This window comes from Flavobacterium sp. AC105, from assembly GCF_979258495.1.
Window position 1 is genome coordinate 230687 of record NZ_OZ409860.1, and the last position, 461373, is coordinate 692059.

General features: G+C 34.1%; 372 protein-coding genes, 2 tRNA genes and 5 pseudogenes (2 of these 379 only partly in view). 215 read left to right on the forward strand and 164 right to left on the reverse strand.

Features of this window, described 5'->3' with window-relative positions:
• Together ACZ0AH_RS00965 and ACZ0AH_RS00970 are read right to left on the reverse strand one after the other, a co-directional pair.
• A protein-coding gene (locus ACZ0AH_RS00965) for an Nramp family divalent metal transporter (RefSeq protein WP_463474029.1) crosses the window boundary here: on the reverse strand, positions 1–911 show its 5' end (the start). 958 nt of this gene lie to the left of the window's left edge; 911 of the gene's 1869 nt are visible here — the first part of the coding sequence; it begins with the start codon at positions 909–911; its stop codon lies beyond the left edge, outside the window.
• A 74-nt stretch (positions 912–985) separates the two neighbouring features.
• Positions 986–1378, reverse strand: coding sequence for a Fur family transcriptional regulator (locus ACZ0AH_RS00970; protein ID WP_463474030.1), 393 nt, complete (start codon positions 1376–1378; stop codon positions 986–988).
• 95 nt (positions 1379–1473) lie between these two features.
• On the opposite strand from ACZ0AH_RS00970, the gene ACZ0AH_RS00975 reads away from it, so the two are divergent.
• The 11 genes from ACZ0AH_RS00975 (at position 1474) to ACZ0AH_RS01025 (ending at position 12798) form a co-directional block, all read left to right on the forward strand.
• Positions 1474–1827, forward strand: coding sequence for a MerC family mercury resistance protein (locus ACZ0AH_RS00975; protein ID WP_463474031.1), 354 nt, complete (start codon positions 1474–1476; stop codon positions 1825–1827).
• Positions 1824–2735, forward strand: coding sequence for an NAD(P)/FAD-dependent oxidoreductase (locus ACZ0AH_RS00980; RefSeq protein WP_463474032.1), 912 nt, complete (start codon positions 1824–1826; stop codon positions 2733–2735). Before ACZ0AH_RS00975 ends, ACZ0AH_RS00980 begins: the two co-directional genes overlap by 4 nt.
• 262 nt (positions 2736–2997) lie before the next feature.
• Positions 2998–5259, forward strand: coding sequence for a TonB-dependent receptor (locus tag ACZ0AH_RS00985; RefSeq protein ID WP_463478079.1), 2262 nt, complete (start codon positions 2998–3000; stop codon positions 5257–5259).
• A gap of 251 nt (positions 5260–5510) precedes the next feature.
• Complete coding sequence (locus ACZ0AH_RS00990; protein ID WP_463474033.1) at positions 5511–5975, forward strand: thioredoxin family protein; 465 nt, start codon at positions 5511–5513, stop codon at positions 5973–5975.
• Positions 5976–5993: 18 nt separating this feature from the next.
• Complete coding sequence (locus ACZ0AH_RS00995) at positions 5994–7187, forward strand: lycopene cyclase family protein (protein ID WP_463478080.1); 1194 nt, start codon at positions 5994–5996, stop codon at positions 7185–7187.
• A gap of 318 nt (positions 7188–7505) precedes the next feature.
• Positions 7506–7934, forward strand: coding sequence for an ArsR/SmtB family transcription factor (locus tag ACZ0AH_RS01000; RefSeq protein ID WP_463474034.1), 429 nt, complete (start codon positions 7506–7508; stop codon positions 7932–7934).
• A 133-nt stretch (positions 7935–8067) separates the two neighbouring features.
• Positions 8068–8478, forward strand: a complete 411-nt coding sequence (locus ACZ0AH_RS01005; protein WP_029271207.1) for a BrxA/BrxB family bacilliredoxin — start codon at positions 8068–8070, stop codon at positions 8476–8478.
• Between the two features lie 277 nt (positions 8479–8755).
• Complete coding sequence (trhO, locus tag ACZ0AH_RS01010) at positions 8756–10111, forward strand: oxygen-dependent tRNA uridine(34) hydroxylase TrhO (protein WP_463474035.1); 1356 nt, start codon at positions 8756–8758, stop codon at positions 10109–10111.
• A gap of 35 nt (positions 10112–10146) precedes the next feature.
• Positions 10147–10581, forward strand: a complete 435-nt coding sequence (gene tnpA / locus ACZ0AH_RS01015; protein ID WP_463474036.1) for an IS200/IS605 family transposase — start codon at positions 10147–10149, stop codon at positions 10579–10581.
• A gap of 745 nt (positions 10582–11326) precedes the next feature.
• Positions 11327–12568, forward strand: coding sequence for a peptidase U32 family protein (locus tag ACZ0AH_RS01020; RefSeq protein WP_463474037.1), 1242 nt, complete (start codon positions 11327–11329; stop codon positions 12566–12568).
• Positions 12568–12798, forward strand: coding sequence for a ferredoxin (locus tag ACZ0AH_RS01025; protein WP_463474038.1), 231 nt, complete (start codon positions 12568–12570; stop codon positions 12796–12798). Before ACZ0AH_RS01020 ends, ACZ0AH_RS01025 begins: the two co-directional genes overlap by 1 nt.
• Before the next feature lie 10 nt (positions 12799–12808).
• Here the strand turns inward: ACZ0AH_RS01025 and ACZ0AH_RS01030 are convergent, their stop codons facing one another.
• On the reverse strand, positions 12809–13786 hold the full coding sequence (locus tag ACZ0AH_RS01030; RefSeq protein WP_463474039.1) for a PorP/SprF family type IX secretion system membrane protein: 978 nt from the start codon (positions 13784–13786) through the stop codon (positions 12809–12811).
• A 40-nt stretch (positions 13787–13826) separates the two neighbouring features.
• Positions 13827–20504, reverse strand: coding sequence for a T9SS type B sorting domain-containing protein (locus ACZ0AH_RS01035; protein WP_463474040.1), 6678 nt, complete (start codon positions 20502–20504; stop codon positions 13827–13829).
• Positions 20505–20850: 346 nt separating this feature from the next.
• On the opposite strand from ACZ0AH_RS01035, the gene ACZ0AH_RS01040 reads away from it, so the two are divergent.
• The 6 genes from ACZ0AH_RS01040 to ACZ0AH_RS01065 all read left to right on the forward strand — a co-directional run bounded on the left by ACZ0AH_RS01040 (position 20851) and on the right by ACZ0AH_RS01065 (position 30311).
• A complete protein-coding gene (locus tag ACZ0AH_RS01040) occupies positions 20851–22197 on the forward strand; it encodes a PSP1 domain-containing protein (protein WP_463474041.1) in 1347 nt (448 codons plus the stop codon).
• Positions 22181–22660: a gliding motility lipoprotein GldH gene (locus tag ACZ0AH_RS01045; protein WP_463474042.1), complete on the forward strand. Its 480-nt coding sequence runs from the start codon at positions 22181–22183 to the stop codon at positions 22658–22660. Before ACZ0AH_RS01040 ends, ACZ0AH_RS01045 begins: the two co-directional genes overlap by 17 nt.
• 10 nt (positions 22661–22670) lie before the next feature.
• Positions 22671–24977 (forward strand): penicillin-binding protein 1A, encoded by a 2307-nt coding sequence (locus ACZ0AH_RS01050; protein WP_463474043.1) that lies wholly within the window; start codon positions 22671–22673, stop codon positions 24975–24977.
• A 620-nt stretch (positions 24978–25597) separates the two neighbouring features.
• Positions 25598–26299 (forward strand): CoA transferase subunit A, encoded by a 702-nt coding sequence (locus ACZ0AH_RS01055; RefSeq protein WP_463474044.1) that lies wholly within the window; start codon positions 25598–25600, stop codon positions 26297–26299.
• 199 nt (positions 26300–26498) lie between these two features.
• Positions 26499–27155, forward strand: coding sequence for a CoA transferase subunit B (locus ACZ0AH_RS01060; RefSeq protein ID WP_463474045.1), 657 nt, complete (start codon positions 26499–26501; stop codon positions 27153–27155).
• A gap of 369 nt (positions 27156–27524) precedes the next feature.
• On the forward strand, positions 27525–30311 hold the full coding sequence (locus ACZ0AH_RS01065; protein WP_463474046.1) for a M4 family metallopeptidase: 2787 nt from the start codon (positions 27525–27527) through the stop codon (positions 30309–30311).
• Positions 30312–30631: 320 nt separating this feature from the next.
• Here the strand turns inward: ACZ0AH_RS01065 and ACZ0AH_RS01070 are convergent, their stop codons facing one another.
• Positions 30632–31159 (reverse strand): DUF6646 family protein, encoded by a 528-nt coding sequence (locus ACZ0AH_RS01070; RefSeq protein ID WP_463474047.1) that lies wholly within the window; start codon positions 31157–31159, stop codon positions 30632–30634.
• A gap of 51 nt (positions 31160–31210) precedes the next feature.
• Positions 31211–31939: a metallophosphoesterase family protein gene (locus tag ACZ0AH_RS01075; RefSeq protein ID WP_463474048.1), complete on the reverse strand. Its 729-nt coding sequence runs from the start codon at positions 31937–31939 to the stop codon at positions 31211–31213.
• 181 nt (positions 31940–32120) lie between these two features.
• Between ACZ0AH_RS01075 and dinB the strand changes: the two genes are divergently transcribed.
• Together dinB and ACZ0AH_RS01085 are read left to right on the forward strand one after the other, a co-directional pair.
• Entirely contained in the window at positions 32121–33203 is a 1083-nt protein-coding gene (gene dinB, locus ACZ0AH_RS01080; RefSeq protein WP_463474049.1) for a DNA polymerase IV, read from the forward strand.
• A 98-nt stretch (positions 33204–33301) separates the two neighbouring features.
• Complete coding sequence (locus tag ACZ0AH_RS01085; RefSeq protein WP_463474050.1) at positions 33302–33802, forward strand: PAS domain-containing protein; 501 nt, start codon at positions 33302–33304, stop codon at positions 33800–33802.
• A gap of 167 nt (positions 33803–33969) precedes the next feature.
• On the opposite strand, the gene ACZ0AH_RS01090 is transcribed toward ACZ0AH_RS01085, so the two are convergent.
• The 10 genes from ACZ0AH_RS01090 to ACZ0AH_RS01135 all read right to left on the reverse strand — a co-directional run bounded on the left by ACZ0AH_RS01090 (position 33970) and on the right by ACZ0AH_RS01135 (position 44111).
• Positions 33970–35574, reverse strand: coding sequence for a fumarate hydratase (locus tag ACZ0AH_RS01090; protein WP_463474051.1), 1605 nt, complete (start codon positions 35572–35574; stop codon positions 33970–33972).
• Positions 35575–35642: 68 nt separating this feature from the next.
• Positions 35643–36371 (reverse strand): hypothetical protein, encoded by a 729-nt coding sequence (locus ACZ0AH_RS01095; protein WP_463474052.1) that lies wholly within the window; start codon positions 36369–36371, stop codon positions 35643–35645.
• Between the two features lie 199 nt (positions 36372–36570).
• Positions 36571–37032 (reverse strand): IS200/IS605 family transposase, encoded by a 462-nt coding sequence (gene tnpA / locus ACZ0AH_RS01100; protein ID WP_463474053.1) that lies wholly within the window; start codon positions 37030–37032, stop codon positions 36571–36573.
• A gap of 335 nt (positions 37033–37367) precedes the next feature.
• Entirely contained in the window at positions 37368–38807 is a 1440-nt protein-coding gene (locus ACZ0AH_RS01105) for a nucleoside recognition domain-containing protein (RefSeq protein ID WP_463474054.1), read from the reverse strand.
• Between the two features lie 272 nt (positions 38808–39079).
• Positions 39080–40153 (reverse strand): winged helix DNA-binding domain-containing protein, encoded by a 1074-nt coding sequence (locus ACZ0AH_RS01110; protein WP_463474055.1) that lies wholly within the window; start codon positions 40151–40153, stop codon positions 39080–39082.
• Between the two features lie 87 nt (positions 40154–40240).
• Positions 40241–40954, reverse strand: a complete 714-nt coding sequence (locus ACZ0AH_RS01115; protein ID WP_463474056.1) for a 3'-5' exonuclease — start codon at positions 40952–40954, stop codon at positions 40241–40243.
• A 101-nt stretch (positions 40955–41055) separates the two neighbouring features.
• Complete coding sequence (locus ACZ0AH_RS01120; protein WP_463474057.1) at positions 41056–41532, reverse strand: methylated-DNA--[protein]-cysteine S-methyltransferase; 477 nt, start codon at positions 41530–41532, stop codon at positions 41056–41058.
• 219 nt (positions 41533–41751) lie between these two features.
• The gene (locus ACZ0AH_RS01125) at positions 41752–42597 is read right to left on the reverse strand and encodes an NAD-dependent epimerase/dehydratase family protein (protein WP_463474058.1); all 846 of its coding nucleotides are present in this window, start codon (positions 42595–42597) and stop codon (positions 41752–41754) included.
• A gap of 177 nt (positions 42598–42774) precedes the next feature.
• A complete protein-coding gene (locus tag ACZ0AH_RS01130) occupies positions 42775–43224 on the reverse strand; it encodes a GNAT family N-acetyltransferase (RefSeq protein WP_463474059.1) in 450 nt (149 codons plus the stop codon).
• Positions 43209–44111: a LysR family transcriptional regulator gene (locus tag ACZ0AH_RS01135; RefSeq protein ID WP_463474060.1), complete on the reverse strand. Its 903-nt coding sequence runs from the start codon at positions 44109–44111 to the stop codon at positions 43209–43211. Before ACZ0AH_RS01135 ends, ACZ0AH_RS01130 begins: the two co-directional genes overlap by 16 nt.
• 146 nt (positions 44112–44257) lie before the next feature.
• Here ACZ0AH_RS01135 and ACZ0AH_RS01140 point away from each other — a divergent pair, with 146 nt between their 5' ends.
• Entirely contained in the window at positions 44258–44653 is a 396-nt protein-coding gene (locus tag ACZ0AH_RS01140; protein WP_463474061.1) for a rhodanese-like domain-containing protein, read from the forward strand.
• A 57-nt stretch (positions 44654–44710) separates the two neighbouring features.
• Here the strand turns inward: ACZ0AH_RS01140 and ACZ0AH_RS01145 are convergent, their stop codons facing one another.
• Genes ACZ0AH_RS01145 through ACZ0AH_RS01160 form a run of 4 tightly spaced genes read right to left on the reverse strand, consistent with a single transcriptional unit; the run spans position 44711 to position 49897 of the window.
• Positions 44711–45577, reverse strand: a complete 867-nt coding sequence (locus ACZ0AH_RS01145; protein WP_463474062.1) for a tetratricopeptide repeat protein — start codon at positions 45575–45577, stop codon at positions 44711–44713.
• Between the two features lie 37 nt (positions 45578–45614).
• Positions 45615–48011 (reverse strand): M28 family peptidase, encoded by a 2397-nt coding sequence (locus ACZ0AH_RS01150; RefSeq protein ID WP_463474063.1) that lies wholly within the window; start codon positions 48009–48011, stop codon positions 45615–45617.
• A 12-nt stretch (positions 48012–48023) separates the two neighbouring features.
• Positions 48024–48371, reverse strand: a complete 348-nt coding sequence (locus tag ACZ0AH_RS01155; protein ID WP_463474064.1) for a hypothetical protein — start codon at positions 48369–48371, stop codon at positions 48024–48026.
• On the reverse strand, positions 48368–49897 hold the full coding sequence (locus tag ACZ0AH_RS01160) for a GNAT family N-acetyltransferase (protein ID WP_463474065.1): 1530 nt from the start codon (positions 49895–49897) through the stop codon (positions 48368–48370). The genes ACZ0AH_RS01155 and ACZ0AH_RS01160 overlap by 4 nt, the downstream gene beginning before the upstream one ends.
• Before the next feature lie 174 nt (positions 49898–50071).
• Here ACZ0AH_RS01160 and ACZ0AH_RS01165 point away from each other — a divergent pair, with 174 nt between their 5' ends.
• Positions 50072–50404 carry a single-stranded DNA-binding protein gene (locus ACZ0AH_RS01165; protein ID WP_463474066.1) on the forward strand — a complete coding sequence of 111 codons (333 nt, stop codon included), beginning with the start codon at positions 50072–50074 and terminating at the stop codon, positions 50402–50404.
• A 62-nt stretch (positions 50405–50466) separates the two neighbouring features.
• Here ACZ0AH_RS01165 and ACZ0AH_RS01170 read toward each other — a convergent pair whose 3' ends face one another.
• From ACZ0AH_RS01170 to metG, 11 genes are all read right to left on the reverse strand, one after another.
• Positions 50467–51159, reverse strand: a complete 693-nt coding sequence (locus ACZ0AH_RS01170; RefSeq protein ID WP_463474067.1) for a DUF2461 domain-containing protein — start codon at positions 51157–51159, stop codon at positions 50467–50469.
• 88 nt (positions 51160–51247) lie between these two features.
• Positions 51248–51433: a hypothetical protein gene (locus ACZ0AH_RS01175; RefSeq protein ID WP_463474068.1), complete on the reverse strand. Its 186-nt coding sequence runs from the start codon at positions 51431–51433 to the stop codon at positions 51248–51250.
• Positions 51434–51512: 79 nt separating this feature from the next.
• The gene (locus ACZ0AH_RS01180) at positions 51513–52031 is read right to left on the reverse strand and encodes a ferritin (protein WP_463474069.1); all 519 of its coding nucleotides are present in this window, start codon (positions 52029–52031) and stop codon (positions 51513–51515) included.
• Between the two features lie 92 nt (positions 52032–52123).
• A complete protein-coding gene (locus ACZ0AH_RS01185; RefSeq protein ID WP_463474070.1) occupies positions 52124–53563 on the reverse strand; it encodes a hypothetical protein in 1440 nt (479 codons plus the stop codon).
• A 224-nt stretch (positions 53564–53787) separates the two neighbouring features.
• Positions 53788–54951 (reverse strand): OmpA family protein, encoded by a 1164-nt coding sequence (locus ACZ0AH_RS01190; protein WP_463474071.1) that lies wholly within the window; start codon positions 54949–54951, stop codon positions 53788–53790.
• Positions 54952–55072: 121 nt separating this feature from the next.
• Complete coding sequence (locus ACZ0AH_RS01195) at positions 55073–55702, reverse strand: CatA-like O-acetyltransferase (RefSeq protein ID WP_463474072.1); 630 nt, start codon at positions 55700–55702, stop codon at positions 55073–55075.
• Positions 55702–56409 (reverse strand): HAD family hydrolase, encoded by a 708-nt coding sequence (locus ACZ0AH_RS01200; RefSeq protein WP_463474073.1) that lies wholly within the window; start codon positions 56407–56409, stop codon positions 55702–55704. The genes ACZ0AH_RS01195 and ACZ0AH_RS01200 overlap by 1 nt, the downstream gene beginning before the upstream one ends.
• Positions 56410–56801: 392 nt before the next feature.
• Positions 56802–57695: a DMT family transporter gene (locus ACZ0AH_RS01205; protein WP_463474074.1), complete on the reverse strand. Its 894-nt coding sequence runs from the start codon at positions 57693–57695 to the stop codon at positions 56802–56804.
• Positions 57696–57733: 38 nt separating this feature from the next.
• Positions 57734–59236, reverse strand: a complete 1503-nt coding sequence (locus tag ACZ0AH_RS01210; protein ID WP_463474075.1) for a hypothetical protein — start codon at positions 59234–59236, stop codon at positions 57734–57736.
• A 319-nt stretch (positions 59237–59555) separates the two neighbouring features.
• Entirely contained in the window at positions 59556–59852 is a 297-nt protein-coding gene (locus ACZ0AH_RS01215; RefSeq protein ID WP_463474076.1) for a hypothetical protein, read from the reverse strand.
• A 227-nt stretch (positions 59853–60079) separates the two neighbouring features.
• Positions 60080–62215 carry a methionine--tRNA ligase gene (gene metG / locus ACZ0AH_RS01220; protein ID WP_463474077.1) on the reverse strand — a complete coding sequence of 712 codons (2136 nt, stop codon included), beginning with the start codon at positions 62213–62215 and terminating at the stop codon, positions 60080–60082.
• Positions 62216–62676: 461 nt separating this feature from the next.
• Between metG and ACZ0AH_RS01225 the strand changes: the two genes are divergently transcribed.
• Positions 62677–62904: a CDGSH iron-sulfur domain-containing protein gene (locus tag ACZ0AH_RS01225; RefSeq protein ID WP_042563543.1), complete on the forward strand. Its 228-nt coding sequence runs from the start codon at positions 62677–62679 to the stop codon at positions 62902–62904.
• 51 nt (positions 62905–62955) lie between these two features.
• Here the strand turns inward: ACZ0AH_RS01225 and ACZ0AH_RS01230 are convergent, their stop codons facing one another.
• The 5 genes from ACZ0AH_RS01230 to ACZ0AH_RS01250 form a co-directional block, all read right to left on the reverse strand.
• The gene (locus tag ACZ0AH_RS01230; RefSeq protein WP_463474078.1) at positions 62956–63858 is read right to left on the reverse strand and encodes a PhzF family phenazine biosynthesis protein; all 903 of its coding nucleotides are present in this window, start codon (positions 63856–63858) and stop codon (positions 62956–62958) included.
• Positions 63859–63957: 99 nt separating this feature from the next.
• Positions 63958–64515 carry a YdeI/OmpD-associated family protein gene (locus ACZ0AH_RS01235; protein ID WP_463474079.1) on the reverse strand — a complete coding sequence of 186 codons (558 nt, stop codon included), beginning with the start codon at positions 64513–64515 and terminating at the stop codon, positions 63958–63960.
• A 21-nt stretch (positions 64516–64536) separates the two neighbouring features.
• The gene (locus ACZ0AH_RS01240; RefSeq protein WP_463474080.1) at positions 64537–64818 is read right to left on the reverse strand and encodes a hypothetical protein; all 282 of its coding nucleotides are present in this window, start codon (positions 64816–64818) and stop codon (positions 64537–64539) included.
• Positions 64819–64827: 9 nt separating this feature from the next.
• On the reverse strand, positions 64828–65154 hold the full coding sequence (locus tag ACZ0AH_RS01245) for a hypothetical protein (protein WP_463474081.1): 327 nt from the start codon (positions 65152–65154) through the stop codon (positions 64828–64830).
• Positions 65155–65236: 82 nt separating this feature from the next.
• Positions 65237–65683 carry a protease complex subunit PrcB family protein gene (locus ACZ0AH_RS01250; protein WP_463474082.1) on the reverse strand — a complete coding sequence of 149 codons (447 nt, stop codon included), beginning with the start codon at positions 65681–65683 and terminating at the stop codon, positions 65237–65239.
• A 258-nt stretch (positions 65684–65941) separates the two neighbouring features.
• On the opposite strand from ACZ0AH_RS01250, the gene ACZ0AH_RS01255 reads away from it, so the two are divergent.
• The 9 genes and pseudogenes from ACZ0AH_RS01255 (at position 65942) to proC (ending at position 75267) form a co-directional block, all read left to right on the forward strand.
• Positions 65942–66112, forward strand: coding sequence for a hypothetical protein (locus tag ACZ0AH_RS01255; protein WP_463474083.1), 171 nt, complete (start codon positions 65942–65944; stop codon positions 66110–66112).
• A gap of 68 nt (positions 66113–66180) precedes the next feature.
• Positions 66181–66723 carry a DMP19 family protein gene (locus tag ACZ0AH_RS01260; protein WP_463474084.1) on the forward strand — a complete coding sequence of 181 codons (543 nt, stop codon included), beginning with the start codon at positions 66181–66183 and terminating at the stop codon, positions 66721–66723.
• Positions 66724–66881: 158 nt separating this feature from the next.
• Positions 66882–68426: a patatin-like phospholipase family protein gene (locus ACZ0AH_RS01265; protein ID WP_463474085.1), complete on the forward strand. Its 1545-nt coding sequence runs from the start codon at positions 66882–66884 to the stop codon at positions 68424–68426.
• Between the two features lie 196 nt (positions 68427–68622).
• Positions 68623–69894 (forward strand): serine--tRNA ligase, encoded by a 1272-nt coding sequence (gene serS, locus ACZ0AH_RS01270; RefSeq protein WP_463474086.1) that lies wholly within the window; start codon positions 68623–68625, stop codon positions 69892–69894.
• Between the two features lie 97 nt (positions 69895–69991).
• A complete protein-coding gene (locus ACZ0AH_RS01275; RefSeq protein WP_463474087.1) occupies positions 69992–71773 on the forward strand; it encodes a tetratricopeptide repeat protein in 1782 nt (593 codons plus the stop codon).
• Between the two features lie 95 nt (positions 71774–71868).
• The gene (locus ACZ0AH_RS01280) at positions 71869–72180 is read left to right on the forward strand and encodes a DUF4286 family protein (protein ID WP_463474088.1); all 312 of its coding nucleotides are present in this window, start codon (positions 71869–71871) and stop codon (positions 72178–72180) included.
• A 95-nt stretch (positions 72181–72275) separates the two neighbouring features.
• Positions 72276–73061: a 16S rRNA (adenine(1518)-N(6)/adenine(1519)-N(6))-dimethyltransferase RsmA gene (gene rsmA / locus ACZ0AH_RS01285; protein ID WP_463474089.1), complete on the forward strand. Its 786-nt coding sequence runs from the start codon at positions 72276–72278 to the stop codon at positions 73059–73061.
• On the forward strand, positions 73045–74394 hold the full coding sequence (gene mgtE / locus ACZ0AH_RS01290) for a magnesium transporter (RefSeq protein WP_463474090.1): 1350 nt from the start codon (positions 73045–73047) through the stop codon (positions 74392–74394). Before rsmA ends, mgtE begins: the two co-directional genes overlap by 17 nt.
• A 96-nt stretch (positions 74395–74490) precedes the next feature.
• Positions 74491–75267: pseudogene (gene proC / locus ACZ0AH_RS01295) on the forward strand (pyrroline-5-carboxylate reductase).
• 206 nt (positions 75268–75473) lie between these two features.
• Here proC and ACZ0AH_RS01300 read toward each other — a convergent pair.
• Genes ACZ0AH_RS01300 through nhaA form a run of 3 tightly spaced genes read right to left on the reverse strand, consistent with a single transcriptional unit; the run spans position 75474 to position 77627 of the window.
• Positions 75474–75893 carry a c-type cytochrome gene (locus ACZ0AH_RS01300; protein ID WP_463474091.1) on the reverse strand — a complete coding sequence of 140 codons (420 nt, stop codon included), beginning with the start codon at positions 75891–75893 and terminating at the stop codon, positions 75474–75476.
• A 41-nt stretch (positions 75894–75934) separates the two neighbouring features.
• Positions 75935–76477: a hypothetical protein gene (locus tag ACZ0AH_RS01305; protein ID WP_463474092.1), complete on the reverse strand. Its 543-nt coding sequence runs from the start codon at positions 76475–76477 to the stop codon at positions 75935–75937.
• On the reverse strand, positions 76461–77627 hold the full coding sequence (nhaA, locus tag ACZ0AH_RS01310; protein WP_463474093.1) for a Na+/H+ antiporter NhaA: 1167 nt from the start codon (positions 77625–77627) through the stop codon (positions 76461–76463). Before nhaA ends, ACZ0AH_RS01305 begins: the two co-directional genes overlap by 17 nt.
• Positions 77628–77886: 259 nt before the next feature.
• On the opposite strand from nhaA, the gene ACZ0AH_RS01315 reads away from it, so the two are divergent.
• The 4 genes from ACZ0AH_RS01315 to ACZ0AH_RS01330 all read left to right on the forward strand — a co-directional run bounded on the left by ACZ0AH_RS01315 (position 77887) and on the right by ACZ0AH_RS01330 (position 80187).
• Entirely contained in the window at positions 77887–78837 is a 951-nt protein-coding gene (locus ACZ0AH_RS01315; RefSeq protein WP_463474094.1) for a 2-hydroxyacid dehydrogenase, read from the forward strand.
• 204 nt (positions 78838–79041) lie between these two features.
• Positions 79042–79425: a DUF4234 domain-containing protein gene (locus ACZ0AH_RS01320; RefSeq protein ID WP_463474095.1), complete on the forward strand. Its 384-nt coding sequence runs from the start codon at positions 79042–79044 to the stop codon at positions 79423–79425.
• The gene (locus ACZ0AH_RS01325) at positions 79400–79864 is read left to right on the forward strand and encodes a DUF2752 domain-containing protein (RefSeq protein ID WP_463474096.1); all 465 of its coding nucleotides are present in this window, start codon (positions 79400–79402) and stop codon (positions 79862–79864) included. Before ACZ0AH_RS01320 ends, ACZ0AH_RS01325 begins: the two co-directional genes overlap by 26 nt.
• A 47-nt stretch (positions 79865–79911) precedes the next feature.
• Entirely contained in the window at positions 79912–80187 is a 276-nt protein-coding gene (locus ACZ0AH_RS01330; RefSeq protein ID WP_463474097.1) for a TM2 domain-containing protein, read from the forward strand.
• Positions 80188–80244: 57 nt separating this feature from the next.
• On the opposite strand, the gene ACZ0AH_RS01335 is transcribed toward ACZ0AH_RS01330, so the two are convergent.
• Entirely contained in the window at positions 80245–82047 is a 1803-nt protein-coding gene (locus ACZ0AH_RS01335) for a GNAT family N-acyltransferase (protein WP_463474098.1), read from the reverse strand.
• A 120-nt stretch (positions 82048–82167) separates the two neighbouring features.
• Between ACZ0AH_RS01335 and ACZ0AH_RS01340 the strand changes: the two genes are divergently transcribed.
• The 3 genes from ACZ0AH_RS01340 to ACZ0AH_RS01350 all read left to right on the forward strand — a co-directional run bounded on the left by ACZ0AH_RS01340 (position 82168) and on the right by ACZ0AH_RS01350 (position 85873).
• Positions 82168–82929: an exodeoxyribonuclease III gene (locus ACZ0AH_RS01340; protein ID WP_463474099.1), complete on the forward strand. Its 762-nt coding sequence runs from the start codon at positions 82168–82170 to the stop codon at positions 82927–82929.
• A 209-nt stretch (positions 82930–83138) separates the two neighbouring features.
• Positions 83139–84083 carry an OmpA family protein gene (locus ACZ0AH_RS01345; RefSeq protein ID WP_463474100.1) on the forward strand — a complete coding sequence of 315 codons (945 nt, stop codon included), beginning with the start codon at positions 83139–83141 and terminating at the stop codon, positions 84081–84083.
• Positions 84084–84835: 752 nt separating this feature from the next.
• Positions 84836–85873, forward strand: a complete 1038-nt coding sequence (locus ACZ0AH_RS01350) for an aldo/keto reductase (protein WP_463474101.1) — start codon at positions 84836–84838, stop codon at positions 85871–85873.
• A gap of 114 nt (positions 85874–85987) precedes the next feature.
• Here ACZ0AH_RS01350 and ACZ0AH_RS01355 read toward each other — a convergent pair whose 3' ends face one another.
• The 5 genes from ACZ0AH_RS01355 to panC form a co-directional block, all read right to left on the reverse strand.
• The gene (locus ACZ0AH_RS01355) at positions 85988–87967 is read right to left on the reverse strand and encodes a biosynthetic peptidoglycan transglycosylase (protein ID WP_463474102.1); all 1980 of its coding nucleotides are present in this window, start codon (positions 87965–87967) and stop codon (positions 85988–85990) included.
• A gap of 20 nt (positions 87968–87987) precedes the next feature.
• A complete protein-coding gene (gene radA / locus ACZ0AH_RS01360) occupies positions 87988–89349 on the reverse strand; it encodes a DNA repair protein RadA (protein WP_463474103.1) in 1362 nt (453 codons plus the stop codon).
• The gene (locus tag ACZ0AH_RS01365; protein ID WP_463474104.1) at positions 89349–90503 is read right to left on the reverse strand and encodes an alpha/beta hydrolase; all 1155 of its coding nucleotides are present in this window, start codon (positions 90501–90503) and stop codon (positions 89349–89351) included. The genes radA and ACZ0AH_RS01365 overlap by 1 nt, the downstream gene beginning before the upstream one ends.
• A gap of 200 nt (positions 90504–90703) precedes the next feature.
• Complete coding sequence (panD, locus tag ACZ0AH_RS01370) at positions 90704–91054, reverse strand: aspartate 1-decarboxylase (RefSeq protein ID WP_115887625.1); 351 nt, start codon at positions 91052–91054, stop codon at positions 90704–90706.
• A 14-nt stretch (positions 91055–91068) separates the two neighbouring features.
• Positions 91069–91947 (reverse strand): pantoate--beta-alanine ligase, encoded by an 879-nt coding sequence (gene panC, locus ACZ0AH_RS01375; RefSeq protein WP_463474105.1) that lies wholly within the window; start codon positions 91945–91947, stop codon positions 91069–91071.
• A 78-nt stretch (positions 91948–92025) separates the two neighbouring features.
• On the opposite strand from panC, the gene ACZ0AH_RS01380 reads away from it, so the two are divergent.
• From ACZ0AH_RS01380 to ACZ0AH_RS01430, 11 genes are all read left to right on the forward strand, one after another.
• Positions 92026–92832: a glycogen/starch synthase gene (locus ACZ0AH_RS01380; RefSeq protein WP_463474106.1), complete on the forward strand. Its 807-nt coding sequence runs from the start codon at positions 92026–92028 to the stop codon at positions 92830–92832.
• A gap of 21 nt (positions 92833–92853) precedes the next feature.
• Positions 92854–94542 carry a DUF4270 domain-containing protein gene (locus ACZ0AH_RS01385; protein WP_463474107.1) on the forward strand — a complete coding sequence of 563 codons (1689 nt, stop codon included), beginning with the start codon at positions 92854–92856 and terminating at the stop codon, positions 94540–94542.
• 9 nt (positions 94543–94551) lie between these two features.
• Complete coding sequence (gene glmS / locus ACZ0AH_RS01390) at positions 94552–96399, forward strand: glutamine--fructose-6-phosphate transaminase (isomerizing) (RefSeq protein ID WP_463474108.1); 1848 nt, start codon at positions 94552–94554, stop codon at positions 96397–96399.
• 143 nt (positions 96400–96542) lie between these two features.
• Positions 96543–96998: a T9SS type A sorting domain-containing protein gene (locus tag ACZ0AH_RS01395; protein ID WP_463474109.1), complete on the forward strand. Its 456-nt coding sequence runs from the start codon at positions 96543–96545 to the stop codon at positions 96996–96998.
• 6 nt (positions 96999–97004) lie between these two features.
• Positions 97005–103532 (forward strand): RHS repeat-associated core domain-containing protein, encoded by a 6528-nt coding sequence (locus ACZ0AH_RS01400; protein WP_463474110.1) that lies wholly within the window; start codon positions 97005–97007, stop codon positions 103530–103532.
• The gene (locus ACZ0AH_RS01405; RefSeq protein ID WP_463474111.1) at positions 103516–103920 is read left to right on the forward strand and encodes a hypothetical protein; all 405 of its coding nucleotides are present in this window, start codon (positions 103516–103518) and stop codon (positions 103918–103920) included. Before ACZ0AH_RS01400 ends, ACZ0AH_RS01405 begins: the two co-directional genes overlap by 17 nt.
• A gap of 687 nt (positions 103921–104607) precedes the next feature.
• A complete protein-coding gene (locus tag ACZ0AH_RS01410) occupies positions 104608–107439 on the forward strand; it encodes a TonB-dependent receptor domain-containing protein (RefSeq protein WP_463474112.1) in 2832 nt (943 codons plus the stop codon).
• An 80-nt stretch (positions 107440–107519) separates the two neighbouring features.
• The gene (locus ACZ0AH_RS01415) at positions 107520–109088 is read left to right on the forward strand and encodes a G-D-S-L family lipolytic protein (RefSeq protein WP_463474113.1); all 1569 of its coding nucleotides are present in this window, start codon (positions 107520–107522) and stop codon (positions 109086–109088) included.
• A gap of 233 nt (positions 109089–109321) precedes the next feature.
• Positions 109322–110833, forward strand: a complete 1512-nt coding sequence (atpD, locus tag ACZ0AH_RS01420; RefSeq protein ID WP_127338959.1) for a F0F1 ATP synthase subunit beta — start codon at positions 109322–109324, stop codon at positions 110831–110833.
• 81 nt (positions 110834–110914) lie between these two features.
• Positions 110915–111196: a F0F1 ATP synthase subunit delta/epsilon gene (locus ACZ0AH_RS01425; protein WP_463474114.1), complete on the forward strand. Its 282-nt coding sequence runs from the start codon at positions 110915–110917 to the stop codon at positions 111194–111196.
• A gap of 196 nt (positions 111197–111392) precedes the next feature.
• Entirely contained in the window at positions 111393–112031 is a 639-nt protein-coding gene (locus ACZ0AH_RS01430) for an NAD(P)-dependent oxidoreductase (RefSeq protein ID WP_463474115.1), read from the forward strand.
• A 52-nt stretch (positions 112032–112083) separates the two neighbouring features.
• On the opposite strand, the gene ACZ0AH_RS01435 is transcribed toward ACZ0AH_RS01430, so the two are convergent.
• A complete protein-coding gene (locus ACZ0AH_RS01435) occupies positions 112084–112293 on the reverse strand; it encodes a helix-turn-helix domain-containing protein (RefSeq protein WP_463474116.1) in 210 nt (69 codons plus the stop codon).
• 2 nt (positions 112294–112295) lie between these two features.
• Positions 112296–113168 (reverse strand): hypothetical protein, encoded by an 873-nt coding sequence (locus tag ACZ0AH_RS01440; protein WP_463474117.1) that lies wholly within the window; start codon positions 113166–113168, stop codon positions 112296–112298.
• 181 nt (positions 113169–113349) lie between these two features.
• On the opposite strand from ACZ0AH_RS01440, the gene ACZ0AH_RS01445 reads away from it, so the two are divergent.
• From ACZ0AH_RS01445 to ACZ0AH_RS01475, 7 genes are all read left to right on the forward strand, one after another.
• On the forward strand, positions 113350–114486 hold the full coding sequence (locus tag ACZ0AH_RS01445; protein ID WP_463474118.1) for an aminotransferase class I/II-fold pyridoxal phosphate-dependent enzyme: 1137 nt from the start codon (positions 113350–113352) through the stop codon (positions 114484–114486).
• Between the two features lie 270 nt (positions 114487–114756).
• A complete protein-coding gene (locus ACZ0AH_RS01450) occupies positions 114757–115620 on the forward strand; it encodes a TraB/GumN family protein (RefSeq protein ID WP_463474119.1) in 864 nt (287 codons plus the stop codon).
• A gap of 7 nt (positions 115621–115627) precedes the next feature.
• Complete coding sequence (locus ACZ0AH_RS01455) at positions 115628–116131, forward strand: RNA polymerase sigma factor (protein WP_463474120.1); 504 nt, start codon at positions 115628–115630, stop codon at positions 116129–116131.
• Positions 116121–116735, forward strand: coding sequence for a hypothetical protein (locus ACZ0AH_RS01460; RefSeq protein WP_463474121.1), 615 nt, complete (start codon positions 116121–116123; stop codon positions 116733–116735). The genes ACZ0AH_RS01455 and ACZ0AH_RS01460 overlap by 11 nt, the downstream gene beginning before the upstream one ends.
• 174 nt (positions 116736–116909) lie before the next feature.
• Positions 116910–117527: a dethiobiotin synthase gene (gene bioD, locus ACZ0AH_RS01465; protein ID WP_463474122.1), complete on the forward strand. Its 618-nt coding sequence runs from the start codon at positions 116910–116912 to the stop codon at positions 117525–117527.
• 101 nt (positions 117528–117628) lie between these two features.
• Positions 117629–118900 (forward strand): adenosylmethionine--8-amino-7-oxononanoate transaminase, encoded by a 1272-nt coding sequence (gene bioA, locus ACZ0AH_RS01470; RefSeq protein WP_463474123.1) that lies wholly within the window; start codon positions 117629–117631, stop codon positions 118898–118900.
• 116 nt (positions 118901–119016) lie between these two features.
• The gene (locus tag ACZ0AH_RS01475) at positions 119017–120186 is read left to right on the forward strand and encodes a beta-ketoacyl synthase N-terminal-like domain-containing protein (RefSeq protein WP_463474124.1); all 1170 of its coding nucleotides are present in this window, start codon (positions 119017–119019) and stop codon (positions 120184–120186) included.
• A 74-nt stretch (positions 120187–120260) separates the two neighbouring features.
• On the opposite strand, the gene ACZ0AH_RS01480 is transcribed toward ACZ0AH_RS01475, so the two are convergent.
• From ACZ0AH_RS01480 to ACZ0AH_RS01490, 3 genes are all read right to left on the reverse strand, one after another.
• The gene (locus tag ACZ0AH_RS01480; RefSeq protein ID WP_463474125.1) at positions 120261–123326 is read right to left on the reverse strand and encodes a DUF7507 domain-containing protein; all 3066 of its coding nucleotides are present in this window, start codon (positions 123324–123326) and stop codon (positions 120261–120263) included.
• A 178-nt stretch (positions 123327–123504) separates the two neighbouring features.
• Complete coding sequence (locus ACZ0AH_RS01485) at positions 123505–127716, reverse strand: Ig-like domain-containing protein (protein ID WP_463474126.1); 4212 nt, start codon at positions 127714–127716, stop codon at positions 123505–123507.
• A gap of 400 nt (positions 127717–128116) precedes the next feature.
• Positions 128117–128587: a regulatory protein RecX gene (locus ACZ0AH_RS01490; RefSeq protein ID WP_463474127.1), complete on the reverse strand. Its 471-nt coding sequence runs from the start codon at positions 128585–128587 to the stop codon at positions 128117–128119.
• Between the two features lie 285 nt (positions 128588–128872).
• On the opposite strand from ACZ0AH_RS01490, the gene ACZ0AH_RS01495 reads away from it, so the two are divergent.
• From ACZ0AH_RS01495 to ACZ0AH_RS01510, 4 genes are all read left to right on the forward strand, one after another.
• A complete protein-coding gene (locus tag ACZ0AH_RS01495; protein ID WP_463474128.1) occupies positions 128873–137674 on the forward strand; it encodes a T9SS sorting signal type C domain-containing protein in 8802 nt (2933 codons plus the stop codon).
• Positions 137675–137835: 161 nt separating this feature from the next.
• Positions 137836–141699 (forward strand): T9SS sorting signal type C domain-containing protein, encoded by a 3864-nt coding sequence (locus ACZ0AH_RS01500; protein WP_463474129.1) that lies wholly within the window; start codon positions 137836–137838, stop codon positions 141697–141699.
• Positions 141700–142302: 603 nt separating this feature from the next.
• Positions 142303–149022 (forward strand): fibronectin type III domain-containing protein, encoded by a 6720-nt coding sequence (locus tag ACZ0AH_RS01505; protein WP_463474130.1) that lies wholly within the window; start codon positions 142303–142305, stop codon positions 149020–149022.
• A 461-nt stretch (positions 149023–149483) separates the two neighbouring features.
• Complete coding sequence (locus tag ACZ0AH_RS01510; protein ID WP_463474131.1) at positions 149484–150299, forward strand: T9SS sorting signal type C domain-containing protein; 816 nt, start codon at positions 149484–149486, stop codon at positions 150297–150299.
• Positions 150300–150364: 65 nt separating this feature from the next.
• On the opposite strand, the gene ACZ0AH_RS01515 is transcribed toward ACZ0AH_RS01510, so the two are convergent.
• From ACZ0AH_RS01515 to ACZ0AH_RS01530, 4 genes are all read right to left on the reverse strand, one after another.
• Positions 150365–151246: a cupin-like domain-containing protein gene (locus ACZ0AH_RS01515; protein ID WP_463474132.1), complete on the reverse strand. Its 882-nt coding sequence runs from the start codon at positions 151244–151246 to the stop codon at positions 150365–150367.
• A gap of 79 nt (positions 151247–151325) precedes the next feature.
• Positions 151326–152414 carry a biotin synthase BioB gene (bioB, locus tag ACZ0AH_RS01520; RefSeq protein ID WP_463478081.1) on the reverse strand — a complete coding sequence of 363 codons (1089 nt, stop codon included), beginning with the start codon at positions 152412–152414 and terminating at the stop codon, positions 151326–151328.
• Positions 152415–152585: 171 nt separating this feature from the next.
• Positions 152586–153023: a hypothetical protein gene (locus ACZ0AH_RS01525; protein ID WP_463474133.1), complete on the reverse strand. Its 438-nt coding sequence runs from the start codon at positions 153021–153023 to the stop codon at positions 152586–152588.
• A gap of 1125 nt (positions 153024–154148) precedes the next feature.
• Positions 154149–155078, reverse strand: coding sequence for a bifunctional riboflavin kinase/FAD synthetase (locus tag ACZ0AH_RS01530; RefSeq protein WP_463474134.1), 930 nt, complete (start codon positions 155076–155078; stop codon positions 154149–154151).
• 193 nt (positions 155079–155271) lie between these two features.
• Here ACZ0AH_RS01530 and ACZ0AH_RS01535 point away from each other — a divergent pair, with 193 nt between their 5' ends.
• Entirely contained in the window at positions 155272–157962 is a 2691-nt protein-coding gene (locus ACZ0AH_RS01535; RefSeq protein WP_463474135.1) for a zinc-dependent metalloprotease, read from the forward strand.
• A 251-nt stretch (positions 157963–158213) separates the two neighbouring features.
• On the opposite strand, the gene ACZ0AH_RS01540 is transcribed toward ACZ0AH_RS01535, so the two are convergent.
• On the reverse strand, positions 158214–158897 hold the full coding sequence (locus tag ACZ0AH_RS01540; RefSeq protein ID WP_463474136.1) for a ComF family protein: 684 nt from the start codon (positions 158895–158897) through the stop codon (positions 158214–158216).
• A 98-nt stretch (positions 158898–158995) separates the two neighbouring features.
• On the opposite strand from ACZ0AH_RS01540, the gene ACZ0AH_RS01545 reads away from it, so the two are divergent.
• The 5 genes from ACZ0AH_RS01545 to ACZ0AH_RS01565 all read left to right on the forward strand — a co-directional run bounded on the left by ACZ0AH_RS01545 (position 158996) and on the right by ACZ0AH_RS01565 (position 164892).
• Positions 158996–160534: a glycine--tRNA ligase gene (locus ACZ0AH_RS01545; protein WP_463474137.1), complete on the forward strand. Its 1539-nt coding sequence runs from the start codon at positions 158996–158998 to the stop codon at positions 160532–160534.
• Between the two features lie 266 nt (positions 160535–160800).
• A complete protein-coding gene (locus ACZ0AH_RS01550) occupies positions 160801–161613 on the forward strand; it encodes a LytR/AlgR family response regulator transcription factor (RefSeq protein ID WP_463474138.1) in 813 nt (270 codons plus the stop codon).
• A 172-nt stretch (positions 161614–161785) separates the two neighbouring features.
• Positions 161786–162049 (forward strand): hypothetical protein, encoded by a 264-nt coding sequence (locus ACZ0AH_RS01555; protein ID WP_463474139.1) that lies wholly within the window; start codon positions 161786–161788, stop codon positions 162047–162049.
• Positions 162050–162401: 352 nt separating this feature from the next.
• Positions 162402–164204, forward strand: coding sequence for a tetratricopeptide repeat protein (locus tag ACZ0AH_RS01560; protein ID WP_463474140.1), 1803 nt, complete (start codon positions 162402–162404; stop codon positions 164202–164204).
• Entirely contained in the window at positions 164194–164892 is a 699-nt protein-coding gene (locus ACZ0AH_RS01565) for a response regulator (protein WP_463474141.1), read from the forward strand. The genes ACZ0AH_RS01560 and ACZ0AH_RS01565 overlap by 11 nt, the downstream gene beginning before the upstream one ends.
• Positions 164893–164978: 86 nt before the next feature.
• On the opposite strand, the gene thiL is transcribed toward ACZ0AH_RS01565, so the two are convergent.
• A complete protein-coding gene (thiL, locus tag ACZ0AH_RS01570) occupies positions 164979–166025 on the reverse strand; it encodes a thiamine-phosphate kinase (RefSeq protein ID WP_463474142.1) in 1047 nt (348 codons plus the stop codon).
• A gap of 196 nt (positions 166026–166221) precedes the next feature.
• On the opposite strand from thiL, the gene ACZ0AH_RS01575 reads away from it, so the two are divergent.
• Both ACZ0AH_RS01575 and ACZ0AH_RS01580 read left to right on the forward strand, forming a co-directional pair.
• Positions 166222–167154, forward strand: a complete 933-nt coding sequence (locus ACZ0AH_RS01575) for a 1-phosphofructokinase family hexose kinase (RefSeq protein WP_463474143.1) — start codon at positions 166222–166224, stop codon at positions 167152–167154.
• Between the two features lie 215 nt (positions 167155–167369).
• Positions 167370–167849 (forward strand): DinB family protein, encoded by a 480-nt coding sequence (locus ACZ0AH_RS01580; protein WP_463474144.1) that lies wholly within the window; start codon positions 167370–167372, stop codon positions 167847–167849.
• 65 nt (positions 167850–167914) lie between these two features.
• Here ACZ0AH_RS01580 and ACZ0AH_RS01585 read toward each other — a convergent pair whose 3' ends face one another.
• On the reverse strand, positions 167915–168871 hold the full coding sequence (locus ACZ0AH_RS01585) for a helix-turn-helix transcriptional regulator (RefSeq protein WP_463474145.1): 957 nt from the start codon (positions 168869–168871) through the stop codon (positions 167915–167917).
• A 174-nt stretch (positions 168872–169045) separates the two neighbouring features.
• On the opposite strand from ACZ0AH_RS01585, the gene ACZ0AH_RS01590 reads away from it, so the two are divergent.
• Together ACZ0AH_RS01590 and ACZ0AH_RS01595 are read left to right on the forward strand one after the other, a co-directional pair.
• Positions 169046–169564 (forward strand): hypothetical protein, encoded by a 519-nt coding sequence (locus ACZ0AH_RS01590; protein WP_463474146.1) that lies wholly within the window; start codon positions 169046–169048, stop codon positions 169562–169564.
• 3 nt (positions 169565–169567) lie between these two features.
• Positions 169568–170062, forward strand: a complete 495-nt coding sequence (locus ACZ0AH_RS01595; protein ID WP_463474147.1) for a hypothetical protein — start codon at positions 169568–169570, stop codon at positions 170060–170062.
• A 46-nt stretch (positions 170063–170108) separates the two neighbouring features.
• Here the strand turns inward: ACZ0AH_RS01595 and ACZ0AH_RS01600 are convergent, their stop codons facing one another.
• The 4 genes from ACZ0AH_RS01600 to ACZ0AH_RS01615 form a co-directional block, all read right to left on the reverse strand.
• Positions 170109–170723 carry an outer membrane beta-barrel protein gene (locus tag ACZ0AH_RS01600; RefSeq protein WP_463474148.1) on the reverse strand — a complete coding sequence of 205 codons (615 nt, stop codon included), beginning with the start codon at positions 170721–170723 and terminating at the stop codon, positions 170109–170111.
• 412 nt (positions 170724–171135) lie between these two features.
• Positions 171136–172932 carry a translation elongation factor 4 gene (lepA, locus tag ACZ0AH_RS01605; RefSeq protein ID WP_463474149.1) on the reverse strand — a complete coding sequence of 599 codons (1797 nt, stop codon included), beginning with the start codon at positions 172930–172932 and terminating at the stop codon, positions 171136–171138.
• A 164-nt stretch (positions 172933–173096) separates the two neighbouring features.
• A complete protein-coding gene (locus ACZ0AH_RS01610) occupies positions 173097–173831 on the reverse strand; it encodes an NUDIX hydrolase (RefSeq protein WP_463474150.1) in 735 nt (244 codons plus the stop codon).
• The gene (locus tag ACZ0AH_RS01615) at positions 173831–174547 is read right to left on the reverse strand and encodes an NUDIX hydrolase (protein ID WP_463474151.1); all 717 of its coding nucleotides are present in this window, start codon (positions 174545–174547) and stop codon (positions 173831–173833) included. The genes ACZ0AH_RS01610 and ACZ0AH_RS01615 overlap by 1 nt, the downstream gene beginning before the upstream one ends.
• 389 nt (positions 174548–174936) lie before the next feature.
• Here ACZ0AH_RS01615 and ACZ0AH_RS01620 point away from each other — a divergent pair, with 389 nt between their 5' ends.
• The 13 genes from ACZ0AH_RS01620 to ACZ0AH_RS01680 all read left to right on the forward strand — a co-directional run bounded on the left by ACZ0AH_RS01620 (position 174937) and on the right by ACZ0AH_RS01680 (position 201246).
• A complete protein-coding gene (locus ACZ0AH_RS01620) occupies positions 174937–176430 on the forward strand; it encodes a xylulokinase (RefSeq protein ID WP_463474152.1) in 1494 nt (497 codons plus the stop codon).
• A gap of 2 nt (positions 176431–176432) precedes the next feature.
• Positions 176433–177752: a xylose isomerase gene (gene xylA / locus ACZ0AH_RS01625; RefSeq protein WP_463474153.1), complete on the forward strand. Its 1320-nt coding sequence runs from the start codon at positions 176433–176435 to the stop codon at positions 177750–177752.
• A 47-nt stretch (positions 177753–177799) separates the two neighbouring features.
• A complete protein-coding gene (locus ACZ0AH_RS01630; protein WP_463474154.1) occupies positions 177800–180886 on the forward strand; it encodes a SusC/RagA family TonB-linked outer membrane protein in 3087 nt (1028 codons plus the stop codon).
• Between the two features lie 12 nt (positions 180887–180898).
• Positions 180899–182476: a RagB/SusD family nutrient uptake outer membrane protein gene (locus ACZ0AH_RS01635; RefSeq protein WP_463474155.1), complete on the forward strand. Its 1578-nt coding sequence runs from the start codon at positions 180899–180901 to the stop codon at positions 182474–182476.
• Positions 182477–182498: 22 nt separating this feature from the next.
• Positions 182499–183353, forward strand: a complete 855-nt coding sequence (locus ACZ0AH_RS01640) for a hypothetical protein (RefSeq protein ID WP_463474156.1) — start codon at positions 182499–182501, stop codon at positions 183351–183353.
• A gap of 94 nt (positions 183354–183447) precedes the next feature.
• The gene (locus ACZ0AH_RS01645; protein WP_463474157.1) at positions 183448–185937 is read left to right on the forward strand and encodes a glycoside hydrolase family 2 TIM barrel-domain containing protein; all 2490 of its coding nucleotides are present in this window, start codon (positions 183448–183450) and stop codon (positions 185935–185937) included.
• Positions 185938–186062: 125 nt separating this feature from the next.
• Positions 186063–188462, forward strand: a complete 2400-nt coding sequence (locus ACZ0AH_RS01650; RefSeq protein ID WP_463474158.1) for a glycoside hydrolase family 31 protein — start codon at positions 186063–186065, stop codon at positions 188460–188462.
• A gap of 513 nt (positions 188463–188975) precedes the next feature.
• Positions 188976–190982, forward strand: coding sequence for a glycoside hydrolase family 97 protein (locus ACZ0AH_RS01655; RefSeq protein ID WP_463474159.1), 2007 nt, complete (start codon positions 188976–188978; stop codon positions 190980–190982).
• 97 nt (positions 190983–191079) lie between these two features.
• Complete coding sequence (locus ACZ0AH_RS01660; RefSeq protein ID WP_463474160.1) at positions 191080–192660, forward strand: GH39 family glycosyl hydrolase; 1581 nt, start codon at positions 191080–191082, stop codon at positions 192658–192660.
• Positions 192661–192705: 45 nt separating this feature from the next.
• Positions 192706–194955, forward strand: a complete 2250-nt coding sequence (locus tag ACZ0AH_RS01665) for a glycoside hydrolase family 3 C-terminal domain-containing protein (protein ID WP_463474161.1) — start codon at positions 192706–192708, stop codon at positions 194953–194955.
• A 106-nt stretch (positions 194956–195061) separates the two neighbouring features.
• Positions 195062–196288, forward strand: a complete 1227-nt coding sequence (locus tag ACZ0AH_RS01670; protein ID WP_463474162.1) for a glycoside hydrolase family 5 protein — start codon at positions 195062–195064, stop codon at positions 196286–196288.
• 102 nt (positions 196289–196390) lie between these two features.
• Positions 196391–198340 (forward strand): sialate O-acetylesterase, encoded by a 1950-nt coding sequence (locus tag ACZ0AH_RS01675; RefSeq protein WP_463474163.1) that lies wholly within the window; start codon positions 196391–196393, stop codon positions 198338–198340.
• A 506-nt stretch (positions 198341–198846) separates the two neighbouring features.
• Positions 198847–201246 (forward strand): glycoside hydrolase family 95 protein, encoded by a 2400-nt coding sequence (locus ACZ0AH_RS01680; RefSeq protein ID WP_463474164.1) that lies wholly within the window; start codon positions 198847–198849, stop codon positions 201244–201246.
• A 358-nt stretch (positions 201247–201604) separates the two neighbouring features.
• On the opposite strand, the gene ACZ0AH_RS01685 is transcribed toward ACZ0AH_RS01680, so the two are convergent.
• Positions 201605–202144 (reverse strand): CvpA family protein, encoded by a 540-nt coding sequence (locus ACZ0AH_RS01685; RefSeq protein ID WP_463474165.1) that lies wholly within the window; start codon positions 202142–202144, stop codon positions 201605–201607.
• A 350-nt stretch (positions 202145–202494) separates the two neighbouring features.
• Here ACZ0AH_RS01685 and ACZ0AH_RS01690 point away from each other — a divergent pair, with 350 nt between their 5' ends.
• The 3 genes from ACZ0AH_RS01690 (at position 202495) to ACZ0AH_RS01700 (ending at position 204490) form a co-directional block, all read left to right on the forward strand.
• Positions 202495–202851 (forward strand): hypothetical protein, encoded by a 357-nt coding sequence (locus ACZ0AH_RS01690; protein WP_310300651.1) that lies wholly within the window; start codon positions 202495–202497, stop codon positions 202849–202851.
• A 111-nt stretch (positions 202852–202962) separates the two neighbouring features.
• Positions 202963–203982: a phenylalanine--tRNA ligase subunit alpha gene (gene pheS / locus ACZ0AH_RS01695; protein ID WP_463474166.1), complete on the forward strand. Its 1020-nt coding sequence runs from the start codon at positions 202963–202965 to the stop codon at positions 203980–203982.
• A 100-nt stretch (positions 203983–204082) separates the two neighbouring features.
• Complete coding sequence (locus ACZ0AH_RS01700; protein WP_463474167.1) at positions 204083–204490, forward strand: hypothetical protein; 408 nt, start codon at positions 204083–204085, stop codon at positions 204488–204490.
• Between the two features lie 210 nt (positions 204491–204700).
• Here the strand turns inward: ACZ0AH_RS01700 and ACZ0AH_RS01705 are convergent, their stop codons facing one another.
• The 3 genes from ACZ0AH_RS01705 to ACZ0AH_RS01715 form a co-directional block, all read right to left on the reverse strand.
• Positions 204701–205696, reverse strand: a complete 996-nt coding sequence (locus ACZ0AH_RS01705) for an NAD(P)H-dependent glycerol-3-phosphate dehydrogenase (protein WP_463474168.1) — start codon at positions 205694–205696, stop codon at positions 204701–204703.
• Between the two features lie 351 nt (positions 205697–206047).
• A complete protein-coding gene (locus ACZ0AH_RS01710; protein WP_463474169.1) occupies positions 206048–207205 on the reverse strand; it encodes an iron-containing alcohol dehydrogenase in 1158 nt (385 codons plus the stop codon).
• 179 nt (positions 207206–207384) lie between these two features.
• Complete coding sequence (locus tag ACZ0AH_RS01715; protein ID WP_463474170.1) at positions 207385–208146, reverse strand: type 1 glutamine amidotransferase domain-containing protein; 762 nt, start codon at positions 208144–208146, stop codon at positions 207385–207387.
• An 84-nt stretch (positions 208147–208230) separates the two neighbouring features.
• On the opposite strand from ACZ0AH_RS01715, the gene ACZ0AH_RS01720 reads away from it, so the two are divergent.
• The 14 genes and pseudogenes from ACZ0AH_RS01720 to ACZ0AH_RS01785 all read left to right on the forward strand — a co-directional run bounded on the left by ACZ0AH_RS01720 (position 208231) and on the right by ACZ0AH_RS01785 (position 219314).
• Complete coding sequence (locus ACZ0AH_RS01720; RefSeq protein WP_463474171.1) at positions 208231–209136, forward strand: LysR family transcriptional regulator; 906 nt, start codon at positions 208231–208233, stop codon at positions 209134–209136.
• A gap of 101 nt (positions 209137–209237) precedes the next feature.
• The gene (locus ACZ0AH_RS01725; protein ID WP_463474172.1) at positions 209238–209930 is read left to right on the forward strand and encodes an NUDIX hydrolase; all 693 of its coding nucleotides are present in this window, start codon (positions 209238–209240) and stop codon (positions 209928–209930) included.
• A gap of 74 nt (positions 209931–210004) precedes the next feature.
• Positions 210005–210838, forward strand: a complete 834-nt coding sequence (prs, locus tag ACZ0AH_RS01730; RefSeq protein ID WP_463474173.1) for a ribose-phosphate diphosphokinase — start codon at positions 210005–210007, stop codon at positions 210836–210838.
• 88 nt (positions 210839–210926) lie between these two features.
• Positions 210927–211262 (forward strand): hypothetical protein, encoded by a 336-nt coding sequence (locus tag ACZ0AH_RS01735; RefSeq protein ID WP_031455095.1) that lies wholly within the window; start codon positions 210927–210929, stop codon positions 211260–211262.
• Between the two features lie 2 nt (positions 211263–211264).
• Entirely contained in the window at positions 211265–212125 is an 861-nt protein-coding gene (locus tag ACZ0AH_RS01740; RefSeq protein ID WP_463474174.1) for a hypothetical protein, read from the forward strand.
• Positions 212126–212178: 53 nt separating this feature from the next.
• Positions 212179–212970, forward strand: a complete 792-nt coding sequence (locus tag ACZ0AH_RS01745; protein ID WP_463474175.1) for a DUF2971 domain-containing protein — start codon at positions 212179–212181, stop codon at positions 212968–212970.
• A 117-nt stretch (positions 212971–213087) separates the two neighbouring features.
• On the forward strand, positions 213088–214170 hold the full coding sequence (locus ACZ0AH_RS01750) for an adenylosuccinate synthetase (protein ID WP_463474176.1): 1083 nt from the start codon (positions 213088–213090) through the stop codon (positions 214168–214170).
• An 8-nt stretch (positions 214171–214178) separates the two neighbouring features.
• Positions 214179–214712, forward strand: coding sequence for an NADAR family protein (locus ACZ0AH_RS01755; RefSeq protein ID WP_463474177.1), 534 nt, complete (start codon positions 214179–214181; stop codon positions 214710–214712).
• A 3-nt stretch (positions 214713–214715) separates the two neighbouring features.
• Positions 214716–215654 carry an ADP-ribosylglycohydrolase family protein gene (locus tag ACZ0AH_RS01760; protein WP_463474178.1) on the forward strand — a complete coding sequence of 313 codons (939 nt, stop codon included), beginning with the start codon at positions 214716–214718 and terminating at the stop codon, positions 215652–215654.
• 8 nt (positions 215655–215662) lie between these two features.
• A pseudogene (locus ACZ0AH_RS01765) lies at positions 215663–216132 on the forward strand (macro domain-containing protein).
• A gap of 59 nt (positions 216133–216191) precedes the next feature.
• Positions 216192–216839 (forward strand): DUF4291 domain-containing protein, encoded by a 648-nt coding sequence (locus ACZ0AH_RS01770; RefSeq protein WP_463474179.1) that lies wholly within the window; start codon positions 216192–216194, stop codon positions 216837–216839.
• Positions 216832–217383, forward strand: a complete 552-nt coding sequence (locus ACZ0AH_RS01775; RefSeq protein WP_463474180.1) for an RNA 2'-phosphotransferase — start codon at positions 216832–216834, stop codon at positions 217381–217383. The genes ACZ0AH_RS01770 and ACZ0AH_RS01775 overlap by 8 nt, the downstream gene beginning before the upstream one ends.
• 1 nt (position 217384) lies before the next feature.
• Entirely contained in the window at positions 217385–217837 is a 453-nt protein-coding gene (locus tag ACZ0AH_RS01780; protein ID WP_463474181.1) for a nucleoside 2-deoxyribosyltransferase domain-containing protein, read from the forward strand.
• Positions 217838–217844: 7 nt separating this feature from the next.
• On the forward strand, positions 217845–219314 hold the full coding sequence (locus tag ACZ0AH_RS01785) for a nicotinate phosphoribosyltransferase (RefSeq protein ID WP_463474183.1): 1470 nt from the start codon (positions 217845–217847) through the stop codon (positions 219312–219314).
• Positions 219315–219538: 224 nt separating this feature from the next.
• Here the strand turns inward: ACZ0AH_RS01785 and nadD are convergent, their stop codons facing one another.
• The 5 genes from nadD to ACZ0AH_RS01810 form a co-directional block, all read right to left on the reverse strand.
• Positions 219539–220120, reverse strand: coding sequence for a nicotinate (nicotinamide) nucleotide adenylyltransferase (gene nadD / locus ACZ0AH_RS01790; RefSeq protein ID WP_463474184.1), 582 nt, complete (start codon positions 220118–220120; stop codon positions 219539–219541).
• A 19-nt stretch (positions 220121–220139) separates the two neighbouring features.
• Complete coding sequence (locus tag ACZ0AH_RS01795) at positions 220140–220571, reverse strand: DoxX family protein (RefSeq protein ID WP_463474185.1); 432 nt, start codon at positions 220569–220571, stop codon at positions 220140–220142.
• A gap of 75 nt (positions 220572–220646) precedes the next feature.
• Positions 220647–221222: a guanylate kinase gene (gene gmk, locus ACZ0AH_RS01800; protein ID WP_463474187.1), complete on the reverse strand. Its 576-nt coding sequence runs from the start codon at positions 221220–221222 to the stop codon at positions 220647–220649.
• Between the two features lie 125 nt (positions 221223–221347).
• Entirely contained in the window at positions 221348–222208 is an 861-nt protein-coding gene (locus tag ACZ0AH_RS01805) for a YicC/YloC family endoribonuclease (protein ID WP_463474188.1), read from the reverse strand.
• A gap of 407 nt (positions 222209–222615) precedes the next feature.
• Positions 222616–222969: an arsenate reductase family protein gene (locus tag ACZ0AH_RS01810; RefSeq protein ID WP_463474189.1), complete on the reverse strand. Its 354-nt coding sequence runs from the start codon at positions 222967–222969 to the stop codon at positions 222616–222618.
• Positions 222970–223046: 77 nt separating this feature from the next.
• Here ACZ0AH_RS01810 and ACZ0AH_RS01815 point away from each other — a divergent pair, with 77 nt between their 5' ends.
• Positions 223047–223502, forward strand: a complete 456-nt coding sequence (locus tag ACZ0AH_RS01815) for a DinB family protein (protein WP_463474190.1) — start codon at positions 223047–223049, stop codon at positions 223500–223502.
• Between the two features lie 45 nt (positions 223503–223547).
• Here ACZ0AH_RS01815 and ACZ0AH_RS01820 read toward each other — a convergent pair whose 3' ends face one another.
• The 6 genes from ACZ0AH_RS01820 to ACZ0AH_RS01845 all read right to left on the reverse strand — a co-directional run bounded on the left by ACZ0AH_RS01820 (position 223548) and on the right by ACZ0AH_RS01845 (position 230628).
• Positions 223548–224036 carry a septal ring lytic transglycosylase RlpA family protein gene (locus tag ACZ0AH_RS01820; protein WP_463474191.1) on the reverse strand — a complete coding sequence of 163 codons (489 nt, stop codon included), beginning with the start codon at positions 224034–224036 and terminating at the stop codon, positions 223548–223550.
• Positions 224037–224127: 91 nt separating this feature from the next.
• Entirely contained in the window at positions 224128–224550 is a 423-nt protein-coding gene (locus ACZ0AH_RS01825) for a hypothetical protein (protein ID WP_463474192.1), read from the reverse strand.
• Positions 224551–224655: 105 nt separating this feature from the next.
• A complete protein-coding gene (locus ACZ0AH_RS01830) occupies positions 224656–227418 on the reverse strand; it encodes a TonB-dependent receptor (protein WP_463474193.1) in 2763 nt (920 codons plus the stop codon).
• Between the two features lie 361 nt (positions 227419–227779).
• Entirely contained in the window at positions 227780–229423 is a 1644-nt protein-coding gene (gene pgi, locus ACZ0AH_RS01835) for a glucose-6-phosphate isomerase (protein WP_463474194.1), read from the reverse strand.
• 127 nt (positions 229424–229550) lie between these two features.
• Entirely contained in the window at positions 229551–230057 is a 507-nt protein-coding gene (locus ACZ0AH_RS01840; protein WP_463474195.1) for a lipocalin-like domain-containing protein, read from the reverse strand.
• 10 nt (positions 230058–230067) lie between these two features.
• On the reverse strand, positions 230068–230628 hold the full coding sequence (locus ACZ0AH_RS01845; protein ID WP_463474196.1) for a short chain dehydrogenase: 561 nt from the start codon (positions 230626–230628) through the stop codon (positions 230068–230070).
• Positions 230629–230722: 94 nt separating this feature from the next.
• On the opposite strand from ACZ0AH_RS01845, the gene ACZ0AH_RS01850 reads away from it, so the two are divergent.
• Positions 230723–231568 carry an AraC family transcriptional regulator gene (locus tag ACZ0AH_RS01850; RefSeq protein WP_463474197.1) on the forward strand — a complete coding sequence of 282 codons (846 nt, stop codon included), beginning with the start codon at positions 230723–230725 and terminating at the stop codon, positions 231566–231568.
• A 78-nt stretch (positions 231569–231646) separates the two neighbouring features.
• Here the strand turns inward: ACZ0AH_RS01850 and ACZ0AH_RS01855 are convergent, their stop codons facing one another.
• The 11 genes from ACZ0AH_RS01855 to uvrC all read right to left on the reverse strand — a co-directional run bounded on the left by ACZ0AH_RS01855 (position 231647) and on the right by uvrC (position 243869).
• The gene (locus ACZ0AH_RS01855) at positions 231647–232303 is read right to left on the reverse strand and encodes a putative signal transducing protein (protein ID WP_463474198.1); all 657 of its coding nucleotides are present in this window, start codon (positions 232301–232303) and stop codon (positions 231647–231649) included.
• Positions 232304–232352: 49 nt separating this feature from the next.
• Positions 232353–232541 (reverse strand): type II toxin-antitoxin system ParD family antitoxin, encoded by a 189-nt coding sequence (locus ACZ0AH_RS01860; RefSeq protein WP_463474199.1) that lies wholly within the window; start codon positions 232539–232541, stop codon positions 232353–232355.
• A complete protein-coding gene (locus ACZ0AH_RS01865; RefSeq protein WP_463474200.1) occupies positions 232526–233146 on the reverse strand; it encodes a hypothetical protein in 621 nt (206 codons plus the stop codon). Before ACZ0AH_RS01865 ends, ACZ0AH_RS01860 begins: the two co-directional genes overlap by 16 nt.
• A gap of 29 nt (positions 233147–233175) precedes the next feature.
• The gene (locus ACZ0AH_RS01870) at positions 233176–234396 is read right to left on the reverse strand and encodes a peptidoglycan DD-metalloendopeptidase family protein (protein WP_463474201.1); all 1221 of its coding nucleotides are present in this window, start codon (positions 234394–234396) and stop codon (positions 233176–233178) included.
• Positions 234397–234417: 21 nt separating this feature from the next.
• Positions 234418–235359, reverse strand: coding sequence for a tryptophan 2,3-dioxygenase family protein (locus tag ACZ0AH_RS01875; protein WP_463474202.1), 942 nt, complete (start codon positions 235357–235359; stop codon positions 234418–234420).
• Positions 235359–236129, reverse strand: coding sequence for a DUF3108 domain-containing protein (locus ACZ0AH_RS01880; RefSeq protein WP_463474203.1), 771 nt, complete (start codon positions 236127–236129; stop codon positions 235359–235361). The genes ACZ0AH_RS01875 and ACZ0AH_RS01880 overlap by 1 nt, the downstream gene beginning before the upstream one ends.
• Before the next feature lie 299 nt (positions 236130–236428).
• On the reverse strand, positions 236429–237589 hold the full coding sequence (gene hppD, locus ACZ0AH_RS01885; RefSeq protein ID WP_463478082.1) for a 4-hydroxyphenylpyruvate dioxygenase: 1161 nt from the start codon (positions 237587–237589) through the stop codon (positions 236429–236431).
• A gap of 92 nt (positions 237590–237681) precedes the next feature.
• Positions 237682–238041: a four helix bundle protein gene (locus ACZ0AH_RS01890; RefSeq protein ID WP_463474204.1), complete on the reverse strand. Its 360-nt coding sequence runs from the start codon at positions 238039–238041 to the stop codon at positions 237682–237684.
• A 189-nt stretch (positions 238042–238230) separates the two neighbouring features.
• A complete protein-coding gene (locus tag ACZ0AH_RS01895) occupies positions 238231–239388 on the reverse strand; it encodes a homogentisate 1,2-dioxygenase (RefSeq protein WP_463474206.1) in 1158 nt (385 codons plus the stop codon).
• Between the two features lie 316 nt (positions 239389–239704).
• Positions 239705–242065, reverse strand: coding sequence for a patatin-like phospholipase family protein (locus ACZ0AH_RS01900; protein WP_463474207.1), 2361 nt, complete (start codon positions 242063–242065; stop codon positions 239705–239707).
• A gap of 10 nt (positions 242066–242075) precedes the next feature.
• Positions 242076–243869 (reverse strand): excinuclease ABC subunit UvrC, encoded by a 1794-nt coding sequence (gene uvrC, locus ACZ0AH_RS01905; protein WP_463474208.1) that lies wholly within the window; start codon positions 243867–243869, stop codon positions 242076–242078.
• A gap of 136 nt (positions 243870–244005) precedes the next feature.
• Between uvrC and ACZ0AH_RS01910 the strand changes: the two genes are divergently transcribed.
• Positions 244006–244989, forward strand: coding sequence for a succinylglutamate desuccinylase/aspartoacylase family protein (locus ACZ0AH_RS01910; protein ID WP_463474209.1), 984 nt, complete (start codon positions 244006–244008; stop codon positions 244987–244989).
• Positions 244976–245545, forward strand: coding sequence for a 5-formyltetrahydrofolate cyclo-ligase (locus ACZ0AH_RS01915; RefSeq protein WP_463474210.1), 570 nt, complete (start codon positions 244976–244978; stop codon positions 245543–245545). The genes ACZ0AH_RS01910 and ACZ0AH_RS01915 overlap by 14 nt, the downstream gene beginning before the upstream one ends.
• A gap of 236 nt (positions 245546–245781) precedes the next feature.
• Here the strand turns inward: ACZ0AH_RS01915 and ACZ0AH_RS01920 are convergent, their stop codons facing one another.
• The 8 genes from ACZ0AH_RS01920 to ACZ0AH_RS01955 form a co-directional block, all read right to left on the reverse strand.
• A complete protein-coding gene (locus tag ACZ0AH_RS01920; RefSeq protein WP_463474211.1) occupies positions 245782–246528 on the reverse strand; it encodes a tetratricopeptide repeat protein in 747 nt (248 codons plus the stop codon).
• A 55-nt stretch (positions 246529–246583) separates the two neighbouring features.
• A complete protein-coding gene (locus ACZ0AH_RS01925; protein WP_463474212.1) occupies positions 246584–248332 on the reverse strand; it encodes a BatD family protein in 1749 nt (582 codons plus the stop codon).
• Positions 248333–248421: 89 nt separating this feature from the next.
• Positions 248422–249189: a tetratricopeptide repeat protein gene (locus tag ACZ0AH_RS01930; protein WP_463474213.1), complete on the reverse strand. Its 768-nt coding sequence runs from the start codon at positions 249187–249189 to the stop codon at positions 248422–248424.
• Between the two features lie 130 nt (positions 249190–249319).
• Positions 249320–250354 (reverse strand): vWA domain-containing protein, encoded by a 1035-nt coding sequence (locus ACZ0AH_RS01935; RefSeq protein ID WP_463474214.1) that lies wholly within the window; start codon positions 250352–250354, stop codon positions 249320–249322.
• An 84-nt stretch (positions 250355–250438) separates the two neighbouring features.
• On the reverse strand, positions 250439–251440 hold the full coding sequence (locus ACZ0AH_RS01940) for a vWA domain-containing protein (protein WP_463474215.1): 1002 nt from the start codon (positions 251438–251440) through the stop codon (positions 250439–250441).
• A complete protein-coding gene (locus ACZ0AH_RS01945; protein ID WP_463474216.1) occupies positions 251440–253074 on the reverse strand; it encodes a hypothetical protein in 1635 nt (544 codons plus the stop codon). The genes ACZ0AH_RS01940 and ACZ0AH_RS01945 overlap by 1 nt, the downstream gene beginning before the upstream one ends.
• 141 nt (positions 253075–253215) lie before the next feature.
• Complete coding sequence (locus ACZ0AH_RS01950) at positions 253216–254079, reverse strand: DUF58 domain-containing protein (protein ID WP_463474217.1); 864 nt, start codon at positions 254077–254079, stop codon at positions 253216–253218.
• Between the two features lie 80 nt (positions 254080–254159).
• Complete coding sequence (locus ACZ0AH_RS01955; RefSeq protein ID WP_007807095.1) at positions 254160–255164, reverse strand: AAA family ATPase; 1005 nt, start codon at positions 255162–255164, stop codon at positions 254160–254162.
• A 223-nt stretch (positions 255165–255387) separates the two neighbouring features.
• Here ACZ0AH_RS01955 and ACZ0AH_RS01960 point away from each other — a divergent pair, with 223 nt between their 5' ends.
• From ACZ0AH_RS01960 to ACZ0AH_RS01970, 3 genes are all read left to right on the forward strand, one after another.
• On the forward strand, positions 255388–256263 hold the full coding sequence (locus ACZ0AH_RS01960; RefSeq protein ID WP_463474218.1) for an aldo/keto reductase: 876 nt from the start codon (positions 255388–255390) through the stop codon (positions 256261–256263).
• A 155-nt stretch (positions 256264–256418) separates the two neighbouring features.
• Positions 256419–257171, forward strand: a complete 753-nt coding sequence (locus ACZ0AH_RS01965; RefSeq protein WP_463474219.1) for an SDR family NAD(P)-dependent oxidoreductase — start codon at positions 256419–256421, stop codon at positions 257169–257171.
• Between the two features lie 132 nt (positions 257172–257303).
• Positions 257304–258455: a DUF5929 domain-containing protein gene (locus ACZ0AH_RS01970; RefSeq protein WP_463474220.1), complete on the forward strand. Its 1152-nt coding sequence runs from the start codon at positions 257304–257306 to the stop codon at positions 258453–258455.
• 116 nt (positions 258456–258571) lie between these two features.
• On the opposite strand, the gene ACZ0AH_RS01975 is transcribed toward ACZ0AH_RS01970, so the two are convergent.
• On the reverse strand, positions 258572–259315 hold the full coding sequence (locus ACZ0AH_RS01975; RefSeq protein ID WP_463474221.1) for a DUF3298 and DUF4163 domain-containing protein: 744 nt from the start codon (positions 259313–259315) through the stop codon (positions 258572–258574).
• Positions 259316–259420: 105 nt separating this feature from the next.
• Between ACZ0AH_RS01975 and ACZ0AH_RS01980 the strand changes: the two genes are divergently transcribed.
• Complete coding sequence (locus tag ACZ0AH_RS01980; RefSeq protein ID WP_463474222.1) at positions 259421–260563, forward strand: cystathionine gamma-synthase; 1143 nt, start codon at positions 259421–259423, stop codon at positions 260561–260563.
• A gap of 82 nt (positions 260564–260645) precedes the next feature.
• On the opposite strand, the gene ACZ0AH_RS01985 is transcribed toward ACZ0AH_RS01980, so the two are convergent.
• Complete coding sequence (locus ACZ0AH_RS01985) at positions 260646–261440, reverse strand: THC0290_0291 family protein (RefSeq protein WP_463474223.1); 795 nt, start codon at positions 261438–261440, stop codon at positions 260646–260648.
• Positions 261441–261722: 282 nt separating this feature from the next.
• Between ACZ0AH_RS01985 and gdhA the strand changes: the two genes are divergently transcribed.
• The 7 genes from gdhA (at position 261723) to ACZ0AH_RS02020 (ending at position 272969) form a co-directional block, all read left to right on the forward strand.
• Positions 261723–263066 (forward strand): NADP-specific glutamate dehydrogenase, encoded by a 1344-nt coding sequence (gene gdhA / locus ACZ0AH_RS01990; RefSeq protein WP_463474224.1) that lies wholly within the window; start codon positions 261723–261725, stop codon positions 263064–263066.
• Between the two features lie 218 nt (positions 263067–263284).
• Positions 263285–265567: a type IX secretion system anionic LPS delivery protein PorZ gene (porZ, locus tag ACZ0AH_RS01995; RefSeq protein ID WP_463474225.1), complete on the forward strand. Its 2283-nt coding sequence runs from the start codon at positions 263285–263287 to the stop codon at positions 265565–265567.
• A gap of 58 nt (positions 265568–265625) precedes the next feature.
• Positions 265626–267062, forward strand: a complete 1437-nt coding sequence (locus tag ACZ0AH_RS02000; RefSeq protein ID WP_463474226.1) for an MBOAT family O-acyltransferase — start codon at positions 265626–265628, stop codon at positions 267060–267062.
• Positions 267063–267065: 3 nt separating this feature from the next.
• Positions 267066–268097, forward strand: a complete 1032-nt coding sequence (locus tag ACZ0AH_RS02005) for an alginate O-acetyltransferase AlgX-related protein (protein ID WP_463474227.1) — start codon at positions 267066–267068, stop codon at positions 268095–268097.
• A gap of 112 nt (positions 268098–268209) precedes the next feature.
• Positions 268210–268923 (forward strand): DNA repair protein RecO, encoded by a 714-nt coding sequence (gene recO, locus ACZ0AH_RS02010; RefSeq protein WP_463474228.1) that lies wholly within the window; start codon positions 268210–268212, stop codon positions 268921–268923.
• A gap of 255 nt (positions 268924–269178) precedes the next feature.
• On the forward strand, positions 269179–272580 hold the full coding sequence (gene ileS / locus ACZ0AH_RS02015) for an isoleucine--tRNA ligase (protein WP_463474229.1): 3402 nt from the start codon (positions 269179–269181) through the stop codon (positions 272578–272580).
• 8 nt (positions 272581–272588) lie between these two features.
• Entirely contained in the window at positions 272589–272969 is a 381-nt protein-coding gene (locus ACZ0AH_RS02020) for a TraR/DksA family transcriptional regulator (RefSeq protein ID WP_463474230.1), read from the forward strand.
• Between the two features lie 250 nt (positions 272970–273219).
• Here ACZ0AH_RS02020 and ACZ0AH_RS02025 read toward each other — a convergent pair whose 3' ends face one another.
• A complete protein-coding gene (locus ACZ0AH_RS02025; RefSeq protein WP_463474231.1) occupies positions 273220–273600 on the reverse strand; it encodes a hypothetical protein in 381 nt (126 codons plus the stop codon).
• A 32-nt stretch (positions 273601–273632) separates the two neighbouring features.
• Positions 273633–273989, reverse strand: coding sequence for a roadblock/LC7 domain-containing protein (locus ACZ0AH_RS02030; RefSeq protein WP_463474232.1), 357 nt, complete (start codon positions 273987–273989; stop codon positions 273633–273635).
• Positions 273990–274168: 179 nt separating this feature from the next.
• Between ACZ0AH_RS02030 and ACZ0AH_RS02035 the strand changes: the two genes are divergently transcribed.
• The 7 genes from ACZ0AH_RS02035 (at position 274169) to ACZ0AH_RS02065 (ending at position 285074) form a co-directional block, all read left to right on the forward strand.
• Entirely contained in the window at positions 274169–274384 is a 216-nt protein-coding gene (locus ACZ0AH_RS02035) for a hypothetical protein (protein ID WP_463474233.1), read from the forward strand.
• A 121-nt stretch (positions 274385–274505) separates the two neighbouring features.
• The gene (locus ACZ0AH_RS02040) at positions 274506–275102 is read left to right on the forward strand and encodes a lipoprotein signal peptidase (RefSeq protein ID WP_463474234.1); all 597 of its coding nucleotides are present in this window, start codon (positions 274506–274508) and stop codon (positions 275100–275102) included.
• Between the two features lie 161 nt (positions 275103–275263).
• Positions 275264–278422, forward strand: coding sequence for a UvrD-helicase domain-containing protein (locus tag ACZ0AH_RS02045; RefSeq protein ID WP_463474235.1), 3159 nt, complete (start codon positions 275264–275266; stop codon positions 278420–278422).
• Positions 278423–278502: 80 nt separating this feature from the next.
• Positions 278503–279696, forward strand: coding sequence for a glycine C-acetyltransferase (gene kbl / locus ACZ0AH_RS02050; RefSeq protein WP_463474236.1), 1194 nt, complete (start codon positions 278503–278505; stop codon positions 279694–279696).
• Positions 279697–279809: 113 nt separating this feature from the next.
• Positions 279810–281273, forward strand: coding sequence for an OmpA family protein (locus ACZ0AH_RS02055; RefSeq protein WP_463474237.1), 1464 nt, complete (start codon positions 279810–279812; stop codon positions 281271–281273).
• Positions 281274–281336: 63 nt separating this feature from the next.
• A complete protein-coding gene (locus ACZ0AH_RS02060) occupies positions 281337–284102 on the forward strand; it encodes a PD-(D/E)XK nuclease family protein (RefSeq protein ID WP_463474238.1) in 2766 nt (921 codons plus the stop codon).
• A 291-nt stretch (positions 284103–284393) separates the two neighbouring features.
• Complete coding sequence (locus tag ACZ0AH_RS02065) at positions 284394–285074, forward strand: ATP-binding cassette domain-containing protein (protein ID WP_463474239.1); 681 nt, start codon at positions 284394–284396, stop codon at positions 285072–285074.
• A 3-nt stretch (positions 285075–285077) separates the two neighbouring features.
• On the opposite strand, the gene ACZ0AH_RS02070 is transcribed toward ACZ0AH_RS02065, so the two are convergent.
• Entirely contained in the window at positions 285078–285221 is a 144-nt protein-coding gene (locus ACZ0AH_RS02070) for a hypothetical protein (protein ID WP_463474240.1), read from the reverse strand.
• A 291-nt stretch (positions 285222–285512) separates the two neighbouring features.
• Between ACZ0AH_RS02070 and ACZ0AH_RS02075 the strand changes: the two genes are divergently transcribed.
• Complete coding sequence (locus ACZ0AH_RS02075) at positions 285513–285833, forward strand: roadblock/LC7 domain-containing protein (RefSeq protein ID WP_463474241.1); 321 nt, start codon at positions 285513–285515, stop codon at positions 285831–285833.
• Positions 285834–285851: 18 nt separating this feature from the next.
• Positions 285852–286226 (forward strand): hypothetical protein, encoded by a 375-nt coding sequence (locus ACZ0AH_RS02080; protein ID WP_463474242.1) that lies wholly within the window; start codon positions 285852–285854, stop codon positions 286224–286226.
• A gap of 78 nt (positions 286227–286304) precedes the next feature.
• On the opposite strand, the gene ACZ0AH_RS02085 is transcribed toward ACZ0AH_RS02080, so the two are convergent.
• Together ACZ0AH_RS02085 and ACZ0AH_RS02090 are read right to left on the reverse strand one after the other, a co-directional pair.
• On the reverse strand, positions 286305–287081 hold the full coding sequence (locus ACZ0AH_RS02085; protein WP_463474243.1) for an alpha/beta fold hydrolase: 777 nt from the start codon (positions 287079–287081) through the stop codon (positions 286305–286307).
• A 218-nt stretch (positions 287082–287299) separates the two neighbouring features.
• Positions 287300–288592: an aminopeptidase P family protein gene (locus ACZ0AH_RS02090; RefSeq protein WP_463474244.1), complete on the reverse strand. Its 1293-nt coding sequence runs from the start codon at positions 288590–288592 to the stop codon at positions 287300–287302.
• A gap of 439 nt (positions 288593–289031) precedes the next feature.
• Here ACZ0AH_RS02090 and ACZ0AH_RS02095 point away from each other — a divergent pair, with 439 nt between their 5' ends.
• Positions 289032–289544: a hypothetical protein gene (locus ACZ0AH_RS02095; RefSeq protein ID WP_463474245.1), complete on the forward strand. Its 513-nt coding sequence runs from the start codon at positions 289032–289034 to the stop codon at positions 289542–289544.
• 136 nt (positions 289545–289680) lie between these two features.
• Here ACZ0AH_RS02095 and ACZ0AH_RS02100 read toward each other — a convergent pair whose 3' ends face one another.
• Positions 289681–290100, reverse strand: coding sequence for a helix-turn-helix domain-containing protein (locus ACZ0AH_RS02100; protein ID WP_463474246.1), 420 nt, complete (start codon positions 290098–290100; stop codon positions 289681–289683).
• 240 nt (positions 290101–290340) lie between these two features.
• Here ACZ0AH_RS02100 and ACZ0AH_RS02105 point away from each other — a divergent pair, with 240 nt between their 5' ends.
• Together ACZ0AH_RS02105 and ACZ0AH_RS02110 are read left to right on the forward strand one after the other, a co-directional pair.
• Positions 290341–290916, forward strand: coding sequence for a hypothetical protein (locus ACZ0AH_RS02105; RefSeq protein WP_463474247.1), 576 nt, complete (start codon positions 290341–290343; stop codon positions 290914–290916).
• Between the two features lie 6 nt (positions 290917–290922).
• Positions 290923–291360: a GNAT family N-acetyltransferase gene (locus ACZ0AH_RS02110; RefSeq protein WP_463474248.1), complete on the forward strand. Its 438-nt coding sequence runs from the start codon at positions 290923–290925 to the stop codon at positions 291358–291360.
• A 237-nt stretch (positions 291361–291597) separates the two neighbouring features.
• Here ACZ0AH_RS02110 and ACZ0AH_RS02115 read toward each other — a convergent pair whose 3' ends face one another.
• Complete coding sequence (locus ACZ0AH_RS02115) at positions 291598–292959, reverse strand: hydroxymethylglutaryl-CoA synthase family protein (RefSeq protein WP_463474249.1); 1362 nt, start codon at positions 292957–292959, stop codon at positions 291598–291600.
• 321 nt (positions 292960–293280) lie between these two features.
• Here ACZ0AH_RS02115 and ACZ0AH_RS02120 point away from each other — a divergent pair, with 321 nt between their 5' ends.
• From ACZ0AH_RS02120 to ACZ0AH_RS02130, 3 genes are all read left to right on the forward strand, one after another.
• Positions 293281–293946 (forward strand): succinate dehydrogenase cytochrome b subunit, encoded by a 666-nt coding sequence (locus ACZ0AH_RS02120; protein ID WP_463474250.1) that lies wholly within the window; start codon positions 293281–293283, stop codon positions 293944–293946.
• A gap of 11 nt (positions 293947–293957) precedes the next feature.
• Positions 293958–295958: a fumarate reductase/succinate dehydrogenase flavoprotein subunit gene (locus tag ACZ0AH_RS02125; protein WP_463474251.1), complete on the forward strand. Its 2001-nt coding sequence runs from the start codon at positions 293958–293960 to the stop codon at positions 295956–295958.
• Positions 295959–296053: 95 nt separating this feature from the next.
• Positions 296054–296800: a succinate dehydrogenase/fumarate reductase iron-sulfur subunit gene (locus ACZ0AH_RS02130; RefSeq protein WP_035617551.1), complete on the forward strand. Its 747-nt coding sequence runs from the start codon at positions 296054–296056 to the stop codon at positions 296798–296800.
• Between the two features lie 306 nt (positions 296801–297106).
• Here the strand turns inward: ACZ0AH_RS02130 and ACZ0AH_RS02135 are convergent, their stop codons facing one another.
• The 3 genes from ACZ0AH_RS02135 to ACZ0AH_RS02145 all read right to left on the reverse strand — a co-directional run bounded on the left by ACZ0AH_RS02135 (position 297107) and on the right by ACZ0AH_RS02145 (position 300820).
• Positions 297107–297685 carry a DUF2335 domain-containing protein gene (locus tag ACZ0AH_RS02135; RefSeq protein WP_463474252.1) on the reverse strand — a complete coding sequence of 193 codons (579 nt, stop codon included), beginning with the start codon at positions 297683–297685 and terminating at the stop codon, positions 297107–297109.
• A 7-nt stretch (positions 297686–297692) separates the two neighbouring features.
• The gene (locus tag ACZ0AH_RS02140; RefSeq protein WP_463474253.1) at positions 297693–297932 is read right to left on the reverse strand and encodes a hypothetical protein; all 240 of its coding nucleotides are present in this window, start codon (positions 297930–297932) and stop codon (positions 297693–297695) included.
• A gap of 584 nt (positions 297933–298516) precedes the next feature.
• Positions 298517–300820 (reverse strand): family 20 glycosylhydrolase, encoded by a 2304-nt coding sequence (locus ACZ0AH_RS02145; protein WP_463474254.1) that lies wholly within the window; start codon positions 300818–300820, stop codon positions 298517–298519.
• A gap of 190 nt (positions 300821–301010) precedes the next feature.
• Here ACZ0AH_RS02145 and ACZ0AH_RS02150 point away from each other — a divergent pair, with 190 nt between their 5' ends.
• Positions 301011–301790 (forward strand): DeoR/GlpR family DNA-binding transcription regulator, encoded by a 780-nt coding sequence (locus ACZ0AH_RS02150; RefSeq protein WP_463474255.1) that lies wholly within the window; start codon positions 301011–301013, stop codon positions 301788–301790.
• 159 nt (positions 301791–301949) lie between these two features.
• Here ACZ0AH_RS02150 and ACZ0AH_RS02155 read toward each other — a convergent pair whose 3' ends face one another.
• From ACZ0AH_RS02155 to ACZ0AH_RS02190, 8 genes are all read right to left on the reverse strand, one after another.
• Positions 301950–303020 carry a dipeptidase gene (locus ACZ0AH_RS02155; protein WP_463474256.1) on the reverse strand — a complete coding sequence of 357 codons (1071 nt, stop codon included), beginning with the start codon at positions 303018–303020 and terminating at the stop codon, positions 301950–301952.
• Between the two features lie 120 nt (positions 303021–303140).
• On the reverse strand, positions 303141–304256 hold the full coding sequence (locus tag ACZ0AH_RS02160) for a D-TA family PLP-dependent enzyme (RefSeq protein WP_463474257.1): 1116 nt from the start codon (positions 304254–304256) through the stop codon (positions 303141–303143).
• Positions 304257–304260: 4 nt separating this feature from the next.
• Complete coding sequence (locus tag ACZ0AH_RS02165; RefSeq protein ID WP_463474258.1) at positions 304261–304908, reverse strand: bifunctional 4-hydroxy-2-oxoglutarate aldolase/2-dehydro-3-deoxy-phosphogluconate aldolase; 648 nt, start codon at positions 304906–304908, stop codon at positions 304261–304263.
• Positions 304909–304917: 9 nt separating this feature from the next.
• The gene (locus ACZ0AH_RS02170) at positions 304918–305946 is read right to left on the reverse strand and encodes a PfkB family carbohydrate kinase (protein ID WP_463474259.1); all 1029 of its coding nucleotides are present in this window, start codon (positions 305944–305946) and stop codon (positions 304918–304920) included.
• Positions 305947–306154: 208 nt separating this feature from the next.
• Complete coding sequence (locus ACZ0AH_RS02175; RefSeq protein WP_041518541.1) at positions 306155–306622, reverse strand: RidA family protein; 468 nt, start codon at positions 306620–306622, stop codon at positions 306155–306157.
• A gap of 4 nt (positions 306623–306626) precedes the next feature.
• A complete protein-coding gene (locus ACZ0AH_RS02180; RefSeq protein WP_463474260.1) occupies positions 306627–307946 on the reverse strand; it encodes a GntP family permease in 1320 nt (439 codons plus the stop codon).
• A 300-nt stretch (positions 307947–308246) separates the two neighbouring features.
• Complete coding sequence (locus ACZ0AH_RS02185; RefSeq protein WP_463474261.1) at positions 308247–309776, reverse strand: SusD/RagB family nutrient-binding outer membrane lipoprotein; 1530 nt, start codon at positions 309774–309776, stop codon at positions 308247–308249.
• Positions 309777–309787: 11 nt separating this feature from the next.
• On the reverse strand, positions 309788–312943 hold the full coding sequence (locus ACZ0AH_RS02190; RefSeq protein WP_463474262.1) for a SusC/RagA family TonB-linked outer membrane protein: 3156 nt from the start codon (positions 312941–312943) through the stop codon (positions 309788–309790).
• Between the two features lie 233 nt (positions 312944–313176).
• Between ACZ0AH_RS02190 and ACZ0AH_RS02195 the strand changes: the two genes are divergently transcribed.
• Complete coding sequence (locus ACZ0AH_RS02195; RefSeq protein WP_463474263.1) at positions 313177–313944, forward strand: amidohydrolase; 768 nt, start codon at positions 313177–313179, stop codon at positions 313942–313944.
• Here the strand turns inward: ACZ0AH_RS02195 and ACZ0AH_RS02200 are convergent.
• On the reverse strand, positions 313941–315629 hold the full coding sequence (locus tag ACZ0AH_RS02200) for an Ig-like domain-containing domain (RefSeq protein WP_463474264.1): 1689 nt from the start codon (positions 315627–315629) through the stop codon (positions 313941–313943). The two genes, ACZ0AH_RS02195 and ACZ0AH_RS02200, sit on opposite strands and share 4 nt — an antisense overlap.
• A 170-nt stretch (positions 315630–315799) precedes the next feature.
• Here ACZ0AH_RS02200 and ACZ0AH_RS02205 point away from each other — a divergent pair, with 170 nt between their 5' ends.
• The 5 genes from ACZ0AH_RS02205 (at position 315800) to ACZ0AH_RS02225 (ending at position 320178) form a co-directional block, all read left to right on the forward strand.
• Positions 315800–316804, forward strand: a complete 1005-nt coding sequence (locus ACZ0AH_RS02205) for a hypothetical protein (RefSeq protein WP_463474265.1) — start codon at positions 315800–315802, stop codon at positions 316802–316804.
• Complete coding sequence (locus ACZ0AH_RS02210; protein WP_463474266.1) at positions 316764–319118, forward strand: hypothetical protein; 2355 nt, start codon at positions 316764–316766, stop codon at positions 319116–319118. The genes ACZ0AH_RS02205 and ACZ0AH_RS02210 overlap by 41 nt, the downstream gene beginning before the upstream one ends.
• Before the next feature lie 11 nt (positions 319119–319129).
• On the forward strand, positions 319130–319534 hold the full coding sequence (gene mce, locus ACZ0AH_RS02215) for a methylmalonyl-CoA epimerase (RefSeq protein WP_463474267.1): 405 nt from the start codon (positions 319130–319132) through the stop codon (positions 319532–319534).
• Between the two features lie 147 nt (positions 319535–319681).
• Positions 319682–319755 (forward strand) — tRNA-Ile (locus tag ACZ0AH_RS02220).
• Between the two features lie 171 nt (positions 319756–319926).
• Complete coding sequence (locus ACZ0AH_RS02225; protein ID WP_463474268.1) at positions 319927–320178, forward strand: hypothetical protein; 252 nt, start codon at positions 319927–319929, stop codon at positions 320176–320178.
• Positions 320179–320227: 49 nt separating this feature from the next.
• Here ACZ0AH_RS02225 and ACZ0AH_RS02230 read toward each other — a convergent pair whose 3' ends face one another.
• Positions 320228–321505 carry a cytochrome P450 family protein gene (locus tag ACZ0AH_RS02230; protein WP_463474269.1) on the reverse strand — a complete coding sequence of 426 codons (1278 nt, stop codon included), beginning with the start codon at positions 321503–321505 and terminating at the stop codon, positions 320228–320230.
• A gap of 220 nt (positions 321506–321725) precedes the next feature.
• Positions 321726–322316: a riboflavin synthase gene (locus ACZ0AH_RS02235; protein ID WP_463474270.1), complete on the reverse strand. Its 591-nt coding sequence runs from the start codon at positions 322314–322316 to the stop codon at positions 321726–321728.
• A gap of 57 nt (positions 322317–322373) precedes the next feature.
• Between ACZ0AH_RS02235 and pdxA the strand changes: the two genes are divergently transcribed.
• From pdxA to ACZ0AH_RS02295, 12 genes are all read left to right on the forward strand, one after another.
• Positions 322374–323423, forward strand: coding sequence for a 4-hydroxythreonine-4-phosphate dehydrogenase PdxA (pdxA, locus tag ACZ0AH_RS02240; RefSeq protein WP_463474271.1), 1050 nt, complete (start codon positions 322374–322376; stop codon positions 323421–323423).
• Positions 323424–323529: 106 nt separating this feature from the next.
• Entirely contained in the window at positions 323530–324081 is a 552-nt protein-coding gene (locus ACZ0AH_RS02245; protein WP_463474272.1) for a YceD family protein, read from the forward strand.
• Between the two features lie 9 nt (positions 324082–324090).
• Positions 324091–324285: a 50S ribosomal protein L32 gene (rpmF, locus tag ACZ0AH_RS02250; RefSeq protein ID WP_007137315.1), complete on the forward strand. Its 195-nt coding sequence runs from the start codon at positions 324091–324093 to the stop codon at positions 324283–324285.
• A 173-nt stretch (positions 324286–324458) separates the two neighbouring features.
• Positions 324459–325457 carry a beta-ketoacyl-ACP synthase III gene (locus ACZ0AH_RS02255; protein WP_463474273.1) on the forward strand — a complete coding sequence of 333 codons (999 nt, stop codon included), beginning with the start codon at positions 324459–324461 and terminating at the stop codon, positions 325455–325457.
• 23 nt (positions 325458–325480) lie between these two features.
• Complete coding sequence (gene accB / locus ACZ0AH_RS02260; protein ID WP_463474274.1) at positions 325481–325969, forward strand: acetyl-CoA carboxylase biotin carboxyl carrier protein; 489 nt, start codon at positions 325481–325483, stop codon at positions 325967–325969.
• Between the two features lie 98 nt (positions 325970–326067).
• Positions 326068–327417, forward strand: a complete 1350-nt coding sequence (gene accC / locus ACZ0AH_RS02265; RefSeq protein WP_463474275.1) for an acetyl-CoA carboxylase biotin carboxylase subunit — start codon at positions 326068–326070, stop codon at positions 327415–327417.
• Positions 327418–327722: 305 nt separating this feature from the next.
• The gene (locus ACZ0AH_RS02270) at positions 327723–328019 is read left to right on the forward strand and encodes a hypothetical protein (RefSeq protein ID WP_463474276.1); all 297 of its coding nucleotides are present in this window, start codon (positions 327723–327725) and stop codon (positions 328017–328019) included.
• A gap of 70 nt (positions 328020–328089) precedes the next feature.
• The gene (locus tag ACZ0AH_RS02275) at positions 328090–328386 is read left to right on the forward strand and encodes a hypothetical protein (RefSeq protein WP_463474277.1); all 297 of its coding nucleotides are present in this window, start codon (positions 328090–328092) and stop codon (positions 328384–328386) included.
• Positions 328387–328411: 25 nt separating this feature from the next.
• Entirely contained in the window at positions 328412–328696 is a 285-nt protein-coding gene (locus ACZ0AH_RS02280) for a hypothetical protein (RefSeq protein ID WP_463474278.1), read from the forward strand.
• Positions 328697–328724: 28 nt separating this feature from the next.
• A complete protein-coding gene (locus ACZ0AH_RS02285) occupies positions 328725–329024 on the forward strand; it encodes a PepSY-like domain-containing protein (RefSeq protein ID WP_463474279.1) in 300 nt (99 codons plus the stop codon).
• A 19-nt stretch (positions 329025–329043) separates the two neighbouring features.
• Positions 329044–329340, forward strand: a complete 297-nt coding sequence (locus tag ACZ0AH_RS02290) for a PepSY-like domain-containing protein (RefSeq protein WP_463474280.1) — start codon at positions 329044–329046, stop codon at positions 329338–329340.
• Positions 329341–329470: 130 nt separating this feature from the next.
• On the forward strand, positions 329471–330814 hold the full coding sequence (locus ACZ0AH_RS02295) for a sigma-54-dependent transcriptional regulator (RefSeq protein WP_463474281.1): 1344 nt from the start codon (positions 329471–329473) through the stop codon (positions 330812–330814).
• Here ACZ0AH_RS02295 and ACZ0AH_RS02300 read toward each other — a convergent pair.
• Positions 330811–333249: an ATP-binding response regulator gene (locus tag ACZ0AH_RS02300; RefSeq protein WP_463474282.1), complete on the reverse strand. Its 2439-nt coding sequence runs from the start codon at positions 333247–333249 to the stop codon at positions 330811–330813. The genes ACZ0AH_RS02295 and ACZ0AH_RS02300 overlap by 4 nt on opposite strands.
• Before the next feature lie 166 nt (positions 333250–333415).
• On the reverse strand, positions 333416–335317 hold the full coding sequence (locus ACZ0AH_RS02305) for a S9 family peptidase (RefSeq protein ID WP_463474283.1): 1902 nt from the start codon (positions 335315–335317) through the stop codon (positions 333416–333418).
• Positions 335318–335600: 283 nt separating this feature from the next.
• Here ACZ0AH_RS02305 and ACZ0AH_RS02310 point away from each other — a divergent pair, with 283 nt between their 5' ends.
• The 5 genes from ACZ0AH_RS02310 (at position 335601) to ACZ0AH_RS02330 (ending at position 340387) form a co-directional block, all read left to right on the forward strand.
• A complete protein-coding gene (locus ACZ0AH_RS02310; protein WP_463474284.1) occupies positions 335601–336713 on the forward strand; it encodes an NAD(P)/FAD-dependent oxidoreductase in 1113 nt (370 codons plus the stop codon).
• Between the two features lies 1 nt (position 336714).
• A complete protein-coding gene (mtgA, locus tag ACZ0AH_RS02315) occupies positions 336715–337485 on the forward strand; it encodes a monofunctional biosynthetic peptidoglycan transglycosylase (RefSeq protein WP_463474285.1) in 771 nt (256 codons plus the stop codon).
• On the forward strand, positions 337475–338434 hold the full coding sequence (locus ACZ0AH_RS02320; RefSeq protein ID WP_463474286.1) for a lipid A deacylase LpxR family protein: 960 nt from the start codon (positions 337475–337477) through the stop codon (positions 338432–338434). Before mtgA ends, ACZ0AH_RS02320 begins: the two co-directional genes overlap by 11 nt.
• A gap of 504 nt (positions 338435–338938) precedes the next feature.
• Positions 338939–339955, forward strand: coding sequence for a type I restriction enzyme HsdR N-terminal domain-containing protein (locus ACZ0AH_RS02325; protein ID WP_463474287.1), 1017 nt, complete (start codon positions 338939–338941; stop codon positions 339953–339955).
• Between the two features lie 18 nt (positions 339956–339973).
• Positions 339974–340387 (forward strand): hypothetical protein, encoded by a 414-nt coding sequence (locus tag ACZ0AH_RS02330; protein ID WP_463474288.1) that lies wholly within the window; start codon positions 339974–339976, stop codon positions 340385–340387.
• A gap of 152 nt (positions 340388–340539) precedes the next feature.
• Here ACZ0AH_RS02330 and ACZ0AH_RS02335 read toward each other — a convergent pair.
• Positions 340540–340934: pseudogene (locus ACZ0AH_RS02335) on the reverse strand (helix-turn-helix domain-containing protein).
• A 360-nt stretch (positions 340935–341294) separates the two neighbouring features.
• Positions 341295–341648: a hypothetical protein gene (locus ACZ0AH_RS02340; RefSeq protein WP_463474289.1), complete on the reverse strand. Its 354-nt coding sequence runs from the start codon at positions 341646–341648 to the stop codon at positions 341295–341297.
• Between the two features lie 210 nt (positions 341649–341858).
• On the opposite strand from ACZ0AH_RS02340, the gene ACZ0AH_RS02345 reads away from it, so the two are divergent.
• On the forward strand, positions 341859–342341 hold the full coding sequence (locus ACZ0AH_RS02345; RefSeq protein WP_463474290.1) for a nuclear transport factor 2 family protein: 483 nt from the start codon (positions 341859–341861) through the stop codon (positions 342339–342341).
• A gap of 45 nt (positions 342342–342386) precedes the next feature.
• On the opposite strand, the gene ACZ0AH_RS02350 is transcribed toward ACZ0AH_RS02345, so the two are convergent.
• Positions 342387–342460 (reverse strand) — tRNA-Ala (locus ACZ0AH_RS02350).
• Between the two features lie 187 nt (positions 342461–342647).
• Here ACZ0AH_RS02350 and ACZ0AH_RS02355 point away from each other — a divergent pair.
• The 3 genes from ACZ0AH_RS02355 (at position 342648) to ACZ0AH_RS02365 (ending at position 344844) form a co-directional block, all read left to right on the forward strand.
• Positions 342648–343412: an enoyl-CoA hydratase/isomerase family protein gene (locus ACZ0AH_RS02355; RefSeq protein WP_463474291.1), complete on the forward strand. Its 765-nt coding sequence runs from the start codon at positions 342648–342650 to the stop codon at positions 343410–343412.
• 138 nt (positions 343413–343550) lie between these two features.
• On the forward strand, positions 343551–344000 hold the full coding sequence (locus tag ACZ0AH_RS02360) for a 6-pyruvoyl trahydropterin synthase family protein (protein WP_463474292.1): 450 nt from the start codon (positions 343551–343553) through the stop codon (positions 343998–344000).
• 100 nt (positions 344001–344100) lie between these two features.
• Positions 344101–344844: a UDP-2,3-diacylglucosamine diphosphatase gene (locus ACZ0AH_RS02365; protein ID WP_463474293.1), complete on the forward strand. Its 744-nt coding sequence runs from the start codon at positions 344101–344103 to the stop codon at positions 344842–344844.
• A gap of 4 nt (positions 344845–344848) precedes the next feature.
• Here the strand turns inward: ACZ0AH_RS02365 and ACZ0AH_RS02370 are convergent, their stop codons facing one another.
• The 7 genes from ACZ0AH_RS02370 to ACZ0AH_RS02400 form a co-directional block, all read right to left on the reverse strand.
• A complete protein-coding gene (locus ACZ0AH_RS02370; RefSeq protein ID WP_463474294.1) occupies positions 344849–346057 on the reverse strand; it encodes a cytochrome c3 family protein in 1209 nt (402 codons plus the stop codon).
• An 84-nt stretch (positions 346058–346141) separates the two neighbouring features.
• A complete protein-coding gene (locus tag ACZ0AH_RS02375) occupies positions 346142–346498 on the reverse strand; it encodes a hypothetical protein (RefSeq protein ID WP_463474295.1) in 357 nt (118 codons plus the stop codon).
• 445 nt (positions 346499–346943) lie between these two features.
• A complete protein-coding gene (locus ACZ0AH_RS02380) occupies positions 346944–348224 on the reverse strand; it encodes an MFS transporter (RefSeq protein WP_463474296.1) in 1281 nt (426 codons plus the stop codon).
• The gene (gene recJ / locus ACZ0AH_RS02385; RefSeq protein WP_463474297.1) at positions 348214–349914 is read right to left on the reverse strand and encodes a single-stranded-DNA-specific exonuclease RecJ; all 1701 of its coding nucleotides are present in this window, start codon (positions 349912–349914) and stop codon (positions 348214–348216) included. The genes ACZ0AH_RS02380 and recJ overlap by 11 nt, the downstream gene beginning before the upstream one ends.
• A 221-nt stretch (positions 349915–350135) precedes the next feature.
• Complete coding sequence (locus ACZ0AH_RS02390; protein WP_463474298.1) at positions 350136–350480, reverse strand: HopJ type III effector protein; 345 nt, start codon at positions 350478–350480, stop codon at positions 350136–350138.
• A gap of 169 nt (positions 350481–350649) precedes the next feature.
• The gene (rsmI, locus tag ACZ0AH_RS02395) at positions 350650–351369 is read right to left on the reverse strand and encodes a 16S rRNA (cytidine(1402)-2'-O)-methyltransferase (RefSeq protein ID WP_463474299.1); all 720 of its coding nucleotides are present in this window, start codon (positions 351367–351369) and stop codon (positions 350650–350652) included.
• 101 nt (positions 351370–351470) lie between these two features.
• A complete protein-coding gene (locus tag ACZ0AH_RS02400) occupies positions 351471–352502 on the reverse strand; it encodes a hypothetical protein (protein ID WP_463474300.1) in 1032 nt (343 codons plus the stop codon).
• 238 nt (positions 352503–352740) lie between these two features.
• Here ACZ0AH_RS02400 and ACZ0AH_RS02405 point away from each other — a divergent pair, with 238 nt between their 5' ends.
• The 4 genes from ACZ0AH_RS02405 to ACZ0AH_RS02420 all read left to right on the forward strand — a co-directional run bounded on the left by ACZ0AH_RS02405 (position 352741) and on the right by ACZ0AH_RS02420 (position 354569).
• Complete coding sequence (locus ACZ0AH_RS02405) at positions 352741–353331, forward strand: thymidine kinase (protein ID WP_463474301.1); 591 nt, start codon at positions 352741–352743, stop codon at positions 353329–353331.
• Positions 353332–353365: 34 nt separating this feature from the next.
• Positions 353366–353794: a hypothetical protein gene (locus tag ACZ0AH_RS02410; RefSeq protein WP_463474302.1), complete on the forward strand. Its 429-nt coding sequence runs from the start codon at positions 353366–353368 to the stop codon at positions 353792–353794.
• A 104-nt stretch (positions 353795–353898) separates the two neighbouring features.
• A complete protein-coding gene (locus tag ACZ0AH_RS02415) occupies positions 353899–354156 on the forward strand; it encodes a DUF6364 family protein (protein WP_463474303.1) in 258 nt (85 codons plus the stop codon).
• A gap of 5 nt (positions 354157–354161) precedes the next feature.
• Positions 354162–354569, forward strand: coding sequence for a type II toxin-antitoxin system VapC family toxin (locus ACZ0AH_RS02420; RefSeq protein WP_463474304.1), 408 nt, complete (start codon positions 354162–354164; stop codon positions 354567–354569).
• Between the two features lie 152 nt (positions 354570–354721).
• Here the strand turns inward: ACZ0AH_RS02420 and rpoN are convergent, their stop codons facing one another.
• The 4 genes from rpoN to ACZ0AH_RS02440 all read right to left on the reverse strand — a co-directional run bounded on the left by rpoN (position 354722) and on the right by ACZ0AH_RS02440 (position 361078).
• Positions 354722–356182, reverse strand: a complete 1461-nt coding sequence (rpoN, locus tag ACZ0AH_RS02425) for an RNA polymerase factor sigma-54 (protein WP_463474305.1) — start codon at positions 356180–356182, stop codon at positions 354722–354724.
• A 110-nt stretch (positions 356183–356292) separates the two neighbouring features.
• Positions 356293–356688, reverse strand: coding sequence for a GxxExxY protein (locus ACZ0AH_RS02430; RefSeq protein WP_463474306.1), 396 nt, complete (start codon positions 356686–356688; stop codon positions 356293–356295).
• A gap of 192 nt (positions 356689–356880) precedes the next feature.
• Positions 356881–358326 (reverse strand): asparagine--tRNA ligase, encoded by a 1446-nt coding sequence (asnS, locus tag ACZ0AH_RS02435; protein WP_463474307.1) that lies wholly within the window; start codon positions 358324–358326, stop codon positions 356881–356883.
• Positions 358327–358693: 367 nt separating this feature from the next.
• Positions 358694–361078 carry an efflux RND transporter permease subunit gene (locus ACZ0AH_RS02440; RefSeq protein WP_463474308.1) on the reverse strand — a complete coding sequence of 795 codons (2385 nt, stop codon included), beginning with the start codon at positions 361076–361078 and terminating at the stop codon, positions 358694–358696.
• A gap of 179 nt (positions 361079–361257) precedes the next feature.
• Here ACZ0AH_RS02440 and ACZ0AH_RS02445 point away from each other — a divergent pair, with 179 nt between their 5' ends.
• The 5 genes from ACZ0AH_RS02445 (at position 361258) to ACZ0AH_RS02465 (ending at position 366220) form a co-directional block, all read left to right on the forward strand.
• On the forward strand, positions 361258–361587 hold the full coding sequence (locus ACZ0AH_RS02445; protein ID WP_463474309.1) for a DMT family transporter: 330 nt from the start codon (positions 361258–361260) through the stop codon (positions 361585–361587).
• A 157-nt stretch (positions 361588–361744) separates the two neighbouring features.
• Positions 361745–362191: a hypothetical protein gene (locus ACZ0AH_RS02450; protein ID WP_463474310.1), complete on the forward strand. Its 447-nt coding sequence runs from the start codon at positions 361745–361747 to the stop codon at positions 362189–362191.
• Positions 362192–362194: 3 nt separating this feature from the next.
• Positions 362195–362953, forward strand: a complete 759-nt coding sequence (locus ACZ0AH_RS02455) for a sensor histidine kinase (RefSeq protein ID WP_463474311.1) — start codon at positions 362195–362197, stop codon at positions 362951–362953.
• Positions 362916–363635, forward strand: coding sequence for a LytR/AlgR family response regulator transcription factor (locus tag ACZ0AH_RS02460; protein WP_463474312.1), 720 nt, complete (start codon positions 362916–362918; stop codon positions 363633–363635). Before ACZ0AH_RS02455 ends, ACZ0AH_RS02460 begins: the two co-directional genes overlap by 38 nt.
• Before the next feature lie 314 nt (positions 363636–363949).
• Positions 363950–366220 (forward strand): cation:proton antiporter, encoded by a 2271-nt coding sequence (locus ACZ0AH_RS02465; RefSeq protein WP_463474313.1) that lies wholly within the window; start codon positions 363950–363952, stop codon positions 366218–366220.
• Positions 366221–366412: 192 nt separating this feature from the next.
• On the opposite strand, the gene ACZ0AH_RS02470 is transcribed toward ACZ0AH_RS02465, so the two are convergent.
• The 3 genes from ACZ0AH_RS02470 to pyrH form a co-directional block, all read right to left on the reverse strand.
• Positions 366413–368908 (reverse strand): DUF5686 family protein, encoded by a 2496-nt coding sequence (locus ACZ0AH_RS02470; protein ID WP_463474314.1) that lies wholly within the window; start codon positions 368906–368908, stop codon positions 366413–366415.
• 117 nt (positions 368909–369025) lie between these two features.
• Positions 369026–369589, reverse strand: a complete 564-nt coding sequence (gene frr / locus ACZ0AH_RS02475) for a ribosome recycling factor (protein WP_463474315.1) — start codon at positions 369587–369589, stop codon at positions 369026–369028.
• Positions 369590–369665: 76 nt separating this feature from the next.
• Positions 369666–370373 (reverse strand): UMP kinase, encoded by a 708-nt coding sequence (gene pyrH, locus ACZ0AH_RS02480; RefSeq protein ID WP_463474316.1) that lies wholly within the window; start codon positions 370371–370373, stop codon positions 369666–369668.
• A 190-nt stretch (positions 370374–370563) separates the two neighbouring features.
• Here pyrH and ACZ0AH_RS02485 point away from each other — a divergent pair, with 190 nt between their 5' ends.
• Positions 370564–371181 carry a thioredoxin family protein gene (locus ACZ0AH_RS02485; RefSeq protein WP_463474317.1) on the forward strand — a complete coding sequence of 206 codons (618 nt, stop codon included), beginning with the start codon at positions 370564–370566 and terminating at the stop codon, positions 371179–371181.
• 390 nt (positions 371182–371571) lie between these two features.
• Here the strand turns inward: ACZ0AH_RS02485 and truB are convergent, their stop codons facing one another.
• The 7 genes from truB to ACZ0AH_RS02520 all read right to left on the reverse strand — a co-directional run bounded on the left by truB (position 371572) and on the right by ACZ0AH_RS02520 (position 378449).
• Complete coding sequence (gene truB / locus ACZ0AH_RS02490; RefSeq protein ID WP_463474318.1) at positions 371572–372261, reverse strand: tRNA pseudouridine(55) synthase TruB; 690 nt, start codon at positions 372259–372261, stop codon at positions 371572–371574.
• A complete protein-coding gene (locus ACZ0AH_RS02495) occupies positions 372261–373058 on the reverse strand; it encodes an undecaprenyl-diphosphate phosphatase (protein ID WP_463474319.1) in 798 nt (265 codons plus the stop codon). Before ACZ0AH_RS02495 ends, truB begins: the two co-directional genes overlap by 1 nt.
• A 95-nt stretch (positions 373059–373153) precedes the next feature.
• On the reverse strand, positions 373154–373405 hold the full coding sequence (locus ACZ0AH_RS02500) for a DUF3098 domain-containing protein (protein ID WP_463474320.1): 252 nt from the start codon (positions 373403–373405) through the stop codon (positions 373154–373156).
• Positions 373406–373496: 91 nt separating this feature from the next.
• Positions 373497–374372: a cell division protein FtsX gene (locus tag ACZ0AH_RS02505; RefSeq protein ID WP_463474321.1), complete on the reverse strand. Its 876-nt coding sequence runs from the start codon at positions 374370–374372 to the stop codon at positions 373497–373499.
• 474 nt (positions 374373–374846) lie between these two features.
• A complete protein-coding gene (locus ACZ0AH_RS02510) occupies positions 374847–375440 on the reverse strand; it encodes a molybdopterin-dependent oxidoreductase (protein ID WP_463474322.1) in 594 nt (197 codons plus the stop codon).
• A 17-nt stretch (positions 375441–375457) separates the two neighbouring features.
• Positions 375458–378019, reverse strand: coding sequence for a TonB-dependent receptor plug domain-containing protein (locus ACZ0AH_RS02515; protein ID WP_463474323.1), 2562 nt, complete (start codon positions 378017–378019; stop codon positions 375458–375460).
• 82 nt (positions 378020–378101) lie between these two features.
• The gene (locus ACZ0AH_RS02520; protein WP_463474324.1) at positions 378102–378449 is read right to left on the reverse strand and encodes a winged helix-turn-helix domain-containing protein; all 348 of its coding nucleotides are present in this window, start codon (positions 378447–378449) and stop codon (positions 378102–378104) included.
• A gap of 320 nt (positions 378450–378769) precedes the next feature.
• On the opposite strand from ACZ0AH_RS02520, the gene leuS reads away from it, so the two are divergent.
• The 5 genes from leuS to ACZ0AH_RS02545 all read left to right on the forward strand — a co-directional run bounded on the left by leuS (position 378770) and on the right by ACZ0AH_RS02545 (position 384774).
• Positions 378770–381694: a leucine--tRNA ligase gene (gene leuS / locus ACZ0AH_RS02525; RefSeq protein ID WP_463474325.1), complete on the forward strand. Its 2925-nt coding sequence runs from the start codon at positions 378770–378772 to the stop codon at positions 381692–381694.
• 373 nt (positions 381695–382067) lie between these two features.
• On the forward strand, positions 382068–382916 hold the full coding sequence (locus ACZ0AH_RS02530; RefSeq protein WP_463474326.1) for an alpha/beta fold hydrolase: 849 nt from the start codon (positions 382068–382070) through the stop codon (positions 382914–382916).
• 2 nt (positions 382917–382918) lie between these two features.
• The gene (locus ACZ0AH_RS02535) at positions 382919–383392 is read left to right on the forward strand and encodes an RNA polymerase sigma factor (RefSeq protein WP_463474327.1); all 474 of its coding nucleotides are present in this window, start codon (positions 382919–382921) and stop codon (positions 383390–383392) included.
• On the forward strand, positions 383379–383978 hold the full coding sequence (locus ACZ0AH_RS02540) for a hypothetical protein (RefSeq protein ID WP_463474328.1): 600 nt from the start codon (positions 383379–383381) through the stop codon (positions 383976–383978). The genes ACZ0AH_RS02535 and ACZ0AH_RS02540 overlap by 14 nt, the downstream gene beginning before the upstream one ends.
• A 103-nt stretch (positions 383979–384081) precedes the next feature.
• Positions 384082–384774, forward strand: coding sequence for a zinc metallopeptidase (locus tag ACZ0AH_RS02545; RefSeq protein ID WP_463474329.1), 693 nt, complete (start codon positions 384082–384084; stop codon positions 384772–384774).
• A gap of 161 nt (positions 384775–384935) precedes the next feature.
• Here the strand turns inward: ACZ0AH_RS02545 and ACZ0AH_RS02550 are convergent, their stop codons facing one another.
• The 3 genes from ACZ0AH_RS02550 to ACZ0AH_RS02560 form a co-directional block, all read right to left on the reverse strand.
• Positions 384936–385406 carry an Lrp/AsnC family transcriptional regulator gene (locus tag ACZ0AH_RS02550; protein WP_007811264.1) on the reverse strand — a complete coding sequence of 157 codons (471 nt, stop codon included), beginning with the start codon at positions 385404–385406 and terminating at the stop codon, positions 384936–384938.
• Positions 385407–385743: 337 nt separating this feature from the next.
• Positions 385744–386493, reverse strand: a complete 750-nt coding sequence (locus ACZ0AH_RS02555; RefSeq protein WP_463474330.1) for a uroporphyrinogen-III synthase — start codon at positions 386491–386493, stop codon at positions 385744–385746.
• Between the two features lie 14 nt (positions 386494–386507).
• Positions 386508–387197, reverse strand: a complete 690-nt coding sequence (locus ACZ0AH_RS02560; RefSeq protein ID WP_463474331.1) for a DUF4271 domain-containing protein — start codon at positions 387195–387197, stop codon at positions 386508–386510.
• A 106-nt stretch (positions 387198–387303) separates the two neighbouring features.
• Between ACZ0AH_RS02560 and ACZ0AH_RS02565 the strand changes: the two genes are divergently transcribed.
• The 3 genes from ACZ0AH_RS02565 to ACZ0AH_RS02575 are packed head-to-tail and all read left to right on the forward strand — an operon-like array spanning position 387304 to position 389857.
• Positions 387304–388029, forward strand: coding sequence for a polyprenol monophosphomannose synthase (locus tag ACZ0AH_RS02565; protein WP_463474332.1), 726 nt, complete (start codon positions 387304–387306; stop codon positions 388027–388029).
• Positions 388030–388039: 10 nt separating this feature from the next.
• Positions 388040–389380, forward strand: coding sequence for a dihydroorotase (locus ACZ0AH_RS02570; RefSeq protein ID WP_463474333.1), 1341 nt, complete (start codon positions 388040–388042; stop codon positions 389378–389380).
• Positions 389381–389389: 9 nt separating this feature from the next.
• The gene (locus tag ACZ0AH_RS02575) at positions 389390–389857 is read left to right on the forward strand and encodes a DUF4296 domain-containing protein (RefSeq protein ID WP_463474334.1); all 468 of its coding nucleotides are present in this window, start codon (positions 389390–389392) and stop codon (positions 389855–389857) included.
• Positions 389858–389862: 5 nt separating this feature from the next.
• On the opposite strand, the gene ACZ0AH_RS02580 is transcribed toward ACZ0AH_RS02575, so the two are convergent.
• On the reverse strand, positions 389863–390864 hold the full coding sequence (locus ACZ0AH_RS02580; protein WP_463474335.1) for an NAD-dependent epimerase/dehydratase family protein: 1002 nt from the start codon (positions 390862–390864) through the stop codon (positions 389863–389865).
• Positions 390865–391054: 190 nt separating this feature from the next.
• Here ACZ0AH_RS02580 and tyrS point away from each other — a divergent pair, with 190 nt between their 5' ends.
• Together tyrS and ACZ0AH_RS02590 are read left to right on the forward strand one after the other, a co-directional pair.
• Positions 391055–392350, forward strand: a complete 1296-nt coding sequence (gene tyrS / locus ACZ0AH_RS02585; RefSeq protein ID WP_463474336.1) for a tyrosine--tRNA ligase — start codon at positions 391055–391057, stop codon at positions 392348–392350.
• A gap of 126 nt (positions 392351–392476) precedes the next feature.
• Positions 392477–393049, forward strand: coding sequence for a uracil-DNA glycosylase family protein (locus ACZ0AH_RS02590; protein WP_463474337.1), 573 nt, complete (start codon positions 392477–392479; stop codon positions 393047–393049).
• 68 nt (positions 393050–393117) lie between these two features.
• Here ACZ0AH_RS02590 and ACZ0AH_RS02595 read toward each other — a convergent pair whose 3' ends face one another.
• The 4 genes from ACZ0AH_RS02595 to ACZ0AH_RS02610 all read right to left on the reverse strand — a co-directional run bounded on the left by ACZ0AH_RS02595 (position 393118) and on the right by ACZ0AH_RS02610 (position 398896).
• Complete coding sequence (locus tag ACZ0AH_RS02595) at positions 393118–394098, reverse strand: LuxE/PaaK family acyltransferase (RefSeq protein WP_463474338.1); 981 nt, start codon at positions 394096–394098, stop codon at positions 393118–393120.
• Between the two features lie 158 nt (positions 394099–394256).
• Positions 394257–394595 (reverse strand): T9SS type A sorting domain-containing protein, encoded by a 339-nt coding sequence (locus ACZ0AH_RS02600; protein ID WP_463474339.1) that lies wholly within the window; start codon positions 394593–394595, stop codon positions 394257–394259.
• Positions 394596–394704: 109 nt separating this feature from the next.
• Entirely contained in the window at positions 394705–395880 is a 1176-nt protein-coding gene (locus tag ACZ0AH_RS02605) for a hypothetical protein (RefSeq protein ID WP_463474340.1), read from the reverse strand.
• Positions 395881–396082: 202 nt separating this feature from the next.
• The gene (locus tag ACZ0AH_RS02610; protein WP_463474341.1) at positions 396083–398896 is read right to left on the reverse strand and encodes a TonB-dependent receptor; all 2814 of its coding nucleotides are present in this window, start codon (positions 398894–398896) and stop codon (positions 396083–396085) included.
• A 233-nt stretch (positions 398897–399129) separates the two neighbouring features.
• On the opposite strand from ACZ0AH_RS02610, the gene ACZ0AH_RS02615 reads away from it, so the two are divergent.
• The 3 genes from ACZ0AH_RS02615 to ACZ0AH_RS02625 all read left to right on the forward strand — a co-directional run bounded on the left by ACZ0AH_RS02615 (position 399130) and on the right by ACZ0AH_RS02625 (position 402608).
• Positions 399130–399813, forward strand: a complete 684-nt coding sequence (locus tag ACZ0AH_RS02615) for a response regulator transcription factor (RefSeq protein WP_041518469.1) — start codon at positions 399130–399132, stop codon at positions 399811–399813.
• Between the two features lie 250 nt (positions 399814–400063).
• A complete protein-coding gene (locus ACZ0AH_RS02620; protein ID WP_463474342.1) occupies positions 400064–401143 on the forward strand; it encodes a sensor histidine kinase in 1080 nt (359 codons plus the stop codon).
• Positions 401144–401312: 169 nt separating this feature from the next.
• A complete protein-coding gene (locus ACZ0AH_RS02625) occupies positions 401313–402608 on the forward strand; it encodes a porin (protein WP_463474343.1) in 1296 nt (431 codons plus the stop codon).
• Between the two features lie 128 nt (positions 402609–402736).
• Here ACZ0AH_RS02625 and ACZ0AH_RS02630 read toward each other — a convergent pair whose 3' ends face one another.
• The 3 genes from ACZ0AH_RS02630 to ACZ0AH_RS02640 all read right to left on the reverse strand — a co-directional run bounded on the left by ACZ0AH_RS02630 (position 402737) and on the right by ACZ0AH_RS02640 (position 408104).
• Positions 402737–403807, reverse strand: coding sequence for a glycosyltransferase (locus ACZ0AH_RS02630; protein WP_463474344.1), 1071 nt, complete (start codon positions 403805–403807; stop codon positions 402737–402739).
• Between the two features lie 250 nt (positions 403808–404057).
• Positions 404058–404609 (reverse strand): hypothetical protein, encoded by a 552-nt coding sequence (locus ACZ0AH_RS02635; protein ID WP_463474345.1) that lies wholly within the window; start codon positions 404607–404609, stop codon positions 404058–404060.
• 63 nt (positions 404610–404672) lie between these two features.
• Entirely contained in the window at positions 404673–408104 is a 3432-nt protein-coding gene (locus ACZ0AH_RS02640) for a hypothetical protein (RefSeq protein ID WP_463474346.1), read from the reverse strand.
• Positions 408105–408277: 173 nt separating this feature from the next.
• Here ACZ0AH_RS02640 and ACZ0AH_RS02645 point away from each other — a divergent pair, with 173 nt between their 5' ends.
• Both ACZ0AH_RS02645 and ACZ0AH_RS02650 read left to right on the forward strand, forming a co-directional pair.
• Complete coding sequence (locus tag ACZ0AH_RS02645; protein ID WP_463474347.1) at positions 408278–409339, forward strand: helix-turn-helix domain-containing protein; 1062 nt, start codon at positions 408278–408280, stop codon at positions 409337–409339.
• Between the two features lie 115 nt (positions 409340–409454).
• On the forward strand, positions 409455–411626 hold the full coding sequence (locus tag ACZ0AH_RS02650) for a TonB-dependent receptor domain-containing protein (RefSeq protein WP_463474348.1): 2172 nt from the start codon (positions 409455–409457) through the stop codon (positions 411624–411626).
• A gap of 45 nt (positions 411627–411671) precedes the next feature.
• Here ACZ0AH_RS02650 and ACZ0AH_RS02655 read toward each other — a convergent pair whose 3' ends face one another.
• The 3 genes and pseudogenes from ACZ0AH_RS02655 to ACZ0AH_RS02665 form a co-directional block, all read right to left on the reverse strand.
• Positions 411672–411905 carry a putative signal transducing protein gene (locus ACZ0AH_RS02655; RefSeq protein ID WP_463474349.1) on the reverse strand — a complete coding sequence of 78 codons (234 nt, stop codon included), beginning with the start codon at positions 411903–411905 and terminating at the stop codon, positions 411672–411674.
• Between the two features lie 138 nt (positions 411906–412043).
• Positions 412044–413302: pseudogene (locus ACZ0AH_RS02660) on the reverse strand (aspartate kinase).
• Positions 413303–413437: 135 nt separating this feature from the next.
• On the reverse strand, positions 413438–413926 hold the full coding sequence (locus tag ACZ0AH_RS02665; protein WP_463474350.1) for a GNAT family N-acetyltransferase: 489 nt from the start codon (positions 413924–413926) through the stop codon (positions 413438–413440).
• A gap of 228 nt (positions 413927–414154) precedes the next feature.
• On the opposite strand from ACZ0AH_RS02665, the gene fbp reads away from it, so the two are divergent.
• Positions 414155–415162, forward strand: coding sequence for a class 1 fructose-bisphosphatase (fbp, locus tag ACZ0AH_RS02670; protein ID WP_463474351.1), 1008 nt, complete (start codon positions 414155–414157; stop codon positions 415160–415162).
• A gap of 198 nt (positions 415163–415360) precedes the next feature.
• Here the strand turns inward: fbp and ACZ0AH_RS02675 are convergent, their stop codons facing one another.
• Positions 415361–415792 (reverse strand): tellurite resistance TerB family protein, encoded by a 432-nt coding sequence (locus tag ACZ0AH_RS02675; RefSeq protein WP_463474352.1) that lies wholly within the window; start codon positions 415790–415792, stop codon positions 415361–415363.
• Positions 415793–415962: 170 nt separating this feature from the next.
• On the opposite strand from ACZ0AH_RS02675, the gene ACZ0AH_RS02680 reads away from it, so the two are divergent.
• From ACZ0AH_RS02680 to ACZ0AH_RS02700, 5 genes are all read left to right on the forward strand, one after another.
• Positions 415963–416556, forward strand: coding sequence for a HupE/UreJ family protein (locus ACZ0AH_RS02680; protein ID WP_463474353.1), 594 nt, complete (start codon positions 415963–415965; stop codon positions 416554–416556).
• Positions 416557–416561: 5 nt separating this feature from the next.
• Entirely contained in the window at positions 416562–416993 is a 432-nt protein-coding gene (locus ACZ0AH_RS02685; protein WP_463474354.1) for a deoxycytidylate deaminase, read from the forward strand.
• Positions 416994–418571: a S41 family peptidase gene (locus ACZ0AH_RS02690; protein ID WP_463474355.1), complete on the forward strand. Its 1578-nt coding sequence runs from the start codon at positions 416994–416996 to the stop codon at positions 418569–418571.
• Positions 418572–418589: 18 nt separating this feature from the next.
• A complete protein-coding gene (locus ACZ0AH_RS02695; RefSeq protein ID WP_463474356.1) occupies positions 418590–418955 on the forward strand; it encodes a nuclear transport factor 2 family protein in 366 nt (121 codons plus the stop codon).
• Between the two features lie 77 nt (positions 418956–419032).
• Positions 419033–419350: a hypothetical protein gene (locus tag ACZ0AH_RS02700; protein WP_463474357.1), complete on the forward strand. Its 318-nt coding sequence runs from the start codon at positions 419033–419035 to the stop codon at positions 419348–419350.
• 191 nt (positions 419351–419541) lie between these two features.
• On the opposite strand, the gene ACZ0AH_RS02705 is transcribed toward ACZ0AH_RS02700, so the two are convergent.
• From ACZ0AH_RS02705 to ACZ0AH_RS02715, 3 genes are all read right to left on the reverse strand, one after another.
• Positions 419542–420147: an FAD-dependent oxidoreductase gene (locus ACZ0AH_RS02705; RefSeq protein WP_463478083.1), complete on the reverse strand. Its 606-nt coding sequence runs from the start codon at positions 420145–420147 to the stop codon at positions 419542–419544.
• Position 420148: 1 nt separating this feature from the next.
• Positions 420149–420349, reverse strand: coding sequence for a hypothetical protein (locus tag ACZ0AH_RS02710; RefSeq protein ID WP_017496183.1), 201 nt, complete (start codon positions 420347–420349; stop codon positions 420149–420151).
• Positions 420350–420454: 105 nt separating this feature from the next.
• Positions 420455–421033 carry a MarC family protein gene (locus ACZ0AH_RS02715; protein WP_026983494.1) on the reverse strand — a complete coding sequence of 193 codons (579 nt, stop codon included), beginning with the start codon at positions 421031–421033 and terminating at the stop codon, positions 420455–420457.
• Between the two features lie 407 nt (positions 421034–421440).
• Between ACZ0AH_RS02715 and ACZ0AH_RS02720 the strand changes: the two genes are divergently transcribed.
• The 25 genes and pseudogenes from ACZ0AH_RS02720 (at position 421441) to ACZ0AH_RS02840 (ending at position 455142) form a co-directional block, all read left to right on the forward strand.
• Positions 421441–422010, forward strand: coding sequence for a DUF3109 family protein (locus ACZ0AH_RS02720; RefSeq protein WP_209564104.1), 570 nt, complete (start codon positions 421441–421443; stop codon positions 422008–422010).
• Positions 422011–422345: 335 nt separating this feature from the next.
• A complete protein-coding gene (locus tag ACZ0AH_RS02725; RefSeq protein ID WP_089353179.1) occupies positions 422346–423323 on the forward strand; it encodes a ribonucleotide-diphosphate reductase subunit beta in 978 nt (325 codons plus the stop codon).
• 266 nt (positions 423324–423589) lie between these two features.
• Positions 423590–425985, forward strand: a pseudogene (locus ACZ0AH_RS02730) (ribonucleoside-diphosphate reductase subunit alpha).
• A gap of 660 nt (positions 425986–426645) precedes the next feature.
• Complete coding sequence (locus ACZ0AH_RS02735) at positions 426646–427932, forward strand: reverse transcriptase domain-containing protein (RefSeq protein ID WP_463474358.1); 1287 nt, start codon at positions 426646–426648, stop codon at positions 427930–427932.
• A 163-nt stretch (positions 427933–428095) separates the two neighbouring features.
• A complete protein-coding gene (locus ACZ0AH_RS02740) occupies positions 428096–429493 on the forward strand; it encodes a DUF1800 domain-containing protein (RefSeq protein WP_463474359.1) in 1398 nt (465 codons plus the stop codon).
• Between the two features lie 12 nt (positions 429494–429505).
• Positions 429506–430672: a DUF1501 domain-containing protein gene (locus tag ACZ0AH_RS02745; protein WP_463474360.1), complete on the forward strand. Its 1167-nt coding sequence runs from the start codon at positions 429506–429508 to the stop codon at positions 430670–430672.
• Between the two features lie 153 nt (positions 430673–430825).
• Positions 430826–431032: an addiction module protein gene (locus ACZ0AH_RS02750; RefSeq protein ID WP_463474361.1), complete on the forward strand. Its 207-nt coding sequence runs from the start codon at positions 430826–430828 to the stop codon at positions 431030–431032.
• The gene (locus ACZ0AH_RS02755) at positions 431032–431331 is read left to right on the forward strand and encodes a type II toxin-antitoxin system RelE/ParE family toxin (RefSeq protein WP_463474362.1); all 300 of its coding nucleotides are present in this window, start codon (positions 431032–431034) and stop codon (positions 431329–431331) included. Before ACZ0AH_RS02750 ends, ACZ0AH_RS02755 begins: the two co-directional genes overlap by 1 nt.
• Positions 431332–431694: 363 nt before the next feature.
• The gene (locus tag ACZ0AH_RS02760) at positions 431695–432534 is read left to right on the forward strand and encodes a prephenate dehydratase (RefSeq protein ID WP_463474363.1); all 840 of its coding nucleotides are present in this window, start codon (positions 431695–431697) and stop codon (positions 432532–432534) included.
• Between the two features lie 66 nt (positions 432535–432600).
• The gene (locus ACZ0AH_RS02765; RefSeq protein ID WP_463474364.1) at positions 432601–433746 is read left to right on the forward strand and encodes a pyridoxal phosphate-dependent aminotransferase; all 1146 of its coding nucleotides are present in this window, start codon (positions 432601–432603) and stop codon (positions 433744–433746) included.
• Between the two features lie 258 nt (positions 433747–434004).
• Positions 434005–434862 (forward strand): prephenate dehydrogenase, encoded by an 858-nt coding sequence (locus ACZ0AH_RS02770; RefSeq protein WP_463474365.1) that lies wholly within the window; start codon positions 434005–434007, stop codon positions 434860–434862.
• A 19-nt stretch (positions 434863–434881) separates the two neighbouring features.
• Positions 434882–435964, forward strand: a complete 1083-nt coding sequence (locus tag ACZ0AH_RS02775) for a chorismate mutase (RefSeq protein ID WP_428231482.1) — start codon at positions 434882–434884, stop codon at positions 435962–435964.
• 306 nt (positions 435965–436270) lie between these two features.
• Positions 436271–437248, forward strand: coding sequence for a ribosome small subunit-dependent GTPase A (gene rsgA / locus ACZ0AH_RS02780; protein ID WP_463474366.1), 978 nt, complete (start codon positions 436271–436273; stop codon positions 437246–437248).
• Positions 437249–437380: 132 nt separating this feature from the next.
• Positions 437381–437833: a D-aminoacyl-tRNA deacylase gene (dtd, locus tag ACZ0AH_RS02785; protein ID WP_463474367.1), complete on the forward strand. Its 453-nt coding sequence runs from the start codon at positions 437381–437383 to the stop codon at positions 437831–437833.
• Between the two features lie 63 nt (positions 437834–437896).
• The gene (locus ACZ0AH_RS02790; protein WP_463474368.1) at positions 437897–439804 is read left to right on the forward strand and encodes a DUF3857 domain-containing protein; all 1908 of its coding nucleotides are present in this window, start codon (positions 437897–437899) and stop codon (positions 439802–439804) included.
• Positions 439805–439810: 6 nt separating this feature from the next.
• Complete coding sequence (locus ACZ0AH_RS02795; protein ID WP_463474369.1) at positions 439811–441823, forward strand: transglutaminase domain-containing protein; 2013 nt, start codon at positions 439811–439813, stop codon at positions 441821–441823.
• A gap of 2 nt (positions 441824–441825) precedes the next feature.
• Positions 441826–443832, forward strand: coding sequence for a transglutaminase domain-containing protein (locus ACZ0AH_RS02800; RefSeq protein ID WP_463474370.1), 2007 nt, complete (start codon positions 441826–441828; stop codon positions 443830–443832).
• Between the two features lie 2 nt (positions 443833–443834).
• On the forward strand, positions 443835–445799 hold the full coding sequence (locus tag ACZ0AH_RS02805; RefSeq protein ID WP_463474371.1) for a DUF3857 domain-containing protein: 1965 nt from the start codon (positions 443835–443837) through the stop codon (positions 445797–445799).
• Positions 445800–445801: 2 nt separating this feature from the next.
• Positions 445802–447772, forward strand: a complete 1971-nt coding sequence (locus ACZ0AH_RS02810; RefSeq protein WP_463474372.1) for a DUF3857 domain-containing protein — start codon at positions 445802–445804, stop codon at positions 447770–447772.
• A 2-nt stretch (positions 447773–447774) separates the two neighbouring features.
• Positions 447775–449766: a DUF3857 domain-containing protein gene (locus tag ACZ0AH_RS02815; protein ID WP_463474373.1), complete on the forward strand. Its 1992-nt coding sequence runs from the start codon at positions 447775–447777 to the stop codon at positions 449764–449766.
• Positions 449767–449768: 2 nt separating this feature from the next.
• Positions 449769–450095, forward strand: coding sequence for a nucleotide pyrophosphohydrolase (locus ACZ0AH_RS02820; RefSeq protein ID WP_012022600.1), 327 nt, complete (start codon positions 449769–449771; stop codon positions 450093–450095).
• 134 nt (positions 450096–450229) lie between these two features.
• Positions 450230–451453, forward strand: a complete 1224-nt coding sequence (locus tag ACZ0AH_RS02825) for a 3-phosphoshikimate 1-carboxyvinyltransferase (protein ID WP_463474374.1) — start codon at positions 450230–450232, stop codon at positions 451451–451453.
• A gap of 355 nt (positions 451454–451808) precedes the next feature.
• Entirely contained in the window at positions 451809–452858 is a 1050-nt protein-coding gene (gene queA / locus ACZ0AH_RS02830) for a tRNA preQ1(34) S-adenosylmethionine ribosyltransferase-isomerase QueA (RefSeq protein ID WP_029270572.1), read from the forward strand.
• A 314-nt stretch (positions 452859–453172) separates the two neighbouring features.
• Positions 453173–454447 (forward strand): kynureninase, encoded by a 1275-nt coding sequence (kynU, locus tag ACZ0AH_RS02835; protein ID WP_463474375.1) that lies wholly within the window; start codon positions 453173–453175, stop codon positions 454445–454447.
• Positions 454448–454710: 263 nt separating this feature from the next.
• Positions 454711–455142 (forward strand): YMGG-like glycine zipper-containing protein, encoded by a 432-nt coding sequence (locus ACZ0AH_RS02840; protein WP_463474376.1) that lies wholly within the window; start codon positions 454711–454713, stop codon positions 455140–455142.
• Between the two features lie 57 nt (positions 455143–455199).
• Here the strand turns inward: ACZ0AH_RS02840 and ACZ0AH_RS02845 are convergent, their stop codons facing one another.
• Both ACZ0AH_RS02845 and ACZ0AH_RS02850 read right to left on the reverse strand, forming a co-directional pair.
• Positions 455200–457011 carry a hypothetical protein gene (locus ACZ0AH_RS02845; RefSeq protein ID WP_463474377.1) on the reverse strand — a complete coding sequence of 604 codons (1812 nt, stop codon included), beginning with the start codon at positions 457009–457011 and terminating at the stop codon, positions 455200–455202.
• Between the two features lie 374 nt (positions 457012–457385).
• Positions 457386–458948: a hypothetical protein gene (locus ACZ0AH_RS02850; RefSeq protein ID WP_463474378.1), complete on the reverse strand. Its 1563-nt coding sequence runs from the start codon at positions 458946–458948 to the stop codon at positions 457386–457388.
• A gap of 115 nt (positions 458949–459063) precedes the next feature.
• Between ACZ0AH_RS02850 and ACZ0AH_RS02855 the strand changes: the two genes are divergently transcribed.
• Positions 459064–461373: the 5' portion of a penicillin acylase family protein gene (locus ACZ0AH_RS02855; RefSeq protein ID WP_463474379.1), read on the forward strand. Its footprint extends 81 nt past the window's final position; 2310 of the gene's 2391 nt are visible here — the first part of the coding sequence; the start codon lies at positions 459064–459066; its stop codon lies beyond the right edge, outside the window.

Consider the following 461373-nt stretch of genomic DNA (forward strand, 5'->3'; position numbering starts at 1 on the left):
GCTACGGCAAATAAAACCGGAGCCCATTTGGTTCCTAATAAAGGTTCAAGAAATTTATGTGCATCCTGAATTTCGGCAACTTCAAACATTCCGTTTCTGTAAAATGTGGCTGCAGCCAAAATTAAAATAGCGGCGTTTACAAAAAAAGCAAGGTTTAAGGCAATTGTAGAATCGATGAAATTATACTTCAATGCTTGTTTAATTCCTGCGGGAGTTCTGTCGAATTTACGGGTTTGTACCAAAGAAGAATGTAAATACAAATTGTGAGGCATTACCGTTGCACCAATAATCCCGATAGCAATATATAAAGCAGCAGAATTTGGAATTGAAGGAACCAAACCATAAATCACTTTGTGTAATTCCGGTTCGGCAAAAATCATTTCGAAAATGAAAGAAAACCCAATAATGGCTACTAATACAATTATAAAAGCTTCCATTTTTCGAATGCCTTTATTAATTAAGAATAGTAATAAAAAAGTGTCCAGAACGGTAATTAAAACACCTTCGATAAGCGGAATATCAAAAAGAAGATTTATTCCGATCGCCATTCCCAGAACTTCTGCAAGATCGCAGGCTGCAATGGCAATTTCGGCTAAGAAATATAAAATATAGTTGATAAATTTAGAATAGGTTTCTCTCGAAGCCTGCGCCAAATCACGTTGTGTTACGATTCCGAGACGCGCACTTAAACTTTGCAACAGCAAAGCCATTAAGTTGCTCATTAGCAAAACCCAAAGCAAAGAATACCCAAACTGACTTCCGCCGGCAATATCTGTCGCCCAGTTTCCGGGATCCATATAACCAACACTTACTAAATATGCCGGACCTAAAAAGGCTAATATTTTTCTGAAACCTGTTTTTTTATGCTCTGTAGCAACCGATTGGTTTACCTCTTCTAAAGATTTAGTCATTGTAAAAAAATTGTTTTACCAAATATATATAAAAATAGCATTAGTGCAACAAAATTTTTAGACGAGTCTAAAACTTAAATGTTAGAATTTAAACAATTCGGACATAATCCTGATAATGTAAAGTTTATATCATGGACTTTGTAATTGTGCGGAATAATATAACTCGGCTTCACACTTTCGAGGCAAGTAACTTCATGACAATTTTCGCAACTAAAATGTGCATGGTTATGAATGTGCACACGCTGCGCATGATGATGGCATTTTGCATATTTTACCGTTCCGTCAAGATTTACTACTTTATGAATTATATCATCATTTACCAACCGATCAAGTATCCTGTAAGTCGTAACGCGATCACATAAATCATTAAGTTCTTTTTGGATTTCGGTATGAGACAAAGCTGTTTTAGATTTGCTAAAAATCTCTAAAACGGCTGTCTTTGCTGCGGTGTTACGTGTTGTTTTCATTTGATATGAATTATAAACTTTATCGCAACATTGTTGCAATTTGATTTTTATGTATATATTTGCAACAAAATTGCATTAAGCAAATGTAAAGAAAAATGAAGAAAACCAGCACAATTATTTACGATATTTTAGGAATTTCGAGCGCGACTATTTGTTTAGTTCATTGTTTAATTTTTCCGCTTTTAACTATTTTGCCTTTAGGTTTAAGCCATAATCCATTTGTTGATTTGCTTTTTGCAACGATTGGTTTGTTTGCCATTTTTAAGATTATCAAGTCCACAAATCTTTTGGTAGCGAGTATTCTTATTCTTTCAATGTCTCTGATTTGGATTAGTGTTTTGACTGAACTTTTTCTGGACATTCATCTCGATCTGATATTCATTGGAGGAATCGGAATGATTATCGGGCATTTTTTAAATTATAAATCACATAAAAGTAAAACAACATGAGAGAACAATCACATTTTGAAGTTATAATTATTGGCGGAAGTTATAGCGGACTTTCGGCGGCGATGAGTTTGGGCCGTTCTTTGCGACAAGTTTTGGTTATAGACAGCGGCTTGCCTTGCAATAGACAAACACCACATTCGCATAATTTTATCACACATGACGGCGAGAAACCCTCTGTTATTTCGGCGAAAGCCAAACTGCAAGTTGACCTTTACGATACCGTTCAATTTTATAACGGATTAGCAATAAGTGCAATTAAAACTGAATCCGGATTTGAAATCAAAACAGAGTCAGGAAAAGTATTTACCTCTAAAAAACTATTATTCGCAACCGGAGTCAAAGATTTGCTTCCGCAGATTCCTGGTTTTGCGGAATGTTGGGGAATTTCAGTTTTGCATTGTCCGTATTGTCATGGTTACGAAGTCAAAAAAGAAAAAACGGCAATCATTGCAAATGGAGAGATGGCTTTTGAATACGCGAAACTAATTTCAAATTGGACTAAAGATCTGAGATTGTTAACGAATGGAAAATCAACTTTAACTCCGGAACAAACTAATCTTCTCAAAAAATATAAAGTTGAAATCGTCGAAGAAGAAATTGATGCTATAGAACATAAAAACGGAAATATCCAGCAAGTTATCTTCATAAATCAATCAAAACTCGAAGTAAAAGCCATTTATTCGAAAACGCCATTTGAACAGCATTGTCCGTTACTGGAAATTTTAGGCTGCGAATTAACAGAACAAGGTTTATTGAAAGTAGATGCTTTTCAGAAAACCACAATTCACGGCATTTTTGCAAGCGGCGATTGTCATATTCAGGCACGATCTGTTGCAATGGCAGTTTCTTCGGGATCTTTCGCCGGCGCCATGATTAATAAAGAACTTATTGACGAATCGTTTGTTTAGTTTTTTATTTGAACTCATAGAAACATAGTTATTGCAAATATTAAAAAGCGTTTCACTTTGCATGAATTCACATAGTCTGACTATGTCTTAGAAAGCTAGTTCTTTTTGTCTTCTAAAAAAAAAGAAACTATAAAATCTATGTTTCTATGTGTTTAAAATATCCGCAATTCATTGAATTAAAACACTTTTAAAAGTTTTTTGCTTTAGAAACATTGTTTGTCAAATTTAATTTTTAGATTTGTCTAAATTTAATTTTATAATGATGAAAAAACTATTTTTGATATTGCTTTTGTTTAGTTTACAATTTTTGTTTGCACAAAAAACTTCTTCCCTTTCTGGATTTATTTCGGGCGAAGACCACAAATTACATTTGGCAAACATTCATTTGTTAGGAACAAAACATAAAACAGTTACAGATAGTTTAGGATATTATAAATTAGAAAATGTTGCTGTTGGAAATTATACGATTCAGATTTCTCAAATGGGTTTTCAGACTTTAAAAAAGAAAATCGAAGTGTTGAAAGATTCGATTCAGTCATACGATTTTGAATTGACTGATAATGAAAACCAGCTTAATGAAGTCGTGGTTTCCGGAACTTTAAAACCGGTAAAACGATTAGAAAGCGCTGTTCCGGTTGAGGTTTATTCGCCGGTTTTCTTCAAAAAAAATCCAACGCCAAGTATTTATGAAGCACTTCAGAACATAAATGGCGTTCGGCCTCAGCTAAATTGCGGTGTTTGTAATACGGGCGATATTCATATCAATGGTTTGGAAGGTCCGTATACACTGGTTTTAATTGACGGAATGCCCATTGTAAGCAGTCTTTCGACGGTTTATGGTTTATCCGGAATTCCGAATTCGCTGGTCGAACGAATCGAAATTGTCAAAGGTCCGGCGTCATCTCTTTACGGAAGTGAGGCAGTTGGCGGTTTGATTAACATTATTACCAAAAACCCAACGAACGCGCCAGTTTTTTCTGGAGATGTTTTTTCGACAACATACTTAGAAACGAATGTCGATTTGGGAATGAAATTCAATCCGACTAAAAAATCAACCACACTTTTAGGAATTAATTATTTCGATTACAATCAGGTTGTGGATAAAGACAAGGATAATTTTACTGATGTTACGCTTTCTGAACGGATTTCGGTTTTTAATAAGTGGAGTTTTCTAAGAGATAATAATCGCCTTTTTACGATCGCAGCGCGCGGTATGTACGAAGATCGCTGGGGCGGAGATGTGCGTTGGGAGAAAAAGTACCGTGGCGGTGACGAAATATACGGCGAAAGTATTTATACCAAAAGAGGTGAATTAATTGGAAGTTATCAATTGCCTTTTGAAGAAAAACTGATGCTTTCGTTCTCCGGAACCGTGCATTATCAAGACAGCCGTTACGGAACAACTTCCTACATCGCGAATCAGAAAATTGGTTTCCTGCAATTAACATGGGATAAAAAATTGGGACGAAATGATTTCCTTGCCGGAATTGCCAATCGATATTCGTATTATGACGATAATACCACGGCTACAAAGGAAGCAGAAAGTACCTGGCTGCCCGGAATTTTTGTTCAGGATGAAATTACGCTTTCGCCAAAAAGCCAGGTTTTGTTAGGAATGCGATACGATTATAACTCGATTCACGGTTCTATTTATACGCCAAGAGTGGCGTATCGATGGAAGAAAAATGAAAATACTATTTTTCGTTTGAATGCCGGAACCGGATTTCGTGTCGTGAATTTATTTACCGAAGATCACGCCGCGCTTACCGGTTCCAGAGATGTTGTGCTAAAAAGCAATCTGAAACCGGAACAATCTGTAAATGCAAACTTGAATTACATTCAGAAAATAAACTTTACAAATGGAATTTTTATCGGAATTGAAACTACGGCTTTTTATACCAGATTCAGTAATAAAATCATTTCCGATTATGAAACCGATCCCAACAAAATTATTTATGACAACATCAACGGTTACGCCATAAGTCAGGGAATCAGCACCAATGTTGATGTCAATTTTCCAACAGGATTAAAAATGATTTTGGGAGCAACCGTTTTAGATAATAAAAATGTCGAGAACGGAATTTCAGAAACGCCCTTTTTAACGGAGAAATTTACCGCAACCTGGAGCATTTCGTATAAAATAGAATCCTTAAATTTATTGTTGGATTATACCGGAAATGTTTATAGTCCGATGAAGTTGCCTTTGTTGAGCGATCTGGATCCAAGAAGTCCAAAATCGCCTTGGTACAGTATTCAGAATATTCAGTTTACCTATTTTGGATGGGAAAATTTTGAGCTTTACGGAGGAATCAAAAATCTGTTGAATTTCACTCCAAAGCAAAATAATCCGTTTTTGATTTCAAGAACTAATGATCCTTTTGATAAAAATGTGCAATATGATTCGGCGGGAAAAGTTTTGGTAACGCCTGAAAATCCGTATGGTTTAACTTTTGACACGACTTATGTTTACGGCCAAAACCAAACAATTCGCGGTTTTTTCGGGTTGCGATATACTTTGAGGTAAATGGCACGCGGATGACGCAGATTCAACGGATTTATACGGATTTTATACTATTGACTTTGTAATCTTTGAAATAAAAAAGTAAAATTTGATGCTACTAATTATCGCGAATTAAATTCAAGAAAATTAGTGTAATTCGTGGCAAACCTTCTTCAAATAATAAGATTTGTCAGGCTGAGCGGAGTCGAAGCCCCGTTCCAATTCATAAGCCTTCGACTCCGCTCAGGGTGACAATCGGATAAAAAAGAAATAAAATGAAAAAGCTAACCTTAATTATTTTCTTCTTCGCATTTACTTCTGCAGGATTTTGCCAACTCAAAGGCAGATCTTTTGAGGCAATTGATAGTTTACAGCAAATTCAAAAACGAAAAATTATCGTTTTCATTCATACAGATTGGTGTCAGTTTTGCCAAAGAATGAAAAGCACGACATTCAAAGATCAGGAAATCATTCAAAAACTGAATTCCGATTTTTATTTTGTGGATTTGAATGCAGAAGAAAAACGAGATATTACGTTTAATAATCAGATTTTTAAATACCAGCCTTCGGGAAATAATGTTGGCGTTCATGAATTAGCCTTGCAATTAGGAACGGTCAACAGGCAAATTGTTTATCCGGTTTTATGTGTTTTGAATGAAAAAAGGGAAATTATCTTACAATACAATAACTATCTTAATCCAGAGGATTTTAAACTTGTTTTAGAAAAATTGAAAGAATAAAAATCCTTATTTTTGAGCATGAATTCTTCGCAAATAAAACACTTCGATTACATCTTTACCGGAACGGGTTTATCTGCTTTGATGACCGTTTATAAGATGGTATTGTCTGAAAAATTTTCAGATAAATCGATTTTGTTGTTAGATCAGGATCCGAAAAAAACAAATGACAGAACCTGGTGTTTTTGGGCTGAACAGGAAACATTATGGGATTCTATAGTTTCTAAAAAATGGGATTCGGCTTTATTTGCCAATAAAGATTTTAAACGTGATTTGGCGTTGAAACCTTATCAATACAACGAAATTCGGGGAATTGATTTTTATGATTTTGTTTTTACAGCGATTTCAAAACATTCAAATATTACTTTTTTAAAGGAGAAGGTAACAGATATTAACGAACTCGAAACCCATGTTTTTGTTGGTACCGAAGCAAATCGTTACACTTGCGATTCTTTATTCAACAGCATTTATACCAAAGCTTTTGCTTTAAGCCAAACTAAATATCCCGTTTTACAGCAGCATTTTATTGGTTGGTTTGTAAAAACGGATGTTGAAATCTTCAATCCGGAACAAGCGACTTTCATGGATTTTTCGGTAGAACAAAAAGGCAATACGCGTTTCATGTATGTTTTGCCAACTTCTAAAACCGAAGCTTTAGTCGAATATACTTTATTTTCTGAAAAACTTCTTCCAAAAGAAGAATATGAAAATGAGATTCAGCTTTATCTGGAAAAACTCGGAATTCAGCAGTATGAAATTATCGAAAAGGAGCAGGGAAGTATTCCAATGACCGCATATCCCTTTTGGAAAAAGAACACTAAACGCGTTTTGAATATAGGAACTGCCGGGGGCTGGACAAAAGCAAGTACGGGCTTTACGTTTAGAAATTCGGATAAAAAATCTTCTGAATTAGTGAAGTTTGTTCAGGATAGAAATCCTTCGACTTCGCTCAGGAAGACAACAGAATGGATCAAAATGTCATCATTTCATAAAAAAAGCCGATTCTGGTTTTATGATTTATTGCTTTTGGATATTCTTCACAAACATAATGAGTTAGGAAGCCCTATTTTTTCTTCTTTATTTAAAAAAGGAAATCCGGCTTTGATTTTTAAATTTTTGGATGAAGAGACGAACCTGATTGAAGATTTTCAGGTAATTTTAAAATGTCCTAAAATGCCTTTTATAAAAGCATTGTTTCGGGTTTTGCTTAAATAATTTTCTTTCACGCAGATTTGGCAGATGAGCAGATTTATTTGAACGCTGTCTGACCCTAAATAATATCAAAAGAAAATCTCCAAAATCTGCGAGCCTTTTATTTTTTACTTTGAGATATTGTCAAGATATTCTATTATCGTAAAAAATAGTTTATACCTCGTAAACATAGATTTGTCTCTATAAAAATGTCTTATTCTTTTGTTTTTAGAACTTTTTCGGGTGATTGAAAATTCATTTTAAATCTAGTTTTGCCAATTGAAAACAATGTAGATCTGATGTAATCGTTCTTTAACGATACTGAATTAATTGGCAAATTTTATGGGAATCACCAAACACTTAAATTTTGATTTAGAGACAAAAGCAATAGGAAAAATTTGCAAAGCACTTGGACATCCTACGCGAATTCAGATTATGACGCTTTTGTGGAAAAGAAATAATAGAACTTGTGGCGAAATTGTTGAATTAATTCCGTTGGCACAATCAACGATATCCAAGCATTTATTAGAATTAAAAAAGGCAAATTTGGTAAATGTAAAAAATGAAGGAAAAAAAACAATTTATTCTATTGAAGTTCAAAAAATAGAAATGCTTAAAAAATATTTGTCCAGTTATCTTTCTACTATTGAAATTTCCGAAAAAAATAAATTAACGGTTTCCACAACAAGACATAAAATAAGAAGCGCAAACAGCCATTTGAAACAATACAATTATCAATTTCCGGATAAAAGAATAAAAGAAGCCATTTAGACATCAAAAATCAATATTTCTCTGGGTTTTGAATCGATTATCGAACTATAACAAAACTTTATACCTGAATTTAAGTAGTTGCGAGTAAACTTTGTAACTTTGCAATTCAAAAGTAAATTTAAATATAAAAAATATGTATCCAGAAGAAATGGTAAAACCAATGCAAGCTGAATTGACTGCTGCAGGTTTTCAAGATTTACATAGTGCTGACGCTGTAGATAATGCTATCAAAGCTGAAGGTACCACTTTAGTTGTTGTAAACTCTGTTTGTGGTTGTGCTGCAAGAAATGCACGTCCGGGAGCAAAAATGAGTTTAGAAGGTGCTAAAAAACCAGATCACTTAATTACTGTTTTCGCAGGTGTTGACAAAGAAGCTGTTGATGCTGCAAGACAACATATGTTCCCTTTTCCTCCATCATCGCCTTCTATGGCTTTGTTCAAAAACGGAGAATTGGTTCACATGTTAGAGCGTCACCACATCGAAGGTCGTCCAGCTGAATTAATCGCTGAAAACCTGCAAGATGCTTTTAATGAGTATTGCTAATTTTTAAGTTGCTAAGGTTCTAAGTAACTAAGATTCTAAGTTATATTAAAGACTGTCTATTTAGGCAGTCTTTTTTATTTGAAGCTAATCGGGCTGCTGTCCTCTATATATATTGTATTTTAAGATAGCTATTGGTCGCGTACAAAATACCTTATATAGCTTAATTTTGGACGTTTAGTGTATTTTGAATTCCGAATAAAAGCTTACCTTTGCGCCCGAATTCACTTGGAAAATGAATTCATTACATATTTATTTCTCAACTTAAAAAGTTTATAGCATGCAACTGTACAACACTTTAAGCGCAGAAGAAAGAGCCATCATGATTGATGATGCCGGTAAACAACGACTAACGTTGTCTTTCTATGCGTATGCCAAAATTCAAGATCCCAAAAAATTTCGCGATGATTTATTTTTAGCCTGGAACAAGCTCGATGCTTTAGGCCGAATTTATGTTGCCACTGAAGGAATAAATGCCCAAATGAGTATTCCGGAAGAAAATTTGGAGGCTTTTAGAGCAACTCTGGAAGTTTATGATTTCATGAAAGGCATACGATTGAATGAAGCTGTAGAACACGATGATCACTCCTTTTTAAAATTGACAATTAAAGTTCGGGACAAAATCGTTGCTGACGGTTTAAATGACGAAACTTTTGATGTAACTAATATTGGCGTTCACTTGAAAGCCAAGGAATTTAATGATATTCTTGATGATCCAAATACAATTGTAGTAGATTTTAGAAATCACTACGAAAGTGAAGTTGGACATTTTAAAGGTGCTATAACTCCGGACGTTGAAACGTTTAGAGAGAGTTTACCCATAATAAACGAACAGCTTCAAAATCATAAAGAAGATAAAAACCTTGTAATGTATTGCACAGGTGGAATTCGCTGTGAAAAAGCAAGTGCTTATTTTAAACATCAGGGTTTTAAAAATGTTTTTCAATTAGAAGGCGGAATCATTAATTACGCCAAACAAATTGAAGCTGAAGGTATTGAAAGTAAATTTATTGGAAAAAATTTCGTTTTTGATAATCGTCTTGGCGAAAGAATCACAGATGATATTATTTCTCAATGCCATCAATGCGGAAAACCTTGCGATAATCATACGAACTGCGAAAACGACGGCTGCCATTTGTTGTTTATTCAATGTGATGAATGTAAAGCGGCAATGGAAAACTGCTGTTCTACAGAATGTCTTGAAATTATTCACATGCCTCTTGTTGATCAGGTTCGTTTAAGAACCGGAAAACAGGTTGGAAATAAAGTGTTTAGAAAAGGAAAATCCGATAGTTTGAAATTCAAACATTCTGGTGAATTGTCTAATACAACGCTTGCAACATCTGAGAAACCAGCTGATATTCGTCAAAAAATAAAAGTAAAGAAAGTTCTTCTTGGAAAAGCTGAGCATTATTATGTAAAAGCTCAGGTTGCACAGTTTACTATCGAAAATCAAGAATTAAACATAGGCGATAAAATCTTAATTTCCGGACCAACTACCGGTAATCAGGAATTAGTTTTAGAAAAAATGGTCGTTGACGGAGCAGAAACTACAATTGCTAAAATTGGTGATAAGGTTACTTTTGAAGTTCCTTTTCGTATTCGTTTGTCAGATAAATTGTATAAAATTATTTAAAATCGTAAATTAGCCGAAAATATGCTAATTTATATATGTCACATTCTTTTACCAAATTATGGATCCATGCAATTTGGGCAACTAAAAATCGTCAGGAATTAATTGATTATTCAATTGAGAAAAAATTGTATGATTGTATTCGGGAGGAATTAATTGAATTAGGATGTCCTGTTAGAATCATTAATGGAATGCCTGATCATGTGCATGTTTTATTTTTACAAAATCCACAAAAATCTATCTCAGACTTAATAAAGCAAATTAAAGGAAGTTCTTCTCATTTTATGAATAGAGAAGAACTTATCCTTGAAAAATTTGCCTGGCAAACCGGCTATGCTTCTTTTTCAGTAAGTGAATCTCAGTTAGAAGTCGTTTACCATTACATAAAAAATCAAAAACAGCATCATCTCAAGAAAAGCGGGCAAAATGAATTCGATGAATTTGTAAAATTGCATGGATTGGGAAATAAATGAATGCTTATTGATATCTTACAGGTTTCCCAAGTTTCCCAAGGTTGAAACCTTGGGCTATATAAAAATTGAATTTTACAAAATACCACAAACATCGCCAACGCTTTCAACCGTTGTAGACAATTCAACGTTGAATATCCAATGATTTCAACCGTTGGATAATCTAATGCTTACCCAAGGTTGAAACCTTGAGCTATAATTGCAATGATTGAAAACACAATGTTTTTAAGCATAGCCAATGGTTTCAACCATTGGGACAATCCAAAATATTCAACGTTGTATATCCAATGATTTCAGCCGTTGGAGAGAATCTAAAATTTTACATAATCCGTACCCAAGGTTGAAACCTTGGGCTATAATTGCAATGATTGAAAACATAATGTTTTTAAGCATAGCCATGGTTTCAACCATTGGAGACAAAAAGATATTCACCAATACTCCCAAGTTTGAAACCTCGGGTTATGAAAATCGAATATATCCACAATACCACAAACTTAGCCATCGGTTTCACTGTTGGAGAGAATTAAAATCCTCAACGTTGTATCCAATGATTTCAGCCGTTGGAGAGAATCTAAAATTTTACATAATCCGTACCCAAGGTTGAAGCCTTGGGCTATAATTGCAATGATTGGAAACACAATGTTTTAGGCATAGCCAATGGTTTCAACCATTGGACACGATATAATTGAGACAATATAATAGCAAAACAAAATAACTAACGCTTTCTGTTGGAGAAAATACAATTATAATGAAAACAAATAACAAAATTGAACTTATGGCTCCCGCCGGGAGCTTTGAGTCGCTTCAGGCTGCGCTGGATAATGGCGCTGATTCTATCTATTTTGGTGTAGAACAACTCAACATGCGTGCGCGTTCAACGGTGAATTTTACGATGGATGATTTGCAGGAAATAGCCAATCGCTGTGAAGCTAAAAACGTGCGAAGCTACTTGACATTGAACACGATTATTTACGATCACGATTTATCGGTAGTAAAAACATTGCTGAACAAAGCCAAAGAAGCCAATATTACCGCTGTAATTGCATCAGACCAAGCTGTAATTGCAATGGCAAGAAGCATTTCTATAGAAGTTCATATCTCAACTCAATTGAATGTAACGAATATTGAAACCATAAAATTCTACAGTTTATTTGCTGATACTATGGTTTTAAGCCGCGAATTGAGTTTGCGTCAGGTAAAAAACATCACGAATCAAATAGAAAAAGAGCAGATAAAAGGTCCAAACGGGAATCTAGTCGAAATCGAAATTTTTGGTCACGGTGCTTTGTGTATGGCGGTTTCAGGAAAGTGTTATTTAAGTCTGCATTCGCATAATTCATCTGCAAATCGTGGCGCATGCAAACAAAATTGCCGTAAAAAATATACCGTTATCGATCAGGAAACAGGTTTTGAAATCGAAGTCGACAACGAATACCTAATGTCACCTAAAGATTTGTGTACATTAGATTTCTTAGATCAGGTAATTGATTCCGGAATTCAGGTTTTAAAAATTGAAGGCCGTGGACGTGCGCCTGAATATGTGGCAACGGTTATAAAAACATACCGCGAAGCAATTGATTCTTATTACGATAAAACGTTTTCTAAAGAAAAAATCACTATTTGGATGGAAGCTTTGAATACGGTTTACAATCGTGGATTTTGGTCTGGCTATTATTTGGGTCAGGAGTTAGGAGAATGGAGTGCTATTCCGGGATCTGCTGCAACGCAAAAAAAGGTTTATGTTGGAAAAGGAACACACTATTTCTCAAAAGCAGAAGTTGGACAATTCAAAATAGAAGCTTACGATATAAAAATCGGAGATAAAATCCTGATAACAGGACCAAGTACGGGAGCTCAGGAAATGATAATTGACGAAATGTTCGTAAATGATTTAATTTCTGAAAAAGCTACAAAAGGCGACGATTGTACTTTAAAAGTACCATTCAGAATAAGAATGTCTGATAAACTATATAAAATTGTCGAGGCATAATGGTTATTGTTACTTTACAAAGAGACAAATGTATAGGCTGTAATTATTGTGTTGAGATGGATCCGGTGCATTTTCAAATGTCTAAAAAAGATGGTAAATCAGTATTGATTCATTCGAAAGATGCAAAAGGATTTTTTACGTTAAAATCCCCAAATCATACTATTGTCGAAAGTTGCGAACTGGCTGCAAAAGCATGTCCGGTAAAAATTATTAACGTAAAAGAAACGTAGAAATCTGCTCTTAATCTCGAGTTGGGCTTTGTGTACAAGGACAATTGCTGATTCCATTAAAGAAATCAAGACCGATCGTTACAACATGTGTTCCTGAATTATAAGCTCCAATTTGGTTTAACGATGCCTGATAGGAATATCCAAAGTAAAAATTATACTTTTTAAAACCTGCCATTGGTCCAACCACTAAAGGCTGAAAAAACTGATCGTTTAAAAAACGATACGAAACACCAACCCAGAAATAATCATCAAAACGATTGTATTGTCGGTATTTAAAATTTAAATCAGTACTTGAACGATTATCACTTTCAAATTGCTGATAAAATACAGATGGTTCAAACTCAACTCTGCTTTTTGAATTTCCTTTAAAAACGTAACCCGTATATATTTGGTAATTGCGAAGTAATTCTGGTTCAGTTTTATAAAACTTCTCAGTATTCTTATCTAAAATATTGCCAACATTAAGGCTTAAATAAAATCCTTTATTTCGATATAAAGCACCAACATCAAAATTATTATTAGAAACCGATCTATTATTTGTAACGGCTGGGTCTAATATTGAAGGTGTTGAAGTTCCGGAATTAAACTCATTAATATTAATTTTAAAATTATTAATGTTATAAGAAATTCCAAACGATAAATATTGTTTGGTATAATAATCCAAAGTTAGATGGTGCGCAAAAGAGACTTTTACTCCGGTTTGGGTTGTATTTCCATTTTTATCATTGTATAGGGAAATTCCAATTCCGGAACGATCCAGAATTCTCATATCAGCATATAAAGACTGATTGTCTGGTGCATCTTTTATTCCAACCCATTGGGTTAATCCGTTTGCTCTTATTCGTAAGTTATCCCCAATTCCTGCATAAGTTGGGGCTATAACAAATGGATTATCTGCTAAATATTGCGTAAATACAGGTAAGTTTAATTCTTGACTATAGCATTCTGTAATAGCCAGAAGTAAAAATGATAGGATTATTTTTTTCATTGTATATAAGTTTTAGATGGCATAATTGTTTTTTGACATGTTATCTGTAAAGTGTAAAATGTCCAACAAACTCTCTGTCATCTTTAGGGTCATTTAATTTTAATACATACCAATAATCTCCGGATGTTAATTCAGTACCATTGTATTTTCCGTCCCATTTTTGACCTGATTTATACGCTGCAATATTTCGACCGTATCTGTCAAAAATGGTAAATGTTAAGTTTTTGTAAGTTGTGGCGCAATCTGGCCCCCATTCATCATTAATTCCGTCGCCATTTGGAGTAAAATAATTAGGAATACAGACATCTATAAATTCAAAATATTTTGAAACTGTAGCGGTGCATCCATTTTTATCGACAACGGTAACTGTATATGTTCCGGATTTATTAATAATAAATTTATTAACCGTGCCATAATATTCATTTTCAAGCGTATATTGATAATTTCCAGCGCCACCAGTTGCTGTAGTGACAATTTCATTTAAATCTCCATCGTTTACTGTTAATGCTAAAGGTTCAAAATCTTCAATAGTAAATTCAGATGTGGTTTGTTCGCAGCCATTTATATTTCTTGCAGTAATCGTATGGTTTCCAGCAGTTAGATTTGTAAAAATAGTACTTGACTGATACTCATTAGGATTTTCATCAAGAGTATATTTTATATCGGCAAGATTCATAATATCTGGATTAACAGTTATTGTAACTGAATTTGAAGGTAAATTATCAATGCATTCATTATTTACTTTCGCAATAGGATTAATAGCAATAGGATTTGGCATATCTACATCAAAGTTGGTACTACAACCCAAAGCATCTAAAATATTAACGGTATATAACCCACCTGAAAGATTTGAAAATTGATATTCAGTTCCAGTGATTTCTTCATATTTTCCTGTGCTATTGTCCAGATTTACACGGTATGGTTGCGTTCCTCCACTAATTTCTATAATGAAAGAACCATCCTTATTTCCAAAACATGATTCTGAAAACAGGCTATTTGGAACAAGTGAAGCATTTAATTCTAAAGATATAACGAGGTTCAATACCTGATCAGCGGTGCAGCCGTCGTTGGTTTTAGTATATGTTCCTGCCTGGGTATAAGTAATACCAGTTACATCCCAGGTAAAACTGTCTCCCGCACAAATGTTTTTAGGTGTTACAATATCAACTGGTTTTGCACCAACAGTTAAATTCAAAACCTGATCAGCGGTACATCGATCTTTTTCAATTTTCAAATTGAATTGAGAAGTTGAATATTCAATTCCGTTTGCTGCCCATTTATAAGTTTCTCCTTCGCAAATGTTTTGAATTGTTATGGTATCAGCAGGTTTCGGAGTTACGGTCAAAACCAATTCCTGATCTGCAATACAGCCTGTATTGGTTTTCGTATACGTTCCTGAAGTATTATATACCTGATTGTTTTCGGTCCAGATATAAGTTTCACCGGAACATATTGTAATTGGTGTACTTATTTTTGCAGGTTTCGGAGTTACGGTCAAGACCAATTCCTGATCTGCAATACAGCTTGTATTGGTTTTCGTATAAGTTCCAGAAACACTATATATTTGGTTGTTTTCACTCCAAGTGTAAGTTTCTCCTTCGCAAATGTTTTGAGTCGTTGTGATATTTTCAGGTTTTGGAGTTACGGTCAAGACCAATTCCTGATCTGCAATACAGCCAGTATTAGTTTTCGTATAAGTTCCCGCCGTATTATAGACCTGATTATTTTCGGTCCAGGTATAAGTTTCACCGGAACATATTGTAATTGGCTTACTTATTTTTGCAGGTTTCGGAGTTACGGTCAAAACCAATTCCTGATCTGCGATACAGCCAGTATTGGTTTTAGTATAAGTTCCAGAAGCACTATATATTTGGCCATTCCAGGTGTAAGTTTCACCGGAACATATTGTAATTGGTGTACTTATTTTTGCAGGTTTCGGAGTTACGGTTAACACCAATTCCTGATCTGCAATACAGCCTGTATTGGTTTTAGTATAAGTTCCCGCCGTATTATAGACCTGATTATTTTCGGCCCAGATATAAGTTTCACCGGAACATATTGTAATTGGTGTACTTATTTTTGCAGGTTTCGGAGTTACGGTTAACACCAATTCCTGATCTGCAATACAGCCGGTATTGGTTTTCGTATAAGTTCCCGCCGTATTATAGACCTGATTATTTTCGGTCCAGGTATAAGTTTCACCGGAACATATTTTAATTGGCGTACTTATTTTTGCAGGTTTCGGAGTTACGGTTAACACCAATTCCTGATCTGCAATACAGCCGGTATTGGTTTTAATATACGTTCCGGAAGTATTATATACTTGATTATTTTCGCTCCAGGTGTAAGTTGCTCCGGAACAAATTGTAATTGGCGTACTTATTTTTGCAGGTTTCGGAGTTACGGTCAAAACCAATTCCTGATCTGCAATACAGCCTGTATTGGTTTTAATATATGTTCCGGAAGTATTATATACTTGATTATTTTCGCTCCAGGTGTAAGTTGCTCCGGAACAAATTGTTATTGGAGTACTTATTTTTTCCGGTTTTGGAGTTACGGTTAATACCAATTCCTGATCTGCAATACAGCCTGTATTGGTTTTAGTATACGTTCCCGCCGTATTATAGACCTGATTATTTTCGGTCCAGATATAAGTTTCACCGGAACATATTGTAATGGACGTACTTATTTTTGCAGGTTTCGGAGTTACGGTCAAGACCAATTCCTGATCTGCGATACAGCCAGTATTAGTTTTAGTATAAGTTCCCGCCGTATTATAGACCTGATTATTTTCGGTCCAGGTATAAGTTTCTCCTTCGCAAATGTTTTGAGTCGTTATGATATTTTCAGGTTTTGGAGTTACGGTCAAGACCAATTCCTGATCGGCAATACAGCCAGTATTAGTTTTCGTATAAGTTCCCGCCGTATTATAGACCTGATTATTTTCGGTCCAGGTATAAGTTTCACCGGAACATATTGTAATGGGCGTACTTATTTTTGCAGGTTTCGGAGTTACGGTCAAAACCAATTCCTGATCTGCGATACAGCCTGTATTGGTTTTCGTATAAGTTCCAGAAGTACTATATATTTGGTTATTTTCGGCCCAGATATAAGTTTCACCGGAACATATTGTAATTGGTGTACTTATTTTTGCAGGTTTCGGAGTTACGGTCAAGACCAATTCCTGATCTGCGATACAGCCAGTATTCGTTTTCGTATAAGTTCCAGAAGCACTATATATTTGGCCATTCCAGGTGTAAGTTTCACCGGAACATATTGTAATTGGTGTACTTATTTTTTCCGGTTTTGGAGTTACGGTCAGGACCAATTCGTGATCTGCAATACAGCCAGTATTCGTTTTCGTATAAGTTCCCGCCGTATTATAGACCTGATTATTTTCGCTCCAGATATAAGTTTCACCGGAACATATTGTAATTGGTGTACTTATTTTTGCAGGTTTGGGAGTTACGGTCAAGACCAATTCCTGATCTGCGATACAGCCTGTGTTGGTTTTCGTATAGGTTCCCGCCGTATTATAAGCCTGGTTGTTTTCGCTCCAGGTGTAAGTTTCTCCTTCGCAAATGTTTTGAGTCGTTATGATATTTTCAGGTTTTGGAGTTACGGTCAAAACCAATTCCTGATCTGCAATACAACCAGTATTGGTTTTCGTATAAGTTCCCGCCGTATTATAGATCTGATTGTTTTCGTTCCAGGTATAAGTTTCACCGGAACAAATTGTAATTGGTGTACTTATTTTTGCAGGTTTCGGAGTTACGGTCAAGACCAATTCCTGATCTGCGATACAGCCTGTGTTGGTTTTCGTATAAGTTCCCGCCGTATTATAGACCTGATTATTTTCGGTCCAGGTATAAGTTTCACCGGAACATATTGTAATGGGCGTACTTATTTTTGCAGGTTTCGGAGTTACGGTCAAAACCAATTCCTGATCTGCGATACAGCCTGTATTGGTTTTCGTATAAGTTCCAGAAGTACTATATATTTGGTTATTTTCGGTCCAGATATAAGTTTCACCGGAACATATTGTAATTGGTGTACTTATTTTTGCAGGTTTCGGAGTTACGGTCAAGACCAATTCCTGATCGGCAATACAACCTGTATTGGTTTTCGTATAAGTTCCCGCTGTATTATAACCCTGATTATTTTCGCTCCAGGTGTAAGTTGCACCGGAACATATTGTAATTGGTGTACTTATTTTTGCAGGTTTCGGAGTTACGGTCAAGACCAATTCCTGATCGGCAATACAACCTGTATTGGTTTTCGTATAAGTTCCCGCTGTATTATAACCCTGATTATTTTCGCTCCAGGTGTAAGTTTCACCGGAACAAATTGTAATTGGCGTACTTATTTTTGCAGGTTTGGGAGTTACGGTCAAGACCAATTCCTGGTCTGCAATACAGCCAGTATTGGTTTTAGAGTAAATTCCAGACGCATTATATACTTGGTTATTTTCGGTCCAGATATAAGTTTCACCGGAACATATTGTAATTGGTGTACTTATTTTTGCAGGTTTGGGAGTTACGGTCAAGACCAATTCCTGATCAGCGGTAGAATCAGTTCCAATTTTAGTATAAGTCCCAGCTGCACTATATACCTGGCCGTTTACTGTCCAAAGATAAGTTTGTCCGGAGCAGATAGTTATAGGAGTAGTTATTTTTGCAGGTTTTGAAGTAACTATTATAGTTCCTGTTGCAGTACTATTTCCGCAATTGCTTATTAAAGGAATACTGTAATTATAAGTTCCTACAACTGTTGGGGTTCCGCTAATTGTAATAATATTCGAAGCCCACGTTGCGGTTATTCCCGCAGGAAGTCCAATTGCGCTTCCTATACCAGTTGCTGCAGAAGTAGTATGTGTAATATTTGGTAAAACAGTATTAACATTAATCGTAGGTTTAGATGAAGCAATTCCTGCAGAACTGTTTTCTGTAATTACAAAATCAACAGGTACTCGCGTTGATTCGTCTGCACCAAGCTGAACATAGTAAGTGTAAGTACCTGCAGTTCTTGTGTTTTCTAATCCTGAACCCTCTACATTAACAGGATTAAAAGTTGGTCCCCATCCAATTGAATTACCGCCAGTTGGAGTTGTAAACCAATAAGTTAAAGGAGTTAATAAAAATTCACCTCCGGTTGGCAATAAAATTGTCCAGGTATAATCACCAATATAAAATTGTGCTTTATTTGGTCTGATAATAGTCGATACAAGTGTATATTCTACACCGGCTTGAAGGGTTGCAGTTAAGCGAGGTTCTTTTGCCATGTAAAATTCACCATCGTCATCATCGCCTATTATCCAGGTCCCTCCGCCTGCACAATTTCCCGGAGTAAAATTTCCGCTGTAAATATAGGCAGCACCATCATATAGATCATTTTCTGTCATTTTTAAACTGTAAACACCAGTTTTCGTGACTGTAAATTTGGTTGCTGTATAATTCCCGGCATTACCTTGTATAAACATACAGGTTGTTGAATTATCCATTCCTTGCATAATTGAAGTAGTAGAGGGATCTGTCGCTGAATTCCAATGCCCCGTAAATGTCGTTACCGAAATTGCAGAAGGGATGTTAGCCGTTAATGGCTCAGCTCGTGCCCCTTTACAAATAGTAACTCCGTTTGTCATTAAACTTTCATCTTTTGGACGAACCGTTATTTTTCCTGTTGCTGTTACGTTTCCACAATTTCCAGTCAATGCGATAGTGTAATCATAAACCCCTAATATATTTGTCTTACCACTAATCGTAATTAAATCAGATGCATATTTTGCTGTAACTCCGGCAGGTAAACCACTTGCACTAACAATTTTCTTTATTCCTTTGGTTTCATAGATATCCAAATTTATAGGGGTATTAAGAGATAACATTGGGTTTTTTGCAATGCTTTCAACAGTTGCCTTGTCGATAATAACAAAATCAACAGGAATTCTTTCAGTAGTATTTTGACCGCTTGTTACGTAATAAGTAGTCGTGCCAACAGTATTTGTATTTAATAATCCGGAACCTTTTACGCCAACTGGGTTAAAAGTGGGGCCCCAGCCAATTGGTGCGCCACCTGTACTTGATGCGTACCAGTAATTTAAAGTGTTTAAAATAAAATTGCTTCCGGGAGGAGATGTGACAGACCAGGTGTAATCGCCAACATAAGTTCCGCCATTAGGTGCCCAAAGGGTTGAGATTAATGTGTAAGTAACGCCTGCATCAAAATGGGCTGACATTCGGGGTTCTTTAAGTGATCCATCATAATCATCATCTCCTATTATCCACGTTCCTCCTCCGTCACACTTACCGGGGGTAAAATTGCCTGAATAAATATAGGCTGCCCCATCATATTCCTCCGTATCACTCATTTTAAACGTATATGTACCAGAAACACTGACTGTAAAAGTAGTCGCAGTGTAATTTCTGAGAACAAGTAAATGATAAAAACTGCAAACAGGTGAGTTTTTCAGTGAAGCGCTTACTGTAATTGCTGTGGGATCTGTTTCACTGTTCCAATGTCCAACAAATGTTGTAACTTCTTGCTTAGAATTATCTGTTATTTTTAGAACACCACTGTCTCCTTTACATATCGCAACTCCCTTTGTAACAATAGGATTAGTTTCAGAAATAAATTGTGCATTTACGTGAAAAGCTGTTAAAAAAAGAAAGAATAAAAATGATGCCTTAAGACCATTAAATTTTTTAAAAGTAATTTTTTGCATGACAAATTTAATTAGCATTAATGTTTTGTATGATTGTTATTCAACCGCTATTTCTGGGCTGTTGAATTTTATAAGAAGTTTTTTATTTGGAAGTATAAATCTTAATTCATAATTCTTTGAAATGATTTATTTTAAGATTTTTTCAGACTGCAAAACTTATTTATTTAAGAAAATAACTTGGTCTATAAGAGGTAAAAAACTGACAGAATAAGTTAATTTCGAAGGTTTTTGAGTTTAACATTGCTTTAGTTTTAATCAATAAAAAGCAAACTAAAAAAAATACTATCTTTACCGATCAAACGTTTATGAACTTAAGTTGCTATTTTGCAACACTACATATATAATTATGGCATGTACAAGTTGTTCAACCTCAGATGGTGGCGCACCAAAGGGTTGTAAAAATAATGGGACTTGCGGCACCGATAGCTGCAATAAATTGACGGTTTTTGACTGGCTGGCGAACATGAGCCCTTCAAATGGAGAAGCAATTTTTGATTGTGTTGAGGTTCGTTTTAAAAACGGACGCAAGGAATTTTTTAGAAATTCAGAAAAATTAACGTTAAGTATTGGTGATATTGTAGCAACTGTTGCATCACCGGGACATGATATTGGAATCGTTACTTTGACAGGAGAATTGGTTAAAATTCAAATGAAGAAAAAAGGGGTAAATCACGAAAGTAACGAAGTGCCAAAAATTTATAGAAAAGCTTCTCAAAAAGACATCGATATTTGGTCTGTAGCGCGTGATCGCGAAGAACCAATGAAAGTTCGTGCACGAGAATTAGCGATTCAGCATAAGCTTGAGATGAAAATCTCTGATATTGAATTTCAGGGAGACGGATCAAAAGCGACTTTTTACTACACGGCAAATGACAGGGTTGATTTTAGACTTTTGATTAAAGATTTTGCAAAAGAATTCAGTACAAGAGTGGAGATGAAACAAGTTGGTTTCCGTCAGGAAGCAGCTCGTCTGGGCGGAATTGGTTCTTGCGGACGTGAACTTTGCTGTTCAACCTGGTTAACAGACTTTAGAAGTGTCAATACTTCTGCTGCGCGTTACCAACAGCTTTCGCTAAATCCTCAAAAATTAGCCGGACAATGCGGAAAATTAAAGTGCTGCTTAAATTATGAGCTTGATACTTATATGGATGCATTGAAAGATTTTCCGGATTATGACACTAAATTAGTGACCGAAAAAGGAGATGCAATTTGCCAGAAACAAGATATTTTCAAGGGATTGATGTGGTTTGCTTACACGAATAATTTTGCAAACTGGCATGTTTTGAAAATTGATCAGGTAAAAGAAATTATTGCCGAAAACAAACAGAAAAACAAAGTTTCTTCGCTGGAAGATTTTGCTATTGAAATTACTTCAGAACCTGAAAAAGATTTTAATAATGCAATGGGTCAGGAAAGTTTAACCCGTTTTGACCAGCCAAAAAGAAAGAAAAAACCAAATCGCAAACGCAAACCAAATGCAGAAGCAGCGATTGTGGCAACTCCAAATAAACCTCAGGCAAATCAAAATCAAAATCAGAATCAAAACAAGCCTGCAGGAGGAAATCCGAATAAACAGAACAAGCCGAATAACAACAAGCAAAATCAATCGAACAAACCTAATAATTCGAATGAGAACAAACCGGCTGAGCCAAGAAAACCTATAATTATTACTAAAAATGAGAATAAAAAATAGCGGGATTCTTCTTTTGGCAGCAATACTTCTTTTTTCTTGTGATAAAAAAAGAGTATTTGATGAGTACAAATCTGTTGGAAGTGCCTGGCATAAAGACAGCGTCGTAACCTTCAATTTGCCAGTTTTAGATTCTACGAAACGATACAATTTATTTGTAAATTTGAGAGATAACAACAATTACCCTTTCAATAATTTGTATTTAATTGTTGCTATCGAAGCGCCAAGCGGTTTCACAAAAGTGGATACGTTGCAATATCAAATGGCAAATCCGGACGGAACCTTATTAGGAAACGGTTTTACCGATATAAAAGAGAGTAAACTTTTTTATAAGGAAAATGTAAAGTTTAGAGGAAAATACAAAGTGCACATCAAACAAGCAGTTAGAGAATCAGGGAAAATCCCGGGTGTTCAGGCTTTAGAAGGTATTACAGACGTTGGTTTTAGAATAGAACAAAAAGATTAGAAAAATAGTTATGGCTGCTAAAAAAAACAATCAAACAAATAGCGTTAAAGATATTAATTACTACAAAAAGAAATTCTGGAGAATTTTTGCCTACACTTTACTAGGTATTTTAGCTTTCTTTTTATTTGCATCATGGGGATTATTTGGTTCGATGCCTTCTTTTGAAGACTTAGAAAACCCGGATTCAAACCTGGCCACAGAAATTATTTCGTCTGACGGAGTAGTGATTGGAAAATATTTCAAAACCAACAGATCTCAGCTTAAATACTCAGACTTGCCAAAAAGTTTAGTCGAAGCTTTGGTTGCCACCGAAGATGCCCGTTTTTACGAACATTCAGGAATTGACGGACGCGGAACTTTAAGAGCTGTTTTTACTCTTGGAACAAATGGTGGAGCGAGTACATTAACACAACAATTAGCCAAGCAATTATTCCACGGAGAAGGATCTAAATTTCTTCCGTTCAGGATTGTACAAAAAATAAAAGAATGGATTATCGCCATTCGTCTGGAAAGACAATATACCAAAAACGAAATTCTGGCGATGTATTGCAACGTGTATGATTTCGGAAATTATTCAGTTGGAGTGAGTTCTGCCGCACAAACGTATTTCTCAAAAGATCCAAAAGATTTAACCATGGACGAATCGGCTATTTTAGTTGGAATGTTCAAGAACTCAGGATTATACAATCCGGTTCGTAATCCGGAAGGCGTAAAAAATCGTCGTAATGTGGTGCTTTCGCAAATGGAAAAAGCCAAAATGATTACAGAAGGAGAGAAACTGAAATTACAGGCATTACCAATCGCTTTGCACTTTAAATTAGAAAGTCACCGCGAAGGAACCGCTACTTATTTCAGAGAATACCTTCGTGATTACATGAAAAAATGGGTTTCTGAAAACAAAAAACCAGACGGATCAGATTATGATATCTACAAAGATGGTCTGAAAATTTATACTACGATCGATTCAAGAATGCAATTGCATGCCGAAGAAGCTGTTTCTGAGCACATGAAAAATTTGCAACAACAATTTTTCATCGAACAGAAAAACAATAAAAATGCACCTTTCGTAAATATCACTCAGGCAGAAACAGATAAGCTTATGATGCAGGCCATGAAAAATTCTACGCGTTGGGCTGTTATGAAAGAATCAGATAAAAGCGAAGATGATATCATTGCTTCATTCAAAATAAAAACAAAAATGCGCATATTTACCTGGAAAGGGGAGCGCGATACAACAATGACTCCGCTGGATTCTATTCGTTATTTCAAGCACTTTTTGCAATCTGGTTTAATGGCAATGGAACCTCAAACCGGAAACATCAAAGCATGGGTTGGTGGAATCAATTACAAATATTTTCAATACGATCACGTTGGTCAGGGTGCAAGACAAGTAGGTTCGACATTCAAACCATTTGTTTATGCAACAGCAATTGAGCAATTAAATATGTCTCCTTGCGATTCTATTCTTGACGGACCGTTTATGATCCATAAAGGACGTCATAATGTAACCGAAGACTGGGAACCAAGAAACTCGGATAACAGATACCGCGGAATGGTGACTTTGAAACAAGGTTTGGCGAATTCAATCAATACGGTTTCTGCAAAATTAATAGATCGCGTTGGTCCGGAAGCCGTTGTAGAATTAACGCATAAATTAGGTGTCAAAACCGAAATTCCGGCGCAGCCTTCTATCGCTCTTGGAGCCGTAGATATCACGGTTGAAGATATGGTTGCTGCTTACAGCACATTTGCCAATCAGGGAGTGTATGTAAAACCACAGTTTTTAAGCCGTATCGAAAATAAAAGCGGAGAGGTTATTTACGAGCCAATTCCGGAATCGCACGACGTTTTAAATAAGGATATTGCTTTTGCAGTAATCAAATTATTAGAAGGTGTAACTGAAACTGGTTCTGGTGCACGTTTACGTACGCAAGGCGGAGGAAACGGAGATAATCGCTGGACAGGATATCCGTATATGTTTACAAACCCAATTGCAGGTAAAACAGGAACAACTCAAAACCAATCAGATGGTTGGTTCATGGGAATGGTTCCTAACTTAGTAACAGGAGTTTGGGTGGGTTGTGAAGACCGTTCAGCACGTTTCAAAAGTTTAACTTACGGACAAGGAGCTACCGCAGCATTACCAATTTGGGGTTATTTTATGAAACTTTGTTATGCTGACGAAGGACTTCAGATCTCTAAATCAGAATTTGAGCGTCCGGCAAATCTTTCGATAAAAGTAGATTGCTACTCAAGACCGGCAGTTGTAAAAGACACCACGCAAACAGAACAAAATACAGACGAATTCGAATTGTAATCTAGTTCCCTTTATAATATAAAATATCCTTTTGTAAACTTCTGAATTTCGGAAGAATACAAAAGGATTTTTTTTGGAGTAATATTGATTGAAAGCGAAGAAAACATGATTTTATAATCCGTTAGGAGTTAAATGTTGGTAGCAAATATGCGATTAGCGTCTAAATCTCCGTAGGGCAATGTCATTAAGTTAGCTTTTTAAAAAATAAAAAAATCTCGCAAAGGCGTTAAGATGCAAAGTTTAAACACAATATTGTCATTTCGACGAAGGAGAAATCTTCGCGAGAAGCTCGACAAGGATTGGATTCACGTTGCGGAGTTACTCGCGAAGATTTCTCCTTCGTCGAAATTGACCAAAACTTTGCGCCTTTGCGCCTTTGCGAGAAATTTATTCGCCATAACATTATTGATTTTCTCTTGACTTAATGACATTGCCCTACGGGACAAAATATTACGGGCAATATATTTCTACCGATATTTAATCTCTACAAGATATATTTAAGTTAATGAATATTGGGAAGGTAATTAAAGCTGTTAAAATAAAAGTATTACGAAATCGATATAATTCAATCTAAAAATCTTATTTTTATCAAAAATATACAGTAATAAAGACAGTTTGTTATGATTACAAAAAAAGTAAATAACGTTCAGGATGCTATAAAAGGAATCGAAAGCGGAATGACGATTATGTTTGGCGGTTTTGGCTTATGTGGAATTCCTGAAAATACGATTGCAGCATTGGTAAACACTTCAATCTCAGATTTAACGTGTATTTCGAATAATGCTGGAGTTGATGATTTTGGATTGGGATTGCTTTTGCAGAAAAAACAAGTCAAAAAAATGATTTCGTCATATGTTGGTGAAAACGCTGAGTTCGAGCGCCAGATGCTTTCGGGAGAACTTGAAGTTGAATTGACACCGCAAGGAACTCTTGCCGAACGCTGTCGTGCAGCCCAAGCCGGAATTCCAGCTTTCTTTACGCCTGCAGGTTACGGAACTGAAGTTGCCGAAGGAAAAGAAGTTCGTGAATTCAACGGAAAAATGCATATTATGGAACAAGCTTTCAAAGCTGAATTTGCAATTGTAAAAGCGTGGAAAGGTGATGAAGCCGGAAATCTTATCTTCAAAGGAACTGCCAGAAACTTCAATGCATGCATGGCCGGTGCCGGAAAGATCACAATTGCCGAAGTGGAAGAATTGGTTCCCGTTGGGACGTTAGATCCAAATCAGATTCATATTCCAGGAATTATGGTACAGCGTATCTTTCAGGGAGAAAAATTTGAAAAGAGAATTGAGCAGCGAACGGTAAGACAGAGGAATTAGATAATGAGATAATTTGTCAATTAGATAATGCAAAATTGTTGCGTTTAAATAATTTGACAACTTAAATAATATTGATTTTTAGATAATTATTATAGATTATATAAAGAGATACATTAGATGATTGCATTTATAAAGTGAAGTATTATCTAATTATCAAATTGACTAATTGGCACATTAAAAATTTGACACATTCAGAAAAATGTTAACAAAAGAAGATATAGCAAAGCGAATTGCAAAAGAAGTAAAAGACAGGTATTTCGTTAATCTGGGAATCGGGATTCCGACTTTAGTAGCGAATTATGTCAGGGAAGATATTGCAGTTGAGTTTCAAAGTGAAAACGGCATTTTGGGTATGGGACCTTTTCCTTTTGCAGGAGAAGAAGATGCTGATATCATAAATGCGGGAAAACAAACCATTACAACGCTTCCGGGGGCGAGTTTTTTTGATTCTGCTTTTAGTTTCGGAATGATTCGCAGTCAAAAAGTTGATTTAACGATTTTGGGTGCGATGGAAGTTTCAGAAAATGGCGATATCGCCAATTGGAAAATACCCGGCAAAATGGTCAAAGGAATGGGAGGCGCAATGGATTTGGTGGCTTCCGCCGAAAATATAATCGTTGCGATGATGCACGTAAACAAAGCAGGCGAGTCTAAAATTCTAAAAAAATGCACTTTGCCATTAACTGGCGTAGGATGCGTTAAAAAGGTTGTAACAGAACTGGCAGTTCTCGAAGTAACCCAAAAGGGATTTAAGCTCTTAGAACGTGCGCCAGGTATTTCTGTTGAACATATTATTGCTTCGACAGAAGCAGATTTGATTATTGAAGGAGAAATTCCGGAAATGGATCTTAGATAACTGATTTTTTTTCTTCTAAAAATACATGAAGGCTGGCCGTTAAAAGGCTGGCCTTTTTTTGTAGGAATATTTTAAGAATTCCATAGTTTTATAAATCTATCATAAAAGTAGGCTTAAACTCCGTAATTGCTTGTAAAATGATGCAAATCAATCATATAATTAATTTTTCGACCATCTATTTGTGAAATTCTCACAGTTTGTTAAATAAAAGTAAATTTAAAGTAAAAAATGTTGCATTTTATCGATTAAAGGCAAATTTAAACGATAATGTAACAGAAATAAAATACTTTTATCACAAAATAGAGTATTTTACTTACATTAAATATTTTATTTGTAATCCATTAACCAAACCAAAATACCACATTTATTATGGAAAGAAAATTACCAAAAATTATGGCCACAACCGCTGTCGTTCTTACATTTTCATTGTCAGGATTTGCCCAAAACACAGACAAAAGGGTAAGTAAAAAAGACGTTTCTGAAAATGGTCAGCCAAGCTTAATCACTTTTAGTGAAAAGTCAACCTACAAAGGTTCGGATCCGCAAACAGTGTTTAAAGAACAACTTGGATTAAAAGACACCCAATCTTTTTCAAAAGTCAGAACGGAAACTGATAAGGAAGGTTTCACACACGAAAAATTTCAGTTGTATCAACAAGGCGTTAAAGTTGAATTTGCCAATTACACCTTACATTCAAAAGAAGGAAAACTAGTTTCGATGAATGGCGAGTATTACGCTCTTGAAAATGTAAAAACGACTCCTAAATTGTCTAGTCAGGCTGCGTTAGACAGAGCAATTGCCGTTACAGGAGCACAACATTATCTTTGGGAAAATCCTGCAGATGCTGCTGTAATGGGTTACGAAAAACCAAAAGGCGAACTTGTTTTATTGCCAGCAATGGAAGAACAAGGGGTAGAAAGAAAAAGCGACAAAGTAAGATTGGCCTATAAATTTGATATTTATGCCACAAAACCGCTAAGTCGCGGTGATCTTTATATCGATGCCGAAACCGGAAAAGCATTGTTTTATAATGCAACAATCAAACATCTTGGCGAAAATAGCCATGGCAGATTAATTTCGGCTACAGCCAAAAATCAAAATAGTAACGCAGCTTCACAAATGGCCCTTGTGACTGCAAATGCAGCGACTCGCTACAGCGGAACTCAAACTATCCAGACTAGTTTAAACGGATCTTCGTATATTTTATCTGATGTAACGAGAGGAAACGGAGTTCAAACGTATAATTCTGCCAAAACAGCTACGTACCCAACAACTAATTTTACAGATGCCGATAATAACTGGACAGCTGCAGAATATAATAACACAAACAAAGACAATGGCGCACTTGATGCACATTGGGGCGCAGAAATGACGTATGATTATTGGTCAGCAGTTCATGGCAGAAACAGCTATGATAATGCAGGAGCAAAAATTAAAAGTTATGTGCATTATAATTTAGTTGCTGCAGGATATCCTGACAACAATAATGCATTTTGGAACGGAAGCGTTATGACATATGGCGACGGAACAGGAACCGGAGGATTTGATATCTTAACAGCAATGGATGTTGCGGGACACGAAATTGGTCACGCAGTTTGTACCTATACGGCAAATTTAGCATATCAAAAAGAATCCGGAGCGATGAACGAAGGTTTCTCTGATATTTGGGGAGCTTGTATCGAATATCGTGCAGCACCAACAAAATCGACGTGGTTAGTAGGAGAAGATATCGAAAGAAGATCCGGGCATCTTGCTCTGCGTTCTATGAGCGATCCAAACTCTGAAGGTCAGCCGGATACTTACGGCGGAACGTATTGGGTAAACGTTAATTGTACACCAACAAACAATAACGACCAATGTGGAGTTCATACAAACTCAGGGGTATTAAATCACTGGTTTTATATTTTATCAGTAGGGAAAACAGGCACAAACGATCTTGGAAATGCTTATAACGTAACGGGAATCACAATTGATAAAGCAGCAAAAATTGCTTTCCGTTTAGAAGATGTTTACCTAACCGCAAACTCAACTTATGCAATTGCCAGAACTTCAGGAATTCAATCAGCAGTTGATTTATACGGAGCAGGTTCTCCGGAAGTTATCGCCACAACCAATGCATTTTATGCAGTAGGAATTGGTGCAGCATATTCAGGAGGAGGATCAGATACGGTTGCGCCATCAGCTCCAACATCTCTTGCTGCTTCCGGAACAACCGGAACAACGACCAATTTATCATGGACAGCTTCTACAGATAATGTAGCCGTAACAGGATATGATATATACCAGGGAGCAACCCTAAAAGGATCTTCTGCAACTACAACTTATACTGTAACTGGATTAACAGCCTCAACAGCTTATACTTTTAGCGTAAAAGCTAAAGATGCTGCAGGAAATATTTCAGCAGCAAGTAATACAGTTAGTGTAACTACTACTGCAGCTGGTGTAACGTATTGTACTTCTAAAGGAAACAGCGCTGCAGACGAAAGAATTGGCAAAGTTGTTTTCGGGACAATCAGCAAAACTTCTACAGGAACAACCGGATACGAAGATTTTACTGCTACTTCTACAAATGCAACAAGAGGAACTGCCTACACAATAACAATCACGCCAACATGGACATCTTCTGTTTATAGTGAAGGTTATGCTGTTTTTATTGATTACAATAAAGATGGAGATTTCTCAGATTCAGGTGAAACAGTTTGGACAAAATCGGCTTCAAGTACAACTCCGGTTACAGGAACAATTACAATTCCTTCAACTGCAACGCTTGGAACTACAAGAATTAGGGTTTCTATGAAATACAATGCAATTCCAACAGCTTGTGAGACTTTCTCATATGGACAAGTTGAAGATTATTCTGTAAACATTGTGGCTTCGGGAGCAATTGCCAGTGAAGAAATCGCCGCTGGATTAGTTAAAACTATCCAGACTACAAGTTTTGCATTATATCCAAATCCGGTTGAAAATGAACTAAATGTTTCATTCTCTGAAAGTAAAGGATATTCTTATAAAATTATAAATACATTAGGCCAACAATTAAGTTTAGGCCAACTTTCCGGAACTACTATTGATGTAAGCAATTTAAGTACTGGAATTTATATCATCGAATTAAATAAAGACGACAAAAAAATCGTTAAGAAATTCGTTAAGAAATAATAGAGTGAATTAGTAGTGAAAAGCCTCGCAAGTATTTATTTGCGAGGCTTTTTATGAAGTTGTTTAAAGGAATTTTATATCGGAAAGCCGCAGAGCTGCAAAGGGAAATTTAAAGACCTTTGAGCTTAAAACCTTTTCGATTTCGAGAACCTGTTAAAAAGGTGCTTTTTTGTTGTCTGGCTGAGCGGAGTTGAAGCCTCATTCCAATTAGCAATCTTCAAAACTTGACAACCAATTCATTTAGATAAAAAAAACCGCCCAATCAGGCGGTTTTATATTTATAAACTTTGAGACTTAGTGTCTTTGGGGGCAAAAATGTCTTATAGATTAAAAGAAGCTCCTAAACTAAAAGTTGCCTGATTGTTTAAATGATCAAATACGTCATTATTGCTTCCGTATTTTGCGATTGGGAATCCAATTTCTGTGAAAACACCAAATCCTTCAGTAAAAAAGTAACGACCACCAACATGACCACCAAAATTGTGTAAACCTAAACTTAAACCTGGATAAACATCAAGTTGCTCAATACCAATTACGCTGCTCAAGTTTGCATTTATTCTTGCTTTAGCATCAAAACGATCTTGAAATTCTGGTTTTTTATCAGTGTATGGAGTTGGATTGTTGTGGTAGAAACCATTGTAATTATCTACGCCTAATAAATAGTTAGCAACAAAACCAAAAGAGAAGTTCTCTCCTAAACCAAAATCCACAGAACCCTGAACTCCTGAACCACCATCTTGAAGATTAGCACCAACATTAACTTTAATATCTCCTTTTCCTTTAAAAGCTGTTTGAGCCTGAGTGAATCCAAATGATACTAAAAACAAAAATGTAATTACTTTTTTCATAAACTTAAATTTTATTATTTTTTTTAAAGTGCAAAAATAGTATTTATTACATTAATTCCTACCTTTTTCGTTAGAATACAATTCGTTAAGAGGATCACTTTGCCAATACTCCTTTGTATCGACATCCATAATGGTCAAAGGACCTTTGAACGCTGCTCCGGTATCAACATTCCAAACGCAGGCTTTTTGTATCGGAGTTGTTTCATTAATTCGGGTTACGGGTGTGTGGCCAATAAAAATTTCTTTGTATAAAGTAAATCTTTTAGGGTAAACCACGTCGTCGGTTTTTAAATTTGGATCTAATGAAAGTGCTGTTTCCCAAAGCGTTCTGTCCCAATAAAATAATTTCGGAAAATATTCATAAGCAACGCCATTCATATTCGTAAATCCGGCATGAACAAACAAGCGGTTTTGATCGTCGTGGTAATAATCTGCCAGAGATTCTATAAAAGCAATATGGACATTGATTTTTTCTTCACTTTCTTTTTCATAAGCTTTTACAGTGGCTTCACCGCCATGTTTAAACCATAAATCCTGATCAATATCTTTTTTTTGAAACCATGCCAATAATAATTCATCGTGATTTCCTCTAATGCAAATGCATTTCTGCCTGCTTCTTAAAGCAATCAAATAATCAATTACTTGTGGCGACTGGCTCCAGCCATCCACATAATCGCCTAAAAAGATAAGGGTGTCTTCGGTAGTAACTTGGGCTTTTTTCATCACTTGTTCCAGCGCAAGTAATCCGCCGTGTATGTCGCCTATAACAAATGTTCGCATTTTATTTTATTTCATGTAGAAATACAAAAATAAAGAAAATCATTTGTTTGTGAACAATAAGTTAAGAATCTTTCGAATTAGGTTTTAAAACCTTGGAGGAAAGCCAAAAATGAAATCATTCTAAAGAATTTTTATGATAATTTTCAATTCATTTTGATGCTTTCCTATTTAAATTTGTAACATGTCTGAAACGCCTACATATCGAAAAATTATCCACATTGACATGGATGCTTTTTATGCCTCGGTAGAGCAAATGGATAATCCTGCTTTACGCGGAAAAGCTATTGCTGTTGGCGGTTCAGAGAATAGAGGAGTAGTCGCTGCGGCGAGTTACGAAGCAAGAAAATTTGGCGTTCGAAGTGCAATAAGCGGTGTTTTGGCCAAGAAATATTGTCCCGAAATTATTTTTGTGCGTCCAAGATTTGATCGCTATAAGGAAATATCTTCTAAAATTCATAAAATATTCTACGAATACACCGATCTGGTTGAGCCGCTTTCGCTTGACGAAGCTTATCTTGATGTTACTCAGAATAAAAAAGGAAATCCAAGTGCCAGTTTATTGGCTCAGGAAATAAGGCTGCGAATTCTAAATGAAGTTGGATTAACAGCATCGGCAGGAATTTCAGTCAATAAATTTGTAGCAAAAATTGCCAGCGACATCAACAAACCTAACGGACAAAAAACAGTAAATCCGGATGAAATAATCCCTTTTCTGGAAGAATTACCAATCCGAAAGTTTTATGGAGTTGGAAAAGTAACCACAGAAAAAATGTACCAATTGGGAATTTTTACCGGTGCAGATTTAAAAACAAAATCAGAAGAATTTCTGGAAAAGCATTTTGGGAAATCAGGTTTATTTTATTACAAAGTTGTTCGCGGAATTCATAATAGTGAAGTAAAACCATCGCGTATTACCAAGTCTGTAGCGGCAGAACATACTTTTGATGTCAATTTATCTTCAGAAATTTTTATGTTGGAACAATTGGAAAAAATTGCAACTTCATTAGAAAAACGACTTAAAAAACACAACATATCTGGTAAAACGGTCACGCTTAAAATCAAATACAGCGATTTTACCCAACAAACACGTAGTAAAACCTTACCTTATTTTATATCTGATAAAAGTCTGATTCTCGAAACGGTTGAAGAATTATTATATCAGGAAAAAATGAAAGATTCCGTACGGTTACTGGGAATTTCATTGAATAACCTGAATACAGAAGAAAAAAAAGCTGTTGTTGTACAACTGAAATTTGCTTTTTAATTAAATAGAATCCATTTAAATATGGAATTTCCGTAATTTGCTTGTAATTTTAATTTTATCTTTGAGTAAAACCGATTTTCTAATATTAATTATTCGAAATGAAAAAGAATAATACTGAAGAAAGCTCAAGTACTTGCTCAATTCCTATAATGGCATGGGATTTTCATTATGAATATTTAAATGAATTGAAATCTACTTTTGCTGACTTGAAAAAAGTGAGTAAAATTTCAGATCAATTTTCCTGGAATGATAAAAATCTGGAGATTAAAGAACGAATTAAAGATGAAGTAGTCGTAATTACCGATTTGAATTTAAAAATCGTTTTTGCCTCAAAAGGAATACGAAAAATGACAGGATATTGCGAAGATGAAGTCCTGGGAAAAACGCCAAGGATTTTTCAGGGTCCCAGAACGTGCAAAGCTGTATTAAAAGAGATAAAAGAGGCAATAGAAATGAAGGTTCCGTTTGAGAAAACAATAGAAAACTACAGAAAAAATGGGCAAATCTATAAATGTAAAATTAATGCAACCCCGGTTTTTAATCTAAAAGGACAATTATCGCATTTTATAGCTTTCGAAAAGGAAGAGTTAAGCGCTTGATTTTTTTGCTACAAAGGCACAAAGGCACAAAGTTTTTTTAGTAAGCGCAAAGAATAGCTTTGTCAAAGTTTTAAACTTTGACAAAGCTTAACAACAAACAAAAACCGCCCAATAGGCGGTTTTTATGTATAAATAACTTTGTGTCTTAGCGTCTTTGTGGCTAGAAACTAAAGGTTCTCAAAGAAATCATTTCCTTTATCATCTGTAATGATAAACGCCGGGAAATCTTTAACGGTGATTTTACGAACAGCTTCCATTCCTAATTCTTCAAAGTCAACAACTTCAACTTTAAGAATATTATCCTGTGCTAAAATTGCTGCGGGACCACCAACAGAACCTAAATAGAAACCGCCGTATTTATTGCAGGCATCCGTAACTTGTTTGGTACGGTTTCCTTTTGCGAGCATAATCATACTTCCGCCATGTTTCTGAAATTCATCCACATAAACGTCCATACGTCCGGCAGTTGTTGGTCCAAAACTTCCTGAAGCCATTCCTTCCGGCGTTTTTGCAGGTCCTGCGTAATAAACCGGGTGATTTTTAAAATATTCCGGCATTGGTTGACCGGCTTCTAATAATTCCATGATTTTTGCGTGTGCAATATCACGGGCAACAATTACAGTTCCGTTTAATTTCAAACGTGTTTTAATTGGATATTGCGTTAATTTTGCCAAAATATCCGCCATTGGCATATTCAGGTCAATTTCAACCGGAGCTTCTAAATGTGGCGCTGTTTCTGGTAAAAATTGTTTTGGATTAACTTCTAATTGCTCCACGAAAATTCCGTCTTTCGTGATTTTTCCTTTAATATTTCTATCAGCAGAACAAGAAACCCCCAATCCAACCGGACAAGAAGCGGCATGACGAGGTAAACGAATGACACGAACATCGTGCGTAAAATATTTCCCGCCAAACTGTGCGCCAATTGCACTTTCCTGACAGATTTTCTGAACACGTTTTTCCCATTCAATATCACGAAAAGCCTGGCCTGACATATTCCCTGATGTAGGAAGGTTGTCATAATATCCTGCCGAAGCCTTTTTAACAGCGCTCAAATTCGCTTCCGCAGAAGTTCCTCCAATTACTAAAGCCAAGTGATACGGCGGACAAGCCGAAGTTCCAAGATCTTTAATTTTTGTTCGAATGAAAGTATCCATAGATTTTTCATTTAACAATGATTTTGTTTGTTGATATAAGAAAGTTTTGTTTGCAGATCCGCCTCCTTTTGCCATGAATAAAAACTCATAAGAAGCCCCTTTTTTTGCATAAATATCAATTTGCGCCGGAAGATTAGAACCTGAATTCTTTTCTTCGAACATCGAAATCGGCACAATTTGCGAATATCTTAAGTTACGTTTTTGGTAGGTATTAAAAATTCCTTTGCTCAACCATTCGGCGTCATCAACACCCGTAAAGATGTTTTCACCTTTTTTTGCCATTACAATCGCAGTTCCCGTATCCTGGCAGCTTGGCAACTGACCTTCGGCAGCGACCGAAGCATTTTGTAATAAATTATAAGCCACAAAACGATCGTTATCTGTAGCTTCAGGATCATCAAGAATATTTTTTAATTTTTGCAAATGTGTTGTTCTCAACATAAACGAAACATCTGTCAAAGCTTCTTCAGCCAATAATTCTAAACCTTTTGGATCAACGGTCAAAATTTCACGTTCTCCAAACTGCTCTACTTTTACGAAATCAGAAGTGATTTTGCGATATTGCGTATCATCCTTTAAAATAGGATAAGGGTCTTGGTATATAAAATCTATCATTGCTTATTTTTTGGCAAAGTTAGAAATTATTTACCTAAGAAAGAATTTGAATAAGGCTGTTGAAGATTTTACTTTTGACTATAAAAAGCATCAAAAGCTACCTTTTTTTCAAAATAAGATTTGTCTTTTGATGAAAGTAATTGCTTTTTCCAACGATTTCCGCTTAAGCGAAAAACAATCGAATCTGAATACGAAACTGTTCCCATATTTTCGTCATCGTCTTCGGGTTCGTACGAAACTGTTTTGCAATAAAAAGATTCCGGTTCGGCTTTATCCGTTTTATTTATAAACTCAACCCAACTTCCCCAACCGCTATCAGACATAGAATCCCATTGATAAACCAGTTGAATGTCCTTGTTTTTTAGATAATATAAATAATTGTTTTGATTATACCCACACGCCGGATATCCAAAACTAACATGGATAAAAGGAGAATTTTTGGCTGTAGCCGAAGTTAATCCGTATGAAGCTCCCCATTCTGAACCCTTCTCATAGCCTTTGATCGTTATTTTTGAAGATGTCGTTTTGGTTTTATTCTCATAAAAATCAAGTCGATATTTAGAAGTAACAATACTGTCTTTATCTGCTTTCTGATCTAAAAGATGCGCCAGAATATAACTATTATTGGCAGTTTCTTCGTTTTCAGAAATAGAAATAGTATCTGTTTTTAAGAATTTTTCTTCTGTAGCAACAACTTCGGTTTTATCTTCATGAATTGTATTTGCTATTTTAGATTCAGATTTTTGCTTCTGGCAACTTATTAAAAGAAATAAAAAGAAAATATGCTGTGGTTTCATGGTTTTGATTTTGGGTGTAATTTGTATTAACAACGTAAAACTGTTCATTTCGAAAACTGGACTGAAGTCCAGCTCTACAAAATAAATCATTCCTTCGGAATTTTACAATCTTTGAGAAAAAGAGCCATTGGCTCGATCTGTATTGTAAGACCGGATTTTAATCCGGTTTACGAAACGATAATAAGCCGTAGATTCTAAATCATTTTAAATTATCAAAAATATATTTTTCATCAAACGAAACGTTGAATTTGTCCAGAAAAGATAAATATTCATCTTTAAAATTTTGCTTTTTATGATGTTCTTCCTGATTTGCAATGTATTTATAAACAACATCTATATGAGATTGACTGTATGAAAAAGCGCCATAACCTTCTTGCCATTCAAATTTTGAATTTGTCAATTTATGGTCGTTAATATACTTGGAAGATTTTCCTTTTACAATTTTCATCAATTCAGAAATTGAAACTGTAGGTTTTAAAGCTAAAAGACAATGAACATGATCTTCAACGCCATTTACAAGTATTGTTTTACAGCCTGTTTCATTAATTAGATTTCCAATTACGCTTAATAATTTAGAACTCCACTCTTTTTCAATAACTGCTTCTCTGTATTTCACGGCAAAAACTACCTGAATATAAACTTGATGATATGTATTTGACATTTTATATTTATTTGCAACAATTTAAATCTGTTACAATAATACAAAATATTCTTACAAATATTTAATTCGTCGGTTCGTATATTTTAAACTGGACTGAAGTCCAGTCCTACAAAATAGTTCGTTCCTCCGGAACTTTATAAAGAGGTTCTGCTTAATTATGTGTTTTAACATAATTCATTATTAAAATATGTTTTTTCTATAACCGCTAAAAAGAGCCATCGGCTCGATCAATATTGTAGGGCTGGACTTCAGTCCAGTTTAAAATCAATATCGAAGGATTTATCCGGTTTACAAAATCAAATACCGACGGATTTTATCCATTTTAAATGGGAAAATTAAAAAAACCAACTAGCCACAAAAATCGCTGTAATTACACAAATCACGTCAACCAAAAGCATTGTGCCCAAAGCATAACGTGTATTTTTTATATTTACAGAACCAAAGTAAACTGCAATTACATAAAAAGTACTTTCGGCACTACATTGAAAAATACTGCTCAATCTTCCCGTTAAGGAATCTGCGCCAAAAGTATTCATAGAATCGATTAAAAATCCTCTTGAACCGGCCGAACTAAAAGGCCTAAGCATTGCAACCGGTAAAGCATCGGTAATTTGTTTGTTGACACCCATATTTGAGAAAACAAAAGCGATTCCGTCACTAATAATTTCAAATAAACCGCTGTTTCTAAATAGAGAAATGGCGACTAACATTCCTAAAACGTAAGGAAAAATAGTAACACCTGTTTTAACTCCGTTATTTGCTCCAACAACGAATGCATCATAAACGGTCGTGTTTGCTTCAGTAAATTTCTTTTCATGTATAAAAGAAAAAATCAGCGTAGCGACAATAATTCCAATTAAGATTAATCCGGAAAGATTAGCTGTAAAATAATTTTTTCCAATTAAATCCAAATGGTTTACATACATCAGCAAACCAACAATGGCTGCGATTAATACCATTAATGCGATAACAAGCGAGGCGCTTTTGAAGTTGATTTTTTGTTTGATTCCAACAATTAAAAAAGCGGCAATCGTACCAATAAACGAAGTAATAATACACGGAAGCATAACATCAGCAGGATTACTGGCATTTGCAGCGGCGCGATATCCAATAATTGAAGTTGCAATTAAAGTTAAACCCGAGGCATGCAGACACATAAACATAATTTGCGCGTCGCTGGCTTTGTCTTTATCGGGGTTTATTTCTTGTAAACTTTCCATGGCTTTAAGACCAAATGGCGTTGCAGCGGAATCTAATCCCAAGAAATTTGCAGCAAAGTTTAACGTCATATACGAAATCGAAGGATGGTTCTTTGGAATACTTGGAAACACTTTCACAAAAACAGGACTTAAAGCTTTTGCTAATTTTCCGGAAACTCCCGAAATGATTAAAAGCTCCATTAATCCACAGAAAAAAGCCAGATAAGCCATAAGCGGCAAAATCAAATCCATCAAGGTAGTTTTACACGTTGGTAATAAACCATCTGATTTTTGAACACCGCTGTAAATTTTTACGGTTTTATTTTTATAAACGTAAGTCGTGTCGGGATTAAGCGTATCACGATTGATAATCATCGTTTGATCCGGCGCTTTCTTAATGCTGTCCTTAATAAAAGCAGGAAGCTGTTCAGCATATTTTTCTGAAACTAGGATCGGATCGTCTTTTTTTCCGTTCAAAACATAATCAATGGTATAAGTATTAGCAGTAAACAAACTGATTATAATGAAGATAATCGACGAAATAAAAATGGTTAACCAAAATCTACTTAATACCATAACGCTGTTTTTTTTTGTAAATGTAATTATTTAGCAATAAAATGCATAAAGAATTTGTTGATGAAACCCGAAGAATTAGCGGTTAATTTAAATTTGATAGTTTTTCTGCATTAGAATATATCGCCCCGAAAAGGTTAAAGACATGGGAATACTTTTTTTCTATAAATATTATACTCTAACGGAGTTGATAAGCCCCAGCGAGGGCAAAATATTTATAGATAAAAATCATCGTCTAATTGTGAGTTTCATAGGAGCAATATCTTTTAACCAATTTATTCAATAATAATTTTTGTCTCAAGATAGTTTTCAAATGCTTTAATGCCTTCAAAAAGAATTGCTTTTTTATGACCTTCAGTTTCATTAAAAAACTGCGTTTCTATTTTGGCGTGATCTTTTTTCATGGTTCTTTTCCAGGTTCCAATCACTTTTCCGTTTTCCAGAATAATCGGTTTAAAGATTCCGTTATTCGTAAAAGCTTTAGCTTGATGTTCTAAAAGAATAGAAGCTTCTCTGGTTTTATATGAAATTAAAATCTCATCAAAAGCAGGAAGAAAGTGTACGCTTTCGCGGAATTTATCTTCACCAGAAATTTGATTTCCAAACCAATATTTTTGGTCGTTTATTTCGATAAAATTCAATTGCAACTCTACTGCATTAATTGCCAATTTGCAGTTAGTTGGAGCAAAACCGGACCACCACGAGAAATCTAATAACGTCGCAGGACCATGACTTTCAAAATAGCGCAAGGCTAATTTTTCCAAACCTTCTTCTTTTGTAAGTTTGGTTTTTGGTTTTGAAACCCTTTCTTCCAGCAAAGAATAAGTGATTTGTTTGCCTTTCATTTTTCCATTACAAACCAAGCCGTCCAATTCGGCATTCATCATAATTGCAGCACTTAAAAAATCTTCGCTCGACGTTTTTTTAATATTAAGTTCCTGCATGATTTCATCACGTGTTAAATGATTGTTTCCGGAAAGCAGTTTTTCAATAGTGGCATTAGCCTTATCTAACTTTTTGTCATCATATCCATATTTTTTTGCGGCAGAAGCTGTAAATCGTTTGACTTGTGGTGCAGAAAGATCCAACATCCAATAAATATCCTCTGCAGCAACAAAATGCCAGGTTGGACGCAAGATATGGGTTCTGATAATTTGTGCCGAATTTACAGCTTCTTCAATCTCTTTTTCAGTAGCATTACAACGAGAACCAATTGCCCATTTTGCCATTGCATAATCCTGTGCCTGCATCGCGCCTAAATGGTGTGCAATTTCTTGTGGCGAACATTGCGTTGTTTTATAAAGCTTTTGCGAAGCCATTCTGTGATGTGAGATTTCTGAATGTGTCATTTTCTAAAAAAAATTAAACCTTATAAGTTATATAAGTTCATTTAAGCTTTGTATCTCTGTGGCTTTGCAGCTTGTACCTTAAAAAAATCAAACATGAATAATTTCCTCATCAATTAATAAATCTTCACGGCGTAAACGCAGGAAAATCTGTGCTACGGCAATGGTGTCTTTTTCACAATAGGTTATAATTCGATCAATGTCTTTCTCGACATAATAAACGTGCCCAACCTGACTTCCGTCAATATCGCCTTTTGGCGATGGAATGCCGAGAATCGTGGTTAGTAATTTTAAAGATGTAAAATGTTTGTAATCGCCAAACTTCCATAACTCTAAAGTATCCAAATGCGGAATTTCCCATGGTTTTTTGCCGAATAAATTCAGTTTGTCCGGAATTGCAATTTGGTTGATAATCATGCGTCGTGCGATAAACGGAATATCAAATTCCTTTGCATTATGGCCGCACAAAAGATGTTGCGGCTGACTGAAATGATTATTCAGCAAATTATTAAAGTCCTTTAAAATCTTCTTTTCATCGCCAAAAAACGATGTTACACGAAAATTCCGAATATCGCCTTTAATCGTAAAATAGCCAACCGAAATACAAATGATTTTTCCAAATTCTGCCCAAATTCCAGCGCGATCGTAAAATTCTTCTGGTGTAAAATCGTCTTTGCGCTGATATTGTGTTTTATGGTCCCAAAGTGATTGCATTTCCGCGTCAAGCGAATTAAAATTCTCTTCTTCAGGAACGGTTTCTATATCGAGAAATAATATGTTGTTGAGATTTATTTTTTCTATCATGTTTTTGCCTCGATTTCACGAATTATGTATGTAGATAAATGTACACAAATTGATTTTAAAATAGGAATTTAACTACAATTAATTTGTTCTCACTGGGAGAATTAAAATAAACTTTGTTGCGCTGTTGGGTTTTCATGTTCTAAAAGCCATTTCTTGCGGGATAAACCTCCGGCATAACCGGTTAAAGAGCCATTCGTGCCAATAACACGATGACAAGGAACGACAATCCAGAGTGGATTTTTGCCATTGGCCGATGCCACGGCGCGAATTGCTTTTATGTCGCCCAATTTTTTGGTTTGATCCATATAGCTTATGGTTTTTCCAAATGGAATTTCTAATAAAGCTTTCCATACTTTTTGCTGAAATTCAGTTCCTTTTGGGTTTAATTTTAAATTGAAATCGGTTCTTTTTCCTTCGAAATATTCTTGTAGCTGTGAAACCGCTTCTTGTAAAACTTCAGGAATTTCAGGAGAAACTTCATTTAAACCAACATCAGAAACGGAAATTACAGCAATACCATCTTCATCACCAACTATTTTGGTGATTCCTAATGGTGAATTTATATAAGCTGTTTCCATAGTTTTATCGCAGAATTTGATTTACCGCAAAGGCAAAGTTCGCAAAGTTTTTTTTAAACCATATAAGTTATGTAAGCGAATTTAAGTTTTATTCTTTTAACTCAAGTTTAAAAAGTTTAAGTAAAGTCTGCAAAACTTATTTAAACGAATGTCACCCTGAGCGGAGTCAAGGCTTATAAAACGTAATGACTTCGACTTCGCTCAGCCTGACATTCGGGACTAATAATTCTCCAGCCTAAATTGATAATTTAAACTGGTTTCTATTTTTTCGCTTGAAATAACCTTTTTAATATTCGATTTTTCTGAACTGAATTTCGGTAAAATCAGGTTTTGTTGTTTTGCTTTTTGAGTGTAATACTCTTCTCTTGTGGGATGAAAAGGCGCAACGGCATTAAAAACTTCATTCCATTTTGATTGATTTATGATTTCTTCAATGATTTCGATACAATCCTTTTGATGAATTAAGTTTACGGGAGCGTCAGGATTTTCAAGATTTTCTTTTCCGGCAAGAAATTTTACCGGATGACGGTCTTCTCCAATTAATCCGCCGAAGCGTAAAATTGTAGTTTCGAAATTTTTATTTTCTTGTAAAATCGCTTCTGCTAAAAGCAATTGTTTGCCGCTTTCAGTTTCCGGATTCGGATTGGTTTCTTCTGTGATAATTCCGTTTTTATCTCCATAAACAGAAGTTGAACTCACAAAAAGTACTTTTTTAATGCTGGATTTTTCTATAAACGGAATTAGATTTTTGATTTTTCTCACGAATGTCATCTCGAGCGGAGTCGAGAGATTTACATTATTTCCTCGCAATTTGGGTGGAATATCAATAATTAGAATTTCACTTTTGGCTAAAAAAGCGTTGATGCTTTCAGAAACACTTTCGCTTTCAAGCGTTCCTTCGACTTCGCTCAGGATAATTAAATAAGGATTTATTCCAGCGTCTTTCAAAATCTGAAGTTTATTTTCAGAAGTTGTTGATCCATTTACAAAACGCCTTTTTGCGATTAAGCTTTTTGCCAAAGGCAATCCAAGCCAACCGCAGCCTAAAATACTTATTTGAGTCATTTTTTTTGAGGTTCTAAGGTTCAAAGATACAAAGGTTCAAAGTTTCTACACAAACTTGTTATCCTTCGTTCCTCAGAATGACAAAAAGGACGAAAAAACTTTGCGCCTCTGCCACTTTGCGAGATTATTTTTTTAGCCTTAATGAAAGAGAATTTGCGACTTCGTGAGACAAAATCATTACAAATCTAAAAAGAAACAAATCTTATCTTTTCCTTTTGCGCCAATTCTTTGGTAGAATTTTATGGCTCTTTCGTTAAATGACGGCGTTCGCCATTGCATATTGATGCAGTTTTTCTCCTTTCCGATTTCTTTTAGTTTATTGATTAAAACTTCGCCAATTCCAAAATTTCTGGCTTGTTCTTCTAAAAACAAACAATCCATAGAAATAATATCGTCTGCATTCCAGGTTGAATACGTAAAAGTATACGAAACATAGCCTACAATATCATTATCGGTGGCAACAACTAAACAGAATAATTTCGGATTTTCGCTGAATAAAGCTTTTTTTAAATTTTCTTCTTTTCCTTCCGGAGAATATTCTGCTTTTTCGAATTCAGCGTGTTTTTGGCATAAAACAACCAATTTTGGTAAATCGGCTATTTCACATTTTCTTATTGAATATTCCATTGCAGATTGATTTCAGTTTGTAAAAAGGTTATAAAATGATGAAAATAGGCTGGATAATCCTGATTGTCCCGTATGGCGATAAAGTGTTTTCTCTTCAAACCATTTTTTCCAATTTTAATGGCTTTTATCGGGCTGTTTTTTAAATGTGGCAGCAAAGCCCATTTTGCCATCGACATTACGCCCATATCGGCTTTAACCATTTCCAGAGAAGCTTCGGTAAGTGGTAACGCTGTGATTTTTTTAGGAGTAACTTTGGCTGGAGCCAAAATAAACTGATGAATCGTCACGGTTTCCATCGGAAGGGAATGAATTAGCAAATGTTCGTTGACAAAATCTTCTGCAACAACATACTTTTTATTCGCCCAGGCGTGATTTTCAGAAACCGCCATGACAACTTCATCCTGAAAAAGCTCTAGATATTTGATGTTATTGTCGTTGATCTGATCGCTTATAATCGCAATATCTATAGTGTTTTCGAGTAATTTTTGTAGCGGAATATGTGTGGCTTCGGTAACAATTTTCAGTTCTACATTTGGATACAACAAGTGAAATTGTTTCATAACCGATGGAAGCCAATGATAACTCGAGAAACATTCGGTACTAATTCGGATTTCGCCGTATTCTCCAAAAACCATTTGTTTGATTTGTGTTTCGGTCTGCGAAAGTTTTTCCAGAATTTCATTAGCAAGTTCGTAGATCTTTTCGCCAGCTTTTGTTAAAACCAGTTTTTTGTTCATTCTCAGGAAAATGGCAGTTCCTAACTGATATTCAGCTTCTTTAAGTTGGTGACTTAAAGCCGATTGTGTCAGGTGCAATTTGTCTATGGCTTTTGTGATACTTCCTTCTTCGACAATTGCTTTTATTAATCGTAAATGACGTATTTCCATTTTTTTGAGAATTAATTACAAAGGAACAAAATTTTAGAATGGCTTTTGTATGAAAAAAAGTAATCAGGATGATGAATTCTTTTCGTTTTTATGGGATATAATGTTGGTTTACTTTTGGAAAAACAAATCATTAAAACCGTAAAAAAATGGAAGCACAGATTAAACATTATGAAAACAAATTGGCCTTCGAAATGGATCCTTCGGATTTGTTTGATGCCTTGAATAACGGAGAAAAAGTAATTGTTATTGATGCCCGAAAAGCTTTTGGTTTTGAAGCCGAACATATTCCCACAGCGATTAATATGCCGCATCGCGAAATGACTGTTGAAAGCACAAAACATTTAGATAAAGGTGTTTTGTACGTAACCTATTGCGACGGAATTGGCTGTAATGCTTCGACAAAAGGCGCTTTGAATATGGCAAAACTGGGTTTTAAAGTAAAAGAATTAATTGGCGGAATAGAGTGGTGGAAATTTGATGGTTATTCGACCGAGGGAACAAACGGCGTTAAAGCAGGATTGAAAGTTGAATGTGCATGCTAATAAAAAAGGGCAAACTTTAAATTCTAAAGCTTGCCCTTTTATATCTTGTAATCGATTTTATTCTATTGCGATATTATTTTCTGCAGCAATTTTTTTGAATACATCTTCTTTGTTTTCTTTTTGCATTTTTTGATAAATAGCACTCATAAAAACTTCAGTATCTTTTGCATACTCAGATTTATCTATGGTGTAAATTCTATGTGCGATAAAAATATTATTCAATGCTTTTTCGTCATTGTGCAGTTCAAAATAGTTTTTTCCGGCCCCAAAATAACCTTCGGCATTATTAGGCTGATATTTTATAAGCTTTTCATAATATTCAATTGCTGATTTGTAATCTGATTTTAAAGTATAGGCAACACCAATATTCATTAAGGCATAATCGCCTTCCGGATAAATGGCAAGTGATTTTTTGTAATATTTAATCGCATTATCATAATCGTTTAATTGTCTGTAACAAACGGCAATATCATCAAGAGCTAGAACAAAATTTGGATCTTCTTTTAATGAAAGCTGAAGAGCTTCAATAGCTAGTTTATAGTTTTTGTCCCGCATAAAATCCTTTGCGATAATATATGAATTCTGTGCGCTTTTGTTTTTTGATTCCGAATAAAAAACATCAGATTTGTTTTCAGCTGCTTTTGGCAAAAACTTATTACAGGTTTTAGAGATTGCTTCATCTGATTGCTGAAGCAAACTTTTAATTCCGTCCACCGTATTTATTCCTTCTCTGACTTTAGCATCTTTATCGCTCAAAACTACTTCTGCCATAGAATTGGTTAAACAATCCCTATAAATATTTTCTGTTATTTCTGAACTTTTTTCAAGGCATTCGCACGCTTTCTTTGCTATTTTTTCTTCTAAGGTTTGGCTATTTGCATTAGAGAAACTTGCAATAATGAAAAGCAGAAATATTTTCTTCATAGTTGATTGGTTTATTAGAAACTAATTTTTTACAGTACTATTCTGGTTTAATAACAGCGGGTTTCAAACTGTCTTTTGGTATAGTAATACTATCTTTTACTGTCGTTGCAGGAGTTATAGGAGCTACAGTTTCGGTCTGTCTTTTTATTTTTTCCTGAATTAAAACGGCATCATTTAATACAAAAGGAGTTGGCATCATCCAGTCGCTTCTTGGTTTGATTTTAAACAACGGATTGGTCATTAAATCAAATGAACTTTCGATTAAATCCATATCAAAAACAGACGATTTATTGATGTAAAAATCTAAAACAAGCGGTTCATTCCCTACTACATAATAGCATAAAATTTTTGAATCATTGCGTTCGAGACGATTTCCTTTTTGTTCAGAAGTTGAAACGCCATTTGCTGTAAAATTGTAGAATGTCATTTTTGGATTGGCAAAAATGTCGTAACGGTTTACCTTGCGGTTTGGCGTAATTTTAATTTTTAAGTATCTATTGTTGCCAACAACGCTGTCTTTTAAGAAAGCAATAGTTGGTCTTGGTACATCAACTACTGGAGCGATTGCGCTGTAACTAAAAGTCGAATTGTATTTGCTTGCTAGCGGAAGAGTATTTAAACCAACAGCTTTTTGATTCTTTTCGCCCAAATAGGTTTTAGTCCATTCGTCTAAATTCGTGTCGTAAGTTGTCCAGACAGCAGAGTTTGTATTGGCATTATAAACATACAATAAACTGTTTGATTTTGCTTCACCGTACTCATAACCGGAATGATAACCTGCATATATAAAGAAAATAAGTGAAGTTGCGAAAAAGACCATAGTCCAGACTCCTTTTTTGATAAAAGGACCAAATATTGGAAGCAATAACCCAAAGAGTAAAACAGTTAAAATGGCACTTCCGAAAAGGATTTTTAAACCTAAACCAATAGGAAACATTACAATAAAAGGCGCTATAATTGCTAAGGCAGGAATACAGAATAATAAACTTAAACCTAAACTTGAATGTTGGGTGAGGACGTAAATTCCAAATAAAATGATTCCAAAATAAACCGGAATAATCAGGAATCCGGCACCTGTTAAGCTATTTGCCAAAAATCCGTTTATAACAATCCAGACTAATAATGGTGCTATAAAATGATTTGCGGTCACTCTGGCTTCAGAAAAATGATGATAGAACGCAAAACAAATGGCGATACTCAGTGTTACGAATGCGCCAATATAAGCGTGGCCATTATAAGTAAATCCGTTTAATAAATCTGAATATTGCGGATAGATTTGTAAAATGATTTTCCATCCTAAAAAGGTTACTAAACCGGCAATTATCAGTGAACCTAAAAGCGGAACAAATCCTCTGAAAATTTCTCTGAAAGTGATGACACGTTTTACTTTTCCAATAAAAATAAAAAGAATCAGCAAACCCAGCGCCACAACTGTCATTGGTAATACCCATGAAAAAGGATAACTGATAAATGAAAACGGAGCGCTGAAATAAACATTATCTTCAGATGATTCGGTTTTGTTTAAGTCCGTATTGGAGAAGTATTTTAGTAAAGGCATCAAATAAGTTCCCTGATGCGCAAGAGTTGTTTTGCTTAAATGCTTAACATCATCTTGTTGTGTGTGGTAATTGTAATGTCCGTCGATAAAAGCGAAATTAAATCCCTGAATTTTTCCTTGTTGTCTAAAAACAGTCAAATCAGTATCGTTTGGAAGCATTTTGTAAATGCTGTACATCAATGAATTTGAAACCGGATAAGTCGTTTTTGCATTCGAAAATTCTTTTACAAGAGCTTCATTTCCTTTATTGGTTTCCATCAGCATATAACTTGGTCCGGAAGAGCCTCTGGCTTCAAAATTGATAACCAAACCAACATCTTTTGCCCACGGATGTTTGTTTACAAAAAGTGCTGCTCCGTTTAAACCTAATTCTTCAGCATCTGAAAAAAGTATAATTATATCATTCTTGTGAGGTTGTTTTGCGTATAAAAAAGCTCTGATTCCTTCTAGTATTGTTGCAACTCCTGACGCATCATCGCTTGCGCCTTTAGAAAAAGAATGCGGAGCACTATCGTAATGAGAAAGCAATAAAAGTGCCTTTGTATTATTGGTTCCTTTAATGCGGGCCAGAATATTTTTAGATTTTACTAAAAGCCCCTTGTCATTAAGCGTAAATCCTTCCTGAGTTGAGGTTTCTAAACCAATCCGGTTTAGTTCCAGTTTAAGGTAATTAGCGACTAATTCATGATTTGTAGATCCTACATAATGAGGTTTTTGTGCAATAATTTCAACTTGATTTAGCGCTCTTTCGGTCGAAAAATCAGCAAGTGCTTCCTCATTTTTAGAAATCCATTGCGGCATCATTGTGGCATATATAATACCCAGAATGGCTAAAATGCATATTATGGCAAGAATTGAGGTGGGGTTTTTTTTCATGATAAATAGGTACTATATTTCTTTTTTAACGAGCATAAAATAATCATTGTCCAACGAGCGATATCCCTGGTCGTACAAGAAATAATAGGTATTTCCTGTTTTTGTTTGTAAAACATTGGTAAAGAAGTCAAAATCAAAGCCTTTGTTTATCATTTTATCCCGTGTTGCTTTAGATTTTCCTTCAGCATTTAGCTCGACCAAAATACGGTAATTTTTTCGTAATTTGTTGTTTACATTTCGCATGAAATTAGTACTGTCTTTATTTATTTTGTTGTTGTAGGCATTTCGACAGCTGTCTGAACAAAACTTTTTGTCTTCCCGTCCAACAATTTTTTCGGAACATTCAAGGCATGTTTTCATTGCTCTATTTTTTTAATTTCGTACAAATCAGTTCTTCGGTCTTTTAAGATTCTCACACTTCCGTGTTCGTGAAGCTGTTTAAGCAAATTCAAATCGACATCAACAATCAAAGTCATTTCTGTGTTTGGAGTTGCTTCTGCTTTTATTCCATTACTGGGAAAAGCAAAATCCGAAGGTGTAAAAACAGACGCCTGCGCATATTGAATGTCCATATTATTCACTTTTGGTAAATTACCAACACAGCCGGCAATCGCAACATAACATTCGTTTTCGATTGCGCGTGCCTGCGAACAGTGTTTTACACGTGTGTAAGCATTTTGAGTATCGGTTAAAAACGGAACAAACAAAATATTCATTCCTTCGTTGGCCAGAATTCTAGAAAGTTCCGGAAACTCTACATCATAACAAATCAGGATTCCAATTTTACCACAATCCGTATCAAAAGTTCGAAATTCAGATCCGCCTTTCATTCCCCAATGCTGCACTTCGTTTGGTGTAACATGAATTTTGGTATACATTTCTGAAGTTCCGTCTCTTTTGCATAAAAAACCAACATTGTATAAGTTTCCGTTTTCTAAAAGAGGCATACTTCCGGTAATAATATTGATGTTGTAGGAGATGGCAAATTCCTGGAAACGTTTTCTGATTGGGTCAGAATGTCTCGCAAGTTCACGAATCGCTTCTGCTTCTGATAAATGATTATAATCGGCCATTAAAGGTGCAATGAAAAGTTCCGGAAATAAGGCAAAATCACTTCCATAACCTGAAACGACGTCAATAAAAAATTCAGCCTGCTCAAAAAACTCTTCAAGATTATTCAACGGGCGCATTTGCCATTGAACCAATCCTAACCGAATAACGCTTTTTTCGAGATTAATAAGTTTCGGACTTTCATCATAATAGACATTATTCCATTCTAAAAGAACCGCAAATTCCTTAGATTCTTCGTCGCCTTCCAAATAATTTTTGATGATTCGTAAAACGTGAAAGTCATTACTTAATTGAAACGACAATACCGGATCGTGTAATTCCTTGTGTTTTACTTTATCAATGTAGTTCTTTGGCGTGATTTTTTTGGCATGTTGCGCATAATTCGGAATTCTTCCTGCAAAAACAATTGCTTTTAGGTTTAATTGCTCGCAAAGTTCTTTTCGGGCATCATATAAACGACGGCCTAATCGTAAACCACGATAATTTGGGTGGATAAAAACGTCGATTCCGTATAGAATTTCAGCGTCTTTATTATGTGTCGAAAAAGTATAATCGCCAACAATTTGTTTGTAATTATGTCTTTTGTCTACTAATTTTTCGTCAACAATTATCGATAATGCTGATCCTACAACTACATCATCAACTAAAATAACAAGTTGGCCTTCCGGAAATATAGAGAGTAATTTTTCAATGTCTTTTATTGCCCAATATGAATTTGCCATTTCAGGATAAGACTCAATCATTGAGTTTTTTAATTGTTTATAGTCATCTATGGCTAGATTTCGTAACTCAACTTTATTGATTTTTGTCTGCATATCGTAAGATTTATCTCAAATATACGAAAATATTTCCATTTACAAACGCTTACAAATATTTACAACCGAAAGTAAATAGTTTGCTACCGAATATCTTTTGAGTGCCATCGCATCTTTGCCCTGTTGAATTTATATAAAGAATTCATTTACACTAACATTAAAAAAGTACACGCCATGAACGGAATTAAAAACAGAGTGCAATTAATTGGAAACGCAGGAAATGATCCGGAAGTAAAAACATTAGAAAACGGAAAAAAGTTAGCTCATTTGACAATCGCAACAAATGAAAAATATACGAATGACAAAGGCGAAAAAGTAGAGCAAACCGAATGGCATCGCGTTACGGCTTGGGGAAGGGTTGCCGAAATTATCGAGAAATATGTTGAAAAAGGAAAAGAAGTTGCCATTGAAGGAAAACTAACCCACAGAAGTTATGATGACAAAAACGGAGAAAAGAAATATATAACGGAAGTTGTAGTGAATGAGATTTTATTGCTAAGTAAATAACGTTTAAAAATTCATATTTAAACCCGACAAGCTTTTACTTGCCGGGTTTATATTTTAGCGTTTTACAAAACAGAAGCACCATTTATATCTGTTGTAAGTACTTCGCTCATATAATCAAAAAATGGCCTCATGTTTTTGAGTGTTTCCAAAGCCTGTTCTAAAAAAATCGGACTTAAAACTTCGTCATCGGTAAAACGTTTAATGACCAAAAATTGTTTGTAACGAAGTAAATCAATTGCTTCATGATTTACATCAAAACCTTTTGGAGCTGTTTTAAGCTGTTCGCCTTGCAAAGTCCCAAAAGTATTGACAAATGATTTTGATTTCAATATTTTTTGAAACGTTTTAGCATCGTGACCAAATTCGCTTCTGATGCGTTTTAAATCTGCAGCATTTGGTCCCCAAAAACCACCTGCCATAAAACTATTGCCTTTTTCAAGATGAAAATAATAACCACCACGTCTTTGACTTGTTGCTCTGGTAAAACTTCCTCCCCAAAAGGTTTTAAACGGCGTTTTATCTTTAGAAAAACGAATATCACGGTAAATTCTATAAACACTTTTTTTTCCGGAAGCCGTTTCTAAAACATCGGTTTTAGATAATTCGTGAAGCAAAGCACCTGCAAAAGTTTCAATATGATTTAATTCAATTAAGTATTTTGGTTTATTTTCTTCAAACCAGGGTTTGTTGTTGTTTGTTTTAAGCTGCTGCAAAAAATCAAGACTGGATTTGGGTATCGTAATTTGGTTTTCCATAATTTAATTTGAGTCTTTAAATAAGAAGGCGAATGTAGTTTAAACTAAAAACCCACCAAATTAATTGGTGGGTTTTTGTATATGTAAGTTAAGCAGTTTTTTTGAATAAATCAAACATAGGACATCGTGAGCAGCGTTTCTTTTCGCTTTTTTTGTATTTCTCACAGCAGGAAGATTTGCAGTTTTCCAACTTTTTAATATTCCCAAGGATAGCTTTGTTCTTCTTTTTCTTTTTATCCTTTTTCTTGTCCTTATCTTTTTCTTTCTTGCTCAATTTCCTCCGTATTTAAAAACAGAGGCAAATATAAAAGAAAATAGTTATTTTTAAGTATTCTAAATAAACTTTAACTTTTTTATTTTGGATTAATAGCAATTGAGCTTGTAACCGTTAATTGCTGAATATCACGATCAAACAAATAAAGTCCGCCTTTGTCATCTCCAATTAAGTTGATTTTATCTAAGATAGATTTAGCTGTAGCTTCTTCTTCAATTTGTTCAGCTACGTACCATTGCAAGAAATTATGAGTTGCATAATCTTTTTCTTGAAAAGTAATGTGAACCAATTCATTAATAGATTCTGAAACAAAAATTTCGTGATTATAAAGTGCTTCAAACATTTCTTTGAATGTAGAATAGGATGTTTTTGGCGCTTTTAGATCGGTAACCTGAGCGTGACCTCCGCGTTCGTTAATATACTTAACTAATTTAAGCATATGTGCGCGCTCTTCATCTGATTGTGTGTACATAAATTGTGCGATTCCTTCTAATCCATGTACTTCAGCCCAACAAGCCATAGAAAGGTAGGTTTGCGAAGATTCTGCCTCTATGCGTATTTGCTTGTTCAAAGCCGATTCAATATTTTTTGATAGCATAATTGTGTCTTTTTTGTAAAGTTAAAAAAAATAATCCAAACCGTTTTTTCAAACTACGAATCATAAGGCATTTGGATTAATTCTCAATAAAATTAAGGTTTATCAAAAGGTGATGATTTCGAAAAAATAGCTTTGTTAATAATCGGATTTGACTCTTCCTGCAGAAATCCATCAGTAAATTTACGCATCACATATTGTTTTGAAGAACTGTCGTAATATCCTAAAATATAATAATTCCTGAATTTTAAGATGTTTGGCAATAGTACTTTTTTATTCTGATCTAAAAAATAATTGATATTATCAAGCGCAAGAGGCTGTTGCTGAGCATTTACAAATTCAGAATCCTGGTTCAGTGTACTTTCAAAAAATACACTTTCAGAATGGAAAGGCTGTGCGTAATCCCAAGTATAAAACTCATCATTAACAGTATAATACATTCTTTGAATTCTTGGAACTCCTCCCAAGGTAATTAAAGTGTTTGGATTATTTTTAAAAACAGACAAACCTATTTCCAAATAAGAAAGACGCTGTAAAAATTTGCTTGTTTTTTTTAACTCGGCCGGTTTTGGATTATCCCTTTGCGAAAGTAAAGGTGAACTTTTAAAACGGATTGTATCATTTTTAGAGGCCTTAAAGCTTTTTATGGTTTCACCGGAATTGTAATCTTTCACATCAAATAAAAGTTCATCGGGAGTGGCATTAATCTGATAGATTTTATTATTATGGAAAAACGAATTGCTTAACTTTTTCGGATTTTGAGTAACAGATTGTGTAAAGTTTCTCTCAGACACATTATCAGCTTCTAAATTGATATCGAAAACCTGCGTTTTATTCGGATTATGATCTAATGTCAAAATTATATGATCGTTCATCATATAAATTTTGCTTTTTTTTGTGGTTTTATTTAAAGGATTATATTCGTCTGGTTCCATTTTCTCAATCGGATTCTCTTCTAAAATCTGATTAAAAGTTAAGGATTGTGTTTTTCTATTTTGAAAAGTAAAAGAAGAAAAATCAAATGCTTTCTCCTCTACAACTCCGTTTTTAAAAACAAAAACAAATAATGCTGGCTGAGTTGCATGTTTAGAAAGTATATAAAATAAATTATTTTCCTGAAATGTTGTAATGACATTTTGAGTTGCAGAAGGAAATTCAAAACTTAAGGCTTTATAGGTTTTGTTTTCCAGGTAATATTTGATAACCAGAATAGTTTTATAATCTTCCGAAGCCCAATATAAAGTTGGGTTGCCATCATCGCTAAAACTATATCCAATTATTGATTTGTTTTCCAGATTAGTACGCGAAACAGTAAATTCATTCTTTAAGAACAAAGCGCTATTATACTTCAAAATGGTAATATTTTGAGTGTTCGCTGCAAAAACAAAAACGTCATGTGTTGTTGTATCTTCGACATTAAGAATCTGATTGTTTATATCAAATTTTTTAAAATCTAACGGATAAGTATTCAATACCGTTTGACCAAACAGGACAGATTTATAGATTAAAAGAAAGAAGAGGAGTAATTTTTTCATTTGTTTTTATCCACAATAATAATTCCAAATTTATCTCTTTATTTTTTAGATAGCAATGAATGCATCATGAAAACAATTCAAACGCAAACTTTTACTATCAGATATAGTTTTTTACAAAGAAAAAAAATCAGCTAACATTGATTTTTAAATAAAAATCTCCCTTAAAGATATAAAAAAAGCCCTAAAGAATTTTCTTTAAGGCTTCGTTTCTATGTTAGAAAGAACTATTTTACTTTGAAAGTAACTCTTCTTGTAAGCATTCTTGCTCCTTCAGAAGTTTTATCTACAGAAGTATCTGATCCTGCTGCAACAACATTTAATCTTGAAGATGCAATGTTTGCTTTTTCTAAAGTATACTTAACATTATTAGCTCTTGCATCAGATAATTTAGTATTGTATGCTGAACTTCCAATTTCATCTGCATGTCCAATAATATCAACAGAAGCTGAAGGATTGTTTCTTAAATAAGATAAAATAAAATCAATTCCGTAAGTAGAAACATCTGTTGGAGTAGATTTATTAAATTCAAAATAAGTCCCAATATAACCATCATTAATCATTTTCTTGATAGTTTCTTTGCTTGAACTTGCTGCAAGCTGCTCGTAGTTAATTTCTTTTTGTTCTACATATTTAGGCTCAGCAGTTTTTGCGTTTAACTTAGCTTCAAGATTAGTAATTTGTGCCTGAAGACCGCTAAGATCTGTTTGATCTGAATTTTGATTTATTACAACCCAGTCAGCATGTTTAGTTTGTTTTCCTAGGTAATAATTTAATCCAACAGTTCCTGTAAAAATGATTCCCGAGAATCCGCGCTCATTATTATTACGATAAACTCCATCAAAAGTTGCATCCTGAGTAGCGTTTAGAATAGTTGAAATATCACCTGTTAAAGCAAAACGATCAGATAATCTGATTTGACCAGTTACACCAGCAATGAAATTACCGATATTATCGTTTTTACGTAGATTTTTGTTTTCTAACTGAGCTAAACCAAAACCAGCATGACCTAATAAACCAATTGTATTAGTCCAGGTTTCAAAATTCATGATTCTGCCCAGATTCGCGACAGCTTGCAAATCAAATCTGTAATATTTTGAGTCAAAGTTTGCAGAACTGCCACCATCGGTAAAACTGTTGTATCCAGCATCAGCTTTTAAACCGAATTTGTTGTTAAACATATATCTAACTCCTAAATCAACTGTAAAAGGACTTGGAAAAGAAGTATAATATTCTTTTGCTGAGAATGGACGTTGAGGTTTGTTAACTCCACCAGCCACTTCTATAGACCATTTGTTATAGTTGGTTTCAGTATTGTTTTCTTTTGCTGTTTGCGCATGAAGGCTTGTTAAACCTAACATTATTGCTAAAGTAAGTACAGTCTTTTTCATTGTTATTTGAGATTTTAAAATTTTCGTCAAAACAACAATTTATTGTAAGCATAAACTGACTTAATAAGCCATAAACACGATAAGATAAGGTTAAACAGATAAAGATGCGCAATAAGACTATTTATTGATTCATAAGTTCCTGAAAATAATCGACAAATTGACCTACATGCAAACCGTCCATTAATCCGTGATGCACATGAACTGACATAGCAATTGTTCTTTTGCCAGTTTCAGCTATAATCATTTTTCCAAAAGAAATTTTTGGACAACTATCCGGATACGTATAACTGCGTGCATGAGAAAGGGAGGTAAAATTTAACCAGGGAATTGCTGAGAAATGAATCAGATTATCATCATCAAATGATCGGGTAAAAAGTCCGGCTGTATTTTGAATACGTTCGATTTCTGTTAAAGCATTTTGTTCGAAGATTTTAAAATCCGAATCATATGCTATTAATGAAAACCCAAATGTACCATCTTCACGACCAATGGTTGCCGAAGCATCGATACGATCGTTGATGTATATTTGATTAACAGAAATTCTATATTTAAAATTCTCAATTGCATTTACGGCAACTAATGTTTTGTGTAAATAATAAATGAAGAAAGAAGTTTTAAGACTTTTTGCAGTTTGATAGGCTTTGGTACAATCAATTTCTACGGTTGCACCAAAAAAAGGTTCTTCCATTTGTATGAAATGCTGGAAATGCTCTTTTCTATTCCAGTTTTCAAGATCTAAAAGTGTTTTCATTATAATAAGTTCTTAACGACTTCAGTAATTTTTTCGAATGAACTAAAATGCTCGTGTTCTACTTTGTGATTAATTTTTTCGTGTTCCCAAGTAGTGTGAAACGGAATGTGAACGGCGTAACCTCCAATTCCTAAAACCGGCAAAACATCAGATTTTAGTGAATTTCCGATCATTAAAAATTCCTCAGGCTGAATGTCTAAACGGCCTAGTAATTTTTCATAATCAATTTCTTGTTTGTCTGACATTACTTCGATATGATGAAAATAATGTCCCAAACCTGAACGGTGCAATTTGCTGTGTTGATCTTTTAAATCGCCTTTTGTGGCAACAACCAACTTATATTTTCCGTGTAAAGATTGTAGTGTTTCTTCGATTCCGTCCAGAAGTTCGATTGGTTTTTGGAGTAATTCTTTTCCATATTGAATGATTTTTTCAACTACTTCAATCGGAATTGTATTGTTCGAAATATTCATCGCAGCTTCAATCATCGAAAGAATATAGCCTTTGATTCCGTAACCATATAAAGGTAAATTCTTAATTTCGATCTTAAATAATTCTTGCGAAATCCCCTGATGCGAAAGATAATCTTCCATCAAAGCACAAAATTTGTGTTCTGTTTCCTGAAAGTAAGGTTCGTTTACAAATAAAGTATCATCGGCATCAAATGCAATTACTTTTAAATTTGGTATTTTGTTTTTATCTAACATGATGTTTTTGTTTCAAGTTTTCTGCTGCATGCAGATTTGTTTCAGGTTTCAGGTTTTCTTTGTTTCAGGTTTTGCCACGTAGAAAGTTTTGTTTCAAGTTTTTCTTGTTTCAGGTTTTTCCCGCCACGAATTCACGAATTTTTTTGCCACAGATTAAATGATTTCAAAGATTATTAAAAAATCTGCTTAAATCTCTTTAAATCTGCGTGAAACTTTTTCCGCCACGAATTCACGAATTATCACTAATTTTTTTGCCACAGATTAAAATGATTTTTTTTGAATCTGCTCAATCTGCCAAATCTGCGAGAGACTATTTCCGCCACGAATTCACGAATTATTTTAAAATCAATCCGCGTAAATCTATTAAACCCGCGTCATCCGCGTGCCATTTCTCAATCATAATTCTTAGAAAACAGTCTTTTCAATGAAATAGTCTTGTCATAAAATGTAATCCTGATTCCGAAGAGCAGAATAATTCCGCCCAAAACCATTTGTAAAGTTATTCGTTCTTCCAAAAACAACCAAGCTAATATGGATGTAATTACCGCCTGACTCAATAAACTTAACGAAACTCGGGTTGCGCGCATGTGCTGCGTGGCATAACTAATAGAAAGCCAGGCACACAATTGACAAATAACAGCCTGAAGTACCAAAACAAACCAACCCGTATCTGAAAAACCGGAAAAAGGCTGATCTAAACAATAACAAAGTATTCCTAAATAAAGACTTGAAGCCAATAAACTAATGGTCATAAACGATAAAACATCAACATGAGAAAGTACATTTTTGCTGACCAAAAGATAAATTGAATATAGAATTCCGGATAAAACGGCAAATAGAAAAGCCTGATTAAAATTCAATTCCATAAAAAAGCTAAAACCAACCAAAGTCACCATCCCGAATAATGAAACAACGGTTCCGATCCAGAAATTAGTAGCCGGTTTTGATTTTAAAAATAAAAAAGAACCAATGCCAACCCAAAGAGGTGATAAATTTGTCAATAATGAGGCCTGAGTCGCGCTTGAATCCTGAATGGCGATATTCCAAACCGCAACATCCGAAGAAAATAAAACACCGCAAAGTGCCGCCAAAAGCAGGAATTTTGTTTTTGGGAGTTTAAAGTTTTTTGTAATAAGTACATAAGGCAAAAGCAAAGTCACCGCAAAAGTCATTCGGTAAAAAGCCGAGATTAATCCTGGTGCCAGTTTTAGTTTTATCAATATCGGGAATATCGAAATACAAAGTATGCCGCAGATTAAGGCTAATCTTGGTTTGGTGATTTTCATTTTATTTTTAATTTGTTTTAATTATTTAGCGATCTTTATTATTCACTAAAACTAAAAATTTGATATTTTTTGCCCTCTTTGTTATAGTTTCCCAGATATAAATTTTTGCCGAATTTGAAAAGTATTAAATCTTTGTACAGACTTTTGGTAAATAAGCCAACATTTTCTTTAAGCTCTTTATTTTCTTCTAGAAATGTTCTGACTTTGTCAAAAGCTGAGGTTTTCATTTCACCATCAAGATGATTAAAATTAGCATCAAAGAGACAATTCGTATAAACTACAATTTTATCCTTATAAGAAATCAAATTTTCTACAGTATAACATTTTTGAGAAGGAAGAAATGTCATTCCATTACCCATTCCTCCGGGAGCTATTCCAATTCCCGACATTCCGCCACTTGCGTGAGATACATCTTCTGAACTTCCTAAAACAGTATAATAGACACCATTTAAGTTATAACATGATATGCTTGGAGAGTCATTAATTTGTCTAAGAAATTGCTCCGAATTTTTAATGTTTTTTGCAATTAAAAAAGAGGCATCCTTTAGCGAGAAAAGGCCATTCTTTTGCTGAAAAAAACCAGAATTTTTAAAACCGATTTCCTCATCATGTAAAACTTTATATTCATTAATTTTATTGCCACTTAAATCGCTAATTGTTAGAAACAAAACGAAAGAATTAGTTTTTACCTGAAGAATTTTATTGTCAATCAAAAATGAATTTGATCTAAATGTTATTGCACCATATTCTCCTTTGACTATTTTTTGTTGTGGAATCGATTTGAGATTTGATGTGAAATCCTGAAGATTAATCCTTAAAACCTGTGTTGCATGCGTAGTATTATCAATCGTAAAAATAATCTCATCTGGATTATAGGTATAAATTTTGTATCTTTTAGAACTCAGCACTAATGATGGTGGACTATCGTTAGCTATAGTTTGGAAATTAGGATTTGAAGATTCATCCGTTAAAACAGTATATAAATTTTCAGTATGATCAAATATATTTTTGAATTCTAACTCAGATAAATCTACCGTTTTTTCGTTTAGATTACCATTAGCATCTGAAATATAAAATTTTAAAATGCTCGTGTTTTTTACAATGGTAATGAGATAAAAGACATTATTTACAGTAAGCTCTTTAACTATTTTTTCCTTTTTTAATTCGAGACTAATTGGAGTTGTATTAGTTTCTTTTGTTGTGAAATTAAAATATTGAGAAACGATTTCTTTTCTATCTTCTGATGCCCAAAAAACAAAATAATTATTATCTTTTTGACTATAACCAATGATGTTTTCATATTTTTTTTCCGGTCTTGCAGTAGTCAAAGAATCTATAATGTTAAATTTTTCATCAAATCTTATAGAGGTAACTTTCTCTTTGTCATTCAAAAAAAGAATAATTTCTTTTTTATCCTCATTTACTACTTGAAAAAAGTCTCTTTTCTTTTCTAATTTCAAATCAAATTCTTTTACAATATTTTGAGAAAAAGAAACAAAGCTGATTAAAAGTAGGGAACTAAAAAGTAGATTTTTAAGCATTTTTTGATGGTTTTAATTTTTACGAAGATCTTATTTTTTCTTTAGCAAAAAAAGGAAACATAAAACAAAACCTTCGTTTTTGATGTGACAAAAATTAAGAATAAAAAATGTGCCGTTAGGCACTAAATGTTGGTAGCAAAAAATTGATTCAAAATTCGTTTGCGTGCCGTAGGTACGCAACAAAACGATATCTATTGCGTACCTACGGCACGCTATATTTATTTCAATTGATGTTTCTACCAACATTTAGTGCCTAGCGGCACATTTCAAATTATGATTAACAAATAAAAGGTGGGATCAAACTTGTTTTTGAGTGGTATTATGCATTCATGATTTTCTTGCAGGCATTGTTGATTTCCGTATCCGAAAAAGGACCGAGCGTGTTTGCTAACAATTTACTAGTCCTAATCGAACTTACCATTTTGATTCGGAGATCTTGGTCATCGCCCATTTCGGTTAGTAGAATTGTCTCGAAAATCTCGGACAAATGTTCCGGTTGATCTCTAAAATCATCTTCAAACCAAAGGTCCGAAAGGAATTTTGCCATTGCCGTTATTACATCTGGCTCCGATGTTTTTTCATTTTCTTTTTGCATATTCGAAAATATTAAACGCACGAAACCCTCGCTTTAGATGTGCAAAAATACCCGTAAGGATAGAATTTCCATTGTTTCCGCAGGAACATCGTGGCGAGGGATTCGCTTATGTTAACTATAAAGTTTCAAGGATTGCTCCTTACTGTATTTTTGCAAGACAAACTTACAATTATAAACTCAGACAAAAAGAAAAACATGAGAAAATTCTCATGTTTTAACATTTCACAACTAACCTTTCACAAAAAAAGCTAGTTTATCGTTTCTCCATTTGGTGCATCAGTATCAGGATTTACAAATACTAATTTTCCTTCGGCGTTTGTTGTCATTAAGATCATTCCTTGACTTTCAACTCCGCGTAAAGCTCTTGGCGCTAAGTTGGCCAAAACCGTAACACGTTTACCAATAATTTCTTCTGGCGAAAAGCTTTCGGCAATTCCAGAAACTATCGTACGAACGTCAATTCCAGTATCAATTTTCAGAACCAAAAGTTTGTTGGCTTTTGGCATTTTTTCAGCTTCAATGATGGTTCCTACACGTAAATCCATTTTAGCGAAATCCTCATACTGAATCAATTCTTTTTGAGGTTCCGGTTGTTTGTTTTCGGCAAGATTTGCAGTTTTTGTAGCTTCCAATTTATCTATTTGTTTTTGTATTTCTTCGTCTTCAATTTTTGCGAAAAGCAATTCTGCTTCGCCAATTTTATGTCCTGCCGGAATTAAATCTGAATTCTCAGAAATATCATTCCAACCCAATTTTTTATCAATTATGATATCTTTTGCCTCAGGATTCTTCTCTTTTAGAAACTTGCTAAATCCTTCAAAATGCTCTTTAAGATTGCCTAAATTCAGGATTTTTGACAACTTACTGGCAGTAAAAGGCAAAAACGGCTCAGCCAAAACGCTCAACGCAGCAGCAATTTGCAACGCCACATACATTTGGGTTTTTACACGCTCCGGATTGTCTTTCATTACTTTCCAAGGTTCTTCGTCAGCAAGATATTTGTTTCCCAAACGGGCAACATTCATCAATTCGCCCAAAGCTTCACGGAATCTGTAACGCTCAACCGAACTTGAAATCACGGCTGGATACGCTTTTAATTCAGCCAAAGTTTTTTCATCAACTTCAGTAAATTCATTCGGAGTTGGGATAATTCCGTCGTAATATTTATTTGTTAAAACTACAACACGATTAATAAAGTTACCAAAAATAGCAACCAATTCATTGTTATTTCTTGCCTGAAAATCTTTCCATGTAAAATCGTTATCCTTAGTTTCAGGAGCATTTGAAGTTAATGCATAACGCAAAACGTCTTGTTTCTCCGGAAATTCTTCTAAATATTCATGTAACCAAACCGCCCAGTTTTTAGAAGTCGAAAGTTTATTTCCTTCCAAATTCAAAAACTCATTTGCTGGAACGTTGTCCGGCAAAATGTAGCTTCCTTCGGCTTTAAGCATCGCAGGGAAAATAATACAGTGAAAAACAATATTGTCTTTCCCAATAAAGTGAACCAGTTTTGTGTCTTCATCTTTCCAGTATGGTTCCCAGTCTTTTCCTTCGCGCGCCGCCCATTCTTTCGTAGATGAAATATATCCAATAGGCGCATCAAACCAAACGTATAATTTTTTTCCTTCGGCACCTTCAACCGGAACATCAATTCCCCAATCAAGGTCGCGCGTTACGGCACGAGGTTCCAATCCGCCATCAACCCAGGATTTTACTTGTCCGTAAACATTCGGTTTCCAGTCATTTTTATGTCCGACTAAAATCCATTCTGTTAAGAATTCAGTATATCTGTCCAAAGGTAAAAACCAGTGTTTCGTAGCTTTCAAAATTGGAGTTTCTCCGGTAATCGTCGATTTCGGGTTAATCAAATCCGTCGCGTTCAAAGTCGAACCGCAATTTTCGCACTGATCTCCGTAAGCTCCGTCGTTGCCACATCTAGGGCAAGTTCCCACTACAAAACGATCTGCCAGAAACTGATTTGCTTTTGCATCGTACAATTGTTCGGTTACTTCTTCAATAAAATCGCCTTTATCATACAATGTTCTAAAGAATTCCTGAGCTGTATCATGATGAATTTTAGCCGAAGTTCTGGAATAATTATCAAACGAAATCCCGAAATCAGCGAATGATTTTCGAATAATTCCGTCATATTTATCAATAACTTCTTGTGGTGTAATTCCTTCTTTTTTGGCTTTCATCGAAATTGCAACGCCATGTTCATCACTTCCGCAAATAAACGCAACGTCTTTTCCTTGCAAACGTAAATATCTCGAATAAATATCTGCAGGCACGTAAACCCCCGCCAAATGCCCAATATGTATAGGTCCGTTGGTGTAAGGCAAAGCCGCCGTAATAGTATATCTCTTTGGATTTTGTATCATAACTCAATTTTATTGAGTGCAAAAATAAGCAATAGAATTGAGATTTTGTTATTGCACGGAGATTCGCAAAGAAAAAGCGTAGAGATTCACAAAGTTTTTTTGTTATAATGCAAAGTCAATTTCTCGCAAAGTCGCAGAGACGCAAAGAAAGCCGACCCAATTTGTCAGACTGAGCGAAGTCGAAGTCCCGCAAAGATTGTCGATTTAGAAGGTATTTCCGCTAGGTTTTTAATGGATTTAAGTTCCGTAGGAACGACACATATTATACGTCAATTGAAATGTTGATAATCTTTTCGGGACTTCGACTTCGCTCAGTCTGACAATCTTTGTGTATCTCTGCGTTTTTCTTGCGCATCTCTGTGAAATAACAAATAAAATAGAACCAGTTTAAACTAGCACTCCACATAAAATCTTAAGAATTTATTTTGCAATCTTTGTCCTGAAAAAACAAAGACAATTTTATGAGCAAGACAAAATTAATCATCAATAAAAACGGATCTATAAAAATAGAAGGTGATTTCGAAATCATGGATTCAGAAGGAACTGTTTACGGACTTCAGGGAAGATCAGCATTAGGACTTTGCCGTTGCGGATTATCTGCAAACAAACCATTTTGCGATGGCGGACACCGTAATAACTTCGAACACGATTCGATCGCATTCGATTTGCCACCAATGAAAACGAATTAATAAATTCTGTTTTCTGTTTAGAATAAAAAAAGCTGCATCATGCAGCTTTTTTTATAAATATAATTCCCCACGCATCGTAATAATCGAAGAACCGCCAACCAAAATATCTTCTTCACGGTTCATAACTTCAATAACCGAAGGCTGTTTTAGTTTTACACCTTGCAGAATTTTATATTCTTTATCGGATTTAGTGAATTTCTTTTGTGTTAAAAATCCAATTAAGGGTCCGGCTGCCGTTCCTGTTGCAGGATCTTCATTTATTCCAATTATTGGATTAAAAAATCTTGTTTCGACTATATGTTCCTGATTTTCATCGGCAATGGTGAAACAATAAAAACCTTCAAATTTATATTCTTTCGAAATTTCGATTAAAAGCTGATTATCAGGAACACAACTATTAAGCAATTGACTGTTTTTTATGGGAACCATTGTATGCGCAACTTCCGTTTTTACAATTGTTGGAACAAAAGCATTTACGTCTAAATCTTCAATTTTTAAACCCAATGCCACTGCTATTTTATAAGTTGGGATTTCTTCTTTAATAACTGCCGATTTTTGATGCATTTGCACTACCGGATATTGCGTAACCGGATCAAAACTTACCGTTAAAGGTATTGGCGAGTTTTTCATAACTACAAAAGGCTCACTTTCATTTTGTTCTTCAAAAATGGGCATTTTTCTAAGCAAAGCACCACAAACGGCACCAAGTAAATTATGTCCCGCGCCATCAATTTCGATTCCGGTTGGGGTAAACGAACGAACTCGTAATGCTTTTCGTTTTACAGAATAATAAACAAAAGAAGTTTCTGAATAACCAAATTCCTTTGATATATTTTGATAAGTTTCTAATTCCAAATCACCATTTGTAAATACAACAGACAAAGGGTTTCCCTTATAACTTTTATTCGAGAATACATCTAAAACATAGTATTGTAAGGCTGTTCTTTCGGTCATTATTTGTGGTTTTTAAATGAAATTTTTGGATAGAAAATATAAAATAAAGTTACGATTTGTGAGTTAACTAAGGTTACACTAATGTGAATATTATATTTTTTATAACATTCTTTTTTGTTCAAAGCTAAAACGTATTGCTTTTTCAAGTCTTGCAAGTTTTGTTTTTTCTTGTTTGGCGCTCATAATTACGTGAATTATTACTTTTTTGTACGATGGTGCTTGTGCATTAAAATATTCCCAGGCTATTTTGTTGGCTTTAAATTGCTTTTCGAACTCAGGATCGAGAACATACGCTTCATTTTCATGCGAGTAAATTTTAGATCTTTCTTCAGATCTGAATTGGAAAGCTTTTATTCCGGCTTCTTTCATTAATCCGGCTTTTGTGAGTACTTCGACTTTTTTAATATTTATGGCGCTCCAAATACTCGATTTCTTTCTGGGTGTAAACCTGATCGTATAACTTTCTTCGTCAATTGTTCTTCGAATACCGTCAATCCAGCCAAAACAAAGCGCCTGATCTACAGATTCTGACCACGACATTGTTGGTTTTTTGGTGCTAACTCTATAAAAACCGACTAAAAGTTCGGTTTCTTTTTGATAATGGTTTTCTAGCCATTCTCTGAATTTTTCCTGAGTGGGGAAGAAGGTTGGAGTCATTTGAGATTATTTAGTATATAATTACAGATTAGCAATCGCCCTAACAATCCATAAAAGTATAACAAATAACAGAAAATAAAACTGAACTTTATTGACTTTTTGACTCCCAAACTTACGAACCAAAAACCGATCAATTACTATAATTACAATTATGGGAATAAAACCAAGTAGCATGTAAATTCCCAATAATCCATCTTCTGCTGAATTTCCGGTTAACAATATTATCGCATAAATCAAACCTGCTAGAATAGATAATATTCCCAAAGCAAAAAATAACGTCAAGTTTTTAAATTGGTTATTCATTATTAGAAGCTACTTTTTCTTTGTAGTGATAATTAAAACTCCGGCTTCGGCAATATTTCCATAAATAGCGATTCCTTTTGGTCTGTCAAGAGGGACTATTTTCTCAATTTGATTTTTATATAATGGAAGTTTCTCTTTCTCTAAATCCTGGAAACGATATGGTTTTCCGTCAACCACAATTATGGGTTCAGCTGAAATTATTTTTCTTTCGGTCATATCTTTGATATAATCAGAAAGATAGGTTTTTTCATTTCCTTTATCTTGTAGTTCATATCTGCTTTGCGAATACATCGAAAAGGATAAAAGCGAAATAATTGCGATAATGTAGTTTTTCATCGGGTTGGTTTTAGTCCATTGCAAAACGTAAAGTTAAGTCTTATTGTTTTATGCCCAGATTAAAAATCTACACTTTACGGATTTATTTAAAAACTACTTTTTTATTGGTTTTTGGTATTTTGACAATATGATAAGGCTGTGTTATTACAACATTCAAACCGCCTGGATTTAATTGTCCAACAGTAACAAAGAGTGTTGTATTGGTTTCAGTAATTTTAGTAATATTTATAGAATAGCCACCATAATGCCGAACTTCATCAATAACGGCGATAACTTCATATTTGGCAAAATCAACATTAAGGTCAGGAAAAATAGTATTTGCGTTGGTAAGAAGATTGATTTTTGAAAGTAAATTGTTCCATTCTGTCTGATCTTTTATAACCAGATTCGCTTTCGGATTATTATAATTTCCGTTAAAATGATCGCCCTGAACAATTTTTGAAAATTGAATATTTGATGTGCCAGAATCATCGCTATTGCAGCCCACTAACAAAAAAAGAATACTGAAAAGGGTAATAATCTGTTTCATGGTTTTGGTTTTAAGTTATGAGAATTGGTTTTGAGGTTTTCTTATTCTCCTTATTAACAGATGATTATTTTTGTGAAGGTTGCGTTAGGGATAGCAGCGGAAAGCCCACAGCCTGACGAAGGAAGTGCGAGGACTTGCAGCGAATAGCCCGGCCGAAGGAAACGCTCAAAAAATTATTATCATTTATATCATTATTTCACCGAAATTTGCAAAAGCAATCTTTACGAATTTTATAAACGTATCAAAGAAGCAAAAATCATGGCAAAAGGACCCGAAAAAAATACCAAAAACAAGGCTTTGCATACCAAATTGCTCAATAAGAAAAAAGCTAAACTTCAGGCTGAAAAAAAAGAACGCGCGATGCGATTGAAAGCTTTGGTGGCAAAAATGAACAAAAAAAAGAATAGTGACGAATCTGATGTGATTTAATTCAGATTGTATTTCTTTTCTGTTTTTATTTAATGGAAATTTGCAAAATAATCTCAAAACAAAACAAAATGGAGGAATTTGGTAGAATAATAGTTTCTGAAACGGCAATGAATAGTGAAAATCTTCAGGATGTTATTCATTCTAATATTTCGGTAATTAATTTAATGCGCGAGGAAAATGTCGATGACGAATTTATTCACGAAGATGCTTTGATGAGTTATTATCTGGATTATTACTGGTCACAATATACAGAAGGAAATTTTGCTCAATTCGTTCATAAATCGGGTTGGAATAAGGAACTGAACGAACTTATTGAAGAAGGTTTGGCGTTGATTGGCGCCGAAAAACACTTGGAATTATTTCAGCAACAAAGCAAAAAAGTCAAATTAATGAGCAGTGTAAAGCTGAATAAATTTCTAAGCGGAAAATTAGAAGGCGTAAACCCAACCAAAGATTTATTAAACAACGATACTTTTTACGAATTAGAAGAAAACCTAATTACGCTGAATGCCAATTTCCTGAAAAACCATCCTGATTTCGAAGCGCTTTCGGTAGATGATATGTTTACGACTTTGGAGGAATTTGTGGGGCACGAGATTAAGCGCGCTTAGTTTTTTCTACTAGAGATACACAAAGGTTTTCACAGCGTTTCGCAAGATTTTTCATTGACGGGATAAAGCGTTAGTCAATTGTTAAAGATTTCATTATTTGGTTCATAAGCTTGTGAAGTTTCTCGTAACTTCGCATTTAGTGATTTAAAAGGTTAAAAATGAGGTCTAAATGCCATTATGTATTTCTTTTTCTTTTTGTTCAGATAGGATTTTCTCAAAACAAAATCAATCTTTTTTCAGAGATTAATTACAGTTCGATTCCAGCGGTTTCATTATCCGATTATAAGTCGGTTCAGGAACGCGACAAAAAGTTTCAGAATCCGAATATCGCGCTTGGAATCGGAATTTCGGGCGGAGGATCCAGAGCGCAATTTTTTAGTATGGGCGTTCTTTTGGGACTTGAAGAAATTAAGGAAAATAACAGTCAGCGCAATTTTTTAAACGAAATTGATTATTTCTCTACCGTTTCCGGAGGCTGTTTTTCGGCGGGATATTATTTAACGATTCTCAAAAATAAATTGTTTCATGATAACTGCAGTTTCAACGAATTTTACTTTTCAAAAGCCGATGCTTATAAAGATTACGTCGATAAATCGGCTAATATTTTATCACTTTTAAATAACAGCCGAAACGAAAAAGGCGACAAAATATCAATGACGCAGCGAATAGATGCTGATATTTTGCAATATGACGCAATGAATCCGGATAACGCCAATAAATTTGGAACTCAAATGTTATTATCTGATTTTTTTCTTCCAAAAGACAGCAAATCTACGCCTTCTTTGCCCATGTTTGTCGCAAACGGAACCGCTTTTAACAACGGCGAACGCATTCCATTTATGCCACATATTATTCGCGGTTTAAATCTCGATTCGTCTTTGGCGCCCAATAAAGCAGATATGGTTTTGAATGAAAATAAAATCAATGATGGCTATCATTTTCCTGTTACATACGCCATAACGGCGAGTTCTGCTTTTCCAGGAGTTCTTCCAAAAGTGAAATTCGGCGTCAAAAATCAGGATAAAATATTGTGTATTGTCGATGGTGGTGCTTCAGATAATATGGGTTACAAAACTTTGGTCGAATTGCTTCATAACGACACAAAAGTGGATGATAAAAACAAAAAAGCACTTTTTATTGATTGCCTCGGACAAGGAAAAAAAACGCCGTATGTAACCGATGCAAAAATCAGATTGATTTCGTTGTTTGAAACCGCATCTTTATATACCGTTCAAACCCGATATATGACTTTTGATAAAGATGTCGAAAATACTTTTGAACGTTATAAAATTCCCGTTTCAAACTATCAGATTATTGGTTTTACTACGATTCGGGATCATTTATTAAAATTAGAAAAAGATCAGCCGTATGAAGATTTGGTAACCGAATTAAAAAATACCAATGATGATTCCAGCAATTGGACCCGACTTTACGTTAACTTTAAAGAAGAACTTATTAGTAAATTTGGCGAAGACGCATTTAAAAAAGATAAAGACGGAGAAATAATTGTAGCAACCTTAAATAAAGATAAATTTAACGATTTATCGGCCAGACAAATTTTGCTTTTATACGAATACGCTTCTCACGTTGAAACCAAATTGAGAATTACGCCCGAAGAAAGAGAAATGTTATTGTTGTCCGGACGTTTTGCTGCATTTTTGAAAACCGCAGAATTAAAAGAATTATTAGTTGAACGTAAATAATACTGGATCTGTATTTTAATTCATCCAGCGTTAATCCAAATACAAAAAACTTTGCATATCGCTGCAAAACCTTCGCGAATCTCTGCGGAATAACCATTAAATAACTTTTTCCTCTCAAACTTTGTCTTATTCTTAGCAAACATTTCCTTAAATTTGCTTCCGTTATATAAAATACAATAGTTATAAAAACCAAGCTATGTTACAAATCGCATTTATTAGAGAGAATCAGGAGAAAGTAATCAAGGCTTTAGCAAAACGAAATATCGATGCTAAAAGCGTTGTAGAAGAAGTGGTGCAATTAGACGAAAACCGTCGCGCAACACAAGTAGAATTAGACAATACTTTAGCTGAATCTAATAAATTATCCAAAGATATAGGCGAATTAATGAAAGCGGGCGAGAAATCGAAAGCCGCAATCTTAAAAGAAAAAACCGTTTCACTAAAAGAAAAAAGCAAAGAATTAGGTGAAAAAGCAGAAGCTTTGGCAACCGAATTAACCCATAAATTATACACTTTACCAAATTTGCCTGCTGATATTGTTCCTGAAGGAAAAACTCCAGACGATAATTTGAATGTTTTTGAAGAAGGCGATATTCCGGTTTTGCATGAAGGTGCACAGCCACACTGGGAATTGGTGAAGAAATACGATATCATTGATTTTGAATTAGGGGTAAAAATTACAGGCGCAGGATTTCCGGTTTACAAAGGAAAAGGTGCCCGTTTGCAACGTGCCTTAATCAATTATTTTTTAGATAAAAACACCGCTGCAGGATATAATGAAGTTCAGGTGCCGCATTTGGTAAACGAAGCTTCAGGATACGGAACAGGACAATTACCGGATAAAGAAGGACAAATGTATCATTCAACAATTGATGATTTATATTTGATTCCAACTGCTGAGGTTCCGGTTACGAATTTATTCCGTGACGTTTTATTAAGCGAAACTGAATTACCTGTTTTATATACGGCTTATACGCCATGTTTCCGTCGTGAAGCGGGTTCTTACGGAGCACACGTTCGCGGACTTAACCGTTTGCACCAATTTGATAAAGTAGAAATCGTACGTGTTGAACATCCGGATAATTCTTATGAAGCGCTTGATGGAATGGTCGAGCATGTAAAAGATATTTTGAAGGAATTGAAATTGCCATACCGAGTTTTACGCTTATGCGGAGGCGATATGGGATTCACATCGGCTTTGACGTATGATTTTGAAGTCTTTTCAACAGCGCAGGATCGTTGGTTAGAGATTAGTTCAGTTTCTAATTTTGAAACTTTTCAGGCAAATCGTTTGAAATTGCGTTTCAAGGACAAAGACGGAAAAAACCAATTGGCTCACACCCTTAACGGAAGTTCATTGGCTTTGCCAAGAGTTTTGGCCGGAATTTTAGAAAATTACCAAACGCCGGAAGGAATCGTAATTCCAGAAGTTTTACGCCCTTACTGCGGATTTGATATTATAAACTAATCTGGTATTCAGTCGCAGTCTCAGTTTTCAGTCAAACTTTGACTGTAAACTGCGACTGAAAACTATTTACCGAGAACCACATAAAAAAAACTGAAATATGAAAAACATCTTTATCTATATCGTTTTGTTGTGGTCTACTTTTGCAATATCTCAAAATGAGCAATTAGCTCAATATTACTACGACAAAGGCGATTTTGAAAAAGCAAAAATCAGTTACGAAGAGCTTTTAAACAGCGCGCCATCCAATACCCAGTATTTTTTAAGAACCGTAGATTGTTATCAGCAATTGCAGCAATATTCTACTGCCGAAAAAGCAATTCAGGAACGTTATAACAGGTACAAACAAGGTGTATTTTTGGTGGAATTAGGATATAATTTTCAATTGCAAAAAAATGAATCCAAAGCCAAAAATTACTACGATCAGGCTATCGAAAGAATAAAAGTGAGTCCAAACGATGTGTACGGAATTGGAAGTTCTTTTGAGAAAAAAGTATTGCTCGAATATGCCCTAAAATCATATCAAACGGCGATGCAGGTTCAGTCTAATTACAATTTTAATTTCCAGATTGGAATGTTGTACGGACAATTAGGAAAGACTGATATGATGATTGATATTCTATTGACAGAATCCTATCAGAACCCTCAAAATGCTAATTTAATCCAGACGCAATTATCCCGTTTCATGAACGGCGAAACCGATAATACTGCTTTTAAAGATGCGATGCGTAAAGCTTTGATCCTGAAAACGCAAAAAGAACAGGATCCGTTCTGGAATCATTATTTAAGTTGGTTTTATGTACAGCAAAAAGAATTCGGAAAAGCGTTTATTCAGGAAAAAGCGATTTACAAACGAGACCCGGAATCACTTTCAAGTATTGTCAATTTAAGTCAGTTTGCACTGAATGAAGATGACAACGATACAGCCGAGGAAATCCTGAATTTCATTCTTTTAAACACCAAAGATTTGAGTTTATTGGTTCAGACGAATACCTTTTTAATGGAAATTAAAATTAAGAAAGCACAGGAAAAAGATTATCCGCTTATCAATACAGAGTTACAACAATTGCTTACAACCTATGAAATAACTCCTTTTACCTTATCTTTGCAAATAATTCAGGCGCATTTTGTTGCTTTTGATTTAAAAAAGCCGGAAGAAGGAATAATCATTATAAAAAAAGCGTTAGAGCTTAATTTAAATGATTATCAGCAGGCAGATGCAAAAATGGAATTGGCAGATATTTTGCTTTTACAGGAAAAATACAATCAGGCGCTGATTTATTATTCTCAAATTCAATTGGATTTAAAGAATGATGTCATGGCGCACGAAGCGAGTTTAAAAGCTGCGAAAACAAGTTATTACAAAGGCGATTTTGAATGGGCTTTAAAACAATTTAAAGAGTTGAAAGCCGCAAACACACAATTGATTGCCAATGACGCTCTTGAATATTTTTTACTGATTAATGATAATACGGTTGCAGATTCGACACAAACGGCATTAAAACAATTCGCAAAAGGTGATTTTTTGATGTATCAGAATAAAAAACCAGAAGCAATTGCTCAGTTTCAGAGTATTTTGAAGAACTTTAAAGGACAGGAAATCGAAGCTGTAACATTGTTGCGTTTAGGTAAGATTTATGAAAGTCAGAAGGATTTTACTTCGGCTTTAAGCCAATACCAGCAGATTATCGACAATCATAGCGACGGAATTTATGTAGATGAAGCGCTGTTTTTTTCGGCAGAAATTTACAACGATGAATTGAAAGATGTAGAAAAGGCAAAACCTTTATATGAGAAGGTGATTTTTAACCATCAGGATAGTATTTACTTTGTTGATGCCAGAAAAAAATACCGCGAGTTAAGAGGAGACAAGAATTTATAAAAAATAGATTTTTAGATTGTTAGACTACTTAGATCTTTAGAATTTTCTGAAATCTAAGTAGTCTAGTGTCTAAGAAGTCTAAAATCTAGAGAAAGATGATTATTTACAACGTTACCACCAATATACACGAAAGCGTTCACGACCAATGGTTAAAATGGATGCAGGAAAAACACATCCCGGAAATTCTGGCGACAAACAAGTTTTCATCAGCACGAATTGTAAAAGTTCTGGTTGAAGAAGAAATGGGCGGAATCACCTATTCTGTTCAATATGTTACCGATAATAAGGAAACTTTAGATCGATATTATATAGAAGATGAACCAAAATTTCATCAGGAAGCTTTGAGTTTATTTGCAGATAAAATGCTTTCTTTTAGAACAGAGTTGGAAGTGGTTTCGGAACATTAAAAGAGATTTTAGATCATTAGACTTCTTAGATTTTTAGACTACTGAAAATCTAACAATCTAAGAAGTCTAACAATCTAAGAATCTAAAAATATACAATGGAAAAAGTAAAAGCCAAAAAACATTTAGGACAGCACTTCCTGAAAGACGAAAGCATCGCAAAAGCAATCGCAGATACTTTAAGCTTAAAAGGATACGATGAGGTTTTAGAAATAGGACCGGGGATGGGTGTGTTGACTAAATATTTGCTTGATAAACCAATAAATACACACGTGATAGAGATTGATGGGGAATCTGTGGCGTATTTGGGTGAAAATTATCCAAAATTAAAAGATAAAATTATCTCTCAGGATTTCCTGAAATACAATATTAGCGAGGTTTACAAGGATAAACAATTCGCTATTATTGGAAATTTCCCTTATAATATTTCGACACAGATTGTTTTCAGAACTTTAGAATTCAAACATCAGATTCCGGAATTTTCGGGGATGTTTCAAAAGGAAGTGGCAGAACGAATCTGCGAGAAAAAAGGCTCAAAGGCTTACGGAATCTTATCCGTATTAGCTCAGGCTTTCTATGATACAGAGTATTTGTTTACTGTAGACGAAAATGTTTTTATTCCTCCGCCCAAGGTCAAGTCGGGTGTGATGAAAATGACCCGAAAGGAAGATTATAGTCTTCCGTGTGGTGAAAGGTTGTTCTTTACTGTTGTGAAAACGGCTTTTCAGCAAAGACGAAAAACATTACGTAACAGTTTGAAAACATTAAATTTATCAGATGATTTGCGATTAGACACTATCTTTGATAAACGTCCGGAGCAGCTTAGCGTAGACGAATTTATTGTTTTGACTCAAAAAATAGAAGCCGATGGAGTTCAAAGTTAGTAAAGAATTATTACACCAGTTAGAAGAGCATATTGTTAACAAAAACGACAAAGAACTTGAAGTTTTACTTAACGATCTGCACCATGCCGATATTGCCGAAATCCTGGATGAACTGGATTTCGACGAAGCAACCTACATTTTTAAGGTTTTAGATAGTGATAAAACCGCTGAGATCCTTCTGGAATTAGAAGATGATCTGCGTGAAAATATCTTAAGCCGACTTTCGCCTAAAGAAATTGCTGAAGAGCTTGATGAGCTGGAAACCAATGACGCGGCAGATATTATTGCCGAACTTTCGCAGGAAATTAAAGCCGAAGTAATCTCTGAATTAATTGACGTTGAACACGCAAAAGACATTGTCGATTTGTTGCGTTACGACGAAAATTCGGCTGGTGGTTTGATGGGAAAAGAGTTAGTAAAAGTCAATGAAAACTGGAATGTTCTTACTTGCGTGAAAGAAATGCGTATTCAGGCAGAAAACGTTTCCAGAGTACATTCGATTTATGTGGTCGATGATGAAAACCGATTAAAAGGAAGATTATCATTGAAGGATTTGTTGACAACATCAACCAAAACCCAAATTGGAGATATTTATATCCGAAAATTAAACTTCGTAAACGTCGATACAGAAGACGTTGAGGTAGCGCGAATCATGCAGAAATACGATTTAGAGGCGATTCCGGTTGTCGATGAATTAGGTCGTTTAGTGGGTAGAATTACCATTGATGATATTCTTGATGTAATCAAGGACGAAGCCGATAAGGATTACCAATTGGCCGCGGGTATTACACAAGACGTAGAATCTAATGACAGTATTTACGAACATACAAAAGCGCGTTTGCCGTGGCTGTTAATCGGGATGTTTATTGAGCTTATCGCATCTTATGTGATCAAAGGAAACGAAGCAACTTCTCAAAAATTCTACACACTGATTATCTTCATGCCGTTGCTTTCGGCTACAGCCGGAAATATTGGCGTTCAGGCATCAGCAATCGTGGTGCAAGGTTTGGCAAACGGAACTTTGAAGGAATTCAGCCGAAATTATTTTAGCAAAGAAATCTCGGTTGCCATGATCTCAGGAACTATAATCGCATTACTGGTTTTGGGTTATCACTCGTTTATGTACGGACAATTACAAGTTGGGATGGCGATTTCTATTTCTATTGTTGTTGTTATCTTATTTGCAGCAACTTTAGGAACTTTAGTGCCGCTTTTCCTTCATAAAAATAACATAGATCCCGCAATTGCAACAGGACCTTTTATCACAACAACAAACGACGTTTTTGGTATTATGATTTATTTCGGAATTGCCAATCTGATCTTAGGAATATAAAAAATCGTTCTTTTTTAAATGGTTAACCGCTTAAACAAAGAACCAACAAAAATGCTATTAACCAACCAAAAATAACCCAACAAACAACCAACCAGAATGAAAGTACACATAATAGGAGGCGGAAACCTTGGGGTTTCTATAGCCTTGGGAATTGCGAAATTCTCGAAAAGCCATCAGGTCACAGTAACAAGAAGAAATACAGCCAGTATTCAATATTTATCAGAATACGGAATTACGGTTTCATCAGATAATAAACATAATATCCAGGAAGCTGATGTCGTGATCTTAACGATAAAACCCTATCAGGTTGACACGGTTTTTGCTGAAATTTTGCCTGCAATAAAAGGGAAAACCATAGCTTCTGCCGTAAGCGGATTGTCTCTTGATATGCTTCAGGAAAAAACAAACAACGAATATCCGGTAATCAGAATTATGCCAAACATCGCGGCACAGTTTGGCGAATCAGCAACCTGTATTTCTTTCCCTGAAAAGGACAGAGAAAAAGCTTTGCCAATTGTTGACTTATTTCAGGATTTAGGAACAGCTCCGGTTATTGACGAAAAATTAATGGATGCAGCGACAGTTCTTGGCGCTTGCGGAACTGCATATGCCTTAAGATATATTCGTGCTTCTATGCAAGCCGGAATCGAGATTGGATTCGACTCGCAAACTGCTTTGGCAATTGCAGCGCAAACCGTAAAAGGAGCCGCAAAAATGTTATTAGAAGAAAAAGTACATCCGGAACAATTAATCGACCGTGTAACAACGCCTTAGGGTTGTACAATTGTTGGTTTGAACGAAATGGAACATAATGGTTTCAGTTCGTCATTAATCAAAGGAATCAAAACTTCTTTGAAACAGATTAAAGGTTAAGATTTTTTAAATTTCAATATAAAAATTCCAAATTCCAAACTTGATAAGTGGGGAATTTGGGATTTTTTTTGTGCTTTTTTAATTTGTCATTTCGACGTAAGGAGAAATCACACTCGTAGCTCGACAAAGATTAACGATTTTGATTGAGGAGTTTCTAGTGTGATTTCTCCTTACGTCGAAATGACAAGTTTGCGGATAATTGGAATTTAATAACGTGTTCTGGAACAATAATCTACTAGTAATGCAAGATTTTCTTCATTTACAAAATCTTTAAACATCGATCTGTGATAATCTATTCCTAGTTTATCAATTTTAGTACTGTCAATTTTGTGGTTTTTTCCAATCATCCATTTTGTAATGACAAGCGAATCTATGTTGCGAAGTGCTGGCCCAGTACTTCTGGCGTCTAGTTTGTGGCAAGCTGCACAATTAGAATTAAAAATTTCTTTTCCTTTATATTGGTTTTCTGTTAATTCAGGATTTGATGTTCCGCAAAAGAAAACAGGATTTGAGGAGCAAATTAAATAAGTTGCAGGCTCATATGTTTTTATTTGATAAAATATTATACCAACAAGTATGATAATAAGGGTTATTGAATAAAGTAATATGCGTCTAATTTTATTCATATTTGCGGATAATTGTAATTTGGAACTTCAAAAATTGGATTTTACTTTTTTATAAGTTGAATATATTTCCTTCCACATTCTGAAATCTTAGTATAAGAATTCATCGAATTGCCATAATTCTGGATAGTTAAGGTGTCTTTTACATAACTGGCATCAATTCCAACAGGAATTTCCAGTGATGCAGGTTCAGGTTTTGATTCAGAAATTGAATCACTTTCTTCTTCGTTGCTGATATCACCTTCATATTCATCCCATTTGATTCCTTCTAAAACAAGATATTTTTCGCCTGATTCATTGGTCGAAAAAGTAGCTTTGCCATTTACTTTTCTTGATGAGGTTTTTAAATGATAAGCATAACCATCTTTTGTTTTAGTTATTTCAACAGACATTTCACATTTATCAGAATAGTTCGGGTCAGATTGGGTTTCATAAATACCTTCTAATGATTCTTCAGTTTTGTTTTTTTGAGGAACAATAGAATCAGAAGTGTTTTTTGTAACAATTGGTTCAGGCTTTTTATCATTACAAGCCGAAATTATTATTATAATGAAAATTGTAAAACTAAATTTAAGAATTGATTTCATATTTTTTCAATTTGTTTTTCTTTTTTAAAATATACTTCAAATAAATGAAACCAAAAATTCCCGAAAGTACGGAAGCAATCAGAATCGCGATTTTAGAAAAAACAATGGTTTCAGGATCTTTAAAAGCCAAGATAGTAATGAAAATTGACATCGTAAAACCAATTCCTCCCAACATTCCGGCGCCCAGAATATGAGCCCATTTTAAGTTTTTTGGCAAAGCGCATAAACCTGCACTTACACCAAGAGAAGAAAAAAGTAATATTCCAATTGGTTTTCCAACGACTAATCCTAAAACAATTCCAAATGTATTGGGATGACTTAATCCCGCATGCCAATCGGATTCGATTGCAATGCAAGTATTCGCAATCGCAAACAACGGAAGTATAAAAAATGCTACAGGCTTGTGTAAGAAATGCTGTAATTTATAAGAAGAGGATTTTTCGTCGCCATTTCCAAACGGGATCACAAATGCCAATATAACTCCGGTTATTGTAGCGTGAACGCCGGAATTCAGCATAAAATACCACATCGCAATTCCGCCAATTAAATACGGAATCAGATTGTGAATTTTCATTCGGTTTAAAATAAATAAAAAACCCCAAATTCCCAAAGCAATCGCAAGATTTACAAAAGCAATCGACGTCGTGTAAAAAACAGCAATTACGATTATAGCGCCCAAATCGTCAATAACAGCCAATGCCGTTAAAAATACTTTTAATGATGACGGAACTTTATTTCCTAAAAGCGATAAAATTCCAATTGCAAAAGCAATATCTGTCGCCATTGGTATTCCGGCTCCGTTTTGAGTGGCGGTTCCGTAATTTAAAGACAAAAATATTCCGGCAGGAACCAGCATTCCGCCAAAAGCGGCCATAATAGGCAATGAGGCTTTTTTTATGTTGGATAATTCACCGTGATAAATTTCGCGTTCCAGTTCCAATCCTATCAATAAAAAGAAAATCGTCATTAAACCGTCATTAATCCAATGTGTGATCGAATGTCCGTTAAAGTCTTTTTCCCAAAAAGCAATATATTCCGTTTGAAAAGAAGTGTTGGCGAGAATAAGCGATACAACAGTGACAAAAAGCAAGAGCAACCCTCCGGATTTTTCATTTTCAAAAAAAGCTGTAAAAGTTTTGGTTAATTTCATTTTGGAGAATTATGCTGCTTTAGAAAAAAGGAATGTTGTTAGAATTCTAAAACGCTGTTGTATTCAAAGTTAAAAAAAATATGGCCAATAAAAAATTTCAATGCCAGTTATCGGGTCGCAATATGTTTTGTTTCCCGCAAAGTCGTGAAGTCGCAAAGTTTAGTTATCTCAGTCATTTTCTTTGCGACTTCGCGACTTTGCGAGATTAAAATAAAATAAGCTGTATTTTTGTTTTTCTTAATATTACAAAATCTTATTCATGAGCATTAAAATTCTACATATCGACAGCAATCATCCTATTCTTTGGTCACAAATGGAAGAAGCAGGTTTTGAAAATCACGCCGACTTTAAATCTTCGAAAGAAGAAATCGAATCTAAAATTCAGGATTATAACGGAATCGTAATCAGAAGCCGATTTAAAATTGACAAAACCTTTTTGGACAAAGCCCCCAATTTACAGTTTATTGCTAGAGTTGGCGCGGGTTTAGAAAGTATCGATTGTGAGTATGCCGAAGCAAAAAAGATTCACTTAATTGCCGCTCCGGAAGGTAATCGCAACGCTGTTGCAGAACATTCTCTCGGTGTAATTTTATCACTTTTTAATAATCTGAATCAGGCTGACGCCGAAATAAAAGCCGGGCATTGGAATTGCGAGAGCAATCGCGGTCATGAACTGGACGGGAAAACGGTTGGAATTATCGGCTACGGAAACATGGGGAAAGCCTTTGCTAAAAAACTTCGCGGTTTTGAAGTTGAGGTTTTATTCCATGATATTCTGGAAAATATTGGTGATGAAAATGCCAAACAAGTTTCATTAAAAGAATTGCAGCAAAAAGCTGATGTTTTGAGTTTACATCTTCCGTGGACTCCGGAAACGGATAAAATGGTCAATGCTGATTTTATAAACGCATTTTCGAAGCCATTTTGGATCATAAATACTTCACGCGGTAAAAATATCATCACGGCAGATTTGGTTGAAGCTATGAAAGAAAAAAAGGTTCTGGGAGTAGGATTAGATGTTTTGGAGTATGAGAAGTTATCTTTTGAAACCCTTTTTCAGGATAAAAATACTCCCGAAGCTTTTCAATATTTATTACAAGCCAAAAATGTTTTGCTGACTCCGCATATTGCCGGCTGGACATTTGAAAGTCATGAACGTTTGGCGCAGGTTATTGTGGATAAAATCAAAGCCATTTATTCAAACAGGTAATTGATATTAATAATTAGTGGGTTCTGATTTTTTGTTAAATAAGTTCTATTTTTAATAACAGGGGTTTTCTGTAAATGTAACATTCAGAATTAGTTTTTAAGTTTATTTTTTTTTAATATTGTTTCGAAATTTTAACAAAATTTTTAAAAAGGAGTAACCGAAAATCCCAAGAGTAGGAATTAACCAATTAATTTTAACTAATAAATGGAAAATAATTTACAAGAAACATCTAATAACTTTAATGAGCCAATTCCAGTATTTAAGGTAGATCCTATAATGGTACTTCTTTTTGGGTTTTTAACCTGCGGGCTGTATTTAATTTATTGGAATATTAAAGTATCTGAAGTTTTTAATGCCGTTGCAGAAAGAGAAGTGATCTCACAGCCAATTGCAATTTTTGCAGGATGTTGTATGCCGGTAAATATTTATTTTTATTATTTGGCTGGTAAAGAAGCATTGCCAAAAGTTTACGAGAAAACGGGCGAACTTCAAAAAGATCAGTCAACTTTATTAATTGTTTTAGGATTCTTTTTTCCTATTGCAGCAGCAATGATTGTACAAGGTGATATCAACAGATTATACAAATAATAACAGAATAAAACGTAAAATTTACGGAATTATCGGTGCAGCAATTATACTGGTAGTTCCGTTTTTTTTAATGCTTGATAATCACAATAACCATTTAGAATCTGATCAGTCATTTTGTCCTTTCAAAATGGTTACAGGTTTTCCTTGTCCCGGTTGTGGTATTACAAAATCATTAGTGTATTTTTATCAGGGAGATATTTACAAATCACTTAGTTATCATATTTTAGGGCCTTTTGTTGTTGTGTTTTGCTGGCTTACGATTATTGTATTGATAACAGAAATTATAACTAAAAAAGAATATTTTACAAGCCTTTTATATAACAGAAAATTGGCTTATAATTTGGCCGTTTTTTTGGCTTTTTATCATTTTATAAGATTGGTTCTTTTTGTCAAAAACAACTCGTTTGATGATATCTTGCATCAGTCCATTTGGTTTTAAACGTTTAAATTTTTTTCAAAGAAATATTAACTAATAACACTATAAAAATGGAAAATACAAAAGCAGAAGCATGGAATAATCCTCCGGTTCACCGTGAAGAGAATAAAAAGATCGTTGCTGGAATCCTGGCAATTTTATTAGGCGCTTTAGGAATTCATAAATTTTATTTAGGATACACAAAAGAAGGTATTATTCAAATTCTTCTTAATGTAGTATTCGGAATAGGGTATTTAATCGGTATAATAGAAGGAATTATTTACCTGACAAAAACCGATGAAGACTTTTATCAAACGTATCAAGTTGGTAAAAAAGGCTGGTTTTAAAACATAAAAAATCCCATCTGCCGCGGCAGATGGGATTTTTTATATATCGATTTGCAATTAATCTTCTTTCTCAGATAATTTGCGCTCTAATTCTATTTGAAATTCTTCGATAACAGGTTTCATAGTGCTTTCAGGAATATCAGCGATTCTGATGTACATTAAACCATCTATAGCGTTGTTGAACAAAGGATCAACATTAAAAGCAACAACACGTGCATTTTGCTTGATGTACTTTTTAATTAAAACAGGCAAACGTAAATTTCCCGGTTCTAATTCATCAATGATTTTATCGAATTTATTTAAGTCAGATTCGGCTTCGTCGAAGATGAAATCTTTATCAGCATCTTTCAGTTTAACTTTATACGCTTTTTTCGGGTGAATGTATTGTGCAATATACGGATCGTAATAATTCGACTTCATGAACTCAATCATCAATGATTTAGAGAAGTCTGAGAACTGATTACTGATACTTACGCCGCCCAATAAATATTTATGTTCCGGATAACGCAATGTTGTATGAATAATACCTTTCCATAACAAGAATAAGGGCATTGGTTTTTGCTGATATTCTTTGATGATAAAAGCACGGCCCATCTCGATCGATTTATGCATCATATCGTGCAATTCAGGTTCAAATCTAAAAAGATCATTCAAATAGAAACCTTCAATTCCGTATTTCGGATAAATTTCAGAACCCAATCCCATACGATAAGCACCGGCAATTTTTTTGGTTTCCTCATCCCATAAAAACATATGGTGATAATATTGGTCGAATTTGTCTAAGTCAATAGATTCATTGGTTCCTTCGCCAACTTCACGGAAAGTAATTTCGCGTAAACGACCAATTTCATGCAGGATATTCGGTATAGATTTCGCTCTCGCAAAAAATACTTCGTAGTTTTTACTTTGCAACAAACGGCAATCGCTGCCTCTCAAAGCATCAACTTCAGCAATCATTTTTGATTCGTTTGCCGGAGTTGCGATTTTTTTAGGTGCTTTAGGTATTTTTAAACTTGCTGTGTCTATCAGTTTGCTGTCCTTTTCAAAAGGATTAGCCAGCATGTATGTTTTTTTTCTTAAAAATTCTGAGTAATCTTCAAACGATTCAATTTCGTTTTGTTCGTTTACGGAAATCGGTTTACCAATACGAACTTTAATCACACGGTCTTTCTGCGTAAGCAGTTCAGATGGTAATTTTGCCGTACGCAACGTATCATCAATTTTAGAAAGCCAGTAGAATAATTTGCTGTTTTTAGCGTGAAAATAAATCGGGACAACCGGAACTTTCGCTTTTCTGATTAGCTTTAAAGCGCCTTCTTCCCAAGGTTTGTCAACTACTAATTTCCCGTCTTTATAAGTCGAAACTTCCCCGGCAGGGAAAATTCCTAATGGTTTCCCGTCACTTAAATGGCGCAAAGTTTCTTTGATTCCCACCACGCTTGATTTTGCATCCTTATGATTTTCAAAAGGATTAACAGGCATGATGTATTTTTTAAGCGGAACAATTCGGTGTAATAAAAAGTTGGCGATGATTTTGAAATTTGGTTCTCTTTCAAGCATTAATTTCAAAAGCAAAATACCGTCAATTCCTCCAAGCGGATGATTTGAAATCGTAATATAAGCGCCATCTTTAGGCAAACGTTTTAAATCTTCTTCTGGAATTTCAAACTTAATTTGCAGTTCGTCTAATACTCCGTTCAAAAACGCAAGGTCTTCTAAATGTTTATTATGATCGTAAATTTTATTAAGGGTCGATATCTTAAGAACCTTCATAAGAATCCAGCCTGAAAAAGTACCAAGAACTCCGTACTTATCAACATTTATTGCTTTTGCAACTTCTTTCGCGGTAACTAAACCCATGTACTATTTTTAATTTATTAGAGCAGCGAACAAAGATAACAAAAAACTCTACTTTTCGTAGATTCAATCACAAACTTTCCACTTTTTTATTACATTTGGATTCCTTAAAAAAAAACTGTAATGAAAATTATTTCTTATAATGTAAACGGAATTAGAGCTGCGATAACCAAAGGGTTTATCGAGTGGCTGCGAAATGCAAATCCTGATGTTATTTGTCTTCAGGAGATAAAAGCGACACAAGAGCAAATTCCGGTTGATGCCATTAGTGACGCGGGTTATCCGTATCAGTATTATTATCCTGCAACAAAAAAAGGCTACAGCGGAGTGGCAATTTTATCAAAAATAAAACCAAACAATGTGGTTTACGGAACCGGAATTCACCACATGGATTTTGAAGGACGTAACCTTCGTGCTGATTTTGATGATTGTTCTGTAATGAGTTTATATCTTCCGTCAGGAACAAATATCGAAAGACTGGATCATAAATTTATGTTTATGGATGACTTTCAAACCTACATTAACGAACTAAAACTATCGATTCCTAATTTAATTATTTGTGGCGATTACAATATTTGCCACGAAGCAATTGATATTCATGATCCGGTTCGCAACAAAACCGTTTCAGGATTTTTACCGCAGGAACGCGCCTGGCTTGACGGATTTATGAAATCTGGTTTCGTCGACAGTTTCCGTCATTTCAACAAAGACCCGCATCATTATTCATGGTGGAGCTACCGCGCCGGAGCCCGAGGCAATAACAAAGGCTGGCGTATCGATTACAATCTCGTTAGCGATTCTTTGCAGCATAGATTAAAACGTGCCGTTATTCTTCCGGATGCTGTTCACTCAGATCACTGCCCGGTTTTGGTCGAAATCAAATAAAGTTTGGTATTGTTCTTGTTGAAGGATTAGCAGTTTTTAAATGAAGATTTAGTTATGCGGCTATTTTGGAATTTGAAGCTATTTCCTGCTGTTCCTTCCAATCTTTTGCGGACACAAAAGGATTTTCCCTCCCATCAGGGCTAGGGCTTTACGTTAAACAAGATATTTTTGAATTATTAATACGCCCCAAATAAAAACCAAAAAGTAAAATGATTAAAAAAACCTCCATCGGATTACTAGTCTTAGCGATGTCTATGACTTCATGTGTATCCAAGAAAATCTACAACGATCTTGAAACAAAATATTCAGATCTTAAAAAAGAAAATCGTTCTATTGCGGATCAAAATGCCGATTTGCTTAAAGCAAAAAATGAATTAGAATTAGACCGCGATAAATTAAACAAAGATTTAGCGAGCACAAAAGATGATCTTGCCAAACAAAAAGCCGATTTAGCAGCAGCGCAAAACAAATTCAAAGTTTTACAGGATTCTTATAATGCATTAGAGAAAAACAGCAACGATGCATTAGAAACCAACATGGCCAAAAACCGTGAATTATTGGCACAATTAGAAGCAAAATCCAAAAAACTAGCCGAAGAACAAGCGCGTCTTGATAAAACAGCAAGCCGCCTAAACGAACTTGAAGCAATGATTGCTGCAAAAGAAGAAGCAATGCGTAAACTAAAAGAAACGTTATCAAAAGCCCTAAACGGTTTTGAAGGAAAAGGTTTGACAGTTGAGCAGAAAAATGGAAAAGTATACGTTTCTATGGAAAACAAATTGCTTTTTAACTCAGGAAGCTGGGCTGTTGGAACAGAAGGTAGAAAAGCAGTTGTAGAATTAGGAAAAGTTTTAGGAGACAATCCGGATCTTTCGGTTCTTATCGAAGGACATACAGATGATGATCCGTACGCAGGTTCAGGACCAATCGCTGACAACTGGGATTTATCGACTAAAAGAGCTACGGCAATTGTAAATATTTTAGGCGAAAACAAAAAAATCAACAAGCAAAAATTAACGGCAGCAGGACGCAGCGAATATTCTCCGCTTGCAAGCAATGCAACTCCGGAAGGAAAAGCTAAAAACCGTAGAATCGAAATCATCTTAACACCAAGATTAGATGAAATCGCTGAAATGTTGAATAGTATAAACTAAGTTGCTAAGTCTCTAAGAGGCTAAGGTTCTAAGGGACTAAGTTGCTAAGATTTCAAAAGGCTCAGAGTTTTTACTTTGGGCCTTTTTTATTTCCTACAGGGTTTCCAAAACCTTGTAGGTATAATTTGAACCCAACATTTTGTTATTCTTAAATACCTACAAGGTTTTGGAAACCTTGCAGGAGAGCTAAAATGAGATTTAATCGTACAAGCGTCGTCCCTAGGTGGCATCTTTTGGTGTGTAAACAATTGTCTACCGATATGTAATCTCTACGAGATATATTTAAAGAAATATTCCGTTAGGAATTACATGTCGGTAGAAAAAAAATGGCGACTCAATAAAAATGTCCCGTAGGGACTGCACTCCTGTTATGAATCGTAAGCTAATTTTAATATTATTTAGATATAATTTAAGTCCCATCGGGACGTTATATTTATAGAATGTTTTAGTTTTTTAAATAAACCCCATCGGGGTGACATATTTTGCAATCAAAATGGAATCAACATATCGCTCCGCTGGAGCTTGAATTTGAGGGTCGTGTAAATTGCTATAGATATGATGCTGCGCTGGAGCTTCTGATATTTTAATGAATTCAGTTTTGGAATTTGAAAATTGGGGATTTATATTCTTATTATTATTTTAACTTTTGTACATTTTCATTTGAAAAATCCCGTCGTATCTTTGAAGCTTATTGGTCACATGAAAAAAAACTTAGAATCTCAGCCACTTAGAAACTTAGCTACTTAGAAAAAATGAAATACACTACTTTACCCAACACCGATATAAAAGTTAGTAAAATAAACCTCGGGACAATGACTTTCGGACAGCAAAACACAGAAGCCGAAGGACATCAGCAAATGGATTATGCGCTTGAAAGAGGAATCAATTTTTTTGATACAGCCGAAATGTATTCAGTTCCGGCCAAACAAGAAACTTACGGAAGTACAGAAAAAATCATCGGAACCTGGTTTAAGAAATCAGGAAATCGAGACAAAGTGGTTTTGGCTTCTAAAATTGCGGGCCCAAATCCAAATTTCACTTATATGCGTGAAAAACCAGATTTCTCGCCTGAAAGTATTAAATACGCTTTAGAAAACAGCTTAAAACGTCTGCAAACAGATTATATCGACTTGTATCAAATGCATTGGCCGGAACGATTAACCAATTATTTTGGACAACGCGGTTTTAAAGATTTTGATGATCAATGGGAAGATAATTTCAGAGAAGTTCTGGAAACTTTTGATGGATTGATCAAAGAAGGGAAAATAAAACATATTGGCGTTTCGAATGAAAATGCCTGGGGAATGATGCGTTTTCTGGAAGAAAGCAAATATCAAAACCTGCCAAGAATTAAAACCGTTCAAAATCCGTATAATTTATTAAACCGTCTTTTTGAAGTAGGTTCTGCCGAAGTAGCCAAATATGAAAATGTAGGTTTATTGGCTTATTCGCCTTTAGCGTTTGGCGTTTTAACAGGTAAATTTTTAACCGGAGAAGCACATCCAAATGCAAGAATTAACCTTTTTCCGCAATACACACGTTACAATAGCGAACAATGTACGCAAGCGACAAAATTGTATCAGGAAATTGCCCAAAAGCACGGATTAACGTTAACGGAACTTGCAATGGGTTTTGTGTTGCAACAGCCATTTTTAACCAGCGCAATTATTGGTGCAACCACAATGGAACAATTAAAAGAAAACATCGACACCATTGATGTGTTTTTATCAAAAGAAATTTTAACTGAGATTGCAGCAGTTCAGGCAATAATTCCAGATCCGGCTCCTTAATAAGTTATGCCACAAAGACGCGAAGTCGCAAAGTATTTTTAAAATAGAAATACTTTGCGACTTCGTCATTTTATGAATAAACTTTTTGTGTCTTTGTGCCTTCGTGGCAAATAATTATAAATCAAATTCATCTCCACTAGACAAAGAATCAACGGGAATTGCTGTTGAATCCGGAGCTTTAATTCGTAATAACGAACGCGCGCTTCCTGAGATATAAACAGGAAATTGACCAATCGTATCTTCCGGAATTAAAAGTCCTCTGCGGAACATTAAATTCTTTAAGAATTTTTGATTTTTCAAGGCATAATCTTTCAAGTTTCCTTGATCATTAAATTGATACATGAATTTTCGGGGCTTCGGAATAATAGTAGCCAAATATAAACATTCGTCTACATTTAAGGCAGAAGGGCTTTTTTGGAAATAGAAATGACTTGCTTCGCCAATTCCGTATACATTTGGACCCCATTCGATGATGTTGAAATACACTTCCAGCATTCTTTCTTTGCTTACCACACGATTATTTTCAAGAATATAAACCAATAAAATTTCTTCAAGCTTTCGCGAAAGCGTTTTTTCTCTTGTCAGGAAAACGTTTTTAATCAGCTGCATGCTAATGGTGCTGGCGCCGCGCGAGAATTTTTTGGTTCGGATATTTTTTAGAATTGATTGTTTGAAAGCTTCATTAATAAAGCCGCGATGCTGAAAGAAAGAAGGATCTTCAGTCGTAAGAACACATTTTCTTAAATAAGGAGAGATCTGATCTAAAGGCGTGTAATTCGGATTTGCATTTCCAACCAAAACCGGACGCTGCAAAACATTCTGAATAATAGCACGATAAACAAATTCTCTATTTAATTTGTTAAGGTCAGCTTCGCCATATTTAGTGATTTTTAAATCTTCTTTGTTCAGTTTACTGTCAAAAACTAAAGTATTAGGCTTGTTTTTATTGAATCTGAAATCAAGTTTATAGTCAAAATTCCCGGTCGCTTCCATTCCCTGAAAATGCGTAAATAATCCGTCAGGCAAGGAAACAATAAAATCCTGCGCCAACATCTTCGGAATATTAACTTTTAAAGTATAAACAGTATCTTTTTCAGTATTATAAGAGATGTACGGATGCAATTTTATCTTGTTCAATTGCATCGATGAAGTACTATCAATTGAAATAAAATCATCACCTAATAAAAAGCGATAATCAAAACGGGCGTTTTTGATTACGACATCTTTACTGGCAATTTTTGGATGATTAATTTTAAGATTTGTGATCGAAGTATAACCATCAATATGCAATTCGCTTCCGTCTTTTTCGATGTTTTGAACATTTAATCGGATCGAATCAAAACTTGCTTTTAAGTTATAACGTTCATCTAAATAAGGAACTCGAATTGCTCCCGTATCTAAATTAAAGAAACGAATATCTGCTTTTTTATTTCTTGGATCTGCAAAACCTTTTATGTTCCAGCGCTGATCAAAATTTTTGCTTTGAACATGAAGACTGGTTTCGAGCTGTTTGTCGTCTAAAACGAGTTTATTTATAGCAATTGCCGTTTTTTTGCCATTATCATCAATTTTGAAATTCAGATTCTCCAACCTCATATCTGTCGGAACTAAATTTAATAATTTTGAGATAATGCGATAGGCAAAAGTGGCATATTTGCGTTTTTCGTTTTTATCCGTATCTGATTTATCTCTTTTTAAGAAAGCATCAAAATTGCGGATTTTACCTTTTTTGACTAATTGAATATAACCGTTGTTGACTTTTAAAGTTCCAACCTGAACATCTCCAATTAATAAATTTGCCAGACTAATGCTGGTTTCTATTTTTTGAATGTGACAAAGTGTGTCGGCATTTTTTGGGACCAAAATAACATCGGTCAGTTTAATTCCTGATAATCCTTCAAACGAAGCCGATTTTACAGAAAAAGTACTGTTATAATCAACCGCCATTTTGTGCGTTACTTTAGCAATAGCCTGTTTTAAAAGCGAATTACGAAAATAGTAAAGTCCAACACAAAGTAAAACCAATACCAGGGCAAGTATTTTAAGGGCTTTGAATATTTTTTGTTTTGGAAAATTTAGTTTTGGAAATTTCATAAAGTAGGTTTATAAAAATATTATCCAAAAAGAATACTGGCGACATCTTCAATTTTGGCGACAAGCTCGATTTTGATTCCAGTGTTTTTTAAGGCAATTTTATTGTACTTGGATACAAATATAGTGGTGAATCCTAATTTTTCGGCTTCCTGAATTCGTTGATCTACTCGATTTACAGGACGAATTTCACCTGAAAGTCCAACTTCTCCCGCAAAACAGAATCCTTTTGTTACCGGAATATCTTCGTTTGAAGATAAAATAGCAGCAACAACCGCAAGGTCAATTGCCGGATCATCAACAGAAATTCCGCCGGTTACATTCAGGAAAACGTCTTTTGCGCCCAAACGGAAACCGGCTCTTTTTTCTAAAACGGCCAAAATCATGTTTAGCCTTTTGGCGTTGTAGCCAGTCGTACTGCGCTGTGGCGTTCCGTAAACTGCGGTGCTTACCAGTGATTGAATTTCGATCATTAGCGGACGCATGCCTTCCATAGTTGTGGCAATTGCGGTTCCCGACATTTCTTCGTCTTTGTGCGAAATCAAAATTTCTGACGGATTGCTGACTTCTCGCAAACCGCTTCCTAACATTTCATAAATTCCCAATTCGGCAGTAGAACCAAAACGGTTTTTTAGCGAACGCAAGATTCGGTAAACGTGATTTCGATCGCCTTCAAACTGCAAAACGGTATCAACCATGTGTTCCAGGATTTTTGGTCCGGCAATATTTCCGTCTTTGGTAATATGTCCAATTAAAATAACCGGAATATTGGTTTCTTTAGCAAATTTAATCAGTTCAGCAGTGGTTTCCCTAATTTGAGAAATGCTTCCTGCTGTAGATTCAATATAATCAGTATGTAAAGTCTGAATCGAGTCAATAATGACAATTTCAGGCTGAATTGCTTCAATTTGTTTGAAGATATTTTGTGTCTTGGTTTCCGTCAAAATATAGCAGTTATCGCTATTTGGCGTTATTCTTTCGGCACGCATTTTTATCTGTTTCTGACTTTCTTCTCCGGAAACATATAAAGTTTTATAAGGTAATTTTAATGATATCTGTAGTAAAAGCGTGCTTTTTCCAATTCCTGGTTCTCCTCCCAAAAGGGTTAAAGATCCCGGGACAATTCCGCCGCCAAGAACTCTGTTTAATTCGCCATCGGTTGTGTCCATACGAATTTCCAGAGCCGAATCAATTTCGTTAATTTTTAATGGGCGGGGCGCTTTACTGCTGGAAGTTGGTTCACTTTTCCACGCCACTTTTTCCTGCTTCTGAATAATTTCTTCGGCAATAGTATTCCATTCTTTGCACGCGTTGCATTGCCCTTGCCATTTGGCATATTGGGTTCCGCAGTTCTGGCAAAAAAAGGAAGTTTTAACTTTTGACATTATTTACTAGTTTTTGCAAGTGTATTCATCTGGTCGATTTTCTCGTACATCAAATCTTTATTCAAATCGCCAATTGGTTCCATTTGAGATGCATTTTGATATTTTTTTGATGCTCTTTTAGGATCACCCATTTTCTCGTACATCAATCCTAATTCGTATTCTCCCAACATTGCTTTTGGATAGTTTACGTTTCCAATTTCTGCCATTCTTCCTAATTCATCATAAGCATTTTTCTTCAGAATAATATTTTCTATTACTTTGAAATCGCTCATTCTAACCGGAATCTGAACACCCATAACTTTAGACATCATGTCGTATTTGTTTTGCAGGTAATCAGCATAACCCGTTTCAAGAACGGCAATTTTATCGTTGTATTCAGCAGAATTTATAGGTCTGTAAATTTCAAAAATCTGATATAATGCACTCGGAATCGAATGCAAAACTTCTGTATAATGTGTGGTTCCTTTAAATAATTCGTATTTGTAATTTACTAACGGATTATTGGCAATTTTAATATTACTGTCTAATTTTTCTATCGGTTCCTTGATTTTTTTGATGTCGCCATCAGCAGCCGAAAGATAATAGAAGTAAGGTTCTTTTAGCTTTGCAAATTTCTCCGGAATACGAACTTCCATTTTTGGGGCAAGTTCTGGACTTAAACAAATATAAGCGTTGAAAAGAGGCTGTTCTTTAAATAAATAAAAATTAATAAAACTGGCCGTTATGTCATGACCGGCAATAATCCTAAAAGGTGTTGTACGGTATTTTTTCTCGATATACGGAATTAATTCAGCGCCAATAAATTCAAAAAAGTTTGCTCCTTTTTCAAAAGGTAAACCGGTATTTTGGTCAATTGTAGTATCGTCGTAACGTTCTCCGTCTTTATTTTGATGAACACCAATAATAATCATTTCAGGCAAATCGTCCCAATAAGCGCCGTAACTTACTGCTCCGGAAAACGGATCAAACAAATAATCGCCATCTAATAAATATAAAACAGGATATTTTTTGTCAGGATTAGCTTCGTAAGATGCAGGAAGTCCGATGGTTATTCTTCTTTCTTCTCCAAGTTTTTCAGATTGGATGTTGTCGAATTTTTTCTGTGAAAAAGCAGAAATTGAAATAAAGATAAAGAGTAGGTAAACTTTTTTCATGATTTGAGGTATTTCAGTAAATTAGAAAGTATTGAAATAATGTAGCAATATAACAATTTATTTGCTTTTTTGTTGCGGAGGAATTTTAAAAGAAATCAAAATTAGGATTGAAAATATATTTTTGATTTTAGGCAAAAGCAATGCTCTTTGTGCAAAAGTAATTTTGACAAATTAGAAGAAATAAGGTGTAAAAGGGAAACTTAGGTTAACGAATTATCGTTTTCATTAGGAAAAATGATCCATGGTTTGAAGGTTTTTGCTTCTTCAAAATCCAGGGTTGCATAGGAGATAATGATGATAATATCGTCTTTTTGAACTTTTCTGGCTGCAGGACCATTCAGGGTTATTTCGCCTGAATTTTTTATTCCTTTAATAGCGTAAGTTTCAAAACGTTCGCCATTATTGATATTTACAATAGATACTTTTTCGCCTTCAATAATATTTGAGGCTTCCAGTAAAGTTTCATCAATAGTAATACTGCCAATATAATTTAAATCAGCTCCAGTTACTTTAACTCGATGAATTTTTGATTTTATAACTTGAATTTGCATAGTGCAAAGGTAAATTAATTTAATGAAATGGTGTCAATCAACCTTATAGAATTAACAAATACCGCTATAAATGCACGGTAATTTTTGTCTTTACTTTTGTGATCGATAGGTAATAATGTAGATTCGTCAGCAATTACAAAATATTCGAGGTCAAATATTTCGTTGTCTTTGAAAGAATTTTCTACAAATTTGATAGTTTCTTCCGGAGTACTGGTCTGGAAAATCTCTTTTGCTTCGGTTAAAGTTTTATAAATAATAGCAGCTTCTTTTCGTTCTTCGGATGTTAATCGCTCATTTCTGGAACTCATTGCCAGCAAGTTTTCTTCTCTAAAAATAGGACAGCCAACAACATTTACAGGCAAATGATTTTTTTCGACCATTTTTTTGACAATCTGCAATTGCTGAAAATCTTTTTCTCCAAAATAAGCATTTGTAGGTGTTACAATTTCGAACAAACGTTTTACAATTGTTCCGACACCGTTAAAATGTCCGGGTCTGAATTTTCCTTCCATTTGATTTTCCAATCCGTCAAAATCAAAATCCTGAGAAACGGTGTTTCCCTCATAAATATCTTCTACAGATGGAGCGTAGAGAATCATTTTATCACTCAAACCGCGCATTTTTTTTACGTCTTCTTCAAGTGTTCGGGGGTATTTTTCGAGATCTTCGGGATTGTTAAATTGGGTTGGATTTACAAAAATACTCACTACGGTATCGTCGTTTTCTTTGATAGATCGTTGCATTAAAGCCAGATGCCCTTGATGTAAAGCGCCCATTGTTGGTACAAACCCGATAGTGGAATTTGCGGTTTTGATAGTTTTCAAATAGGCTATCAAAGCTACTTTACCGTAGAAAATATGCATGGCAGTATTATTAAAATTTAGTGCAAACATAATATATTAGTTATAAACTGCATAAATTTTTGTAATTTTGCAACGTTTTTATTACCAAAAATTAAGTAAAATACTATTATGAAAGATAAGAGGATATTATATGTATCATCTGAAGTCGTGCCTTATTTGGCTGAAAATGAAGTTTCTTTAATGTCTTATGACGTGCCAAAAATGATCAACGATCAAGGAGGTCAGATAAGAATTTTCATGCCAAGATATGGAAATATCAACGAAAGAAGACACCAGTTGCATGAAGTTATTAGACTTTCAGGAATGAATTTGGTAGTGAATGACTTAGATATGCCATTGATTATCAAGGTAGCTTCAATTCCGAAAGAAAGAATTCAGGTTTATTTTATTGATAATGATGAATATTTTAAGCGTAAAGCAACTTTTGCTGACGAAGAGGGAGTTTTGTATCCTGATAATGACGAAAGAGCAATATTTTTTGCAAAAGGAGTTGTTGAAACCGTAAAAAAATTGAATTGGGTTCCGGATATTATTCATGTTCATGGCTGGTTGGCTGCAATGTTGCCAATTTACATGAAACATTACTACAAAAACGAAGCCTTGTTTTCTGAAACCAAGATTGTAACGTCTGTTTACGGGCAATCTTTTGATGAAAATTTAGATTTAGAAATGATTAATAAGGTAAAATTTGATGGAGTTCCTCACGAATCCATTGCTGATTTAGAAACACCTAATTATGAAAATATCCTAAAGGCTAGCATATTACATTCGGATGCTGTGATAATAGCATCAGAAAATGTATCCCCAAGTTTAACAAAATTTATAGAATCTTCAGGAAAACCTTTTTTACCTTTCGCCACGAAAGATGCATTCGCTGAAGCGTATACAAATTTCTATAAAACTATGGGTCTTTAAATTTTAACATTATTATTAAACATGTACAATACTTCTTTTATTAAGAAAATTCTATTAGCTGCAATAGTTGTTCTTTTATATTCTTGCGATAAAGATTTTAATGCCATTGGCGATGAATTAATCGGTGACGATCATTTTGGTCTTGAATCTGAAAAATATGATGTTGTGGCTTACAATCAAGAAGTAACACCAGTTCAGTCAAACGGATTGCCAGCTAATGCATTAGGTATTTATGATAATCCTGTTTTTGGTACAACAACTGCAAATATTAATACACAGGTTACCTTGTCGGCTTATGCACCAACTATTGGAGATGCCCCGGTTATAGAAAAAGTAGTGCTTTCGGTACCTTATTTTAGTCATGCTACAGCTGTTGATTCTAAAGGAGGAAATATTTATGTTTTAGATTCAATTTATGGTCCTGATGCAGGAAAACTTAAGTTAAGTGTTTATGAATCTGGTGCTCAAATGCGTAACAGCTATTTTGACAGTGGATCACAATATGCACAATTATATTATACAAATCAGGATTTAAATGCCAGTGCTGGAAATATAAACTTTAATACCAATAAATTAGGTGCGAGACTGAACGATGATAATTCAGATGGGAATGCACAAAATGATAAATTCTTTTTTGATGCAAAACAAAAGAAGGATTCGGTTTTAGATGATACAACGAAGAAATATACATATACATATACTGCTCCGGAAATGCGTCTAAATTTAAATAAAGCTTTTTTTCAGAGTAAAATTTTAAATGCTCCGGCTTCAAAACTTTCTACCGCAGATATTTTTCAGGAATATTTCAGAGGACTTTATTTTCAAGTTGAAAAATCGGATGGTGTATCAAATATGGCGTTGTTGGATTTTACAAAAGGTGCTAAAATAACAATAACATATAACGCTAAAACCGCTATCACGACTGACGCTGATGCTACAACAGAAGAAAAAACATTAGTAATTAATTTATCAGGAGCGGCAGCTAATTTGTTAAATGATGCTAAGAAGCCAGATTATCAAGCTGCGTTGACAAATAGAAATACAACAACAGGTGATGACAGGCTTTATTTAAAAGGAGGCCAGGGATCGCTTGCAGTTATTAATCTTTTTAGTAAGACAGATTTGATTGGATATGATGCTAATGATGTTTTAGTCAATCAGCCTAATGGAGTTTCAGACGAATTAGATGAAATGAGGCATAATGTTAAAACTAAAAAATGGCTGGTGAATGAGGCTAATTTAGTTTTTAATGTTGATGCAGATAAAATGGCTCCGGTAGATAAAACGGAACAGGTAAATAGGGTTTATTTGTACGATGCGACAAATAATCTTCCTCTTTTAGATTATGTAGACGGAACTTCAGGTAGTTTAACAACGGCCGATCCAAAACAAACAAGATATGTTTTTGGAGGAATATTAAAAGTTGATGCTACTACAAAACGAGGAATAAGTTATAAAGTTAATATTACCAAGCATATACGCAATCTTGTAAAAGATGCTACTGTAAAGGATGTTAAATTAGGATTATCGGTAACTGAAAGTATAGATGTTTTTGCATCAAATTTGCTGGAATTTAAAAATGAAGAAATTTCACAAGTGCCACGAGGTTCGGTTATGGGTCCGTTAGGAACTGTATTATATGGTGGAACAGCGAATGTTCCGGCTGATAAAAAACTGAAACTTGAAATTTACTACACGAAACCAAATTAATAAATATATATGTGTGGAATTGTTGGATATATCGGTCATAGAGAGGCGTATCCTATTGTTATCAAAGGATTAAAACGGCTCGAATACAGAGGTTATGATAGTGCTGGTGTTATGTTGTATGACGAATCAGGCGTAAAACTTTGTAAAACAAAAGGTAAGGTTTCAGATCTTGAAGCTAAAGCAAAAGATAATTTTACTACAAACGGAACTATAGGAATTGGACATACACGTTGGGCAACTCACGGGGTTCCAAATGATGTAAACTCACATCCACATCTTTCAAATTCAGGAGAATTGGTTATTATTCATAATGGAATCATTGAGAATTATGCACCACTTAAAGAAGAATTAATAAAAAGAGGTTATACTTTTAAATCAGATACAGATACTGAGGTTTTAGTAAATTTGATTGAAGAAGTTCAAAAGAAAGAAAATATAAAATTGGGTAAAGCCGTTCAGATTGCTTTAAATCAGGTAGTAGGAGCTTATGCAATTGCTGTTTTTGATAAAAAAAATCCAAACGAAATAGTTGCGGCAAGATTAGGAAGTCCATTGGCAATTGGTGTTGGAGAAGGAGAATTTTTTATTGCTTCTGATGCTTCCCCTTTTATTGAATATACTTCAAACGCTATTTATCTTGAAGACGGTGAAATGGCAAACATTAGATTGCACAAGCCTCTTAAAGTTAGAAAAATAAAAGATGATTCATTAGTAGATCCATATATTCAGGAACTTCAAATGAACCTGGAGCAAATTGAAAAAGGTGGTTACGATCACTTTATGCTTAAAGAAATCTATGAGCAGCCAAGTGTTATAAAAGATACGTACAGAGGAAGACTTCATGCAAATGAAGGAATTGTTCAGATGGCTGGTGTTGAGGATAATCTGGAGAAGTTCTTAAATGCTGACCGAATCATTATTGTAGCTTGCGGTACTTCATGGCACGCAGGTTTAGTAGCCGAATATATTTTTGAGGAGTTTACCCGTATTCCTGTTGAAGTAGAATATGCTTCTGAATTCAGATACAGAAATCCTATTATCAATAAAAATGATGTTGTAATCGCTATTTCTCAATCAGGAGAAACGGCTGATACGATGGCCGCTATTAAATTAGCAAAAGAAAACGGTGCTTTTGTTTTTGGAGTTTGTAATGTAGTAGGTTCTTCTATTTCAAGAGAAAGTCATGCTGGTGCTTATACACACGCAGGTCCTGAAATTGGAGTAGCTTCGACTAAAGCTTTTACTACGCAAATCACAGTTTTAACGATGATTGCATTGCGTTTAGGAAAAGCAAAAGGAACGTTGTCAAATACAGATTTTCATACCTATTTACAGGAATTGCAGATCATTCCTGAAAAAGTAGCTGAAGCATTAGAAACAAACGACAGAGCAAAAGAAATTGCTGCCGCTTTTAAAGATGCACCAAACTGTTTATACTTAGGTCGTGGTTATAATTTCCCGGTTGCGTTAGAAGGAGCGCTGAAACTTAAAGAGATCTCTTATATTCATGCTGAAGGGTATCCTGCTGCTGAAATGAAGCACGGTCCAATTGCCTTGATTGATGAGCATATGCCGGTTATCGTAATTGCACCTAAACAAGGTCATTATGATAAAATTGTAAGTAACATTCAGGAAATAAAATCAAGAAGCGGTAAAATTATTGCCGTGGTTACTAAAGGAGATACACAAGTTCGTGAATTAGCTGATTATGTAATCGAAATTCCTGAAACTTCAGATGCATTGTCTCCATTAATTACGACTATACCTTTGCAATTGCTTTCTTATTATATTGCAGTTATGAGAGGTTGTAATGTGGATCAGCCACGTAACTTAGCAAAATCAGTTACGGTAGAGTAGATTTTTATTAAATATATTATAAATGTTAAAAAAGCGAGATCTAGGTCTCGCTTTTTTTATGCGCGTTATTTTTAAATTAACATAATTTTTGTAGGATTTAAAATATAAAATATATATTTGTAAGAAATATTACACAATATAAAATGCATAAAATTATACTTATTGTTTTGGTTCACTTTTGCTTATTTACTCATGCACAACAAAAGCTCATCTTCAATTATGATCAGGCTGGAAATCAGATTTTAAGAGAATTGTGCTTATCCGGTTGTACACCATCTGCAAAGCATATTGATGATATTAAAGAAATAGAAGCCTTAACAGAAGATGATTTATTGAAATTTTCTCCTACAGATATCATATCCTATTATCCAAACCCGGTAAAAGAAGAATTGTATTTACAATGGGAACTGGCTCATGAAAATTACGTGACTTTAATTCAGGTGTACTCTGTGACTGGTCAGATTTTAAGAACCTATCAAGCCAATGAAAGATTTAACAGCCTTAATATTCCTTTTCAAAGTTATTCGACAGGTGTTTATATCATAACGCTATCTTATAAAAGCGGAGAAGAGAAAACCATTAAGATCATCAAACAATAAGCAGGCATGAAGAATTTTTATTTTACACTTATATTTTTAGTATTAGGTTTATTAGTTTCTGCTCAAGATAAGGAAGGTACCAATGTTAATGAGATAACCATAATAAAAAGAATTGATAGTGATACCGAAGTTGCGAAAAGCGCAACTTATAAAACAAGCTTAATTGCAAAGTCAATATCTCCTACAACTACTCCAACAGGTAGTTCTACTGAAGTTGGTGTGACAGAAGGACAATTATCTGTTTCATTAAATGGGAATGCAAGCTATACAATTCCTATTGCAATACCAAAGGGTATTAATGGTGTAGAGCCACAAATAAGTTTAAGTTACAGCAGTCAAAATGGATTGCGTGGGAATGCTGCCAGAGGTTGGAATGTTTCCGGAGTTTCCTCTATCACCAGAATTCCATCTACAAAATTTCACGATGGGGTAATTGATCCGGTTGATTTCAATGCATTAGATCGGTTTGCCTTAGATGGACAAAGATTAGTGGTGAAAAGTGGAACAGCAGGAGTTTATGGAGCGGACAAAACAGTTTATGAGACAGAATATTTTTCAAATATTAAAATTACTTCTTATGGAGTTTCTCCTTTTGGAGCAAACTATGGCCCAGCTTATTTTTTAGTAGAATATCCGGACGGATCTAAAGCATATTATGGCAATTCAACAAATTCCAGATCAATTATGGAATGGTCAATTTTATATTATGAAAATGCCTTAGGGCTTAGAATTAATTATAGTCATTTATTGCTAAATAATACTTTGTATATCGATAATATTAAATACGGAGCTTTAGGCGTTAACGCTTCTCCTAATGAAGTGAAATTTATTTATGAGGATAGAATTTTTCCTGAAAATGTTTATCTAGGAGGACAAAATGCCGTAAGAAGCAAAAAGATAAAAGAGATAAAAGTTATAACAAATGGAATTGGTTTTAGGAATTATAGCTTTTCATCCCCAGAAGGTGATCGTATAACTAAGGTAATAGAAACAAGTGGTGATGGAATAAAAAATTACAACCCGACGGTTTTTGATTATGACATGACTTCACAGGAAATGAAGTATTTAAATATAACAACTTCGTTAAACATTGGAAATCTAAAATCGTTAAATGTTGCGGCTGTTTCTGGTGATTTTGATGGTGATGGTAAGATGGATTGTTTAGTTTATCCAACAATTGGTGATGATACTAAAACAAAGTATTGGTTGTATGCTGGTATTGAATCAGGAAGTATGGTTAATATAGGTTTAGAACACAAAGTAGGGGCCTTTGAAGATATTTTTGCCGCTACAATTTTAAGTTCTGACAATAAAATTTTACCACAAGGTTGGGTTGTTGCAATGAAAACAAAAACAGATTCGGATTATACTTTTAGCGCATATAGTATGGTAAATTTCCTTGGAAGTGCTAATATTCAAAAGCAATATGATCGTGTTGTTAGTTTTCCAAAATCGGGTTACTATTCTTATTGCGGATCTTATTGCGATTCAAATCCAAAAGCAGGAGCTGTTTTTCCAAAAAAAGTTATTTCAGGAGATTTTAATGGAGATGGTTTAACAGATATTATTGCAATTGATATGCCGCATATCACAAGGGAGTTTTGTGACGATTATAATGGTTGCCTTTATGGAGATTATACTTCTAAAAAAGTTTATTTTATAGATTTAAAAAGAGACAATGCAACAAACTTTCTCACTCTTGCAGGGCAGCTAAATAATGTATTGTCTGGAACAACCAAAGTAGAAGTGGCAGATTTTAATGGAGATGGAAAATCTGATATTTATGTGTTTGATAGCGGTTTCTTGACAATTTATTCATTAGACGCAATAAATAAGCTCGTTGTTTTGTATAAAAATACTTATGCAGATAGTGCTATTTCAATTAGTTTACCTATTTTAATCGGAGACTATAATGGAGATGGAAAAGCAGATGTTATGATTCCAAAAGCACTTGGTTCGTCACAATGGTACAAATACACTTCAACAGGAAGTGCTATGATAAAAGAAGAGAAATCATATCAGGCCGTTTTTAATGGAAATGATTCCTATCAAACCTACAATTATATTGCCTCAGACTTTAATAATGATGGTAAAACAGATTTAATAAAAGTCAATAATTATACTGACAAAACAAATGGATACATTAGCATTTCATGTTATGAAAGTATAAATGGCGATTTTGTAAATAAGCCATTTTTAAGTGGTACGGGACCAAGAAGCGATCTTAATATTTATGCACTGCCTGTGTTTTTGCCTCAATCTTTGAATAGTTCAAATAGTTTAGGCAACAAAATTAATTCAACTCTTGAAATTGCTTTTTTTAATCAAAATCAAATTCATTTTTTTAACTCAGGCTACGATTATAAAAAGGCTAATTTATTGACAAATATTACAACAGGTAATGGAGTACAAGAGGCCATAACTTATATTCCATTAGACTCAAAATTTGCAAATACCTATCAAAATACAACTATTTACAAACCCAGCAAAGGAATTTCAAGCTACCCTAATTTAGATATTCTTATTGATCCTAATTTATACGTGGTTTCTAAATTAGAAAAACAAAGTAAGGATGTTTATAAGAAAAGGCTATTTGCATATTACGGTGCTGTGTCTAATTTAGAAGGTCTAGGGTTTATGGGTTTCCGATCAGTAAGTCAAACAGATTGGTTTAATGATACAACCCCTATGTTTTCAAACATAATAAAAAATGATATAGATTTAAGAGGAGTTAATATTGAGAATTATTTTGTTCAAGGATTTCGAGAGCCATTAATTACTACGCCCGATATTAAAACATCAAGTATAATCGTTAAAGGTCAGGGTATTGACTATATAGTAACTCAGTCTGATAACTTATTAGCTACACAAAGTATTGTATTAAAACCAAATACTTTAATAAAAGCAGGAAGTATATTTTCTGCAAAAATAAATGAAGGTGCTAATAACTCACCTAATACTCCAACGGATTTTATAACAAAAGCTATTTCGAGTTATGAAAGTAATCTTTTTACAAATAAAGTGTTCAAATTAAAAAATACTGCTATTAAGCAATCTAATACCCTTACTAATTCCAATAGTGAGGAATATACTGACTATGATGAATATAATAATGTTTTAAAATCTACCACTATTATAAAAGAGGGTTCTTCAATAATTCAAACTACCGTCTCAAATGTTGCCTATTATAATAATGCTTTAGGGGCAACTTATATTATTGGAAGACCATTGAGTAATTCACAAAGTGTTTCTATACCAAGTAGCACGATGAGTTCTGAAGAAAATTATGATTATAATTCCAGCGGACTTATTAAGCAAATTAAGAGAAAGGGAACGAATACTAATTTTATTACAGAAGATAATGATTATGATAGTTTCGGAAATATTATAAATAAAAGAATAACAGCTGTTGGTATGACACCAAGAGAAACTAGCTATGGATATGATTCTTCGGGTAGATTTTTAACAAAAGTTACAGACAAGGAAAAACTTTCTATATCATTTGTTTATAATCCAAACGGGACTTTAAAATCACAAACTAATCCTTATGCTTTGACTACATCATTTACTTATGATCCCTGGTTTAAAAAGCTTACGGCCACAGATGATAAGTTAAATAAGACAATAAGTTATGATTATAAAAGAAATGCTGAAAAAACTATTATTACAGTTACAACTGATGCTTTGGACGGAAGTGCAGCCGAAGAAACGTTTGACGATCTTGGACGAAAAATAAAATCAGGACAAAAGGTTATGAGTGGAAACTTTTCATATGTATCTTTTATGTATGATGTTTTTGATCGAAATTATAAAACGAGTGAACCTTATTTTGATGCAAACCCATCACAATGGAATGAGACTAAATTTGATATTTATAGTCGGCCAACGGAAAGCGAATTGTTTACTACAAGAAAAATAACTGTTTTATACGATGCACTAAAGTCGAGTATTACTGATGGCCAGAAAACAAAGAGTTTTGTAAAAAACGCTATTGGAAACATTATTTCTTCTACAGAAACTACAGGAGGAACAATTAAGTATGATTATTTTGCCAACGGGAACCTAAAACAAACGGATTATAATGGCGTAAAAATAGACATTGAGCAAGATGGATGGGGGCGAAAATCAGCTATAAAAGATCCGTCTGCTGGTACTTTTACCTATAAAAATAATGATCTGGGTGAGCTTGAAGTAGAAACTAGTAAAAATGGTGAAGTTGTAACCACTATTACTCGTGATAATAGTGGGAAACCAATCAAAAAAACAGTTATAGGTTCAGGTACAGAAACGGAAACAATCTATGATTACGATTCAACAACCCAACTACTTAACAAAGCAACTTTTAAAGATAAAAAAGAACCAACAGGAAGTAATGAAATTATTACCACTTATACTTATGATAATGTTTTTAAAAGAATATTAAAAATAGTTGAGGATAAAACGGGTATCTCAAAGTTTACCACTACTCTTACTTATGACGGATTAGAAAGAATAGATACCGAAACTAAATTAGGAGAATTAGGATCAAGAAAGATTAGTATGACTACACAAAGGAGATATAAAAATGGTAGTTTGTATCAAATTGTTGAGAATAATACTAAAAAAGTATTGTGGCAAATTAACGACTTAAATGCAAAAGGCCAAATATTGGAAAGTATTTTTGGGAATGGTATAAAAACTACCAATGAGTATGATAGTAATGGGTATATATCAAAAATACAATATGATAAAACAGCAGGTGTGATAGGGAATGTTTTGACGTTAAATACTAAATTCGATTTTAAAACAGATAATTTAAGTAACCGTACAAACAGTGCGTTTAATAATTATACAGAAAGTTTTAAGTATGATGAAATAGACAGGCTTAACGAATTTACTAATAAAGATGGCATCAAGGAAATACAAAATTATGAGGCATCCGGACAAATAAAAAACAATAATCTGGGGACATATAATTATGATAAAGTAAAGCCATATCAAAATACCTCTATTACTCTTATGCCAGAAGCGTACACATATTATGCAAATAGAGTAGGGACTTTTAATGATGGTACGAAAGAAAGAAAATTAGATATTACATATAATGCCTTCAAAAGCCCGTTGGAAATTACAGAAACGACTATAGACAAAATAAGCTTTACTTATAATGACAACAACCAACGAAGTACAATGTATTATGGTAGTTTAGATGATAAATTGCTAAGACCTTTGCGCAAACACTATTCTGCTGATGGGACAATGGAGATCAAAGAGAATACAAAAACTGGCAGTACTGAATTTGTTATTTACGTAGGTGGAGATGGTTATACCGCTCCTATAGTAGCAATGAATAATGGAATATATACAGCGCCAAATATTTTATATTTACACCGTGATTATCAAGGAACAATTCTTTCCATAACAGATGCCAGTGCAATTGTTATGGAAAAACGATTATTTGACGCCTGGGGGAGTTTAATAAAAGTGGAAGATAAAGCCGGTATTACCTTAAAAGGATTAACCATTCTAGATCGTGGTTATACTGGTCATGAACATTTGCAAAGTGTAGGACTCATAAATATGAATGCAAGGCTTTACGACCCAATGTTGCACAGATTCCTGCAGGTAGACAATTATATACAAGACCCAACTAATACTCAAAATTATAATCAATATGGTTATGTAGTAAACAATCCTTTAAAATATACAGATCCTAGTGGGAATACGTTTGGCGATGGTAAAGACTGTGTTAATTGCGGCAATAATAATTATCCGGTTTATAATCCTGATAAGATGCAAGATAATTCAGCTCTTGCCAATAGTATTAAAGGTTGGGTAGGTGGATGGGCCAGTGCCAGAAATATTGACGAAGCAGGTACTGCGATAGGAAAAGCCGCCAAAGATATGGGCAATTTTATTGGTAGAAACATCAGGTCACTTTTTGGAGGCAGTAAGAGTTCGGGGTCTGCGCCTAATATGAGTAGTTATGTCAATGTTAATAGTAATAATTCAAATTTTACAGATGTTGTAAGTAATCTAAATAAAAACAGCAATTTTATTGCAGAATCAATGTCAACAGGACTATGGGGAATTAACAGTGCAGTTGGTGGGGTATCTACTTATATGGTGGAAAGCGCTCAGTTTTATAAAATGAATGAAGTTTGGCATGTAACTAAAACTGCCGGAACGAGTTTTTTTTGGCAAGCGAGATGGAAAAACTCCGGAGCAATTTATCATAGAGCAAATCAAATTGCTAGAGTTCAAAACGCAAGGAACCTCTCAACAAAATTAACAAAGGTTGGAGGTGTATTGCTGGTAGCTGATATAGCTCTTTCAGGAGAAATAAAGCCATCTCATGTGATAAATGGTATGATGCTTGGAGCATCAACAACAGGTGTAGGTTCTATACTAGCAGGAGCTTGGTTTATAGCTGATTTTGGAGTATTGGGTATAAATTATTTTATTTATGACGAGAGGAAAGGACTTGGTGATATGATTGATGAAAGTAGTTTTGGAAAAGCAACAACAATAAAAATGTATGAAGGATTATATTAATAAAATTAATTTTCCAGTTTTAGATATTTCGATAGATAAATGGAATGACGAAAATATAAGCGAAATAATATTTTATGACGTTTATTTTCGCAATAAATCGTATGAATTATTTGAAGAGTTTCGATTAAATCATAAGGTTGTGGATAGTAAAGGAAATGTATTTAGAATTATTAGACTTCAAAGTAAAAAGACAAGTTGGATTAATTTTTTTGTAAAACCTAAACAGGAAATTATATTCGAGTTTTTAAGTGAAAAAGCCAACTTAGATGATTTGAAAATTTTTATGTTAAATAAAATAAATAGCCTTGAAGTGAATGTATATAAGTTTAAGTGGATGGAAAGTGTTAAAAAAGCTAAAAATTTTAAGGAGTTAATAGGAGGAGTGTAAATTAGAAAGTTATTCAAAGTTCAAAAAGTGCTATAAATGTAGTTTTAGATTTTAGTTATTATGCTAAGATTACACTTTAGATGGTTCATGTTTTATAATTACTTGTTTGTATTCAAGTAATATTGATAAAATACTAGAAGAAAATTTTAAAGTTGAGATAACAACTGAAAAAGTTTTTTATCCTAATAATTAGACTTGCTGAAAATTAAATGTAACATACAAAAATCTTAATTATAATTTGATCAGTGCAAGTTTAGTGCTTCTTAAAATGCTGGATCATTTTTATTTTTCGAAGTAAAATATTGTGGGTTAGCAGAAAATTGAAATTTAGTAGATAAATAAAAAATTTTAGTGTTGTATTACTTTTTGACGGTAAATGCAAACATTCTTCATAACGTATAAATGTTAAAAAGCGAGATTTAGGTCTCGCTTTTTTTTATTGTCAAATTTTTTTTCTTACGTATGTATTTTTGTTAAATCCTCATTTTTTTTCTTAAAAATAATATGTATGCATAGTAATTTAGCTTTTGTGTGTTTGTTGTTTGATTTTAATTTAATAAAACCAACTGACGAATAGTTAAAATACTTGCTAAAAACATAGTAAATATTAATTTTTTTTAACGTTTTTTTATTAATATTAAAAATATTTGTATTTTGGCTAGATAAACTAACCAAAAACAAAACCTAATGAGAGTGTATTTACTAATTATGTTGTTTTTCAGCGGAATAACTTTTGCGCAGAATTCAATTACTGGTTCTGTTACCGATGGTAACAAACAATCTATCCCTGGTGCCAATGTTGTCGTAGTAGGGGAACGAAGCGGTACTTCGACTGACTTTGATGGTACTTTTATCTTAAAAACTTCTGCTAAACCACCCTTTACAATTAAAGTATCGGCAGTAGGGTTTTTGTCTAAGACGATAAGTGTTACATCAACAACACAACCTGTAAATGTAGTCTTAAGTGACGAAGAGAATAAACTGGATGAAATCGTAGTTTCGGCTTCAAGAACTCCGGAACGCGTTTTGGAATCTCCTGTTACTATTGAAAGAATGGGTATTCAGGATATTAAAAAAACAGCTTCACCATCTTTTTATGATGGTATGGAGAATATGAAAGAGGTTCAGATGAACACGAGTAGTATGACCTTTAAGTCTGTAAATACCAGAGGATTTGCTACTGTTGCCAATACTCGTTTTATGCAGTTGGTTGATGGTATGGATAATTCATCTCCGTTATTAAACTTTGTTTTAGGAAACATGATTGGTGTTTCGGAAATTGATGTTCAGAGTGTGGAATTATTGCCTGGAGCATCTTCTGCTTTATACGGTGCCAACGCTTTTAACGGAATTTTATTCATGAATAGCAAGAGCCCTTTTACTTCACAGGGTATTTCAACGTATTTAAAAGTTGGTCAAACTTCTCAGGATGCAGCCGGTACTAATGGTTATTATGATTTTGGAATAAGATTAGCTCATGCTTTTAATAAATATTTTGCTGCTAAAGCAAACTTTACTTATATGCAGGCTACTGATTGGTATGCAACTGATTATAATGATAAAACTACACCCGGAATAGATAGAACAAATCCTAACTACGAAGGTGTAAACGTTTATGGTGACGAGGTTTCTACAAACATAAAAAGTGTTGGTCAGTCATTAGCGAGTTTAGGATTAATTCCTGCCGGTGCTGTAAATTTATTGCCAAATAGTAATGTGAGCAGAACAGGTTATAACGAAGTTGATCTTACAGACAATAAAGCCGGTAATACTAAAATTGATTTCTCTCTTCACGGAAGACCTTTTGGAGATGAAAGATTAGAGATTATCTGGCAAAGTAAATTTGGTTTTGGTAATGCTGTTTATCAAGGTGCAAACAGATATTACCTGAACAATTTTAATATGCAGCAGCATAAAATTGAAGTTAAAGGAAAGAATTTTTTCGTAAGAGGATATACAACTTCTGAAGATGGAGGACATTCTTATGATATGGTATTTACAGGAATAAATGTAGATAGAAAATGGAAAGACGATAAAACCTGGTTTGGAGAATATGCGGGTGCATATGTTAAGTCTACTTTAGGTGGTGCCACTCCGGAACAAGCTCACGCAATTGCAAGAACTACTGCTGATACTGGACGTTTTTTACCAGGAACATCGCAATTTAAAAATGCTTTCAATCAGGTAATTAATGACGAAAGTGTATTAACAGGTTCAAAATTGGTTGATAATTCAAGAATTTACCATTCAGATGCAAACTATAATTTTAGAGATATAATAAAATTTGCTGAAATTCAGGTTGGAGGATCTTTTAGATTGTATGAATTGAATTCACACGGTAGAATTTATACAGATGCAGATGGTCCTATTAATTATAATGAATATGGAGCTTATACACAATTGGCTAAAAAATTCATGGATGACAGATTGAAATTTACAGGATCTATTCGTTATGATAAATCAAAAAATTTCGACGGAAACTTCTCTCCTAGATTAGCACTTGTATATTCTGCAGGAGAAAAGAAAAACCATAATTTCAGAGGATCTTTTCAAACAGGTTTCAGAAATCCATCTACACAAGATCAATATATAGGTTTCAATATCGGAAACGCTGTTTTGATTGGTTCAGCTCCGGACAACTTAGCAAGATTTAGTGAAACTTTTAGCCTTAGTCCTGAAGGTCAGGCTTACAGTGGTGGAAACGCAACTAAAATTATGACAGGGAATGATGCTTACAACAATTCTTATGTAGCAAGTTCAGTAACTGCATTTGCCGCATTGGCAGGAAGTAATCCAGTTGGTGCTGCTGCATTGTTGACGAAAGCAAGTGCAAATTATGTAAAACCAGAACAAGTAAAAGCTTTTGAATTAGGATATCGTTCTGTTTATGATGGTTTTTCAATAGATATAAACGGATATTATAATGTCTACAATGATTTTATTGGTAATCTTAATGTTATTTCTACTTATTATGGAACGGCTCAGGATAATCCTAATCTTGCAGCTGGACCAACCGATGCAGGATTTCAATCCGTACGTGCTATTCAAAACGGAGAATACAGAGCTTATCAGTTGTATACTAATTCAGATGTAGAAATTCATTCTCTTGGTTTTGGTATTGGCCTTTCAAGAAAAGTAATTGCTGATTTCGAAGTAGGCGTAAATTATAATTATGCTCAGTTTGATTTTGATCAGGCAGAAGATCCAAGTTTTGAAGCTGGTTTTAATACGCCAAAACACAGAATTAAAGCGTCTATTGGAAATGAGAAATTATTCAAAAACTTCGGATTCAACGTTAGCGGAAGATGGAATAGCGAATACATGTGGGAATCAAATTTTGCCGATGGATTAATTAAATCAGCTACAGTAATTGATGCGCAGATTAATTATGCATTGCCAGTATTGAAATCAGTATTCAAATTAGGAGCTGCAAATATTGGAGGAAAAGAATATACGCAGGTAATTGGTGCCGGAGCAATCGGTCAGCAGTTTTTTGCTTCATGGACAATCAATCCGTAATTGAAAATTTTCAAATAAAACAAAAACGTTATTTCTTTTCTTGAAGAATTAAAAAGAAATAATTTTAAAATATATAAATTATGATAAAAAATTTCAAATGGCTCTTATTGGTTTCGTTAACCTTTGCAGCCTGTAATAGTGATGATGCTCCGGTAACTGTAGTGGATTCATCTGATGGATTGCCATTGACTGCCGGAAGCGCTGATTTTTCAAAATATGTAGCTCTGGGAAATTCCTTGACTTCTGGTTTTAGTGATGGTGCATTATTTAAAAAAGGACAAGAAGGAGCTTATACCAATATATTGGCACAACAATTTAAACTTGTTGGAGGAGGCGAATTCAAAATTCCTTATACAAATGATAATATTGGAGGTTTGCTTTTTGGCGGACAAGTAAATCCAGCTTTTGGACCAAGGTTATATTTTAACGGTTCAGCGCCAGTTCCTGTAGTAGGAGCTTCAACTACCGAAGTTTTAAATCCTGCAATTGCCGCCGCAGGTCCTTATAATAATACAGGTGTTCCAGGAGCTAAAAGTTTTCATTTGCTGTCTCCAACTTATGGTGCGGCAGCTGGTTTGGCAAACGGAACAGCAAATCCGTATTATGTACGTTTTGCACCTAACGGATCTACTTCGGTTTTGGCTTATGCAATGAGTCAGGCGCCAACATTCTTTTCTTTATGGATAGGAAATAATGATGTACTTGGATATGCAACTTCAGGTGGAGACGGTACAAACCCAATTACTCCCGCTACCGGAGCTCCGGGCGTTGGTTTCGACGGAACTTATGCAGCTCTTGTGACTACATTAACTTCAACAGGAGCAAAAGGGGTTGTGGCTAATATTCCTTATGTAACATCGCTTCCGTTTTTCAAGACCGTTCCCTATAATCCTTTAACGGCTAAAGTTTTAGGAGCTGGCAATGAAGCTATAGGTACTGCAACAATTAGTGCATTGAACGCACAATTATATGGTCCTTTAAAACAAGCATTAACCGCTTTTGGAGCCCCAACAAGAATTGGTTTGTTGTCTGCAACAGGATCAAACCCATTATTGATAAAAGACGAATCGCTGACAAATTTATCAGCACAGCTTACGGCTGCTTTTACACCTACATTGGGTGCACAGACTGCGGCTTTTTACGGAGCTATTTTTGGACAGGCACGTCAGGCGACTGCGGCTGATTTGGTTTTATTGACTACACAAACAGCTATTGGTGCAGCACCAACGGCTGCAAATTCAGGATTAGGAATAGCACCGCCTGCACCTTTAGATAAATTTGGAATTACATTTCCTTTACAAGACAAATATGTTTTAATTCCAACAGAAATTGCAGAGTTAAAAACAGCAACAGATGCATTTAATGGAACTATAAAATCACTAGCCGAATCTAAAGGCCTGGCTTTTGTAGATGCCAATGCATTTCTGAATCAAATTGATAATGGCGGAATAGTTGCTAATAATTTCACAATGACATCCACATTCGTAACCGGAGGAACTTTTTCATTAGATGGCGTTCATCCTTCGCCAAGAGGTTATGCTTTTATCGCAAATAAATTTATTGAAGCTATAAATGCTAAATACGGATCAAACCTGAAAGGGGTAGATGTGGGTAATTATCCAATTCTATATCCTGCAGTATTGCCATAAAGCCAATTTTTTTAGTAAGAAAGTCACTCGTTTCCAAAATGTAGTGACTTTTTTTTATTTTGTTAAAAAATGCTTTTTTAGCTTTTTGTAGCCTGAGTTTTAGGAATCAAACAAAAACGTAGTATTTTTTATAAAAAAAATATTGATTTTATATTTTAAAAAATTATCTTTGCGCTCTGAAAAAAGAGGTATTTTCGATAAACCTAAATAGCTATTTAATAAATACATAAGTAATGTCAAAAGTAATAGGAAAAGTTGCTCAAATCATTGGACCAGTAGTTGACGTAGTTTTCAACGGTAAGGATGTTGAACTTCCAAAAATTTATGATTCACTAGAAATCACTAAAAAAGACGGAACATTGTTAGTTCTAGAAGTGCAATCTCACATTGGAGAAAACACTGTTCGTACCATTTCTATGGACTCTACAGACGGTTTGTCAAGAGGATATGAAGTAGTTGGAACAGGAAATCCAATCCAAATGCCAATCGGTCCAGATGTATATGGAAGATTATTTAATGTAATTGGAGATGCAATTGATGGTTTAGGAAACTTGCCAAAAACAGGAGAATTTGGTTTGTCTATTCACAGACAAGCTCCTAAATTTGAAGATCTTTCAACTTCATCAGAAGTTTTATTCACAGGTATCAAAGTAATCGATTTGATTGAGCCTTATGCAAAAGGAGGAAAAATTGGATTGTTTGGTGGTGCTGGTGTTGGTAAAACAGTATTGATTCAGGAGTTGATCAACAATATCGCAAAAGGTCACGGTGGACTTTCAGTATTCGCAGGAGTAGGAGAAAGAACACGTGAAGGAAATGACTTGCTTCGTGAGATGTTAGAGTCAGGAATTATAAAATACGGTGATGATTTCATGCACTCTATGGAAAATGGAGGATGGGATTTATCTAAAGTAGATATGCCGGGAATGAGAGAGTCTAAAGCGACTTTCGTTTTCGGACAAATGAATGAGCCTCCTGGAGCTCGTGCACGTGTGGCACTTTCAGGATTATCTATCGCTGAGTATTTCCGTGATGGAGCCGGAACAGATCAGGGGAAAGACGTATTGTTTTTCGTTGATAACATCTTCCGTTTTACACAAGCAGGTTCTGAGGTATCAGCACTTTTAGGGCGTATGCCTTCTGCAGTAGGATACCAACCAACTTTGGCAACAGAGATGGGAGCTATGCAAGAGCGTATTACATCTACAAACAAAGGATCTATTACATCTGTACAAGCGGTTTACGTTCCTGCGGATGACTTAACGGATCCAGCACCGGCAACAACGTTTGCTCACTTAGATGCTACAACAGTATTGTCTCGTAAAATTGCTGAGTTAGGTATTTATCCAGCGGTTGACCCGTTAGATTCTACTTCAAGAATTTTGACTCCTCAAATTTTAGGAGCAGAGCACTACGACTGTGCACAAAGAGTAAAAGAAATTCTTCAAAAATACAAACAATTGCAAGATATTATTGCGATCCTTGGTATGGAAGAATTATCAGAAGAAGATAAATTATCAGTATCAAGAGCACGTCGTGTTCAACGTTTCTTATCTCAGCCTTTCCACGTAGCGGAGCAATTTACAGGTATTCCTGGAGTTTTGGTTGATATTAAAGATACTATAAAAGGATTCAACATGATTATCGACGGTGAGTTAGATCATCTTCCTGAAGCAGCTTTCAACTTGAAAGGTTCTATCCAGGATGCTATCGAAGCTGGAGAAAAAATGTTGGCTGAAGCTTAATATAATTATGAATTATGAGTTATAAATTATGAGTTTCAACTCACTTATAACTCATAACTTATAACTCATAACTAAAAAAAGATGATTTTAGAAATAGTATCACCAGAAGCAAAATTATTTTCAGGAGAAGTAACATCAGTTACATTACCTGGAGTTGATGGAAGCTTTCAAATATTGAATAATCACGCTCCTATTGTTTCTATTCTGGAAAAAGGAACTGTAAAAATTGCAGCTCCAAAATTTAGTTTTTCTAAAGATGTAGCGAGCAAATTCACGAGAGTAAATGACCAAACCTATACATTAGAGATCAATTCAGGTACAATCGAGATGAAAGATAATAAAGTAATTGTTTTAGTTGACTAAGACAATTTCAAAATAAGTTTAGAAGCCATTCACCGCGGTGAATGGCTTTTTGTTTTTAATAATTTAGTACTTTTGAAGTATTAGAATCTCTTTATAAAATATTGATCGTTATAAAAGCACAATAAGCTTTTGTTATTTCGTTTTATCATATTGATAAAGCGTGATTTATCTATGTCAAATTTTATAAAGAATACAGATGAAAACTATATATAAAGTTGCCGTTTTAGGCGGTGGAGGAAGAACTGGAAATTATCTTGTAAACCAGTTATTAAAGAAAGGATTTAGCATAAAACTTCTGCTGCGACATCCTGAGAATTTTACCATTCAAAACAATCAAATCGAAATTATCAAAGGCGATGCCATTGATATCGAATCCATAAAATTATTACTTCAGGATTGTCAGGCTGTGATTAGTACAGTTGGCCAGCGAAAAGACGAACCTCTTGTGGCAAGTTCAGCGACAAATAATATCTTGAATGTAATGAACGATTACGGAATAGAATGTTATGTTTTATTGGCCGGATTAAACATTGATACACCATTCGATAAAAAAAGTGCCAAAACCCAAATGGCAACAGATTGGATGAAAACAAACTTTCCTGTAATTCAGGAAGACCGACAAAAAGCCTATGATTTATTAGAACAAAGTAATGTAAACTGGACTCAGATTCGGGTTCCGTTTATTGAATTTACAGATGAAAGTTCTGAGATTTCAGTAAATCTGGAAGATTGCCTGGGAGATAAAATCAGTGCACATGATATTGCAAATTTTATGATTCAGGAAATGACTGAGTCAAAATTTAGCAGACAATCGCCTTTTATAAGTGCCATTTAAAAATTAGATAAAAAAAACAGCGAGTTATAACAACTCGCTGTTTTAATTAAAATTATTCTTCCTTCACAAACTCCATAATGTCTCCGGGTTGACATTCAAGAACTTCACAGATAAGTTCTAAAGTCGAAAACCGAATAGCCTTTGCTTTTCCTGTTTTCAAAATAGAAAGGTTTGCATTTGTAATACCAATTCGGTCTGCTAATTCATTTAAACGCATTTTTCTTTTGGCAAGCATCACATCAAGATTTACAATGATTGGCATAGTTATATTGTTAATTCATTTTCTTCTTCTAGTTTTCTTCCTCTTTCTATTAATTTGGTTAGCAATACTAATACGCTGCCTAAAAAAAGGATATAAATCTGTACATCAATAGTAGGATTAAATGAAACTGCTATGTTTTCGAAATAGGTGTTTTGCAAAGATGCTAAGATTTGAGGTTTTATCATTACAATTCCAAATAATTTTATATCAATAAAGATATAAATTAGAGGGATTAATTGTGAAAAAAGTAGCAAATAACCAAGTTTGGAAATATATCTGGAAAGAATTTTTGAAAAATAAATTTCTTTAGACAGTTCTTTTAAAATTAATACTAAGAAATACATTTCCAGAAAATGAAAAAGAGAATTTAGATACCCTCTTAATATTAACGCTATGTTTGTCAAAGTACTTGTGGTTTTTATTTTTAAATATTGAGAATCTCCGTAATGTTCGTATTTAATAAATTGGAAAAAACCAGGTTTCCGATTTTTATAATTTCCATTTTCATCAACACTTGTATAAGTAGTTTCTTCCATAGGGCTTGCATTATAGAGATTTATGGCTTTTACTTTTTTATTTTCTTTTAAAAAAATATTGTTTACAGGCGGATATGTGTCTTCTGCGATTGGAGTAGCGTATTTTTGATTCATTTTGATAGAATCTGGAATTTTCAAGGTCAATGTAACAGGTACTAAAGATCCTTCTGAATTTTTATTTCCGATAAAAAAAGTGCCACCGCCGATTTTACTAATATATTGTCCATCGTTGCCAAAGAATCTTGCAGATATTCCAATAATAAAATAAGTAACAGTAAAAAACAATATAGTTGATACAGCAAAATATAAAAATGAGGCAAAGAATTTGGTTGTTTTCATAGAGATTAAGTTTTTATTTGGTGTAAATATATAAAAATTATCGATAAACAATAAAAAATAGACTATAAACAATGTTTTTTTTGAAAAGCTATGGACGCGGTTTTCTTAAACGTAGATTTCAATATTTTGCTTTAACAAATTGAGTATCTCGATCCTTTTTATTTTTTCTAACTTTGCTTTTATGAAATTACCGGAAAACCTTATTCAAAAGCTCGAAAATCGAAAACAAAATAACTCGCTTAGAAAGTTGCCAAGTTTTAATAATCTTGTCGATTTTTCTTCAAACGATTACATTGGATTTTCAAAATCAGAATCTGTTTTCAAATTGGCACATCATTATTTAATCGAAAATGATATCATCCAAAATGGCGCAACCGGTTCAAGATTGATTTCCGGAAACCATTCTTTGTACCAAATTGCCGAAACTTTTATTGCACAATTTCATGACGCTGAATCCGCTTTAATTTTCAATTCGGGTTACGATGCCAATGTTGGTTTTTTTAGCGCCATACCGCAGCGAAATGATGTTATTTTGTATGATGAACTAAGTCACGCTTCTATTCGGGACGGAATTACAATGTCGAATGCTAAATCGTATAAATTCAGCCATAATGATTTTGAAGATTTAGAACGACTTATTCTGAAATTTCCAGACACAAATATTTATATTGTTACCGAAACTGTTTTTTCGATGGATGGCGATTGTCCAAATATGGAAGAATTAGTAATACTTTCTGAAAAGCATAATTGTTACTTAGTTGTTGATGAAGCGCATACTCTTGGCGTATTTGGAGAAAAAGGCGAAGGTTTAACCCAATATCTGCAATTGCATAACAGGATTTTTGCCCGAATTATGACTTTCGGAAAAGGTTTAGGTTGCCACGGAGCCGCTGTTTTAGGAAGTTTAGAACTTAAGGAATATCTCGTAAACTTTGCCCGAAGTTTTATTTACACCACAGGATTATCTCCACATTCTGTTTCAACAATTTTAACAGCATATCATCACTTAGAAATTGAAAAAGAAACTATTGAAAAATTGCGTCAAAATATTGTTTTCTTCAATCAGCAAAAAAATCTATTAGGCTTAAAGCCAATGTTTGTCAGAAGTAAATCATCTATTCATTCGGCAATTGTTCCGGGAAATGAAAAGGTGAAACAACTAGCGCAACAACTTCAGGACAAAGGTTTTGATATAAAGCCCATACTTTCTCCAACAGTTCCGGAAGGTCAGGAACGTCTTCGCTTTTGTATTCACAGTTATAATTCAGAAGAAGAAATTAATCAGGTCTTAGAATTGTTAGGAGACTTTGTATTTTAAATAAATTCACTTTGATATTGTCAGACTGATTGAAGTCAAAGTATTGTCAGGCTGAGCAAATTGAGCTGTGTCAGGCTGAGCGAAGTCGAAGCCCCGTTCCAATTAGTGTGCCCTTCGACTTCGCTCAGGCGGACAATTCTACCTGCGAATACTTCATTTATTATTTTTTATAAAAAGTTTAAAATCTTTTGTAACGTTTTGATGATTCCATTACTTACAACCCGTAATCAAATAAATCGAGTTTCAATCATCAACTTAACAATCACCAAAATGAAAAATGTACTTAAATCAATAGTAGCAGTAATCACAATTGTTTTTAGCGGAACAATTCAGGCGCAAACAAAATCTCCAAAACTTGAAAATTCTCTTTTGTGGGAAGTTTCAGGAAACGGATTATCGAAACCTTCTTATTTGTACGGAACGATTCATATGATTTGTTCGGGAGATTATTTTCTGACCGAAAAAACAAAAAAAGCTTTTGATGCTTCGGAAAAATTAGTGTTGGAAATCAACTTTTCTGATCCAAAAGAAATGACAGAAATGCAGCAATTGGCAATGGGAAAAGAACCATTGAGCAAAAGATTGAGTCCGGAACAAATTTCTAAATTAGATGCAATCTTGAAAAAATCTGCCGGAATGAGCATTCAGCAAGTAGATGCTTTTAGTTTAGTTACCGTAATGAGTTTGATTTCGATGAAAACCTTCGGCTGCAATGATTTGAAATTTTACGAAATGGATTTTATAGATAAAGCTAAGGCTAAAAACTTGAAAATTGCAGGGTTAGAAACCGTGAAATCCCAATTTAAATCTTTAGATGATGCTTATTCAGATTCGGAGATGATCGCCATGCTGGAAGAATCTCATGTAGAAGAAACGAAACAATTAGTGACGGATTATAAACAAGAAAATTTAGAAGCTTTATATAAAAAATCAACTGCAGAAAATGTAATGAATGCGAAAGCTAAAAAATATATGCTGGATGACAGAAATCTAAATTGGGCAAAAATTTTGCCTGAAATGATGCAAAAAGAAACGTTGTTTGTTGCTGTAGGATCTGCACATTTGGCGGGAGATTTAGGCATAATTAATTTATTAAGAAAAGCAGGATACACAGTAAAACCAGTATTGAATTAGTATTGTTTTGAAAGAAAAAGAGAAAGAATTTTTAAACCGGATCGAAAGTCATAAGGGAATTTTGTATAAAGTTTCCAAAATGTACATGGACAATTATGATGATCAGCAGGATTTATTCCAGGAGATTATCTGTCAGCTCTGGAAGTCGTATGATTCTTTTAGAAACGAAAGTCAGTTTTCGACCTGGATGTATCGTGTTGCAGTAAATACGGCAATTGTTTTCCTGAAAAAAGAGAAAAAGAAAGTCGATAAATATGAAATTGCTTCAGAAAACATTAAAGACGATGAAGGAGATTCGCAGATAAAAGAAAGTCAGATTGATCACTTTTATAAAGCCGTTCAGAAATTGGAAAAAATTGATAAAGCCATTATTTTCTATCAATTAGAAGGTTTCTCCCACAAAGAAATTGGAGATAATCTTGGAATTTCTGAAGGAAATGCAAGGGTGAAACTGAACAGGGCAAAAGAAAAATTAAAAGAAATTATTAAAAATCAAGGATATGGATTTTAACGATATACAAAACGCATGGAATAACGAAAAGACTGAAAATGTTGTTCTTCCAAGCAATTTAGAAAAAATACAAGCTGTAAATACACCATTGGACAGGATCAGAAAAAATCTTAAAAATGAATTTATTTATCAGATCGTTTGTATTGCTTTAGTGGGGTTTGTGCCATTAATGTACAGTTTTCCCGAAAAAATGATGACTTACTATTACCTGTTTTTTAGTTTTTATGTGGCGGTATGTATTTATTATTTACTGAAGTTTTATGTGTTTTATAAAAGATTAAGCTCAATCACGTTAAAAACAAAAGACAATTTATACGAAACTTATTTTGATATCAGGCTTAACATGGAATTGTATAAAACCTTTGGATTTGCCTTAACGCCTTTTTTAATCCTGTATTTAATAACTTTTCTCTATTTTGAGTTCTCGAAAATTCCTGGTTTTCTCTCTAAAGAATTTACAAATTCTCAGTTGATATCTTTGTTTTCGATTATAATTTTCACCATGCTTTTTATGGGAGTTGCTTTAGAATGGTGGGTAAAAAAGTTTTATGGTAAATATGCAGCGGAAATCAGAAAAGTTATAGACGAATTAAAAGAAGAATAGAAAAAACAGAACCCATCGTAATGATGGGTTTGTTGTTTATTGGTATTTTTGCATCATGGCTCACGGATAACACGGATCAAACCGATTTACACAGATTATCTAGTTGAGTTTGTCCAAATACAAAATAAATCCGCAATAATCGGTTTAATCCGTGTCATCCGCGGTCTATTAATTATGAAATTATTTATAACAGGAATTTCTACCGATGTTGGTAAAACAATAACTTCTGCAATTATTGTCGAAGCATTAGAAGCTGATTATTGGAAACCCATTCAGGCAGGAGATTTAGATAATTCTGATAGTCATAAAATCAAATCTAAAATCTCAAATCTAAAATCTCAAATTTTCGAGAATAGCTATAAATTAAATACGCCGGCAAGCCCGCATTTAGCTGCAGAAATTGACGGAATTACTATTGATTTGCAACATATTCAGGAACCAAAAACAGAAAATCATCTGGTAATTGAAGGGGCAGGAGGAATTTTTGTTCCGTTAAACGAAAAAGATTCCATCATTGATTTAATTCAACCCGATTATAAAGTGATTGTCGTTTCAAGACATTATTTAGGAAGCATCAATCATACCTTATTGACTATTGAAGCCATTCAGAATCGAGGTTTTAAAGTTGCCGGAATTATCTTTAGCGGAAGCGAAAACAAATCAACCGAAAGTTTAATCCTAAACAAAACCGGAATAAAATGCATTGGAAGAATTGACGAAGAACCGTATTTCGACCAAAATGTAATTAAAGAATATGCCGATTTGTTTAGAGACAATCTTCTAAATTTATAGAACAAGGAATATAGAATAAAGAAAATAGACTTTCCTATCTTTGTCAAAATTATAGATGTCTAGTCTTTTTTCTATACTCTATACTCTATTTTCTAAATACCATGACATTAACAGAAAAAGACAGCCAATACCTTTGGCATCCTTATACACAACACAAAACGTCACAGACTCCAATTGCAATTTCCAGAGGCGAAGGCGCATTGCTTTGGGATGAAAACAATAAAGAATATATAGATGCAATTGCATCCTGGTGGGTAAATCCGTTTGGGCACAGTAATAAATTTATTGCCGATGCGATTTACAAACAATTAACCACTTTAGAACACGTTTTATTTGGAGGTTTCACACATGAACCGGCAGTAAATGTTGCGGAAAAACTAATTGAGATTTTACCTAAGAATCAGCAGAAAATATTCTTTTCAGACAATGGTTCAACAGCAGTTGAAGTGGCAATAAAAGTAGCTTTGCAGTATTTTTTCAATAAAAATGAAAAACGAACGACAATAATTGCTTTCGAAAATGCTTTTCACGGCGATACTTTTGCGGCAATGGCAGCAAGCGGAATTTCCTTTTATACACAAGCTTTTCAGGGAATGTTTATTGATGTGGTGAGAATTCCGGTTCCGGTAAAAGGGCAGGAGCAGGAAAGTTTTGATGCTTTACAGAATGTTATCCAAAACCATAATTGCGCCGGATTTATTTTTGAACCTTTAGTACAAGGAGCGGCCGGAATGGTGATGTACGAACCGGAAGCATTGGCAAAACTGATCAAAATTTGTAGAGAAAATAAAGTTTTAACCATTGCCGATGAAGTAATGACAGGCTTTGGAAAAACAGGAAAAACCTTTGCAATGGATTATGTTTCTGAAGTTCCTGATATGATGTGTTTGTCGAAAGCCTTAACCGGAGGGACAATCCCAATGGCGATTACGACTTTTACGCAAGAAGTTTTTGATGCTTTTTATGATGATGACATCAATAAAGCCTTGTTTCACGGACATACTTTTACGGCGAATCCAACAGGTTGTGCCGCTGCTTTGGCAAGTATAGATTTGCTGCAGACAACGGAAATGCAAGCTAATATTAAAAGAATAAATAAGAATCATTTGAACTTTCAGAAAAAAATTGAAAATCACGCAAAAGTAATTACGGCAAGAACGCTGGGCGTTATTTTTGCAGTTGAAATTAAATCAGATTCAGAGGAAAGTTATTATGGATCAATGCGAACAAAACTCTATAATTTCTTTATAGAAAACGGAGTTGTTTTAAGACCGGTTGGCAATATTGTTTACATCCTGCCTCCGTACATTATGGCAGACGAACAGCTTCAAAAAGTATATAAAACAATCGAAGAAGCCATAGAAATGGTGTAATTTTGCTTTGCCCACGGATAACACAGATTAAACAGGTTTACACCAATATTTAATACTAGCGAAAATCAGTTTAATCTGTGTCATCCGTGGTCTATTTTTTTACTAAATAAAATATTTTGAATACACAAAAAATATCTATTACAGCTTTTTCTTCAATTTCCCCTTTAGGGAATAATGTTAATGCAGTCTGGCAAAAATATCTTGATAATCAACATTGTTTTTCGAGACAATTTTTGGATCAGCAGGAAACTTCGGTTGCTGCTTTAAGTACTGAATCAAAACAGATGATTGCCGAAGTTCGGGAATCAGATATTAAATATAAGTTTCTTGATGATTCGGTTTTGTTTGCTTTGGCGGCTTCCCGAAAAGCAGTTGAACAAGCAGGCTGGAGTTCAGATGACGTTTTCGGAATCAATATTGGTTCATCCCGAGGCGCTACTGATTTATTCGAAAAACATTACAAAGAATATATAGATACCGGAAAAGCGCAGACTTTAGCTTCTCCAACAACAACATTGGGAAATATTTCTTCCTGGATTGCGCATGATTTACAAAGCGTGGGACCTGAAATTTCGCATTCTATAACCTGTTCTACTGCGCTTCATGCCATTTTGAACGGTGTTGCATGGTTAAAATCCGGAATGGCCGATAAGTTTTTAGTCGGTGGGAGCGAAGCACCTTTAACTGATTTTACGATTGCTCAAATGAGAGCATTAAAAATATATTCGCGCATTAACCAGACAGAAGAACCCTGGCCAAATCTGGCTTTTGATTTTGAGAAAACGCAAAACACCATGATTTTGGGTGAAGGTGCAGCGGTTTGTTGTTTAGAAGCGGGAGAAAAAGAAAATGCAATTGCTTATGTAACCGGAGTTGGATATGCAACTGAAATTTTAGAACATAATATTTCTATTTCTGCACAAGCAGATTGTTTTCAAAAGTCTATGAAAATGGCTTTAAAAGACGAAAATTTTGAAGATATTGATGTCATTGTCATGCACGCGCCTGGAACTATAAAAGGTGATTTAACAGAATTGCGTGCAATTGAAAAAGTTTTCGGATCTAAATTGCCATTGTTAACCACTAATAAATGGAAAATTGGGCACACTTTTGGGGCATCTGGAATATTAAGTTTAGAGCTTGCACTTTTAATGATGCAAAATGATACTTTTATTGCAACGCCATTTTCAGAAACACAAAATCAACCAAAATCGATTAAAAAAGTTCTAATCAATGCCGTTGGTTTTGGTGGAAACGCGGTAAGTATTCTGATTGAGAAACGATAATTTATTCTTTAACATATATAAAAAAAGTCCATTTGTTAACTGAACAAATGGACTTTTTCTTTGAAATAGTACTGTTAAAATATGATTTTCTTTGTTGTTGAATAATCATTATCTAAAGTTACTTTTACCAATAATACCTGATTACTTGATTGTAAATTTGGTATTTGTAATTCAGTTGAACTTATTTTCTTTTTGTTGTAAAGAATTTTTCCTGAAATATCGTAAATCGTCACTTCTTTTATGGATTCTTTTGTAGAAGTTACTTTGATTATTTTGTCTTTTACGGAAACTAAAACACTGTTTTCAATATTTTCGAAATCTCCGGTTCCAAGCGTTTTTTTAACGTAACTTAAAACAAAACGATCCGTAAAGGTTCCAATTGCGCTTGTAAAAGTATAATCACCAGCTTTTAAATCCTGAATTTTATTAGCTGTTTTATCTTCCAGATAAACATTCTGATCGTTAAAGAGACCATCTGCATGATCTATCGAAATGGTGAAATCTCCGGCAATTGTAGTTTTGTACCCTAACGGAATTACATCACTATTGTCAAAAGGCAATGCGCGTCCCTGAACGGTTAGTTTTTTTGCTTCATTGATACTATAAAAATCAGCATATGTATTACCGTTAATAGTGGCTGCATCATAATTTAAATCCCAGCTGTTTGTCGCACCTTCAATATAACCAACCAAAGCTTGCTTAAATAATCCTTCACTATTGGTGAAATTTATCCATAGGCGGTTTTTTTCAAGTTCACTTGATTTTGAACTCTTGAAAAACTGATCATTATTGCCCGCACGTCTCATATGATTTGTAAACGTAAGAACGGCTCCTGTAGCTGCTTTCATAAAGAAAGACTGACCTGTAGCAATTTGCCCGGTTGGCGGTGCTTTATATCCGGTTGTTGAAGTTGCACCACTTGTAGCAACGCTGCCCGTTAAGCTATAAACCGCATAATCGGCACTTGTATAATTGTATTTACCATCTCCAGGAAGTGCACTGCTTGGTTTTGTATTGTGTGTCCAGAAGTATAATGCTCCCGCTGAATTGTTAATGATAAACTCATCTGCATCTATTGCTGACGGATATGGATTTCCAATTAAATTCCATTTCGTAGCCTGAGGTGTTACTGAAACATTTCCGTTTGTAGGCACTCCAATAAAAGATGCCGGATAAATTGCAGGAGTATCAATATCAAAAGGCTGTGGTGCTCTGACAAGATAACCTAAACCAGGAGTCATTTTTGATGTTCCGTTATAATTAATAATATATCCGTTTGTCGGGTCATATGTATAATATTTATCCCCTAAAGTGTTTGGTGATAAATCATGAAGCGTAAATGTTGCTGATGTAACCGGTGTTGACCAATATGTAACATCATAACGACGTACCGGTGCAGTATTACGCTTATAGGTAATATTTCCTGTATTGATATTCGTTCCTGTATTAGTTTGAAGTAAACTTGAATTGTTTTCAAAAATTAATGATCCGCCCGCCACAACTGTGACTGCATTTGTAATATTTAAGGTGTGACCTGATGTTACAGTAAGACTTACTCCTGTATTAATTTTGCAGGAACATGCAGTTAAATCTGCAGTTATTGGAAATGGACCTGTAAAAACAGCACCTTTAGTACTGTTAGGAGCTCCATTAGACCACCCAGTGCCATTCCATGTTGTTGAAGATTGATCTGTAATAGTAATCTCAGCACTTGATGGTGAGCTAAAACACAAATTACTAACCTTAAAAGTATATTTTCCTGCCGGAATTTCTGTAATTGTAATTGATGTTCCTGAACCAGTAGTTGTAACCGCTCCCGGACTTCTTTCAACAGTCCAGTTTCCGCTTGCCGGAAGACCGCTTAGAACTACAGTTCCTAAAGCTGTACATGTTGTGTTTGTTACGGTTCCTGTTGTTGGGGGTGTAAGCAAAAATGTTGTTGTTGGAGTATTATTATCCTCAACCGTATTTAAGGAAGGATCTGTTCCGATAACTTTTGCCTGATTGATAATTTTACCTGCTGTAACATCTGCAGCTGTAATAGTATAAACTCCGGTTAAAGTTACTTTTGCGCCAATAGCCAGACTTGCAACAGGATTTCCTGTAATTGCCATTCCAGATAACAGATCTGTGACCTTAATATCAGTTATTGGAACTTGTCCTGTATTGGTAATCTCAAAAGTATAATTTACTTTATCTCCAACTTTTCCGCATGATGTCGGCGTTCCTTTTGTAACTAAACTAAGTTCCGCAATTTTTAATGAGTTTGTGTTGAAAGCAATAAAAGCACAATCAGAGCTTCCGGAAAAAGTAACAACAAAGCGATCTACATCTGCAGCGTTTGCGGTCGTAATTCCAAATTCGCTAGTTTCAATTCCTAACATTCTGATGTCTCGTGTTGCAGCAGCAGTAAAAGCCGGGGCAGCATTATCAGCTCTGAATAAATCTAGGCTATAGGTGCCTACGGCTGCAATCGAACCGAAATTTGCTGATAGTGAGTGTCCAACAATGTTACCATCTTTGTCAATAAATTTGAAAGAATCAGCTGCGCCACCAGGTTCAGCAACCTGTGTTACAATTAGATCGGGAATATTATCGTTAAGACCAGCAATATTTAGATTATTTGTACCCACTTTGAATTCGGCTGTACCAGCTTTTATATTGGCAATACCGGTTCCAAGAGTCAAACCATTGACCCCGTCAGTAAGTCGGGAAGCTAGTTCAGTTGCGGTTGCCGTTGTTCCTGCCAGAGCGGGAGTCAATTTAGCAATGGTATTATCTCCATCTATTTTTGAGCCTTGTAAAAAATACATAGAACCACCAGGATCTAGTCCTAAAGTTTGAATTTTTAATGCTCTAAATTTCTGAGCATTATATGTAACAAGTTTTGTGTTTAGTATGTTATCATTCACACCAGTTGAATAGGTTTTGCTATTCCACTCAAAAGCCAATAGATTATTTTCAGTATCAGGTCTGTTTCCTGCGCCGGTTAAAGCACTTGATTTCCAGTATCCATTCCAGTCCGTATGAATTGTTGAAATTCTGGTTTGACCTGCCATTTTAATAGAAATCAAAATAAAAAGCAGTGGCAGATTTTTTAAAAATAAAGAACGGGCAAACAAAAGTATTTTTGGGGACATAAAGTTTGGGGCGGTTAAAAGTTTTGATTATTAATTAGTTACTGCAGCTTAAGTAGGTTTTTAAACTTTGCAAATTTTTAAATATTTGTTTTTAATACGTTTTACTATTTTGATATGTTATTATATGTAAAAATCCGGCAACTCTCGTTGTCGGATTTTTACTATCCTTTATTGTGTGTTAGTTAAAAATTAACTTTTTAGATGATACATAATTATTGTCTAAAATTACTTTTACTATTAAAACCTGATTGCTTGATTGTAAGCTTGATATTTGTAATTCAGTTTCATCTACCTTCTTTTTGTTGTAAAGAATTTTTCCTGAGATATCGTAAATCGTCACTTCTTTAATGGATTCTTTTGTAGAAGTTACTTTGATTACTTTGTCTTTTACGGAAACTAAAACGCTGTTTTCAAGATTTTCGAAATCTCCGGTTCCAAGTGTTTTTTTAACATAACTTAAAACAAAACGATCCGTAAAAGTTCCAATTGCGCTTGTAAAAGTATAATCACCAGCTTTTAAATCCTGAATTTTATTAGCTGTTTTATCTTCCAGATAAACATTCTGATCGTTAAAGAGACCATCTGCATGATCTATCGAAATGGTGAAATCTCCGGCAATTGTAGTTTTGTACCCTAACGGAATTACATCACTATTATCAAAAGGCAAAGCACGTCCCTGAACGGTTAGTTTTTTTGCTTCATTGATACTATAAAAATCAGCATATGTATTACCGTTAATAGTGGCTGCATCATAATTTAAATCCCAGCTGTTTGTAGCACCTTCAATATAACCAACCAAAGCTTGCTTAAATAATCCTTCACTATTGGTGAAATTTATCCATAGGCGGTTTTTTTCAAGTTCACTTGTTTTTGTTGTAGTCTTGAAAAACTGATCATTATTGCCCGCACGTCTCATATGATTTGTAAACGTAAGAACGGCTCCTGTAGCTGCTTTCATAAAGAAAGCCTGACCTGTGGCAATTTGTCCGGTTGGAGGTGCTTTATATCCCGTTGTTGAAGTGGCACCACTTGTAGCTATGCTGCCCGTTAAGCTATAAACCGCATAATCGGCACTTGTATAATTGTATTTACCATCTCCCGGAAGTGCACTGCTTGGTTTTGTATTGTGTGTCCAGAAGTATAATGCTCCCGCTGAATTGTTAATGATAAACTCATCTGCATCTATTGCTGACGGATATGGATTTCCAATTAAATTCCATTTCGTTGCCTGAGGCGTTACTGTAACATTTCCATTCGTAGGCACTCCAATAAAAGATGCCGGATAAATTGCAGGAGTATCAATATCAAAAGGCTGTGGCGCTCTGACAAGATAACCCAAACCAGGTGTCATTGTCGAAGTTCCGTTATAATTAATAATATATCCGTTTGTTGGGTCATACGTATAATATTTATCGCCTAAAGTATTTGGTGATAAATCATGAAGTGTGTAAGTTGCTGATGTAACCGGTGTTGACCAATACGTTATATCGTAACGACGTACTGGAGCAGTATTTCTTTGTACTTCAAATGAATTTAAAGCACCTTGGTATGCATTTGCAGCAGTACTATTTTGCAATAATGATCCTCCATCCTGGATTAAAAGTTTTCCGTTAGTTCCAATACTAATAGTTTCATCAACTGTTAATGTTTTATCTTTAGGAACTGTCAGAGTTACCCCTGTTCCAACTGTACAGGAGCAAACACTAAGATCTGCCTGTAGCGTTGTGTTACTTGTTATACTAATAGAAGTTGTACTTGAAGCTAATGTACCAGTTCCATTATAGACCGTTGGAGTGTCAACAAAATTAATAGCCAAATTAGCATCTCCGCCATCTTCTCTAAAACGAACATCAACTTTAGAGTTTTTATTTAATGGATATAATTGACCTCCATTAATTGTTGTTGTTGTATTCGTGTATCCATTTTGAGTAAATATTTTTACCCCATCAATATAAATCTCGGCAACATCATCACAGTTCACCAATTGTATTTTATATTGACCACAAGGAAATCCCTGGCGTTTGTATACAAGGGCAAACTGATCTATACCCATTGGGGCTCCCTGCCAGCCAGAATAGATAGAAGGAGATTTTGTTTTGTCCCAATATGTTTGTGTGTTAATGTTTACAGCTGTTTCAACATACGTACCTGCATAGCTCGCTGCTGGTGTAGTAATGTCTGCTAAAGTATAACCATAAACATTCCATTTGTTATCACCGTAAACAGTACTATTCCCTTTTGTTAAACCATATGAAAATGATACTCTTGCTGCTCTGTCATTATCATAATATTCTAATATAAAAGTATGGCTTGCAGCTGTTAGGTTAACTTGTGCAGCATAAGTTGTGTAACTATGGTCAGTCCATGAGTTTGCTGAATTAAGCGTAACCAAAGTTCCGTCAACATAAAGTCTGACACCGTCATCTCCCCCAATAGTGAAGTTATAGGCACCTGCAGTTGTTGTGTTAACCTGCATTAAATAGCGTACATAAAATTTATCGCTTGGTACTGTACCACAAAAATTATTTGCCTCAACAGTAGCATCTCCGGTAATTACACCAGTGTCTACATTACGGTCAAAAATAGGTTTTTCTGCAATAGATCCAACATAAGTTGTCATGGCTGGTACTGTTCCCGTGTAAGTATACACATAACCTTTCCAGTAATTTACACCTGCAGTTGGTGTGGCTACACATGGAGGGGCTGTAACCGTTACTGTAACTGTTGCAGATGAATAAGAAGTGCCATTATACAGCGTATAAATAAAAGTAGTTGTTCCTGAAAAACCAGTAGTTGGAGTAAAGGTAATATTATTAATTCCATTAACGGTTGCAACACCATTTGCCGATTGCGTTGAAATGGTTATGCTCTGCAAAGGAGTAGTCCCTATTATATCATTACTTAAAATTGGGATAACAACAGCCTGATTAGATGTTGTCGTTGCTACATCGTTATAAGCTGTTAGTGTATTAATATCTCTAACGTATCCTTTGATTACTGGTCCTACATCATTTCCGTTACCGTTTTGTATGTAAAAAGCATTGTTTGTATTATACACATAAAAACGTATGTACATGGTTTCATTAGGTATAAGAGAACTTACATCTGATGCAAAAGTATTATTTAATGTTGTCCATGAACCTGCACTTGATGTTTCTGCAACAAAGGTTTTAACACCTGTTGCGAAAGTAGCGTCTTTAGAATATCTTACTTGAAATTTTTGTGCATCACCTCCATTTTTTCTGTAAGTAAAACCAAAGGTCGTCAAATCAATTTTATGATTTTGATCTGGCGAAATTTTAAAGGTTACATATTTTGACAGGTCTATTGTTCCTGCACTTGTCCAAGGTGTTGTTTCAAAAAAGATATTACTTCCTGAGTTGTTAATGTAGTTTACCTGCACACCTCCGGTTGGCGCTATAGGTCCTGAAGTTACATAGCTGTTAAGAACCGGACTTAAACTCGATGAGGCTCCGTTCCATAAGGCGAGATTTTCTTCCTGAAGATCCTTAACCGTTAGATAAACTGTTGCGGTTGATGATTGCGTAGAATTTGTTATAGTGTATGTAAATGAAGTACTGCCAATATATGATGTAGCAGGATTAAAGGTTACGGAATAATCCGGATTAACAGTCACTGTTCCTTCACTGGCATTTGGCTTTGTAGTAAGCGTAAGACCATTGATGTTTGAAGAACCTTTAACATCATTACTTATTAAGTTTAAATTACTTACCTGATTTTTAGTGACAGTTACATAATCATTGATTGCTAAAAGCGAATTAGGATCAAAATTAGAAACGGTTCCTTTTATCGTTGGTCCTCCATTTGTTGCAGCAGATCCTATTTTTAACTGAAAGTTATTATTGGTATTGTAAACATAGATTCTGATATAAACAGTTTGAGTAGGAAGTACAGGATTAATTTCAGGGAGGAAAGTCGGATTATATGCTGTCCAGGTTGATGTACTTATTGTCTCAGTCATTAAGTCCTTTACCCCTGTTACAAAATTGATATCTTTTGAGTATTTAATTCTAAAATTATTGGTGTTTCCTTGTGATCGACACTCAAAACTAAGACTGGATAAATCTAATTTATGATTCGCAGTTGCTGTAATTTGTAATGCAATATATTTACTTGGGTTGTAAACACTTCCATTTTCTCCGGGAACAGGCCAAGATGAAGTATCATAAAAAATATTTTCGCCTGAATTATTGGTATACTGGAATGCATTAGCGGGTAATCCAGAAACCGAAATATTTGCAGCTATTGCATTGGCATTTAATGTTGGGGTAAATCGATTAGCACTTGAAGTAGCATTCCATTTTGCAAGATCAACTTGCGCAAGGGCAAAAAAGGGTAACAATAAAAATAAAAGTAGAGTTCTAATCATGTTAAATGTTTTCTATCAGATTGTTATGCTGGCATAGGAATTGTTTTGCCGTCGCAAAGATAGATACATATACGTGTTTGAAATAGAGTGAGTTTATGGTATCACCGTATAATCGATTAAGTGTTAAGATTAATCGATAAACTACATAGTAAAAAATCATATTTTATGTTAATTCTTATAAAATATGATTTTTAAATATAAGAAAAATCGCAAAATAGCACTATAAAATGCTAATTTTTTAAAGTAATAATTATAAAAAAGCGACTTACATTGAATATTCTTCAAAAATAAGAAAAACGAAGTAGGGCGGTTTTTCTGATAAAAATTTGATTTTACTAATAATATACAATTGAATGATTGTCAGTAATGTAGATTAAGAATCTGCCAATATTGAAAAAAATTATTCAATCTCAAATTCTTTAACTTTATCATAAACTAAATTACTTTCATAACCTCTTCGTAACATATAATCGCAGAATTTTTTTCTCTTTTTTAAGAGATTTGTTTCCCGAATATTCTCCCAACATCTTTCAGCAAGTTCTTCAAAAGTAGTTTCATATTCTTCAGGAGAAATTTCCTTGAGCGCTAAGGTGATATTTGTTGATGAAATCTGTTTTAATTTTAACTCATTTGTAATTCTAATTTTTCCCCAATGTTTAATTCTGTGTTTTCCTCTTGCGAAACTACAGGCAAAACGAGTTTCGTTTAAAAAATTATTTTCAATTAGCTGAACCACAATGTAATTAATTTCATCTGAAGACATCCGTAAGCTGTATAATTTCGTAATTACTTCTGAGTGACATCGTTCTTGATAGGCGCAAAAGTGTTCTAATTTCAGTAAAGCTTCTTTTATTGTATAAGTTGCATTCATGAGTTTTTTCTTTCTTTTTAACTAATAGTGCTAAAAATAGCTATTAAGTTGTTAAATTCTAGTGCTTTTTTTTGCTTTTTCTCAAAAAGAAACTAGTTAAAATGTTGTGTGTGTGCGGAATTATAATATTTTTGTGCCAGAATATAACGAGTTTTAATCTGTCTAAAAAACAGCATTTTAGCTTTTATTTTTAAGTTTAAAAAGCCAAAATTAAAGTATTGAATCAAAAAAGCAGTACTATTTTATTTTCTTTTTACGCCAAAAACAAATTTAATACCACGCCTTATGATTCGAAAACTACTTTATTTCGTTCGTTCTTTCTTTTTATTTTTTTCTAATTCTTCTAAAGAAAGGTCTATTACTCCTAGTTTAAGATTGCTTTGTTTGGGGATGTTTTTTGTTGTTTCGTTTGCTAATGCAGCAACTTATTATTCTAGGGCAAGTGGACTATGGAATGATAGAGCTACATGGTCTACCAGTTCTGGAGGGGGACAAGTTGGAGTTGGAGTTTTTCCAGGGGCTAATGATACAGTAATTATTGAAAGAGGGTTTACCGTAACAGTAAATATTACTAATGCGCAATGTGGTAGTATACAATTAGGTAGTACTGCAATTGCAAGTAGTGCAGGAATTTTAACTTTTGCCACGACTGGCTCTCCAAATTTAACTGTTTCGGGAAATATTCAATTGGGAGCTAGTGGGAATACTACAAGAAATGGAACTATTACATTTGTTTCTGGTGCAACATTATCGGCTTCAGGTATAATATTTGGAACTACTGGGGCAAGTGCAGGAATTGTAACAATGACTGCTGGTTCAGTATTAAATGTGGGATCTTTTACAGTTAATGTTTCAACAACTGCTGGTACCTTTACACCAAGTGCAGGTACTGTAAATATGACGGCTAATAATAATTTGCCTAACACTGTAGTAACTAATTTTAACAATTTAACTATTTCTTCGGGAACCACCACTACAATGACTATTCCATTAACTGCTAGTGGAACTGTAAATATACTGGGGACTTTAAATACGAACAATAATAATTTAAGCATAGCTGGAGATTTTACCAGCACTGGTACATTTAATCCAGGAACCAATACAGTGACATTGAATGGTACAGGCCAATCTTTTAATGTTGCTAATTTTAATAATCTTGCACTTGCAGGTACTGCTTCAACAAAAACATTTACAGGATCTGCTGTTACTATAAATAATAACATATCTATTGCTACAAATATAATCGCCAGTTTAGGTAGTGGTCTTACTCATACAGCGGGATCTCTTACATTGGGCGGGACTGGTCAGACTTCTGGTACATATGGAAGTACGGGTTCTGGTGCTGCTAATAAAAATGCAACTTATTTTGGTGCAGCAGGAACAAGTATTTTGTCTATCAGTTGTAATGCAGGTTATTGGACAGGTGCTACAAGTACAGATTGGAATGTTGCTACCAACTGGTGTAGTGGAACAGTACCAACTACTACAACAGATGTAACTATACCTTCTGGGATACCAAATCAACCAACAATTGGAAACATAACCGCAACAGTTAAAAGTTTAAATATTAATAATGGTGCTACTTTGACAATGTCAAATAGTACAAGTTCAGTATTACAAATAAACGGTAATTTCAATAACAACGGGACTTTTACAGGAACAGCTTCTAATACAGTTAGTTTTGTAGGTACAGCAGATCAAACGGTTGCAGGTTTTACTGCTGGAAACATTTCTATGCTTAAAACTGGTGGTACAGTTACTTTAAATGGTGCTTTAACATCACCTAATCCATTAGTAATAAATGGTACAGGAGGGACATTAAATTTAGGAGTTGGCTATACACATACTTTTCCGTCTGTAACACTTACTGCAGGAACTTTAAATGGAGGATCTAGTATACTTGCTCTTTCGGCTACAACACCTTTCACGGGAACTGCAACTTTTACACCAGCAACAGGAACGGTTAATCTTAATGGTGCAGGCCAGTCTACTGTATTTTCAAATTTTTATAACCTTACTTTATCAGGAAGTGGTACTAAAACATTTTCAGTAGCAACAACTATTGCAAATACTTTAACTATTTCATCAATAAGTGTTAAAGCTAGTTTGCAGTCCTTTAATCATACTGCTGTTGCTTTAATATTAGGAACATCTACAAAAACGGCAGGAGCTTACGGTGGTACAGGTGCCCTTCCAACAGGTACGACTATAGATACAGGTTATTTTAATAATGGTACTGGAAAGGTAACAATTACAACAGATTCATGTTTGTCTTTTGCAGTTGTGGCTCCTATTACAAAAGTAGCATTTAATACTATTAGTAATTCAAGTTCAGCAGTAAGCGCATCAGCTCCTGCTTATGAGTCTTTTGCAGCAACTACGACAGTTACCAAAGGTCAATCGTATGGATTAGTAGTAAATGGCAATACGAATGGAGATGTAAATGTATATTATACTGCTCTTTTTGATTGGAATAATAATGGAAGTTTTGCCGATGCTGGTGACGGAAATGAACAAATTGGTACCATACGAAATTCATCAGGACTTGATGTTAAGTCAACATCTGGATACATACTAATACCTACAACAGCTACAACAGGTACTGTAAAAATGCGTATTATAGCACAAGTTGGTTCTTATGCTGGAACTGGTTGTACAACAAACACAAATACTGGTCAGATTGAAGATTATACCATAACACTTCAGGCAGGTTGTTCAGGTTCGGCAGGACCAACAGCTGGAACTACGACATCAACTGCATCGTCGGTATGTCCAAATGTTCCTTTTACTTTGTCTGCAGGAACAGGAATAACAGACGGCGCTACTTATTTATGGCAGACATCTCCGGATAATAGTACATGGTCAAGTGCTCCAACTACACCAACTACTTTTTTCAGCAGTACTTTTTCGACTGATCAGGCAGCAAACACGACTGCTGGGAACATAACTCTTAGTGGACCTAGTACTAGTATAACAGGTGGTGAAGCGATTTTAACACCAAACATTGGAGGCTATCAGGGAGGTTTGTTAATTAATAATACACCAGGTACAAGTGTTAATGCTTTTACGGCCACATTTGATTATAAAATTTATAGCGGAAGTGGCGCTGACGGTATGAGCTTGAGTTACGCAGGTAATATTGGAAATGGTACTGGAGGTGGTGAAAGTGGTGAAGGTTCCGGAATTATTTTGCAATTAGATACTTATGATAATGAAGGTGTGGGTTCGGGTGGAAGCCGTGTTAGAATACTTTATAATGGTGTCTCTCTTTTTAATACAGCGATTGATAAACCTTTCAACTTAAGAACATCATCTGGAAATACTGTTGTTATGTCCGTTGACAATAATGGAAAATTATCTCTTTCTATAGCAGGAACAGTAGTTGTAGCTAACCTTGTTTTACCGGGAACTTATTTGACTGATGATAAATCAACATGGAGATTCAAATTTTCAGCACGTACAGGTGGTTCAAGTGATATTCATAGTATAGATAACGTAACGATTAAATATTTAGATGTTACAAATACAGGATCTACTTTTACAACTTCACAAACAACCCCAACTTATTATCGTGTAATTGTTACCTGTGGTGGAAGTACTCCCTGGGCTTCTGCATTTGTTAACATGACTTCGGCAGCAATTACAGATATGACAGCATCTACTTGTAGTGCAACAGCATTTTCGGTAACACCAGTAAATATAACAAATGGAAGAGTTCCATCAGGAACAACATATACTTGGCTTGCTCCAACATTACAATCTGGTTTAACAGGAGGAGCTGCAAGTACAGGAAGCCCTAGTGTTATTTCAGATAGTACATTAGGAAATCCAACAACTGGGGCATTGACAGCCACTTATACAGTGACTCCAACAACAGCAGGTTGTGCAGGACCAACATTTAAAGTAGTGGTTACAGTAAATCCATTACCAACTATAACAACTGCTGCTACTCCTGCAGGTGTTATTGCCGTTTGTACCAGTACATCTGTTCAACCTACAACAATGGCATATACTGCTACTACAGCAAGTCCTACAAGTTATAGTATTGACTGGGCAACCTTGACAGATCAGGGCTCAACTCCCCTTACATTTGCTGCCGGCGGAGGAAACATAACAGGAATTAGTGTTCCTGCTGGTACTGCTGCTGGAACTTATACAGGAACCATGACCATTACAAATGTCAATGGTTGTACTGGGACAAAAGCTATAACACTTACCGTAAACGCATTGCCAACAGCAGGCTTAACCAGCAGTGATGCCGATAATATATTTTGTGCCGGAACTTCAGTTACTTTTACAGCAAGCGGCGGAACTAATTATAATTTTAGAGTTGCAGGAAGCAGTGTTCAGAACAGTACTTCAAATACCTACACTACAACAGCATTGACCAATGGTCAGGTTGTGGATGTAATTGTTACGAACGCTTCAAGCTGTACAGCTACAAGTACAGGAATTACCAATACCGTAAATGCATTGCCAACAGCGGGATTAACCAGCAGTGATGCCGATAATATATTTTGTGCCGGAACTTCAGTTACTTTTACAGCAAGCGGTGGAACCAATTATAACTTTAGAGTTGCGGGAAGCAGTGTCCAGAACAGCACTTCAAATACCTATACTACAACAGCATTGACTAATGGTCAGGTTGTGGATGTTATTGTAACAAACGCTTCAAGCTGTACAGCTACAAGTACAGGAATTACCAATACCGTAAATGCATTGCCAACAGCGGGATTAACCAGCAGTGATGCCGATAATATCTTCTGTGCCGGAACTTCAGTTACTTTTACAGCAAGCGGCGGAACCAATTATAACTTTAGAGTTGCTGGAAGCAGTGTCCAGAACAGCACTTCAAATACCTATACTACAACAGCATTGACCAATGGTCAGGTTGTGGATGTTATTGTAACAAACGCTTCAAGCTGTACGTCTACAAGTTCAGGAATTACCAATACCGTAAATGCATTGCCAACAGCAGGATTAACCAGCAGTGATGCCGATAATATATTTTGTGCCGGAACTTCAGTTACTTTTACAGCAAGTGGCGGAACCAATTATAATTTTAGAGTTGCAGGAAGCAGTGTTCAGAACAGCACTTCGAATACCTATACTACAACAGCATTGACCAATGGTCAGGTTGTAGATGTTATTGTAACAAACGCTTCAAGCTGTACAGCTACAAGTACAGGAATTACCAATACCGTAAATGCATTGCCAACAGCGGGATTAACCAGCAGCGATGCCGATAATATATTCTGTGCCGGAACTTCAGTTACTTTTACAGCAAGCGGCGGAACCAATTATAACTTTAGAGTTGCGGGAAGCAGTGTTCAGAACAGCACTTCAAACACCTATACTACAACAGCATTGACTAATGGTCAGGTTGTGGATGTTATTGTTACGAATGCTTCGAGCTGTAGCAAAACAAGTACAGGGATTACCAATACCGTAAACGCATTGCCAACAGCGGGATTAACGAGCAGTGATGCCGATAATATATTTTGTGCCGGAACTTCAGTTACTTTTACAGCAAGCGGCGGAACTAATTATAATTTTAGAGTTGCAGGAAGCAGTGTTCAGAACAGTACTTCAAATACCTACACTACAACAGCATTGACCAATGGTCAGGTTGTGGATGTAATTGTTACGAACGCTTCAAGCTGTACAGCTACAAGTACAGGAATTACCAATACCGTAAATGCATTGCCAACAGCGGGATTAACCAGCAGTGATGCCGATAATATATTTTGTGCAGGAACTTCAGTTACTTTTACAGCAAGCGGTGGAACCAATTATAACTTTAGAGTTGCGGGAAGCAGTGTCCAGAACAGCACTTCAAATACCTATACTACAACAGCATTGACTAATGGTCAGGTTGTGGATGTTATTGTTACGAATGCTTCAAGCTGTACAGCTACAAGTACAGGAATTACCAATACCGTAAATGCATTGCCAACAGCGGGATTAACCAGCAGTGATGCCGATAATATCTTCTGTGCCGGAACTTCAGTTACTTTTACAGCAAGCGGCGGAACCAATTATAACTTTAGAGTTGCTGGAAGCAGTGTCCAGAACAGCACTTCAAATACCTATACTACAACAGCATTGACCAATGGTCAGGTTGTGGATGTTATTGTGACAAACGCTTCAAGCTGTACGTCTACAAGTACAGGAATTACCAATACCGTAAATGCATTGCCAACAGCGGGATTAACCAGCAGTGATGCCGATAATATCTTCTGTGCCGGAACTTCAGTTACTTTTACAGCAAGCGGCGGAACCAATTATAACTTTAGAGTTGCGGGAAGCAGTGTTCAGAACAGCACTTCAAATACCTATACTACAACAGCATTGACCAATGGTCAGGTTGTAGATGTAATTGTAACAAACGCTTCAAGCTGTACAGCTACAAGTACAGGAATTACCAATACCGTAAATGCATTGCCAACAGCGGGATTAACCAGCAGCGATGCCGATAATATATTCTGTGCCGGAACTTCAGTTACTTTTACAGCAAGCGGCGGAACCAATTATAACTTTAGAGTTGCGGGAAGCAGTGTTCAGAACAGCACTTCAAACACCTATACTACAACAGCATTGACTAATGGTCAGGTTGTGGATGTTATTGTTACGAATGCTTCGAGCTGTAGCAAAACAAGTACAGGGATTACCAATACCGTAAACGCATTGCCAACAGCGGGATTAACGAGCAGTGATGCCGATAATATATTTTGTGCCGGAACTTCAGTTACTTTTACAGCAAGCGGCGGAACCAATTATAACTTTAGAGTTGCTGGAAGCAGTGTCCAGAACAGCACTTCAAATACCTATACTACAACAGCATTGACCAATGGTCAGGTTGTGGATGTTATTGTAACAAACGCTTCAAGCTGTACGTCTACAAGCTCGGGAATTACCAATACCGTAAATGCATTGCCAACAGCAGGCTTAACCAGCAGTGATGCCGATAATATCTTCTGTGCCGGAACTTCAGTTACTTTTACAGCAAGCGGCGGAACCAATTATAACTTTAGAGTTGCAGGAAGCAGTGTTCAGAACAGTACTTCAAATACCTATACTACAACAGCATTGACCAATGGTCAGATTGTGGATGTTATTGTTACGAATGCTTCGAGCTGTACGTCTACAAGTTCAGGAATAACAAATACAGTTAATCCATTACCAACAACCCCAACAGCCTCAGTTACAACACAACCAACATGTGCAATACCAACCGGAATTATTACAATTACAAATCCGGCACCAGCTTCAGGAATTAGTTATAGTATTGATGGATCAGATTATACCAATACTTCAGGAGTATTCACAGGAGTTGCAATTAACTCGTATAATATAACTGTAAAAAATGGTTCAGGATGTATATCACTTCCAGCTTCAGTAACGGTAAACCCTCCGGCATCTAAAACATGGACAGGAGCTACAGATACAAACTGGAATACAGCAGGAAACTGGACACCATCTGGCGTACCAACAGCTGTAGACTGCGTGGTAATTCCTGATTTAACTCTTATTGCAAATAAACCGGCTATTACAGGAGTTAATGGTAATTTTAGTGCCTTTACATTGACTATAAACGATAAATCTTCGTTAACTGTTGGAACAACAAACACTTTAAAAGTAGAAGGTGCAGTAACCGTTATAGGTACAGGAGCTTTAACTTTTGAAAACAATTCAAGTTTACTTCAAACCAATACAGGAACAAATATCAATACTGGAAATATTATTTATAAACGAGATACTGCGCCAGTACGTCGTTATGATATAACGTATTGGTCAATACCGGTTACATCAGCAACATTTACGCTTCATGATTTATCACCAAATACTTTGGGCGATAAATATTATACATATGACCCGACAAACGGCTATATTATTAATTATAACGGAACTTCGACAATGACATCTGGTTTGGGTTATCTTGTCAGAGCACCACAGCCTTTTGATATTGATATTCCGGCAATTTATTCAGCATCTTTTGTTGGAGTGCCTACAAACGGAAATGTTTCAATAACACCTCAGGCAACCAAATGGAATCTAATCGGAAATCCGTATCCATCGGCAATAGATGCTGATGAGTTAATAAATAACAATTCAACAGGAGCATTATATTTCTGGACACACAATACCAAACCAAGCAGCGCGCTTCCCGGAGATGGTAAATACAATTATACAAGTGCCGATTATGCGGTTTATAGCTTAACAGGGAGTGTGTCTACAAGCGGCGCAACTTCAACAACTGGGTATTTAGCAGCACCAACTGGAAAAATTGCTGCAGGTCAGTCTTTCTTTATGAAAGCTGCTACAGGAAGCCCTATTGTGTTCACGAATCATATGAGACTTGCAAATCATAACGATCAATTTTTCAAGAGTTCAAAATCAAGTGAACTTGAAAAAAACCGTCTATGGATAAATTTCACTAATGCTGAAGGATTGTTTAAACAAGCTTTAGTGGGTTATATTGAAGGTGCGACAAACAGCTGGGATTTAAATTATGATGCAACTACTATAAATGGTAACACGTATGCGGATTTCTATAGTATCAATGAAGCAAAAAAACTGACTGTTCAGGGACGTGCTCTGCCATTTGACAATACTGATGAAATTCCGTTAGGATACAAGACTACAATTGCAGGAGATTTCACCATTTCTATAGATCATGCAGATGGTTTCTTTAACGATCAAAATGTTTATTTAGAAGATAAAACGGCCAATAAAATACAGGATTTAAAAGCCGGTGATTATACTTTTACAAGTGCAATTGGAACATTTACAGATCGTTTTGTTTTAAGTTATGTTAAAAAGACCCTTGGAACAGGCGATTTTGAAAATCTTGAAAACAGCGTTTTAGTTTCAGTAAAAGACAAAGTAATCAAAGTAACTTCTACAAAAGAATCTATAAAAGAAGTTAGCATTTACGATGTAACCGGAAAACTAATTTATCACAAAAAGAAAGTAGATACAACTGAATTGCAAATACAAAACTTACAATCAAGTAACCAAACTTTATTGGTAAAAGTAACTTTAGATAATGATTATTCGACAACTAAGAAAATCATTTTTCAATAAATAAAAAATGAATATCATCAAAAAACCATTCCTAAATTGGAATGGTTTTTTGTTTTTAAAATAATCCAAATATCACTAAAAGTGGGTATTGTGGTATTTATCAAAGTCAACTACTTTTCGGCTTATTCTTACAAACAGTAATAACCGAATATTTTTCAATTTTGATTAAAAAATTAATTTGCCTGGTATCTTTAATAATTTTACCGCTTAAAATACAACTTTATGCACAACAAGGAAAAGTAGATATTACTTTTAACAAACTTGATGACGGGTTAAATGGAGATGGTTTCGATAATGCAGTTCGAACTCTTTCTCTGCAGTCAAATGATAATCTAATAGTTGGTGGCGATTATTTAGGCCTCAATGGAATTTCAACCCCATATTTAACCCGACTAAAACCCGACGGAACAATTGATGAAAATTTCAATACCGGAACCGGTTTTAATGGTAAAGTTTATACAACTTATTTGCAGCCTGATGGAAAAATAATTGTTGGAGGAAGTTTTACTACTTATAACGGAATCAATGCAGGAAGACTTATTCGGTTAAATGCAAACGGTTCATACGATGAAACATTCAATACCTCAATAGGTGTAACAACGGGAATTATCTATGATATTTCTGCGCAAACCGATGGTAAAATTTTAATTGTCGGAAGCTTTACAAAATATAATACTGCTACAGTAAACAGAATTGCGAGGATTTTGCCAAATGGAACTTTAGACACTTCCTTTCTAACAGGTTCAGGCTCTTCATTAAATATTACGCATGTCAAAGTTTTATCTGATGGAAAAATTTTACTAGGCGGAAATTTCGCGTCATTTAACGGAATTTCAGCCAATAAAATTATTCGACTGAACTCTAATGGGACTGTTGATACTTCTTTTAATATAGGCGAAGGTTTTGATGATGATATAAGTGCAATCGCCATTCAACCTGATCATAAGATTATTCTGGGAGGAAAATTTACAACTTATAACGGATTCGCAGCTAATAGAATTATTCGGATTAATGAAGACGGAAGTATTGATAGTAGTTTTTTGTCCGGATCGGGTTTTAGTGCCGGAGCAGTTCAAATTATAAAGACAGATTCTTTAGGAAACATTATGATTGGTGGATCTTTTACTGGTTTTTATAATGGTAAAGAAGTAAATCGAGTATGTTTTTTAAACTCAAATGGTATTATAAAAACAGATTTTGATTTTGGATCAGGACCCGGATCTGCGTCTGTTTTAGCTTTAGAAAATGATTCAGAAGGATCTTGGTTCATTGGCGGCTCATTTTATGTTTTTGATGGATTAAACCAGGGAAGATTAGCAAAGATTAATAATGAAGGAGAACACGATACAGGTTATTTATCTTCTGGAATTGGTTTTGATAATTCTGTTTGGAAAATTTTACCATTAGAAGATAAAAAGACAATGGTGTTTGGAAATTTTACCAAATTTAATGGAGCTTTGAATGCTAAAATTGCCCGGCTTTTAGAAAACGGTTTGTATGATGAAACTTTTAATCAGGGAAAATCCGGAGCAAATAATCTGATAAAAACGGCAGTATTACAGTTAGATGGGAAAATTATTTTAGCCGGAAATTTTACAAAGTATAATGAAATTATCTCTAATAGAATTATTAGAATTTTCCCTGACGGATCAATTGATAATACATTTAATGTAGGGGCAGGATTTAATAGTCAGATATATGCAATGGAAATCCAGCCTGACGGGAAAATAATTGCAGCCGGAAACTTTACCCGTTACAATAATGATACTTCTATAATAAGAATCGTGAGATTGCTAACTGATGGTTCGCGTGACCCGACTTTTAATGTTGGCTTGGGAGCCGATGCAATAATTGAAAGTGTTGTGATTCAGAAAGACGGAAAAATTTTAGTTGCAGGACGATTCAATACGTTTAATAATCGTTCATTTTCACGTTTAGTCAGGTTAAATACTGACGGCAGCATAGATTCCGGTTTTAATATCGGAACAGGATTCGATAAAATTATTTATACAATTGCATTACAATCAAACCAGAAAATAATTGTTGGAGGTTCGTTTTTGACCTTTAACGGAACTTCCCAAAAAAGAATTCTTCGATTAAATTCGAACGGAACCTTAGATACAACTTTTGAGTCGGGAATAGGTTTTAATAAAGGAGATGTTCGTAGTATTCTAATTCAGCCCGATGATCGTATTCTGGTTGGAGGAACTTTTTCAGGAACTTATAAAAGCAATGTTGCGTTGAGATTAATAAGATTATTAAAAACAGGAGATTTTGATCCTTCGTTTGATGCGCCTCTCAACAACAAGCTGTATGCAATGAGCTTTACACCCGATTATAAATTATTAGTGGGAGGTGATTTCAACTCGGTTTCCGGAATTTCAAAACATAGAATCGCGCGTTTAAAATTATGTTTAGAATCTACAGTCTGGAATGGTACTTCATGGTCTAATGGTTTTCCGTCAGGCGGAAAAGAGATCTTTTTTAAAGAAGATTATAAAAATTTAGCAACAGCAAATGTTTGTAGCTGTACTATTGATGAAGGAAAAAAAGTAACACTTTTAAGTGGAAATACACTAGGAATAGAGTTTTCATATCTCGGATCCGGGACTTTAATTTTAGAAGATTCCGCAAGTTTATACCAATCAGATGATGATATGATCAATACAGGAATTATTCATCTTAAAAGAAAAATCAAACCTATTTTAAAATTTGATTTTACATATTGGTCATCGCCTGTTGATCATCAAAAATTAATAGATGTTTCTCCAAATACCCTAGGCGATAAATTTCTGTCTTATAATTCTGTATTAAAAGATTGGAAAATAGAACAGCCAACAAACAATATGATTATAGGTATAGGTTATGACATTAGAGGACCTCAGGAATTTTCAACAACGATACCTTCAAGCTTTGAAGCAACTTTTAAAGGAATTCCCAATAACGGTAAAACAGAAGTGAGCTTAGGAAGTAATAATAGTTACAGTCTAATTGGAAATCCATATCCGTCCGCTCTTGATGCTGATACTTTCTTAGTAAAGAATGCATCAAAAATTTTAGGCACACTTTATTTCTGGACGCATAACACACCGGTAACCAATTATAAATACACTTCAGATGATTATGCCGTTTATAATTTATTAGGAGGTGTAGGAACAAGAGAAGCAATTGCTTTGGGTATTAATGAAACAATTCCTGATGGTACAATTGCAGCTGCACAAGGTTTTTTTGTGAAGAGTAAAGATATTGGCGAAGTTGTATTTAATAATAGTATGAGAATATCCGGAAGAAATTCAACTTTTTTTAAACCTGCTAAAAAGGATCAGAAAACTAATAAAAGCACAATTGAAAAACATCGAATTTGGTTGAATTTAAAAAATAATGATGGTGCTTTTAAGCAAATTTTATTAGGGTATATTAATGGAGCAACTAATGGATATGATGAAAATTACGATGCGGTTTCTTTTAACGGAAATCAGTTCATCGATTTTTATAGTCTGGCTGATAATAAGAAATTAGTAATTCAGGGCAGAGCCTTGCCTTTTGTAGAAACAGATTCAATTGCATTAGGCTATAAAACGACTTTCGACGGCAGTTTTAATTTAAATATTGATCATGAAGATGGAGTATTTGAAAACCTGGATGTTTTTATTGAAGATACAGATTTAAAAATTGTTCACAATTTAAAGAATGGCGATTATACATTCAATTCACAAAAAGGGACGTTTAATACTCGTTTTATTTTTAAATTTGTAAACCGAGTACTACAGAATGAAGAGTTTAGATTTATGAAAGAAAATGTTTTGATATCAGTAAAAAATAAAATAATAGAAATTGATGCTATTACCGAAAGCATAAAGAATGTTACCATTTTTGATGTTTCCGGAAAACAAATTTATGCAAACAACAGAATTGAAAATACGAAGTTGTCAATCAAAAGTTTGTTTTCAAGCAGTCAGTTTATAGTAGTAAAAGTTACTTTAGGAAATGGAAGTACAGTTAGCAAAAAAGTTATTTTTCAATAATATAGTTAACAGAAAAAGTTACTAAATAATAAAACCGCTATATAAGTTAAGAATCAAATTCTTTTCCTTGATCTTAAATCCATTCCATTTTAAGGAATGGATTTTTTGTAACATCATAAAATACTTTTCATTATTATGTTTTTATAGTATATGTAATAATTAAGACTTAAATAATGAAAATGTAAAGTTGGTGTCAAAGATTAACAATTTTAAAAATTATACTATTTATTATTGTTTATAAATAGGAAAGTGTTAAAATTCAATTCTTTAGCTAAAATATTTGGAAAGCTTGTAAAAAAAATCGTACCTTGTTATTGTATTCATCTAAAAATACACTAAAAGCCGTTATAATAAACGTTTACACGCTTTTTATCCTACTAAAAAAATCAATTTTTTTAGTATTTATTTGCCTTAATTACTGATTGTTAATTTTAAATGCCACATTAAATAAGCAAAAAAGTACTCTAAGTTTATTTCCTCTATTTCTTTTGAAAATGAGGGCACTTTTGTGCTCCTGTCTTCGTATACGCGGTATTTAAAAAATTTTAAAATGATTCTCACTAAAATTTGAATCTGCTTTTAAATTATTAAAAATACCACAGTATGAAAAAAATTTCCTCTTTATTAGTACTATTACTTCCAATATTTTTTTACGGACAATCTATAACATTTTCCACAGGATCCACAGATCACACTTTTCCTGCAGGAGTAACTCCTATTACTGTTCAGGCATGGGGCGGTGGGGGTGCAGGCGGTGGCTCTACAGTTCCCGGTCTAAATGTAGAAAGAGCCGGAGCTGGTGGCGGTGGCGGTGCTTTTGCAGGCGCCTCACTTACAATACCTTCTGGTGCGACATTGTCTATAATTGTTGGTGCTGGTGGATCTGGTGTTGTTGGAGGAAATGGAAATGCAGGAGCAGCCTCTACAATTACTGGATATTCCGGACTCATTAATGCAGTTGGAGGAAGTGGAGGAGCGGCTAATAATGCTGGTGGAGTTCCTTTAGGAGGTGCTGGTGGAACTGCGTTAGCATCTACAGGTACTACAAAATTTGATGGAGGAAAAGGTGTAGACGGCCAAACAGGATTACTTATTTCATCTGGCGCTGGTGGCCAAGGAGGTAATAGCGGAGGACTTGGTGGAACAGGAGTTGCTACATTATTGGGCAGTACCACAGGAAACGCTGGTGCTGTTCCCGGAGGTGGAGGTAGTGGTTCAATATCACCTTTATTAGGATCTAATAGACCTGGAGGAGCTGGAGGAGCAGGAAGAATTATTATTTCGTATACATGTCCTGTTTATAGTTTAACAAGTACAGTGGGGTCTATAGTTAATTTATGTTCCGGAACCTCATCAATTATTACACTTACAGGCAATTTGCCAATTGGTCTGTATAAAGTTTCTTATCAGTTAGCAGGAGTAGCACAAACTCCTGTAAATATGAGCGTAACTACGACCGGAACAGGTAGTTTTATTGTTCCGGGATTTACTACTTTAGGAAATAAAACAGTAACAATAACAAATTTAACTTCAGGAACAAGTGCTACTAGTTCAGAAAATTGCAGCTCTGCAATCAGTTCTGGTAATACTGCTGTAATTACTACAACCTCATCAGGAACTGCTCCGGTAGCAGTGGCCGCAAGCAATGCAACATGTACTCAATTTACTGCGAATTGGCAGGCAGTATCCGGTGCGACCAGTTATGAATTTGATCTTGCTTCAGATATAAATTTTACAACTATTTTAATTAATGCCTATAATACCGGAGCAGCTTTAGGAGCAATTATTACGGGTTTAACTTCAAATACAACTTACTATTATAGAGTAAGATCTTATAAAAGTCCTTGTGTTAGTGTAAATTCAAATACTATTACTTATAAAACGCCAATTGTTCCTTTGACTGTTACTTCAGCCGCTGCAACTAATATTGTCTGCAGCGTATTTAATGCAAATTGGAATGCAGAGGTAAATTCAACTTCCTATTTGTTAGATGTTTCAACTAATAGTTCATTTAGTAGTTTTGTAACCGGTTTTAACGGTTTAGATGTTGGAAATGTTACGACTCATACCGTTACAGGTTTGACGGCTGGAACCACCTATTATTACAGAGTTAGGGGTAAAAATGGTTGCGGAACTGGTACTTCATCTACTACTCAAACCGTAGCGACTGTAAATACACTCCCCGGAACAGTTACAGCAACAGCAGCGACAAATGCAATTTGTAAAGTTTTTAATGCCAACTGGAATGCGGGATCTCTTGCAACCAGTTATTTATTAGATGTTTCAACTAGTAATGCATTTGCTAGTTTTGTTACTGGTTTTAATAGCTTAGATGTAGGGAATGTTACCACCTATAACGTGACCGGTTTGACGGCCGGAACAACTTATTATTACAGGGTAAAAGGAAAAAATGGCTGCGGAAACAGTACTACTTTTTCTAATACGACATCAGTTACAACTTCATCAGCAGCGCCCGTTGCACCAACTGGAGTTGTATCATCTAATATTTGGTGTACGCAGTTTACAATGTCTTGGAATTCGACCGTAAATGCTTTGGCATATGATGTACAAATTTCAACAAATGCTGCATTTCCTGCAACAAGCGCTACACAAACTTATACTGACATTACAACTACAAACCATACTTTTACAGGTTTAACAGCAGGAACAAATTATTATTATAGAGTTTTAGCAAAAAATGGCTGCGGATCAAGTGCTTATGGTGTTCCTTCACCTGCTTTTATAACTACAACTGCAATTCCGGCAACACCAACTATTTCGCCATCCGGAAGTGCCAACTTTTGTCAGACAAGCAGTTTAGTCCTTACTTCTAGTGCCAATACAAATAATGTATGGTCTACGGGTGAAACAACTAAAAGTATTACCGTTACATCAGCAGGCAGCTATACAGTAAAAGTTGTAAATACAGGTGGATGCGACAGTGCAGTTTCTTCGGCAACAACAGTTAATGTTGATGGTTTGCCAACAGCAACAGCAGGCGGAAGTCAGACAATATGTGCTAATGGTTCTGCGACTATAAGTGGTGCTACTGCAACAAATGGTTCTATTTTGTGGACAATTAATGGTGGATCAGGAACCTTAACAAATGCAACAACACTTACACCCACATATACACCAACTTTAGGTGGTCCTGCAAGAGCAATTGTTTTAACAATGACTGTAACAAGCAATAATACCTGTACGCCACAAATGGCTATGGACACGTATACAGTAAATGTTCAGGCTGCACCAACTGCAATTTCATCTGGTTCTCAAACAATTTGTCCAAATGGTTCTGCGACTGTAAGTGGAGCGACAGCAACAAATGGTACTATTTTGTGGACACATAACGGTTCTGGGTCACTTACTAATCAAACTACAGAAACGCCAACGTATACTGCGGTGCCAGCCGATATCGGAAATGTAGTAACATTAACAATGACGGTAACAGCCACACCAACTTGTACAACTCCTTATACTGCAACTGCCACTTACCCTATAACAGTCAATGCCATAAATACAGTAGGGGCAGCTGCTATACTACCCACTTTTTGTGTTAGCACACCAATAACTGCTATTACCAGAACAACAACAGGTGCAACCGGTATTTCAAATGACGGAACTGCAGGAGTCAACGGACTTCCTGCCGGTGTTGCGGCAACTTGGGCATCAAATACGATAACAATAAGTGGTACGCCAACAGCATCAGGCACTTTTAATTATAGCATACCTTTAACAGGTGGCTGTGGAACAGTAAACGCGACCGGAACTATTATTGTTAATGACGTGCCACAGGGAAGTTTAACCGCCAACGGTCCGTTTTGTACTTCAGGTTCTGGGCAATTAACATTTACAGCCACAGCAGGAACCGGTCCTTATACTATTGTTTATAATGATGGAACAGCAGATCGAACCGCAACTAATATTACAAGCGGAACAGCGTTCGCGACATTTACGCCAACAGTTACAAGCACCACAACATATACCTTAGTTTCAGTTACTGGAGCAACATGTGTAAGAAGTTCCGGATTTACAACAGGTTCAGCAACTATAACGGTGAATTCTGTACCACAGGGAAGTTTAACCGCCAACGGTCCGTTTTGTACTTCAGGTTCTGGACAATTAACATTTATAGCCACAGCAGGAACCGGTCCTTATACTATTGTTTACAATGACGGAACCGCGAATCGAACTGCAACTAATATTACTAGCGGAACAGCGTTCGCGACATTTACGCCAACAGTTACAAGCACCACAACATATACTTTAGTTTCAGTTACTGGAGCAACATGTGTAAGAAGTTCTGGATTTACAACAGGTTCAGCAACTATAACGGTGAATTCTGTACCACAGGGAAGTTTAACCGGCAACGGTCCGTTTTGTACTTCAGGTTCTGGGCAATTAACATTTACAGCCACAGCAGGAACCGGTCCTTATACTATTGTTTACAATGACGGAACTGCGAATCGAACCGCAACTAATATTACTAGCGGAACAGCGTTCGCGACATTTACGCCAACGGTGACGGGTACCACAACATACACTTTAGTTTCAGTTACAGGAGCAACATGTGTAAGAAGTTCCGGATTTACAACAGGTTCAGCAACCATAACGGTGAATTCTGTACCACAAGGAAGTTTAACTGCCAACGGACCATTTTGTACATCGGGCGCGGGACAACTTACTTTTACAGCCACAGCCGGAACTGGTCCTTATACTATTGTTTATAATGATGGAACAGCAGATCGAACCGCAACTAATATTACAAGCGGAACAGCGTTCGCTCCATTTACTCCAACGGTGACGGGTACGACTACATACACATTAGTTTCAGTTACTGGAGCAACATGTGCAAGAAGTTCTGGATTTACCGGAAGTTCAGCAACTATAACTATTAATCAAATACCATCGCCAACTTTTTCTAGTCAGCCAGCAGCATCAGTTTGTGTAAATACTGATATTACTTATACAACTCAAACAGGAGAAACCAATTATGTCTGGACAGTTCCGGGAGCTGCAGGTACAGATTATACTATTATTTCAGGAGGGATATCAACAACTGATAATACAGTCACATTACAATGGTTAACATCAGGAAATAAAACGGTCACAGTAAGTTATTCTTCAAACGGATGTGCTGCATCAACAAGTGCCAGTAATACTACTAATGTTACAAAAACAGAACGTGGTGTTGTAAATGGAGGATCGCACATTTGCAGCGGAGATCCTAGTCCTTTACTGACTTTACATAATTATGTTGGCACGATTGTTAGATGGGAATATGCCGAGGCAATACCATATGTTTGGCAGCCAATAAACCATACAGCTGATACATATCAACCGGGAATATTATCAACCAGTACCAGTTATAGAGCCATAGTGAGGAACGGAACTTGCGCTGAAGAAACTGCAATAGAAACAAGAATTGATGTAGACCCAAGACCTGTTACACCAACATCAGGTGCTATTATACAGCCAACTTGCATTAATCCTACAGGAAGTATAGTTTTAAATGGTTTGCTGTCTACGCCTAGTTGGATAATCCATCAGGATGGACCATTTATTCAAAACTATAACGCATCAGGATCTACTTTTACAATTTCTAATTTAGCACCAGGAATTTACACTTTTACGATTCAGGAAAGTGGAAGTTGTCCTTCGCAGCCAACAGTTAGTATTGAAATCAAAGCACCGGTTACAAATACCTGGAATGGAATAGCATGGTCAAAAGGAAGTCCGCCAACAAATACAGATACTATTCAGTTTTCCGGAAATTATCAAACAACAGGAGATTTAAGTGGTTGTTCTTGTGTGGTAGATCCCGGAATTAACGTTATAGTAAATTCAGGACATACATTAACGATTACAAACTCGGTAAGCAATAATGGCGGAACATTAACTTTCGAGAATAACGCCAGTTTACTGCAAGTTAACGATGCTGTTAATACGGGAAATATTATTTATAAAAGGAATACTACGGCAGTAAAACGTTATGATTTTACACATTGGTCTTCACCCGTTACGCGTACTCCGGCATTTACCCTACACGATTTATCACCGCTTACTTTAGGAGATAAATATTTTAAATACGATCCTTTAAATGGCTGGATAATAAGTTACAATGGAGTCGAACCAATGGATAAAGGAATAGGCTACATTGTTAGGGCACCTCAAAATTATGATATATACATACCTGCTGTTTACAATGCAACATTTATTGGCGTCCCCAACAATGGTCCGGTAAGTGTTCCTTTGGTTGCAGCTGAGAAATGGAGCCTGATTGGTAATCCATATCCATCAGCCGTATATGCAGATCAATTTATTGTAGATAATTCACCCAATTTATACGGAACGTTATATTTCTGGACACACAATACAACCCCTATTCCCGCAAACGGTCAGACTAGCTATACAAATGATGATTATGCCATTTATAATTTAACAGGCAGTGTTAGTATCGGAGGCCTTGTTGGTACTGGAGCATCATCACCAGGAAATCAGAATCCACCGCTAGGTTATATCGCAGCAGGGCAATCTGTTTTTGTAAAATCCAAAACTGCTTTAAATGCCATTTTTACCAATTCAATGCGGGTTCCGGGAAATAATAGTCAGTTTTTTAAATCGAATAATAGTAATAAACAAAATATTGAAAGACATCGTCTTTGGCTTAATTTAACCAACACTGAAGGGGCTTTCAAACAATTATTAATTGGTTATGTCGAAGGTGCTACTAACACTTGGGATAATAATTTTGATGGAGTTACTTTAGACGGAAATAAATACATAGACTTTTATAGCATAAATGATGATAAAAAACTAGTCGTTCAGGGTCGTGCCCTGCCATTTTCCGAATCTGATTTTATTCCGTTAGGATATAGATCAATAATTGCCGGAGACTTTTCTATTTCAATAGATCGTGCCGATGGTAATTTGACTAATCAGGCTGTTTATTTAGAAGATAAGGTATTGGGTATCACACATGATTTGCGAGCCAGCAATTACACTTTTACCACAACAATTGGAACCTTTACAGATCGCTTTGTTTTAAGATATACTAATAAAACATTAGGTATTGACGATGTTGAAAATCTTGTAAATAATGTTTTTGCTTCGGTAAAAGACAAAATCATTAAATTGACTTCAACCAAAGAGCCAATAAAAGAGGTTTCTATATTTGATCCGTCCGGGAAACTAATTTATAACAATAAAAAAATTGGCACAACCGAATTACAAATACCAAACCTTCAATCCGGTAATCAGGTTTTACTAGTGAAGGTTACTTTAGAAAATGGATACTCAACATCCAAAAAAATTATATTCTGATTAAATAATTTTGAAATCCATTCTGTCTAAAGAATGGATTTCGTTTTTATGTTAAAATTTTACAAATATAAGCAGATAACTTGTTTTCTTGCAAGACTATAGATAAAGAGAAGTAGTGTTAAAATGTTCCTTTTAAAGTTAAAAACAATAACAAAAGTGTAAAAAAAATCATATATTGTTATTGTCTTTGTTCGTTAAACGACATAAAAGTCCGTTAAAATGCTTTTACTATTTTTCTTCTAAAACTAAATCAACGCTTGAATTAGTTTTTTTACTCGCCTAAAGACCTTATTTAAATATCTATTTAATAGGCAAAAAGTACTTTACAATATTTTGTATTTTTTAGTTTCAGGACATTTTTCTTGTGTTCTGATTACTGTTTTATGGGGTTTAAAAGTTTTAAAAATGATTCTCATTTGCGTGTGAATCTAAATTATTTCAATTTTTTAAAATACCACATTATGAAAAGAATTTTATTATTAGTACTATTATTTTCAATACAATCTGTAATGTTTTCAAAGTCTGTTTCAACTGTTATAGATGGATTTGATATGAAGCATAACAGCTCAGGAAATTTAGTAAATCAGAAGAAACTTGTTTTAGAAAGACACCGCCTTTGGCTTAATTTAACCAATACCGAAGGAGCTTTCAAACAATTATTAATAGGTTATGTAGAAGGCGCAACCAATAGTTGGGATAACAACTTTGACGCACTCACTTTAGACGGAAATAAATATTTAGATTTCTATAGTATAAACGAAGATAGAAAACTAGTCGTTCAGGCCCGGGTATTGCCATTTGTCGAATCTGATTTTATTCCGTTAGGGTATAGATCTACAATTGCAGGAGATTTTTCTATTGCGATAGATCACGTAGATGGAAATCTAAGTGATCGACCTATTTATTTAGAAGATAAAGTTACAGGTATTGTACATGATTTGCGAACAAGTCCTTATACTTTTACAACAACAACCGGAACCTTTCTAGATCGTTTTGTATTGCGATACAGTAATAAATCACTAGGAATTGGTGATGTAGAAAAACCTGGGAATACTATTTTTGCTTCAGTAAGCAATAAAGTGATTAAATTAACTTCTACTCAGGAATTTATAAAAGAAGTTTTTATATATGACCTTTCGGGAAAACTACTTTATGATAAAAATAATATAGGTTCAACCGAATTAGATGTGCCAAATCTTCAATCACAAAACCAGATTTTATTAGTAAAAGTAATTTTAGAAAATGGTAATATAAGTACGAGGAAAATTTTGTTTTAAGAATATATAAATATTAAACTCAAAAAAAGCAGTTGCGATTCATTTCACAACTGCTTTTTTTCTATTTAAGAAACCTTCCTTAAAAAAGTCTTTTCTAAATTTTCATGAGTATTTCTAATAGCTTTTTCATTCTTATAATCAATCCATTTCTGACCTTTGAATTTTCGCATTAAAATATCAAAATGCCGCATGATAAAAACATTGTAAACTGCTTTAGATAAATTAGTGACATTTCTTGGGAAAGCACGCAAACTCATCGAAAATCCCGGAGTCAGGTACTTCATATAATGCCAATATCCTTCCGGCATATACAGCATTTCGCCATGTTTTAGGTTTGTGATATAACCTTCGGCATTTTTAAGGGCAGGGAATTTCTCGTAATCGGGATCATCAAAATCAATGTCTTCTCTTGAAATTAAGGCATGTGGTACTTTGTACATATATTTCGATTGATCCGGAGGGAAAATCATACATTGCTTTTCTCCATGAAAATGAAAATGCAGAATATTCGAATAATCAATATCATAATGCATGAATACTTTTGAATTTTCTCCGCCAAAAAAAAGCATTGGCATTTGCTTGACTAATTTTAAGCCAATTTCAGGCCATAAAAAGTCATCTTTTAATGTTGGCACTTCTTTCATTAAATTATAAAGAAAGATGCGATAATTAGTAGGTTTTGACTCTAATAGCTTAATATAATCGCTCATCTTCATTTTAGTATGTGCTTCATTAAAGCCATCTTCATGATTAACAGGCCTGTTATCGTATAAAGGAACGATAGTATCACCAGCGATTTCGTTGATATAGTTTAATTTCCATTTATGATAAGCCGGCCAGTCTTCGGTTAGCTGTTCAATAACAACGGGAATTTGTTTTTTTACGTATTGGGAAATAAAATCTGATTTTGAGATCTTTTTTACCCTTTCGATTTGTTTTAAATTCATCTCTTTAAATAAAAAAAAATTGCTTCTGGAACTCAGAAGCAATTTAAAAATATTTATTTGAAGTTTTTAACTCATTTGACTAAATTTTTGATTTGATCGAAGCCTCAAGGTTTCTTTCAATCGTATGTCCGGGACGTGACCATTTAGGTTTCTCGCCTAACGGAGCGAACTGAGAATCAGCTGCCTCAACTGTTTGTGGCTGCGAAACTTTAACAAATGGTTTTTGCGGAATCAATCCTAATAAGTCAAACATTTTCATGTCTTCATGAACATCCGGGTTTGGAGTAGTAAGCAATTTATCACCGGCAAAAATAGAATTTGCACCAGCAAAAAAGCACATTGCCTGTCCTTCGCGGCTCATATTGGTTCTTCCTGCAGATAAACGCACTTGTGTATCCGGCATTACGATTCTTGTCGTTGCAACCATACGAATCATTTCCCAGATTTCAACTGGTTTTTCTTCTTCCATCGGAGTTCCTTCAACAGCAACCAAAGCATTAATTGGCACTGATTCCGGTTGTGGGTTTAAAGTAGAAAGCGCAACAAGCATTCCGGCTCTGTCTTCGATACTTTCTCCCATTCCAATAATTCCTCCGCTGCAAACCGTAACATTCGTTTTACGAACATTCTCGATAGTCTGTAAACGGTCTTCGAAACCGCGGGTAGAAATTACGTCTTTATAATATTCTTCAGAAGTATCTAAATTGTGATTGTAAGCATATAATCCGGCTTCTGCCAGACGTTGTGCCTGATTTTCGGTAATCATACCAAGCGTACAACAAACTTCCATGTCCAGTTTGTTAATGGTACGAACCATTTCAAGAACCTGATCAAATTCTTCACCATCTTTTACGTTCCTCCAGGCAGCTCCCATACAAACGCGTGAAGATCCGCTTGATTTTGCGCGCAAAGCCTGGGCTTTTACTTGACTAACGCTCATTAAATCATTTCCTTCAACGCCAGTATTGTAACGTGCCGCTTGCGGACAATAACCACAATCCTCAGGACAGCCTCCGGTTTTGATAGATAGTAAAGTTGATACCTGAACTACGTTCGGATCATGTTTTTGCCTGTGTATTGTTGCTGCTTCATAAAGCAGGTCCATCATAGGTTTGTTATATATGGCGATTATTTCGTCTTTTGTCCAGTTGTGTTTTGTAATACTCATTAGGTACATTGTTTTTGAAGCTTCAAAAGTAGTCAAATTGTTCTTATCAGCCAATGCTGAATTCTGAAAATGAATATTTGGCAAATATTTTCAAAAAAAAAGCACTCTAAAATCATATAATTATATTTTTTTATGATTTTAGAATACCTAAATGTTATTTTATTTTGAAAATTAATCGGCTACATATTTGTTGTTCCAATATAACATCATCATTAAGGTGACAATTACCGATGATGCAAGGCCTTCAAAAAGCAGACAAATGCAATAGGTTGGCACCGAAGGATTTCCTCCAAACATAAAAGTCTCAGACAATGTCTCTACATAAGCATCTCCGCCTCGTGCATAACTATAAACCAATAACCCAAAAACGCTTAAAGCGACACCAACTACTGACGTTGCCATTGCAGAAACAGCATTCGATACAAAATTGGTTTCTCCTTCATGAAGATTCATTCGCATCGTTTTATTTACGCCATAAAAGATAAAAAACACATTTAGGGTTCGCATATAAAATAAATGTGCTAAACCTAAAACGTTCATCAATAAAAAATAAATTCCTATTCCTAGGAAAATCAAAAAACCGTTGGTAATTTCTTTAGGTAATTTCATAGTGGTTATTTTTAAGAAGTTAATAGTAAATATTTGATAAACAGAGTTCTATATCAAATTTACTAAAAAAAGAACTACGATGATTTAAAAAGGGGGGCAAAAGTACGATGAATAAGGTTTTAGTAAAGGAAAAAGATAATAATTTAAGAGGCATAGCACCTGAACGTGTAGTCCCTACGGGACATTTTTGGGGATCTGATATTGTTTGCTATCAACATTTCTACCGATATTTAACTCCTAACGGAGTATATTTTGATAGATTTATGTTGAGGTTTTATTGTGTTAGATTTTTTGTTGCCAATATTAGTAGCGAAGAAAAATATCTCGTAGAGATTACATGTTGGTAGAAAAATTTGTTGAACGTAATGTTTTGTCCCGTAGGGACTACATAAATTTAATAAACAATAAATAATGGGGCTTTCGCCAAAAAATAATGGATGAAATATTTAAAAAATAAATATTAAAGCTGACCAATAAAAGCCAAAGAATATAGCAATGAATGTCCAGTCCCTACGGGACATTTGTGTTTGGTAGAATATTGATGCCAACATTTCTACCGATATTAACTCCTAACGGAGTATATTTTGATAGATTTATGTTGAGGTTTTATAGATTTTTTATTGCCAATATTATGTAGCGAAGAAAAATATCTCGTAGAGATTACATGTCGGTAGAAAAATTTGTTGACGTAATGCTTTGTCCCGTAGGGACTACATAAATTTAATAAACAATAAATAATGGGGCTTTCGCCAAAAAATTACGGATGAAATATTTAAAAAATAAAATTAAAGCTGACCAATAAAAGCCAAAGAATATAGCAATGAATGTCCAGTCCCTACGGGACATTTTTGTTGGTAGAATATTGCTATCAACATTTCTACCGATATTTAACTCCTAACGGAGTATATTTTGATAGATTTATGTTGAGGTTTTATTGTGTTAGATTTTTTGTTGCCACTATTATGTAGCGAAGAAAAATATCTCGTAGAGATTACATGTCGGTAGAAAAATTTGCTGAACGTAATGTTTTGTCCCGTAGGGACTACACAATTTCACAAAACAATAATTAAATTATACTTTCGCTAAAAAAAGAAATGAATGAAATATTTTAAAAAAAAATAAATACTAAAGCTGACTCACAAAAGCCAAAGCATCTTTTTTGTCCTGCTTTAATTGATCTTTCAACAAATCAACCGAACCAAATTTTTGCTCCTCGCGAAGATATTTTAATAATGAAACTTCAATTTTTTGACCATAAATATCAGCATCAAAATCAAAAAGATTTACTTCGATCGTTTGCTTTTGCCCATTTACGGTAGGATTAAATCCGATATTCATCATTCCGAAAACTTCTTTTTCATCAATTAAAGCTTTAACGACATAAACTCCATTTTTCGGAATTAATTTGTAATCTTCTTCAATCTGAATATTCGCTGTTGGAAAACCAATCGTTCTTCCTAATTGTTTTCCTTTTACCACTTCGCCGGATAAAAAATAATCATAACCCAGATAATCATTGGCTAAATTCATATTTCCTTCGTTCAACGCTTTTCTTATTTTGGTAGAACTTACAGAAACATCCTGAATTTCCTGAGCCGAAATCTGTTCCACTTCAAAACCATATTCAGCTCCAAAAGCAATTAAATCGTCTATATTGGCGGTTCTGTTTCTTCCAAAACGATGATCGTGGCCAATAATTATTTTTTGAATATGAAATTGATCCACTAAAATAGAATGCACAAATTCTTCGGCTGTTAATCTCGAGAAGCTTTCGTTAAACGGATGAATAACAAGATTTTCAATTCCGGTTGCTTCCAGAAGTTTTGATTTTTCAGAAATAGTATTTAAGAGTTTTATTTCTGATTTTTCTTGTAAAACCATTCTCGGATGCGGAAAAAAAGTCAATACTAAACTTTCGTATTTTCCGTTTTCAGTATTTTGAGTAATTCGTTCCAGAATTTTTTTATGGCCAATATGTACACCGTCAAAGGTACCAAGAGTCAAAATTGTTTTCTTGGTTGACTGAAAATCGTTTATAGAATGAAAGAGCTTCAAAACAAATAATTTAAGATGGTGCAAATTTATGCTATCTATTTTAAATTTAATACTACGGCCAATTGATTTTTTGAGAACATTATGCTTCTTTTTATAAAAAAAATCCAACTCGTCGACTAAAAAGCATTAATTGTCGTATTTATGTAAGAATTTAATTTAATTCGTTTAATTTTGATTTTTCAATCTTTTGAGTATGAAAAAACCACTACTTTTTTTATTTATTGTTTTATGTTGTTTCCAGATCCATGCTCAAAATGATGGCTTATGGCAAAAAGTTACTTCAACTTCTCTTGGCAAAAGAGCAAATCAAACTGATTCACGAAGTTTATATTATAAATTAAACTCAGATTTTCTGGCTGCAAAACTTTCTTCAGCCACAAATAAAAGCGCGAAAAGCAGTTCTGTAGAAATTACTATTCCAAATTCAGAAGGAGTTTTAGAAAGGTTTACCGTTTGGGAATCTTCGAATTTTGAACCTGAATTGCAGGCAAAATATCCGGAAATAAGAGCTTATGAAGGACAAGGTTTAGATGATAAAACAGCAAAAATACATTTTAGTGTTGCACCAATTGGTTTACAGACAATGGTACTTCGTGCCGACAAACCAACTGAATTTATAGAACAAAATCCGGATAATAAGTCAGAATATGTTGTGTTTGCTTCTAAAAATAATATCAATAACAATAAAAGATTAGTTTGCGGACTAAAGGATTCTGCCATAAATAATGCTACAAAAAAGACGGCAAAAACTGCTGCAAACAATAAGGTTTTTAAAACACTTCGTTTAGCTTTATCCTGCACAGGAGAATATACGACTTATTTTGGCGGAACAAAAGCCGGCGCATTAGCCGGAATGAATGCTTCTATGACCAGAGTCAATGCGATTTTTAATAAAGATCTTGCCGTAAAACTGGTTTTAATTGCAAACAATGATGCCGTAATTTATACAAGCGCTGCGTCAGATCCGTATTCTGCGGCAAGTAAAGGAACTACAACAGATACGGACGGAAATGATTTTTGGAGCAAAGAAGTTCAAAAAACGCTTACAAATGTAATTGGAGAATCGAATTATGATATCGGACATTTATTTGGCGCAACAGGCGGCGGTGGAAATGCCGGTTGTATAGGATGTGTTTGCGATAGTCCAACCGCGTCAGAAGTTATAGGAAAAGGAAGTGCATATACATCGCCTGCAAATGGAAATCCATTGGGAGATTCTTTTGATATTGACTTTGTAGCGCACGAAATGGGACATCAATTAGGAGCAAATCATACTTTTTCTTTTGATGGAAATGAAAGAACAAGCGTAAATGTCGAGCCCGGAAGCGGTTCTACGATTATGGCTTATGCCGGAGTTACAGGCGATTATGATGTTCAGAATTTTTCTGATGATTATTTTGCGTACGCCAGTATTTTGCAAATCCAGAATACCCTTGCGACAAAAAGCTGTCCGGTTAGTACAACATTAACCAATAATCCGCCAACAATTAATGCCGGATCAGATTATACGATTCCAATAAGTACCGCATTTGTTTTAAAAGGTACAGGTTCAGATCCTGAAAGCGATAATATTACTTATACCTGGGAAGAATATGATAATGCAACATCTACTTCTGGAGAAAATAGCGTGGCGTATCCCACAAAACCAGACGGGCCATTATTTAGGTCGATACTTCCAGCCAGTTCTCCAATTCGTTATATGCCAAGTTTGAATTCGGTACTTTTAAATCAGTTGACCACAACCTGGGAATCGGTTTCTTCAATTTCGAGAACATTGCATTTTACTTTAACAGGAAGAGATAATGCAGCTCAGGGAACGGCACAAACCAATACAGATGCCATGATTGTAACAGTAGCTTCTTTCGCCGGACCATTTGCAGTTACTTCTCATAAGGATGCAGATGTAAGTTGGTGGCAGGGATTAAACGAAACCGTAACCTGGAGCGTAAACAATACAAACACCATCGCTGGTTCATCTACAGTAAATATAAAATTATCGACAGATGGTGGTTTAACATTTCCGATAACTTTAGCAGCAAACACGCCAAATGACGGTTCAGAAGTTATAACACTTCCGGCAAGCGTACCTTCGTCAACAAATTGCAGAATCCTGATCGAACCAACGGCAAATATTTATTACGCCATAAACAGCAAGCCTTTTGCAGTAGGATTTACATCATCAACAGCTTGTAATTCGTATAGTTTTGGAAGTTCATTTAGCATTCAGTATTCAAGCAATTTTACAACAAGAACAGTTACTGTGCCAGCATCGACAACAACAGTTTCTGATGTAAATGTTTCGATAAATGTAACACATGCAAGATTTTCTGATCTCGAAATTCAAATCGTAAGTCCGCAAGGAACAGCGGTTAAGTTATTTGAAAAAGGCTGTGCAAGTACAAATTCTACTTTAGCACTTCAGTTTGATGATTCAGGAACTGCTTTAGATTGTAATAAAACAACAGAACAAATTGTAATTCCGGTTGATGTATTGGCGGCTTTCAACGGAGAAAATCCGCAAGGAAACTGGACTTTATTAGTTCGTGATGCAGTTTTAGGAAGTTTTGGAACTATAAATTCTGCTTCGATAAATATTTGCAATCAAACTTTTACTTTAGGAACATCTGATTTTGAAAATATAGATTTTACACTTTATCCAAATCCAAATAAAGGAACTTTCAGCATTCAGTTTGAAAGTAATTCGAATACCGGAATCAAGGTTTTTGTACACGATATTCTGGGTAAAAATGTATACACAAATACTTTTGAAAACACAGGACATTTTGACCAAACGATTCAATTGCCAAATGTTTCTAAAGGAATTTATTTTGTAACGGTTATCGACGGAGAAAGAAGAACGGTTAAGAAAATAATTGTTAACTGATTTTCATTGCCCACAGATTTCACGGATTAAACCGATTTACACAGATTTTTTTGCTGTAGAATCGTCATTTAAATTCGTCAATTTCTTTCGTAGAGGCGCACAGCAGTGCGTCTCAGCAATCCAAATCGCCAAAACAAACACACAGAAATAACAAAAAAAGGAAAAATAAACCCTTGCAAATCCGTTTAATCCGTAAAACCCGTGGTCAATTAAGTCGGAATTTGAAATTTTTTTATTGGATTTTAATCTATTTATGAGTTCGCCATCGCCATACAAACAATGCTGATTTTTGCTCCCGGAATTTTTAATAAAGCACGGGAACAAGCTTCAAGCGTTGCGCCGGTTGTGAGAACATCATCGACAATTAAAAAATGTTTGCCTTGATTTTCTTCTTCAGAAATTATATCAAATGCATTGGCGATAGCTTCAGATCTGCCGGAAAGGTTTTTCTTTGATTGTGTTTTAGAATATTTCTTTCGGCATAAAACAGCATCATTATACGGAATCTGTAATCCTTCGGCCAAAGCCTTTCCAAAAGTGGCAACCTGATTATAACCTCTTTCTTTAAACTTTTTTGGATGTAACGGAACAGGAATTACAACGTCAAAAGGGATTTCGAGTTTCAGTTCTTTTAAATCTTCAACATACCAATCGCCTAAAACGGTACCAATTTCTTCATGCCCTTTGTATTTTAGGTTGTGAATAAGTTCTTGAACAATTCCTTTTTTGTTAAAATACAAAAGTGCAGAAGCATGTTCAATATCAATTTTGCCATAAAATTTCTTTACAGCTTCATTTTTAGGATTCAAATGATATTGCGTCAGAGGCATTTCGTGTCGGCAAATGGTGCACAAAACAGTTTCGTAAGTCATTAAAACGGAGCGACAGCCTGCACAAACTTTAGGGAAAAACAGGTTAATAAGATAATTAAACACAAATAGAGAGAATTTAGTTACAAAAATAACGAAATTAATGCTTCAATCTTTTGAGTTTTTCTTTTTTTTAAACGTACTTTTTATATTTTTGCATCACTATGGCAAAACAAGAAGATTTATTTAAGAATGTGGTTTCGCACGCAAAAGAGTACGGATTTATTTTTCCGTCAAGCGAAGTATACGATGGATTAAGTGCAGTCTATGATTATGCACAAAATGGAGTCGAATTAAAAAAGAATATCCGTGAATATTGGTGGAAATCAATGGTTCAGATGAACGAGAATATTGTGGGCCTTGATGCTGCAATATTAATGCATCCAACAACCTGGAAAGCTTCAGGCCACGTTGATGCTTTCAATGATCCGTTAATTGATAATAAAGATTCAAAGAAAAGATATAGAGCTGATGTTTTAGTAGAAGAATTTGCTGAAAAAATCAATCAAAAAGCTCAAAAAGAAATTGAAAAAGCAAGAGCTCGTTTTGGTGATGCTTTTAATGAAGAAGAATTTGTTACCACAAATGCACGTGTTATAGAATATCTTTCAAAATACAAAGAAATTTTATCAAGACTTGCAAAAGGAATGACTGATGATCTTCAGGATGTAAAAGCTTTGATCGAAGAATTAGAAATTGCCGATCCTGAAACCGGTTCAAGAAACTGGACAGACGTTAAGCAATTCAACTTAATGTTTGGAACTAAACTTGGAGCTTCTGCAGATTCAGCAATGGATTTATATTTACGTCCGGAAACAGCGCAAGGTATTTTTGTGAACTTCCTGAATGTTCAGAAATCAGGTCGTATGAAAGTTCCTTTTGGAATTGCTCAAACCGGTAAAGCGTTTAGAAACGAGATTGTTGCGCGACAATTTATTTTCCGTATGCGTGAATTTGAACAAATGGAAATGCAATTTTTCGTTCGTCCGGGAGAAGAAATGAAATGGTACCACCACTGGAAAGAAGCTCGTTTAAACTGGCATTTATCTTTGGGATTAGGAAAAGAAAATTACCGTTTTCACGATCACGAAAAATTAGCACATTACGCAAATGCGGCGGCTGATATTGAGTTTAATTTCCCATTTGGTTTCAAGGAATTAGAAGGAATTCACTCTCGTACAGATTTTGATTTAAAAGCACACGAACAATATTCTGGCAGAAAATTACAATATTTTGATCCGGAACTGAACGAAAACTATGTGCCATATGTAGTCGAAACTTCAGTTGGTTTAGATCGTATGTTCCTGGCTGTTTTTGCAACTTCATTACGAGAAGAAACTTTAGAAGACGGTTCAACAAGAACAGTATTAAAATTACCGGCAGTTTTAGCGCCAACAAAAGCTGCAGTTTTACCATTAATTAAAAGAGATGGATTACCTGAAATTTCTAAAAAAATCATCGAAGATTTAAAATGGGATTTCAACGTAGCGTATGATGAAAAAGATGCAGTAGGACGTCGTTACAGAAGACAAGATGCTCTTGGAACTCCGTTTTGTATTACAGTAGATCATCAAACAATCGAAGACGAAACAGTAACAATTCGTCATAGAGATACAATGAAACAAGACCGCGTAAAAATTTCTGAATTGAAAGACATTATCGAAAACGAAGTTTCTATGAAAAACTGGTTGATGAAAATGTAATTAACTCATACATAATTATCTAAAAGCCCAAATTCCTTTATGGAAATTGGGCTTTTTTTTATTCAAAAATGTGTATTTTGTCGATGAAATTTGCATTTTGACTTTATGTTTTAACATTTGTTTATAATGTATTAACATTGAAATATTTAGATAATTGAAATTCGTAATTTTAATTGAAAAAAGATATAGAAATCAAATTTTTTTTAAAGTATTGATGATACAAAAGCGATAGTTGTTCAAATACATGAAATAATAACAAAATAATATTGAAAAAAAACTACCCGTATATTATAATTGACGATGATGCTGAAAGTATTTTGAAGACCAAAACAATTACAGATGGTTTTTCAGAATTAACTTTTATAGCATCGGCGACGAATTATCAGGACGGTTTAAATTTGGTTTTGGAACATAAACCTTCAATTGTTTTTTTAGAAATTGATCCCAAAGATGTATCCAGTAATTTATCGCTTGCTTTCATTAATGAATTGCACAGATTTTTAACTGTTTTACCTAAAATCATTATTACTACAGCCAAAAAAGATCTGGCTTTTGACGCAATTCAATATCGGGTTTTTGATTATTTGTTGAAACCTGTTATTTCAAGTGACGTTATTAAGAGTATTTTGAAACTAAATAAAGAAATTTCAGAAGTTGAATCCCCTAATTTAAAAGAAGGAGCCTCTTGTGAAATAACTCCAAAAGGAAAAATTTCACAAATTGTTGAAAACTCATTAATAATATGTGTAAAATCTTACGGAGATTATCGTTACATTAGCGCATCAGATATTTCGTATTTTCAGGCTGATAATAATTCGACCGATATTCATTTAAATTCGGGCGAAATGATAACAGCTTTTAAAACATTGAAACATTTTGAGAGTGTTTTAGAGTATCCATTTATTCGAATTCATAATAGTTATATTATAAATCGAAATTACATTTCGAGAATTCATAACGGAAACTCAGTATGTTACATAAAAAATTCGATGAAGAAGGTTCCTTTTTCAAAAACCTATAAATCAAATGTCGATTTAATCATCGCTGATTTCACTGCAGGAAATTACTTAGAGGTCTAAAAACTAGATATTTACATTGATTTGATATCCATTGACTAACAATTGGGTATGTTCTACCATAAACCTGTTTTTTCATATAATTTTTATTGTTAAGTAGTGTTAGTTTTACACCATGATTCGCACAAAGCGATGATGCCCCAAAAACAAATCACAATTTAATATCCCCAAAAACATGAAAAAAGCAGCTTTAACATTCGGATTATTTTCTTTAGTAATGGTAGCAACCTCATTTGCAAATCCACAAAAATCAAACAGATCAATTGCAGGAAATATTGAGATAAGTATAGGAACAGATGGTAACGGTGGACAAAAAACAACAGGAAATGGTAAAAAGACTGATGATTACAAATCAGATCAATTAAATTCGGCTGGTAATCAAATAAATAGTTTTGGTTATGAAAGCCAATCTACAAGATCCAGAATAAAATTAGACTAAGAAAAATAAGATATTATAATAAAAAGGCTGTCAGTTTTTGACGGCCTTTTTTTATGTCTATAGTTTTAGTATTTTTGAAGAAAATCAAAGATATACATTGAAAAAACATTCTAAGATACTATTGTTTTTAGCTCTTGTCCTGTTTGCTTGTACGAGTAAAAGTAAGAAAGAGGAAAATGTAAATTCTTCAAAAGACAGCCTTTCCCTGTATTTTTCATTAGCCAGTGATGTGAATTTGCCTGTAAAGTATAGGCAAAACTATAATCAAAAAGCATTTGATATAATTATAAATGAAAAAAATGATTCTCTTAATAGAGTCAATCTTTTTAAAGTTGCTAATCGTTATTTTAATATGGACGATTGGAAAGCCTATCACAAAACATCAAAATTGATTCTCGAAAGAGCGATAGACAGTAAAGATTCTTCCAGCATGGCAAAAGCGTATATGTATCTGGGAGATTATTATCGATCGCAAACGGTTTCAGATAGTGCCTTTTTGAATTATTTTACTGCAGAAAAAATTTATTTAAGAACCAATGATGAAATTAATCTGGCAAAAACCTTTTTAATTAAAGCAGATTTACAATATGCTGAATTAGATTATTTTGAAAGCGAAATAACCGTTTTTAAGGCACTTAGAATTTTAAAAAAACAAAAAAATGTCAATAATAAGCTTTATGATTGTTATAATCTTTTGGGAATATTGTACAACGAACGTGAAGAGTATGATAAAGCATTAGAGTTTCATAATAAAGCCTTGTCCATTTTAGAAGATAAATCAATTCCGTCAGAGTTACAGTTAAAAGCGACTTCACTTAATAATATTGGGTTCGTTTATTTAAGTATGGGCAATTATAAAAAAGCAAAAAACTATTTTCAAAAAGGTTTAATACAGAAGAATTTGCTTAGCGACGGAACAATATTATATGCTATGCTTTTAGATAATTTGGCGTATTCCAAATTTAAATTAAAAGAATCTGATGGACTTCCTAAGCAATTCTATGATGCTTTAAAAATTAGAGATAGCTTAAAACTCACATCCGGAATTATTTTAAATAAAATACATTTATCTGAATATTTTGCATTCAAAAAAGATACTTTAAGGGCAATTCAATTTTCAAAACAAGCTTTAAACTTATCCAGAAGTTCGAATAAATTAAGCAATACGATAGATGCTCTTAAACAAATTGCTGTTGTTGATCCTCAAAATGCATCGACTTATTCTAAAGAATATATCCGTTTAAATGAGAAACTATTAAAGGCAGAACGAAATATGGGAGAAAAATTCTCCAGGATTCAATATGAAACCAATGAAATAAAAGATCAAAATTCGAACCTTCAGGAGAAAAATAAAACCTTAGTCTATATTTTTAGTATTTGTACTTTAGGCGGATTATTTTTTTATGTTTATAAAACACAGCAGGCTAAAAACAGAGAATTGCTTTTTAAACAGCAACAGCAAATTGCAAACGAAGATATTTATAATTTGATGATTTCTCAGCAAAACGAAATTGAATTAACCCGAATTAAGGAAAAGAAAAAAGTTGCCCAGGATTTACACGACGGCGTTTTGGGCCGAATGTTTGGTATTCGCATAAGTTTAGACAGCTTGGATAAGATTGATGAAGCGGAAGCAGCTGAAAAAAGAAAAAAATATTTGGCAGAACTTAAACATATTGAAGAAGACATACGTGAAATTTCGCATGATTTAAATAGAGAAAAATCAGATTTAATTAATAATTTTGTTGCGATTCTAAACAAATTGTTTGAAAACCAACAAAATACGTACGACTCAAAATTAATTACGTCTTTTGATTCTCATATTAAATGGGAGCTGGTCAGTAATATGGTCAAAATTAATTTGTACCGAATTATTCAGGAAGCACTCCAGAATTGTAATAAATATGCGAAAGCAAGTATAATTAAAATTGAATTTAAGAGCGAGATAAACCATTTGGTTTTATCCATTTTAGATGACGGAGTTGGCTTTAATGTCAAAAGAGCAAAAAACGGCATAGGAATACATAATATAAAATATAGAGCGACAGAATGTAGAGGCATTGCTACATTTAAATCTGCCCAAGGAGAAGGAACCCTTATTGTAGTTAAAGTCCCAATTGATCAAAAAATAAACCTGCAAAAAAATGACAGTTGACCTAACAGCCCCATTTTCGACGGCTAAAAAGCTAAATATTTTAATAGTTGATGATCATCCTTTTATTATTGAAGGATATAAAAACGCTATTACACGTTATAATCCCAAGGAATATGACTTTTTGATCTTACAGGCTCATGATTGCAGATCAGCATATGATTTAATCGAGAATGCAGAAACGCCCATTTTTGACATTGCTTTTTTAGACATAAGTATGCCCGCTTATGAAGAAAAAGATCTTTTTTCAGGAGAAGACCTTGCAAAATTACTCACCAAAAAAATGCCGCACTGCAAAATTATCCTGCTAACGATGTATACAGAATTGCTGAAAATCAAAACGATTATCAGGACCATAAATCCAAATGGACTCATTATTAAAAATGATTTAACTTTTGATGAGCTGCTTTTTGCCTTTGATAAAGTAATCAAAAGCGATAAATATTATAGCCAGTCCGTGCAGAAAATGCTCAATCAATCGACGCATAATTCGATAGAAATTGATGAATTTGATAAGCAAATTTTGTTTCATTTATCAAAAGGAACACTTATAGAAGAAATGCCGCATTACATCGCAATTTCCTTAAATGCAATCGAAAAACGAAGAATCAATCTTAAGGAATTGCTTAAAATAAAATCTGGTTTAGATGAGGATTTGGTTAAAGAAGCAAAAAGCAAAGGACTTTTTTAAAATAAAATTCCAAACAAAAAAAATCCAAATTTCAACAATTTTACTTAGTGGAATTTGGAATTTTTTATTTGGAATTTGAAGAAAATTTATTCACTCAAAGCATCCCAGCCACGGGCTTTTAAAGGAATTTGAGTGTTTGCTCGCGTAACAAGATTTATACCTTCGCTTTCATCGGCCATATGTCCAATAATAGAGAAATTTGGATTTCCTTTTATTTTATCAAAATCATTTATGTCAATCGTAAATAACAATTCATAATCTTCACCGCCATTAATAGCAACCGTTGTACTATCAATATTAAATTCTTCGCAAGTCGAAATAAACTGCGGATCCAACGGAAGTTTATCTTCATATAAATTACAACCCACTTTAGATTGTTTGCACAAATGAATAATCTCAGATGATAATCCGTCCGAAATATCAATCATCGAAGTAGGCTTAATTTCAAGAGCGTGCAATAAAGTACGGACATCTTTTCGCGCTTCAGGTTTTAACTGGCGCTCAATTAAATAACTGTACATATCAAGATCAGGCTGACTATTCGGGTTCACCTGAAACACCTGTTTTTCACGTTCCAAAACCTGCAATCCCATATAAGCCGCGCCAATATCTCCGGTTACAACAAGCAAATCGGTTTTTTTAGCGCCATTTCGGTACACAATTTCGTCTTCATTAGCTTCACCAATTGCCGTAATGCTAATAATCAATCCTTTTTGCGATGAGGTTGTATCTCCGCCAATAACATCAACTTTATATTCTTTTGCAGCGTGTGTAATTCCTTCAAATAACTCTTCTAATGCTTCTAACGGAAAACGATTAGAAACGGCAACAGAAACCGTTATTTGCGTTGGTCTGGCATTCATCGCACAAATGTCGGATATGTTTACAACAACAGCTTTATATCCTAAATGTTTTAATGGCATATAAGCCAAGTCAAAATGCACGCCTTCAATCAATAAATCAGTAGAAACTACTACTTTTTTATCCTTAAAATCAAGAACAGCCGCATCATCGCCTATACTTTTTAAAGTAGATTCCTGAGTAACGTCAAAATTTTTGGTTAAATGCTCAATTAAGCCAAATTCACCTAATTGCGCTATACTGGTACGTTGCGGATTTTTATCTTCGATCATTTCTTTTTAAGTTCCAAAGTTTCTAAGGCGCAAAGGTACAAAGGTTTTATCGATTTAATGAGATGTTATCCATAAACCATTATATGTAGGGGCGCACAGCAATGCGTCTTATATATAAACATACAATTATAAATCATCTCCATTTTAGAATTGATATTTTTTTCGCATCTTTAATAGAATTAAAATCGCAAAAAAAATGAAATCATTTGATATAGTTACCCTAACCGTAAATCCTTCCGTAGATAAAAGCACCCATTTTTCAGGTCTGATTGCCGAGCAGAAAATAAGATGCAAGGAACCACAATTTGATGCCGGAGGCGGCGGAATAAATGTTTCAAAAGCTATTTCCCGCTTACGCGGAAGTTCCTTAGCTGTCTTTACATCAGGCGGACCAGTTGGCGAAATGCTAAAGGATTTAGTAAAAAAAGAAGAAGTGGATTTTGAAGTAATTGAAACTGCGACCGCAACCAGAGAAAATTTTATTGCCGTTGATGATCATACCAATTCGCAATATCGTTTCGGGTTTACAGGCGATGTTTTGTCTGAGTCGGAAGTTCAGAAGATAGTAGAAACCATTTCAAATTTAAAACCAAAATTTCTTGTTGCGAGCGGAAGTTTAAATGAAGGTTTATCCGATGATTTTTATCAGAAAATAGCAGAAATAGCTAAGAAATCAAACTCAAAATTAATCGTAGATACTTCAGGAGAAGCCCTAAAAAAAGTTTTGGAAACAGGCGCTTATCTTATAAAACCAAACGTTGGCGAACTCGCAAAACTAGTTGGAGTAGAACGCCTGGAAATGGAAGAAGTCAACGAAGCAGCTAAAAAGATAATTGCAAAAGGCGGAGCCGAAATTGTAGTAGTTTCTCTTGGGCCACAAGGTGCAGTTTTAGTCACAAAAGATGATTATGAATATGTTCCTGCTCCCAATGTTGCCAAAAAAAGTACCGTTGGAGCAGGCGACAGCATGGTTGGCGGAATGGTTTGGGCATTATCTCAAAACAAAAACCTCAAAGAAGTGATTCGTTGGGGAGTTGCCTGCGGATCTGCCGCCACGATGAACGAAGGAACACAATTATTTAAATACGAAGACGCCAATCGTTTGTTTGAATGGTTAAAGAATAAATAAATAGTATTGATAAGATTTTCTGTATAGGCGCACATGGCGCACAGCAGTGCGTCTAACGCCCAGTAACCACAATTTATTACGTTTATAAAAACGTATGCTGGTTTAACGTTGCGTGACGGGAAAAAATAATTTTTAAATTATTTTTTCCTGTTGACAAACTGTTGTCACCGACCCTTTCTAATTTTGAAGTATTAAAATAATTAAACTTTAAAACTATGAAAACATTAGCAGCCCAAGTAATTACACCGGAAGATTTATTGAAACACTGGCAAGGTCATCGTGCATTAACGCGTCGTGTAATTGAATTGTTTCCTGAGAAAGATTTTTTTGAATTCTCAATAGGCGGAATGAGACCTTTCTCAAAATTAGTAGATGAACTTTTGGCAATCGCCGCTCCGGGACTTAAGGGAATCGTCACTAAAGAAACCAAAGGATTTGCAGAAGAATCAGAGAAATTGATTTTTAAAGCGCAATATCTTGAAAAATGGGACGAAGCAACTGCAGAAATAAATCAATATTGGGAAAAATTATCTATTAAAGATTTCAATGAAACCTTTAATCTTTTTGGTCAATACGAATTTCCGGTTATTCAGAATATCTTGTATTTTATTGACAATGAAATTCATCACCGCGGACAAGGATATGTGTATTTAAGAGCTCTAAATATTACACCTCCATTTTTCTGGGAAAGATAAAATTTTTGAGTTTGCCAATTAAAAAAACTCCTAAGATGAAATTAAATTCAGCTTTAGGAGTTTTTTTATAAAAGCCTTTTTCTTTGAATTTCTAAAATTTCAAGAACTCTGTCTTTTAATCTTTGGGGCTCTAAAATTTGAGCATAATCGCCAAACATCAAAAACCAGCGCGAAAAACCTTCTTCAATATTACGGGTCATAAACGTCATTTCTATCTGTCCGTCTACTTCTTTTTCAGAAATAAATCCATGGTATTTTTGTTCGTATCGAAGGTAATTGATGATTTTTTTATCGGCTAAAATCCTAACCTTTGTAGTCGGGATTGTTTCGTTTTTCTTCAGATAAATTTCTAATGAATCATGTTCTATTGTAAAATCACATTCCGTTTTTTGAATTCCCTGAATTCGGTCTGTTCTAAATTGTCTATAGTCTTGTCGCAAGTGACAATAACCCAGAAAATACCAATTATTGTGATCATGAAAAACACCAACAGGTTCAATATTTCGGTTACTTGCTTCCTGGGCTTCAATGGTTTTATAAGAAAGAAGAATTTGTTTTTTCTCTGCAATACTTTCAAACAAAACAGATAAGGTATTAGGAGAATTATCATGAAATAAGGGTTCTGCAGTTTGCATTAAAACCCTGGATTCTATATTAGTAACCCAGTCTTTATCACTGCTTCTCAAAACCGATTTCAATTTGAACATCGCCGAAGCGTAATGAGTTCCTAAAGCAGGATCTGTAAATTTTTGCATCAGTTTTTCGGCGGCAATAAAACTGCTTACTTCTTCGCGGGTAAACATTACGGGAGGCAATCTGTAACCATCCATTAAAGCATAACCCACTCCGGCCTCACTATAAATAGGAACTCCCGAAGCTTCCAGAGTCCGAATATCCCGATAAATAGTTCGCAAACTAACTTCAAAACGATTAGCTAATTCCTGTGCTTTTACAATTTTTTTAGATTGTAATTGAATTAGAATTGCGACAATTCGGTCAAAACGTTTTGGGTTTTCGTCCATATTAAAAGTTCTAAGTTTTGAAGTTCAAAGATACAAAGGTTTTAAAGTTCAAATTAGTAGTGATCTAAAATATTGGGACTTTTAAAAATCGAAAACGATCTTGTTAATTATTTTTATGGGTTTAATCGAGGATTAAAAAAATAATGTATTTTTATCACAATTAAAACGAAATATATGCATAATGATTTATCGTACGCAGAGATCGAAGAGCTTAAAAAAAAATTAAGAGAGGGAACTTTTGACAGTAATCAGGAACTTATTGTTTTGATTCGGTTAGGCTATGATCCTGTTATAGCAAAAGAGCTTTTAGCAAAAGTAATCAAAAATCATAAAGATGATCTTTATGAAGAAGCCAAAGAGAGTAAAGAAGCTGAAGAAAGAAATAAAATTGCTTTTGGTGCCGCAATTATTATTACAACTTTCATAGGAATGATTGGAGAGAACAACGGTATGATGATTTTGATCTCGATTATAGTGGCTTGCTTCTGCGGATATTACGGAAACCAAGATAATCCCATTCCTGCAATGGTTGGGTATACTATCGCAGCAATGATTATGCCTTTTGCATGTGGTTTCTATTTTAAGGGAAGAAGTACTTTTTTGAATTTAGAGATTCTGATTCCTGTATTATTTTCTTTCGGACCAGGTTTGCTAATTAAATATATTTTATCCAAAACCTTACCTTCGAACTAAATTATGATTGAAAATTACTCTTTTAATGAACATTACAAAAGGTTTGAACCCAACGAAACCAAATGCACGTACTGCGAACAAGATCATATGAAAAGCATGAACGACTGTTATTTTGTACCGCTTTTTGTTGAAGCTGACAGAACTAATATCGTCGTGTACCGATCGGTTAAATATTCTAAAATTTTAATCGGAATTCCAAGATGCTCTTCTTGTAAAACAATTCATGAAAAATCAACTTCGAGATCACAATTAATAACGGGAATTGCTGTTGTAGTGGCAATTTCTCTTTTGGTTTATAATTTCATGCTGCTTAACGCATTTGTTGTAGTAGGCGGAATTTTTGCAATGATTTTCGGCGGTATTTACGGATCAAAAAAAATGACAGAATCGTTTGTCGTAGGTCATGATATTTATACGCTTCAAGATGGAGCTGAGACAAATGAAGTAGTTCGGGAATTAATAATCGCAGGATGGTCTTTTACACAGCCTAGTGCATAAAAAAAGCTGTCTTATTAAAACAGCTTTTTTATGATTTAGAAAAAGGCTAAAACCTGTACAACAATCCAAATTGTGGCTGATCGAAAATGTTTTCAAATAAATTGATGTTTAAATTAAAAGTATCAGATGATGCACCATTTTCAGGAGAAACACTGTTATAAGCTAAAACATTCGCAAGGGTAAAAGTTACTGCAATGTTTTTGGTAACAAAATAGTTTAATCCTACGGTAATATTTGCCGTAATACTATTATCGTTATCCTCGATTCCGTCAATTTCAGTTTTATTGCGGCCAAAACCTAAACCAGCTTCGGCGAAAGCTTTAAAACGTTTTTTATCTAATTCTAAAAAGTAATAACGTGCAAAACCGCCAATCCCGAAAACATTCGTTTTAGTATCCGTAACTTCTACCTTATTGCTTGAGTAATCGAGTTTTGCCCCCACGGCAAATTTGTCATTCAATAAATATCCAAATTTGGGACTAAATCCATAATAATCAGCGTTGCCGCCTGTACTAATTTTGATAGAACCTTCGAGAAACATATCTCCTTTTTGAAAAGTGACACCTTTTGCCGAATTCATTTCTGATTCAGCTTCAGCTTCCTGTGCATTTGCAAATGAAAAAGTTAACATCGACAAAATGATAAAAAATTTCGTTTTCATAATTATAGCTTTAAAGTTTGTAAGATTAAAATTATGTTTTTACTATTAAAATTTTTACGAAAGCAATCTATTGGATTAAAAATGAAGCTATTGAGTTAATAATCTTGTTTTTTATAAGTTTTTACGTGTTTAATTTAGAGGATAAATTAGCGTTTATTTATGGTAATATGTTGTAAAACAGGTGCTAGAATAATTTACAAATTTAAAATAAATAAGAATTCACGAATTTGCACAAATTTTCAGTTGATCAAAGTTTGTGAAACTAATTAGTGACAATTAGTGAAATTCGTGTTTAAAGACAAGAAGTAATTTTTTTAAAATAAAAAACCCAACAACTTTCGTCATCGGGTTTATCTATATTCTATTCTCTTTATTCTTTCTTCTTTCTTCTTTTCTCTAAAAAAATAAAAATCTAGTCGTTAAGTTTCAAAACAGCCATAAAAGCTTCTTGCGGAATCTCAACGTTTCCTACTTGTCTCATACGTTTTTTACCTTTTTTCTGTTTTTCCAGCAATTTACGCTTACGCGAAATATCTCCACCATAACATTTTGCGGTAACATCTTTACGAAGTGCTTTAATCGTTTCACGCGCAATAATTTTTGCTCCAATGGCAGCTTGAATCGGAATATCAAATTGTTGTCTCGGAATCAATTCGCGTAATTTCTCGGTCATTTTTTTACCGATGTTATAAGCGTTGTCTTCGTGAATCAAAGCAGAAAGCGCATCAACCGTTTGAGCATTCAAAAGAACATCCAGTTTAACTAATTTCGAAGTTCTCATTCCTATCGGAGAGTAATCAAAAGAAGCATAACCTTTAGAAACTGTTTTTAAACGATCGTAAAAATCAAATACAATTTCGGCAAGAGGCATGTCAAAATTCAATTCAACACGTTCTGTCGTTAAATACGTTTGATTGGTAATTTGACCACGTTTTTCAATACAAAGACTCATTACGTTTCCTACGAAATCAGCTTTTGTAATGATCGTTGCTTTAATATACGGTTCTTCAACTCGGTCTAAACGAGAAGGTTCCGGTAAGTCAGAAGGATTATTTACCACAAATGGAGTTTCAGGATCTTTTTTGGTGTAAGCTAAATACGAAACGTTAGGAACTGTAGTAATTACCGTCATATCGAACTCACGCTCTAAACGTTCCTGGATAATTTCCATGTGAAGCATTCCTAAGAACCCGCAACGGAAACCAAAACCTAACGCTGCAGAGCTTTCAGGTGTAAAAACCAGCGAAGCATCATTTAATTGCAATTTCTCCATAGAAGAACGCAAATCTTCATAATCTTCTGTATCAACAGGATAAATTCCGGCGAAAACCATTGGTTTTACATCCTCAAAACCTGTAATCATATTAGTCGTTGGCGTTTTAGCATCTGTTAGTGTATCACCAACTTTTACTTCTTTGGCTTCTTTAATTCCAGAAATTAAATAACCAACATCACCTGCAGAAATCACATTTTTAGGAACTTGGTTTAATTTTAAAGTTCCAATTTCGTCAGCAAAATATTCATTTCCGGTGGCCATGAATTTAATTTTCTGTCCTTTTTTGATTTCACCATTTACAACTCTAAAGATAACTTCGATTCCACGAAACGGATTATAAACCGAGTCAAAAATCAAAGCTTGTAAAGGTTCGTCCTTATTTCCTTTAGGAGCAGGAATTTTTTCGATAATGGCAGCCAAAATATTTTCAACACCAAAACCAGTTTTTCCCGAAGCATGAATAATATCTTCCAGTTTGCAACCTAATAAATCGATAATATCATCACTAACTTCTTCAGGATTAGCACTTGGTAAATCTACTTTGTTCAAAACCGGAATAATTTCAAGATCATTCTCAAGAGCCAAATATAAGTTAGAAATTGTTTGTGCCTGAATACTTTGTGCAGCATCAACGATCAAAAGTGCACCTTCGCAGGCCGCAATAGATCGTGAAACTTCGTATGAAAAGTCAACGTGACCGGGAGTGTCAATTAAATTTAAGATATATTCTTCTCCTTTATAAGTATATTCCATTTGTATGGCGTGACTTTTTATGGTAATTCCACGCTCACGTTCCAGGTCCATGTTGTCAAGCAATTGTGCTTTTTCTTCACGAGCTGTAACGGTTTGTGTAGCGCCCAATAAGCGGTCTGCCAATGTACTTTTACCGTGGTCAATGTGTGCAATAATGCAAAAGTTACGTATCTTCTTCATTTTAATATATCAATTCTCTAAACGAGTTTTAAGTAATTTCAGGGTATAAATTTGCGCTGTGGCAATTGCCGTAGAGCATGTTATTAAGGCGCAAAGATAGCGCAAAGTTTTGGATTCTGGAATGTAGTTGTTATATAGTTAGATTCAGGAATCTAAATCGGGCTTTAAAATTCAAAATTAAATCCTTTTTCTGTTAGTTTTTTGTAAACATCAGGATCAAATTTGTACAATTTTGCTGCCCTGTGCGAAACATCTTTTTGTTTTTCATCAAGCGCAACCAATAGTTTCATATGAAGAATTTTTCTGCGGAAATTCGATTTGTCCAATTCGATTCCTAATATTTCTTCATATAAATGCATTAATTGCAAAAGCGTAAATTTTTCAGGTAAAAGATTAAAACCAATTGGTGCCTGCCGAACCCGATTACGCAATTGCATCAAACTGAAATCTAAAATTTCGTTATGGTCAAAAATCAAATTCGGAATAGTATTTATTTTATACCATTTCGCTTCAATTACAGAAATACTCGCTTTAATATTATAATCTTCACGATTGACCAGAGTATAATATCCAATCGTTATAACTCTTGTATTTTTTACACGATCAGGATCAGTAAAAGCTTTTAGCTGTTCCAGATAGATGTTGTCAAGGCTTGTCAATTCATTTACTATTCGAAGGGCAGCATTATCAACACTTTCGTCTAAATATAAATCCCCGCCAAGAAGTCCCCATTTTCCGGCGCTTTGTCCTCCGGCATGTTGTACTAAAAGAACTTCCAGGTTTTTTTTATCGAAAGAAAAAATGACGCAGTCAATCGTGATCCCATGTATAACTGTTTTTTTATCTACAGTTATATTGGTGCTCTTTTCAGAAATATTTTGAGAGGATGAAGATGCCATTAAAATTCAAAGTTAAATCCTTTTTCCGTTAGTTTATTATAAATCTCCGGATCGAACTTGTATAATTTTGCGGCTCTGTGTGAAACGTCTTGTTGTTTTTCATCTAATGCAACCAGTAATTTCATGTGAAGAATTTTTCGGCGGAAATTCGATTTATCCATTTCGATTCCTAAAATTTCCTCATATAAATGCATCAATTGCAAAAGCGTAAATTTCTCCGGCAAAAGATTAAAACCAAGCGGTGCCTGACGAACCCTGTTTTGCAAATGTTTTAAACTATAAGAAAGAATTTCGTTGTGATCGTAAATCAAGTCCGGAATGCTGTTTATTTTATACCATTTAGCATCAGAAGCTGTAAAACCAGCTTTAATATTATAATCTTCGCGTTTTACCAAAGCATAATAACCAATCGTAATAACGCGTCGAAGCGGGAAACGATCCGGATCTCCAAATGCTTTCAATTGCTCCAGATAAATATTATCAAGACCGGTAAGTTCATTCAATAATCGGTGTGCAGCGTTATCCGTACTTTCTTTTTTATAAATCCAGCCTCCCGGAAGTCCCCATTTTCCTTTACTGATTCCTTCTCCGTGTTGCACCAAAAGCACTTCTAAACTTCCCTGATCAAATCCAAATATAACACAGTCAATCGTGATCGCATTCATTGCGCTTTGCTCGCTTTTTAAAGCTGAATCGTCATCTGTATTTTTAACCATATCCCATTTAAATTTTGACAAATTAAATAAATTAAATCAATAGTTGGTTTTATAAAAGCTTTATATTTTTTTTAACGGAATAGTTTTCTGACAATCAGCCGTTTGAAATACTGCTAAAATACAATTCTGAAATAATAATCCTTAAACGACTGATTGTCAATTTGCTAAAACGCTATTTTTTTGACATTTTTTATTTCAAATTAACCTAATATTTTATTGTATTCCTAAAAATCAAGTTCAAATAATTAGAATTGAAAAAAATTAACCCTAATATTTTGTTAATATAGAAAAAATGTTTTACACTTGTAGTCAAAATAACCATAAGATAAGTTCAGTTTGACTATAAGTTTAAAGTGAACGATTTTCTAACCAAATAAAAAGTACCACAAATGTTTTTTTTAGGAATTGATTTAGGAAGCTCTTCAATAAAATTATCAGTTTTCGATCCTGAAAAAGGAACGACAATTGGCGCAGTAAGTGTTCCGGATTTCGAAATGCCAATTGAAGCCCCAAAATTTGGCTGGGCAGAACAAGATCCTGAATCCTGGTGGCAATATGTAAAAGACGGAATCAAACAATTGGGCTCAAAATCTAATATTGATCTAAAAAAAATCGCCGGAATTGGAATTGCGTATCAAATGCATGGTTTGGTTTTAACCGATGAAAATTTAAATCCGGTTCGTACTTCGATTATTTGGTGTGACAGTCGTGCTGCGATTATTGGAGATGAAATTTATGCAAAGATTGGTGCTGAAAATTCTCAAAAACAAATTTTAGGAAGTCCTGGAAATTTTACAGCTTCAAAACTAAAATGGGTAAAAGACAATCAGCCTGAAGTTTTCGCCAAAGCGAAATATATGATGCTTCCGGGAGATTTTATTGCTGCAAAACTTTCAAAAGTAGCACAAATAAGTACTTCAGGTTTATCAGAAGCCGCTTTATGGAATTTCTCAGAAGGAAAACTGGCAACAGAAATTCTTTCTCAAATGGGATTAACAGCAGATATCGTTCCGGAAATTGTTTCAAATTTTGGAATTCAGGCAACCATTCACCCAGAAATTGCTCAGGAATTAGGATTAAATCCCGATGCAAAAATCACCTACAGAGCCGGAGATCAACCCAACAATGCCTTGTCATTGAATGTTTTGAAACCTGGCGAAATCGCTACAACAGCCGGAACTTCGGCAGTTGTTTATGCCGTAAGCGATCAGGATGCTTACGATAAACAAAACAGAATCAATACTTTTTTACACGTCAATAATTCGGAAACTGAAAAACGCAACGGAGTTATGTTGTGCATTAACGGTTCCGGAATTTTATACCAATGGTTACGCAAAATCATGTCGGTTGACAGAGCAGAATTAATTGCCTACGAAAAACTAAATGCCGAAGCTGCAAAAGTAGAAGCTGGAAGTAACGGACTTCGTTTTTACCCTTTTGGAAATGGTGTTGAACGTATTTTCAATAACAAAAATGCCACTTCGGGAATCCAGAATTTAAATTTCAATATTCATCAGCCATCACATTTGGTCCGTGCGGCCTGCGAAGGAATCGTGTTTGCCATGAATTACGGTTTTGATGTAATGAAAGAAACAGGAGTTTCAGGAACGGTAGTTCGCGCCGGAAATTCGAATTTATTTTTGAGTCCGGTTTTTAGAGAAATCTTCACCAATACTACACAAACTACTTTAGAATTATACAACACATCCGGAGCCGAAGGTGCCGCAAGAGGCGCTGCTTACGGTTTAGGATATTACAATTCGCTTGACGAAGCTTTTGCAGGATTGCAATGTTTAGACCGAATTGAACCCAATGAAATCCTGACGACTCAATATCAGGATTTATATCAAGAATGGAAAAATCAAATTAAAATAGAACAATAAGAATGAGCACAACTAATCAATATTTTAAAAACATAGACACGATTAAATTCGAAGGTAGAGAAAGTGATAACCCACTGGCTTTTAAATGGTATGATGAAAATCGTGTCGTTGCGGGAAAAACATTAAAAGAGCATTTACGTTTTTCGATGGCGTACTGGCATACGCTGTGTAATACGGGAGGAGATCCGTTTGGAGCTTCGACTGAAACTTTTTCATGGGATAAAAATGAGAATGTCATTTTAAGAGCAAAAGACAAAATGGACGCTGCTTTTGAGTTTATGACAAAATTAGGTTTGCCATATTATTGTTTTCATGATGTTGATGTGGTGGATGATGCGCCAACATTAGCAGAATTTGAAACTCGTATTCAGACTATGGTTGAATATGCGAAACAAAAACAACAGGAATCTGGTATTAAATTGTTGTGGGGAACTTCAAATTTATTCAGCAATCCGCGCTACATGAATGGTGCAGCGACAAACCCAAACTTTGATGTTTTGGCGTATGCAGGAGCTCAGGCAAAAATTGCAATCGATGCAACAATTGCTCTTGGCGGAGAAAATTATGTTTTCTGGGGAGGTCGTGAAGGATATATGAGTTTGTTGAACACAGACATGAAAAGAGAATTAGACCATTTAGGAAGATTCTTAAATACTTGTAAAGATTATGCTCGTAAAGAAGGTTTTAAAGGAAACTTCCTGATCGAACCAAAACCTATGGAACCTACGAAACATCAATATGATTATGATGCAGCAACTTCATTAGGATTCATCAATAAATACGGACTTCAAAATGATTTCAAATTAAACCTTGAAGTAAATCACGCCACGCTTGCCGGACATTCTTTCGAACATGAATTACAAGTTGCAGTTGATGCAGGAATGTTAGGAAGCATTGATGCAAACCGCGGAGATTACCAAAACGGTTGGGATACAGATCAATTTCCAATAAACTTACAGGAAGTTACTCAGGCTATGTTGGTTATCCTTGAAGGTGGCGGAATTCAAGGCGGCGGTGTAAACTTTGATGCAAAAGTGAGAAGAAATTCAATCGATTTAGAAGATAAATTCATTGCGCACATTGCAGGAATGGATGTTTTTGCAAGAGGATTAATCTGCGCAGATCAGATACTTCAAAATACAGACTATAAAAAATTACGCACACAGCGTTACAGTTCGTTCGACAGTGGAAACGGAGCCAAGTTCGAAAACGGAGAATTATCTCTTGAAGATCTTAGCAAAATTGCACGTGCAAGCGGAGAACCTCAGCCTCTTAGCGGAAGACAGGAGTTATTCGAACAAATTATCTCGAATGCATATTAATTAGACTTAAACGTACTAACTATAAATTTTAACCAAACTTAATTATTATGAAAAGCAAATATTGTATTAAAACAACAATGCTCCCGTTTTGTATGGCGCTGTTGCTTAGCGTATTTATGTTGCAGTCCGGTTTTGCCCAGGAACAATCCAGATTTGTAAGCGGAAATGTAACATCGGCAGATGACGGAATGGGAGTTCCCGGTGCTACTGTTGCAGTGCAAGGTTCTAAAACGGCTACAGCAACTGATTTTGACGGAAACTATAAACTGGAAGCTAAAACAGGTGATGTTTTGGTAATTAGTTTTATGGGATTTAAAACTCAGCAAATTACTGTTGGAACTCAAAAAACGATAAATGTTGTCATGCAGTCCGAAACTGCCGAACTTAAAGAAATCGTAGTTATTGGTTACGGAACTCAGAAGAAAAAGGTAAATACTGCCGCAACTTCTTTAGTTTCTGGTAAAGACATTCAGCAAGTGGCGAGTTTAGATGTTGTAAACGCTTTGCAGGGTCAGGCTTCTGGTGTAAATGTTACTTCGGCTTCAGGACAGCCTGGCGCAGGAATGGTAGTTAACATTCGTGGAGTTGGAACCGCTGGAAACAGTACACCTCTTTATGTTGTTGATGGTGTAGTAGTTGATAACGGAATCGGGTATCTTGATCCGTCTTCTATCGAAAGAATTGACGTTCTTAAAGATGCTTCTGCTGGATCTATTTATGGTGCAAGAGCAGCAAACGGAGTTATTTTGGTGACAACCAAAAAAGGAAAAGATGGTAAAATGAATGTGGCATTTAATACCTACACTGGTTTTCAGCAAGTAGCTAAGAAATTAGATTTACTGAATACACAGGAATATACAACCATTATGAACGAAGCCCGTGTAAATTCTGGTTTAACACCATTATATACGCCTGCACAAGTTGCAGCATTCCCAAATCACGATTGGCAGGATGATTTATTTAATGATGGTGCAATGAAACAAAATCACTCCCTTTTAATTAGCGGCGGAGATAAAAAATCGACAATTGCAACCGGATTATCCTATTACGGACAAGAAGGAATGATTGGCAGCAGTACAAGTCAATCCCAATATGATCGTGTAACATTCAATGTAAATTCGACTTCAGAAGTTATTGAAGATCACTTAAAAATTGGAGAAAATTTCTCTTTCGCCAATGTTAAAAGTTCAGGAATTGCAGATCAGGGAATTTACAGCAACGGTATCAGAAGCTTCTTAAATGCTGCTCCAATTGATGCCGCTTACGATGCTAATGGAGGTTTTGCACACTCAGTTATTTCAGCAGATATTAGTAATCCGGTAGGATCATTATACTACAATAACTTCAATGAGACTAAAACAAACCGTTACGTTGGAAACATTTTTGCAGAATTAAAATTCTTAAAAAACTTTACCTACAGAACCAGTTTTGGTGTTGACATGAGCGATAGTAATTACCGTTCTTTCAGACCAGTTTATTCGCTGTCTTCAAACGATAATAATACCGTTTCAAGTGTTACTCAAAATGCAACTAAATCAATGGGTTGGATTTTTGAAAACACCGTTCAATACAAAGGAACCTTAAACGGCGTACATAATTTTGATGTTTTGGTAGGAACTTCTGCTAAAAAGAATACATCTGATTTTATGGAAGGAACGGGTAAAAACCTAACTTTTGATGATTTTTCACATGCCTACTTAAGCAATGCAACAGATCAAACTTCAAATACGGTAAAAGGAAACCGTGCTGATTATGCGATTCAGTCTTACTTTGGACGTTTATTATACGATTACAACAACAAATATTTGTTTACAGCAACCATCAGAAGAGACGGTTCTTCAAACTTTGCTTCTTCAAACAGATACGGAAATTTCCCATCACTTTCTGCAGGTTGGAATGTTGACCGTGACTTTTTCCCGGAAAGTAAAGTCGTAAACAACTTTAAACTAAGAGCAAGCTGGGGACAAAATGGTAACGACCAGATTCCTGCTTTTTCTTATATGTCAACAATTAGTTCATACAATAAAAACTACCATTTTGGTACAGGAGACGAAACGTTGCAAACAGGAGCGAGCCCGGATCAGCTTTCAAACAGTAACCTGAAATGGGAAACTTCTGAGCAATTAGATTTTGGTTTTGATGCTACTTTGTTCAATAACTTCACAGTAACTTTTGATTACTACGACAAAAAAACAAAAGACTGGTTGGTTCTTGCTTCAATTCCAGCTTATGCCGGAGCAACTGCACCGTATATCAACGGAGGAGATGTGAGCAATAAAGGGGTAGAACTTGCTTTGGCCTATCATACAAAAATTGGAAAAGACTGGAATCTTTCGGTAAACGGAAACATTTCGCACAACAAAAACGAAGTACTTCGAGTAGCGAATAGTGAAGGAATTATTCACGGAGACACAAATTTACTTTTTCAGGGATTAGACGAGATGAACCGTGTTGAAGTTGGAAAACCAATTGGTTATTTCTACGGATTAAAAACAGCCGGAATTTTTCAAAATGCTGCTGAGGTAGCTGCAGGTGTACAACCAAGTGCGCAACCGGGAGACGTTCGTTTTGTAGATTTAAATAATGACGGAAAAATTGACGCAAATGATAAAACAGAAATTGGTAATCCAAATCCTGATTTTACTTACGGTTTCAACTTTGATGTTTCTTATAAAGCATTTGATTTTTCTATGAATACCTATGGAGTATCAGGAAGTCAGAATGTATTTGGAGTTCACGATCCAACTCGTGGTTACACAAACAACACAACAGATGTTTTGAACAGATGGACAACGGAAGGAAGTTCGAACAGAATTCCGAGAGTTACTTACGGAACTGATGCGAACGGAAATTATACGAGATTCTCTGATTTGTATGTTCAAAATGCAGATTTTTTCAGAATTAAAAATGCTTCTTTAGGTTGTGATTTAGTAAAAATGACTGATAAGCTGAACTTCTTCAGCAAATTCAGATTGTATGTTGCGGCAAATAACCTTTTCACTTTTACAAAATATCAGGGAATGGATCCTGAAATTGGTTTTGGAAACACAAATCAATCTTGGGCAAGAGGAATTGACGTAGGATATTATCCACAGCCAAGAACATACATGATGGGTCTTAATGTTAACTTTTAAATTTTAAAAACGATGAAAAAATATATAAAATTATTAGCTGTCTCAAGCTTATTCGTTTTGGGAGCTTGTTCAGATGATTTTCTGGATACAGAACCTTCTACAACTAAGGTTGAAGAAAATTTTTATAAAACACCAACTGATGCTTATCAGGGATTAGTTGCTATTTACGACATATTGCAACGCGAAGCTTACGGAGGACCTTTGTTGATTAGCGAGCAGGCTTCTGATGATTGTTTTGGAGGATATGGTATTGCGGATGCGCAGTCAGATATCGAATGGGATCGTTTTTTATACGTTTCTAATAAAGATATGAATGCCGATGTCTGGAAAAATTCTTATTTAGGAATTTACAGAGCCAATATTTTATTAGAACACCTGAACAACGTAAACTGGGGAACTGATACTGCTTTAAAAACAAGATACGAAGCAGAAGCTCGTTTTTTAAGAGCACATTTCCATTTTCAGGCTGCTAAAATGTTCGGTGATATTGTGCCTTTAGATCACACTATTAGTTCTACAGAGTTTCAATTGCCAAGACAATCTGCTGAGGTTACGTATGCTTTAATCGCAAATGATTTGAAGTTTGCTGCAGATAATTTAAACAATGACAATTATTCGCAATCAGGAAATGCAAATTACGGACGTATTACAAAATGGGCTGCCGAAGCTTATTTGGCAAGAACCTTTTTATTCTATACAGATTATTACAAAAAAGCAGATTTAGCGGGTGTAATTACAAAAGCACAAGCAACGACTTATATTAATGATGTGGTTAGTAATAGCGGACATGCATTACTTCCTGATTTTGCTAATCTTTGGCTGGCTGCTTCTTTTGAGAAATTTGCCGGAGAAGATAATACAGAAATGGTCTGGGCGGTACGTTTTAACGGTTCAGGAAAAGGAGATTGGAATTTAAACGAAGGAAACCGTTTTCAGGTTGATATTGCACCACGTGGCGGAGCTATTGGTAAATATGCAACAGGTTGGGGTGGAGCAACAGTAAATCCTAAATTATACAATGCCTATGAAGCTGGAGATACACGTAGAGACGCAACAATCATTAGTTATGCTGCCGAGAATTTAAACTTTGATGCAGGTGCAAGAGAACAACGTCAATACACAGGATATTCATGGAAAAAATATTGCCCAATTACCAATGAAGCCGGAGTAAGTGTTGTAGAAGCTAACGGAGGAAATTTCCAGATTGACAACTACCAGGATTATGCTATTATCCGTTTTTCAGATGTATTGTTAATGGCTGCTGAATTGAACTTAGGAACAAATGCAGCTTTAGCGCAAGCAGATTTAGACGGAGTTCGTGATCGTGCTTTCAAAAATACAACGCACAGAATACCAGTTACAAAAGCAGCTATTATGAATGAGCGTCGTTTAGAGTTAGCGCTTGAAGGACAACGTTATTTCGATTTAATCAGACAAGGTGTAGATGTAGCAAAATCGGCAATCGATAATAATGACGCAGGATCTGATTTTGCAGTGACTTTTAGACCAGAAACTTTAGGCTGGTTCCCGTTGCCACAATCTCAAATAGTGCTTTCAAACGGTACTATTTCTCAAAACCCGGGTTGGTAATTAATTTTAAAAACAAATGATTATGAAACGTATTCTATATATAGTAATAGCTGCAATAACCATAGGCTCCTTATTGTTTTCGTGTGAGCCGGTTGAAGACCGTGAGAGTTTGCCTGCAGTTACACAAACGGCATCAAACCTAAAATTTTCAGTAACACAAAATGCTGCGAATAAAAACATAGTGATTTTAAAAAATGAAGATCCAACCGTAATTCCGTATTGGAAATATACAGATGAAAATGGTAACGAATTAGGGCATTCTAATAAAAGCGACGATCAGGTTACGCTTCCTTTCGCAGGAAAATATACTGTTTATTTTACCGCTTATACAAGAGGAGGTTCTGTAGATGCCGCACCGGTTGTAGTTGATGTTGCCGAAAATGATGAAAGCTATTTTAGCGATCCAAGATGGAACATGCTTACCAATGGAGTAGACGGAAAAACATGGGTTTTAGACTTTATCGATCCGGTAGGCTGGTCAGGTTTAGATTATCCTGGTGCATCCGGAGATAATTGGAACTGGTTTCCGGACTATGCAAGTAATTCGTGGGTTATGCCAAGTAAAGATTGGGGCGAAATGAAATTTGACCTTAACCGAGGTTATAATACAACAGTAACACAAACCGCTCTTACAACTACACAAAAAACTACTAAAACAGGAACTTACGGTTTTGATATCGCAAATAATAAATTGACTTTTAATGGTGGGGTAGAAATGCTTTACGGAGGAGATTATTACGGAGATGTAAGCAATTGGTATAGTGTAAAAGTGGTAGAACTTAGCGCAACTTCATTAAGATTAGGAGTTATCAGAGATAAAAGCAGAACTGGCGAAGGAGTTTGTCTGATTGTTTTTCACTACAAACCAAAACCATAATTACATAAAAAATAAACATACCGGTAGGGGATTGATACAGTCACTTATCGGTATGTTTATATTTGTTTTTACAAACAATAAAAATCCTGTCGAAATGAAGAATAAAAGTAAATACTTAAATAACGGATTATCATTATTAATGTTAATCGGAATTATACTATTTGGTTCGTGCAGTAAAAAAGAAAATGTTTTTGATAACCGAAAAGTCTCTTTTAATGCAGATTGGAGTTTTCATTTAAATGATAGCATAATTGATAAAGACACTATTGGAACTTCGACTAAATGGAGAACCTTAAATGTTCCGCATGATTGGAGTATCGAAGGTAAATTTGACGAAAAAAGTCCAGCAGGATATGGAGGTGGAGCACTTAATGGAGGTTTAGGATGGTATAAGAAAAATTTCAAGATAAGTGATTCTGATAAAGATAAAGTAATATCAGTTATCTTTGACGGCGTTTATAAAAACAGCGAAGTCTGGGTAAACGGGCATTATTTAGGAAAACGTCCAAACGGATATATTGGCTTTCAATATGAAATTTCCTCTTATTTAAATTACGGCGAAAAAGACAACGAAATTATCGTAAAAGTTGATAATTCAAAACAACCCAATTCGCGCTGGTATTCAGGATCAGGAATTTTTAGAAATGTCTGGATCGAAACCACCGATAAAGTACACGTTGCACAATGGGGAACTTATGTGACAACTCCAAAAGTGAGTGCCGAAAAAGCTTCGGTAAATTTTGAAACTACGATTCAGAATCAAAACCCAGCTTCAAAAAAAGCAACTATTACAACCACAATTTTTAAAGAAAATACCAAAGTAACATCGGTTACTCAAAATATAACTATTGGTGCAAACGCAAATCAAATCCTTAAACAGGAAACTGAGGTTGAAACGCCAGTTTTATGGTCTGTAGAAAAGCCTGAATTGTATACAGCAGTTACAGAAATTTCGGTAGATGATAAAATTGTAGATCAATACAAAACCAATTTCGGAATAAGAGATTTCAAATTTGATACCGATAAAGGTTTTATCCTTAACGGAAAAAAGGTCAAAATTAAAGGAGTTTGTATGCACCATGATTTAGGTCCGTTAGGTTCAGCAATTAATACAAGAGCGATCGAACGTCAACTTGAAATTTTGAAAGAGATGGGCGTAAACGGAATCAGAACTTCACATAATCCGCCAGCTCCGGAACTTTTAGACCTTTGCGATAAAATGGGTTTCATTGTCATGGATGAAGCTTTCGACATGTGGAAACAAAATAAAACCAAATACGATTACGGAAATGATTGGGACAAATGGCACAAAAAAGATTTAACAGATCAATTGCTTCGCGACCGTAATCATCCAAGTATTTTTATATGGAGTATTGGAAACGAAATTCCGGAACAATGGAATGAAAAGGGTGTTGAAATCGCAAAAGAATTGGCTGGAATTGTACGTCTGATCGATAAAACGCGACCACTTACAGCAGCGATGAATCCGCCCGTAAATATGAATATTGATGACGTAACGTTACAATTCGAAAAAAAGAATGTGCAGTTTAATCCTCTTGCAAAATCTGGAGTTTTAGATCTTATCGGATACAATTATGCGCATCAAACTTATGCACATCATAAAGAAAATTTCCCTGGAATTCCTTTCATCGCAACCGAAACTACTTCAGGATTACAAACTCGCGGTTATTATGATAAAGTTTCAGATACTATAAAAAAATGGCCGGTAAGTTGGGATCAAAAATTTACAAAAGGAAATCCGGGCAATACAGTTTCCGCTTACGATCAGGTTCAAACGCCTTGGGGTTCTACACACGAAGCCACCTGGAAAGTCATTAAAAAATACGATTTCCTTTCAGGAATGTACATCTGGACAGGTTTCGATTACATCGGAGAACCAACTCCGTACGAATGGCCGTCGATCAGTTCTTATTTTGGAATTGTAGATTTAGCCGGTTTCCCAAAAGACGTGTATTATATGTACCAAAGCGAATGGACAGACAAAACCGTGCTGCACATTTTTCCACATTGGAACTGGAAAGCCGGACAAACCGTTGATGTTTGGGCATACTATAATAATGCAGATGAGGTTGAACTTTTCCTTAACGGAAAATCAGTTGGAATCAGAAGTAAAAAAGGAGACGATTTACACGTTATGTGGAGAATTCCTTTCCAACCCGGAACTCTAAAAGCAGTTTCCCGTAAAAACGGAAAAACAGTTCTGGAAACCGAAATCAAAACAGCCGAAAGTCCATCGCAATTAAAACTTACGGCAGACAGAAGTAACATCAAAGCCGACGGAAATGATTTGTCATTTGTAACGGTTGATATTCTCGATGCAAAAGGAACTTTGGCACCAACGGCAAATAACGAAATCAATTTCTCATTAAAAGGAGACGGGAAAATCGTAGGCGTTTGCAGCGGAGATCCGGTAAGTCACGAATCATACAAAGGTTCAAAACACACCGCGCTTAACGGAAAATGTTTGGTCATTATTCAATCTGAAAATAAAACAGGAAGATTAGAATTAACCGCTAAAGCGAATGGATTAAAACCAGCGACAATTGTAATTACAGCAGAGTAATAAGTCACCGCTATTCCTGCAAGGTTTTCAAAACCTTGTAGGTATAATTAACACATCGAATAGGCTAACACAATACCTACAAGGTTTTGAAAACCTTGCAGGAAAGGAAATAATAAAATTAACAAATGAAAAACGCACAACTAACCACATTGTTTTCAATCTGTATGTTTGGATTGCTGCTTATGCCAAAAGCGTCTGCACAAATTCAAAATGCAGATGTGCTTAATGCACCAATAGACATCAGTAAAGATTTTCAGAATTATCTGAACACCTTTTATTTTGCCGATGAACTGACCGCTTTTGATCCGGCAACGGGGAAAGGAACGATAAAATATTTGAGATACAATTATAAAACACGTCAGGCTTTCAATAACATGATGATGAAACCGGATGTTGAAAAAGCGAACGAATTTCCAACAACAGAATATCAGGAGTCACCAGAATTGCCGTTTCAGATTCAGTTTGTTTCAGACAGAACGATCCGAATCAAAACGACTTCAGGGCCGCAATTTCATCCTGAAAAAGAATCCCTAATGCTGATAAATGGTGTTGCACCAAATCATCCTGAATTATGGAAATATTCTAAAATAGAAGGCGGACATAGATACACCAGCAAACACGGAGTTGTAGAAATTTTGACAAAACCATGGCACGTAAAAATTTACGATGAAAATGGAAAATTATTGACAAGTACGCTTCATGATTCTGATTTCAAAAATACCTATACACCAACACTTCCGTTCTCGTATGTACGCAGAAATAGCGATTATTCCAGAAGTATGGGCGCGGCTTTTAGCTTAGAACCGGACGAAAAAATATTTGGTTGTGGAGAATCTTTCACACAATTCAACAAACGCGGACAAAAAGTAATTTTATGGACAGATGATGCAAACGGAATCCAGAATGAAACGATGTACAAACCAATTCCGTTTTATATGAGTAGCCGTGGTTACGGCGTTTTCATGCACCATTCGACACCAATTACAGTTGATTTTGGAAAATATTATGCAAGTGCAAACGAAATGTACATTGGAGATGATGAAGCCGATTTGTTTTTCTTCATCGGAGAACCAAAAGACGTTCTGGACCAATACACAGATTTAACCGGAAAAGCAGCCATGCCACCGCTTTGGTCATTTGGTTTCTGGATGAGCCGAATCACGTATTTCTCTGAAAAAGAAGGAAGACAAGTAGCAAAAGATTTACGTAAATATAAAATCCCAACAGATGTAATTCACTTTGATACCGGTTGGTTTGATGTAGATTGGAGAAATAATTATGAGTTTTCTAAAGACCGTTTTCCGGATGCACAAAAAATGATGTCAGATCTTAAAGACGATGGTTTTCATGTGTGTTTATGGCAATTGCCGTATTTTTCACCAAAGAATACCTTGTTCAATGAAATCATGGATAAAAACTTAGCCGTAAGAGATCGCAAAGGAAATCTTCCGTACGAAGATGCCGTTCTTGATTTCTCAAATCCTGAAACCGTAACCTGGTATCAGGCAAAACTGAAACATTTATTTGATCAGGGCGTTTCGGTTTTCAAAGTAGATTTTGGAGAAGCAGCGCCGCCAGACGGAATTTACCATTCAGGAAGAACAGGTTTTTATGAACATAATTTATACCCGTTAAGATACAATAAGGCTGTAGCAGAAATTACTCAAAAAGAAAAAGGATATACGTTAATCTGGGCAAGAAGTACCTGGGCAGGATCTCAGCGTTACCCGTTACATTGGGGTGGAGATGCCGAAACTTCAAACGGAGCAATGTCGGCAGAATTACGCGGCGGACTTTCATTAGGTCTAAGCGGATTCAGTTTCTGGAGTCATGACGTAGGAGGATTTGCAACAAAATCACCGGAGAATTTATACAGAAGATGGGCACCTTTCGGGATGTTTACCTCACACGTAAGAAGCCACGGTGAACCTCCGCGCGAACCTTGGTTGTACAGCAAAGATTTTCTTGAAGGATTTAGAAAAGCAGATAATATGCGTTACGAATTAATGCCATATATCTACGCTCAGGCAAAAGAAAGTTCACAAAAAGGATTGCCAATGATGCGTGCTTTATTTGTAGAATATCCAAATGATCCGGGAGCTTGGTTAGTAGACAACGAATATTTATTTGGCTCAAGCATGCTGGTTGCACCACTTTTTGAAGAAGTAACCGAAAGAGACGTTTACCTTCCGGAAGGAACATGGATTGATTATCAAACCAAAAAAGTATATCAATCAGGCTGGCATAAAATCAAAGCCGGCGAAGTACCAATCGTAGTTTTAGTAAAAGACGGAACAGCTTTGCCCCACATCGCTTTAGCACAATCTACAAAAGACATGGATTGGAGCAAATTAACCTTAAAAGTTTATGCCAGCGACAAAACAACTTCGGCGACAGCCAAAGTATTTTTACCGGACGGAGATGCAGTAAAAGAAATTAAAGTAACCAAAAACGGAAACAATTTTGATGTAACATCAAACCCATTTCAAGGAAAAACGACTCTGAAAACAGAGTGGATAAAATAAAAAAAGTTGCCACGAATTACACGAATTTACACGAATTAATTTGTGATAATTCGTCGCAAAAGTCACAGAATTAAAGAATTAAAAATTGAGTGATTTTTATCCCGTAGGGATTTCATGTCGGTAGCAATATCAACCAATGTAGTCATTTTTCCCGTTAGGGAATACACAAAAGAAGAACATGTAGTCCCTGACGGGACATTGAAACCGGTTTTCTGTTTTTTTCTACCAACATTAAATCCCTACGGGATAAAAGAATTAAAAATTGAGAATTAAAAATTAAAAATCTGCATGATCTGCAAAATCTGCAAGAAAAAATAAACCCACAGAAAATAAAGAAATCATTTTGAATCTTTTTAATCTGTGGCAAAAAACAGTCACAATTAAATTCGCGAGAATTCGTGGCAAAAGAATAATCCAAATTAAGGATAAAAATAAGTTTTTGTTGAGTTTCTAAATCGGGTGAAAGCGTCAAAGCAACACCCGATTTATTAAAAATGAATTAAGAAAAATATCATGAAAAATTACCTCATTCTTCCCGCTTTAATCCTTTCCGTTTCGATTGGATACAGTCAGAAAAACAAAAATGCTTACGAATTGGCTTCACCAAACGGGCAAAATAAAATCAAATTCGAGTTAGTAAAAAACGCTCCAAAATATGCGGTGTCACACGGAAAAACCGAAGTGATTACACCATCAGATATGGGATTTTTATTAAAAGGAAATGAAAATTTAAGTTCTGATTTTGATATCAAAAGTGTCAAAAAATCGACTTTTGATGAAACTTGGGAACAAGTTTGGGGAGAAAAGAAAAATATCAGAAATCACTACAATCAGTTATCAGTAGAATTACAGCAAAAAAGCGGAAACAAACGCAAGTTAGAAATCCAGTTTCGTGCTTTCGATGACGGAATTGCATTTCGATATGTGTATCCAAAACAAAGTGTAAAAGACAGTATTTTCATTATGGATGAAAAAACGACTTTTAACCTAAAACAAGATGGAAAAGCGTGGTGGATTCCGGCAAACAGAGAAAACCGCGACGAATATCTTTTTAAAGAAGCTCCCGTAAGTACTTTAGATACGGTTTTGACTCCATTAACTATAGAAAGCAAAAGCGGATTAGCGTTAAGTTTTCACGAAGCAAATTTGGTTGATTTTGCCAGTATGACTTTGGTAAATACAACCGGAACACAACTAAAATCTGATTTGGTGCCGTGGTCTGATGGTGTAAAAGTTCGGGTAAAAGATACGTTTACTTCTTCGTGGAGAACGCTTCAAATTGGGGAAACTCCGGCAGATTTGATCACTTCTTATTTAATTTTAAATCTAAATGATCCAAATAAATTAAAAAATACAGGAAGTTATTTCAAACCATACAAATACTTCGGAATCTGGTGGGGAATGCACATTGGTAAATATTCATTTTGGGAAAGTGACATTCAGGGCGCAACAACCAAACATGCCGAAGAATATATTGATTTTACAGCCAAAGAAGGATTTCACCATTTATTGATCGAAGGCTGGAACAAAGGCTGGACTCCGGCTTGGTATCAAAACAAAATGCACATGTTTAGCTTTACAAAAAGCGCAGACAATTTTGACCTTGATAAAGTAGTAGCATATGGAAAAGCAAAAGATGTAGAATTGATAGGATACCATGAAACAGGTTCAAACTTGATTAACTACTTAAAAGAAGTTGACGAAGGTTTTGCTTTATACAAAAAACTAGGAATTCACACGGTTAAAATTGGTCACGTAGGTTCTAAATTAAATATGAAAGAATGGCATTTTGGACAATTTGGAGTGAATTATTTCAGATATATTTTAGAAAAAGCAGCCGAATATGATTTGGCAGTTTTATACCACGAATCGATAAAAGATACCGGAGAACGCAGAACTTTCCCAAACATGGTTTCGAGAGAAGCAGCGCGCGGACAAGAATATAATGCCTGGAGCGAAGGAAATCCACCAAACCATTTAACGATTATTCCGTTTACAAGATTGCTTTCCGGACCAATGGATTTTACTCCTGGAATTTTTGATGTTGAGGTAAAACAAGGTTATCCCGGAAAAAGAGTGCACGGTACAGCAGCGCAGCAATTGGCATTATATGTAACGATTTATGCACCAATTCAAATGATGGCCGATCTTCCTGAAAATTACGAAGGAAAACCAGCATTGCAATTCTTAAAAGATGTTCCAACAGATTGGGAAGATACAAAAGTATTAGAAGGAAAAATTGGAGAATACATCACCACAGTGCGTAAAGACAGAAATAGTGCCGACTGGTATTTAGGAACAATTACAAACGAAAATGCAAGAGATGTAAATGTTGCCTTATCATTTTTAGATCCAAAGGCAACTTACGAAGCTCAAATTTATGCTGATGCTGCAGGAACTGACGAAACACATAATCCGGCTGAAATCGCAATTTCGAAGAAAACGGTTAAAGCGTCAGATGTATTAAAATTACATTTAGGAGGCGCTGGAGGAACAGCAATTAGATTTAAAAAACTATAATTTATAAATATAGATTGTCAAACCCGACAGGTTTTTAAAACCTGTCGGGTTTACTAACGCAACGGTTATCGACATAATTCGAAAAAAACATTTTAAGATGAAAAAATATTCAGCAATACTATTTATTTCATTATTTCTAAACAATATCATTTTGTTTGGACAAAACAACAATGCTGAAAACAGAACCATAAAAATCGATTACAACAAAACCTCAGGTCCATTAAACACGATGTTTAAAGAATGCATTGGAGCCGGAAGAGCAAACGAAGGTTTACGCGCCGACTGGCAACAGCAATTGGCAATGACCAAAAAAGAATGTGATTTTAAATACATCAGAATGCACGGTTTATTGTCTGATGATATGGCGGTTTATCGCGAAGATTCAAAAGGAAATCCTGAATACAACTACCAATATATCGATGTATTGTATGATTTTTTATTGAGCATTAAAATGAAACCATTTGTAGAATTGGGTTTTATGCCATCAGCTTTGGCAAGTGGAAGTCAGACTATTTTTTGGTGGAAGGGAAATGTTACACCTCCAAAAGATTATAAAAAATGGGAAGATTTAATTCGGAATTTAACCCAGCATTTTACAGAACGTTACGGCGCTGAAGAAGTAAAAACATGGTATTTTGAAGTCTGGAACGAACCCAATTTAACTCCGGGTTTCTGGACAGGGACGCAGGCAGAATATTTCAAATTATATGAATATGCAGCGCGCGGAATAAAAAGCGTAAATCCTGCATATAAAGTGGGCGGACCAGCAACAGCGGGAGCAGGCTGGGTTCCGGAAACAATAGACTTCTGTGCGAAGAATAATGTTCAGTTAGACTTTATTTCGACACATACTTATGGCGTAAAACAAGGATTTCTGGACGAATTCGGAACTTCGGGAACGGTTTTAAATAAAGAAGAATCAAGTATAAGCGGCGATGTAATCAATTCACGTCAGCAGATTTCAAATTCGGCTAAGCCAAAATTAGAATTGCATTATACAGAATGGAGTTCTTCATATACTCCAGCAGATCCTATTCACGACAGTTATCATTCGGCAGCTTATATTCTGCAGAAATTAAAACAAGTTGGTAATGCCGCAAACTCCATGTCATATTGGGTTTTCACCGATATTTTTGAAGAAGCCGGACCAAGATTCACGCCTTTTCACGGAGGTTTTGGATTACTGAATACGCAGGGAATCAAAAAACCGGCTTATTTCTCGTATTCTTTTCTGAATAAATTAGGAGAAACAGAACTTCAAAATAAAGACACCTCTTCTTGGGCGACAAAAAATTCAAAAGGAAATGTTCAGTTGTTGTTTTGGGATTTTACCAACACACATCCGGGAGATTCTGTTAATAATCAAGCCTATTATATAAAGGATTTGCCTTCTAAAGCAAAAGGAAATATAAAGATTGAAATTGATGGTTTGCAAAAAGGCAATTATACTTTAGAAATTTACAAAGTTGGCTATAAAATAAATGATGCTTACGCCGATTATTTAGCTTTGGGAAGACCAAATCAGTTAACCCGTGAACAAGTAAAAACGATAAAAGAAAAAAATAATGGTACTTTAGTCGCCACTGAAAAAGTGACAATTAATGCAAAAGGAACTTATAGCAAAGACTTTAAGATTAATGAAAATGATGTGGTTTTGTTTAATTTTATAAAACAATAATTGCTAAAAACGAACTATCTAAAAACTAAAATAAATTACTAAAAAATGAAAAACAAAATCATTTACCTCTCAGTAACATTGGCATTTGTTGCATTTACTTCTTGCAAAAAAGAGGCGGCAAATTCAGGTTCTGATGCTGAAAATTCAGTTCAGAAAGAATACAAAGGCAAAGAAATAGGTTCAGAATTTGATGCAGAAATCGACAAATTGGTTTCTCAAATGACACTGGAGGAAAAAATAGGAATGTTGCACGGTAACAGTATGTTTACTTCTGGCGGTGTAAAACGTTTGGGAATTCCGGAACTAAAAATGGCCGATGGACCGTTGGGAGTTCGTGAAGAAATTTCTCGTGATAACTGGGCTCCGGCAGGATTAACAAATGATTTTGCGACGTATTATCCGGCAGGCGGAGGTTTGGCCGCAACCTGGAATGCTGATATGGCCTATACTTTTGGAAACAGCGTTGGACAGGAATTGCGTGCAAGAGGAAAAGACATGTTGCTTTCGCCGGCAATTAATATGGTGAGAACGCCGCTTGGAGGAAGAACGTATGAATACATGTCTGAAGATCCGTTTTTGAACAAGAAAATTGCAGTGCCGTTAATTGTTGGTTTACAAGATAACGATGTTATGGCTTGCGTAAAACATTTTGCAGCAAACAATCAGGAAACAAATCGTGATTTTGTCGATGTACAAGTTGATGAACGTACACTTCGCGAAATTTATTTGCCAGCTTTTGAAGCTGCAATAAAAGAAGCTCATGCTTATGCCATAATGGGCGCTTACAACAAATTTAGAGGAGAATATTTATGTGAAAACGATTATATGCTGAACAAAATCCTGCGTGACGAATGGGGATTTAAAGGTGTTGTCGTTTCAGATTGGGCTGCGGTACATTCAACAGTAAAATCTTTACAAAGCGGACTGGATATTGAAATGGGAACTCCAAAACCATTCAATGAATTTTTCCTTGCCGATAAATTAATTGCTGCCGCAAAAAACAAAGAAATCTCTGAAGCAGAAATTGATAAACACGTAAAAAGAATTTTACGCACTTTATTTCAGGTAAAAGCAATGGGAAGTCAAAGTAAAGACCGCGTGAAAGGAAGCATAGCAACAGAAGCACATTATCAGGACGCTTATAAAATTGCAACCGAAGACATCGTTTTATTGAAAAATGAAAACAATGCATTGCCATTAAAATTAGACGGCGTAAAATCGATCGCCGTAATTGGAAACAATGCAACCAAGAAAAATGCCCTTGGCGGATTTGGAGCAGGTGTAAAAACAAAAAGAGAAATTACGCCGCTTGAAGGTTTAAAAAACAGATTGCCATCGTCCATAAAAATTAATTATGCCGAAGGATATTTAGAGCGTTATGATGTTAAAAACAAAGGGAAATTAGGAGATATTACTTTAAATGGTCCGGTAACAATTGATCAATTAGATCCTGCAAAAGTATTAGAAGCTGTAGAAGCTGCCAAAAAATCTGATGTTGCGATCATTTTTGCAGGCTCAAACCGTGATTATGAAACAGAAGCTTCTGACCGCAGAACTTTAAAATTACCATTTGGACAAGAAGAATTAATTCAGAAAGTATTGGCCGTTAATCCAAGAACAATTGTAGTTATGGTTGCCGGAGCGCCTTTTGATATTGATGCAGTCAGTAAAAAAACTTCAGCATTAGTGTGGTCTTGGTTTAACGGTTCTGAAGGAGGAAATGCTTTGGCAGATGTAATCTTAGGAAAAGTAAATCCATCAGGAAAATTACCATGGACAATGCCTAAACAAATTATGGATTCTCCGGCGCATGCCACAAACAGTTTCCCTGGAGGAAAAACGGTAAATTATGCCGAAGGAATTTTGATAGGATATCGTTGGTTTGATACCAAAAATATTGCACCATTATATCCTTTCGGATACGGATTATCATACACAACTTTTGCTTTTGATAATGCAAAATCAGATAAAACTTCATATGCGCAAAACGAAACAATTTCAGTTTCTGTAGACGTTAAAAACACAGGAAAAGTAGATGGAAAAGAAGTTGTTCAGTTGTACACTTCAAAATCAGATTCTAAAATTACACGTGCAGCTCAGGAATTAAAAGGTTTCCAAAAAATATTCGTAAAAGCAGGAAGTTCAAATACAGTAACAATTCAGGTTCCGGTAAAGGAATTAGCGTATTATGATGTTGCCACTAAAAAATGGACAATTGAACCTGGGAAATATACTTTGAAAGTTGGAAATTCTTCAAGAGATATCAAAAAAGAACTTGTTGTAACAATTAAATAAAGCTTGAAACATAATGCTCTTTGATTTTATTAAAGAGCATTATTTTAATAAATAAAAAATGAAGTTGCCTGAATAAAACTTATAACTAACTATTAAACCAAACCAAATGAAAAACACTATAAAAGGTTATCTGTTATGCACCGCTTTATGTTTTTCTTTTTTAAGTCTTTGGGCTTGCAGTTCTGATAAAGAAGAAGCAAAAACTGAAGTTACAGGATTATATCCAAGTTACAATACAAACCCAATTGTTGCAGATAATTCCGGAATGGGAAGTACAGCCGCACAATTAGCCGCAAAAATAAAATTAGGCTGGAACATCGGGAACACGCTTGAAGCTACAGGAGGAGAAACTGCTTGGGGAAATCCAAAAGTTACAAAAGCATTAATCGACGCTGTTAAAGCAAATGGTTTCAATGCCATTAGAATTCCATGTTCGTGGAACCAATATGTAGAAAATTCGGCTACAGCCAAAATAAAAACAGATTGGCTAAACAGAGTCAAAGAAGTTGTGCAATATTGTGTAGATAATAATATGTATGTCGTTGTAAACATTCACTGGGACGGCGGCTGGCTCGAAAATAATATTACCGAAGCCAAAAAAGTAGAAAACAATGCCAAACAAAAAGCTTTTTGGGAACAAATAGCAACGCAATTGCGCGGATTTGATGAGCATTTGCTTTTTGCCAGTGCCAATGAACCTGCGGTCGAAAACGCTGCACAAATGGCAGTTTTAACTTCTTATCATCAAACTTTTATAGATGCTGTTCGTTCTACCGGAGGAAAAAACACCTATCGTACTTTAGTAGTTCAGGGACCAACAACAGACATCGAAAAAACAAATAAACTGATGTTGACTTTGCCTACAGATTCACAACCGAATCGTATGATGGTCGAAGTGCATTATTATGCTCCGTGGAATTTTGCCGGATTAACCAAAGACGAAACCTGGGGAAAAATGTTCTATTATTGGGGCGCAAATTATCATTCGACAACAGATACAGATCGAAATGCAAATTGGGGCGAAGAAGCCGATTTGGAGAAAAACTTCAAATTAATGAAAGCGCAATTTGTTGATAAGGGAATTCCGGTTTTGTTAGGAGAATTTGGTGCCATTCGGCGTACAAGTTTAACCGGTGATGCCTTAATGCTACATTTGGCTTCAAGAGCCTATTATTTAAAAACAGTTGTAAAACAAGCCAAAGCAAACGGATTATTGCCGTTTTATTGGGATGAAGGAAATCTTGGTGACAATGGTTTCGGAATTTTCAAACGAAGCGATAATACCGTTTTTGATACTCAGGCGTTAACCGCTTTAATAGAAGGATTACAGTAAAAAAATAAATTCACTATATAAGTGATATAAGAAAATTTAAGTTTTTCATACAGTATAACTTATAATTACTTATATCACTTATGTAGTTTAAAATATAAGACAATGAAGAAAAATATAGCCTTTCTTTTTTTAATGTGCAGTATAATGGCAAATGCGAATGTTAGAATGCCATTATTATTTTCTGACGGAATGGTTTTGCAGCGCAATAAAGAAATTCCGGTTTGGGGTTGGGCTGATGCCAATGAAAAAGTAGAAGTTCATTTTAACAAACAAACCAAAACAATTACAGCCGATAAAAACGGAAAATGGATGATAAAACTGTCTGCTGAAAAAGCGGGCGGACCGTTTGAATTAATCATTACAGGAAAAAACAAAATCGTCATAAAAGATGTTTTGGTGGGCGAAGTATGGATTTGCAGCGGACAATCAAACATGGAATTTCAGGTTTTTAAAACCAAAAATGCAGAAAAAGAAATAGCCGATTCCAATTATCCAATGATTCGTCATTTTGGAGTCGCCCAGGATTTAAGCGGTTTACCAAAAGAAGATTTAAAAGCAGGAAAATGGCAGGTTTCTAACAAAGAAAATGTGGGTAATTTTACAGCCGTAGGCTATTTTTTTGCCAAAAAATTATATGCCGAATTAAAAATCCCAATCGGAATCATCAACACATCCTGGGGCGGAACCAATGTCGAAACCTGGACAAGCCGCGAAGCATTTCAAAAAAGTGATGAATTCAAATCTATGATCGCCGATGTTCCGGTAATGAATGTAGATTCTATTTCGAGATTGTATGCAAAATCAATGAAAGAAAGAGTCGAAAGAATTCAGGGAACAGAAGTAAGCGCAGAAAACGAAAACACCTTTAAAGAAACAACATTTGATGATTCCGCCTGGGGCGAATTAAACGTTCCCGGATTATGGGAAAACCAGCCTTTAGGCGATTTAGACGGCGTGGTCTGGATGCGAAAAACGATAACACTTTCGGCAGAAGACATCAAAAATAAAGCAACTTTAAGTCTCGCAAAAATAGACGATGAAGATATCACATACGTAAACGGAATCGAAATTGGAAAAAATACACAATGGGATGCAAAGCGCGTTTATGAAGTTCCACAAAACGTGCTAAAAGAAGGCACAAACGTTATTGCAGTAAGAATTGTAGATAACAGCGGTGGTGGTGGAATCTACGGCGATTCAGCTGATTTAAAATTAGCTTTAGGCAGCAAAATTATTCCGCTTGACGGAAAATGGAAATACAAAGTAATCGTCGTAAAAACATCACTTTCACCCAATAGTTATCCGTCATTATTGTACAACGCCATGGTAAATCCATTAGTTCCTTATGCAATCGAAGGCGTTTTATGGTATCAGGGCGAAGCCAATGTCTGGCGTGCCAATCAATACAAAAAAGCATTTCCGTTAATGATTTCAGATTGGCGAACAAAATTCAAACAAGGCGATTTTCCTTTTTACTTTGTACAATTGTCCACTTTTGATGAATTTAAAGGCAATAGTAAAGTCGGAAGTCGTTGGGCAGAACTTCGCGAAGCACAAACAGAAACCCTAAAATTCCCAAACACAGGAATGGCGGTAACCACAGATATTGGCAACGCAAAAGACATTCATCCCACAAACAAACAAGATGTCGGCTTACGTTTGGCGGCAATTGCGTTGCATAATGTTTACGGTAAAAAGCAAATTTATAGCGGACCAACGTATAAATCTAAACAAATAAAAGGAAATCAAATCATTCTGACTTTCGATAATATTGGCTCAGGATTATCAACTTCTGACAATTCTGAAAACGTAAAAGGATTCGAAATCGCAGGAGCAGACAAAGTTTTTCATTCGGCGAAAGCCATTATCAAAGACAATAAAATAATCGTTTCCAGCGACAACGTTTCAAATCCCGTTGCCGTTCATTACGGTTGGGCAGACGACGACACCGAAATCAATCTTTACAACAAAGAAAAATTTCCCGCATCACCTTTCAGAACCGATAATTGGGAAATGATTACGGCAAATGAAGTTTATAAGGTTAGTAAATAGTGTTAAAAGTTAAAAGTAAAAGGTAAAAAGTTCCAGCGGAACGATACATATTGTAGCAACGGATTTTAATCCGTTGAAAATAGATTTGAAAAAATTAAATATAAATGATCAGGGCGTGACCGTATTTACAAAAGGCGCTACTTAACAAACCGCTTATGTGCGCCTTTCGCAAATACGGTCGGGCTATCCACATTACTTCGGTAATTGCTCCTATCCCTCACGCACGCACATTGGTTTTCAATATCCTAACAGGTTTTTTCAACATGTTAGGTAAATTAGCACAATACGCTGAACCAAAATACCTAACAGGCTGAAAAACCTGTTAGGATACATAAATAATAAAAATAATGGATCTCAAAGTTCCGGAGGAACGACCTGTTTGTAGCAACGGATTTTAATCCGTTGATCAAAAAAGGAATAACAATACGCTAAAGCTCCAGAGGAGCGACATGTTTGTAGCAAAGAATGGCATATATTTAACGGAATTAAAATCAAAAAAAGAATAAATGAATCTCACCAAAACATTTTTCATTTTACTATTCACCTCTTTCTGCATCAACATGACGGCCCAATCCAGTCATGTTTTATGGTACAATCAACCCGCAGATTTTTTTGAAGAAAGCTTAGTTTTAGGAAACGGAAAAATGGGAGCAACCATTTTTGGCGGCGCAAATTCGGATAAAATTTATTTGAACGATGCCACGCTTTGGTCGGGAGAACCCGTAAATGCGAATATGAATCCGGAAGCGTACAAAAACATTCCGGCCATTCGCGAAGCACTCAAAAACGAAAACTACAAACTAGCCGACGAATTAAATAAAAAAATAGAAGGCAAAAACTCCGAATCATTTTCACCTTTAGGAACATTAGAAATCAATAATTCAGATAAGGGAAAAGCGGTAAATTATCATCGCGAACTAGATATCTCGAACGCAATCTCAAAAGTAAGTTACGAAATGAACGGCGTAAAGTTTACCCGTGAATATTTTGTTTCGGCTCCGGATCAAATTATGATGATCAAATTAACAAGCGATCACAAAGGAGCTTTAAATTTTGATGTTAATTTGAAAAGCCTTTTAAAATCAAATGTTGAAGTCAGAAACAATATTCTGGTAATGACAGGTTCGGCACCAATTCATGAAAATGCCGGATATACTGTTTCGCCCAAATATCTTGAGATAAAAGAAAGAGGAACAAAGTTTACGACTTTAGTCCAAATTAAGAAAACAGACGGAAAAATGACAAGTTCCAGAGAAACTTTAAGCATAAAAGAGGCAACGGAAGCCATTATTTATGTTTCTATTGCGACAAGCTTTAACGGTTTTGACAAAAATCCGGTAACAGAAGGTTTGGACGATGTAGCAATTGCCCTGCAAAATTTAAATAAAGCATATGCAAAACCATCCGATCAATTAAGAGAATCCCATATTGCCGATTACCAAAAGTTTTACAATCGCGTTACTCTAGATTTAGGCAAAACAACAGCTCCGGATTTACCAACTGACGAACGTTTATTACGCTACGCGGACGGAAAAGAAGATAAAAACCTCGAAATTCTCTATTTCAATTACGGACGTTATTTATTAATAAGCAGTTCAAGAACTTTGGGCGTTCCGGCAAATTTACAAGGCATTTGGAATCCGCATTTAAATCCGCCGTGGAGCAGTAATTATACAATGAACATTAATCTGGAAGAAAATTATTGGCTTGCCGAAAACACTAATCTTTCAGAAATGCATTTGCCGCTTTTGTCTTTCATAAAAAATCTTTCGGTAACCGGAAAAGTAACTGCGAAGACTTTTTATGGCGTAAACGAAGGCTGGGCTTCGGCACATAATTCAGATATTTGGGCCATGACAAATCCGGTGGGACAATTTGGAAAAGAAGATCCAAGTTGGGCTTGCTGGCCATTATCAGGCGCTTGGCTGAGCACGCATATCTGGGAACATTATGTTTTTACGCAAGATAAAAAATACCTGAAAAATGAAGGATATCCAATTATGAAAGGCGCTTCACAATTCTTTTTAGGATGGATGGTTTTATATAAAAACGGAAATTTAATTACATCGCCATCCACTTCGCCGGAAAATAAATATATCGCGCCAGACGGATTTATTGGAGCAACTATGTACGGCGGAACGGCCGATTTGGCGATGATTAGAGAATGTTTCGATAAAACGATAAAAGCTTCAAAAGTTTTAAATATGGACGCTGATTTCAGAGCAAAATTAGAAACGGCACTTGCAAAATTTCATCCATATCAAATTGGTAAAAAAGGAAATCTTCAGGAATGGTATTTTGACTGGAATGATGAAGATCCCAAACACCGTCATCAATCGCAATTATTCGGACTTTTTCCGGGCGATCATATTACACCCGAGAAAACGCCTGATTTAGCCGAAGCTTCAAAAAAGACATTAGAAATAAAAGGCGATGAAACTACAGGTTGGTCAAAAGGCTGGAGAATTAATCTTTGGGCAAGACTTTGGGATGGAAATCGTGCGTATAAAATGTTCCGCGAATTATTAAGATACGTTGATCCTGACGGAAAAAAAACTGAGAAACCAAGAAGAGGAGGAGGCACGTACCCGAATTTATTCGACGCACATCCGCCCTTTCAAATTGATGGAAATTTTGGCGGAGCTGCAGCCGTTGCCGAAATGTTAGTACAATCAGACGAAAACGAAATCAGATTATTACCCGCTTTACCAGATGCCTGGGAAACCGGTTCTGTAAAAGGAATTTGTGCAAGAGGCGGATTTGAAATCGAAATGAATTGGGAAAATAAAATTCTGAAAAAAGTAATTATTTCTTCAAAAACAGGAGGAAAAACAACTTTAATCAACGGTGATAAAAAACAAAATATCGTTTTGAAAAAAGGAGAAAGTTTAGAAATAAACTGGTAAATTTTACTTTTGAAAAGTGAGTGTCATCCTGAGCGAAAGTCGAAGGCTCGATTTGTATAAAAGTGCTTCGACTTCGCTCAGCCTGACAATTCTATATTCAAACGCGAGAGTCCCGAAGCCTCGGGATAAAACCTGTCGGGTTTACTATTTGTAAGCTCCATCGGAGCGACATATTCTATAATGATTGAACGTACCGTTTGTCATTTCGACGAAGGAGAAATCTTCGTGAGTAACTCCGTAATCAAAATCGTCAATCTTGGTAGAGTTACTTGCGAAGATTTCTCCTTCGTCGAAATGACATAAAATGAGAAAACTGGCGACTTTCCGAGAAATTTATTCGCTATAGTATGGATCTTAATTATTCTTTTTCAGAATCTTCCTTCGGTTTATCCGTATGATTTTCTTTAAAAGTTTCATACCATTTTTCGATAGTAGGAAAAACGAAAGCTGCTACTTTTTTAATCGGATTATAAAAAATAGATTTATCTAAAGTCTCTTTTTTAGCCAGCATATTGTTGAAGTTTATCTTTTCGAAAAAAACAATAAGGATACTCAGTATTAAAATCGTTTTTAGCACTCTGAAAAAACCTCCGCCAAGTTTATTTACCCATCCCAGAAAAGCAAAATCGGCAATTCCGGTAAGGATTTTTGCTAAGAAATAAACTCCGATAACAACTAAAATAAAAGTCAGGATAAAAGCTGTAACCTGAATTGTGTTTGGATTCCAGGAAACGTGTTTCATGATTATTTCTTTCATTATAGAAGAGAATTTTATCGCTAAATAAATTCCCAATAATAAAGAAACAAAAGAAGCAACTTCTACAAAAAGACCATTTTTGATGCCTTTGTACAGACTAAAAGCTAAAAGTGCTCCCAAAATAATATCTAAAAAACTCATATTTTCTGTCGTGTTTATTGAGGCGCAAATATAAAAGAATTATCTGCTTTAAATTGGCAAGTTTTGTGGTTAGTTTTTAGCCCACAGATTATACGGATTGAACGGATTGGCACAGATTAAAATGAGTTGGCTCATTAAAGGCTAAAGATTTTACATGAATATACTTGCACTATGAAAAAATAAACCTGTGTAAACCAGTAAAACCCCTTGAATCCGTGGGCAATTTATCCTATACAACAAGGCAAGCCGTTAATTTTAGGTCTTTGGCTTCGAAGTCCGTATCTTTGCCAGCTAAATTTTACGTTTTTTGAATTTATAATTCACAATTCATAATTTATAATTATAAAAAAATGTCCAGAGATACACAACTAAAAGAGCGTTGGGAAAAGCTCGTCGATATACTATCTAATCAGTTTTCGCAAGGAGAAGACTTAGATTTAGATGCCATAATTTACCTAATTGGAGTTCAGGAACTTGGAAAAGTGCACCGCGAATTCAAAAAAGATGAAAAATTGAATTTAATGCACATTGCGATTTGCAGATTATTAGAACCTTACGGGTTTTATGAATTCGAATATTTTGATGAAGATGGCTGGCCGCATTATAAAGTAAAAGAAGAATTACCGCCACTAAAAGCAGGAGAACAATCGGTTTTAATGAAAGAAGCGATTGTAAATTATTTTTTAGAACGAGAAGTTATTGAATAGTTTTCAGTTTTCAGTCGCAGTTTTCAGTGTCTACTGAACTGAAAACTGCGACTGGGACTGTTTACTTTCAACTAAAATCACTAAATTTGTATTCTCAATTATTGAAGGAAAATGATAGACAAGATAAAAGAACATATAGAGGAAGCCAAAGCCTTTAATGATAAAAATAAAGAATCTTTAGAGCAGTTCCGTATTAAATATTTAGGTAGTAAAGGGTTGTTAAAAGAACTTTTTACGGAGTTCAAAAATATTCCGAATGACCAGAAAAAAGACTTTGGACAAGTAATAAATACTTTGAAAGCTGTTGCAGAAGAAAAAGTAAGAGTTATTCAGGAAGAGCTGGAAAGTAAAGAAGAAACAAAAGGAATTTTTGGCGATTTAACGCGTGCAGCAGAACCAGTTATTATTGGTTCCCGTCATCCGATTTCGATCGTTAAAAATCAAATTATAGATATTTTTGCCAACATTGGTTTCAACGTTTCCGAAGGTCCGGAAATCGAAGATGACTGGCATAATTTTACAGCATTGAACTTACCGGAATACCATCCGGCGCGTGATATGCAGGATACATTTTTCATTCAGACCAATCCTGATGTGTTGTTGCGTACGCATACATCATCTGTTCAGGTGCGTTATATGGAAAATCACAAACCGCCAATTCGTACTATTTCTCCGGGACGTGTATTTCGTAACGAAGCTATTTCGTCACGTTCGCACTGTATTTTCCATCAAGTGGAAGGATTGTATATTGACAAAGACGTTTCGTTTGCCGATTTGAAACAAACGCTTCTTTATTTTACAAAAGAAATGTTCGGAAAATCGAAGATTCGTTTACGTCCGTCATATTTCCCGTTTACAGAACCAAGTGCCGAAATTGATATTTATTGGGGTTTAAAAACCGAAACCGATTATCGTATTACAAAAGGAACTGGCTGGTTAGAAATTGGAGGCTGTGGAATGGTTGACCCGAATGTTCTTAAAAACTGTGACATTAATCCGGATGAATTCAATGGTTTTGCTTTCGGAATGGGAGTAGAGCGTATCGCGATGTTGTTATACCAAATTGGTGATATTCGTATGTTTTACGAAAATGATGTTCGTTTCTTAGAGCAATTCAAAGCAAATATTTAATTTTAAGTCGAAAGTCATAAAGTCGAATGTCGAAAGTCTCCTAATAATGGCTTTATGACTTTCGACTTTATGACTTTTGACTTTTAAACTTTTGACTCATATGAAAAAAGATATAACAATCCCAGAAGTAGAAAACGTATTCTTAGCCGCTGTTCAGGAATGGAGCGACGATTTTATGGAAAAAGTGTGGTACGCTTATCTGGTAAACGACAGCGATTTTAATTTAGACAGCGTTATGGTCGTTTCAAAAGCATTTGGCACTATTGATGGCGAAATGAAAAAAACATCTGTTTTACGTCACGCATTTGTAGAAGTTCCGGCTGTTTCTGTAGTAAAAATCGAAATGATCGAAAAAAGTCTTTTGGTTTTAAACAATGAATTTATGGTGACTTTCTTCATCGGAAACACTTTGTACGACAAGAAATTCATCTTTAAATCTAATTTAATCAGTGAAAATAGCACGGAAGAAGTTCCGATTCTTTTTGTTGAAGGAGTAATTGTAAAGTAAAAGTAGATGCAAGATTTTTAGAAGCAAGAAGCAAGATGTTAGATATAAGACTGAATGCTTGAATAAGAATATAGACTTTTGTTTATGATATAAAAAAAGAGCCAAGACTAATTGTTGTTAGATCTTGGCTCTTTTTTTATATTCTCTTATTTATTCTTCTACATCCAGTCTTGCTTCTTGCTTCTACAAATCTTGCTTCGAGCTAGAAAATTAATCCAAAGATTCCGTTAATTTCTTAAAAACCGATTTCGCATCTTTTCCTTCGTATAAAATACTGTAAACAGCGTCAATAATAGGCGTTTTGGCACCGTAACCCTGATTTAGTTTATAAGCACTTTTGGTAGCATAATAACCTTCGGCAACCATGCTCATTTCCATCATCGCGCTTTTTACGGTATAGCCTTTTCCAATCATGTTTCCGAACATTCTGTTTCTGGAGAATACGGAATATCCTGTAACTAATAAATCGCCCAAATAAGCCGAATCATTAATGTTACGTTTCATTTTATGTACTTTTCTGATGAACTTTTTCATCTCACGGATCCCGTTACTCATCATTACAGACTGAAAATTATCTCCGTAACCTAAACCATGCGCAATTCCGGCGGCGATTGCATAAATGTTTTTAAGCATTGCTGCATATTCAGTACCAATAATATCATCTGATATTTTTGCTTTGATGTAATTTCCGGATAGATATTTAGCCACATTTTTAGCTTTATCAGGATCTCCGCAAGCAATTGTTAGATACGAAAGTCTTTCTAAAGCTACTTCTTCAGCGTGACAAGGACCTGTAATTACGCCAATATTGTAGTATGGAATGTCATATTCGATGTGAAAATGCTCGCCAACAATTAAACTCGTTTCAGGAACAATTCCTTTAATTGCCGAAAAGATAATTTTATCAGTCAAAGAAACAGTCAGATTTTTAAGTTCAGCATCTAAAAAAGCAGATGGAATAGCAAAAATGATATAATCTGCATATGCAACGGCTTCATTTATATTGTTGGTTAATTTAAGTTTTTTTGTATCAAATTCAACCGAACTTAAATAATTAGGATTGTGCTTGTATTTTTGAATGTGCTCGATTGCAGCATCGTTACGCATGTACCATGAAATTTCAGAAAGGTTTACACACAGCATTTTTACAATTGCCGTGGCCCAGCTTCCTCCTCCAATTACTGCAAATTTTAGATTTTCGCTCATTATTTTAATAATTTAAAACAAAAGTACTTAATAATGTAGTAATAACACAAAATCTAAATTAAGAAATTTAAAAAAGACCTTTAATTTCAATGGTTTTCGGAGGTTGTGAGTAAAATGAAAAAATATTTTACTATCTGCACAATAAAATTCAAATCGTTACGTTGTAACTGATTATAAATTAGATTTTTAAATGAGTATAATAAAAATTGAGTTAGTTAGTTTTGTTTTAGTATTTTAAAAAGGCGTTCCTAAATAAATTAAGAGCGCCTTTTTGTAGTTTTCAGTTTTATTTAGTTTTCAGTTTACGGTTACAGTTTTCAGCTGATCTGCGACTGAATACTGCAACTGAGACTAATAACTCATCTCAACAATCGACTTCACTTTTTCCAGCGTTACCAATTGGTTTTCTCCAAGACCTTTCCAGCCTCTTTCGTTAAAACGATTTACGATGAAATCAGCTGTTTTTGCGTAATCATCTGTGTATTGCGAAAGTTTAGTATCCATTCCCATTGTATGGAAAAATTCAACTGTTTTGTTGATCGCTTCTTTGGCAACTTCTTCATCAGAACCTGTTAAGTTGAAGATTCTTCTTCCGTATTGCGCCAGTTTTCCTTTTTTAGTTTCAAACATAACATTGTATAAACTTGGGCCAATAATTGCCAAAGTTCTTGCGTGGTCAATTCCGTACAAAGCCGTTAATTCGTGACCAATCATATGCGTAGCCCAGTCAGAAGGAACACCTTTTTGAATCAATCCGTTTAAAGCCATGGTACAGCTCCACATGAAATTCGAAGCCAAAGCATAATCCGTTGGGTTTTCTACCACTTTTGGACCAACTTCAATTAAGGTTTGTAAAATTCCTTCGGCGATTCTGTCCTGTAAAAAACCTTCGTGCGGATACGTTAAATATTGTTCCATTACGTGTGTATATGCATCTACAACACCGTTTTGAATTTGTCTTTTTGGCAATGATTCAATAACTGTCGGGTCACAAATAGAGAATTTCGGAAACAAAGCGCTTCCGCCAAAAGCCAGTTTTTCCTGAGTTGCTTTAATCGTCACCACAGAACCGGAATTCATTTCGCTTCCTGTTGCCGGCAAAGTTAAAACAGTTCCAAAAGGCACAGCATTTTCTTTAATCAAAATTCTTTTTTGTAAAATATCAATCGGGTTTCCGTCAAAATTAACAGCTGCCGAAATAAATTTTACACCATCAATAACAGATCCACCGCCAACAGCCAGAATAAAATCTATTTTTTCGGCTTTAATTACTTCAACTGCTTTCATCAACGTTTCAAAATGCGGATTTGGCTCAATTCCGCCAAATTCAACAATATCAAAACCTTTTAAGTTATTGATTACTTGTTGGTGAACGCCGTTTTTAAAGATACTTCCGCCCCCGTAAGCCAAAAGAATTTTTGCATCTTTTGGCACTAAAGTAGAAAGTTTTTCAATTTGTCCTTTTCCGAAAATTAAATTCGTCGGATTGTATAATTCAAAGTTTAGCATTTTTTTGAGTTTCTGAGATACTAAGTGGCTAAGGTTCTAAGTTTTTTAATCTTAGCAACTTAGATCTCTTTTTTATTAATATTTTTAAGCCTCTGAGCCACTAAGGTACTAAGTCGCTAAGTTTTTTTAAAGGGCGTTAACCTTAGAACCTTAGCGACTTAGAATCTTAGCCTCTTTTTTTATTTCAATTTTTCCAATAATTTACCAGCCACTAATTTAGACGAAGCGGGATTTTGTCCTGTAATTAAAAGACCGTCTTCTACGGAATAAGGTGCCCAATTTGGTCCTTTTGAGAATTTTGCTCCATTTTGAGTTAAAGCATCTTCTAATAAAAACGGAACAACTTTGGTTAACCCAACTGCTTCTTCCTCTTCATTTGTAAAACCGGTTACTTTTTTGCCTTTCACTAAATAATCACCATTTACTTTTACGTTTTTCAAAACTGCAGGTGCGTGACAAACAAAAGCAACTGGTTTTTTATGCGTATAAAATGATTCGATTAAAGCGATTGAGTTTTTATCCTCCACTAAATCCCAAAGCGGTCCGTGGCCTCCAGGATAGAAAACGGCATCATAATCTTTTTGATTAACAGTCGAAAGTTTGTGTGTATGTTTTAATTTTTCCTGTAAATCTTTATCGGCATCAAAACGTTTCGTGTCTTCGGTTGCTGCTGACGGATCGGCACTTTTTGGATCAATTGGCGGTTGTCCTCCAAGCGGCGACGCAATTGTAATTTCGACACCCTGATCTAATAATTCATAATAAGGTGCAGCTAATTCTTCTGACCAAAATCCTGTTTTTTCTCCGGTATTGCCCAGTTTATCGTTACTGGTAACAACAAATAATACTTTTTTCATACTCTTTTTAGTTGATTTTTGAGCTGTCGCAGATGTGCTAAAAGCTGTGAATGCTATAATTGTAAGTAATGCTATTTTATTCATAGTTTAAATTTTCATCAAATTTACGCCTAAAGTGATATCAGTAAAAATAAAATAAACTATGTTTGTTATAAATATATTTATGTCATGGTAAATCTTGAGTGGTACAGAACTTTTAAGGCCGTATATAAAAATGGAAATTTTTCGGTCGCTTCTAAAGAGTTGTTTATGAGTCAGCCGGCTGTAAGTCAGCAGATATCAATGTTAGAGGCACATGTTGGTTATAAATTGTTTAATCGAAAGTCAAAAGGCGTAGAACCAACGGAATACGCTAAGTTACTCAATAATTTAATTATTGATGCACTCGATCGGCTGGAAAGTGTCGAAAGTGGCTTTAGGGCAAAAGCAGAAGATTCTGTCCGATTAATTTCTGTTGGCATTTCAAAAGATTTATTCAATAGCTGCGGAAGTGTTTTAATTTCCAAATTTGATTTTATCGATTTTACCTTTGCAGAAGATGATACTCTTTTTGCACTTGTCGATGCAAAAAAACTTGATTTTGCCATCACAACAAAAAGATTTGATACGTTTGATACTATTTATGAAATCGTCGGAAAAATAAAACTAATCATGGTTGCCCCAATGCAATTAGATGCTGTAGAATTTCGTCAAAGACTAAAATCAGATAAATATACAGAGATAGAACAATGGCTGAATGAGCAAAAATGGTACAGTCATGATGCCAGGATTTCACACATTAAAATATTCTGGCTGCATGCTTTTAATAAAAAAAGGCCTTCGATGGTTCCTAATTATATTATTCCGTCAGAATCTGAAATGCTCGAAATGCTGTCAAAAAACACAGGAGTTGCCATAACCTGGAATTGCAACGCCAGAAAATATATTAAGGAAAATAAATTGCAGTTATTATGGAATAGTTTTCATGTTCCGGAAGAATTTGTGTACTTATTAACCGCTAAAAACAATAATTTGAATTCTTTTTTTGACACTATTGCCAAGGAATTAAAGTTGTTTTTAGGAAATAGAATGTAATGTTTTTTAGCCACGAATTCTCGAATTAATATTTAACTAATCGCTCAAAAAATTAGTATTAATTCGTGAATTCGTGGCGAACTTTTTTAATGTGTGATAGTATGGAAAATTTTCAAAATATCAGAATCGCTGTTGATGCCATTGTTTTTGGATATAAGAACAATAGTTTATATGTGCTTTTAATTGAACAGCAGTTTGGTTCTGCAGCTAAATATTGGGCTTTGCCGGGAGGTTTGGTAAAACACGACGAATCCTTAAAAGATGCTGTAATACGCGAATTGCATGAGGAAACAAATGTTCAGTTGACATTTATGGAGCAGCTTTACACCTTTGGCGATGACATTTTCAGGGATTCCAGAAACCGGGTAATTTCTGTTGCTTATTATGCTTTGGTCGATGCTTTAAATCTTGAAATTAAAGCCGATACAGATGCTGAAAAAGTACAATGGTTTAAAATTGATGAAATTCCTGCTTTGGCATTCGATCATAATTTAATACTTCAAACCGCAATTACGAGATTAAAAGCCAAACTTACTTATGAACCAATAGGTTTCGATTTGCTTCCGGATGAATTTTTGTTTTCTGATCTTGAAAATCTTTATTGCACAATTTTAGAAAAGGAAATTGACCGCCGAAATTTTAGAAAAAAAATTCTCAGTTATGGAATTTTAGAAGAAACAGAAAAATTTTCGCCAGTAAAAACGGGTCGTCCGGCAAAATTATTTCGATTTAATAAATTGAAATACAATGAATTAATAGAGAAAGGATTTCACTTCGAAATAAAGTTTGCGTAAATTTTACACAAAATAAATTGTTTATTAAATAATTAAATCTATATTTGCGTATAATTAACGCAAACTAAAAAACTATGATACTTAATTTAGACCCAAAATTCACTCCATTTCAAAATCAGGAAGAAATCAAATTTCAAAGTTTTACATTTTCTGGCGGAGAACCTCACATTAAAATCAATCCAGATTTTGATACAACTCAAAAAATAACCATCACACATCGATTAAATTCATTCAACGATTTGGGTTTATTGTGCATTACAGTAGATGCTTTACGCAGAATAGACGTTAAAATTATCGATTTGTTTATTCCGTATTTCCCGGCTGCAAGACAAGATCGTGTTATGATAAAAGGAGAATCGCTTTCTGTAAAAGTATATGCTGATATTATCAACGGACTTCAATTGAACAAAGTTTTTGTTTTTGATGCGCATTCTGAGGTGACCCCGGCATTGGTAAACAATTGTGAAGTGATTCCGAATCATACTTTTATTCAACAAGTTTTAAAAGTAATTGGTGAAAACGTAAAATTAATTTCTCCGGATGGCGGCGCTCTGAAAAAAATCTATAAAGTTTCTGAATTTTTAGGAGGTGTTGATGTTGTAGAATGCAGCAAAAGCCGTGATGTAAAAACCGGAAGATTATCTGGTTTTAAAGTATATGAAGATGATTTAAACGGAATAGATTGTTTAATTGTAGATGATATTTGTGACGGCGGCGGAACTTTTGTTGGCTTAGCCGAAGAATTAAAAAACAAAAATGCCGGAAAATTATACTTAGCCGTAAGCCACGGAATCTTTAATAAAGGTTTTGAAGTTTTAGATTGTTTCGACAAAATATTTACAACTAATTCTGTTAAAGATTTTGAAGGAGAAAGTGTTCAGGTAATCAGCTTAGATAAATTGGTCTAATAAGTTTCAAGTTTCAGGTTTCACGTTTTCTGCGGCAACCTGAAACTTGAAACCTGAAACAAAAAAACTAACCAAACAACTAGAAATTATGAGTGACGATTTAAAACCAAGATTTATTGAATCTTTAAAAAGAAACAATGATCAGATTAGAGAAGACAGAGCCAAAACAATTGGTGAAGATTCTGAATTAATTTACAGACGTCGAGTTGAAGATATCGAACTTAAAATAAAAAGACTCGAAAGAGAGCAGGAAGGCCTTATCGATATTAGTCCGCTTGACAAGAATAGTTTGACTTTTGCCGACTTTCAACCGGAGGCATTTGTACAAAAAGATATGGAATTATCATTAACAATCAGAAATTTAAATATTCAGTTTGAAGTGACAAAAAAGAGATTCGAATATTTATTTGGTAAAACATTTTAATCATGGGAGGTACAAGATACGATTTAGGCGCTCGCGCAAGCAGAGCAACAGCAGCAGGTTACGGATTTAAATCTGCAAGTGATATTTTCGTTCAAAATCAAATAGGAATGGCACATGAATCTATGAACCCGAACGGCATTACGTTTAGAGAAGCCAGAGATTCAGAAGTTCATCCAAACACAGTTCCAATTATTTTAGGATTAGATGTTACGGGAAGTATGGGACATATTCCGCATGAATTGATCAAGGAAGGATTGCCAAAATTAATGGGCGGAATTATTCAGGGAGGTGTTCCGGATCCGGCACTTTTATTTTTAGGAATTGGCGATCACGAATGCGACAGATTTCCGCTTCAGGTTGGACAATTTGAATCTGGCGATGAAGAACTGGATATGTGGCTAACCCGAACTTATATTGAAGGCGGAGGCGGAGGAAACGCCGGAGAAAGTTATCTTTTGGCGTGGTATTTTGCAGCTTTTCATACCAAAACCGATGCTTTCGAAAAAAGAGGTCAAAAAGGATTGTTGTTTACTGTAGGCGATGAACCTAATTTACCAACGCTTCCAGCATCTGCCATAAAAGAAATTATGGGTTCAGGACAACAAACCTATACATCTCTTGAATTATTAAAAGAAGCACAAAAAAGTTACGAAGTGTATCATATCAGCGTATTACATTCTGATCAGGCGGTAAGAGCAAATGTGGCATGGAGAGAATTATTGGGACAAAATTGTTTGTCTATCGAAGATCACAGAGAAATCCCGAATGTAATCAAGAAAATCATTTGCGATACACATAAAAGTTCAGGGTCAGGTTTAGGAACGATACCGCTTGACGGATTAGATAATATTGAAATGCTTTAGTTTTTTTAACATACACACAGCTATGTATTAGGCTTTATTTTAAAACAAATCAAATGAAAATACCTTTTTACTCTGGACCAGCTTATAAATTTTTGTCAATAGAGTCTTTAAAACTAATTGTAGAAAATGAAACTTTAAGATTTACTCGAGGTGATAGTTTTAATGATCCTTTTGAATCTAATCCTTATTTAGTACCAATTGATTGGGCAAATTTAGTAAAGGAAGATAAAAGCAATATTTCGATGATTAAAATTATCGCTGATGAGGCTTTTAAAAAAATTTGCAGTAAAATTTACATTACATGTTTCTCATCTAATTATTTAAATAAAAAATCACAATTAATGTGGTCACATTATGCAAATTCCCATAAAGGTGTTTGCTTTGAAATAATTTTTCCAGATGTTAACCAAGGAAATTACAAGGAAAACGATATTCTACCTATATCTGTAAAATATTGTGAAGATTTATTTGTCGAGCGCCAAAATTGGACAATGGAAAGTGAACATCTACCATTATATATGGCTACTTACAAATCGAACATTTGGGAATATGAAGATGAAATTAGATTAGTTCTTCATTCTGAAGTTTTTGATAAAGATAAATTCACCATAGTTAACAACAACAAAAATGCAGACGCAGTATTTAATATACAATCAATAACTAAGGTTGTATTTGGTGTTAAATCATCTTTTGACGATATTGAAAGTATCGTTAAATTATTTTGCGATAAAGGACATTTACCAGATTTTTATAGAATTGATTTGAATCCAATAACGCTTGAGCTTGTCGAATATGAACTTCCGCATAAAAAGAAAATCCTAGAACATAATAAAAACAACGTCTAACTAAGTCGCAAACGATTACAGGATCGGAACGAATTTAAACAAATGAAACGCCTTTTTAAATTTCTAAAGTCTATTATTCTATGTATTTAAGAATTAACCACAAAACAATTAGACAAAATGAAAACAGCTCAAATAGTTATAGGTTTAGGATTTGGTGATGAAGGAAAAGGAATTACAACAGATTTTCTGGCGAAACAAAATCCTGAATCTATAGTTATTCGGTTTTCAGGAGGACAGCAAGCGGCACATACCGTAATGATTGGTGATAAAAAACACGTTCATTCGAGTTTTGCCAGCGGAGCACTTCGCGGTTTGCCTTCTTATTATAGCGAACATTGCACGATTCATCCCGTTTTTTTATTCAATGAAAAAGAAGAACTCGAAGAAAAAGGCGGCAATGTTGAACTTCATATTCATCCTTTAGCCAAAATAACAACGCCGTTTGATGTTTGGCAAAACCGAAACAACGTTAGAAATCTGGATCACGGAACTTGCGGAAAAGGTGTTGGAGCCACAATGAAACGTAACGAAGGTCAGTATAAATTGTACGCCATAGATTTCATTGCGCCAAGACAAATGCTTTTGGAGAAACTGGAAAAAATCGCTTATTACTACGGTTTTTTAAATGAAAGTGAAATTGATGCAGAAGTAGATCATTATCTGGAAATCATTGACAAAATAAAATGGAACATTAGCGATTACAGTTTTTTAGAAAACTACGAGAATCTGATTTTTGAAGGAAGCCAGGGAATTCTTCTCGACATGGATCACGGTGTTTTTCCGAATGTAACGTATGCGAATACAACTTCAAAAAATGCAATTGAAATTTGCCAGAAATTAAAAATAGATGATGTTGAGATGTATTATGTTACGAGAAGTTATTTAACCCGACATGGAAGTGGCTGGATGGCAAATGAAAGAGAATTAAAATTAAAAAATAACGAAGAAGAAACCTGTGTTTATAATGATTTTCAGAGAGAATTTCGAACCGGCGATTTAGATTATGAGCTTTTAAATTATAGTTTAAAGTTAGATGCAGCTTATAGTTTTAATGCAAAAAGAAATTTGGTTGTAACCTGTATGGATCAGATTGAAGTGGATTATGAATTTGAAAAAATAACAACAGAGTTTAAAGAAATCTATGGATCATTTTCACCCGATTCTAAAGGTTTTAAACAGATAACTTCATTGTTTCAATAAAGAAAAAAATGAAATACAATATAGAAAATATAACTACGGAAAGTAAATTTTTATTTTTCTGGGGACATCAACCAAATAAACACGGAAGTATTTCTAAAACCTGTTTCAGTCAATGGTGGCTGAGTTCTTTTAAAGTCGATAAAGTGATTTACAAAACCGCTGAACATTGGATGATGGCCAAAAAAGCCGAATTATTCAACGACAATGAAGTTTTAGAAAAAATAATTAAAGCTGATTCTCCTGCTGAAGCTAAAAAGTTAGGGCGTGAAGTCAAAAATTATGATGATAAACTTTGGTTAGCGAATCGATACGAAATCGTAAAACAAGGCAATTATCATAAATTCAATCAGAATAAAGCTTTGAAGACATTTTTATTAAATACAAAAGAAAGAGTTTTAGTAGAAGCAAGTCCGGTTGACCCCATTTGGGGAATTGGAATGGCAAGTGATCATAAAGATATTCTGAATCCGGAGAAATGGAAAGGCTTGAATATTTTGGGTTTTGCTTTGATGGAAGTTAGGGATGAAATTGAGATAAATTAGATTATGGAAAACAAAATTAAATCAGGATTATTTGGTTTGGCGGTTGGTGACGCTTTAGGAGTTCCGGTCGAGTTTGAATCAAGAGTTTATCTCAAGGAAAATCCTGTTGTCGATATGATTGGTTTTGGTACTCATCATCAACCTGCGGGAACCTGGAGCGATGATAGTTCTTTAGCGTTTTGTTTAGCCGAAAGTTTGAGCAGTGGTTATAATTTAAGGGATATAGCCAGAAACTTTGTAAAATGGTATAGCACAGAATTATGGACGCCACATGGACAAGTTTTTGATATTGGAATAGCGACAAGACATGCAATTCAAAATATAGCAAAAGGATATGAGCCTTATTTATGTGGAGGTTTTTATGAAGAAGACAACGGAAATGGTTCTTTGATGAGAATTTTACCTTTAGTTTTCTATCTGCAAAAAGAAAAGGATATTGAAGTTATTTACAAAAAAGTAAAAGAAGTTTCCTCTATTACTCACGCTCATTTTAGATCAGTCTTTGCTTGTTTTATCTATGTTGTTTATTGCTTAGAAATTTTAAATAACATCGATAAAGTAGAGGCTTATAAGAATATGCAAAAGATTGTTTCTGATTTTTTGAGTGATAAGAAATTTAATCCGATTGAAATTCAATTGTTTGATAGGGTTTTAAAAAATAACATTGCTGAATATCCAGAAAAAAATATTCACTCGTCAGGATATGTATTAGATAGTTTACAAGCTAGTTTATGGTGTTTTTTGAATTGGAATACTTATGAAGAAACTGTTTTAAAAGCAGTGAATTTAAGAGGAGATACCGATACAACTGCAGCGATTACGGGAGGTTTGGCAGGAATTTATTACGGAATCGAAAATATTCCTCAAAAATGGATTACTGCATTGGCAAGGAAAAATGATATTGATGATTTGTGCGAACGATTGTCATCAAAGTTGAAATAATAAAAGAGATGAAAGATATTCAATATACAAAAGGAGATGCGACAGCTCCTCAATCAGAAGAAAATAAAATCATTGTGCATATTTGTAATGATATTGGGGGTTGGGGAAAAGGATTTGTTATGGCGATTTCAAAAAGATGGAAAAAACCGGAAACCAATATAGAGAATGGTTTAAATCAAAAAATGATTTTGAATTGGGTAAAGTTCAGTTTGTTCAGGTAGAAGAAGATCTTTGGGTAGCAAATTTAATTGGTCAGCATAAAATCAATAAAGATGAAAGCGGAAATGCTCCAATACGATATGATGCTATTGAAGAAGGTTTGAAAGAAGTAGGTCTTTTTGCAAACGAAAACAAAACGAGTATTCATATGCCAAGAATTGGCTGTGGTTTAGCAGGCGGAAAGTGGGAGATGATAGAACCGATCATTCTCAAAACACTTTCTAAAAATAATATAGAAGTAACAGTTTATGATTTTTAGATAAATCAAACTGTTTAAAATTAAAAATAACACAATGAAGATATTGTGTACAATACAAAATGAAAATAGAATTAAAAAAATACGATGAGCAAATTGTAGAATGGCCAAAATCAGGCTATCACATTATGGCTCAATATGACGAGGAAGAAATAATAGTGTATCAATCATATCGAAAAGAAATCGGCGAATTTGCTGCAAAAAATCAATATTTTGGTGGAGCATTTAGTCTGGACAGAATGACGTGGATCAAACCAAATTTTCTGTGGATGATGTATAGAAACGGTTGGGGAACTAAAGAAGGACAAGAAGTTGTATTGGCAATTCACCTTAAAATTTCAGCATTCAATACATATTTGCAAAATGCGGTTTATTCTTCTTATAATGATTCGCTCGGAATAAGTCGAGAAGAATGGCAAGAACAAGTAAAGACATCGTCTGTAAGATTGCAATGGGATCCCGATCACGATCCTTACGGGAATAAGTTAGAACGAAGAGCGATTCAGATTGGTTTAAGAGATGATTTTATAAAGTCTTTTGCAAAAGATGACATCATACTGATCGAAGATATTTCTGAATTCGTAAAAAAACAATACAAATTTGTTCAGAATAAAGAATTAGAAAAACTGATAATTCCTGCAGAAAGACCTTTTCTTTTTAAGGATGAAGAGCTGAATAAGAAACTAAAAATCTCTGGAAATCATGAATGAAAAATTAGCAAAAAGCGTAAGCAAGTTTCTAAGTTTGGTTCTTAGACATTCACCGGAAACCATCGATTTAAAATTAGACGAAAACGGTTGGGCAGATGTTAAGGAATTAATTGAAAAATGCAATAAGAAAGGAAGTCAAAATCAAATGACTGCTGAACTTCTGGATTATGTCGTAGAAAGTAATGATAAAAAACGTTTTGCTTTTAATGAAGACAAAACGAAAATCAGAGCAAGTCAGGGACATTCGATTTCGGTTGAATTAAACCTGAATGAAACAGAACCTTCTGAGTTTTTATACCACGGAACGGTTGAGAAATTTTTGGAAAACATTAAAAAAGAAGGACTTCAAAAAATGAGTCGCCAACATGTGCATCTTTCCAAAGATAGAGAAACGGCAATAAAAGTTGGAAGCAGGAGAGGAGTTCCTCAAATTCTAACAATCAAAAGTGGAGAAATGTTTAAAGACGGTTTTAAATTTTATTTGTCTGAAAATAATGTTTGGCTGACAGATGAGGTTCCGGCGAAATATATAAAGTTCCCATAAAATGAAAAAAGTTTATAAAGCCCCTGAAGATATTCCTTTGCAAAGTGATTCGAAAACCATATTTTTAGCTGGTTCTATCGAGATGGACAAAGCGATAAATTGGCAAAAAAAGTGTGAGGAATTATTAGAAGATAAATTTATCATTTTTAATCCCAGAAGAAATGAATGGGATGCCAGCTGGTCACAAACGATCGAAAATGAAAATTTTAAAAAGCAAGTTGATTGGGAGCTGAATGCATTAGAAAAAGCAGATATCATTATTATGTATTTTGCAGGAAATACAATGTCGCCAATATCATTACTTGAGTTTGGACTTTTTGCTCAATCCAATAAAATGAAAGTCGTTGTTGAAGAAAATTTTTGGCGCAAAGGCAATGTCGATATTGTGTGCGACAAATATTCGATAGAACAATTTAAAACACTAGAAGAGTTAATCCTAAATTTACTAAAATAACAAGTATATGAACCCATTACTATTAACAGACGGTTACAAAGTTGACCACAGAAGACAATACCCAGACAAAACCACATTAGTATATTCTAACTGGACACCAAGAAAATCCAGAATTGAAGGTCTCGATGAAGTTGTATTTTTCGGATTGCAGTATTTTATTAAAAAATATATTATTCATGATTTTGATGCTGATTTTTTCAAACAGCCAAAAGAAGAAGTAGTGAAAAAATATTCTCGCCGAATCAATAATTATTTGGGTGAAAACCAAGTCGGAACGAAACATATTGAGGATCTGCATGATTTAGGATATATTCCAATGGTTTTTAAAGCTTTGCCGGAAGGAGCAAGCGTGCCTTTGAGAGTACCAATGTTTACGATGTATAATACGATTCCGGAATTTTTCTGGCTGACGAATTATTTCGAAACCTTACTTTCTGCCGTAATTTGGCTTCCTTGTAACTCGGCTACAATCGCAAAAGAATACAGAAAAGTATTAGACAAATATGCCGATGAAACTTCATCTGTACCTGAATTTGTAGATTGGCAGGCGCACGATTTCTCCATGAGAGGAATGGGCGGAATCGAAGCGGCGATAACTTCTGCAGCTGGACATTTATTGAGTTTTACAGGATCAGATACGATTCCGGTAATTGACTTCTTAGAAGATTATTACAATGCTAATTCAGATAAAGAGCTAATTGCAGGTTCAGTTGCAGCAACAGAACATTCTGTAATGTGTATGGGAACTACTGAAGGTGAATGTGAAACTTTTAAAAGACTAATTACAGAAGTTTATCCAAAAGGAATTGTTTCTATTGTTTCTGATACCTGGGATTTATGGAAAGTTTTAACCGATTATTTACCGCGCCTAAAAGAAGATATTATTGCAAGAGAAGGTAAAGTAGTTATTCGTCCAGATAGTGGAGATCCGGTTGATATTATCTGCGGAAATCCAAACGGAAAAACAGAACAGGAAAAGAAAGGTGTAATTGAGCTGCTTTGGGGTGTTTTTGGAGGTGCTGTGAATGCAAAAGGATATAAAGAGCTTGTGCCTCAAATTGGAGCCATTTACGGTGATAGTATTACGGTGGCAAGGTCTATCCAAATATGCGAAAGATTAAAAGCAAAAGGATTTGCATCTACAAATGTTGTTTTAGGAATAGGATCTTTTACGTATCAATACAATACACGTGATACTTTTGGTTTTGCGATGAAAGCAACTTACGGTGAAGTTGACGGAGAAGGAAGGGCCATCTTCAAAGATCCAATTACAGATGACGGAACTAAAAAATCAGCTAAAGGATTAATGAAAATTGATTTAGTTGATGGCGTATATCATTTAACGGATAATGTTTCATGGGAAGAAGAAAAACAAGGGGAATTGAAAGAAATTTTCAGAGATGGAAAACTTTTAGTAGATCAGTCTTTGAGTGATATTAGAGCAAGAGTAAAAAGCGCGGTTAATGTTGAAGCATAATAAAAATTCAATTATTAACTTCATTTGATGTAAAAACGAAAGCCTGAATTTTAAAATTCAGGCTTTTTTTATTTTATAATCTTTGAAAAAGAAATCTTCGAAAGCAGGTCTTTGCGAACGAAGCAATCTCACTTGCTGGATAAACTTTGTATCTTTTTGATCGTGAGATTGCTTCGTTCCTCGCAATGACAAGATTGTGTGTAATTGTGATCGTAAATGAATTTTTACTTCTTATAAAAATTATTGTGATCAATATACTCCCAAACTTTTGGAGGTAAAAGCGGTTGAATATTTTTTCCTTCTTTAATGCTGTTTCTTATAAAAGTCGAAGAAATCTCTACAATTGGCGCATCAATAACATACACTTTTGGATGCGATTTTAATTCGATATTTTCAGGCTCATCGGAGATTCTTGGATAAACATAAATATCATAATGATCTAAAATCACTTCGTAGTTTTTCCATTTATGAAGCGTTTTTAGATTGTCTTCGCCCATAATTAATGAAAACTCATGAGTTGGGTACTTTTCATGCAGATGAACCAAAGTATTTACGGTATAATTAGGCTGAGGTAATTTAAATTCAATATCCGAAGGTTTAATTTTTGGATAATCTTCTGTGGCCAGAAAAACCATTTGCAAACGCTGATGATCATCTAATAAAGTTGCTTTCTTTTTTAACGGATTATGTGGTGTAACAACCATCCAAATTTGGTCTAAATCGGCGAACTCAGCCATGTGATTGGCAATAATTAAATGACCAACATGAATGGGATTGTATGTTCCGAAATAAAGGCCTATTTTCATAAAAAGTTATGCTGTAATATTAAAAAGCTTGATAGCGATTTTTTTTAGAAATCAAATAATCAACAGAAAATTTACCGCTTCCGGTTACAAGTAAAAGTATATAAAATAACAGATATAATATTCCCATTTCTTTAACATCTATTGCGTCAGCTCCATGAACAACAAACACCGCAATTAGCATGGTAATTATTAATGGAATCGCAGCCAATCGTGTTGCTAAACCAATAAAAATAAAAAACGAACATATTATTTCTGCAAATACTGCTAAACTTAAAGATGCTGTTTTTCCCACTCCAATAGGATCCGGAAACTGAATATCACCACCTGCCAAAAGCGTATTTAACTTAGGTAAACCGTGAGAAATCATTAAAATTGCAATTGATAATCTAATTACAAGGATAATAATATTCATGTAATTCTCGTTTCTTTTTACTTCAAATAAATTAATCATAATACAAATATTAATAGCTGTTTACATCAAAGCTAACGGCTGTTTTTGTAAAATAGTATTGGTCTTGTGAAGTTTCTAGTCTTTATTAACAAAGTCTTTTACCAATTGATAAGCTTCTTCTTTTGCAGTATCTAAATCGTAATTTTTTATGATCGTATCAAATTGAGGTGCAGTTGCTAATTCAACCGAAGCTTTTGCAATACGCATGTTGATTTTGTCGTCACTTTCTGTAGAGCGCTCTTTTAATCGGCGTTTTAATTCATCTACACTTGGAGGTTTTACAAAAACAGCCAGAGTTTGTTCCGGAAATTTATGTTTGATACGCAATCCGCCGGCAACGTCAATATCAAAAATTACGTTTTTGCCCAAAGCCCAAATACGTTCAATTTCGGCTTTCAAAGTACCGTAAAAGTTATCGCGGTACACTTCTTCCCATTCCAGGAAGTTTTCGGCTTTAATGTGTTTTTTGAATTCTTCCAGCGAAATAAAATAATAATCTTTTCCGTGTTCTTCTTCTCCGCGTGGGTCGCGTGAAGCCGCTGAGATTGAAAATTCTAAATTTAAATCCTCTTTCCCAAGTAAATGTTTTACTATAGTTGTTTTTCCTGATCCAGACGGTGCTGAAAAAACAATTAATTTTCCTTTATTCATTAATATATGCTTTAGGCTTTAAGCTTTATGCTTTTATTTATGCTTTAAGCTTTAAGCAGTACGCTTTAAGCTTTAATTTGCTGTGTTTTTTGCTTATAGCTTATAGCTTAAAGCGTATTGCTTTTTTACAACACATTCAAAACCTGTTCTTTAATCTTCTCCAATTCATCTTTCATCATCACCACCAATTTCTGCATTTGAGCATGATTTGATTTTGAACCCATAGTATTGATTTCACGACCCATTTCCTGAGTAATAAAACCTAATTTACGACCATTGGCTTCCGTTCCTTGAATTGTTTCTAAGAAATAATCCAAGTGATTGGTTAAACGAACTTTTTCTTCGGTAATATCGAGTTTTTCTAAATAATAAATCAATTCTTGTTCGAAACGATTTTCATCAACATTTACTTTCAATTCAGAAATTGCAGTTTGCAAACGATCTTTAATAGCCTGAACGCGTTCCGGATCAAGCGCCAAAGCGTCATTCATGTATTGACGAATATTTCCAATTCTTAAGTTGAATTCCTTTTCAAGCGATTCACCTTCGTCTTTTCTAAAAGTCAGGATGTTTTGCAGCGCTTCTTCAATGATAACCTGAATTTGGTCCCAATCATTTTCGTCGATTTCCTCACGTTCTGTTTTTAATGTATCCGGCATACGAACGGCCATTTTCATCAATTCCGTTTCATCTGCAGCAGGATATACTTCTCTTAACTGAGCGATATAATTTTTGACAACAGGAACATTTACTTTAGTCGAAGTTTGTTCAGATGTACTTTCGATATAAATCCCGAAATCAATCTTTCCTCTTTCCAGTTTTGTAGAGATTTGGGTTCTTAAACCTAATTCCATTTCGCGATAAAGCGACGGCATTCTTACGTTTAGATCTAAACCTTTACTATTTAAGGATTTTACTTCAACGGTAATTTTTTTTGTAGGCAATTGCAAAGAAGCTTTGCCAAACCCTGTCATAGATTGTATCATATAATTGAGTATAAAGGCGCAAAGATAAATAAAACTTTGCAGTCTTGGGTTTTAAATCGCTAATCTGTTTTGTGCGGAATAACTTAAAGCTTTTTTGCCACGAATTACACAAATTAGCACGAATTATTTGCAAGCTAACTTCGAAAAGATTTTCAGAATTCAAATTAAAAAAAATAAAATTTGTGAAAATTTGTGCAATTTGTGGCTAACTTTTTTAAAAACTAAAATTTTAATTTGGACGTTTCCACCGCGGCGGATCGGGCTATTCGCTCCCAATCTTTTTTTGAGCAGAAAAAAGCTCAAAAAAGGATTTCCGCTTCAAACGAAGTTCACTGAACACTAAAATAAAATAAAATTATAGTGAAGTAATCCCTAACGCAAACCCAAATTCATTAGCGCTTAGGGTATTATTTCTCTAAAGCTTTCATGACCTGCAATGTCACAGGCTGGGTATTGCCAATGTAGATTTTCTCATCAATAATAAAAACCGGACGACTTATAAAAGTATAATGTTCTAATATGTATTTTTTATAATCAGCTTCCGTTAGTGCTTTGTTTTTTAAATCCATTGATTTATATAATTGCGCTTTTTTACTAAACAACGCTTCATAGCTTCCTGCAAGCTTGTGCATTTCTTCCAATTCTGCTTCAGTAAGCGGGTTTTGTTTGATATCGTGGAAAACCAAATTATTGTCTTTTGGTAAGCTTTTAATGATTTTTCGACATGTATCGCATGATGCCAGGTAGTATATTTTATTCATGATATTGAATTTATTTGAGTACAAAGAAAATTCATTTGAAACTTAAAAATGATTATTTTTAGAAAAAAAATATAACTATGAGTTCAGTTTTTGACGTACAGAAAACGATTAGAGAAATTCTTTTGAAAATTTTAGACAATCATTCATTAGAACAGTTGAACAAAATTCCACAAGGATTTAAAAATAATTTAATTTGGAATGTCGCGCATTGTGTAGCTTCACAACAAGTTCTGGTTTATAAATTATCAGGTTTGCCTATGTTGGTTTCAGATGAATTTGTTGCAAAATATTCAAAAGGAACAAAACCGGAAGCTGATGTTTCACAAGAAGAAGTAGATGAAATTAAGGATTTACTTTTCAAAACATTACAACAAACAGAAAGCGATTATAACAATCAGGTTTTTAAAACCTATCATGAATACACGACAAGTTTGGGATTTGAACTTAAAAATGTCGAAAGCGCATTTGATTTCGTTAGTTATCACGAAGGCATTCATACCGGAATCATAATGGGACTTAAAAAGTTTATTTAAAAGAAAAAAAAATCCCGTCTTAGCAAATTTCAAGACGGGATTTTTTTATTCTACTATAGTTTCAATTGTAACTTTCATAGCGCCGCTTCCTTTATTTACGGCAATATCCATAAAAGCTCTTTTTGATAAATCGAGTTCTCTTGTTTTTACAAAAGGGCCACGGTCCGTAACTTTAACGATTACAAATTTTCCGTTGGCTTCATTTGTCACTTTAATTTTTGTGCCAAATGGAAGTTTTTTGTGAGCAGCAGTGTATTTGCTATTACTGAATCGGCTTCCGTCAGCAGTTTTTTTACCATTAAATCGGTCAGCGTAGTAGGATGCATGTGCCGTTTTTTTGTATGGTTTTAATTTTAGCCCCTTATCGCTAAAAACAGAATCCTTTTCAAGTTCGGCTATTGTAGGTTTTAGCGTTTTTGAAGTGTCCTGAACTATTTTAGGATCTGTAGGTTTGGTTTGACTCATCACATAAGTAAAACCGCTTAAAAAAGTTATGGTAAGTAACGAGAGTATAATAAGTTTTTTATTTCTCATAGGTTATTTTTTTTCAGACTTGGGGGAGTTTGTACAAATAATATGCCGAGATAAAAAAAGCCCTGTTTTAAAGGGCTTTAATTGGTTTCTTCTAGAACCAGAGATTCCACGGAATTCTACTTAAAATAAGTAATAATCCTAATCCGTAAAAAATAGCAAAAGTTTTAAATTTAGCTTCGCTATTGATTAGTTTTTTATGTTTAGACCAGCCGATAGTGATCAAAATGATAGCAATAATATTAACCAGAGGGTGTTCTAATGAAGTCAATCTAAGTTCTGCATTAGACATTTGTCCAAAAGCAGCTTTTCCTAGCGGAGACACAAAATAAAGAATTAAACCAATCAATAATTGAACATGAGTTCCAATTAAACCAAATAAGGCAATTTTGCGGTCTTTGGCTGTAAAATCTTTCTTTGACGTTAATCCGATAATTGAATTTACGACAGCGATTAATAAAAGCAACAAAGCTAAATAAGCCCAGCCAGAGTGGAATTTTTGTAGAAAATTATACATAAATTATTTTTTTGTTTAAAACAAATATAACAAAAAACGGTATAAAAAAAACGGCATCAGACTAAAAGTCAATGCCGTTTTTGATATTTATTTAGATTCTAAATATTAGAAATCATAACGTAATGTAAAGTTCCAAGTTCTACCAAAACCAAAGTATACTTTGTTTGCAGTAGCAATTCCATTATAAAGTTGTCCAGTTGAAGCATAAGTTCCTAAAGCAGGATTAGTTGAACTTACGTTATCACTTGCAAAAATATTTGTGAAAGACTCATTGATGAATACTTTATCAAAAACGTTGTTTACGTTCAATCTGAAGTTTAATGCACCTAATTTATCACTTAATACCCATTTGTATGAAATACCAGCATCTGTAGTAGCATAACCAGGTAATTCTAATGCTCCTTTGTTAGTAGCACTTCCGAAGTTAACCGGGCTAATGTTACCATATAATTTTTCAGCGTAGTTAAGGTTTGCATCAACATTTAAATGATTGAAGATTTCATAAGCTGCTCCTAATGCCATTGTAGTTTGAGCATTGTTTCCAACTTTTACTCCGTCTAGGTAAAGTGTTTGTGCAGTTCCACCAGCTACTGGATTGTTGGAAGCGTCAAAACGGTTACTTGTTGCGTTACCATCATATTTCCAATCTCCAACAGAGATCATACCGTTTAATTTCAATTTGTCAAGTAATCTTGCAGTTACGTCTAACTCAACACCTGTATGTGTTTCGTTTACACCTGAGAAAGTGTAATATCCGCCAGGATTTCCAGCTGCATCAGAATCAGTTCCAGTTGTAAATCTGTCATTCCAAGTTGTGTAGTATCCGTTTAAGTTTGCATTGAAAATTCCAGAACGGAAACCATACCCTACTTCAATTGCTTTAATTTTTTCGTTTACTAGGTTATCGTTAATAATAGAAGCATTATTAGGATAAACTGCATTGAAAAATGGTTGTTTTGAATACATACCACCATTTACAAATACATTATGGTGCTCATTGATGTTGTAATTTGCTCCAACTTTAATATCTCCACCAGAAATGTTTTTGAAATCAGTTTCTGCAAGTGGGGTAGAAGCTAAATATTTGAAGTGGTCAATTCTTTTATAACCTTGTTGAGAAACTGCACCTTGAAGGAAAGCTGTTAAGTTACCAGTTGTATACTCTAATTGAGTAAATGCACCATAATAGTTTACTTCACTATCATTCCAGTAGTTAACCCTTTCTTGGTAGTCAGTACTTACGAATGGATTTCCGCTTGGTCTTGGAGCATAAGTAGTTGTAAAGTAAGCAGGGTTTGGTACACTGTTTACGTTTGTAGCATCTCTATAGTTAGTAGCGCCAAACAAATCAATTAAGTTTTGGTAGTGGATACCTTTGTACATTCTGCCTTCAACACCAAAGTCTAAAGTGAAATTATCAGAAAGTTTTTTGTCTAAATTAATAACAGTACCATACCAGTTGTGTGAGTTAACAGAAGCAATTTCAGAAATACCTGATGTGCTGTTGATAACAGTAGCATTGTTTATTCTGTTACTACCTGTATCAGAACTATTTGTAAATTGTCCGTTAGTAGCTGTTCTTTGTCCTAGAGTAGTTCCTGTTGGTTGTCCAGAGTTCCAGTTTTGAATTAAGTCAAAGTTAATTAATCCGTCAGGATTTCTTAATGTATTGTTTGTAGAGTAAGCGTTGTTACCTTTGATACCACCATTTGTAGTAGTTCCTCCTCCACGACCCCAAGAAGCGTAAGCTACTGTAGATAATTTTGTAGTTGAGTTGATATCGTAATCCCAGTTAAGAGACATAACCGGTTTGTGGTAATAATTTGTTTTCAAATTATATTCTTCACCGTTTTTGTATCCCCAATCAGAGTTGTATTTAATGTTTGGAGTTTTACCGTCACTTCCGTATTTTAAGAAATCACTTAAAAGAGGAGAAGTTGATCTTTGGTCGTGCCATTGAGGTGCTCCTGTGAAAGTAAATTGTAAACTATGTTTGTCATTGATTTTATATCCTAAAGCAATAAAATAGTTGTATCCTTCAAATTGAGTTCCGTCAACATATCCGTTACCTTCAGTTCTGCTGAATAAAACAGAAGCAGAAAGTCCGTTTTTCATAACTCCGGTGTTGTAAGAAGCTTGAGCTTTAAGGTAGTTGTCGTTACCAAAGCTAGATGAAATAGATCCACCTTCTTTCATGTCAGAAGTTTTTGTAACGATATTGATAGTTCCTCCAACAGAAGAAATAGCCAATTTAGAAGCTCCAAGACCTCTTTGTACCTGCATAGCAGAAGTTACATCAGATAAACCAGCCCAGTTACTCCAGAAAACAGCACTGTTTTCCATGTCATTAATTGGCACACCGTTGATCATAACAGCGATGTTTTTTTGATCAAAACCACGAATAGCGATTCTTGAATCTCCAAATCCACCACCAGCTTTTGAAGCGTAAACAGATGGAGTGCTTTTTAAGATTTCCGGAAATTCCTGAGAACCTAGTTTCTCTTGAATTTCAGCAGCCTTAATAGTAGAAACAGCAACAGGAGTTTTTCTGTCTTTTGCGATATCTACAACACCACTTTTAACTACAATTTCGCTCAATTCATTAGAATTAGAAGCAAGAACGATTGTTCCTAAATTTGTAGTTCCGCCATTTGCTGTAAATTTTACAGTCTGGCTTTGATAACCAAGGTAAGAAATAACGATTTCTCCTGTGCTTGTTGAAGCATCGATAGTAAATTTACCATCAAAATCTGTAGAAGTAGCAGCCGAGGATCCTTTGATCGCAACGTTTGCTCCCGGCAAAGAACCAGTGCCGTCGGTAATAGTACCAGTAATTTTTCCTTGAGAAAATGCGGTTGAAACTATCATGAACAATAGTCCAGTGAGTAACCAATTTTTCATTGTCTTCATTTGTTATTTAGTTTATTGTTTTTGGCAAAATTATAACATTTAAATCAGATAATGTTATCAAAATGTTAAGAAAAATAACTTTTATTTAATGTCTTGAGCATTAAAATGATTTTTCTTTTTTTTGTTAAATAAAATAATGATTTTTTGAATTTCAGCACTGCTTTTTTGTTAAAATCGTAATAATTTGCACAATGTTGTAGCGGTAAACTTGCAAGAATCAATGATTTAGGTGTCTTTTATGACCTCTTTATACGAAAAAACGCCTTAATTTAAGTTAAATTAAGGCGTTTCAGCTTATTATCGATTATTAGCAGAAGTTCTATTTGTTCTTCAAAAAGTGATTTAATAAAAATGAAGTTGAACTATCGTGATTTTTCACCGTTTGTGTATTAATTTCATCCAAAATAGAATTGGCCAATTGTTTCCCTAATTCTACTCCCCATTGATCAAAACTAAAAATGTTCCAGATCACGCCCTGAACAAAAATCTTATGCTCATATAAGGCGATCAATGAACCCAGACTTTTTGGAGTCAATTTTTGAATCAAAATGGTATTAGTTGGCTTGTTTCCTGTAAAAACTTTAAAAGGCAATAAGTAAGACGCTTTTTCTGCAGAAAGTCCTTGTTTGTCAAATTCAGCCTGAACTTGCGCAGCTGTTTTTCCGTTTAACAACGCTTCTGTTTGTGCAAAAAAGTTCGACATCAATTTATCGTGATGATCCTCATTTCCATATAAAGGTTTTACAAACCCAATGAAATCAGTCGGAATTAATTTTGTTCCCTGATGAATCAATTGAAAAAAGGCATGTTGCGAATTCGTTCCGGGTTCTCCCCAGATAATAGTTCCTGTTTGGTAGTTTACCGGTTTTCCGTCACGACCAACACTTTTACCGTTACTTTCCATAGTTGCCTGTTGCAAATAAGGAGCTAGTTTAGATAAATATTGTGTGTACGGAATCAAAGCTTCACTTTCGGCACCAAAGAAATTATTGTACCAAACGCTTAACAAAGCCAGAATTACAGGGATATTTTCGTCAAATTCTGCCGATTTAAAATGTTCGTCCATTTCATTCGCGCCTTTTAATAATTCATTATAATTATCAAAACCAATTGCTAAAGAAATACTTAAACCAACAGCGCTCCAAAGAGAAAATCTTCCACCAACCCAGTCCCACATTGGGAAAACATTGTCCGGGTTAATTCCAAATTCTGTTACTTTTTGAATATTTGTCGAAACCGCCACAAAATGTTTGGCAATATCTTCCTGAGAAGCCGATTTCAAAAACCATTCTTTTATAGTTTCAGAATTTGACAGCGTTTCCTGAGTTGTAAAAGTTTTAGAAACAATTAAAAATAAAGTCGTTTCAGGATTTAATTTTTTAATTACTTCGTTAACGTGATCACCATCAACATTTGAAACAAAATGTAAGTTCAATTGATTTTTGTAAAATTGCAAAGCTTCAACAGCCATGACAGGTCCAAGATCAGAACCTCCAATTCCAATATTTACAACATCAGTAAAAGCTTTTCCGGTAAAACCTTTTCTTTCTCCGGAAATAACTTCGTGACTGAATTTTTTGATTTTATTTTTTACTTCATAAACTTCCGGAATCACATTTTCTCCATCAACTTTTATAACAGCCGATTCCGGAGCACGCAAAGCGGTATGCAAAACAGCCCTGTTTTCAGTTTGGTTAATGATTTCTCCACCAAAATATTGAGCAATTGCCTCTTTTAATCCAATAGAATTTGCCAATTCTAATAAAAGAACAATTGTTTCCTGGGTAATATTATTTTTAGAATAGTCAACTAAAAAGTCATTCCATTGCAAATTGAATTTTTCAACACGAGCATTATCTTGTTGAAACAATTCTTGTATCGTAGTTTCGTGAATTGCGTTATAGTGATTTTGCAGATTTTTCCACGCTTCAGTCCCGGTTGGGTTTGTTGTGTTTAAAGCCATTTTTTGTTTAAATTGAAAATTTGGTTATAAAAACACAAAAATACTGAAATTACTTTTAATAGTTTAATGCTTGACAATTATATAACAATTAGTTGCGAAAACGTTTTTTGTTTTAGGGTATTTCACCTTATAATTTTTTCCAGATTACTTTTGCCGTAACAGATTCACCGCCCTGAGTAGTATTTGTTACAACATATTCCATTTCATGATCTTTATTGTATATGTAAGATCGTTTTTGTTCAGTGTTTTCCCAATTTGTAAACGATGCGGTTTTTATTTTAAAAGTAATTGTTTTGTTGATTTCGTCAATTTCATATTTTCCAAAATGTGAATTACTTCCCTGAATAATCGAAGCGCTTTCTTCAGCAGTACATTTGTTTTTATCGCCGGAGCTGACTTTAAGCCTTTCGTTTTTATAAATCTGAATGCTATAATTTCCTTTTTCATCAAAAAATAATATGCCTTTCGGATTTGTTCCGTACGGAAAAGTTTTCGTTCCATCAGAAGTACTGTTTTCAACTGAAACCAAAATCCATGTACCAATTATTTCAGATCGCATTTCTTTATCTGATTTTTGCGCAAAAGCCGAATTCGTAATTATCAATGCAATCAGTATTGTTTTTAACTTTTTCATTTTTAGCAATTTAATAGTTTACTTTAATAATTTCACCGTGGATTGAAGTTTCGATACATTTTGTATATGCATTTATCAGATCATCGACCGGAATATCTGAGACTTTTCCCGGACTTACCACATTTATTCTAATTTCTCTTTCCAGTTCCAATGCAGCTGCAAGAACAAAACTGTTGATTCCGCCGTTTACAATCGCTTTGCTGCTGTTGTTTTTTACCGGTTTGTCGCCCATTTTTCCGGATGTCAAAGTAAAAGAACCATTATTATTCAAATAATGTTGACCAATTAAAACGAGATTTATTTGTCCTAACAATTTGTTTTTAATGCCAATATTTAATTTTTCTTCGTCAAGCGAAAGCAAATCTCCCGTATAACAATCTCCTGCAACACAAATACACGCATCGATGTTTTTGATTTTTTTGAATAATTTTTCGATTGAATTTGTATCAGATAAATCAATTCTAAAATCACCGCTATTTCTTCCTGCAGTAATAATTTCGTGATTTTTGGATAATTCAGGATTTAGTATTTTACCAATTTCGCCAGTTGCACCAATTAAAAGGATTTCCATTTTGTATCTTTTAGTTTGTTATTTGATACAAAATTAGAATGTTAGCCCTTCTGTAAAATTGTACTTATTGGTACTAAAATTGTATTTTAGCAAGATGACAGCGAAAAACTTATACCTTCCTTTTGAAGTTGATTTTAAAGAATTAACCGGGTTTCCGAAAACAACCCGAAAAAACAATTTCTTTGAATTAATATATGTTGTTGACGGAACCGGAATTCAAATCATCAACCATAATAAATTTCATTACAAAAAAGGAAATCTGTTTCTTGTTACACCGCAGGATGTTCATTCGTTTGAGATTTTAACTACAACCAAATTCTTTTTTCTTCGTTTTAATGAATATTACATCAAAACAAATTCTCAAAACGGACAATTGGAAACTGTTTTACGAATGGAATATATTCTTCAAAATGCGAGTCATCGTCCCGGATGTATATTAAAAAATAAAATTGATAAACCTTTAATGGCAACACTTATTGAGAGCATAATAAACGAAGAAACCAATCAGCAAATTTATCATCATAAAATAACGGAGCAAATCGTAAACGCTATAATTACTGTTGTAGCGAGAAATATAGCTTTAAAATTGCCCAAGAATATTAAAGAAAATACCGGCGAAATGGTATTGGAAATATTGCATTATATTCAGGAGAATATTTTTAATCCAAAAGAATTGAAAGCAGAGAAAATAAGTGATCATTTTAATATTTCACTTCATTATTTGGGAAAATATTTCAAAAAGCAAACGGGTGAAACACTACAAGAATATATCTCTAATTATAAATTGAGATTAATTGAAGCCCGACTTTTAAATAGTGATATGCGGATTAATGAAATTGCAGATGAACTTAATTTCTCAGATGAAAGTCATTTAAACAAAGTTTTCAGGAAACACAAAGGAATGAATCCTTCTGAGTTTAGGAAAAAGTTTTGCAAATAATTGTCATCAAATTTCTACTAAGACTTTTTATTTTAGGATACTTATATAACAATTGTAAAAACGTTTTTGTCTGTAAATTTAAAGTAGGTTTAGAATTTTAATAAGAAGAGCTACAGGAAAAACAATTAAACCAATAATAAATATAGTTTTTCCACTTTCTCTATCTGCATTATTATAAGAGTAAATTCTTTCTCCGTTGGGCAGTGTCTTTTTCGAAGTCCAAAGAGAATAACCAATTAAAATTCCGATTCCACCACCAAGAAGTGAAAATAAATATCCGGCAATTATCCAGGGTTTTTGGTTTTCTTCTGGTTTAGCTAAAATTTTTAAGCGTTCACTTTTTAAGGAAGTTAGCATTTCAAAATCTATTGATTTCCCTCTTTTTGCTAAAATCTTTTGTGCTAGTTTATAATCAAAAACGCTCCATTCGTCAGATTTTAATAAAACGTCATACAGCTCTTCGTTTGTAAAACTTAATAAATAATAATCCGGATCAATCTCATCAAGAATATTTTCTGATTCTTTTTCAAGAATAGCTTCAGCTTTTTCAAAATCAGATGGATTGATTTTTATTTCGTATTTATCCAGTAATGTACTTCCTGAAAAAGTAATGTCAACAGAAGGAATATTATCTGCTAAAATAGTTTTAATATCGTTTTTATTTAATAATGATTCGAGTTCCTGAGCCTGAATTAGCGTAGGGAAATTTCGGAAAGAAGTAAAGTTTTCGGTCATTTTAATTTGTTTATTTTAGATTCAAAACTTTAATTACATTATATTTTTCTTAAATTCTATTTTGTAATTTTCTTGATTTTAAATATTCAAGGTGTTGTTTAGGATTAAACTTTTTGTTAATTCCACTTTCGATACCATCATTGATTGCTTTTTTAAGATCAATTATTTTGCTTTCTTCTTTCATTAATTGTAAGTCAGCAGAAATTTTATTGTCAACAAGTTTTACCAAATCTTCCACCACGGCTTTTTATTAATTTCAATTTTTTTCTCGGTCTTATTAATATCTATTCTTTTTAGTTCTTCGGTTTTTATGGTTGAATCATCAAAAAAAAGTTCGCCAAGATCACTCATTCCAATTGGAGATTTTGTTCTTTCTTTCCAATCTTCAGTTTGTAATTCCGGAATTAAAGCCGAATTAATTTTAGTGACAAATTTTTGCTTTGCTTTTTCTATTATTTCTTCTTCTAGGTTTGAAGTCGAATTTTTAAAAAGAAGAAGTGAATTTCCGGGAATATTCAAAAGAAAAATTTGAGTTTTGCCTTCTTTTTTCTGAATATCCAAAACTTTAAAAAAGGAATTATCATCCAATAAAGAATGTCCGTTTTTTATTGAATCAGGATTAAATTTTGATAAATCTCTTGCTTCAGAACTTGCAATCAAATATCTCAGATTACCAGAAAAACCGCCACCGATATAACTCATATCAGTAAAACCTTTTTCTTTGATTATTTGTCCAATTTTATAATTTGAAATTAAGTTTTCGGATAAATTAGTGTCTCTGTAAAATAGTTTTAAGTCTGAAAAAGTTTCATCAAGAATATCTTTAATGCGTTTGTTTTTCATGTTTTTTCTATTTTATAAATAAAAGAATACTATAAATTTCCAATACTATCCAATTCCCTTTTCAAAGGTTCCATTTGTTTCATGAAACGCGTTTTGTCATTTCCTGTCAAAGATTCTCCGGTTGGCAAGTTAAGTCTCAATGCATCAACCTGAACTCCGTTTTTCCAGAAACGATAACAAACGTGTGGTCCGGAAGCTAATCCGGTGCTGCCAACTAAACCAATGGTTTGTCCCTGAGTAACACGTTGTCCGCGGCGAACCAAAATTCTGGACATGTGCAAATATTGAGTAGAATAGGTTCCGTTGTGTTTTACTTTTACAAAGTTTCCGTTTCCTGCAGTATATCCGGTTGCTTCAACAACTCCCGAAGCGGTAGTAGAAATTGGCGTTCCGGTTGGAGCCGCGTAATCTGTGCCTTTATGTGCTTTCCAGGTATGTTGTACCGGATGGAATCTATTCATGGTGAATCTGGAAGTGATTCGGCTGAATTTAATCGGCGTTTTCAGAAAAAAGTTTTTCAGCGTTTTTCCTTCATCGTCATAATATTCAACTTTTCCTGAAACGGTATCTTTCTCAAACGGAAAAGCATATACGATTTTACCTTTATATTCAAAAAATGCAGCTTCAAGATCCTCAACGCCATCATAAGTTTTGCCGTTTATAAAACGTTCGGTAAAAATTAATCCGTAACGATCTCCTTTTTTAAGTTTAAAAAAGTCAATCGACCACGAAAATACTTTGGTAATTCTGCTTGCAAGTGCTGTTTCTACGCTTTCGTTTCCTAAAGTTTCAGATAATGAACTTTTTAAAACGCCGCCAATAATTTTTCGCTTAAGCGTAACCGGTTTTATTTTTTTATAAGCTTTTGCAATACTGTCTCTAAAATCGACTACATAATAGGTTAACGCATCTGGCTGATAAATAAAAACCTGAAGATTATTGGTTTTGTTTTTAGAGCGAAGAATAGTATAAGGTTTATTGTACCGAATGGTTCGAACGTCAAAAGAATCTTTTACCTGAGCGACAATATCGTAAATTTGTTTATCGCCAATATTTTGACTTTGGATGATTGATCCAAAAGAATCGCCTTTTTCTATCGTGTCGTGAACAACATTAAAGTCAGTGTAATTAAAACCGAATTCTACTTTTTTAGTTTTTGGCTTAGTGATTTTAATTTCAACTTTTTCATCGGTTTTATTGCATGAAAATATTGAGAATAAAACGATTATAATTACAAATGCTTTTTTCAAACTTTTAATTTTTTTGGGAAATTAAGCGGTAGTTTCATTTCCCCAATTGGACAATTCATCTTCGGTCCACAATTTAGGAAAAAAGATGCGTCTTTGGTATTTTGGATGCATATATTTTTGCCAATCGCTTCCGCCGGTAGCTTCGCCATTGCCTTTTCCGCTTTCTAGTATGTATTTTCTTGCGGTATTTAAATGTTGCATAACCCAGGTAATGTTTACCGTATGGTCGTAATGACGCATAGCTTTGATTAGTTCTGGATTTTGTTGGTCGATTTCAGGTAGCTGCGTGAATTTTTGCCAAATGTTTTTGTTTTTAAAGTCTGAAATTTGACGTAAAAACTGATTTTTATATTTGTTTTCGAATTCCTGAAGTAAATATGATTTCTGTCCTGTTTGGTAATCTTTTCCGGCAGCCTGCCAATATAAATGTTCAAAGCTGGTTTCTAAATCCGTATTTTCATCAAAGTTGTCTTTGTATCTGCGATCTGTTAAATTGATAACATCAGTCGAAGCAAATTCAATTAAGCGATATTGTGCACTCTGAAAACCGCTTGCAGGCGTTAGTGTATTTCTAAATTTCATGTACTGATCTACTTCCATTCCGTTTTCCATAATACTGAACGAATTGGTAAGCATGTCAAAATAACGGGTAATTCTGGATAATCTTTCGCTAAAAAAATCAACCTGAATGTTTTGTGTTTCGGCAATTTGATCAATTTCCCACAAAATCATTTTAAAGATTAATTCATTTACCTGATGATACATGATAAAAACCATTTCATCAGGAAGTGTGGTACGTTGTATTTGTAAATTTAAAAGTGCATCAGTCTGAATATAATCCCAATATGTAATTGGTTTTGACCAAAGCAATCCTTCTAACTGAACATCAGTTTTTTGATTTATGGCTTGAAATTTAAGGTCAATTTCTTTTAAAATTGATTCTGAATGATCAGTAAGGTTCATTATTTTTTTACTTTAAATGGATTTTTCAATCCTTTATATTCATCAAGATCTGCTTTAAGTGATCCTACAGCAAGATCTGCTTTGATTCTAATCGGAACTTTGTTGTCATCATCTGTTATCCACATTGTTACGCTTTCCTTTTCTTTAAAAACTCTTCCGGTTTGTACCAGAGGTTTAAATACCATCGTAGAAACGGTTCCAAATTTAGTCGTAATATCTTGACGACCTATATATTTTAACTTAAATTTTGTGATTTCCTCATCAAAAAACATGTCTATCGTAATAGCGTCGCCTGATTTAAGTTTGTCAATACTTGGATGATTTCTTAAATAATAAAAAGAAGAAATAATATCCTGAACATTATCAGTAAGAAGAATCGTTTTTTCGGTTTTGCGTTTGTAATCTTTTACCAGAACCCTGTTTTCACTTTGATTAAAAATGCCTTCCTGGTTTTTTGTATAACCGCCTTCATCAATTTTTCGAATATAGCGATAAGGGTTTCCGGTTTGCTTGTCAAAATAACTTTCGTATAAATCTTCTACTTTAAAGAAAAATTTTGACATTCCGGTTGTGTAGCCTTTACCCACTGCATGAAAAACTTTTTTATTGTTTATCGTGGCGTCTTTTATTTCGAGCGTTGCGTAGCCGGCATTTACGATTCCGTAATGAATTCTGAATTTGAAATATTCCCCAGTATCAAATGCATCTTCTTTTTGAGTGTCGAAGGCAAGTACAGGAAGAATTAATATGATGAGCAATAACTTTTTCATAGTATATTTTTTACATTTCATTATAAAGATAAATAAATGCAAATTCTATTCCAAATGTACCAAAACAAAAAAACTCAGTCAAGGAATGACTGAGTTTTTATGCTATTAACTAACCAAAAAACTATAAATTATGAAATTTATATCAACTCAGAAGGAAACCACCCCTTCTTGATTTGCGAGTGCAAAGATATACAGAAAGTTCAAAAAAGAAATAGCAAAAGGCAAGTTTAACATAACATTTGCATTAAAATCAATGTTTTACAGAGAATTATTCTGCATAATGCAAAAATATAGCATTTTTATAATGTACCTCTCAATTCTTGTTCTCGCTCAATTGATTCAAAAAGGGCTTTAAAGTTCCCTGCACCGAATCCTTTTGCTCCCATTCTTTGAATAATTTCAAAAAATAGCGTTGGTCTGTCCTGAACTGGTTTAGTAAATATTTGTAATAAATAACCATCTTCATCGGCATCGACCATGATGGCTAATTTTTCAATTTCGTTTAAATCTTCTTTCATCATATCCATATGTACGCCTAATCTTTCAGGAATTGCCTGATAGTAGGTGTGTGGCGGAGCAGATAAAAAGTCGACTCCTCTTGATTTTAGCTCAGAAACAGTTTTGATAATGTCATCTGTTGCAATGGCAATATGCTGAATTCCGGGTCCGCCATAAAAATCTAAATACTCTTCGATCTGAGATTTTTTCTTTCCTTCGGCTGGTTCGTTGATTGGAAATTTAATTCTTCCGTTTCCGTTTGACATTACTTTACTCATCAAAGCCGAATATTCTGTATTGATTTGTTTATCGTCAAATGATAAGAAATTTACAAATCCCATAACGTCTTCGTAGAATTTTACCCAGGTATTCATTTCATTCCAACCGACATTTCCAACCATGTGATCAATATATTTCAATCCGGTTGGCGTTGGGTTATAATCTGATTTCCACTCTTTATAACCTGGCAGAAAAACACCGTTATAGTTTTTTCTTTCTACAAAAATATGAACTGTTTCTCCGTAAGTATAAATTCCGGAACGAACAACTTCTCCAAATTCATCTGATTCTACGGTTGGTTCCATGAAGGATTTTGCGCCGCGTTTCATGGTTTCTTCATAAGCACTTCTGGCATCTTCAACCCAAAGAGCGGCAACTTTTACGCCATCGCCATGTTTTTGAAGATGTGCATGAATTGGTGAATCCTGATTTAAAGGCGTTGTCAAAACAATTCTGATTTTGTCTTGTTTCAAAACATACGATGCTTTATCCCTAACTCCGGTTTCTAATCCGGCGTAAGCCAATGACTGATATCCGAAAGCTGTTTTATAATAATGTGCAGATTGTTTTGCATTTCCTACATAGAATTCTACATAATCTGTTCCTAATAACGGAAGGAAATCCTGCGCTCCTTCAAATATTTTTTCTAATCCGTATTCTACTGATTTTACTTCTTTCATAATGAGATAATTTGAGAATGAGATAATGAGATAATTCCTGAAATGAACTAATTAGAATAATTTTCTAATTGGCACATTGACAAATTATCTAATTGTTATTTCATTTTTGATGTTGATATTATTTTATTTAAAATTTTTAAAATTTCTGAAAGATCATTCAACAAACGCTTGCAATTTGGATATTCATTGTGTGCATCACATAAAAACAACCAATATTCTGTTTCGTCAGCTTCTTTTATTGCAATTTTTAATTTATGAATGAAATCAGCTTTACTTTCTGCATTTTGTGATTCTTTCGAATTTGCTCCAATCGATGTTCCACTTTTTAATAACTGATTTGCAATTACAAATTTTTTCTGATCTTGTAATTCACTCGTATAGTCAATTATATTTAAGGCAAAATTGAAAGTTTTTATTAAAAGAGCGTTGTCCTTATATTTTTCGTTGAAAGTCATTTTTTAATGTGATAATTAGAAAATTTGATAATGAGATAATTATTTATTGTAAGTTTAAATCTACAAATTAAATCATTTTTTATAATTATCTAATTTTCTAATTGGCACATTTTCTAATTCTATGCGGCTTGAAGAGTATTATATAGCTTCAAAAGCATTATCTAATTTTCTAATTGACACATTGACTAATTATTCAGTCCACGACTTGTAATATTGTCCGTCATCAAGCCCCATTGCTTCTTCCGTAACCATAAGTGGCCTGAAAGTATCAACCATAACGGCTAATTCATGAGTTTCTTTATGGCCAATACTGCGTTCCATTGCGCCCGGTGCGGGACCATGAGGAATTCCTTTTGGGTGTAAAGTAATATGACCCTGCTCAATATTGTTACGGCTCATGAAATCGCCATCAACATAATACAGTACTTCGTCAGAATCTATGTTGCTATGATTGTATGGCGCTGGAACTGCTTTCGGGTGATAATCGTAAAGTCTCGGGCAGAAGGAACAAACGACAAAAGTAGCCGTTTCAAATGTTTGATGTATCGGAGGCGGCTGGTGAACACGTCCCGTTATAGGTTCGAAATTATGAATCGAGAATCCGTATGGAAAATTGTAACCGTCCCAACCCACAACGTCAAAAGGATGTGTGGCGTAAACCACTTCGTGAATCATGCCTTCTTTTTTGATTTTAATTAAAAAATCACCTTTTTCGTCGTGTGTTTCCAACTCGTTTGGCAAAATAAAATCGCGTTCGCAAAATGGCGAATGCTCTAAATGCTGACCTGATTGGTTTTTATAACGTTTTGGCGTATAAAAAGGAGAATGAGATTCTACATAAAAAAGTCGGTTTTCTTCGGTGTCAAATTCTATTTGGTAAATAATGCCTCGGGGAATAATAAGGTAATCGCCATATTCAAACGGAATATTCCCTAACATGGTTCTTAGTTTTCCTTTTCCTTTATGGATGAAAAGCATTTCATCGGCATCGGCATTTTTATAGAAATAATTTCGAAGTGATTCTTTTGGCGCAGCTAATCCAATAATGCAGTCTTTATTGACTAACAAGGCTTTGCGGCTGTCAAGAAAATCATTTTCTGGTTTTAGTTCGAAACCTTTAAATAATAATGATTTTATGTTTTTTCCGATTGCAATTTTTGGTTCAACCGAATATGAATTTAAAATTTCTTTAACCTGAGTTGGTCTGTGAACATGATAAGACAATGACGAATGTCCGTGAAAACCTTCGGTTCCAAACAATTGTTCGTAGTAAAAACCTCCGTTAGGTTTTTCGAATTGTGTGTGTCTTTTTTGAGGGAAATCTCCAAGTTTATGATATAATGGCATGGCTTTTCAATTAGATAATTTGTAAATTAGATAATTCGAAAAATTTGAATTGTGTGAACAGATAATCAGCTCAATTTTATAATTGACCAATTATCTCAATTCGGTAGTTTTATTCAGGATTTCTCTTGATAAGGAATTGAAGATACTCTAATAAACCTGTCCATTTTGTTTTCATTATAACAAATGTCGTAATTTTTATCCAGTAAAATTATAAATAATATCAATTATAAAGATGAATTATTTCAATTTTTTTTGATATAATTTTTTGATAGTAAAAAAATAGCGGCTTTTTGTTGAACTATTCTCTTATTTGTCATTAAAATAAAAATCCAATACTAAACCAGGTAAAGCTTTTTGATAGTTCAGGAGACCAGGATTGTTTTATTTCAATTGGGCCAATAATGGTTTCTAATCCATAACCAACAGCATAACCAGAATATTTGGGCATTGAGATCCAGTCGACAGTGGTAAAAATATCGTCGCCTAAGTTGGCATAATTTGCTGAAAGGTTAATGTGGTTCTTTTTGAAAATTTCATAATCTAAAGTTATTGCCGTTTTTATATAACTGTTTCCGGCAATACTTAGAAAATCATAACCATAAAAATAATTGAAATTATTGATTTTGTTATAACCGTAACCTCCTAAAATAAAATCGAAAAACGGAACACTGTCGCTGCCAATATTAAATCCGGCATCGGCCCCAATTTTTACTGTAGCTTTTCTAAATAATGTCTTGGCAAAACCAAGTTCAGCTTTTGCGATCGAAAAAGGTTTAAAATTATTCGTATAATCTGATGAAGCCAGATAAGTTTGCAGATCGGTAGAAAAATATAATCCGGAATGCGGGTAACTTTTATTATCGAAAGAATCGTATTTTAAATATCCAAAAACACTAAAATAACTGCTCTTGTCGATAATATTATCTGTACTGGAAAGAGTTGGCGAATTTATTTTCATGTATTTGTATTCAAGACCGCCGCCCATTAAAAACTTTTGTACAAATATGGTTTGAAAATAGGCTTGATTCGTTACATCGAGAAAGTCAACATTAATCAAGTTTACATTTGCCGGATTCTGCATCGTTAAATTACTGATGCTGGTGGTAACATTTCGGTTAAATTGATTCAGTCTGGAACGAAATCCAAAGCTAATATTAAAACCATTTTCTACATAATAATTGAAATCGTATCTGAAATTATCTCCCAAAATAATGTCTAATGAAGTAATGTCATTTTTTAAAAAAGTCTTTTTGTGGGTTAGATTTAATAAAATACCGCTTTTATACAAACCATCATAATGTAAGCCCAGTTTTAAATAAGTCTGAGTTGGATTTTCTTTCAGAACCAAATCTAAATTATCCTTTTCTCCGTTTGGTTGGAGGCAATATGAAATAGTACTAAAGTTTTGAGTAGCATTTAAATTATTTATTCCTGTTTTAAGATCATCATATGTAATGGTGCTTCCTGGTTTAAAACGAAGTTTACCGCGAATATATTCTTTAGTGAAATTGTCTAATCTGTCACTGTTTATTTGTTTGATTTCGATAGTATCTGTAGCAATTTTAAGCTTTGGTTTTTTATAAAAGTTATCTTCATTTACCAAAGATTTAATTTTTTCATAAACTGCAAAAGCTGCTTCTTCGCCTTTTCTGATTATTTCTTCACCTTTGTCAAAAGAAATAACGCCAAAATCACGAATATCCGGTTTTATATAAACATCAGTATCTTTTATTTTGGTCTTCATTTTATCAATAGACTGCAGATTGGTAATCTGAACTAATATTCTCGTTGCGTTTTTTAAGTTTTTTCTATTCATTAAATCATCCTGAACGTCAACACCAATAATAATATCCGCGCCAAGATTACGAACTTCGTTTATAGGATAATTGTTTACAACGCCACCGTCGACCAATAAATTTCCGTCAATTTCTACCGGAGTAAATAACGAGGGAAACGCTGCACTTGCCATCATTGCCTGAACCAAATTACCTTTATTAAGTAAAACTTCTTCGCCTGTTTCAATGTTTGTTCCAATACATAAAAACGGAGTTGGCAGTTTATTAAAATCGCGAACATGACGCACATTTCGGGTCAGGCTGCTTAATAAATTATAGTTGTACATTCCTTTTGAAAGCGCCTCAGGTATTCCAACTCTAAATTTGCTAAAAGGTAAAACAATCGCATATAATTCGTCATTTTTTTTGCCGTAAAAGTTTTTAGACGAACGTGGAATATAGTCGTTTATCAACTCATCAAAATTGGTTTTTTTGAAAATAGAATCAATTTGAGATGCGTTATAACCAGAAGCATAAAGTCCGCCAATGATAGAACCCATACTGGTTCCGCCAATATAATCGATTTTGATTCCGGCTTCTTCGAGCACTTTTAAAACCCCAATATGTGCAAATCCTTTTGCGCCGCCGCCACTTAAAACCAAACCAATTTTTGGTCTTTTAATGCTATCTTGTTTTTTTTCCTGAGAAAATGTTTGCTGCGAATTAAAAAATATAATGGACAAAAGTGCCAACTGTACGCCCCAGATGGAAATGGGAAAAAGCGAGAGGCAAAATGTTATTTTTTCCTGCAAAAAAAGAGCGACTTTAGAAGCTCCTTTTTTTGAAGTAGAAAAAAAACGTTTTGACCGGGTTTTTGAAATGTACAGCTGAAATAGGCGCATAAAAAAAGAGCTAGTTGGTTTTGTAAAAGTCGACAATTTTTTTGGCTTTTGATACTCCTATAACATCAGATATTTCTTTTTCGGAAGCCAACTTCAATCTTTTAACACTTTTGAAATGTTGTATTAACGTAAGCATGGTTTTTTCGCCAATTCCAGGAATACTTTCTACAGACGAATTAAGTGCTGCTTTGCTGCGTTTGTCACGATGAAAAGTGATTCCAAAACGATGCGCCTCATTTCGCAATTGCTGAATTACCTTTAAAGTTTCGGATTTTTTATCGAGATATAACGGAATCGAATCACCGGGATAAAACAGTTCTTCGAGACGTTTTGCAATTCCTATAATGGCAATTTTTCCTCGTAATTCTAAGGCATCGATACTTTTTAAGGCCGCTGATAATTGACCTTTTCCTCCATCAATAATTATAAGTTGCGGCAACGGTTCGTTTTCATCCAATAATCTTTTGTAACGGCGATATACAATTTCGGTCATCGAAGCAAAATCATCTGGACCTTCGACGGTTTTTACATTAAAATGACGGTAATCTTTTTTGCTGGCTTTTCCATCTTTAAAAACCACACAAGCCGCAACGGGATTTGTTCCCTGAATATTCGAGTTGTCAAAACATTCTATATGTCGGGGTTCAACCGGCAAGCGCAAATCTTTTTGCATTTGCGCCATAATACGATTTACATGTCGGTCAGGATCTACAATTTGCAATTGTTTTAATTGTTCGATTCGGTAAAACTTAGCATTTCTGATCGATAAATCTAAAATCTGTTTTTTATCGCCAAGCTGCGGAACCATTGTTTTGATGTTTTCGCCCAAATCAATTTCAAAAGGAACAATAACTTCTTTTGATAATAACTGAAAACGCTCACGAAGTTCGATTATCGCAAGTTCTAATAATTCTTCATCAGTTTCGTCCAGTTTTTTCTTGATTTCCATCGTGTGCGAACGAATAATCGATCCGTGAGAAATTTGAAGAAAGTTGACATACGCTGCGCTTTCATCAGATACAATCGAAAAAACGTCTATATTGGTAATCTTAGGGTTTACAATTGTTGATCTTGACTGATAATTCTCCAGAACTTCTATTTTTTCTTTTATTTTCTGCGCTTCTTCAAAACGTAAATCCTGCGCATATTGATTCATCAAACGCTTAAAGTCTTTCATGCTTTCTTTGAAATTTCCTTTCAGGATTTCGCGAATCGCATCGACCTGTCTTTGATAATCTTCAAGAGGCTCAAGACCTTCGCACGGACCTTTGCAATTGCCAATATGATATTCCAGACAAACTTTGAATTTGCCTGATTCTATATTTGATTTGCTCAAATCGTAATTGCAGGTTCTTAAAGGATATAATTCTTTGATTAGATCCAGAATTGTATGAACCGTTTTGAAACTTGTATACGGGCCAAAATATTCAGAGCCGTCTTTAACCATTCTTCGGGTCAGAAATATTCTCGAAAAAGGTTCTTTTTTAATACAAATCCAAGGATAACTTTTATCATCACGAAGCAGGACATTATATCTTGGCTGCAGGGTTTTGATTAAGTTGTTTTCTAATAAAAGCGCATCGGTTTCGGTAGGAACTACAATGTGTTTTATGGTTACAATTTTCCGAACCAGAACATTCGTTTTGGCCGTATCATGAATTTTATTGAAATAAGAGGAAACCCTTTTTTTTAAATTTTTGGCTTTTCCAACATACAAGATCTTTCCGTCTTTATCATAATATTGATACACGCCAGGATTGTCCGGCAAGGTTAAAATTTGAAGATCTAAGGACGGTTTTTGCATTCTGTTTCGTTTCTGAAGATGTCTGAAAAGCATTTTCAAAAACCATTCCGATTTCTTAAAAATGCCTAACATTGATTTAGCTTCAAATTTACGAAATCAAAAGAATAATTTCTATATTTAGATTTTATAATTCCACATGAAAAATAATACACCCTTGGTTATTTTTGGCGAATCGATTTTGCCAGGAGAAAATAAAACGATAAACGTGGAAATCGCGAGATTACACACTACCACAAAACTTAATATTCCGGTAATTGTACGTCGTTCTAAGCTTGAAGGTCCGGTAGTTTTATTCTCAGCCGGAATTCACGGCGACGAAATAAACGGAGTCGAGGTCGTTCGTCAGATCATCAGTAAAAAAATTAACCGGCCTGCAAAAGGAACTATTATTTGTATTCCGATTATCAATATGTATGGTTTTGTAAATAAATCGCGTGAGTTTCCGGACGGACGTGATTTGAACAGGGTTTTTCCCGGAAGTAAAAAAGGTTCATTGGCAAGTCGATTTGCGTATCATATTGTAGAAGAAGTTTTGCCGATTGTAGATTACGCCGTCGATTTTCATGCCGGTGGAGCAAGCCGTTTTAATGCACCACAAATCAGAATCTCTGAAAATAATGCCGAATTGAAACTTTTGGCTGATGTTTTTAATGCTCCGTTTACGCTTTATTCCAAAAATATTAGCGGTTCTTTTAGGAATACTTCTGAAAAAGCAAATGTAAAAATGTTACTTTTTGAAGGCGGAAAATCTTTGGATATTAATAATGTTGTGGCAAACGAAGGCGTAATGGGAGTGAAGCGTTTGCTGAATTACCTGAATATGCTGGACTCCAAACAAGTGGTTGAAGAAGCTCAGGAACCATCGATTTATATTAAAAACTCGGTTTGGCTTAGGGCAAAATGTTCCGGTTTATTGCACGATTTTAATTTGATAGGCAAGTTTGTAACCAAAGGAACTATTTTGGCTATAATTACAGATCCGTTTGGTAAATTTGAGCAAAAGGTAAAAGCGCCTCACGAAGGATTTGTTATCAATGCGAACCATTCGCCAATTGTGTACGAAGGCGACGCGATTTATCATATGTCTAAAAATAGCCCCGAAGAAAATGCAAACGAATAAAAAAGAACTGCGAATTCACTATAAAAATCTTCGAAAAGAACTTTCTCTAGATGATATTGAAGAAAAAAGTTTAGCTATAGCCAATAATTTAATTCAGTTACCCATTTGGAATAAAAGCTATTATCATGTTTTTTTGCCTATTGAAGAACAAAAAGAGGTAAACACCGAATATGTTTTGCATTTGCTGTCCGGAAAAGATAAAGAAATTGTGATCTCTAAAAGTGATTTTGAAACCAGAGGAATGACACATTTTTTATTGACGGATAATACCAAAATCAAAAAAAACGAATATAATATTCCCGAACCTGTAAATGGTTTGCCTGTTCCGTCAGAAACCATAGATGTGGTTTTTGTACCGCTTTTAGCTTTTGATGTTTTTGGAAATCGTATTGGCTACGGAAAAGGTTTCTACGATAAATTTCTGGCAGCATGTAAACCGGAAACCATCAAAATTGGTCTTTCTTTTTTTGAATCCGTAAATCAGATCGATGATGTTTTTGAATCTGATGTAAAATTAGATTATTGTGTTACGCCTGAGAATATATACACATTTTAATTTTTCACAATATTGTATGTTGGGACGCACAACAGTGTGTCTACGCAATCTTTGTCAATATGCTTGAAGAATACTAATTTTTTGATATAAGTAATATTTATCAGCATATAAAAACAACTTAAATTTTCTTATATCACTTGTATAATTTATAAAACTCAAAATGATAATAAAAAAATCCCAAACTCCAGTTTTCAAAATTGGAGTTTGGGATTTTATATTTGAAATTTGCAGAAAATTTACTTCACTTCTTTAATAGTTCTGGCATCGATCCAGCCTTCAGTTCCGTCAGTTAATTCGATTTTTTTCCAAATTCCTATGGTTTCTGTAACGTATACTTTTGCACCTTCGTGTAATAGAAAAATGGCTGCTCCTGCTTTTTGAGGTTCACTTCGAACTTCACTCAATTCGGCAAAAACAATTGCAGGGCGATCATTGTCGTAATGATTTTTTTCAGACATTCCGGCAGCAACACTTAAAAGTAAAGCGACCAAAAGAACAAACATTCCAATAAAATAGATTCTTTTTGAAAGTGTAATTTGAGAGAAATAATAGCCGATAAATGCCAGTAAAAAGGCGAAAGAAATTCCAACAGAAATTTTCGCCCACATATTATAAGTAAAAATGCCGGTAAAATTCTGGATTAGTTTTGCAAAACCCACTTTCGGAACTTCTTTAATTTCGTCAATGGTTAATTTTTTGGCGAATTTAAGGTTGTTTAAAGTCTCCGGATCATGTGGTTTTAAAACCAATGCCTTTTCATAATTATAAATCGAAGGCGCCACTTTATTAAGCTTGTAATAGCAATTTGCCAAATTAAAATACAATTCAGCCGATTGTTGTTTGCCTTCTTGAATTATGCTTTCATATTCTTGCGCCGCTTGCTGATATTGCGCCTTTTGGTACAAAGCATTCCCTTTTTCAAAGCTATTCTGAGCAAAGAAAACCTGAGAGATTAATAAAAAAAGATATAGTATATTTTTCATTTTATTTTCTTTAAACCTGACAGTTTTTCAAAACCTGTCGGGTTTGATATTAAGTTTAAACAATCTGCTTTTCTAATTCTGAAATAATCAAAACAGCTTTGTCATAATCCTGCTGAATTGACGCACTCGATGCCGGAGCATAACGGGCAAATTCGCAGTTTTCTGTCAATACAATAAAACTTTGAACTGTTTCAGGATTTGCATTTCTTGAAAGCAGCAATTCACGAATATTGTCTTTACTCATTTCTGAGGTTTCGATATGCAATTTCGCTTTTAGGAAATTATGCATCGCTTTCTCCAAAGCAATATAAAATGGTTCTTTGTTGTTAAGTTGTTTCTTAGCTTCAGATAAATATTTCTTAGCCAGTTTATTGTTCATTCTAATTCGGTTTCCTGTAATATCACCGTCAATTGCTTCTTTTTTCTTCTTAGCAATAACAATAATTGGCAAAATCACGAAAGGAAGAAATAACAAAGTATAATACAAATCTGAACCATAAAAGTCATTTTTAGCTATTGAAACTAAAGTTGTTTTTGGTTTAATATATTTGAATTGTTCTGTTTTCGAAATCACATTTTTCGCTGCATTTGCTGCCGTATTTGCTTCGGCCAGCATTGGACCATCTAAAACATCAACCATAATTTCCGGAGAAGTTATCGTTTTATAAGTTCCTGTACCCAAATCAAAATAAGAAAATTGAATTGGTTTTATAGCGTATTTTCCTTTGTATTGCGGAATTATAGTATACTTGTCTGTAATTTTTCCTGACATTCCTGAGAGCGAAGTTGTCACTTTTTCGTCATGAACAGGATCGTACATTTCTAATGCATTTGGAACAACAGGTTTAGGTAACGTAAACAATTTCATGTTTCCTGTTCCAGACGCACTTACTATTAAATCAAGACTTTCGCCATTTTTTAAAGTCGTTTTTGTTGGCGTAACCGTAAAATTAAATTTACCAACAGCTCCGCTAAATCCTTCTGGTTTTCCGGTTTCAGGAAGTGCTTTTACATTGATAGTTTTGGCTCCCGCCGAAACCACTTTGTTATCGTCTGTAATAATCATTTGACCAAACATATCACGGCGATTTGTTGGCAATTGTACACCAATATCTAACGAAAGCGGTTCAATAGTCAATTTACCCGATTTCTGAGGATATAAAATAGTTTTCTTCAAGACTACAAAATAACATCTTTGACCCTGATAACTTCCTTCTTCAATAGATAATTGTTTGATGTCAATGTTCTGGTTCCAGAAATCATTATATTTTGGTTTTGCCAATTCTTTAAAACCGGTAACACCAATATTATTGAAATATAATTTATAAACAACCGTAATTGGTTCATTCAAATACGGATTTGTTTTTGAAATTTCAGCAACAAGATTCAACGTTTCGCTTCCTGATCCCTGCGGTCTGTCATTAGGATCTCTTTCTTGTGCAACGGCATTTGTGACAACGATTTTTATAGGAGATGTTTTATACGTCTGACCATTAAAATCAATCGCTGCCTGTTTGATTGTCAAGGTTCCTTTTTGGGCTGGCTGTAAAATATAAGAATATATTTTCTGGAAAGAGCTTCTTCCATTAATCCACGATTGACTTACTTGCTGACTTGGTCCGCCTACAATTCTAAATCCTTCAAATGCAGGTTGGTCAAAGTTGTCTCCATCAACGTTCATGATGAAGTCAATACGAAGTCTTTCGTTAAGTCCAAGCGTGTTTTTGCTTACTTTGGCTTCAAATTGAACTTGAGCCATAAGCCCTTGAAAAGTGAATAGTAATAGAATTAAATATTTTTTCATTGTCTGTTTAACTGTTTAATCGTGCATTGTTTAATCGTTTTTGTCTATTGCTTTGAACACATAAATGGTTAAACGATTAACCCAAAATTCTACCAGTCTTTTTCTGTTTTTCTAGGATTTCCTTTTACTTTTTGGGCGTTAACTTTATCCTGAACTTTCTTTTCTTCGTTGTTTACAGCATCTAATAGATTCTGAACACGATCTTTTGAAATTCCTCCAGGCTGAGGTTTTGGTTCTCCTTTGTTGTCAGACTTATCATCTTTAGGATCACTTTTGCCATCTTTTTTGTCTTTGTCCTTATCGCCTTTATCGTCTTTTTTATCTTTATCCTTATCCTTGTCTTTATTTTTGTCCTTGTCTTTGTCCTTATCTTTATTTTTATCCTTATCCTTATCTTTATTTTTGTCTTTGTTTTTATCGTTTTTCGGAGGATTTTCTTTTAATTTTTGTTTCGCCAAAGCATAATTGTAACGCGTTTCATCATCAGTAGGATCATTGCGAAGCGCTTCTTTATAAGCTTCAACCGCTTGCGTATAATCTTTCTCTTTCATAAAAACATTTCCTAAATTATGAAATGCAGTATGTTTTTCCGGTCTTGTCTTCGCATTTTTTATAGCTTTTGCATAAGCGAATTTAGCTTCAGAAACCTGATTTTGCCTGTAAATAGTATTTCCTAAATTATAAGGAGCAATGGCGCGTTTTGGAAATTTTGATTCTGAAATTCTATAATTAGCCTCAGCATCAACAAATTTATTCTGCTTATATTCCTCATTGGCATCAGGCAATGTTTTATCTTTCTCCTGAGCCGAAACCGCCAAAGAGAACGTTAGTAAAATATAAAGAAGTAAATTTTTCATTCTAATTTTTTATGTTTTTTAGTTTGCCACGAATTTCATCAATTATCACTAATCAATTCTTTGCGTTAGTTTTACGAATAAGTTTAAATATTTTTATTCGTGTAATTCGAGTAATTAGTGACTAACTTTATTATTTCTTTTCGTTAAATAAATTCAACTCTTTTATCCAATTTGTTTTTCTCTCTAAAAGGAAAATGTCAACAAACAATAATAAGAAGGCAAAGCCAATAAACCATTGAAATTGCGATTGAAAATCGGCCATTTGCGTAGCTTCAAATTCTGTTTTCTGAATATTGTTCAAGGCGTTTTTGATATATTCTAAAACTTCTTTAGTATTTCCGCCGTAAACATAGCCTCCTTTTGTTGCTTTTGCAATAGTTTTTAAACCTTCCTGGTTTAATTTTGTAATAACCGTTTGCCCGTTTTGATCTTGTTGATAGCTTTTAACTACGCCATTTTCTTTTAACGGAATTGTGCCTCCTTTTTCAGTTCCAACACCAATCGTGATGATTTTCATTCCCATCTTATTGGCTTCTTCGGCTGCAGCCGAAGCTCCTTCAGAATGATCTTCTCCATCCGAAATCAGAATCAATAATTTGCTTGTTTTGCTTTTTTCATCAAAATAAGTTGATGATAACCTGATCGCATCATCAAGTGAAGTTCCTTGCGACGAAACCATATCCGGAGTCATACTTTGCAGGAACATTTTTGCAACGCTATAATCTGACGTAATGGGTAAAACCGGGAAAGCGCTTCCGGCGTAAGCCACAATACCAATTCGGTCACTTCCTAAATTGTTGATAATCTGCGAAACCAATTGTTTACTTTTCTCTAAACGACTTGGCGCCACATCTTCGGCAAGCATACTTTTAGAAACGTCGACAGCAAAAACAATGTCAATACCTTCGCGTTTTACCGTTTCCATTTTTGTTCCAATCTTCGGATTTACTAATCCTATAATCAAACAGGCAAGTGCCAAAAGTATTACGACTAATTTTAATACAGGTTTAAAAACAGATCGTTCCGGACTCAGTTTTTTTACCATTTCTAAATCACCAAATTCGCGTTGTTTTTTTCTTTTCCAATACATATTGAAAAGGAAAATACACACCACAATTGGGAGTAATAATAAAAGGTATAAATATTTTTTTTCGTCTAATTCCATTTTTTAATTCTAGTTCTCAGTCGCAGTTTTCAGTCTCGGTTTTTCAGCTGTAAACTGTAAAACTGTGACTGCGACTAATATATTTTAAATAAAGCTTCTGTAAACTGTATTTCTTAAACCAATTTCCAACAATAATAAAAAGGCTGCGAGCAAAACAAAACCTCTGTATTTTTCGTCGTAATCATAGAATTTTAATTCCTGGATTTCGGTTGTTTCTAGTTTATTAATCGCGTCGTAAATCTGTGCAAGTCTGTCGTTGCTTGTTGCTCTAAAATACGTTCCGTCAGTTTTACGTGCAATGCCTTTCATCAATTGTTCGTCGATTTCAACTTTTTGCATTTTGAATAGAAAACCTCCGTTTGGCGCATACGCATAAGGCGATTCAGCCATTCCGTTAGTTCCAATTCCTATCGTGTATACTTTTATTCCGTATTGTTTTGCAATATCTGCCGCAGTTTCAGGCTCAATAAAACCTGCATTATTAACTCCGTCAGTCATCAAAATAATTACACGGCTTTTTGCTTTACTATCTTTAAGGCGGTTTACAGCTGTTGCCAGTCCCATTCCAATTCCGGTTCCGTCTTGTAGCGTTGTATCGTATTTAATGCCTTTTATAGCTTCTAAAATAATCGCTTTATCACTTGTAACGGGAGTTTTGGTATAGGCTTCGGAAGCGTATAAAACCAATCCGATTCTGTCATTTGGTCGTTCTTCAACGAAATCCCCAGCCACTCTTTTTAAAGCTTCCATACGGTTTGGCTTTAAATCTTTTGCTAACATACTACCAGAAACGTCAATTGCCATTACAATATCAATTCCTTTTGTGGTTTTAGTCTGATTGCTGATATCAACCGTTCTTGGTCTGGCCAAAGCAATAATCAAGGAACTTAAAGCGATAATCCTGAAAACATACAAGCAAGGTTTTAATTTCGTTAATAGCGATTCGCTATTTTTAAAACCCTGAGTCGAACTCATTTTTAAAGTAGCCGATTGTTGGTTGCGTTTCCAGAAAAACCAGGCAATTGCAATTGGAATTAATAGAAATAACCAGAAAAACTGTGGATTTAAAAAAGTTATCTTACTCATTAGTTGCTTGCTTTTTTAAGTTCAACAGAATTTAAAATTCTGGTCGTAATATCATTTGCGTAGGTATCGCCTTCTTCATGCAAAATCACAATTTGCTGTAATCCCTGATCTTGTTTAAAAAGCAAAATTTCGTAATATGCTTTTATGCTAGTTTTGTCAACAGGATTTAAAACCGTCATAGTTCCGTAACCTTTTAGTCCCTGAATTCCCTGATTTGTTTGAAAATCTTCTTGTTTTACAATTATATTTTGTCCGCCCTGAGCTTCGATTATTTTTAAGCTTCCTTCCAGCGCTTTTGCCAAATCAATATCTACAGGATTTTTAAATTTACTTGTTGATACGGCAATATAAAAATTGCCAACCATGCTTCCGTATGTAAAAAGCTGCATTTCCTTAATCAAAGCCATAGCTTCTTTTGGAAGCACTTTTTGGGTATCCATTCTTTTTAAAACCTTTGGAGTTTCAATCAAAATACCTGGATTTCCGTATTCACTTTTTATCCATTCTCCTTCAAGTAATTCTTTTGAAGGATGACCAATAATATTATCTTTTACATACGTAAATCCTTTTGTAACAATAAAAAATGTAGTTGTAGCGGCCAATAAAAACACAACGGTTCCTACTGCCATAGCAATACGTTTGTTACGTTTTTTAAGTAATTGAAGTTTAATCTGCTTCTGTTTTTGGGCTTCATTCAACAATTGATCTTCTTCTTCAGCAGGAACTTCAGTTGGGATCGCATTATCAAGCGTTAAAATTACTCTTTGAATTTTATTTCGATCTTCGGTAATTTCAAAATCCAGCGGTTTAGATTTTGCGAATTTTACTAAATCGGCCTGACGCAAAACCCGTTCTAAATTTTCAACGGTTTCCGGCGTTAAAGCCATTTTTTTCTTATTAGAAGCCAGTCTTATTCCCTGAATCAATTCAGAAGTCGTGCTTTCCATTGCCGGAATATGAATTGCTTCTTCAATATAATTTCGGGCAATATCAGTCAATTCACTATAATATTCTTTAATTTCTCCTTTTTGAACCAGTTCTTTTTGCTCTAAGTTGTTTAGTAAACTTGTCGCTTTTTCTATCGGCGTTTTATAAACTTCTTCTTCAATTTTTTTCTGTTGGCGTTTTTTGATAAACCAATATACAAATACACCAACTCCGATGATTAGAAGTACAATTAATATATAAATCCACCAATCGCCAAATCCGCTTTCAACAGTAGAAATGTCTTTGATGTCGTACATTTTTTGCTGTAAAGTATCAACTTTTACATTGGCAACTTCAACACGAATGGAATCTGATAAATAAGGCTGTTTATCGATTAAAATCTTAACACTCGGAATTGTATATTTTCCGGAATCAAATTGGGTTAAACCGTATTTTTTGATCAATTCGTAAGTGTCATTTTTCTTAACCGTGTCAATTGGGTACGATTGAATAACTTCTAAAGGACCAATTTTTTTTAGTTTAGGAAAAACTACTTTCGATTTTGAGCTAACAATCGTTTTAAGCGTTAACTTAAATTCGGCGCCAATTTTATTTTTTGTGGTATCAATACTTGTCTCAATCTGTTTTTGCTGCGCAAAAATAGAGGAGGAAAGCAAAAATAAAAATATGTAAAACTTTAATTTCATTTGAATTTGTTTTCAGATTTTAGTCTAAAACGTGTTGCTTAATATGGCACGCGGATGACGCGGATTTAAACGGATTTTATTTTGGATATTTATTTTTAAAATCTAATATTCTAACAATCTAAGAAGTATAATAATCTAAAATTATCTCGACTTAAAATAACCTAATAATTTTGTTACGTAATTTTCGTCGACTCTTGTATTTACTACGCCTGCTCCGGATTTACTAAAAATATCCTTGAAATAATTTACTCTTTCCTGATAGTGTTTTTCGTAATTCATTCGTACTGTTTTTGAACCCGTATCAACCAATTGAATTTTTCCGGTTTCAGCATCAAGCATACTTACCATTCCTAAATTTGGGATTTTTTCTTCACGTATATCATACACGCGAACGCCTGTAATATCATGTTTTTTAGAAGCAATTTTCAATGTTTGCTCATAATTTTCAGACATGAAATCAGAAATCATAAAAACAATAGCTTTCTTTTTCTGGGTTCCCGATAAAAATTTTAAAGCGGCTCCAATATCGGTTTTTTGACTTTTTGGTTCAAATTCGATTAATTCACGAATGATTCTCAAAACATGCGAACGCCCTTTTTTTGGCGGAATATATAATTCGACATTATCAGAAAATAATATTAAACCAATTTTATCATTGTTTTGTGTAGCCGAAAAGGCCATCGTTGCCGCAATTTCGGTTACGATGTCTTTTTTGAATTGACTTTTTGAACCAAAACCCTCAGAACCCGAAATATCGACCATTAGAACCATAGTCAATTCGCGTTCTTCTTCAAAAACTTTTACGTGGGCTTCGTTATAGCGTGCGGTTACATTCCAGTCGATGTTACGAATATCATCGCCATATTGGTATTGACGCACCTCGCTAAAAGTCATCCCGCGCCCTTTAAAGGAAGAATGGTATTCTCCCGAAAAGATGTGATTGCTCAGTCTTTTGGTTTTGATTTCTATTTTCCGTACTTTTTTTAAAAGCTCTTTTGTATCCATTTCTTTAGTTTTCAGTCGCAGTTTTCAGTCGCAGTTTACTTAATAAGATGTTCACTGTGACTGAAAACTGAAAACTATTTTTAAGGTACTTCAATCTCGTTTACGATTTTGTTGATAATGTCTACAGAAGTAATGTTTTCGGCTTCAGCCTCATATGTTATCCCAACTCTGTGACGCAGAACATCATGTACAACGGCACGAACATCTTCTGGAATTACATATCCACGACGTTTAATGAATGCGTAACATTTTGCTGCATTAGCTAAATTGATACTTCCACGTGGTGATGCTCCAAAACTAATAAGAGGTTTTAAGTCTGCCAGTTTGTATTTCTCTGGATAACGGGTAGCAAAGATGATATCTAAGATATATTTTTCGATTTTTTCGTCCATGTAAACTTCACGAACAGCTTCTTGCGCACGCAAAATTTGTTCTACAGAAACTACCGGATTTACTTTTTCGTAAGATCCTTTTAAGTTTTGACGAATTACAAAACGCTCTTCGTCAATTTTTGGGTAATCAATTACGGTTTTCAACATAAAACGGTCAACTTGCGCTTCAGGAAGCTGGTAAGTTCCTTCTTGCTCAACAGGATTTTGGGTTGCAAGTACTAAAAACGGACGATCTAGTTTAAAAGTGGTGTCGCCAATAGTTACTTGTTTTTCCTGCATCGCCTCTAAAAGTGCTGACTGAACTTTTGCAGGAGCACGGTTAATCTCATCGGCAAGGACGAAATTAGCAAAGATTGGCCCTTTTTTAATAGAAAATTCGTTTGCTTTGATATTGTAAATCATCGTTCCAACAACATCGGCAGGTAATAAGTCAGGAGTAAACTGAATACGGCTAAAAGATCCCTGAACAGCTTGCGACAAAGTATTTATGGCTAAAGTTTTGGCTAATCCCGGAACACCTTCAAGCAAAATATGCCCTTGTCCCAAAAGTCCTATTAGTAAACGCTCGACCATATGTTTCTGGCCCACAATAACTTTGTTCATCTCCATTGTAAGAAGGTCTATAAAAGCACTTTCTCTCTCAATTTTTTCATTTATCGCTCTAATGTCTAAAGTCGTTGTATTTTCTTCCATATAAATATTTTTATAACCTTTTTAAAACGTTGATTTTTATGCCTTACTTTTGAGAGTGCAAATTGAATATTTTTTGAGAAGTAAGATGTTAAAGAATGGTTAAAACTTCGACCAAAGCTCTAATTTTAAGGACGAATTGGGAATCTATTTTTATATTTTTAAGAACTTTGATGATTATGCTTTAGAAAAGCATATTTATTACCAAAAATAACGCAATAAAACCATGAGTAAAACAACATTATCGCCCATAATTTCGGGTACTATGAATTGGGGTGTCTGGGACAAAAACCTGACGCCAAAAGAAATGGAAAACATGATACAAATAAGTATCGAAAACAAAATTACCACTTTTGATCACGCCGATATCTACGGATCATATACCACAGAAGCTGATTTTGGAAAAGCATTTCATGCGAGTAAAATTTCACGCGAAAAATTACAATTAATTACAAAATGCGGCATTCAGATGATTGCTGAAAAACGCCCTGAAAACAAAATCAAACATTACGAATATTCGAAAGAATATATTATTTGGTCTGTTGAAGAATCTTTAAAGAAGCTAAAAACAGATTATGTAGACGTTTTTTTATTACACAGACCAAGTCCGTTAATGCAGGCGGATGAAATTGCTGAAGCTGTTGAAAAATTAAAATCAGAAGGAAAAATTATTGATTTCGGACTTTCAAATTTCACGAGTTCTCAAACCGAATTAATTCGCCAGAAAACAGAAGTTAGTTACAATCAGGTACAATTTTCGGCTACTCATTATGAAGCAATGGTTGACGGAAGTTTTGATTATATGCAAACTCATGGAATACGTCCATTATCATGGAATCCGCTTGGAACTGTTTTTAGAGAAGATACAAAAAAGACACGCCGATTGAAAAAACTGCTTTCAGATTTAGTTCAGAAATATGGTTTTGGCTCTGATACACTTTTACTTGCCTGGATTTTGAAACATCCTGCAGGCGTTATTCCAATTGCAGGAACGGTAAATATTGCCAGAATTCAATCGCTTATGAAAGCCGTTGAATTAGAAATGGACAAAGAAGACTGGTTCGCAATCTGGACTGAAAGTATGGGCGAAGATGTCGCTTAAAAATAATATTAGCCACAGATTTTACGGATTAAACGGATTTACACCGATTCTTGAAATTTGTTATAAATAAAAGTATTTGCCACAGATTAGACAAATCACTAAAATTTTATCCGGATAGCTATCGGGAGTGGCTAAAAAAATAAAAAAAAAACAGAATGAAAAAAACAGTTTTAATTACTGGAGCTACAAGCGGAATTGGAAAAGCAACTGCGCAAATAATGGCTAAAAATAACTATAAAGTGGTCCTTTGCGGAAGACGTAAAGAACGTTTAGAGGAACTCGAAAAAGAACTTTCTGCTTTTACAGAAGTATATTCTTTGAGTTTTGATGTTCAGGATAAAAATGCAGTTTTGGAAAGTATTAATTCATTGCCGACAGCATTTTCTACTATTGATATTTTGATTAATAATGCCGGAAATGCTCATGGTTTAGATCCAATTCAAACGGGAGATTTAGACGATTGGGACGCGATGATCGATATCAATGTAAAAGGATTATTATATGTTTCGAAAGCTATAATTCCGCAAATGACCGAAAGAAAATCGGGACATATTATCAATATTGGATCAACAGCTGCAAAAGAAGTGTATCCAAACGGAAATGTATATTGTGGTTCAAAACACGCAGTCGACGCCATTACAGCAGGAATGCGAATTGATTTGAATCCGTTTGGAATTCGTGTTGGGGGAATTCACCCCGGAATGGTTGCGACTGAATTTAGCGAAGTTCGTTTTAAGGGCGACGCAGAAAAAGCTTCGAATGTATATAAAGGTTTTGATCCGCTGCAAGCAGAAGATATTGCAGATATTATTCATTTTGTGGTTTCAAGACCTTATCATGTAAATATCGCCGATTTGGTTGTAATGAGTACTGCACAAGCATCGTCGACAATTGTAAAAAGAGATTAACTTAGATTTTTAGACTAACTTAGACTTCTTAGATTTGAAGTTTATATAATTCCAAAAATCTAAGAAGTCTAAATCAAAAAGTCAACAGTCTAAGAAGTCTAAAAATCTAAGCTAGTCTAACAATCTAAAAGAATGATCAACAAGCGCCTTTTAATAAAAAACTTACTTGCTCATAATGACGAGAGCAGTTTTTATGACAAAAAAAGGCAGTTGAATCTTCATTCCCGTGAAGGAAAAGGAAAGTTTCTGAAACACATTTGTGCATTATCAAATTCAAACCCAACCAATAATTCTTATATCGTGGTTGGAGTAGAAGATCATGATAACGAAATTGTAGGCGATGATTTTTTTGATGATAGCCGAATCCAGAATCTTGTCAATGCTTTTCTGGAAAATCCTCCCAAAATTCAATACGAAAATGTACCCTTCCCGAATCTCCCAAAAGATAAAGTTGTTGGATTGGTTACGATTAAACCCAAAAATAAAATTTCCTACTTCAAAAAAGGAATTCACACCACTCCGGCCAATAGTGTTTTTATTAGGCGTGGCAGTAATTCGGTTCCTGTGGAAGGCGAAATTGAGAAAAATTACCAGAATACAGAAACCGTTATCGGCATCGAAAATAGTTCCCGAAATAGTATTCAATATACATTAGACGGCGTTATCGATTTTATGAATTTCAGGCACAAAGACATGTCGCCTAAATATCATGTTTTTAAAGAATTATTTGTGATTTGCTGGGCGGGAGTTCCTAAAAAATCAAGGGATAAAACCTTTTTATCCCGCGTAGATATTGAGTTGATCAACGAACAAATTAAACTTTTTTATTCGGCTCAGGATGTTGTTACGATTGTTTTTGACGACGATAGTTTTACAATAACCGAATATGTTCCGCTTGGTTTAAATGATAAAACAAGTTATTATCCGTTAGAGAAACAAACAATTCATTTCTTTGATAATGGTTATTACAAAATTGATCGCGAAATGCTTTTTCAACCTCCGGAATTCAATCGGAAAATGTTATATCATATTTATAATGCGAATATGGCATTGCTGCAAAAACTCCAAAAAGGCATTGGTTTATCAGAACGTGAATTAAAGGATCTCGAAAATCTTCCTTCGACTTTTATGATCTGTTACTTGAATGGTTTTGATGATGCCAAACAAAAATTAATAGATGCAAAATTGCTTTTGAAACCTTTTGGGAATATTTATTTATCGTTTAAAGAAGCGTTGAGAATTTTGAGAAAAATGAAGTATGATTTTCAGGAAGGTTCTAAATAAGGTTCAAAGGTTTTCCGTAGAGACGCACTGCAGTGCGTCTTGGCAATGTAAATGAATTGTGGTTACGCGATCTGAGACACACTGTGCGCCTCTACGAAATTACGGACTCGAATAATTTATTGATATTTCAAGTATTTACAGATTTTATCATACGGAAATAAAATTTCTTTTGGACCATCAGCATACGAAGCCGCTTCATATGAATTGTAATATAAAAGCAAGCCTTCATCCGTATAAAAAATATTCTGCGGCAACTGAAATTTGTCATTTTCAAACATCAAACCTGTTGCATTTATATTGGCTTGTGTCGGAATTTTATATTTTGACCTGAATTCCTTTTCGGCGAAAGCCTTAAATTCTTTTTCATTTTTAAACAATTGATCGTTAAAAATGGTTTTTCCGGTTTTCGGATTAAACAATAAAGATCGAAAACCCTGATATCCGTGAGCACCGCCCGTAAAAGTATAATGATCTATTTTTATATTTATAATCTGATCGGATTCAAATTCTATATTTCCTTTGATTTTTCCTTCCCAGCCAAAAGTTTCACTCGGGAATTTTTTGTGCATTTCTTCGTAAGACGCAATAAAAGATTCGGATAAAGTTTTGTAATCTTTTGGTTTTGAAGGATCTTCTCCAAAATAAACAATCTCTTTTATAACCGAAAAAACTTTTTTATTAATGCTGTCAGCGACAATAGGAATATTTTTTGCGATAGGAACTTCAATGGTAATTTTTGGGCAATCACTTTTGCACGGAATATCAGATTCATTTTCAAAAGTCTCATTCTCAAAAGAAAGTTCTTTGCTACAACTCGTAAAGATCAAAAACAAAAAGACTAAAATAGTATAGTGTTTCATATCAAAAAGTGTTAATTATATACAAAGGTAAGAAGTTGTATCAGGATTAAAATAAATTAAACGGTAAATTTGTACCACGTTTAAGCATTTAAAATTTGTAATTATATGAAATTCAATACAAAAGTAATACATGGCGGTCAACATCATGATCCAAGTACAGGAGCTGTTATGCCTCCGGTATATCAAACCTCAACTTTTATACAAACAAGTCCGGGAAAACCTTTGGCAGATTATGAATACAGCAGGGCTTCAAACCCAACACGTACGGCTTTAGAGAATGCTTTGGCAAGTATTGAAAATGGTACTCGCGGATTGGCGTTTTCATCTGGTTTAGCGGCAACTGATTGTGTTTTGAGGTCGTTTAAAGCGGGTGATGAAATCATTGCAATGGATGATTTATACGGCGGAACTTATAGAATGTTTTCGAGAATTTATAAAGATTCAGGAATTAAATTTCATTTTGTAGATATGACGGATATTGAGAAATTGAAGTCTTTAATTAATGAAAATACAAAATTGGTTTGGGTAGAAACACCAACAAACCCGTTGATGAAATTGGCTGATATTGAAGAAGTTGCCAAAATCACCAAAGCGCATAAAATTTTATTTGCTGTTGACAATACTTTTGCAACACCATATTTACAAAAACCACTTGATTTAGGTGCTGATATTGTCATGCATTCTGCTACAAAATATTTAGGCGGACATTCTGATGTTATTGCCGGAGCTTTAATTGTAAAAGACGAAGCTTTAGGAGAACAATTGCATTTTCAGCAATTTGCAACCGGAGGAACACTTGGGCCAATGGATAGTTTTTTGGTTTTGAGAGGAATTAAAACACTTTCGTTAAGAGTGCAGAGACATTGCGAAAACGGAGAAAAAGTGGTTGAATATTTAAGCAATCATCCAAAAATAAATACAGTTTATTATCCGGGATTAAAAAGTCATCCGTTTCATGAAATTGCTAAAAAGCAAATGAAAGCTTTTGGCGGAATGGTTTCGTTTACTTTTAAATCAGGTAAAAAAGAAGATTCTATTGCGTTTTTAGAAAAGCTAAAAGTATTTACATTGGCAGAATCTCTTGGAGGAGTTGAATCATTGGCAAATCATCCTGCTTTGATGACACACGCATCGATTCCGGCAGATAAAAGAGCCGAAGTTGGTATAACCGATGATTTAGTTCGATTGAGCGTTGGTATTGAAGATGCCGAAGATTTAATAGCAGATTTAGAACAAGCGTTAGCATAAAATTAAATCTCAAAAATAAAAAAATCCCAAATTCCAATTTAATCATTTTGGAATTTGGGATTTTTTATATTTATATGTTTCTTTAAAATTCTAAGTAGTAAATGTATCCAACATTAAACCAAACTTGTGAATCGTTTGACTTGTTTTCTTTATAAAGATTTTTATTTGGATTTAAACCGTCAACCCAGTCAGAACTAAAACCCTGATAACGCATTTCAAACATCAAATCGCTCATTGTCGTTAGTTTGTAATGTACACCAACGCCTGCTGTTATTGATCCAACTACTCCGGTTTCACTAGAAAATCCATATTGTCGGCCGTCTGAAGGCGTTAAATATTTAGGGAAAGTTGTTGCGGGAAGTCCTAAAGTACCTAATCTTGAATCGACTTTGGTAGAATAATAACTCACCTGAAAACCTAAGCTGACATAGGGACTAAAAGCACCTATTGTGTTTTCGAAATCATGAATTTTCATAAAAGGAGAAAATTCTAATTGAGCTCCAAGGTTTACTAAAGTAGAACTGCCGTGCATTGCTCTAAGATGTTCTACAAGGTTTTTAACTTTTTCTCTTTCTACCCATTCTCCAAAATGTTCTAATTTGGTTGTGTTGAAAGATAATTCGGATCTGACTTTGAAATGTTCTGTAAAAAAACTTTCTCTGTTGTTATTGGCAGAAAAGTTAATGAAGTGAACAATTCCGACACCAAATCCTGTATTTCCGACGTTTGTATCAAAGTTATTTCTTTGACCATAATCAGATTGAAATACTACCGGACCGAATACTATTCCTACTTCTTGTGCTAGGTCAGATTGGGCTGTTGCTATTGTAGGTATAGCGAACAAGGCAAATAATGTGATAAATAGGGGCTTAAGCATATTTTTAGGCTTTCAAATCTAGGCAAATATATAAAAACAACATTAACAATTTAACATAAAGAGAGGTATTGAGGAATTTTTATTAAATCTATTAATTTATTGAATATTTCAATTGTATTTTGCTTTATAATAACGAATCTAAAATATCTTTTTTCTCTAAAAGCTACATTATAGATAAAAATTTTAATTGATATCTAAAAATTACTTTAACAAATATCATTTTGAATTACCTTTGTAACGAATAACGAAAACGTTTTCTTTAATGTTAATAATCTAATAATCATGTCACAAAGTATTACCGCTTTTATGGATTCGGTTAGTGAAAAAAACCCGAACGAATCAGAGTTTTTACAAGCAGTTTTAGAAGTTGCCGAAACGGTAATTCCTTTTATTGAAGAAAACAAAAAATACCACAATAAAATGCTTTTAGAGCGTATGGTAGAACCGGAACGTGTTATCATGTTCAGAGTAAACTGGCTAAACGACAAAGGCGAAATTCAGGTTAATAAAGGATATCGCATCCAGATGAATTCAGCAATTGGGCCATATAAAGGTGGTTTGCGTTTTCATCCTTCAGTTAATTTAAGTATTTTGAAGTTCCTGGCTTTCGAGCAAACTTTCAAAAACAGCTTAACGACATTGCCAATGGGCGGCGGAAAAGGTGGTTCTGATTTTGATCCGAAAGGAAAATCAGATAACGAAATCATGAAATTTTGCCAAAGCTTCATGACAGAACTTTCAAAACATATTGGTGCTGATACTGATGTTCCTGCGGGAGATATTGGAGTAGGCGGTAGAGAAGTTGGCTACATGTTTGGCCAGTATAAAAGATTAAGAAATGAATTTACTGGAGTTTTAACCGGTAAAGGAATTTCTTTTGGAGGATCATTAATTCGTCCGGAAGCTACAGGTTACGGAGCTGTTTATTTTGCTCAAAGTATGCTTGAAACTAAAGGAGATAGTTTTAAGGATAAAATTGTTGTGGTTTCAGGTTCTGGAAACGTAGCACAATATGCTGCGGAAAAAGCAACTCAATTAGGTGCAAAAGTGGTTACTTTATCAGATTCTGCAGGATATATTTATGATGCAGACGGAATTGATGCTGAAAAACTAGCTTATGTAATGGAGTTAAAAAACGAATTGAGAGGCAGAATCAGCGAGTACGTAACCAAATATCCAAATGCTAAATATGTAGACGGAAAACGTCCTTGGGAAGTAAAATGTGATGTAGCTTTGCCATGTGCAACTCAAAATGAATTAGACGGTGACGAAGCAAAAACTTTAATCGCAAACGGATGTATTGCTGTTGCAGAAGGTGCAAATATGCCATCTACGCCAGAAGCCGTGACTGCGTTTCTTGATGCTAAAATTTTGTTTGCTCCGGGAAAAGCTTCAAATGCCGGAGGTGTTGCAACTTCAGGTCTTGAAATGTCGCAAAACTCATTGCGTTTAAGCTGGACATCTGAAGAAGTTGATGAAAGATTAAAAAATATCATGTTGGCAATTCATGCTTCATGTGTAAAATATGGTTCAGATAAATCTGGATATGTTGACTACGTAAAAGGAGCCAATATTGCAGGATTTGTTAAAGTAGCCGATGCTATGCTTGCTCAGGGTGTAGTTTAAGATTAATTACAATTGAAAAATGCCTTCATTTATCCGTAAAACGATAAATCGAAGGCATTTTTTTTGAATTTTACTTTTTATTTCTAAAATGATACAGGTAGTTTATTCTTAATTTGACTTAATTTCTTAATGGTTCAAAAAAAGAACTTTATTTAAAGGAGAACAAAATTCAAATACCTTCGTTTATAGTATATTTGTCTATCCGAATACATTTAATAATGAAGAGAAGATTTCTGTATATTTTATTTTTATTCTTGTTTCAATTTAGTTTCTCTCAGAATAAATTGTCGTGGCAAGGTTATTTTTCGTTTAACGAAATAAAAGATGTTTCAGAATCTTCGACAACGGTTTTTGCTGCATCAGAAAATGCTTTGTTTTCTAAAAACGCTGCCGCAAATACGATTAAAACCACAACAACAGTTGACGGACTTTCGGGTCAGACTATTTCGGCAGTATATTATAGTGAAACTTTTAAGAAAACAATTGTTGGTTACGAAAACGGATTGATGATTGTAATCAATGAAACCGATGGAAGTATGCTAAAAGTTGTCGATATCATCAACAAACAATTATCGCCGAGCATAAAAAAGATCAATCATTTTATGGAACATGATGGTTTGGTTTATGTTTCATGCGATTTCGGAATTGTGCAATTTAATTTGAAAACTTCTCAATTTGGAGATACGTATTTTATTGGCGATAACGGCGCCGAAATCAGCGTAAAACAAACCGCTTTTTATAACGGTTTTATTTATGCTGCAACTTCAAGCGGCATCAGAAAAGCAGATAGTACAAACCCAAATTTAGTTGATTTTAGCCAATGGTTTCTTGTAAATTCAGGCGATTGGTCAAGCGTCGAAACTTTAGATACAGAACTTATTGCCATAAATGCTTCAGGATATATTCACAGATTCAATTCAGGCATATTTGTTGGATTTTTTCAACTTCCGCAGCCTTCCACAGATATGCGCGCCCAAGACCATAATTTGTTTATTACAATTCCAAATTCGGTTTATGTTTATAATAATCAGATGGTTTTGAACCGTCAGATTTCAAATGCGCAGGTTCTGGATAATGGTTTAAATTTTACTTGTGCAACTGCTGTTGGCGATATGATTTTCATCGGAACAAAAGAAAAAGGATTGTTTTCGTCAACACTTTCCGGAGCTTCAACTTTTGAAAATAGCACGCCATCAGGACCAGCCCGAAATAATATTTTTTCTCTGGATGTTACGCCAAATGTGCTTTGGACCGTTTATGGAGATTATACCACTTTCTACGATCCATATCCTTTAGATACTTACGGCGTTAGTAAATACAATACTTCCGGTTGGTTGAATATTCCGTATTCAGAAGTTTACGATGCCAAATCGATAACACGAATTATTGTAAACCCTAATAATGAAAAACAGGTTTATGCAAGTTCGTTTTTCTCGGGATTATTAAAAATAGAAGATGATGTGCCGAGTTTTTTATATAACGAAAAAAACAGCGGTTTAGAAAGTATAACGTATGCCGGGCCAACTTATATAGACGTTCGTATCAACGGAACTGCTTTTGATAAATCAGGAAATCTTTGGGTTACCAATAGCCGGATAAATAACGGTTTAAAGGTTTTAAAAACCAACGGACAATGGCAAACTTATGCAACAAACAAAATCCTGAACAAAGCAGAAGACACGAGTTATTCTAATATTGTTATTGATAAAAACAACACAAAATGGATTTCGACGAGCAATGACGGCGTAATTGCATTTAACGAAAGTACAAATACCTTCAAAAAAATGACTTTTGGTTCTGATTTAGGAAATTTACCCACAACCGATGTAAGATCTGTAGCATTAGATACTAAAAATCAGCTTTGGATAGGAACTACAAAAGGATTGCGGGTTTTATCGAATGTAGGCAGTTTTCAATCAGAAAGTCAATTAAAAGCAAATCCAATTATTATAACCGAAGATAATTTGGCGCAGGAATTATTATACGAGCAATTTATAACTTCGATTGTGGTTGACGGAGCTAATAATAAATGGATTGGTACAACAGATTCCGGAGTTTTTATGGTTTCGCCAAACGGTCAGGAAACCAAATATCATTTCACAATCAGCAATTCGCCTTTGCCAAGCAACGCCATAAACGATATTAAAATTAATAGCATAAGCGGCGAAGTTTTTATTGCAACAAGCAAAGGAATGATTTCTTTTAAAGGAGTTGCCACCGAAGCAAATGAAGATTTGAATAACGTTTATATTTATCCAAATCCCGTGCGTCCAACGTATTCCGGAACTGTAAAAGTTGCCGGATTAATTGATAAAGCCAATATTAAAATTACCGATATTCAGGGAAATCTGGTTTACGAAACCACCGCAACCGGAGGAACAATAGAATGGGATACAACCGCTTTTGGAAGATATAAAGTAGCTTCCGGAGTTTATATGGTTTTTATTTCCGCGCAAGACGGAAGCGAAACTAAAGTTAAAAAAGTAATGATAATTAGATAGAGATATTTAAAAAATAAAGAAAAACAATTAATCAAACATAAAATTCTAAGCCAACAAAATGCTTTTTAATTCCATAAACTTTGCAATATTTTTACCAATTGTATTTTTTCTCTATTGGTTTGCGACAAATAAATCACTCAGACTTCAGAATGTCTTACTGCTTATATCAAGTTATTTTTTTTATGCTTGTTGGGATTGGAGGTTTTTATTTTTATTGATTTTCTCTACATTATTAGATTATTTTACAGGAATCAAGATGTCAGAATCTAAAAATAAAACTGCAAAAAAAACTTGGTTTTGGTTAAGTATATCTATAAATCTTGGTTTCCTTGGTGTTTTTAAATACTATAATTTTTTTGTTCAATCATTTGTAGATGCCATTTCTAATTTTGGCTTGCATGTAAATCCTTGGACATTAAAAGTAATCTTGCCTATTGGAATTTCATTTTACACTTTTCATGGTTTATCGTATGTAATTGACATTTATAAAGGCAAAATAAAAGCAGAAAAGAATATTGTTGATTATTCTTTATTTGTGAGCTTCTTTCCTTTACTTGTTGCGGGACCTATAGAACGAGCGACACATCTTTTACCGCAAATTCAGAAAAAAAGGACTTTTGATTATGACAAAGCAGTTGATGGATTAAGGCAGATTTTATGGGGATTATTTAAAAAAATTGTAATTGCTGATCAGTGTGCCCAATACGTTAATACAATTTTTAATAATTCAGCCGAATATTCAGGAAGTACCCTTTTGTTAGGGGCAGTATTTTTTTCGTTCCAGATTTATGGAGACTTTTCGGGTTATTCAGATATTGCTATAGGCGTTGCACGCCTTTTTGGTATCGATTTACTTAAGAATTTTGCTTTTCCTTATTTTTCTAGAGATATAGCAGAGTTTTGGAGAAGATGGCATATTTCTCTTTCTACGTGGTTTAGAGATTATTTATACATTCCGTTAGGCGGAAGCAAAGGAGGCATGTGGATTAAAGTTAGAAATACTTTTATTATTTTCTTAGTAAGCGGTTTTTGGCATGGAGCCAATTGGACTTTTATTGTTTGGGGTTTTTTAAATGCTTTGTATATTATGCCGTCTATTATTTTTAATACAAATCGCAATAATTTAGATATCGTAGCTCAAGGTAAATATTTGCCAACTATTAAAGAAGTTTTTCAAATGGTTATGACATTTAGTTTAACCGTTTTTGCATGGATATTTTTTAGAGCAAATAATATAGAACACGCTTTAAGCTATATTTCGGAAATATTTTCAGGTTCATTGTTTTCAAAGCCAGTAATTACACCGATAACTTTATTTGTTTTAATTTTAATATTTATTATAATAGAATGGCTCGGAAGAGAAGAACAATTTGCCTTAGCTAAATTAGGAGTAAAATGGAAATCGCCAATTAGATATGCATTGTATTTTATTATTATAGCTTCAATTTTTGTATTTAGTAGTGAGAAACAACAATTTATTTATTTTCAGTTTTAATTTATGAAAAAATTTATTTTTAAAACAGGATTTTTTGTAATTCCATTCGTATTTCTTTATGTGATTACATTATTGTTTTTCAGCAGCGCAGAATCTCCGGATTTAATACGTTTAGGTTGTTTTCCAAACGTTTTCAAAGAATATAGAAATGTATTTCAGGATGACTTTAAACGTAAAATCTATTTTAATAAACTTTCAATAAGGAAAAAGAAAAACGAAAAAATCCTTACTATCGGAGATTCATTTTCTGAGCAGGGTAATTATGGGTATAAAAATTATCTTGCAGAAAAATATGATGTTTTGCACATTGACAGATTTATTTCCGGAAATCAAATTCAAACATTATACGGATTGATAAATGGAGATTTTTTTGAAAAGCAAAATATTGAATATGTAATATTGGAAAATGTAGAGAGGAGTTTTGTTTCTAACGCAAAAAATACAAATTCTTCAAAAACAATTATGACATCTCAATTAGATAATTTAGTACGTAATCATAAACTTTCTAAAGAAGACAATGTAGATCCTTTTTTTACAAAAAAAACGATCCAATTTCCTTTTTCAATGCTTCGGTATTACTTTAGTCAAAACTACTTATCCAATAGATATGTTTATAATGTTGTTCTGAACAGGAAGAATTTATTTAGCATTAATGAGAGTAATTTATTGTTCGTTTACAAAGACTTAACTTGTTTGGAAGAAAATAATAATTTGGCAGCAGTTCAAAAATTAAATAATGTTTTAAATGATTTGTCGAATAAGTTAAGAAGTAAAAAAGTAAAGCTTATTGTTTTACCGGCACCCGATAAATACGATCTTTACTATGATTATATTGCTGATAAAACCAAGTTTCCGCGACCATTATTTTTTAATCATTTAAGTGCTCTTAAAAAAGATTATGTATATATAGATTCAAAGAAAATTCTATCTGGTCAATTAGAGAGTAAAAAAGATATCTATTTTTATGATGACACACATTGGTCTCCAGTTGCTTCTAAAATTATAACAGATGAAATAAAAAAAGCAATAAATTGAGCCAATAAAAGTTAAAAGATATTGCTTTAACTTTATATTGAATAAAAAGTGTTTGATTTTAGGTAAATTTCAATCATTATAGTCATATTATGGAGAATTAGAATGTAAAGCGATGCAAGTCAAAACCAAAGCAATAGTAATTTCATCATTAAAATTTCAGGAAAAAAGTTTGATTGTAAAATGTTTTACGCTTTCAAACGGACTGAAATCTTATTTTGTGCGCGATGCTTTTTCGACTCGAAAAGCAAGTCAGAAAATTGCTTATTTTCAGCCTTTGTCCATTCTTGAAATCGAGGCTGTGCATAAAAACAAAGGCACTTTAGAAAACTTTAAAGAAATAAAAACAGCAGTTCCTTTTCAGAGCATTCATACTGATATTGTAAAAAGTACAATGGTCATGTTTTTGTCCGAAATGCTGCATTACTCCATTCAGGAAGAAGAAAAAAACGAATCACTTTTTCTATTCCTCGAAACCGCTTTGACCTGGCTGGACCATCACGACGAAATTTCAAATTTTCATTTGATTTTACTTTTAGAAACTACAAAATATTTAGGTTTTTATCCAGATGTTTCTGAAATCGATTTGCCTTATTTCGAAATGATTGATGGCGTATTTACCCTTTTGCATGGTAAAACAGCTTTAACAGAACACGAAACAAATTTGTTTAAAAAGCTAATAGATTTGAAGTTTGACAATGCTGAAAAAGTTTTTCATGTTGTTGAAAGACAGGTTTTACTGAAAATTCTGATTGATTATTACAGTCTTCATTTAGATGGATTTAAAAGACCAAAATCACTGGAAGTTTTAAAAGAAATATTTTCGTAAAAGCCAATTTCCATTTTCATCAAAAAAAGCTTATTTCGGCCAATTTAAAAAGTCTTCAATTATTGTACAGAAAACAATAAGAATTAATTGGTTTTTCAGTTTATGAGCTCGAAATTTTGCGATTAGTATCAGAAACTAATCAATTCTTTTGTTTTTGTATCTATTATCTCAACAAAAGTTTGTGAAATTTAAAGAAATTGATGTACAATAATCCAAAATTCCTTACTTTCGCACCTCGATTAAGAAAAGGATAAAATGAGCACAAAATTTACTGAATACAAAGGACTTGACTTACCAACAGTAGCGTCAGAAGTACTTGATTTTTGGAAGAAAGAAAATATATTTGAAAAGAGTGTAACTACTCGCGAAGGTGCAGAGCCTTACGTATTTTTTGAAGGTCCGCCTTCAGCAAACGGATTACCGGGAATTCACCACGTGATGGCGCGTGCGATTAAAGATATTTTTTGTCGTTACAAAACTCAAAAAGGTTTTCAGGTAAAAAGAAAAGCCGGTTGGGATACGCACGGATTGCCTGTAGAATTAGGTACCGAAAAAGAACTTGGAATTACAAAAGAAGATATTGGTAAAACAATTTCTATCGAAGAATATAACGAAGCGTGTAAAAAAACCGTAATGCGTTATACCGACGTATGGAATGATTTGACAGAAAAAATGGGATATTGGGTAGATATGGAGGATCCATATGTGACTTATAAACCAAAATACATGGAATCGGTTTGGTGGCTTTTGAAACAAATCTACGATAAAGGTTTGTTGTACAAAGGGTATACAATTCAGCCTTATTCTCCAAAAGCAGGAACAGGATTATCTTCTCACGAAGTAAACCAACCTGGAGCTTACAGAGATGTTACAGACACTACGATTGTTGCGCAATTCAAAACATTGCCGGAAACATTGCCAAGCTTTCTTCAAGGTTTTGGTGATATTCACATCTTGGCCTGGACGACAACGCCGTGGACATTGCCTTCGAATACTGCTTTGACAGTTGGACCAAAAATCGATTACGTTTTAGTAAAAACCTTCAATCAATATACTTTTGAACCTGTAAATGTTGTTTTGGCTAAAAATTTAGTTGGAAAACAATTCGGAAAAGGATTTTTTGCAAGTGAAGATGATGCTGATTTCGAAAAGGTAAAAAATGGAGACAAACAACTTCCGTATAAAATTTTAGCAGAAGCGAAAGGAATTGATTTAGTAGAAATCAGATACGAGCAATTATTACCATACGTATTACCTTATCAAAATGCTGAAAATGCATTTAGAGTAATTTCAGGAGATTTTGTAACGACAGAAGACGGAACAGGAATTGTACATACCGCTCCAACTTTTGGTGCTGATGATGCTAAAGTAGCAAAAGAAGCAACTCCGGAAATCCCGCCAATGTTGGTTTTAGACGAAAACGGAACAGCAGTTCCTTTAGTAGATTTACAAGGAAAATTCACTTCACATTTAGGAGAGTTAGCCGGTAAATATGTAAAAAATGAATATTATGATGCAGGTCAGGCGCCGGAGCGTTCTGTTGATGTTGAAATTGCTATTCGATTAAAAGAAGAAAATAAAGCCTTTAAGGTTGAAAAATACGTACATAGTTATCCACACAGTTGGAGAACTGATGAGCCGTTATTATATTATCCACTAGATTCTTGGTTCATTAAAGTAACCGATGTAAAAGATAGAATGTTCGACCTGAACGAAACTATCAATTGGAAGCCTAAGTCTACTGGTGAAGGACGTTTTGGAAACTGGCTTAAAAATGCCAACGACTGGAACTTATCTCGTTCTAGATATTGGGGAATTCCGTTGCCAATTTGGAGAACTGAAGACAAAAAAGAAGAAGTTCTTATTGGTTCTGTTGAAGAATTGTACAATGCGATCGAAAAATCTATCGCAGCAGGTTTTCAAAAAGAAAATCCGTTTAAAGGTTTTGAAATCGGAAACATGTCTGAATCAAACTATGATTTAATCGATTTGCATAAAAATGTGGTCGATCAAATAACGTTAGTTTCGGCTTCAGGCCAGCCAATGAAACGCGAAAGCGATTTAATTGATGTTTGGTTCGATTCTGGTGCAATGCCTTATGCACAATGGCATTATCCTTTTGAAAACAAAGATAAAATTGACGAAAACAAAGATTTTCCTGCGAATTTCATCGCCGAAGGTGTCGATCAGACTCGTGGATGGTTTTATACTTTACACGCAATCGGAACTTTGGTTTTTGATAAAGTAGCGTATAAAAATGTAGTTTCGAATGGTTTGGTTCTGGATAAAAACGGACAAAAAATGTCGAAACGTTTAGGAAACGCGACAGATCCTTTTGAAACAATTGCAGAATATGGTCCTGATGCCACTCGCTGGTACATGATTTCGAACGCAAATCCTTGGGATAACCTGAAATTTGATATCGAAGGAATTGCTGAGGTTCGCCGTAAATTCTTCGGGACATTATATAATACGTATTCATTCTTTTCATTATATGCGAATATCGATGGATTTAAATACGCTGAAGCGGAAATTCCGTTAAACGAAAGACCTGAAATTGATCAATGGATTATTTCTGAATTGCATTCCTTAATAAAATTTGTTGATGAATGTTACGAAGATTATGAGCCAACGAAAGCAGCAAGAGCAATTTCTGACTTTGTTCAGGAAAATTTAAGTAACTGGTACGTTCGTTTGTGTCGCCGCCGCTTCTGGAAAGGAGAATACGCACACGATAAAATTGCGGCTTACCAAACGCTTTATACTTGTTTGCTAACGATCAGTAAATTAAGCGCTCCAATTGCTCCTTTTTTCATGGATAAATTGTATCGCGATTTAACAAGTTCGACAGGATCTGAGCAATATGCCAGTGTTCACTTGGCTGAATTTCCAAAATTTGTCGAAAACTTTGTTAATAAAACGTTAGAAAGCAAAATGCAGAAGGCGCAAACCATCTCATCTTTGGTTCTTTCGCTTCGTAAAAAGGAAATGATTAAGGTACGTCAACCTTTGCAAAAGGTAATGATTCCGGTGCTTGACGAAAATCAGAGAGCTGAAATTCTGGCTATTTCTGACTTAGTAAAAGCGGAAGTAAATGTAAAGGAAATCTTGCTTTTAGATGATGATTCAGGAATTCTGGTAAAACAGATTAAGCCTAATTTTAAAGCTTTAGGACCACGTTTTGGAAAAGATATGGGATTGATTTCTAAGGAGATACAAGCTTTTTCTGCAGATCAGATTAATGAATTGGACAAGCAGGGAACGCTAGATATTGTTATTGCTGGAAATAATGTAACTTTATCACTAGAAGATGTCGAAATAACATCACAAGATATTGAAGGGTGGTTGGTTGCAAATTCAAACGGAATAACAGTTGCGCTTGATATTACAATCTCGGAAGAACTGAAAAACGAAGGAATCGCCAGGGAATTGGTAAACAGGATTCAAAATATCCGTAAAGATTCCGGATTTGAAGTTACCGATAAAATTAAAGTTCAATTAAAGAGAAATGGGCTTTTAGAAGAAGCTATTTCAAAAAATGAAGACTATATAAAGTCTGAGACATTAACAGACAATCTGGTTTTTGTAGACGAGTTGGAAAACGGCACAGAAATTGAGTTTGATGATATTAAAACAATGATATTAATTTCAAAATAATATAAATAATGGTAGATGAAATTACAAGATACTCTGACGCCGATTTGGCGGAGTTCAAAGAAATAATCCTTAACAAAATACAAAAAGCACAAGCCGATCTGGATTTGATAAAAAGTGCTTACATGAACGATTTAAACAACGGAACAGACGATACTTCTCCAACTTTCAAAGCATTTGAAGAAGGAAGTGAAACAATGTCAAAAGAAGCAAACTCACAGTTGGCTATCAGACAGGAAAAGTTTATACGCGATTTAAAAAACGCGCTATTCCGTGTTGAAAATAAAACGTATGGTATTTGTAAAGTAACAGGTAAATTAATTAGCAAAGAAAGGCTTAAAATCGTTCCTCATGCTACAATGAGTATCGAAGCTAAAAACTTGCAACGATAATATAAAAATAACATATAAAAATAAGCGCTCCTTTTAGGGGCGTTTTTTTTGTTTAATGTTTGTTAAAGCGTGAAGTGGCGCGGCTGTTCATTCTTTGAAAGAATTTAATTATATTTTATAATCACGCACTACGTAAAAACACCTGTTTTTTTGTAAGAATAAAAAAAGCAGATGTAAAGAATAAAAAAAAATAAATATTAATTAGAACTGTCTTGATTAAAGACAATTCTAATTAATAAATATATAGAGATTAAGCTAAGTTTTTCTCTAAATCTAATTTGTGTTTTCTTAAAATGGCTCTTGTCATTCCTAAATTTGCTTTAGTAGAATCTGCGGCAAGATAAATCATAAATTTTTTGTTAGGAGAAATGTCGATAATGTGAATTTGATTCGAAAGTGTAATCAAAATATCTTCAATTTCCTGGTTTAGGTTTAAGGCTTTTACGGCGCTTAATTTTGCTTTTACAACCTCTAGATTGTAAGCTGCTGCAAGTTCAGGGTCAAAACCTGGGTCTACTGTTAGGTTTCCAAAGCTTAATCCTGATTCAATTTCGGTTACAGCTACTGCTATAAAGCCATTTACGTTGGTTTTCATTTCGTTTAAAAACACATTTAGGAAGTCGTTACTCATAGTTCATTGGGTTTGATGTTAATAGATTTATGTTATTTTAATAGGGAATTCTTACTTAATTCAGAAGAAAGTTCATCAGTAGATCTCATTAATAATCCGAGATTACTACCGTCCTTTGAAAAGGCAATAACAAAATTTGAACCGCTGATTTTATTTCCAATAACAACACCATCCGTGGTTTTTAAATAGAGTTGTTTTAGTGAGCCTTTATCGAGATCAATTAAGAATTTTTCACTCATCGATAAAATAGCAGCGCTCATTGCTGCAACACTGTCTCCGTAATCTAAGTGTAGGGATGTGATTAATTTTCCTTTTCCATTCAAAATTAATGCAGCTGAAGATTTTGTATTAACTAGAAAATCATTTAGGGTAGTTGTGATTTCATTCATATTTGTAGGATTTAAGGGAGTTGTTAAAATTAATTCATTTTAATAATTTATTATTACTAAATTTAGCTTTTTAACCTAAACAAGTGTTAATTTATATTAACAAATATAAATTAAATTATGTATCATTGTAATGCCAAATCATTAATAATTTTAATTATTCACTATAAAAAACTTACACTATGGCTAAAGTATTGAAATTCAAGGAAGTGAGTTCAGATGTTGAAAGCAGAATGAAGGAATTTGAGAAGATGCGTATTAAATTTAAAGCTGATGTAAAAAAGGCAGAAGCAAAGAAAGCAAATGCCGGAAAAGAAGGTAAAGGCTTACTGAAATCTATTTCAGAATTTTTTGCCGATACCCCTAAAACGCCTGCAAAAACAGCTGTAAAAAAATAGACTTGATAGAAGTAATTAATTAAACCCATTTCTTTGCGGTTTTATTACAAAAGAATTAACGCTCCATAAGGAGCGTTTTTTTTGATTAAATTGTTACTTTTGCCACATCAAATTTTATAAAATGTCATTACGAAAAGCGTATTTCCTTATATTTTTAGTTTTAATTGTTGACCAGCTTTCAAAAATCTATGTAAAAACAAACTTTGTTTTAGGTGAGGAAGTGCATATTTTTAATTGGTTCAAAATTCATTTCATTGAAAATGAAGGAATGGCCTGGGGAACAAAAATACCTGGAGAATACGGAAAATTAATTTTGACCGTTTTTAGAATTTTTGCCGTATTCGGAATTGGATACTGGTTATCTGATGCTATTAAAAAGCGTCATTCTACCTACTTGATTGTTGCAATTGCCTTGATTTTTGCCGGAGCAGCAGGAAATATTTTAGATTCTGTTTTCTACGGAGTTATTTTTGATGACAGTACACATAATTTGGCAACACTATTTTCTCCGCATCCATACGGAACCTGGTTTCATGGTTTGGTTGTAGATATGTTTTATTTCCCAATTTGGGAAGGCGAATTACCAACATGGCTGCCTATTTTTGGAGGCAAACATTTTATGTTTTTCAACGCTATTTTTAATGTTGCCGATATGGCGATTTCAACAGGAGTAGGAATCTTATTGGTTTTTAATAAAAGAGCTTTTCCTAAAACATAGTTTTAAAATCCAATCCCGAAAAGTCGGGATAAATTCCAAATTCCAATATTTGAAGCGTTCATTGCGCGCGGATATTGGAATTTGGAATTTTATTTTTGAAATTTTCCATCCTTGGGATTTAATATTTATTGTGCTATTTTTACACTACAAAAGCCAAACCTATGCAAAGTCCGTCTTTTTCTATTTATGATGCATCTGCGGGTTCAGGAAAGACGTATACTTTAGTCAAAGAATATCTCAAAATAATTCTTTTATCGCCTAAAAACGATGCATATCGTAATATTTTGGCAATCACTTTTACCAATAAGGCAGTTCATGAAATGAAAAGTCGTATTGTTGGCAGTTTATCTGAATTTGCCAAAGACGAACCTTCGGCGAAAGCCTCAGATTTAATGGAAGATTTATCTCGGGAAACGGGACTTTCTATTATTAAAATCAAAACAAAATCGCAGAGTATTATCAAGCATCTTATTCACAATTATGCTGCTTTTGATATTTCTACCATTGATAAATTCACGCATAAAGTAATTCGTGCCTTTGCCCATGATCTTAATTTACCCATGACTTTTGAGGTAACTTTAGATACTGAAAATTTATTGGTCGAAGCCGTCGATGCTATTATCGCGCAAGCCGGTCAGGACGAAACGCTTACAAAATTGCTGATTGATTTTACGATGGAAAAAACCGACGATGATAAAAGTTGGGATATTTCTCGTGAGATTCTTGAAACCGGAAGATTGGTTTTGAATGAAAACAATCGGAATGAAATTTCACATTTTCATGATACTTCAATCGAAGAGTTTGTGGTAATTAAAAAGAAGATGCTGGATCTTTGCAAAGATTTAGAATCGGAAAATGAACAATTTGCTGTTGAAGCGATTTCCTTAATCGATAAAAACGGAATTGATTTAAAGTCATTTTCAAGAGGAACTTTTCCAAATCATCTGGAAAGTATTCGAGACGGAAAATTCAATCCAAGAAATAAAACGTTTCATGAGTTTGATGATATTGCGATCAATAAAACCGCAAAAGACCGGGCATTAATTGAAAATATAATTCCGGAATTGCTTTTAGCATTGGTTAAAATTTATAAAAATTTCGAAAAAAGAGATTTCTATAAAGCTTTTCTAAAAAATATTACACCGCTTTCGTTGCTAAATACGGTTAGTAATGAATTGGCAAAAATACAATCAGAACAAAATATTTTATCAATTTCCGAATTCAATGCTATTATTCATCGGGAAATTCAAAATCAGCCCGCGCCATTTATTTATGAACGTTTAGGTGAGCGTTATCGTCATTTTTTTATTGATGAATTTCAGGATACTTCCGAAATGCAATGGCAAAATTTAATTCCGTTAATCGACAATTCACTTTCCGGACTTGATGATTTAGGAAATAAGGGAACTTTAATGATTGTTGGAGATCCTAAGCAATCAATTTATCGCTGGCGCGGAGGAAAAGCAGAACAATTTATTGAGTTAAGTAAGGATAAAAATCCATTTAATAACCCCGATAAAAAAATTGAGCACTTAAATACCAATTACCGAAGTTATAGTGAAGTTATTGATTTTAATAATGCCTTTTTTAGCTTGATTTCGACTGAATTTTCAAATGAGGATTATAAAGATTTATATGAAAATCATAGTTTTCAGAATTCAAATTCCAAGAAAGGCGGCTATGTAAATATTTCTTTTCTTCCGATAATTGAAAAAAATGATTCTGCCGATGAAGAAGAAGCTGTAGAAAAATCAGATTTGTATGTTTTGGCAACTTTAAATACAATTCAGAACGTTGTTCGTGAAGGTTTTGAGTATAAAGATATCGTGATTTTAACCCGAAAGAGAGATCAGGGAATTGCGATTGCGAATTATTTGACAGAACAAAATATTCCGCTTTTGTCATCAGAAACATTAATGATTCAGAATGCAACCGAAGTTCGTTTGATTGTTCATCTCCTAAAATATTTAAATAATAGTGCCGATTTAGAATCGAAGGCTAATTTTCTGCATTTTTTGGCTTCGAATATGGAAATTGAAATGCCAATTCATGATTTTATTGCCAAAGGAATGGCGCAAAAGTTTGAAGTTGATTTTGAAAAATGGCTTTTGACTTTTGATGTTTCGCTTTCTTTTGAAAATGTCCGAAAAAAATCGTTGTACGAAGCAGTAGAAATTATTATTTCAAAATTTATTCCGCTTTCAGAAGGAAATGCTTATGTGCAGTTTTTTCTGGATATTGTTTTGGAACGCGATATTAGAAATCAAGCCGGAATCGCGGACTTTCTGACTTATTGGGATAAAAATGCAGAGAAATTCAGTATTCCGTCTCCGGAAGGAAATAATGCCGTTCGAATTATGACCATTCATAAATCAAAAGGTTTGGAATTTCCAGTTGTAATTATGCCTTTTGCCGAAGAAGATTATAGCAGGAAACCGAAAGATAAATTATGGCTTGATACGGAAGATGTTGATTTGGGAGTTCCAAAAGCATTAATTGATAATAGCAGTGCTGTGGAAGGTTTTGGCGAAAGTGCTTCGGCAGTTTTTAATTTGAAAAAACAAGAGGAATTGCTGGATAATATTAATGTTTTGTATGTGGCATTAACACGTGCCGAAGAACAATTGTATGTTATTTCGCAATCTTTAAAAGAAAGAAAAGACGGCGAGTTTCCGAGTAATATGGCTTCTTTTTTTATTAAATATTTAATGAATAAAGGAATTTATGATCCTGACAAATTAGAATATGAATTTGGAAATAAAACAAGGCTTTCTCCGCCAACAAAATCAGTTGATCTGGTTAAAGTAATTCCCGTAGTTTCAGAAGTTTTAAATCCAAAAAATATAAAAATTGCGCAACGCGAATCCTTAATGTGGGGAACGCAGCAACAAGAAGCGATATCATATGGGAATATTGTTCATGAGATTTTGGCTTTCGTAAAAGATAAATCAGATGTGGATTTGGCTATAACAAAGGCGCTTGAAAATGGTTTAATTACGTTTGATCAGGTAGATCAGGTTTCGAAAACGATTCAGGAAATTGTAAACCATCCTGAATTAGAGATTTGTTTTAATGGAAATAATACTATTTTGAATGAGCAGACAATCGTTCAAAAAGAAGGAAGAATTTTAAAGCCGGACCGAATTATTTTGACTAAAAATCGGGAAGCTTATCTTTTAGATTATAAAACCGGAGCCATTAATGCAAAATATAAACAGCAAATTCAGGAATATCAGGATGCAATTGAAGATTTAGGATACAAAGTGTTAAAAAAGGCATTGGTGTATATAGGATCAGAAATCGATGTAGTAAATTTGTGAAAAAATTAATCAGATGTTAAAGATTATCAGGACTTATAATAGTCTAAATTGTTAATATTTAACGTTTTAAATAAATAAAAATGTACGGTAAAATTAAAGAACATTTGCAAAGTGAGTTGCAGACTATTGAAGAAAACGGAATTTTTAAAAAAGAACGTATTATAACTTCTGCTCAGGATGCTGAAATTACCATTTCGACAGGAGAGAAGGTTTTAAACTTTTGTGCAAACAATTACTTGGGGCTTTCTTCTCATCCGGAAGTGGTTCAGGCCGCTAAAGATGCTATGGATACGCATGGTTTCGGAATGTCATCAGTTCGTTTTATATGCGGAACTCAGGATATTCATAAAACATTAGAGAAAAAAATTGCTGATTTTTATGGTACAGAAGACACGATTCTTTACGCAGCAGCTTTTGATGCTAATGGCGGGGTTTTTGAACCTTTGTTTGGAGAAAATGATGCAATTATTTCAGATAGTTTAAATCACGCTTCTATTATTGATGGTGTTCGTTTATGTAAAGCAGCCCGTTATCGCTATGAAAATAGTAATATGGAAGATCTGGAACAGCAATTAATTAAAGCAAATGAAGCTGGAGCGCGCTTTAAAATAATTGTTACTGATGGCGTTTTCTCAATGGATGGTCTTGTTGCGCCTCTGGATAAAATTTGCGATTTGGCTGATAAATATGATGCTTTGGTAATGGTTGATGAATGTCATGCTGCCGGATTTATAGGCGCTACTGGAAAAGGTACGCTTGAAGCAAAAGGAGTTATGGGCAGAGTTGATATTATAACCGGAACTCTTGGTAAAGCCCTTGGTGGAGCAATGGGCGGATATACAACTGCAAAGAAAGAAATAATTGAATTGCTGCGTCAGCGTTCACGACCATATTTATTTTCTAATTCATTAGCCCCGGCAATTGTTGGAGCGTCTATTAAGGTTTTTGAATTATTAGAAAAAGATACTTCTTTGAGAGATAAATTAGAATGGAATACGAATTATTTTAAAGAAGGCATGAAAAAAGCAGGTTTTGATATCATTGATGGTGACTCTGCAATTGTGCCAGTTATGCTATATGATGCAAAATTATCTCAAACAATGGCAAACGAACTTTTAAAACAAGGGATTTATGTAATTGGATTCTTCTTTCCTGTTGTTCCAAAAGATAAAGCAAGGATTAGAGTGCAATTATCTGCCGCACATTCTAAAGAGCACCTAGACAAGGCAATAAGTGCATTCATAGTTGTTGGACAAATGTTAAAAGTTATATAATTACCACTTTACTGAAATTTTTGTAGGTTTTTTTTAACATTTCATTTTGTATTTAAAAAATTTGGTGTTACTTTTGCTTGTAATTAACTAAATTGTAATTAAAAAAATTAAGTATGAAACATCTTAACAAACTTTTAGTTGCTGTGATGATGGTGATGGGTTTAAGTTCTCACGCACAAGACAGTAACAATCCATGGGCTATCTCTTTTGGAGTTAATGCCGTTGACACTAGAACTAGTTCTGGTGCTGGAAGTGGATTTTTTGATCAACACTTTTCGCAGCCATTCGCTGTTAAAGACAACTGGAACATTCTTCCTTCATTATCTTACATTGGTGTGTCTAAATATGTTGGACATGGTTTCTCTGTAGGTTTACAAGGATCTGTAAACAAAATTGATAAATACGTTACTTTTGATCCAACTGCTCCAGGGCATGATTCAAGAGGAAATGTTGTGACTAATCCTGGTGATTTGATGTATTATGGAATTGATGCTACTATTAAATATAGCTTCCAGGAATTAATCAAATCTAAAGTAATCGATCCTTCGTTATCTGTTGGTGGTGGTTATACTTTCTTCGGAAAAAGTAGCTACGGAACTGTTAACCCAGGTGCTGGTATCACTTTTTGGTTCACAGATGCTATTGGTCTTGAACTTGCTACGAAATACAAATGGGGACTTCATGCTGACAGACAAGATGCTGCTGGTGTACCAGACGCTCCATCTCATTTCCAACACACTGCAGGTTTAATCTTCAAATTTGGAGGTAAAGATACTGACGGTGACGGAATCTATGACAAAGATGATGCTTGTCCAGATGTTGCTGGTTTAAAACAATTCAATGGTTGTCCTGATACTGACGGAGACGGAATCGTTGACGCTAGTGATGCTTGTCCAGATGTATTTGGTTTAGCTGCATTAAACGGATGTCCTGATACTGACGGAGACGGAATTGCTGATAAAGATGATGCTTGTCCAGATGTTGCTGGTTTAGCTGCTTTAAAAGGTTGTCCTGATACTGACGGTGATGGTATCGCTGACAAAGATGACAAATGTCCTACAGTTGCTGGTCCTAAAGAAAATGGCGGATGTCCATTCTTAGACGCTGACAAAGATGGTGTAGCTGATAAAGATGATGATTGTCCTACAGTTTACGGTCCTGCTTCTAACAGAGGTTGTCCAGAAGTAACTTCTGAGGCTTTAGAAGATCTTAAAGTTCAAGCAAGAGCGGTTTACTTTAACTCAGGAAAAGCTACTTTCAAAACAGGAGACAAAGAAACTCCAGCTAGATTAGATGCTATTAAAGAAATCCTTAAAAACTATCCAAACGCGAAATTCTCTATTGAAGGACACACAGATAGTACAGGTTCAGCTAAAATCAATCAAAAATTATCTGAAGATAGAGCTGCTGCTGTAATGAATGCTTTAATTGAAAGAGGTGTTAATCCAGAAAACTTAGAGTCTAAAGGATTTGGATCTAGCCAACCAGTTGCAAGTAACAAAACTGCTGCAGGTAAAGCACAAAACAGAAGAACAGAAATTAGACACATTGGTTCTAAATACCAAGGTAAAATCTAATTTACTTTCTAAATAAATACTAAAAGCCATTCTTAATTGAATGGCTTTTTTTATTTTTATAAAATGATAAATACTTCTTTTCTCGAAAAAATTTCAACCGTTATAATTCAGGATTTTTCAGCAAAACTTGCTGAAACTACGATCATCTTGCCTAACAAAAGAGCTAAAGTTTTTTTAATTGATGCTTTAAGAAATCAAATTGAAAATACTATTCTTTGTCCTGAAATTATAAGTATCGAGGATTTTGTACAAGATGTAGCCTCAATTAGATCAATAGATTCAATTGAGCTGTTGTTTGAGTTTTATGAAGTTTATTTATCTGTTACAGAAAAACAGCATCAACAATCATTTGAACTGTTTGCTAATTGGGCAAAAACACTTTTGCAGGACTTTAATGAAATCGATCGCTATCTTTTAGAACCATCGCATGTTTTATCTTATCTTAAAGATATTGAAGACATTAAAAAATGGGGTATCGAAGTAGAAAATAAAACCAAGCTTTTAGAAAATTATATTGATTTCTGGAAACTTTTGCCTTTGTATTATGATTCGTTGTATAATCATTTATTAAACAAATCAATTGGCTATCAAGGCTTAATTTACAGAGAAGCAGTTAATAATTTAAATCACTTTTCGGATTCTGTATCAAATAGAAACTATGTTTTTGCAGGATTTAATGCTTTAAATGCAGCAGAAGAAAAAATAGTACAACATCTTTTAGCGCTGGATCAGGCTAAAATTTACTGGGATGTTGATCAAACTTTTTTAAATGATCCGTATCATGATGCCGGACTTTTTGTGAGACGTTTTAAAGAAAGCTGGAAACATTATAAATCAAATCCTTTTGAATGGATTGTAGATGACTTTTCACAATCTAAAAATATTCAGGTAATAGGAACTCCTAAAACGATTGGCCAGGCAAAATTGGCAGGAAGTATTATTGAAAATATAATTACTGAAAACCCGTCAACATCTCTTGATAAAGTGGCGATTGTTCTTGGTGAAGAAAATTTATTAATGCCGGTTTTATACGCATTGCCATCTTCTGTAGGAGCTTTGAATATTACCATGGGATATTCCGGTAAAAATAATCCTTCACAAATATTGATTGCAAAATTATTCAAAATGCATACAAACGCACTTTCCCGTAAGGGCGAAAGTTATGTTTTTTATTATAAAGATGTACTTGATATTTTAACGCATCCATTGGTTGAGCCTTATGCCAAGGCTGGAAATCTGGTGCGAATTATAAAGGAGAATAATTATACTTTTATTACGCACAATCGAATTATTGAGCTTAATTCTGATCAGTCGCAATTGTTTAAATTGTTATTTCAGAAGTGGGAGAATGGTTCAATTGCAGTTCTTGAAAATATTTCGGCGCTTTTACTTTTGATAAAAGAAAATTTCAGTAATGATAATGAGGAAGAAAAAATTGCTAAAGCTTTTGTTTATGCTGTTTTTAAAGTAATTAATAAGTTGATTAATTATTATGCTAAACATCATCACATTGATAATATAGATACTCTGCATGCTATTTATAAGCAGATTATTGATGTTGCAGAAGTTTCGTTTGAAGGCGAACCTTTAAGAGGTTTGCAAATTATGGGAGTTTTGGAAAGCCGTGTTCTGGATTTTGAAACCGTAATTGTTACTTCAATGAACGAAGGAAAATTTCCGGCAGGAAAATCCCAAAATTCATTTATTCCATACGATGTGAAAAGAGAATTGGGTTTGCCAACTTTTAAAGAAAAAGATGCCATTTATACCTATCACTTTTATCATTTATTGCAAAGGGCGAAAAATATCTATTTGATTTATAATACAGAAAATGACGGATTAGATGCCGGCGAACGAAGCCGGTTCATCACGCAATTAGAAGTTGAAAAAAAATTAAAACACAATCTTACTTTTGATATTTACAATCCGGTTTTGCCTGCTAAGGCGTATCAGCCAATGGTAATTCCAAAATCAGAGGCTGTGATGGAACGTTTAAGAGAAATAGCCGTTGCCGGATTTTCTCCTTCGGCTTTGACGAGTTATATCAGAAATCCGATTGAGTTTTATTTTCAGAAAATACTCCGAATTCGTGAAGTTGAAGAAGTAGAGGAAAATATTGCTTTAAATACACTCGGAACTATAATTCACGAAACTTTAAAAGCACTTTACGATCCTTTTATTGGTAAATTTATTTCGGAAACTGATCTTCAAAATTGTTTCAAATTGCTGGATAATGAAGTTTTAAAGCAATTTAAATTGGTGTATAAAGAAGGTGAAATCAAAAAAGGCCGTAATCTTCTGGCATTTGAAGTTGCAAAAAGAAATGTTTCAAATTTCCTGAAAATAGAATTAGAATCAATCAAAAATGGCGATGCAATTCAGATTATAGCTTTAGAGAAAACATTTGAACGTCAATTAAATCATCCAAATTTGCCCTTTCCTGTTTTGATTAAAGGAAATGTTGACAGAATTGAATTGCGCAACGGAAAAATAAGAATCATCGATTACAAGACTGGAAAAGTAGAGAAAAACAATGTTGTTCTTAAATCCTGGAATGGATTAACACAGGAGCTTAAAAACGATAAAATCATCCAGGTTTTGGCTTATGCTTTTATGTTTGAGCATGAAGCAAAAGATTTTCCTATTGAGGTTGGAATAATTTCGTTTAAAAATTTAAAATCAGGCTTTTTACCCTTCGGATTTAAGGAAGATAAAGATTTGGATATAACAGTTTCGAAAGAAGTTTTGGGTTATTATCTGGAAGAAATTGTTTTGTTACTAAACGAAATTTTAGATATCAATATTCCTTTCGAAGAAAAAATCAATTAACATCAGAAAGTTAAACAACATATTTGAGTTTTTCAAAACCACTTTATTAATTAATCTGGCAGTTTGTGCAATTGCTGTTTTCTTTGGCGGTTTTGATTGTTTCTTTTTAATGTTTTTAAGTTTTGGATTCCTGATAAGTATTGCTTTTAAAGAATTATATCGTAAAAATGAATATTTATTTTATTCAAATAATGGAATTTCAAAAATTCAGCTTTTAATTTTTAGTTATATTCTGACTTTTGTTACATCAGTTTTTGTTGGTTTAATTATTTTCTTAATAAAGCAATTATTTTGAAAAAACATGTTTTAGAAGTAGACGGAATTCAGAAGAGTTTCGGCAATAAAATGATTCTTTCAGATGTGTATCTTAAATGCGAAACTTCTGAAATAATTGGTTTGTTAGGAAGAAATGGTTCGGGAAAATCGACTTTACTTAAGATTATTTTCGGAATTGTATCGGCACCAAATAAATGTATTCGCATTGATTCTGTTTCAGGAAATGATGCAAATTTCTTATCGAATGAAATTAGTTATTTGGACCAGGATTCATTTATTCCAAATCATTTATCAGTAAAAAAGGCAATCACATTATCGATAGATAAACAAAATACAAGGGATTTTTGCGAAGATAAATTCATTAAAGCTCTTTTAAATAAAAAAATTAAGCATTTATCAAGTGGAGAATTGCGATATCTCGAAATTAAAATCGTACTTTTTAATCCCTCCAAATTTGTTTTATTAGATGAACCTTACAACGGATTATCGCCTTTAATGGCTGATCTTGTCAATGAAATGATAATAGAAAATTCGCATAAAAAAGGAATTGTCATTACAGATCATAATTACCAAAATGTAATCAAAATTTCGACTCGTTTAATTTTGATTAAAGAAGGTAAAATACATCAGATAATTGATAATGCTGAACTTATTGAGAAAGGTTACTTAACCCATTCAGCATTTTTTTGTAAGTAGCTTTTAGCTGAATATTTTTTTGAAAAATCCTTTCTTTTGAGATTCTTCTGTATTTGGATTATTTATGCTTCCGTTCTCAAAACGAAATCTTCTAAATTTCATTAATCTTACATTTAAATCAAAGCGTAATTCGTCTACTGTTTTCATTTGGCTAATTTTTTTGCAAAGCTATGAAAAACTTCTTTCAAACTATATTTATTTCTTAAAACCATATTTGAAGAATTAGCGTATATCAATCATAATGTTGGATTTTTAGATAAATATTCTTTTTTTGTTATCGTTTTTTATAAAATTTATTTTTAAAATAAAGAAACAATAGGAGATAAATAAAAGTAGTTCAAACGTTTACGGGTGCCTGCTTTTTTAACAAGTGTTTATCGGACAATTCTATTTATTAAAAATATATTTGAACCTTGTTAAACACGAAATGAAACCGATATGATAGATCTAAATACACTTGTAGAAGAGACCGGAGCTGAATCCGGAGTGAGTTTTAATATTGATGGTATCTTGCTTGAATCTGTTAATTTAGAGTATGACGGAAATGTTGCTGCAATGATAGGGATGATATTAAAAATGTGTTTAGAAATGTCTGAAGATGTCAATAATGGCGATCTGAGACAGGTTATGATTAAGAATAATGATGGGATTGTAGTAGCCAATAAGGATGTTAATGATAATTGTATTGCCTTACTTTCTAAAGATATAAGTAAAATGGGACTTTTGCTGCGCAAAATGGATACCGTTTTCAATAATTAATTTAAACAAATTTAAAACATGTCAGATTTTTTACAGAATTTTCAAAATGATTTAAGAGAAAACATCAATGGATTCATTGCCGTTTCAGTAACTGAGGTTGAAACAGGAATGTCTTATTGCTCGCTTTCTGTAAATCCAAATTTTGACCCGGAATTAGCATCTGCTTATAATTTAGAAGTTGTAAAAGCAAAATTAAGCGCTATTAAGGCTTTAGGATTAAATCAAAAAATCAATGATATTTTAATTACACTAACAGATCAGATTCACATTATCGATGTTTCTGAAGATGGTAACTATTTTATTTATTTAGCTGTAGATTCATCAAAAGCGAATCTTGGATTAACAAGAGCTACTTTGTCTAAATTCAAGAAAGACATTATAACGAAACTTTAGTATTTGCCCCCAAAAATGAAGAAAAGGCTGTTTTTAGTATTACTGAAATGGCCTTTTTGGATTTTAATACTTTCCTGATTATTGAAAAAAGTCTAATAGAATAGTTTTTAATTCTTCTTTGTTCTCAATATGACTCATATGTCCATCCTCAAAAGAAACCAATTCGGCAGTTGTATCTTCTATTTGAGAAAGACTTTCCTCGTAGTTTAAAACAGGATCTTTTTTTCCTAAAACCAACAAAACTGGAAATAGGTTTTTGTGTAATAATTTCTCTCTGTCTTTTCTGATTTTCATACCTTCCAACGAAGCTATAATTCCCTGTAAAGGTGTTTTTAAAGCCTGGATTTTTACTTTTTCAATTTCATCTGCCAATCGGGTTCTGTTATTTTCACTGAATAAATTTGCGATTGCCAAACTAACAAAGTTGACATAATTTTGTTTTACGGCTTTTATGGCGCGATTTCTATTTATCTTTTTTTCATGACTGTCTTCTTTTGAAGTCGAGTTTAATAAAACCAATTTAGAAATTTTTTCCGGGAATAATTCGGCGAAAGCCAAACTAACATAACCGCCCATGGAATGTCCTAAAATGTCAACTTTTTTAATGTCTAAATGTTCTAAAACTTCATGAACAACATTTGCATTATCTTCCATCTTGTGTACATAACCCAGCGATTCTGATTCACCATGACCTAATAAATCAATGGTAATAACGCGATACTTTTCTGAAAATAAATCAACATATTCTTTCCACATTTTTTTGTTTTCCAAAAAGCCATGAAGCAATACTATTGCAGTTCCTTTGCCAGAATCAGCATAAGATATCTTAGTGTTTTTATATAAAAGAGTTTTCAATATGATGTTTTAAGGATAAAGTACAAAGATAAGAAAACCATATGCGATATACGAAATATCGTGCTTTGATATAAGATTAAAAGCGATATGATATAAATTTTTTTATTTCAATTATGGTTTTGAAATAAAAAAACGGCTTTCAGGATGTGAAAGCCGTTTTGTTTTTTTATGATTTTAAAAGGAATTTATATTCAGGAAATGTTTTCTTTTACATGAAATTACTCATTCATTAAACTTTCGATTTCATCAGCTTCAACCGGAATATTGCGCATTAAATTAAAAGGACCGCCTTTTTCCTGAACCACAACATTGTCTTCCAGACGAATTCCAAAACCTTCTGCCGGAATATAAATTCCAGGTTCAACCGTAAAAACCATATTGGCTTTCATTGGTTCGTGAAGCAATCCGTAGTCGTGCGTGTCAAGTCCCATGTGGTGAGAAGTTCCGTGCATGAAATATTTTTTGTAGGCTGGCCAATCCGGATTTTCGTTCTGAACATCGGCTTTGTCAATTAAGCCTAAACCAATCAATTCAGAAGTCATGATTTTACCTACTTCAATATGATATTGTTTCCAAAGTGTTCCCGGAGTCAACATTGTTGTAGCTTCATTTTTAACTCTTAAAACCGCATTATAAACCGCTTTTTGTCTTTCAGAAAATTTTCCCGAAACCGGAATTGTTCTCGTCATATCGCTAGAATAATTTGCATATTCTGCCGCAACATCCAGCAAAATTAAATCTCCGGCTTTGCATTGCTGATTGTTCTCAATATAATGTAAAACATTCGCATTATTTCCAGAAGCAATAATGGGTGTATACGCAAAACCTTTAGAACGGTTTCTGATGAATTCGTGCGCCAATTCGGCTTCAATTTCATACTCCGTAACATTTGGTTTTACAAACGACAATAATCTTCGGAAGCCTTTCTCCGTAATATCACAAGCTTGCTGAATTAAATCAATTTCTTCGCTTTCTTTTACAGAACGAATACGCTGCAAAATTGGGTTGCTTTTTGCCACATTGTGTGCTGGATAACGCTCTTTCCACCATTTTACAAAACGAGCTTCACGCGTTTCGGTTTCAACTGTTGCGCGGTAATGTTCGTTTGTATTGATGTACATCGTATCGGCATACGTCATCATTTCGTTCAAAACTTTATGAAAATCCTGTAACCAATAAACGGTTCTGATTCCAGAAACTTGGTAAGCGCGTTCTTTACTTAATTTTTCACCTTCCCAAACGGCAATATGATCGTTGGTTTCTTTCAGGAAAAGCATTTCTTTTTGACTTTCGTAAGGTGCATCCGGAAATAAAAGCAAAATACTTTCTTCCTGATCTACCCCACTCAGATAAAAAATATCTCTGTGTTGTGCAAACGGCAAAGTACTGTCGGCACTAACTGGGTAAATGTCATTAGAGTTGAAAACGGCAACACTGTTAGGTTTTATTTCTGCCGTGAATTTTTTGCGGTTTTTTACAAAAAGAGCGCTGTTTATTTGATGATATTTCATAATAATGTGAGTTTTGAACTTCGAATTTCAAAATTAGTGATTTTTGAAGAAGTGGCGTATAATTGATTTATTAAAGTTTTCATATTTGTTTTGGGATTTGCCGTGAAGACGCTAAGGCACAAAGTTTTTTTACAATTCGATAATTATTGAGAACGAAGCTTAATTTAAAACATAACCAATGGTTTCAACCATTGGAGGGTAATATTTATCACAATCAGAATCCCATGGTTGAAACCTTGGGCTATGGTTTAAAACAATAACCGTACAATCGCAATCTTGTCATTCTGAGGAACGAAGAATCTCCGTAAGTAATTCGATACTCGGTATATTATAAGTTTATTGTTTATTTAGGAAATAAGTTTTTTCAATTGCGATAATTGGTATATTGTTGAGTAAAAAATTATATCAATTATATTGTAATATCTAAAAAAAATAAATTATGTCAATGACCCAAATAGCTTTTTTAAAGAAGATAGATTTACCAGCAAAATCAAAAATTGAAGAACACATTAATGAACTCGGTTACGATTTTAAAATTTTAGATGAAGTTGAAAACTTATATGATCAAGAAGGGCTTTCTTGCTCATTAAATGGATACAAAACTTATTTTGAAATTTATTTTGAAAATCCCTCAGAAATAATGGATGAAGTTGAATGGATAGAGAAAGACCTAACTGACCAAGATCTTGCTATTTCATTTATGTGGGGAGCAGATTTTGCTGCTGGGGCGTGTATTGGGCTTATATCTGTTGCTTTAATTGATAATTGCAATGCTTTAATTTATTATTTAGATGATGAGATGAAGTATTCACGACAAATGCTTCTTGATGATACGCCTCAATTCATAAATGAACTAGAAAGACAAAATAAAAACCATAAGTACTCAAATGCTTCTGTAAAAAAAGAAAAAAAGAAAAGCTTTTTAGATAAATTCAATGCTTTTTTCAAATAAAATTTTTTGAAACAAAAAATTTGGACGAAAGCCCGATAGTGCGAATTTAAAATCTGCTCCCGGTAACAATAATCCCATAAAAAAAAACCGAAGCCATAAAACTTCGGTTTTTCTATAAATATATCTTTCTTAGAAATTACTTTTTCTCGCTCAACAATTTCTCCAAATAAGCAGCTTTGTCTTTTTCAGCTAGAAGTAATCTTTCATAAAGTTTTGTATTCTGTTCAGTAGCTTCAAGAAGTTTGTCAAAAGGATTAAATGTGCATCCATAACTTATTACAGAAGAGCCGTTGTTGTTTTCTATATCAATAGTATTCCCAATAATATTAAAAACAGCTTCTTCAGAAAAATTTTTGATTACATCAGCAGGAACGCCCAAAGCTTCGGCAATAGCTTTTAGTTTTTCGTCGTCAACGCTTTCGCTTCCTTCAATAATAGAAATAGATTGTTGCGTCGTGCCAATCGCAATCGCAAGTGCTTCTTGTTTCATGTCTCTAAGCTCTCTGATTCGGCTTATGTTTCGCCCGATGTGTCTAGGTTTTGGTGCTGTGCTCATAGTTCAAAGATATTTAAAATTCTTTTACATTTTTTGTTTTGGTAGAAAACAAGTCTGTGTTTGTGAGATACATTTTGTAAATTGTTTCGCGAATCGTAAAAATACAATTTTTCTTACCAATCTATTAGATGTGGGCAAATAGAACGTCTATTAAAGATCGATATTTGTTAATAATGGAATTATTAATAGAAAAAGCATTAAACCGATAAAAGATTTTAGAGTAAGTTATATTCATTAAAGATGAAATTAAATACAGAAGTTAAGTATTTAACCCATAAACAAAGTGCCATTTTTTTGCTGGTTTCGCTATCTCTTATCTGGGTTTGGATGTTTATTACATCTATAATCGACAGAGGAAACGATCGCGGATTGATTACTAGTTTTGGTACCGTAATAATTTTGACTTTTATATTGGTACAATTCTTTGCAAAAGTTAAATCGGGAGAATATTTGGCAACATTCTTTTATCTCAGTTTTGGGAGTTTGCTAAGTTTTATTATAACCATGACAATTGGGCTTCTTATTATGGCAGTAATCGAATGGGCAGCGTTTGTAGTTCCGTTAACGACAACCGGGTTTTTGTTGTTTTTTATTCTTAGACGATTGTTTTCTTTTCCGGATAATTTTGTTGCATTTTGGGTATTGTTTTCATTGCCAATTCTGACAGTAATAACGTTGAAATTATTTCCTTTTTATGATGATATTACCCAGTATGATTTAGGTCTCGGATTCCCAATTGCGATTTATTTAAGTTTTGTTTTTATCGCAATTGCAATACTTTGTAGAGAAAGTCAAAAAGAAATTATAGAAGAATAAATAATTATGGAATCAACAATCGAAATAAGAAAAGTCGAAAAACGAGATTTGGATTTTGTCTACAACGTAATTTGCGAACTTGAAAATGAAGAGTTAGATTTCGAAGTTTTTGCAACAATCTTCAATGAAAATATTTCGAATAAAAAAAAACTTTACTTATTGGCAGAAAATGAAAGTGAAGGTTTAGGATTTATTAGTTTCCACACTCAAAATCTTCTGCATCATTGCGGATTAGTTGGAGAAATTCAGGAGTTTTTTATTCATCAAAATCATCGCGGTCAAGGAATCGGTCGGCAATTGATAGAAAAGATAATGCAATATGCAGATCAAAATAACCTAAAAAGTATCGAAGTAACAACAGATCGCAGAAGAGTAGAAAACGTTTTGATTTATGAAAATCTGGGTTTTACTTTATCACACAATAAGTTTACCATTTGTAAATAATTCAAGTTGAAACAGGCGCAATGACTAAGATTTTTTAAACATAAAGTATGTCTTCCTGAGCGAAGTCGAAGGACACGTACGAAATTAACACAAAGAGATTTACATTGTCGAGCTACTTGCGTGTCCTTCGACTTCGCTCAGGATGACAAGATTGTGCTTAATAAAAAAAACCGAAGCAATTTGCTTCGGTTTTGTATTTATTGGAATTTGTTCCCGATAGCTATCTGGAGGAATTTCTTAATCCATCCATTTATAATATCTCGCCCCAATCAAATTAGGAATTTCGTTTTCGATTCTGTCTAATACCCATTCGCTTTTAGGAGTTCTGATGCTTTGTTTTTGTTCTTTTTTATGAAGACTTTCATAAGTTTCAAAGCCAATTTCTACACTTTCTTCTAAGTTTTCGAAAAGTTTGGTTTTGGCTAAAGCCGATTGCCATTCCGGTTGAATTGTTCCTTCAAAAACTTTCGATTTCGATCCGCTTCCGTAAGCCAGGAAACCGAATTTTGTTCCGGCAACTTCATGTTTGGTATCATAATAATGAGCCAAAGTCGATAATAATCCCATAAAAATGGAACCTGTGTAAAGATTTCCAATTAAAGAAGAAGCCAATTCTGCAGGTTGTAATTTCTCGGTTACAAACTTTTTATATTCATCAGATTTTCCTACTTCCTTAATTTTATTCTGATAATCTGCGGGTTCTATATTATCTGCAATAATTTTATCAGCATGATCTAAAGCATAAATTTCAGATAACATCCTGCGTCCCTGAAAAGAGTAGGGAAGATGCATAATAATGCTGTTCCAGGTATTGTATAAAGTTTCGGTCGTGTTTTTTAGTTTTTTGAATGAGAAATAGGCATTTCTGGTTCTATCCATATAACATTGATTCGAATATTGACCGTCAAAAACCGGTTGATCCTTGTGAATTTCGATTTCAGCTTCTAAATTATCAAACCAGGGATCGTTATTTTCATTTTTGGTAATCGCTTCTTTTGAGATAGTTCTGTAAGGTTTGAAAAAGTCGAAAACACCTTTTGTGCTGGTTGCCCAATTTTCATCAAAAGCAATGATTCTTGGGTTCGAAGTTACCAGCATTGCTAGTGCTCCGGCGCCCTGTGTATATTCTCCGGTGGAGTTTAAATCGTATTTCGCAAAATCAGTTGTAACAACAATTGCTTTTTTGGTCGGATTTAGTTTTACAAAATCAATGCAGTTTTGCAAAGCATCAACTCCGCCAATACAGGCAAAAGTAAAATCGACAACATCACATTCGGCAAGAGAATCTTCGCCAAATTTTTGTTCCATTAAACTAATTAAGAAAGAACTAATTGGTTTCGAACTGTCGATTCCGCTTTCAGTTCCAACATAAATCCGGTTAATTTCGTTTAGGTTTATATTGTTCTCACGGATAAGTTTGGTCAAAGCATTGGCGCCAAAAACAATAGCATCCTGATGAACGTCAGGTAAAGTCATTTTGATTAATCCCAAGCCTTTTTCTAATTTTTCGGGTTCAATATTTCTGGCAACAGCCAAAGTTTTAATGGGTAAATGTATGTTGGCTACATCAAAAGAAATAGCATCAATTCCTGTTTTCATTCTGATTTTTTTTGAAGCCGATAAAGGTAAAATTATGCTGCGTAAATTGAGCCGTTTTAAAGCAATAAATTCCATTTGAGGCTTACTTTTGAGGAAAATAAATTAAAAAGCAGTAAAAAATAACAATTTGGTAATTATATTAAAACCAGGATTTCGTTAAAAAGCCACTTGAAAAAATTCTATTTTATTGTTTTTAAATAATTTGCAATAATATTGTCCAAAGCTCTTTAAAATCATTATAAATAACAACGAAATGGTTGTAGTTCATGTCTAATTGCTTTATTTTTGTCTAATTTTTTAAAACAAACTACTTAAACACTTATGGCACAATCTGCACTATTGAATGCTTCCATCTTAAAGAAAGTGGCTATGGCTCTTTCGGGAATATTCTTAATCACGTTTTTAGCGCTGCATGTTACCTTAAATTTCATTTCTATTCTTAGTGAAAATGTTTTTAACGAAGCTTCTCACTTTATGGGTTACAATCCGCTAATTCAATATGTAATGCAACCTGTTTTGGCAATCGGAGTAATTTTCCATTTCGTAATGGGATTTGTACTGACTGCACAAAATACCGCTGCAAGACCAATTGCTTATGCAAAATACAACGGAGCGGCCAACGCTTCATGGAGTTCCAGAAATATGATTATTTCAGGATTGGTTATTTTGGCTTTCTTAGGATTGCATTTCTATGATTTTTGGTTTCCAGAGGTTACCTATAAATATATTGCAGGAACTGCGCCGGATGCAACACGATATTACGGAGAACTAGTAGAAAAGTTTCACAGCCCGGTTCGTACAGGATTATACTGTGTGTCTTTTGTTTTATTAGGATTTCACCTTTGGCACGGATTCGGTTCATCTCTTCAATCCATGGGGATGCACAATAAATATTCAAGATTTTTAAGTAAAGTAGGTTACTGGTTTGCAGTTGTAGTACCAGCCGCTTTCATAATTATCGCATTATTTCATCATTTCAATAATTAATATAAATTATAATGGCATTAGATTCAAAAATTCCACACGGCCCAATATCGGACAAATGGACAGATTATAAAGATCATATTAATTTAGTAAACCCTGCAAACAAACGTAATTTAGATATTATCATTGTTGGTACAGGTTTGGCTGGAGGTTCAGCTGCGGCTACTTTGGCTGAGCAGGGATATAACGTAAAAGCTTTCTGCTTTCAGGATTCACCAAGACGTGCGCACTCTATTGCAGCACAAGGTGGTATCAATGCAGCAAAAAATTATAAAGGTGATGGTGACTCGGTTTACAGATTATTTTATGATACTGTAAAAGGGGGTGACTACCGTGCACGTGAAGCAAACGTTCACCGTTTAGCAGAAGTTTCTGCTAATATTATTGACCAGTGTGTGGCTCAAGGAGTTCCATTGGCTCGTGAATATGGTGGACTTTTAGATAACCGTTCTTTTGGAGGAACTTTGGTTTCCCGTACTTTTTACGCACAAGGACAAACCGGACAACAATTATTGTTAGGAGCTTATTCTGCAATGAACCGTCAGATTGGTCGTGGAAAAATAAAAATGTACAACCGTCACGAAATGCTTGATATTGTTATCGTAAACGGAAAAGCGAGAGGTATTATCGCTCGTAATTTAATTACAGGAGAAATAGAAAGACATTCTGCTCACGCGGTAGTAGTTGGTTCCGGAGGATACGGAAACGTATTTTTCTTGTCAACAAATGCTATGGGAAGTAACGCAACAGCAGCTTGGAAAATTCATAAAAAAGGAGCGTTTTTCGCGAATCCTTGTTACACACAAATTCACCCAACTTGTATTCCGGTTTCTGGAGATCATCAGTCAAAACTGACTTTGATGTCTGAATCTTTGCGTAATGACGGTCGTATTTGGGTTCCTGCAAAATTAGAAGATGCTCAGGCAATTCGTGAAGGAAAGAAAAAAGCAACCGATTTATCTGAAGCAGAAAGAGATTATTTCTTGGAAAGAAGATATCCTGCTTTTGGTAACTTAGTGCCTCGTGACGTAGCATCTCGTGCTGCAAAAGAAAGATGTGATGCTGGTTTTGGAGTTAACAAAACGGGTGAAGCTGTTTACTTAGACTTTGCTGCAGCGATCAAACGTTACGGAACCGAAGAAGCTTTCGTAAAAGGTTTAGATGCTAACAATGCTGCTTTGGTAACTAAATTAGGAGCTGAAATCGTGAAAAGTAAATACGGAAACTTATTCCAGATGTATTACAAAATCGTTGACGAGGATCCTTATACAACACCAATGATGATTTACCCTGCAGTTCACTATACAATGGGTGGAACCTGGGTTGATTATAATTTAATGACTACAATTCCGGGATGTTTCTCAATTGGAGAATCTAACTTCTCTGATCACGGAGCAAACAGACTTGGAGCTTCTGCTTTGATGCAAGGTTTAGCCGATGGATATTTCGTATTACCTTATACTATTGGAGATTATTTAGCTCCGGATATTAAAATGGGAGAAATTTCTACAGATTTACCAGAATTCGTCGCAGCAGAAAAAGAAGTAAAAGATCAAATCGACAGATTTATCAATAATAAAGGAACTCATTCTGTAGATTATTTCCATAAGAAATTAGGAAAAATCATGTGGGATAAAGTGGGTATGGCTCGTAATGCTAAAGGTTTAGCCGAAGCTATTGAAGAAATTGCCGCTTTACGTGAAGAGTTTTATAAAGATGTAAAAGTTCCTGGAAGCGCAAACGAATTTAATCAGGAATTAGAGAAAGCGACACGTGTTGCCGATTTCTTAGAGTTAGGAGAATTGTTCGCCAAAGATGCATTGCACCGTAATGAATCTTGTGGAGGTCACTTCCGTGAAGAATACCAAACAGAAGAAGGAGAAGCACTTCGTGATGACGAAAACTTTGCATATGTTGCAGCCTGGGAATACAAAGGAAAACCAAGTGATGCCGTATTACACAAAGAACCTCTGGTTTACGAAAACATTAAATTAGTTCAAAGAAGCTACAAATAAGAATTTGGTCGAAAGCCCAAAGTCTTAAAGTCCAAAGGCAAAATGTGTCAAACGACTTTCGACTTTCGACTTTATGACTTTCAAACTAAAACAGTATGAAACTTACATTAAAAATATGGCGTCAGAAAAACGCCCAAGATAAAGGGGGAATTGTTGATTACCCAATCGACGGAATCGAACCAGATATGTCTTTCCTTGAAATGCTTGATGTTCTTAACGAACAATTAATCAACAAAGGTGAAGAGCCAGTAGCATTTGATCACGATTGTCGTGAAGGAATTTGCGGAATGTGTTCATTATTCATCAACGGAGAAGCGCACGGACCAGACAGAGGAGTAACAACTTGTCAATTACACATGCGTATGTTTAAAGATGGTGATACGATTTTTATCGAGCCATTTAGAGCAAAAGCATTCCCTGTAATTAAAGATTTAGTGGTTGACAGAAGTTCTTTTGACAGAATTCAACATGCTGGTGGATTTATCTCGGTAAACACTTCGGGAAATACTATTGATGCCAATACAATCCCGATAAACAAACATGATGCAGATAAGTCATTTGATGCTGCTGCTTGTATTGGTTGTGGAGCGTGTGTTGCAACTTGTAAAAACTCATCGGCAATGTTATTCGTTGCTGCAAAAGTTTCTCAATATGCTTTATTACCACAAGGTAAAATCGAAGCGGTTGATCGTGTTTTAAACATGGTGCACCAAATGGATCACGAAGGTTTTGGTAACTGTACTAACACTGGAGCTTGTGAAGTAGAATGTCCTAAAGGAATTTCTCTTGAAAATATCGCACGTATGAACCGTGAGTATTTATCAGCAAGCTTAAAAGGATAATCTAAAAAACATTTTTAGTTTTTAAATAAAAAAAGGATCAGTTTTAGCTGATCCTTTTTTATGCTTTTATTCGTAATACAATTGCGAAGCACTTATTTCTTGTTTTTCCTTTCCTTCCTGCTGGATAAACAACTTAAAGTAGTTCCGCCAATTTGGTCAAAATAACTGATATTGAATTTATGAAAACCCTTTTTCAAGTTTTGTAACTCCGTACGCTTCGTTGAGGCAATTCTTCAAAAGTCTAAAACATAAGTGGCCGGAATTTCTTCCGGCCACAACTGCTACTTGTTGAGATTTTTTTTATTTTTATTCATCTTCATCCTGACGATTTTTGTCATGATTAGATTTTGAATTGCTTCTTTTGCCGAGTACAAAAATGGTAGCTAAACCAAGTATTGTGCTACTTCCAATAATTCCAGCCGGCCAATGATGACCTGTAATACCTAAATATGTGCTCGCAGAAAGAGCCATAATGCATAATATAAATCCAAATATTTGTCCACTCAAACTTTGATTCAATTGCGAAGAAATAGCCTTATTTTCTAATTTCATTCTATGGTCTTGTTGTTTTTCTGCCATAATCATAATTCTATCTGCTCCGTTTGGAATAACAGAATCATATTGAATTAGAGTTTCAGCAGGTGGAAGTGGCCCCGAGTGATGGCGTTCTATACTTAAAGTCATTTGACTAAATGTACGTAATAATTCACCTTCTTTTTTTTCATCTACCCCGTCAAAAATATTTGGATTAAGAGAAACTAATTCTTCTTTAATCTCTACAATTTCTGAGCTAAGTAACTCTTCATTATCTGACTTATTTTCCAAAGGAGAATAGTGTTTTGTCGCTAATTCCCCTTTTCTTTTTTTATCTGTTTTTTTTGACATTGTTAATTTATTTCAGACAAAGCTTGCTATAGTTCTGCTTTTCAAATTTTTTCTTAGCTGTTCTAATATCGTCACCGACATTTTGCCAATCTGATGTTAAAGCTCTATTGTCCGCTTCTTGTTCTGTTTTTGAGGTGTTAAACTCATAATAATTACCAGGTAAATTTAACACAGAACCGATGCCTCTCATAAAATTACATTTAGAAAACAGATAATCAGTTTTATATTTCACCTTAGTTTCTTCCATAACATTTAAATTAAATTGGTTATTTTAAACCTAAAATTTTAAAACACTTCTTGATATTAATTTCAAAAAGCGTGCAAAAGTACTTATAATTTACTACATAATTAAAATTACATAAAATTTAATAAATCAAACAATAATTAAGTAATGATTAACTTTAAATAATAAATTATAGAATCCATAATTAGATGCATATAAGCGATTTAGTGTACATCTGATTAAGAACTCGACGAAGTTATATTATTTTTTTCATAAAGTCAATAGCTTTTTTTTTAAAACACTAATTAAAATATTAATTGTTTTTAGTATATTATTGGGTACTATTTTTATTTTAAATTTAATGACAGCGTAAATTTACATCTAATAAAACTCTTTAAAATATATTTTAATGCCTAATTTCAGTACTTTCAGGAACTAATAATAATCCAATTTTTTAATAAAAAAACGCGGACTTTTTCACATTGGTCTTGTTGTAATTTAGCTAAGGTGTTAAATACTTCTCCTTATTCATCCTAATTTATGAACGACTCTTATAATGAACTGCTTTATCGACTAGTAAAGAGTTTTGTCGGAACCTTTTTTATGTCCTATTTGTAATACAATTGCGAAGCACTTATTTCTTGTTTTTCTTTTCCTTCCTGCTGGATAAAACAACTTAAAGTAGTTCCGCCAATCTGGTCAAAATAACTGATGTTGATTTTATGAAAACCTTTTTCGAGTTTTACAGCTCCGTAAGCTTCATTGAGCCAATGAACGCCATCATTATTTACAATTAATTCATCATCGATAAAAAGCTTCGATCCGTCATCTGAAAGCGTCGAAATGGTATAATTTGCCGTTTCCGAAATATAGATATATCCGTCAAATTTTAAGCCGATATAACGCTCTGTTTTGGTTTTCCATTTTTCACTGCTTATCGCGCCTTCAAAAATACCTGAATTTACAGGTTTTACAAATTCTAAATCCTGAACTTGTTGAAATAATATTCCGGTATAATAATTAAATTTCAAACCTTTTTTAGTTGGTTTTATGGCTAAAGCCGATTTTAAATCCGGATTTCTAACTACTATTTTACTGATAGAACTTCTTCGTCCGCTTTCGCTAATCTGAACTGTTTTGATAATTCTGTATTCTCCTTTCGGAATATTTATAGTAACAGGCTTTTCGTAAAGTTCGGCAGTTTCATCCGGATTATAACTGTCAATCGTGTAGAAAATCTTCCCGTTTTTGATGGTTGGCTTTAAATCCAAAACATATTTTGATGCAATTAAAGCGGTTTCGGTCGAGCCGAAAGGAATTGGAACTTTGTACAATCTTTTTTGTGCTTCCAATTTCTCTAAATGATGTGGAATTTGGTTCAAAATAAAATGATTGTAGTTTTTGTTTTGAGGTTCTGTCCAGGCAATTTCGGCTAAAGCAAAAAGTCTCGGATAAAGCATATAATTCAATTTCGCCGGACTTGTTAGATATTCTGACCAAAGATTCGATTGCACGCCCATAATATATTTTTGTTCCTCAACCGTTAAACTGTCAACCGGAGTTGGGTTGTAATTGTAGATTTTTTCCACCGTGGTTAATCTCCCAATCGTTAAAGGTTCTTGCGGCGAATATCCCTGATTGTAATCCAAATAAAGCACTTGTTCCGGATTCATGATTACATTGTGTTTTTGTCTGGCGGCGCTAATTCCGCCCGCTTCACCTCGCCATGACATTACGGCTGCATTTGGAGCGAGTCCGCCTTCTAGCATTTCATCCCAACCTAAAATTTGTCTTCCGTTTGCATTCAGGAATTTCTCAATTCGGGTTGTCAGGTAACTTTGTAATTCATGTTCGTTTTTCAGGCCTAAATCTTTGATTCTTTTTTGGCAATTCGGACATTCTTTCCATCTTGTTTTTGGGCATTCATCTCCGCCAATATGAATATATTTGCTCGGAAACAAAGCCATAACTTCCGTCAGAACATCTTCTAGAAAAGTAAAAGTTTCTTCTTTTCCGGCACAGAAAATATCTTCAAAAACGCCCCAACTTTCAACAACCTTATAAGGACGATCCGGAAAACAGGATAAATAAGGATAAGCGGTAACTGCCGCAGTTGCATGACCGGGCATTTCGATTTCCGGAATAATGTTTACATAATGTTCTTCTGCAAATTTTACGACGTCCTTGATTTCTTCCTGCGAATAAAATCCTCCGTACGGATTTCCGTCAAAAAAATAGGGTGATCTTTCAAATTTATTCCCCACTAAAGTCTGCGCTCTTTTAGAACCAACTTCGGTCAACTTCGGATACTTTTTTATCTCAATTCTCCATCCCTGATCGTCTGTTAAATGCCAATGAAAGTTGTTTAATTTATAGTTGGACATTTGTGCGATAAAATCTTTTATAACATCAATAGGGAAAAAATGGCGGCAAACATCGAGGTGAAGCCCGCGGTAGCTGTATCTGGGAGCATCTTCGATGGTTACGCAAGGCAATTTTATTTCTTGATTTTCAAATTTGTTCGGCAAAAGCTGTAATAAACTCTGAACAGCATAAAATAATCCTTCTTCACTTCCGGTAACGGTGATTTTTTTAGCTGTAATATTGATTTTGTACGCCTCTTTTTTTGACGAAATTGACGGATTTTGAGCAACAAACAAAACTTCGACAGAACTCTTTTTTGAAGATATATTTTTATTAATCGCCGATTCAAAAATTTGTGCTGTTTTAAATTCTTTAGCACTAAATTTATTATTCTCAAAAACAACTTTTATTTTTCCGCTTAAACGAATACTGTCGCCAGTCGCCTTGTATGAATTTGGAGCAGGAATAATCGAATTATTTCCAGAAGAAGTTTGTGCATTTCCAAAGGAATAACAAAATATTAAAAAGAGAAATATACTTTTTTGCATGGTTACTTTCTGGGTTCGTTAAACAAAATTATAGTTTATTGGGTAATTTGCATTTTTTTTGCAATGCGTGATTGTGTTTAAATGTCTTTAAAATAGCTGAATTAACTTTTTTATTACATTGTGTTATAATTTGTTTCGCAATAATATTGCATTTATTGTTTACATTTGCTTTCAACAAAAATGAATTTGCATGAATAATGATAATGAAGTGGTAAATTACACTAAGGAAGAACGTAAAAATCTTATTTTAAAAGAGATTAATTTGCATACCCGTGTAAGTTTCGAAACGCTTTCGGCCAAATTATTTGTTTCAGAAGATACGGTGAGACGTGATATTAATGAACTTGAATCAGAATCTTTATTGATTAAGGTAAAAGGCGGTGCGATGACAAAAGCATATCACCATTCTTCGACTAATAATCAAACTTATGCAGGCGAATCAAAACAAATTATTGCGCAAAAAACGCTGGGTTTACTTCATGACGGAATGGTTTTATTAATTGGCGGCGGAACTACAATTCGTGAGTTCATCCGTTTGATTCCTGATGATTTAAATCTGACTATTTTTACTGTGACCGTTTTATCGGCGGTTGAACTTCTGGACAAACCAAACGTTAAAATTATCATGATTGGCGGCAGCATTTCGTCTTACAGCCAAATGTGTGTGAGCGGCGATGTCTATAATCAATTGGCCAATATCAAAGTTGATTTATTAATATTAGGAACCAACGCTTTAGATATCGAAGGCGGATTCTCAGATTCTGACTGGGAAACCGTTCAGGTAAAAAAAGCAATGATTCAGGCTTCTGAAAAAACAGCGATTCTGACTATTTCTGAAAAACTCGACACGGTTCTGAAAATGAAAATTGCCAACTTATCGGAGGTTGATTACGTTGTCACGGAAGTTGATCCAAACGACGAAAAATTACAATCGTATAAGAAGGCAGTTCCCCGTTTAGTTTTTCTTTAAAAAGTTTGCCACGAATTTCTCGAATTATTTTGATTGTACAGATCAAAAAATCTGTATAAATCTGTGGCTAATTTCTAAGTAATCTCAAAATAAAAATTAGAGAAAATTAGAGAAATTCGTGGCGAAAAAACAATTTTGATATTCCTTGCCGAATATTATCTAATCCCAATTCTTCATTAAAAAATTAATCCAGTTTTGATGGAAGATTTTATTCAAATCTTCATCAGAATAACCATTTTTTTTGAAAATCAAAACCAATTTTTGCAAATCAGCAATCGTATCTAAATCATACGGAGATTGTTCTGTACCAAAAGCGCCGTCAAGATCAGAACCAATACCAATATGATTCGCGTTTCCGGCCAATTGACAAATATGGTCCATGTGTTTGAAAACAGTTTCTAAATTGCAATTGGTACCTTTTGGAGTCGAAACGCCTCTTTCCCAATCCGGAACCAACATCCACGCATCTAAAGCTCCGCCAATAACGGCACCTCTCGAAATTAAAGCCTGAATCATTTCGTCGCTATATTGACGATTATGATCAACCAGACTTCTGCAATTGTTATGACTTGCCCAAACAGGTCCGTTATAATGATCTAAAGCCTGCCAAAAAGCATCATCGCATAAATGAGTTGCATCCAGAATGATATTCAAACGTTCCATTTCTTTCAATAAATCCAGACCGTTTTGATTCATTTTTCCCGTTGCGTCCGTTCCGTTTGCGTAACGTCCAGGACCGTAATGTGCAGGACCAATGGCGCGTAATCCGTAATTATATGCTTTTTCTAAATACGAAACATCAATAATGGAATCTGCACCTTCTAAACTCAAAATATAACCAATAGGTTTTTTATCGTTTGGCGTTCCGTCGTTCCATAAATCAATTTGTTTGAGCAATGAATTTTTATCAGTAATTGCAGTTATTTCGCCGGCTTCTTCCATCGCTTTGTACCACGCCAATTGTCCTTGCGTTTGCGCCCAGGCTTGTTCAGGAGAATTCCAACCCGGAATAATGCTGTCCGGTTTTACAAATCTTGCAATTTGAGTGGCAACAACAATTCCGATATTGCCGCGTCGTAAATCCGGAAAAGAAACCGTTGCGCGTTCGCGATCCGGCTTATCCGTCATTCCTTTTTCGAGTTGGCGCAAAGTAGGAACGTCATTTCTTAAATCTCGGTTCCATTCCATTGCATTCATGCTCAGGTCTAAATGGGCATCTATTATAAACATAGTATTTTTTTTAATGCACAAAGGTTCAGAGGTTCTCTACAAGTGTTATTATGAGATCTATTCTCTTTCTTCTTCGCTCTATTTTCTATTCTTTTTATCTTTATTCTCCTTTTTCTGCTGCTAGATATTAATTTTTCTGCTTCGGGCAGCAACTTGCCATTCATCGCAAATTTCATGTGCTGCATTTACAACCTGAACTGAATCATAAAGTGCGCAAGTTGGGCAAACATGATAAGGCAGGGCATAAATTTTGTCGCCAATTGCATATTCGTTCTTTCCTTGGTTTTCTATAATTAAATGTTCTTCTGAATGTGCGATCGGAATTAGATTTTCATCATTTAAAATCACTAATCTTTTATCGATTGGATTTTCAGAAGCTACTGCTTTATATCCAATATCAATACAAAATGTATCGTTTGTTGGTTTTGAAATTATGGTTCCAACAATAACCAGCGCAGGTTCAAAATTTTGTTCCGGTAAATGAATTTCATAATTAGAATCCCAGAAAACAAAAGTTCCCGGACTGCATTCTACATTTTTTTCAGACGCATAAAACGAGAAAGTGTTCGAACCGCCTGCGACAATTTTTAACTGGTAATCTAAATTTTGCTCGATTTCTTTAATCTTCTCATTTATACTAAAAAAATGATTCGAAGCTGAACTAACTCTGTGTTCTTCATCGCCTTTTAAATGTCCGTCGTAAATGTGGATTCCTTCAAAATGAAGATTTTTCAGGTGAATAATAGCAATGATCAAGGCACTCCAATTTTCAGAAATTGAAATTCCGGTTCTATTCATTCCCGTATTCAGATCGAGATAAACGTTTAGAATTACATTATTTTTTTGTGCAATTTCGTTTAAGGCTTTCGCCGATTCAAAATTGTCAACAATGGTCGAAAATTTTGTGTTTGGATATTTTTGAATCAATGAAATCCATCTTTCTTTTTTTATTCCAACGGGCTGATAGGCGAGAAGTATATCTGGAATTTCATGCATTGCACCAAGTTCAGCTTCGGCAATTGTGGCGCATTTTATTTTATGGATGTTGTAAGTTTTAAACAAATCCAGGATCTCACCAATTTTATGCGTCTTGATGTGCGGCCTTAATTTTTGAGTTTCGCCGTTTACAGATTCTATCAAACGCTCGATATTGGACTGAATACGATCTTCGTAAACTGCCAAAAATGGAGTGTCAACGCGGATTTCGGAATTAATTTTCCACCAATTGTCTTGCATAATTTTAGTTTCTGGTTTTTTCTACAACTTCAATTAAATTTTGAAAAGCCTGAAGCGATTGCTCGTAATTTAAACTCAAAAGCATTTCTTTCGAAAATAAATTAGAACCAATTCCCACACAAACTACGCCAGATTTAAACCAGGATTTAAGGTTGCTTTCTTCAAGAGTTACACCTCCTGTTGGCATAATTTTCAAATTCGGAAACGGTGCTCTAATAGCTTTTACATATCCTGGACCGCCAATTTTATCAGCTGGAAAAAGCTTTACAATTTCGGCACCTAATTTGTTGGCGTAAAGGACTTCGTTTAAAGTCGCTGCACCCGGAATCCAGTAAATATTATTTTTAAAACAATAATTTCCTATTTCCAGATCAGTGTGCGGGCAAACAATACAATCTGCTCCCAATTGATGAAACGTTTGGGCGTCATCAACACTTAAAATTGATCCAACGGCTATTTTTACATCTAAATTATTTGCTTTTTTAAATTCGATCATTTGGCTAAAAACTTCTTTAGCATCACTTGCGCGAGCAGCAAACTCGATAATTTTTATGCCAGCATCAGCCGCTGATTGCAATACGATTCGGGCTGTTTCAATGTTGATTTGGGTTACTAACGGAAGTACACCTTGCGTTTTTAGAATGCTGTACATATTCTTATTTTATCTATTAATTCTATTACTTGAGCCATTTTTTATGAAATGACTTATTTCGTTCAAATTGGTTATGGCAAAATCCCCGTGAATACTTTGTTTGATTACGCCGCATGCAGTTGCCCATTCGATGCATTCCTGTCCGGATAATTTATTCGATAATCCGTATAATAATCCTGCGTTGAAAGCATCTCCGGAACCAATTTGATCGGTTACAACATGTATTTTGTGTTCCTGAGTTTGGTAGAAATTGCTTTCATGAATCAATAATCCTTTGTATAAATGCGCCGGGCCATCTGATTTTCTAAAACTCATGGCTAATGTTTTTAGAAAATGCATTTTTACTTTTAATAATTCGAATGTTTTCTGAAAACGATTTTCATCGGATTCTTTTGGATCGGTTTTTATTCCGAAATAAATTTCAATCGCATCAAGATCCGCAACAGTAATCGTGCTGTATTGAAGTAAATCCGGCATAATTTCAGAAGGATGTTTTCCGTATTGCCATAATTTTGATCGAAAGTTAAAATCAGAAGAAATCGAAATTCCTTTTTTATGCGCTGCAACAATTCCTTCTTTACAGACCAATCCTGCTTCATTAGAAACTCCGGGACTTATTCCGGACCAATGAAAATGCGTAACATCGGCTAAAGCCAAATCCCAATTAATCTGATCTTTCTGAATGGTTGCAAAAGATGAATTGCTTCGGTCATAAATAACCTGCGATTGCCTGATTTGATTTCCGGCTTCGACAAAATACAATCCCAAACGTTCTCCGCCATACACACATTTTGAAGTATTGACTTTGTATTTCTGAAGTTCGTTTAAGGCCAATTGTGCCAAATCATTTTCGGGTAATCGGGTAATATAATCGGTTTGAATGCCGAGTTGAGAAAGTAAAACACAAACATTTGCTTCGGCACCACCAACATGTATTTTTATTTCGTTGGCCTGCGTAAATCGATTTCCATCTGCAACATTCATCCGAAGTAATAATTCTCCGAAAGTTGCAATTCTAGTTTGTGGTGTTGTATTCATATTTTTTGTTTTTTGCCACTCCCGATAGCTATCGGGATTCACAGATTGAATGATTTATATACGTTGTGTTTAGTTTGCCACGAATTTCACGAATTTTCACTAATTCGTAGTGTGAAAAATAATTCGTGCTAATTCGTGAAATTCGCGGCTAAAAAATATCTGTGCAAACCTGTTTAATCCGTAAAATCTGTGGGCTAAATTCTTTAATCTAATATAATTCAAAAACAGCTTCAACTTCAACAGGAATATTATCTGGTAGAGATCCCATTCCTACGGCGCTTCTTACGCCAATTCCGTTTTCTTGTCCCCAGACTTCAGCGAATAATTCACTGCAGCCGTTTATAACATACGGATGTCTAAGGAAATCGCCATTGCAATTCACCATTCCAAGAACTTTTATAACACGTTTTACTTTATTCAGGCTTCCAAAATTGGTTACAATTGTAGAAAGCATTGTTAAGCCGACTTGTCTTGCTGCTAATTTTCCTTCTTCGATATCCATGTCATCGCCAATTCGGCCAATGATTAAAGATTTGTCGTCATTAACAGGCCCATGACCTGAAAGGTATAAATATTTACCATCAACTAAATAGGGTTTGTATATACCAAGCGGCTGAGGCGCCGGCGGAAGAGACAAACCAAGAGTTTCAAATTTTTCTTGTGGTAATAAATTCATGATATTAATGTATTATTGAGTTTAAAATAAAAACGAAAATGATTCCTAAAACAGATACTAGAGATTCCATGACGGTCCATGATTTGAACGTGTCTTTCAGGCTGATATTAAAATATTCTTTGAACATCCAAAAGCTTGGGTCGTTTACATGCGAACACATTAAACTTCCGGCTCCTACGGATAAAACCAATAAGTTAGGATCTAGTCCTGAGGTTTTTAACAAAGGTAACAAAACGCTGGCAGTCATTAATCCGGCTGCTGTTGCAGAACCTACACAAACGCGGATAATCGCGGCCATTATCCAGGCCAGTAAATACGGATGAATATTTGTTTGCGTTAATGAGGCTACTATGGTTTCGTTTACACCGCTTACGATCATGACTTCTTTTAATCCGCCGGCACCGCCAACAATTAAAACGATCAAAGCGACATCTTTTATCGCAACAGCGTAATCATCCATTACTGATGTGATGCTTCTGTTCATTCTGATTCCTAACGTATAGGTACAAATTAATAGAGAAATCAGCATAATCATACTTGGTTCTCCAACTGTTTTACAAATATTTATTAAAGTTTCATTTTTAGAAAGCATTGGTAATATGGATGTCAGCGTTAATCCGAAAACCGGAAATAAAGCAGAAAATAAACTAATAGAAAAACTGGGCTGTTTTCCTTCGTTTACGATTTCTTCAACATTTAAAATTTCATGATCCGATTCGGTTTTGATGTTTTTTAATAAATTCGAAAACAACAAACCTGCAATAAAAATAGTCGGAACAGCAATGATGATTCCGTACACTAAAACAAGTCCGATATCCGCATTTAAAATACTGCTCAAAGCCATTGGAGACGGATGTGGCGGCAAAAAACCGTGTGCTACTGAAAGCGACGCCAGCATTGGAATACCGAGATATACTTTTGAAAGCTTAAATTGATGGGCTACTGAGAAGATTAATGGAACTAACAAAACAAATCCTACACTATAAAACAGCGGTATCCCAACAATAAATCCAGTAATCATTAAGCCAAGGCGAACGTATTTTTTGCCCGTCCATCCCATAACAGTTTTGGCGATGACATTTGCAGCTCCTGATGAAACGGTCAATTTACCAATACAGGTTCCGAAAACGATAATCAGCGTAATAGATCCTAACATTTCGCCCAAACCTTTTTGCACGGTTTGTGACAAAGTGGCTATTGGCAGGCCTAAAAACAAACCTGCTAATAAAGCTGTTATGATAAACGCAATAAACGGATTGATTTTAAACCAAGCGATTTGAAGGATTAAAAATGCAATGCATGCCGTAAGAATTAATATGCTCATTTATTTTTTTAATTAAAAATTGAGAATTAAAAATTAAAAATCTTTAAAACTTGTTCTATGTGTTTAAATTAATTAATTCAAGTTGCGGGTTAATAAATGTAGTCTCTATGGGACAAAAAATGGCACAAATAAATTGATTTCTACCAATATGTAATCTCTCCGAGATATTTTTAATTACTCCGTTAGGAGTTAAATGTTGGTAGAATCAACGAAGGACATACCTATAAAATATCCCGTAGGGATTATACTTTTTATTTATTTAAACCAGCAACTTGAATTAATTACAGAAAACATGTACTATTATTTATCCCACCAGATTTTTGTTGTGAAAGTGTCTTCGCCCTGGCGTTTGATCGCTTCAGCTAAGTTAGTTGAATTCACTGAATATTCTGAAGTTGGATATTTGAAACGTCTTGGAATTGTGCCATTTGTAACGTTTCCCGGAAAATTTACAGGAATTAAAACAGGATATCCGGTTCTTCTCCAGTTGGCATAAACTTCTTGTTCGTCTACAAATAATGCAATGTAAACCTGAGTGTGAATCTGATTCATTTTTGATTCAAAAGATCCGGCAGCGTTAAACGGATTTGCCGTTAAATAAGGCGTTGCATCTGCTATTGTATAACCGGCACCGTAAACTCCCATGTTTAAGAAAGATGCTTTTACACCTTTTTCATATAAATCTTTATCTGTTTCATTCGTATACCAGCCTCTTGCAGCAGCTTCGGCTAAATATAAATTTGTTTCGGCATTGCTTATCAATACAAGCGGCGCATCATATTTAAAAACAGTACTTTGGTTGGGCTCAGAATAAGTTCCTTGTTCTGCAGCGGTTGGGGCAATTTTAGTTCCGTTAGGGAAACCTTTTTGAACCGCTAAACTTGTGTTCTGAACCGTTCCCTGCCAAACTCCTGCATAAACACTAATTCTTGGATCGCCGGTAGCTTTTAATAAATCGATAAATGTTTTACCTAATTTTCCGCCTTCAACATTCTTCTGACCGAATGATCCTGCTGTGAAATCCTGTTTTCTTGAATCAAATCCAGAAGGATTTCGGTTAAAATCATTTGGTCCGTCCGTATATTTTATGATCGCATTGTCAGTTCCGTCAAGGATTACACCGCCCGAAATTGCTTTTGTAACCCAGGTTTTTGATAATGCAGGATCAACTTTGCTTAGACGTAATCCCAAACGAAGCATTAAGGAATAAGAGAATTTTTTCCATTTTGCAACATCTCCGTCGTAAATAAAATCGGCTTTGCCAAAACTTGGTTTCGCAGGATCTAATGCTGTTGCAGCTTCATCAAGTTCTTTTAATAAATCTTTATAGATGAATTCCTGACTATCATATTTTGGAAGAAAAATTTGGGAACTGTTTGCTTTTGCAGCTTCTGAGTACGGAATATCGCCATACAAATCAGTAATTCTGTGGTACAAATAAGCTTTCCAGATTCTTGCAATATTTAGTTTATTGCTATCGTTGGGCGTGTTTTTTACTGCATCAATTACAATTTCGGTTTCATTTAAAGCCGTTGGATATGCCTGATTGAAATAAACGGAATAATAAACTTCATTACTCAAATATTTATCTCCGGCTCCTGAAGCTTCTTTATAAGTAGCATAATGCTGTAACATTCCGCCGCACTCCAGGATATTAGTTGCAAAATAATTATTGTTTAATCCGTCAAGTTGTGCTTTGCTAAAAATAAAATTCGGATTTGGCTTATCAACAACATTCGGGTTTGTATTGATTTCTTCAAAATCTTTTGTACAGGATGCCATACCTGCTAAAAGTATTCCTGATATATATAAAATGGTTATCTTTTTCATGTCTTTTAATTTTAGAATTTAACGTTTAAACTTAAACCGAAACTTCTGGTTTTTGGCAATCCAAATTGTTCTACACCCTGAGCATTTCCTGCACTAAATACAGATTCAGGATCTACGTTTGGAGTTTTCTTGTAAAGAATGAATAAGTTTCTGGTTACAAATGAAACAGAAGCTCCCTGAAGTACTGATAATCCTTTTATTTTTTCAATAGGCAATTCATATCCAATAATTACTTGTCTTAGTTTTACGAAACTTGCATCATAAACAAATGTCGAAGAGATGTTTCTTAAACCATCATAATACGTTCTAAGGTTTTCCGGCGCAATAACCATATCAACAGGATTTCCGTTTGTGTCAACACCTTTAATTGGTAAACCAGTTTCGCGGCCGTCAAGGGTAAGTTTTGTCAATCCCATACGGGTTCCGTATAAATTAGTTCCGGAATATAAGCTTCCGCCAAATTTACCGTCAATCAAAAAGCTGAACGATACATTTTTATATTTAAATTCATTGCTGATTCCAGCTCCCCAAGGGTGAACTCCCTGACCTAATTCTTCAAGCGGACCTTGCGCAATTGTTGCAGAACCACCGCTTACATTATAAACTGTATTTCCGTTTGCATCAACACGAGGTTTATATCCTTTTATGATACTGTACGGGCGGCCAACATCACTTGTAATTGTTACATATCCGTTTACAGAAGTTGCCATTGTAATAGAGTTTAACTGATCTGTAAGTGCTTCAACTGTGTTTTTATTATAAGATCCGTTGAAAGTTGCATCCCATGAAAAGTTTTTATTGTTGATGATTTTTCCTGTAAGTAAAAGCTCAACACCTTTATTTCTCATTTTTCCAAGATTCAATAAAGCTGTATTTGCTCCCGAAGCAGTAGAAATTGTAGTTTCGACAATATCATTTGTAGTTTCACGGTTATAGTAAGCAAAATCAACATTCAATCGATTGTTGAAAAATCCTAAATCTGTTCCAACTTCAAAAGTGGTAGAAGTCAACGGGCTTAAAGTCGCATTAGGAACTCTTGTACTTGTTGGACTTTGTAATTGCTGACCATTATGTCCGCCCTGAATCATTGAATAAGATTGATTTAATGCGTAAGGATCAGGAGTTGCGCCACCAACTTGTGCCCAGGAAGTTCTAAGTTTTGCAAATGAAATAAATTGGGGCATTGTAATCATATCCGAAACAATTAAACTTGTTCCTACAGAGGGATAAAACACAGTGTTATTTTCTGCGGATAAAGTCGAAAACCAATCCTGACGGCCTGTAAAGTTTAAGAAAACAATATTTTTATAATCTAAATCAACAGCACTGTAAACCGAATTTGTTTTTGTTTTTCCGTAAGGATAACTATATGTCAAAGTCGATAAATTGCTCAAAGCATAGAAATCATCCAAAACAAAATTTGATCCTTCAACTTTAGTTTCATCTCTTAACGTTGTTCTTGAGTTAACCCCAACCAAAGCATTTAAAGAGAAATTTCCGTAAATGTTTTTCTTCGTATAATTAAGAATAGCTTCTGAGTTTAGGTTTGATAATTTCATTCTTGAACCTTGCGCATATCCAACCGGATTGTTCAAAGTTGTTTTTGGGATGTATCCAAAGAAATCATAATCGGTATAATCCTGACCAATTCTACCCTGAAGGAATAAATCATGCGTAAAATTCAATTTCACGTTTACCATTCCGATAAAGCGATTTTTTGTATCGTGGTTTTTAATTTTATTGACCACAAAATAAGGGTTTGTAGCAACGGCAACCGGGTTCCATGCTTCCTCAACACCATTTGCATCATAACCCGGGGCAAGATTTCTGATGTCAACAGTATTCGCAATCATGTAAGTTCCCCAGTTGGCATTTGCTTCAGCATCAGAAACGGTAGGTCTGTTATCTGCTTTTTCTAAATTATATTGCGTTACAACATCAAACTTTAACCAGTCTGTTACATTCACATTTCCGGCAATATTCAACGTTTTGCGATTAAAACCAGAGTTAGGCAAAATACTTTCATTCTCCAGGTTTGAAAACGAAAGACGTCCGGTTGCTTTTTCAGTTCCGCCAGACAAAGCAATCGAATTGATAAAAGTAGTTCCCGTTTGGTAGAAATTTTTAATATTGTCCTTTTGCGCTACATAAGGTCTTGCAACACCATCAAACTGAACCACATTCGTTCCGTCCATTTTTGCTCCCCAAGACCAGCGTCCGTCAGCAATAGCTTCAGCTTGTGTCGTTGGTTTTTTTCCGTTTGCTCCTGAACCATATTCATATTGCCAATCCGGAATAATCGAAGGGGTTTCAAAAGTAAATGAAGTATTGTATTCAACACCAATTCCTTGTTGCGCAGCACCTCTTTTTGTCTGAATCAAAATCACTCCATTTGCAGCATTTGCACCATAAAGCGCGGCAGCCGTTCCTCCTTTAAGAACCGTAATGGTTTTAATATCGTCAGGATTTATAACAGAAGTTCCGTCGCCTCGGTCCACATTAATTCTCGTTGATCCAACTCCATTTCCAATTCCCGGTAAATTTAATTGCGTATTATCAATAGGCAAATCATTTACCACATACATAGGCTGGTTGTTTCCGTTTAACGAACCATTTCCACGAATTACGACCCTGCTCGAACCGTTTGGTCCCGTTGCTGTACTGCTCACGTTTACACCGGCAATTTTTCCAACTAATGCATTTGCGATATTGGTTTCTTTCGCTTTTGTAAATTCTGTTCCTTTAAGTTCAGTTACAGCGTATGCAATAGATTTAGTGCTTTTTTTAACCCCAAGTGCCGTTACTACAACCTGCTCCAAAACATTTTCCGCAGGTTTTAATCTAATAACTAAACTTGTAGTTTTAATTAAAGCAAAAGATAACGTTTCGTAACCCATGTACGTTACAATAATGTGGGCTTCATTTTCGGGAACATTTAATTTAAATTTTCCGTTTTCATCAGATATTGTTGCAATTTTAGTATTGCTTTCTGCATAAATTGTAGCTCCGGCAATTGGCATTCCGTCATCCTGACCTAATATCTGACCTGAAATTTCGACCTGATTGCTTGCTTGTTCAAAAAGATGCTTTTTTATTGCAATCTCTTTGGCGTTTGCGGAGAAGATGATTCCTCCGATAAACACTAATGAAATTAGCTTTGTCTTCATAATTTTTTTGGTTAGTTGTTTTTTGGTTTTTTTATAGATGACCAAATATATATATTAATTCGAAACACTTGCATATTTTTTGCATAAAATGCATATTTTTTGCAATATTTTTTATCCAAATATTTTTAATAACCAAAAGATGTGTGATTTCTCGGGCTGTTTTGAGAAAATTTTGCAGAATGTGTTTTTTTATTGCAAAATTAAATTTGGCTGAAAATTCGTATTTTTGAATTATGAAAATCGCACTTATACAATCAGATCTTTATTGGGAAGACGCTTCCAAAAACAGAAAAAGCTTTGAATCGAAGATAAATCAAATCGATTCTGAGGTAAATTTGATCGTTCTTCCGGAAATGTTTTCGACCGGATTTACCATGAATGCTTCAGAAGTTGCTGAAACGATGCAAGGTGAAACAATTTTGTGGATGCTATCTATGGCAAAACTCAAAAATGCTGCCCTTACGGGAAGTGTGATTATTATTGAAGATGAAAAATATTATAACAGAATGTTATTTGTTTTTCCGTCAGGAGAAATTCAGTATTATGACAAACGCCATTTGTTTTCGTTAGCCGGCGAAGATAAATTTTATACAAGCGGAACCCAAAAAGTAATTGTTGATTATTTGGGTTGGAAGATTTGTCTCCAGGTTTGTTACGATTTAAGATTTCCGGTTTTTGCCAGAAATGTCGAAAATTATGACGTACTTATTTATGTTGCCAATTGGCCAAAAGTCAGAACAAATGCTTGGAGTATTCTGCTAAAAGCAAGGGCTGTAGAAAATCTGAGTTACGTTGTTGGAGTAAACCGAATAGGTTTGGATGCGAACAATTATGAACATATTGGACATTCGCAAGTGGTTGATTATTTAGGGAATTTTATTCTGGAACCGCAAGAAACCGAAGCTGTTTTTATAGTCGAATTAGATAAAAACGCCATGTTAGAAACACGAAAAAAACTCGATTTCCTGAGTGATAAAGATCTTTTTGAAATTAAAATCTAGAAGGCTTTATTCTTTTTCACGTCTTGTTTTTTCTTTTTGTCAGCTTCTTTTTTCTCCACCTCGGGATTAAAAGGAATGCTTAAATCTATAGTTTCATCAACATCCCAATTCGATCGCACATCTATTTCTTTCTGGTAGTAAAATACTTCTTCAGAATAGGTTTTGCTCAGGAAATTTCCGGAGTCATATATCTTATTTTTATTGTCGTCGTATATGACTCTTAAAGTAAATAATTCAGGCAGCAACAAATCGAAGGTAAGTTTTGTATTGCCCTCAGAATATGCATCGGCAAGAACGACATCTCCTTTTTTATTGGTTATTTCAACGATTATCGGAAAGCGTTTTACGTTTTTTAAATTCAAGACTAAATTTCCATAATCTTCTAATTCCTTAGTCGTTAATTTATAGGCTAAAGTATCATTTGTCTGCTCATAAAAATCAGTTAAAGCGCCCGGTAAAAATTGAAAATGATATTTTTGCAAAGGCTCTTTTTTGAAATCAACATACATCTTTTGATTGAATTCATCATATTCTGTAGTAAAATCTACAGCAACAGAATCTTTATTGATCAATTTAATTTTTGATTTGTCAAATTTTACTAAAGGCGTTGCAGTTTCTAATGTAAAACGATCCCTGAAATTTAAAGTTCCGCTCTGTAAAGCCGTTATATTTAAAGTGTCTTTCTTTTGATCTTTAATCTTAAAAGAAAACTTTTTATCATAATTTTCCTTGCTGACTTCCATCGACAATGAATCTGCTTTTATGGGTTTAAACCAAACTTGCAGTGAATCTTTTTTAGGAAACGATGTTACAATGGTTTCCAGAACTTCATTATTATGTTTAAGGACAATTTTAGGTCTCGAAAGCTTAAAATTCTGTTTTCCTTCATACGGAAGATACACTCTGTTTCCGGAAGCCTGAATAGGTTTCAATGCTTTTAGCGGAAGCGCTTCTTTAAACAATTCCAACTCAAATAAAGTATCATTTGGAACCGTAATATAATGTTTTAGAAAACCAATTTTATCTTCTTTTGGGTTGAATTTATTATTGGATCCTTTGTCTTTCATGGCTACCAAAAGATATTTTCCTGCTTTTAAATTCTCTAGTTTAAAAGTTCTTAAACTGTCTAAAGTGTTCGTAATATATCTTGGATATTCCTTATAAATAACAGAATCCTTAAATTTGTCATTTACTTCATAAAGCATTACCGATACAAAATTGTCAACATTTTTCTCGTAAGCATCCCTGACAACTCCGCCTATAGAAAGCGAATCAATATAAGGTCCTGTCGAGAAAATATATTTAAATTGATTCATCGCATTTCCTTCATTATTATCCGCGATACTCTGGCCAAAATTAAAACTGTAAGTTGTATTAGGCTGTAAAGTATCTTTGATTTTTATAGTAAGGATTTTAGTTGCGTTTGTTGGCGTGATTACAGGCTGAATTTTCATTGGCGGCGAAATAATCAGCTGTTTGTTGAGGTTTTTTAGCTTTACATATTCATCAAATGTCAAAACAATTTGATCACCTTTAAAATCTGTGCTGAAATTTTTAGGAGAACTCGATCTCAAAACCGGAGCTAGCGTATCTTTTAACCCGCCGGTAATGCTGCCTCTTTTAGCGCAGCTCATCATTAAAAATACCAGTAAAAATGAAATATATTTGACGTTGTTTTTCAACATAACAGTTTTGAATTTGATTGCACAAAATAACGATTATATTTGCTTTAATCGAAATATTTTATCCATTTATTAGGATTTAGAGCTTTAATCTTTTGCTCTTTTTTTGATTTTGAAATGATCAACGTGATATAATTTCTTACTTTTGAATTCAAATTTAATTTCTCATAGTTTTGATAAAAAGGTTTTCCTGGTCTTTATTAGTTTTTTTACTGATAGCTTGCGGTAAAAATGAAAAGCCAATTATTGCTTTTTATTATTGGAAAACAATCTTAAAGTTTTCGCAGACAGAAAAAGAAGTTTTAAAAGAAAATAACGTCAGCAAACTCTATATCAGGTATTTTGATATCGGATTAATTCCTAAAACTCAGGAACCAATTCCGCTAAGTCCCATACATTTTCAGGAAAACCTCAATAACTTTGAAGTTGTTCCGGTAGTTTTTATCCAAAACAAAGTCATGTCGCTTCCTAATCTTGATGTTGAAGATTTGGCGCAAAAAACCATTCGATTTGTAGAAGAAATCAATACAAAAAATGAAATTATCTGCCAGGAAATTCAAATAGATTGCGACTGGACATTAAAAAGCAAGGACAATTACCTGAAATTTATTGAGCGATTTAAAATGCTTTCGCAGAAGAAACTCTCGGCAACAATTAGATTGCATCAGGTAAAATATTTTAAGAAAACTAAAATCCCAAATGTCGATTCAGGAGTTTTGATGTATTATAATATGGGAACAATTGCAAACGATTCTTTAAACTCAATTTACAGTCAAAAGATTTCCGAAAAATACCTTAAAAGCTTAAAAAAATACCCTTTGCATCTTGATTTGGCTTTGCCAATATATTCCTGGGCAGTTCATATCAGAAATCAAAACGTAATAGGTTTGCGTTCAAAAATGAATGTAAGTGAACTTAAAAACAATAAAGATTTTCTACAAGTAAGCCCAATCTTTTTTAAAGTAAAACGTTCTAATTATAAAAATGGCGTTTTTTACGAAGAAAATGATTTGCTGAAAATCGAAGGAATTTCTTCAGAAGATTTGATAGAAATGGCAAAAGATTTGGAGGGGAATTTAGCGCAGCATCCAAACGAAATTATATTTTACGATTTAGACGAATTCAATTTAAAAAATTATGAAAAAAATATTTTTAAACAAGTTATTTCTTGTTTCTAGTGCAGTTTTACTTTTTGCTTACGGAATAATTTATGCTTGTGCCGATGGGGATTGGGATTATTTTATGGATGGATCCAATTTTACGCCGGAAACTTTTGTTGATAATTCGTATACGCCGCTTTTTTTGTCGACTGACATTTTCTATAAAATTGGTTTTGATACACAGCATAATTCCAGATTTAATGATGACATAAAATCAGATTGGCAAAACTATTTGAAGGGGAAAGTCGATGCGGCAACTGTCACTTATTTTTTAATTGGCGAGGAAACAAATATGTATTCGGACAAAGATAAAATCTTAAAAAATGAGACCGAAATTACACAGCTTCATACCTTCTTTAAAACAAAAAAAGAAAATCAGACTTCATTAAAATGGGGTAAAAAAATTAGTTTGAAAGATCCTAAAATCAAAAGCTTTATTGAGTTTTTGTATTTGGCACAAAAAATAGAAACAGTTTCTATTAATACAGATTATTGGAGTTATGATCCGGTTGTGGCTAAAACTTTCAAGGATTTAAAAATGATTCAGTCTATTGAAAATGTATATAATACAACTGCAGATTCGTTCCTGAAAAACAGATATTGGTTCTTAACTATGAAAGCTTATTTTTATAGTACGAACAAATCAAAAGCAATTGTATTTTTTAATAAAACAGAAAAATCTGTACCTAAAAACACCTTGTATTATCGTGCACTTGGGTATGTAGCAGGAATAAATTATCAGCAGAAAAAGTACGCTACTTCAAATTATTTGTATGCGCAGATTTTTGATAATTGTCCGGAAATGCGAATTGTAACGGCTTATAGTTTTCATCCCAAAAATGAAACCGATTGGAATAAATCGCTGGCAATGGCGACCAATAATAAAGAAAAAGCAGCGCTTTGGGCGGTTCATGGATATTATAAAGATGAGGTGCAGGCAATTGGAAAAATCTACGAATTAGATCCTAAAAGCGAACATTTAAATTATTTGCTGACAAGGCTGGTAAACAGGCAAGAACAGCAAATAAATAACTCGTTTGTAGAAAGCGGTAAAGAAAATGTGCCGGCAAAAAAACAAACAGTAACAGAAAACAGGGAATTAAATAAAACTAAAATTGATACAAAAGCATTTGATTTAGTTTCGAAAATTGCCGCAGCAGGAAATACTGAAAAACCTTATTTATGGGATATTTCGGTAGGATATCTTCAGACTTTAAAAGGTGATTATGCTGGTGCCGATAATAATTTTAACAAAGCCGAGAAAACGATGCCAAAAACGGAGTTGTCCGGATATCAATTGCGATTGCTTCGTTTTGTAAACAATATGAGTAAAATTGACAAACTCACAGATAAAAACGAAAAAACAATTTTAGCCGATTTGAATTGGTTGTACAATGAACTTCCAAAAACATATAAAGGTGAAGAGTTTCGTTATCAAAATGCGGCGCAATGGAGTAAGAATTATTTGGCTACGCTTTACGCAGCAAAGTCAAATCCTGTAATGGTAGAATTGTTTGGTGGCGAAATGCCGGATAGTTATTGGGGCAGAGGAAATTCTTTTTATGATAACGAAAAGAATTTGCTGGATATGAAAGCATTTTTGGCTAAGCCAAATAAATCCGAAATAGAGAAAATTGCATCTGGAATTTACAATCTGAACTTAAAAGATATTAATAATTTTCAGGCTGTTCAGGCAACTTTTAAAAATAAAATCCCGGAAGCTATTGCATTTATACAACAAACAGATTCGGTTCAGTATGCTCAATTTTTAGGAAATCCGTTTAACGGAAATATAAAAGATTGTCACGATTGTGATCATGCAGCGTATCAAAAAAAGAAGTATTCTCAAATTGATTTTCTGAATACTATAAAAGGAATGCAGGATAAATTGGCTCAAAAAGAAGATGTTTATACCAATAGTTTATTGTTAGGAAATGCATTTTATAACATCACACATTTTGGAAACGGCAGAAGTTTTTATGAGATTGATATTGTTGGTTATGGTTCAAGTCCGTATTCTTTTAGGGATTCGATGAAAAGAATGATTACCAATTGTGATCTTCCGAAAATGTATTATCAAAAAGCATTTGAAGCTGCAACCACAAAAGAACAAAAAGCAAAATGTATTTATATGCTGGCGAAATGCGAACGAAATGAATACTATAATAATAAGTACAATAATTTGAAAAACTGGTGGGAAGCCGAAGACGATAAAATTAATTTTATTGCTTTTAATGGTTTCAAGGTTTTGAAAAAAGACTATTCGGATACTAAATACTATCAGGACGTAATCGCCGAATGTGGTTATTTTAATACGTATCTTAATCAATAATAGTAAATGTTATGGTAAATAAAATTGAACATATCGGGATCGCAGTAAAAAATATGACCGACGCAAATGCGTTGTTCGAAAAATTATTAGGCGTTCCGTCTTATAAAGAAGAAACGGTTGAAAGCGAAGGAGTATTAACTTCTTTCTTTCAAACCGGAACCAATAAAATTGAACTTTTGATGGCTACAAATCCGGAAAGTCCAATTGCAAAGTTTCTGGAGAAAAAAGGAGAAGGAATTCACCACATTGCTTTTGATGTCGAAGATATACATGCGGAGATTCTACGCTTAAAAAACGAAGGATTTGTGTTGATTAATGAAGTCCCAAAGAAAGGAGCAGATAATAAATTAGTGGTTTTTCTGCATCCAAAAAACACAAATGGCGTTTTAGTCGAGCTTTGTCAGGAAATTAAATAAAAATTTATCTTTTTGTCAATTGAAATAAGGTGTTGAAAATCAATTGTGTTTAAAGAAAGTGTTACGGTTACTTAAAATTAAATAGAAATCATATCCCAAAATATTTGGAGTGAATAAAAAATAGTAGTAATATTGCATCCTCAAACCGGTCCTATAGCTCAGCTGGTTAGAGCACCTGACTCATAATCAGGTGGTCCCTGGTTCGAGCCCAGGTGGGACCACAAAAAGCTTCATAATTTTTATGAAGCTTTTTTTTGTTTAAAAGGTTGTATTTGAGCAAAAATCTTCTACATTTGTCAAAGAAATTTGTATAAGCCATTGTTTTTGTGCGAATTATATTAAAATAAATAAATTTAACAACCTACCTTGTTGTTTATCAACATGTTAAAATTATGAAGATAAAAATAATATTTTTGGCATTATTCTTAGCCCTGATGAATGTGTCAACTGGTTTTGCGAAAAATCCGCCACCGCCTTCGACTCAAAAAAACGCATCGTTAAACAGTGAAGCTGATGATGATGATGGACCGCCTGTTCATCCTAATTTACCAATTGATCAGGATCTTGTTTATTTAACAATAGCAGGTCTGGTTTTAGGCGCTTCAGTTATCTATAGAAATAAAATAAAAAAAGCTTCAGTCTAAACTGAGGCTTTTTTTATGCGAAATAGTTTCGTGAGAATTTATTGTGCAGTCAAAAAACGACAGGAAAACTTTTTAATCCGCGTATAATGTTGCTCGTGCGCCATTCGGGAGAATCGGCTTTTGGATCGAGTTTTAAATTAGGCAATCGATTTAAAATTGTATGAATAGCAATCTCGCATTCTAAACGACCAAGCGGGGCACCGATGCAAAAATGTATGCCATGACCAAAAGCGAGATGTTTGTCTGTTTTTCGTGTTATATCAAAATCTAATGGATTGTCAAATTTGCTTTCGTCTTGATTTGCAGAGGTAAAAATGACCAAGACACCTTCTCCTTTTTTAATAGTGATTCCTTTAATCAGAATATCTTCTGCGGCCAATCGCATGGTTGAATTTATTACCGGGCCGTTATATCTCAGTATTTCTTCAATAGCAGAATGAATCAATTCGGGATTGTTTTTTAAAAGATTTAATTGATCGGGATGAGATAGTAAGGCATACATTCCGTTACTAATTAAGTTAACGGTAGTTTCATGTCCGGCAATAATAAGCAGAAAAATTGTGGCATAAAGTTCGTCTTCTGTCAAATGCTCATCGGTTTCTTCTAGTTTTAAAAATGCACTAATTAAATCATCTCCGGGATTTTTTCGGCGTAAAGCAAAAACATTTTTCAAATAATTGACAAATGCTGCTGCACTTTCATCAATAGATTGTTTGTTTTTTTCGGTAACCTGAACTTCTATTAATATGTCTGACCAATTGCGGAGTTTTTCGCAATCCTCAACGGGTAAACCTAATAATTCTGCAATTACAATAATTGGGAGTTGGTAAGCGAAATCATCAATAAAATCAAATTTCTTAGTATTTTCAATTTTATCTACCAGTTCATTTGTAATTTCCTGGATTCGCGGACGCATTCCTGCAATGATTTTTGGGGTAAAAGCTTTTTGTGCAAAACCTCTTAAACGTGTATGTTCTGGCGGGTCATTTGCAAGCATGTGAAATCTCCTCAGGATATAGGCGGGACTTGCGAGTTTTGTTTTTCCTTTTAAAGGTTCATTGCTCATCCTTAAATTATTTGGCGATTTTATAAATCTTGGATCGCGTAACACATTAATAGAATCATCAAATTTAGATATCAGCCAAATAGGAAATCCATCTAACATAATTTGCTGAATAGGAGCTTTATTTCTTAATTCCTGAAAAGTTACTTCGGGATTTGCATGAAAAGAAGGGTCTTCAAAATCTATCGGAATATAAGATTTGGAAGAATACGGACAAACGCTTTTATTTTCAACATGCAATTTTCTGGTGATTGAATTTTTCATGGGATGTGGTTTTAAGGATTAGGGATATTAAAACACACATAAAAGTAGGAAAATATTTAAATAAATATAATTTAATTGTCTGATTTTTAGTTTATTATTTTAATTTTTCCATAAAAAAGAAAATATTAAAGTTTATTTTTGATATTAGAAATAGTTGTAGCTATAAAATAAAAAAGCTTCAATATTAATTGAAGCTTTTAGTTGAGAAGAGTTTAAGATCTTATTTATTTATCGAATAAAGTCTGGAAATGTATTTTCCTACTACATCAAATTCTAAATTTATTTTAGTTCCAACTTTAAAATCTTTAAAATTAGTATGCTCATAAGTATAAGGGATAATCGAAACGCTAAATTCGTTTGTTTTAGAATTTACAACCGTTAGACTTACGCCGTTAACCGTTATAGAACCTTTTTCGATAGTAATATTGCTGAGATTTTTGTCGTATTCAAAAGTGTAATTCCAGCTTCCGTTTGCTTCTTCAATTTTAATGCAGGTTCCGGTTTGGTCTACGTGACCCTGAACGATATGGCCGTCAAGACGATCGCCAAGTTTCATTCCTCTTTCAAGATTTACAATATCGCCGGCTTTCCAGTCTCCAATATTGGTTTTTAAAATGGTCTCGTCAATAGCAGTTACGGTATAAAATGAATCGTTTATGGCGACTACTGTCAGACAAATACCATTGTGCGAAACGCTTTGGTCAATTTTTAATTCATTTGTGATAGAAGAGTCTACCGTTATATGAAGATTGCTTTGATCTTTTTTTATTTCGTGAATCCTACCTAGGGTTTCTATAATTCCTGTGAACATTGTTGTTTTATTTTACTAAATTTGCACATCAAAATTAGTAATAAATAAGCGTAGCTCATGAATAAAAAAGCAGAAAATATAATTGTTGGAATTTCAATTGGAGATTTAAACGGTATTGGAAGCGAAGTTATATTAAAAACATTCGAAGATTCTCGCATGTTAGAAATGTGTACGCCGGTTATTTTTGCAAATGCCAAAATACTTTCCTTCGTTAAAAAAAGTTTTACTTCTACAATTCAATTCCACGGAGTTGATAAATTAGATCAGGTTTTGCCGGGCAAAGTCAATGTGTTTAATTTATGGAGAGAAGGAGTTGATGTTAATTTAGGTGTAAACGACGAAAAAATAGGAGAGTATGCCATAAAATCTTTTGTGTCTGCAACCAAAGCTTTAAAAGAAGGCGTAATTGATGTTTTAGTTACGGCTCCAATAAATAAATATAATATTCAGTCAGAAGATTTTAAATTTCCGGGACATACAGATTATCTGGATCAGGAATTAGAAGGAAATGCTTTGATGATGATGGTTCAGGATAATTTAAGAGTTGGTTTACTGACGGATCATGTTCCTTTAAGTGAGGTTTCATCGCATTTGACAGAAGAATTAATTATCAGAAAAATTGAAACAGTAAGAAAATCACTGATTCAGGATTTTAGTATTGTTAAGCCAAAAATTGCAGTTTTAGGATTAAATCCGCATGCGGGAGATGGCGGAGTAATTGGTAAAGAAGATGATTTGATTTTGAAACCAACATTAAAGAAAATTTTTGATGCCGGAACGATGGTTTTTGGACCATTTCCTGCCGATGGATTTTTTGGAAGCGGTCAATATGAAAAATATGATGCAATTGTCGCAACCTATCACGATCAGGGATTAATTCCTTTTAAAACATTATCGTTTGGAAAAGGAGTAAATTATACAGCAGGTTTAAATAAGATCAGAACGTCGCCTGATCACGGTACAGCATATGATATTGCTGGGAAAGACCTTGCAGATTACAATTCATTTAAAGAGGCAGTTTATCTCGCATTAGATATTTATCGTTCGCGTAATCAGTATGAGGAGATTAGTCAAAAACCTCTTAAAATAAAAGAAAAACAGTTATAAACAAAAAAAGGTGAATAAGATTATTAGTTTTATAATAATTTTATATCTTTGCACCCCAATTCAGATATCTGAGTTTTAGATATGAACTGGACAAATTGATGTTGAAATGAGCAAAACAAAAGAATTTTTAATTCCTTTCATAGGATTAAAGCTGGGAAAACACCATTTTGAGTATCAAATAAGTAACGCGTTCTTTGAGAACTTTGATTACGACGAATTTCAAAGTTCGGATATCAAAGTGAGTTTGGTTTTAGATAAGAAGAGCAACATGTTAGAGTTGGAATTCAAACACAAAGGAACTGTAAATGTACCTTGTGATCTAACAGGCGAAGATTTTGATCTTCCTATAAAAGGAAAAATGAAATTAATTGTTCGCTTTGGAGATGAATTCAATAATGATAACGAAGAGTTGTTAATTCTGCCACACGGAGAACATGAAATTGATGTAGCACAATACATTTATGAAATGATTGCGCTTTCGGTGCCGCTAAAACGAGTTCATCCAGGAGTAAAAGACGGAAGTTTGCAAACCGAAGCCTTGAAAAAACTAAATGAGCTGACTGTAAAAGAAGTCAAAGAAGAAAAACAAGAGAGTAAAAAAGAAGAAGATATTGACCCGCGTTGGGACAAATTAAAGCAACTATTAACGGATAAATAATATAGTAAAATGGCACATCCTAAGAGAAAAATCTCGAAAACAAGAAGAGATAAGAGAAGAACACATTATAAAGCTACTGTAGCTCAAATCGCTACATGTCCTATTACTGGAGAAGCACATTTATACCACAGAGCTTACTGGCATGAAGGTAAAATGTATTACAGAGGGCAAGTTGTTATCGATAAATCTGTAGCGGTTGCTTAATACGTTTTCGTAAATGATACTAGAACTCTCACATAGTGAGAGTTTTTTTTGTTGGTTATAATTTTCTTTTTTTAAGAAAATATATACAAATTCATTTCGTTTTTTTTTGTAATTTTCGAGTCTTTTAAATATTTTTCAGATACCACGTATTTGAAACGAAATAATAGAATATAATGAATACAATCACAGCCGCAATTACCGCTGTTGGAGCTTATGTTCCTGATTTTGTACTTTCAAACAAAGTACTGGAAACAATGGTCGATACCAATGACGAATGGATTACTACTCGTACCGGAATTAAAGAAAGAAGAATTCTTAAAGATGCTGATAAAGGAACTTCGTTTCTTGCCATAAAAGCGGCACAGGATTTAATTGCCAAAGCAAATATTGATCCTTTAGAAATCGATATGATTATAATGGCAACAGCTACTGCAGATATGCCGGTAGCCTCTACAGGAGTTTATGTTGCAACACAAATTGGAGCTACAAATGCATTTGCATACGATTTGCAGGCTGCCTGTTCCAGTTTTTTATACGGAATGTCAACTGCTGCAGCTTATATACAGTCAGGGCGATACAAAAAAGTGCTGTTAATTGGTGCCGATAAAATGTCATCAATTGTAGATTATACAGACCGATCAACTTGTATTATTTTTGGAGATGGAGCAGGAGCTGTTTTATTCGAACCAAATTATGAAGGCTTAGGCTTACAAGATGAATACTTAAGAAGCGACGGGCAAGGACGCGATTATCTTAAAATTCCTGCCGGAGGTTCTCTAATACCAACTACTGAAGAGACCGTAAAAAACAGACAGCACAATATTATTCAGGACGGAAAAACTGTTTTTAAATTTGCAGTTACCAATATGGCCGATGCAAGCGAATTAATCGTAAAAAGAAACAATTTGACTAATGAAGATGTTGACTGGTTAGTGCCGCATCAGGCAAATAAGCGTATTATTGATGCGACTGCAAGCCGAATGAATCTTGCAGATTCAAAAGTATTAATGAATATTGAAAAATTCGGAAATACAACTTCAGCAACTTTACCTTTGGTAATAAACGACTTTGAACACCTATTCAAAAAAGGAGATAATATTATTTTTGCCGCTTTTGGCGGTGGATTCACTTGGGGATCTATTTACCTAAAATGGGCTTACGATAAGAAATAAATTAAAACTAAAAACAAATCATTATGGATTTAAAAGAAATTCAAAACCTAATCAAATTTGTAGCAAATTCGGGAGTTGCAGAAGTTAAGTTAGAAATGGATGATGTAAAAATCACCATCAGAACAACTTTAGAAGGAAATGTAACTGAAACTACTTATGTACAGCAATTACCTGCTCAGGCAGCATTGCCACAAGCAGTTGCTCCTCAACAAGCAGCGCCGGTAGTTGTAAATGTAAATAGTGAAGCACCAGCTCCGGCTGAAGATTCTAAATTCATTACTATAAAATCTCCAATCATTGGAACTTTTTATAGAAAACCATCCCCGGACAAACCAGTTTTTACTGAAGTTGGAAGTGTAATATCAAAAGGTGATGTTCTTTGTGTAATTGAAGCAATGAAATTATTCAACGAAATCGAATCAGAAGTTTCAGGTAAAATTGTAAAAATTCTTGTTGACGATATGTCTCCTGTAGAATTTGACCAACCATTATTCTTAGTAGATCCATCTTAATTTTAGATCGTTAGATCATTAGATTTTTAGACCTTTCTAAAGTGCTTAAAATCTAATTATCCAATTATCTAATTATCTAATTATCTAATTTTAAAAAGATGTTTAAAAAAATATTAATTGCGAATAGAGGAGAAATTGCACTTCGTGTAATTCGTACATGTAAAGAAATGGGAATCAAAACTGTAGCAGTTTACTCTACAGCCGATGCAGAAAGTCTACATGTTAAGTTTGCTGACGAAGCGGTTTGTATTGGACCTCCTCCAAGTAACTTATCGTATTTGAAAATGTCAAATATTATTGCTGCTGCCGAAATTACAAACGCAGACGCAATACATCCAGGTTATGGATTTCTTTCTGAGAATGCTAAATTCTCAAAAATTTGTCAAGAGCATGGTATCAAATTTATTGGTGCAGCTCCTGAAATGATTGATAAAATGGGAGATAAAGCTTCTGCAAAAGCGACAATGAAAGCTGCAGGAGTTCCATGTGTGCCAGGTTCTGAAGGAATATTAGAATCTTTTGAACAAGCACAAAAATTAGCCAAAGAATTTGGTTTTCCGGTTATGCTTAAAGCAACTGCCGGTGGTGGTGGAAAAGGAATGCGTGCTGTATGGAAAGAAGAGGAATTATTGAAAGCCTGGGAAAGCGCACGTCAGGAAGCTGCTGCTGCTTTTGGAAATGACGGAATGTACCTGGAGAAACTTATCGAAGAGCCACGTCATATCGAAATTCAGGTTGTTGGAGATTCATACGGAAAAGCATGTCACCTTTCTGAAAGAGACTGTTCAGTACAACGTCGTCACCAAAAACTAACTGAAGAAACGCCTTCACCTTTCATGACAGACGAATTGCGTACTGCAATGGGAGAAGCTGCTGTAAAAGCTGCTGAGTTTATTAAATACGAAGGAGCCGGAACAGTAGAATTTTTAGTGGACAAACACAGAAATTTCTATTTCATGGAAATGAATACCCGTATTCAGGTAGAGCACCCAATTACAGAACAGGTTATTGATTATGATTTGATTCGTGAGCAAATTATGGTAGCTGCAGGAATTCCAATTTCCGGAAGAAACTATTTGCCGGAATTACACGCTATCGAATGTCGTATTAATGCTGAAGATCCTTATAACGATTTTCGTCCTTCACCAGGAAAAATTACTACACTTCATATGCCGGGAGGTCACGGAGTTCGTTTAGATACTCACGTTTATTCTGGTTATACAATTCCACCAAATTACGATTCAATGATTGCCAAGTTAATTACAACAGCGCAATCTCGTGAAGAAGCAATTAGCAAAATGCGCAGAGCTCTTGATGAATTTGTTATCGAAGGTGTAAAAACTACAATTCCTTTCCATAGACAATTAATGGATGATCCAAGATATATTGCAGGAGATTATACAACTGCTTTCATGGATACTTTCAAAATGAAACCTATAGAAGAATAATATAAAGGCTGTCAATTTTTGGCAGCCTTTTTTATTTTACCATATATTCCAAACCCGATAAGCTTATAAGCCTATCGGGTTTGTTGCTTTTATTAGTTAGGTATACACAAAATGTGTATACTTTTTACACACGGCCTCAGGAAATTACACACTTTTCTACAATAGTAAAATTTAATGTTATTAGCTTAAAGCCTTTAAAAATAAGGATTTAAGTAAAATGGCACGCTATGTTTTAGTTACGGCACAATAATTTCATTATCTAAAGCGTAAACAAACTATTAAATAATTAAAATATACTAACTATTATGAAAAATTTATTCTTATCAGCCGCAATTGTTTTAGGAGGTTTAACTTCATTCGCTTCAACTACTCCTGTAACAAATGCTATTGTAAAAACAATATCTGTTTCAGATGAATATACAGAAATTAAATTAGAAGAATTGCCAGCTCCAATTTCAGAAGCTTTGAAAAAAGCATATCCGGATGCAGTAATTACAAAAGCGTATAAAAACGAAAAATCAGAATACAAATTAGATGTTACAGTTGGTGACAAAGTAGGAAATCTTTTTGCTAACGCAGACGGAACATGGATTAAAAAATAATCCATAAATCTCGTGACAATTCAAATTAAAAATACGAAACTGAAATTAACAGTACTAAAATATAACTATTATGAAAAATTTATTTTTATCAGCCGCAATCGTTTTGGGAGGTTTAACATCATTTGCCTCAACATCTCCAATATCAAATACTATCGTAAAAACAATTTCAATTCAGGAAGAATACACTGAAATTAAGGTAGAAGAAGTTCCAACTGCAGTTACAGACGCGCTTAAAAAAGCATATCCGGATGCAGTACTGAATAAAGCATACAAAAATGCAAAATCAGAGTATAAATTAGAAGTAACTGTTGGAGACAAAGTAGGATCTCTTTATGCTAATGCAGACGGATCATGGATTAAAAAATAATCAAACTAACTAAAAAACTATCATTATGAAAAAGTTAATCTTATCAGCAGCGATAATTCTGGGAAGTTTGTCAATGCAAGCAAATAATACTGTAGTAAATCCAACGATTCAATCAGTAATTCAAGACGAATATAAAGAAGTTGATGCCGTTCCGGCAGCTATTAAAACAGCTTTAGATAATGCTTATCCAGGTGTGAAATTGGAAAAAGCATATGTAAACGACAAAAAAGAATATAAAATTGACATCATTGTAAGAGAAGTAAAATCTACTGTTTACACAGATGCCCAAGGTAATATCCTTAAAAAATAACAAATTAAATAACCCATAAATAATCACTATGAAAAAGTTACTAGTATCAACAGCAATCGTTTTAGGAAGTTTAACTGTAAATGCAGCTACAACTCCAATAACAACAAATTCAATGAGTAAATCAGTAACTATTCAGGATGAATATACTGAAGTTAGTGCAGATGCTGTTCCTGCAGCTGTGAAGTCTACTATTGAAAAATCTTTTCCGAACACAAAACTTGAAAAAGCATATAAAAACGAAAAGAACGAGTACAAGCTGGAAATTTCAAGCGGAGATAAAAAATATACTGTCTTTACTGACGCTGCAGGAAATATCATTAAAAAATAATTATTAAAAAGAAAGCACTATGAAAAAGTTAATCTTATCAGCAGCTATTGTTTTGGGAAGCCTGTCCATGTATGCAAGTACGACGACAACTCCTGAATTAGCAAAAATAACTATTTCTGTACAATCAGAATATACAGAAGTTAGTGCAGATGCTGTTCCGGCTGTTGTAAAAACCGCTTTGCAAACCGCTTATCCGGGTGCAAAGCTTGACAAGGCCTATGTAAACGAAAAAAAAGAGTATAAACTCGAAATATCAGTTGGTGACCAAAAGGCTACTGTTTACTCAGATGTCAATGGCAATTGGTTGAAAATATAATTAGGTGAATTAGATTTATGTTTTTGGTAAAAAAGAGATTACTCACGTTGGTAATCTCTTTTTTTTTGCAAAATTTTATGAAAAGACAATTTTATTAGTATTATTTTAGCAAAAAAGTCCCAAAAAGCAAATGCCAAAGATATTACTGATAGAAGATGACATTTCGTTCTGTAAATTATTAGAGAAATTTCTAATCAAAAAAGCATACGATGTAATCGTAGCATTCTCTGCTGCAGAAGCGCGAGTAGCAATCAAAAAAGAATCGTTCGATTTAATTTTGACAGATCTCCGTTTGCCTGATTCTGACGGTATTGGGCTAATGTCTGAATTTAAACTCTCAAATCCTGAAATTCCTGTTGTACTTATGACAGGTTATTCTGATGTAAATACTGCAGTTAAAGCGATTAAAAATGGCGCTGCCGATTATATTTCAAAACCTTTTAATCCTGATGAGGTTTTGCTGGTTATCACAAATGCACTTCAAACTCCGGAAGTCGCAGAAACTCCGGTTAAGGAGAAAAAAATAGCTAAAAAGCAAATTGCAACAGAAAATGAATTCGTAAAAGGAATTTCTGTAGCTTCAAAAAAACTATTGGATCACATTCATTTGGTAAGTCCAACTGATATGTCGGTTTTAATTATTGGAGAAAGCGGAACCGGAAAAGAAATTATTGCAAAAAGCATTCATCAGCAAAGCAATCGAAAAAACAATAATTTTATTGCGGTAGATTGCGGGGCGATTCCAAAAGAATTAGCTGCAAGTGAATTTTTCGGACATTTAAAAGGATCTTTTACGGGAGCAATCAGCGATAAAATTGGCTATTTTGAAGCAGCAAATGGCGGAACCCTTTTTTTGGATGAAATTGGAAACCTTTCATACGAAAATCAAATTCAGTTATTAAGAGCACTTCAGGAACGTAAAATAAAACCTGTTGGAAGCAATAAAGAAATTAACGTCGATATCCGAATCATTACCGCTACAAATGAAGATTTGCGTGAGGCAGTAAAAAACGGAGATTTTAGAGAAGATTTATACCATAGAATCAACGAATTTTCGATTCAGTCGCCATCATTAACAGATCGTGGAGAAGATTTAATGATTTTTGCCGATTATTTCCTGGAGAAAGCCAATCAGCAATTGAATAAAGATATCATTGGGTTTTCACCCGAAGTTGTCGCTATTTTTCAAAGATACAACTGGCCTGGAAATTTAAGAGAACTCCAAAATTGTGTCAAACGCGCCACACTTTTATCCCAGGGAGATTATATAGAAAGCGATGTTTTGCCGGCAGAATTTTTTCAGTCACAAAACCAGCAAGTTTCCAAAGGAGTTTTTTCATTATCCGAAAATGAAAAAGAAGCTATTATTCATGCCTTGTCAAAAGCACAGAATAATAAATCAGAAGCGGCAAAATTGCTTAAAATTACCAGAAAAACACTTTATAATAAATTGAAGCAATACAATATTGATTAAGTAATTTCCTGGCTTAGAACTTTAAAAAGTAAATCAGTTTTTATTTTTAAATCTTTAAAAACGCTTTTCATTTCGGCAATTTCGAAATCATTTTTTTCAATTTTTTTCAGAATATGCCCAATTTCGTTTGCCTGAATTTGTTTGAACATCGGTGCAATTCTATGTGCGATTGATCTAATTTCGTCCGTATTTTTTTCTTGTATGGCATTTTCTAAAAAGACCAAATTTTCAGTGCTGCTTTCTATAAACGATTTCAATACTTCTTTCAAAGCATCCGTATCATATCCTAAAAAGTCTTTCAATGTTTCTAAAGAATATAATTGAGAAGAAGTTTGAGATTCCACTTCCTTAACTTCAATTTGAGGCAATTCGTCCTTGTCTAAAATATGCTGAATGGTTTCCAATAATACTTTTGGCGAATATGGTTTTTTGATAACAGTTGTAAAACCGGCATTCGAATAAACCGAAAAATCCAAATCTGTTCTTCCGGTAAGCGCAATTACAGGCTGGTTTTTATAAATAGTACCAGCTGTATTTTTTAATTTTTCGAGAAAAGAAAATCCATCCATTTCCGGCATTTGGATATCTGTAATCACAAAGTCAAAAGAAGTGTTTTTAATAGCTTCTAAAGCTTTAATTGCACTATTAAAAGAATATACTTCATGTTGTTCCTGTTTTAAAACACCGCTCGTTAAATTAAGAAGATTAATGTCATCATCAATCACAATAAAAGTCTGCTTTTTGGTATTGTGAACAACAGGCTTTTTTGTTTCTTCAATTAAATGTGTGCTGTTGTCAAATAATAACGGAAGTTTGATTTCAAAAGTGCTTCCTTTTCCAAAAGTACTTTCAAGATTTAATTCGCCTCCTAAAATAGAAATTATTTTTTGGCAAATAGACAATCCTAAACCAGTTCCGCCGTATTTTTTTTCTATATTTTCGTTCGCCTGGGCAAATTCTTCAAACACTAATTTCTGATTTCCTTTTTCAATTCCAATCCCTGAATCTTCAATTGTAATCGTAAAAAAGTTAGTATCACTCACATAAGCGTTTATTTTTATAAAACCTTCTTCCGTAAATTTATAGGCATTCCCAACAATATTGCTCAAAATTTGTTTCAGTCTAAACGGATCACCAACTATCCTGGTATTTAGTTTTTCATCGACATTAATAATAAGATCAATTTGTTTTTGTTTATAAACGGTTTGAATGCTTTTTGCCACTTCATCAATAATTTCGGGAACTAAAAACGGAACTTTTTCAATAGCAATTTTTCCTGCTTCAATTTGCGAAAAATCCAATAAATCCTGAACGAGCTGCGTAATATATTCAGATGAATTTTTGATGTTTTTAATGAAATACGATTGTTTGGTATTTACATCAGAATTGCCCAAAAGTTCCGAATATCCTACAATGGTACTCAAAGGCGTTTTTAAATCGTGACTAACCGTAGAAATCAATTGTTCCCGACTTTTAAGTAAGTTCTTGGTTTTGAAATTCGCAATTTCGAGCTGTTTTTTATAGACTTGCGATTTTGAATAATCACTTACAATCAAAATAGAGAAAAACAAAGTCAGCACCAAACCAATAATGGCCGATGCGGTGACAATTTCGTTGACTTTTTTAAGTGATTTTTCTTTTAAGGAATTGTTTTTTATTGAGTTGATAATGATTTCCCTTTCGATAATTCGAAGTACTTTTCGGAGTTGTTCCGAAATTGCGATTTCATTTTTCAGTAATTTGTTTTCTTCAAAATTCAAAGATTCTTTTTTCTTTTCTGCTCTCAGTTTTACAGAACTCAAAAGTTTTTTTGAATTAGCCAAGATTGAATCCGAAGCTTTTTTGCTCAACGTATTCGTGCTGTCGTCCGGAATATTCTGATTGAGATAATCAACATATTTCTGAAGGACATTTTTTTGATAACTTCCTAACTGATTTGGGTTTTTGGTAAAATCCTGAAGTTCTAACTTTCGAAGTTTAAACTCCATTTTTGTAATTTCATCAATCGCCGAATTCACAGAAACTTCATCATCGGCTTTATTTTTTATGGTTTTTAATTGCTGAATGTTTTTGGTTTTTTCAGACAATAAATACGTAACGCTGTCGAGCAGTGTTTTTTGATATTGCGTCGTAACAATTTGTTTTAAAGTATCGATTCTTGATTTTAAAGAATCAGTTTCGGTAAGGTAACTTTTGAAGTCACTTTCTGAGTTTGTCTGAATCGTTTTTCGGGCTAAACTTTCGGTTTTGTATACATTCGAAAATAATTTGCTGACTCTTAGAATTTTGGTTTTTTCAAAAGCAATTTTATCTTCTAATTTATTGTAAACGACATTTTCAGAATATAAAAACCACCCAACCGTAACAACTAAGGCTAATAAGGCAACGTAACTGAAGAGAACTTTAATCGCTGTGTAACTTTTTTTACTCTCCATAGAATGATAATAGTCGAATTGGGATAAAGGAAATCAATGCAATTTATTCAAAATAATTTGTTTTAAAAAGATAAATTAATGTGAATATGTTACATAATTCAAATATGTAAAAACAAAAAAGCCGCAGATTATATAAATCTACGGCCAATTTGTATGAGTTTTTTGATTAAAGGGTTTCTTCTAACCATTTAAAAAATTCACCTTGCCAAACCTGAGCATTTTGTGGTTTTAAAACCCAGTGATTTTCATCAGGGAAATAAACCAAACGGCTTTTGATTCCTCTTAATTGCGCCGCCTGAAAAGCTTCCTGACCTTGCCCAATTGGCACACGGAAATCTTTTCCGCCCTGAACAATTAAAATAGGTTTATTCCAGTTCTGAACTAAAGTTGCAGGATTAAAAACCGTATATGCTTTTTGTGCAACAGCATTATCTTTTTCCCAATATGCGCCGCCAAAATCCCAGTTGTTAAAGAAAACCTCTTCAGTAGTTCCCAACATACTTATCGTGTTGAAAACACCATCGTGAGCGATAAAAGTTTTGAAACGGTTTTTGTGAATTCCGGCTAAATAAAATACAGAATATCCTCCGTAACTCGCACCCACACAACCTAAACGGGATTTATCAACATAACTTTCTTTAGATACATCATCAATTGCCGAAAGGTAATCGTCCATAACTTGTCCGCCCCAATCTTTACTGATTTGTTCATTCCATTCAACACCATGTCCTGGCATTCCACGACGGTTTGGCGCAACAACTACATAACCTTTTGCGGCCATTAATTGAAAATTCCAACGGAAAGAATACGATTGTGTCAACGGAGATTGCGGACCGCCCTGACAGAATAATAAAGTTGGATATTTTTTTGAAGCATCAAAATTTGGAGGAAGAATTACCCAAACCAACATTTTTTTACCGTCAGTTGTTGTAACATAACGTTTTTCTGTTTTGCTTAATGCTAACGTTTTATACGTATCAGTATTTACGTTTGATAATTGTTTCCAGGTATTTTTCTTCAAATTATAAGAAAAAATTTCTCCCGCATGATTCATATCGCTTCGTGTTGCGATGATATCATCACCAGCAAAACCTACTAAATCATTCACATCAAAATCACCATTTGTCAATTGACGAACCTGAATCGCGATTCTGGTTAAACCAGGAAAGTTTACCGTAAAAAGTTGTTTTGTACCATCAATTGGCGCTACAAAAAATACATTTTTACCATCTTTGCTCCAGATGAAATTGTCAACAGTTCCGTCCCAATTTGCAGTAAGATTGGTTTTAATTCCTTTAAAATCAACAATAATATCATTTTTATCAGACTCGTAACCGTCGCGTTTCATTTGCAGCCAGGTCAAATTTCCTGTTGGAGAAAATTGTGGCGCAGTGTCATAACCTAAGTTTCCTTCGGTTCTGTTTATTGTTTTTTGAGTTTCTAAATTGTACTCATAAATATCCGTATTCGTAGAAGTTGCGTATTGTGTTCCTGCTTTTTTCTTGCACACATAAACAATGCTTTTTCCGTCCGGCGACCAGATGTAATCTTCGTCACCGCCAAAAGGTTTTTGCGGAGAATCAAAATTTTCCCCTTTTAAGATGTCGATTCCTGTTGCACCTTCTTTGTTTTCTTTATAAAAAACGTGGTTAAATTTACCTTCATTCCAGGTATCCCAATGACGATAATCTAAACCATCATAAATTTGAGCTTCTGATTTGTCCAGGTTCGGATAAAAATCTTTCCCTAAAACTTTGTCAATTTTTACTTCTTCATTGTAAACCAAAAATTTTCCGTCAGGCGAAACATTTTTATCAGCCAAAACATCCTTAGTTTCTTTGATTTCAGTTGCATTTCCACCGTTTACCGGAACAACATAAAATTTTGAATGCGACTTGTTTTCTTCTACAGAAGGAGTAGAAACCTTAAAAACAACGTTTTTTGCATCTTTCGAAAGTCCAAGTGGCGTCATTCTTCCTAATTTCCATAACAATTCCGGAGACATTACATTCTGTCCGATAGCATTTAAACTCATCATTATTAAGGTTGTAAATAATACTTTTTTCATAATAAAATTCTAATATTCGTGAGGCTAAAAGTACGAATTTTAAATTCCAATCTTTAAATTCCAAATTCCAATTATTGTTAAAAATTATCATCTTCTATTTTGCATGATTGTCACCCTGAGCGGAGTCGAAGGCTTAAAACCTAAAAAGGCTTCGACTCCGCTCAGCCTGACACAGAATTCATTTAAACTTATATTTCTTAACGGTAAAAAAAATAAAATTTAAATGAACTTACATTACTTATATGGTTTAAAGAAAATCATTATTTTTATAAAAAATTGACAAATGGAATTGAGTTATTGGGAACTTAAAAATTGGTTTACAAATGTTGATTACACCATTGTTGGCAGCGGAATTGTAGGATTGCATGCTGCATTACGCTTACGCGAAAGATTTCCGGCTGCAAAAATTCTGGTTTTAGAAAAAGGAATGCTTCCACAAGGCGCGAGTACCAAAAATGCCGGTTTTGCCTGTTTTGGAAGCCTTTCTGAAATTATGGAAGATTTAAAAACACATTCAGAAGAAGATGTCATTCAGCTTATAGAAAAACGCTGGCAAGGCTTGCAGTTACTCCGAAAAAGATTGGGAGATGCTGCTATAGATTTCAGGCCTCACGGCGGATATGAATTGTTTTTGAAAGACGACGAATTTGGTTTTAATGAATCTGTTTCAAGATTGCCTTTTGTAAATGAAATTCTAAAACCCCTTTTTAAAGCTGATGTTTTTACCAAAGAAGTGGACCGATTTGGTTTTAATAACATACAGGAATATTTAATATTTAATCCGTTTGAAGCGCAAATCGATACCGGAAATATGATGCAGGAATTGTTGCGACAAGCAGTTTCTGAAAATATTTTAATTCTGAATCAACAAACTGTAACTTCTTATTCTGATTTAGGAAATGAAGTTGAAATTGTATTGAATGATTTTAGTTTTAAATCAAAAAAAATACTCTTTGCAACAAATGGTTTTGCAAATGCGTTAACAAAAGGAGCTGTTCAGCCGGCAAGAGCACAGGTTTTAATTACAGAACCAATTCCGAATTTAGATATAAAAGGAACTTTCCACTTAGATCGCGGTTATTATTATTTCCGAAATATTGGTGACAGAATTTTGTTTGGCGGAGGAAGAAATCTGGATTTTGAAACCGAAAACACAACCGAATTTGGACAAACGAAAATTGTGCAAAATAAATTGGAAGATTTACTTAAAAATGTAATTTTACCAAACCATGAATTCCAGATTGCGCACCGTTGGAGCGGAATTATGGGAATTGGAAATAGTAAAAAACCTGTTGTTTCGCAATTGTCTGAAAACGTGTTTTGTGGAGTACGTTTAGGCGGAATGGGCGTAGCAATAGGAAGTTTAATAGGAACAGAATTAGCAGATTTAATATAAAATGGCAGCACCCAAAAAACCAGCACCCAAAAAACCTACCGCAAGTAAATCTAAGCCAGCGCCAAAAAAAGGCAATCGCTCTTTTGGTGAGAAAGTAAAATGGTTTTTTATAAAACTATGTTTATGGTTCTTCGGGATTTCGATTGCATCGGTTATTATTTTCAAATATGTTCCGGTACCTTTTACGCCACTTATGGTTATTCGCGCTATCGAAAATAAATTAGATGGCAAGGAAGTTTATTTTGATCATGACTGGGAACCAATCGAGAAGATTTCGATGAATTTGCAAAAAGCCGTAATCGCCAGCGAAGACGGAACTTTTTTATACCATAATGGTTTTGACTTTAAAGCACTTCAAAAAGCGTATAAAAGCAATGAACGCGGACGCCGAATTCGTGGCGGAAGTACGATCTCGCAACAAACCGCTAAAAATGTTTTTTTATGGCAGGGAAAAAGTTATTTCCGTAAAGGATTAGAAGCCTATTTTACCGTTTTAATTGAAATAATCTGGGGCAAAGAACGTATTATGGAAGTGTACCTGAATAGTATCGAAATGGGTGATGGTGTTTACGGCGCTTATGCCGCAACAGAACATTGGTACCGCCGTGATGCTTCGAGTTTAACGCCAATGCAGGCTGCAGGAATTGCAGCAATATTACCAAACCCGAGAAAATTTAAAGCAACGGGATCTTCCAGTTATATAAACCGAAGAAAAGAAAGGATTGTTCGTGAAATGCGCGCCGTAGGAAAAATAAATTATAATGGGAAGTAAAAAAGGATTTTTTGTACTCTTGATATTGACATCGGCACTAACTTTTGGACAAGCAAAAAAAACAGAAATAGGTTTTATCAGCGATAATGATTTATATACTTCGTCTAAAAACGATATGTATTATACGAATGGTTTAGAGCTTTTTTATCGTTTTCTGTCGAAGAATACCAACGAGAAAATCAATAAAAAAATCACCGAATTCCGAATCGGGCAATATATTTATAATCCCAGATTTATTAATGAGACTTCTATTTATGTAAACGATCGTCCTTTTACAGCTTATCTTTTTGCCGAAGCCGGACGAAGCTTTTTTTACCAAAGCGAATCGGTTTTAAAGACGGATTTTCAAGTGGGTTTTATGGGACCTAATGCGCTTGGTAAAGAAACTCAGGAAAGTTTTCATCATCTTATTGGTTATAAAAATGTTTATGGTTGGGAAAATCAGCTTCATAACGCATTCGGAATTCAGGCACATGCTTTATATTCCAAGAAATTATTCCCAAATAAACACAATGATTTTATAGATCTTCATTTTCAGTCAGAAGGAAATGTTGGTACCATTTTTACCGGAGTTTCCACAGGATTATTAACCCGAATTGGTTTTAAGAAATTGCTTCCTATTTACGATTCGAATATGCACGATGCTTCGGTACATTCAGAACCACAGATTGATATTAGAGAATTCTATTTCTACGCAATTCCAAGTGTCAATTATCAAATTTATGACGCAACAATTCAAGGAAGTTTATACAATCATACTAATCCGCTTGTTTTCGATATTGTTCCGTGGCGTTTTAATGCCGAATTTGGCTTAAAATACCGCCATAATAATTGGAATCTTTCATACTCTTTTCTGTATCGAGGTCGTGAAGTGAAAGACAATGATATTGTAAGTACCAATACGGGGTACTTTTATGGCTCTATTCGATTGGGGTATTTGCTGAAATAAGTTTTTTTTAAGTTGGTAAGTTTCTGAGATTCTAAGATTCTGAGGTTTTTTGCTCGCAAAGCCACAAAGTTTTATTTTTAGAAGCTCCGGCGGAGCATAATATTTATAGCTAATAAATTCTACAATCAAAAAACTCCAGCGGAGTGATATGTTGATTTTTGATAAATTATGTCACCCCGATGGGGTTCCTGCTACTATAATTTTAATTTTTCTATAAATATGATGTCCCGCTGGGACTTGATAGTAAATGTATGCCAAAGATTAATGAAGTTGTTAATCGCGCAAAGCCGCAGAGACGCAAAGGCGTTTTTCTGGATTGATTATCTTTAACTTTTATTGATTCTTGTTAATTTTTGAAAATATGGTTTTCCGTAAAAATGTAATTAATTAAAAGGGGATATTTGTTTTGTCTTAAAGTGATGATTTTTAAAAACTTATAAATCGGTTTATTTTCATTAGCTTAGTTTAATTTTTTAAGTTCTCTAACTAACAAAACCACCAAAAATGACCACAAACATTCCCAAGCAATCTGTTAATCAATTAAGAAAAACTATCGAAAGCTTCAAAATAACTGATGCAATTGAGTTGTGTACTAATGAAGCCCAAACGCGTAAATTTTTAATTGAACCATTTTTTCATCTTCTAAACTATATCTCCAATGATTTGATACCAGAATACAACGCTGATTTTGGAGAACGAATAAGTCAAAAGATTGATTATGCAATTTTGCTAAATAAAAAAGATACAATTTTAATTGAAGCTAAAAAATATAATAGCAGACTTAGTGATAAAGAAGCAGGACAACTTAATGGTTATTTTAATAATACTAAAAATTCCAGAATTGCTGTATTAACTAACGGAATTGAATATCGATTTTATTCGGATGTTTTACAGCCAAATGTAATTGATAATAAATCATTTTTCACGTTTAATTTATCTAGTTATACTGATAAAGACTTGGAAACTTTGATCAAATTTGATAAAAGATATGTAGTCGTTAATGAGATTATAAAAACAGCTCAAGAATGTGTTTTTGCCGAAGATTTTGAAGCTACTTTGCTAAAAGAATTAATTGCTCCTTCAAAAGATTTTCTGAAAATTATTCATCGGGATATGAATTTTAAAACGAAATTCAATGAAGAAACTCAGGCAAAAATGATAAAAATGATTAATTCAGCGTTATTAAAATCTTTATATGAGAAGAAAGTTATTACAGAATCAAATTCAAATACAGGTGGAATTATAACAACTGAATCTGAAATTCAAGCTTATCATACAATTAGAACTTTACTAATTCAAAATAAAAAGATTCCTAGTCAAAGAATTTTCTTTAAGGATTTCAAAAGCTTTTTTAATATTAGTATTGATGATAATCTTAAAAAAGTGATTTGCAAATTAGTTTTCACCGATTCAAAAATGAAATTTGTTATAGAAAACAACGAGTATTTATTGACTAGTGTTGATGATGTTTTGAAGTATAAAAATGAATTGACTAGTAGAACGCTTGCTTTATTGGAATAATCTTATATATTTAAAACTATGAATACTGAGATTATCATTGGAGGTATTGGGTTAATTATAGCTATTGCTACATTTTTGCAAAGTCAAAAACCTCAAGAAGTAAAGTTTATCGTCCCAAACGAAGAAATGGAAAGTCTTCGTGTAAATTTTAAAGTGAATCAAAAAATATCTCTTGAAGTACAGGATTTGTTGGAAAAGTATATTGAAAAGAATAAGTGTTCTGAAGAAATATTTTTTCAAAACTTGACTTTTTCAAAATATTTAGATTTTATTAAAACTAATTATGAAGAATGTCTTTCAGACAAAGTATATCAAACAACACTTTCTAGTGAAATATTTACAAGACCAATTATTGAAAGTATGTCCAATTCATTGCAAAATCAATTAAACAATTTAATGTTAACTAAGAATTATATTAAATCTTTAGGTTAATTTGAAATTTAATTTGTGTACCGCTGTGCAAAGTCTTTTGACCTCGTAGCTACAATAATTTGCAAAAAAAAGCTTTTATATCAAGTCATTAAATCAAAAAAGCCACTCCGTTTTCCGGAATAGCTTTTTTGATATTAATTATATAAAATATTTTATTTCTCCTTCAATAACTTCTCCAAATATTCAACCTTATCTTTTTCAGCCTGAACTAAACGTTCGTAAAGTTCAACAACTTTATCAAGAGGATTAAAATTACAAATAGAGCCGCTTTCAAATTTTCCAAAATTTCCGTGGCTATCGTTGAAAGTATTAAAATAATTAATCACATTTTCTTCGGAAAATTCTTTATTGCTTCTGCAGACACACCAAGTGCTTTTGCTATTTCGACAAGTTTTTGTTCGTCTATAGTTTCACTGTTTTCTATAGCCGATATAGCTTGTTGGTTTGTTCCTAACGCTTATGCCAAAGCTTCTTGTTTCATATCTCAAAGTTCACGAATACGGCTTATTTTTCGTCCTATATGATTTGGTTTTGTTGCTGTGCTCATAATTCAAAGATATTTAAAATTCTTTTTACAAAATAGTTTTTAGTAAAAAACAGATTATTCGGGTATTATACGGTTCTCAATATTTATGTCTGTATAATTATAAACGTTTCATAATAACAAAAATACAATTTTTCATACAAGTATGTTAATATGAAAAAACGAGTTCTTTTTTAAATTGGAGTTATAATATCGATACAATTTAGAAAGTTCTTATAAAAATAAAAATTTCTAATCTAGCCCCGATAGAACTGGAAATCCTTTTGTGCCGGGGTTCGGCGCAAAAGATTGAAAGGGATAGCGGGACAAGTGTTCTTTTGAAAACGTAATTTCTGCTCCTGATTATTAAAACTAATAAATAATCTATTTTGAAATTGCTATTAAAAAATTTACAATTGACGCAATCAAAAGAACCAATCCAATAATTAGGAGGATGTCATCTTGTGTTGTGCCGATGCTTTTTTTGGCCAGATGATAACGATCAATCAAAAGTCCGATTTCGTAGACAAGCAGAAAACCAATTAAGGTTATCAAACCATATGTTTTAGCTAAGCCGCCGCTTCCGCTAAATGCGCCTTCATGTGCAAACCAGCCAATAATGCCAACTACAGGAATAATTAATAATGCTGATTTTATAAGAAGCGGACTGCCTTTCCAGAATAATAATGCGATTAGAGCTACTATTGGGATTAATAACCAACGGAGTAATACGGTCATGTTTTTTAGTTTTACTTTAAGGATTTCGATTTTGTTTTATAGAAACAGATTTTAGTTTTAAAATTAAAGTTATGGAAATCAATTGATTTTGTGTGAATGAAAACTAAATATAATTAGAAAAAGTATGGGCTAAATTGCTTTTTGTCAAATCGCAAATCTTTTTATTCTCCATAGAACCACCTTTGTACTGATTAATTTAAAAGCAACAAAATGAAAGAGTTAACAACAGAGGAAAGGTTAATAAACCTTGAAGATGATTTGGCAATCAGAAACCTTGCGGCAAAGTTTGCCGATACTGCCACAAATGCCAATTATGAAGGATTAAAAGCGCTATGGAAATCAGACGGTGTTTTTACTATTAGTCTTCCATTTTATAATACCAGAACAGGAGCCGATGAAATTACTGCATTTATAAAAACACTGCGTGAAGAAAGAGATTTTTTTGTACAGTTCCTGCATTCGGGTGTTATTGAAGTCAACGGAAACCATGCAGCCGCAAGATGGATTATGCACGAAGTTGCACAAGGACCAGGTGAAAAGTATTATAACAACTATGGAATATTCGATGATAAAATGGAAAAAATCAACGGAGAATGGGTTTTTGTCAGCAGATCTTATGACTATATGTGGATTGATACCAATAAGTTTTCAGGGCAGACGGTTAAACTTCCTGAATATTATAAAACTAATTAAGTAAATAAAAAAACCGTATCACAATAAAGTAATACGGTTTTTTTGTGGAGAATATCGGATTCGAACCGATCACCTCTTGCCTGCCAGGCAAGCGCTCTAGCCAAATGAGCTAATCCCCCTTTTTTTGTTTGGAATTCCGCATTCGAACTATGACCTTCCCGATTAGATCGGGACGCTCTAGCCAAATGAGCTAATCCCCCAAAGCGATAGCAAATAAAGTCAATTAATTTTCAAAAAACAAATTTTAAAAAGGCTTCAACTGAAAATAGTTGTCAAAACCGTAACTTTACATTTCAAATTTATTTTATGAATACAGAAATTCAAAACGGTTCTTTAGAAACTACTATTCAAAACGCTGTTGCAACAGTTCAGTTTGGTCATCCGGCTAGTAATTCTTTTCCGCGTCAATTGTTGGATCGTCTTACGGCTGAAATTAATTTATTAAGTTCAAATACAGAAGTTTCGGTTATTATTTTGAAAAGCGAAGGAGCAAAGACCTTTTGTTCCGGCGCTTCGTTTGATGAACTTTTAGCGGTAGAAAATGAAGAACAAGGCAAGGAATTTTTCTCTGGTTTTGCCCATTTGTTAAACGCAATGCGTACTTGTTCTAAAATTATTATTGGCTGCGTTCAGGGAAAAGCTGTTGGAGGCGGAGTTGGTATTGCTGCAGCCTGCGATTATGTTTTGGCAACTCCGGAAAGTGCGATTAAGCTTTCGGAATTAGCAATCGGAATTGGGCCGTTTGTAATCGAACCGGCTGTTTCGCGTAAAATTGGAAAAATGGCAATGGCCGAAATGACGCTTGCAGCACACGAATGGAAATCGGCAGAATGGGCGCTTCAAAACGGAATTTATTCGGAAATTCATAGTGCAAATGAACTTGATAATGCGGTAGAAAATTTTGCTCAAAAACTGAGTTCATATAATCCTGAAGCTTTGGCTGAAATGAAAAAAATCATTTGGGAAGGAACAGATCATTGGGAAACATTATTGGTCGAACGCGCCGCCATTACAGGAAAATTAGTTTTGTCTGATTTTAGTAAAAATGCTTTGATACAATTTAAAAAATAATTAAAAGGAAAATTCCAAATAAAAAATTTCAAATTCCGATAAGAACTTAATACTATTGGGATTTGGAATTTTCTTTATTTGGAATTTATTATTTAAACGGTTATTAATTCGTAAATTTGCAACCTAAAATTCAAATCGATGAGTAATATCAGAATTACAAAACAATTTAGTTTCGAAACCGGGCATGCTTTATACGGTTACGACGGAAAATGCAAAAACGTTCACGGGCACAGTTATAAATTATCGGTAACGGTTATTGGTTCGCCAATTACGGATCGGTCAAATGTGAAATTCGGAATGGTAATCGATTTTTCGGATCTAAAGAAAATTGTAAAAGAAGAAATCGTCGATCAGTTTGATCATGCAACGGTTTTTAACGAAACTACACCACATATCGAATTGGCAAATGAATTGAAAAATCGCGGACATCACGTAATTTTAGTAGATTATCAGCCAACAAGCGAAAACATGGTTGTTGATTTTGCTGAAAGAATCGTGGCTCGTTTGCCAAAAGATATTTCTCTTTTCTCACTTAAACTTCAGGAAACAGAATCGTCTTTTGCAGAATGGTACGCAAGTGATAATTAGTCAAAAGCCGAAAGTCAAAAGTTCCACCAATCCATAATCTAGAACTCTAATATTCTAAGAAAGTCTAAATTCTAAGAAGTCTAACAATCTAATAATCTAAATGAAAAAAGTATATTTCGCTTCTGATCAGCATTTTGGAGCTCCAACGTCTGAGTTGAGTTTACCTCGCGAACAAAAATTTGTTGCCTGGTTAGATGTGGTGAAACACGATGCGGAAGCTATTTTTTTACTAGGCGATTTATTTGATTTTTGGTTTGAATATAAAACAGTTGTTCCTAAAGGTTTCGTTCGTGTTTTAGGAAAACTGGCAGAGCTTCGTGATAGTGGAATCCCGATTTACTTTTTTGTTGGAAACCACGATTTATGGATGAATGATTATTTTGAAACCGAATTGAATATTCCGGTTTATCATGATAATAAAGAATTTACTTTTAACGGAAAAACTTTCCTGGTTGGTCACGGCGACGGAAAAGGTCCCGGCGATAAAGGGTATAAACGAATGAAAAAGGTATTTACAAATCCGTTTTCAAAATGGCTTTTTCGTTGGTTACATCCGGATATAGGCGTGAGTTTAGCCCAATATTTATCGGTTAAAAATAAACTGATTTCTGGTGACGAGGATGTGAAATTTTTGGGTGAAGAAAACGAATGGCTGGTTTTATATGCCAAACGTAAACTTGAAACGAAACATTACAATTACTTTATTTTCGGACATCGTCATTTACCCATGATTATTCCTGTTGGCGAAGAATCAAAATACGTAAATCTAGGCGACTGGATAGGATATTTTACCTACGGTGTTTTTGATGGCGAAACTTTTGAACTTCAAAAATTCGAACAATAAAGTATTATTTAGTGATTGGATAAATTCCAATTTTGTGCGTTCTCAAAATATAATCTGACATTTGTTTACTATCTGAAAGCTGAAATTTAATAGCCCCGGATGATTTTTTCGGCATATGACATTCCACACAATTGTTTGCCAATAATGTTCCCGACATTGTTTTTAAAGTAGTCGCATTGTGTTTGAAATCCTGATGACAGCTCATACAGATTTTTGAATAGGAAGCCAGGTTTTTAGAAGCATTCTCATGTGGATTATGACACGTAATACAATCCATTTTTTCGCTATTTATAAAACATTTACTCTGCGACATCAAACGAAATTGATTGCCGTGAACATCAAATTTTGCCGTATCTGTTACACTTCTTGTATTTCTGTAAAAATCAGATAAATTATCTCCGGGTTTAAAATCAAAACGCGATTTCATTTTCATTCCGTCATTTCCTGCGTGACAAAGCGCACAGGCATCCAGTTTTTGCTGTCTGTTTAAGGTTTTATAACTTGTAATACTATTGGCAACTTTAATATTTGGATTTTTAGTATGAAACTCAACGTGTTTTTTCGCTGGTCCGTGGCAGCGCTCGCAGTCAATTCCGTAAACAATAGTTCTTTTGTCAATTATATCTTCAACATCCATAGAAAGAAAGTTCTTTTCTGCAGAATTTTGTTCAATATATCTGCTGCTGGCATTTGATGCATGGCACGAATAGCAATCTTTCACCACCATTCGGTCAAAATAAGGTTTGTCTGCCGGATATCCCGGACTTGTAGCCCAGCCATGTATAGAATTATAATAAGAAAGTGGTAATTCGTAGGTATTATGGTCACGCCAATAAACGGAAGTTTGGGCATGTTTTATGCCAAATACAATATCATAAGGATGAGCTTCGACTTCTTTTCCGTTTTTGTATAAAACCTGATAAAGACTGTCGTTGCGCTGTTCCATGACTAATTTTGTGTTTTTATCATAGATAAAAACGTGATTTCCTTTATTAAAATCGCCCAGGACATTTTCTAAAGTTGCGGGTGCAGTTGCTTTGAAGTGAGAAGTCTTTAAAGCCATATCATATTGGGTCTGATGGCATTGAATACAACTTTCAGAACCTGCGTAGTCAGTACCACGTGGATCAATATAATCATCAGATTTATTGCTGCAGTTTGAAAAGAAAACCGCTAAAATCAGTATGGTAAAAAGTATTCTTAATTTTTTCATTGCTGTAAATATACTTTTTTTTGAAGAAAATCAAAATATATTTCAATAATGAAAAAATAGATGTTAAAATATTTAGAATGCTTTTTAATTCAGGCCAACTCCGTAAACATATTCGTCAAGGTCAATTCTGAACAAAGAACCTTCAACTAAATCTTTAATTGATTTTAATTCGGTTATAGAAACAGCCAAGTCAATAGAATCGCATGGTGTTTTTAATAGAAATTTATGACACGAATTTTTTAATTCGCAAGCTTCACAACATGCATTTTCGATCATGCTGTCTTCGATTAAATCACAAAAATGATTCAATTCCTGAATTGTAAAATAGAAACCGGTTTCCTTAAAAACCAATTGCACTTTATCTAAAATCGTTTCGTTTTCCTTTTTCCAGTAAAAAGCAATTCCAAAGCTGTTATGATATATTTGCTCTATTTCTCTCATCGTAGATCATTTTATTCCAACAAATATAAATATTATTTATATTAATTCTAAATTAAAAAATCATAAAATTAGAAAAATATTTAGCCTTTTTTAAATGATATATATTCATTTAAAAAAGGCTAAATATTAAGTTTTCTTATATCAGCAGGCATAAAGAAAAAAAAGAAAACAGATTCCAATATTTCACCAAAAATTCCGTTGATCAACCAGCCTAAGCCAATGATAACGGGAGAAATAACATACAATGAAAAGTGAAAAGACAACTTTATAAAAGGCTTTAGATATAAAAAAAATAATAGCACAGCTGACACATAAAGTAAAATTTTAAATATCAAAAGTATATTTGAACTCAAACTTACTTCAAAAACAATACGGATAAAGAAATTAATCAATAAAAGAATTAGTGATGTTATATGTATATTAAGAAGTACTTTTTTTAGTTTTCTCATTCCATATTCTGATGATCATTCATATCTTTTTGAAGATCTAATTTTCTAAATGTTGGTGATTTTAATGCTGTTACAATAACAGTCAAAAGTGTGATGCTTCCTCCAAAAACAACAGAGGTTACAGTTCCCATTAATTTAGCTGTTGCGCCACTTTCAAAAGCGCCTAATTCATTAGAAGATCCAACAAAAATTGAATTTACAGCACCAACACGTCCACGCATATGATCAGGAGTTTTAAGCTGTAAAATCGTTTGACGGATTACGACGGAAATTCCGTCTGCAAGTCCACTCAAAAATAAAGCGAAAACAGAAAGCCAGAATGACGTAGAAAGTCCAAATAAGATGATAGATAACCCGAAAACAAATATGGCAATTAAAAGTTTCTTTCCTGCATTTTTATACAAAGGCACATAAGCAGAAACGAGCATCGTAATGAAAGCGCCTACTGCAGGAGCGGCTCTTAATATACCAAAACCTTCAGCACCAACTTTTAAGATATCCTGCGCAAAAACAGGCAATAACGCTACAGCGCCTCCAAAAAGTACTGCAATCATGTCAAGCGATAAGGCGCCTAAAACAATTTGGTTTCTAAATACGAAAGTTAAACCTTCTGTAAGACTATCTTTTATTGATTCTCCAATCTTTGGATTTGTGATTGGTTTTTTACTGATTTGTGATAAGGCAATCAGGGAAAGAATTGAGAATCCAAAAACGAGGCACATTGACCAGTGAACGCCAATCCAGTTAATGGAGAATCCAGCAAGCGCCGGTCCCATAACGGCTCCGATTTGCCAAACCGAACTGCTCCATGTAGCAGCATTTGGATATGCTTTTTTAGGAATAATCAGCGATAGCAGAGAGAAAATAGTTGGGCCAAGAAAAGCTCTGACTAATCCACCCAAAAAAACTAAAGCATAAATGGAATATAAAATAACAGTTGGAGATAAGTCGCCAACAACTTTTGGCCAGGTCACTAAAAACAATCCGAAACTAATTACAGAAAATCCCAGAATACATTTTACCAATAATCCCTTCTTTTCCTTTTGGTCCACAATATGTCCGGCAAACAATGCCATAGAAATTGCCGGAATAACTTCCATTAAACCAATAATTCCTAATGAAAGCGGGTTTTTAGTTAAACTATAAACTTCCCATTCTATTACGATAAACTGCATTGCCCAGGCAAAAACCATGGCAAAACGCAATAATAAAAAAACATTAAATTCTCTGTAGCGCAAAGCCTGATACGGATCTGCTTTTTTTGTTTTATCTGTCATTTGTTCTAATATCTTTTAACATAAGTTGTGTCGAAACGTTCCCGTTCCATTCGTTTTCAGCCAAAGAATAAGCGAGCTGAAAAGGGTTTTGGTTTCTTGTAATATCTATTTTTTTGCCTAATCCAAAACCAATTGCAGCAATTCCGTCCGAGTTATGTTGTTTTACAAAAAGCCTCAAATGTTCTTCGTCTGCACCCAACGTTTTGGCATAGCCTGTATCTTTTACGTCTTTTGTCATAAAAACCGGCGTCATATTTAAAGGTCCAAAAGGTTCAAATTGTTTTAAAATTCGGATCAGTTTTGGGGTAATATCTGTAAAGTTGATTTCAGCATCAACTTCTATTTCCGGCGTTCTCATTTCGGGTAAAATAGTTTCTGATACTTGTTTTTCAAAAGCATCTTTAAAGGGTTTGTAATTTTCGGCTTTTATAGTCATTCCGGCCGCGTACATATGTCCTCCAAATTGTTCCAAATGATGCGCACAAGCATCTAAGGCATTGTAAACGTCAAAGCCTTTTACAGATCTTGCGGATGCTGCATATTTATCGCCGCTTTTGGTAAAAACCAAAGTTGGGCGGTAATAGGTTTCGATCAATCGTGAAGCTACAATCCCAATTACGCCTTTGTGCCAGTCTTCCTGAAAAACAACGGTTGAAAATCGTTCTTCTTCCTGATTTTCTATAATTTGTAGAAAAGCTTCTTTAGTGATTTTTTTGTCTAAATCTTTTCGATCAGAATTGTATTGTTCAATTTCTGAAGCAAATTGCTGTGCTTGCTCAAAGTTGAATTCGGTTAACAATTCCACCGCATGATTGCCGTGTTTGATTCTTCCCGCTGCATTTATTCGGGGCGAAATAATAAAAACAACATCAGTAATATCCAACGTTTTCTTTTTTACCTGATGCACCAAAGCCTTGATTCCAGGTCTTGGTTCGCCATTAATAACCTGTAATCCGAAATAAGCTAAAACCCGATTCTCGCCCGTTATCGGGACAATATCTGCGGCAATTGCGGTAGCAACTAAATCAAGATACGGAACAAGATCTTCGATTGTTTCGTTATTGTTTTTTCCAAGAGCCTGAATCAGTTTAAAGCCAACGCCACAACCACACAATTCATCATAAGGATAGGAGCAATCTTCTCTTTTTGGATCCAGAATCGCAACAGCGTCCGGGAGAAATTCTCCGGGTCTGTGGTGATCGCAAATAATAAAATCGATGTTTTTTGCTTTCGCGTAAGCGATATGATCTATAGATTTGATGCCGCAATCGAGCGCAATGATTAACGAAAATCCGTTGTCATCGGCAAAGTCAATTCCTTTAAAGGAAATTCCATAACCTTCGTCATAACGATCCGGAATATAAGTGGCAATATTTGGATAATGTGATTTTAAATACGATGAAACTAATGAAACGGCTGTCGTTCCGTCAACATCATAATCACCAAAAACCAGAATATTTTCCTGATTTTCTATTGCTGATTCTATTCTGGAAACGGCTTTGTCCATGTCTTTCATCAGGAACGGATCATGAAGATGTTCTAATGAAGGGCGAAAGAAATTTTTGGCATCTTCAAAAGTTTCGATACCACGCTGAATCAAAAGTGTTGCTACAAAATCTTCTACATTCAAGGCTTGCGCCAAATGTTTGATTTTATCTTCAGAAGGTTTTGGTTTCAATGTCCAACGCATTTTTTATTGTAGATTTTAGTCCCGAAGCTTCGGGATTGATTTTAGATTTTAGAAAGCGTTTAATCAATACTCAAATAATTTATCCGTTTTACCTTTGTCAAAGTTTTAAACTTTGACAAAGGTTTTTGATGTACTGTTGTCAAATCAAGCATCCCAAACCTCGGGAGAAATTCTTTGCTTGGCTTCGACTTCGCTCAGCCTGACAAACTAATTAAATATTTTTATTTTACTTCTAATGCGTTTCCTTCAAACTTAATTCCGTCCCAACCTGTGTTGATGAAATTTCTAATGTTTTGATGATTGGTTCCGTTTGGATCTCCTAAAACTTCGTCGAAATAATAAGCGCCAAAAGCAGCTAAAGTTTCTTCCTTGCTTAAGTTTTGTAATTTCGCGAAAGCAAATAATTTACAAGAACCGGAGTTTTCTCCTGCTGCGTTATGCTGTGTTCCGTTTTGGAAAGTAGTTGGAGTAAAGTTGTAATTATCTTCGATTGTAGCAATAGTTTCAGCGAAAGCTACTTTAGTTGGATTTTGTTTTAATTTTTCTAAAAATGCTTGAATGCTCATGATTATAATTTAAGTTTTTTTGCCACAGATTAAATGATTAAAAGATTCCAATATTTTTTTTTGCCACAAATTACACAAATTTCCACAAATTTAATTCGTGGAAATTTGTGTAATTCGTAGCAAACCATTTATTAATCTGAGGTAATCTGTTAATCTGTGGCTAATATTTTTATTCTTCTTCATCCTTCGAAAATTTACTTTTCTTAGGTTCTTTTATTATTGTTTTTCCGGCAACGACCACTACGATTTCGCCACGTGGCGCTGTTTTTTCGAAATGAGTTAAAACTTCTCTTGCGGTTCCGCGAACATTTTCTTCGTGTAATTTTGATAATTCTCTTGAAACGCAAACTTGTCGATCTTCTCCAAAATACTGAATAAATTCGGCTAAAGTTTTAACAAGTTTATGTGGCGAAACGTATAAAATCATCGTTCTGGTTTCTTCGGCTAAAGCCAAAAACCGAGTCTGACGTCCTTTTTTATCAGGCAAAAAACCTTCAAAAACAAACTTGTCGTTTGGTAATCCGCTGTTTACTAAAGCGGGAACAAAAGCTGTTGCACCAGGCAAACATTCCACTTCAATTTTATTTTCGACACAAGCGCGTGTCAATAAAAATCCGGGATCAGAAATTGCCGGAGTTCCTGCATCAGAAATTAAGGCGATAGTTTCGCCGGCTTTCAAACGCGCAATTAAATTTTCGGTTGTTTTATGCTCGTTGTGCATGTGGTGGCTGTGCATGTGCGTGCCAATTTCAAAATGCTTCAACAGTTTTCCACTCGTTCTGGTATCTTCGGCCAAGATCAAATCGACTTCTTTCAAAATCCTGATAGCACGAAAAGTCATGTCTTCAAGATTGCCAATTGGCGTTGGAACGATATATAATTTAGACATAATTTTTTTAATATTTAACACAGATTGCACGAATTAGCACGAATGATTACAATGCTAAAAATTTCACGAAAATAATTAGTGTAAATCTGTGAAATTCGTGTTTAAGAGAATTTTTTCTCTACAATTCCCAGAAAACGTTCTGCATAATCATCTTTTCCTTCCCAGTTATTATAGTCCGGTTTTACCATATTTTCGATAAAATCCAGTGCTTCATTATAAGAATCAAAAGTCAGTAATTGATTTAAAACACGGCTATAATCTTCTGAACTATTTCCGAAAAGGTTTTTTGTAAAAGCAATTCGGTCATTTAGATCAATATGAAAACCTTTTGCCAGTTTTTCGTTTAAAGTAACTGCTTTTGGTTCTGATTTTTCTGCAACGACAGTGTCAAAAATTGATTTTGTCTCTTTATATTCAGGAATTGACGGAGTAGGAGGTACGGCTTCAAAACTATCAACTTTTACAAATTGAGCGTCGGCATAATTAATTCCAAAATCTTCAAATGCAATCGAAACAGGATTTGGTTTTGACGGAATATCAGCTTTTGGTTCTTCTTTTATGTCTTCGATTTTTTCTATACTATCAAATTCAAAAGCAGGTTTAAAATCCGGAATTGGTTTTAAATCGCTTATCGTTGTAAAAGAAAGTTCTTCCGCAGCTTCTATTTCTTTTTTAGGTTCAAAAACAGGTTCTTCTATTTTCTCAAAAATGGGTTCTTCTATAACTTCTGAAATTGGTTCAGGAATAGTTTCAATAACTGGCTCCGGAATTACTTCTTCGGGAATTTCAGCAATAATTTCCTGAGGAATTTCTTCAGCTTTGATTTCTTCAATTTCAGTTTCAGCTAGTGTTTCAACCGGAGTTTCTTCAACTGCAATTGGGGTTTCTGTTTGAACTTCTGTCGAAATTATTTCTTCTTTTTCAAAAATAGATTCTATTTCAGCATTAATTTCGCTGTGTCCGCCAATTGTTGGTTTTAACGTGTCGAAATTTTCCTCTACAAATTTTAAAACCGCTAGTTTTTCATATAATTTCTGTGTTTCAAGATACAATTGATTGATATCGGATTTGTTTTTAAGCTTTAAAATTCGATGTGCAATGCTGATTAAATCGGCTTCCAATTTTTTTTTCATAACTGTTGAAATTATAGTGAATAGGGTATTTTAGTATATTTTGTATTTGAATGTTTTTATTCTGGATAGAAATCTGACAGATATTTTTTTATTTCTGTTAATAAGCGTTCGCGAATCTCCGATTTAATAAAAATTTTCTACTTTTGAAAAAACGTAAAAAACAGTAATTTTTTGCGTCAATTTATTGCCAGTACAAAGTAATAAAAACTATTCATTTTTAAAGGTAGAAAAATACAAAATGTTTCTCGAAAATACAGTAAATCACAAAGAACAATTTGGTTGGATTGAAGTTATTTGTGGATCAATGTTTTCGGGTAAAACCGAGGAGTTAATCCGCAGATTAAAACGCGCCCAATTTGCCAAACAAAGAGTCGAAATCTTTAAACCTGCTATTGATACCCGCTATCATGACGAAATGGTGGTATCGCATGATGCCAACGAAATTCGCTCAACTCCCGTTCCGGCTGCTGCAAATATTGCGATTTTAGCACAAGGCTGCGATGTTGTCGGGATCGATGAAGCGCAGTTTTTTGATGATGAAATTGTTACCGTTTGTAATAATCTTGCCAATCAGGGAATTCGTGTGATCGTTGCAGGACTTGATATGGATTTTAAAGGTAACCCTTTCGGCCCAATGCCAGCACTTATGGCAACTGCCGAATATGTAACCAAGGTTCACGCTGTTTGCACCCGAACCGGAAATCTTGCCAATTATAGTTTCCGTAAAACCGATAATGATAAATTGGTAATGCTTGGTGAAACCGAAGAATATGAGCCGCTAAGTCGTGCTGCGTATTACAATGCAATGAAAAAAAGCCAGGATAAATAGATTCACTTTTTTTCTTCATAAAACAAACTCAAAGATGCAGGAACCAACAAAGAAAAAGAAATCAATTGTTTTAATAATAAGTGCAATTATTGCATTATCAGTCGCTTTAATTTTCTATTTCTCTTTTAAGGAACCTGCTGCAGATACTGAAATGGTCGAATTGGTTGCCAAATACAATGATAATTGTCCTTTAACGATTCAGGAAGGAATTCGTTTGGATAATGTTACTTTGCCGAAAGATAAAATTGTGCAGTACAATTTGACTTTATTAAATGTTGAAAAGGAAACAGCAGAAATTCAGACCATAAAAGAAAATATTGAACAAAGTCTGCTTAGCACCGTTAAAGCAAATCCAGGACTTAAAGTATTTCGGGATAATGGTTTTACCTTGATTTATAATTATGATGATAAAAAGGAAAATTATTTGTTTAAGATTACGATAACGCCAGAACAGTATAAATAATTTAGCGATTTAATATAAAATAAAACCCGACAATTTTTGAATTCGTCGGGTTTGTTATTTGTACGGATAAGATTATTATATTTGTACGTATAAAATGTAAAATCATGGATGCAAAATTAACGTTGAAGTTAGATAAAAGCGTAATTGAAAAAGCTAAAATTTATGCTGCAGAACATCAACATAGCTTATCGCTTTTAGTTGAGAATTATTTAAAAGCAATTACAGAGAAAGACAAATCTGTAAATGATGTTGTTGAAATAAGTTCTTTTGTGAAAAGTTTTACGATAGGAAAAGGAGAAACTCCTGGAGATTTCGATTATAAAGAAGCTAGACAAGAACATTTATCTGAAAAATATAAATAATAGATATGAATTTATTTTTGGATACTAATGTATTGATCGATTTGATTGATAAAAGAGAGCCTTTTTATAATGATACTGCTATAATTGCTTCAATGGCAGAAAATAAAAAACTAAAATTAGCAGCTTCATCTCTGTCTTTTGTAAATACTGTTTACGTTGTTTCGAGAAATATTGAAGAAAAGCTTATTTTAGATGCCTTAAAAAAGTTCCGAATTATATGTAGCGTTTCTACTATAGATGAAATTGTTATTGACAAAAGTTTAATTTCAAAGTTTAATGATTTTGAAGATGCTGTACAGTATTTTAGTGCATTACATCATAAATGTGATTTTATAATTACCCGAAATAAAAAAGATTTTAAAAATTCTGAAATCCCTATTATGACACCATCGGAATTTTTAGCTTCTTTATAAAAAAACAAACCCTACAAATTTTGAATTTGTAGGGTTTGTTTTTTTATATACATTTAAACTGGACTGAAGTCCAGCCCTACAATATAATACGTTCCTACGGAACTTAGAAAAGAGCCTTTGGCTCGGCTTATGTTGTTTATTAATTTCAAGAATTAAATTTTCTTCCTCATTCTCGCTACTGGAATATCCAGTTGTTCACGGTATTTTGCAATAGTTCTTCTTGCAATCGGATATCCTTTTTCTTTCAAAATATCCGCTAATTGATCGTCTGGCAAAGGTTTCTTTTTATCTTCTTCTTCAATCGTGTTTTTAAGAATTTTTTTGATTTCTAAAGTCGAAACATCTTCACCCTGATCGTTTTTCATCGCTTCAGAGAAAAACTCTTTGATTAGTTTTGTTCCGTATGGAGTTTCAACATATTTGCTGTTTGCAACACGCGAAATCGTCGAAATATCCAAACCAACCATATCCGCAATGTCTTTTAAGATCATTGGTTTTAGTTTGGTTTCGTCACCATCTAAAAAGAATTCTTCCTGATAATGCATAATCGCATTCATGGTTACAAAAAGCGTTTCCTGACGTTGTCTGATCGCATCGATAAACCATTTAGCCGAATCCAGTTTTTGCTTGATAAACTGCACCGCATCTTTTTGCGCCGATGATTTATCACGGGAATCCTTATACGTCTGCATCATTTCCTGATAATCTTTAGAAACGTGCAATGACGGAGCATTTCTTCCGTTTAAAGTCAGTTCAAGTTCGCCGTCAACAATTCTGATCGCGAAATCAGGAACCACATTTTCGGTTACTTTGTTGTTTCCCGTAAAAGATCCACCCGGTTTTGGGTTTAATCTTTCGATTTCGTGAATCGCTTTTTTAAGCTGTTCGTTCGAAACCGCGTATTTCTGCAATAATTTATCGTAATGTTTTTTGGTAAAAGCATCAAACTGATTTTCGATAATATCAATCGCTAAATCAACATATTCAGTTGGTGTTTTGTGCTTTAGTTGCAATAATAAACATTCCTGTAAATCACGCGCCCCAACTCCCGAAGGTTCAAGTTCATGAATAACCTGAAGCATCTTTTCGACCATTTTCTCATCAGTATAAATACCTTGGGTAAACGCCATATCATCTACAATATCCGGAACGCTCCTGCGGATATAACCCATATCATCAATACTTCCAACAAGGAATTCGGCGATTTCGCGTTCCTCATCATTCAGAATAAAAGTATTCAGCTGATTGATTAAATCCTGATGAAAACTTATAGGAGATGCAAAAGGAGTTTCTCTTTCTTCGTCTTCGCCATAATTATTAACCTGAGTTTTATAATCCGGCGTATCGTCGTCGCTTAAATATTCGTCGATGTTAATGTCGTCTGCTTCGATTCTGTCAGATTCGGCATCATCATAATCGTCGAATTCTTCATTTGCGAATTCATCCGCTTCGTATTCGTCTTCTTTTCCAGCTTCCAGAGCCGGATTTTCGTTCATTTCTTCTAATAAACGTTGCTCAAAAGCTTGCGTAGGCAATTGAATTAACTTCATCAGCTGAATTTGCTGTGGAGATAATTTTTGTGATAATTTTAAATTTAAAAATTGCTTTAGCATAATAAGGCACTAATTTTTTAGCCACTAAGACGCGAAGGCGCAAAGTTTTTTGTTTTTTTGCCACAAAGTCACAAAGACACAATGGCTTTATTTTGTTTAACTTGAAATGTTTAATATCCTCTTTTTGTATTTATAAATCTTCTAATGCCACTTTTTATTAAGGGTACATTAAAATTAATTAAGAAGCCTAAATCTTTATTAAGCAATTTTAATTGACTTATAATTTGTGCTTCCCAAACTGGATTTATCTGTTCAACTGCTTTTATTTCTATAATTATAGAATTTTCAATTAAAAGATCTAATCGTAATCCTTCGCTAAATTCAATTCCATCATAAACAATCGGAATATCGACTTGGCGCTTTACATCAAGACCAGCTTTTGCAATTTCATGAGCCAAACAAACTTCATAAACTCTTTCTAATAATCCAGGTCCAAGTTGTTTATGAACTTTATAGGCAGAGTTAACAATTATTCTTCCAATTTCTTCCGTTTTTTCAGAGAGCATAATATTTTTATATTTGCCACGAGACGCTAAGGTGCAAAGTTTTTTATTTTTGAAATTTGTTAAATCTTCAGTTATAATAAAATAATACTTGTGAATTTGTGTCTTCGTGGTATTATTTTAATTTTTTTGAGTCTTTAATCAGTTAAAAAAATAAACTTAGTGTCTTTGTGCCTTCGTGGCAAATCCTTTTTTCTAAAACTCTGCATTTCCAGGAGTTCTCGGGAAAGGAATTACGTCTCTAATGTTTGTCATTCCGGTTACAAACAATACCAAACGCTCAAAACCTAAGCCGAAACCTGCGTGCGTTGCAGAACCAAATCTTCTGGTATCTAAATACCATGATAATTCTTCTTCGTCAATTTCCAGGGCTTTCATTTTTTCGATCAGAACATCGTAACGCTCTTCTCTTTCAGATCCGCCAACAATTTCTCCAATTCCAGGAAAAAGGATATCCATTGCACGAACGGTTTCTCTTCCCGGTTCTGTGTTATCATTCAAACGCATATAAAACGCTTTAATGTTTGCCGGGTAATCGTATAAAATTACCGGACATTTAAAGTGTTTTTCAACTAGGAAACGCTCGTGTTCTGACTGTAAATCAGCTCCCCATTCGTTGATGATATAGTTGAATTTTTTCTTTTTATTCGGAGTAGAATCTCTCAAAATATCAATTGCTTCCGTATAAGAAACACGTTTGAAGTTGTTCTCCAAAACGAAATTTAATTTCTCTAACAAAGGCATTTCGCTTCTGTCTGCCTGAGGTTTTGATTTTTCTTCTTCAATAAGTCTTCCTTCCAAAAACGCCAAATCATCTTTACAGTTGTCTAACGCATATTTTATAACGTACTGAATAAAATCTTCAGCCAAATCCATATTGTCATCCAAATCATTGAAAGCAACTTCCGGCTCAATCATCCAAAACTCAGCAAGGTGACGGGAAGTATTTGAATTTTCTGCTCTAAAAGTTGGTCCAAAAGTATAAATCTGACCCAAAGCCATTGCAAAAGTTTCACCTTCTAATTGTCCTGAAACCGTTAAGTTGGTTTCTTTTCCAAAGAAATCTTCTTTATAGTTTACTTTTCCGTCTTCAGTTCTTGGTGTATTGTCGAAAGGCAAAGCTGTAACTTTAAACATTTCTCCTGCACCTTCGGCATCAGAACCTGTAATAATTGGCGTATTTACATACACAAAACCTTTTTGTTGAAAATAGTTGTGAACCGCAAATGACAATACCGAACGCACACGCATAATTGCTCCAAAAGCATTTGTACGAACACGTAAATGTGCATTTTCTCTCAAGAATTCTAAAGAATGTTTTTTAGGCTGCATTGGGAATTTCTCCGCATCAGAATCGCCTAATATTTCAAGTTTTGTAACCTGAATTTCATATTTCTGACCCGCACCTTTGCTTTCAACCAAAGTTCCGATAACAGAAACCGCAGCTCCGGTAGTGATTCTTTTTAAAGTTTCTTCCGGTGTATTTTCAAAATCAACAACACATTGTATATTATTAATGGTAGAACCGTCATTAAGCGCGATAAACTGATTATTTCTAAAAGTTCTCACCCATCCTTTTGCATTAACTTCCTGAAGCGTCGTAGTACTGTTTAATAAGTCTTTAACTTTTGTGTGTTTCATTTTAATTTTAGATTTTAGATTGCTGATTTTAGATTAAAATAAAAATCAGTGTTTTTATATCGAGTTGCAAATATAAACGATAATAATTAATTTTTGAAGCTGTTTCCTGCTATCCGCTATATCTTTTTATTGCTAAAGAAGCAAGAAAAAAGGATACTCCCGAAGTTTCGGGACTATCAAGGCTAGGGCAATCGTTTTTAAAAGTCCTATTTTGTCATTGCGAGGAAAGGAGAAATCTCACGGCAATAAGACATGAAGCTTGATTTAGCAGATGAGATTGCTTCGTTCCTCGCAAAGACCAAACTTGTGTGTATAACTTTGTCAAAGTTTTGAACTTTGACAAAGTTTACGTGATATTTATTTCGTGCTAATTCGTGAAATTCGTGTTTCCTTCCAATCCCTCCAAATCCTCTTTCTTAGCTTTCTTCTTTTCAAAAGTCAAAACCAACGAAGGTAAAACCACTAAATTCGCAAACATGGCAAATGCCAATGTACAAGAAATTAATCCACCAAGCGCAATTGTTCCGCTAAAGCTTGAAAGGGTGAAAGTAGCAAATCCTAAAATTAAAACTACCGAAGTATAAAAAGTACTAATTCCAGTTTCTCTCAAAGCACTAAAAACTGATTTTTTGACTTTTCCGTTGCTTTGAATTAAATCATGTTTGTATTTCGCCATAAACTGAATCGCATTATCAACCGAAATCCCAAACGCAATACTGAATACTAAAATTGTAGAAGGTTTTAGCGGAATCCCGAAATAACCCATTAATCCCGACGTAATACAAAGCGGTAAAACATTCGTAATTACCGATGCAAAAACCATTTTGAACGAACGGAATAAATACAGCATTAATACTGCAATTACTAAAATCGCGAAAATCAACGATTCAATTAAATTGTCAACCAAATACGATGTTCCTTTCTGGAAAACCAGTGCTTTTCCGGTAACGGTAACTTCATAACGATCAGAAGGAAAAATTTCATCAATTTTAGCATGTAATTTTTTCTCGACTTTCGCCATTTCATCCGTACCAATATCTCTCATAAAAGTGGTGATTCGGGCATATTGTCCAGTCGAATCTACATAACTTTTCATCAAATTATCCTTGCTGTTTTTCGTTGCATTTTTGGCATAACCCAAAATAAACGTTTGTTCCTGCGATGTTGGCAATTGGTAATATTCAGGATTTCCGTTATAAAAAGCCTGTTTCGAATATTTAACCAAATTCACAACAGAAACCGGTTTCGACAATTCCGGCATACTTGCAATCGTGTTTTGCAATTCGTCCATTTTACGCATCGTCGATAACTTCATAACACCTTTTTTGTGTTTGGTGTCAATCATTATTTCGAGTGGCATTACACCATTAAACTCTTTTTCGTAAAATAAAATATCTTTAAAGAAAGAAGCACTTTTTGGCATTTCGCCAATCAAACTTCCCGAAACTTTCATTTGCGCAACCCCAATAACACTAAAAACCAAAAGCAAACCGTAAATAGTGTAAATTACTTTTCGTTTGTTTTTTACCACATTTTCTACAAAATCCAATAAAGTCGAAATGTAAGTTTTCGTTAAATGATACAAATGTTTTTCTCCCGGAACCTGCATGAAACTGTATACAATTGGCACGATTAAAAGTGTCAGTAAATAAACCGAAATCACATTGATAGAGGTTACCAAACCAAACTCAAAAAGCAAGTCATTTCCGGTAATCATAAACGTCGCAAAACCTATCGCAGTCGTTAAATTCGTCATTAAAGTCGAAACTCCAATTTTAGAAATAATACGCTGCAATGCTTTTGCCTGATTATTATGCAGTTTAATTTCCTGCTGGTATTTATTGATCAGGAAAATACAATTCGTAATCCCGATAACAATAATTAAAGGCGGAATAATTGCCGTTAAAATCGTGATTTTATAATGAAATAATCCAAGTGTTCCAAACGACCAGATTACGCCAACAATTAAAATACAAATCGAAATAAATGTTGCTCTGAACGAACGGAAAAAGAAAAAGAAAATCAAGGAAACCGTGAACAAAGCAGCGCCAATAAAAAGTCCGATTTCGCCTTTCATATTCGCGGCATTAATCGTTCTGATATATGGCATTCCCGAAACTTTCAGATCGATTCCGGTTGTTTTTTCGAACTTGTCGATTTTCGGAACCAGATTTTCCAGGATAAAAGTTTTTCTTTCGGCTGTATTTACAAGCGCTTTATTGATGTAAACTGCTGATCTAATACTGCCGCTTTCTTTATTAAAAAGCAAACCTTCGTAAAAAGGTAAATTATGAAATAAATCGTATTGTATCTTTTTTAAATATTCAGGATCAGTTGCTTTGCTTTGATCTATAAACGGAGATAAAACAAATTTTTCGTTAACGGTATCTTTTTCCAGTTTCTTTAAATCGTTCAAAGAAACCACCAAATCTACTTCTTTAGAGTTTTTTAAACCCGTCATTAATTCATTCCAGGCTGCATAATTTTTTGGTGTAAAAAATTTCGAGTCCTGAAAACCTATTACAACAAGATTTCCTTCTTCGCCAAATTTGTCAAGAAATTTTTGATAATCTTTATTTGCGATATGATTTTTAGGAAGCAAATTCGCTTCGGTATACGTCATAGCAAGGTTTTTCCATTGATAACCAAGGAAAATTGTCAGGGCCAAAACCCCAACAAGTATCGCAATTCTATTTTTAAGTATGATGCGGGCTAATTTTTCCCAAAATCCAACTTGTACGGCGTTTTTCATAAAATTTGTAAAATGGATGCAAATGTAGTGAAAAGTGCTCTAAATCATAAATTATCACTTCGCTTTTTACTGTTTGTTAACATAATTGGTATTATGGTTTTTAGGAAAAATTAGATGTTTTCTACAATTCTAACGTTAGCTTTTCTCATATTTGTATTTAATTTAAAAATGAGAAGAAAATGAACTGGATTTTATTAATTATTGCAGGACTTTTTGAAGTTGGATTTGCATCGTGTTTAGGCAAAGCCAAGGAAACAAGCGGAATTCTATCAACGTATTGGATGGGTGGTTTTTTTATCTGTCTGACTATTAGTATGGTTTTGCTTTATAAAGCCACGCAAGTATTGCCAATTGGGACTGCATATGCCGTTTGGACAGGAATTGGAGCAGTTGGAACTGTTTTAGTTGGAATTTTTATCTTTAAGGAACCGGCAACTTTCTGGAGAATATTTTTTCTTTCGACTCTAATCGCTTCGATTATTGGATTGAAGTTTGTTTCCAGTCATTAATTTTGGAAAGCGGGTGACGCGGATTAAACGGATTTACGCAGATAAGTTTACTTTTATTAACAATAAAATATGCGATAGATTTCATTAATTTGACAGATTTATAAAAATCCTTTTATTCTGATAACCATCGGAGTGGTAAAAAAACTTTTACATTATAATGAATCCTAAAAAGATTAAAATAATAACTATTGTTCTGAGTTTAGGAGTTTTTGTACTTTCATTAACTCAAAATGCAGTTGTAACTTTCTTTTATAATAAAACAAATATTGCCGCTTCATGGGAATATTTTCTAATGGGAGCCATTGCATTTCTTGGTGGCGGACTTTCTGAAGAGATAATCTGGTTAGCAAATCCTTTGAGTTTGATAGCAATCATTTACTTGATTAATAACAAAGATGGTGCTCTCGTATTAAGTCTGACTGCTTTATTTTTAGCAATTTCTTTTGCTTCATGGAATGCAATATTAGGAGCTGAAAGTGGTTCAATGGCAAAGATCGTTTCTTTAGAGTTAGGGTATTATCTTTGGGTGTTGAGTATATTGATATTAACAATTGGAATTTGGATTCATAATAAAGCATTATTAAATACACCGTTAGAAGAGTAACATATGCAGGACAATACAATCACTTTTATTTTTCTGGCAATCCTTTTATTGCTAATCGTCATTATCTGTTTTTTGATGTATCAATTGATGCAGTTCAAAAAAGCGAAAGATGATGCCGAAAAGAGTTTCTATGCGCTCGAAATGAAAGTGAATGATTTGCAGTTAGAAACTTTGGAATCAAAACTGAATCCCCATTTGTTTAAGAATATTTTGAATTCGATTCAGTCGCACGCTTATCAAACTTACTTTGCATTGGATAAGTTGGCGAATGTTCTGGATTATATTTTATACGAAAGCAAAAAGAAATTTGTCACGGCAAAAGAAGAAATTGATTTCGCTTTGAATTTAATCGAAATCAATAAAATCAAAATCAGTCCACTTTTTGAGTTGAAGATAAAGACCAATATTAACAAGGAAGATAAATTATACGATCAGCCATTATTAGCGCCTTTAATTTCGATCGACTTAATAGAAAATGCCTTTAAACACGCTGATTTGCAAAGTGCCGATGCTTTTATTTCGGTTGTTTTTGAGTTTCGGGATAATTCTTTTTTCATGACGGTTTCAAATAAAATCTCCAATAAAAAAGTATTAAAGAAAGAACGAAGCGGTTTTGGTCATGGAACTTTAGAACACCGTTTGCGAATCATTTATAAGAATAACTTCAAATTAGAAAAATTTGTAGAAAACGATATTTATATAGCTCATCTAAAAATAGATTTACTTGAATACAAAACTGAAATGCTTGCTTCTGGACGATGAGTTGCCCGGATTAACGTACTTAAAAATGCTTTGCGAACAAATTCCCGAAGTAGAAATTGTAAAAACGTTCAATAATCCAGAAAAACTCCTTGCCGATATTCCCAATCTCGATTTTGATTTGTTAATATCAGATATCGAAATGCCGGGAATCGATGGTTTGCATTTGGCAGAAATGCTCGATAATAAATTGGTCATTTTTTGTACGGCTTATAAAGAATATGCTGCAGAAGCTTTTAATATTGATGCAGTAGATTATATTACAAAACCGGTAAAATTGGAGCGTTTGCAAAAAGCGATCTCAAAAGCTTTTGAACGTTTTCATAAACCGGAAAGCACTAAGAAATTTATTCAGTTAAATACTGATAAAGGGAAAACGTTACTGTATTTCAATCAGATTCAATACATCAAAACGGCGGTTAGCGATAGCCGCGATAAAACAGTTTTATTAATTGATGGAAGTTTCCTGAATTTAAAAAATGTAAAATTTGATACACTTCTGCAAGAATTACCCGAAGCTGATTTCTGCCGAATAAACAAAAAAGAAATTGTGGCAGTAAAAGCAATTAAGTTTTTTAATCACAACGAAATTGTTTTGCATCATTTAGAAAAAAAGGATAAAAACAGCACGTTAATTTTGAGCGAAACGTATCGTTCTGAGTTTTTGAAAAAGGTAAAAATCTAAAACAAACTGTATAATTTATACTTGTCAGGCTGAGCGAAGTCGATGCCATTTTTGTGTAATCAAGCCTTCGACTTCACTCAGGATGACAGTTGTTTTTTTGAGAAATAATATAAAGTAAGATTTGTCAGGCTGAGCGAAGTCGAAGCCATTTTAGGTAATAAAGCTTTTGACTTCGCTCAGCCTGACAATCGAAATCACAACTTATTACAAAGTTTTTCGGACTTGTTACATACATTGAAAATTAGGTTTCAAATTCCTTTTTCACGTAATTCCCAGTTCTGATATTTGCACCACTAAAATTAAAAAAATGAGTTATGAATAACATAAAAAACTCTTTGTTTTACGTTACTGTTATTGGTGGTTTTACAGCTCTGATATATTGGGTAATTTTAAAAGGCGCATCGCTTGAAGTAGGACGCGGAATCATACATAAACAAATTGTAGGCAATCATTGGAATGATTTTCTGAATTCAATGGTCGAAAACTTACAGCATCCTTTGGCTATTTTATTGGCTCAGATTGTGACTATTATTTTAGTTGCGCGTTTGTTCGGATGGGTTTTTAGAAAAATAGGGCAGCCATCTGTAATCGGTGAAATGATTGCCGGTATTGTTTTGGGGCCATCTTTAGTCGGAATGTATTTTCCGGAATTCTCAGCAGCTTTATTTCCAAAAGAATCTTTAGGGAACTTACAATTTTTAAGTCAGATTGGTTTAATCCTTTTCATGTTCGTCATCGGAATGGAATTGGATTTGAAAGTATTAAAAAATAAAGCACACGATGCTGTTGTAATCAGTCACGCCAGTATTGTAATTCCTTTTGCGCTTGGTTTATCACTCGCCTATTTTATATACCATACTTTTGCTCCGGTTGGAGTTGAGTTTGCTTCTTTCGGTTTATTTATGGGAATTGCCATGAGTATTACTGCATTTCCGGTTTTGGCCAGAATCGTGCAGGAGCGAGGCATGCAAAAAACAAAACTCGGAACCATTGCCATTACTTGTGCTGCGGCAGATGATATTACGGCCTGGTGTATTTTGGCAGTTGTAATTGCAATTGTAAAAGCAGGTTCATTTACGAGTGCCTTATATGTAATTGGTTTAGCGATTCTGTACGTAATTGTAATGCTAAAAATAGTTCGCCCGTTCCTGAAACGTGTTGGAGATTTAAATTCTACTCGCGAAAGTTTGAATAAGCCCGTTGTAGCTATTTTCTTTATCACACTTTTATTCTCTGCTTATGCTTCAGAATTAATTGGAATCCACGCTTTGTTCGGAGCTTTTTTAGCTGGCGCAATTATGCCTGAAAATAATAAATTCAGAAATATTTTTATCGAAAAAGTCGAAGACGTTGCCATTATCGTTTTATTGCCATTATTCTTTGTGTTTACGGGTTTGCGTACACAAATAGGTTTGTTAAATGATCCTTATTTATGGAAAGTAACCGGAGTAATTATTGCGGTTGCCGTTGCCGGAAAATTCTTAGGAAGTGCTTTTGCTGCAAAATTTGTTGGACAAAGCTGGAAGGATAGTTTGGCAATTGGAGCCTTAATGAATACGCGCGGTTTAATGGAATTGGTGGTCTTAAATATTGGTTATGATTTAGGAGTTCTTTCGACGGAGATTTTTACCATGATGGTTATTATGGCTTTGGTAACCACTTTTATGACTGGTCCGGCTTTAGATTTTATCGGATTTATATTTAAAGATAAAATTACCGCGATTCCACAGGAAATCGGAAATAAAAGCAAATACAAGATTTTATTATCGTTTGCAACTCCTGAAAGAGGAAAGAAATTACTAAAAATCGCCAATAGTTTAGTTAAAAAACAAGGCGATAATTCGATTGTAACGGCAATGCATTTGTCATTAAGTACCGAGATACATTCGTTTGATGTAAAAGATCACGAACGGAAAATGTTAGTTCCGGTTATTCAGGAAGCAGAAAACCTGAATCAAAATATGATTAGTGTTTTTAAAGTAACGAATGATATTGATACCGATATTATCGATACGGCAAATCAGGGCGAATATGACTTATTATTGGTCGGTTTAGGTCAGTCTATTTTTGATGGAACTTTGCTTGGGAAAATCCTTGGTTTTACAACCCGGATTGTAAATCCGGATCGTTTGATCGATAAGTTTACAGGAAAAGAAGGTTTGTTCGAAAATTCTCCTTTTGATGAAAGAACCCGTCATATAATTGCAAAAAGCAAAATGCCGGTCGGAATTTTTATTGATAAGGAACTCGAAGAAGTAAATCAGGTTTTTATGCCGGTTTTTAGCCAGGAAGATTCTTTTTTAATTGATTATGCCAAGAAATTAATCAATAATAATGGTTCGCAGATTACAGTTTTAGATGCTAGCGGCGAGGTAAAAAGTACGCGTGATATTCAGGAAAGTATACGTTCAATCGAACAAATTGCACCAAATCATATTATGATTATGCACGACAGAACAATCAAAAAAGAATTTTTAGAAAGCCAAAATATTATGATTATTAGTTTAGACAGTTGGAAAAAACTAATCGAATCTCAAAGTATCTGGTTGAATAATACGCCTTCGGTTTTGATTTTGAAACCTTAAAGGGAAAAGAATTCCAAATAAAAAATCCCAAATCCCAATTTATGATTGGAGTTTGGGATTTTTTTGTTCTCTTTTTTTGTCATTGCGAGGAACGAAGCAATCTCACTTGCTAAATCAAACCTTGTGTCTTTTATTAGTGCGGTTGCTTCGTTCCTCGCAATGACAAACTAGGCTTGGAATTTGGAATTTAAACTACAATCCCAAATCCAGAACATAAGAAATCTTAACCGCAATATTATCCTCAAATTTCAGTAGTTGATTTGGACCATATCTGTAAAATCCTCCCAAACCAAAACCTTTGAAGATCTTATTTAATTCAATTCCTGATTCAAAGTAGCCTTTATCCAGGGTTTTATAAGTTGGGCCAACGTGTTGTTCCGGATTTTCCATATTTCCCCACGCCATTCTCGTTACTAAAACTAACGAAGGACGAACTTTTTTGAGTATTCTGATTCGGTCAAAACCGTGTTTAATTTGGAAAAAGATATATTGACTGGAGAAAAACTCATTAAAATACATCGTTTCAAAACTGTTTCTTCCTGCAAAAGTAATACGCTGAACAACGGTTTCTTTGGTAAGGTTATTTGGCATTGTATTGTACAAATGCGTGATTGGAACATCGCCCATAGCATAACCTCCCTGCAAAAGCAAACTCGTTTTTTGACCGTTTAGGTATTTTTTTTCATATTCGGTTTTGAAATCTATTTTGCCAAAATTAAAATCGTTTTCCAATACATTAGGCAAAGATTGCGTGTACTGAAAAGTAAATCTCGGAAATCTTTTATCAGACTCATTTCTTCCGGTTGGCGTTTGCATGAAATCGCTAAATGGTGCCCAGACAATCGAAATCATTGCAGTCGTCATAATATAACTCGAGTATAATTGTCCATTGTAATTAAAAAGATAATCGAATTTTGGTTCAACATATGTACGAGATAATTCCAAAACAGCTTCGGTTTTAGGAATGATTTTCGTTTGAATGTTTCCTTTCCAGCTAATGTATTTATAAAACGTACTAATATTAATTGGGCGCGGATCATAGATTTTAAATACACGTTTATCAACAGCAAAAACGGTACTCGCAATCTCGCGGACATCATCCGTATAAGATCCGTTTAGCCAGGTATTTGTCGATTTATCCAATAAAACGCCGGATCCTAAACTATATTTAAAAACACCATCTTTTGTACCATAAGCACCGTAACCTTCAATTCTGAAATTTTTAGAAAAACGATCGTTTGTGATTCCGCCAAGACCTAAGCGAAAACCTTCGTAATTATTAAAACTGATAATCTTTTTTAAGTCAAGATCAATCGGACCAATAGGAACATAACCATTAATAATTTTTCGGCCAAGGCCTAAACGGTTTTCAATTCTTTTCTTTATGGAAAGACTGTCTATTAATTGATATGTTTTTTGGCTTTTTAAGTCCAAACTTTCTTTTCGGTACTCATTCCAGAAAGCTTCCGGTTTTTTGCTTGCATCGTCTTTAATTTCGATATAAAGCGCCGGGTTTTTTATCGGATTATCTGTATTGTAATGAATGTCAAAATTATTACTTTCAGAAAGCAAATAGGTGAAATCTGAAGCTGATTTTTTTCTCGGTTCAAAATTGTCTTTTACATCTCCGTCAAACTGAATTGTTCCGCCAAGAATCTTAATATCATCATCATTTTTTCCTTTTACGATTTTGAAAGTCGTATTGCTCTGAAACCATATTTTTTCACTCGGAACATATTCAAATTCGTGAATTCCGCTAATATCCAAAACGCCTTTTATTCGCATTACAGCTTTGGCTACACCAAAATTTTCCTGATCGATATATAAAACGCCTTCTAAACCGGATGCTTTTCTTTTTTGTTTGTTTTTAAAGTAAATCATATAAGTCTCTCGGCCTTTTATATTTACAGTATCAAGAAGTTTATAATTATAATCGGAAAGTGCATTGTCTGCAATTGGGTTTTGATATTTGGTTTCGAACAATTCATATTTCGAACCATAAATAGAAATAGACTGCAGATTGAAAGCTATAACTTCATAAACCGGTTGTTTAAAACCAGCCATTTTTGTTCCCAGAATTGTTTCTTTGAGTTTGTTGTTTCCAAATTGATATTGGGATACTTTTTCAGTTTGAAATAAATGTTGTTTGCTGATTATTTCCTTAAACTTATAGTCAGATGAATCAATGTTGATTTCCTTTTTATTTAAATCTTTATAAGCCGCAGAAGAATCAATTCGTCCATCGATAGAATCCGGATTTGCCGTAACAATAAGTTTATTGTAAGTTTTATATTCAAAACTGCTGAGTTTTTTCTGCGGATTGTTTTTGTTTTTATTCGCTATAACTTTCCTAATAATGGCTAAAGCAGGATTTTCATTCGAAATAACAACTTCTTTTAAATCATCTGTTTTTTGAGAAAGCGAAATCGAATAAAACTTTTTATCATCTGCTACAGCAATAATTTTAGTTTGAAAACCAATATAAGAAACGGCAAAAGTCGTGGTTTTTGCAGATGGTTTAAAACTGAATTTACCATCAACATCCGTAATCGTATTGTTATTGTCTGTGGTAGTAATTGTTGCAAAAGGAAGTGGTTTGTTGCCGGAATCCGTTACAATTCCGTTTATTTGAAATTGCGCCTGAATACTAAGTGTGAAAAACAAAGTCAAAAAACAAAATAGCTTCATACAGAGGATTATAGTTTCAAAAACGAAAACAATCTAATTTTGGTATGCAAAAATAGAATAAAAAAATCCGTTTGGTACAATTTTAACCAAACGGACTTTTATTTTAAGAAGTAAATGTTACACCTTCATGATTTCGGCTTCTTTTGCAGCCAATAATTCATCGATTTTTCGGATGTAAGTATTCGTTAAATTCTGAACTTCTTCTTCTGCAGATTTGCAAATATCTTCAGAAGTTCCGTCTTTTTCTAATTTTTTAATATCTGTATTAGCATCTTTACGCACGTTACGAACACCAATTTTTGCATCTTCAGCCTCAGATTTTGCTTGTTTTGCCAAATCTCTACGACGTTCTTCTGTCAATGGCGGAACGCTGATAATGATTACATCACCATTGTTCATTGGGTTGAAACCGATATTGGCAACCATAATTGCTTTTTCGATTACTTGTAACATGTTTTTTTCGAAAGGCTGCAATGTAATTGTTCTGGCATCAGGAACACTAATTTTTGACACTTGCGAAAGTGGTGTTGCTGATCCGTAATAATCTACAAAAACGCTTCCCAACATTGCCGGTGAAGCTTTTCCTGCACGAATGTTAAGAAATTCTTTTTCTAAATGCGCAATCGAACCATTCATTGATTCTTCTGTACTATCTAATATAAATTCTATTTCTTCAGTCATTATTTTTAAGTTTTCAGTTTTCATTCTCAGTTTTCAGCTCAGGTCGGCAATTGCGACTGTAAACTGTTACTGATGACTATATATTTACTACAGTTCCGATATTTTCGCCTTCACAGATTTTCAATAGATTTCCAATTTTGTTCATATCAAAAACAACGATTGGCAATTTATTTTCCTGACTTAAAGTAAAAGCTGTTGTATCCATTACGTTTAATCCTTTTTTAAGGACATCATCAAACGAAATAAAATCAAATTTTACAGCTGATGCATTTTTCTCCGGATCAGAATCGTAAACACCATCTACACGGGTTCCTTTTAAGATTACATCTGCATTGATTTCGATTCCTCTTAAAACAGCTGCAGTATCAGTTGTAAAATATGGATTTCCGGTTCCTGCACCAAAAATCACGATTCTTCCTTTTTCAAGATGACGATCTGCTCTTCTTTTGATGTATGGTTCAGCAATAGATTCCATTTTTAAAGCAGTCTGCAAACGTGTTTTCATTCCTTTGTCTTCCAGAGCGCCCTGCAAAGCCATACCGTTAATTACAGTGGCAAGCATTCCCATATAATCACCTTGTACTCTGTCCATTCCAGAGCTTGCACCAGCGACGCCTCTAAAAATATTTCCTCCTCCAATAACAATTGCAATTTCTACTCCTTTACTGTGAATTTGCTTAATTTCGTCAGCGTATTCGGCTAATCTTTTCGGGTCAATTCCGTATTGTAAATCACCCATTAAGGCTTCGCCGCTAAGTTTTAGAAGAATTCTTTTATATTTCATTTGTGTGTTGCGTTAATTTGTGCAAATATAGACATATTCTGATTTTTAAAAATAATGTTTTCAAAAATTAATTATTCTTTACCAATTTTAATTTTAGCGCGACTTTTGAGTTATTTTCCTGAATGTGACAAAAGTCATTCTGCTTGTCTTTTTAAAATTTGTATTTTTATAGGATCAAAACGAAACATATATGAAAAGTATTGTAGCCAAAGCATTATTCAACAGTTATTCTTATTTAGAATATCGAAAATTAGTTACTGATTTATTATCCGAAGGAAAATCAACCGGTAGCGAACAATCTGAAGCTTTAACGCATTATACAAGTCTCAATGAGGCGAGAATGAATCGTTTAGAGAAAACTATAAAAATTTCTGAAGATGTTATTGCAAAGCTGCAAAATTTAGATCATCATTATATTTGGCTCGTAATTTCTGAAGGCTGGTGTGGCGATGCTGCTCAAATACTGCCTATTATAAACAAAATGGCGCATGAATCGAATAAAAAGATTGATCTCAGAATTGTTTTGCGCGATCAAAATGACGAATTAATGAGCCAGTATTTAACAAACGGCGGAAGAGCGATCCCAAAAGTTATCGTAATTTGTAAAGAAGCCGGAATTGTTCGTGCTAATTGGGGACCAAGACCAAAAGTAGCCGCCGATTTGATTATCAACTACAAAAAAGAACATGGCGCGCTTGATGATAAAATTAAAACCGATTTGCAATTGTGGTATCTGGCAGATAAAGGCATTTCTGTTCAGCAGGAATTAATGCAGATCATGGAAGATATAAAATATAACCGTTTATAATTTTTTGGTTTTAAAACTTTAAAAAGCCTTATTTTGTTGGTAATACACTGAAAATAAATATTTTACTCGTTAAAAAGATTTTAAAATATTTGTTTTTTAATTTAATATTTGTAAATTAGTAATCTAATCCCACTTCTATTATAACTTTTTGATTTACTCTTTTTATTGGTGTCTATTTAATGTTAACTATTAAAAAACCACTATTATGAGAAAGTTATTCGACAAGTTTTACGATTTTTTTTCTAAGTTTTTATTTGGAGGAAAAAATGTGCCACATTATTGACCCCGGGAAATCAAAGTATGGATTAGTAGTACTCTAGTTTAGGAGTTTGGCACATTACTTTCACATTTGTAATGTGCTTTTTTATTTTATTCTGGTTTCAGATTTCTTTATTTCAGGCTTTCTTCAAATAACGTAATATCGATTGCATTTTTTACGTCATAATCGCCAATTTTAGTTCGGCGTAAAGCAGTTAAATGCGAACCTGAATTCATGGCTTTTCCAAAATCAAAAGCTAAGGAGCGGATATAAGTTCCTTTGCTGCAAACTACTCTAAAATCGATTTCAGGTAATGCGATTCGGGTAATTTCAAATTCGTGAATGGTCGTTTTTCTGCTTTCAATTTCAATAGTTTCCCCGGCGCGTGCATGTTCGTATAAACGAACGCCATCTTTTTTGATTGCTGAAAAAATAGGTGGTTTTTGATCAATTTCGCCTAAAAACTGTTTTACGGTTTCATGAATTAAAGCGTCGTAAATATGCGAAGTTGGAAAAGTTTCGTCGATTTCGGTTTCTAAATCATACGACGGAGTAGTGGCCCCGATATAAAAAGTTCCGGTATATTCTTTTGCCTGGCCTTGAAGTTCAGAAATTCTTTTGGTAAATTTTCCGGTACAAATTAATAGTAATCCTGTAGCCAAAGGATCTAAAGTTCCGGCGTGACCAATTTTGAACTTTTTTGGAAGTCCAACTTTATTGATTAAAAGGTATTTTAATTTATTGACAGCTTGAAACGAACTCCATTTTAAAGGTTTGTCAATCAATAAAACTTGTCCGTCTAAATATTCTTCAGGTGTCATTATATAATGGTAAGAGGATGAATGAAAAAGTGAATCAATAATAAAACGATTCCGGCAATTATTCGGTAATAACCAAAAACTTTAAAACCGTGTTTTGTCAAAAATCCAATGAAAGTTTTAATCGCTAAAAGTGCCACTATAAACGCAACAACATTACCAATAACCAATAAATTAACCTGATCGTGGGATAATTCGAATCCAGCTTTATAATAATCGTAGCATTTTTTTGCAGTTGCTCCCAACATGGTTGGTACAGCCAGAAAGAATGAGAATTCTGCCGCTGTAGTTCTTGATAATTTTTGAGACATTCCGCCCACAATACTTGCTCCGCTTCTTGAAACTCCCGGAATCATAGCCAGACATTGAAATAATCCAATTTTGAAAGCCTGCAAATACGTGATTTCCTGTGAAGTTTCTGCAGTATTTGGTTTATTGAACCATTCGTCAACTTTCAATAAAATCAATCCTCCTATTAAAAGTGAAACTGCAACCGTAACCGGATTTTCTAATAAACCATCTATAAAATCGCTTAATAATAATCCTAAAACTACAGCCGGAATAAACGCAACTAAAAGTTTAAAGTAAAAATCAAGTGTTTGAAAAAAACGTTTGAAATATAAAACGACTACAGAAAGTATAGCGCCAAGCTGAATTACAATCGTAAAAAGTTTGGTAAAATCTTCGTGTGCAATTCCGAAAAAAGAAGAGGCAATAATCATATGTCCAGTTGAAGAAACAGGTAAGAATTCTGTAATTCCTTCAATAATGGCAAGAACGATAGCTTGTAATGTATTCATTTATTTTAGATTGTTAGATTATTAGACTTCTTAGATGTCAGATTTTTAAAGAGATTCATCTAAAAATCTAAGTTGTCTAAGTTGCCTAAAAAAGCCTATTTAGATTTTTTGAAAATAGAATAAATAGTGATTCCAAAACCAATTAAAACAGTTGTTGGAGCCAAACGGATACGTCTAAAACTAAAAACATCTTCATTAAAAACATTCGGGTTATCGCTTCCTCCGCCAGACATTAGAATAAAACCTAATGCAATAACTGCAATTCCTATCAAAAGAATTTTGTAGTTAATAGTGTCAAAAAGGAATTCCTGTTTTTGTTGTTGTTCTTCTTTAATATTATTTTTCATTGCTATTTTTTTGTCAGCCTGAGCGTCCCGAAGCTTCGGGAGAAGGCCTATTTATTTTAAAAAATCTAAATCTAAAGTGTAAAATCTAAAATTAATAAAGATCGTCAGTTCTTAAATTCAAGAAACGTTGTGTTGCAAAGTGTGTACTTACCCAAGTAATTAAAACGCCTAATCCGAAAACGGCTAATAAAACCAATCCAATTAAGGCTTTATCTTCTAAAATCCCTAATCCGGGAAAATTTGTGTCTACATAAATTAAAACGGCAATTAAAGCGATTATGGCTAATCCAGCACCTAACATTCCTAATTTTACGCTACGCATTACAAAAGGTTTACGAATAAACGATTTTGTAGCGCCAACCATTTGCATGGTTTTGATGATAAAACGGTTAGAGTGAATTGATAAACGCAATGAACTGTTGATTAATAAAACCGCAATTATCGCAAGGAAACCGCTGATAATCAAAATCCACATACTTACTTTTTTGATGTTGTCGTTTACCAGATTTACCAATTGTTTGTCGTAAACAATATCTTCGATCATGGTATTTTGGCGTAAACGGCTTTCGATTTTAGAAATACTGTCTCTTTCTACATAATCCGCTTTTAAGTGAATATCGTATGAATTCAAAAGTGGATTTTCTCCTAAAAAGGTCAGGAAATCTTCTCCAATAATATCGGTGTGTTCTTTTGCAGCTTTTTCTTTGGTAACATATACGAATGATCTCGCAAATGGAGCTCTTTTTAATTCGGTGTTGAATGCTTTTATTACACTATCATTGGCTTCATTTTTAAAGAAAACCGTCATGGCGATTTTTTCTTTAAAATCATTGGCCAGTTTTTTAGAATTGATAATGAATAATCCCAGTACTCCTAAAAGGAATAAAACCAGAAATACACTTAATACAACCGAAAAATAAGAGGAAATTAACCTGCGCTTTTGAAATTTATCAAAGTTAGAACTCATAGTATGCTTAAATTATGTGGTAAAAATAATAAAGTATTTCTTTATTTAAAGTTAATAACGATCAAAGTTTTAACTTTCGTACTATAAATATACAATTCAGGATTTAATTTATCAAGAATAAAAAATTTTCAAAGTTTTTTAACCACTAAGTTCGCCAAGATTTTATTTAATAGTTGCGCTGATAAAAGCAAAGTTTGCAAAGCTATTAGTTAATCTCGCAAGGTCTTGAAGTCGCAAAGGTTTTTTGCGTAGCCCCTAGCTTCAGCTAGGGGTATAAGATTTAAATAGAAAAGGGCTTTAGCCAAATAACCAAAAGTTTGGCTAAAGCCCTTTCTCGTTTGATTTTATATTTCCATCCAGCTAAAGCTGGACGCAATTCAAAAAACTTAAAAACTTTGCGATTTTGCGAGATCAAATATAAACTTAGTCCCGAAGCTTCGGGATAGAATCTTAGTAACTTCGTAACTCAGAACATTACTTAACTCTGTAAACTTTAATACTTTTAAGCCAATATACATGTCTTGGTCCGGTTTTGATATCGTTTTTGCAAATCAAAATCATTTCTCCGTTTTTAACCGGTTTTCCGTTTTCTTCGAACAAAACATATGTATTTTCGCCTGTTGGATTATTGAAAATTTCTCCCCATGAAAATGTCGCTTTATAATCGTCTGAAGCTCTGGCGACAATATAGAAGTTGCGGTCTTTATGGTCGTTTTGTTTGATTTTTGCTTTCTCTAAAATATCTTTTAATAAAACTCCTTTTGAAATTTTATCATCTTTTTTGACATCGCCATTTTTTCCAATTACTTTGAAATTTGAGATTGTAGCCACATTCATTTTTTGCAAAGAATCGACAGTTAACTGAAGCGGAAATTCAACATCGCCTTTTACTTCAATTTGATGATTTACTAATTTCAAGCTATCTGCTGGACTTAAAACTTTGTGCTCGTTTTCTTTTTCTGTAGAAGTTGTTTTTTCAGTGACAATTTTATCTTCTTTTTTAGAAGAATTACACATACTGCACATTACGGCAATAAAAAGAACGAGAATATAATTTTGTGTTTTCATTTTATGATTGATTTGCTTTAGATTTTTTTCGTTTCCCAGGTTATAGATAAATAATATAGTCCGCCAATTGATGGTCCGCCAAGAATTGATGTATACGGTTTATTTAGAAAATTGGTTACTCCCAATTTAGTTGTTAAACCTGTTTTCTTAAAATTATAATTGATTTGTGCATCCATCGACCAATAGGCGGGAACGGTTCCTGAAACTAAAAAAGAAACATAATCAAAATTATTTTGATATCGCGCCGTTGCACTTGCACCAAGATCTCGCCAGATATTTTGTGCCATTAAAGTGCCGTTTACATTAAATTCCGGCGTATTAAAACCATCCTCTAAACCATCTTTATCATCAGTTCTATCCAGTTTTGTATACGTAAGATTTGTTAAAGCCGTAAAAGTTTCATCAATTCGATATTTTAAACCTAAACTTCCTCCGTAATTATAAATTTTACTTTTAGAATTCGTCCATAAACGATATCTGTTTTGACTGTTTTTAGAATATAAAGCGGTCGGAATAAGATTTGGATCTGTTGTATTCGGAATACTGGCTTCAACCTGAGCAATGAAATTTTTATAAGAGTTGTAATAAAAATCAGCATCAACAAAAAGATTTCTGTTTAAGGTAATTGCTTTAAATCCAAATTCGAATGATTTTACAAATTCAGGTTCCAAATACGTATATGGATTTTTCTGAATCGTATTTTTATTCTTTTCAATAGCTTGCACCTGCGTAATTCCAAGTGTATTAACATCACTATTTACCTGCGCCTGAAATTTATCTATTGAAGCTTTGGTAAATGAATTCTCAAAAATTCCGTAAGACATAATTCTCAAACCGCCAACACGTTTTACGCCTCCGGAATTTACATTCGAAAAACCTTCAAAAATACTCGGAAAACGATATCCGTTTTGATACGATGCCCTAAAACTAAGTGTTTCTTTTGGAGCATAAACTGCCGTAAACTGAGGCGTAAATTTTACATCAAAATAATCCGCTTTGTCCATTCTGATTGTCGCGCCTAAACTTAGTTTGTTATTGAATAAATCCTTTGTTAATTGTGTAAAAGCTCCGGTTTTTTGATACGTTAAGTTTTCGGAAGCGTGTACGGGATTAATAAAATAATTTCCGTCAGGAACAATAATATAAGTTCTGTAATCAAAACCGCTTAATAATTTAGCTTCTATTTTTTCGAAGAAAGATCTAAAAGCTTTATCCCAATTAATCAAACCTTCGGCATGAACCAAAGTCGATTTTACGCGTAAAGCTGCGCCAATATCCCAATTATTAATGTCAATTAACTCTTTTTTCTTGTTTTCATACGCTTCAGTTCCGGGCTCAAATCGCCCTTGATCAGATGAGCTTCTGGCAATTTTATGTGCATCTGCAACAGTTGCTCCGTTCGTAATTGCATTTTTATAAGCTGTCGTATAATCTGCAAACCATTTATCATCAGATTTATAAGCACGATCCATATTTTCGGCTAATGAGCGCATATTATAAGAATCTCCAGTATTCTCGGTTGTTGCGTATGCTTTTACCTCAAAAATGGGAGTATGATAATCAATAGCAAATTGATTTAAAGTATAATTGTCAAGTCGAAATCTATTCGAACGCTGATAAATCGTATTGATTAAAGCCGTTTTATAAGTCACGACTAATTCGTTTCCTGGTTTTGGACGAAAGTATAAGCCAACATCAGCTTTATAATTTTTAATGTCATAATCAGAAATGTCAGTTTCGCGATAACCCGTTCTCGCAACGACATAATTTTTTCCGTTAAGGTTTAAGGTTTTCCTATTTGCAGATTCATTTCCGTAACCGTTAACTTCGTCATAAGCCGGATTATCTGAGCCATATAAATTGGTAGAAACATTTGCATTTGGCGCCAAATCGGTTCTGTCATCCGCAACCCAATCTGTTCCGCCAGTTGACGAAGCATTTATTTTGAAAGCCAGTTTCTCGTTGAATGCTTTTGCAAGACGAAAATTAAACTGCGAGTATATCTTCGGTGAAAACCGGTCAATATTGCCAACATGATTTACGCCCGTTAATTGCTGAATGCTGATACCCTGATATTCAAAAGGATTTTTGGTCTGAATATTTGCCAAACCATTAATAGCGTTCATTCCGTATAAAGCGGCGGCCGTTCCCGGAATAATTTCGATTTTATCAATGTCAAGGTCATTTGCGCCGAGTGCGTTTGCAATTGGCGCGCCCAAATGTGGCGCCTGATTATCGATTCCGTCAACCAATTGTGCAAATCTTACGTTTGTAGAATTGGCAAAACCTCTCGTATTAATGACTTTAAAACCCAAACTCGGCGTAATGATCTGAACACCTTTTACATTTTCTAATGCTTCATAAATACTTGGCGATCCCATATTTTTGGCTTCCGCCGATTTTAACTGCTCGATACTTATCGGCGAACGCATAATATTTTCAGAACGGCGGGAAGCAGTAATTACAATTTCGTTTAAATCTTGTTTTTTAATACTGTCTTGCTCTTTTTTTGAATTTTCTGTTTGAGAAAAGCCTCTAAAACTTATAAACAGAAGAAATATGTAAAGTTTTATTTTCATAATTTGAATTTAGCTTTCAGTATGTTTTAAAATGAATACTGATAATTATAAAATTGGTTTTTACTGTTTGATATTTTAAAATTTAAAATTTAAGGTTTTGGGTTTCTTTTAAAGCAAAATCTTTAATTCGCTTTTCGATTTCATAAAAAAGAATGATAGCTTTTTCTCCAGCTTCTGTTAATCTTGCACCTCCGCCGCCTTTTCCGCCAAGTAATTTTTCTACCAAAGGACTTTCTGCGCGCTGATTCATTTCTTCAACCAGTTGCCATGCCTGACGATACGACATTTTCATTTCTTTTGCCGCATTGGTAATAGAACCTGTTTTTCGAATGTTTTCTAAAAGCCAGATTTTCCCAATTCCCAGAAATGGGCCTTCGGTTTCTTCTATCCAAAGGCGAACTTCAACAGAATATTTTTTGCTATTACTCATTTGACTCATTTAATGATCTTCAAAAATAATGATTATTGTGTAATAATATTCTTTAATTTTTACTGGATTAAAATCCAGCCCTACAATATGGCTCGTTCCTCCGGAACTTTTCTGTATGGTTTAGAAAACGCTATTTTTATAAGTATAAAAACACGAATTTAAGTATTTTTACGTAATTAAAAATAAGTAATGTGTTTTTTTATTTGTTTGTCAGAGAAATAGCTTTGGTACAATCATCAATAAATGTAAATTTGCGGCTAATAATTAATTTAGTGAAAAGCCTTAGAACCTTAGTAACTTAGAATCTTAGTCACTTAGAAATGAAGTACAATCCGAACGAAATCGAAGAAAAATGGCAAAAATATTGGGCTAAAAACCAAACTTTTGCTGCGTCAAACAATTCTGAAAAACCGAAGCATTATGTTTTAGACATGTTTCCTTATCCATCCGGAGCGGGATTACACGTTGGGCATCCGCTGGGTTATATTGCTTCAGATGTTTATTCTCGTTTCAAAAGACATCAGGGATTCAACGTTTTACACCCAATGGGATATGATAGTTTTGGATTGCCGGCAGAACAATATGCGATCCAGACCGGGCAGCGTCCGGAAGATACAACACGCGTAAACATTGACGGTGGAGTTGATAAAGAAGGAAAACAAATTGCCGGATATAGAAAACAATTAGATAAAATTGGGTTTTCATTTGACTGGGCGCGTGAAGTGCGTACCTCAAATCCTGATTATTATAAACATACGCAATGGATTTTTATTCAATTGTTTAATTCATGGTACAATAAAGAAACAAACAGAGCCGAAGATATTTCGACTTTGACCGCTATTTTCGAAAAAGAAGGAAATGCAGAAGTAAATGCCGTATCTGATGATAATATTCAAAGTTTTTCGTCAAGCGAATGGAAAGCGTTTTCGGCAGATGAGCAGGAAAAAATCCTGTTGCAGTACAGATTAACGTATTTGGCCGAAACAGAAGTAAACTGGTGTCCCGGTTTAGGAACCGTTTTGGCAAATGACGAAATTGTAAACGGTGTTTCTGAGCGTGGAGGATATCCTGTAATTCGTAAAAAAATGACGCAATGGAGCATGCGAATTTCTGCTTATGCAGAGCGTTTGCTGCAAGGTTTAAATGATATCGACTGGAGCGAATCTATAAAAGAATCTCAAAGAAACTGGATTGGAAAATCGGTTGGAGCGCTGGTTAAATTTAAAGTCAAAAGTCAAAAGTCGCAAGTCGAAAGTGGAGCTACGCTTTCAGACTTTGGACATTCGACTTTGGACTATTTTATTGAAGTTTTTACAACAAGACCTGATACCATCTTCGGAGTAACTTTTATGACTTTGGCTCCGGAACATGATTTGGTTGCTAAAATTGTAACTGCTGATCAAAAAAATGCAGTTGAGGCTTATATCGAAAAAACAGCAAAACGTTCTGAACGTGAGCGTATGGCCGATGTAAAAACCATTTCGGGCGTATTTACCGGAGCTTATGCCGAACATCCTTTTACAAAAGAACCAATTCCGGTTTGGATTGGAGATTATGTTTTGGCAGGTTACGGAACAGGCGCTGTAATGGCGGTTCCGTGCGGAGACGAAAGAGATTATGCTTTTGCAAATTTCTTTAAAGGTCATCCCGAGGCTTCGGGAGGAATGCCGGAAATTAAGAATATTTTTGATAAAGATATTTCTGAGGCTGCTTTTGGAGCAAAAGAAGGTTTTCAATTAGTAGATTCTGATTTCTTAAACGGATTAGATTATAAAACAGGAACTCAAAAAGTAATTGCTGCCTTAGAAGAAATAGGTCAGGGAACCGGAAAAACAAATTACCGTTTGCGTGATGCCGTTTTCTCCCGTCAGCGTTATTGGGGAGAGCCTTTCCCGGTTTATTATGTAAATGGATTGCCGAAAATGATCGCTGCAGAACATTTGCCAATTATTTTGCCTGAAGTAGAAAAATATTTACCAACCGAAGATGGTTTGCCTCCGTTAGGAAACGCAACAATTTGGGCTTGGGATACCAAAAACAATGAAGTTGTTAATACGGATTTGGTTGATAATTTCGAAATTTTCCCTCTTGAATTGAACACGATGCCAGGCTGGGCGGGAAGTTCATGGTATTGGATGCGTTATATGGATGCGCACAATGAAGATAGATTTGCAAGCAAAGAAGCTTTAGCATATTGGGAGAGCGTAGATTTATATATTGGAGGAAGCGAACACGCAACCGGACACTTACTATATTCTCGTTTTTGGAATAAATTCTTAAAAGACAAAGGTTTTGCTCCAACAGAAGAACCATTCAAAAAACTGATCAATCAGGGAATGATTTTGGGAACTAGTGCTTTGGTTTATAGAGTTTCAGGAACTAATAAATACGTTTCTAAAAATCTTAAAAATGATTATGAAACTGAGGCTTTACATATTGATGTTAATATGGTAAATGCTGCAGATGAAATTGATATTGAAAGATTGAAAAACTGGCAGCCTCAATTTGAAAATGGTGAATTTATATCGGAAAATGGAAAATTTATCGTTGGGCGTGAAGTTGAAAAAATGTCTAAGCGTTGGTATAATGTAGTTAATCCAGATGATATTTGTAATGAGTATGGAGCTGATACTTTACGTTTGTATGAAATGTTTTTAGGACCACTAGAACAAACAAAACCTTGGAGTACTGGAGGGATAACAGGAGTTTTTGGTTTCCTTAAAAAATTATGGAGATTGTATTTTGATGATAATGGCTTAATCGTAAACAACGACGAACCAACAAAAGACAACTTAAAATCATTACACAAAACGATCAAAAAAGTAGCAGAAGATATCGAGAGTTTCTCTTTTAATACTTCGGTTTCTCAGTTTATGATTTGTGTAAATGAATTGTCAGCTCAAAATTGTCATTCAAGAGCAATTCTTGAACCATTAGCCATTTTGGTTTCGCCTTATGCACCGCATATCGCAGAAGAATTATGGTCGCAATTAGGACATAAAGATTCGATTTCGACAGTTGCTTTCCCTGTTTTTGAAGCCAAACATTTGGTTGAAACCAATAAAGAATATCCGGTTTCTTTCAACGGAAAAATGCGTTTCACCATCGAATTGCCTTTGGATTTAACCAAAGAACAAATCGAAGAAATCATCATGAAAGATGAAAGAACTCAAAAACAACTTGATGGAAAAACTCCAAATAAAGTGATTATTGTTCCTGGTAAAATCATCAATTTGGTTGGATAGCCAAATAAATTCCATCCCGATAGTTATCGGGATTAAATTCCAAATTCCAATTTTTGTTGGAGTTTGGAATTTTTTTTGTTTTGATTTGTCATCCTGAGCGAAGTCGAAGGACCGCACTTTATGGAGTTTCTTATGTTTCCTTCGACTTCGCTCAGGATGACAAAATTGTGGAGTTTCTTTGGCTTTTTTCGCCACGAATTCACGAATTAATCTGAAAATTAGTGAATTCGTGGCGAAATTTCATCGCATTCAAATTGGAATTTGGAATTTCAAAATATTGGAATTTATTTTTTTCAAAAAAATCTGTAACATTTTAAAACCTTTCGTATCCAAAAGGCGAATTAAATCATTTAAAAACTTAAATCTATTAAAAATGAAAAAGTATATCATCTTGGTTATCGCCCTTTTATTTTCAGCATTATGTTTAAATGTGTTTGCACAAACCAAATCATTTCCGTTTGAGGTTGTCAAAACCGGTCACGGAGAACAAGCTATAATTTTTATTCCCGGATTTGCATCTTCAGGAGATGTGTGGAATGAAACTAAAATGAATTTCGAAAAAGATTTTACCTGTTATACGCTTACAATGGCTGGTTTCGCCGGAGTAAAACCACAAGGAAATGCAACCTTCAAAAATTGGGAAAATGGAATTGCCAATTATATAAAAGACAATAACATTCAAAAACCAATACTAATTGGCCACAGCATGGGCGGCGGACTGGCACTTGCAATTGCAGCCGATTATCCGGATTTGATTGGTAAAATCGTGGTGGTCGACGCGCTTCCTTGTCTGGCTGCATTATCTGATCCTTCTTTTAAATCAAAAGAAAATAACGATTGTTCGCCAATGGTTACCCAAATGGCCGGAATGACGGATACTCAGTTTTATGATATGCAAAAACAAACTATGCCAAGACTTTTGCAGGATACATCAAAACTGGAAATGGTAGTGGATTGGAGCGTAAAATCAGACAGACAAACTTTTGCCGGAATGTATTGTGATTTCTTCAATGTTGATTTGAGAGATAAAATCGCTTCGATAAAATGTCCAGCCTTAATTTTATTAGAATCTTATTTTATAAATTTAAAACCTGCTATTGAAGATCAGTATAAGAATTTGAAAACGGCTAATTTTCAATATGCTACGACAGGATTGCATTTTATTATGTATGATGATACAGCTTGGTATTTAGGTCAGTTAAACAATTTTCTAAAACAGTAATAATGGAATTTGAAGAAATCTATAAAACGTATTGGGAGAGGATATTCAGGCTTTGTATGGGTTTTGTGAATGATTATGATATCGCACAGGATCTGGCTCAGGAAACCTTTGTTATTGTTTGGCAAAAACTCGATACTTTTAGAAATGAGTCCAGTATAGGAACCTGGATTTTCAGAATTGCATCTAATAATTGTTTACGGCAAATTGAAAAAGACAAACGTTTTCCTAAATCAGATTTGCCCATTCACTTAAGTGAAGAAAAACAACAGTCATTAGAACCTCAAATTCAGTTTTTGTATAAATGTATTGCCGAATTACCCGAAACAGAACGTATCATTATTTCGCTGGAACTCGAAGATATCAAACAGTCGGAAATCGCTAAAATCGTTGGACTTTCGGAAGCGAATACAAGAGTGAAAATTCACAGGATAAAAGAAAAATTGACCCAAAAATTTAAAGAAAATGGACCACAATAACAATATAGATTTTAAAGATTTATGGAAAAAACAAACCGTAAATCAACCCAATATAGAAGATTTGCTTTTGAGATTAAAACAATTTAAAAAAGCCGGTTTGCGTAGTTTGTTGATCACTAATGTTATGCTTTTTGCAACTTGCGCTTTTATTGTTTTTATCTGGTATTATTATCAGCCTGAATTTATTTCGACTAAAATTGGAATTGTTGTAACGATTTTAGCAATGGTTATTTATCTGATGGCTTATAATCGATTATTAACCATTTATAAAAATATAGACACGACCCAAACGAATCAGGAATATCTGCAAAAACTGATTTCGATTAAAAAGAAACAGCAGTTTATGCAATCTACCATGTTGAGTTTATACTTTGTTTTACTCGGAATCGGGATTGGTTTATATATGTATGAATATACGATTAGAATGACAATTTTCTGGGCAAGTTTCACGTATGGAATAACGTTGATTTGGATGTTGTTTAATTGGTTTTTTCTTCGCCCGAAACAGATAAAAAAGCAACAGGCAAAAATTAATGATCTGATTTCTAAATTTGAAGATGTCAATAAACAATTGGATGTTGAATAAATTATTTGAATTGAATATAAATGCCAAAATGACATTTTTTTAAATTGGTTCAGAAATTGCGGTTTGTTTTGTAACTTTAAATTTCAATCAAAAATCAAAAATTATGGGAAGTGGATATTTAATTATTGCCGGTGCAATTATGTTATTCAGCTGGTTGGTAAGTTCAAAACTAAAAAGTAAATTCGAATTATATTCTAAATTGCAATTACGAAACGGAATGAGCGGTGCCGAAATTGCTGAAAAAATGTTGGCGGATAACGGAATTACGGATGTTCGCGTGATTTCTGTTCCGGGCCAGTTAACAGATCATTATAATCCAGGCGATAAAACCGTAAATTTAAGCGAAGCGGTTTACAATCATCGCAATGCGGCTGCGGCTGCTGTTGCGGCTCACGAATGCGGTCATGCTGTACAACATTCTGTGGGATATCAATGGCTGACGATGCGTTCTACGCTTGTGCCAATTGTAAATGTTGCATCGAATTATATGCAATGGGTTTTGTTGGCCGGAATTCTAATGATAAACATGTTTCCTTCGTTATTGTTAATCGGAATAGTGCTTTTTGCCGTAACAACTCTGTTTTCGATTGTAACTTTGCCTGTAGAATACGACGCAAGCAACAGGGCATTAGCGTGGTTAGAAAATAAACACATGCTCACACAAGAAGAGCAAGCCGGAGCAAAAGATGCTTTAAAATGGGCTGCAAGAACGTATCTGGTAGCAGCTTTGGGATCAATTGCAACATTATTGTATTACATCTCGATTTATGCAGGAAGTAATAACAGGAGAGATTAAGCTTTTTAATGTGGCAATTAGATAATTAGTCAATTAGATAATTTATAGCAAAACCCGACAGATTTAAAACATGTCGGGTTTTGTTGTTTATAGATGTTAGACAATTGTCTATTTGTAGAATTGAAAAATTATCTAATTATCTAATTGCCACATTTTCTAATTTATAATTGAATCTGCCTGTCAATCTGCTGATCCAGCGAAATAAATGTTTCTGTTCTTGAAACGCCTTCGATAGCCTGGATTTTGGTATTTAAAAGCTGCATTAAATGTTCGTTATCGCGACAAATGATTTTTATTAAAACCGACCAGTTTCCGGTTGTATAATGGCATTCAAGAACTTCTGGAATTTTCTTTAAATCTTTTACAGCTTCAGAGTTTCGGGAAGCTTTGTCCAAGTAAACGCCAATAAAAGCCATGGTGTTATAACCTAAAACCTTTGGATTTACCGTAAATTTTGATCCTGAAATAACTCCTGATTGTTCCAGTTTTTTTAACCGCTGATGAATTGCTGCTCCTGAAATACCAATTTTATTGGCAATTTGTAAAATAGGTTTTCGGGCATCGTCCATTAAATAACGGAGAATTTCTTTATCGATACCGTCAATTTCAATTAAAAGGGAATTGATTTTCATAAGAGTTGTAATTTGAAACTAATTTTAGTTATTTGGTTTTAGTTAGAAATCAAATTTAGGAATAAAAGTTTAAAATATTTAAAAAATCAAGATTTGAATTGTTTTTCTCAGCGTTGAGTTTTTTTTCACCATTAAGAGATTAAGAAAATAAAGCAAGAATGCTTAATTGTTGCTTTGCAGATTCATTAAGGAAATAAAGAAAGGATGCTTAATCTTGCTTGAGAAATCATTAGAGAAAACTTAATTTTTCTTAATCTCTTAATGATAAATAAAAAAATTCCAAATCCCAATAAGATAATTGGAATTTGGAATTTTAATATTGTAATTTAAAAAAGGATTATTTTCCTTTGTTTGCTTCGCTAATGTATTTTTCTAAAGCCATTGTCATAGAAGGAGTTTCAGGAGTTGGTGCAAGAATATCGATTCTTAAACCATAATCCAGCGCTTCTTTTTGAGTTGTGCTTCCAAAAACAGCAATTCGGGTATCATTTTGTTTAAAATCAGGGAAGTTTTTAAACAATGATTTTATTCCGGTTGGACTAAAAAATGCCAATACATCATAATAAACATCGGCTAAATCAGATAAGTCGCTCATTACAGTTTTGTAAAAAACGGCTTGTGTCCAATCTACTTTCAGATTATTTAAAGTAATAGGCGCGTCAGCATTTAACTGATCAGATGCCGGCAACAAGAATTTTTCGTCTTTGTATTTTTTAATTAATGGAGATAAGTCCGCAAAATCTTTTGCTCCCACATAAATTTTACGCTTTCTGTACACTACATATTTTTGCAGGTAAAAAGCAACTGCTTCAGATTGACAAAAATATTTTAATCCTTCAGGGACTTTGTAACGCATTTCATCTGCTACTCTAAAAAAATGATCAACCGCATTACGGCTTGTCAAAATTATAGCAGTATAATGATTAAGGTCGATTTTTTGTAATCGAATCTCTTTTGCATTAACCCCTTCCACATGAATAAATGGTCTGAAATCAATTTTTATTTTGTGTTTTTGTTGGAGCTCAAAGTAAGGAGAATTTTCCACTTTAGGTTCAGGCTGTGACACCAAAATTGTTTTCACTTTCATATTGTAAACTTTTTCTAAGCACTCCCTTTTGTAATCCAATAATAGAGAAAATAATAAGGGGCTATTTCAAGAGCGCAAAGATATAAAATAAAATAAAATAACTTGCTGATTATTGCGTTTTGATATGTTTTTATTGAAATAAAATATGAGTATAGACTTATAGACAGCGAAATGCCTATAATTGCTAGGGGTATACTTTTGGGAATATTGTCATAATAAAATAAAACAGCATTAACCGGAAGGATTAAAACGCCAATATAAGTTCTATAGGTGACTTTTTGTAAGTTAAAAAGTTCTACAAATTCATCAATATTAAAAGAAGTTGCCACAATTTTCTCGATTAAATACTTTGCCAGAATAAAATAAAGCAGGAATGTTGCGATCTGGATGAATAAAATCCAATCTGTTTTTAATACATTATAAGTTCCTGTTTTAGGATTTTCTGAAAATATGTGCATCGTAAGCTGAATAAAAAAAGCATAAGAAATTACCTGCACAAAAAATAAACCAACCGTAAAACTGCTCTTAATATTACTGTCACGGTAAATTTTTGCGTATTTATCTGAGAAAATAAGCTTGCTAAATTCGCTAAATCTATTCTCATAAGCTGATTTAGTCATAGCAACAACAGCAAATGCAACCACAAATAAAAGTGTTGCCCAGTCTTTGTCTGCGAGAATTCGGGGATGAAGTTGTTCAATCATAACGAATACAAAATTAGTAATTTTTTGTATCAATACTTTTATTATAAATTTATTATGAATCAAATGCCATAAAAAGTTTACTTTTGCGTTGAAATTACCCAGAAAAATGAATGATTGTATTGTCATAATCCCCACTTACAACGAAATCGAAAATATTGAAAGTATAGTTAGAGCAGTACTTTCACAACATAAACCTTTTCATCTTTTAATAATAGATGATAATTCGCCTGATCACACTGCTAATAAGGTGATTGCATTACAGGAAGAATTTCCCGAAAGGTTATTTTTAGAAAAAAGAGCTAAAAAATCAGGTTTAGGAACTGCTTATGTTCATGGTTTTAGATGGGCATTAGAACGTAAATATGATTACATTTTTGAAATGGATGCTGATTTTTCGCATAACCCCAATGATCTCGAAAAATTATTTGATGCTTGTCATTTTGGCGGCGCAGATCTCGCTATTGGTTCTCGTTATGTAACTGGTGTAAATGTCGTAAACTGGCCTTTAAGCCGCGTTTTGATGTCGTATTTTGCTTCGGTTTATGTAAAATTTATTACCGGAATGAAAATTCACGACGCAACGGCAGGTTTTGTTTGTTATAAAAGAGAAGTTTTAGAGAAGATCAACCTGAACAAAATAAAGTTCGTAGGTTATGCGTTTCAGATTGAAATGAAATACAGGACGTATTGCGCTAAATTTGAAATTACAGAGGTTCCTATTATATTTACAGACAGGACTAAAGGTGTTTCAAAAATGAGCAATGCCATTATTAAAGAAGCTATTCTTGGCGTGATTTCGCTTAGATTAAAAAAATTAGTCAATACATTATAATACCACGGTGATGAATAGGATTTTAATAAAGAATGCTAAAATTGTAAACGAAGGATCTATTTTTGAAGGTGATGTCTTGATCGAAAACGACTTAATTGTTGAAGTTGCGGACAGCATTAGCCTAAAAACATCTGATTGTATTGTTATAGATGCCGAAGGAAGTTATTTAATGCCGGGAGCAATTGATGATCAGGTACATTTTAGAGAGCCGGGATTAACCCATAAAGGCGATATCGAATCAGAATCAAGAGCTGCTGTTGCAGGCGGAATTACTTCTTTCATCGAACAGCCAAATACGGTTCCAAATGCCGTTACTCAGGAAATCCTTGAAGATAAATACCAAATTGCTGCCGTAAAATCATTTGCGAATTATTCGTTTATGATGGGCGCAACCAATGATAATCTGGAAGAAGTTTTAAAAACAAATCCAAGAAATGTTGCCGGAATCAAAATTTTCCTGGGTTCTTCAACCGGAAATATGTTGGTAGATAATGAAGCAACTTTAGAAAAAATATTTTCAAGCACACCCATGTTAATTGCAGTTCATTGCGAAGATGAAACTACAATTCAAAATAATCTGGCCCTATTTAAAGAACAATATGGAGATGATATTCCGGTAACGGCGCATCATTTAATCAGAAGTGCTGAGGCTTGTTATATTTCGTCTTCAAAAGCTGTTGCTTTAGCGAAAAAAACAGGGGCGCGTTTGCATATTTTTCATCTTTCAACAGCGAAAGAAATGGAATTGTTTACGAATAAAATTCCGTTAGAAGATAAAAAAATCACGGCTGAGGTTTGTGTACATCATCTTTGGTTTACCGATGAAGATTATAAAACAAAAGGGAATTTCATTAAATGGAATCCTGCTGTAAAAACGGCTGCAGACAGAGCTGAACTTTGGAAAGCCTTAAACGATGGCCGTATCGATGTAATTGCTACAGACCACGCGCCACATACTAAGGAAGAAAAAATGCAATCGTATTTAAAAGCGCCTTCCGGAGGTCCGTTAGTGCAACATGCCGTTATTGCCATGTTCGAAGCGCATCATCAGGGAAAAATTACCGTTGAAAAAATCGTGGAGAAAATGTGTCATAATCCGGCTAAAATTTTCAAAATCGAAAAAAGAGGTTTTATAAAAGAAGGTTATTTTGCTGATTTAGTTATCGTAAATCCAAGTTTGCCATGGAGCGTAAAACCAGAAAATATCCTGGCAAAATGCGGCTGGTCCCCATTTGAAAATTATACTTTTAAATCAAGAATTACCCATACTTTTGTAAATGGCGAATTGGTTTATAATAATTTTAAAGTAAAAGATATCCGTCCGGGAAAAAGATTATTGTTTGATAGATAAAAAGCTGAAATGAAGAATTTTATAGTAATAATGTTGGTTTTGTTTCTTTCTGTAAGTTGTAAAAAAGAGTTGGTCAAACAACCTGCAAAACTTATCGAGAAAGAAAAAATGATTGATATTATGTATGATTTATCTCTTTTAGAAGCTATAAAATATCAAAATCCAATGGCGGTTGATTCTAACGAAACGAGTCCGACTAAGTTTATTTTCAAGAAATATAAAGTTGATAGTCTGCAATTTGCACAAAACAATATCTATTATGCATCTGATTATGACAGCTACAAAGATATGTATGACGAAATAGGCAAACGATTGGCAAAAAATCAGAGAGCAATTGATTCTTTGGTAAAAATAGACGAGAAAAAAGAAGCCAAATTAAAGAAAAAAGGCGGAAAAGAAATTCCTAAGGATTCTATAAAAAAGACAATTCCTAAAGTAAATATGGATTCAATAAAAAGAACAAGACAGTTGCGATAATCGTTTTATAGCTTCGAAACTTCTTGTATATATTGATGTACATCTAAAAAAACCGTTCCCAGAGCGGTTTTTATTTTTTCATTCGAATAGAGATTTTTAGAATAAGAAGCTTTTGCGGTTGCTTTTGTCATGCGTCTTTTTTGGAAAAATAGAGTCGAAAATATTCCGTCAGCTATCCAAAGAAAATTCATAAATATTGGCTTTGCATGAATACCTGGTCTTTTTACTTTTAAAGTATCTGCAATTGTGTTCAAAATATCCCTGAAAACAATATTATCAGCAATTAAAGTAAAGCGTTCGTTCCTGATTTCGCTTTTCATTAATTCAAATGCAATTCTCACGACATCATTAACGGCAATAAAACCCGTATTTCCAAGCGTGTAAAAGGGAAGTCCGTTGGCTACTTTTTGGTATAATTCGCTGCTTCCTTGTTCGAATATTTTCGTTTTCGGAATTGGGCCTAAAATAACGCCCGGATTAATAATAATGATATTTAAGCCTTCCTGAACGGCGCGCCAGACTTCCATTTCGGCACCATATTTCGAAATAGCATAATCGCTATGCGGTTTTTCGGGATTCCAATCTGTTTCTTCGGTAATGTATGTTTCATGTGCGGCTAAATCGCCTAAAGCAGCAATAGAACTTACAAAACAGAATTTCTTAATTCCTTTAACCAAAGAAAAATTCACCATATTGGCAGTTCCTTCTATATTGGTTTTTCTTAGTAAATCTTCATCTTTTGGATCAAACGAAATTAATGCAGCGCAATGATAAACATAATCAATGTCGATAAAAGCAATTTCTAGAGAAGGAACGTCTAAAATATCGGCTTCAAGCCAATTGATTTTTTCAAACAAATCACCTTTTTTATACAATTCAAAAACCGATTTTGTTTTTTGGATGTTGTTTTGATTTCGGTAAATAGCCCGAACGTTTTCTCCATTTTCAATTAAATGAAGCAATAAATGCGCGCCAACTAAACCTGTTCCTCCAGTTACTAATACCATTTTGTAAATATACCGATTTTGCCACAAAGGCGCAAAGGCACTATGGCTTTTTGTTTTGCCACAAAGGTACTAAGACGCAAAGTTTTAAAATTATCTTTGTGTCTTAGTGCCTTTGCGGCAGACCATTTTGATATTGTTTTTTGACATTGCCATTGCCATTGATTATATTTGCACAAATTATTTTAAAAAAATGAAGAATCTAGTTGAAGAATTAAAGTGGCGCGGGTTATATCATGATAGCATGCCAGGAACGGAAGAACAATTGCTTAAAGAAGTAACTACGGCATATATAGGTTTTGATCCAACGGCAGATTCGCTACATATTGGTAGTATGGTTCAGATTATTTTATTGGTTCACTTAAACAGAACCGGTCATAAAGCGATCGCCTTAGTTGGCGGAGCAACCGGAATGATTGGTGATCCATCCGGGAAATCTGACGAGAGAAATTTGCTGAACGAAGAAACTTTGGCTAAAAACGTTGCAGGAATTAAAAGCGTTTTGTCTCGTTTCTTAGATTTTAATGCTACAGATGCAAACGCTCCGGTTATGGTAAACAACTATGACTGGATGAAAGAATTCTCGTTTATTGATTTTGCCCGTGAAGTTGGAAAACGTATCACGGTAAATTATATGATGGCCAAAGATTCTGTTAAAAAGAGATTGGGCGGAGAAGGAGAAGGAATGTCTTTTACGGAGTTTACCTACCAATTAATTCAAGGATACGATTTTTATCATTTATATAAAAACAACAATTGCGTTCTGCAAATGGGAGGTTCTGATCAATGGGGAAATATTACCACTGGTACAGAATTAGTTCGCAGAATGGGAGGCGAAAATGCGAAAGCTTTTGCTTTGACAACGCCATTAATTACAAAAGCAGACGGATCTAAATTTGGGAAATCTGAAGGTGGAAATGTTTGGCTTGACGCCGATAAAACTTCGGTATATAAATTTTACCAATTTTGGGTAAATGCAACGGATGTTGATGCTGAAAAATATATTAAAATCTTTACTTTCCTGGATAAAGAAACTATTGATGCTTTAATCGAAGAACATAAAGCAGCTCCGCATTTAAGAGTTTTGCAGAAAAAATTAGCAGAAGAAATCACGATTTTTGTTCATAGTAAGGAAGAGTTGGAAAAAGCAATTCAGGCTTCGAATATTTTGTTTGGAAATTCTACTGCAGAAGATTTAAAGCAATTAGATGAAGCGACTTTTTTAGAAGTTTTTGACGGAGTTCCGCAAGCTGAAATCGCAAAAGCCGATCTTGAAAACGGGCTGGATATTGTTACTGTTTTAAATGAAAAAACAGGTTTTTTTAAATCTAATGGTGAAGCAAGAAGAGCTTTAACAGCGAATTCAATTTCGGTAAACAGAGAAAAAATAAAAGAAGATTTTGTTTTGACATCAAATGATTTAATCAACAATCAGTTTGTGTTGTTGCAAAGTGGTAAGAAGAATTATTTTGTGATTAGAGCGAAGTAATTTTTGAGTTTTCCCTAAATTCTTTAAGTTTTAAAATCCGATTAAGTTTTAATCGGATTTTTTTATAGAATTTTTTTATTGCTGAAGAATACAAAAATTAGTACTTTAATTGAAATGTATAATTTTATGGAAGAGCTTTTCGAGCAAATTAAAAACTGTCGTGTTTGTGAAAATTTCTTAAAAGATGGGGTAAATCCTGTTGTTGCGGCGAGTGAAAAGAGTAAAATTATCATCATAGGTCAGGCGCCTGGCCGAATTGTGCATAATACAAGTATTCCATGGAATGATAAAAGCGGAGATAATTTGAGGAGTTGGCTGCAAATTGATAAAGAAACATTTTACGATACTAGTAAAATTGCCTTAATACCTATGGGATTTTGTTTTCCGGGTACAGGAAAAACAGGAGATTTACCGCCAAGATCAGAATGTGCTCCATTATGGCATGAAAAACTTCTGAATTTAATGCCAAATGTAGAACTTGTTTTGCTTATTGGTCAACATGCACAAAAATATTATTTGGGAGAAAATGCAAAAAATACCCTAACAGAAACGGTTCGTAATTTTGTGACTTATTTACCGCAATATTTTCCGTTGCCGCATCCTTCACCAAGAAATAATATCTGGCAAGCTAAAAATGAATGGTTTCGGGAAATTGTTTTGCCTGAATTAAGAGAAAAGGTTAAAGTTATATTGCGCTAAAAGTTTTTTGTAAATGTGAGACAGGAATTAAATTTTACGCTTAACCATTAAATAAATAAACGATTAAACTACAATACCATCAAATTACAACCACGAATATCAGAATTATCAAAACGTCCCAATACCTCAAAAGAATTGTTGGGATATTTTTTGCCTAAATCCTGCGTTGCAATAAACGAACACGAATTAATGTTGGCTAAATCAATAACGTTAATTCCACCGGTTTTTCCATCTTTCACGTAAGTGAGCGCATCTTCAGGATCGCGAACCAGAATATTCATCCAGGACGGACATTCGAATATGCCTTCGCCTAAAGAATAAGCTTGTGCGAGAAGTTCTGTCATTCCATATTCTGAATGAATGGCTGAAACCCCAAAGCCTTTGCAAAGCTGTTCGTGTAATTCTTCGCGAATCATTTCTTTGCGTTTGCCTTTCATTCCGCCGGTTTCCATAATAATGGTATTTTGGAGGTTAAATTGGTGTTTTTCGATTAAATCTAATAAAGCGTATGTAACGCCAATTAGAATTACATTTTGACCAGATTCGTCTAGTGCGGTCAATTTTTTAATTAAGTCGTCGTGATTGTGTAAATAAAACCCGCTTTCGGGCTGATTGGATAGTTTTATTAAATCTTCGACCATATAAATAAGCGAAGATCCATCGCGCTCGAGATAAGACGGTAAAAGGGCTAAAACAACATAATCTTCGATATTGCCATAGAATTGCGAGAATCCGTTACGGTAGCTTTCTTCGTAAAGAGAAACATCGGTCACTAAATGTCTGCTGGTAATCATTCCGGTCGTTCCGCTGCTGGTAAAAGTTACTTGAGCAGGATTTGTATTTGAAACAACATCGTGGCTTTTGAAAAACTGAATAGGCAAAAATGGAATTTGTTCCAGCGATTTTACTTGTTGTGGATTGACTTTTAAGAAATCACAAAAATCCCGGTATACGATATTATTCTCGTGCTGAAAACGAAACACTTTTAATGCTATTTTTTCAAATTGTTTCTGACTCGAAATGGTAAATATATCGTTGGCTGTAATCAAAACTTTTTTTGCGCAAAGGTAAGTATATTGTAAATAAGTTTTTAGTTTTCGGTGCCAGTTTTCAGCAAACACTTTAAGGTGTGACTGAAAATGAAAACCGCGACTGCATAGTAAAAAAAAAAGCCCCAATAAATATTGGAGCTTTTTGTGTTTTATTTTTATCGAATAATAAGCTTTCGGGTTGCGGAAGCATTTTCTTCGTTAATTTTTATGATATAAACGCCTGGAACCAAATCTGCAACGTTAAGTTCTCTGGTCGATAAATGCGCTTGTAGGACTTTTTTCCCCAGTATGTCAAAAACAATAATTTCTTTTTCTAAATCATTTTTAGACGATATATATACTTTTCCGTTTGTAACGGGATTAGGGTACAAGCTTAAACCCTCAATGATATTGGACTCTTGAGGTTTTGGTAGTTGCTTGCTGTCTTGTGCCGAGACACTTACAGAAAAGAAAAAAGCCAATAAGAATGTAATATAAAAGTAGTTTTTTGCCATCGCATTATTTTTGTTACGTAAATATATAAAAAAAAAATTACAAAAAGTACGCCAAAAAAAAACATCCTAAATATTTAGGATGTTTTTAACAATTTATATTGTGGTATTCTTATTTTGTCAAATCTACACCGTCAACTGTAGCCCATGCACCAGAATTTAAAGAAGCTCCTGTAGCTGTAGCGCTTGTAACGAAAGTTCCTGCTGGGAAAGCAACAACGATAGCGTCAGTAGCTCCAATTGGGTTGATGTTAGTTGTGTTTGAAATTTTAACGTTGATAAGTTTGATTTTAGATGTTTTTACTTGGTGATCGTTTGTCACACCATCTAAGATACTAACTGCACTACCTTTGAAAGTTGAGAAGTTACCATAACCATCGATGATGATGTTGCTGTATTCTCCGTTACCTTCTCTTTTGAATTGGAAAGCATCAACTTGATTGTCTCCAGTTTCAGGAACGTTACCAGTTGCTCTTTTTAAAGTAATGTTAGAAACTTTTGGTCCAAAAGCATTGTCATTTAAAGACGCTTCGATTTCCATTCCGTAGTTACCTTTACCAGTTTGGTAAGCATACCAGTTTGTATTTGTTTGACCTTGCCATCCATCTTGCCAGTCAAATGAATCATCATAGTTTCCGTAAGAAATAGCATTAGTTAAACTTACAGTTCCACCGAAGAATTCGTATCCGTCATCAGCACCTTTGTAAGATACTAAGTGGTCTAAAGTTGTTCCTGAACCTACTGAGTAAAAAGTAAAACCATTGTTTTCTTTTTCACCGTCAGCTAATTTAGATCCGGCATATTCTACTCTTGTGTAAACTAATGAACCACCATTGTGAGTTGGGTTAGTTCCACCGTAAGAAATTTTGTTACCATCTTCAGATGTAGAAGTAGTTCCACCACCAGCAACTTTTGCAGGAGCATCACCGTACATAATGATACCTCCCCAAGAACCTGGAAGTTTAGATTTTTCTGTAAATACTACTGGTTTGTCAGCAGTACCTTTTGTGATTAATTTTCCACCGTTTAAAACAACTAATGCGTTGTCTCCGGTAGCTTTGTCTATAGTAATTGTTGATCCGGCCTCAAAAGTTACAGTTACTCCTGATTTGATTTTTACAATTCCTTTTAAAGTATAGTTACCGTAAGCAAAAGTTTGATCTGCGGTAATTTCTCCTTTGATTTCGCCTGTTGCAGGTGGAGTAACAGGAGTTGGATCGTCACTACTTGAGCAAGAATTTAAAAATAAACCTGTAGCAAGTGCTAAAGCAAAAATTTTAGTTTTCATAGTTTTTGTGTGTTGTATTATTCGTTTTTATTTTTGTCAAAATTAGAACGGAAATCCTTGTAAGGTGTTATCTCAATATTACATTACAGTTATGAAAAAACAACTAAAATGTGAAGGGAATGTTAAGAGATTTTTGATTTACTGCTAAATAAAAAAAGCTCCAGATATCTGGAGCTTTCATTTTTATATAGTGCGAGTGATACTAAAAAGTGTATCCTAGTTTTAAAGAGAAACCAACACCTTTTTTATAGCTTTGAGCTAATAAAGACGGTTCATCAACTTTTATAGTTCCCTCGTTTCCGAATTCTAATTTTCTTGCTGGATTTAATAAGTTGTCTGCAGTAAATTTTACATCAAAATGCTCTGAAATTTTGCTTGACCAAACAAGATCCAATTGCGATACCGGTAACTCATAAGTATTATCCTGACCATTTGTTCCTACTGCATAAATTCTTTTTCCGAATACACCATAAACAAGTGACATCGTATTTGTCCAGTCTTTTCCTAAATTGAATTCATACTTTAAATCTGAGTTTACCAACCAGTTTGATGCTCCTTGTAAATCTCTTGAACCTTTGTGTGTTTCAATCGAAGGATTGTTTGTAACCACTCCATCTTCATCTATTGAGTTGTATCTTGGAGCTATGTTTACTTTGGTAGACATTAAAGTTGTGTTTAAACCGAATGAGAATGCTGAAAGGTTTTCACTAATTCTTTCTAATCCAAAAAGAAACTCAGCTTCAACTCCGTATAAATTTGCATTATCAGAATTTAAGAATGTTGTAACAGTTCCTGTAGTAGCATTAGAAACAAAAGTTCTTTCGATTGGGTTGTCAAGGTATTTTGCAAATACACCTACGGCAAACATTTCTTTTGCAGTTGGAAACAATTCATATTTTAAATCAGCATTATAGTTATCGCTGTTTTTTAATATTGAATTTCCTTGTACCGAAGTTCCGTCCGCATTTTGGTATGTTATCGGGAATGCTTCCATTATAACCGGTTTTGTGTATGTTTTACTTGCAGCGAAACGCAGATTAGATTTTTCATTCATTAAATATTTTACGTTCAAAGAAGGTAAAACATAAAAGTTGTTGTATTTAAGAGTTTGAAAAGGAACGTCAAAACTGTCTAATTTTCTATATTTTGTTTCTTTGGTAGTGCTTTCAACTCTTACACCTGCATTAACTTCGTATTTATCGCCAAACTTTAAAAGTAAATTACTGTATCCTGCATTTGCAGTCTCGTTAAGTTTAACTTTCCATGTTGAATTAGAACTTTCTTCGAAAGAAGTGTTATTAGCCTGAAGGTCAGTTACAACCTTGTCATTAATAGTGTTTGGGTCGTATGTAAAGTTACCTCCTCGGCTTGAAACAAATCGGTAAGAAGATTCCATTCCGGAAGTATTCCCGTTATAACCAACTGTTAATTTGTTTTGTTTTCCGTCTTTTCCAAATTTAAGGTTGTATTCAGCCATTGCTGATACGAATGAGTTTCCGTCTATTGTTAAATATTGACGTAAAAAATTGTTACCTCCATATGAAGTAAGAATGTCTCCGTTAGGTTGTGTAATTCCGGTAAAGAATTTTCTGTCAGGCTGTTCGAATTTAGTATCAGCATAAGAAACACCTGCTTTTAAAGTTTGGCTTTTATCTTCAGTCAAAGCATATTCACCTAATAATTGAAGGTTCAAATAGTCACTTTTGTCTAATTGATTCGTACGGATAAATGTGTTTTGAACAGCAGTACCGCCAGCCTGACCAAATTGATCTTTTATAGAGTTCAAAGTAGTTTTAATATAAAGTGTATTAAATGCTAATTTAAAACGGTTTGCGTTGTAGTTTAATCCTAATAATGCTGATGTAGTGGTTTTAAAACGGTAATCAGTTGTTACAAAATTATTAGTATATTTTGATCCTGAAGTTTGTAAATCTAAAGTTCGTTCAACACCTTCTCTTATTGCATAATTATTATCATAATTAATAGATAATAAATAAGCAAAAGAACGATCGTTGCTTAAATCAAATTTTTCAGAATGCAATAAATTTAAGCTTGAGTTTAAAGGGCTTTTGCTTTTGCTTACGTTAAATCCTTTATCACCACTTACAGAATTTAAAGCCTGATCGTTTGTATAAGGCGTTTTTGAAGCATTTGGACCTAAGAAGCCTGGTAACTCTCTGTCTTTTCCGTTAAATCCGAAAAAACCGGCAGCAGTATCTGCATCGCTTGAAAGTAAAAAGTCTTTAAAAGTGTTTCCGGTTGTATATCCAAAACCAAGGTTGATTTTAGTAACACTTTTAGTCGCTTTTGAAGTTTGAATATTAAAAGTTCCACCAGCAAAATCTCCGTAGATATTTGGGTTAAACGTTTTGTATACATCAATTACACCTACAATGTTTGTTGGAAACAAGTCTAAAGGAACAATTTTAGAAAACGGATTGTTTGATGGAGCAGCAAGTTCATTGATTAATAGGTTGTTGTAACGATCTTCAAGACCACGAACGAACAAACCTCTTGAACCAACTTTAGAAATTCCAGTTATTTTAGTCAAACCTTCTTCGACATCACTAACGCCTTTTCTGGACATTTCCTGTGCGCCAATACTTTGTTTGATAACAACAGCATTTTTTTGATCAAGTAAAAGTGCGGTTTCTTTTTCCTTGTTTGCTGTCGATTTTACAACTACATCTTTTAAAGTAAAACTTCCTGATGATAATACTTGGTTAACCGTAATAGTTTCGTTTGCGGTAACGGTTACTGGTTTTTCTACAGATTCATATCCTACGAAACTAAAAATAATAGTATAATTTCCCGGATTTACATTAATGGTATATTTTCCGTCAATGTCAGTGTTTGCGCTAATATTTGTACCTTTAAGTAAAACATTTGCAAAAGGTAAAACTTCATTGTTTGTTTCTTTGTCGGTTAAAACGCCAGAAATCGTACCTTTGTTTTGTGCGATCGAAATCGTACAGATAAATAATGCGATAAATAGAAATTTTAAATTGAATTTCATTTCAGTGTTGTGTTTAATTTATTTTTGTGCAAAGAAATACACGCATTGTAAAGTTCATGTTAGGTCGCTGTTATGTTTTTGTGTTGTCAAGATTATCAAATTGTTACCAAATTAAATTACGGTTAACTGCAATTTTTGACCGTTGTTTTATTAGTATATTTACCATCTCAAATGAAAATCATCGAATGTATAATAAAGAAAATTTGATGTAAGAATCTCAATTTTTGCTATTTATGAAAAAAACACAGACCAAGATTTTATTAGTTGACGATGAACCAGATATCTTAGAAATCGTTGGCTATAACCTTGCCCAGGAAGGCTATCAGATTGTAACAGCTTCTAACGGAAAAGAAGCCATAGCAAAAGCCCAGAAAGAATTGCCGGACTTGATTATTATGGATGTTATGATGGCCGAAATGGATGGAATGGAAGCTTGTGAACACATCAGAAAAATTCCTGAATTAAATAATGTTATCATAACATTTCTAACAGCGAGAAGTGAAGATTATTCGCAAGTAGCTGGTTTTGATGCTGGTGCTGATGATTACATCACAAAACCAATAAAACCAAAATTATTGGTCAGCAAAGTAAAGGCTTTGTTAAGAAGGTTAAAAGAACAAGAAGTCGTTAGCGACACCTTAAATGTTGGCGGAATCGAAATAAACCGCGAAGAATATAAGATTATAAAAGGCAATGTCGAAATTGCTTTGCCAAGAAAAGAATTCGAATTATTTTATCTGTTAGCTTCAAAACCGGGAAAAGTTTTTAAAAGAGACGAAATCCTTGATAAGGTTTGGGGAAATGAAGTTGTAGTAGGAGGAAGAACAATCGATGTTCACATCAGAAAATTACGTGAAAAAATAGGAGAAGACCTTTTTAAAACCATAAAAGGTGTCGGTTATAAATTTGAAGTTTAGTTTTTTTAAGATGCTAAGTTACTAAGAAGCTAAAGTTCTAAGTAATTTTGATTGAGATGTAAACTGATTCAAATTCATTACAACATTAAATAAAAATAAACCATATAAGAAGTTAAAGATCGTATGAGCTTTAATTTCTTATATGGTTTTTGAGTTAACTTTGTTTTGAGTTCAAATGTTAATTTAAGAAAAATTCATCAACTCAAAAGAGAACTTATTTTCTTAATCTCTTAATGGTTAAATACTATCAATGAAAATTAATTTTAAAAAAACATACAAATTTGCTGTAAAATCGGCATTATATATCAGCCTTTTCGGAACAGGATTTGTGCTCATGCTGATGAATTTATTCTATAAAAGTGAGTTACATCATCAAGTGGCATTTGGGATAATTTTCATTATATCAATTTATGTTTTCTCATTTCTGGTTTTGCAATATCGCGTAGAGCGCTTTATTTACAGGAGAGTTAAGAAAATCTACGATGAGGTTTCGTTATTAGAATCAACAACACTTATCAATCAGCCCATAACTACTGATATGGAAACGCTTTCACGCGAAGTGAAAAAGTTTGCCACAGATAAAAAACTCGAAATCGAAATGCTCGAAATTCGGGAACAATACCGAAGAGAGTTTTTAGGAAACGTTTCGCACGAACTTAAAACGCCTTTATTTACCGTTCAGGGTTATGTTTCGACTTTGCTGGATGGCGCTATGGACGATAAAACAATCCGCAAAAAATACCTGAAACGTGCCGAAAAAGGAGTAGAGCGACTGATTTATATCGTTGAAGATTTAGATATGATTACCAAACTCGAATCAGGCGATTTAGATTTGAATATGACTGATTTTAATATCGTCGAACTAATTCAGAATGTTTTTGATTTATTAGAAATGAAAGCTGATAAAAAGAAAATCAAATTAGCCTTTGAAAGTAAAAATGTACAGTCGGTTATTGTGCGCGGAGATCAGGATCGAATACAGCAAGTTCTCGAAAACCTGATTGTAAACTCCATTAAATATGGTAAAGATGGCGGTTTAACCGAAGTTGGAGTCGTAAACCTAACCAAGAAAAAAGTCTTAATCAGAATTAGCGATAACGGAGAAGGAGTTGAAAAACAAAACATTCCAAGGCTTTTTGAACGTTTTTACAGAGTTGATAAAAGCGGAACACGATCTGAAGGCGGTTCCGGTTTAGGATTAGCAATTGTAAAACATATTATTGAAGCACATAAAGAGAAGGTTTATGTAGAAAGTGAATTCGGAATTGGTTCTGAATTCTCTTTTACACTCGAAAAAGCGCATAAAGCCGTAAAAGCCGAAGTTAAATAATTGTAAGCTCATTTCTGCTAAACGCAGTAAAATAAGGCTTCTTAACGGTTATTAAACATTGGTTAGCATTCGGTAACAATAAATTTTTATTATAGTAACATCTTGTTAATGATTTCTTAACATAGGTGATACATCTTTGCACCTTGAATTTAAGGGAATTACAGAAAGAATGATAAAAAGAAAAATAGTAGCCGTTTTATTACTGATAAGCTGTGCAGCAAATGCGCAGGATATGAATAAACAAGATGTAAAAAATGAAGTAATTCGTATTTTAGATTCTATTAATAAAGCAAAACTTCCGGATACCAAATCTGGAGTTAGTGGAGAAGAACATTGGTACGATAAAATCTCTTTAAGAGGTTATGCGCAAATAAGATACAATGGTTTGTTCTCTACAAACGATAAGGTTTCTTGCGAACAATGTGATAAATCCTGGGGAACAACTTCTACAGCTCCGGACGCAAAAGCAAATAACGGACTTTTTATTCGTCGTGCACGTTTAGTGTTTTCTGGTCAGGTTCATCCAAATGTATTTTTCTATTTTCAGCCTGATTTTGCCAGTTCACCAAGTACCGGAATCCAGAATTTTGTTCAGATTCGTGACTTGTATTTCGATCTTTCTTTCGATAAGAAAAAAGAATATCGCGTTCGTGTCGGGCAAAGTAAAATTCCGTATGGTTTCGAAAACATGCAATCCAGCTCACAGCGTTTGGCTTTAGATCGTAATGATGCCATGAACAGTGCCATATTAAATGAACGTGATTTAGGAATATTCTTTTATTGGGCTCCAGCCGAAATCAGAGAACGTTTTGCCATGTTAGTAAAAGATGGTTATAAAGGTTCAGGCGATTTTGGAGTTTTTGCCTTTGGAGTGTATAACGGACAAATTGCTAATAAATTAGATGGTAACAGAGACTTGAACGTGGTTGCCAGAGTTACATATCCATTCGTTATAGGAAGTCAGATTATAGAACCCGGAATTCAGGCATACACGGGAAAATGGGCTTTTACAGGAGAAATTTCTCCGGGCGTTATCGTTAATGATCCGCAATATGTAAAAGACCAGAGAGTAGGAGCCACTTTTGTTTTGTATCCAAGACCTTTCGGAATCCAAACTGAATATAATATTGGTAAAGGCCCACGCTATAATACGTTGACAAATACCGTTGATGATACTGATTTAGACGGAGGATATGTTTTATTGAATTATAAACTGGATCTGAAAAAACAGCATATTTATCCTTTCGCTAAATTTCAATATTATAATGGAGGAAAAAAATACGAAAAAGACGCCAGAAGTTATGTCGTAAGAGATTACGAAGTTGGTGTAGAGTGGCAGCCTTTTAAAGCCTTCGAACTTACAGCAGAATACGTAATCGCAGACCGTACTTTTGAAGACAGTGCTTTATTAATTAACAGGCAGCAAGGAAATTTATTGAGATTGCAAGCTCAGTTTAATTTCTAAATTAAATAATTTAATTCGTGTTAGCTCACCCCGAATCTCACTAATTCGCCCGGATTAATTAGTGTAAATTCGTGAAATTTGTGGCAGAAGATTTTTTTTGTAAAAAGAATAAGCATTAGTGTACGTCTCTAATCTTCAAAAACGGTAAACAGAGAATCCCAGTCGATATCTTCGTTAAACTGAGTTAAACCTTTAAACGACTTTACTTTTGAAAGATCTTCAATGGTAAAGTCGTCTTGCATTGCATACGGAACCAAGTTTTCTTCCTGAAGTTTTATCGCCAGATATTCCTGTTCATATTGACCTGGAGTTGGGATAAAAAAAGCTTTTTTGCCCAGTTTTGCCAAATCCATTACAGTTGTATAACCAGAACGGCACAATACAAAATCACTTTCGTTAAAAGTTTGTTCCAGTTGTTTCGAGTTCATAAAGTTGTAATACGTAACATTTCCGGCTTCCCATTTGGTTTGTGTTTTCTCAACAATTCCCTGAACAAAAACAACTTTACCTTTAAAACCAGAAACTTCTTTTTGTAATTTCTCATCCAGATAAGTACGCTGAGGTTCCGGCCCGGATAAAATAATCATCAAATCATATAATTTTTGAGTTTCCTTTTTACGCATTCTGCTCAAAGGTCCAATGTATTTTATATTAAGATGATTTGTTTTAAGATGACCCAATTCACCCGTTAAATTTGTAGCATCATTAGTATCAGGAACCCAGCATTGCGTATATTTTTTTATAATATGCTGATGACATTTACTCGTAAACCAGGTTGTATTTCCAGTCATCACATTCAATTGATGCGTCATAAAAACCGAAGGGACTTTTCGGCTGAAAACACCCAATCTGTTATCCGAAATAATACCGTCAATTCCGTGTTTTTTTATCCAGCTGTTGACCATTTTTTTCTCATCTAAAATGGCAATAATCATTTTAGGCAGGTTTTTGATCAGTTTCCATTTGAAGTTCTTACCATTTTTAGCATATTCTATATGATAAGACGGAAGTTCCAGCGTTTGAATATATGGAAATTCTTTTCGTAACAACGCCAATGCAATGCCATCAGAAGCTATTATCGGAATATAATTGTTTTCTTGAAGCGCTTTAATTATAGGGATACATCTTGTCGCATGTCCTAATCCCCAGTTTAATGGAGCAACTAAAATTGTTTTGTTCGCAGAATAGTCAATGCTCATAGTTTTAAAGCTTTTTAAAAACGAAGATAAAGAAATATGGTTTCGGTGCTATTTAGAGCATATTACTAAATTATTAACTCTATATGCTGATTTACAAAGCGGTTTCAGTTAAAAAGAGTTTGTAAACATCAAAATTTAGAAAGCAAAGTTATTTCTATGTTAACTGAATATTCGTTTTGAGAAGATTTTTCATATAAAAAAAAGGAACTACTTAAAAAATAGCTCCTTTCGATTGTAACCGAAATTAGTATTAATCCTGGATATACGTTTTATTACCGTTTGAGTTTATGTAGTACTTACCACCTTTAGGTCCTGTATATACTTTTTTTCCGTTGTATTCTCCCGTAACTTTATCTGCTACTTTTGGTGCTTTTTCTGTAGTTTCTTTTACAGTTTTAGTAGTTGATTTTTTTGTTGCAGTTGCGTCTTTTTTTGATGTTTTAGCTGCGGCATCAGCTTTGCTTGCTGCTTTTGTTGCGTCAGATTTTGCGGCTTCGGCTTTATCAGCGCTTTTTTTTGCTTTGGCAGCTTCTTTATCTGCTGTTGTTTTTGCTGTTTTAGCAGATTCTTTTTTTGCTTTTGCCGTTTCTTTGTCCGCTGTTTTTGAAGCATCGACAGCTTTGTCTGCCGCTTTTTTAGATTTTGCAGCTTCCTTTTTTGCGTCGGCTTTTGCTTGATCAGCATCAGATTTTGCTTTTTTTGCAGAAGCTTCCGTTTTAGTTTTCGTTGTTTTTGCTGTTTCCTGAGCATAGAAATTAGAAGAGAAAACAACTAAAAAACAGAGTAATAATAATTTTTTCATGTGGTTAAGAGTTTAAAATTCAATTAAAATTAAACAATTTATAGTAATGTTTTTCGCAAAGCACTAAAAATATGCACGAAGCTGAACACTTCCTGTGTGAACCGTTGAACCCGTTTCGCTTTTGCGTCCCTGATAGTTTAAATTTACATCTAAAAACTGCGTTATATTCTTCTGTAAAAGCAATTTCCAGACTAGATTTTGTCCCGCCTGAAGTCCTTCCAACATTTGAAATCCGACAGATGAAAATTCATTTCCTGTAAATTTATTTTCATAAAAAGAAAACTCTCCGTTCAGGGTTATTTTTTTCTCACCGGCAAACGAAAAAGAAGTTCCAAGTCTGTTTTGAACCAAAGTTTCTAAATTTCCAATCTGGTTTTCTTTATTCTGAAATTCATAAAAGAAATCCAGACTCGTGTTTTTCGAAAATAAGTAACTGACTTTCGGTGCAATTTGATAGCCTTTTAAATCGTAGTTTTTTTCGACAAAATCTTCAGAAACTAAAGTCGTTTTAATTGTTTTGGTAAAGAAATTAAACAACCAGCTTTTTTGATATAAATGCGTATACTGCAATTGATGCGAACTGTTTTTGACATCTTGCGATCCAATCGAAAGTAAATTTTTGCCTTTATTAATAAGGTAAGAATAGGTTACAGAATTTTTTTGTTTGCCCCGGTTATAATACAAGCTGTTTCTAAAACTCGAATTTAATCCTAAAATATTTCCATCAGAAGAACTAAACGGATTCAACTCTAAACGTTCGCCATCGCTTTTTACTTTTCGATCCATAATAAACGAAGTCTGATTGTAAAAATAGGACAAGAGTTTTTTGAAACCTTTCTCGTTTTGCCATTGAATTGGGTTCAAAGCAACAGATTGCGAAAATTTATTCTGATTGGTTTTAATGTAAATCTGATTGGGTAAAAAGATCCTGATATATCTGGCCTGATCCGCAAATGCAGCAATTTCAAACTCTTCCAGTTCCTTGATTCCGTTGCCGTTATAATCATTCCAGGTATAAACGCCTTGTCCGGTTGGAACTTCAATATACGTAAATTCCTGTTGCGCAATAGTTCCGGAACTCGTTTCATAAGCCGTTCCTACTTGCATCAATTGATTAAAAAAGCGGTCATTATATAGGATTCTCGAATTTAAGGAAGGTTCATTTTTTCGGGCAACATCAGTAAAATCCAAATTTCGATAACTTGCATAAACCGCTAAATCTGTCTTTTTAGTCTGAATCAGTTTTGACTTTAAAAAATAAGTTTGCGAATTGTTTACATGCTGCAATAATCCGTTTTGCAAACTATCGTTGCGGCGCTGCAAATACCCAATTTCAACAAAAACTTTTGTGCTGTCGCCGCGGCCAATAAAAGCGCCATATTCTGAGAATCTTTGGCTTAAAGCCGAAAACTGATTCGTAATTTTATCTTTTTCCTGATTATCTTCGATTTGCATACTCGCGCCAATCCAGTTTTTGCCAAAATGATATTTAGTTCTCGTTTGGTTTCTGATAAATTTTGAAGTCGAATTTGTGGCGTCGCTGTTTAAGAAACTGCCTTGATTTTCGATCGTCCATTTATTCAGTTTAAAAAGTGCAGTCGTGGTATGACGCGCTCCCGAATAACTTTCGCTAAAATCTAATTTTTCAAATTGATACGTAAATAAGCCAATATTCGAAGTTTTCTTTTTGGCATACAAATCAAAATTTAAACCCGTAACCAAAAGACTTTGATTGCCTAAAAGTGTCGTATTTAAATTCCAATCCCGATTAAATTCAATATTATACAAACGTTCCACAGATCTAAAATCTTCCTGTACAAATTGATAATTGGCAAAAGCATCTAACGTCCAGTTTTTGGTAAAAAGACGTTTTTTGATATTGGTTTTTAAGGCAATTCCGGAATTATTACCGTCATCAATTGTAGAAAATAAATTTTTGTCATTATTACTTATTGCAACTTCAAAATCAACAAGCGTCTTTTCATCGGGATTATATTTTCCTAAAAAAGTAGCAACCTGAAGTTTTATTGGCGCCACCAACTGAACAATTGGCTCGTAATTTCCCTGCAGAATTCCGTTTACAGGAACAACATATTCGTAAATACGTTCTACCGAATTATTGTTCTGAATAATATAATTTCCGGCATTATTGCCCACAAGACTAAACTTCACATTGTATAAAACATTCGTGGCATCGGTTGAATATTCATAAACTTCAACGGAATTGATGAACGTTTTTTTGTATAAAATTTTGTTATCTGCATATGTATCTTCATAAGCAGACGGCGCTTTCATTAAATTAGGATCGTCTCCGGCCTGACTTAAAATCTGAACCTGTTCTGTAGAAAGATTTTGCTGCAAAGGCTGGTTTTTTAAATCACTTTCAGCATATAAATAGCCGCCAAAACTCCAGTTTTTACTTTCGTGTGTTGCACCGGCATAGGTCACAATTCGGTTGTAATTTCGATCCGAATATTGATATTCAATATTAATACGCATTTCTGACGTAATTGTAAAAAGCGACGTAAAAGTAATTTCACCCGCATTATAATCAATTACATAATCGTTGTTTTCGCCGCGTTTCAGCAAAACCCCATTTACATAAACGCGCTCAGAGCCTGAAATTACGAGAACATATAATTCGCCGTTTTGTCCTTTTAATTTATACGGCCCCTGATTTCCTTCCTGGCCCGTAAAAGTACTTTTCGCATATTGCCCTTTTGCAAAAGCAACCGATGCAAAAATGTTGGTTTTGCTTTCATCTGTTCCAAAATCAAAACTTGCCGAAAGTCCCTGAACTTTTTTATTGAAACTTAAAAATTGGGTTTTCCTGTTTTCCAGAAATACATCTCCCGCGCGAATGTTCCAGTCATCGCTGAAAAGTTCCATGAAAATATTATCAAACTGATCCAGTTTTTGAGAATATCCGCCATCCTGAAGCGGAATATTACTATCCTGAAGCGACGCCCGTAAACTAACTTTGTCGGATATTTTTCCGGTAATCTGAAGATCTAGATTTGAGTTTAAAACCGTATTCTGATTATTTCCAATCGTAACCCCGCGCGTGATACTTCCGGAAGTATTCAAGCCATCAAACGGAGTGACTTTTTTAGCATTGTCATTTTCAATTTTGTATAATTTTTCAGAACCAACATCATTTGTAACAACCTGATTTTCTTTATAAAGTCCGTATTCTTTGGTTATGAAATCTGGATATTTGAGATAATTTACAATTAAAGTATCTGATGTCGAATTGAATTTTTCTTTTAAAAGTAAAGTTCCTTTCTGAAAATCAATTTTATAAAACGAGGAATCAATCGCTTCATTTTTGGTATTTAAAAGCTGAAAAAAACTCGAATTAATGCTGAATTTTTCCAGATAAATGGTATCTCGTGTTGCAATTACTTTTTTTGTTTGGTACGCTGATTCCGTTTCCTGTGCCTGAAGCCCGGAATACCAGATGAAAACCGTCAAAAACAGTAATTTTTTCAACATAAATACTTTAACTCTAAAAAACCAAAAGTAGTATTTATAATTGGGAAATTATCAGGCTTTTATATCTTGAGAATGCGGGGAGATTTAGATCATTATTTCTAATTTTAATAAATGTAAATCAGTAAACGTCAATCTTTTTTTTAGCTTTGTTCAGATAAAAACAAACTTAAATTATGGATACAGGCAAAGAACTTTTATTCTTTTTTAGTGCTTTGGGAGTTTTTAACGGAATTATTTTGGGAATTTATTTTTTCTTCTTTACAAGGAAAAAATACCTGACCAATTATTTTCTGGGTGCGCTTTTATTTGCATTAAGCATACGAATTGGGAAATCTGTATTTGTATACTTTGATCCCGCTTTGCCAAAAATGTATTTGCAGTTTGGTCTTACGGCTTGTTTTTTTATTGGTCCTTGTTTGTATTATTTTCTAAAATCGGCGATTGAAGAAATCAATATTATGCCAAAATCCTGGAAACTCGCATTATTTTTCTGGGCTATACTTATAAGTGTTGTCGGATTTATATTTCCATACGAAGATTACCCAAAAATCTGGACTGTTTATTTCATAAGAATTATTTATTTTCAATGGTTTGTTTACCTTGTTTTTTCCGGTTTTGCAATCAAAAGCATATTGGCACAAATCATAAACAGAAAACACAAATCAACGCCGGCAGAAACATGGTTTGGAATGCTTTTTTTTGGGAATTTTCTCTTGTTTCTTTTTTATTTTCTGTCAATAATGGGCGCTCCGGGAGCAACTTATATAAGTGGGGCAGTTGTTTTTTCGTTCATTTTATATCTAATTATTTCAATTCTTTTGTACAGAAAAAAGACAGATGATTTGTTTCTATTGAATAATTCGAAATATTCAGGCAAGAAAATGGATTCGGCGGAAGCTGCAATTTTATCCAAAAAGCTGGAAAATATGATGACAGAGAAAAGTTTATATAAAAACCCAAATTTGAGTTTACAAGATTTGGCTCAGGAACTCAATATTTCGAGTCATCAATTATCTCAGTTTTTAAATACCAATCTGAACAAGAATTTTACCAGTTTTGTCAACGAATTCAGAATAAAAGAAGCCTGCAAAATCATTACAACAAATGATAAACTGACTTTAGAATCTGTAGGTTATGATGTTGGTTTTAATTCTAAATCAACTTTTTTCTCTGCCTTTAAAAAACATACCGGAACAACGCCGCTAAATTATCAGATTCAGGCTTTACAAGCGTAAAGCAAAGTATGAATTTATAAATTCGTACTCCTGATTTCTCTTTTGGTTACCTCATTTTGCGATTAACGATTGATTTTTGTCTTCATGAAAGTCAAATTTTAAATCGCCAAATCTTATGAAATTCCTCGTTTCTGTTTTCATTTATATCTATTGTCTGCTTTTTGCAATAACAGCAAAAGGACAGTCTAAACCAACAATTCCGGACAAAGTTGTACGCCAAAATAATGAATTAAATGAAGTTGTTATTAAAAGACAAACTCCATTATTAAAATATGGTGCAAACGGAACGATCGATGTTAATGTCGCAAATACGCTGCTTTCGACTAGTAGTTCTGTAAACGAATTATTAGGAAGGGTTCCTAACGTTGTCGTCGCCGAGGGACAAATTAGCGTAATCGGAAAAGGCGAAGCGATTATTTACCTGAATGGAATATTAATTAATTACGAACGTTTTGCCGCAATTCCGGTTTCACAGATTTTAAAGATTGAAGTAATCTCAAACCCGTCTTCAAAATACGATGCCGAAGGAAAAGCTGTTATCAATATTATTACCAAAAAAAATATTGAAAACGGCATAATGGGCGCGGCAAGTCAGCAGATAACAGTTTCTAAATTTGCCGGAACAAGCACAAATACACTTCTGGATTTTAATTATACAAAAGGAAAATTTTCGTTTATAACCAATTACGTATTGCAATTAGGCAAAGGCCGGGAATTATTGTACACGACAAGAACACGACCAAATTCTGATGAATATATGCGATCAGAATTGACTACAGATTGGAAAAGACAGTTTAATAATTATTCAAATTTTGGATTTGAATTGCAATATACTTTTTCGGAGAAGAATTATATCTCGTTTTCTTATAGCGCCAATATCGAAGATTTAGGCGGAGTTGTAGAAAGCCGAAATTCAATCACAAATAATACCGGAAACAGCTTTTATGCAACTGATATTGATAAAAATGATGTGTTGCTGAACCAGTTTGTTAATTTGAATTATAATTTTACAAATCTTGAAGGTTCTTCATTATTTATAGCAACGCAATACTCTAATTATAACGGAACTATAAAGGATTTTATTGATGAAAACAGTTTAGTTGATGAAATAAATTCCGAACGATTTCTAAAGAATAATGTAGCTAATGGTATAAATATAATTATGACACAAGCAGATTATTCTAAAAAAATTGATGAAAAGACAAAGCTGGAAACTGGAATTAAATTTAGTAATGCAACAATAAATTCAGGTACAGATTTCCTGATTTCGGATCAAAAAGAAACAGGTTTTGAGTTGGATGATAAACTTTCGAGTGATTTTAAATATGTGGAAAATAGTAGTGCGGCTTATTTTAATTATGGAAGTTCAGTAGGTGAGAAATTCAATTTTTCAGTTGGCATCCGAGGCGAATGGACTAATTATAATTTGTATACAAGTGCAAACGGAATTCAGAAATTCAAAAAGAATTACGGAAACTTTTTCCCGAATATATTATTGAACATAGATGTTTCTGATGATTGGAAAACACATTTTTCGTATGTTTCAAGAATAACCAGACCAAGATATCAGGCTTTAAATCCGTATGTTATTTATCAGGATCCGTTTACGACTATAGAAGGAAATCCTAATTTATTGCCCGAAAAAGTACATGCTTTCGAAATTGGGGCAATGTATAAAAAGTTTGATTTTAAAATTGGTTATACTTATAAAATAGATCCTATTGGCGGAGCAGCTTTAAGAGGTGAAACTCCAAATAGTTATATTTTAAGATCTTTGAATATAGAAAAAGAACATACTTATTTTGCGTCAGTTTCAAAATCATTTACGGTCAAATGGTGGAATTCGACCAATACAATAAGTATGAATTTAAGTAAAGCTGTAGATAATTTTTACGGATATGCTTTAGGTCCGGTCAAACCTCAAATATATTTGTATTCGAATAATACGATCACGATTCCGGATTTATTCAGGATTCAATTGCTTGCCTGGTATTTGGGCGATAAAAGTTATGGATTACGAACAGATAATAACCGGTCAACAGTAACTTTAGGAATCGAAAGAAACTTTTTTAAAGATGCTTTAAAACTCAATTTTACAGCAAATGATATCTTTCATGATTTTATGGTTTCCGGCAATTATAATGTGGGACAAACGGAGATTTATTACCATAGAACCTATACAACAAATTACTTCAAATTGATTGCAACGTATAGTTTTGGAAATTCGAAAAAGACAAATTATAAGAAATCTGAAATTGGAGACACGGAAAATAATCGGGCGAGATAATTTTACTTAAAAAAAAATAATTATTTATAAATTCTCAGTGATGGTTTATAGATCCAAAGTATATTTTCCATCCTTGTAATCGGTTATTATTTGTTTTGCATTGTAATAGTCTTCTTCTTTTACATTTAAAACTGCGGAAGCAGAACCTCCGGAAGAAACTGACCAAGGCTGAATACTCGACATATATTCATTACCAATAAAAACTGAAATATGATTATTTTCTAATAGATTTTTGATACTCATTATCTCTATATAAGAACCTCTAAGAACTTCTACCATAATTTTTTTATAATTAATAATTGATAGTATTTTCGTACACAAATATATAATATATAAAACTATTAAAACAAAAAGGCTTCACAATTAAGCGAAGCCTTTAAATATGTTTGAATTATAATTACCTTTTTTACAGCAGAATTAATTTAGTTCTTTAGTAACAATCTGCATGGTTTCTCTACTTACTTGTTTCAATAAAACGGCTTTGTTTTCTTCAACCGTTTGTGCGGCTTGTTCTGTAAAGTGACGAATGGTATATAAAGTTACATTCTCATTAAAATCTACTTTGAATTTTTTCGAAAGAATCGCATTCAATTCATTGAAATTTTCAAATTTATCTTCCACACAAACAGAAAAACTAATCGCAGAATTCTGGATTAAATTCACTTTTATTTTGAATTCGTGAAACAAAGCAAAAATTTCGCTGATGTTTTCTTCCATAATAAAAGAGAAATCAATAGAAGAAAGCGAAATTAAAAGCTGGTTTCTTTTTACAATAAAACAAGGATATTGCGGTTCAAGATCAACACCCTTAGAGACACAAGTTCCTTTTAATAAAGGGTTTATGAAAGATTTAACGTATAACGGAATCTCTTTTTCTGTAATGGCTGTAATGTTTTTGGGTGAATAACCGTTGCGCCGTAAAAAGCCAATTCGATAGCTTCACGATACGAAATTTGGTTTAGCAGACTGGCATTTTCAAAATAACGCGGATCGGCATTCATAACTCCCGGAACATCTTTCCAGATTGTAACACTTTCGGCATTTAGGCAATAAGCAAAAATTCCGGCCGTATAATCAGAACCTTCACGGCCTAAAGTTGTGGTAAAGTTATTTTCGTCAGCACCTAAAAATCCTTGCGTAATATTTAATATTTTTCTAGGCACATTTTTGCTGATAAGTTGTTGCGTCGTTTCCCAATCCACTTCTGCATCCCTGTAATTTGCATCTGTTTTTATGAAGTTACGAACATCCAGCCATTGCGTCTGAATCCCTTTATAATTCATAAAATGACTTAAAATGGTAGTCGAAATCAATTCTCCGAAACTTACAATCTGATCGTAAACAAAATTGTAATTTGGTGATTTATTATGTGCCAAAAAATATTCTAATTCAGAGAATTGTGCTTTTACAGCTGCAAAAACATCATGCTTTTCATCTTCAAATAAATCTAATAATATTTGATTGTGATATTTTTTTATTTCCTGTACAGATGAATTCAACTCTGCCGATTTATCAAAATAATTTTTGATCACAACCTCAAGAGCATTTGTGGTTTTTCCCATAGCCGAAACAACCAAAATCACATCTTCATAACCCACTTTTTGTAAAACGTCATATACGTTTTTTATTCCATCAGCATCTTTTACAGATGCACCACCAAATTTAAATACTCTCATTATTAATTTTAGATTTTTAATTTTTTCCGCCACGAATTCACGAATTATTTTTTTAATCTTTACGAATGAAAATTCGTGAATTCGTGGCAAACTTGACACAGATTTTAAAATCCTATAATCTGTAGCAAAATATTTTTATAATTTTTCTAAGAAAGAATTAATTCCCGTTTCATCCATTTGAACAACTTGCCAGTCTTCCAGAATTTTGGCGCCAGAATTTTCATAGAATTTTACAGCTGGCGTGTTCCAGGCCAGAACATTCCATTCGACTCTTCGTACATTATCTCTTTTTCCTTGTTGCATAATTTCTGCATAAAGCGCAGATCCTAAGCCGGTGCCGCGCATTTTTTCTTTTACAATTAAATCTTCAAGATGTATTGTTTTTCCTTTCCAGGTAGAATATCGGTAATAGTATAATGCGATTCCAACAATTTCCTTTTGCTGTTCTTCATTTTCAATTTCTGCTACAAAAACGTGAAACAATGGTTTATCACCAAATCCGTCACGTACTAAATCATCAACAGTTACAACAACGGCATCAGGTTCTTTTTCGAATATTGCCAACTCCTGTATTAATCCCAAAACCGATTTCATGTCTTCGGGATTTCCTTTTCTAATATTCATATTATATAAAAATTTATTTTCGGTCTTTATAGAATTGCTTTAAATGGTGCAAATTCATATATTCTTATTATTAATGAGTTATAAGCTAAAAAAGTATATTTTTTCTACGTTCTTTCATCTTTAGTTAGCAAATATACAATAGTAGCAAACTAACGAAATAATTTTTAAATCATTCTCACAAAAAAAACGATATTTGTGACTTAAAAATAAAACTACAACGATATAGTAATGGAAGAACGCAATAAAACACTAGGAGAGTTTATTATTGAGAATCAAAAAGCATTTCAGTATTCGTCGGGAGAGCTTTCCCGAATTATCAACTCTATACGTTTGGCGGCGAAAGTGGTCAACTATAAAGTAAACAAAGCCGGATTGGTGGATATTATTGGCGCTGCAGGCGAACAAAATGTTCAGGGAGAAGACCAGCAAAAATTAGATGTGTATGCAAACGAAGTATTTATCCAGACGTTAATAAACCGTGAGATTGTCTGTGGAATTGCTTCTGAAGAAAACGACGATTTTATTACTGTTCAGGGGAGCGACAACAGTCATAATAATAAGTACGTGATCTTAATGGATCCGCTTGACGGATCCTCTAATATTGATGTAAATGTTTCTGTAGGAACCATTTTTTCAGTTTTTAGAAGAATTACTCCAATAGGAACTCCTGTAACGAGCAAGGATTTTCTACAACCCGGGGTAAATCAGGTAGCAGCAGGATATGTAATTTATGGCACTTCGACGATGTTGGTGTATACGACCGGTTTTGGCGTAAATGGTTTCACGCTAAATCCTGCTATCGGAACATTTTATTTGTCACATCCTAATATGAAATTTCCGCTTGACGGAAATATATATTCGGTAAACGAAGGCAATTATGTTCATTTTCCGCAAGGCGTAAAAAATTATATTAAATATTGTCAAAGAGAAGAAGAAGACAGACCTTATACTTCAAGGTATATTGGAAGTCTGGTTTCTGATTTTCATCGAAATATGATCAAAGGCGGAATTTATCTGTATCCAACAAGTTCAAAAGCACCAAAAGGAAAATTACGTTTATTGTATGAATGTAACCCGATGGCGTTTATAGCAGAACAAGCCGGAGGAAAAGCAACAGATGGTTTTGGAAGAATTATGGAAATCCAGCCGACTGAATTGCACCAAAGAGTGCCTTTTTTCTGCGGAAGTTATAATATGGTAGAAAAAGCAGAACAGTTTATGGCGGAAGCTTTGTAGTATCGAGTTTTGAGTCTCAGTTTTCAGTTTACAGTCACAATCTCAGTCTGGGTCCTCAGTCTGGACTTGAAATAGCAAACCCGACAGGTTTTAAAAACCTGTCGGGTTTATCGCTTAATTTTAATTTTAGACTCAGTTCAAAAACTGTAAACCGTCGACCGAAAACTGTCACTGTGTATTGCGACTGAAAACTGAATACTATTTATGCATATGTTGCATTTCGTAAACAAAAGTATCTGCATCTACTTTTTTATCTACTAATGATAATGCTTTTGCAATGATATAATTTACGTTGCTTGGTGTAAAGCCCAAAGCAATTCCTAGTTTTCTTAACATCACTTCTTGTTGATCTTCAAGATGATGGTCAACATGCACCATTCTGGTTAAATCGTATAAACGCTCTAAACGCTGTACGTGTAAATAAGGTGGGTTGATAGGATATTTTAATGGATCGTTAAGAATTTCTTCATACTCAGTTTCTGAAATTTCTAAACGATCAGCTAATTTATCTAAGAAATTTTTCTCTTCAGGATGAACAATTCCATCGGCTAAAGCTACACGAACAATAGCTGAAAAGTGGCCTTTATTTCTTTGTTTGAATTCGCTATCAAATAAATCTGAAAATGACATAATTATAGTTTTTTTATGGTGCAAAGATAAATTTTATTTTAAATTATTAATTTTAAAGTTCTCATAAAATTTAACTTATTTTTATCTGTCGATTTAATGTTTTCACTTCATTAGTTTTTCAAAATAAATCGTAAGTTTACAACCCCTAATCATTTAATATTATTAACCCTATGTCAGAATTTTGGATTTATTTTCAAATAGGATTAAAGCATGTTTTAGACATTCACGCCTACGATCACGTTCTTTTTTTAATCGCATTAACAACACCTTATTTGTTTAAAGACTGGAAACGTATCTTACTTTTAGTTTCGGTTTTTACAATTGGTCATACTTTGGCTTTATTGCTTTCGGTTTACGGAATTATTGCAATAAAAGTAAATACAGTAGAATTTTTAATTCCGATAACCATATTAATAACAGCAATTTTTAATCTTTTTACTGCCGGAAAAGCAACTAAAAATGATGGATTAAATCTGGTGTTTTTTGTAACCTTGTTTTTTGGAATTATACACGGACTTGGATTCTCAAATTATTTTAAAACCATTTTAGGAGGATCACCTACTTCAAAATTACTACCTTTAGGAGAATTTGCTTTAGGGATCGAAGCGGCACAATTAGTTGTGGTTTTTGTGGTTTTAGTAATATCATATATAGTACAAACCGTATTTCGTTTTTCAAAACGCGATTGGGCACTTGTAATGTCGGCTTTTATTATTGGAGTAGTAGTTCCAATGATTATTGAAAGCCCAATTTGGCACAGATAAATTAAATGGAAATAAAAAAATTAAATAAATACGATAAAGCATATTTGCGAATTGCCACAGAATGGGGTTCACTCTCGTATTGCAAGCGCAAACAGGTTGGAGCCATTATCGTAAAAGACAGAATGATTATTTCTGATGGATACAACGGTACGCCATCCGGATTTGAAAATTGCTGCGAAGATGAAGACGGATTAACACGCTGGGATGTTCTGCATGCCGAAGCAAATGCGATACTGAAAGTTGCCAGATCAACACAATCCTGTGAAGGCGCAACTTTGTATATCACGCTTTCGCCTTGCAAAGAATGCAGCAAATTGATTCATCAATCCGGAATAAAAAGAGTGGTGTACCATAATGGATATCGCGACGATTCCGGGATTCAGTTTTTATTAAAAGCGGGTGTTGAGGTTGAACATATTCCTGTTTTAGAAGAATAAATGAAATTTAACTCAAAATATTTACCCATCGTTATAGGAGCTGTTTTTGCTCTTGGCACAGTCCTCGGAAGCGTGATAAATGCTCCCGTTGATGATCAGCTTTTGGCTAAAAATTACTCCAAAACCAAGCTGAATAAACTCATTGATTTTATCAATAACGAATATGTCGACAGCATCAATACAGATTCTATTGTAAACCTTACCGTCGATAATATTTTATCAAAATTAGATCCGCATTCCGTTTATATTCCGCCAAGCGAACAAGCAGAAGTGGCTGAAAGTATGAAAGGGGATTTCGTGGGAATCGGAATTAATTTTTATATGTATAAAGATTCTGTTGCGATTATAAAACCAATCGAAAACGGACCTTCGGCGAAAGCCGGAATAAAATCAGGCGACCGAATTTTATTTGCAGGAAAAACGAAATTATTTGGCAGAAGTTTGCCTTCAGACAGTTTATTTTCGAAATTAAAAGGAATAAAAGGTTCTGAAATTGAATTGACCGTTTTTAGAAAATCAGAACAAAAGAAACTTAAGTTTAAAGTAAAAAGAGATATTATCCCGATAAAAAGTGTTGACGCTTCTTTATTATTGGATAATAAAACAGGTTATATAAAAATCAACCGTTTTGCCGAAACTACTTTTAATGAATTCAAAACAGGTTTGGCAAGATTGCAAAAAAGCGGCATTCAATCGCTTGTTATCGATCTTCGTGATAATGGCGGAGGATATATGGAAGAAGCCATTGCAATTGCTGATGAATTCCTGAAAGACAAACAGTTAATTGTTTTTACCAAAAATAAAAATGGTACAACCGAAAAGACTTTTGCGACAAGTGCAGGAAGTTTTGAAACGGGAAAAGTATATGTTTTAATTAATGAAAACAGCGCTTCTGCAAGTGAAATTCTGGCTGGTGCACTTCAGGATAGCGATCGCGGAACTATTGTTGGACGTCGTTCTTTTGGAAAAGGACTGGTACAGCGCGAAATGGATTTTAACGACGGATCTGCCGTAAGATTAACCGTGGCGAGATATTATACCCCAACCGGAAGATCGATTCAGAAACCCTATAAAAAAGGAAACGAAGAATATTATAAAGAATCAGAATCTCGTGTAAAATCTGGTGAACTTTATGCTAAAGACAGTATAAAAGTGGCCGATTCGTTAAAGTTTAAAACTCCAAAAGGTAAAATTGTTTACGGCGGCGGCGGAATTGTTCCGGATATTTTTGTGCCAATTGAAGCCGAACACGGAAACGAAAATGTTGCTTATTTGCTTCAAACCGGAATTGTAGGTCATTTTGTTTTTGAAGAATTGGATAAAAACCGAAGTGCTTTTGCAGGACTTCATTTTAATGAGTTTTTGGCCAAAATGAAAAGTTCTGATGAATATTTTAAAAAGTTCAAAAGCTATATTTTAGTAACCGGCTTAGATTTAAAACTAGATAAAACCAAAGCTTTAGTCAATCGTTATATCGTAGCAGAATTTGCCCGACAATTGTATGGCGAATTGTATTATTATGATGTTATTTTGAAAGAAGACGCCATGATTAAAGCAATTTTGAATCCGAAAAAGTAATTCTTAAATTCTTATCAGATGGAAATAGAAGTAATTGTAAACGCTGAAATTGAATTGTTAACTGCAATAAAAAATGCTGATGTTTCGGCTTTGGAAAGTATTCTGCATGATGATTTGCTTTTTAATTTACCAGACGGTCAAACGATTACCAAAGAGTTTGATTTGAATTCGTATCGTTCCGGAAAAATGAAAATTGATGCTTTAGAAGCTTCGGATCAAATTATAAACATAATCGATGATACGGCTGTTGTAAGTGTTGTGGTTTCTCTTAAAGGAACTTACGACAATAATCCTCTTGCTGGTGCGTTTCGTTATATCAGGGTTTGGAAACAATTCGGCGAAAGCCTGAAAGTAATTGCCGGAAGCTGTGCGGCCCTCCAATAAATAATAATAATTTTTTAAAGTATTATGTAATAGATTACGCTTGAAACTAAGCGAACTTTACCATTTAAAATATAAATATGAAAAATCTAAAAAGAATAAGCGCGTTATTAATTTTAATGGCTTTTGTAATTTCCTGCACATCTATGAAAAACAATAGCAATAATACAATTACAGGAAAAGTAGATGCGATAGAATCAGGAAAGGACGGTTATACGGCTACAATTTCTACTGATGCAAAAGAAGTTTATTTAGCCACAATCAGTATTGTAAATGTTGGCGGTCCACAAAACTACAAACAATTGAAAATAGGCGATCAGGTTTCGTTAAAAGGAGAAATCTGGAAAACCGATGACGAAAAACATATGAAAGTACAAGAAATCGTTTCGGTTAAGTAAAAAATTAAACCATATAAATTATATAAGTATATAAGCGTTACGCTTGATTAAAGACTTATACAGCGAGCAAAGAAATTTTTGGTTTAAGTAAAAAGCAAACCATATAAGGTATATAAGTTCATTTAATTATGCGCAAAGCATTTACATGAACTTATATACCTTATATGGTTTAATAATTTTATAGTGAATTTTTATCGAATGCTATCGTGAGTGTGAGTTTGTACGCCGTTATTCCATAAAGTAAGAATATCTGTGGCAACAGCAGCGCCGCTTCCGGCAGCAATTGCCAGTTGGCTTCTCCAGCCGGCTAAAGTTCCAATAACATAAATACCGTCGGCAACTTTGTGATCTTCATTTTTAAGCTGAATACGTTGTTTTTCAGGTAATGCTTTTTTATGCGGTTCAATATATTGCATCAAACCTTCGATATCAAAAGTATCGGCAGAACCAATTCCGATAACGATACTTTTTGTTTGGTATGCATTTTTGTTTGTGATTACGGTAAATTCAGGAAATGTACCTTCAATTTTAATCACTTTTTCATTAGGAATCTGAGTGATATGCGGATAAGACATGGCTAAATCCTGCGTACTTTCTATAAGTAAATCAGAACCTAATTTACCTGGCGTAATGCCATAAGCATTGTAGAAAATTGCTTCTTGTAATGAAGAATTTTTTTGATGTGTAAAAATTCCGATTTTTTTATCGGTTACAAAAGCTTTGTTTTTGGCAGAACCTAAAACGAGGGCACAAGACATGCCCGAAACGCCTCCGCCAATAATTAAAACGTCAAACATATTATCTGCCATTCGTTTTTTCTTCAATTCTTTTTGAAATTCTAAAAATCAAAAGAATCAAAACGGCGCAAAATGAAGCTGCAATTCCAATAAAAGCAACTACACTATCTCCCTGAAAAGGATTTTTAAAGTCTAGCAACGTAATATTAAAAACAATTAAAGCTAATGCGAGAAGCACTAAGATTGAAGTGAAAATTTTCATAATGGTTGTTTGTTTCTAAAATAATAATCTAATGTTTGTTTGTAAAAATTACGGTCAAACGTTATAATTCAAATTTTATTGGGGGTAAATTTATAAAAATAAATGTTAGACGAACAAACCTTTAACATTAGCGGCAAATAATTTAACAGCAATTGCTAAAAGTATGACTCCAAATGTCTTGCGAACCACGCCAAGTCCGTTTTCTCCTAATAAATTTTCGATTTTTTTTGATGATTTCAAAACGATATAAACCAATATGATATTCAATAAAATCGCAATGATAATATTTATGGTATGAAATTGAGATCGAAGTGAAAGTAAAGTCGTCATAGTTCCCGCTCCCGCAATTAATGGAAATGCTAACGGAACGATAGAAGCTGATCCCGGTTCTTCGTCACGATAGATTCTGATTCCCAAAATCATCTCTAAGGCAAGAAAAAATAATACGAACGAACCTGCAACGGCAAATGAATGAACGTCAATACCAATAAGGTTCAATAATCCTTCTCCAACAAATAAAAACACAATCATAATCATTCCGGCAACAATAGAAGCTTTTTCAGATTCGATGTGTCCTACTTTTGCTCTTAAATTCACAATAATCGGAATAGAACCTACAATATCAATTACAGCAAAAAGCACCATTCCAACAGTAATTATTTCTTTAAAGTCGATTTCTAACATATTACTTTGATTTTAAGCGTTTAAAATTTTTTGCAAAGGTAGATCATAAAGGTAGGTGTTTTTTTGGTACGGTGTATTTTTGTTATAAAAACACGTTTATGTTGTTATAAAAACAATATTTGTAACAAAATGTAATTTGGATTACCAATTCTAAGGTCACTCAAAAGATTTTTTTTGGATCATGTAAAAATTTTTCACGCAGATTTGGCAGATTTGGGCAGATTTTGAATTTTACTGGCTAATTTGTTAATACAAAATGCTTTTAAGTTTGCGTTTTTAAATCTAAAATAAAATAATCCTTATATCATCTGCTTAAATCTGCTAAATCTGCGTGAAAGAAAAGAATAAAAATATATCTGTTTTCTTTGCTTATCTTTGCACTTTATAAATTTCAGTACTTTATTATCATGTTTCAATTAGGCAAAACCATTATTTCAGAGGATATTCTTGAAAAAGAATTTGTGTGCAACTTGTCAGCTTGTAAAGGGGCTTGCTGTGTTGACGGAGATGCCGGTGCGCCTTTAAGCGAAGCGGAGACCAAAATCATGGAAGAAATTTATCCAAAAGTGAAACCATTTTTACGTAAAGAAGGAATTGCGGCAATCGAAGCGCAAGGAACCTGGGTAAAAGGAACCGATGGCGATCTTGAAACACCATTAATAGACGAAAAAGATTGTGCCTACGTTATTTTTGATGGGAAAACGGCACTTTGCGGAATCGAGCAAGCATACAATCAAGGAATTATAGATTGGAAGAAACCGGTTTCTTGTCATTTATATCCAATTCGTGTAAAAGACTTTACGGAGTTCGCTGCGGTTAATTATGACAAGTGGGATATTTGCGATGATGCCTGTTCTTTAGGTAAGGAATTAGAAGTTCCGGTTTACAAATTTGTAAAAGAAGCCTTGATTCGCCGCTTTGGTGAAGATTGGTATTTGGAACTTGAAAAAGTAGCTCAGGAACTTAAAAATTCTTAAGAAAATAATTGTATAAAATACGTTTTTCAGAGGATGTATTTTAACTCTAAAAATAAAGTTTTAACTCTAAAAAAAACTTTTAAAAACAATTAAAAATTTCTTGCTTTTTATAATAAAAAGTCTATATTTTACAGCACCTAAGGCGGGTTTGGTGTTTTTAAATACCTCATTTACAACAATTTAAATATTGTCTGAAAAATATCTCATTTTAACAGCGTTGTTAAAAACTACGTCGAATTGTGAATAAGTTTGGCTTTCATTTTTAGCTATAAATGACAATCTTTGTAATCGTTCTGAATAAGAAAAAATTCAACACAAAAATTAAATAAAACAGCATGTCACAAGTGGAGCCAATATTACAAGAAAATAAGAATCGTTTCGTTATTTTTCCTATCAAACATCATGATATTTGGGAATGGTATAAGAAAATGGAGGCTAGTTTCTGGACTGCTGAAGAAATTGATTTACATCAGGATTTAACAGACTGGAATAATAAACTTAGTGACGACGAAAGATATTTCATTAAACACATTTTAGCATTCTTTGCTGCTTCTGACGGAATCGTAAATGAAAACCTTGCTGAAAACTTTGTAAACGAAGTTCAATACGCTGAAGCGAAGTTTTTCTATGGTTTCCAAATCATGATGGAAAACATTCATAGTGAAACGTATTCTTTATTAATTGACACTTACGTGAAAGATGAAGCGGAGAAAGCAGAATTATTCAATGCTTTGGAAGTTTTTCCTGCAATTAAGAAAAAAGCAGACTGGGCTTTAAAATGGATCGAGTCTGATTCGTTTGCTGAAAGACTAATTGCGTTTGCTGCTGTTGAAGGGATTTTCTTTTCAGGTGCTTTCTGTTCTATTTATTGGTTGAAAAAACGTGGATTAATGCCAGGTTTAACTTTCTCTAACGAGTTGATCTCTCGTGACGAAGGTGTACATTGTGACTTTGCAGTTCACCTGCACAATCATCACTTGATTAACAAAGTTCCAAAAGACAGAATTAAAGAAATCATTGTTGATGCCTTAGATATAGAAAGAGAGTTTGTTACAGAATCTCTTCCGGTAAGTTTAATTGGTATGAACGCTGTTTTAATGACGCAATATCTGGAATTTGTTGCAGATAGATTATTAGTAGAATTAGGTTGCGAGCGTGTATATGGATCAGCGAATCCGTTTGATTTCATGGACATGATTTCTCTTCAGGGAAAAACTAATTTCTTTGAAAAACGTGTTGCCGAGTATCAAAAATCAGGTGTGATGAATACCGATAGCGATGCTCAGAAAATTTCATTTGATGCAGATTTTTAGACAACAAAAATAGTTTAGTGTTTTACCCCAAATGAGCACGAACTAAGATTACAATTTTATAACAAAAACATTTTAGAATCTCGTTTCCCAAATCGCAGATTCAATAATTTTCAACGCTTTTTCGGTCTGATTTCAGATTGGAATAGGGCAGCTATTGAGAATGCTGTAATTCTCAAAAAATAAATTAAAAACACACAATGTTTAAGTCCCGGAATTCGTTTTCTAGTGACTTTCATTTTTTCAATAAACCAAAAAATAGTAAGCTTATGTATGTAGTAAAAAGAGATGGCCACAAAGAGCCCGTAATGTTTGATAAGATTACAGAAAGAATCAAAAAATTGTGTTACGGGTTAAATGAACTCGTAGATCCTGTTAAGGTAGCCATGAGAGTTATCGAAGGATTGTATGACGGAGTTTCTACATCTGAACTTGATAATCTTGCAGCAGAAACGGCGGCTTCTATGACTATTGCACATCCTGATTATGCGCAATTGGCAGCTCGACGTGGCGATTTCGAAACCTACACTCAAATACTAAAAAATCTTTCTCAGAAACGATGAAAGATATGTATAACTACGTAAATCCAAGAAACGGACAAGATGCGCCTTTACTTTCGGATGAAGTGTTTAAGGTAATTCAGGAAAACGCTGCTTTTCTTGATTCGCATATCATTTATACAAGAGATTTTAATTACGATTACTTCGGATTTAAAACTTTAGAGCGTTCGTATTTGCTGAAAATCAACGGAAAAATCGTCGAAAGACCACAACATATGTTGATGCGTGTTTCGGTTGGGATTCACTTAGACGATTTAAAATCTGTAATCGAAACTTATGACTTAATGTCTAAAAAGTTCTTTACGCATGCAACGCCAACGTTGTTCAATGCCGGAACTCCAAAACCTCAAATGTCTTCTTGTTTCCTTTTGGCCATGCAGGATGATAGTATTGATGGTATTTACGATACTTTGAAACAAACGGCTAAAATCTCGCAATCAGCGGGAGGAATTGGTCTTTCCATCCATAACGTTCGTGCAACAGGATCTTACATCCGCGGTACAAACGGAACTTCAAACGGAATCGTGCCAATGTTGAGAGTGTTCAACGATACGGCTCGTTATGTAGATCAGGGTGGTGGAAAACGTAAAGGAAGTTTTGCGATTTACATCGAAACCTGGCACGCTGATATCTTCGAATTTTTGGATTTAAAGAAAAATACAGGAAAAGAAGAAATGCGTGCAAGAGATTTATTCTTCGCGATGTGGACATCTGATTTATTCATGAAACGTGTTCAGGAAGATGCATCATGGACTTTAATGTGTCCTAACGAATGTCCGGGATTATACGATGTTTACGGAGAAGAATTCGAAGCAATGTACCTTGATTATGAATTTAGAGGAAAAGGTAGAAAAACCATTCGTGCGCGTGAATTATGGGAGAAAATCCTTGAATCACAAATCGAAACCGGAACACCTTATATGTTGTATAAAGATGCAGCAAACCGTAAATCAAACCACAAGAATTTAGGAACAATTCGTTCTTCAAACTTGTGTACTGAGATTATGGAGTACACATCTAAAGATGAAATTGCAGTTTGTAACCTGGCTTCTATTTCGTTGCCAATGTTTATTGAAAACGGAAAATTTGATCATGAAGCACTTTACAATGTTACAAAACGTGTTACTCGTAACTTAAACAAAGTAATCGACAGAAACTATTACCCTGTAAAAGAAGCAGAAAACTCAAACTTACGTCACCGTCCGGTTGGTTTAGGAGTACAAGGTTTAGCAGATGCTTTTATTATGTTGCGTTTGCCATTTACAAGCGACGAAGCTAAAACATTAAACCAGGAAATTTTCGAAACATTATACTTTGCAGCTGTAACCGCTTCTATGGAAATGGCAAAAGAAGAAGGACCATATTCTACATTTGAAGGATCTCCAATGTCTAAAGGAGAATTTCAATACAATATGTGGGGAATGAAAGATGAAGAATTATCTGGTCGTTGGGACTGGGCTTCATTAAGAAAAGAAGTAATGGAGCACGGAGTTCGTAATTCATTATTGGTTGCGCCAATGCCAACTGCTTCGACTTCACAAATTTTAGGAAACAACGAAGCTTTTGAGCCATATACATCAAACATTTACACACGTCGTGTATTGTCTGGAGAATTCATCGTAGTAAACAAACATTTGCTTCATGATTTAGTAGAAAGAGGTTTGTGGAATGAAACTTTGAAGCAAGAAATCATGCGTCATAACGGATCTGTTCAAAATATTGATGTGATTCCGCAAGACCTTAAAGAATTGTACAAAACAGTATGGGAAATGTCGATGAAAGATATTATCGATATGTCACGTCAAAGAGGTTATTTCATTGATCAATCTCAATCATTGAACTTGTTCATGCAAGATGCAAACTATTCTAAACTAACGTCAATGCACTTCTATGCTTGGCAATCAGGTTTAAAAACAGGAATGTATTACTTAAGAACAAAATCAGCCGTTGATGCGATTAAATTCACATTAAACAACGATAAAAAAGAAGAAACAGCGCCAGCTTTAGTTGCAGAAACTGAAGAGATCAATATTGAGGATTATAAAGCAATGCTTTTGAAAGCGCAAGCTGCAGGTCCTGAGGATTGTGAAATGTGTGGGAGTTAATTGTTATATTATATAGTTAGGTTTTTCTTTTAAATTATTAAGAGAAAAACCTGACTAATTTAAAATTTAGTTCTTTGAATTAATTTGGTTGACTTTAGATTGGCTCTTCAATCTTTCGTCAGGATTGCCCAAGAACACCTTTCCAAAGTGTTAGTTCGAACTTCATTCGTTGTTTGGCTATTCATTTCATTAAAGGGTTCTGTGTCTATCTCGTTTGATGCCACTGTGTATGACAGACAGAAACCTATGGAAACATTGGCACCAAGCTATTTATTTAGTGAGACGGACGGGCAGAATGCTGCAGTTTTAAAAAAGCATGCAAGATTTCGAAAAAAGTCATGTGTGTCAGAAAAAACCTTAATTTTGAAAACTATGGAAATACTATCGAATTCAGAACTGGGGAAAACCCAGCAAACCAAAAAAATGCAGTCTTTAACGTCCAGGAGTTTAAGCTTAGATTTCAATTTAAGTTAACGTTTGACTTTAGATTGGCTCTTCAATCTTTCGTCAGGATTGCCCAAGAACACCTTTCCAAAGTGTTAGTTCGAACTTCATTCGTTGTTTGGCTATTCATTTCATTAAAGGGTTCTGTGTCTATTTTGTGGAGTCTGTCATACTAACAAGCTGTTATTCTAAGGGTCTTTACAATCAATAAACAAGATGTCAAAAACATTATTAGAAAGAATATCTTCAATTGAATCTTTAAAAAAAGCCTGGGATAATTTAGATAAAACTAATAAATCTTCTCGCGGTATTTCGGGAGAAACAATAGAAGATTTTGAAAAAAACAAGGATGATAAAATTACTTCTATATCATCTCTTTTATTAAAAAACAGATACTTTTTTTCGCCGAATAGGGCTGTTTTAATTCCAAAAAATAATGGGAAATTTCGCCCATTACAAATTCCTGAAGTTTCAGATAGGGTTGTATTAAAATCTATTGCAATTGAACTTGAAGATGTATTTAAAAGTGTCATTGAAAAAAGCAATGGTTTTAGTTTTGCTTATCAAAAAGGACTTGGAACAAAAGATGCTATTTTTAAAATCATTGAACATTATAAAAATGGTTACATATATTCTCTAGAAGCAGATTTAATAAATTTTTTTGGTACGGTTAATAAGGAAGATTTGTTGAATAGCTTTATTTATCCAAAACTCCAAGATGATTCTATTAATAAATTATTAGAGAAAGCGTTAAATCAGGAATTAAAAGGTTTGGAAGATTTTGATGATGAAAAAAGATCCAATTTCAAAGATGTAGATAAGGGTATTCCACAAGGAAATCCTTTATCTCCATTATTTTCTAATATATTTCTTTCACCTTTTGATCAATTTCTTATTGAAAGAGATTATAAATTAGTCCGTTATGCAGATGATTTTGTAATTCTCTGTAAAACTAAGGAAGAATGTGAGAAAGCTTATGTAGATTGTTGTGAAATTTTAAAAGAATTAAAATTAGATATTCATAGTTTAGAAGAGGGAGAAAAAACTAAAATTCTAAAGATTGATGTGGATTATTTGACTTTTCTTTCAGTAACTTTTGATGGAATAGAAATCTATCCGTCTTTGGCTAATTTTGAAAGGTTAAAATCTAAAATTAGAGATGTTTGTAACGGCAAGATCAGTTATAACGTTTTTTCACTCTTAAAAAAAATAATTAATATTCATGATGGCTGGATATCTTCATTTATCTATGCCAATTTATATAAATATTCTGATGAGCTTGACTTTTATATCAATAGACAACTATTTTTAGTTTTAAATAAATATGGATGGAAGCTCACTAAAGCAAGTTTAGAGGAGTTGCCGAAGAAGTATAGACATAAAAATGAGAGTAAAGATTGTTTGTCAAAGGAACAAAGATTAAACTCAGGAATTCCTTTTTCTTCTAAATTAATAAGGGAAAAATCGAAAAGTTATAAGGAAAATTTAGAAAACAAAAAATAGAATTTTATCTATAATTCATTGCAATATCCCCAGAAAATCCCCGTTTTAATTAGTACCAAAGATTTTAAAACTCAGCACCTTAGCATCTAAGAACCTCAGACCCTTTCTTAAATTAAACCTTTAAGAGAAAGTCGAGTCTTATTGCTAAACAAATTCCTGCGTTATGAAAAAAAGCAATGTTTGGTCGTTACGATTGGGTTTTTCAGGTAAAGAAGCCGATAAAATCGAAAAACTGGGATTAGAAAAATTTCTAAAACATTCCTATAAATCTACGTTTGACAAACAACTTCCTGCTTTTTTAGAAGACGATCCCAAAACACTTTCTGAGCTTAAAGAATTTCGCGAATCCATAAAAAATGCTGATTCAGAAGCTAAAAAGAAGATTCTGAAAAAAGAAATCTATTCAGGCCTTGACTTAAGAAAGTGGTGGGTAGATAAAATGCGGAACGACGAATTTCCGTTACGTGAGAATATGGTTTGTTTTTGGCACAATCACTTCGTTTCGACTTCCCAAAAAGTAAAAGTCAATTATTGGATTTATCAGCACAACATGATTTTGCGCGAAAATGCTTTTGGTAATTTCAAGGAATTAACCAGGCAAATTGTGAAGTCGAATGCAATGGTAAAATACTTGGACAATGTTGACAATAAAAAAGACAAATACAACGAAAACTTAAGTCGTGAGTTGCTGGAATTATTCACGATCGGGATTGGGAATTACTCTGAAAGTGATATCAAAAACGGCGCAAGAGCTTTGGCAGGATTAAATTACGGAAATGACGGCGCAGTTTGTAGAAAAAACATTGAAGATAATAGCGATAAAACGTATTTCGGCAAAACCGGAAACTGGAAAGCAGATGATCTGATTGATATTATTTTCGAACAAAAGAACATTCCGTATTTAATAACCCGAAAAATTCTGGAATGGTTTATTTATGATAATCCGTCAGAAGATTTAGTGACCTATTATGGAGATTATTTTAGAAAAGTAAAGTTTGAAATAGAGCCCTTGTTAACAAAGATTTTCATGGAAGAATATGCCAAAGAGAATTCAGGAACAAAAATCAAAGATCCGCTCGTTTATATTTTGCAGTTAATAGAAGAATTAGAAATCAAGGATTTTGATAGCGGTTTAATCGTGTTATTTCTTAGGCAGCAAGGAATGGATTTGTACAATCAGGTAAATGTAAAAGGCTGGGACGGCGGAAATTCATGGTTGACTTCGCAGATCTATTTACAACGCAACAATACATCAGATTTGCTTTGCAGCGGAAGAAGGATCACCAGAAAAATTCTTAATTCAATAGGTGATGGTGGTGAAAAACCAAAAGTAGAGTTTGAAAAAATAGATGTAAAAATTGATTTCGATTCTAACGGAAACAACAAAACGGTAATTGCGGAATTGTCTAACCGATTATTATTCAAAATAAATGACTCAATGCAAAAAGACATGGAGAATTTACTGAAATATGATTTTGACCCAAAAGAGGAACATGCCAATTTCGCAGTAATAAGGCTCTTTAACTACATTACAAAACTACCCGAATATCAATTAATTTAGAAAGCTACAGCTATGAACAGAAGGAATTTTCTAACGCTTACAGGAACTTTTACAGGCGGAATGCTGGTGCTTCCTGATTTTTTACATGCTTTTGGTTCGCAAAATAATTTGGTAATCGGTGATCAGTGTGTTGTGTTTATACAATTAAACGGCGGAAACGACGGATTGAATACTTTTATTCCGTACGATAATCCGTTATATTATGATTTGAGAACTAAAATAGCTTTGAGTAAAGATGCCGTTATTGGGAAAAACAAAGGAATGGCATTTCATCCGTCATTAAAAGATTTTGCTCAAATGCAGCAAAACGGAGATTTAACCGTAATTCAGAATGTGGGATATCCCGAACCTATTCGGTCACATTTTCGAAGCCAGGAAATTTGGCAAACCGCAACAGATTCTAATAAGTATATCAATGAAGGTTGGCTGGGAAGATATTTAGATTTGCAATGCAACGGACATCAGGCAACGGCAGGAATTAACTTAGATTCTATCGATAATCTGGCTTTAAAAGGATTGGAACCTAATTTTATCACCGTAAAAGACCCAAATCGGTTTAAGGTAAAATCAGATAAAGAAGAAAATGTAACCTTATCAGATAATCCACAATTGGATTTTGTTCGAAAAATTGCCAATTCGGTTACAGAAGTATCTGATGAAATTCAGAAAGCTTTGGCAAAATCAAAATCAGAAATCAGTTATCCTAAAACAGAATTGTCTAAAAATCTGGAGTGGATTGGCCGATTGATCAAAGGAAATTTGAATTCGAAAGTATATTATACATCTCTTGGCGGATTTGATACTCATGATAATCAACTTGCGATTCACGAAAAGAGATTAACAGATTTGAATGACGCCCTGTATAGTTTTTATCAGGATTTAAAACAGGTTCAACTGCTTCAAAATGTAACGGTTGTTGTTTTTTCTGAATTTGGAAGACGTGTTAAAGACAACGGAAACGGGACAGATCACGGAACTGCAGCGCCAATGTTTATTATTGGAGGAAATAATAAAGGAACCATTTTAGGGAATAATCCAAACTTAGCTGATTTAGATAATGGTGATTTAAAATATGAAATTGATTTCAGAAGTGTGTATGCTTCTTTGTTACAGCAAAAAATGAATTTCGATTATTCTAAAATTGGAATAAAGAATCAGCCGGTCTCTGGATTGTTTTAAGAATTGAGAAATAGCCACGAATTCACGAATTATACTGTACATAAAACTAAAATTCGTGAATTCGTGGCGAAAAAAATGCGCGTTTTTATTAAACCCAATGCATCGTAATTTTGATTAAATTTGTAACATTGATAATATAGTAATACTGAAAATATGGAAATCAAAAATTTATCTAAATATAGTAATGCTGAAAAAATTATTTTGGCTGAACAACTATGGGATAGTGTTTCTAAAGAGAATTTAGAAGTTTCTGAGAATGTGAAGAGAGAATTAGATATTCGTATTCAAAATTTAGAAGAGGGGAAAACGGAACTATATACTTGGGATGAGGTTAAGGCTCATTTAAGATCGATTAGATAATGCATAGAATTAGGTTTGTTAAAGAAGCGTTATTTGATGTTGAAGATGTTGTTCTCTGGTACGAAGAGCAAAGAATAGGGCTTTCTTATGATTTTGAGCTTTGTCTGGAAGCGGGGCTTGATGAAATTTCAAGAAATCCGGATGCTTTTCAAAAGAAATATAAAAATATTAAAATTAGGTTTATTTCAAGATTTCCTTATGGGATTCATTATCGATTTGGGAAAGATGAAATTGTTGTTATAGGCGTATTCCATACCTCTCGTTCTCCTAAAAATTGGTCAAAGAGATTGAACTTATAAATAAAATCTTAGCATCTCAGCAACTCAAAACCTTAGCATCTTAGAAAAACCCAATTGTAAATATCTCATTTTAAGCCGATATTTTTATATAATCATACAAAACATCATAAATTTGTTAAGAAATCCCTTTTTGTTTCATAAAATGCAATATTTTTTTTGGTGCAGTAAAAATAATTTATACATTCGCAAAGAATTTATTGAAAAACACAAACGAAATGTCAACTAACCGTTTTTATTTTAGCAACTCTTTTTATTTCTTCTTTAGTAGAAGTAAGGATTGTGCTATGGTTATTTGAGAAAATTAAAAAGACAAATAAAACTAATATACAATCCTGATGAAAATCAGGATTTTTTTTTGAATATATGACAACTAAAATTGCAATACAAGGTATAAAAGGTTCGTTTCATCATCAGGTTGTGAAAGAGTATTTCTCTGAAAATGTGGAAATTGATGAATGTTTGTCTTTTGAAGAATTAATTGACAGTCTGCTTTCAGGAAAATCAGATCAGGCAGTTATGGCGATTGAAAATTCGATTGCAGGGCCAATTATTCCGAATTATGCTTTGATTGACAAGAATAATTTGCACATTATTGGAGAGCATTATTTAAATATTAGTCAAAATTTAATGACTTTAAAAGGTCAGAAAATTGAAGACATAAAAGAAGTTCATTCACACCCAATGGCGATTTTGCAATGTATGGATTTCTTAAAACAATATCCAAACATTAAATTAGTTGAAGATAAAGATACAGCTGAAACCGCCAGAAGAATTCAGGAAAAACAGTTAACCGGAATCGCTGCAATTGCAAGTAAAACGGCTTCTGAAATGTATGATTTAGACATCATCGCTCCGGAAATTCAAACGATCAAAAACAATATGACTCGTTTTGTAATCATCAAAAAGCAGAATTCATTTTTACCGGAGAGCGAAATCAACAGAGCATCCATCAAATTTGAATTAGATCATAAAAGAGGAAGTTTAGCAGCAGTTCTAAATGTAATGAGCGATTGCAAATTGAATTTAACGAAAATTCAGTCGCTTCCAAAAATTGAAACGCCTTGGAAATATTCTTTTTTCGTAGATGTGACGTTTGAGAAATATGAAGATTTTGCAAAAGCAAAATCCGTACTAAATATAATGGCAGAATATTTTAAAGTGTTGGGAGAATATAAAAATACAAAACCTTTGAGTCAGTCTTAAAGTTTGAAAGTCGAAAGTTAAAAATAAAAGCCTAAAGCTTACAGCTTAAAGCGTAAAGCAAGAAAAATGATTACAACAGCAAAAAGATTAGATACAGTTGAAGAATATTACTTCTCCTCAAAATTGAGAGAAGTTCGTCAACTGCAGTCTGAAGGAAAATCTATCATCAATATGGGAATTGGAAGCCCTGATTTGAGTCCGTCGAAAGCAGTAATTGAAGCGGTTGCCGCAGCAATTCTGGATGAAAACGGGCATGGTTATCAGAGCTATCAGGGATTACCGGAATTGAGAAAAGGGATGGCAGATTTTTATCAGAATCAATTTGGTGTTGCGTTAAATCCGAATAATGAGATTTTGCCTTTGATGGGTTCGAAAGAAGGAATCATGCATATTTCGTTAGCTTTTTTAAATGAAGGCGATCACGTTTTGATTCCGAATCCAGGTTACCCGACTTATACTTCGGTAACTAATTTGGTTGGAGCAGTTCCGGTTTATTATGATCTGAAAGAATCAAATGCCTGGGAACCGGATTTTGAAGCTTTGGAAAAATTAGATCTTTCTAAAGTAAAAATCATGTGGCTGGGATATCCGCACATGCCAACAGGAGCGAGAGGAAGTTTAGCGTTATTTGAAAAATTGGTTGCTTTTGCTAATAAACACAACATATTATTGGTGAATGATAATCCGTATAGTTTTGTTTTGAATGATAATCCGATGAGTTTATTGCAGGTTGAAGGCGCAAAAGATGTGGCGCTGGAATTGAATTCATTAAGTAAAACTTTCAATATGGCCGGCTGGAGAGTGGGAATGGTTTTAGGAAATCCTGAAATTATCGATGCAGTCCTAAAAGTAAAAAGCAATATGGACAGTGGAATGTTCTACGGAATTCAAAAAGGAGCAGTTGCAGCTTTGAATTGTGACAAGTCTTGGTTCGAAGATCAAAACAAAATTTACAGACGCCGTAGAGAATTAACAGAAAAACTGGCAGAAAAATTAGGCTGCAAAGTTTATAAAGAAGGAGTTGGGCTTTTTGTCTGGGCAAAACTTCCGCAAGGAATCGAATCAGCAGAGAAGTTCATTGACGAAATATTATACGAGAAACACATTTTTATCACACCGGGAACAATCTTCGGGAGCAATGGTGAAGGATATATCAGATTCTCGTTGTGTGTGAAAGAGGAAAAAGTACAAGAGGCGATAGATCGATTTTAAGTATTAAGATTTTAGAATCAAGAATCAAGATTTTTGTCCAGATTGTCAGGCTGAGCGAAGTCGAAGCCCACGTTCCAATTGGAGCGACCTTCTCCCGAAGCCTCGGGATCGCTCAGGGTGACAGAAAGGTTAAATTAAAACTAAAGGTCTTGAAAAAACGAGAAGCCCTAGCCCTGATAGAAGCGGCATCCTTTTGTGGTGGGGTTCACCACAAAAGATATAGCGGATAGCAGGAAATAGCTTCAAATAAAAATAAATATGAAAGTATACGTAATAGGAATAGGGTTAATAGGCGGTTCTATGGTGCTGGACATCAAAGCTCATCATCCTGATGCCACTATTTTTGGAATAGATAATAACGAAAAACACTTGCAGGAAGCACTTGATTTAGGCGTTATCGATCAGGCAGGAAGTTTTGAAGAATTGGGAGATGCTGATTTTGTAATTGTTTCGGTTCCTGTGGATGTGGCGCTGGTGGTTTTGCCGAAAGTATTGGATTTAGTTGGAGATAAAACAATTGTTTTTGAAGTGGGTTCGACTAAAAAACCAATTTGTGATGCTGTTGCCAGTCACCCAAAAAGAAGAAATTTTATTGCTACGCATCCAATTGCGGGAACGGAGTTCTCCGGACCTTCGGCAGCGATAAGAGGTTTGTTTAAAGGAAAGACAAACATCATTTGTGAGGTGGAAAAAACCACTTTTAAATTGCAGGAAAAGGCTTTGCAGCTTTTTAGCGAAATAGGAATGAGGATTCGATATATGGACCCAACTTCGCACGATAAACACATTGCTTACGTTTCGCATTTGTCGCACATTAGTTCGTTTATGCTCGGAAAAACGGTAATGAACAAGGAAAAAGACGAACAGGATATTTTTGATATGGCGGGAAGTGGATTTGAAAGTACCGTTCGTTTAGCAAAAAGTTCGCCCGCAATGTGGACGCCAATTTTTAAGCAAAACAAAGAACACGTTATTGAAACACTTGAAGAATACATTTCGAATCTGAGTCGGTTTAGGGATTTGTTAAAAGAAGAAAATTACAATGCCATTTTTGATGAAATGGAAAGCACCAATAAAATTAAAGAGATATTAAACGGATTAACTATTAAAAAATAAAAATAAACTAAAAATTAAGATGGAAAATAACAAACAAATGAGAAAGTGGTTAGATGATTTCAATTTAAATCACCCACTTGTGATAGCAGGACCATGTAGTGCAGAAACAGAAGATCAGGTATTGAAAATTGCGCATGAATTGAAAGATTCAAAAGTTAGTGTATTCAGAGCAGGAATCTGGAAACCAAGAACGCGTCCGGGAGGATTTGAAGGTGTTGGAGAAATTGGTTTAAAATGGTTACAAAAAGCTAAAAAAGAAACTGGTTTATTAATGGGAACTGAAGTAGCAACTGCAGCGCATTGTAAACTGGCTTTAGAACATGATATCGACGTTTTATGGGTTGGTGCGCGTACAACTGCAAACCCTTTTGCAGTTCAGGAAATTGCTGATACTTTGAAAGGAACTGATAAAATCGTTTTGGTTAAAAACCCTGTAAACCCTGATTTAGCTTTATGGTTAGGTGGTGTGGAACGTTTACATATGGCTGGAATCGAGAAATTAGGAGTGATTCACAGAGGTTTCTCGACTTACGAAAAAACAAAATACAGAAATATCCCGGAATGGCAGATTGCTATCGAATTACAAAATAAATTTCCTGATTTACCTTTAATCATCGATCCATCTCACATTACCGGAGATCGTAAAATGATTTTTGAAGTAACGCAAGAAGCTTTAGATTTGAATTACGATGGTATGATTATCGAAACGCACTACGATCCGGACAATGCCTGGTCTGATGCTGCGCAACAAGTTACTCCAGACGCTTTGAAACAAATCATTAAAGATTTGACGATTAGAAAAACAGATGATACTACAGATCAGTATACGCAAAAAATGACAAAACTTAGAGCTAACATCGACGTTCTTGATGCTAACTTATTAGAGTTGTTAGGGAAACGTATGAAAGTAGCTGACGAAATTGGTCAGGTGAAAAAAGATGCAAACGTAGCGATTCTTCAAAACAATCGTTGGAATGAAATCTTAGGTAAAATGATTTTGGAAGGTGAGAAAAAAGGTCTTACTGAAGAATTTGTTTTAAGAATGTTCAAAGCAATCCACCAAGAAAGTATTGGTCACCAGGAAAAAATATTCAACGCATAATATTTTTAAAACCATATAAGTGATATAAGTTAATTTAAGTCTTTTCTAAACTTTGCTATTAACTTTTGTTATGTCATTTATGTATATATCAAACAAAATCTCCATTTCTTCTAAAAGAAGATTTGGGGATTTTTTGTTTTATATTATATACCCCACGGTTTCAACCGCGGGTACGCAATTTATAATCATCCCCGAGGTTGAAACCTTGGGCTATGTTTAAAATTATTCATTTATCTTTGCAAAGATTTAGTTTTCAAATCTGAAATCTAATCCCGAAGTTTCGGGACAACAATTTAAAATTAAAGAATGACAGGACTCGTATATAAATCTACAGGAAGTTGGTACACCGTAAAATCGGAACAAGGCGATTTTATAGAATGCCGTATGAAAGGGAAGTTTAGGATGAAAGGTATAAAAAGTACCAATCCTATTGCTGTAGGCGATATTGTCGATTATGAACTCGAAGAAACTTCGGATGCTGTAACGGGAACGATTCACCATATTCACGAAAGAAAAAATTATATCGTTCGTAAATCGGTTAATCTATCGCATCAAATGCATATTATTGCGTCTAATATTGATCGTGTATTTTTGTTGATTACGATTAATAATCCACCAACAACCTTTAACTTTATTGATCGCTTTTTGGTAACTGCCGAAGCTTATAATATTGAAACCATTTTAGTTTTTAATAAAATAGATACTTTTGATGAAACTACGCTTGACGATCAATTATATATGCAATATGTGTATCAGCAAATTGGTTACAAATGCCTGCGTGTTTCTTCGACCGAAATGAAAGGTATCGATGAATTAAAAGAAATGATGATTGGTAAAGTGAGCATGTTCTCCGGACATTCAGGTGTTGGAAAATCGACTTTGGTAAATGCGATGGAACCTTCTTTGCATCTTAAAACCAAAACCATTTCTGAGGCCAGTAAACAAGGTCAGCACACGACGACTTTTGCCGAAATGTATGATTTATCTTTTGATGCAAAAATTATCGATACGCCTGGAATTAAAGGGTTTGGAATTGTAGATATGGAACCTTCGGAAATCAGCGGATACTTTCCGGAATTTTTCAAATTAAAAGATCAATGCAAGTTTAACAATTGTTTACATAAAGAAGAACCGCATTGTGCGATAAAAGCAGCTTTAGAGAAAGACGAGATCGCCTGGTCGCGTTACAATAGTTATTTAAAAATCTTAGAAGGCGATGACGAAAATTATCGTACAGATTCTTATGACGAAGATCGAAAAGCAAGTGATGAACTTAGAAAGTAATTGGGAATGGTTAATTATTGATTAAGATGAATGTATGTCTTATTTCTATTTTTAATTATTACTTAATTTCACTTCACACAAACTTTACTTCATAATATATTTATAATTAACCATTCACAATTTACAATTAATATGAAAGTTGTTCTTCAAAGAGTTTCACAAGCATCCGTAACTGTAGAATCTAAAATTGTTGCCAATATTCAAAAAGGATTATTGATTTTAGTGGGAATTGAAGATGCAGATACTCAGGAAGACATTGACTGGCTGGTTGGAAAAATTATTAAAATGAGAATTTTTGATGATGAAAACGATGTCATGAACTGCTCGGTTCAGGATATCGATGGCGATATTATAGTTGTAAGCCAATTTACACTTCATGCTTCTACCAAAAAAGGAAACCGTCCTTCGTATATAAAAGCTTCAAAACCAGAGTTCGCAATTCCGATGTATGAGAATTTTGTTACATCTTTAGAAAGAGACTTTAATAAAAAAATACAAACCGGAATTTTTGGCGCTGATATGAAAGTCAGTCTGTTAAACGACGGACCCGTAACTATTTTAATAGACAGTAAAAATCGGGAATAAATATTAATAAACAAATGTTAAGGATTTCTAAAAATAATATATATTTGGCGAAATTACTTATTGATGAAAAAGCTTTTTTTCCCGTTATTTTTTTTCCTTTTTACCCTAATTTCTTCTGCTCAAAAGAGCGAATATCCTGTAACCACAATTTCTGATAGTCTTAAAGAAAATGCCAATGCTGTAGTTCGTTTGGATCAAATGGATATTACCATTGCTTCGCAGCGAAGTATGACCTTGAAATCGCAGCGTATTGTAACAGTTTTTAATGAAAAAGGACTGGAGCATATTAATGCGTATCAGCATTATGATAAATCAAGCGGAATAAAAAGTATTGAGGCCATTGTTTATGACGCATTTGGCAACGAAATCAAAAAAATCAAACGAAAAGATTTTAAAGATCAAAGTGCCGTAAGCGGAAGTACGCTCTTTTCTGATAGCCGTATAATGTTTTTAGATTATACACCAATTTCATATCCTTTTACGATTGTTTATAATAGTGAAGTTGAAACTTCGAATACAGCTTTTATACCGCGATGGTATTTTTTGGGTGATTATAATGTAAGTATAGAAAAATGTGTCTTAAATGTATCTTATCCAAATGATCTGGGATTTAAAAAGAAAGAGTTTTATTTCTCCGATTTCAATATTAAAAAAACTATTGACAGCGATACAAAACTGAGTTATGTTGCGGTAAATATTTTCGCCAGAAAATCAGAAGATTACAGTCCTTCTACAGATGATCTTTTTCCTAAAGTTATGATGGGTTTAGAACACTTTCATCTTGAAGGTGTAGATGGAACGGCTACTACATGGGAAGCATTTGGAAAATGGTACAGCGAAAAAATTCTTAGTGGAACTACGGTTTTGCCCGAAGAAACCAAAGCCAAAATAAAAGCATTGGTTGGCGATGAAAAAGATCCTGTTAAAAAAGCAAAAATCATTTATGATTATGTTCAGAAAAAATCGAGATATGTAAATATTGCAGTTGGTATTGGTGGCTGGAAACCTATGCTTGCCGCCGATGTAGACCGTTTGGGATATGGGGATTGTAAAGCATTGTCTAATTATACCAAAGCACTTTTACAGGCAGTCGATGTTCCTTCTTATAATACTATTTTATATGGAGATCGCTACAAATCAAATATTCAGTCTGATTTTGTTTCGATGCAGGGAAATCATATGATATTGGCAATTCCAAATGGAGAAAAATATACTTTTTTAGAATGTACAAGTCAGGATGATCCTTTTGGATATCAGGGAACTTTTACAGACGATAGAGATGTTTTAGTCGTTAAACCGGAAGGTGGTGTAATTGTTAGAACGACTATTTATGCTGATAAAGGAAATACTCAAAACGATAAAGGCGTTTACACTATCGATGAAAAAGGAAATTTTTCAGGCTCAGTATCTATTATTTCAGAAGGTTCTCAGTATAATAGAAAATCACAAATAGAATCTTTGCAGCCAACCGAAAAAGAAGCACATTATAAAGAATACTGGGATAATATCAATAATTTGAAACTCGGAAAAATAACTTTTACAAACGATAAAGAAAATATTCGTTTTACGGAAGATGTTCAATTAAGTGCGATTAATTACGGAGCGATTTCAGCTAATAAAATGATTTTTCCAATTGATGCTTTCAATCAAAATACCGGAAGTGTAAAGCGCATCAGAAATAGAAAAAACCCATTTCAGATTCAGCGTGGTTATTTAGATTCAGATGAAATCGAAATTAATTTGCCTTCAGGTTTTACCATTGAATTTTTGCCTTCGAACTTTGAATTAAAAGGAAAATTTGGCGAATACAAAACCGAAATCATCAAAAAAGAAAACAATAAACTGACTTACAAACGCACCATGTTTTTAAATAAAGGAAAATATTCTAACAAAGAATATGATGAATACCGCCTTTTTATGGAGCAAGTGTCAAGAAACGATAATGCCAAAATTATACTAACCAAGAACTAATACCCAATGAAATTAATTAAACTTTTTAGCCTGTCAATTCTACTGTTATTTATCTCAAATGTAACAGCGCAGGAGTTTAAATTAGGAAAAGTATCCATCGCCGAATTAGAACAAAAAGTGCATCCAAAAGATTCTGCTGCGGTTGCTGCGGTTTTATACAAAAGAGGAGAAACCAGAATTGAATACGATCAGACTGATGGATTTGTTACCTTAACGGATGTTGAAACCAGAATCAAGATTTATAAAAAAGAAGGTTACGATTGGGCAAATCAAAAAGTATGGTATTACAATCAGACTAATCTAAAAGAACGTGTTTTTTTTACAGACGCCGTTACCTATAATTTGGTGAATGGTAAAATCGAAAAAACAAAGCTAAAAAGTGATGGTATTTTTGATGAAGTTCTTAATAAATACCGAGGGCAAAAAAAGATTACAATGCCTAATGTTAAAGAAGGATCTGTAATAGAATTTAGATATACGATTAAATGTCCGAGTGACAGAATCATTAGAGAGTGGGATTTTCAAACCTCTATTCCGGTAAATTATTCTGAATTCTCCACTTTTATACCGGAATATTATGTTTTTAATTCAAGACAAAAAGGGTATGTTTTTCCTAAAATGATTACTCAAAAAAATCCAAAATCCATAACTTTTACAGATAAGGAAAGATCTAATGGAAATGTTTCGACTACTACTTATTCAACTAGTAAATTAGATTATCTGGAGAACCAAACTACTTACAAAGCGGTAGATTTTCCGGCTATGAAAGATGAGGCATTCGTAAATAATATTGATAATTATACTTCAAGTGTTCAATATGAATTGTCTTTGACGAAATTTCCAAGTTCTGCAATGAAAGAATATTCAACAGATTGGAATTCAGTTGTTAGAACAATTTATGAATATGATGATTTTGGACCAGAATTAAATAAAACAGGTTATTTTGAAGATGATTTAAAAGTATTGCTTACAGGAAAAAATACTCCTGAAGAAAAAATATGGGCGATTTTTAATCATGTAAAAGCTAACGTAAAGTGGAATGACTATATGGGATATAGCTGTGATGCCGGAGTTAGAAAAGCATATAAAGAAAAAACAGGAAATGTTGCCGATATCAATTTGATGCTGACAGCCATGTTACGTTATTCCGGTTTAACAGCAAATCCGGTTTTGGTAAGCACGCGCGCTAACGGAATCGCTTTATTCCCAAACAGAAATGCTTTTAATTATGTAATTGCTGCAGTTGAAACTCCAAACGGAAATATTTTGCTTGATGCAACTGAAAAATTTTCAACACCAAATATCCTGCCTTTAAGAGTTTTAAACTGGTCAGGAAGATTAATTAGAAAAGACGGTACATCGCAAGAAATAGATTTAATGCCGGCCAAACCATCTACTGATGCCGTTTTTATGAATTATAGTATTGATCCGGAAGGAAAAATTACGGGAAAAACCAGAAGACAATGCACAGATTATAACGCGATGATTACAAGAGATAATATTGATGGTGTAAAAGAGGATGCATACTTAGAAAAACTCGAAAATGAAAACAATAAAATCGAGATTAGCGAGTACACAAGAGCAAATGAAAAAGATGTTTTATTGCCAACTATGGAAACTTATTCTTTTACCGGAAATAATTTATGCGAAGTAATTGGAGGTAAAATATATGTAAATCCAATGTTGTTTTTTACAAACGATAAAAATCCTTTTAAACAGGAAACGCGTGAATATCCGGTAGATTTTAGTTATCCGTATGTAGACAAATACAATATTACGATTCAAATTCCGGAAGGATTCATGGTTGAAACCCTACCAGCGCCAGTAGCTTACAATATGGAAGACAATTTAGGGAGTTTTAAATTTAATATTGCGGCAAGTGGTAATATACTTCAGGTAAATATTTTGCACCAAATTAATGAAGCGATAGTTTCTACTGAAAAATACGAAATGCTAAAAGAATATTATAAAGGAATGGTAGCTAAAGAAACTGAAAAAATAGTTTTAAAAAGAATATAAGTATGAAATTTAGAAGTTTAGTAATAGTTATTTTTCTATTTTTTTATATTTCAGGGAAGGCTCAAAAATTTGAACTGGGAAAGGTTAGTATTGCTGAGCTTCAGCAAAAAGTGCATCCAAAAGATTCATCAGCAGTTGCTGCCATACTTTATAAAAAAGGAGAATCTAGAATTGAATATGATCAGAAAGACGGATTTATTACCTTAACAGATGTTGAAACCAGAATTAAGATTTATAAAAAAGAAGGTTACGATTGGGCTAATCAAAAAGTATGGTATTATAATGCAACTTACTTAAAGGAAAATGTTTTTTTTACAGATGCGTTTACCTATAATTTGGTGAATGGCAAAATCGAAAAAACAAAGCTAAAAAGTGACGGTATTTTTGACGAAATATTGAATAAAATCAAGGGTCAAAAAAAGATTACAATGCCTAATGTTAAAGAAGGATCTGTAATAGAATTTAGATATACGATTAAATGTCCTAGTGAAAAAATCATTAGAGAATGGGATTTTCAAACCTCTATTCCGGTAAATTATTCTGAATTCTCCACTTTCATACCGGAATATTATGTTTTTAATTCAAGACAAAAAGGATATGTTTATCCTAAAATAACGACGCAGAAAAATCCTAAATCTTTTACTTTTACCAATAAAGAGCAGCGCGTTGGACTATCCAAACCGAATAATTTTACAGCAGATTTAGATTATATTGAAAATCAAACTACATACAAAGCGGTTGATTTGCCTGCAATGAAAGAAGAGGATTATGTAAATAGTATTTATAATTATACCGCATCAGTTTCACATGAGTTATCATTGATGAAATTTCCCAATTCTCCTATGAAAGAGTTTGCTACAGACTGGAATTCGGTTGTAACGACAATTTACGAATATGATGATTTTGGTCCTGAACTAAATAAAACAGGTTATTTTGAAGATGATTTAAAAGTGTTGCTTGCAGGAAAAAATACTTTGGAAGAAAAAATATGGGACATTTTTAATCATGTAAAAGCCAATGTGAAATGGAATGGTTATTATGGATATAGCTGTGATAGCGGAGTTAAAAAAGCATACAAAGAAAAATCAGGAAATATTGCCGACATTAATTTAATGCTTACTGCTATGTTGCGTTATTCTGGTTTAACAGCAAATCCGGTTTTAGTAAGTACGCGTGCGAACGGCATCGCTTTATACCCAAACAGAAATGCTTTTAATTATGTAATTGCTGCAGTTGAAACTCCACAAGGATATATTTTACTTGATGCGAGTGATCCATATTCAACACCAAACATTTTGCCTTTAAGAGATTTAAACTGGTCAGGAAGATTAATTAGAAAAGACGGTACATCAGACAAAATAGATTTAATGCCGGACACAGTATCAAATGATAATGTTTTTATGAATTATAGTATTGACGCGGAAGGAAAAATTACAGGAAAAACCAGAAGACAATGTACGGATTATAATGCGATGGTTACCAGACGTAAAATGAATAGTTTAAAGGAAGAAGAGTATCTGGAAAAACTCGAAAATGAAAACAATAAAATTGAAATTAGCGAATATACCAGAAAAAATGAAAATGAAATTTTACAGCCAACCATAGAATCATATTCGTTTACAGGAAATAATTTGTGTGAAGTAATTGGCGGTAAAATATATGTGAACCCGATGTTGTTTTTTACAAACGATAAAAATCCTTTTAAGCAGGAAGTACGTGAATATCCGATAGATTTTAGTTACCCAAATTTAAACAAATACAATATCACCATTCAGATTCCTGAAGGTTTTGCGGTTGAAACTTTACCTGCACCAGTGGTTTACAATATGGAAGATAATTTAGGAAGTTTTAAGTTTACTATTGCTTCAAATGGAAATTCACTTCAGTTAAATGTTTCGCATCAAATCAACGAAGCAATTGTTTCTGCAGAGAAATATGAAATGCTAAAAGAATATTACGCAGGAATGATCGCTAAAGAATCTGAAAAAATAGTTTTAAAAAGAATATAAAGATGCCATTACGTTTCGTAGTTGTTTTATTTTTTATGGTTTCGAGTTTTACTAAAAGTATTGCTCAAAGTCATGAATTAGGAAATGTAACTATTGCGGAATTACAAGAAAAATCAAATCCAAAAGATACAACCGCACCCTCTGCAATTCTATTTAAAAAAGGAAGAACTTTTTTTACTCATAATCCATCAGGTTTTGTTTCGAATAATGTTTATGAATTTAAAATCAAAATTTATAAAAAAGAAGGCTTAAGCTGGGCGAACCAAAAGGTAGCTTATTTTGTTGGTTACGATGGTTTGAACGATGATGTAGTTAAATTTTCGGATGCGATTACTTACAATCTTGAAAATGGCGTCATCGTTAAGACAAAATTAAAGGACGAAGGTAATTTTAAAGCCAAAAAAAATAAATACTGGAATGAGGCAGTAATTACGTTGCCAAATGTAAAAGTGGGTTCCATAATAGAGTTCAAATATATTTTAAAAAGAGAGATGTTAATCCGCCTTCCGGATTTCGATTTCCAATTTGATATTCCGGTTAATTATGCTGAATATAAAACGGAAATTCCAGAATATTATATTTACAAAACACTATTAATAGGATATAATAAAGTCGAAAATAAATCCTATATAACAGAAAGCAAAGAAATATATCCGGAAATTTTTAAAATAATTAATACAACTTACACAGCCTTCAATATTCCTGCACTTCATGAAGAAAAGTATGTCGATAACATAAACAATTACTTAAGTTCTATACACAACGAATTAGAAGGAAAAAGGTTTCCAAATGTAACCTATGAAGACTATAAAAATCCTTGGGAGGCAATAGTAAAATTGATTTTTATAAGCGAAAGTTTTGGCAAAGAACTTGAAGAAAAAGATTTTTTAGCTGAAGATGTAAAACAATTAATAATAAATGCTGAATCTCAAAACCAGAAATTAAATATCATTTTTAATTTCCTTCAAAACAAGATGAATTGGGATGGAGAAAACGGTTATTATTCGAATAAAGGAATTGTAAAAGCGTATAAAGATAAGATTGGAAACGTTGCCGAAATCAATTTTATATTGATAAATATGCTAAAATTAGCAGGCATAGAAGCAAATCCGGTTTTAGTAAGTACGATTGAAAACGGAATACCAATTTATCCCACAAAAACGGGCTTTAATTATGTTATAGCTTCCGCAGAAATTGACGGGAAACAAATACTTCTGGATGCATCACATAAATTTACTTCACCAAATATATTACCGTTAAACGTATTAAACTGGAAAGGAAGATTAATAAAAAAAGACGGCACTTCGCAGGAAATAGATTTAATACCAGTCAAACCATCCAAAGAATATACAAACGTTCTGGTAAAAATAGATGCTTTAGGAAAAATGAATGGCAAAGCCAAAATTCAAAGAGCAGATTATCAGGCTTATAATTTCAGGCTTGAGAATGACAATAAAAACGAAGAAACGTATCTTGAAAAATTAGAAGAAGAATTAGGAGGTTTACAGCTATACGATTATAAAATCGAAAATAAAAAAGAAAATCTTGCCGAACCTGTTTTAGAAACATTTTCTTTTACAGAAGAAAACCATTCGGAGATTATTGGCGATAAGATATTTTTTAATCCGTTATTGTTTTTAACTCAGACTAAAAATCCGTTTAATCAGGAAAAGAGGCAAATGCCAATTTATTTTGGTTATCCTACAGAAAATAAAATTATTATAAACGTAGAAATCCCTGTAGGTTATGAAGTAGAATCAATGCCAAAACCTATTCAGATTTCATCAGAAAATAAAGAGATTGTTTTTGTTTTGGATATTTTAAAAGTCGAAAACAAAATCCAGATTAGCTGTTCAAGATTGATTAACAACAGTATGTTTGCGGCAGATCAATATGGCGGACTAAAAGATCTTTTCCAGAAAGTAATTGCCATTCAAAATGAAAAAATAGTTTTAAAAAGAATATAAACATGACATTACGTTCCATTATAATATCATTTTTCCTTATTGCAGGTTTTACCAAAAGTATTGCCCAAAGTCACGAATTAGGAAAAGTTACCATTGCTGAATTACAAGAAAAATCAAACCCAAAAGATACAACTGCTCCGGCCGCAATCTTATTTAAAAAAGGAAGAACTTTTTTTACCTATACTCAGGGAAAAGGTATTGTTGCCAATAATGTTTATGAATTCAGAATTAAAATTTATAAAAAAGAAGGACTTAGCTGGGCCAATCAAAATGTCTCTTATTATGTAGGATATGAAAACATGGGCGATGATGTGGTTAATTTTTCTAACGCAGCCACATACAATCTTGAAAATGGAGAAATTGTAAAAACAAAATTAAATAGTGAGGGGAGTTTCAAAAATAAAATAAATAAATATTGGAACCAGGCTTCGATTACTTTACCAAACGTAAAAGTGGGATCTGTAATTGAATTCAAGTATCTTTTGAAATCAGAAAATATAATCAGACTTCCTGATTTTGATTTTCAGTATACTATTCCGGTAAATTATTTTGAATATAAAACCGAAATTCCGGAATTCTTTATTTATAAAACGTTGCTTGTTGGGAGCTCAAAAATTGAAACGACTTCAGAAATGGTTTACAGCAAACAGATGTACGCTGATGGATACAAACAAATTAATAGTTTTTATTCTTCAAAAGATATTCCTGCACTCAAGGATGAAAAATTTGTTGACAATATAGATAATTACAAAGGATCAGTTCAAAACGAATTAGAGCGGGAAAGATATCCGGACAGACCCGTTGTTAATTATACAAAAACATGGGAAGGCGTTGCAACTTCGATCTATAAAAATAAAGATTTTGGAGATGAGCTTAAAAAGAAGGATTATTTTTCGGAAGACTTAAAAGGAATATTGCAGAAAGATGGTTCTGTAAAAGAGCATTTAAACTCGATTTTTAAGTTTGTTCAAAATAGAATGAATTTTAACGGGCATAGAGGATTTTTAACTGATAAAGGTGTTAAAAAAGCATATGAAGAAAAAGAAGGAAATGTTGCTGAAATTAATTTCATTATGATTTCAATGCTAAGATCGGCAGGCATTTCAGTTAATCCGGTTTTAGTGAGCACAATTGAAAATGGTGTTCCTGTATTTCCAAATCGAACGGTTTTTAATTATGTCATTGGAGCCGCTGAAATTGACGGACAGAAGATTTTATTAGATGCTTCAAATAAGTTTACAAGTCCAAATATTTTGCCGTTGAATCTTCTAAACTGGAAAGGAAGACTTATCAGAGAAGACGGTTCTTCTGAAGAAATTGAATTGATTCCCAAAGTTACTTCAAAAGATAATTATACAATAATTGCAAGTTTAAAACCAGATTTGAGTGAAATTGAAGGCAAGTTGAGAATAAAGAAAACAGATTATGAAGCTTTTCGATTTAGAGAAATAAATTCAAATAAAAAGGAGGATTCTTATTTAGAAAAACTGGAAAATGATTTAGGCCAAATTGAGATTAAGGATTATATAATCGAAAATAAAAACGGGGATTTGTCAAAGCCCATACAGGAAGAATTTAATTTTACAGCCAAAAACTCTTATGATATTATCGGAGGAAAATTATTTATAAAGCCGATACTTTTTTTTACTAATGTTACAAATCCATTGAATCAGGAACACAGACAAATGCCTGTTTATTTTGGATATCCGGCTCAGGACAGCTATAATGTTTTTTTGGATATTCCAGATGGCTTTGTTGTTGAATCGATGCCAAAACCAATGCGAATTGTAACAGAAAACAAAGACGCATCATATACAATGAATATGATGGTTGAAGAAAATAAAATACACATTCAGGTTATTAAGGAAATAAACAAGTCTATTTTTGCGACTGATGATTATGATATGCTGAAAGAATTTTTTCAGAATATTACGGTGAGCCAAAATGAAAAAATAGTTTTAAAAAGAATATAAACATGACATTACGTTCCATTATAATATCATTTTTCCTTATTGCAGGTTTTACCAAAAGTATTGCCCAAAGTCACGAATTAGGAAAAGTTACCATTGCTGAATTACAAGAAAAAGCAAACCCAAAAGATACTACGGCTCCGGCAACAATCTTATTTAAAAAAGGAAGAACTTTTTTTACTTATAGCCATGATGTGGGGTTTTCGGCCAATCATGTTTATGAATTTAAAATCAAAATTTATAAAAAAGAAGGATTGGCTTGGGCAGACCAAAAAGTCCGTATTTATATTGGTTATGAAAACCTGAATGAAGATCGGTTAGATTTTTCGGATGCTGTAACGTATAATCTTGAAAACGGAAAAGTCGTTAAAACAAAACTGGACAATCAAGGTACTTTCAAGAAAAACATAAATAAATACTGGAATGAAAAAGCGATAACATTGCCTAACGTAAAAGTAGGCTCAATTATCGAATACAAATACGTTTTAAAATCAGAAAACATTGTTAAACTTCCTGATTTTCAAATTCAGTATGATATTCCTTTGGATTATTTTGAATACAAAACCGAAATACCGGAAATGTATATTTACAAACCAATTTTGGTAGGAAACCAATCCATAACAACAGATGCTAAATTGGTTAATGGCAGTCAAAGTTTTCAAAACGAAAATAGTCAAACCAATCATCTTTCATACAGGCAGATTAATACCTTTTATTCCGGTAAAGATATTCCCGCTTTAACGGATGAACCTTATGTAAACAATCCGGATAATTATAGAGGAACCATTCAGCACGAGCTGGAGAGAATCAGATATACTGATAAACCGGACAAAGATTATACCATTACCTGGGAAGGCGTGGCGGCATCTATTTTTAAAGATGATAATTTTGGAAAAGAACTCAATGAAAAGATTTTTTTATTAGAAGATGTAAAACGACTATTAACGAATGTTGAAGATCCAAAAGAAAGATTAGATATCATTTTTAAATTCGTTCAGAATAAAATGAACTGGGACGAAACCAGAGGCTGTTATACAGATAAAGGCGTTGTAAAAGCCTATAAAGATCAAACAGGAAATGTAGCCGAGATCAATTTTATTTTGATCAATATGCTTAAAATTGCAGGAATTGATGCTAATCCGGTTTTAGTGAGCACGATTCAAAACGGAGTTCCGGTTTACCCAACAAGAACTGGTTTTAATTATGTTATTGCTGCTGCCGAAATTGACGGAAAACAAATTCTTCTGGATGCCACACATAAATTTACGGCACCCAATATTTTGCCTTTAAATGTTTTAAACTGGAAAGGAAGACTGATTAAAAAAGACGGGACTTCGCAGGAAATTAATTTAGAATCTACTGCAACATCCAAAGAATATTTGACCATAATGGCCAAAATTGATGGTGTTGGAAAAATGGAAGGGAAAATCAGGATTCAGAGAACAGATTATGAAGCATATAGTTTCAGAGTTGAAAATGCCAATAAAAATCAAGAAAATTATCTCGAAAAATTTGAAGAACAATTAGGAGGTTTGAAAATTTCAAATTATGCTATTGAAAATAAAAAGACCAATTTGTCAGGTCCAATTTTAGAAACCTTTGACTTTGCATCAGATAATCAGTTTGATATTATAGGCGGTAAAATGTTTATTAATCCGCTATTGTTTTTTACAACAACAAAAAATCCTTTTACTCAGGAAAAAAGGCAAATGGCGATTTATTTTGGATATCCAACTCAGGAAAAATTCAATGTCAATTTAGAAATCCCTGAAGGATATGCTGTTGAATCGTTGCCAACCGCAGTGCGAATTTCATCAGAAAATAAAGAAATAACATTTATGTTAAATATTTCCAGTCAGGGAAACAAAATTCAAATAAGTTGTACCAAAGAAATTAATGATAGTATTTTTGCAGCTGGCGATTATAATGCCTTAAAGGAACTTTTTCAAAAAGTGATCGTCAGTCAAAACGAAAAAATTATTCTTAAAAAAATATAATCATGGATTTGAAAAATGCACAATTAGACGTTGATACCTGGATAAAAGAACACGGCGTTCGTTATTTTAACGAATTGACAAATATGGCGCAGCTTACAGAAGAAGTTGGCGAAGTTGCAAGAATTATTGCCCGCCGTTACGGAGAACAGTCTGAAAAAGAAAGCGATAAAAACAAAGACTTAGGCGAAGAATTGGCCGATGTAGTTTTTGTAGTTTTATGTTTAGCCAATCAAACCGGAATTGATTTGCAAGCCGCATTTGACAAAAAAATGGATTTGAAGTCAGTTAGAGATAAAGATCGCCATAAAAACAACGATAAATTAAAATAATTGTGAAATATCACTCATAAGTTTTGAATTATGAGTTTTGAATTTTGAATTATGAGTGGGGAGTGGTAAATTGCGGGGCTGAATTAGGTTTCTAATCATTCATAATTCATAATTTACAACTTACAATTAAAAAAATGAATTTACTACTTCAAACAACTCAACATAACTTACAAGGACAAATTGCAGTAACAGGATCAAAAAGCGAAACCAATCGTTTATTATTGCTAAAAGCTTTGTTCCCAAATATTACACTTGCCAATACATCAAACTCAGATGATAGCGAGGTAATGCAAAAAGCCCTGATTGGAAATGACGAAATTGTAGATATTCACCACGCCGGAACCGCAATGCGTTTTTTAACCGCTTATTTTGCTGTAAACGAAGGCCGTGAAGTTGTTATGACAGGCTCAGGCAGAATGCAGGAACGCCCAATAAAAATTCTTGTTGAAGCTTTGGGACAATTGGGAGTTGAGATTTCTTATGAAAAAGAAGAAGGATATCCGCCAATTAGAATCAAAGGAAAAAAAGTTACCGCTTCAAAAGTAACTTTGGCAGCAAATGTAAGCAGCCAGTATATTTCGGCACTTTTATTAGTAGCTTCAAAATTAGAAAATGGTTTAGAATTGACTTTAGAGGGAGAAATCACTTCAATTCCGTATATCAAAATGACTTTGGCTTTGCTAAAAGATTTGGATATTCAAACCAGTTTTGAAGGAAACGTAATTAAAGTTTATCCAAAAACTGAAGTTGAAACCAAAGAAATGGTTGTAGAATCAGATTGGAGTTCAGCATCTTACTTTTTTAGTTTGGTGGCTTTGGCCGATACCGCTTCAATAACATTAAGCAGTTATAAAGAAAATAGTTTACAAGGAGATTCTGAATTAGTTTCGCTTTACGAGAAATTAGGAGTTAAAACTACGTTTCAGGACAATAAAATGACTTTGGTAAAACAAGAGAATTTCAACTTTGAAACCGTAAACTTCGAATTAAACAATACGCCCGATATTGCTCAAACTATTGTAGTAACTTGTTTAGGTTTAGGAATTGGCTGTCATTTAACCGGACTTCACACTTTAAAAATCAAAGAAACTGACCGATTGGAAGCACTAAGAATTGAACTTACAAAACTGGGAGCAAACATTTCAGTTACAAATGATAGTTTAACTTTGACAGCTTCAGAAAACATCAATCATAATATAAAAATTGCCACTTACAACGATCACCGTATGGCAATGGCTTTTGCACCTTTAGCTCTTAAAGTGCCAATTATTATCGAAAATGCCGAAGTAGTTTCTAAATCATATCCTGATTTCTGGAATGATTTGAAAGCTTTAGATTTCCAGATTTCAGAATTGTAATAAAAATATTCGCCACGAATTCACGAATTATTATTTAGAATTTAAAATTCGTGAATTCGCGGCGAAAAAAATATAGCCCCTAGTTTTAACTAGGGTTTTTTTATGATTATGTTTTTCGGCTTTAGCCAAATAAAACGACGCTAAATTTTCAAGAATCGGCATTAAATGAACTTATATAACTTATATGGTGAAAAAAACCTTTTTTTACCAACTGGAAACACCACTGAATCAACGACTTTTGAAAATAAACATCAAAACACTTGACAACGCCTATCTCACAATCGTATATTTGCACACGATTTATAATTTTAGATAGAAAATCTAAAATCTACACTCTAAAATCAGCAATGTCAATATGAAATTATCACATTTTCAATTTAATTTACCGAAAGAACTTTTAGCGGAATTTCCAGCAGAAAACAGAGACGAGTCTCGTTTAATGGTAATCGATCGTCAAAAACAAACTATAGAGCACAAAATGTTCAAAGATGTTATCAATTATTTTGATGACGGAGACGTTTTGATTCTTAACAATACTAAAGTTTTCCCTGCACGTTTGTACGGAAACAAAGAAAAAACAGGAGCAAGAATTGAAGTTTTCTTATTAAGAGAATTAAATTCTGAGCAACGTCTTTGGGACGTTTTAGTTGATCCGGCGAGAAAAATCCGTATCGGAAACAAACTTTATTTTGGCGATGACGATTCGTTAGTTGCTGAGGTAATCGACAACACCACTTCTCGTGGTAGAACTTTACGTTTTTTATATGACGGTTCTTATGAAGAATTCAGAAACAAATTGACAGAACTTGGAGAAACTCCAATTCCTAAATACATCAACAGAGAAGTAACTGCAGAAGATGCTGAAAGATACCAAACAATCTACGCAAAAGAAGAAGGAGCTGTGGCTGCACCAACTGCAGGTTTACACTTCTCGAAACACCTTTTGAAAAAATTAGAAATCAAAGGAGTAAATTTTGCTGAAGTAACACTTCACGTAGGTTTAGGGACTTTTAACCCGGTTGAGGTTGAAGATTTGTCTAAACATAAAATGGATTCGGAAGAATTGATTATCAAACAAGAAGCCTGCGACATTGTAAATGAAGCAAAAGCAAAGAAAAAACGTATTTGCGCTGTTGGAACAACTTCTATGCGTGCCATTGAAAGTTCAGTTTCTTCTCAAAACACATTGAATCCTTACGAGGGATGGACCAATAAATTTATTTTTCCTCCTCACGATTTTAGTATTGCAAACTGTATGATCACCAATTTCCACACACCAAAATCAACATTATTAATGATGATTTCTGCTTTCTGTGGTCATGATTTAATGAAAAGAGCTTACGACGAAGCAATCAAAGAAGAATACAAATTCTATTCTTACGGAGATGCAATGCTGATCATCTAATTTGCGAAGCGAATAAGTATAAAAGAAAACCTGTCAGAAATGATGGGTTTTTTTATTTAAAAATTTGTTTCAGTTTTTTTTTGTTTCAGGTTTCAGCTGTTGGAGGATCGACATAACATAGTCCACGGTTTCAACCGTGGGAGACGGATTATAATCATATATTGTGCTCCAACGGTTGAAACCGTTGGCAATGTTGAAATCGATCAATTTAATTTTTCGTATTATAAAGTTTCAGGTTTCAGAACGTTAAACTTGAAACCTGAAACCTGAAACAAAAAAACATTTTCCTATTTTTACGCTTCAAAACAAAAAAGATGACTTTTCAAAATACACGCGAATTCGCACGAGAGCTTGATTCGCAAGACACATTAAACCAATATCAGGAACAATTTATTTTTCCTAAAGTAAATGATAAACGCGTAATTTATTTTACAGGAAACTCTTTAGGCTTACAGCCAAAACGAACCAAGGCTTATATAGACGAAGTAATGAACGATTGGGCAGATCTTGCCGTTGAAGGTCATTTTTATGCTCAAAAACCGTGGTGGGATTATCAGGAAAGATTTGCAGAACCATTAAGTAAAATCGTAGGTGCTTTGCCTTCAGAAGTTACAGTAATGAATACGTTGACGGTAAACCTTCATTTATTGATGGTTTCGTTTTATCAGCCAAAAGGCAAACGTTATAAAATTATTTGCGAGGAAAAAGCATTTCCATCAGATCAATATATGTTTCAGAGTCAGGTACATTTTCATGGATATAAAACAGAAGATGCAATTGTAGAAATAAAAAGAAGAGAGGGAGAACACAATATTCGTCTGGAAGATGTTTTGGCAAAAATTGAAGAAGTGGGTGAGGAACTGGCTTTGGTTTTAATAGGTGGAGTAAACTATTACACCGGACAAGTTTTTGATATTAAAACAATAACTGCAGCCGGACACAAAGCAGGAGCAAAAGTAGGATGGGATTTAGCACACGCTGCCGGAAATATCAAACTGGAGCTTCATGATTGGAACGTTGATTTTGCCGCCTGGTGCAGTTATAAATATATGAATTCAGGACCAGGAAATGCGTCTGGTTGTTTCGTTCACGAAAAACACCATAATGATTCCAGCTTACCAAGATTTGCAGGTTGGTGGGGACATAATAAAGAACGCCGTTTTAAAATGGAACCAACTTTTGATCCCGTTCACGGAGCAGGAGGATGGCAAATTAGTAATTTACCGGTTCTTTCGTTAGCACCCTATTTAGCTTCGGTAGAAATGTTTGCTGAAGTTGGAATGGATACCTTAATCAAAAAAAGAGATCACATTACCTCTTATTTAGAATTCATTTTGCATGAAATCGATAAAGAAGTAAAAGGTAATTTTGAAATTATTACACCTTCAAATCCTGAAGAAAGAGCGTCGCAATTGTCTGTTTTTTTACACGGGGAAGGAAGAAGCTTGTTCGATTATTTAATGAAAAACGGAGTTATTACAGATTGGCGTGAACCAAACGTAATTCGTTTAGCGCCAGTTCCGTTATATTGTTCATATGAAGATATGTATGATTTTGGACAAATTCTTAAAAAAGGAATTTTAGGATAAGGCATAATCTCGCAATCCCCATAGCTATCGGGATTGCGAGATTTTTTAAACTATCAATATAATAATCTGCTTAAATCTTTAAATCTGCGTGAAAAAAGGAATAGAAAATCAGTTTTAATCTGCGTTTGCTTTAGCATTCCGTTTCATTCGCGTTCAAACTCAGCAGAATCTTCTAATTCTATAATCTTTCAGCCAAATCCTGTAACATCAACTAAAAGGAATCTCCTTTACTTTGTAGTGTATAAATCTTTAAAACTACAATCATGAAATCCTTATATATTATTATAATTTCTTTGTCAATTATTTCTTGTCAGAATCAAGGAAAAATGGATATGAAAAAAGCCAAACAAGCCAGTATTGATTCCATGAAAGTTGAAATCGGAAAACAAAAAGTAATCGATTCAATGAAAACTGAAATGGCGAAGATGAAAGAGGAAAGAAAAGTTGAGTCTCAAAAAGTTGTTGTTGTACATCAAAATGACGGAACTGCAACATCGTCTACAACTACAACAACTAAAAAGAAAGGATGGAGTTCAACTGCTAAAGGAGCCGCAATTGGTGCCGGAGTTGGTGCTGTAACCGGAGCAATCGTAAGTAAGAAAAAAGGTGAAGGAGCCATAATTGGAGGATTGGCCGGAGCCGGAGTTGGTGCTGGAACAGGAGCAATTATCGATGGAAGCAAGAAAAAACAATAGACTAATGTCTACAAATATAAAAACCCCGATTTAGAATTCTAGATCGGGGTTTTGTTTTTATGCCAATTTCAGAGTAGGAATTTTTATATTGTCTAATTCTGATCTGTAAAAATCGAAAGCTGCTTTAATTTTGTCTTCATCATTTTTAAAATAAAAAGTTGAGATAAATAAATTTTGATAATATTCGATTCCTTCAAAAAGATTTCCTTTAAAACTATTCCATTTTTTAAGCTGTGCGTTGGTGATTTCTCCAGAAATGTTTTCGATTTCATTTCTAAAATAATCGACATACATTTTTAATTCCTTTACAAATAGATTCGGACGATTCTCAGTTCTCAAAACCGACTTATTTCCGTAAATATGACCCAACATATCACTCAAAGAAACTTCGTGATCAAAATAAGCCATATTTGGCCCGGGACATATTACAACGCCTTGCGCCTGACCTTTTATCTTAATATTATTTTCTAAATACGAAGCATTTGCCAGGCCAACACATAAACATGATTTTTCGGTGATCGTGAATTTCGCTTTCTCAAAAGATTCAGGAGAAAGAATCTCTTTTTTACTTTCCAGTTCCTCCAGTTTTAAATCCTGAAACTTTTTCGAGGCCGTACAAATTCCGTGAGAATCATATTCTTTGCTTAATGCTAAAAACTTTTTCGGGCAAGAACTTCCTGCCTTGTTTTCGTGAATTCGTTTTTGTTTCAGGATTTCGTTTGTAGTCCCTTTCAAAGTATTAAACGGAACTCCTAAAGGCGAAATATGACTTAAATATAAATCTTCTTCTTTTGCCTTCATCAATAATTCGCGTGTTGCTTTATCTACAGAAGTTGCTTCGGGAACCAATAAAAACGGAGATCCCCAGCCAACAGAATCAACATCGTAATTTTCTAATAAAAACTCATGTTCTTCAGCAGTTCCAACGCCGCCCTGAACGGTAATTTTCAAAGGCAAAGGGTTTTCAGGAACAGGCAATTGCTTTTGCTGTAAAACCTTAGTCATCAATTCGTGTGCCGATTGAATAAGCTGCTCTTTTTTCTGTGTGAATTCTTCTAAAATAGGTCCCAACAAAAGTCCATCGGTTGCAAAAGCATGTCCGCCGCAATTTAATCCGGATTCAATTCGATATTCAGAAACCCAAAGTCCTTTTTTAGCTAAAAAATTTCCCTGAATCATAGCCGATCTAAAATCACTTACTTTTAAAGTAATTTTCTTTTTTAGTTTGTTATTAATATTCGGAAAGAAATCAGAAAAATTCTCAAAATAACTGTATAATCTCGGATTCATTCCTGCAGAAAGCACAACCGAAGATTCAAGATTGCTATTTGCAAAACCTCTTAAAGCTGCGTGTGCATCGTTAAATTCAATTGGAAGCTGTTCGTCTTTAACAAAATTATCTTTATCCAGTTTTGTCATGATGTTCACATCAATATCTCCAAGCGAAAGATGCGATTCGATATAATGCTGAATGTTTTCCTTAAAAGAAATTCCGTCGTCAAGCATATTCTGAAACCCTTTTTTGATGTCAGAAGTTGTGGGTAACATCGCAATATAATTTTCTAAAGCCGTTTTGCTTTCTACAAGTTCGGTTTTAAAATTTTCGAATTTTTCTTTTACAATTTTATCGACCAGATTTAGGTAAGAAGTAATTCTTTCGGCACGATAATCCTGAAATTTCTGCGTTATTTCTTCGTACGGAAGATTAAATTTGGTACTGTAAAAGTTACGCATCTTCTCAATTAAATCATCATCAGCAATCGAAACAACAGACGAAATACCATATTGAGCCACTCGAATTGGGCTGTCTATTGTATAGGCAAGTCCCATAACAGGAATATGAAAAGTGTGTAAGGATGTTTTTGTCATTTGTTTTCAAATTAAAATAAAAACAAATGTTGGGAAATATTTTTTCAAAAAACCTGATAATTGTCAGGTTTGAAAATGGTTGAAAAAGTTTGCCAAGAATTTCACGAATTTTTCTTTTGAGTAAAAGTGTAGTCCCTAAAGGGACATCGTACTTGGTGATAACTTTTTATTTCTACCAATATTTAACTCCTAAAGGAGTATATCTGCAATAATGCTATACCTCGTAGAGGTTAAATGTTGGTAGAAAATAAATTGAAGTGTTTAGAATTGTCCCGTAGGGAATACATATTGTTATTATTATAAAATAGCACAACCAAAAAGCTAAAAATAATTCGTGATATTCGTGTAATTCGTGGCAAAAAACGCAGTAAAAATCAAATCAAAATCTTCTTCAAAGACTCAGCAATGCTTCTCCATAAAAAGTTATAAAATGATTTTTCCTGAATTCTTTCTAATTCAACATCAGCATTTTTTGCTTTATCTTTTGAGTCGTTTTTAACGAATAGATTAACAATTGCTGATTTAAGTTTAGCTTCTTTTTCAGGATGTTTCTTTTTGTATAATTTTACCTTTAAATCATCATAATCTAAGGAAGCATTTCCTTTTGAAATATTGTCGTTTCCATAAAAATTAAAACGGTATTTATTAAAAGTTCCGGTAAAAGCAGCATTCATATACGGCTGGCTGAATTGTCCCATAGCCCTGACGTCAAAATTTGAAATCACGCCCTGAATATGAAAACCATCATTTTTATCTAAAACATTAAAACTCCAATCAACATTTAACGGCGATGTTTTCATAAACTGACAATTGACTTTTATCTTTACATCGGCCATTTTTTTAAACCCAAAACCACTTTTCAAATTAAGCACACGCATATTAAAATGGTCGAAAGTTAAAACGCCCGGGCCTTTTGAGAAATCAATTTCTTCCTCATAAACCAACTTCGATTTCAGGATTTGTATGGTATCTATTTGAAGCGGGAATTTAATTTTTCGCAATAAATGATTGTAAAGGTATTTTTTGCTTAAGTCGTCTTTTGGTATTTTGCTGCGGTAAATATTGGCATCGGCATGATTGACAACAAGCGAATTTGCTTTGAAGTAAAATTGCTCATTTTTAAAACCCCAATCCATTTTTCCAATATTCACAGAATCTAATTTGATGATATAAATATCTTTTTCTTTATCTAATTTAGATATAAATTGTTTTCGGTTAAACTCTGGTAAATATGAGAAATTTTTAACTTTAAAAAACTGATTTTCAGTACTCAACTGACCAATATTCATATGATAAAACGCATTGGGTTTGTAATATAAACTATCGCAAACTAAAACGTATTTTTCAAAATGCATCGGAATTTTTTCCTTTAAAGTTGTATCTGTAATCAAAATACCTTCAAGTTTCAAAATGATGTTTTTGATGGTCAGAATAGGTTTGTTATTTAGGAGAGACACCACATTGACATTTCCGTCATTTAGATAAATATTCGAAACCGCAATTATTTTCTGAAACGGTTCTATAATTTGAGTTTTGATGCTTTTGCGATTATTCAAAAGTTTTCCGTCTTTTTTATATAAAATAACACGTGGTCTGTTGATGATAATACTTTCGGCCTGAATAATATCACGAAAAGCCAAATCCCAAATATTGAAATGTTTAATGGTAATCGATTCGATTTTAGAAAATATTCCGGTTTTTATTTTGCTGTTTTCCAGCTGGTTTTTCGGGTGAACCAAAATTGTTTCGGCATAAATATTTCTGGACCAAAGCGAAACTTCGATTTTTTCGTAATTGATATTGTAAGCGGTTTTATTTTTCTCGTGAATAATAATCGGCAATTGTTTTTTTATCCAATAATTGAGACCAATATTGATAAAAATCACAAAAAGAAGGACTGAAATTACACCGATTGCTATTTTTTTGTAGATTGACATTTATAGTATTGATTTTAAATACATAAATTTAGACTTTTAAAAGCGGTGTTTATTACACGATTTAATCTTAAAATTACATCATTACCGAATCATTTATAGCTATACTTTTTTGAATATGAGAAAAATTAAAAAAATCCTGTTGGTTTTATTGGTCATAATTGTAATTCTTGGAATAGGTTTATGCGCCTATATTTTTCATTTGAAACCCAAATATGAAGGAGAAATTGAGTTGAAAAATATTGATAAAGAAACCACAGTTTATTTTGATGATTTTGGCGTTCCTCATATTTATGCTGATTCAGAAAAAGATGCCATGACCGCTTTAGGCTATGTTCATGCGCAGGAAAGATTATGGCAAATGGAATTGCTTCGCCGAATTGCGCCGGGAAGATTATCAGAAATTTTTGGTTCTGTTGCTTTAAAAAACGATAAATTTTTCTCCGGAATTGGTATTGAAGAAGCTTCGGCGAAAGCCATTTCCAAACTTAATACAAACAGTCAGAGTTATAAAATGACAATGGCTTATCTGGACGGGATAAATCAATATTTAGACGAAGGTCCAACGCCGGTTGAGTTTACTTTGGTTGGTGTAAAAAAAGAAAAATTTACAATAAAAGACGTTTACAATATTTTTGGATATATGTCCTTCAGTTTTGCGATGGCGCAAAAAACAGATCCTTTATTGACCGATATTCGCAATAGATACGGTGCCGAATATTTGAAAGATTTAGGAATCGAAGGTGAATTTAACACCACAAGAATTAGAAGTTCTAAAGAAAATATAGAAGAATATAGCACGATTGCAAAATCAGTAGCATCACTTTTGGATAAATCTCCAATTCCGCCATTTGTGGGAAGTAATAGCTGGATTGCCGGACCAAATAAAACCAAAAGCGGAAAAGTAATTTTTGCCAATGATCCGCATATTGGGTTTTCGCAGCCTGCAACCTGGTATGAAGCACATTTGGTTACGCCAAATTTTGAATTATACGGTTGTTATCTTGCCGGAACTCCATATCCGTTATTGGCGCACAATCGTGATTATGCTTACGGATTAACGATGTTCGAAAATGATGATATCGATTTTTATCAGGAAAAAAATAAAGCCGGGGATTCAAACCAATATCAAACACCAACGGGTTTCGCAGCGTATGAAACCAGAAAAAAAACAATCAAAGTAAAAGATACTTCAGATGTGGTTCTGACGCTTAAATCAAGTCGACACGGACCAATTATGAATGATTTATTAGAACGTTTAGATCGAAAAAATCCTATTGCAATGTCCTGGATTTATACCCAACAGCCCATTCAGATTCTGGATGCGGTTTACGGACTTTCGCATGCTAAAAGCAAAGATGATTTCAGGAAAGCTGTTCAATTAGTTGCGGCGCCGGGATTAAATGTAATGTACGGCGATGCGAAAGGAAATGTAGCGTGGTGGGCAACTGGAACGCTTTATAAACATGATAAAGGTGTAAATTCTTTTTTGATTTTAGATGGTGCAAGCGGAAAAGATGATATTAGGGAATATCTTGATTTCTCGAAAAATCCTTCTGCTGAAAATCCAAAATGGGGTTATGTATATTCGGCAAACAATCAGCCCGAGGCAATTGATGGCTATTTATATCCGGGATATTATTTGCCGGAAGATCGTGCAAAAAGAATTTCAGGTTTAATGGATGCAAAATCCGACTGGGATAAGGAAGCAATCAGTAAAATGATTTATGATAATACTTCGCCAATTGCACCGGGTGTTGTTACGAGTTTAATTTCGAACGTAAACGGCAATTCCATTTCTGCAAAAGAAAAAGAAGTTATAAATGTTTTAAAATCCTGGAAAGGAACCAATAATCTGCAAGATGTTGCGCCAACAATTTACAATAAATGGGTTTATTTATACCTAAAAAATACTTTTGAGGATGAAATGGGCGAGGACAACTTTAATTTATTTCTTGGACTTAGTTTAGGCAAACAAATTATTGCCAGACAAATTGAAAATGAAAACTCGGTTTGGTGGGATAATATCAAAACCAAAAACGTAAAAGAAACCAGAAGTGAGATTGTTTTAAAATCATTTCATGAAACTGTTGCAGCACTTGAGAAACAATTAGGAAATCAGGTTTCGGACTGGAATTGGGAAAAAGTGCATACTGTTGAACACGAACATCCGTTAGGAAAAGTGGATGTATTGCGTAAACTATTTAATGTTGGTCCTTTTGCCGATCCGGGTTCAAATGAGGTAATAAACAATCAATTTTTTGGACTTACAAATGAAGGAAAATATTATGTAAAAGGCGGTCCGTCAACCAGAAGAATTGTTGATTTTTCAGATATTGAAAACAGCTGGAGCATTTTGCCGACCGGACAATCCGGAAATCCGTTCAGCAAACATTACAGCGATCAGGCAGAAATGTACAACGCCGGC

Excerpts from the sequence above, each read along its gene's own strand:
- ACZ0AH_RS00970 (WP_463474030.1), bottom strand. The coding sequence starts at position 1,378 with ATGAAAACAACACGTAACACCGCAGCAAAGACAGCCGTTTTAGAGATT.
- ACZ0AH_RS00975 (WP_463474031.1), top strand. The coding sequence starts at position 1,474 with ATGAAGAAAACCAGCACAATTATTTACGATATTTTAGGAATTTCGAGC.
- ACZ0AH_RS00980 (WP_463474032.1), top strand. The coding sequence starts at position 1,824 with ATGAGAGAACAATCACATTTTGAAGTTATAATTATTGGCGGAAGTTAT.
- ACZ0AH_RS00985 (WP_463478079.1), top strand. The coding sequence starts at position 2,998 with ATGAAAAAACTATTTTTGATATTGCTTTTGTTTAGTTTACAATTTTTG.
- ACZ0AH_RS00990 (WP_463474033.1), top strand. The coding sequence starts at position 5,511 with ATGAAAAAGCTAACCTTAATTATTTTCTTCTTCGCATTTACTTCTGCA.
- ACZ0AH_RS00995 (WP_463478080.1), top strand. The coding sequence starts at position 5,994 with ATGAATTCTTCGCAAATAAAACACTTCGATTACATCTTTACCGGAACG.
- ACZ0AH_RS01000 (WP_463474034.1), top strand. The coding sequence starts at position 7,506 with ATGGGAATCACCAAACACTTAAATTTTGATTTAGAGACAAAAGCAATA.
- ACZ0AH_RS01005 (WP_029271207.1), top strand. The coding sequence starts at position 8,068 with ATGTATCCAGAAGAAATGGTAAAACCAATGCAAGCTGAATTGACTGCT.
- trhO (WP_463474035.1), top strand. The coding sequence starts at position 8,756 with ATGCAACTGTACAACACTTTAAGCGCAGAAGAAAGAGCCATCATGATT.
- tnpA (WP_463474036.1), top strand. The coding sequence starts at position 10,147 with ATGTCACATTCTTTTACCAAATTATGGATCCATGCAATTTGGGCAACT.
- ACZ0AH_RS01020 (WP_463474037.1), top strand. The coding sequence starts at position 11,327 with ATGAAAACAAATAACAAAATTGAACTTATGGCTCCCGCCGGGAGCTTT.
- ACZ0AH_RS01025 (WP_463474038.1), top strand. The coding sequence starts at position 12,568 with ATGGTTATTGTTACTTTACAAAGAGACAAATGTATAGGCTGTAATTAT.
- ACZ0AH_RS01030 (WP_463474039.1), bottom strand. The coding sequence starts at position 13,786 with ATGAAAAAAATAATCCTATCATTTTTACTTCTGGCTATTACAGAATGC.
- ACZ0AH_RS01035 (WP_463474040.1), bottom strand. The coding sequence starts at position 20,504 with ATGCAAAAAATTACTTTTAAAAAATTTAATGGTCTTAAGGCATCATTT.
- ACZ0AH_RS01040 (WP_463474041.1), top strand. The coding sequence starts at position 20,851 with ATGGCATGTACAAGTTGTTCAACCTCAGATGGTGGCGCACCAAAGGGT.
- ACZ0AH_RS01045 (WP_463474042.1), top strand. The coding sequence starts at position 22,181 with ATGAGAATAAAAAATAGCGGGATTCTTCTTTTGGCAGCAATACTTCTT.
- ACZ0AH_RS01050 (WP_463474043.1), top strand. The coding sequence starts at position 22,671 with ATGGCTGCTAAAAAAAACAATCAAACAAATAGCGTTAAAGATATTAAT.
- ACZ0AH_RS01055 (WP_463474044.1), top strand. The coding sequence starts at position 25,598 with ATGATTACAAAAAAAGTAAATAACGTTCAGGATGCTATAAAAGGAATC.
- ACZ0AH_RS01060 (WP_463474045.1), top strand. The coding sequence starts at position 26,499 with ATGTTAACAAAAGAAGATATAGCAAAGCGAATTGCAAAAGAAGTAAAA.
- ACZ0AH_RS01065 (WP_463474046.1), top strand. The coding sequence starts at position 27,525 with ATGGAAAGAAAATTACCAAAAATTATGGCCACAACCGCTGTCGTTCTT.
- ACZ0AH_RS01070 (WP_463474047.1), bottom strand. The coding sequence starts at position 31,159 with ATGAAAAAAGTAATTACATTTTTGTTTTTAGTATCATTTGGATTCACT.
- ACZ0AH_RS01075 (WP_463474048.1), bottom strand. The coding sequence starts at position 31,939 with ATGCGAACATTTGTTATAGGCGACATACACGGCGGATTACTTGCGCTG.
- dinB (WP_463474049.1), top strand. The coding sequence starts at position 32,121 with ATGTCTGAAACGCCTACATATCGAAAAATTATCCACATTGACATGGAT.
- ACZ0AH_RS01085 (WP_463474050.1), top strand. The coding sequence starts at position 33,302 with ATGAAAAAGAATAATACTGAAGAAAGCTCAAGTACTTGCTCAATTCCT.
- ACZ0AH_RS01090 (WP_463474051.1), bottom strand. The coding sequence starts at position 35,574 with ATGATAGATTTTATATACCAAGACCCTTATCCTATTTTAAAGGATGAT.
- ACZ0AH_RS01095 (WP_463474052.1), bottom strand. The coding sequence starts at position 36,371 with ATGAAACCACAGCATATTTTCTTTTTATTTCTTTTAATAAGTTGCCAG.
- tnpA (WP_463474053.1), bottom strand. The coding sequence starts at position 37,032 with ATGTCAAATACATATCATCAAGTTTATATTCAGGTAGTTTTTGCCGTG.
- ACZ0AH_RS01105 (WP_463474054.1), bottom strand. The coding sequence starts at position 38,807 with ATGGTATTAAGTAGATTTTGGTTAACCATTTTTATTTCGTCGATTATC.
- ACZ0AH_RS01110 (WP_463474055.1), bottom strand. The coding sequence starts at position 40,153 with ATGACACATTCAGAAATCTCACATCACAGAATGGCTTCGCAAAAGCTT.
- ACZ0AH_RS01115 (WP_463474056.1), bottom strand. The coding sequence starts at position 40,954 with ATGATAGAAAAAATAAATCTCAACAACATATTATTTCTCGATATAGAA.
- ACZ0AH_RS01120 (WP_463474057.1), bottom strand. The coding sequence starts at position 41,532 with ATGGAAACAGCTTATATAAATTCACCATTAGGAATCACCAAAATAGTT.
- ACZ0AH_RS01125 (WP_463474058.1), bottom strand. The coding sequence starts at position 42,597 with ATGACTCAAATAAGTATTTTAGGCTGCGGTTGGCTTGGATTGCCTTTG.
- ACZ0AH_RS01130 (WP_463474059.1), bottom strand. The coding sequence starts at position 43,224 with ATGGAATATTCAATAAGAAAATGTGAAATAGCCGATTTACCAAAATTG.
- ACZ0AH_RS01135 (WP_463474060.1), bottom strand. The coding sequence starts at position 44,111 with ATGGAAATACGTCATTTACGATTAATAAAAGCAATTGTCGAAGAAGGA.
- ACZ0AH_RS01140 (WP_463474061.1), top strand. The coding sequence starts at position 44,258 with ATGGAAGCACAGATTAAACATTATGAAAACAAATTGGCCTTCGAAATG.
- ACZ0AH_RS01145 (WP_463474062.1), bottom strand. The coding sequence starts at position 45,577 with ATGAAGAAAATATTTCTGCTTTTCATTATTGCAAGTTTCTCTAATGCA.
- ACZ0AH_RS01150 (WP_463474063.1), bottom strand. The coding sequence starts at position 48,011 with ATGAAAAAAAACCCCACCTCAATTCTTGCCATAATATGCATTTTAGCC.
- ACZ0AH_RS01155 (WP_463474064.1), bottom strand. The coding sequence starts at position 48,371 with ATGAAAACATGCCTTGAATGTTCCGAAAAAATTGTTGGACGGGAAGAC.
- ACZ0AH_RS01160 (WP_463474065.1), bottom strand. The coding sequence starts at position 49,897 with ATGCAGACAAAAATCAATAAAGTTGAGTTACGAAATCTAGCCATAGAT.
- ACZ0AH_RS01165 (WP_463474066.1), top strand. The coding sequence starts at position 50,072 with ATGAACGGAATTAAAAACAGAGTGCAATTAATTGGAAACGCAGGAAAT.
- ACZ0AH_RS01170 (WP_463474067.1), bottom strand. The coding sequence starts at position 51,159 with ATGGAAAACCAAATTACGATACCCAAATCCAGTCTTGATTTTTTGCAG.
- ACZ0AH_RS01180 (WP_463474069.1), bottom strand. The coding sequence starts at position 52,031 with ATGCTATCAAAAAATATTGAATCGGCTTTGAACAAGCAAATACGCATA.
- ACZ0AH_RS01185 (WP_463474070.1), bottom strand. The coding sequence starts at position 53,563 with ATGAAAAAATTACTCCTCTTCTTTCTTTTAATCTATAAATCTGTCCTG.
- ACZ0AH_RS01190 (WP_463474071.1), bottom strand. The coding sequence starts at position 54,951 with ATGAAAAAGACTGTACTTACTTTAGCAATAATGTTAGGTTTAACAAGC.
- ACZ0AH_RS01195 (WP_463474072.1), bottom strand. The coding sequence starts at position 55,702 with ATGAAAACACTTTTAGATCTTGAAAACTGGAATAGAAAAGAGCATTTC.
- ACZ0AH_RS01200 (WP_463474073.1), bottom strand. The coding sequence starts at position 56,409 with ATGTTAGATAAAAACAAAATACCAAATTTAAAAGTAATTGCATTTGAT.
- ACZ0AH_RS01205 (WP_463474074.1), bottom strand. The coding sequence starts at position 57,695 with ATGAAAATCACCAAACCAAGATTAGCCTTAATCTGCGGCATACTTTGT.
- ACZ0AH_RS01210 (WP_463474075.1), bottom strand. The coding sequence starts at position 59,236 with ATGCTTAAAAATCTACTTTTTAGTTCCCTACTTTTAATCAGCTTTGTT.
- metG (WP_463474077.1), bottom strand. The coding sequence starts at position 62,215 with ATGATACAAAATCCAAAGAGATATACTATTACGGCGGCTTTGCCTTAC.
- ACZ0AH_RS01225 (WP_042563543.1), top strand. The coding sequence starts at position 62,677 with ATGAGCAAGACAAAATTAATCATCAATAAAAACGGATCTATAAAAATA.
- ACZ0AH_RS01230 (WP_463474078.1), bottom strand. The coding sequence starts at position 63,858 with ATGACCGAAAGAACAGCCTTACAATACTATGTTTTAGATGTATTCTCG.
- ACZ0AH_RS01235 (WP_463474079.1), bottom strand. The coding sequence starts at position 64,515 with ATGACTCCAACCTTCTTCCCCACTCAGGAAAAATTCAGAGAATGGCTA.
- ACZ0AH_RS01240 (WP_463474080.1), bottom strand. The coding sequence starts at position 64,818 with ATGAATAACCAATTTAAAAACTTGACGTTATTTTTTGCTTTGGGAATA.
- ACZ0AH_RS01245 (WP_463474081.1), bottom strand. The coding sequence starts at position 65,154 with ATGAAAAACTACATTATCGCAATTATTTCGCTTTTATCCTTTTCGATG.
- ACZ0AH_RS01250 (WP_463474082.1), bottom strand. The coding sequence starts at position 65,683 with ATGAAACAGATTATTACCCTTTTCAGTATTCTTTTTTTGTTAGTGGGC.
- ACZ0AH_RS01255 (WP_463474083.1), top strand. The coding sequence starts at position 65,942 with ATGGCAAAAGGACCCGAAAAAAATACCAAAAACAAGGCTTTGCATACC.
- ACZ0AH_RS01260 (WP_463474084.1), top strand. The coding sequence starts at position 66,181 with ATGGAGGAATTTGGTAGAATAATAGTTTCTGAAACGGCAATGAATAGT.
- ACZ0AH_RS01265 (WP_463474085.1), top strand. The coding sequence starts at position 66,882 with ATGAGGTCTAAATGCCATTATGTATTTCTTTTTCTTTTTGTTCAGATA.
- serS (WP_463474086.1), top strand. The coding sequence starts at position 68,623 with ATGTTACAAATCGCATTTATTAGAGAGAATCAGGAGAAAGTAATCAAG.
- ACZ0AH_RS01275 (WP_463474087.1), top strand. The coding sequence starts at position 69,992 with ATGAAAAACATCTTTATCTATATCGTTTTGTTGTGGTCTACTTTTGCA.
- ACZ0AH_RS01280 (WP_463474088.1), top strand. The coding sequence starts at position 71,869 with ATGATTATTTACAACGTTACCACCAATATACACGAAAGCGTTCACGAC.
- rsmA (WP_463474089.1), top strand. The coding sequence starts at position 72,276 with ATGGAAAAAGTAAAAGCCAAAAAACATTTAGGACAGCACTTCCTGAAA.
- mgtE (WP_463474090.1), top strand. The coding sequence starts at position 73,045 with ATGGAGTTCAAAGTTAGTAAAGAATTATTACACCAGTTAGAAGAGCAT.
- ACZ0AH_RS01300 (WP_463474091.1), bottom strand. The coding sequence starts at position 75,893 with ATGAATAAAATTAGACGCATATTACTTTATTCAATAACCCTTATTATC.
- ACZ0AH_RS01305 (WP_463474092.1), bottom strand. The coding sequence starts at position 76,477 with ATGAAATCAATTCTTAAATTTAGTTTTACAATTTTCATTATAATAATA.
- nhaA (WP_463474093.1), bottom strand. The coding sequence starts at position 77,627 with ATGAAATTAACCAAAACTTTTACAGCTTTTTTTGAAAATGAAAAATCC.
- ACZ0AH_RS01315 (WP_463474094.1), top strand. The coding sequence starts at position 77,887 with ATGAGCATTAAAATTCTACATATCGACAGCAATCATCCTATTCTTTGG.
- ACZ0AH_RS01320 (WP_463474095.1), top strand. The coding sequence starts at position 79,042 with ATGGAAAATAATTTACAAGAAACATCTAATAACTTTAATGAGCCAATT.
- ACZ0AH_RS01330 (WP_463474097.1), top strand. The coding sequence starts at position 79,912 with ATGGAAAATACAAAAGCAGAAGCATGGAATAATCCTCCGGTTCACCGT.
- ACZ0AH_RS01335 (WP_463474098.1), bottom strand. The coding sequence starts at position 82,047 with ATGGGTTTAGTTACCGCGAAAGAAGTTGCAAAAGCAATAAATGTTGAT.
- ACZ0AH_RS01340 (WP_463474099.1), top strand. The coding sequence starts at position 82,168 with ATGAAAATTATTTCTTATAATGTAAACGGAATTAGAGCTGCGATAACC.
- ACZ0AH_RS01345 (WP_463474100.1), top strand. The coding sequence starts at position 83,139 with ATGATTAAAAAAACCTCCATCGGATTACTAGTCTTAGCGATGTCTATG.
- ACZ0AH_RS01350 (WP_463474101.1), top strand. The coding sequence starts at position 84,836 with ATGAAATACACTACTTTACCCAACACCGATATAAAAGTTAGTAAAATA.
- ACZ0AH_RS01355 (WP_463474102.1), bottom strand. The coding sequence starts at position 87,967 with ATGAAATTTCCAAAACTAAATTTTCCAAAACAAAAAATATTCAAAGCC.
- radA (WP_463474103.1), bottom strand. The coding sequence starts at position 89,349 with ATGTCAAAAGTTAAAACTTCCTTTTTTTGCCAGAACTGCGGAACCCAA.
- ACZ0AH_RS01365 (WP_463474104.1), bottom strand. The coding sequence starts at position 90,503 with ATGAAAAAAGTTTACCTACTCTTTATCTTTATTTCAATTTCTGCTTTT.
- panD (WP_115887625.1), bottom strand. The coding sequence starts at position 91,054 with ATGCAAATTCAAGTTATAAAATCAAAAATTCATCGAGTTAAAGTAACT.
- panC (WP_463474105.1), bottom strand. The coding sequence starts at position 91,947 with ATGTTTGCACTAAATTTTAATAATACTGCCATGCATATTTTCTACGGT.
- ACZ0AH_RS01380 (WP_463474106.1), top strand. The coding sequence starts at position 92,026 with ATGAAAGATAAGAGGATATTATATGTATCATCTGAAGTCGTGCCTTAT.
- ACZ0AH_RS01385 (WP_463474107.1), top strand. The coding sequence starts at position 92,854 with ATGTACAATACTTCTTTTATTAAGAAAATTCTATTAGCTGCAATAGTT.
- glmS (WP_463474108.1), top strand. The coding sequence starts at position 94,552 with ATGTGTGGAATTGTTGGATATATCGGTCATAGAGAGGCGTATCCTATT.
- ACZ0AH_RS01395 (WP_463474109.1), top strand. The coding sequence starts at position 96,543 with ATGCATAAAATTATACTTATTGTTTTGGTTCACTTTTGCTTATTTACT.
- ACZ0AH_RS01400 (WP_463474110.1), top strand. The coding sequence starts at position 97,005 with ATGAAGAATTTTTATTTTACACTTATATTTTTAGTATTAGGTTTATTA.
- ACZ0AH_RS01405 (WP_463474111.1), top strand. The coding sequence starts at position 103,516 with ATGAAGGATTATATTAATAAAATTAATTTTCCAGTTTTAGATATTTCG.
- ACZ0AH_RS01410 (WP_463474112.1), top strand. The coding sequence starts at position 104,608 with ATGAGAGTGTATTTACTAATTATGTTGTTTTTCAGCGGAATAACTTTT.
- ACZ0AH_RS01415 (WP_463474113.1), top strand. The coding sequence starts at position 107,520 with ATGATAAAAAATTTCAAATGGCTCTTATTGGTTTCGTTAACCTTTGCA.
- atpD (WP_127338959.1), top strand. The coding sequence starts at position 109,322 with ATGTCAAAAGTAATAGGAAAAGTTGCTCAAATCATTGGACCAGTAGTT.
- ACZ0AH_RS01425 (WP_463474114.1), top strand. The coding sequence starts at position 110,915 with ATGATTTTAGAAATAGTATCACCAGAAGCAAAATTATTTTCAGGAGAA.
- ACZ0AH_RS01430 (WP_463474115.1), top strand. The coding sequence starts at position 111,393 with ATGAAAACTATATATAAAGTTGCCGTTTTAGGCGGTGGAGGAAGAACT.
- ACZ0AH_RS01435 (WP_463474116.1), bottom strand. The coding sequence starts at position 112,293 with ATGCCAATCATTGTAAATCTTGATGTGATGCTTGCCAAAAGAAAAATG.
- ACZ0AH_RS01440 (WP_463474117.1), bottom strand. The coding sequence starts at position 113,168 with ATGAAAACAACCAAATTCTTTGCCTCATTTTTATATTTTGCTGTATCA.
- ACZ0AH_RS01445 (WP_463474118.1), top strand. The coding sequence starts at position 113,350 with ATGAAATTACCGGAAAACCTTATTCAAAAGCTCGAAAATCGAAAACAA.
- ACZ0AH_RS01450 (WP_463474119.1), top strand. The coding sequence starts at position 114,757 with ATGAAAAATGTACTTAAATCAATAGTAGCAGTAATCACAATTGTTTTT.
- ACZ0AH_RS01460 (WP_463474121.1), top strand. The coding sequence starts at position 116,121 with ATGGATTTTAACGATATACAAAACGCATGGAATAACGAAAAGACTGAA.
- bioD (WP_463474122.1), top strand. The coding sequence starts at position 116,910 with ATGAAATTATTTATAACAGGAATTTCTACCGATGTTGGTAAAACAATA.
- bioA (WP_463474123.1), top strand. The coding sequence starts at position 117,629 with ATGACATTAACAGAAAAAGACAGCCAATACCTTTGGCATCCTTATACA.
- ACZ0AH_RS01480 (WP_463474125.1), bottom strand. The coding sequence starts at position 123,326 with ATGTCCCCAAAAATACTTTTGTTTGCCCGTTCTTTATTTTTAAAAAAT.
- ACZ0AH_RS01485 (WP_463474126.1), bottom strand. The coding sequence starts at position 127,716 with ATGATTAGAACTCTACTTTTATTTTTATTGTTACCCTTTTTTGCCCTT.
- ACZ0AH_RS01490 (WP_463474127.1), bottom strand. The coding sequence starts at position 128,587 with ATGAATGCAACTTATACAATAAAAGAAGCTTTACTGAAATTAGAACAC.
- ACZ0AH_RS01495 (WP_463474128.1), top strand. The coding sequence starts at position 128,873 with ATGATTCGAAAACTACTTTATTTCGTTCGTTCTTTCTTTTTATTTTTT.
- ACZ0AH_RS01505 (WP_463474130.1), top strand. The coding sequence starts at position 142,303 with ATGAAAAAAATTTCCTCTTTATTAGTACTATTACTTCCAATATTTTTT.
- ACZ0AH_RS01510 (WP_463474131.1), top strand. The coding sequence starts at position 149,484 with ATGAAAAGAATTTTATTATTAGTACTATTATTTTCAATACAATCTGTA.
- ACZ0AH_RS01515 (WP_463474132.1), bottom strand. The coding sequence starts at position 151,246 with ATGAATTTAAAACAAATCGAAAGGGTAAAAAAGATCTCAAAATCAGAT.
- bioB (WP_463478081.1), bottom strand. The coding sequence starts at position 152,414 with ATGAGTATTACAAAACACAACTGGACAAAAGACGAAATAATCGCCATA.
- ACZ0AH_RS01525 (WP_463474133.1), bottom strand. The coding sequence starts at position 153,023 with ATGAAATTACCTAAAGAAATTACCAACGGTTTTTTGATTTTCCTAGGA.
- ACZ0AH_RS01535 (WP_463474135.1), top strand. The coding sequence starts at position 155,272 with ATGAAAAAACCACTACTTTTTTTATTTATTGTTTTATGTTGTTTCCAG.
- ACZ0AH_RS01545 (WP_463474137.1), top strand. The coding sequence starts at position 158,996 with ATGGCAAAACAAGAAGATTTATTTAAGAATGTGGTTTCGCACGCAAAA.
- ACZ0AH_RS01555 (WP_463474139.1), top strand. The coding sequence starts at position 161,786 with ATGAAAAAAGCAGCTTTAACATTCGGATTATTTTCTTTAGTAATGGTA.
- ACZ0AH_RS01560 (WP_463474140.1), top strand. The coding sequence starts at position 162,402 with ATGGACGATTGGAAAGCCTATCACAAAACATCAAAATTGATTCTCGAA.
- ACZ0AH_RS01565 (WP_463474141.1), top strand. The coding sequence starts at position 164,194 with ATGACAGTTGACCTAACAGCCCCATTTTCGACGGCTAAAAAGCTAAAT.
- thiL (WP_463474142.1), bottom strand. The coding sequence starts at position 166,025 with ATGATCGAAGATAAAAATCCGCAACGTACCAGTATAGCGCAATTAGGT.
- ACZ0AH_RS01575 (WP_463474143.1), top strand. The coding sequence starts at position 166,222 with ATGAAATCATTTGATATAGTTACCCTAACCGTAAATCCTTCCGTAGAT.
- ACZ0AH_RS01580 (WP_463474144.1), top strand. The coding sequence starts at position 167,370 with ATGAAAACATTAGCAGCCCAAGTAATTACACCGGAAGATTTATTGAAA.
- ACZ0AH_RS01585 (WP_463474145.1), bottom strand. The coding sequence starts at position 168,871 with ATGGACGAAAACCCAAAACGTTTTGACCGAATTGTCGCAATTCTAATT.
- ACZ0AH_RS01590 (WP_463474146.1), top strand. The coding sequence starts at position 169,046 with ATGCATAATGATTTATCGTACGCAGAGATCGAAGAGCTTAAAAAAAAA.
- ACZ0AH_RS01595 (WP_463474147.1), top strand. The coding sequence starts at position 169,568 with ATGATTGAAAATTACTCTTTTAATGAACATTACAAAAGGTTTGAACCC.
- ACZ0AH_RS01600 (WP_463474148.1), bottom strand. The coding sequence starts at position 170,723 with ATGAAAACGAAATTTTTTATCATTTTGTCGATGTTAACTTTTTCATTT.
- lepA (WP_463474149.1), bottom strand. The coding sequence starts at position 172,932 with ATGAAGAAGATACGTAACTTTTGCATTATTGCACACATTGACCACGGT.
- ACZ0AH_RS01610 (WP_463474150.1), bottom strand. The coding sequence starts at position 173,831 with ATGGCATCTTCATCCTCTCAAAATATTTCTGAAAAGAGCACCAATATA.
- ACZ0AH_RS01615 (WP_463474151.1), bottom strand. The coding sequence starts at position 174,547 with ATGGTTAAAAATACAGATGACGATTCAGCTTTAAAAAGCGAGCAAAGC.
- ACZ0AH_RS01620 (WP_463474152.1), top strand. The coding sequence starts at position 174,937 with ATGTTTTTTTTAGGAATTGATTTAGGAAGCTCTTCAATAAAATTATCA.
- xylA (WP_463474153.1), top strand. The coding sequence starts at position 176,433 with ATGAGCACAACTAATCAATATTTTAAAAACATAGACACGATTAAATTC.
- ACZ0AH_RS01630 (WP_463474154.1), top strand. The coding sequence starts at position 177,800 with ATGAAAAGCAAATATTGTATTAAAACAACAATGCTCCCGTTTTGTATG.
- ACZ0AH_RS01635 (WP_463474155.1), top strand. The coding sequence starts at position 180,899 with ATGAAAAAATATATAAAATTATTAGCTGTCTCAAGCTTATTCGTTTTG.
- ACZ0AH_RS01640 (WP_463474156.1), top strand. The coding sequence starts at position 182,499 with ATGAAACGTATTCTATATATAGTAATAGCTGCAATAACCATAGGCTCC.
- ACZ0AH_RS01645 (WP_463474157.1), top strand. The coding sequence starts at position 183,448 with ATGAAGAATAAAAGTAAATACTTAAATAACGGATTATCATTATTAATG.
- ACZ0AH_RS01650 (WP_463474158.1), top strand. The coding sequence starts at position 186,063 with ATGAAAAACGCACAACTAACCACATTGTTTTCAATCTGTATGTTTGGA.
- ACZ0AH_RS01655 (WP_463474159.1), top strand. The coding sequence starts at position 188,976 with ATGAAAAATTACCTCATTCTTCCCGCTTTAATCCTTTCCGTTTCGATT.
- ACZ0AH_RS01660 (WP_463474160.1), top strand. The coding sequence starts at position 191,080 with ATGAAAAAATATTCAGCAATACTATTTATTTCATTATTTCTAAACAAT.
- ACZ0AH_RS01665 (WP_463474161.1), top strand. The coding sequence starts at position 192,706 with ATGAAAAACAAAATCATTTACCTCTCAGTAACATTGGCATTTGTTGCA.
- ACZ0AH_RS01670 (WP_463474162.1), top strand. The coding sequence starts at position 195,062 with ATGAAAAACACTATAAAAGGTTATCTGTTATGCACCGCTTTATGTTTT.
- ACZ0AH_RS01675 (WP_463474163.1), top strand. The coding sequence starts at position 196,391 with ATGAAGAAAAATATAGCCTTTCTTTTTTTAATGTGCAGTATAATGGCA.
- ACZ0AH_RS01680 (WP_463474164.1), top strand. The coding sequence starts at position 198,847 with ATGAATCTCACCAAAACATTTTTCATTTTACTATTCACCTCTTTCTGC.
- ACZ0AH_RS01685 (WP_463474165.1), bottom strand. The coding sequence starts at position 202,144 with ATGAGTTTTTTAGATATTATTTTGGGAGCACTTTTAGCTTTTAGTCTG.
- ACZ0AH_RS01690 (WP_310300651.1), top strand. The coding sequence starts at position 202,495 with ATGTCCAGAGATACACAACTAAAAGAGCGTTGGGAAAAGCTCGTCGAT.
- pheS (WP_463474166.1), top strand. The coding sequence starts at position 202,963 with ATGATAGACAAGATAAAAGAACATATAGAGGAAGCCAAAGCCTTTAAT.
- ACZ0AH_RS01700 (WP_463474167.1), top strand. The coding sequence starts at position 204,083 with ATGAAAAAAGATATAACAATCCCAGAAGTAGAAAACGTATTCTTAGCC.
- ACZ0AH_RS01705 (WP_463474168.1), bottom strand. The coding sequence starts at position 205,696 with ATGAGCGAAAATCTAAAATTTGCAGTAATTGGAGGAGGAAGCTGGGCC.
- ACZ0AH_RS01710 (WP_463474169.1), bottom strand. The coding sequence starts at position 207,205 with ATGCTAAACTTTGAATTATACAATCCGACGAATTTAATTTTCGGAAAA.
- ACZ0AH_RS01715 (WP_463474170.1), bottom strand. The coding sequence starts at position 208,146 with ATGAATAAAATAGCATTACTTACAATTATAGCATTCACAGCTTTTAGC.
- ACZ0AH_RS01720 (WP_463474171.1), top strand. The coding sequence starts at position 208,231 with ATGGTAAATCTTGAGTGGTACAGAACTTTTAAGGCCGTATATAAAAAT.
- ACZ0AH_RS01725 (WP_463474172.1), top strand. The coding sequence starts at position 209,238 with ATGGAAAATTTTCAAAATATCAGAATCGCTGTTGATGCCATTGTTTTT.
- prs (WP_463474173.1), top strand. The coding sequence starts at position 210,005 with ATGATACTTAATTTAGACCCAAAATTCACTCCATTTCAAAATCAGGAA.
- ACZ0AH_RS01735 (WP_031455095.1), top strand. The coding sequence starts at position 210,927 with ATGAGTGACGATTTAAAACCAAGATTTATTGAATCTTTAAAAAGAAAC.
- ACZ0AH_RS01740 (WP_463474174.1), top strand. The coding sequence starts at position 211,265 with ATGGGAGGTACAAGATACGATTTAGGCGCTCGCGCAAGCAGAGCAACA.
- ACZ0AH_RS01745 (WP_463474175.1), top strand. The coding sequence starts at position 212,179 with ATGAAAATACCTTTTTACTCTGGACCAGCTTATAAATTTTTGTCAATA.
- ACZ0AH_RS01750 (WP_463474176.1), top strand. The coding sequence starts at position 213,088 with ATGAAAACAGCTCAAATAGTTATAGGTTTAGGATTTGGTGATGAAGGA.
- ACZ0AH_RS01755 (WP_463474177.1), top strand. The coding sequence starts at position 214,179 with ATGAAATACAATATAGAAAATATAACTACGGAAAGTAAATTTTTATTT.
- ACZ0AH_RS01760 (WP_463474178.1), top strand. The coding sequence starts at position 214,716 with ATGGAAAACAAAATTAAATCAGGATTATTTGGTTTGGCGGTTGGTGAC.
- ACZ0AH_RS01770 (WP_463474179.1), top strand. The coding sequence starts at position 216,192 with ATGAAAATAGAATTAAAAAAATACGATGAGCAAATTGTAGAATGGCCA.
- ACZ0AH_RS01775 (WP_463474180.1), top strand. The coding sequence starts at position 216,832 with ATGAATGAAAAATTAGCAAAAAGCGTAAGCAAGTTTCTAAGTTTGGTT.
- ACZ0AH_RS01780 (WP_463474181.1), top strand. The coding sequence starts at position 217,385 with ATGAAAAAAGTTTATAAAGCCCCTGAAGATATTCCTTTGCAAAGTGAT.
- ACZ0AH_RS01785 (WP_463474183.1), top strand. The coding sequence starts at position 217,845 with ATGAACCCATTACTATTAACAGACGGTTACAAAGTTGACCACAGAAGA.
- nadD (WP_463474184.1), bottom strand. The coding sequence starts at position 220,120 with ATGAAAATAGGCCTTTATTTCGGAACATACAATCCCATTCATGTTGGT.
- ACZ0AH_RS01795 (WP_463474185.1), bottom strand. The coding sequence starts at position 220,571 with ATGATTAATTTATTTGAAGTAAAAAGAAACGAGAATTACATGAATATT.
- gmk (WP_463474187.1), bottom strand. The coding sequence starts at position 221,222 with ATGAATAAAGGAAAATTAATTGTTTTTTCAGCACCGTCTGGATCAGGA.
- ACZ0AH_RS01805 (WP_463474188.1), bottom strand. The coding sequence starts at position 222,208 with ATGATACAATCTATGACAGGGTTTGGCAAAGCTTCTTTGCAATTGCCT.
- ACZ0AH_RS01810 (WP_463474189.1), bottom strand. The coding sequence starts at position 222,969 with ATGAATAAAATATACTACCTGGCATCATGCGATACATGTCGAAAAATC.
- ACZ0AH_RS01815 (WP_463474190.1), top strand. The coding sequence starts at position 223,047 with ATGAGTTCAGTTTTTGACGTACAGAAAACGATTAGAGAAATTCTTTTG.
- ACZ0AH_RS01820 (WP_463474191.1), bottom strand. The coding sequence starts at position 224,036 with ATGAGAAATAAAAAACTTATTATACTCTCGTTACTTACCATAACTTTT.
- ACZ0AH_RS01825 (WP_463474192.1), bottom strand. The coding sequence starts at position 224,550 with ATGTATAATTTTCTACAAAAATTCCACTCTGGCTGGGCTTATTTAGCT.
- ACZ0AH_RS01830 (WP_463474193.1), bottom strand. The coding sequence starts at position 227,418 with ATGATAGTTTCAACCGCATTTTCTCAAGGAAAAATTACTGGTACTATT.
- pgi (WP_463474194.1), bottom strand. The coding sequence starts at position 229,423 with ATGGCTTTAAACACAACAAACCCAACCGGGACTGAAGCGTGGAAAAAT.
- ACZ0AH_RS01840 (WP_463474195.1), bottom strand. The coding sequence starts at position 230,057 with ATGAAAAAGTTAAAAACAATACTGATTGCATTGATAATTACGAATTCG.
- ACZ0AH_RS01845 (WP_463474196.1), bottom strand. The coding sequence starts at position 230,628 with ATGGAAATCCTTTTAATTGGTGCAACTGGCGAAATTGGTAAAATACTA.
- ACZ0AH_RS01850 (WP_463474197.1), top strand. The coding sequence starts at position 230,723 with ATGACAGCGAAAAACTTATACCTTCCTTTTGAAGTTGATTTTAAAGAA.
- ACZ0AH_RS01855 (WP_463474198.1), bottom strand. The coding sequence starts at position 232,303 with ATGACCGAAAACTTTACTTCTTTCCGAAATTTCCCTACGCTAATTCAG.
- ACZ0AH_RS01865 (WP_463474200.1), bottom strand. The coding sequence starts at position 233,146 with ATGAAAAACAAACGCATTAAAGATATTCTTGATGAAACTTTTTCAGAC.
- ACZ0AH_RS01875 (WP_463474202.1), bottom strand. The coding sequence starts at position 235,359 with ATGAACCTTACTGATCATTCAGAATCAATTTTAAAAGAAATTGACCTT.
- ACZ0AH_RS01880 (WP_463474203.1), bottom strand. The coding sequence starts at position 236,129 with ATGAAAAAGTTATTGCTCATCATATTAATTCTTCCTGTACTTGCCTTC.
- ACZ0AH_RS01890 (WP_463474204.1), bottom strand. The coding sequence starts at position 238,041 with ATGACTTTCAACGAAAAATATAAGGACAACGCTCTTTTAATAAAAACT.
- ACZ0AH_RS01895 (WP_463474206.1), bottom strand. The coding sequence starts at position 239,388 with ATGCCATTATATCATAAACTTGGAGATTTCCCTCAAAAAAGACACACA.
- ACZ0AH_RS01900 (WP_463474207.1), bottom strand. The coding sequence starts at position 242,065 with ATGCGCCTATTTCAGCTGTACATTTCAAAAACCCGGTCAAAACGTTTT.
- uvrC (WP_463474208.1), bottom strand. The coding sequence starts at position 243,869 with ATGCAAAAACCGTCCTTAGATCTTCAAATTTTAACCTTGCCGGACAAT.
- ACZ0AH_RS01910 (WP_463474209.1), top strand. The coding sequence starts at position 244,006 with ATGAAAAATAATACACCCTTGGTTATTTTTGGCGAATCGATTTTGCCA.
- ACZ0AH_RS01915 (WP_463474210.1), top strand. The coding sequence starts at position 244,976 with ATGCAAACGAATAAAAAAGAACTGCGAATTCACTATAAAAATCTTCGA.
- ACZ0AH_RS01920 (WP_463474211.1), bottom strand. The coding sequence starts at position 246,528 with ATGAAAAATATACTATATCTTTTTTTATTAATCTCTCAGGTTTTCTTT.
- ACZ0AH_RS01925 (WP_463474212.1), bottom strand. The coding sequence starts at position 248,332 with ATGAAAAAATATTTAATTCTATTACTATTCACTTTTCAAGGGCTTATG.
- ACZ0AH_RS01930 (WP_463474213.1), bottom strand. The coding sequence starts at position 249,189 with ATGAAAAATTTACTTCTTTATATTTTACTAACGTTCTCTTTGGCGGTT.
- ACZ0AH_RS01935 (WP_463474214.1), bottom strand. The coding sequence starts at position 250,354 with ATGGAATTAGACGAAAAAAAATATTTATACCTTTTATTATTACTCCCA.
- ACZ0AH_RS01940 (WP_463474215.1), bottom strand. The coding sequence starts at position 251,440 with ATGAGTAAGATAACTTTTTTAAATCCACAGTTTTTCTGGTTATTTCTA.
- ACZ0AH_RS01945 (WP_463474216.1), bottom strand. The coding sequence starts at position 253,074 with ATGAAATTAAAGTTTTACATATTTTTATTTTTGCTTTCCTCCTCTATT.
- ACZ0AH_RS01950 (WP_463474217.1), bottom strand. The coding sequence starts at position 254,079 with ATGGATACAAAAGAGCTTTTAAAAAAAGTACGGAAAATAGAAATCAAA.
- ACZ0AH_RS01955 (WP_007807095.1), bottom strand. The coding sequence starts at position 255,164 with ATGGAAGAAAATACAACGACTTTAGACATTAGAGCGATAAATGAAAAA.
- ACZ0AH_RS01960 (WP_463474218.1), top strand. The coding sequence starts at position 255,388 with ATGAGTAAAACAACATTATCGCCCATAATTTCGGGTACTATGAATTGG.
- ACZ0AH_RS01965 (WP_463474219.1), top strand. The coding sequence starts at position 256,419 with ATGAAAAAAACAGTTTTAATTACTGGAGCTACAAGCGGAATTGGAAAA.
- ACZ0AH_RS01970 (WP_463474220.1), top strand. The coding sequence starts at position 257,304 with ATGATCAACAAGCGCCTTTTAATAAAAAACTTACTTGCTCATAATGAC.
- ACZ0AH_RS01975 (WP_463474221.1), bottom strand. The coding sequence starts at position 259,315 with ATGAAACACTATACTATTTTAGTCTTTTTGTTTTTGATCTTTACGAGT.
- ACZ0AH_RS01980 (WP_463474222.1), top strand. The coding sequence starts at position 259,421 with ATGAAATTCAATACAAAAGTAATACATGGCGGTCAACATCATGATCCA.
- ACZ0AH_RS01985 (WP_463474223.1), bottom strand. The coding sequence starts at position 261,440 with ATGCTTAAGCCCCTATTTATCACATTATTTGCCTTGTTCGCTATACCT.
- gdhA (WP_463474224.1), top strand. The coding sequence starts at position 261,723 with ATGTCACAAAGTATTACCGCTTTTATGGATTCGGTTAGTGAAAAAAAC.
- porZ (WP_463474225.1), top strand. The coding sequence starts at position 263,285 with ATGAAGAGAAGATTTCTGTATATTTTATTTTTATTCTTGTTTCAATTT.
- ACZ0AH_RS02000 (WP_463474226.1), top strand. The coding sequence starts at position 265,626 with ATGCTTTTTAATTCCATAAACTTTGCAATATTTTTACCAATTGTATTT.
- ACZ0AH_RS02005 (WP_463474227.1), top strand. The coding sequence starts at position 267,066 with ATGAAAAAATTTATTTTTAAAACAGGATTTTTTGTAATTCCATTCGTA.
- recO (WP_463474228.1), top strand. The coding sequence starts at position 268,210 with ATGCAAGTCAAAACCAAAGCAATAGTAATTTCATCATTAAAATTTCAG.
- ileS (WP_463474229.1), top strand. The coding sequence starts at position 269,179 with ATGAGCACAAAATTTACTGAATACAAAGGACTTGACTTACCAACAGTA.
- ACZ0AH_RS02020 (WP_463474230.1), top strand. The coding sequence starts at position 272,589 with ATGGTAGATGAAATTACAAGATACTCTGACGCCGATTTGGCGGAGTTC.
- ACZ0AH_RS02025 (WP_463474231.1), bottom strand. The coding sequence starts at position 273,600 with ATGAGTAACGACTTCCTAAATGTGTTTTTAAACGAAATGAAAACCAAC.
- ACZ0AH_RS02030 (WP_463474232.1), bottom strand. The coding sequence starts at position 273,989 with ATGAATGAAATCACAACTACCCTAAATGATTTTCTAGTTAATACAAAA.
- ACZ0AH_RS02035 (WP_463474233.1), top strand. The coding sequence starts at position 274,169 with ATGGCTAAAGTATTGAAATTCAAGGAAGTGAGTTCAGATGTTGAAAGC.
- ACZ0AH_RS02040 (WP_463474234.1), top strand. The coding sequence starts at position 274,506 with ATGTCATTACGAAAAGCGTATTTCCTTATATTTTTAGTTTTAATTGTT.
- ACZ0AH_RS02045 (WP_463474235.1), top strand. The coding sequence starts at position 275,264 with ATGCAAAGTCCGTCTTTTTCTATTTATGATGCATCTGCGGGTTCAGGA.
- kbl (WP_463474236.1), top strand. The coding sequence starts at position 278,503 with ATGTACGGTAAAATTAAAGAACATTTGCAAAGTGAGTTGCAGACTATT.
- ACZ0AH_RS02055 (WP_463474237.1), top strand. The coding sequence starts at position 279,810 with ATGAAACATCTTAACAAACTTTTAGTTGCTGTGATGATGGTGATGGGT.
- ACZ0AH_RS02060 (WP_463474238.1), top strand. The coding sequence starts at position 281,337 with ATGATAAATACTTCTTTTCTCGAAAAAATTTCAACCGTTATAATTCAG.
- ACZ0AH_RS02070 (WP_463474240.1), bottom strand. The coding sequence starts at position 285,221 with ATGAAAACAGTAGACGAATTACGCTTTGATTTAAATGTAAGATTAATG.
- ACZ0AH_RS02075 (WP_463474241.1), top strand. The coding sequence starts at position 285,513 with ATGATAGATCTAAATACACTTGTAGAAGAGACCGGAGCTGAATCCGGA.
- ACZ0AH_RS02080 (WP_463474242.1), top strand. The coding sequence starts at position 285,852 with ATGTCAGATTTTTTACAGAATTTTCAAAATGATTTAAGAGAAAACATC.
- ACZ0AH_RS02090 (WP_463474244.1), bottom strand. The coding sequence starts at position 288,592 with ATGAAATATCATCAAATAAACAGCGCTCTTTTTGTAAAAAACCGCAAA.
- ACZ0AH_RS02095 (WP_463474245.1), top strand. The coding sequence starts at position 289,032 with ATGTCAATGACCCAAATAGCTTTTTTAAAGAAGATAGATTTACCAGCA.
- ACZ0AH_RS02100 (WP_463474246.1), bottom strand. The coding sequence starts at position 290,100 with ATGAGCACAGCACCAAAACCTAGACACATCGGGCGAAACATAAGCCGA.
- ACZ0AH_RS02105 (WP_463474247.1), top strand. The coding sequence starts at position 290,341 with ATGAAATTAAATACAGAAGTTAAGTATTTAACCCATAAACAAAGTGCC.
- ACZ0AH_RS02110 (WP_463474248.1), top strand. The coding sequence starts at position 290,923 with ATGGAATCAACAATCGAAATAAGAAAAGTCGAAAAACGAGATTTGGAT.
- ACZ0AH_RS02115 (WP_463474249.1), bottom strand. The coding sequence starts at position 292,959 with ATGAAAACAGGAATTGATGCTATTTCTTTTGATGTAGCCAACATACAT.
- ACZ0AH_RS02120 (WP_463474250.1), top strand. The coding sequence starts at position 293,281 with ATGGCACAATCTGCACTATTGAATGCTTCCATCTTAAAGAAAGTGGCT.
- ACZ0AH_RS02125 (WP_463474251.1), top strand. The coding sequence starts at position 293,958 with ATGGCATTAGATTCAAAAATTCCACACGGCCCAATATCGGACAAATGG.
- ACZ0AH_RS02130 (WP_035617551.1), top strand. The coding sequence starts at position 296,054 with ATGAAACTTACATTAAAAATATGGCGTCAGAAAAACGCCCAAGATAAA.
- ACZ0AH_RS02135 (WP_463474252.1), bottom strand. The coding sequence starts at position 297,685 with ATGTCAAAAAAAACAGATAAAAAAAGAAAAGGGGAATTAGCGACAAAA.
- ACZ0AH_RS02140 (WP_463474253.1), bottom strand. The coding sequence starts at position 297,932 with ATGGAAGAAACTAAGGTGAAATATAAAACTGATTATCTGTTTTCTAAA.
- ACZ0AH_RS02145 (WP_463474254.1), bottom strand. The coding sequence starts at position 300,820 with ATGCAAAAAAGTATATTTCTCTTTTTAATATTTTGTTATTCCTTTGGA.
- ACZ0AH_RS02150 (WP_463474255.1), top strand. The coding sequence starts at position 301,011 with ATGAATAATGATAATGAAGTGGTAAATTACACTAAGGAAGAACGTAAA.
- ACZ0AH_RS02155 (WP_463474256.1), bottom strand. The coding sequence starts at position 303,020 with ATGTTTATAATAGATGCCCATTTAGACCTGAGCATGAATGCAATGGAA.
- ACZ0AH_RS02160 (WP_463474257.1), bottom strand. The coding sequence starts at position 304,256 with ATGCAAGACAATTGGTGGAAAATTAATTCCGAAATCCGCGTTGACACT.
- ACZ0AH_RS02165 (WP_463474258.1), bottom strand. The coding sequence starts at position 304,908 with ATGTACAGCATTCTAAAAACGCAAGGTGTACTTCCGTTAGTAACCCAA.
- ACZ0AH_RS02170 (WP_463474259.1), bottom strand. The coding sequence starts at position 305,946 with ATGAATACAACACCACAAACTAGAATTGCAACTTTCGGAGAATTATTA.
- ACZ0AH_RS02175 (WP_041518541.1), bottom strand. The coding sequence starts at position 306,622 with ATGAATTTATTACCACAAGAAAAATTTGAAACTCTTGGTTTGTCTCTT.
- ACZ0AH_RS02180 (WP_463474260.1), bottom strand. The coding sequence starts at position 307,946 with ATGAGCATATTAATTCTTACGGCATGCATTGCATTTTTAATCCTTCAA.
- ACZ0AH_RS02185 (WP_463474261.1), bottom strand. The coding sequence starts at position 309,776 with ATGAAAAAGATAACCATTTTATATATATCAGGAATACTTTTAGCAGGT.
- ACZ0AH_RS02190 (WP_463474262.1), bottom strand. The coding sequence starts at position 312,943 with ATGAAGACAAAGCTAATTTCATTAGTGTTTATCGGAGGAATCATCTTC.
- ACZ0AH_RS02195 (WP_463474263.1), top strand. The coding sequence starts at position 313,177 with ATGAAAATCGCACTTATACAATCAGATCTTTATTGGGAAGACGCTTCC.
- ACZ0AH_RS02200 (WP_463474264.1), bottom strand. The coding sequence starts at position 315,629 with ATGTTGAAAAACAACGTCAAATATATTTCATTTTTACTGGTATTTTTA.
- ACZ0AH_RS02210 (WP_463474266.1), top strand. The coding sequence starts at position 316,764 with ATGAAAAAAATATTTTTAAACAAGTTATTTCTTGTTTCTAGTGCAGTT.
- mce (WP_463474267.1), top strand. The coding sequence starts at position 319,130 with ATGGTAAATAAAATTGAACATATCGGGATCGCAGTAAAAAATATGACC.
- ACZ0AH_RS02225 (WP_463474268.1), top strand. The coding sequence starts at position 319,927 with ATGAAGATAAAAATAATATTTTTGGCATTATTCTTAGCCCTGATGAAT.
- ACZ0AH_RS02230 (WP_463474269.1), bottom strand. The coding sequence starts at position 321,505 with ATGAAAAATTCAATCACCAGAAAATTGCATGTTGAAAATAAAAGCGTT.
- ACZ0AH_RS02235 (WP_463474270.1), bottom strand. The coding sequence starts at position 322,316 with ATGTTCACAGGAATTATAGAAACCCTAGGTAGGATTCACGAAATAAAA.
- pdxA (WP_463474271.1), top strand. The coding sequence starts at position 322,374 with ATGAATAAAAAAGCAGAAAATATAATTGTTGGAATTTCAATTGGAGAT.
- ACZ0AH_RS02245 (WP_463474272.1), top strand. The coding sequence starts at position 323,530 with ATGAGCAAAACAAAAGAATTTTTAATTCCTTTCATAGGATTAAAGCTG.
- rpmF (WP_007137315.1), top strand. The coding sequence starts at position 324,091 with ATGGCACATCCTAAGAGAAAAATCTCGAAAACAAGAAGAGATAAGAGA.
- ACZ0AH_RS02255 (WP_463474273.1), top strand. The coding sequence starts at position 324,459 with ATGAATACAATCACAGCCGCAATTACCGCTGTTGGAGCTTATGTTCCT.
- accB (WP_463474274.1), top strand. The coding sequence starts at position 325,481 with ATGGATTTAAAAGAAATTCAAAACCTAATCAAATTTGTAGCAAATTCG.
- accC (WP_463474275.1), top strand. The coding sequence starts at position 326,068 with ATGTTTAAAAAAATATTAATTGCGAATAGAGGAGAAATTGCACTTCGT.
- ACZ0AH_RS02270 (WP_463474276.1), top strand. The coding sequence starts at position 327,723 with ATGAAAAATTTATTCTTATCAGCCGCAATTGTTTTAGGAGGTTTAACT.
- ACZ0AH_RS02275 (WP_463474277.1), top strand. The coding sequence starts at position 328,090 with ATGAAAAATTTATTTTTATCAGCCGCAATCGTTTTGGGAGGTTTAACA.
- ACZ0AH_RS02280 (WP_463474278.1), top strand. The coding sequence starts at position 328,412 with ATGAAAAAGTTAATCTTATCAGCAGCGATAATTCTGGGAAGTTTGTCA.
- ACZ0AH_RS02285 (WP_463474279.1), top strand. The coding sequence starts at position 328,725 with ATGAAAAAGTTACTAGTATCAACAGCAATCGTTTTAGGAAGTTTAACT.
- ACZ0AH_RS02290 (WP_463474280.1), top strand. The coding sequence starts at position 329,044 with ATGAAAAAGTTAATCTTATCAGCAGCTATTGTTTTGGGAAGCCTGTCC.
- ACZ0AH_RS02295 (WP_463474281.1), top strand. The coding sequence starts at position 329,471 with ATGCCAAAGATATTACTGATAGAAGATGACATTTCGTTCTGTAAATTA.
- ACZ0AH_RS02300 (WP_463474282.1), bottom strand. The coding sequence starts at position 333,249 with ATGGAGAGTAAAAAAAGTTACACAGCGATTAAAGTTCTCTTCAGTTAC.
- ACZ0AH_RS02305 (WP_463474283.1), bottom strand. The coding sequence starts at position 335,317 with ATGAAAAAAGTATTATTTACAACCTTAATAATGATGAGTTTAAATGCT.
- ACZ0AH_RS02310 (WP_463474284.1), top strand. The coding sequence starts at position 335,601 with ATGGAATTGAGTTATTGGGAACTTAAAAATTGGTTTACAAATGTTGAT.
- mtgA (WP_463474285.1), top strand. The coding sequence starts at position 336,715 with ATGGCAGCACCCAAAAAACCAGCACCCAAAAAACCTACCGCAAGTAAA.
- ACZ0AH_RS02320 (WP_463474286.1), top strand. The coding sequence starts at position 337,475 with ATGGGAAGTAAAAAAGGATTTTTTGTACTCTTGATATTGACATCGGCA.
- ACZ0AH_RS02325 (WP_463474287.1), top strand. The coding sequence starts at position 338,939 with ATGACCACAAACATTCCCAAGCAATCTGTTAATCAATTAAGAAAAACT.
- ACZ0AH_RS02330 (WP_463474288.1), top strand. The coding sequence starts at position 339,974 with ATGAATACTGAGATTATCATTGGAGGTATTGGGTTAATTATAGCTATT.
- ACZ0AH_RS02340 (WP_463474289.1), bottom strand. The coding sequence starts at position 341,648 with ATGACCGTATTACTCCGTTGGTTATTAATCCCAATAGTAGCTCTAATC.
- ACZ0AH_RS02345 (WP_463474290.1), top strand. The coding sequence starts at position 341,859 with ATGAAAGAGTTAACAACAGAGGAAAGGTTAATAAACCTTGAAGATGAT.
- ACZ0AH_RS02355 (WP_463474291.1), top strand. The coding sequence starts at position 342,648 with ATGAATACAGAAATTCAAAACGGTTCTTTAGAAACTACTATTCAAAAC.
- ACZ0AH_RS02360 (WP_463474292.1), top strand. The coding sequence starts at position 343,551 with ATGAGTAATATCAGAATTACAAAACAATTTAGTTTCGAAACCGGGCAT.
- ACZ0AH_RS02365 (WP_463474293.1), top strand. The coding sequence starts at position 344,101 with ATGAAAAAAGTATATTTCGCTTCTGATCAGCATTTTGGAGCTCCAACG.
- ACZ0AH_RS02370 (WP_463474294.1), bottom strand. The coding sequence starts at position 346,057 with ATGAAAAAATTAAGAATACTTTTTACCATACTGATTTTAGCGGTTTTC.
- ACZ0AH_RS02375 (WP_463474295.1), bottom strand. The coding sequence starts at position 346,498 with ATGAGAGAAATAGAGCAAATATATCATAACAGCTTTGGAATTGCTTTT.
- ACZ0AH_RS02380 (WP_463474296.1), bottom strand. The coding sequence starts at position 348,224 with ATGACAGATAAAACAAAAAAAGCAGATCCGTATCAGGCTTTGCGCTAC.
- recJ (WP_463474297.1), bottom strand. The coding sequence starts at position 349,914 with ATGCGTTGGACATTGAAACCAAAACCTTCTGAAGATAAAATCAAACAT.
- ACZ0AH_RS02390 (WP_463474298.1), bottom strand. The coding sequence starts at position 350,480 with ATGAGCATTCAAGCATTTTTAGAAAAATTAAAACAAAATCCAACTAAA.
- rsmI (WP_463474299.1), bottom strand. The coding sequence starts at position 351,369 with ATGTCTAAATTATATATCGTTCCAACGCCAATTGGCAATCTTGAAGAC.
- ACZ0AH_RS02400 (WP_463474300.1), bottom strand. The coding sequence starts at position 352,502 with ATGAAAAAAAAATTGGAAGCCGATTTAATCAGCATTGCACATCGAATT.
- ACZ0AH_RS02405 (WP_463474301.1), top strand. The coding sequence starts at position 352,741 with ATGTTTCTCGAAAATACAGTAAATCACAAAGAACAATTTGGTTGGATT.
- ACZ0AH_RS02410 (WP_463474302.1), top strand. The coding sequence starts at position 353,366 with ATGCAGGAACCAACAAAGAAAAAGAAATCAATTGTTTTAATAATAAGT.
- ACZ0AH_RS02415 (WP_463474303.1), top strand. The coding sequence starts at position 353,899 with ATGGATGCAAAATTAACGTTGAAGTTAGATAAAAGCGTAATTGAAAAA.
- ACZ0AH_RS02420 (WP_463474304.1), top strand. The coding sequence starts at position 354,162 with ATGAATTTATTTTTGGATACTAATGTATTGATCGATTTGATTGATAAA.
- rpoN (WP_463474305.1), bottom strand. The coding sequence starts at position 356,182 with ATGCTAAAGCAATTTTTAAATTTAAAATTATCACAAAAATTATCTCCA.
- ACZ0AH_RS02430 (WP_463474306.1), bottom strand. The coding sequence starts at position 356,688 with ATGCTCTCTGAAAAAACGGAAGAAATTGGAAGAATAATTGTTAACTCT.
- asnS (WP_463474307.1), bottom strand. The coding sequence starts at position 358,326 with ATGAAACACACAAAAGTTAAAGACTTATTAAACAGTACTACGACGCTT.
- ACZ0AH_RS02440 (WP_463474308.1), bottom strand. The coding sequence starts at position 361,078 with ATGAAAAACGCCGTACAAGTTGGATTTTGGGAAAAATTAGCCCGCATC.
- ACZ0AH_RS02445 (WP_463474309.1), top strand. The coding sequence starts at position 361,258 with ATGAACTGGATTTTATTAATTATTGCAGGACTTTTTGAAGTTGGATTT.
- ACZ0AH_RS02450 (WP_463474310.1), top strand. The coding sequence starts at position 361,745 with ATGAATCCTAAAAAGATTAAAATAATAACTATTGTTCTGAGTTTAGGA.
- ACZ0AH_RS02455 (WP_463474311.1), top strand. The coding sequence starts at position 362,195 with ATGCAGGACAATACAATCACTTTTATTTTTCTGGCAATCCTTTTATTG.
- ACZ0AH_RS02465 (WP_463474313.1), top strand. The coding sequence starts at position 363,950 with ATGAATAACATAAAAAACTCTTTGTTTTACGTTACTGTTATTGGTGGT.
- ACZ0AH_RS02470 (WP_463474314.1), bottom strand. The coding sequence starts at position 368,908 with ATGAAGCTATTTTGTTTTTTGACTTTGTTTTTCACACTTAGTATTCAG.
- frr (WP_463474315.1), bottom strand. The coding sequence starts at position 369,589 with ATGACTGAAGAAATAGAATTTATATTAGATAGTACAGAAGAATCAATG.
- pyrH (WP_463474316.1), bottom strand. The coding sequence starts at position 370,373 with ATGAAATATAAAAGAATTCTTCTAAAACTTAGCGGCGAAGCCTTAATG.
- ACZ0AH_RS02485 (WP_463474317.1), top strand. The coding sequence starts at position 370,564 with ATGAAAAGTATTGTAGCCAAAGCATTATTCAACAGTTATTCTTATTTA.
- truB (WP_463474318.1), bottom strand. The coding sequence starts at position 372,261 with ATGACACCTGAAGAATATTTAGACGGACAAGTTTTATTGATTGACAAA.
- ACZ0AH_RS02495 (WP_463474319.1), bottom strand. The coding sequence starts at position 373,058 with ATGAATACATTACAAGCTATCGTTCTTGCCATTATTGAAGGAATTACA.
- ACZ0AH_RS02500 (WP_463474320.1), bottom strand. The coding sequence starts at position 373,405 with ATGAAAAATAATATTAAAGAAGAACAACAACAAAAACAGGAATTCCTT.
- ACZ0AH_RS02505 (WP_463474321.1), bottom strand. The coding sequence starts at position 374,372 with ATGAGTTCTAACTTTGATAAATTTCAAAAGCGCAGGTTAATTTCCTCT.
- ACZ0AH_RS02510 (WP_463474322.1), bottom strand. The coding sequence starts at position 375,440 with ATGAAAACACAAAATTATATTCTCGTTCTTTTTATTGCCGTAATGTGC.
- ACZ0AH_RS02515 (WP_463474323.1), bottom strand. The coding sequence starts at position 378,019 with ATGAAAATAAAACTTTACATATTTCTTCTGTTTATAAGTTTTAGAGGC.
- ACZ0AH_RS02520 (WP_463474324.1), bottom strand. The coding sequence starts at position 378,449 with ATGAGTAATAGCAAAAAATATTCTGTTGAAGTTCGCCTTTGGATAGAA.
- leuS (WP_463474325.1), top strand. The coding sequence starts at position 378,770 with ATGAAGTACAATCCGAACGAAATCGAAGAAAAATGGCAAAAATATTGG.
- ACZ0AH_RS02530 (WP_463474326.1), top strand. The coding sequence starts at position 382,068 with ATGAAAAAGTATATCATCTTGGTTATCGCCCTTTTATTTTCAGCATTA.
- ACZ0AH_RS02535 (WP_463474327.1), top strand. The coding sequence starts at position 382,919 with ATGGAATTTGAAGAAATCTATAAAACGTATTGGGAGAGGATATTCAGG.
- ACZ0AH_RS02540 (WP_463474328.1), top strand. The coding sequence starts at position 383,379 with ATGGACCACAATAACAATATAGATTTTAAAGATTTATGGAAAAAACAA.
- ACZ0AH_RS02545 (WP_463474329.1), top strand. The coding sequence starts at position 384,082 with ATGGGAAGTGGATATTTAATTATTGCCGGTGCAATTATGTTATTCAGC.
- ACZ0AH_RS02550 (WP_007811264.1), bottom strand. The coding sequence starts at position 385,406 with ATGAAAATCAATTCCCTTTTAATTGAAATTGACGGTATCGATAAAGAA.
- ACZ0AH_RS02555 (WP_463474330.1), bottom strand. The coding sequence starts at position 386,493 with ATGAAAGTGAAAACAATTTTGGTGTCACAGCCTGAACCTAAAGTGGAA.
- ACZ0AH_RS02560 (WP_463474331.1), bottom strand. The coding sequence starts at position 387,197 with ATGATTGAACAACTTCATCCCCGAATTCTCGCAGACAAAGACTGGGCA.
- ACZ0AH_RS02565 (WP_463474332.1), top strand. The coding sequence starts at position 387,304 with ATGAATGATTGTATTGTCATAATCCCCACTTACAACGAAATCGAAAAT.
- ACZ0AH_RS02570 (WP_463474333.1), top strand. The coding sequence starts at position 388,040 with ATGAATAGGATTTTAATAAAGAATGCTAAAATTGTAAACGAAGGATCT.
- ACZ0AH_RS02575 (WP_463474334.1), top strand. The coding sequence starts at position 389,390 with ATGAAGAATTTTATAGTAATAATGTTGGTTTTGTTTCTTTCTGTAAGT.
- ACZ0AH_RS02580 (WP_463474335.1), bottom strand. The coding sequence starts at position 390,864 with ATGGTATTAGTAACTGGAGGAACAGGTTTAGTTGGCGCGCATTTATTG.
- tyrS (WP_463474336.1), top strand. The coding sequence starts at position 391,055 with ATGAAGAATCTAGTTGAAGAATTAAAGTGGCGCGGGTTATATCATGAT.
- ACZ0AH_RS02590 (WP_463474337.1), top strand. The coding sequence starts at position 392,477 with ATGGAAGAGCTTTTCGAGCAAATTAAAAACTGTCGTGTTTGTGAAAAT.
- ACZ0AH_RS02600 (WP_463474339.1), bottom strand. The coding sequence starts at position 394,595 with ATGGCAAAAAACTACTTTTATATTACATTCTTATTGGCTTTTTTCTTT.
- ACZ0AH_RS02605 (WP_463474340.1), bottom strand. The coding sequence starts at position 395,880 with ATGAAAACTAAAATTTTTGCTTTAGCACTTGCTACAGGTTTATTTTTA.
- ACZ0AH_RS02610 (WP_463474341.1), bottom strand. The coding sequence starts at position 398,896 with ATGAAATTCAATTTAAAATTTCTATTTATCGCATTATTTATCTGTACG.
- ACZ0AH_RS02615 (WP_041518469.1), top strand. The coding sequence starts at position 399,130 with ATGAAAAAAACACAGACCAAGATTTTATTAGTTGACGATGAACCAGAT.
- ACZ0AH_RS02620 (WP_463474342.1), top strand. The coding sequence starts at position 400,064 with ATGAAAATTAATTTTAAAAAAACATACAAATTTGCTGTAAAATCGGCA.
- ACZ0AH_RS02625 (WP_463474343.1), top strand. The coding sequence starts at position 401,313 with ATGATAAAAAGAAAAATAGTAGCCGTTTTATTACTGATAAGCTGTGCA.
- ACZ0AH_RS02630 (WP_463474344.1), bottom strand. The coding sequence starts at position 403,807 with ATGAGCATTGACTATTCTGCGAACAAAACAATTTTAGTTGCTCCATTA.
- ACZ0AH_RS02635 (WP_463474345.1), bottom strand. The coding sequence starts at position 404,609 with ATGAAAAAATTATTATTACTCTGTTTTTTAGTTGTTTTCTCTTCTAAT.
- ACZ0AH_RS02640 (WP_463474346.1), bottom strand. The coding sequence starts at position 408,104 with ATGTTGAAAAAATTACTGTTTTTGACGGTTTTCATCTGGTATTCCGGG.
- ACZ0AH_RS02645 (WP_463474347.1), top strand. The coding sequence starts at position 408,278 with ATGGATACAGGCAAAGAACTTTTATTCTTTTTTAGTGCTTTGGGAGTT.
- ACZ0AH_RS02650 (WP_463474348.1), top strand. The coding sequence starts at position 409,455 with ATGAAATTCCTCGTTTCTGTTTTCATTTATATCTATTGTCTGCTTTTT.
- ACZ0AH_RS02655 (WP_463474349.1), bottom strand. The coding sequence starts at position 411,905 with ATGGTAGAAGTTCTTAGAGGTTCTTATATAGAGATAATGAGTATCAAA.
- ACZ0AH_RS02665 (WP_463474350.1), bottom strand. The coding sequence starts at position 413,926 with ATGAATATTAGAAAAGGAAATCCCGAAGACATGAAATCGGTTTTGGGA.
- fbp (WP_463474351.1), top strand. The coding sequence starts at position 414,155 with ATGGAAGAACGCAATAAAACACTAGGAGAGTTTATTATTGAGAATCAA.
- ACZ0AH_RS02675 (WP_463474352.1), bottom strand. The coding sequence starts at position 415,792 with ATGTCATTTTCAGATTTATTTGATAGCGAATTCAAACAAAGAAATAAA.
- ACZ0AH_RS02680 (WP_463474353.1), top strand. The coding sequence starts at position 415,963 with ATGTCAGAATTTTGGATTTATTTTCAAATAGGATTAAAGCATGTTTTA.
- ACZ0AH_RS02685 (WP_463474354.1), top strand. The coding sequence starts at position 416,562 with ATGGAAATAAAAAAATTAAATAAATACGATAAAGCATATTTGCGAATT.
- ACZ0AH_RS02690 (WP_463474355.1), top strand. The coding sequence starts at position 416,994 with ATGAAATTTAACTCAAAATATTTACCCATCGTTATAGGAGCTGTTTTT.
- ACZ0AH_RS02695 (WP_463474356.1), top strand. The coding sequence starts at position 418,590 with ATGGAAATAGAAGTAATTGTAAACGCTGAAATTGAATTGTTAACTGCA.
- ACZ0AH_RS02700 (WP_463474357.1), top strand. The coding sequence starts at position 419,033 with ATGAAAAATCTAAAAAGAATAAGCGCGTTATTAATTTTAATGGCTTTT.
- ACZ0AH_RS02705 (WP_463478083.1), bottom strand. The coding sequence starts at position 420,147 with ATGTTTGACGTTTTAATTATTGGCGGAGGCGTTTCGGGCATGTCTTGT.
- ACZ0AH_RS02710 (WP_017496183.1), bottom strand. The coding sequence starts at position 420,349 with ATGAAAATTTTCACTTCAATCTTAGTGCTTCTCGCATTAGCTTTAATT.
- ACZ0AH_RS02715 (WP_026983494.1), bottom strand. The coding sequence starts at position 421,033 with ATGTTAGAAATCGACTTTAAAGAAATAATTACTGTTGGAATGGTGCTT.
- ACZ0AH_RS02720 (WP_209564104.1), top strand. The coding sequence starts at position 421,441 with ATGTTTCAATTAGGCAAAACCATTATTTCAGAGGATATTCTTGAAAAA.
- ACZ0AH_RS02725 (WP_089353179.1), top strand. The coding sequence starts at position 422,346 with ATGTCACAAGTGGAGCCAATATTACAAGAAAATAAGAATCGTTTCGTT.
- ACZ0AH_RS02735 (WP_463474358.1), top strand. The coding sequence starts at position 426,646 with ATGTCAAAAACATTATTAGAAAGAATATCTTCAATTGAATCTTTAAAA.
- ACZ0AH_RS02740 (WP_463474359.1), top strand. The coding sequence starts at position 428,096 with ATGAAAAAAAGCAATGTTTGGTCGTTACGATTGGGTTTTTCAGGTAAA.
- ACZ0AH_RS02745 (WP_463474360.1), top strand. The coding sequence starts at position 429,506 with ATGAACAGAAGGAATTTTCTAACGCTTACAGGAACTTTTACAGGCGGA.
- ACZ0AH_RS02750 (WP_463474361.1), top strand. The coding sequence starts at position 430,826 with ATGGAAATCAAAAATTTATCTAAATATAGTAATGCTGAAAAAATTATT.
- ACZ0AH_RS02755 (WP_463474362.1), top strand. The coding sequence starts at position 431,032 with ATGCATAGAATTAGGTTTGTTAAAGAAGCGTTATTTGATGTTGAAGAT.
- ACZ0AH_RS02760 (WP_463474363.1), top strand. The coding sequence starts at position 431,695 with ATGACAACTAAAATTGCAATACAAGGTATAAAAGGTTCGTTTCATCAT.
- ACZ0AH_RS02765 (WP_463474364.1), top strand. The coding sequence starts at position 432,601 with ATGATTACAACAGCAAAAAGATTAGATACAGTTGAAGAATATTACTTC.
- ACZ0AH_RS02770 (WP_463474365.1), top strand. The coding sequence starts at position 434,005 with ATGAAAGTATACGTAATAGGAATAGGGTTAATAGGCGGTTCTATGGTG.
- ACZ0AH_RS02775 (WP_428231482.1), top strand. The coding sequence starts at position 434,882 with ATGGAAAATAACAAACAAATGAGAAAGTGGTTAGATGATTTCAATTTA.
- rsgA (WP_463474366.1), top strand. The coding sequence starts at position 436,271 with ATGACAGGACTCGTATATAAATCTACAGGAAGTTGGTACACCGTAAAA.
- dtd (WP_463474367.1), top strand. The coding sequence starts at position 437,381 with ATGAAAGTTGTTCTTCAAAGAGTTTCACAAGCATCCGTAACTGTAGAA.
- ACZ0AH_RS02790 (WP_463474368.1), top strand. The coding sequence starts at position 437,897 with ATGAAAAAGCTTTTTTTCCCGTTATTTTTTTTCCTTTTTACCCTAATT.
- ACZ0AH_RS02795 (WP_463474369.1), top strand. The coding sequence starts at position 439,811 with ATGAAATTAATTAAACTTTTTAGCCTGTCAATTCTACTGTTATTTATC.
- ACZ0AH_RS02800 (WP_463474370.1), top strand. The coding sequence starts at position 441,826 with ATGAAATTTAGAAGTTTAGTAATAGTTATTTTTCTATTTTTTTATATT.
- ACZ0AH_RS02805 (WP_463474371.1), top strand. The coding sequence starts at position 443,835 with ATGCCATTACGTTTCGTAGTTGTTTTATTTTTTATGGTTTCGAGTTTT.
- ACZ0AH_RS02810 (WP_463474372.1), top strand. The coding sequence starts at position 445,802 with ATGACATTACGTTCCATTATAATATCATTTTTCCTTATTGCAGGTTTT.
- ACZ0AH_RS02815 (WP_463474373.1), top strand. The coding sequence starts at position 447,775 with ATGACATTACGTTCCATTATAATATCATTTTTCCTTATTGCAGGTTTT.
- ACZ0AH_RS02820 (WP_012022600.1), top strand. The coding sequence starts at position 449,769 with ATGGATTTGAAAAATGCACAATTAGACGTTGATACCTGGATAAAAGAA.
- ACZ0AH_RS02825 (WP_463474374.1), top strand. The coding sequence starts at position 450,230 with ATGAATTTACTACTTCAAACAACTCAACATAACTTACAAGGACAAATT.
- queA (WP_029270572.1), top strand. The coding sequence starts at position 451,809 with ATGAAATTATCACATTTTCAATTTAATTTACCGAAAGAACTTTTAGCG.
- kynU (WP_463474375.1), top strand. The coding sequence starts at position 453,173 with ATGACTTTTCAAAATACACGCGAATTCGCACGAGAGCTTGATTCGCAA.
- ACZ0AH_RS02840 (WP_463474376.1), top strand. The coding sequence starts at position 454,711 with ATGAAATCCTTATATATTATTATAATTTCTTTGTCAATTATTTCTTGT.
- ACZ0AH_RS02845 (WP_463474377.1), bottom strand. The coding sequence starts at position 457,011 with ATGACAAAAACATCCTTACACACTTTTCATATTCCTGTTATGGGACTT.
- ACZ0AH_RS02850 (WP_463474378.1), bottom strand. The coding sequence starts at position 458,948 with ATGTCAATCTACAAAAAAATAGCAATCGGTGTAATTTCAGTCCTTCTT.